The sequence below is a fragment of the Polynucleobacter sp. QLW-P1DATA-2 genome (assembly GCF_001870365.1).
Classification (GTDB): Bacteria; Pseudomonadota; Gammaproteobacteria; order Burkholderiales; family Burkholderiaceae; genus Polynucleobacter.
The window spans coordinates 283769-745141 of the sequence record NZ_LZMQ01000003.1; the positions used below are offsets into that span (position 1 = coordinate 283769).

The 461373-nt window shown below is 45.6% G+C and carries 462 protein-coding genes, 13 tRNA genes, 16 pseudogenes and 1 riboswitch (2 of these 492 only partly in view); of the genes and pseudogenes, 300 read left to right on the plus strand and 191 right to left on the minus strand.

Annotation, left to right across the window (positions count from 1 at the left end):
- Both aceF and lpdA (A9236_RS03960) read left to right on the plus strand, forming a co-directional pair.
- Nucleotides 1-1163, plus strand: the 3' portion of a protein-coding gene (gene aceF / locus A9236_RS03955; protein ID WP_071465537.1) for a dihydrolipoyllysine-residue acetyltransferase. The gene continues 442 nt to the left of window position 1, outside the view; 1163 of the gene's 1605 nt are visible here — the last part of the coding sequence; its start codon lies off the left edge, out of view; its stop codon occupies nt 1161-1163.
- 9 nt (nt 1164-1172) lie between these two features.
- Entirely contained in the window at nt 1173-2957 is a 1785-nt protein-coding gene (lpdA, locus tag A9236_RS03960; protein ID WP_071465538.1) for a dihydrolipoyl dehydrogenase, read from the plus strand.
- A gap of 82 nt (nt 2958-3039) precedes the next feature.
- On the opposite strand, the gene A9236_RS03965 is transcribed toward lpdA (A9236_RS03960), so the two are convergent.
- Entirely contained in the window at nt 3040-3414 is a 375-nt protein-coding gene (locus tag A9236_RS03965) for a hypothetical protein (protein ID WP_071465539.1), read from the minus strand.
- 117 nt (nt 3415-3531) lie between these two features.
- Here A9236_RS03965 and A9236_RS03970 point away from each other — a divergent pair, with 117 nt between their 5' ends.
- The 5 genes from A9236_RS03970 to A9236_RS03990 are packed head-to-tail and all read left to right on the plus strand — an operon-like array spanning nt 3532 to nt 7948.
- The gene (locus tag A9236_RS03970; RefSeq protein WP_071465540.1) at nt 3532-4197 is read left to right on the plus strand and encodes an RraA family protein; all 666 of its coding nucleotides are present in this window, start codon (nt 3532-3534) and stop codon (nt 4195-4197) included.
- A complete protein-coding gene (locus A9236_RS03975; protein WP_071465541.1) occupies nt 4194-5144 on the plus strand; it encodes a tripartite tricarboxylate transporter substrate binding protein in 951 nt (316 codons plus the stop codon). Before A9236_RS03970 ends, A9236_RS03975 begins: the two co-directional genes overlap by 4 nt.
- A 5-nt stretch (nt 5145-5149) precedes the next feature.
- The gene (locus A9236_RS03980) at nt 5150-6115 is read left to right on the plus strand and encodes a tripartite tricarboxylate transporter substrate binding protein (RefSeq protein WP_071465542.1); all 966 of its coding nucleotides are present in this window, start codon (nt 5150-5152) and stop codon (nt 6113-6115) included.
- 13 nt (nt 6116-6128) lie between these two features.
- On the plus strand, nt 6129-6908 hold the full coding sequence (locus A9236_RS03985; RefSeq protein ID WP_071467800.1) for a transporter substrate-binding domain-containing protein: 780 nt from the start codon (nt 6129-6131) through the stop codon (nt 6906-6908).
- Between the two features lie 20 nt (nt 6909-6928).
- Nucleotides 6929-7948, plus strand: coding sequence for an amidohydrolase family protein (locus tag A9236_RS03990; RefSeq protein ID WP_071465544.1), 1020 nt, complete (start codon nt 6929-6931; stop codon nt 7946-7948).
- Nucleotides 7949-8005: 57 nt separating this feature from the next.
- Here the strand turns inward: A9236_RS03990 and A9236_RS03995 are convergent, their stop codons facing one another.
- Entirely contained in the window at nt 8006-8551 is a 546-nt protein-coding gene (locus A9236_RS03995; protein WP_071465545.1) for a phasin family protein, read from the minus strand.
- 218 nt (nt 8552-8769) lie between these two features.
- On the opposite strand from A9236_RS03995, the gene A9236_RS04000 reads away from it, so the two are divergent.
- Entirely contained in the window at nt 8770-9657 is an 888-nt protein-coding gene (locus A9236_RS04000) for a DMT family transporter (RefSeq protein ID WP_071465546.1), read from the plus strand.
- Between the two features lie 118 nt (nt 9658-9775).
- Nucleotides 9776-10780, plus strand: a complete 1005-nt coding sequence (locus tag A9236_RS04005) for a serine hydrolase (RefSeq protein ID WP_071465547.1) — start codon at nt 9776-9778, stop codon at nt 10778-10780.
- Between the two features lie 10 nt (nt 10781-10790).
- On the opposite strand, the gene A9236_RS04010 is transcribed toward A9236_RS04005, so the two are convergent.
- The 13 genes and pseudogenes from A9236_RS04010 to A9236_RS04070 form a co-directional block, all read right to left on the minus strand.
- Nucleotides 10791-11615, minus strand: coding sequence for an IclR family transcriptional regulator (locus tag A9236_RS04010; RefSeq protein ID WP_071465548.1), 825 nt, complete (start codon nt 11613-11615; stop codon nt 10791-10793).
- Between the two features lie 121 nt (nt 11616-11736).
- A complete protein-coding gene (locus A9236_RS04015) occupies nt 11737-12771 on the minus strand; it encodes a quinone-dependent dihydroorotate dehydrogenase (protein WP_071465549.1) in 1035 nt (344 codons plus the stop codon).
- A gap of 9 nt (nt 12772-12780) precedes the next feature.
- Nucleotides 12781-13527 carry an arginyltransferase gene (locus tag A9236_RS04020; RefSeq protein WP_071465550.1) on the minus strand — a complete coding sequence of 249 codons (747 nt, stop codon included), beginning with the start codon at nt 13525-13527 and terminating at the stop codon, nt 12781-12783.
- Entirely contained in the window at nt 13524-14261 is a 738-nt protein-coding gene (gene aat / locus A9236_RS04025; protein WP_083393491.1) for a leucyl/phenylalanyl-tRNA--protein transferase, read from the minus strand. The genes A9236_RS04020 and aat overlap by 4 nt, the downstream gene beginning before the upstream one ends.
- A gap of 9 nt (nt 14262-14270) precedes the next feature.
- On the minus strand, nt 14271-14825 hold the full coding sequence (locus tag A9236_RS04030) for an NUDIX hydrolase (protein WP_071465551.1): 555 nt from the start codon (nt 14823-14825) through the stop codon (nt 14271-14273).
- A gap of 9 nt (nt 14826-14834) precedes the next feature.
- Nucleotides 14835-16658 (minus strand): bifunctional chorismate-binding protein/class IV aminotransferase, encoded by a 1824-nt coding sequence (locus A9236_RS04035; RefSeq protein WP_071465552.1) that lies wholly within the window; start codon nt 16656-16658, stop codon nt 14835-14837.
- Nucleotides 16659-16685: 27 nt separating this feature from the next.
- The gene (locus A9236_RS04040; protein WP_071465553.1) at nt 16686-17261 is read right to left on the minus strand and encodes a peptidylprolyl isomerase; all 576 of its coding nucleotides are present in this window, start codon (nt 17259-17261) and stop codon (nt 16686-16688) included.
- Between the two features lie 72 nt (nt 17262-17333).
- On the minus strand, nt 17334-17963 hold the full coding sequence (locus A9236_RS04045) for a 2-hydroxychromene-2-carboxylate isomerase (RefSeq protein ID WP_071465554.1): 630 nt from the start codon (nt 17961-17963) through the stop codon (nt 17334-17336).
- 23 nt (nt 17964-17986) lie between these two features.
- Complete coding sequence (locus A9236_RS04050) at nt 17987-19300, minus strand: replication-associated recombination protein A (protein ID WP_071465555.1); 1314 nt, start codon at nt 19298-19300, stop codon at nt 17987-17989.
- A 4-nt stretch (nt 19301-19304) separates the two neighbouring features.
- Entirely contained in the window at nt 19305-19796 is a 492-nt protein-coding gene (locus A9236_RS04055) for a DUF3429 domain-containing protein (protein WP_071465556.1), read from the minus strand.
- An 18-nt stretch (nt 19797-19814) separates the two neighbouring features.
- Nucleotides 19815-20670, minus strand: a pseudogene (locus A9236_RS04060) (3-hydroxybutyryl-CoA dehydrogenase).
- Between the two features lies 1 nt (nt 20671).
- Nucleotides 20672-21379, minus strand: coding sequence for a glutathione binding-like protein (locus A9236_RS04065; RefSeq protein WP_071465936.1), 708 nt, complete (start codon nt 21377-21379; stop codon nt 20672-20674).
- A gap of 49 nt (nt 21380-21428) precedes the next feature.
- Nucleotides 21429-22628: a pyridoxal phosphate-dependent aminotransferase gene (locus tag A9236_RS04070; RefSeq protein ID WP_071465558.1), complete on the minus strand. Its 1200-nt coding sequence runs from the start codon at nt 22626-22628 to the stop codon at nt 21429-21431.
- A 92-nt stretch (nt 22629-22720) separates the two neighbouring features.
- On the opposite strand from A9236_RS04070, the gene yaaA reads away from it, so the two are divergent.
- Entirely contained in the window at nt 22721-23497 is a 777-nt protein-coding gene (gene yaaA, locus A9236_RS04075) for a peroxide stress protein YaaA (RefSeq protein ID WP_071465559.1), read from the plus strand.
- Nucleotides 23497-24708, plus strand: a complete 1212-nt coding sequence (locus tag A9236_RS04080) for a DUF2863 family protein (RefSeq protein ID WP_071465560.1) — start codon at nt 23497-23499, stop codon at nt 24706-24708. Before yaaA ends, A9236_RS04080 begins: the two co-directional genes overlap by 1 nt.
- Nucleotides 24709-24776: 68 nt before the next feature.
- On the opposite strand, the gene A9236_RS04085 is transcribed toward A9236_RS04080, so the two are convergent.
- Together A9236_RS04085 and A9236_RS04090 are read right to left on the minus strand one after the other, a co-directional pair.
- Nucleotides 24777-25154: a hypothetical protein gene (locus A9236_RS04085; RefSeq protein WP_071465561.1), complete on the minus strand. Its 378-nt coding sequence runs from the start codon at nt 25152-25154 to the stop codon at nt 24777-24779.
- 17 nt (nt 25155-25171) lie between these two features.
- On the minus strand, nt 25172-26161 hold the full coding sequence (locus A9236_RS04090; RefSeq protein ID WP_071465562.1) for a malate dehydrogenase: 990 nt from the start codon (nt 26159-26161) through the stop codon (nt 25172-25174).
- A gap of 153 nt (nt 26162-26314) precedes the next feature.
- Here A9236_RS04090 and A9236_RS04095 point away from each other — a divergent pair, with 153 nt between their 5' ends.
- The 27 genes from A9236_RS04095 to A9236_RS04225 all read left to right on the plus strand — a co-directional run bounded on the left by A9236_RS04095 (nt 26315) and on the right by A9236_RS04225 (nt 50350).
- A complete protein-coding gene (locus A9236_RS04095) occupies nt 26315-27058 on the plus strand; it encodes a GntR family transcriptional regulator (protein WP_236638689.1) in 744 nt (247 codons plus the stop codon).
- A gap of 130 nt (nt 27059-27188) precedes the next feature.
- Nucleotides 27189-27608, plus strand: coding sequence for a succinate dehydrogenase, cytochrome b556 subunit (sdhC, locus tag A9236_RS04100; RefSeq protein ID WP_071465563.1), 420 nt, complete (start codon nt 27189-27191; stop codon nt 27606-27608).
- Between the two features lie 22 nt (nt 27609-27630).
- Nucleotides 27631-27996 (plus strand): succinate dehydrogenase, hydrophobic membrane anchor protein, encoded by a 366-nt coding sequence (sdhD, locus tag A9236_RS04105; RefSeq protein WP_071465564.1) that lies wholly within the window; start codon nt 27631-27633, stop codon nt 27994-27996.
- Nucleotides 27997-28000: 4 nt separating this feature from the next.
- Entirely contained in the window at nt 28001-29779 is a 1779-nt protein-coding gene (gene sdhA, locus A9236_RS04110; protein WP_071465565.1) for a succinate dehydrogenase flavoprotein subunit, read from the plus strand.
- A 17-nt stretch (nt 29780-29796) separates the two neighbouring features.
- Nucleotides 29797-30501, plus strand: coding sequence for a succinate dehydrogenase iron-sulfur subunit (locus tag A9236_RS04115; protein ID WP_071465566.1), 705 nt, complete (start codon nt 29797-29799; stop codon nt 30499-30501).
- On the plus strand, nt 30498-30767 hold the full coding sequence (locus A9236_RS04120; RefSeq protein ID WP_071465567.1) for a succinate dehydrogenase assembly factor 2: 270 nt from the start codon (nt 30498-30500) through the stop codon (nt 30765-30767). Before A9236_RS04115 ends, A9236_RS04120 begins: the two co-directional genes overlap by 4 nt.
- An 82-nt stretch (nt 30768-30849) precedes the next feature.
- Complete coding sequence (gltA, locus tag A9236_RS04125) at nt 30850-32163, plus strand: citrate synthase (protein ID WP_071465568.1); 1314 nt, start codon at nt 30850-30852, stop codon at nt 32161-32163.
- A gap of 17 nt (nt 32164-32180) precedes the next feature.
- On the plus strand, nt 32181-33590 hold the full coding sequence (gene leuC, locus A9236_RS04130; protein ID WP_071465569.1) for a 3-isopropylmalate dehydratase large subunit: 1410 nt from the start codon (nt 32181-32183) through the stop codon (nt 33588-33590).
- An 11-nt stretch (nt 33591-33601) separates the two neighbouring features.
- Nucleotides 33602-33811, plus strand: coding sequence for a hypothetical protein (locus tag A9236_RS04135; RefSeq protein WP_071465570.1), 210 nt, complete (start codon nt 33602-33604; stop codon nt 33809-33811).
- 17 nt (nt 33812-33828) lie between these two features.
- A complete protein-coding gene (leuD, locus tag A9236_RS04140) occupies nt 33829-34476 on the plus strand; it encodes a 3-isopropylmalate dehydratase small subunit (RefSeq protein ID WP_071465571.1) in 648 nt (215 codons plus the stop codon).
- A 22-nt stretch (nt 34477-34498) separates the two neighbouring features.
- Complete coding sequence (leuB, locus tag A9236_RS04145; RefSeq protein WP_071465572.1) at nt 34499-35569, plus strand: 3-isopropylmalate dehydrogenase; 1071 nt, start codon at nt 34499-34501, stop codon at nt 35567-35569.
- 50 nt (nt 35570-35619) lie between these two features.
- Nucleotides 35620-36777 carry an aspartate-semialdehyde dehydrogenase gene (asd, locus tag A9236_RS04150; protein WP_071465573.1) on the plus strand — a complete coding sequence of 386 codons (1158 nt, stop codon included), beginning with the start codon at nt 35620-35622 and terminating at the stop codon, nt 36775-36777.
- A gap of 9 nt (nt 36778-36786) precedes the next feature.
- On the plus strand, nt 36787-38193 hold the full coding sequence (locus tag A9236_RS04155) for a FimV/HubP family polar landmark protein (protein ID WP_071465574.1): 1407 nt from the start codon (nt 36787-36789) through the stop codon (nt 38191-38193).
- Between the two features lie 9 nt (nt 38194-38202).
- Nucleotides 38203-39030 carry a tRNA pseudouridine(38-40) synthase TruA gene (gene truA, locus A9236_RS04160; RefSeq protein WP_071465575.1) on the plus strand — a complete coding sequence of 276 codons (828 nt, stop codon included), beginning with the start codon at nt 38203-38205 and terminating at the stop codon, nt 39028-39030.
- A 17-nt stretch (nt 39031-39047) separates the two neighbouring features.
- Entirely contained in the window at nt 39048-39722 is a 675-nt protein-coding gene (locus tag A9236_RS04165; protein WP_071465576.1) for a phosphoribosylanthranilate isomerase, read from the plus strand.
- 33 nt (nt 39723-39755) lie between these two features.
- Nucleotides 39756-40949, plus strand: coding sequence for a tryptophan synthase subunit beta (gene trpB, locus A9236_RS04170; protein WP_071465577.1), 1194 nt, complete (start codon nt 39756-39758; stop codon nt 40947-40949).
- Nucleotides 40950-40957: 8 nt separating this feature from the next.
- Nucleotides 40958-41755 carry a tryptophan synthase subunit alpha gene (trpA, locus tag A9236_RS04175; protein WP_071465578.1) on the plus strand — a complete coding sequence of 266 codons (798 nt, stop codon included), beginning with the start codon at nt 40958-40960 and terminating at the stop codon, nt 41753-41755.
- 5 nt (nt 41756-41760) lie between these two features.
- The gene (gene accD / locus A9236_RS04180; RefSeq protein ID WP_071465579.1) at nt 41761-42648 is read left to right on the plus strand and encodes an acetyl-CoA carboxylase, carboxyltransferase subunit beta; all 888 of its coding nucleotides are present in this window, start codon (nt 41761-41763) and stop codon (nt 42646-42648) included.
- 4 nt (nt 42649-42652) lie between these two features.
- Nucleotides 42653-43978, plus strand: a complete 1326-nt coding sequence (gene folC, locus A9236_RS04185; protein ID WP_201721717.1) for a bifunctional tetrahydrofolate synthase/dihydrofolate synthase — start codon at nt 42653-42655, stop codon at nt 43976-43978.
- A gap of 3 nt (nt 43979-43981) precedes the next feature.
- Complete coding sequence (locus A9236_RS04190) at nt 43982-44812, plus strand: SPOR domain-containing protein (protein ID WP_071465580.1); 831 nt, start codon at nt 43982-43984, stop codon at nt 44810-44812.
- Nucleotides 44812-45378, plus strand: a complete 567-nt coding sequence (locus A9236_RS04195; protein WP_071465581.1) for a CvpA family protein — start codon at nt 44812-44814, stop codon at nt 45376-45378. Before A9236_RS04190 ends, A9236_RS04195 begins: the two co-directional genes overlap by 1 nt.
- A gap of 4 nt (nt 45379-45382) precedes the next feature.
- Entirely contained in the window at nt 45383-46921 is a 1539-nt protein-coding gene (gene purF, locus A9236_RS04200) for an amidophosphoribosyltransferase (protein WP_071465582.1), read from the plus strand.
- A 60-nt stretch (nt 46922-46981) separates the two neighbouring features.
- On the plus strand, nt 46982-48190 hold the full coding sequence (locus tag A9236_RS04205; protein ID WP_071465583.1) for an O-succinylhomoserine sulfhydrylase: 1209 nt from the start codon (nt 46982-46984) through the stop codon (nt 48188-48190).
- Nucleotides 48191-48212: 22 nt separating this feature from the next.
- Nucleotides 48213-48836: a bifunctional 2-polyprenyl-6-hydroxyphenol methylase/3-demethylubiquinol 3-O-methyltransferase UbiG gene (locus A9236_RS04210; protein ID WP_071465584.1), complete on the plus strand. Its 624-nt coding sequence runs from the start codon at nt 48213-48215 to the stop codon at nt 48834-48836.
- Nucleotides 48837-48882: 46 nt separating this feature from the next.
- A complete protein-coding gene (locus A9236_RS04215) occupies nt 48883-49230 on the plus strand; it encodes a hypothetical protein (RefSeq protein ID WP_143070579.1) in 348 nt (115 codons plus the stop codon).
- A gap of 89 nt (nt 49231-49319) precedes the next feature.
- Entirely contained in the window at nt 49320-49811 is a 492-nt protein-coding gene (pal, locus tag A9236_RS04220) for a peptidoglycan-associated lipoprotein Pal (protein ID WP_083393493.1), read from the plus strand.
- A gap of 17 nt (nt 49812-49828) precedes the next feature.
- Nucleotides 49829-50350 carry a hypothetical protein gene (locus tag A9236_RS04225; protein WP_071465587.1) on the plus strand — a complete coding sequence of 174 codons (522 nt, stop codon included), beginning with the start codon at nt 49829-49831 and terminating at the stop codon, nt 50348-50350.
- 359 nt (nt 50351-50709) lie between these two features.
- On the opposite strand, the gene A9236_RS04230 is transcribed toward A9236_RS04225, so the two are convergent.
- Both A9236_RS04230 and modB read right to left on the minus strand, forming a co-directional pair.
- Complete coding sequence (locus tag A9236_RS04230) at nt 50710-51822, minus strand: ABC transporter ATP-binding protein (RefSeq protein WP_071465588.1); 1113 nt, start codon at nt 51820-51822, stop codon at nt 50710-50712.
- Nucleotides 51822-52478 (minus strand): molybdate ABC transporter permease subunit, encoded by a 657-nt coding sequence (gene modB, locus A9236_RS04235; RefSeq protein ID WP_236638694.1) that lies wholly within the window; start codon nt 52476-52478, stop codon nt 51822-51824. The genes A9236_RS04230 and modB overlap by 1 nt, the downstream gene beginning before the upstream one ends.
- Nucleotides 52479-52543: 65 nt before the next feature.
- Here modB and A9236_RS04240 point away from each other — a divergent pair, with 65 nt between their 5' ends.
- Nucleotides 52544-53260 carry a Crp/Fnr family transcriptional regulator gene (locus A9236_RS04240; RefSeq protein WP_071465589.1) on the plus strand — a complete coding sequence of 239 codons (717 nt, stop codon included), beginning with the start codon at nt 52544-52546 and terminating at the stop codon, nt 53258-53260.
- A gap of 55 nt (nt 53261-53315) precedes the next feature.
- Here A9236_RS04240 and A9236_RS04245 read toward each other — a convergent pair whose 3' ends face one another.
- Genes A9236_RS04245 through A9236_RS04255 form a run of 3 tightly spaced genes read right to left on the minus strand, consistent with a single transcriptional unit; the run spans nt 53316 to nt 55692 of the window.
- On the minus strand, nt 53316-53624 hold the full coding sequence (locus A9236_RS04245; protein WP_071465590.1) for a high-potential iron-sulfur protein: 309 nt from the start codon (nt 53622-53624) through the stop codon (nt 53316-53318).
- Between the two features lie 13 nt (nt 53625-53637).
- On the minus strand, nt 53638-54447 hold the full coding sequence (locus A9236_RS04250) for a sulfite exporter TauE/SafE family protein (RefSeq protein WP_071465591.1): 810 nt from the start codon (nt 54445-54447) through the stop codon (nt 53638-53640).
- A 3-nt stretch (nt 54448-54450) separates the two neighbouring features.
- The gene (locus A9236_RS04255) at nt 54451-55692 is read right to left on the minus strand and encodes an FAD/NAD(P)-binding oxidoreductase (protein ID WP_071465592.1); all 1242 of its coding nucleotides are present in this window, start codon (nt 55690-55692) and stop codon (nt 54451-54453) included.
- 145 nt (nt 55693-55837) lie between these two features.
- On the opposite strand from A9236_RS04255, the gene A9236_RS04260 reads away from it, so the two are divergent.
- The 17 genes and pseudogenes from A9236_RS04260 (at nt 55838) to mnmH (ending at nt 69079) form a co-directional block, all read left to right on the plus strand.
- Nucleotides 55838-56698 carry an MBL fold metallo-hydrolase gene (locus A9236_RS04260; protein WP_071465593.1) on the plus strand — a complete coding sequence of 287 codons (861 nt, stop codon included), beginning with the start codon at nt 55838-55840 and terminating at the stop codon, nt 56696-56698.
- A 39-nt stretch (nt 56699-56737) separates the two neighbouring features.
- Nucleotides 56738-58093 (plus strand): sulfite dehydrogenase, encoded by a 1356-nt coding sequence (gene soxC, locus A9236_RS04265; protein WP_071465594.1) that lies wholly within the window; start codon nt 56738-56740, stop codon nt 58091-58093.
- On the plus strand, nt 58077-59159 hold the full coding sequence (locus A9236_RS04270) for a c-type cytochrome (RefSeq protein ID WP_071465595.1): 1083 nt from the start codon (nt 58077-58079) through the stop codon (nt 59157-59159). Before soxC ends, A9236_RS04270 begins: the two co-directional genes overlap by 17 nt.
- 80 nt (nt 59160-59239) lie before the next feature.
- Nucleotides 59240-59692 carry a thiosulfate oxidation carrier protein SoxY gene (soxY, locus tag A9236_RS04275; protein WP_071465596.1) on the plus strand — a complete coding sequence of 151 codons (453 nt, stop codon included), beginning with the start codon at nt 59240-59242 and terminating at the stop codon, nt 59690-59692.
- A 44-nt stretch (nt 59693-59736) separates the two neighbouring features.
- Nucleotides 59737-60045 carry a thiosulfate oxidation carrier complex protein SoxZ gene (gene soxZ, locus A9236_RS04280; protein WP_071465597.1) on the plus strand — a complete coding sequence of 103 codons (309 nt, stop codon included), beginning with the start codon at nt 59737-59739 and terminating at the stop codon, nt 60043-60045.
- 78 nt (nt 60046-60123) lie between these two features.
- Nucleotides 60124-60883 (plus strand): annotated as a pseudogene (gene soxA / locus A9236_RS04285) (sulfur oxidation c-type cytochrome SoxA).
- 4 nt (nt 60884-60887) lie between these two features.
- The gene (soxX, locus tag A9236_RS04290; protein WP_071465599.1) at nt 60888-61532 is read left to right on the plus strand and encodes a sulfur oxidation c-type cytochrome SoxX; all 645 of its coding nucleotides are present in this window, start codon (nt 60888-60890) and stop codon (nt 61530-61532) included.
- A gap of 44 nt (nt 61533-61576) precedes the next feature.
- Nucleotides 61577-63307: a thiosulfohydrolase SoxB gene (gene soxB, locus A9236_RS04295; protein ID WP_071465600.1), complete on the plus strand. Its 1731-nt coding sequence runs from the start codon at nt 61577-61579 to the stop codon at nt 63305-63307.
- 23 nt (nt 63308-63330) lie between these two features.
- The gene (locus A9236_RS04300; protein WP_071465601.1) at nt 63331-63768 is read left to right on the plus strand and encodes a DsrE family protein; all 438 of its coding nucleotides are present in this window, start codon (nt 63331-63333) and stop codon (nt 63766-63768) included.
- A gap of 48 nt (nt 63769-63816) precedes the next feature.
- The gene (locus A9236_RS04305) at nt 63817-64740 is read left to right on the plus strand and encodes an MBL fold metallo-hydrolase (protein ID WP_071465602.1); all 924 of its coding nucleotides are present in this window, start codon (nt 63817-63819) and stop codon (nt 64738-64740) included.
- Nucleotides 64741-64799: 59 nt separating this feature from the next.
- A complete protein-coding gene (locus A9236_RS04310) occupies nt 64800-65117 on the plus strand; it encodes a hypothetical protein (protein WP_071465603.1) in 318 nt (105 codons plus the stop codon).
- A gap of 18 nt (nt 65118-65135) precedes the next feature.
- Nucleotides 65136-66257, plus strand: a complete 1122-nt coding sequence (locus A9236_RS04315; RefSeq protein ID WP_071465604.1) for a YeeE/YedE family protein — start codon at nt 65136-65138, stop codon at nt 66255-66257.
- Nucleotides 66258-66277: 20 nt separating this feature from the next.
- A complete protein-coding gene (locus A9236_RS04320; protein WP_071465605.1) occupies nt 66278-66715 on the plus strand; it encodes a YeeE/YedE family protein in 438 nt (145 codons plus the stop codon).
- Nucleotide 66716: 1 nt separating this feature from the next.
- A complete protein-coding gene (locus tag A9236_RS04325; RefSeq protein ID WP_071465606.1) occupies nt 66717-67163 on the plus strand; it encodes a YeeE/YedE family protein in 447 nt (148 codons plus the stop codon).
- Between the two features lie 48 nt (nt 67164-67211).
- A complete protein-coding gene (locus A9236_RS04330; RefSeq protein ID WP_071465607.1) occupies nt 67212-67556 on the plus strand; it encodes a TIGR01244 family sulfur transferase in 345 nt (114 codons plus the stop codon).
- A 20-nt stretch (nt 67557-67576) separates the two neighbouring features.
- On the plus strand, nt 67577-67996 hold the full coding sequence (locus A9236_RS04335) for a thioesterase family protein (RefSeq protein WP_071465608.1): 420 nt from the start codon (nt 67577-67579) through the stop codon (nt 67994-67996).
- 9 nt (nt 67997-68005) lie between these two features.
- A complete protein-coding gene (gene mnmH, locus A9236_RS04340) occupies nt 68006-69079 on the plus strand; it encodes a tRNA 2-selenouridine(34) synthase MnmH (RefSeq protein WP_071465609.1) in 1074 nt (357 codons plus the stop codon).
- On the opposite strand, the gene A9236_RS04345 is transcribed toward mnmH, so the two are convergent.
- Nucleotides 69080-70258, minus strand: coding sequence for an acyl-CoA dehydrogenase (locus A9236_RS04345; protein WP_071465610.1), 1179 nt, complete (start codon nt 70256-70258; stop codon nt 69080-69082).
- Nucleotides 70259-70352: 94 nt separating this feature from the next.
- On the opposite strand from A9236_RS04345, the gene A9236_RS04350 reads away from it, so the two are divergent.
- A complete protein-coding gene (locus tag A9236_RS04350; RefSeq protein ID WP_071465940.1) occupies nt 70353-71063 on the plus strand; it encodes a queuosine precursor transporter in 711 nt (236 codons plus the stop codon).
- A gap of 110 nt (nt 71064-71173) precedes the next feature.
- Complete coding sequence (locus tag A9236_RS04355; RefSeq protein WP_072582273.1) at nt 71174-72781, plus strand: ABC-F family ATPase; 1608 nt, start codon at nt 71174-71176, stop codon at nt 72779-72781.
- A 39-nt stretch (nt 72782-72820) separates the two neighbouring features.
- On the opposite strand, the gene A9236_RS04360 is transcribed toward A9236_RS04355, so the two are convergent.
- Genes A9236_RS04360 through A9236_RS04375 form a run of 4 tightly spaced genes read right to left on the minus strand, consistent with a single transcriptional unit; the run spans nt 72821 to nt 76318 of the window.
- Nucleotides 72821-73087, minus strand: a complete 267-nt coding sequence (locus A9236_RS04360) for a DUF1289 domain-containing protein (RefSeq protein WP_192846840.1) — start codon at nt 73085-73087, stop codon at nt 72821-72823.
- A complete protein-coding gene (locus tag A9236_RS04365; protein ID WP_071465612.1) occupies nt 73084-74256 on the minus strand; it encodes a GNAT family N-acetyltransferase in 1173 nt (390 codons plus the stop codon). The genes A9236_RS04360 and A9236_RS04365 overlap by 4 nt, the downstream gene beginning before the upstream one ends.
- 1 nt (nt 74257) lies before the next feature.
- Complete coding sequence (gene gloA / locus A9236_RS04370; RefSeq protein ID WP_083393494.1) at nt 74258-74644, minus strand: lactoylglutathione lyase; 387 nt, start codon at nt 74642-74644, stop codon at nt 74258-74260.
- A gap of 3 nt (nt 74645-74647) precedes the next feature.
- Entirely contained in the window at nt 74648-76318 is a 1671-nt protein-coding gene (locus A9236_RS04375; protein ID WP_071465614.1) for an electron transfer flavoprotein-ubiquinone oxidoreductase, read from the minus strand.
- A gap of 159 nt (nt 76319-76477) precedes the next feature.
- Between A9236_RS04375 and A9236_RS04380 the strand changes: the two genes are divergently transcribed.
- The 14 genes from A9236_RS04380 (at nt 76478) to A9236_RS04445 (ending at nt 89602) form a co-directional block, all read left to right on the plus strand.
- A complete protein-coding gene (locus A9236_RS04380; RefSeq protein ID WP_071465615.1) occupies nt 76478-77179 on the plus strand; it encodes a CoA transferase subunit A in 702 nt (233 codons plus the stop codon).
- Nucleotides 77180-77194: 15 nt separating this feature from the next.
- A complete protein-coding gene (locus A9236_RS04385; RefSeq protein ID WP_071465616.1) occupies nt 77195-77845 on the plus strand; it encodes a CoA transferase subunit B in 651 nt (216 codons plus the stop codon).
- A 35-nt stretch (nt 77846-77880) separates the two neighbouring features.
- The gene (locus A9236_RS11530; protein ID WP_071465617.1) at nt 77881-79746 is read left to right on the plus strand and encodes an alpha/beta fold hydrolase; all 1866 of its coding nucleotides are present in this window, start codon (nt 77881-77883) and stop codon (nt 79744-79746) included.
- 21 nt (nt 79747-79767) lie between these two features.
- Nucleotides 79768-81804: a bifunctional (p)ppGpp synthetase/guanosine-3',5'-bis(diphosphate) 3'-pyrophosphohydrolase gene (locus A9236_RS04395; RefSeq protein ID WP_071465618.1), complete on the plus strand. Its 2037-nt coding sequence runs from the start codon at nt 79768-79770 to the stop codon at nt 81802-81804.
- Nucleotides 81805-81822: 18 nt separating this feature from the next.
- A tRNA-Val gene (locus A9236_RS04400) sits at nt 81823-81899 on the plus strand.
- A 126-nt stretch (nt 81900-82025) separates the two neighbouring features.
- On the plus strand, nt 82026-83948 hold the full coding sequence (thrS, locus tag A9236_RS04405; protein WP_071465619.1) for a threonine--tRNA ligase: 1923 nt from the start codon (nt 82026-82028) through the stop codon (nt 83946-83948).
- A 42-nt stretch (nt 83949-83990) separates the two neighbouring features.
- Entirely contained in the window at nt 83991-84515 is a 525-nt protein-coding gene (gene infC, locus A9236_RS04410; RefSeq protein WP_215394367.1) for a translation initiation factor IF-3, read from the plus strand.
- A gap of 140 nt (nt 84516-84655) precedes the next feature.
- Nucleotides 84656-84853 carry a 50S ribosomal protein L35 gene (gene rpmI, locus A9236_RS04415; protein WP_011902674.1) on the plus strand — a complete coding sequence of 66 codons (198 nt, stop codon included), beginning with the start codon at nt 84656-84658 and terminating at the stop codon, nt 84851-84853.
- 25 nt (nt 84854-84878) lie between these two features.
- The gene (rplT, locus tag A9236_RS04420) at nt 84879-85244 is read left to right on the plus strand and encodes a 50S ribosomal protein L20 (protein WP_011902675.1); all 366 of its coding nucleotides are present in this window, start codon (nt 84879-84881) and stop codon (nt 85242-85244) included.
- A 25-nt stretch (nt 85245-85269) separates the two neighbouring features.
- Nucleotides 85270-86316, plus strand: coding sequence for a phenylalanine--tRNA ligase subunit alpha (gene pheS / locus A9236_RS04425; RefSeq protein ID WP_071465620.1), 1047 nt, complete (start codon nt 85270-85272; stop codon nt 86314-86316).
- 23 nt (nt 86317-86339) lie between these two features.
- Entirely contained in the window at nt 86340-88796 is a 2457-nt protein-coding gene (pheT, locus tag A9236_RS04430) for a phenylalanine--tRNA ligase subunit beta (protein ID WP_071465621.1), read from the plus strand.
- Between the two features lie 53 nt (nt 88797-88849).
- Entirely contained in the window at nt 88850-89173 is a 324-nt protein-coding gene (locus tag A9236_RS04435; protein WP_071465622.1) for an integration host factor subunit alpha, read from the plus strand.
- Entirely contained in the window at nt 89151-89501 is a 351-nt protein-coding gene (locus A9236_RS04440) for a MerR family transcriptional regulator (RefSeq protein ID WP_071465623.1), read from the plus strand. The genes A9236_RS04435 and A9236_RS04440 overlap by 23 nt, the downstream gene beginning before the upstream one ends.
- Nucleotides 89502-89525: 24 nt before the next feature.
- Nucleotides 89526-89602: transfer RNA gene (locus A9236_RS04445), tRNA-Pro, on the plus strand.
- Nucleotides 89603-89613: 11 nt separating this feature from the next.
- Here the strand turns inward: A9236_RS04445 and A9236_RS04450 are convergent.
- The 5 genes from A9236_RS04450 to A9236_RS04470 all read right to left on the minus strand — a co-directional run bounded on the left by A9236_RS04450 (nt 89614) and on the right by A9236_RS04470 (nt 94482).
- Entirely contained in the window at nt 89614-90345 is a 732-nt protein-coding gene (locus A9236_RS04450) for a GntR family transcriptional regulator (protein ID WP_071465624.1), read from the minus strand.
- A 118-nt stretch (nt 90346-90463) separates the two neighbouring features.
- A complete protein-coding gene (locus tag A9236_RS04455; protein WP_083398917.1) occupies nt 90464-91339 on the minus strand; it encodes a tripartite tricarboxylate transporter substrate binding protein in 876 nt (291 codons plus the stop codon).
- Nucleotide 91340: 1 nt separating this feature from the next.
- Nucleotides 91341-92339, minus strand: coding sequence for a tripartite tricarboxylate transporter substrate binding protein (locus A9236_RS04460; RefSeq protein WP_083393496.1), 999 nt, complete (start codon nt 92337-92339; stop codon nt 91341-91343).
- A gap of 20 nt (nt 92340-92359) precedes the next feature.
- Nucleotides 92360-93592, minus strand: coding sequence for a CaiB/BaiF CoA-transferase family protein (locus A9236_RS04465; protein ID WP_071465626.1), 1233 nt, complete (start codon nt 93590-93592; stop codon nt 92360-92362).
- Nucleotides 93593-93603: 11 nt separating this feature from the next.
- Entirely contained in the window at nt 93604-94482 is an 879-nt protein-coding gene (locus A9236_RS04470) for an enoyl-CoA hydratase-related protein (RefSeq protein ID WP_071465627.1), read from the minus strand.
- Nucleotides 94483-94614: 132 nt separating this feature from the next.
- Between A9236_RS04470 and A9236_RS04475 the strand changes: the two genes are divergently transcribed.
- Both A9236_RS04475 and A9236_RS04480 read left to right on the plus strand, forming a co-directional pair.
- The gene (locus tag A9236_RS04475; RefSeq protein WP_071465628.1) at nt 94615-95040 is read left to right on the plus strand and encodes a PaaI family thioesterase; all 426 of its coding nucleotides are present in this window, start codon (nt 94615-94617) and stop codon (nt 95038-95040) included.
- A 197-nt stretch (nt 95041-95237) separates the two neighbouring features.
- Nucleotides 95238-95522, plus strand: coding sequence for an H-NS family nucleoid-associated regulatory protein (locus A9236_RS04480; protein ID WP_071465629.1), 285 nt, complete (start codon nt 95238-95240; stop codon nt 95520-95522).
- Nucleotides 95523-95577: 55 nt separating this feature from the next.
- On the opposite strand, the gene A9236_RS04485 is transcribed toward A9236_RS04480, so the two are convergent.
- Nucleotides 95578-96276 carry an excisionase family DNA-binding protein gene (locus A9236_RS04485; RefSeq protein WP_071465630.1) on the minus strand — a complete coding sequence of 233 codons (699 nt, stop codon included), beginning with the start codon at nt 96274-96276 and terminating at the stop codon, nt 95578-95580.
- A gap of 301 nt (nt 96277-96577) precedes the next feature.
- Between A9236_RS04485 and A9236_RS04490 the strand changes: the two genes are divergently transcribed.
- From A9236_RS04490 to bamC, 9 genes are all read left to right on the plus strand, one after another.
- Nucleotides 96578-99433: a 2-oxoglutarate dehydrogenase E1 component gene (locus tag A9236_RS04490; protein ID WP_071465631.1), complete on the plus strand. Its 2856-nt coding sequence runs from the start codon at nt 96578-96580 to the stop codon at nt 99431-99433.
- A 44-nt stretch (nt 99434-99477) separates the two neighbouring features.
- Complete coding sequence (gene odhB / locus A9236_RS04495; RefSeq protein WP_071465632.1) at nt 99478-100689, plus strand: 2-oxoglutarate dehydrogenase complex dihydrolipoyllysine-residue succinyltransferase; 1212 nt, start codon at nt 99478-99480, stop codon at nt 100687-100689.
- Between the two features lie 12 nt (nt 100690-100701).
- Nucleotides 100702-102138: a dihydrolipoyl dehydrogenase gene (gene lpdA, locus A9236_RS04500; protein WP_071465633.1), complete on the plus strand. Its 1437-nt coding sequence runs from the start codon at nt 100702-100704 to the stop codon at nt 102136-102138.
- Nucleotides 102139-103242, plus strand: coding sequence for a cell division protein ZapE (zapE, locus tag A9236_RS04505; RefSeq protein ID WP_071465634.1), 1104 nt, complete (start codon nt 102139-102141; stop codon nt 103240-103242). It abuts the gene before it with no gap.
- 9 nt (nt 103243-103251) lie between these two features.
- Nucleotides 103252-104100: a 3',5'-nucleoside bisphosphate phosphatase gene (locus tag A9236_RS04510; RefSeq protein ID WP_071465635.1), complete on the plus strand. Its 849-nt coding sequence runs from the start codon at nt 103252-103254 to the stop codon at nt 104098-104100.
- A gap of 31 nt (nt 104101-104131) precedes the next feature.
- Entirely contained in the window at nt 104132-105334 is a 1203-nt protein-coding gene (locus A9236_RS04515) for a tryptophan--tRNA ligase (protein WP_071465636.1), read from the plus strand.
- Between the two features lie 2 nt (nt 105335-105336).
- On the plus strand, nt 105337-105882 hold the full coding sequence (locus A9236_RS04520) for a bifunctional 2-polyprenyl-6-hydroxyphenol methylase/3-demethylubiquinol 3-O-methyltransferase UbiG (protein WP_255400132.1): 546 nt from the start codon (nt 105337-105339) through the stop codon (nt 105880-105882).
- Nucleotides 105883-105992: 110 nt separating this feature from the next.
- On the plus strand, nt 105993-106865 hold the full coding sequence (gene dapA, locus A9236_RS04525; RefSeq protein WP_071465945.1) for a 4-hydroxy-tetrahydrodipicolinate synthase: 873 nt from the start codon (nt 105993-105995) through the stop codon (nt 106863-106865).
- Nucleotides 106862-108010 carry an outer membrane protein assembly factor BamC gene (bamC, locus tag A9236_RS04530; protein ID WP_071465637.1) on the plus strand — a complete coding sequence of 383 codons (1149 nt, stop codon included), beginning with the start codon at nt 106862-106864 and terminating at the stop codon, nt 108008-108010. The genes dapA and bamC overlap by 4 nt, the downstream gene beginning before the upstream one ends.
- An 87-nt stretch (nt 108011-108097) precedes the next feature.
- Here the strand turns inward: bamC and A9236_RS11155 are convergent, their stop codons facing one another.
- Both A9236_RS11155 and A9236_RS04535 read right to left on the minus strand, forming a co-directional pair.
- Nucleotides 108098-108256: a hypothetical protein gene (locus tag A9236_RS11155; RefSeq protein WP_201721718.1), complete on the minus strand. Its 159-nt coding sequence runs from the start codon at nt 108254-108256 to the stop codon at nt 108098-108100.
- A 92-nt stretch (nt 108257-108348) separates the two neighbouring features.
- Nucleotides 108349-109599, minus strand: coding sequence for a cupin domain-containing protein (locus A9236_RS04535; RefSeq protein ID WP_071465638.1), 1251 nt, complete (start codon nt 109597-109599; stop codon nt 108349-108351).
- Nucleotides 109600-109674: 75 nt separating this feature from the next.
- On the opposite strand from A9236_RS04535, the gene A9236_RS04540 reads away from it, so the two are divergent.
- Nucleotides 109675-110295: a peptidylprolyl isomerase gene (locus A9236_RS04540; RefSeq protein ID WP_071465946.1), complete on the plus strand. Its 621-nt coding sequence runs from the start codon at nt 109675-109677 to the stop codon at nt 110293-110295.
- 14 nt (nt 110296-110309) lie between these two features.
- Here the strand turns inward: A9236_RS04540 and cysE are convergent, their stop codons facing one another.
- Nucleotides 110310-111068 carry a serine O-acetyltransferase gene (gene cysE, locus A9236_RS04545; protein WP_071465639.1) on the minus strand — a complete coding sequence of 253 codons (759 nt, stop codon included), beginning with the start codon at nt 111066-111068 and terminating at the stop codon, nt 110310-110312.
- Between the two features lie 23 nt (nt 111069-111091).
- A complete protein-coding gene (locus A9236_RS04550) occupies nt 111092-111838 on the minus strand; it encodes an RNA methyltransferase (RefSeq protein ID WP_071465640.1) in 747 nt (248 codons plus the stop codon).
- Nucleotides 111839-111970: 132 nt separating this feature from the next.
- Between A9236_RS04550 and A9236_RS04555 the strand changes: the two genes are divergently transcribed.
- Nucleotides 111971-112759, plus strand: coding sequence for an inositol monophosphatase family protein (locus A9236_RS04555; RefSeq protein ID WP_071465641.1), 789 nt, complete (start codon nt 111971-111973; stop codon nt 112757-112759).
- Between the two features lie 31 nt (nt 112760-112790).
- On the opposite strand, the gene A9236_RS04560 is transcribed toward A9236_RS04555, so the two are convergent.
- From A9236_RS04560 to A9236_RS04570, 3 genes are read right to left on the minus strand one after another with little or no spacing between them, the layout of a single operon-like run.
- Nucleotides 112791-113582 carry a UDP-2,3-diacylglucosamine diphosphatase gene (locus A9236_RS04560; RefSeq protein WP_071465642.1) on the minus strand — a complete coding sequence of 264 codons (792 nt, stop codon included), beginning with the start codon at nt 113580-113582 and terminating at the stop codon, nt 112791-112793.
- Complete coding sequence (locus tag A9236_RS04565; protein ID WP_071465643.1) at nt 113579-114082, minus strand: peptidylprolyl isomerase; 504 nt, start codon at nt 114080-114082, stop codon at nt 113579-113581. The genes A9236_RS04560 and A9236_RS04565 overlap by 4 nt, the downstream gene beginning before the upstream one ends.
- On the minus strand, nt 114057-114938 hold the full coding sequence (locus tag A9236_RS04570) for a tetratricopeptide repeat protein (RefSeq protein WP_236638695.1): 882 nt from the start codon (nt 114936-114938) through the stop codon (nt 114057-114059). The genes A9236_RS04565 and A9236_RS04570 overlap by 26 nt, the downstream gene beginning before the upstream one ends.
- A gap of 60 nt (nt 114939-114998) precedes the next feature.
- On the opposite strand from A9236_RS04570, the gene cysS reads away from it, so the two are divergent.
- From cysS to A9236_RS04605, 7 genes and pseudogenes are all read left to right on the plus strand, one after another.
- Nucleotides 114999-116420, plus strand: a complete 1422-nt coding sequence (gene cysS, locus A9236_RS04575; RefSeq protein WP_071465645.1) for a cysteine--tRNA ligase — start codon at nt 114999-115001, stop codon at nt 116418-116420.
- Nucleotides 116405-117076, plus strand: a complete 672-nt coding sequence (locus A9236_RS04580; RefSeq protein WP_071465646.1) for a DNA-3-methyladenine glycosylase — start codon at nt 116405-116407, stop codon at nt 117074-117076. The genes cysS and A9236_RS04580 overlap by 16 nt, the downstream gene beginning before the upstream one ends.
- Nucleotides 117077-117085: 9 nt before the next feature.
- Nucleotides 117086-118058: pseudogene (locus tag A9236_RS04585) on the plus strand (acetyl-CoA carboxylase carboxyltransferase subunit alpha).
- Nucleotides 118024-119319 carry a tRNA lysidine(34) synthetase TilS gene (gene tilS / locus A9236_RS04590; protein ID WP_071465648.1) on the plus strand — a complete coding sequence of 432 codons (1296 nt, stop codon included), beginning with the start codon at nt 118024-118026 and terminating at the stop codon, nt 119317-119319. Before A9236_RS04585 ends, tilS begins: the two are co-directional and overlap by 35 nt.
- Nucleotides 119320-119400: 81 nt before the next feature.
- Complete coding sequence (locus tag A9236_RS04595) at nt 119401-120651, plus strand: aspartate kinase (RefSeq protein WP_071465649.1); 1251 nt, start codon at nt 119401-119403, stop codon at nt 120649-120651.
- 86 nt (nt 120652-120737) lie between these two features.
- A tRNA-Ser gene (locus A9236_RS04600) sits at nt 120738-120832 on the plus strand.
- Nucleotides 120833-121021: 189 nt separating this feature from the next.
- Nucleotides 121022-121594 carry a phasin family protein gene (locus A9236_RS04605; protein ID WP_071465707.1) on the plus strand — a complete coding sequence of 191 codons (573 nt, stop codon included), beginning with the start codon at nt 121022-121024 and terminating at the stop codon, nt 121592-121594.
- 97 nt (nt 121595-121691) lie between these two features.
- Here A9236_RS04605 and A9236_RS04610 read toward each other — a convergent pair whose 3' ends face one another.
- Nucleotides 121692-122228 (minus strand): hypothetical protein, encoded by a 537-nt coding sequence (locus A9236_RS04610; protein WP_071465708.1) that lies wholly within the window; start codon nt 122226-122228, stop codon nt 121692-121694.
- Between the two features lie 378 nt (nt 122229-122606).
- Between A9236_RS04610 and A9236_RS04620 the strand changes: the two genes are divergently transcribed.
- Complete coding sequence (locus tag A9236_RS04620; RefSeq protein WP_071465710.1) at nt 122607-122903, plus strand: hypothetical protein; 297 nt, start codon at nt 122607-122609, stop codon at nt 122901-122903.
- A gap of 78 nt (nt 122904-122981) precedes the next feature.
- Here the strand turns inward: A9236_RS04620 and A9236_RS04625 are convergent, their stop codons facing one another.
- On the minus strand, nt 122982-124076 hold the full coding sequence (locus A9236_RS04625) for an alpha/beta fold hydrolase (RefSeq protein ID WP_071465711.1): 1095 nt from the start codon (nt 124074-124076) through the stop codon (nt 122982-122984).
- A gap of 42 nt (nt 124077-124118) precedes the next feature.
- Here A9236_RS04625 and A9236_RS04630 point away from each other — a divergent pair, with 42 nt between their 5' ends.
- From A9236_RS04630 to A9236_RS04645, 4 genes are read left to right on the plus strand one after another with little or no spacing between them, the layout of a single operon-like run.
- Entirely contained in the window at nt 124119-124580 is a 462-nt protein-coding gene (locus A9236_RS04630; RefSeq protein ID WP_071465712.1) for a Smr/MutS family protein, read from the plus strand.
- 26 nt (nt 124581-124606) lie between these two features.
- Nucleotides 124607-124948 carry a YqjD family protein gene (locus tag A9236_RS04635; RefSeq protein ID WP_071465713.1) on the plus strand — a complete coding sequence of 114 codons (342 nt, stop codon included), beginning with the start codon at nt 124607-124609 and terminating at the stop codon, nt 124946-124948.
- Nucleotides 124949-124954: 6 nt separating this feature from the next.
- Nucleotides 124955-125323: a phage holin family protein gene (locus A9236_RS04640; protein WP_071465714.1), complete on the plus strand. Its 369-nt coding sequence runs from the start codon at nt 124955-124957 to the stop codon at nt 125321-125323.
- Nucleotides 125324-125329: 6 nt separating this feature from the next.
- Complete coding sequence (locus A9236_RS04645; protein ID WP_071465715.1) at nt 125330-125611, plus strand: YqjK-like family protein; 282 nt, start codon at nt 125330-125332, stop codon at nt 125609-125611.
- A 5-nt stretch (nt 125612-125616) separates the two neighbouring features.
- On the opposite strand, the gene A9236_RS04650 is transcribed toward A9236_RS04645, so the two are convergent.
- The gene (locus tag A9236_RS04650; RefSeq protein ID WP_071465716.1) at nt 125617-126135 is read right to left on the minus strand and encodes an adenine phosphoribosyltransferase; all 519 of its coding nucleotides are present in this window, start codon (nt 126133-126135) and stop codon (nt 125617-125619) included.
- A 2-nt stretch (nt 126136-126137) separates the two neighbouring features.
- Here A9236_RS04650 and A9236_RS04655 point away from each other — a divergent pair, with 2 nt between their 5' ends.
- Together A9236_RS04655 and A9236_RS04660 are read left to right on the plus strand one after the other, a co-directional pair.
- Nucleotides 126138-126704: a 5'-methylthioadenosine nucleosidase gene (locus A9236_RS04655; protein ID WP_369821179.1), complete on the plus strand. Its 567-nt coding sequence runs from the start codon at nt 126138-126140 to the stop codon at nt 126702-126704.
- Nucleotides 126705-126721: 17 nt separating this feature from the next.
- The gene (locus A9236_RS04660) at nt 126722-128392 is read left to right on the plus strand and encodes an AMP-binding protein (protein ID WP_071465717.1); all 1671 of its coding nucleotides are present in this window, start codon (nt 126722-126724) and stop codon (nt 128390-128392) included.
- An 8-nt stretch (nt 128393-128400) separates the two neighbouring features.
- Here the strand turns inward: A9236_RS04660 and A9236_RS04665 are convergent, their stop codons facing one another.
- The 5 genes from A9236_RS04665 to A9236_RS04685 all read right to left on the minus strand — a co-directional run bounded on the left by A9236_RS04665 (nt 128401) and on the right by A9236_RS04685 (nt 133180).
- On the minus strand, nt 128401-130149 hold the full coding sequence (locus A9236_RS04665; RefSeq protein WP_071465718.1) for an IlvD/Edd family dehydratase: 1749 nt from the start codon (nt 130147-130149) through the stop codon (nt 128401-128403).
- Nucleotides 130150-130206: 57 nt separating this feature from the next.
- A complete protein-coding gene (locus tag A9236_RS04670; RefSeq protein WP_071465719.1) occupies nt 130207-131112 on the minus strand; it encodes a transporter in 906 nt (301 codons plus the stop codon).
- 17 nt (nt 131113-131129) lie between these two features.
- On the minus strand, nt 131130-131663 hold the full coding sequence (locus A9236_RS04675; protein ID WP_083393502.1) for a hypothetical protein: 534 nt from the start codon (nt 131661-131663) through the stop codon (nt 131130-131132).
- Nucleotides 131664-131687: 24 nt separating this feature from the next.
- Nucleotides 131688-133007, minus strand: a complete 1320-nt coding sequence (locus A9236_RS04680; protein WP_071465720.1) for a U32 family peptidase — start codon at nt 133005-133007, stop codon at nt 131688-131690.
- A gap of 97 nt (nt 133008-133104) precedes the next feature.
- Nucleotides 133105-133180: transfer RNA gene (locus tag A9236_RS04685), tRNA-Asn, on the minus strand.
- 21 nt (nt 133181-133201) lie between these two features.
- Between A9236_RS04685 and thiD the strand changes: the two genes are divergently transcribed.
- Together thiD and A9236_RS04695 are read left to right on the plus strand one after the other, a co-directional pair.
- Entirely contained in the window at nt 133202-134083 is an 882-nt protein-coding gene (gene thiD / locus A9236_RS04690) for a bifunctional hydroxymethylpyrimidine kinase/phosphomethylpyrimidine kinase (RefSeq protein ID WP_071465721.1), read from the plus strand.
- 100 nt (nt 134084-134183) lie between these two features.
- Entirely contained in the window at nt 134184-134525 is a 342-nt protein-coding gene (locus A9236_RS04695; protein ID WP_071465722.1) for a hypothetical protein, read from the plus strand.
- An 83-nt stretch (nt 134526-134608) separates the two neighbouring features.
- Here the strand turns inward: A9236_RS04695 and thiE are convergent, their stop codons facing one another.
- The 10 genes and pseudogenes from thiE to A9236_RS04740 all read right to left on the minus strand — a co-directional run bounded on the left by thiE (nt 134609) and on the right by A9236_RS04740 (nt 143683).
- Nucleotides 134609-135535: a thiamine phosphate synthase gene (thiE, locus tag A9236_RS04700; RefSeq protein ID WP_071465723.1), complete on the minus strand. Its 927-nt coding sequence runs from the start codon at nt 135533-135535 to the stop codon at nt 134609-134611.
- Between the two features lie 31 nt (nt 135536-135566).
- Nucleotides 135567-136385 carry a thiazole synthase gene (locus A9236_RS04705; RefSeq protein ID WP_071465724.1) on the minus strand — a complete coding sequence of 273 codons (819 nt, stop codon included), beginning with the start codon at nt 136383-136385 and terminating at the stop codon, nt 135567-135569.
- Between the two features lie 17 nt (nt 136386-136402).
- Complete coding sequence (gene thiS / locus A9236_RS04710) at nt 136403-136600, minus strand: sulfur carrier protein ThiS (protein ID WP_071465725.1); 198 nt, start codon at nt 136598-136600, stop codon at nt 136403-136405.
- The gene (locus tag A9236_RS04715; RefSeq protein ID WP_071465726.1) at nt 136591-137745 is read right to left on the minus strand and encodes an FAD-dependent oxidoreductase; all 1155 of its coding nucleotides are present in this window, start codon (nt 137743-137745) and stop codon (nt 136591-136593) included. Before A9236_RS04715 ends, thiS begins: the two co-directional genes overlap by 10 nt.
- Before the next feature lie 9 nt (nt 137746-137754).
- Nucleotides 137755-139699: pseudogene (thiC, locus tag A9236_RS04720) on the minus strand (phosphomethylpyrimidine synthase ThiC).
- Nucleotides 139700-139730: 31 nt separating this feature from the next.
- Nucleotides 139731-139839, minus strand: a riboswitch (TPP riboswitch).
- Nucleotides 139840-139916: 77 nt separating this feature from the next.
- On the minus strand, nt 139917-140777 hold the full coding sequence (locus tag A9236_RS04725) for an NUDIX hydrolase family protein (RefSeq protein WP_236638697.1): 861 nt from the start codon (nt 140775-140777) through the stop codon (nt 139917-139919).
- A 191-nt stretch (nt 140778-140968) separates the two neighbouring features.
- Nucleotides 140969-141043 (minus strand) — tRNA-Arg (locus A9236_RS04730).
- A gap of 48 nt (nt 141044-141091) precedes the next feature.
- Entirely contained in the window at nt 141092-141238 is a 147-nt protein-coding gene (locus A9236_RS11055; protein ID WP_161485605.1) for a hypothetical protein, read from the minus strand.
- Complete coding sequence (locus A9236_RS04735) at nt 141231-142463, minus strand: MFS transporter (protein WP_071465729.1); 1233 nt, start codon at nt 142461-142463, stop codon at nt 141231-141233. The genes A9236_RS11055 and A9236_RS04735 overlap by 8 nt, the downstream gene beginning before the upstream one ends.
- Entirely contained in the window at nt 142463-143683 is a 1221-nt protein-coding gene (locus tag A9236_RS04740) for a CaiB/BaiF CoA-transferase family protein (RefSeq protein ID WP_071465730.1), read from the minus strand. Before A9236_RS04740 ends, A9236_RS04735 begins: the two co-directional genes overlap by 1 nt.
- A 79-nt stretch (nt 143684-143762) precedes the next feature.
- On the opposite strand from A9236_RS04740, the gene A9236_RS04745 reads away from it, so the two are divergent.
- Together A9236_RS04745 and parC are read left to right on the plus strand one after the other, a co-directional pair.
- Nucleotides 143763-145751, plus strand: coding sequence for a DNA topoisomerase IV subunit B (locus A9236_RS04745; protein WP_071465731.1), 1989 nt, complete (start codon nt 143763-143765; stop codon nt 145749-145751).
- Nucleotides 145752-145921: 170 nt separating this feature from the next.
- Entirely contained in the window at nt 145922-148216 is a 2295-nt protein-coding gene (gene parC / locus A9236_RS04750) for a DNA topoisomerase IV subunit A (protein WP_071465953.1), read from the plus strand.
- On the opposite strand, the gene A9236_RS04755 is transcribed toward parC, so the two are convergent.
- Nucleotides 148217-149176 (minus strand): XdhC family protein, encoded by a 960-nt coding sequence (locus A9236_RS04755; protein ID WP_071465732.1) that lies wholly within the window; start codon nt 149174-149176, stop codon nt 148217-148219.
- Nucleotides 149177-149227: 51 nt separating this feature from the next.
- On the opposite strand from A9236_RS04755, the gene A9236_RS04760 reads away from it, so the two are divergent.
- Nucleotides 149228-149872, plus strand: a complete 645-nt coding sequence (locus A9236_RS04760) for an NTP transferase domain-containing protein (RefSeq protein ID WP_143070580.1) — start codon at nt 149228-149230, stop codon at nt 149870-149872.
- A gap of 8 nt (nt 149873-149880) precedes the next feature.
- On the opposite strand, the gene A9236_RS04765 is transcribed toward A9236_RS04760, so the two are convergent.
- Genes A9236_RS04765 through A9236_RS04775 form a run of 3 tightly spaced genes read right to left on the minus strand, consistent with a single transcriptional unit; the run spans nt 149881 to nt 152456 of the window.
- Nucleotides 149881-150336 (minus strand): RidA family protein, encoded by a 456-nt coding sequence (locus A9236_RS04765; protein ID WP_071465733.1) that lies wholly within the window; start codon nt 150334-150336, stop codon nt 149881-149883.
- 52 nt (nt 150337-150388) lie between these two features.
- Entirely contained in the window at nt 150389-151564 is a 1176-nt protein-coding gene (locus A9236_RS04770) for a VWA domain-containing protein (protein WP_071465734.1), read from the minus strand.
- Between the two features lie 22 nt (nt 151565-151586).
- Nucleotides 151587-152456, minus strand: a complete 870-nt coding sequence (locus A9236_RS04775) for a MoxR family ATPase (protein WP_071465735.1) — start codon at nt 152454-152456, stop codon at nt 151587-151589.
- A gap of 173 nt (nt 152457-152629) precedes the next feature.
- Between A9236_RS04775 and A9236_RS04780 the strand changes: the two genes are divergently transcribed.
- On the plus strand, nt 152630-152995 hold the full coding sequence (locus A9236_RS04780; protein ID WP_236638701.1) for a cytochrome c: 366 nt from the start codon (nt 152630-152632) through the stop codon (nt 152993-152995).
- Nucleotides 152996-153008: 13 nt separating this feature from the next.
- Complete coding sequence (locus A9236_RS04785; protein ID WP_071465736.1) at nt 153009-153362, plus strand: cytochrome c; 354 nt, start codon at nt 153009-153011, stop codon at nt 153360-153362.
- A gap of 74 nt (nt 153363-153436) precedes the next feature.
- Here the strand turns inward: A9236_RS04785 and A9236_RS04790 are convergent, their stop codons facing one another.
- The gene (locus A9236_RS04790) at nt 153437-154075 is read right to left on the minus strand and encodes a GntR family transcriptional regulator (RefSeq protein ID WP_071465737.1); all 639 of its coding nucleotides are present in this window, start codon (nt 154073-154075) and stop codon (nt 153437-153439) included.
- Between the two features lie 96 nt (nt 154076-154171).
- On the opposite strand from A9236_RS04790, the gene scpA reads away from it, so the two are divergent.
- The 8 genes from scpA to A9236_RS04830 are packed head-to-tail and all read left to right on the plus strand — an operon-like array spanning nt 154172 to nt 163312.
- Nucleotides 154172-156358: a methylmalonyl-CoA mutase gene (scpA, locus tag A9236_RS04795; protein ID WP_071465738.1), complete on the plus strand. Its 2187-nt coding sequence runs from the start codon at nt 154172-154174 to the stop codon at nt 156356-156358.
- 23 nt (nt 156359-156381) lie between these two features.
- On the plus strand, nt 156382-157407 hold the full coding sequence (gene meaB, locus A9236_RS04800; protein WP_071465739.1) for a methylmalonyl Co-A mutase-associated GTPase MeaB: 1026 nt from the start codon (nt 156382-156384) through the stop codon (nt 157405-157407).
- Nucleotides 157408-157417: 10 nt separating this feature from the next.
- The gene (locus A9236_RS04805; RefSeq protein ID WP_071465956.1) at nt 157418-158950 is read left to right on the plus strand and encodes an acyl-CoA carboxylase subunit beta; all 1533 of its coding nucleotides are present in this window, start codon (nt 157418-157420) and stop codon (nt 158948-158950) included.
- A 27-nt stretch (nt 158951-158977) separates the two neighbouring features.
- Complete coding sequence (accC, locus tag A9236_RS04810; protein ID WP_201721735.1) at nt 158978-161002, plus strand: acetyl-CoA carboxylase biotin carboxylase subunit; 2025 nt, start codon at nt 158978-158980, stop codon at nt 161000-161002.
- Between the two features lie 17 nt (nt 161003-161019).
- Nucleotides 161020-161487, plus strand: a complete 468-nt coding sequence (locus A9236_RS04815; protein ID WP_071465741.1) for a VOC family protein — start codon at nt 161020-161022, stop codon at nt 161485-161487.
- 33 nt (nt 161488-161520) lie between these two features.
- A complete protein-coding gene (gene tsaB, locus A9236_RS04820) occupies nt 161521-162252 on the plus strand; it encodes a tRNA (adenosine(37)-N6)-threonylcarbamoyltransferase complex dimerization subunit type 1 TsaB (RefSeq protein ID WP_071465742.1) in 732 nt (243 codons plus the stop codon).
- Complete coding sequence (gene rimI, locus A9236_RS04825) at nt 162252-162779, plus strand: ribosomal protein S18-alanine N-acetyltransferase (RefSeq protein ID WP_071465743.1); 528 nt, start codon at nt 162252-162254, stop codon at nt 162777-162779. Before tsaB ends, rimI begins: the two co-directional genes overlap by 1 nt.
- Complete coding sequence (locus A9236_RS04830) at nt 162776-163312, plus strand: hypothetical protein (protein WP_071465744.1); 537 nt, start codon at nt 162776-162778, stop codon at nt 163310-163312. Before rimI ends, A9236_RS04830 begins: the two co-directional genes overlap by 4 nt.
- Before the next feature lie 13 nt (nt 163313-163325).
- Here the strand turns inward: A9236_RS04830 and lplT are convergent, their stop codons facing one another.
- Nucleotides 163326-164645, minus strand: a complete 1320-nt coding sequence (gene lplT, locus A9236_RS04835; protein ID WP_071465745.1) for a lysophospholipid transporter LplT — start codon at nt 164643-164645, stop codon at nt 163326-163328.
- 74 nt (nt 164646-164719) lie between these two features.
- Between lplT and alr the strand changes: the two genes are divergently transcribed.
- Nucleotides 164720-165820: an alanine racemase gene (gene alr / locus A9236_RS04840; protein WP_071465957.1), complete on the plus strand. Its 1101-nt coding sequence runs from the start codon at nt 164720-164722 to the stop codon at nt 165818-165820.
- 82 nt (nt 165821-165902) lie between these two features.
- On the opposite strand, the gene A9236_RS04845 is transcribed toward alr, so the two are convergent.
- Entirely contained in the window at nt 165903-166790 is an 888-nt protein-coding gene (locus tag A9236_RS04845) for an outer membrane protein assembly factor BamD (protein WP_071465958.1), read from the minus strand.
- 20 nt (nt 166791-166810) lie between these two features.
- Between A9236_RS04845 and A9236_RS04850 the strand changes: the two genes are divergently transcribed.
- The 7 genes and pseudogenes from A9236_RS04850 (at nt 166811) to A9236_RS04880 (ending at nt 174433) form a co-directional block, all read left to right on the plus strand.
- A complete protein-coding gene (locus A9236_RS04850) occupies nt 166811-167851 on the plus strand; it encodes an RluA family pseudouridine synthase (protein WP_236638704.1) in 1041 nt (346 codons plus the stop codon).
- A gap of 2 nt (nt 167852-167853) precedes the next feature.
- Complete coding sequence (gene pgeF, locus A9236_RS04855; protein WP_071465746.1) at nt 167854-168597, plus strand: peptidoglycan editing factor PgeF; 744 nt, start codon at nt 167854-167856, stop codon at nt 168595-168597.
- A 131-nt stretch (nt 168598-168728) separates the two neighbouring features.
- Nucleotides 168729-170352 (plus strand): annotated as a pseudogene (gene phaC, locus A9236_RS04860) (class I poly(R)-hydroxyalkanoic acid synthase).
- A gap of 41 nt (nt 170353-170393) precedes the next feature.
- Entirely contained in the window at nt 170394-171134 is a 741-nt protein-coding gene (locus tag A9236_RS04865) for a 3-ketoacyl-ACP reductase (protein WP_071465748.1), read from the plus strand.
- 111 nt (nt 171135-171245) lie between these two features.
- On the plus strand, nt 171246-171806 hold the full coding sequence (gene phaR / locus A9236_RS04870; protein ID WP_071465749.1) for a polyhydroxyalkanoate synthesis repressor PhaR: 561 nt from the start codon (nt 171246-171248) through the stop codon (nt 171804-171806).
- 2 nt (nt 171807-171808) lie between these two features.
- Nucleotides 171809-173167: a 30S ribosomal protein S12 methylthiotransferase RimO gene (gene rimO / locus A9236_RS04875; protein ID WP_071465750.1), complete on the plus strand. Its 1359-nt coding sequence runs from the start codon at nt 171809-171811 to the stop codon at nt 173165-173167.
- An 81-nt stretch (nt 173168-173248) separates the two neighbouring features.
- Nucleotides 173249-174433, plus strand: a complete 1185-nt coding sequence (locus A9236_RS04880) for an acetyl-CoA C-acyltransferase family protein (RefSeq protein WP_071465751.1) — start codon at nt 173249-173251, stop codon at nt 174431-174433.
- A gap of 23 nt (nt 174434-174456) precedes the next feature.
- Here A9236_RS04880 and serB read toward each other — a convergent pair whose 3' ends face one another.
- Both serB and mfd read right to left on the minus strand, forming a co-directional pair.
- Nucleotides 174457-175347 carry a phosphoserine phosphatase SerB gene (gene serB / locus A9236_RS04885; RefSeq protein WP_071465752.1) on the minus strand — a complete coding sequence of 297 codons (891 nt, stop codon included), beginning with the start codon at nt 175345-175347 and terminating at the stop codon, nt 174457-174459.
- A gap of 32 nt (nt 175348-175379) precedes the next feature.
- Nucleotides 175380-178922: a transcription-repair coupling factor gene (mfd, locus tag A9236_RS04890; RefSeq protein ID WP_071465753.1), complete on the minus strand. Its 3543-nt coding sequence runs from the start codon at nt 178920-178922 to the stop codon at nt 175380-175382.
- Between the two features lie 23 nt (nt 178923-178945).
- On the opposite strand from mfd, the gene ispD reads away from it, so the two are divergent.
- From ispD to A9236_RS04940, 10 genes are all read left to right on the plus strand, one after another.
- Entirely contained in the window at nt 178946-179695 is a 750-nt protein-coding gene (gene ispD, locus A9236_RS04895) for a 2-C-methyl-D-erythritol 4-phosphate cytidylyltransferase (RefSeq protein ID WP_071465754.1), read from the plus strand.
- A gap of 1 nt (nt 179696) precedes the next feature.
- The gene (gene ispF / locus A9236_RS04900; RefSeq protein ID WP_071465755.1) at nt 179697-180200 is read left to right on the plus strand and encodes a 2-C-methyl-D-erythritol 2,4-cyclodiphosphate synthase; all 504 of its coding nucleotides are present in this window, start codon (nt 179697-179699) and stop codon (nt 180198-180200) included.
- A gap of 31 nt (nt 180201-180231) precedes the next feature.
- Nucleotides 180232-180822, plus strand: coding sequence for a malonic semialdehyde reductase (locus A9236_RS04905; RefSeq protein ID WP_071465756.1), 591 nt, complete (start codon nt 180232-180234; stop codon nt 180820-180822).
- A 68-nt stretch (nt 180823-180890) separates the two neighbouring features.
- A tRNA-Leu gene (locus A9236_RS04910) sits at nt 180891-180977 on the plus strand.
- 57 nt (nt 180978-181034) lie between these two features.
- Nucleotides 181035-182372: a trigger factor gene (tig, locus tag A9236_RS04915; protein WP_071465757.1), complete on the plus strand. Its 1338-nt coding sequence runs from the start codon at nt 181035-181037 to the stop codon at nt 182370-182372.
- 30 nt (nt 182373-182402) lie between these two features.
- Nucleotides 182403-183032, plus strand: a complete 630-nt coding sequence (gene clpP / locus A9236_RS04920) for an ATP-dependent Clp endopeptidase proteolytic subunit ClpP (protein ID WP_071465758.1) — start codon at nt 182403-182405, stop codon at nt 183030-183032.
- Nucleotides 183033-183067: 35 nt separating this feature from the next.
- Nucleotides 183068-184426 (plus strand): ATP-dependent Clp protease ATP-binding subunit ClpX, encoded by a 1359-nt coding sequence (gene clpX, locus A9236_RS04925; RefSeq protein ID WP_071465759.1) that lies wholly within the window; start codon nt 183068-183070, stop codon nt 184424-184426.
- 190 nt (nt 184427-184616) lie between these two features.
- Nucleotides 184617-187049, plus strand: coding sequence for an endopeptidase La (lon, locus tag A9236_RS04930; RefSeq protein ID WP_071465760.1), 2433 nt, complete (start codon nt 184617-184619; stop codon nt 187047-187049).
- A gap of 115 nt (nt 187050-187164) precedes the next feature.
- A tRNA-Val gene (locus A9236_RS04935) sits at nt 187165-187240 on the plus strand.
- Nucleotides 187241-187360: 120 nt separating this feature from the next.
- Entirely contained in the window at nt 187361-188824 is a 1464-nt protein-coding gene (locus tag A9236_RS04940; protein WP_071465761.1) for a peptidylprolyl isomerase, read from the plus strand.
- A gap of 10 nt (nt 188825-188834) precedes the next feature.
- Here the strand turns inward: A9236_RS04940 and A9236_RS04945 are convergent, their stop codons facing one another.
- Nucleotides 188835-189491, minus strand: a complete 657-nt coding sequence (locus A9236_RS04945; protein WP_083393503.1) for an arylesterase — start codon at nt 189489-189491, stop codon at nt 188835-188837.
- Between the two features lie 2 nt (nt 189492-189493).
- Here A9236_RS04945 and A9236_RS04950 point away from each other — a divergent pair, with 2 nt between their 5' ends.
- From A9236_RS04950 to A9236_RS04960, 3 genes are read left to right on the plus strand one after another with little or no spacing between them, the layout of a single operon-like run.
- Nucleotides 189494-190168: an ABC transporter ATP-binding protein gene (locus A9236_RS04950; RefSeq protein ID WP_071465762.1), complete on the plus strand. Its 675-nt coding sequence runs from the start codon at nt 189494-189496 to the stop codon at nt 190166-190168.
- 21 nt (nt 190169-190189) lie between these two features.
- Nucleotides 190190-194227: a phosphoribosylformylglycinamidine synthase gene (gene purL / locus A9236_RS04955; RefSeq protein ID WP_071465763.1), complete on the plus strand. Its 4038-nt coding sequence runs from the start codon at nt 190190-190192 to the stop codon at nt 194225-194227.
- Nucleotides 194227-194994 carry a spermidine synthase gene (locus A9236_RS04960; RefSeq protein WP_236638707.1) on the plus strand — a complete coding sequence of 256 codons (768 nt, stop codon included), beginning with the start codon at nt 194227-194229 and terminating at the stop codon, nt 194992-194994. The genes purL and A9236_RS04960 overlap by 1 nt, the downstream gene beginning before the upstream one ends.
- Before the next feature lie 89 nt (nt 194995-195083).
- Here A9236_RS04960 and A9236_RS04965 read toward each other — a convergent pair whose 3' ends face one another.
- From A9236_RS04965 to A9236_RS04975, 3 genes are all read right to left on the minus strand, one after another.
- Nucleotides 195084-197669: a bifunctional aconitate hydratase 2/2-methylisocitrate dehydratase gene (locus A9236_RS04965; protein ID WP_071465764.1), complete on the minus strand. Its 2586-nt coding sequence runs from the start codon at nt 197667-197669 to the stop codon at nt 195084-195086.
- A gap of 189 nt (nt 197670-197858) precedes the next feature.
- Nucleotides 197859-198047 (minus strand): superinfection immunity protein, encoded by a 189-nt coding sequence (locus tag A9236_RS04970; RefSeq protein ID WP_071465765.1) that lies wholly within the window; start codon nt 198045-198047, stop codon nt 197859-197861.
- A 4-nt stretch (nt 198048-198051) separates the two neighbouring features.
- Nucleotides 198052-198498 (minus strand): DUF2147 domain-containing protein, encoded by a 447-nt coding sequence (locus A9236_RS04975; RefSeq protein ID WP_071465766.1) that lies wholly within the window; start codon nt 198496-198498, stop codon nt 198052-198054.
- 84 nt (nt 198499-198582) lie between these two features.
- Here A9236_RS04975 and A9236_RS04980 point away from each other — a divergent pair, with 84 nt between their 5' ends.
- Genes A9236_RS04980 through ftsB form a run of 4 tightly spaced genes read left to right on the plus strand, consistent with a single transcriptional unit; the run spans nt 198583 to nt 202778 of the window.
- The gene (locus A9236_RS04980; RefSeq protein WP_071465767.1) at nt 198583-200244 is read left to right on the plus strand and encodes a CTP synthase; all 1662 of its coding nucleotides are present in this window, start codon (nt 198583-198585) and stop codon (nt 200242-200244) included.
- Between the two features lie 9 nt (nt 200245-200253).
- The gene (gene kdsA / locus A9236_RS04985; RefSeq protein ID WP_071465768.1) at nt 200254-201117 is read left to right on the plus strand and encodes a 3-deoxy-8-phosphooctulonate synthase; all 864 of its coding nucleotides are present in this window, start codon (nt 200254-200256) and stop codon (nt 201115-201117) included.
- A gap of 49 nt (nt 201118-201166) precedes the next feature.
- Nucleotides 201167-202453, plus strand: a complete 1287-nt coding sequence (eno, locus tag A9236_RS04990) for a phosphopyruvate hydratase (protein WP_071465769.1) — start codon at nt 201167-201169, stop codon at nt 202451-202453.
- Nucleotides 202454-202472: 19 nt separating this feature from the next.
- Nucleotides 202473-202778 carry a cell division protein FtsB gene (gene ftsB, locus A9236_RS04995; protein WP_071465770.1) on the plus strand — a complete coding sequence of 102 codons (306 nt, stop codon included), beginning with the start codon at nt 202473-202475 and terminating at the stop codon, nt 202776-202778.
- 5 nt (nt 202779-202783) lie between these two features.
- Here the strand turns inward: ftsB and A9236_RS05000 are convergent, their stop codons facing one another.
- Nucleotides 202784-203749, minus strand: a complete 966-nt coding sequence (locus tag A9236_RS05000) for an Hsp33 family molecular chaperone HslO (protein ID WP_071465771.1) — start codon at nt 203747-203749, stop codon at nt 202784-202786.
- A gap of 64 nt (nt 203750-203813) precedes the next feature.
- Between A9236_RS05000 and gltX the strand changes: the two genes are divergently transcribed.
- The 4 genes from gltX to A9236_RS05020 all read left to right on the plus strand — a co-directional run bounded on the left by gltX (nt 203814) and on the right by A9236_RS05020 (nt 205593).
- Nucleotides 203814-205211 (plus strand): glutamate--tRNA ligase, encoded by a 1398-nt coding sequence (gltX, locus tag A9236_RS05005; RefSeq protein ID WP_071465772.1) that lies wholly within the window; start codon nt 203814-203816, stop codon nt 205209-205211.
- Between the two features lie 78 nt (nt 205212-205289).
- Nucleotides 205290-205365: transfer RNA gene (locus A9236_RS05010), tRNA-Ala, on the plus strand.
- Nucleotides 205366-205400: 35 nt separating this feature from the next.
- Nucleotides 205401-205476, plus strand: a tRNA-Glu gene (locus A9236_RS05015).
- A gap of 40 nt (nt 205477-205516) precedes the next feature.
- A tRNA-Asp gene (locus A9236_RS05020) sits at nt 205517-205593 on the plus strand.
- Between the two features lie 61 nt (nt 205594-205654).
- On the opposite strand, the gene A9236_RS11270 is transcribed toward A9236_RS05020, so the two are convergent.
- The 4 genes from A9236_RS11270 to A9236_RS05040 are packed head-to-tail and all read right to left on the minus strand — an operon-like array spanning nt 205655 to nt 208227.
- Nucleotides 205655-206095: a hypothetical protein gene (locus tag A9236_RS11270; RefSeq protein WP_143070581.1), complete on the minus strand. Its 441-nt coding sequence runs from the start codon at nt 206093-206095 to the stop codon at nt 205655-205657.
- A 19-nt stretch (nt 206096-206114) separates the two neighbouring features.
- On the minus strand, nt 206115-206507 hold the full coding sequence (locus tag A9236_RS11535) for a TolC family protein (protein WP_369821198.1): 393 nt from the start codon (nt 206505-206507) through the stop codon (nt 206115-206117).
- Nucleotides 206423-207343 carry a hypothetical protein gene (locus A9236_RS11275; RefSeq protein WP_071467802.1) on the minus strand — a complete coding sequence of 307 codons (921 nt, stop codon included), beginning with the start codon at nt 207341-207343 and terminating at the stop codon, nt 206423-206425. The genes A9236_RS11535 and A9236_RS11275 overlap by 85 nt, the downstream gene beginning before the upstream one ends.
- Nucleotides 207340-208227, minus strand: coding sequence for a carboxylesterase (locus tag A9236_RS05040; protein ID WP_161485606.1), 888 nt, complete (start codon nt 208225-208227; stop codon nt 207340-207342). Before A9236_RS05040 ends, A9236_RS11275 begins: the two co-directional genes overlap by 4 nt.
- A 41-nt stretch (nt 208228-208268) precedes the next feature.
- Here A9236_RS05040 and A9236_RS05045 point away from each other — a divergent pair, with 41 nt between their 5' ends.
- Nucleotides 208269-208727, plus strand: a complete 459-nt coding sequence (locus tag A9236_RS05045; protein WP_071465776.1) for a DUF4118 domain-containing protein — start codon at nt 208269-208271, stop codon at nt 208725-208727.
- 357 nt (nt 208728-209084) lie between these two features.
- On the opposite strand, the gene A9236_RS05055 is transcribed toward A9236_RS05045, so the two are convergent.
- Both A9236_RS05055 and A9236_RS05060 read right to left on the minus strand, forming a co-directional pair.
- The gene (locus A9236_RS05055; protein WP_143070613.1) at nt 209085-209798 is read right to left on the minus strand and encodes a M48 family metallopeptidase; all 714 of its coding nucleotides are present in this window, start codon (nt 209796-209798) and stop codon (nt 209085-209087) included.
- A gap of 91 nt (nt 209799-209889) precedes the next feature.
- Nucleotides 209890-210531 carry a hypothetical protein gene (locus A9236_RS05060; RefSeq protein WP_071467858.1) on the minus strand — a complete coding sequence of 214 codons (642 nt, stop codon included), beginning with the start codon at nt 210529-210531 and terminating at the stop codon, nt 209890-209892.
- Nucleotides 210532-210679: 148 nt separating this feature from the next.
- On the opposite strand from A9236_RS05060, the gene hyi reads away from it, so the two are divergent.
- The 5 genes and pseudogenes from hyi to A9236_RS05085 all read left to right on the plus strand — a co-directional run bounded on the left by hyi (nt 210680) and on the right by A9236_RS05085 (nt 214648).
- Entirely contained in the window at nt 210680-211459 is a 780-nt protein-coding gene (gene hyi, locus A9236_RS05065) for a hydroxypyruvate isomerase (RefSeq protein ID WP_071465779.1), read from the plus strand.
- 23 nt (nt 211460-211482) lie between these two features.
- Nucleotides 211483-212384 (plus strand): annotated as a pseudogene (gene glxR / locus A9236_RS05070) (2-hydroxy-3-oxopropionate reductase).
- Between the two features lie 15 nt (nt 212385-212399).
- Nucleotides 212400-212990, plus strand: coding sequence for a YqiA/YcfP family alpha/beta fold hydrolase (locus A9236_RS05075; protein WP_071465781.1), 591 nt, complete (start codon nt 212400-212402; stop codon nt 212988-212990).
- An 84-nt stretch (nt 212991-213074) separates the two neighbouring features.
- Nucleotides 213075-213644: an HNH endonuclease gene (locus A9236_RS05080; protein ID WP_369821180.1), complete on the plus strand. Its 570-nt coding sequence runs from the start codon at nt 213075-213077 to the stop codon at nt 213642-213644.
- A gap of 206 nt (nt 213645-213850) precedes the next feature.
- The gene (locus A9236_RS05085) at nt 213851-214648 is read left to right on the plus strand and encodes a DUF3108 domain-containing protein (RefSeq protein ID WP_236638711.1); all 798 of its coding nucleotides are present in this window, start codon (nt 213851-213853) and stop codon (nt 214646-214648) included.
- Here A9236_RS05085 and A9236_RS05090 read toward each other — a convergent pair.
- From A9236_RS05090 to mltG, 6 genes and pseudogenes are all read right to left on the minus strand, one after another.
- The gene (locus tag A9236_RS05090) at nt 214645-215172 is read right to left on the minus strand and encodes an ion channel (RefSeq protein WP_071465783.1); all 528 of its coding nucleotides are present in this window, start codon (nt 215170-215172) and stop codon (nt 214645-214647) included. The genes A9236_RS05085 and A9236_RS05090 overlap by 4 nt on opposite strands.
- Before the next feature lie 77 nt (nt 215173-215249).
- Nucleotides 215250-215948, minus strand: a complete 699-nt coding sequence (locus tag A9236_RS05095; protein WP_071465964.1) for an ankyrin repeat domain-containing protein — start codon at nt 215946-215948, stop codon at nt 215250-215252.
- A gap of 8 nt (nt 215949-215956) precedes the next feature.
- Nucleotides 215957-216748 carry a TatD family hydrolase gene (locus tag A9236_RS05100; protein ID WP_071465784.1) on the minus strand — a complete coding sequence of 264 codons (792 nt, stop codon included), beginning with the start codon at nt 216746-216748 and terminating at the stop codon, nt 215957-215959.
- A gap of 2 nt (nt 216749-216750) precedes the next feature.
- Nucleotides 216751-217824 carry a DNA polymerase III subunit delta' gene (locus tag A9236_RS05105; protein ID WP_255402240.1) on the minus strand — a complete coding sequence of 358 codons (1074 nt, stop codon included), beginning with the start codon at nt 217822-217824 and terminating at the stop codon, nt 216751-216753.
- A gap of 73 nt (nt 217825-217897) precedes the next feature.
- A pseudogene (gene tmk / locus A9236_RS05110) lies at nt 217898-218534 on the minus strand (dTMP kinase).
- A gap of 1 nt (nt 218535) precedes the next feature.
- On the minus strand, nt 218536-219528 hold the full coding sequence (mltG, locus tag A9236_RS05115; protein ID WP_236638713.1) for an endolytic transglycosylase MltG: 993 nt from the start codon (nt 219526-219528) through the stop codon (nt 218536-218538).
- A 95-nt stretch (nt 219529-219623) separates the two neighbouring features.
- Here mltG and A9236_RS05120 point away from each other — a divergent pair, with 95 nt between their 5' ends.
- Complete coding sequence (locus A9236_RS05120) at nt 219624-220628, plus strand: folate-binding protein YgfZ (protein WP_071465788.1); 1005 nt, start codon at nt 219624-219626, stop codon at nt 220626-220628.
- A gap of 14 nt (nt 220629-220642) precedes the next feature.
- Nucleotides 220643-221500 (plus strand): NRDE family protein, encoded by an 858-nt coding sequence (locus A9236_RS05125; protein ID WP_071465789.1) that lies wholly within the window; start codon nt 220643-220645, stop codon nt 221498-221500.
- Between the two features lie 13 nt (nt 221501-221513).
- On the opposite strand, the gene A9236_RS05130 is transcribed toward A9236_RS05125, so the two are convergent.
- On the minus strand, nt 221514-221996 hold the full coding sequence (locus A9236_RS05130; RefSeq protein ID WP_071465790.1) for a PaaI family thioesterase: 483 nt from the start codon (nt 221994-221996) through the stop codon (nt 221514-221516).
- Between the two features lie 54 nt (nt 221997-222050).
- On the opposite strand from A9236_RS05130, the gene A9236_RS05135 reads away from it, so the two are divergent.
- Genes A9236_RS05135 through A9236_RS05155 form a run of 5 tightly spaced genes read left to right on the plus strand, consistent with a single transcriptional unit; the run spans nt 222051 to nt 225667 of the window.
- The gene (locus A9236_RS05135) at nt 222051-223517 is read left to right on the plus strand and encodes a YdiU family protein (protein WP_071465791.1); all 1467 of its coding nucleotides are present in this window, start codon (nt 222051-222053) and stop codon (nt 223515-223517) included.
- A gap of 37 nt (nt 223518-223554) precedes the next feature.
- Nucleotides 223555-223965 (plus strand): peptide-methionine (R)-S-oxide reductase MsrB, encoded by a 411-nt coding sequence (gene msrB / locus A9236_RS05140; protein WP_071465792.1) that lies wholly within the window; start codon nt 223555-223557, stop codon nt 223963-223965.
- Nucleotides 223966-223999: 34 nt separating this feature from the next.
- On the plus strand, nt 224000-224548 hold the full coding sequence (locus A9236_RS05145) for a septation protein A (protein ID WP_071465793.1): 549 nt from the start codon (nt 224000-224002) through the stop codon (nt 224546-224548).
- Nucleotides 224545-224829, plus strand: a complete 285-nt coding sequence (locus A9236_RS05150; RefSeq protein WP_071465794.1) for a BolA family transcriptional regulator — start codon at nt 224545-224547, stop codon at nt 224827-224829. Before A9236_RS05145 ends, A9236_RS05150 begins: the two co-directional genes overlap by 4 nt.
- Before the next feature lie 46 nt (nt 224830-224875).
- A complete protein-coding gene (locus tag A9236_RS05155; protein ID WP_071465795.1) occupies nt 224876-225667 on the plus strand; it encodes a peptidylprolyl isomerase in 792 nt (263 codons plus the stop codon).
- Nucleotides 225668-225683: 16 nt separating this feature from the next.
- On the opposite strand, the gene A9236_RS05160 is transcribed toward A9236_RS05155, so the two are convergent.
- The 4 genes from A9236_RS05160 to A9236_RS05175 form a co-directional block, all read right to left on the minus strand.
- On the minus strand, nt 225684-226847 hold the full coding sequence (locus tag A9236_RS05160) for an MFS transporter (RefSeq protein ID WP_071465796.1): 1164 nt from the start codon (nt 226845-226847) through the stop codon (nt 225684-225686).
- 14 nt (nt 226848-226861) lie between these two features.
- Complete coding sequence (gene aroC, locus A9236_RS05165; RefSeq protein ID WP_071465797.1) at nt 226862-227977, minus strand: chorismate synthase; 1116 nt, start codon at nt 227975-227977, stop codon at nt 226862-226864.
- 43 nt (nt 227978-228020) lie between these two features.
- Nucleotides 228021-228476 carry a CBS domain-containing protein gene (locus tag A9236_RS05170; protein ID WP_071465798.1) on the minus strand — a complete coding sequence of 152 codons (456 nt, stop codon included), beginning with the start codon at nt 228474-228476 and terminating at the stop codon, nt 228021-228023.
- Nucleotides 228477-228554: 78 nt separating this feature from the next.
- A complete protein-coding gene (locus A9236_RS05175; protein ID WP_071465799.1) occupies nt 228555-229403 on the minus strand; it encodes a YhjD/YihY/BrkB family envelope integrity protein in 849 nt (282 codons plus the stop codon).
- Between the two features lie 19 nt (nt 229404-229422).
- Here A9236_RS05175 and wrbA point away from each other — a divergent pair, with 19 nt between their 5' ends.
- The 6 genes from wrbA to ppk2 (A9236_RS05205) all read left to right on the plus strand — a co-directional run bounded on the left by wrbA (nt 229423) and on the right by ppk2 (A9236_RS05205) (nt 233423).
- On the plus strand, nt 229423-230025 hold the full coding sequence (gene wrbA / locus A9236_RS05180; RefSeq protein ID WP_071465800.1) for an NAD(P)H:quinone oxidoreductase: 603 nt from the start codon (nt 229423-229425) through the stop codon (nt 230023-230025).
- Between the two features lie 4 nt (nt 230026-230029).
- On the plus strand, nt 230030-230422 hold the full coding sequence (locus A9236_RS05185; RefSeq protein WP_071465801.1) for a DUF2069 domain-containing protein: 393 nt from the start codon (nt 230030-230032) through the stop codon (nt 230420-230422).
- Nucleotides 230422-231837 carry an FAD-binding oxidoreductase gene (locus A9236_RS05190; protein WP_071465802.1) on the plus strand — a complete coding sequence of 472 codons (1416 nt, stop codon included), beginning with the start codon at nt 230422-230424 and terminating at the stop codon, nt 231835-231837. The genes A9236_RS05185 and A9236_RS05190 overlap by 1 nt, the downstream gene beginning before the upstream one ends.
- A 98-nt stretch (nt 231838-231935) precedes the next feature.
- Nucleotides 231936-232121 carry a hypothetical protein gene (locus A9236_RS05195; RefSeq protein ID WP_048812093.1) on the plus strand — a complete coding sequence of 62 codons (186 nt, stop codon included), beginning with the start codon at nt 231936-231938 and terminating at the stop codon, nt 232119-232121.
- Between the two features lie 244 nt (nt 232122-232365).
- Nucleotides 232366-232638 carry a serine/threonine protein kinase gene (locus tag A9236_RS05200; protein ID WP_071465804.1) on the plus strand — a complete coding sequence of 91 codons (273 nt, stop codon included), beginning with the start codon at nt 232366-232368 and terminating at the stop codon, nt 232636-232638.
- Between the two features lie 2 nt (nt 232639-232640).
- Nucleotides 232641-233423, plus strand: a complete 783-nt coding sequence (ppk2, locus tag A9236_RS05205; RefSeq protein WP_071465805.1) for a polyphosphate kinase 2 — start codon at nt 232641-232643, stop codon at nt 233421-233423.
- Nucleotides 233424-233428: 5 nt separating this feature from the next.
- Here ppk2 (A9236_RS05205) and A9236_RS05210 read toward each other — a convergent pair whose 3' ends face one another.
- The 10 genes from A9236_RS05210 to A9236_RS05255 all read right to left on the minus strand — a co-directional run bounded on the left by A9236_RS05210 (nt 233429) and on the right by A9236_RS05255 (nt 239315).
- Complete coding sequence (locus A9236_RS05210; protein WP_071465806.1) at nt 233429-234325, minus strand: alpha/beta fold hydrolase; 897 nt, start codon at nt 234323-234325, stop codon at nt 233429-233431.
- A 24-nt stretch (nt 234326-234349) separates the two neighbouring features.
- Nucleotides 234350-234610 carry a hypothetical protein gene (locus A9236_RS05215; RefSeq protein WP_071465807.1) on the minus strand — a complete coding sequence of 87 codons (261 nt, stop codon included), beginning with the start codon at nt 234608-234610 and terminating at the stop codon, nt 234350-234352.
- 3 nt (nt 234611-234613) lie between these two features.
- Complete coding sequence (locus tag A9236_RS05220; protein ID WP_071465808.1) at nt 234614-235297, minus strand: DUF3313 family protein; 684 nt, start codon at nt 235295-235297, stop codon at nt 234614-234616.
- A gap of 34 nt (nt 235298-235331) precedes the next feature.
- Nucleotides 235332-235727 (minus strand): hypothetical protein, encoded by a 396-nt coding sequence (locus A9236_RS05225; protein ID WP_071465809.1) that lies wholly within the window; start codon nt 235725-235727, stop codon nt 235332-235334.
- A 7-nt stretch (nt 235728-235734) separates the two neighbouring features.
- Nucleotides 235735-236469: an amino acid ABC transporter ATP-binding protein gene (locus tag A9236_RS05230; RefSeq protein ID WP_071465810.1), complete on the minus strand. Its 735-nt coding sequence runs from the start codon at nt 236467-236469 to the stop codon at nt 235735-235737.
- 33 nt (nt 236470-236502) lie between these two features.
- Nucleotides 236503-237171: an amino acid ABC transporter permease gene (locus A9236_RS05235; protein WP_071465811.1), complete on the minus strand. Its 669-nt coding sequence runs from the start codon at nt 237169-237171 to the stop codon at nt 236503-236505.
- Between the two features lie 40 nt (nt 237172-237211).
- Nucleotides 237212-237994: an amino acid ABC transporter permease gene (locus A9236_RS05240; protein ID WP_071465812.1), complete on the minus strand. Its 783-nt coding sequence runs from the start codon at nt 237992-237994 to the stop codon at nt 237212-237214.
- Nucleotides 237995-238046: 52 nt separating this feature from the next.
- Nucleotides 238047-238961 carry an amino acid ABC transporter substrate-binding protein gene (locus A9236_RS05245; RefSeq protein WP_201721720.1) on the minus strand — a complete coding sequence of 305 codons (915 nt, stop codon included), beginning with the start codon at nt 238959-238961 and terminating at the stop codon, nt 238047-238049.
- Between the two features lie 164 nt (nt 238962-239125).
- A tRNA-Arg gene (locus A9236_RS05250) sits at nt 239126-239202 on the minus strand.
- 36 nt (nt 239203-239238) lie between these two features.
- A tRNA-Pro gene (locus tag A9236_RS05255) sits at nt 239239-239315 on the minus strand.
- 61 nt (nt 239316-239376) lie between these two features.
- Between A9236_RS05255 and A9236_RS05260 the strand changes: the two genes are divergently transcribed.
- Both A9236_RS05260 and A9236_RS05265 read left to right on the plus strand, forming a co-directional pair.
- A complete protein-coding gene (locus A9236_RS05260) occupies nt 239377-239745 on the plus strand; it encodes a hypothetical protein (protein ID WP_071465813.1) in 369 nt (122 codons plus the stop codon).
- A gap of 77 nt (nt 239746-239822) precedes the next feature.
- Nucleotides 239823-241886, plus strand: coding sequence for a TonB-dependent receptor (locus tag A9236_RS05265; RefSeq protein WP_071465814.1), 2064 nt, complete (start codon nt 239823-239825; stop codon nt 241884-241886).
- On the opposite strand, the gene A9236_RS05270 is transcribed toward A9236_RS05265, so the two are convergent.
- The 5 genes from A9236_RS05270 to A9236_RS05290 are packed head-to-tail and all read right to left on the minus strand — an operon-like array spanning nt 241883 to nt 245598.
- The gene (locus A9236_RS05270; RefSeq protein ID WP_071465815.1) at nt 241883-242407 is read right to left on the minus strand and encodes a chromate transporter; all 525 of its coding nucleotides are present in this window, start codon (nt 242405-242407) and stop codon (nt 241883-241885) included. The two genes, A9236_RS05265 and A9236_RS05270, sit on opposite strands and share 4 nt — an antisense overlap.
- Entirely contained in the window at nt 242404-242970 is a 567-nt protein-coding gene (locus A9236_RS05275) for a chromate transporter (RefSeq protein WP_071465816.1), read from the minus strand. The genes A9236_RS05270 and A9236_RS05275 overlap by 4 nt, the downstream gene beginning before the upstream one ends.
- Before the next feature lie 51 nt (nt 242971-243021).
- Nucleotides 243022-243798: a hypothetical protein gene (locus A9236_RS05280; protein ID WP_071467804.1), complete on the minus strand. Its 777-nt coding sequence runs from the start codon at nt 243796-243798 to the stop codon at nt 243022-243024.
- A 45-nt stretch (nt 243799-243843) separates the two neighbouring features.
- On the minus strand, nt 243844-244749 hold the full coding sequence (gene ppk2 / locus A9236_RS05285; RefSeq protein ID WP_071465818.1) for a polyphosphate kinase 2: 906 nt from the start codon (nt 244747-244749) through the stop codon (nt 243844-243846).
- 60 nt (nt 244750-244809) lie between these two features.
- Nucleotides 244810-245598: a 1-acyl-sn-glycerol-3-phosphate acyltransferase gene (locus A9236_RS05290; RefSeq protein ID WP_071465819.1), complete on the minus strand. Its 789-nt coding sequence runs from the start codon at nt 245596-245598 to the stop codon at nt 244810-244812.
- Nucleotides 245599-245701: 103 nt separating this feature from the next.
- Between A9236_RS05290 and A9236_RS05295 the strand changes: the two genes are divergently transcribed.
- From A9236_RS05295 to A9236_RS05310, 4 genes are read left to right on the plus strand one after another with little or no spacing between them, the layout of a single operon-like run.
- On the plus strand, nt 245702-246511 hold the full coding sequence (locus tag A9236_RS05295; protein WP_071465820.1) for a UDP-2,3-diacylglucosamine diphosphatase: 810 nt from the start codon (nt 245702-245704) through the stop codon (nt 246509-246511).
- Entirely contained in the window at nt 246508-247536 is a 1029-nt protein-coding gene (locus A9236_RS05300; RefSeq protein WP_071465821.1) for a glycosyltransferase family 1 protein, read from the plus strand. The genes A9236_RS05295 and A9236_RS05300 overlap by 4 nt, the downstream gene beginning before the upstream one ends.
- 12 nt (nt 247537-247548) lie before the next feature.
- A complete protein-coding gene (locus A9236_RS05305; RefSeq protein WP_071465822.1) occupies nt 247549-247953 on the plus strand; it encodes a diacylglycerol kinase in 405 nt (134 codons plus the stop codon).
- Between the two features lie 43 nt (nt 247954-247996).
- Nucleotides 247997-248923, plus strand: a complete 927-nt coding sequence (locus tag A9236_RS05310; RefSeq protein ID WP_071465823.1) for a GNAT family N-acetyltransferase — start codon at nt 247997-247999, stop codon at nt 248921-248923.
- Nucleotides 248924-248996: 73 nt separating this feature from the next.
- Here A9236_RS05310 and A9236_RS05315 read toward each other — a convergent pair whose 3' ends face one another.
- The 7 genes and pseudogenes from A9236_RS05315 to A9236_RS11065 form a co-directional block, all read right to left on the minus strand.
- Nucleotides 248997-250478 carry a Ppx/GppA phosphatase family protein gene (locus tag A9236_RS05315; RefSeq protein ID WP_071465966.1) on the minus strand — a complete coding sequence of 494 codons (1482 nt, stop codon included), beginning with the start codon at nt 250476-250478 and terminating at the stop codon, nt 248997-248999.
- A 267-nt stretch (nt 250479-250745) separates the two neighbouring features.
- Nucleotides 250746-250898: pseudogene (locus A9236_RS11485) on the minus strand (hypothetical protein); the annotation flags it as partial.
- A 36-nt stretch (nt 250899-250934) separates the two neighbouring features.
- Nucleotides 250935-251651 carry an MgtC/SapB family protein gene (locus tag A9236_RS05320; protein ID WP_071465824.1) on the minus strand — a complete coding sequence of 239 codons (717 nt, stop codon included), beginning with the start codon at nt 251649-251651 and terminating at the stop codon, nt 250935-250937.
- Between the two features lie 10 nt (nt 251652-251661).
- Nucleotides 251662-253407: an alkaline phosphatase gene (locus tag A9236_RS05325; protein ID WP_071465825.1), complete on the minus strand. Its 1746-nt coding sequence runs from the start codon at nt 253405-253407 to the stop codon at nt 251662-251664.
- Nucleotides 253408-253490: 83 nt separating this feature from the next.
- Entirely contained in the window at nt 253491-254933 is a 1443-nt protein-coding gene (locus A9236_RS05330) for a DUF2252 domain-containing protein (protein ID WP_071465826.1), read from the minus strand.
- Between the two features lie 55 nt (nt 254934-254988).
- Nucleotides 254989-255492: an arsenate reductase ArsC gene (locus tag A9236_RS05335; RefSeq protein ID WP_201721721.1), complete on the minus strand. Its 504-nt coding sequence runs from the start codon at nt 255490-255492 to the stop codon at nt 254989-254991.
- Between the two features lie 19 nt (nt 255493-255511).
- Nucleotides 255512-255688, minus strand: coding sequence for a hypothetical protein (locus A9236_RS11065; protein WP_161485607.1), 177 nt, complete (start codon nt 255686-255688; stop codon nt 255512-255514).
- 346 nt (nt 255689-256034) lie between these two features.
- Between A9236_RS11065 and A9236_RS05340 the strand changes: the two genes are divergently transcribed.
- Together A9236_RS05340 and A9236_RS05345 are read left to right on the plus strand one after the other, a co-directional pair.
- On the plus strand, nt 256035-256511 hold the full coding sequence (locus A9236_RS05340) for an MgtC/SapB family protein (protein ID WP_071465828.1): 477 nt from the start codon (nt 256035-256037) through the stop codon (nt 256509-256511).
- Between the two features lie 84 nt (nt 256512-256595).
- Nucleotides 256596-256796: a hypothetical protein gene (locus A9236_RS05345; protein ID WP_071465829.1), complete on the plus strand. Its 201-nt coding sequence runs from the start codon at nt 256596-256598 to the stop codon at nt 256794-256796.
- A 3-nt stretch (nt 256797-256799) separates the two neighbouring features.
- Here the strand turns inward: A9236_RS05345 and phoR are convergent, their stop codons facing one another.
- From phoR to A9236_RS05400, 11 genes are all read right to left on the minus strand, one after another.
- Nucleotides 256800-258098, minus strand: coding sequence for a phosphate regulon sensor histidine kinase PhoR (gene phoR, locus A9236_RS05350; RefSeq protein ID WP_071465830.1), 1299 nt, complete (start codon nt 258096-258098; stop codon nt 256800-256802).
- Nucleotides 258099-258162: 64 nt separating this feature from the next.
- Nucleotides 258163-258876: a phosphate regulon transcriptional regulator PhoB gene (gene phoB, locus A9236_RS05355; protein ID WP_071465831.1), complete on the minus strand. Its 714-nt coding sequence runs from the start codon at nt 258874-258876 to the stop codon at nt 258163-258165.
- Nucleotides 258877-258891: 15 nt separating this feature from the next.
- The gene (phoU, locus tag A9236_RS05360; RefSeq protein ID WP_071465967.1) at nt 258892-259599 is read right to left on the minus strand and encodes a phosphate signaling complex protein PhoU; all 708 of its coding nucleotides are present in this window, start codon (nt 259597-259599) and stop codon (nt 258892-258894) included.
- 12 nt (nt 259600-259611) lie between these two features.
- Nucleotides 259612-260448 (minus strand): phosphate ABC transporter ATP-binding protein PstB, encoded by an 837-nt coding sequence (gene pstB / locus A9236_RS05365; RefSeq protein WP_201721738.1) that lies wholly within the window; start codon nt 260446-260448, stop codon nt 259612-259614.
- An 8-nt stretch (nt 260449-260456) separates the two neighbouring features.
- Nucleotides 260457-261323, minus strand: a complete 867-nt coding sequence (gene pstA / locus A9236_RS05370; protein WP_071465832.1) for a phosphate ABC transporter permease PstA — start codon at nt 261321-261323, stop codon at nt 260457-260459.
- Nucleotides 261320-262306: a phosphate ABC transporter permease subunit PstC gene (gene pstC, locus A9236_RS05375; RefSeq protein WP_071465833.1), complete on the minus strand. Its 987-nt coding sequence runs from the start codon at nt 262304-262306 to the stop codon at nt 261320-261322. Before pstC ends, pstA begins: the two co-directional genes overlap by 4 nt.
- A 78-nt stretch (nt 262307-262384) precedes the next feature.
- Nucleotides 262385-263413 carry a phosphate ABC transporter substrate-binding protein PstS gene (pstS, locus tag A9236_RS05380; RefSeq protein ID WP_071465834.1) on the minus strand — a complete coding sequence of 343 codons (1029 nt, stop codon included), beginning with the start codon at nt 263411-263413 and terminating at the stop codon, nt 262385-262387.
- Between the two features lie 137 nt (nt 263414-263550).
- A complete protein-coding gene (gene glmM / locus A9236_RS05385; RefSeq protein ID WP_071465969.1) occupies nt 263551-264894 on the minus strand; it encodes a phosphoglucosamine mutase in 1344 nt (447 codons plus the stop codon).
- A gap of 45 nt (nt 264895-264939) precedes the next feature.
- On the minus strand, nt 264940-265779 hold the full coding sequence (folP, locus tag A9236_RS05390) for a dihydropteroate synthase (RefSeq protein ID WP_071465970.1): 840 nt from the start codon (nt 265777-265779) through the stop codon (nt 264940-264942).
- Nucleotides 265780-265823: 44 nt separating this feature from the next.
- Nucleotides 265824-267701, minus strand: a complete 1878-nt coding sequence (ftsH, locus tag A9236_RS05395; protein ID WP_071465835.1) for an ATP-dependent zinc metalloprotease FtsH — start codon at nt 267699-267701, stop codon at nt 265824-265826.
- A gap of 158 nt (nt 267702-267859) precedes the next feature.
- Nucleotides 267860-268534, minus strand: coding sequence for an RlmE family RNA methyltransferase (locus tag A9236_RS05400; RefSeq protein ID WP_071465836.1), 675 nt, complete (start codon nt 268532-268534; stop codon nt 267860-267862).
- Nucleotides 268535-268660: 126 nt separating this feature from the next.
- Between A9236_RS05400 and A9236_RS05405 the strand changes: the two genes are divergently transcribed.
- Nucleotides 268661-269287, plus strand: a complete 627-nt coding sequence (locus A9236_RS05405; protein ID WP_071465837.1) for a YhbY family RNA-binding protein — start codon at nt 268661-268663, stop codon at nt 269285-269287.
- Between the two features lie 32 nt (nt 269288-269319).
- On the opposite strand, the gene A9236_RS05410 is transcribed toward A9236_RS05405, so the two are convergent.
- From A9236_RS05410 to gloB, 7 genes are all read right to left on the minus strand, one after another.
- A complete protein-coding gene (locus A9236_RS05410; protein WP_071465838.1) occupies nt 269320-269793 on the minus strand; it encodes a DUF4149 domain-containing protein in 474 nt (157 codons plus the stop codon).
- On the minus strand, nt 269793-270269 hold the full coding sequence (gene greA / locus A9236_RS05415; RefSeq protein ID WP_071465839.1) for a transcription elongation factor GreA: 477 nt from the start codon (nt 270267-270269) through the stop codon (nt 269793-269795). The genes A9236_RS05410 and greA overlap by 1 nt, the downstream gene beginning before the upstream one ends.
- 57 nt (nt 270270-270326) lie before the next feature.
- Nucleotides 270327-273590, minus strand: coding sequence for a carbamoyl-phosphate synthase large subunit (gene carB / locus A9236_RS05420; protein WP_071465840.1), 3264 nt, complete (start codon nt 273588-273590; stop codon nt 270327-270329).
- Nucleotides 273590-274774: a glutamine-hydrolyzing carbamoyl-phosphate synthase small subunit gene (carA, locus tag A9236_RS05425; RefSeq protein WP_071465971.1), complete on the minus strand. Its 1185-nt coding sequence runs from the start codon at nt 274772-274774 to the stop codon at nt 273590-273592. Before carA ends, carB begins: the two co-directional genes overlap by 1 nt.
- A gap of 240 nt (nt 274775-275014) precedes the next feature.
- Nucleotides 275015-276898: a propionate--CoA ligase gene (locus A9236_RS05430; RefSeq protein WP_071465841.1), complete on the minus strand. Its 1884-nt coding sequence runs from the start codon at nt 276896-276898 to the stop codon at nt 275015-275017.
- 48 nt (nt 276899-276946) lie between these two features.
- Nucleotides 276947-278362, minus strand: coding sequence for a transglycosylase SLT domain-containing protein (locus tag A9236_RS05435; RefSeq protein WP_071465842.1), 1416 nt, complete (start codon nt 278360-278362; stop codon nt 276947-276949).
- The gene (gloB, locus tag A9236_RS05440) at nt 278362-279171 is read right to left on the minus strand and encodes a hydroxyacylglutathione hydrolase (protein ID WP_071465843.1); all 810 of its coding nucleotides are present in this window, start codon (nt 279169-279171) and stop codon (nt 278362-278364) included. The genes A9236_RS05435 and gloB overlap by 1 nt, the downstream gene beginning before the upstream one ends.
- A 6-nt stretch (nt 279172-279177) precedes the next feature.
- Here gloB and A9236_RS05445 point away from each other — a divergent pair, with 6 nt between their 5' ends.
- From A9236_RS05445 to dnaQ, 5 genes are all read left to right on the plus strand, one after another.
- Nucleotides 279178-279975, plus strand: coding sequence for a class I SAM-dependent methyltransferase (locus A9236_RS05445; protein ID WP_083398919.1), 798 nt, complete (start codon nt 279178-279180; stop codon nt 279973-279975).
- 9 nt (nt 279976-279984) lie between these two features.
- Nucleotides 279985-280449: a ribonuclease HI gene (gene rnhA, locus A9236_RS05450; protein ID WP_071465844.1), complete on the plus strand. Its 465-nt coding sequence runs from the start codon at nt 279985-279987 to the stop codon at nt 280447-280449.
- A 111-nt stretch (nt 280450-280560) separates the two neighbouring features.
- Nucleotides 280561-281862, plus strand: a complete 1302-nt coding sequence (locus tag A9236_RS05455) for an efflux RND transporter periplasmic adaptor subunit (RefSeq protein WP_071465845.1) — start codon at nt 280561-280563, stop codon at nt 281860-281862.
- Nucleotides 281859-284957, plus strand: coding sequence for an efflux RND transporter permease subunit (locus A9236_RS05460; RefSeq protein WP_071465846.1), 3099 nt, complete (start codon nt 281859-281861; stop codon nt 284955-284957). The genes A9236_RS05455 and A9236_RS05460 overlap by 4 nt, the downstream gene beginning before the upstream one ends.
- The gene (gene dnaQ / locus A9236_RS05465; protein ID WP_071465847.1) at nt 284957-285667 is read left to right on the plus strand and encodes a DNA polymerase III subunit epsilon; all 711 of its coding nucleotides are present in this window, start codon (nt 284957-284959) and stop codon (nt 285665-285667) included. Before A9236_RS05460 ends, dnaQ begins: the two co-directional genes overlap by 1 nt.
- 2 nt (nt 285668-285669) lie before the next feature.
- On the opposite strand, the gene A9236_RS05470 is transcribed toward dnaQ, so the two are convergent.
- From A9236_RS05470 to A9236_RS05480, 3 genes are read right to left on the minus strand one after another with little or no spacing between them, the layout of a single operon-like run.
- The gene (locus tag A9236_RS05470; protein ID WP_071465848.1) at nt 285670-287727 is read right to left on the minus strand and encodes a glycosyltransferase family 41 protein; all 2058 of its coding nucleotides are present in this window, start codon (nt 287725-287727) and stop codon (nt 285670-285672) included.
- A 19-nt stretch (nt 287728-287746) separates the two neighbouring features.
- Nucleotides 287747-288838 (minus strand): tartrate dehydrogenase, encoded by a 1092-nt coding sequence (locus tag A9236_RS05475; RefSeq protein WP_071465849.1) that lies wholly within the window; start codon nt 288836-288838, stop codon nt 287747-287749.
- A 57-nt stretch (nt 288839-288895) separates the two neighbouring features.
- A complete protein-coding gene (locus tag A9236_RS05480; protein WP_071465850.1) occupies nt 288896-289558 on the minus strand; it encodes a SprT family zinc-dependent metalloprotease in 663 nt (220 codons plus the stop codon).
- Between the two features lie 71 nt (nt 289559-289629).
- Here A9236_RS05480 and A9236_RS05485 point away from each other — a divergent pair, with 71 nt between their 5' ends.
- Complete coding sequence (locus A9236_RS05485; protein WP_071467805.1) at nt 289630-290526, plus strand: amidase; 897 nt, start codon at nt 289630-289632, stop codon at nt 290524-290526.
- On the opposite strand, the pseudogene gyrA reads toward A9236_RS05485, so the two are convergent.
- Nucleotides 290485-292302: pseudogene (gyrA, locus tag A9236_RS05490) on the minus strand (DNA gyrase subunit A); the annotation flags it as partial. The gene A9236_RS05485 and the pseudogene gyrA sit on opposite strands and share 42 nt — an antisense overlap.
- Before the next feature lie 160 nt (nt 292303-292462).
- Here gyrA and A9236_RS11430 point away from each other — a divergent pair.
- From A9236_RS11430 to A9236_RS05630, 29 genes and pseudogenes are all read left to right on the plus strand, one after another.
- Nucleotides 292463-292594, plus strand: coding sequence for a hypothetical protein (locus tag A9236_RS11430; RefSeq protein ID WP_255402241.1), 132 nt, complete (start codon nt 292463-292465; stop codon nt 292592-292594).
- A pseudogene (rplB, locus tag A9236_RS05495) lies at nt 292595-293299 on the plus strand (50S ribosomal protein L2); the annotation flags it as partial. It abuts the gene before it with no gap.
- Nucleotides 293300-293319: 20 nt separating this feature from the next.
- A complete protein-coding gene (gene rpsS / locus A9236_RS05500; RefSeq protein WP_046329379.1) occupies nt 293320-293598 on the plus strand; it encodes a 30S ribosomal protein S19 in 279 nt (92 codons plus the stop codon).
- A 7-nt stretch (nt 293599-293605) separates the two neighbouring features.
- Nucleotides 293606-293938, plus strand: coding sequence for a 50S ribosomal protein L22 (gene rplV / locus A9236_RS05505; RefSeq protein ID WP_201721740.1), 333 nt, complete (start codon nt 293606-293608; stop codon nt 293936-293938).
- An 8-nt stretch (nt 293939-293946) separates the two neighbouring features.
- The gene (gene rpsC / locus A9236_RS05510) at nt 293947-294774 is read left to right on the plus strand and encodes a 30S ribosomal protein S3 (protein ID WP_071464442.1); all 828 of its coding nucleotides are present in this window, start codon (nt 293947-293949) and stop codon (nt 294772-294774) included.
- A gap of 2 nt (nt 294775-294776) precedes the next feature.
- Nucleotides 294777-295190, plus strand: coding sequence for a 50S ribosomal protein L16 (gene rplP / locus A9236_RS05515; RefSeq protein WP_071464443.1), 414 nt, complete (start codon nt 294777-294779; stop codon nt 295188-295190).
- Nucleotides 295191-295204: 14 nt separating this feature from the next.
- Nucleotides 295205-295399, plus strand: coding sequence for a 50S ribosomal protein L29 (gene rpmC, locus A9236_RS05520; protein WP_071464444.1), 195 nt, complete (start codon nt 295205-295207; stop codon nt 295397-295399).
- 12 nt (nt 295400-295411) lie between these two features.
- Nucleotides 295412-295681 carry a 30S ribosomal protein S17 gene (gene rpsQ / locus A9236_RS05525; RefSeq protein WP_011901909.1) on the plus strand — a complete coding sequence of 90 codons (270 nt, stop codon included), beginning with the start codon at nt 295412-295414 and terminating at the stop codon, nt 295679-295681.
- A 184-nt stretch (nt 295682-295865) separates the two neighbouring features.
- A complete protein-coding gene (rplN, locus tag A9236_RS05530) occupies nt 295866-296234 on the plus strand; it encodes a 50S ribosomal protein L14 (RefSeq protein ID WP_011901910.1) in 369 nt (122 codons plus the stop codon).
- Nucleotides 296235-296243: 9 nt separating this feature from the next.
- A complete protein-coding gene (gene rplX / locus A9236_RS05535; protein ID WP_011901911.1) occupies nt 296244-296552 on the plus strand; it encodes a 50S ribosomal protein L24 in 309 nt (102 codons plus the stop codon).
- A 16-nt stretch (nt 296553-296568) separates the two neighbouring features.
- Complete coding sequence (gene rplE / locus A9236_RS05540; protein ID WP_046329383.1) at nt 296569-297111, plus strand: 50S ribosomal protein L5; 543 nt, start codon at nt 296569-296571, stop codon at nt 297109-297111.
- 9 nt (nt 297112-297120) lie between these two features.
- A complete protein-coding gene (rpsN, locus tag A9236_RS05545; protein WP_071464445.1) occupies nt 297121-297426 on the plus strand; it encodes a 30S ribosomal protein S14 in 306 nt (101 codons plus the stop codon).
- A gap of 24 nt (nt 297427-297450) precedes the next feature.
- Nucleotides 297451-297846, plus strand: coding sequence for a 30S ribosomal protein S8 (gene rpsH, locus A9236_RS05550; RefSeq protein WP_071464446.1), 396 nt, complete (start codon nt 297451-297453; stop codon nt 297844-297846).
- Between the two features lie 10 nt (nt 297847-297856).
- Nucleotides 297857-298390 carry a 50S ribosomal protein L6 gene (gene rplF, locus A9236_RS05555; protein WP_071464447.1) on the plus strand — a complete coding sequence of 178 codons (534 nt, stop codon included), beginning with the start codon at nt 297857-297859 and terminating at the stop codon, nt 298388-298390.
- 13 nt (nt 298391-298403) lie between these two features.
- Entirely contained in the window at nt 298404-298757 is a 354-nt protein-coding gene (gene rplR / locus A9236_RS05560; RefSeq protein WP_046329386.1) for a 50S ribosomal protein L18, read from the plus strand.
- Nucleotides 298758-298775: 18 nt separating this feature from the next.
- The gene (gene rpsE / locus A9236_RS05565) at nt 298776-299294 is read left to right on the plus strand and encodes a 30S ribosomal protein S5 (protein WP_011901917.1); all 519 of its coding nucleotides are present in this window, start codon (nt 298776-298778) and stop codon (nt 299292-299294) included.
- A gap of 23 nt (nt 299295-299317) precedes the next feature.
- The gene (gene rpmD / locus A9236_RS05570) at nt 299318-299506 is read left to right on the plus strand and encodes a 50S ribosomal protein L30 (protein WP_046329387.1); all 189 of its coding nucleotides are present in this window, start codon (nt 299318-299320) and stop codon (nt 299504-299506) included.
- Between the two features lie 27 nt (nt 299507-299533).
- Nucleotides 299534-299974 (plus strand): 50S ribosomal protein L15, encoded by a 441-nt coding sequence (gene rplO, locus A9236_RS05575; protein WP_071464448.1) that lies wholly within the window; start codon nt 299534-299536, stop codon nt 299972-299974.
- Between the two features lie 17 nt (nt 299975-299991).
- Nucleotides 299992-301329, plus strand: a complete 1338-nt coding sequence (gene secY, locus A9236_RS05580) for a preprotein translocase subunit SecY (protein ID WP_071464449.1) — start codon at nt 299992-299994, stop codon at nt 301327-301329.
- A 4-nt stretch (nt 301330-301333) separates the two neighbouring features.
- Nucleotides 301334-301552 (plus strand): translation initiation factor IF-1, encoded by a 219-nt coding sequence (gene infA, locus A9236_RS05585; RefSeq protein WP_068320132.1) that lies wholly within the window; start codon nt 301334-301336, stop codon nt 301550-301552.
- A gap of 34 nt (nt 301553-301586) precedes the next feature.
- A complete protein-coding gene (rpmJ, locus tag A9236_RS05590) occupies nt 301587-301703 on the plus strand; it encodes a 50S ribosomal protein L36 (protein WP_012357167.1) in 117 nt (38 codons plus the stop codon).
- Between the two features lie 24 nt (nt 301704-301727).
- Nucleotides 301728-302093 carry a 30S ribosomal protein S13 gene (rpsM, locus tag A9236_RS05595; protein WP_071464450.1) on the plus strand — a complete coding sequence of 122 codons (366 nt, stop codon included), beginning with the start codon at nt 301728-301730 and terminating at the stop codon, nt 302091-302093.
- Nucleotides 302094-302111: 18 nt separating this feature from the next.
- Nucleotides 302112-302519: a 30S ribosomal protein S11 gene (rpsK, locus tag A9236_RS05600; RefSeq protein WP_015420254.1), complete on the plus strand. Its 408-nt coding sequence runs from the start codon at nt 302112-302114 to the stop codon at nt 302517-302519.
- 115 nt (nt 302520-302634) lie between these two features.
- Nucleotides 302635-303258, plus strand: coding sequence for a 30S ribosomal protein S4 (gene rpsD / locus A9236_RS05605; RefSeq protein ID WP_068320135.1), 624 nt, complete (start codon nt 302635-302637; stop codon nt 303256-303258).
- 23 nt (nt 303259-303281) lie between these two features.
- Complete coding sequence (gene rpoA, locus A9236_RS05610; RefSeq protein ID WP_071464451.1) at nt 303282-304262, plus strand: DNA-directed RNA polymerase subunit alpha; 981 nt, start codon at nt 303282-303284, stop codon at nt 304260-304262.
- 16 nt (nt 304263-304278) lie between these two features.
- The gene (gene rplQ, locus A9236_RS05615; RefSeq protein WP_071464452.1) at nt 304279-304671 is read left to right on the plus strand and encodes a 50S ribosomal protein L17; all 393 of its coding nucleotides are present in this window, start codon (nt 304279-304281) and stop codon (nt 304669-304671) included.
- A 68-nt stretch (nt 304672-304739) separates the two neighbouring features.
- Complete coding sequence (gene cutA / locus A9236_RS05620; RefSeq protein ID WP_071464453.1) at nt 304740-305090, plus strand: divalent-cation tolerance protein CutA; 351 nt, start codon at nt 304740-304742, stop codon at nt 305088-305090.
- Nucleotides 305087-306760 carry a protein-disulfide reductase DsbD gene (gene dsbD / locus A9236_RS05625; RefSeq protein ID WP_071464454.1) on the plus strand — a complete coding sequence of 558 codons (1674 nt, stop codon included), beginning with the start codon at nt 305087-305089 and terminating at the stop codon, nt 306758-306760. The genes cutA and dsbD overlap by 4 nt, the downstream gene beginning before the upstream one ends.
- A 4-nt stretch (nt 306761-306764) precedes the next feature.
- The gene (locus tag A9236_RS05630) at nt 306765-307253 is read left to right on the plus strand and encodes an MOSC domain-containing protein (protein ID WP_071464455.1); all 489 of its coding nucleotides are present in this window, start codon (nt 306765-306767) and stop codon (nt 307251-307253) included.
- Here A9236_RS05630 and hemB read toward each other — a convergent pair.
- On the minus strand, nt 307247-308266 hold the full coding sequence (gene hemB / locus A9236_RS05635) for a porphobilinogen synthase (protein WP_071465079.1): 1020 nt from the start codon (nt 308264-308266) through the stop codon (nt 307247-307249). The two genes, A9236_RS05630 and hemB, sit on opposite strands and share 7 nt — an antisense overlap.
- On the minus strand, nt 308250-308915 hold the full coding sequence (yihA, locus tag A9236_RS05640) for a ribosome biogenesis GTP-binding protein YihA/YsxC (protein WP_071464456.1): 666 nt from the start codon (nt 308913-308915) through the stop codon (nt 308250-308252). The genes hemB and yihA overlap by 17 nt, the downstream gene beginning before the upstream one ends.
- Nucleotides 308916-309029: 114 nt before the next feature.
- On the opposite strand from yihA, the gene A9236_RS05645 reads away from it, so the two are divergent.
- Nucleotides 309030-309773 carry a cytochrome c gene (locus A9236_RS05645; protein ID WP_083393416.1) on the plus strand — a complete coding sequence of 248 codons (744 nt, stop codon included), beginning with the start codon at nt 309030-309032 and terminating at the stop codon, nt 309771-309773.
- A gap of 72 nt (nt 309774-309845) precedes the next feature.
- Here the strand turns inward: A9236_RS05645 and lysA are convergent, their stop codons facing one another.
- Both lysA and A9236_RS10990 read right to left on the minus strand, forming a co-directional pair.
- Nucleotides 309846-311144: a diaminopimelate decarboxylase gene (lysA, locus tag A9236_RS05650; protein WP_071464457.1), complete on the minus strand. Its 1299-nt coding sequence runs from the start codon at nt 311142-311144 to the stop codon at nt 309846-309848.
- A complete protein-coding gene (locus A9236_RS10990) occupies nt 311144-311335 on the minus strand; it encodes a lipoprotein (RefSeq protein ID WP_071464458.1) in 192 nt (63 codons plus the stop codon). The genes lysA and A9236_RS10990 overlap by 1 nt, the downstream gene beginning before the upstream one ends.
- Before the next feature lie 47 nt (nt 311336-311382).
- On the opposite strand from A9236_RS10990, the gene cyaY reads away from it, so the two are divergent.
- On the plus strand, nt 311383-311766 hold the full coding sequence (gene cyaY / locus A9236_RS05655; protein ID WP_083393452.1) for an iron donor protein CyaY: 384 nt from the start codon (nt 311383-311385) through the stop codon (nt 311764-311766).
- An 8-nt stretch (nt 311767-311774) separates the two neighbouring features.
- Here cyaY and aroB read toward each other — a convergent pair whose 3' ends face one another.
- From aroB to A9236_RS05675, 4 genes are read right to left on the minus strand one after another with little or no spacing between them, the layout of a single operon-like run.
- Nucleotides 311775-312857, minus strand: a complete 1083-nt coding sequence (aroB, locus tag A9236_RS05660; RefSeq protein WP_201721741.1) for a 3-dehydroquinate synthase — start codon at nt 312855-312857, stop codon at nt 311775-311777.
- 8 nt (nt 312858-312865) lie between these two features.
- Entirely contained in the window at nt 312866-313390 is a 525-nt protein-coding gene (locus A9236_RS05665) for a shikimate kinase (protein WP_143070583.1), read from the minus strand.
- Between the two features lie 12 nt (nt 313391-313402).
- Entirely contained in the window at nt 313403-314479 is a 1077-nt protein-coding gene (locus A9236_RS05670; protein WP_236638715.1) for a secretin and TonB N-terminal domain-containing protein, read from the minus strand.
- A 20-nt stretch (nt 314480-314499) separates the two neighbouring features.
- Nucleotides 314500-315192 carry a hypothetical protein gene (locus tag A9236_RS05675; RefSeq protein ID WP_143070584.1) on the minus strand — a complete coding sequence of 231 codons (693 nt, stop codon included), beginning with the start codon at nt 315190-315192 and terminating at the stop codon, nt 314500-314502.
- A gap of 140 nt (nt 315193-315332) precedes the next feature.
- Between A9236_RS05675 and A9236_RS05680 the strand changes: the two genes are divergently transcribed.
- From A9236_RS05680 to hisD, 16 genes are all read left to right on the plus strand, one after another.
- On the plus strand, nt 315333-317669 hold the full coding sequence (locus A9236_RS05680; protein ID WP_071464462.1) for a penicillin-binding protein 1A: 2337 nt from the start codon (nt 315333-315335) through the stop codon (nt 317667-317669).
- Between the two features lie 12 nt (nt 317670-317681).
- Complete coding sequence (locus A9236_RS05685; RefSeq protein ID WP_071464463.1) at nt 317682-318386, plus strand: transposase; 705 nt, start codon at nt 317682-317684, stop codon at nt 318384-318386.
- Between the two features lie 184 nt (nt 318387-318570).
- Nucleotides 318571-323316 (plus strand): glutamate synthase-related protein, encoded by a 4746-nt coding sequence (locus A9236_RS05690; RefSeq protein ID WP_071464464.1) that lies wholly within the window; start codon nt 318571-318573, stop codon nt 323314-323316.
- 38 nt (nt 323317-323354) lie between these two features.
- Nucleotides 323355-324818, plus strand: a complete 1464-nt coding sequence (locus tag A9236_RS05695) for a glutamate synthase subunit beta (protein WP_071464465.1) — start codon at nt 323355-323357, stop codon at nt 324816-324818.
- Between the two features lie 10 nt (nt 324819-324828).
- The gene (locus tag A9236_RS05700; RefSeq protein WP_071464466.1) at nt 324829-325677 is read left to right on the plus strand and encodes an ABC transporter ATP-binding protein; all 849 of its coding nucleotides are present in this window, start codon (nt 324829-324831) and stop codon (nt 325675-325677) included.
- Nucleotides 325677-326474, plus strand: a complete 798-nt coding sequence (mlaE, locus tag A9236_RS05705) for a lipid asymmetry maintenance ABC transporter permease subunit MlaE (RefSeq protein WP_071464467.1) — start codon at nt 325677-325679, stop codon at nt 326472-326474. The genes A9236_RS05700 and mlaE overlap by 1 nt, the downstream gene beginning before the upstream one ends.
- Before the next feature lie 21 nt (nt 326475-326495).
- A complete protein-coding gene (gene mlaD / locus A9236_RS05710; protein WP_071464468.1) occupies nt 326496-326978 on the plus strand; it encodes an outer membrane lipid asymmetry maintenance protein MlaD in 483 nt (160 codons plus the stop codon).
- Nucleotides 326978-327736, plus strand: a complete 759-nt coding sequence (locus A9236_RS05715) for a VacJ family lipoprotein (RefSeq protein WP_071464469.1) — start codon at nt 326978-326980, stop codon at nt 327734-327736. Before mlaD ends, A9236_RS05715 begins: the two co-directional genes overlap by 1 nt.
- A 64-nt stretch (nt 327737-327800) precedes the next feature.
- Nucleotides 327801-328442, plus strand: a complete 642-nt coding sequence (locus A9236_RS05720; protein WP_071464470.1) for a phospholipid-binding protein MlaC — start codon at nt 327801-327803, stop codon at nt 328440-328442.
- 16 nt (nt 328443-328458) lie between these two features.
- A complete protein-coding gene (locus A9236_RS05725) occupies nt 328459-328716 on the plus strand; it encodes a lipid asymmetry maintenance protein MlaB (RefSeq protein ID WP_071464471.1) in 258 nt (85 codons plus the stop codon).
- Nucleotides 328717-328720: 4 nt separating this feature from the next.
- Nucleotides 328721-329473 carry an ABC transporter ATP-binding protein gene (locus A9236_RS05730; protein WP_071464472.1) on the plus strand — a complete coding sequence of 251 codons (753 nt, stop codon included), beginning with the start codon at nt 328721-328723 and terminating at the stop codon, nt 329471-329473.
- Nucleotides 329470-330270: an ABC transporter permease gene (locus A9236_RS05735; RefSeq protein ID WP_071464473.1), complete on the plus strand. Its 801-nt coding sequence runs from the start codon at nt 329470-329472 to the stop codon at nt 330268-330270. Before A9236_RS05730 ends, A9236_RS05735 begins: the two co-directional genes overlap by 4 nt.
- 35 nt (nt 330271-330305) lie before the next feature.
- Nucleotides 330306-330554, plus strand: coding sequence for a BolA family protein (locus A9236_RS05740; RefSeq protein WP_071464474.1), 249 nt, complete (start codon nt 330306-330308; stop codon nt 330552-330554).
- 46 nt (nt 330555-330600) lie between these two features.
- Nucleotides 330601-331875 (plus strand): UDP-N-acetylglucosamine 1-carboxyvinyltransferase, encoded by a 1275-nt coding sequence (gene murA / locus A9236_RS05745; RefSeq protein ID WP_071464475.1) that lies wholly within the window; start codon nt 330601-330603, stop codon nt 331873-331875.
- Between the two features lie 20 nt (nt 331876-331895).
- Nucleotides 331896-332522 (plus strand): ATP phosphoribosyltransferase, encoded by a 627-nt coding sequence (gene hisG / locus A9236_RS05750; RefSeq protein WP_071464476.1) that lies wholly within the window; start codon nt 331896-331898, stop codon nt 332520-332522.
- Nucleotides 332523-332529: 7 nt separating this feature from the next.
- Nucleotides 332530-333852 (plus strand): histidinol dehydrogenase, encoded by a 1323-nt coding sequence (hisD, locus tag A9236_RS05755; protein ID WP_071464477.1) that lies wholly within the window; start codon nt 332530-332532, stop codon nt 333850-333852.
- Nucleotides 333853-333864: 12 nt separating this feature from the next.
- Here hisD and hisC read toward each other — a convergent pair whose 3' ends face one another.
- On the minus strand, nt 333865-334932 hold the full coding sequence (gene hisC, locus A9236_RS05760; protein ID WP_071464478.1) for a histidinol-phosphate transaminase: 1068 nt from the start codon (nt 334930-334932) through the stop codon (nt 333865-333867).
- 116 nt (nt 334933-335048) lie between these two features.
- Between hisC and hisB the strand changes: the two genes are divergently transcribed.
- Genes hisB through tatC form a run of 10 tightly spaced genes read left to right on the plus strand, consistent with a single transcriptional unit; the run spans nt 335049 to nt 340694 of the window.
- Complete coding sequence (hisB, locus tag A9236_RS05765; protein ID WP_071464479.1) at nt 335049-335636, plus strand: imidazoleglycerol-phosphate dehydratase HisB; 588 nt, start codon at nt 335049-335051, stop codon at nt 335634-335636.
- Nucleotides 335637-335685: 49 nt separating this feature from the next.
- Nucleotides 335686-336342 (plus strand): imidazole glycerol phosphate synthase subunit HisH, encoded by a 657-nt coding sequence (hisH, locus tag A9236_RS05770; protein WP_071464480.1) that lies wholly within the window; start codon nt 335686-335688, stop codon nt 336340-336342.
- 20 nt (nt 336343-336362) lie between these two features.
- Nucleotides 336363-337124, plus strand: a complete 762-nt coding sequence (gene hisA / locus A9236_RS05775; RefSeq protein ID WP_071464481.1) for a 1-(5-phosphoribosyl)-5-[(5-phosphoribosylamino)methylideneamino]imidazole-4-carboxamide isomerase — start codon at nt 336363-336365, stop codon at nt 337122-337124.
- Nucleotides 337124-337882, plus strand: coding sequence for an imidazole glycerol phosphate synthase subunit HisF (gene hisF, locus A9236_RS05780; RefSeq protein WP_071464482.1), 759 nt, complete (start codon nt 337124-337126; stop codon nt 337880-337882). Before hisA ends, hisF begins: the two co-directional genes overlap by 1 nt.
- Before the next feature lie 51 nt (nt 337883-337933).
- On the plus strand, nt 337934-338347 hold the full coding sequence (gene hisI, locus A9236_RS05785) for a phosphoribosyl-AMP cyclohydrolase (RefSeq protein WP_071464483.1): 414 nt from the start codon (nt 337934-337936) through the stop codon (nt 338345-338347).
- 18 nt (nt 338348-338365) lie between these two features.
- Nucleotides 338366-338767: a phosphoribosyl-ATP diphosphatase gene (locus A9236_RS05790; protein ID WP_071464484.1), complete on the plus strand. Its 402-nt coding sequence runs from the start codon at nt 338366-338368 to the stop codon at nt 338765-338767.
- 12 nt (nt 338768-338779) lie between these two features.
- Entirely contained in the window at nt 338780-339136 is a 357-nt protein-coding gene (locus A9236_RS05795) for a histidine triad nucleotide-binding protein (protein ID WP_071464485.1), read from the plus strand.
- Nucleotides 339137-339152: 16 nt separating this feature from the next.
- Nucleotides 339153-339377 (plus strand): Sec-independent protein translocase subunit TatA, encoded by a 225-nt coding sequence (gene tatA, locus A9236_RS05800; protein ID WP_071464486.1) that lies wholly within the window; start codon nt 339153-339155, stop codon nt 339375-339377.
- Nucleotides 339378-339428: 51 nt separating this feature from the next.
- Nucleotides 339429-339905 (plus strand): Sec-independent protein translocase protein TatB, encoded by a 477-nt coding sequence (gene tatB / locus A9236_RS05805; RefSeq protein WP_071464487.1) that lies wholly within the window; start codon nt 339429-339431, stop codon nt 339903-339905.
- A 12-nt stretch (nt 339906-339917) separates the two neighbouring features.
- Entirely contained in the window at nt 339918-340694 is a 777-nt protein-coding gene (gene tatC, locus A9236_RS05810) for a twin-arginine translocase subunit TatC (RefSeq protein ID WP_071464488.1), read from the plus strand.
- Here tatC and A9236_RS05815 read toward each other — a convergent pair.
- The gene (locus A9236_RS05815; protein ID WP_071464489.1) at nt 340691-342151 is read right to left on the minus strand and encodes a tetratricopeptide repeat protein; all 1461 of its coding nucleotides are present in this window, start codon (nt 342149-342151) and stop codon (nt 340691-340693) included. The genes tatC and A9236_RS05815 overlap by 4 nt on opposite strands.
- A 239-nt stretch (nt 342152-342390) precedes the next feature.
- Between A9236_RS05815 and A9236_RS05820 the strand changes: the two genes are divergently transcribed.
- A complete protein-coding gene (locus tag A9236_RS05820; protein ID WP_071467806.1) occupies nt 342391-343689 on the plus strand; it encodes a porin in 1299 nt (432 codons plus the stop codon).
- Between the two features lie 137 nt (nt 343690-343826).
- The gene (locus tag A9236_RS05825; RefSeq protein ID WP_071464491.1) at nt 343827-344660 is read left to right on the plus strand and encodes a hypothetical protein; all 834 of its coding nucleotides are present in this window, start codon (nt 343827-343829) and stop codon (nt 344658-344660) included.
- Between the two features lie 5 nt (nt 344661-344665).
- Here A9236_RS05825 and A9236_RS05830 read toward each other — a convergent pair whose 3' ends face one another.
- The 3 genes from A9236_RS05830 to mscL form a co-directional block, all read right to left on the minus strand.
- On the minus strand, nt 344666-346855 hold the full coding sequence (locus tag A9236_RS05830; protein WP_071464492.1) for a tetratricopeptide repeat protein: 2190 nt from the start codon (nt 346853-346855) through the stop codon (nt 344666-344668).
- A gap of 62 nt (nt 346856-346917) precedes the next feature.
- Nucleotides 346918-349263 (minus strand): glycosyltransferase family 41 protein, encoded by a 2346-nt coding sequence (locus A9236_RS05835; RefSeq protein WP_071464493.1) that lies wholly within the window; start codon nt 349261-349263, stop codon nt 346918-346920.
- A 3-nt stretch (nt 349264-349266) separates the two neighbouring features.
- Nucleotides 349267-349689 (minus strand): large conductance mechanosensitive channel protein MscL, encoded by a 423-nt coding sequence (gene mscL / locus A9236_RS05840; RefSeq protein ID WP_071464494.1) that lies wholly within the window; start codon nt 349687-349689, stop codon nt 349267-349269.
- A 137-nt stretch (nt 349690-349826) separates the two neighbouring features.
- Between mscL and petA the strand changes: the two genes are divergently transcribed.
- From petA to A9236_RS05880, 8 genes are all read left to right on the plus strand, one after another.
- The gene (gene petA / locus A9236_RS05845) at nt 349827-350429 is read left to right on the plus strand and encodes a ubiquinol-cytochrome c reductase iron-sulfur subunit (RefSeq protein ID WP_071464495.1); all 603 of its coding nucleotides are present in this window, start codon (nt 349827-349829) and stop codon (nt 350427-350429) included.
- 10 nt (nt 350430-350439) lie between these two features.
- Nucleotides 350440-351840, plus strand: coding sequence for a cytochrome bc complex cytochrome b subunit (locus tag A9236_RS05850; RefSeq protein ID WP_071464496.1), 1401 nt, complete (start codon nt 350440-350442; stop codon nt 351838-351840).
- A gap of 41 nt (nt 351841-351881) precedes the next feature.
- The gene (locus tag A9236_RS05855) at nt 351882-352655 is read left to right on the plus strand and encodes a cytochrome c1 (RefSeq protein WP_071464497.1); all 774 of its coding nucleotides are present in this window, start codon (nt 351882-351884) and stop codon (nt 352653-352655) included.
- A gap of 107 nt (nt 352656-352762) precedes the next feature.
- On the plus strand, nt 352763-353374 hold the full coding sequence (locus A9236_RS05860) for a glutathione S-transferase N-terminal domain-containing protein (protein WP_068320223.1): 612 nt from the start codon (nt 352763-352765) through the stop codon (nt 353372-353374).
- Nucleotides 353375-353403: 29 nt separating this feature from the next.
- Nucleotides 353404-353811: a ClpXP protease specificity-enhancing factor gene (locus A9236_RS05865; RefSeq protein ID WP_071464498.1), complete on the plus strand. Its 408-nt coding sequence runs from the start codon at nt 353404-353406 to the stop codon at nt 353809-353811.
- Nucleotides 353812-353828: 17 nt separating this feature from the next.
- Nucleotides 353829-353904 (plus strand) — tRNA-Thr (locus A9236_RS05870).
- 84 nt (nt 353905-353988) lie between these two features.
- Complete coding sequence (locus A9236_RS05875; protein WP_071464499.1) at nt 353989-354567, plus strand: CatB-related O-acetyltransferase; 579 nt, start codon at nt 353989-353991, stop codon at nt 354565-354567.
- 50 nt (nt 354568-354617) lie between these two features.
- Complete coding sequence (locus tag A9236_RS05880; protein ID WP_071464500.1) at nt 354618-355112, plus strand: class I SAM-dependent methyltransferase; 495 nt, start codon at nt 354618-354620, stop codon at nt 355110-355112.
- Nucleotides 355113-355114: 2 nt separating this feature from the next.
- Here A9236_RS05880 and A9236_RS05885 read toward each other — a convergent pair whose 3' ends face one another.
- The gene (locus A9236_RS05885) at nt 355115-355933 is read right to left on the minus strand and encodes a DUF5672 family protein (RefSeq protein WP_071464501.1); all 819 of its coding nucleotides are present in this window, start codon (nt 355931-355933) and stop codon (nt 355115-355117) included.
- Between the two features lie 125 nt (nt 355934-356058).
- Here A9236_RS05885 and A9236_RS05890 point away from each other — a divergent pair, with 125 nt between their 5' ends.
- Nucleotides 356059-356736 carry a hypothetical protein gene (locus tag A9236_RS05890; RefSeq protein ID WP_071464502.1) on the plus strand — a complete coding sequence of 226 codons (678 nt, stop codon included), beginning with the start codon at nt 356059-356061 and terminating at the stop codon, nt 356734-356736.
- Nucleotides 356737-357642: 906 nt separating this feature from the next.
- On the opposite strand, the gene A9236_RS05895 is transcribed toward A9236_RS05890, so the two are convergent.
- The 6 genes from A9236_RS05895 to hemA form a co-directional block, all read right to left on the minus strand.
- Nucleotides 357643-358971, minus strand: coding sequence for an MFS transporter (locus tag A9236_RS05895; protein WP_071464504.1), 1329 nt, complete (start codon nt 358969-358971; stop codon nt 357643-357645).
- A gap of 10 nt (nt 358972-358981) precedes the next feature.
- On the minus strand, nt 358982-360256 hold the full coding sequence (gene rmuC / locus A9236_RS05900) for a DNA recombination protein RmuC (protein WP_083393417.1): 1275 nt from the start codon (nt 360254-360256) through the stop codon (nt 358982-358984).
- A gap of 14 nt (nt 360257-360270) precedes the next feature.
- The gene (grxD, locus tag A9236_RS05905) at nt 360271-360579 is read right to left on the minus strand and encodes a Grx4 family monothiol glutaredoxin (RefSeq protein WP_071464506.1); all 309 of its coding nucleotides are present in this window, start codon (nt 360577-360579) and stop codon (nt 360271-360273) included.
- A gap of 97 nt (nt 360580-360676) precedes the next feature.
- Entirely contained in the window at nt 360677-361498 is an 822-nt protein-coding gene (prmC, locus tag A9236_RS05910; protein WP_236638717.1) for a peptide chain release factor N(5)-glutamine methyltransferase, read from the minus strand.
- A gap of 48 nt (nt 361499-361546) precedes the next feature.
- Complete coding sequence (gene prfA / locus A9236_RS05915; RefSeq protein WP_071464508.1) at nt 361547-362626, minus strand: peptide chain release factor 1; 1080 nt, start codon at nt 362624-362626, stop codon at nt 361547-361549.
- Complete coding sequence (gene hemA, locus A9236_RS05920; RefSeq protein WP_071464509.1) at nt 362627-363943, minus strand: glutamyl-tRNA reductase; 1317 nt, start codon at nt 363941-363943, stop codon at nt 362627-362629. It abuts the gene before it with no gap.
- Nucleotides 363944-363986: 43 nt separating this feature from the next.
- On the opposite strand from hemA, the gene A9236_RS05925 reads away from it, so the two are divergent.
- Entirely contained in the window at nt 363987-364250 is a 264-nt protein-coding gene (locus A9236_RS05925; protein WP_071465083.1) for a GlsB/YeaQ/YmgE family stress response membrane protein, read from the plus strand.
- Here the strand turns inward: A9236_RS05925 and A9236_RS05930 are convergent.
- The 4 genes from A9236_RS05930 to A9236_RS05945 are packed head-to-tail and all read right to left on the minus strand — an operon-like array spanning nt 364239 to nt 368803.
- A complete protein-coding gene (locus A9236_RS05930) occupies nt 364239-365015 on the minus strand; it encodes a uracil-DNA glycosylase (RefSeq protein ID WP_071464510.1) in 777 nt (258 codons plus the stop codon). The genes A9236_RS05925 and A9236_RS05930 overlap by 12 nt on opposite strands.
- Nucleotides 365016-366803, minus strand: a complete 1788-nt coding sequence (locus tag A9236_RS05935; RefSeq protein ID WP_071464511.1) for a M61 family metallopeptidase — start codon at nt 366801-366803, stop codon at nt 365016-365018.
- Nucleotides 366804-366807: 4 nt separating this feature from the next.
- Nucleotides 366808-367536, minus strand: coding sequence for a DsbC family protein (locus tag A9236_RS05940; RefSeq protein WP_071465085.1), 729 nt, complete (start codon nt 367534-367536; stop codon nt 366808-366810).
- Nucleotides 367529-368803: an FAD-dependent monooxygenase gene (locus A9236_RS05945; RefSeq protein ID WP_083393418.1), complete on the minus strand. Its 1275-nt coding sequence runs from the start codon at nt 368801-368803 to the stop codon at nt 367529-367531. The genes A9236_RS05940 and A9236_RS05945 overlap by 8 nt, the downstream gene beginning before the upstream one ends.
- Before the next feature lie 40 nt (nt 368804-368843).
- Between A9236_RS05945 and ychF the strand changes: the two genes are divergently transcribed.
- On the plus strand, nt 368844-369938 hold the full coding sequence (gene ychF / locus A9236_RS05950) for a redox-regulated ATPase YchF (protein ID WP_071464512.1): 1095 nt from the start codon (nt 368844-368846) through the stop codon (nt 369936-369938).
- 77 nt (nt 369939-370015) lie between these two features.
- On the opposite strand, the gene trpC is transcribed toward ychF, so the two are convergent.
- From trpC to rpe, 5 genes and pseudogenes are all read right to left on the minus strand, one after another.
- Nucleotides 370016-370819 carry an indole-3-glycerol phosphate synthase TrpC gene (gene trpC / locus A9236_RS05955; RefSeq protein ID WP_071464513.1) on the minus strand — a complete coding sequence of 268 codons (804 nt, stop codon included), beginning with the start codon at nt 370817-370819 and terminating at the stop codon, nt 370016-370018.
- Between the two features lie 10 nt (nt 370820-370829).
- Nucleotides 370830-371855 carry an anthranilate phosphoribosyltransferase gene (gene trpD, locus A9236_RS05960; protein ID WP_071464514.1) on the minus strand — a complete coding sequence of 342 codons (1026 nt, stop codon included), beginning with the start codon at nt 371853-371855 and terminating at the stop codon, nt 370830-370832.
- A gap of 19 nt (nt 371856-371874) precedes the next feature.
- Nucleotides 371875-372442, minus strand: a pseudogene (locus A9236_RS05965) (aminodeoxychorismate/anthranilate synthase component II).
- Nucleotides 372426-373931, minus strand: coding sequence for an anthranilate synthase component I (gene trpE / locus A9236_RS05970; RefSeq protein WP_071464516.1), 1506 nt, complete (start codon nt 373929-373931; stop codon nt 372426-372428). The pseudogene A9236_RS05965 and the gene trpE overlap by 17 nt, the downstream one beginning before the upstream one ends.
- A complete protein-coding gene (gene rpe, locus A9236_RS05975) occupies nt 373931-374656 on the minus strand; it encodes a ribulose-phosphate 3-epimerase (RefSeq protein ID WP_071464517.1) in 726 nt (241 codons plus the stop codon). The genes trpE and rpe overlap by 1 nt, the downstream gene beginning before the upstream one ends.
- Nucleotides 374657-374705: 49 nt before the next feature.
- On the opposite strand from rpe, the gene apaG reads away from it, so the two are divergent.
- From apaG to A9236_RS05990, 3 genes are all read left to right on the plus strand, one after another.
- A complete protein-coding gene (apaG, locus tag A9236_RS05980) occupies nt 374706-375080 on the plus strand; it encodes a Co2+/Mg2+ efflux protein ApaG (RefSeq protein WP_071464518.1) in 375 nt (124 codons plus the stop codon).
- Nucleotides 375081-375216: 136 nt separating this feature from the next.
- Complete coding sequence (locus A9236_RS05985; protein WP_083393419.1) at nt 375217-376347, plus strand: murein transglycosylase A; 1131 nt, start codon at nt 375217-375219, stop codon at nt 376345-376347.
- Between the two features lie 25 nt (nt 376348-376372).
- Complete coding sequence (locus A9236_RS05990) at nt 376373-377149, plus strand: enoyl-CoA hydratase (RefSeq protein ID WP_071464520.1); 777 nt, start codon at nt 376373-376375, stop codon at nt 377147-377149.
- A 5-nt stretch (nt 377150-377154) separates the two neighbouring features.
- On the opposite strand, the gene A9236_RS05995 is transcribed toward A9236_RS05990, so the two are convergent.
- From A9236_RS05995 to bioA, 4 genes are all read right to left on the minus strand, one after another.
- The gene (locus A9236_RS05995; RefSeq protein WP_071464521.1) at nt 377155-378351 is read right to left on the minus strand and encodes a M20 aminoacylase family protein; all 1197 of its coding nucleotides are present in this window, start codon (nt 378349-378351) and stop codon (nt 377155-377157) included.
- A 71-nt stretch (nt 378352-378422) separates the two neighbouring features.
- On the minus strand, nt 378423-379148 hold the full coding sequence (gene bioD, locus A9236_RS06000; RefSeq protein ID WP_071464522.1) for a dethiobiotin synthase: 726 nt from the start codon (nt 379146-379148) through the stop codon (nt 378423-378425).
- Nucleotides 379141-380379 (minus strand): 8-amino-7-oxononanoate synthase, encoded by a 1239-nt coding sequence (locus tag A9236_RS06005; RefSeq protein WP_071464523.1) that lies wholly within the window; start codon nt 380377-380379, stop codon nt 379141-379143. Before A9236_RS06005 ends, bioD begins: the two co-directional genes overlap by 8 nt.
- On the minus strand, nt 380372-381721 hold the full coding sequence (gene bioA / locus A9236_RS06010; protein WP_071464524.1) for an adenosylmethionine--8-amino-7-oxononanoate transaminase: 1350 nt from the start codon (nt 381719-381721) through the stop codon (nt 380372-380374). Before bioA ends, A9236_RS06005 begins: the two co-directional genes overlap by 8 nt.
- 89 nt (nt 381722-381810) lie before the next feature.
- Here bioA and bioB point away from each other — a divergent pair, with 89 nt between their 5' ends.
- The 19 genes from bioB (at nt 381811) to lpxC (ending at nt 402809) form a co-directional block, all read left to right on the plus strand.
- Nucleotides 381811-382848, plus strand: a complete 1038-nt coding sequence (gene bioB / locus A9236_RS06015) for a biotin synthase BioB (protein WP_083393420.1) — start codon at nt 381811-381813, stop codon at nt 382846-382848.
- A 16-nt stretch (nt 382849-382864) separates the two neighbouring features.
- The gene (coq7, locus tag A9236_RS06020) at nt 382865-383491 is read left to right on the plus strand and encodes a 2-polyprenyl-3-methyl-6-methoxy-1,4-benzoquinone monooxygenase (protein WP_083393421.1); all 627 of its coding nucleotides are present in this window, start codon (nt 382865-382867) and stop codon (nt 383489-383491) included.
- A gap of 293 nt (nt 383492-383784) precedes the next feature.
- On the plus strand, nt 383785-384213 hold the full coding sequence (gene mraZ / locus A9236_RS06025) for a division/cell wall cluster transcriptional repressor MraZ (protein ID WP_071465088.1): 429 nt from the start codon (nt 383785-383787) through the stop codon (nt 384211-384213).
- A gap of 12 nt (nt 384214-384225) precedes the next feature.
- On the plus strand, nt 384226-385176 hold the full coding sequence (rsmH, locus tag A9236_RS06030; protein ID WP_071464525.1) for a 16S rRNA (cytosine(1402)-N(4))-methyltransferase RsmH: 951 nt from the start codon (nt 384226-384228) through the stop codon (nt 385174-385176).
- Nucleotides 385173-385439 (plus strand): cell division protein FtsL, encoded by a 267-nt coding sequence (gene ftsL, locus A9236_RS06035; protein WP_071464526.1) that lies wholly within the window; start codon nt 385173-385175, stop codon nt 385437-385439. Before rsmH ends, ftsL begins: the two co-directional genes overlap by 4 nt.
- Nucleotides 385436-387208, plus strand: a complete 1773-nt coding sequence (locus tag A9236_RS06040) for a penicillin-binding protein 2 (RefSeq protein ID WP_071464527.1) — start codon at nt 385436-385438, stop codon at nt 387206-387208. The genes ftsL and A9236_RS06040 overlap by 4 nt, the downstream gene beginning before the upstream one ends.
- 8 nt (nt 387209-387216) lie before the next feature.
- Complete coding sequence (locus A9236_RS06045) at nt 387217-388752, plus strand: UDP-N-acetylmuramoyl-L-alanyl-D-glutamate--2,6-diaminopimelate ligase (protein ID WP_236638719.1); 1536 nt, start codon at nt 387217-387219, stop codon at nt 388750-388752.
- Nucleotides 388752-390197, plus strand: a complete 1446-nt coding sequence (murF, locus tag A9236_RS06050) for a UDP-N-acetylmuramoyl-tripeptide--D-alanyl-D-alanine ligase (RefSeq protein ID WP_083393422.1) — start codon at nt 388752-388754, stop codon at nt 390195-390197. Before A9236_RS06045 ends, murF begins: the two co-directional genes overlap by 1 nt.
- On the plus strand, nt 390188-391357 hold the full coding sequence (gene mraY / locus A9236_RS06055) for a phospho-N-acetylmuramoyl-pentapeptide-transferase (protein WP_071464529.1): 1170 nt from the start codon (nt 390188-390190) through the stop codon (nt 391355-391357). The genes murF and mraY overlap by 10 nt, the downstream gene beginning before the upstream one ends.
- Nucleotides 391358-391371: 14 nt before the next feature.
- Complete coding sequence (gene murD, locus A9236_RS06060) at nt 391372-392991, plus strand: UDP-N-acetylmuramoyl-L-alanine--D-glutamate ligase (RefSeq protein WP_071464530.1); 1620 nt, start codon at nt 391372-391374, stop codon at nt 392989-392991.
- A 71-nt stretch (nt 392992-393062) separates the two neighbouring features.
- Entirely contained in the window at nt 393063-394259 is a 1197-nt protein-coding gene (gene ftsW / locus A9236_RS06065; protein WP_236638819.1) for a putative lipid II flippase FtsW, read from the plus strand.
- Nucleotides 394256-395329 (plus strand): undecaprenyldiphospho-muramoylpentapeptide beta-N-acetylglucosaminyltransferase, encoded by a 1074-nt coding sequence (murG, locus tag A9236_RS06070; protein ID WP_201721723.1) that lies wholly within the window; start codon nt 394256-394258, stop codon nt 395327-395329. The genes ftsW and murG overlap by 4 nt, the downstream gene beginning before the upstream one ends.
- A complete protein-coding gene (murC, locus tag A9236_RS06075; RefSeq protein ID WP_071464533.1) occupies nt 395326-396762 on the plus strand; it encodes a UDP-N-acetylmuramate--L-alanine ligase in 1437 nt (478 codons plus the stop codon). The genes murG and murC overlap by 4 nt, the downstream gene beginning before the upstream one ends.
- Complete coding sequence (locus A9236_RS06080; RefSeq protein ID WP_071464534.1) at nt 396755-397762, plus strand: D-alanine--D-alanine ligase; 1008 nt, start codon at nt 396755-396757, stop codon at nt 397760-397762. Before murC ends, A9236_RS06080 begins: the two co-directional genes overlap by 8 nt.
- A gap of 8 nt (nt 397763-397770) precedes the next feature.
- Complete coding sequence (locus A9236_RS06085) at nt 397771-398616, plus strand: cell division protein FtsQ/DivIB (RefSeq protein WP_236638723.1); 846 nt, start codon at nt 397771-397773, stop codon at nt 398614-398616.
- Between the two features lie 10 nt (nt 398617-398626).
- Nucleotides 398627-399856, plus strand: a complete 1230-nt coding sequence (ftsA, locus tag A9236_RS06090; RefSeq protein WP_071464536.1) for a cell division protein FtsA — start codon at nt 398627-398629, stop codon at nt 399854-399856.
- Nucleotides 399857-399905: 49 nt separating this feature from the next.
- Complete coding sequence (gene ftsZ / locus A9236_RS06095; protein WP_071464537.1) at nt 399906-401243, plus strand: cell division protein FtsZ; 1338 nt, start codon at nt 399906-399908, stop codon at nt 401241-401243.
- A gap of 112 nt (nt 401244-401355) precedes the next feature.
- Nucleotides 401356-401856, plus strand: coding sequence for a peroxiredoxin (locus tag A9236_RS06100; protein ID WP_071464538.1), 501 nt, complete (start codon nt 401356-401358; stop codon nt 401854-401856).
- 38 nt (nt 401857-401894) lie between these two features.
- Nucleotides 401895-402809, plus strand: a complete 915-nt coding sequence (lpxC, locus tag A9236_RS06105) for a UDP-3-O-acyl-N-acetylglucosamine deacetylase (RefSeq protein WP_071464539.1) — start codon at nt 401895-401897, stop codon at nt 402807-402809.
- A 26-nt stretch (nt 402810-402835) separates the two neighbouring features.
- Here lpxC and A9236_RS06110 read toward each other — a convergent pair whose 3' ends face one another.
- Entirely contained in the window at nt 402836-403339 is a 504-nt protein-coding gene (locus A9236_RS06110; RefSeq protein ID WP_071464540.1) for a hypothetical protein, read from the minus strand.
- A gap of 55 nt (nt 403340-403394) precedes the next feature.
- Between A9236_RS06110 and secA the strand changes: the two genes are divergently transcribed.
- The 6 genes and pseudogenes from secA (at nt 403395) to A9236_RS06140 (ending at nt 411545) form a co-directional block, all read left to right on the plus strand.
- A complete protein-coding gene (gene secA, locus A9236_RS06115) occupies nt 403395-406160 on the plus strand; it encodes a preprotein translocase subunit SecA (protein ID WP_071464541.1) in 2766 nt (921 codons plus the stop codon).
- A gap of 169 nt (nt 406161-406329) precedes the next feature.
- A complete protein-coding gene (locus A9236_RS06120) occupies nt 406330-406788 on the plus strand; it encodes a (2Fe-2S)-binding protein (RefSeq protein WP_071464542.1) in 459 nt (152 codons plus the stop codon).
- A gap of 12 nt (nt 406789-406800) precedes the next feature.
- A complete protein-coding gene (locus tag A9236_RS06125; RefSeq protein WP_071464543.1) occupies nt 406801-408924 on the plus strand; it encodes a molybdopterin cofactor-binding domain-containing protein in 2124 nt (707 codons plus the stop codon).
- A gap of 80 nt (nt 408925-409004) precedes the next feature.
- Nucleotides 409005-410240 (plus strand): bifunctional glutamate N-acetyltransferase/amino-acid acetyltransferase ArgJ, encoded by a 1236-nt coding sequence (gene argJ, locus A9236_RS06130; RefSeq protein WP_071464544.1) that lies wholly within the window; start codon nt 409005-409007, stop codon nt 410238-410240.
- A gap of 14 nt (nt 410241-410254) precedes the next feature.
- Nucleotides 410255-411113, plus strand: a pseudogene (locus A9236_RS06135) (ATP-binding protein).
- Between the two features lie 15 nt (nt 411114-411128).
- The gene (locus tag A9236_RS06140; RefSeq protein ID WP_071464546.1) at nt 411129-411545 is read left to right on the plus strand and encodes an NUDIX domain-containing protein; all 417 of its coding nucleotides are present in this window, start codon (nt 411129-411131) and stop codon (nt 411543-411545) included.
- Here A9236_RS06140 and zapD read toward each other — a convergent pair.
- From zapD to A9236_RS06170, 6 genes are read right to left on the minus strand one after another with little or no spacing between them, the layout of a single operon-like run.
- Nucleotides 411542-412294 carry a cell division protein ZapD gene (gene zapD / locus A9236_RS06145; protein WP_071464547.1) on the minus strand — a complete coding sequence of 251 codons (753 nt, stop codon included), beginning with the start codon at nt 412292-412294 and terminating at the stop codon, nt 411542-411544. The two genes, A9236_RS06140 and zapD, sit on opposite strands and share 4 nt — an antisense overlap.
- An 11-nt stretch (nt 412295-412305) precedes the next feature.
- A complete protein-coding gene (gene coaE, locus A9236_RS06150; protein ID WP_083393423.1) occupies nt 412306-412992 on the minus strand; it encodes a dephospho-CoA kinase in 687 nt (228 codons plus the stop codon).
- Entirely contained in the window at nt 412947-413444 is a 498-nt protein-coding gene (locus A9236_RS06155) for an A24 family peptidase (protein ID WP_071464548.1), read from the minus strand. The genes coaE and A9236_RS06155 overlap by 46 nt, the downstream gene beginning before the upstream one ends.
- Nucleotides 413444-414490 carry a type II secretion system F family protein gene (locus tag A9236_RS06160; RefSeq protein ID WP_071464549.1) on the minus strand — a complete coding sequence of 349 codons (1047 nt, stop codon included), beginning with the start codon at nt 414488-414490 and terminating at the stop codon, nt 413444-413446. Before A9236_RS06160 ends, A9236_RS06155 begins: the two co-directional genes overlap by 1 nt.
- Nucleotides 414481-415560 carry a GspE/PulE family protein gene (locus A9236_RS06165; protein ID WP_071464550.1) on the minus strand — a complete coding sequence of 360 codons (1080 nt, stop codon included), beginning with the start codon at nt 415558-415560 and terminating at the stop codon, nt 414481-414483. The genes A9236_RS06160 and A9236_RS06165 overlap by 10 nt, the downstream gene beginning before the upstream one ends.
- Nucleotides 415557-416846, minus strand: a complete 1290-nt coding sequence (locus A9236_RS06170) for an HlyC/CorC family transporter (protein WP_071465091.1) — start codon at nt 416844-416846, stop codon at nt 415557-415559. Before A9236_RS06170 ends, A9236_RS06165 begins: the two co-directional genes overlap by 4 nt.
- Before the next feature lie 131 nt (nt 416847-416977).
- Between A9236_RS06170 and A9236_RS06175 the strand changes: the two genes are divergently transcribed.
- The gene (locus A9236_RS06175) at nt 416978-417490 is read left to right on the plus strand and encodes a methylated-DNA--[protein]-cysteine S-methyltransferase (protein WP_071465092.1); all 513 of its coding nucleotides are present in this window, start codon (nt 416978-416980) and stop codon (nt 417488-417490) included.
- An 8-nt stretch (nt 417491-417498) separates the two neighbouring features.
- On the opposite strand, the gene A9236_RS06180 is transcribed toward A9236_RS06175, so the two are convergent.
- Nucleotides 417499-418473, minus strand: a complete 975-nt coding sequence (locus A9236_RS06180) for a squalene/phytoene synthase family protein (protein ID WP_071464551.1) — start codon at nt 418471-418473, stop codon at nt 417499-417501.
- Nucleotides 418474-418580: 107 nt separating this feature from the next.
- Here A9236_RS06180 and A9236_RS06185 point away from each other — a divergent pair, with 107 nt between their 5' ends.
- The gene (locus tag A9236_RS06185) at nt 418581-419996 is read left to right on the plus strand and encodes a sodium:solute symporter family protein (protein ID WP_071464552.1); all 1416 of its coding nucleotides are present in this window, start codon (nt 418581-418583) and stop codon (nt 419994-419996) included.
- Nucleotides 419997-420099: 103 nt separating this feature from the next.
- The gene (locus tag A9236_RS06190) at nt 420100-421119 is read left to right on the plus strand and encodes a 2-dehydropantoate 2-reductase (RefSeq protein WP_071464553.1); all 1020 of its coding nucleotides are present in this window, start codon (nt 420100-420102) and stop codon (nt 421117-421119) included.
- An 86-nt stretch (nt 421120-421205) separates the two neighbouring features.
- On the opposite strand, the gene A9236_RS06195 is transcribed toward A9236_RS06190, so the two are convergent.
- The gene (locus A9236_RS06195; protein ID WP_071464554.1) at nt 421206-421973 is read right to left on the minus strand and encodes a fumarylacetoacetate hydrolase family protein; all 768 of its coding nucleotides are present in this window, start codon (nt 421971-421973) and stop codon (nt 421206-421208) included.
- A gap of 56 nt (nt 421974-422029) precedes the next feature.
- On the opposite strand from A9236_RS06195, the gene A9236_RS06200 reads away from it, so the two are divergent.
- Nucleotides 422030-422965: a glycine reductase gene (locus A9236_RS06200; RefSeq protein ID WP_071464555.1), complete on the plus strand. Its 936-nt coding sequence runs from the start codon at nt 422030-422032 to the stop codon at nt 422963-422965.
- A 4-nt stretch (nt 422966-422969) separates the two neighbouring features.
- On the opposite strand, the gene A9236_RS06205 is transcribed toward A9236_RS06200, so the two are convergent.
- The gene (locus tag A9236_RS06205; protein WP_071464556.1) at nt 422970-423974 is read right to left on the minus strand and encodes a polyprenyl synthetase family protein; all 1005 of its coding nucleotides are present in this window, start codon (nt 423972-423974) and stop codon (nt 422970-422972) included.
- A 75-nt stretch (nt 423975-424049) separates the two neighbouring features.
- Here A9236_RS06205 and rplU point away from each other — a divergent pair, with 75 nt between their 5' ends.
- From rplU to proB, 4 genes and pseudogenes are all read left to right on the plus strand, one after another.
- Nucleotides 424050-424361: a 50S ribosomal protein L21 gene (rplU, locus tag A9236_RS06210; protein ID WP_011902040.1), complete on the plus strand. Its 312-nt coding sequence runs from the start codon at nt 424050-424052 to the stop codon at nt 424359-424361.
- 19 nt (nt 424362-424380) lie between these two features.
- Nucleotides 424381-424641, plus strand: coding sequence for a 50S ribosomal protein L27 (gene rpmA, locus A9236_RS06215; protein ID WP_071464557.1), 261 nt, complete (start codon nt 424381-424383; stop codon nt 424639-424641).
- Between the two features lie 87 nt (nt 424642-424728).
- The gene (obgE, locus tag A9236_RS06220) at nt 424729-425829 is read left to right on the plus strand and encodes a GTPase ObgE (protein ID WP_071464558.1); all 1101 of its coding nucleotides are present in this window, start codon (nt 424729-424731) and stop codon (nt 425827-425829) included.
- A 26-nt stretch (nt 425830-425855) separates the two neighbouring features.
- Nucleotides 425856-426626 (plus strand): annotated as a pseudogene (gene proB / locus A9236_RS06225) (glutamate 5-kinase); the annotation flags it as partial.
- Between the two features lie 14 nt (nt 426627-426640).
- On the opposite strand, the gene A9236_RS06230 reads toward proB, so the two are convergent.
- A complete protein-coding gene (locus A9236_RS06230) occupies nt 426641-427207 on the minus strand; it encodes a CNP1-like family protein (RefSeq protein WP_071464560.1) in 567 nt (188 codons plus the stop codon).
- A gap of 83 nt (nt 427208-427290) precedes the next feature.
- Nucleotides 427291-427807: pseudogene (locus A9236_RS06235) on the minus strand (RNA pyrophosphohydrolase); the annotation flags it as partial.
- Between the two features lie 48 nt (nt 427808-427855).
- Here A9236_RS06235 and A9236_RS06240 point away from each other — a divergent pair.
- Nucleotides 427856-429598 carry a proline--tRNA ligase gene (locus A9236_RS06240; RefSeq protein WP_071464562.1) on the plus strand — a complete coding sequence of 581 codons (1743 nt, stop codon included), beginning with the start codon at nt 427856-427858 and terminating at the stop codon, nt 429596-429598.
- Nucleotide 429599: 1 nt separating this feature from the next.
- Here the strand turns inward: A9236_RS06240 and ffh are convergent, their stop codons facing one another.
- Nucleotides 429600-431015, minus strand: a complete 1416-nt coding sequence (gene ffh, locus A9236_RS06245; protein ID WP_071467807.1) for a signal recognition particle protein — start codon at nt 431013-431015, stop codon at nt 429600-429602.
- Between the two features lie 20 nt (nt 431016-431035).
- On the opposite strand from ffh, the gene A9236_RS06250 reads away from it, so the two are divergent.
- From A9236_RS06250 to A9236_RS11280, 5 genes are all read left to right on the plus strand, one after another.
- Nucleotides 431036-431884 carry an inner membrane protein YpjD gene (locus tag A9236_RS06250; protein WP_071464564.1) on the plus strand — a complete coding sequence of 283 codons (849 nt, stop codon included), beginning with the start codon at nt 431036-431038 and terminating at the stop codon, nt 431882-431884.
- A 3-nt stretch (nt 431885-431887) separates the two neighbouring features.
- Entirely contained in the window at nt 431888-432697 is an 810-nt protein-coding gene (ampD, locus tag A9236_RS06255; RefSeq protein WP_255400106.1) for a 1,6-anhydro-N-acetylmuramyl-L-alanine amidase AmpD, read from the plus strand.
- 348 nt (nt 432698-433045) lie between these two features.
- Nucleotides 433046-435952 (plus strand): ribonucleoside-diphosphate reductase subunit alpha, encoded by a 2907-nt coding sequence (locus tag A9236_RS06260; protein ID WP_369821170.1) that lies wholly within the window; start codon nt 433046-433048, stop codon nt 435950-435952.
- Between the two features lie 45 nt (nt 435953-435997).
- Nucleotides 435998-437176: a ribonucleotide-diphosphate reductase subunit beta gene (locus A9236_RS06265; RefSeq protein WP_071464565.1), complete on the plus strand. Its 1179-nt coding sequence runs from the start codon at nt 435998-436000 to the stop codon at nt 437174-437176.
- 333 nt (nt 437177-437509) lie between these two features.
- Nucleotides 437510-437695: a hypothetical protein gene (locus A9236_RS11280; protein WP_236638727.1), complete on the plus strand. Its 186-nt coding sequence runs from the start codon at nt 437510-437512 to the stop codon at nt 437693-437695.
- A gap of 294 nt (nt 437696-437989) precedes the next feature.
- Here A9236_RS11280 and A9236_RS06280 read toward each other — a convergent pair whose 3' ends face one another.
- From A9236_RS06280 to A9236_RS06305, 7 genes and pseudogenes are all read right to left on the minus strand, one after another.
- Nucleotides 437990-438949, minus strand: coding sequence for a carbohydrate kinase family protein (locus tag A9236_RS06280; RefSeq protein ID WP_071464567.1), 960 nt, complete (start codon nt 438947-438949; stop codon nt 437990-437992).
- A gap of 39 nt (nt 438950-438988) precedes the next feature.
- Nucleotides 438989-439612 carry a DUF3426 domain-containing protein gene (locus tag A9236_RS11285; RefSeq protein ID WP_236638821.1) on the minus strand — a complete coding sequence of 208 codons (624 nt, stop codon included), beginning with the start codon at nt 439610-439612 and terminating at the stop codon, nt 438989-438991.
- Nucleotides 439601-440521, minus strand: a pseudogene (prmA, locus tag A9236_RS11290) (50S ribosomal protein L11 methyltransferase); the annotation flags it as partial. The pseudogene prmA and the gene A9236_RS11285, both read right to left, overlap by 12 nt.
- Before the next feature lie 16 nt (nt 440522-440537).
- Entirely contained in the window at nt 440538-441902 is a 1365-nt protein-coding gene (gene accC, locus A9236_RS06290; protein ID WP_071464569.1) for an acetyl-CoA carboxylase biotin carboxylase subunit, read from the minus strand.
- A 47-nt stretch (nt 441903-441949) separates the two neighbouring features.
- Nucleotides 441950-442417 (minus strand): acetyl-CoA carboxylase biotin carboxyl carrier protein, encoded by a 468-nt coding sequence (gene accB, locus A9236_RS06295; RefSeq protein WP_071464570.1) that lies wholly within the window; start codon nt 442415-442417, stop codon nt 441950-441952.
- Between the two features lie 26 nt (nt 442418-442443).
- Nucleotides 442444-442902 carry a type II 3-dehydroquinate dehydratase gene (gene aroQ, locus A9236_RS06300; protein WP_071464571.1) on the minus strand — a complete coding sequence of 153 codons (459 nt, stop codon included), beginning with the start codon at nt 442900-442902 and terminating at the stop codon, nt 442444-442446.
- A gap of 250 nt (nt 442903-443152) precedes the next feature.
- Entirely contained in the window at nt 443153-443680 is a 528-nt protein-coding gene (locus A9236_RS06305; protein ID WP_071464572.1) for a TlpA disulfide reductase family protein, read from the minus strand.
- Between the two features lie 26 nt (nt 443681-443706).
- Here A9236_RS06305 and mpl point away from each other — a divergent pair, with 26 nt between their 5' ends.
- The 6 genes and pseudogenes from mpl to mtgA all read left to right on the plus strand — a co-directional run bounded on the left by mpl (nt 443707) and on the right by mtgA (nt 450482).
- A complete protein-coding gene (gene mpl, locus A9236_RS06310; protein WP_071464573.1) occupies nt 443707-445104 on the plus strand; it encodes a UDP-N-acetylmuramate:L-alanyl-gamma-D-glutamyl-meso-diaminopimelate ligase in 1398 nt (465 codons plus the stop codon).
- Nucleotides 445105-445137: 33 nt separating this feature from the next.
- Nucleotides 445138-445872: a 3-oxoacyl-ACP reductase FabG gene (gene fabG / locus A9236_RS06315; protein ID WP_071464574.1), complete on the plus strand. Its 735-nt coding sequence runs from the start codon at nt 445138-445140 to the stop codon at nt 445870-445872.
- A gap of 2 nt (nt 445873-445874) precedes the next feature.
- Nucleotides 445875-447911, plus strand: a complete 2037-nt coding sequence (locus A9236_RS06320; RefSeq protein ID WP_071464575.1) for a ribonuclease catalytic domain-containing protein — start codon at nt 445875-445877, stop codon at nt 447909-447911.
- Nucleotides 447880-448782, plus strand: coding sequence for an energy transducer TonB (locus A9236_RS06325; RefSeq protein WP_236638729.1), 903 nt, complete (start codon nt 447880-447882; stop codon nt 448780-448782). Before A9236_RS06320 ends, A9236_RS06325 begins: the two co-directional genes overlap by 32 nt.
- Before the next feature lie 43 nt (nt 448783-448825).
- Nucleotides 448826-449732 (plus strand): annotated as a pseudogene (gene aroE, locus A9236_RS06330) (shikimate dehydrogenase).
- 6 nt (nt 449733-449738) lie between these two features.
- Entirely contained in the window at nt 449739-450482 is a 744-nt protein-coding gene (gene mtgA / locus A9236_RS06335; protein ID WP_071464577.1) for a monofunctional biosynthetic peptidoglycan transglycosylase, read from the plus strand.
- On the opposite strand, the gene pyrF is transcribed toward mtgA, so the two are convergent.
- Nucleotides 450483-451328, minus strand: coding sequence for an orotidine-5'-phosphate decarboxylase (gene pyrF / locus A9236_RS06340; protein WP_071464578.1), 846 nt, complete (start codon nt 451326-451328; stop codon nt 450483-450485).
- A gap of 73 nt (nt 451329-451401) precedes the next feature.
- Between pyrF and corA the strand changes: the two genes are divergently transcribed.
- Nucleotides 451402-452367, plus strand: a complete 966-nt coding sequence (gene corA / locus A9236_RS06345; protein WP_071464579.1) for a magnesium/cobalt transporter CorA — start codon at nt 451402-451404, stop codon at nt 452365-452367.
- A gap of 7 nt (nt 452368-452374) precedes the next feature.
- On the opposite strand, the gene A9236_RS06350 is transcribed toward corA, so the two are convergent.
- Genes A9236_RS06350 through thiL form a run of 3 tightly spaced genes read right to left on the minus strand, consistent with a single transcriptional unit; the run spans nt 452375 to nt 454448 of the window.
- Entirely contained in the window at nt 452375-452869 is a 495-nt protein-coding gene (locus A9236_RS06350; protein WP_071464580.1) for a CinA family protein, read from the minus strand.
- 2 nt (nt 452870-452871) lie between these two features.
- Nucleotides 452872-453441, minus strand: coding sequence for a phosphatidylglycerophosphatase A (locus A9236_RS06355; protein ID WP_071464581.1), 570 nt, complete (start codon nt 453439-453441; stop codon nt 452872-452874).
- A complete protein-coding gene (gene thiL / locus A9236_RS06360; protein WP_071464582.1) occupies nt 453438-454448 on the minus strand; it encodes a thiamine-phosphate kinase in 1011 nt (336 codons plus the stop codon). The genes A9236_RS06355 and thiL overlap by 4 nt, the downstream gene beginning before the upstream one ends.
- Nucleotides 454449-454550: 102 nt before the next feature.
- Between thiL and A9236_RS06365 the strand changes: the two genes are divergently transcribed.
- Both A9236_RS06365 and A9236_RS06370 read left to right on the plus strand, forming a co-directional pair.
- The gene (locus tag A9236_RS06365; protein WP_071464583.1) at nt 454551-456872 is read left to right on the plus strand and encodes an NADP-dependent malic enzyme; all 2322 of its coding nucleotides are present in this window, start codon (nt 454551-454553) and stop codon (nt 456870-456872) included.
- Nucleotides 456873-456999: 127 nt separating this feature from the next.
- A complete protein-coding gene (locus tag A9236_RS06370; protein WP_071464584.1) occupies nt 457000-457620 on the plus strand; it encodes a barstar family protein in 621 nt (206 codons plus the stop codon).
- Nucleotides 457621-457653: 33 nt separating this feature from the next.
- Here the strand turns inward: A9236_RS06370 and A9236_RS06375 are convergent, their stop codons facing one another.
- Nucleotides 457654-458415: a 16S rRNA (uracil(1498)-N(3))-methyltransferase gene (locus A9236_RS06375; RefSeq protein WP_071464585.1), complete on the minus strand. Its 762-nt coding sequence runs from the start codon at nt 458413-458415 to the stop codon at nt 457654-457656.
- Between the two features lie 44 nt (nt 458416-458459).
- Here A9236_RS06375 and tkt point away from each other — a divergent pair, with 44 nt between their 5' ends.
- Nucleotides 458460-460463 carry a transketolase gene (gene tkt / locus A9236_RS06380; RefSeq protein WP_071464586.1) on the plus strand — a complete coding sequence of 668 codons (2004 nt, stop codon included), beginning with the start codon at nt 458460-458462 and terminating at the stop codon, nt 460461-460463.
- Nucleotides 460464-460500: 37 nt separating this feature from the next.
- Nucleotides 460501-461373: the 5' portion of a type I glyceraldehyde-3-phosphate dehydrogenase gene (gene gap / locus A9236_RS06385; RefSeq protein WP_071464587.1), read on the plus strand. It continues 156 nt past the right edge of the window; only the first 873 of its 1029 coding nucleotides appear in the window; its start codon is at nt 460501-460503; its stop codon lies beyond the right edge, outside the window.

The window sequence follows — 461373 nt, forward strand, 5'->3', positions numbered from 1 at the left end:
AGGCCACGATGGATGTCCCTTCATCTCACTCGGGCATAGTCAAAGAAGTCAAAGTCAAAGTCGGCGATAGTCTTTCTGAGGGATCTGTTGTCGTGATTCTAGAAAGTGGATTGCCTACTTCTGCTGCGCCTGCTGCAGCCGTCCCAGCCTCTGTAGCTCCAGTAGCAAAAACAGTGGAGCCCCCCATTCCAAGAGCGCCAGCTCCTCCACCAATTAGCAATACGCCTCCGCCAGCGGATGCTGGAGTCAGTCACGCTAGTCCATCCGTACGCAAGTTTGCGCGTGAGCTCGGCGTCACCATTGCTCAAGTAAGCGGTTCTGGTCCCAAAGGGCGTATCACCCAAGAAGATGTACAAGCTTTTATAAAAGCAGCCATGAGCGGCGGCGCCGGTAGTCCAGCCGCAGCCTCAAGTGGCGGTAGCTTGGGCGGTCTGAATTTAATTCCATGGCCGAAGGTTGATTTCACGAAGTTTGGTGAGATTGAGCGTCAACCATTGAATCGCATTAAGAAACTCACTGCAGCTAACTTAGGCCGCAACTGGGTGATGATTCCTGCCGTTACTTATCACGAAGATGCTGACATTACTGATTTAGAAGCCTTCCGTGTTCTCACTAATAAAGAGAATGAGAAGAAGGGCGTCAAAATTACGATGCTCGCTTTCTTAATGAAAGCGGCTGTTGCTGCTCTAAAGAAATACCCAGAGTTCAATAGCTCACTCGACGGTGATGATCTGATTCTCAAGAAATACTTCAACATTGGCTTCGCTGCAGATACGCCGACAGGATTGGTTGTGCCAGTAATTAAAGATGCTGATAAGAAGGGCATCTTTGAATTAGCTAAAGAGACTTCTGAGTTGGCTGCCCTTGCGCGTGATGGCAAATTGAAGCCAGATCAAATGCAAGGCGCTAGCTTCACTATTTCTTCATTAGGCGGCATTGGCGGCACCTACTTCTCTCCGATTGTGAATGCACCTGAAGTGGCAATCTTAGGTGTTAGCAAAGCTGCTATGAAGCCAGTTTGGGATGGCAAGCAATTTGTGCCTCGCCTTGTTTGCCCATTATCACTCTCTGCAGATCATCGCGTGATTGATGGCGCATTGGCAACACGCTTTAATGTGTATATTGCACAACTCTTAGCCGACTTCCGTCGCGCTTCGCTGTAAGGAGGGTTTATGGCTAAGCAAACAATCCTCGTTCCAGATATTGGCGATTACTCAGATGTCCCAGTAATTGAAGTATTGATTAAAGTTGGTGATGTCATTGAAAAAGAGCAGCCCTTGCTGGTGCTTGAATCAGACAAAGCCACTATGGAAGTTCCAGCAGATGCTGCCGGAACGGTTACTAGTATTGCTGTCAAGTTGGGTGACAAAGTCAGCAAGGGAACTGTCATTGCTGAAATTGAGGCAAGTGCTGCCTCAGCGGCACCTGCTGCTATACCAGCAGCATCTACTCCGGCACAAACACCTCCGCCTGCTGCGCTAGCTCCAGCGCCAAAAGCAGGCCAGTACAGCGGCAAGGTAGATCATGAGTGTGAAGTATTGGTTCTGGGTGCAGGCCCTGGTGGTTATAGCGCGGCATTCCGTAGCGCTGACTTGGGTATGAATACCGTTCTCGTAGAGCGTTATGCCACTTTAGGTGGTGTGTGCTTGAACGTCGGCTGTATTCCATCCAAAGCATTGCTGCACACCACTTCTGTCATGGATGAAGTTAAGACTATGGCTAAACATGGCATCACCTTTGGCGCACCTAAGATTGAGATTGATCAATTGCGTGGCTATAAAGAATCCGTCATTGCCAAACTCACTGGCGGATTAGCTGGCATGGCAAAAGCACGTAAAGTAAAAGTTGTGCGTGGCTTAGGCCGTTTCTTAGACGCCAATCACGTTGAAGTGGAATTAACAGGTGGCGATGGCCAAGACTTAACAGGTCAAAAAGAAGTGGTGCGCTTTCAGAAGGCCATTATTGCGGCGGGTAGTCAACCGGTAAAGTTGCCTTTCTTGCCAGAAGATCCTCGAATTGTGGATAGCACTGGAGCACTCTTACTAAAGAGTATTCCGAAAAGAATGTTAGTTATCGGTGGCGGCATTATTGGCCTTGAGATGGCAACGGTCTATAGCACCTTGGGTTCACGTATTGATATTGCTGAGATGATGGATGGCCTCATGGCCGGCGCAGACCGTGATTTGGAAAAAGTCTGGGAGAAGTTCAATGCCGGGCGCTTTGAAAAGATCATGCTCAAGACCCGTGCTGCTAAGGCTGAAGTTAAGCCGGACGGCATACAAGTCAGTTTTGAGGGTGAGAATGCACCTTCTGAGCCACAGACCTATGATTTAGTTCTAGTTGCCGTTGGTCGCACTCCAAACGGCAAGAAGATTGCTGCTGATAAAGCAGGTGTGCAAGTCGATGAACGTGGATTTATTCCAGTTGATAAGCAAATGCGTACCAACGTCCCCAATATCTTTGCGATTGGTGACTTGGTTGGTCAACCAATGTTGGCTCATAAGGCCGTACATGAAGGGCACGTTGCAGCTGAAGCAGCAGCAGGTGAGAAATCTTACTTTGATGCCAAGCAAATTCCATCGGTTGCGTATACCGATCCAGAGGTGGCTTGGGCTGGTTTGACTGAAGAGCAGTGCAAGGTTCAAGGTATTGCCTATGAAAAAGGACTCTTTCCATGGGCTGCTAGTGGTCGTGCGATTGCCAATGGTCGTGATGAAGGTTTCACCAAATTAATCTTTGATGCTAAGACCCATCGCATTATTGGTGGTGGCATTGTCGGTACCCATGCGGGCGATCTAATTGGCGAAGTATGTCTTGCCATTGAGATGGGCGCTGATGCAGTCGATATTGGTAAAACCATTCACCCACACCCCACTTTGGGTGAGTCAGTAGGTCTTGCTGCAGAAGCAGCTCACGGTCACTGCACAGACTTGCCACCAGTCAAGAAGAAGTCCTAAAGACTTTAGCTTCCAAAGGACCACAAAAGAAAAGGCCCTGAGAGATCGGGGCTTTTTCTTTATGAATTTTAAGGATAGAAATTTAAGAAATCAGACTTGAATTTAGCTCCCGGATTCGCTCATCCACATAGTAGCCACCGGCTTCCGTATAGCGTAGGTACTTGCATCCACAATGCTTACATTCATATACCTCAGACTTGTTATAAGGGTGAAAGGCAATTGAGATCGGAGCATCCTTAGACCACATATCCGTTCCTTTAGGATGATCTTCGTCCCAGCATTCAGGAGCGTCTTCTACCCTTAGGGTGCCAATGCACTCTAGAGAGTTTGTTGTGAAGCCACCTGGGATACTTTCCCAGCCATTACAGGTGAGTGACTTACAGTCAGGGCACTTATCTTTAGGGTCAAAAGACTTGGCGATCGATAGTAATTCGTCTCTATTAAGGCTTTTGGTCATTTCAGTAAGTTTTTGTCTATAAATGTACTGAGTAAGGTATATTTTTACTAAAGAACAAATCTTAGTATATCTACGTAACAGGCGTGCATAAACTTCAAAATAAAAGAGGATGACAGTATGAGTTATGGGTACCAAATTAACCCCAGAAAAGAAGCCTTCAAGGAAGGTATTGCCGCTTTAACAGGCCTAGCCACTTCAGTGGTAAGTGATGTTCTTGGGAGAACTATTGGGGCGGTGGATATTTTGCCTGTTAATAAGTCGCCAGTATCTGTTTGCGGTAATGCAGTTACTGTAAGCGTTTGCTCCGGTGATAACTTAATGCTTCATAAGGCGCTGCAAATCCTCAAACCAGGCGACGTGTTAGTGGTAGATGGCGGTGGTGATATTTCCCGCGCCTTGTTTGGTGAAATCATGATGACCGTTGCCAAATCCAGAGGTGCGATTGGTGCGGTATTTGATGCAGCAATTCGTGATGTAGAAGCTTTTGAAAAACATCGCTTCCCTTGCTGGGCTCGCGGCGTCAATATGCGTGGTCCTTATAAGGATGGCCCAGGCAGTATTAATGTCCAAGTATCCATTGGTGGCATGGTGGTAAATCCAGGTGATGTCATTTTAGGAGACTGTGACGGCATCATTGCCTTATCTCCTAATATTGCTTTAGAGGGTGCGCGCTTAGGTAAAGAAAAAGAGGCTGTTGAGCGCAAAACCATTCAATCTATTTTGGATGGTCAATACGATGATGCTTGGATTGATGTCACTCTTAAGCAAAAGGGTGTCTTATGATGTTGCGCTTGCTAATTGCTAGCATTTTGAGCGTAGCCGCATTCTATTCACATGCTGCATATCCAGATAAATCGATTAAATTTTTAGTTCCATGGCCTCCAGGTGGAGCAACAGACCAGGTTGCCCGCATCTTGGTTCAGCCTTTGACTAAAGAGTTGGGTGTCTCAGTATTTGTTGAGAACAAAGGTGGTGCTGGTGGCAATATTGGCACTCAAGCCTTTCTTCAAGATAAGCCTGATGGCTATTCAATCTTGATGGCAACTAGCTCAACGAATGCTGCCGGCCCTCATCTATTTGCAAATCAAGGCTTTGATGCTGCAAAAGATTTCACACCAGTGGTGTTGGTATGTACGATTCCAAACATCATGGTTGTTCCGGCATCTTCGCCTTGGAATAGCTTGAAGGACTTAATGAATGATGCCAAGCAAAATCCAGGAAAATTTACTTATGGCTCTGCTGGTATTGGTGCCTCACAACATCTAGCTGGTGCGCAGTTTAAAACAGTGACAGGTTTGGATATTCGTCATGTGCCTTATAAGGGTAGTGGTCCTGCTGCAGTAGATCTAATGGCTGGCCATATCGATATGATGCTTGATACAGGCTCTATGGCTAACATAAAGGGCGGCAAACTAAAAGCCTTGGGCGTAGCATCTGATAAACGTGTTCCTGAGTTACCTAACGTGCCAACTATGAGAGAAGCAGGTGTGCCGATGGTAGCTAATGCTTGGTATGGCGTTATGCTTCCGGCAGGGGCTCCAAGGGATGTAACAGAAATGCTCAATACTGCATTCAACAAGGTGCTCAAAGATCCTGAAGTGAGAATGCGTCTCCAATCTATTGGGGCGCAAGTGGATGGTGGCTCTGTTGCGGAATTTACTAAATTCTCACAGTCAGAAATTAAGCGTTATGAAGGCATCGTCAAAATGTCAGGCGCTCCAAAGGAGTAAATCAAATGAAAAAAATTATCTTTGGCTTCTGTATTGCCATCAACTTACTATTTGCAGGCAATCTGTTGGCTCAAGACTATCCGAATAAGCCTATCAAGGTTTTAGTTGGCTATGCCCCAGGCGGTGCTGTTGACCTGGTTGCCAGGACTTTAGGACAAAGTCTATCTACTTCAATGGGGCAGCCAGTAGTCATTGAAAATAAACCAGGAGCCGGTACTAATATCGCTGTTAAGCAATTGATCGATAGTCCGCCAGATGGTTACACCTTGATGGTTGCTGCAAACGCACTTGCAGCCAATATGTCTTTGTATAAGCCTCAACCATTTGACATTGATAAAGACATCACCCCAATTGCCATGATTGGACGAGTGCCAGTGGTAATTGCAACATCAGCCGATAGTAAATATCAAAAGTTATCCGATTTAATTAAGGCCGCAAAGGCAAATCCTGATTTTATTACCTATGGGACTCCTGGTAATGGGGCGACTCCCCATATGGCTATGAAATTTTTTGAGCAAGCTGCTGGAATTTCTTTAAAGCATGTTCCTTATAAGGGTGGATCTCCTGCAATTACGGATTTGATTGGCGGTCAATTAGATTTAGTTGCAGTCAATATGTTGGAAGTGGCACCTCATGTGAAAAGTGGCAAGCTTAAGATTGTTGCCGTCATGAGTTCAAAGCGCTCACCATTATTTCCGGATGTACCGACAGTGGCAGAGTCTGGCTTCCCAGGTTTTGAAGCATCCGTTTGGTATAGCTTGATTGCGCCCGCCAAGACTCCAGCTGCAATCGTGAAGATACTCCATACTCAGGTGGAGAAAGCATTGCAATCTAAAGAGATGATAGAGCGATTGGGCTCTGTTGGGGGAGAGGTTAGTCCTGGAACAATGGCACAATTTACTGCCTACTTGAATTCAGAGCGCAAACGATACGAAAAATTGGTACGTGAAGCCAATATTCAGCCAGATTAACAAAGGTTATTGAATGACACTGTGGCGTAGCGGAAAACGAATCCTCTCAACATTATTTTGTTTGGCGTTATTTGCTTGTGCAGGCGCACCAAGTAATACTCTTGCGCCGCAGGGTAGTTTGAGAATGGGTTTGTATAAGGGTACGCCTACGTCTATTCTTCCAGCAGAGGGCTTAAAACCGATTCGAGGCATTGGATACGATCTTGGCGAAAGTCTTGCCGCACAAATCGGCTCGCAGTATACGCCAGTGGTGTTTGAAAAAAACGCTGATGTTCTATCTGCCGTAAAAAATAATGAGGTTGATCTAGTTTTTACTAATGCTAGTGCAGACCGCGCGAAATATATTACGTTTTCAAAGACGGTCATCCGGATTGAAAAAGGATTTTTAATTGGCCCGAAGAGTTCGCTGCATTCGCAAGCAGAAATTAATCGTACCAAGATTAAAATTGGCTATAGCGTAGGCAGTAATTCGCAGGCGGAGTTGCCAACTTTGATTCCGAATGCTACTTTGGTTCAGACAAGCTCAACCAAACAAGCTATTGCGATGTTGAAAACAGGGGAGATCGATGGTTTCTCTACCAATAAAGCAATTCTGTATCAGATGGCTGCCTCAGTTCCAGGTTCAAGAGTATTGCCTGATGTCATTGGATATGAAAATCTGGCTTTAGGAGCCCCGATTGCTCGCCAAGGCGCGGCTGAGTACCTCAATGAGTTTGTAGATCAAATGATGGCAAACGGAAAGCTCAAGCAATTCATACAGCATTCGGGTCTTCAAGGCGTAGCTCCGAATTAACTCATCAAAGAAAGCAATAGATGATTATTGATTGTCATGGTCATTACACAACAGCTCCAAAGGCACTCAGGGCTTGGCGTGATGCCCAAATTGAAAACCTCAATACACCTGAATTGGGGCCTAAAGTATCCGACTTAAAAATCAGTGATGACGAAATTCGTGAATCAATTGAATTAAATCAACTTGCCAGGATGAAGGAGCGGGGCATTGATGTCACCATTTTTTCTCCACAGGCGAGTTTTATGACTCACCATATTGGCGACTTTAATACCTCCGCTACATGGGCGGCTATTTGTAATGAACTTTGCTATCGAGTAACGCAGTTATTTCCTAAAAACTTTGTTGGTGCTGCAATGCTGCCACAGTCACCCGGTGTTGATACCAGTACTTGTTTGCCCGAAATGCGCAAATGTATTAATGAATATGGTTTTGTTGCTATCAACCTCAATCCTGATCCTTCTGGCGGCCATTGGCGCGATCCCCCTCTAGGCCATAGCTATTGGCATCCAATCTATCTGGAGATGATTGCTCTGGATGTGCCTGCAATGATTCATGTGAGTACAAGTTGCAATGATTGCTTTCATACGACAGGTGCGCATTACCTAAACGCAGATACCACTGCATTCATGCAATGTCTCACTTCTGATCTGTTTGCTAAGTTTCCAGCACTGCGTTTCTTGATCCCGCATGGAGGTGGAGCAGTGCCTTATCACTGGGGTCGATTTAGAGGGCTAGCAAGGGAGATGAACATCCCAGATATTCATCAAAAACTCTTAAACAATATTTATTTCGATACCTGCGTGTATCACCAGCCTGGAATTAATCTTCTGACAGAAGTCATCCCGGCTAAGAATATTTTATTTGCATCGGAAACCTTTGGAGCAGTCAAAGGAATCGACCCGGACACCGGTTTCTACTTTGACGATACCCGCCGTTATCTCAAAGCCGTTGATGGTTTAAGTCAGCAAGAGAAAGAAATGATCTTTGAGGGCAATGCCCGTAAGGTCTTTTCTAGGTTGAATGCTAGATTTCCAGCTTAAGGGTTAAATACAAAGCCCCGAGAGATCGGGGCTTTTGCGCTATAAAGCTTCTTATGATTACTTTTTCTTAGATGCTTTGCTTGCAGTTTTGCTAACGGTATCAGCTGCTGTATTGATGTTAGTTTGCGCAACTTCAACGGCATGCTTAACAGCCTTTTGACTCGTTTCATAAACGTTGTTAGCTGATGCAATTGCATGTTTGAGCGCTTGAATGGCTACATCAGAACCGGGAGGGGCATTTTTAGTCCATTCTTCAACTAGCGCATTCATTTTCTTTTGACCGGCTGCAAATTCCTTCTCAGCAGATTTAGTGAAGCTGTCTTGGGTTTCATGAGCCAATTCATATAAATGACGGCTATAAGAAATAATTTTTTCAGCGATAGGTTGAACGGTTTCTGCCTGATGAGCAAGAAGCTGTTGAATATCTTTTACTTCCAATGCTTTCTTGGCATTATTTACGCTATCACTCAAACTTTGCTTTGCGATTGCTAAATTGAGTTCAACTAATTTTTCAATGCTCTGCAGCGCTTGGTTGGTCAAGCCAGTCAGAGTTTCTAAATTGGCTTTTTGTGCCGCTGCGATTTGTTCTGGCGTTAAGTTCATCTCGGTCCCTAAGTTTGGGTGGTTTTCTTGTTTGTACTATGACCCCCCGATCAGATTGGGTCAACTAATGATTTATGCACCATTATATGGCGCTCATATGGCGATGTATCCGGTGTATTGGATGCAGGGGGTCTATGCATCAGCACAAGGGGGGGGATCTAAAAAAGAGCCTAAAATCAGTGCTTGTTCAAAAAACCAATATTTTCAGCAAGTTACTAATGAAGCTTAGCCAAGACGACCTTATTGCACCATTATTTGTATTGATTTGGAGCACTGGGTTTGTTATTGCACGTTTGGCGATGCCTTACGTAGAGCCGGCCACCTTTCTATTTTGGCGATTTATGGGTGTTATTGCGGCGATGGCAGCTTTAAGCTTAGTCTGGCGCATCACTTGGCCTAGTTGGTCTCAAATGAAGCATATTGCGGTTGCGGGGGTCTTACTTCAGTTTGGATACTTATTGGGTGTTTGGTGTGCCGTAAGACTAGGAATGACGGCTGGGCTAGTTGCCATCATTGTTGGCCTCCAGCCTATTTTGACAGCTTGGTTCGCCGCTTGGATTTCAGAGAGAGTATCGCCACGCCAATGGATAGGCTTGGGATTTGGTTTTGCTGGTGTTGCTTTGGTGGTTGCTGAAAAGATTGGTTTTGCTCACATTCCCCTGGTGAGCTATGTGCTGGCGTTTGCTGCACTGTTATCCATTACCTTTGGAACCTTGTATCAAAAGAAATACTGCCCGGTATTTGATCTACGGGCCGGCTCATCTATTCAGTTTGGCGTATCTGCCTTTCTTTGTTTCTTCTGTATGTACTTCTTCGAAACAGGTGTAATGGTTTGGAATCTTCCGGTCATTAGCGCGCTGCTATGGGCAATCTTTCCTTTGTCAATTGGCTCTATTAGCCTGCTGTTCATGATGATTCGTAAAGGGGCTGCAACTAAGGTAACCAGTTTGCTGTACTTAACCCCTCCAACTACTGCGCTAATGGCTTGGTTGTTGTTTGATGAACCTTTTACTCTGATGATGGCACTGGGCCTGTGTTTGACAATGACTGGTGTTGTGCTGGTAAACGCTCGTCAAGTCAATACCGTAGCCACGATTGCTGAGTAAGGGTGAGATAGGAATTACCTGGTGGACTGAAATAACCTAGATGGAGCGAATAATTCCGTTTTTCATCTAGAAATTAATTATCATTCCGTATGTTGAAAGTTTTGGAAGGTATTTTGGAATGCGTTTGAATCGTTTTTGGCTCTTTGCTCTTACCTTGGTGTTTGCCTGTGGCGCATTAGAAATGGCGCCAGCATTAGCCGCCAGCAAAGATAAAGATAAGCAAACCAAGAGTAGCAAGGTAGTAGTCAAGTCTCCAAAGAAGCCTAAAGCGGTTCGCGTTACAGTTACTCGTTCTAATGCACCTGTGGTAGCTGGCCCACCATCTTTGGCCACAGCTTTGGGATTACGCGGACAACGCGATGAACTCAATCTGAAATCTAGTGTTGTGATGGTGGTCAATCAAGACACAAAAGATGTGTACTTTGAAAAAAATCCTTCCGTCAGTTTGCCTATTGCATCAATCACCAAGTTAATGACTGCGATGGTAGTCCTTGATGCAAAATTGCCCATGGATGAAACCATCATCATTAATCCAGAAGACGCACACATCTATAGGCACTCACGCTTAGCAGAGGGTACTGTTCTCACGCGTGAGGATGCATTACATCTTGCCCTTATGTCCTCTGAGAACCGCGCCGCCTATACCTTAGCCAGAAACTACCCGGGTGGTCTGCCGGCGTTTATTTCTGCCATGAACCATAAGGCAAAAGATATAGGAATGGATCACACTCACTTTGAAGATCCAACTGGTTTGACGAGTGAGAATGTGGCATCTGCTGAAGATTTAACTCGCATGCTTAATGCAGCTTATCAATATAAAGTGATCCGTGAGTTTTCAACTTGGCCAGATATGACTATGGTCATTGCCGGTCGCCCACAAAAATTCTTGAACACTAATCGTCTGGTGCGTTCAGGAGATATGGATATTGGCTTGCAAAAAACAGGATTTATTAATGCGGCCGGTAGATGTTTGGTGATGCAGGCTAAGGTGAATAACACGCCACTGCTATTGGTGTTCTTAGATTCTGTTGGTACTCAATCCCGTTTTGCTGATGCAGTACGTGTACGTGATTGGTATGAGCGTATGCCTTCAGGCGCGCAGCCAATTCGTCGCTTAATGTAATGAGATTGAGCTAGGCGGATGTGCCTGGCTCAGTAGATTTAGGTTTATAGCCCATGCCCTTGGAGATCTGTAGGGCAGTGTCCTGCAGCGATCGCAGCCAATCGGCTTGAATACGATCGGTTGGAGCGCTCAGTGACAAACCGGCGACTAATTTTCCAGTGTCATCCAAAATAGCTGCGGCAAGACAACTTACGCCGAGTTCTAATTCTTCATCATCCCGTGCATTGCCAACCCGGCGCACATGATTCAATTCAGATTCGAGCTTTGCTAAGTCTGTAATGCTGTTGCGAGTGTGGCCTGACAGCCCTGTACGGGTGACATACGCACGAACTTGATTAGCATCATCGCTAGCTAAGAATAGTTTTCCAACTGAGGTTAGGTGTAGGGGCGCTCTTCCGCCAATAGCACGCACAACCTGCATGCCGGACCGTTCGCTATAGGCGCGATCAACATAAACAATTTCATCGCCTTGGCGCACGGAAAGATTAACAGTCTCGCCAGTTAGCTTATGCAGAGTACGCATTGGTACTTGCGCAGCTTCACGCACAGACAGTCTTGCCTTCACCAAATTACCTAGCTCCAGCAGTTTTAATCCCAGGCGATAAGTGCCGCCATCACCGCGCTCAACTAGTCTGCAGGCAACCATGTCATTCAGAATGCGATGAGCAGTAGAAGGGTGGAGACCAGTCTGCTCCGCTAGGTTTTTAAGGCTGCTGGATTCTTCATGCTCGGCTAAGGCATCGAGCAAATTCATCATGCGCTCCACTACCTGGATAGCTGTTTTAGCAACTTCCCCGGTGGATTTAGAGGTTTTGACAGTTTTGCTTGAATTCATAGGGTTTATTGTAGCGATTCCATGCCATATTGCATATTATGAAATGCAATCTAATAGAAAAAGAGCCCCATGAGCACGCTCTTGGTGCGATTCGTGCAAATGAAATGCGCTATTGAGGTATCTAAGACTGCCTTAAGGCTTTTGCGCACTCATTGACAAGATCTGGGCCTCGATAGATTAAGCCGCTGTAGAGCTGCACTAAGCTTGCTCCTGCCATGATCTTTTCTCTTGCATCAGCGCCCGACAAAATACCACCTACACCAATAATGGGTAAGTGATTACCAAGTCGTGCCTTAAGTGCTTTGATGACGACGTTGGATGCAATACGAACAGGCGCACCTGAAAGCCCACCCATTTCCTCGCCATGCTGCATGCCTTGAACTGCATCTCGTGCAATGGTTGTATTGGTGGCAATCACAGCATCTATTCCGAACTCCATTAAGAGATCAGCAATCAGGTGAATGTCACCTTGATCAAGATCGGGGGCAATTTTCAGAAATAGGGGTTTGCGAACGCCATAGCGATCACTCAAACGTTTTCTTGCATCATCTAAGCTGCCCAGCAATGCACGCAACATTTCTTCTCCCTGCAGTGCACGCAGATTCTGAGTATTAGGTGAAGAGATATTCACGGTAATGTAGGTGGCAACGTCATATACAGCCTCCATCGCCTGCACATAGTCGCTAGCCGCATTCTCAATGGGCGTAGTCGCATTCTTGCCAATGTTTAAGCCTAGTACGCCGCCATCTTGCCAAAAGCGTGAATGACGCACACGTGTCACGCATGCTTCTACACCATCATTATTAAAGCCCATGCGATTAATGATGGCCTGTGCTTCTGGTAAGCGAAACATCCGTGGTTTTGGATTCCCTGCTTGTGGGCGCGGAGTGACCGTACCAATTTCTAAAAAACCAAATCCGAGTGCGGCAAGCGAATCAATATGTTTGCCATCCTTATCTAGGCCCGCAGCTAGACCGACTGGATTGGGAAAGGTAATACCACAAAGTTTCTGTGGATCAGTAATTGGTTTTGTAATCAACTGATTCAACAAGCCCCAACGCTGAGCACGATCTAAATTGCTGAGGGTAAGGTCGTGGGCTTTTTCTGGGTCAAGACAAAAAAGCCAAGGGCGTAAAAGAGAATAGCGATCGATCATGGGTAGATATTATGAACCAGTCAGTGGTTGCCAATGATCGTCGATTAGTCCTTCCATTGGCTGAAACTTGGCCTTGTAGGACATCTTTTCACTCTCTTGAATATAGTAACCAAGATAAAGGTAAGGAAGGTGTAGTACTCGCGCCTGCTCCACTTGCCAGAGGATGCTGTAGCTACCAAAGCTAGCGGAGCTATCAGTGGCATCGTAGAAGGTATACACCGAGGAAATGCCTTGTTCCAAAATATCAATCATGCTCACCATTCGAAGGCGACCAGGATGTGGATCATGAGGCCCATCTCTAAACTCAACAATCCGAGAGTTGACACGGCTTTGCAATAAAAATTGCATGTACTGATCTTGGTCATCGCTATCCATGTCACCACCGGCATGGCGTTCGTTCTGATAGCGCTGATAGAGTTGATAGTGTTCTTCTTGATAACCTAAGTTGAGAACAAAGGCCTCTAGGCCAGCATGCTTTTTCCAGGCCCGCTTTTGACTGCGCGTAGGGGTAAATTGATCCACCAAAATGCGGGTAGCAATACAAGCCTTGCATTCATCACAATATGGGCGGTAGGTATACAGACCGCTGCGACGAAATCCTGCATTTAAAAGCTCGTTATAGACATCGGCATGAATGAGGTGTGAGGGTGTAGCGACTTGAGAGCGGGCAGTCTTACTTGGCAGGTAACTGCATGGGTATGGAGCAGTTGCATAAAACTGCAGAGCGGTTAAGGGTAGTTCTTTAAGCCGTGTCATAGCCAGTAAGTCAGAATATTCTTATCAAAATCCCAAGGTTTCTTAATATTAGTTTGATTTAAGGATATTTGCAGTTGCTGCAAAAATAACTGCCTGGAGATTGGTGCAGCGCCCAGGGAGTCTAGATGGGCTGTCTCTTGTTGGCAATCAATCATGGCTACCTGATTCTGTGCGCACCAGGCACATAGCGCTGCCAAGGCCATTTTGGAGGCATTGGGTTTGCGGCTAAACATGGATTCTCCGAAGACCATACCTCCAATAGCGACGCAGTACAAGCCGCCAATCAGATCGTCGTTCTCAATCAGAGCAATGCTATGAGCAAAGCCTTCTTCATGAATTGTCGTATAAGCATCCATGATTTCATGGGTGATCCACGTGCCGTCTTGATCCTTTCGGTCGCTGGTAGCGCATGCCCGAATGACTGAGCCAAAATCAGCATCTACTACTAGTTGGCTTTGAGAATCTTGGCAAAAGTGGCGAATATTTTTTCTTAAAGACTCGCTGCATTTGAAGTTAGTCGGTTTTAAAACCATGCGGGGATGGGGAGACCACCATAAAACGGGTTGCTTATCCGAGTACCAGGGAAAGATGCCCAGTTGGTAGGCTTGCAATAGTTGGCCAGGATAAATGCGCTCGCTGACCGCAATGAGTCCAGGAACGCTTGGATCGGGATCTGCTGTTAGCAGCGGATTCGGAAAGGAATCGTTTGGCCCTAGCCAAGTAATTTGACTCATGTTACGGAATTAAATTCTCTCTGAAGGGAGAACATCGCGACTGCGTACATGAAACTCTCCATCAAGCACGCCAGCTGCGCGATCGGCAAAGAACCATTCCAGAGTTTGTTTAACAGTGGGAAAAGCTAATTCGCCCCAAGGGATTTCATGTTCATGAAAAAGAGCTACTTCAAGACTCTCTTCTCCAACTGAAAACTCAGATGTGTGCATTTTCGCAAGGTAAAAAAGATGCACCTGTTCCGCATGGGGAACATTGAGCAATGAGTAGAGCGGGCCAATTTCTACAGTAGCACCGGCCTCTTCTAGTGTTTCTCGTGCTGCGCCATGACTTGTACTTTCACCCAACTCCATAAAGCCGGCCGGCAATGTCCAATAGCCATGACGGGGTTCAATTGCACGCCGACACAATAAAACTTGATTGCCAAATACGGGGATGCTGCCAACGACATTTCTAGGATTTTGATAATGGATGCTGCTACAGGCTTCGCATACATGACGCTCACGAGAATCATCTGCAGGGATCTTGATTGTTAAGGGTGCAGCGCAGTTGGGGCAATACTTCATGCGAACTTTCTAAAAGTGGGCTTTGATAGCGCCTCGCAAGGCATTGCTAAGAATAATCTCATCCGCCATTGAAACATCTTTAATAGTAAGGTTGCTTTCACGGACATTCATAGAGGGGTCAGCAAGTAGGGCGGCGCGCATCACTCCAGGTAATAGGCCAGCAGATACTGGTGGAGTGAGCCATTCTGCGCTTCCTTTAGGTTTAATAAAGACGCTCGTTCTTCCACCTTCTGTTACAAATCCTTGTTCGTTGATGAACAGGGCATCAAATCCCCCTAGTTTGACAGCGGTTTGCCACGCTAAATCATAGAGCAGGCGCTGACTTACTTTATGGCCTAGCAAGGCATCCCCTGAAGGCAGGGTGATATCGCCCGGCAAAATGTCTTGAGCCCAAAAAATCTTTACTGGCTCTTTCACGTCTTCAAGGATGCCAGTGGTGATGCTGAAATTACCATTCACATCAAGATCTAATCTAAGTCTGTATGCCAAGTGTTGGTCGAGAGCTGCGCAGGCACTCGAGATAGCATCAATAACATTCGCTTTATCAAAAGTGATGCCAAGACAGCCTGCTGAATGCTGCATGCGAGCAAGATGTTGCTCTAATCTTTGGGGTGAGCCATTCGCCAAGGCGATAGTTTCAAATATACCCGTAGCGCTCGGAAGATTTCTCAAAAAAGCAGACTTAATGCGGCACTCCTGCCATTCTTGTGCTGCGTTTGAGTCAATGGTGATGCCTGCACCAACGCCGAGAGTAAACCGAGCAGCTTGAGACTGATCATCGCGCTCAATTTCCATGGTTCTAATAGGAACGCTAAAGGCAAAGTCTCCATTGGGGTCTAACCATCCTAAGGCGCCGCAGTAGTAGCCTCGATCTTGTGACTCAAGCTCTTGAATGATTTCCATGCTGCGCTTCTTTGGTGCCCCAGTGACTGAGCCACAGGGAAAGATGGCATACAAAATATCGCGTAATGTGACATCGGGCTTAATTTGCCCTTGCACGGTTGAAGTCATCTGCAATACATCGCCATGTCTGGCAACCTCAAATAATTTGGGGACGGTGACGGTATTGGGTAAGGAAATACGGCTAAGGTCGTTGCGCAGCAAATCGACGATCATCACATTCTCAGCTTGATTTTTAGGATCATCCGATAATGCACTTGCCGCTTCAGACAACGCGTTGGCAGTGCCTTTCATCGGCATCGCTTTGAGCGTGTCGCCTCTGCGCTCGATAAACAGTTCTGGAGATTGAGAGAGAAGGTAGTGAGAGCCCTGGGCTATATAAGCCCCAAACCTTCCGGGCTGTCGCTCACGTAGGCGTTGATATAAAGCCAGCGGCGCACCATAAGTCTTGCCGGTAATGCGGTAGGTATGGTTGATCTGATATGTATCGCCAGCACGAATGTATTCTTGAATCTGATTGATATCAGCAGAAAACTGTTGCTCATCAATAGATTCTTGAACATCCAAGACACCTGCGATTCTTTGTGATGAATCGAGTTTGTCTAAGTGATGGCGAATCAGCCCATCAAGCTGATCTTTAGAAAGTTTTCTAAATTCTGTAAACGACCAAGCTTCAATTAGTGGATGGGGGCTGACTGATCCCTCGCGTTGTGGGAGTTGGTGAATCGATCTTCCCAATTCATAAGCGAATGAAGCGACAACATAATGACCTTGCTTTAAAGAATCGGATATCTCGCTCAAGCAAGTCTGAATGGCATTACGATCGGTAGCATGATCACCACTGGGCTGAATACACCAATAGCGCAGTGGTGATTCATAGGCGCGACTGCTAGGGTTGGCCGCCGTGCTTTGCGCATCATCTAGCAAAATCATGGTGGCGTATTCAAGAGTAATGAAGACTTATTTCAGGATCATCGCTGATTCGATAAGCACTGGCTTAGTTGGAACATCAGCCATTCTGCCCATACGTGGTGCGGGAGCTACCATGGTGGGTACTTTACGGATTGCATCAATTGTTTGGGTTCCAGAAATCACTTTTCCAAATACGGTGTAACCATTGCCCATAGCGTTAGGGTAATTCAGGGCATCATTGTCTTTCACGTTAATGAAAAACTGTGCGGTCGCAGAATCGGGATCAGATGTGCGTGCCATAGCAATGGTGTAAGTATTGTTCTTAAGGCCATTGTTAGCTTCTGATGCTACCGGGCCATCAGTTGGCTTTTGCACAAGATCAGGTGTAAAGCCTCCGCCCTGGATCATGAAGCCATCGATCACACGATGAAAAATAGTGCCGTTATAAAAACCACTCTTCACATAATTCAGAAAGTTTGCAGTTGTTTTTGGGGCCTTCACATCATCGAGCTCAACCACAAAGCTCCCCATATTGGTCTTAAATTCCACCTTCGGTCCAGCTAAAGCAGCTTGACTAGCAAAACAACTAGTGATGAAAATAAGACTGGCTAATAGCTTACGCATAAAGACTCCTGAATTGGTTAATGGTGATATAGCTGATTGTATTGCTCAATGGCGCTACGTAATAAAGTCAAACTATGAAGGCAAGCCACTGGGAATAGTGCCCGCATTGGTATAAGGGGCTTCGTCAAACATACTAGGTCGAGCCAGGTAATCAAGTGTCCAGTCAATAGTATCGACGCCCCAAAAGCAGTGTTGATTGACGATAAGGGCAGGCACCCCAAATGCCCCATCTGCTTTAGCTTGATTGCTATTGGCCATCAGCTGTGCTTTGACTGCAGGAGATTCAGGTTTGAGTGTATCTTCAGGCAAACCTAAGTAGATGCAAAATTCTGACCAAGAAAGATTGGGGTCCTTACCCTCCATCCAAACATAATCAAAGGCTCGCTCTACCATTTTCCAATTTGCGTTTTGCTCTATCAACAAGCGTTGAGGTGCTACTGTCATAAATGGATGATGTTCAGGAAAGCGAAAAGGGATGCCTAGTTTTTCAGCTTGCCATACGCAAAACTGATAAGTGTGAGGGCGTTTGGCAGCAATCTCACCGGGACCTTTATTCTCCGCTGCTCTTAGCAATCCACCCAGTAAAACGGCCACAGGAGTGATGTCCAGTTTGTCTTCAAGGCGATGTCTTTGTTTGATGTACAAGTAGGCAAATGGAGAAACAATATCGTAGTAAAAAGTCGCCGGAATTTTGGTGCCCATATTGATTGGCCTAATGTATTGACTTATTTCTGATGATGTTCAGCATCAAGTTGACGCAAGAAAGCCATCTTTTCTTTAATTTGACTTTCTAACCCACGCTCAACGGGCTCATACCAATGGGGTTCTGCCATTCCTTCAGGCAAATAGGTCTCACCAGCCGCATATCCATGGGGCTCATCATGTGCGTAGCGATATTCCTTGCCATGACCGAGCTCTTTCATGAGCTCGGTAGGGGCATTGCGCAAATGATTTGGCACTGGCTTGGATTGGTCATTAGCTACATAGGCGCGAGCCGCATTAAACGCTTTATAGCTAGCGTTGCTTTTGGAGGCTACAGCTAAATACACTACAGCTTGACCTAATGCGAGCTCACCTTCCGGTGACCCGAGCCTCTCGAAGGTGAGGGCGGCATCATTAGCAAGCTGCATTGCCCGGGGATCCGCAAGTCCAATGTCCTCCCATGCCATCCGAATAATGCGACGGGCTAGGTAACGTGGATCGGCACCGCCATCAAGCATGCGACAAAACCAATAGAGTGCTGCATCTGGATCAGAGCCTCTCACGGATTTATGCAAGGCCGAGATTTGATCGTAGAACTGATCTCCACCTTTATCAAAGCGCCTTGCTTGTATGGTGAGTGCGTTTTCAATAAAGGCTTGATCTACTATTTTTACTTCGGCATTAGGAGTGAGAACCGCATTGCGAATTTGCTCGGCTAAATTCAGCAGGCGGCGCGCATCACCATCAGCATTATTAATCAGAGTATCAATTGCCGCAGTTTCAAAATGCACTTCAGGCATTGCATGATGGTGGGCACGATCAAACAATTGCTTGAGCTCACTACTACTTAAGGATTTCAGAACATAAACTTGAGCACGTGAAAGCAATGCAGAGTTCACTTCAAAGGATGGATTTTCAGTAGTTGCACCAATAAAGGTAAATAGGCCAGATTCCACATGGGGCAGAAGCGCATCTTGCTGGCTTTTGTTGAAACGATGAATCTCATCTACAAACAAGATGGTTTGCTTGCCATATTGAGCCATATTTTGTTGGGCTTGCTCGATGGCTTCACGAATTTCCTTCACGCCCGCGAGCACTGCTGAGATAGCAATGAACTCTCGATCAAACGCTTTGGCAGATAAGCGTGCGAGTGTGGTTTTACCAACGCCAGGAGGGCCCCACAAAATCATAGAGTGAGGCTTTCCAGATGCAAATGCCAAGTTCAGTGGTTTGCCAGCTGCGAGTAAATGGGTCTGCCCAATAACCTCCTCGATTGATTTTGGGCGAAGCGCTTCCGCTAAAGGTGGCGGAGGAGTGCTATCGAAAAGACCGCTCATGCAATTACGCCTGGATAAAAAGAATCACAACCGCAGCCCAAGTTAAGCAAGCAGCCGCAACATACGTCAAGCGATTGCGCATCACCATAAAAGCAGCACGCGCTACATCATCTGAGAAATAGTATTGATAGGTGTTTTGATCAATATTGCGTTGGATGATTAAGGTTGATGCCAAGATTAATAAACCCACAGGGATATAAATGTGAAGGGCTAGCCATGCCACCAAAGCGGGAATAACTCCCCAGATCCAAGCGTTGCGATCGATCCAACGATCACCAACCGGTGCCTTACCCAGGGTATGTAAATTGGCGCCCCAATGCATTGCGCCCATAAACGAGGTGATAACGGCGCCATAGCCAGCAAGCGATTCAGCGCTTAAGTAGTTTAGGGGGGTCGGGGCCAGTTGCACCATCAAAGCAAGGCCAAGAAAGGGAATTAAGCCTGCATAGCCGAGTTTTAGTACTAGTGACGGGATAGGGTTAGGGGTGGGGCTCACAAGATCTCTTTGGGGAAGTTATTTATCGTAGGTGTAAACGCCGCGACCTGTCTTACGGCCGAGGTAGCCAGCAGCAACCATTTCACGGAGAAGAGGGCATGGGCGGTATTTTGAGTCGCTGAAGTTTTCAAAATACACTTCCATGACTGCAAGGCAAGTATCTAAACCAATGAGGTCTGCCAAAGCTAGTGGACCAATTGGTTGATTGCAACCGAGTTTCATACCTGCATCAATATCTTCTGGACTGGCTAGGCCTTCTGACAAAACAAAGAAAGCCTCATTAATCATTGGCAACAAGATGCGATTGACCACAAAGCCTGGTGAGTTCTTGACAGTAATGGGTTCTTTGCCAACCCGTTTTGCCATATCGATAATGGCAGCATGAGTTGCATCGCTGGTTTGGAGGCCGCGAATCACTTCAACCAATGCCATCAAGGGTGGCGGGTTAAAAAAATGCATCCCAATAAAGCGTTCAGGGTTGGAATCGAGAGCAGCCAGTTTCGTAATGGAGAGTGATGAAGTGTTGGTGGCGATGATGGTGTCTTTACTGACAATCTCATCGACTTGCTTAAGAATCTTTTCTTTAATTGCTTGGTTTTCAGTGGCGGCTTCAATGACTAGGCCAAGTCCCTTAAAGTCTGCATAAGAGGTGCTGCCTTTGATGTGCTTAAGAGCAGCATCTTTAGCTTCAGGAGTAAGCGTTTCTTTTTTAACCTAGGCGATCTAAGCTTTTGCTAATTTGATCTAAGCCACGTTGCACAGCAGCTTCATTGATATCAACCATGACTACATCAAGACCGGCAACTGCACAGACTTGCGCAATGCCATTACCCATAGTTCCTGCACCGATTACACCAACCGATTCAATCTTCATCTTATTTCCTTCTTTGATACTGGGTTGATCCAAATAACTGCTCTCTTGCTTTGTCATCATGCAAGGGTTTGCGTAATGCCGTTAATACTTCACAACCACGAATAACTGCGGGTCGTTTACTGATCATCTCAAACCAGCGTTTGAAATTGGGATAGTCATTGATTTCAATCCCTTGATTTTTCCAATTCCGTGTCCAAGGATAAATTGCCATATCAGCTATCGAATACGTTTTCCCTGCAATATAGGGATTATCTTTCAGTTGTGTATCTAAAACCCCATAAAGTCGTTTGGCTTCATTGGTATAGCGGTTGATGGCGTATTCAATTTTCTCAGGAGCATAGAGCCGGAAATGGTGGTTTTGCCCAAGCATAGGACCCAAGCCTCCCATCTGAAACATGAGCCATTGCAAGACTTCATATTTGCCGCGAGTGCTCTTTGGTAAGAACTTACCAGTTTTAGCGGCAAGGTAAAGCAAGATGGCGCCAGATTCAAAAACGTGGATGGGCTTACCATCGGGGCCATTTGGATCGACTAGAGCAGGAATCTTATTGTTTGGGCTGATTTTCAAAAACGCTTGATCAAACTGATCACCAGCACCAATGTCAATCGGATGCGCTAACCAGTCTTTACCTAAGTGATAACCACACTCTTCGAGCATGATGTGTACCTTATGGCCATTAGGAGTAGGCCAGCTGTAGACATCAATTATATTTTTTGCAGCAGCATCTTTATTCTTTTTCATTATTTTTCCTCGATATCTATAGGGCTTGTAAACGTTGTAAGGCGGTTGTTAATGTTTCTTCTTGTTTAGCAAAACAAAAGCGAATGACGCCAGATTCGGTTGCCTGCTCATAAAACGCAGAAACAGGAATGGCTGCGACCCCCACTTCAGTAGTGAGCCATTTGCAAAAATCTGCTTCTGGTAATTTTGCTTCCGGGATGCTCAGTGCTGTGTAATCAACCGATTGGAAATAGGTTCCAGGTGTTGGCAATAACTTAAATTGAGTTTGCTCTAAACCCGCCCTAAAGAAATCTCGCTTCGCTTGATAGAAAGTAGGGAGGTTTAAGTAATGAGATGCATCGGAAAGATAAGCAGCTAAACCATACTGCATTGGTGTGTTGACAGTAAACACATTGAACTGGTGTACCTTCCGAAACTCAGCAGTGAGTGAAATAGGCGCAGCAACATAGCCGACCTTCCAGCCCGTGACATGATAGGTTTTGCCAAAGCTGGAGATCAAAAAACTACGTGCTGCTAGTTCTGGGTGGGAGGCAACGCTGTGATGATGAGCGCCATCAAAGACCATATGCTCATAAACCTCATCACTTAAGACTAGGGTTGAGGTGTCTTTCAGTAATTTTGCCAAACGATCTAGGTCTGCCTTTTGCCAAACCATCCCGGTTGGATTGTGGGGTGTGTTGATGATGAGGAGACGTGTTTTGGCATGAATGGCTTTTGCTAAGGCATTCCATGGAATGTTGTAAGAAGACACATGACCATGTTGATCGCGTACAAGCTCTAATGAAACAGCGATGGTTTTACCACCAGCCAATTCAATCGAAGGTCTATAGCTGTCATAAGCGGGTTCAATGATGACCACCTCATCGCCGGGACTTACGCAAGAGAGAATGGTGGTCAAAATTCCTTGAGTACCGCCAGCAGTGATGGTGATTTCAGAATCTGGATCGTAATGATGGCCGTATAAATTCCGAATCTTTTTTGAAACGCCCTGTCGTAGCTCTGCAACCCCGATCATTGGAGGATATTGATTGTGATCAGCCAGCATCGCCTCATTTACTTTGGTAATCAAATCGCGATCGCATGGGAAATCCGGAAAACCTTGCCCTAAATTAATCGCCTGATGTTTTGTTGCCAGCGCCGACATCACCGTAAATATCGTTGTGCCAACCTGAGGCAGGCGACTTGGGAACGAGGGAGTGAGATTGAGGGAGATCATGACAAAAGAGGGCTATCTATGCTCTATGGGGCTTTTATGCGGATAAATCCGGTAGTCGCTAGAATGGAAGAAATACATATACAAATTGTGCCATGCTGATCGTCCTTTCTCCCGCTAAATCCTTGGATTACAAGACTCCTGTGAAGGTCAAGGCACCCACCTTGCCTGAGTTTGTCTCAGAATCCGCTAAGTTGATCTCGGATCTTAAGAAACTGGCTCCTCAGGACGTGTCTAAGCTGATGGGTTTATCGGACCAATTAGCCACTCTAAACGTGGGGCGGTACCGCGACTGGTCCAAAAAATTTACCGAAGAAAATAGCAAGCCTGCTATCTATGCGTTTGATGGCGATGTATATGACGGCTTTGATGTCAAAACTCTCAATGCCAAGGCAGTTGATTTCGCTCAAGAGCACATTCGCATTTTGTCCGGTCTGTATGGCGCTTTAAGGCCTTTGGATTTGATGCAGGCCTACCGGCTAGAGATGGGTACTTCCTTTAAGAATGCTAGGGGAAAAGATCTTTATGCCTTTTGGGGGAGCAGGGTAACTGACTCGCTAAAAAAGGTGCTCGATAAACAGAAAAAGCCTGTTTTGCTGAACTTAGCCTCAGAGGAGTATTTCAAGGTGCTGCAAGCTCAAGAACTGGGTTGCCCTGTGATTGCACCCGTGTTTCAGGATGCCAAGGATGGCAAGTACAAAATTATTTCTTTCTATGCCAAACGCGCCCGTGGCTTAATGGCTAGATATGTAGTGGAGAATCGAATTACCGATCCAGCAGATTTAAAAGGTTTTAATTTGGATGGTTATAAATATTATGCAGCCGAATCCAAACCAGAAAAACCCATTTTTAGACGGGCAGAGAAAAAATAATGGCCGTACATCGCACTAAACCGTCTCAACGCACCTCACCAGAGGTCGACAAGTTGGTGGCTGATGCTATTTCCTTGGCAGCCTCTGGGAGTCTTGTAGAGGATCGCTTTTGGGAAGAGCGCCTCAATGTGCGCCTTATGCGTTTGCTCAAGAGTCAAAATCAAAATGTGATTGACGCAGCCTTAGATCAAACTTTCCGCATTAATACGGTTGCATTTGAAGTGTTGGCAGATTGTGCTGAAACTCTAGCCGAGTCCTTGAAGATGGAGCATGAAGGGCAGGAATGGGATGTGCTGTTATTGGCTCTGCCAATTGTGGCGCACACTCGCTATCAAATTCCGTCTGGCCCTATGCCAACGAATTTGATTGAGTCGACAGCTGGCGCTTTGCATGCTGCGATAGCAGCCACCGATACACGCTTGGCAATTGTTCCCTGGCTATATAGCATCGATCAAATGCCGCATTCCCATTGCCAAACACGTCTATTAACGGAGTCCTTGGCTACTGCTGCGATCTTGGGAAGCGATGTCAAGCTTGAGTTACGCGATATGTTAGAGACCATTGCTGTATTGGCTGATCCGCGTTTTATTATTGCCGCCCTCAGCGCACCTAGTGGATCACCAATCTTTAAGTGGCAAGAAGAATCACCTACAAGACAAGAGCGGGGTGTGAGTTTGATCGGTTGGCAAAACGCCATGCAAGAGCCGATTGCCTCGATATTGCCTGGGTGCGAGTTTGAGCTCCTACTGCCTGAGGCTTATTTCACTAACTGTCGTTTGGCTGACAAACATGTACGCCCATTAAGTATTCGTGCTGCCGTTAATTTCCTTGAGAGCACGCTGGGTATTCTGCCGGCAGGCTTATCTTGTGTGGTTGGCGCATTTGGCGAAGAGCAGGCGGATGAATATCGCATTTCCTTTAGTGCTAAAGGCTCGCCTGAAATTATGTACGGTGTTATTTGGCCTTTATACGATCGCGAAAGCGTGGCTAGCGATGCTCTTAATGATTTATCGGATGATGAAAGCCCAATTAAGAAAATCTGTGATGCATTACACGATGCTGGCGTAGAGGATGTTTTCCGTCACGCGATGTTATTTGACCCAGAACTATGTGATGACTGCGGGGCCCCTTTGTTTCCAGATCGATCTGGGGAAGCGGTACACGCAGAGATGCCCGAAGATGCGCCAACACAACAGCCACTCTTTCATTAGCGGTGACGAGATGCATAAGAAAAAAGCCGAGGATCTCTCGGCTTTTTTTGTTCATTGCTACTAAAAACTTAGTTTTGAACGAATGGCTCTGCACCTGCAAACAAGTGGGACAGATTACCGGCCTTCATATCTGCTGTTTGGCAAAAATCCGCCAAACGAGTACCTGCTTTGATATTAAATAACATTGCCTTGTTACCCAATACCACCAAGTCAAAGCCAGAGTTCACGTTTTTATAACGCAAGCTACCAGGCAATGAAGTTTGGCGATCTAATTCATAAGTTTTTGATTCCCAAACAAGATTTACTTTCTCGGTAGTGCCCGAGGTTTTAAACTGCTTGCTCTCACCGCAGGTCCAAGTGAAAACTTCTTCACTAGCCGCGCTGACATTGGCGGCCCCAGTGAGGCAAGCAATTGCAAGGCTAATGCTGAAAAAGGATTTTTTCATGTAGCTTTCCTAGAAAATTAAGGGAGCAAATGCTTAACGCCAGCCTGCTCTTCAAGCAATTCATTCAATGTGTGAGTCATACGCTCACGTGAGAACTCGTCGATCTCTAAACCTTCGATCATTTTGTACTCACCGTTTTCGCATGTCACTGGGAAGCCATAAATGACTTCAGCTGGAATGCCATATTCGCCTTTGGAAGGAATGCCCATGGTGACCCATTTGCCATTCGTTCCAAGAACCCAGTCATGAACGTGATCAATTGCTGCGTTCGCTGCAGAGGCTGCAGATGATAGGCCACGTGCATCAATGATGGCTGCACCGCGTTTGCCAACAGTTGGAATGAACACATCTTTATTCCAAGCTGCATCGTTGATTGAATCTTTCACTGACTTGCCATCAACTGTTGCAAAGCGATAGTCGGGGTACATCGTTGGACTATGGTTACCCCATACAACCAACTTTTCAATACCAGCAACAGGCTTGTTTAATTTGTTTGCCAATTGTGAGAGTGCGCGGTTGTGATCGAGACGTAACATCGCTGTAAAGTTTTTCGCAGGAATATCTGGAGCAGATTTCATGGCGATGTAGGCGTTTGTATTTGCTGGGTTACCAACAACCAATACTTTGACAGTCTTCTTCGCAACTGCATTCAATGCCTTGCCTTGTGCAGTGAAGATTTGAGCGTTAGCAGAGAGTAAATCTTTGCGTTCCATGCCGGGACCGCGTGGACGCGCGCCAACTAGAAGGGCAACGTCGATATCTTTAAATGCAGTTAATGGGTCGGAGTGCGCTGTAACACCTGCCAATAGAGGGAATGCACAGTCTTCGAGCTCCATAATCACTCCGCCTAAGGCTTTTTGCGCCTTTTCGTCTGGAATTTCAAGTAATTGCAGGATCACGGGCTGATCCTTGCCCAAAAGGTCGCCATTGGCGATGCGGAATAGGAGGGAATATCCGATTTGACCGGCTGCACCGGTTACGGCGACACGCATTGGGGCTTTTGCCATTACTAATTACTCCAAAGGAAAGTTAAGTAGGTTGATTATTGAAAACTTTTCTATTATCCATTCAAGTGTAGGGAGTTTCCCTTTACACTGTCAATGACGTCTTATATAAGACTAGAATTACTCAGAATTTTATCCAATTGATGTCCTCATGGAGTGAATTTGTCAGAAGTTAATTTGCCTGTTGCCTCATTTAGCCCTCTGTATGAACAGATCAAGGCAATGATTTTGGCTAGCCTGCAAGCCTCAGAGTGGCTGCCGGGCGAAGCTATTCCAAGTGAAATGGAATTGGCTGCGCGATATGCAGTCAGCCAAGGCACGGTTCGGAAGGCGATTGACGAGCTTGCCGCTCAAAGCCTTCTTGTCAGAAGGCAAGGGAAGGGCACTTTTGTTGCAACCCATCAAGAAGATGATTGGCAGTACCGCTTCTTGCGTTTAGCCCCTGATTCAGGTGAGAAATTCCACCTCACCAGCCGTTTTTTAGTGTGCCAAACCACAAAAGCTACCGCTTATATTGCCAATTTGCTTAAATTAAAGGCAGGCGATCCGGTTATTTACATTGACCGGGTGCAGAGTTTTGCTGGTCAACCCGTTGTTTTTGAAGAGATTTGGCTTCCAGGCGCCCGCTTTAAAGGCTTGGATCTTGAGGCCTTGAATGAGTGGCATGCCCCAGTCTATGCCTTATATGAGAGCCAATACGCTACCCACATGGTGAGGGCTGAAGAAAAGATCAAGGCAATTGCAGCAGATGAATTGCTGGCAAATCATCTCAAGTTGCCCGTGGGCGCGCCCCTTTTATCGGTAGAGCGCATAGCGTTCACCTACGGCAATAAGCCAGTAGAGATTCGGCATGCTAGATACGACACTTCCGAGCAGCATTATGAGAATAAATTGAACTGACTTATCCGCAAAACCCCTTTTTAACCCCTATAAACCCTTAAAAACCCCCACCACCCCCAAGGTTTCCAATAGAATATGTTGCGACACAACAAAATCACACTGAACCTCCACCTAAACATAGAGATTGCCCATGGTTGATGCACAGCAAAACGTAAAAAAAGACAGACCGGTCTACAAAAACATTGGTCTTGCCCAGTTGGTGAAATACCGCCTTCCTTGGGCCGGTAAAGTTTCGATTCTTCACCGTATCAGCGGAGCAGTTTTGTTCCTCTTGTTGCCATTCATTTTGTATCTTTTAGATCAGAGCTTGGCTTCTGAACTGAGTTATCAAAAGTTTCAGGCTTTGACCGGCCATGTGCTGATCAAAATTATTTGCCTAGGTTTGATCTGGTGCTTCTTGCACCACTTCTGTGCTGGTATTCGCTACCTCTTGCTCGATTTAGAAATCGGAGTAGAGAAGTCAGAGTCCAATCGTTCAGCAATCATCGTATTGATTGTAGGTATCGCTCTGACTGCAGCAGTAGGTCTTAAATTATTTGGCTTCTACTAAGCACATCACTTAAGGAAATTTCATGCCTATTTATCAAATTGGACCAAAGCGCTTAGTTGTAGGCGCTCATTACGGCCTTAAAGAGTGGATCATTCAACGTATTACTGCGATTGTGATGGTGGTATTTACGGTTGTTCTTTTGGTTGACTATTGCATCACCGGCAGTGCGACCTACGAAGGTTGGTCTGGCTTATTCAGCAACCAGTTGATGAAGCTTCTTACTCTCCTGGCCTTGTTCAGCCTTTTCTATCATGCTTGGATTGGTGTGCGCGATATCTGGATGGACTACATCAAGCCTGTCAGCATTCGTTTAACGCTGCAAGTGTTAACTGTTCTGTATTTAGTAGCCTGTGCGGCTTATGCCGTACAAATTTTGTGGAAAGTGTAATTCGATGACTGCAATTCAAAAATCATTGCCACGTCGCCGCTTTGATGCGGTGATTGTTGGTGCGGGCGGTTCTGGTATGCGCGCTTCATTGCAGTTGGCAGAAGCCGGCTTGAATGTTGCTGTACTTACAAAAGTTTTCCCAACACGTTCACATACAGTTGCTGCGCAAGGTGGTATCGGCGCTTCACTAGGCAATATGAGTGAAGATAATTGGCACTATCATTTTTACGACACCATCAAAGGATCTGATTGGCTGGGTGACCAGGACGTGATCGAATTCATGTGTCGCGAAGCTCCGAAAGTTGTTTATGAGTTAGAGCACTTTGGTATGCCGTTTGACCGTAACCCAGACGGCACGATCTATCAGCGTCCATTCGGTGGACACACTGCAAACTATGGTGAAAAAGCTGTTCAACGTGCTTGCGCTGCAGCTGACCGTACCGGTCATGCCATGTTGCATACCTTGTATCAGCGTAACGTACGTGCAAAAACCAATTTCTTTGTTGAATGGTTGGCGCTCGATTTGATCCGCGATGACGAGGGTGATGTTGTTGGTGTAACTGCTCTCGAAATGGAAACAGGTCAGGTTTACATCTTGGAAGCCAAGGTCGTGATGTTGGCTACTGGCGGTGCAGGCCGCATTTGGGATGCGTCTACTAACGCATTTATTAATACTGGTGACGGTATGGGCCTTGCCGCTCGCGCAAATATTCCATTAGAAGACATGGAGTTCTGGCAATTTCACCCAACTGGCGTAGCTGGTGCAGGGGTGTTATTGACGGAAGGTTGCCGCGGTGAAGGCGGTATCTTGCGCAATAAAGACGGCGAACGTTTCATGGAGCGTTATGCGCCAACCTATAAAGATTTGGCACCACGCGACTTCGTTTCTCGTTGCATGGACCAAGAGATCAAAGAAGGGCGCGGTTGTGGTCCTAATGGCGACTATGTTGTGCTCGATCTGACACATATTGGTGCTGAGACCATCATGAAGCGTTTGCCTTCTGTTTATGAAATCGGTATTAACTTTGCTAACGTTGACGTGACCAAAGAGCCAATTCCAGTTGTGCCAACAATTCACTATCAGATGGGTGGTATTCCTACCAACATCAACGGTCAAGTGGTTGTGCCGGCTAATGGTATTCACAATGAAATCGTTAATGGTTTGTATGCCATCGGCGAGTGCTCATGCGTTTCAGTCCACGGTGCAAACCGTTTGGGAACCAACTCCTTGCTCGACCTCTTAGTGTTTGGTCGCGCCGCGGGTAATCACATTGTTGGTTTGAATCTGAAGAATCGTGAGTTCAAGCCATTGCCTGCAAATGCTGGTCAGCAAACATTGGAGCGCATTGCAAAGTTAGATAACTCTACTTCTGGCGAATATGCCCAAGATGTTGCTAACGATATTCGTAAGTGCATGCAGAAATATGCTGGTGTGTTCCGCAATCAAGAATTGATGGATGAAGGTGTTCGTCAAATGGCGAAGTTGACTGAGCGTGCCAAACATTTGTGGGTCAAAGATAAATCCGAGATTTTCAATACTGCCCGTATTGAGGCTTTGGAAGTAGCTAACTTGGTTGAGACCGCAAACGCAACCATGATCTCTGCGGCAGCTCGTAAAGAAAGTCGTGGCGCACATTCACATGATGACCATCAAGAGCGCGATGATGAGAACTGGATGAAGCATACCCTTTGGTATAGCGAAGGAAATAAGCTCACTTACAAACCAGTTGTGCTGAAGCCTTTGACCGTTGAGTCCTTCCCTCCTAAAGAACGTACTTTCTAAGCGAAGAGAAATAGAAAATGAGTGATATCCGTATATTTGAAATTTACCGCTACGATCCAGATGTTGATGCTGCGCCACGCATGCAGCGTTATGAGCTGGAGCTCACGGGTGAGCGTATGTTGTTGGACGCATTAATTTCCCTAAAGAAACAAGACGACAGTATTTCTTATCGTCGCTCATGCCGTGAAGGTGTGTGCGGTTCCGATGCGATGAACATTAACGGTAAAAATGGCTTAGCTTGTTTGACCAATATGTTGACTCTGCCTAAGGTCATCACCTTGCGCCCATTGCCTGGCTTGCCAGTTGTGCGTGACTTGATCGTTGACATGACTTTGTTCTTCAAGCAGTACTTGTCTATCAAGCCTTACTTAGTGAATGATAATCCAGCGCCAGAAAAAGAGCGTCTCCAGAGTCCTGAAGAGCGTGAAGAATTGAATGGCCTCTACGAGTGCATCTTGTGCGCGTCTTGCTCTACTTCGTGCCCGTCTTTCTGGTGGAATCCAGATAAGTTCGTTGGTCCAGCAGGTTTGTTACAGGCATATCGCTTCATTGCCGATAGTCGTGATGAAGATACAGCACAACGTTTGGACAACCTAGAGGACCCATATCGTTTATTCCGTTGCCACACGATCATGAATTGCGTGGACGTATGTCCTAAGCACTTGAATCCAACCAAAGCGATTGGCAAGATCAAGGAGTTAATGGTTCGTAGGGCGGTATGACCCTCGGCAATGCAGAGTTATATCGTTTAAAAAGTGATGCCCGTAGGGGTTTGCTAGAGAACGATTTAATTCTGCAACGTTTCTTTGAGCGTTACGGCGCCCAGTTAAGCGTAGAAGATGGAAAAGTATTAAGCCAGTTACTGGCCCTAGAAGACAACGATCTGATGGACTTGTTAATTGGCCGCAAAGATTCGGTAGCTAGCTTGGAAAAGGAGTCTCAGTCTGACTCCTTTAAAACAGTTTTACAAAAGCTGAGAGAGAAGTAATTCAGCATTTTGGTGCAGTAGTGGCTTAAGCGTGTAATCGAATAGTGTATTAATCATAATTTTGAATGACTAAGGATTAGAAATGATTGAATCGGACATCAAGGCAAAACTTTCGTTTTCGGATGGAACACCAGATATTGATCTGCCAATTTATAAAGGGACAGTTGGTCCTGATGTAATCGATATTCGTAAGCTCTACGGTCAGACAGGCAAGTTCACCTACGACTCCGGCTTTCTTTCTACTGCCTCATGTAATAGCAAAATTACTTACATCGACGGCGATAAGGGTGAGTTGCTCTATCGCGGCTACCCAATCGAAGATTTGGCTGCTAACTGTGACTTCTTGGAAGTTTGTTATCTGCTGATCAACGGTGAGCTGCCAAACGCGACTCAGAAAAAAGAATTTGATGAGATGGTTATCCATCACACCATGGTTCATGAGCAAATGCAATTTTTCCTGCGCGGCTTCCGCCGTGACGCGCATCCGATGTCCGTGTTAACGGGTCTAGTTGGCGCAATGGCTGCGTTCTACCATGATGAAATTGATTACAGCGATCCTAAGGCACGTGAAGTAGCGCAGATTCGTTTGATCGCGAAGATGCCAACCTTGGTTGCCATGGCTTACAAGTACTCAGTAGGACAACCATTTATCTACCCAGATAATTCTTTGTCTTATACCGCGAACTTTATGCGCATGATGTTTGCTACTCCATGTGAAGAGTACAAAGTCAATCCAGTATTGGTTCGTGCTTTAGATCGCATCTTTATTTTGCATGCAGATCATGAGCAAAATGCTTCTACCTCTACTGTGCGTTTATGTGGCTCGTCAGGTACCAATCCATTTGCTGCTATCTCTGCTGGTATTGCTTGTCTCTGGGGCCCAGCGCATGGTGGTGCAAACGAAGCTTGCTTACAGATGTTGAATGAGATTCAGGCTAATGGCGGCGTAGATAAGATTCATGAATTCATTGCTCAAGTAAAAGATAAGAACTCTAGCGTTCGCTTGATGGGCTTTGGTCACCGCGTTTACAAAAACTTTGACCCACGCGCCAAGCTGATGCGTGAGACTTGCTATGAAGTATTGAATGAACTCGGTTTGCAAGATGACCCGCTGTTCAAGTTAGCAATGACACTTGAAAAGATTGCCTTGGAAGACGAGTACTTTGTTAGCCGTAAGCTTTATCCAAACGTAGACTTCTACTCAGGTATCGTGCAACGTGCATTGGGTATCCCAACCGAAATGTTCACTTGTATTTTTGCTTTGGCAAGAACAGTAGGCTGGATTGCTCAGTGGGAAGAAATGATTACTGATCCAGAGTACAAGATTGGTCGTCCACGTCAGTTATATGTTGGCGAGACTTCACGCAAGGTTCCTAACATCACCGTTCGTAAATAAAGGCTTTAAGATCACTCATGTCTCGTACGCTTTATGACAAATTGTGGGATGACCACGTTGTTTACTCCGAAGAGGATGGCACAGCCACAATCTATATTGACCGTCAGTTGTTGCATGAGGTAACCAGCCCTCAAGCATTTGAAGGTTTGAATTTGGCTGGCCGCCCAGTTTGGCGTATCTCTGCCAACTTGGCGGTATCTGACCATAACGTCCCTACAACGGATCGCTCTGAAGGTATTGCTGATCCTATCTCCAAGTTGCAAGTAGATACCTTGGATCAAAATTGCGACGCCTTTGGTATTACGCAATACAAAATGAACGATACCCGTCAAGGGATCGTTCATGTCATAGGCCCAGAGCAGGGCGCAACTCTTCCTGGTATGACCGTGGTTTGTGGAGACTCTCACACCAGCACCCATGGTGCATTTGGTGCCTTGGCATTTGGTATTGGTACCTCTGAGGTTGAGCACGTATTAGCAACGCAAACTTTGCTCATGAAAAAGAGCAAGAACATGTTGGTTCGGGTAGATGGTCGTTTGCAACCAGGTTCTACAGCAAAAGATATTGTCTTGGCTGTGATCGGTAAGATTGGTACGGCGGGCGGTACTGGCTATACCATTGAGTTCGCTGGTGAGGCCATTCGGAATCTCACCATGGAAGGCCGCATGACCCTGTGCAATATGGCAATTGAAGCGGGTGCTCGTGCAGGATTGGTTGCTGTAGATGAAACTACTATTGAGTACATCCAAGGTCGTCCATATGCACCTAAGGGCTCAGCACTATTGCAGGCTTTGCAGTATTGGAGAACATTGCATTCTGATGCAGATGCCAAATTTGATGCTGTCGTGGAATTGCGTGCAGAAGAAATCGCACCTCAAGTGACTTGGGGTACTTCACCAGAGATGGTGCTCTCGATCAGTGATCGTGTACCTGATCCAGAAAAAGAGCGTGATCCTAATAAACGTTCAGCAATGGAGCGGGCTCTGGAATATATGAACCTCACTCCGAATACCCCGCTTAGCAGCATCTCGGTAGACAAAGTATTTATTGGTTCCTGCACTAATAGCCGGATTGAAGATATTCGCGCTGCAGCGAAAGTGGTAGATCGCATTGGTAAAAGGGTTGCAGCTAATGTCAAGTTGGCATTAGTGGTTCCTGGTTCTGGTTTAGTTAAAGCCCAAGCAGAGCGAGAAGGTCTAGATCGCATCTTTAAGGCCGCAGGCTTTGAATGGCGTGAGCCAGGTTGCTCAATGTGTCTGGCAATGAATGCTGATCGTTTGGAGCCAGGCGAGCGTTGCGCTTCAACTTCTAATCGTAACTTTGAAGGTCGCCAAGGTAATGGTGGTCGCACGCACTTAGTAAGTCCAGCGATGGCTGCTGCCGCTGCGATTGAAGGCCACTTTGTTGACGTTCGTAAGATTTCTTAAAGGTAAGCAAGATGAAATTTTCTTCAGTATCTTTAATTGCAAAATTAACTATTGTTGGTGTTGCAGGTTTGATGATTGCTGCTTGCAGTAGCACTATGGAAGGCATGGGTAAAGACTTGCAGACCATGGGTAACGCAATGGGTGGATCGGGAGCGAACTCTACTCAGCAGAATCAATCTCAAACTAAGGGTAAAGACGTTGTTGTTACTCCTGTGAAATAAAAATAGAGTTCAGAATCATGGAAAAATTTACGGTATACAAAGGTTTGGTTGCTCCGCTTAATCGCGAGAACGTGGATACCGACGCCATCATCCCTAAGCAATTTTTGAAGTCGATCAAGAAAACAGGGTTTGGTCAAAACCTGTTTGATGAGTGGCGCTACTTAGACCACGGCGAGCCTGGTCAAGATTGCAGTACTCGACCTATTAACCCGGACTTTGTACTCAATCAGCCTCGCTATAAAGGCGCAGGCATTCTCTTAGCCCGCAAGAATTTTGGCTGTGGTAGTTCACGTGAGCATGCTCCTTGGGCCTTAGATCAGTTCGGCTTTAGAGCGGTGATTGCCCCTAGTTTTGCCGATATTTTCTATAACAACTGTTTCAAAAACGGTGTTTTACCGATCGTTTTGACAGAATTGCAGGTAGATCACCTTTTTAACGAAACCATGGCATTTAGTGGGTATCAGTTGACGGTTGATCTAGATGCACAACAAGTCATTACCCCTGAAGGCACTGCTTATAGCTTCGATGTAGCCCCATTTAGGAAGTATTGCCTCCTGAATGGCTTGGACGATATTGGCTTAACTCTGCGCCATGCAGATAAAATTAAGGCTTATGAAGCCGAGCGCATTCTCAAAATGCCTTGGCTTACGACACAATTGCCGTAATTAGTTGATTTAAGGGCCTTTCATGAAAATTGCAGTTCTCCCGGGCGATGGAATCGGCCCGGAAATCGTTGCTCAAGCCGTTCGCGTACTTCAGGCCTTGGGCCCAAAGTTTGATTTAGAGGAAGCCCCGGTGGGCGGTGCCGCATACGATGTAGCTGGTCATCCATTGCCGCCAGCAACTTTGGAGTTGGCTAAAAAGGCCGATGCTATTTTGTTTGGTGCAGTAGGTGATTGGAAATATGACACGCTTGCTCGTGAACTACGACCAGAACAAGCTATCTTAGGTTTGCGTAAACACTTAGAGCTGTTTGCAAACTTCCGTCCAGCAATTTGCTATCCAGAGCTCACTGCAGCTTCAAGCTTAAAGCCTGAAATTATTGGCGGCTTAGATATTTTGATCGTACGTGAACTGAACGGAGATATTTACTTTGGTCAGCCACGTGGAATTCGTAGATCCGAGTTACCGCTATTCAAAGGTGCACGAGAAGGCTTTGACACAATGCACTACAGCGAGCCGGAAGTAGAACGCATTGCTCATGTTGCGTTTGAAGCGGCACGTAAGCGTGGCAAAAAAGTATGTAGCGTTGATAAAGCTAACGTATTAGAGACTTCTCAGTTATGGCGTGAAGTGATGATTCGCGTGTCTAAAGACTATCCAGATGTGGAGTTATCCCATATGTATGTGGATAACGCTGCGATGCAATTGGTGAAGGCACCTAAGGCTTTTGACGTCGTTGTTACTGGCAACCTCTTTGGTGATATTTTGTCCGACGAAGCAGCAATGCTTACAGGCTCGATTGGCATGTTACCTTCAGCCTCATTGGATAAGAACAATAAAGGCTTGTATGAGCCAAGTCATGGTTCAGCACCAGACATCGCTGGTAAAGGGATTGCGAACCCTTTGGCTACTATCTTATCGGCGGCAATGATGCTACGTTATTCCTTGGGAATGCCTTCAGAGGCTGATCGTATTGAAAAGGCCGTGCAAAAAGTATTGACACAAGGCTTGCGTACGGCTGACATTTATACCGAAGGAACGAAAAAGGTCACTACGTTACAAATGGGTGATGCGGTAGTGGCAGCCCTTGCGTAAAAAATTTATAGAAATATTACATAGTTCAAAATTTACTAGATAGTTAAATCATGGCAAATACAAACACACCATTGGTAGGCTTAGTCGGTTGGCGCGGCATGGTTGGTAGCGTGCTCATGGAGCGCATGCTTGCTGAAAAGGATTTCGATTTAATCGAGCCTGTATTTTTTAGTACCAGCCAAGCAGGTGGTGAAGTGCCTTTGCTCAATGGTCAGAAAGTAAGCAAGAGCGAAAGCAGCTTACAGGACGCGAATGACATCAAAGCATTGTCCCGTTGCGACATTATTCTGACTTGCCAAGGTGGCGACTACACCAATGACATCTTCCCTAAGTTGCGCGCAGCTGGTTGGAATGGTCACTGGATTGATGCTGCAAGCGCCTTACGCATGAAAGAGGACGCCGTATTAATTCTGGACCCTGTGAACCGTCCGGTAATTGATAAAGCCTTGGCTGCTGGTGGCAAGAACTGGATCGGCAGTAACTGCACTGTCAGCTTGATGATGATTGCGATGGGCGGCCTGGTAAAGGCCGACATGGTTGAGTGGATTAGTGCCATGACTTATCAGGCAGCATCTGGTGCTGGCGCACAGAATATGCGTGAGTTGCTCCTGCAAATGGGCGCTTTGCGTGACAGCGTAGCCACTGAATTGGCAGATCCTTCCTCATGGATTTTGGATATCGATCGTAAAGTGACTGAAACATTGCGCTCGCCTGATTTCCCGAAAAAGAATTTCCGTAACACTCCGTTGGCCGGTAGTTTGATTCCATGGATTGACGTACCGGTTGAGAATGGTCAAACGAAAGAAGAGTGGAAGGGTGGTGCTGAGTTCAATAAGATCTTGGGTCGCCCGGCATTCCGAACGCCTGGCAGTATTCCAGTAGATGGATTGTGCGTGCGCGTTGGTGCGATGCGCTGCCATTCACAAGGCCTGACCGTGAAGCTTAAGAAGGATATTCCCCTTAAGGAAATCGAAGCGATCTTGGCAAACGACAACCAGTGGGTCAAAGTAGTTCCCAATGATCGCGAAACAACTGAGCGTGACTTATCACCTGCAGCGGTGAGTGGAACTTTGACGGTGCCTATTGGTCGCCTACATAAATTAGCAATGGGCCCTGAGTACCTTGGCGCATTTACGGTTGGCGATCAGTTGCTGTGGGGTGCTGCTGAGCCACTTCGTCGTATGCTTCGCATCTTGCTCGAAAACTAAATCACTTTGATGTCACGTACAGCTCAATTTAGCTTCTGCAAAGCACTTTGCTTTATCTGGCTTAGTTGGGCTTGCTCAGCATGGGCGGTATCTTTGGGCTCACCTCAGCTGCAGTCGCGCCCTGGCGAGCCCCTGCGCGTAGAAATTCCGATCCGCATTGCGGCAGATGAGCAGATTGCACTAGAGTCGCTCAAAGTTTCTTTACCAAATAAGTCTTCTTATGAACGCCTTGGAGTTTCGCAAAAGATTCTAGATCTCAATCCGCAGGCGATGGTCTATCGCAATCGTACTGAGCAATTGATGATCCTGGTAGAGACTGTGAACGCAGTGCCGCTAAGCGATGATCCTTTTTTGGATGTGCTAGTAAATCTAAATTGGTCTAGTGGCAGTATTACCAAAACCTTTACCTTATTGATTGGCGATGCTCAGAAGGTGGTGGTCAAACCTGGGCAGACTTTATCTGAGATTGCGGCGCTCATGACTCCTCAGTTAGAGGGAGCAACACTCGATCAAACCATCATGGCGCTATACAGGGCGAATCCTGATGCCTTTGCTAGTGGCAGCATTAACCGTTTAGCTGCTGGCGCAGAATTGAATAAACCTAGTCAAGCGCTGTTGCGTTCGATTAGCCCAGTGGAGGCCAATCAGTTTGTTGCTGAAGCAAATGAACAATGGCGCTCTGAACAGGGTGGAAAAGCTGACAAAGGTCAAAGTGCTAATCCCTCTAAATCTGGCGCTTCTCCAGCTACCGAGTCGAGTGCAAAGGATCGTCTCAAGATTGGCTCTAGCGCAGATGGCAATGAGCAAGAACGCCGCTATACCGAAAACTTAGTAGCTCAAGAAAAAGAATTAGAGCAAGCTAAAGCGCGGGTTGCTGAGCTTGAAAAAAATATTGCTGACTTACAAAGCCTCTTAAATAAAACCAAAGAGACAAAAGCAGTTGATAACAATTTTGGCTTGGGTGGATTTGGACCGGCCATATTGGCTATTGGGCTGATTACTTTAACTGGTTTGTTGCTATGGGCATTAGCCCGCAATGCGCGTCGCTCAGAAGCTTCTGTGTTTGAGGGGTCGGCGCCAGCAGCGGCTAAAGCTACGACTTCATCATCAGCCAGTGCATTTGAAATCCCAGAGCGCACTAAAGCACTTTTTGCCGGCATCGATTTGGATCTTTCAAAACCCGCCAAAGAAGTTCCTGCAGCAGTTGCTCAATTGATTCGCGCTACCGAGAGCAACCCGTTGGCTGACACCCTGCGTGTAAAACTAAACTTGGCACGTGCTTACATTACGATTGAAGACTTCTCAGCAGCTAAAAAATCCTTGGAAGAAGTCATTCGCGTTAGTCACTCAGTAGATCCGACAATTACAGTTGAAGCACAAGCCTTATTGTCCGAGCTCTCCCATCGACAGGCTTAAGGTTAAGCGATGCGTATAGCGCTCGGCCTTCAATACGACGGTAGTCCCTATGCTGGTTGGCAGGTTCAGCATAATCACAATACCGTTCAAGCAGAGCTGGAAAAAGCCATCACTGCATTTATTGGAGAAGAAGCTAAAAGCTCTCCAGTACACACTATCACTGCTGGTAGGACGGATACTGGTGTTCATGCCTTAGGCCAAGTAGTTCATTTCGATACCAATGTTGAACGTGAAGATTTTTCTTGGGTGAGGGGAGTGAACTCTTTTTTGCCAGATTCAATCGTGGTGAATTGGGCTAAACCAGTTTCTGATGAATTTAGCGCTCGCTTTTCTGCATTTGAACGAACCTATATTTATGCATTGCATGCAGGTCCATGCCGTTCACCAATGGCCAGTACCCGCGCAGGTTATGTCATGCTGCCACCGGATCAATGGTTTGATATTGACGCAATGAAACAAGCTGCCCAACATCTAATTGGGGAGCACGACTTCTCTGCCTTTAGATCCTCAGAGTGCCAAAGTAAGACGCCAGTCAAAACCATGTATGGTATTGACATCATCTCTGCTGAGCCTTGGTTATATTTTCGGTTTCGGGGCAATGCATTCTTGCATCACATGGTGCGCAATCTCGTAGGCTGCTTTTTGCAGATCGGCCGGGAAAAACAAAAGCCAGAGTGGATGGCGGAACTATTGGCTGCTAAAGATCGCAAACTTGCTGCGCCTACTTTCATGCCGGATGGCTTATATTTGGCCAAAATCGATTATCCCGAGGAGTTTGCTATCCCTGATCCATGGCTAGAGAACTCTTGGCTTCCTGCCAAGATCATGAATCCCTAAAGCTTTATCATTCATTTATGGGCTTACTGACACACTCTAAAGGGCGAACCCGAGTCAAAATCTGCGGTTTAAAGACCTCGGCAGACGTAGATGCAGCCGTTTTGGCTGGGGTCGATGCTGTTGGGTTTGTCTTTTATCCTCCCAGCGTTCGGGCTGTAACCCCCAATATCGCTGCCCAGCTTATTTCTAGGCTACCAGCAGGGGTGGATGCCGTTGGACTGGTTGTTAATCCAACAGATGAGGAGTTTGCTGCCATCCGTAGGGCCGCTTCGATTACCTTGTGGCAGTTTCATGGGGATGAGACCCCTGAAAGATGCGCTCAATTAGCCCAAGGCGAGCCTTGGATGAAGGCTGCACGCGTTGGTTCGGACTTCGCTTTTGATGAATTTTCCCTACAATATAGGGATGCAAACGCTTTTCTGCTGGATGCCCTCGTTGAGGGATACGGTGGCGGAGGCGTTCCTTTTGATTGGCAAGGAATTCCGCAGACATGGGTAAGCGAAAACGCGCCTCGGGTCGTTTTGAGTGGTGGATTGAACGCGCACAACGTGGGCGAGGCTATTGCTCGTCTGTATCCTTGCGCGGTTGACGTCTCTAGTGGCGTCGAAAGCAGCAGGGGTGTTAAAGATCCTGCGCTTATGGCTGACTTTGTAAAAGCAGTGCGCGCGGCAGATGCCAAAGCATCATCCTAATAATTTGCTGTAAATAAATCAAAAGAGGTAGCTATGTACGACAAGCCAGATGCACGAGGACACTTCGGTCCTTACGGCGGCGTGTTTGTTTCTGAGACACTAATGTATGCATTAGATGAGCTCAAAGAAGCCTATGCAAAATATCAGCATGATCCAGAGTTTATTGAAGAGTTTCATTACGAGCTCAAGCACTTCGTTGGACGTCCATCACCGGTGTATCACGCTAAGCGTTGGAGTGAAATGCTCGGCGGTGCGCAGATCTATCTCAAGCGCGAAGATTTAAACCATACGGGTGCACATAAGATTAATAACGTGATCGGCCAGGCGATGCTGGCTAAGCGGATGGGTAAGCCACGCATTATTGCGGAGACGGGGGCGGGGCAGCATGGCGTTGCCACAGCAACCATTTGCGCTCGTTTCGGTTTAGATTGCACGGTCTATCAAGGCTCTGTGGATGTGGCCCGTCAGGCGCAAAACGTATTTCGTATGAAATTGCTGGGCGCTAAAGTGGTTCCCGTCGAGTCTGGCACTAAGACATTAAAAGATGCCTTGAATGAAGCGATGCGCGATTGGGTAACCAACGTGGATAACACTTTTTACATTATTGGTACTGTCGCAGGACCACATCCTTATCCGATGATGGTGAGAGATTTTCAAAGCGTGATTGGTGAAGAGTGCAAAGTGCAAATGCCAGAGATGACAGGTCGTCAACCTGACTTTGTGTTGGCTTGCGTTGGTGGTGGCTCAAACGCGATGGGTATCTTCTATCCATACATTGATTTCCCAGAAGTGAAATTGGTCGGTGTTGAAGCTGCCGGACATGGTCTTGGTAGCGGTTTACATTCTGCGGCACTGTGCGTTGGTAAGCCAGGCGTACTGCATGGCAATCGCACCTACTTATTGCAAGATGAGAATGGTCAGATCTCAGAAACCCATTCTGTTTCTGCTGGTATGGACTACCCCGGTGTTGGCCCTGAGCATGCCTGGTTAAAAGATTCTGGCCGGGCTGACTATGTCGCCATTACTGACGAAGAGGCTCTTAAGGCATTCCATGACTGCTGCCAGATTGAAGGCATCATTCCTGCATTGGAGTCTTCGCATGCCATCGCTTATGCCTGCAAGCTTGCTAAGACCTTACCCAAAGACAAGACCATCTTGGTTAACCTCTCGGGCCGTGGAGATAAAGACATGCATACCGTTGCGCAAGCAACAGGATCAGAAGGTTAAGAAATCGTATGTCAAAAATTACTGCACTCTTTAAAGAGTTAAAAGCTACAGGTAAAAAAGGATTGATTCCTTTTATTACTGCGGGTGACCCTGATCCAAAGCAGACTGTTGAATTGATGCACGCTTTAGTTCGTGGTGGATCAAGTGTGATTGAGTTGGGTGTGCCATTCTCTGATCCGATGGCTGATGGTCCTGTTATTCAGAGATCATCCGAGCGTGCATTGACCCATGGCGTCACATTGCACTCTTGTTTGGAGATGGTTAAAGAGTTTCGCAAACAAGATACAAGCACTCCTGTAGTACTCATGGGTTATGCAAATCCAGTTGAACAAATGGGAGCAGAGCGCTTTGCAACAGAAGCTAGGGCAGCAGGTGTAGACGGAGTTTTAATCGTAGATTACCCCCCAGAGGAGTGCGTTGATTTTGCTGCACATATGCGGGTTGCCGGAATTGATCCTATTTTCTTATTGGCCCCAACTTCATCAAATGAGCGCATTAAAGAGGCTGCCAAAATTGCTTCTGGTTATATCTATTACGTCTCCATGCGAGGTGTCACTGGAGCATCCCATCTCAATACGCAGGATGTGGCAAGCATCATTCCTAAAATTCGCGAGGAGACCGATATTCCGATTGCTGTAGGCTTCGGTATTAGCGATGCTGCCAGTGCCAAGGCGGTATCTTCCAGTGCTGATGCAGTAGTGATTGGCAGTCGAATCATTCGTCTTTTGGAGGATGCACCCCCAGGGCAGGCAGTACAATCATTGGAAACCTTCATTCGTGAGATTCGCGACGCATTGGATAGTTAAAACTAATGAGCTGGATAGATAAATTACTCCCACCCCAAATTCAACATACTGATCCTGCCAATCGCAAATCAGTGCCGGAGGGTTTGTGGGTTAAATGCCCAAGTTGTGAAACTGTTCTCTACAGCACTGACATCGAAGCTAATTTATCAGTTTGTCCAAAATGCAGTCATCACATGCGTATCGGTGCGCGTCAACGTTTGGATAGTTTGTTGGATCCAAAAGGTCGCTATGAAATCGGTGCGGATATTTATCCAACCGATCCACTGAAATTTAAAGACTCCAAGAAATATCCAGATCGCATTAAAGAAGCAAATGATGCTTCTGGTGAATCAGAAGCCTTGATTGTGATGGGTGGAAAAATTGAAACCATTCCCGTAGTTGCTGCCTGCTTTGAATTTCAGTACATGGGCGGCTCAATGGGTTCAGTGGTAGGCGAGCGTTTTGCTCGGGGAGTTCAAGAGGCCATTAACAAGAAATGCGCGTTTATCTGCGTCACTGCTACTGGTGGCGCACGCATGCAAGAGAGCTTACTGTCTTTATTCCAGATGGCTAAGACCAATTCTATGTTGACCTTGCTATCTAAAAAAGGCTTGCCTTACATCAGCGTTCTAACCGACCCCACCATGGGCGGTATTTCTGCCAGCTTTGCTTTTATGGGTGACGTCGTGATGGCAGAGCCAAAAGCCTTGATCGGTTTTGCTGGTCCTCGCGTGATCGAACAAACTGTGCGTGAAAAATTGCCAGAAGGTTTCCAGCGCTCAGAATTCTTGATGCAAAAGGGTGGTATCGACATGATTGTGGATCGTCGCCAAATGCGTGCTGAAATTGCGCGTTTACTTGCATTGCTGCAAAAACTTCCTGAACCTGCAATTGCGGGTAGCTCAGCCGTTTAAGCGCTTGAGCACTGCACACCAAGCCCCAATTCTGTTTACTAGCCTCGAGGCCTGGCTTAGTCACCTCGAAACAGCCCACCCTGTGGGCATCGATATGGGGCTTGAGCGTATCAATCGTGTCAAAGCAGCGCTAGATCTTCACTTCGACTGTCCTGTTATCACCGTTGCCGGAACTAATGGCAAAGGCTCAACCTGTGCCTTCTTAGAAAGCATCTTGCTTTCGTCTGGCTATCGCGTAGGTTGTCATACATCGCCGCACTTACTGAGCTTTAATGAGCGCGCTCGTGTGAATGGTGAAGAGGTGAAAGACGCTATTTTGCTAGAGCACTTTGCTGCAGTAGAAAAAGCCCGTGTGAGTCTGGTTGATGCCCCCACGTTAACGTATTTTGAGTTCACTACTTTAGCAATCATGCATTTGTTTGCAACTTCGAATTTAGATGCAGTAGTGCTTGAGGTTGGAATGGGCGGGCGATTAGACGCCGTCAATATCGTCGATGCAGACTGCGCGATTGTGACCAGTATTGATATTGATCATGCCGACTTTCTAGGTGGTACGCGTGAAGCAATTGGCTTAGAAAAAGCTGGCATCTTCCGCCCTGGCCATATCGCTGTTTGTGGTGATCCCATGCCGCCGCAATCCCTTATCGACTATGCTGAAAAGCTCGGATGTGATCTCTGGTTGCAAGGGCGGGACTATAACTTCCAGGGTGATAAGCAACAATGGGGTTGGGCAGGGCGAAAAAAACGCTTTAGCGGACTCGGCTACCCCGCATTGCGTGGCGCCAATCAGATTCTGAATGCATCGGCAGTTATTGCTGCCCTAATGGCTTTACACCAGCGCCTCCCAGTAAGTGCGCAAGATATTCGTAATGGCTTTGCCCTGGTGGAATTGCCGGGGCGCTTTCAGGTACTTCCGGGCCAGCCTACAGTGGTGTTGGATGTTGCCCATAATCCCCACGCAGCAGCTACCCTTGGCCAAGGTCTAGACAAAATGGGTTACCACCCCTACACGTATGCCATTTTTGGGGCTATGGCCGATAAGGATATTGAGGGGGTGATTAAGCCCCTCATCAATATCGTGGATTTCTGGTTTTGCACCGATTTACCAACCCCAAGAGCTGCCTCAGGAAAGGCTTTGGCTGATAAGCTTGAAGCCTTGGGGGTTAAGCCCCAGAATGGCGCTGACGGTGGTATCGAAATCTTTGAAAATCCTGCCTCAGCGTATCAAAAAGCGCTATCTGTGGCTGGTGAGGGTGATAGAATTGTCATCTTCGGATCCTTCTATACCGTTGCCGGCGTAATGGCTTATCGAAACAACCAGGCGCATTGATCCATGATTCGTTTACCGAGCTTTTTTAAGCGAAAAACACAGACTGATGACCTTGAATTAGGTTCAGTAGGGCGTCGCGCAAGCAAACGTCCAGCCCCTCGCAGTTTCCAACGCGCAGTCGAGGCTGAAGAGCTCGCTCTCACAGAAGATCCAGAACAACAAAGAGCACGCCATCGTTTAATTGGCGCTGCTGTATTAGTGCTCATTGCAGTGGTGGGATTGCCCCGTATTTTGGATAGCAAGCCAAAGCCAGCGCCTAACGATATTGCTGTCAATATCGTAACGAGCCTACCAATGCCGGGAGCCGAAACAAAACCAGAAGCAAAGGCGGAAGAAAAGCCTAAAGCGGATGTTCCAGCTGAGGCTCCTAAGGTAGTTGCACCTGCCCCAGAGATTAAAACAGAAACTAAGACTGAACCAAAGCCTGAGTCCAAGCCAGACTCAAAAGTAGAAGCTAAGTCTGCACCTGCAGTCAGCAAACCGCCTGCTTTGGGATTAGCTGCTGGCGAGGAAGTAGTGGCTGCTTCTGCTGCAAAACCCAAAGTAGATGATGTGAGCAAACCAAGTGCGCCTAGTACTAGCTCAAATGGTTCCGGTAAATACGTAGTTCAGATTGGTGCATTCGCATCAGAAGATAACGTAAAAGCATTGGTAGCAAAGCTTAAAAGCCAAAAGATTCCAAGTTACGTTTTAAATAAAACACGTCCCGATGGAACTAAGCTTTTTCTCCTCCGTGCTGGCCCATTCACCGACAAGGAAGCGGGTGAAGCGGCACAAAAGAAAATCAAAGCAATGGGCTTGACCCCAAATCTTGTCGAGACTGGTAAGCAGTAATGGAATACTTATCCACCTTAAAGTTAACATCGGTGGATTACTTCACCCTAGTCGTACTCTTGGTATCTGCATTGGTGGGTATCTCGCGTGGCCTGTTTAAAGAAGTTCTCGCACTAGCATCATGGTTTGTTGCCGCTTGGGTTGCATATCACTACAGCAACTATCTCTCAACTGAGTGGCTCTCAACTTTCCATCTCGATGAGTTATTAAGTCTTGGTTTAAGTTGGTTGATTCTATTTGTATTAACGCTAGTCATCTGTGGATTGTTCGGTGGAGTGGTGCAAAAGATCATACTGTCAGCGGGTTTGAGCTTGACCGATCGGTTTTTAGGTTTGGTATTTGGATTGTTGCGCGGTGGTTTGATTGTGGTGGTGCTTGCTACTCTTGCTGCCTTAACACCTATCCCGCAAAGCATGGCGTGGAAAAATGCCATCACCAGACCAGCCATTGATGTGGCTACTGGATTAATTAAAGGCTGGTTACCAGCTGATTGGGCAAAGCAATTGAGTGATGCAGTGCCCAAAGTTACCCCTACCATTACTCCTAAATTAACAATAGGAATCTAGAGATATGTGCGGCGTCGTCGGAACTGTTTCCCACTCCCCAGTAAATCAACTTCTCTACGATGCTTTGTTGCTCTTGCAACATCGCGGTCAAGATGCGGCTGGTATCGCCACCATGAATGGTAATTCGTTCACGATGCATAAAGCGAATGGCTTGGTACGAGATGTTTTTAGAACTCGTAATATGCGCAGCTTGGTAGGTAATGCTGGCATCGGTCAAGTGCGCTACCCAACTGCTGGTTCCGCTAGTAGCGAAGAAGAGGCGCAGCCGTTTTACGTTAGCGCTCCTTACGGAATTATCTTGGCACACAACGGTAATCTCACGAATGCGCCAAGTCTGCGCGTAGAGATGGCTTACCGTGACCGTCGCCATATTAATACCAGCTCGGATACTGAGGTACTGTTAAACGTATTGGCTGATGAACTCCAAAAAGAGACCAACAGCGCCGCTTTAGATGAAGCTGCTATGTTTAATGCAGTTACTGGTGTAGCTAGTCGTGTTAAGGGCTCCTATGCAGTGGTTTCTTTGATTGCGGGTTACGGCTTATTAGCCTTCCGCGATCCGTTTGGTATTCGTCCTCTGTGTATTGGTCGTATTGATACACCACAAGGTCCGGAGTGGATGGTGGCATCTGAGTCCGTGGCCCTAGAGGGTCTTGGCTTTACCTTTGTTCGTGACGTGAATCCTGGCGAAGCGATCTACATTGATTTAGATGGCAACTTCTACACCCGTCAGTGCGTAGCGAATGCAGTCCTGACGCCTTGCATCTTTGAATACGTCTACATGGCTAGACCAGACTCCACTATTGATGGTGTTACCGTTTACAACGTACGCATGCGGATGGGTGATTACTTAGCTGAAAAGATTCGCAAAGAGACTGACGTTTCTGAGATTGATGTAGTCATGCCAATTCCGGATTCGAGCCGTCCTGCTGCGATGCAGGTAGCCAAGAACTTAGGCGTAGATTATCGCGAAGGCTTTTTTAAGAACCGTTATATCGGTCGCACCTTTATCATGCCTGGTCAAGCGATGCGTAAGAAGTCTGTTCGTCAGAAACTTAATGCTATGCATGTTGAATTTAAAGACAAAACAGTTTTGATCATTGACGACTCAATTGTGCGCGGTACAACCTCATTTGAGATCGTACAAATGGCACGCGAGTCTGGTGCTAAGAGGGTGATCTTTGCATCTGCCGCGCCACCAGTTCGCTTCCCGAATGTATATGGCATCGATATGCCAACGCGTAGTGAGTTGGTCGCTTATGGCCGTACCGATGAAGAGATTAATAAGATGATTGGTGCAGATCAGCTAATCTATCAAAGTGTTGAAGATATGAAGCAGGCAGTGAGGGATATCAATCCTAATATTCAGAACTTTGAAGCTTCTTGTTTTGATGGCCATTACATCACTGGCGATATTAATGAATCTTATTTGGATGCCTTAGAGGCGCAGCGCAATTCTTCTGCGGCTAAGGCTGACCGTCAGCGTGATTCCAGTGATTTCGCCCGTTCCCAGCTCCATCTGCATTTGGCTACTGAAGACTAAAAAGCGACAGGAAATTGCCTCACTCGAGGCAATTCCACAATTCGGTGTCAAAATAGCAGTATGAAGAGTAAAACCACACGTAAAAAGCCTGATTTTTCTAAACTAGCGCTTGAGACCTTAGCGGTTCGCGCTGGTACTCGTCGTACCGCTGAATATCAAGAACATTCAGAGGCAATGTTTCTCACGTCTAGCTTTTGCTTTGATAGTGCTGAATTGGCTGCCGATGGCTTTGCCCATGCAGATCAAGGTTTCATCTATTCACGCTTTACCAATCCAACGGTCAGCATGTTTCAAGATCGCTTGGCTGCCCTTGAGGGTGGCGAAGCTTGTATTGCTACTGCCTCTGGAATGTCAGCCATTCTGACAATGGCGATGGCCCATTTACAAGCGGGCGATCATGTCGTTTGCTCGCGCTCGGTATTTGGTGCAACAATTCAATTGTTTACTAATATCTTGGGTCGGTTTGGAATAACTACAACCTATGTGGATTTGGCTGATACTAAGTCATGGCAGGCCGCTGTCCAGCCGAACACTAAACTCTTTTATTTGGAAACGCCATCCAACCCCTTGACCGAGATTGCAGATATCAAAGCAATTTCGAAGATTGCCAAAAAAGCAGGCGCATTATTTGCTGTGGATAACTGCTTCTGCACCCCAGCCTTACAAAAGCCATTAGCACTGGGTGCTGATGTAGTCATTCATTCGGCAACGAAGTATTTAGATGGTCAGGGCAGAGTAGTTGGTGGTGCAATTGTGGGCAGCAATGATTTTGTCATGGGTAAAGTGTTCCCGTACGTGCGCACTGCAGGACCAACACTCTCAGCATTTAATGCTTGGGTATTTCTAAAAGGCCTGGAGACTTTAGAGCTGCGCATGAAGCAGCAGAGTGCTAATGCGCTTGCCTTGGCACAATGGCTTGAGAAGCAGTCGGGCGTGGAGCGTGTGTATCATCCTGGCCTCAAATCACACCCACAACACGCTTTGGCAATGCGCCAGCAAAAGGCGGGTGGTGCCATCCTGTCTTTCACCCTAAAGGGTGGGAAGAGAGCTGCATTCAAACTCATCAATCAAACCAAGCTTTGTTCTATTACCGCAAACTTGGGTGATACGCGCACAACGATTACCCATCCCGCAACCACAACGCATTGTCGTGTAACACCGGAAGCTCGCCAAGCCGCCGGAATCACTGACGGCCTAGTGCGTATTGCAGTTGGTCTTGAAAATATCATCGATTTGAAGAGCGACCTCGTTGGCGGACTCAAAAAATAATCAAGTCCACCAGGATAGGCCCATGGGTTTCTCGGACGCTACTCAATTCTGGAATGAACGCTTCGATAAAGAAGAGTTCATCTTTGGAAAAGAGCCCAATGAATATTTGGTTGAGAAAGCCCATCAATATCTCAAGCCAAACAATAAAGTTCTTTGTATCGCCGACGGCGAAGGGCGTAATGGTGTTTGGTTAGCGAAGCAGGGAATGCAAGTTATTGGTTTTGATGCGTCTGATATTGCCTTATCCAAGGCAAATCAGTTTGCCAGAGAGAATCAGGTCAAAGTTGAGTATTCATTCTCAGATACAGACAGCTTTGCTTGGCATCCCAATGCTTATGATGCAGTTGTAGCTATCTTTATCCAGTTTGCTGATGCACCAATGCGTGAACGCATTTTTCAAAAAGTTTACGAGACGCTTAAACCCGGTGGGATCTTTATTCTGCAGGGATACACACCTAAGCAACTCGAATACAAGACAGGTGGTCCATCTCTTATTGAGCACCTCTATACAGAAGAGCTCATATCTGATCTGGCGAAAGACTTGCAGATCCTAGAACTTTGCTCTTATGAGAAAGAATTGTCCGAAGGTCCAAGACATACTGGAATGTCTGCTTTATTGGGCTTGGTGGCTCAAAAGCAGCCTTAAAGCATACCCAGCATTTAGCCTAATATTTGGGTATAAAATGTTATTTATGCAATCTCGCAAAAGATCTCTCACGATTCTTATTTGCCTCTTCTTGATATCTTTTAAGGTAGCGGCTAGCAGCATCTTTATTGATACTGCTATTGAGCGCATCCAAATGCATCACACTTCATTTGCTAGTCATGTCTCCGATCAAGGTCGTCATAGTAATGGGCCTGCAGATGGGGAGCAGCAGTCTCACACTCTATTTTTAATGAGCCATGTCACTGCGTATATCAGCGATATTGGTATTACTGTTTATTTACCATTGATATCCGAGTTTAAATTCCTAGTAACAAGTCAAGTTTTGTTTACTCAAAACTTCCCGGATTCAGCATTTAAACCTCCCAAAGCTTAAGCCTAATTTTATTAGGTAGGAGGCGTCTTAATAGCGTCCTCTTTTTTGCTTATTGGCTGCTATCGTAGCCATTGATGGGGAATCACACCATGTATCAGTTTCTAAAGGCATTGCCATTGGCAATTCTTATTCTATTTGTTTCAGCATGCAGTAGCGTTAAATTAGATGATGCTAATAATGTAGCCACTGTCAACGCTAATAGCTCTTCCTCTTATGATCCGATTAGCGATCCTAAGTCTAGCGTGTATGGCAAGCGTTCGATTTATTTTGAGTTTGATAGCTATACCGTTGATCCGAAGTACGTTTCTACCATCTCTGCTCACGCTTCATATTTAAAGTCTTCGCCCAAGCAAAAAATATCGATGATTATTCAAGGCAATACGGATGATCGCGGGACGGCCGAGTACAACTTGGCTTTAGGTCAGAAACGCTCAGAGGCTGTTAAGAAGGCATTGTTAGCCCAAGGGGTGAGTGAGCTTCAAATTGAGGCAGTCAGCTTTGGGAAAGAAAAGCCAGTCAATTCAGCGCAAACCGAAGCGGCTTTTAAAGAAAATCGCCGCGCTGATTTTGTCTATCAATAAATGGATCGGTTAAAACTATGAAAAATATATTTAATTTAGGCCTATTGTTTATTGCCCTCTTGGGTGGTTGTGCCGCAAATAATGCCCCCCTAAACTCCGCACAAGTTGTCAATGGATCTGCGTCAATTTCAAAAGGAGTCCCAGTGCATTCTGCGAATGTAGCAAAGCGACTCAACGACTGCATTATTAAAAGCAACCAAAGTACAGATGCTTTATTGGTTGATAGTCAGATCATATCTGTTACTAGAAATAACCCCTACGCAAAAGCACTCTTTAGTTCGACTGATAAGTTGACAGATCAGCAGGCCAAGGCATTAGCGAATTATTTGTCTGAAGCTAATACATGTCGTCCTATTGCGCTAGAGGGGTTAACGCCTGAAATGACATCCCTTTATAACGAATTTTTTAAGAATATTGACACCGTCTATGCAGACCTCATTGCTAAAAAGATCTCAATAGGGGTGGCCAATCAAGAAAGGCAACTACTCATCCAAGATGCTCACATGAAACGTCTGGCCCTTCAGTCTAAAAAGAGCTAAAAGCCATGGCTAGGTATAAATTTCAATGCCGCTCTTGTAAGTTTGAATGCATTAGCGGTATTGGTAGAGAGCTTGGACTACATTCGTCTAGAGTGGCGATGGTCTGCAAATCTTGTGCAGCTATCGATACGTATACGGTAGCCCACTCAGGTAGTATCAATACTGAAATCAGTATGCCGCCAATTTGCACTTCCTGCCACTCAAGCAGCCACTTGTCAGAATGGGATGGCCTTACTTGCCCACATTGCCAAATGAAGATGAGGGCTTTGGGTGGGGATGTTGACGCTGAGAGGCCCTTTAAATATTGGTGAAGAAAATTTAAAGCCTAAGTGACCCTCTGAGATACTAATTTAAATATATTAATTGGCTTCTCTGAATCTTCGTGGGTCATTGATTGCTCTAAGCGGCATAATGTGAATTTTGCCGCTATCAATTTCTAGGTGGGCAATCTCGCCTACCTTTAATGATAAGCGCTTTACTTCAGCAGCGGATGCTTCCCAAACCACCGCATGTCCACCCTCAAGGGTGCGTAACTGAATAACGGCAATTTGACCTAGGGCGCTTAATTGTTCAACTATGACCTCTACCGAGAGTGTGCTCTTATCGGCATGCAGACTCAATCCCTCTGCAGTAATCACCCAGGCTACAGGAGTGTTTGGTGGGATTTTACCTTTATCGACAACATTAAAAATCTGCTGACAACCATTCCAGGTAAGCTTGCCTGCCGTAAATATGCCTTCAAACTTATTGTTGATGCCAACAAGCTCTGCGACGCGGGAGTTACGAGGACGCTCAAATAGGACTTGTGGAGGTGCAGTTTGTAGACCAACGCCTTGATCGATCACTGTAATTCTGTCGGCCAATAAATCCGCTTCACGCAGATCATGCGTAACTAACAGAATCGGAATATTTAAATCTTTCCGTAACTCCGCCAGTGTTTTGTAAAGACTTTGACGTGTTGGCGCATCAATCGCCGAGAAGGGTTCATCAAGCAATAGTATTTTCGGGGTGCGTGCTAGTGCTCTTGCTAAAGCAACCCGTTGCTGTTGACCACCTGAGAGTTGATTGGGCATTCGATTAGCGAGTTCGCCGATACCCATGCGCTCCAACCACTGTTGAGCTAGCTTCTTACGCTCAGAAACTTCTGGTAGCGAGTTATACAAAGGAATGCAGACATTCTCAAGTGCAGTTAAGTGTGGAAATAGCGCGTATTGCTGAAATATAAATCCACAGGAGCGCTCGGCAGGGCTCAGTGATACGCCAACTCCACCAATCTCGGTTGCTTCAAACCAAAGCTCTCCATCGCATTCAATTTTGCCGGTGTGAGCATTGTTTAAGCCGGCAATCGTACGCAAGGCGGTTGTCTTGCCGCTACCTGAAGGGCCGACTAAAGCGTGCAACTCTCCTGGAGTGCACTCAATATTGAGCTGCAGGGGGTTTGGGATTGCCTGAGAAATCTTGACCTTAAGCATTAGACCTCCCATCTCTTGGGGGGTGAAGGATGACGCCCAAAGACGCCATAAGAAAGGGCAATAGCTACTAGCGATGTTCCAAGCAATATTAAGGACAGTAGACCAGCACCAGTAGTATCAAAACTTTGCACCTTGTCATAGATTGCTATGGATACCGTTTTAGTTTCTCCCGGGATGGCACCCCCAACCATGAGAATTACACCGAATTCACCAAGGGTATGTGCAAAGGTGAGAACGGCTGCACTAGTGATGCCGCGCCATGCCAACGGCAATTCAATAAGGCGAAAGATTTGCCAATTAGACAGCCCGCTGACTTGTGCTGACTCCAGGATTTCAGGCTGAATTGACTCAAACGCTCTTTGTATTGGCTGAATGGCAAATGGCAAGTTAACAATGAGGGAGGCTATGAGTATTCCGGTAAATGAAAATACGAGTGGAATACCAAAAAAGCTTTTGCCTCCTAGACCTACCAAAAGGTAATAGCCCAAAACAGTAGGTGGTAGCACCAAGGGAAGTGCAAGCAAGCCCTCAATCCAAGATCTGCCTTTGCGCATCCTTTGAAGTGTGTGGGCTACCCACATCCCAAATGGAATGATGAGGACTAGGGTCCATAGTGCTAGCTTTAGAGATAGAAAAAGGGCATCGATATCAATCACAATTGCATTGTATTGCTATTATTGGATGCCAATACACCCTTAGAGTCCCGCCTAATTAGAAACGCATGAAAACTATAGAAATCAAAAAAGCCTGGAATGGCAATAGTAATTGCGAAGTATGCTCTATTAGGAGTTCTGCGTTATTTGCCGAGCTCAATGAGGAAGACTTTTCTAAGATTCATAGCCCAATAGATGATTTGAGCTTTGAAGCTCATGCAAATATATATGCTCAAGGAGACTCAGCCCAATCCTTATATACCTTACGTGAGGGATACATTAAATTACTTCACGTTAATTCAGATGGATCGAGTCGAATAATTCGGGTGGTGCTACCCGGAAACTTATTCGGAATGGAGGCTCTATTGGGTGAGCGTTACGAGCATTCTGCAGTTGCCCTTACGAATGTACATTTGTGCCAAATCCCCAAATCCATCATCTCTTCATTAGGTGAAGAGTCTCCAAGACTTCATCGACAAATAGTTAAGAAATGGGGGGAGGCCTTATCTCAATCTGAGTCATGGTTCTCTGAAATCAATACCGGAAGAATTGAGGTTCGGCTAGCTCGCTTCCTATTGAAGCTTGCTAGAGAGTCTGGGTCCTTTGCTGTTGCTCCCTTATTTAGGCGTGAAGATATGGGACTTATGATGGATGTTAAATTTGAAACGATTAGCAGGGCATTGGCATCCATGTCCGAGCAAGGCCTTATCTCAAATGTTAGCAAGCTTTCCGTCCAAATTCCGAGCATTGATGCGCTGCGTACTTTTTCGGAACGTGGCCTTTAATTGCTTCCAAAAAGAAAGGCTACCGAAGCAGCCTTAGCATTTAAAACGAGCTAAATTACGCTTTTTTAGCATAAGCAGAGCACCAACCTTTAGAGGATACTTGCTTGCCAGCAAATAACGGGCAACCACCAGCGGCAGCATCAGTTTTGCCCTGGAATAATGCGCAGTTACTGCACTGTTGACCAGCGGCGTACTTGGCATACTTTGCTTTATCTACCTTGGTGGCATCAGACTTATATCCCAAACCAGCAGCTTGTGGATCAGTTTCAGCAACCATTACTTGAGCTTGTACTTTACCGTTCAGGGCTAAGGTACAGGCGCCAGCAGCAGACAAAATCATAAATTGACGACGGGTTGGTTTCATATATTTCTCCGGGTTAAGTAAAGCATTTATAGATAAGACTGAGTGCAACTAAAAATGTAAAGATAGAAAAAATTTGCTGAATTCTTGGACCGCTAATCTTTTTCTCAAGAACTTTGCCAATTAATAAACCTACAAGTGAGCCGATAGCAAAGGGGAGTGCAATCGTCAAATCTAATATCCCCGTAGCTAAAGATACAAATGCACCTCCAGCTGAGACTATGGCAAGAACGCCTAATGATGTTGCCACTATCGCTTTCATCGGTAGATCGGTAAATTTTTTAAGCGAAGGAACGATGATGAAGCCTCCCCCGACTCCTAACAATCCAGACAAGAATCCTGCGCATGCGCCAGCAAACATAAGGGATCTGGCGCAGGGGACAGTCCAGATTAATTTACCGATTGACATGTCTAATTGACATGGAGGCGGTTTTCTCAAAACAGGGGCAGTTCCAGCAATCATTTGCATTGCTTGTACAAACATTCTTGAAGATACATAAATCAGCACCGCGCTAAACATCAATAGCATTGGTGTATTTGGTGCACGTTGCGAAACCCATAATCCAAGAGGGGAGAGAATCAGGCCAAATACGGCCATAAACATTGCTGCTTTATAGCGCAATACCCTTTCTTTTAAGCCAATCAGGGCTCCGACGCTCGCTGACAGGGCAATCGCACTGAGAGCAATTGGCCCCGCCTCAGAAATTGGCATATGAAAAGCAAATACCAATAATGGAACAGAAAGTATTCCACCGCCTGCGCCGGTTAACCCCATCAAGACACCGATAAAAATGCCTAAGGCTGGTGCGAGAAAAAAATGCTCCATTACTTAGTTTTCAAATGGTCTAGCTAACCATTCTCTACCCTTGAGCATGGCATTCCAATAGAGCCAAGGAAGCACATCTTTTTTCAAGATCCACGCAAGCTTGGTCGCCTTTAAAGGATTGATTAACCATGGGAAGGTAGGCAAAAGTTTGCCTCCGAAGCCGAATTCCGCAAGCACAATTCTTCCTCTCTCAACAGTGAGCGGGCAGGAGCCATAACCGTCATATTTGAGAGGCATTGCTAGTTGATTTTTGTGGGCCAATAAGTTTTCCGCAACTACAACAACTTGTTTTCTAGCGGCGGCAGCTGTTTTTGAATTGGGTGATGAACAGCAGTCACCTAGGCCAAATACATTTGGATAGCGAGTGTGTTGTAGGGTGAATTGATCAACCTCTACCCAACCTGATGAGTCGGCTATTGGGCTTGCCTTGACGCAGTCTTGTGGCCCTTGCGGCGGAACAACGTGAAGCATATCGAATGATTTTTCTACTTGCGTGGAATTGCCATCAGCATCTTTTACCGCAAATGTTGCCTTCTTGTTTGGCCCATCAACTGAGATGAGATTGCAATTGAAATTCAATGTGGCGTTATATTTTTTAACGTACTCCATCAGCGGTGGTACAAAATCTGCTACACCAAATAAAGCTGCACCAGCATTATTGAGTTCAACTTCTATATTTTTGAGATTGCCTTGTTGTTCCCACTCATAGCAAGATAGATACATTGCTTTTTGTGGTGCACCCGGACATTTAATTGGCATTGGTGGTTGAGTAAAGATTGCTTTGCCAGATTTCATGTTCTTGACTAGCTCCCATGTATAGGGAGAGTAGTCATAACTGTAGTTTGATGTCACACCATTTTTCCCAATAGTGTCTATCAAGCCAGGGATGGCATCCCAATTTGTTTTCAATCCAGTTGCTACCGCGAGATATTTGTATTTGATGGGCTCGCCACGAGCAACATTTACTTCATTGGCATCTGGATTAAAGCCAGTGATTTTGTCCTTAATCCAGGTAACGCCTTTGGGTATAACGTCTTTAGTATTTCTCTTGCTATCTTTGACATTAAATGCGCCCCCACCGACCAAGGTCCAGGACGGCTGATAGTAGTGAACTTCAGATGGCTCTATGACGCCGATTTTTAGCGCTTGATCACGATTTTTCAAGCTTGCAGCAAGCCCTAATCCTGCCGCTCCGCCTCCAGCGATCAGGACGTCATAGACTGTATTCTGTGGCTGATGACTCATCTTTTCTCTCTTTCTATTCAATGGTTATATAGCTGACTTTTCTATATAACTAAAAGTAATATACATATAAGGGTTAGTAATAAGTGTATTTTTACCAGCATTATTAAATAATTGCACTTAGAAAAATTACTTAGGTGAATCAGAGATGAACCCAGTCGTAAAAGGCTTTTTTGATCCAGATACTTGGACGGTTACTTACGTTGTTTACCAGAAAGTGGGTTCTAAATGCATCATCATCGATTCAGTATTGAGCTATGACCCCAAGTCAGGGAGAACCCATACCAAGATGGCGGATCAGGTCGTTGAGTTTGTAAAACAGAATGATCTAAAAACCGAGTGGATTCTAGAAACTCATGCTCATGCAGATCACGTTACTGCGGCGCCTTATCTAAAAACTAATTTAGGTGGCAAAGTTGCCATTGGGGACCACATTTCATTAGTGCAGGGCGTTTTCAAGAGTATTTTCAACTTAGAAAACGCATTTCCAACAGATGGATCTCAATTTGATCATCTTCTCAAAGATGGCGAGGAGGTTCATTTTGGCAATTTGAGTTTCAAGGCGATCTTTGTGCCCGGCCACACCCCAGCCTGTATGGCATATCAAGTCGGCGATGCAATTTTTGTGGGTGACACAATGTTTATGCCGGACGTCGGAACAGCCCGTTGTGATTTCCCCGGCGGTGATGCCCATGTCCTCTACCAATCGATGAAGAAAATTTTGAGTTTTCCGCCGCAAACTCGTTTATTCATGTGCCACGACTATCCCCCTAATAATCGTCCCGTTCAATTTGAAACTACCGTTGCGGAACAGAAAAAGTCCAACATTCATATGCATGATGGCATTACTGAAGAGCAATTCATTGAAATGCGCACAAAACGTGATGCCACCTTAGAAATGCCCGTTCTGATTCTTCCTGCGATTCAGGTCAATATTCGCGCTGGTGAGTTTCCGCCAAAAGAAGAAAACGGAATTGCATATCTGAAGATCCCGGTGAATGCAGTCTAAGAATTTAAGTAAGAATTCAATTGAAGGAGTGTCGTTGTAATGGCAGATCAAAAACGTAGAGGTCAAATTAAGCAAGCACCTGAGAACTTTGTTTCTCAAGATCTCATTGCTGACCTTAACCAAAATGGTATGGATGATACCCGGCGTGGCTTTATGCGCTCAGGCTTTATGGCTGCAATTGGTGGGGCAGTTGGTTTGTGTTCATCTCTAAATGTCTTGGCAGCTGGTGAGGGAGACCCTGCCATTTTAGAGAAGCAAGTATGGCAAACAACACTGGGAAAAAATGTTGCTACGATGCCCTATGGAACGCCATCTATTTATGAGGCAAATTTAATTCGCCGTGAATCTCCTGGTCTAACAAGAGTATCAGCGGCATCTGTTGCGTTTACCCCATTGCAGGGCTTATTCGGAATCATTACACCTAATGGACTGCATTTTGAACGACAGCATCAGGGCTGGTACAACGTTGACCCTGAAAAGCATCGCTTAATGGTGAATGGCTTGGTTAAACATAACCGCGTTTTCACGATGAATGATTTAATGCGCTTACCGTCGGTCTCACGCATTCACTTTATTGAATGCGGTGCTAACACAGGTTTGGAGTGGGGCAACGTTGCAGTCCCAACCGTGCAATACACCCACGGCATGCTATCTTGCTGCGAATTTACCGGTGTGCCTTTAGCGGTCCTTTTGGAGGAGTGTGGCGCCGACCTCAAAAAAGGTAAATATCTCTTGGCAGAAGGTGGCGACGGTTCAGGCATGACTCGCACGATTAATTTAGAAGATGTCTTAAATGAAGCGATCGTTGCTTGGGGCATGAATGGTGAGATGTTGCGCCCCGAAAATGGCTTCCCATTACGCTTGGTTGTTCCAGGTGTTCAGGGTGTTAGCTGGGTTAAATGGCTCCGTCGCCTAGAGGTCGGCGACATACCATACGCAACAAAGGACGAGGCGGTGCACTATAACGATTTGATGCCAGATGGTATGGCGCGTCAGTACACATCGATTCAGGAATGCAAATCAGTTATCACAACTCCATCTGGCGGTCAGCAATTACTCGATAAAGGTTTTTATAACGTCAGCGGATTAGCTTGGTCAGGAAGAGGGAAGATTAAGCGAGTTGATGTCTCATTTGATGGCGGTAATAACTGGAAAACAGCACGGCTTGAAACTCCAATCTTGAGTAAGGCGCTTACTCGCTTCAATATTGATTGGGTCTGGGATGGTTCGCCAGTTATTTTGCAGTCGCGCGCTATCGATGACACGGGTTACGTTCAGCCGCCTATTAAGATGCTCAGAGACGTTCGCGGTACTCGATCCATCTATCACAATAATGCAATCCAATCATGGAAAGTGGACTCAAATGGGGAGGTTAGCAATGTACAAGTTGGCTAAACTCGCAAATGTCACCCTGTTTGTGGCGACATCATTCCTTATGCTTGGTTCGGCTTCAGCCCAAAATTCAAGTGTCCGTTTTCCAGGGATTGGGAGAGATGCAACTCCCGCCGAAGTTTCTGCATGGGACATTGATGTGCGTCCGGACTTTAAGGGGTTGCCCAAGGGGTCTGGTTCGGTAGAAAAGGGTCAGCAACTATGGGAGGCTAAGTGCTCCGTTTGTCATGGTACGTTCGGCGAGTCTAATGAAATTTTTACGCCTATTATTGGTGGCACCACTGCTGACGATATTAAAACGGGACGTGTAGCATCACTCTCAGATAGAAAACAGCCGCAGCGAACGACTATTATGAAGGTCGCTACGGTATCTTCTTTATGGGACTACATCTATCGTGCAATGCCATGGAATGCGCCTCGCTCCCTTACGCCTGATGACACCTTTGCCTTGGTGGCATACCTTTTAAGTTTGGCTGAAGTTTTACCTGATGACTTTGTGCTTAGTGATGCCAATATTGCAGAAGTGCAAAAGCGGATGCCAAATCGCAATGGTATGACTTTGAAGCATGGTTTGTGGAGCTCAAAAGGGAATCCTGACGTTCATGCAACAGCATGTATGACTAACTGCGTGCAGTTTGTGCAGATTGGTTCAGAGTTGCCTGCATACGCTAGGAATGCCCACGGCAATATTGCCGAGCAAAATCGTCAATATGGCCCATTCCGTGGATCTGACTCTACAAAGCCGCCGCTGACTAAGTTACCAGGTGCTTCAGCAGAAGGGTTGGCTCATGCTTCTGAAACGCATGCTGCTGGCAAAGGACCTGCAGCGCTGTTTAAGAGTGAAAACTGTGCAGCTTGTCATGCGATGAGCGGCAAGCTAGTAGGCCCCTCTGTTACAGATATTGCTGCGAAGTATCAGGGGCAGGCTGGGGCATTAGATAGGTTGATGGCAAAGGTAAAGAATGGTGGCTCAGGAGTTTGGGGTTCCATACCAATGCCTGCTCAGTCTCAATTATCTGAAGAAGATCGCAAAGCGCTAGTGACATGGGTGCTTTCCGGAGGCAAATAAGATGTACCCAATAAATGAATTGCATGGTTTATTGGGTGGTAGATAATATATTCACGTTAAGAGCTAATAAAGGAGTTTTTATGAATCAGCAGCGACGCAGTTTATTGAAATACTCGGCCGTTTTTGGCTTAATGGCTTCTGCCGGCCTCATTAGTGTGGCTCAAGCAGAAGAGTGGAATAAGGCAGCATTTGAGGGTAAGAGCTTAGATGATGTCTTCAAGTCATTGGGCACATCTTCGCCAGATAAATCAGCTGCCGTGACTTTAAATGCCCCTGATATCGCTGAAAATGGTGCGGTAGTTCCCGTTGGTATTTCATCAACTCTGAAGGCTGAGCAGATGGCAATTTTGGTTGAAAAAAATCCAAGCACATTGGCTGCTCAATTTTTCTTGCCTGCTGGCACCGAGGCATTTGTCACGACCCGCATCAAGATGGGTCAAACATCGAATGTTTATGCTTTGGTGAAGGCAGATGGTAAATGGTCAATGGCAGTGAAAGAGATCAAAGTGACTCTCGGTGGTTGTGGCGGTTAATTGACCATAGCAAATATCTATTTATAAATTATTAAGGAAGAAAAATGTCAGATCCAATGCGCGTTAGAGCAACCGAAAAAGACGGTATCGTTGATGTCAAAATTTTGATGAAGCACGATATGGAATCGGGTCAACGTAAAGATGCCTCTGGAAAAGTGATTCCAGCATGGTTTATCAATATGCTGAATGTAAAAGCAAATGGCAAGGATGTATTTAATGCTCAGTTTGGTTCGGCCGTTTCTAAAGATCCTTTTTTGAATTTCAAATACAAGGGCGCTAAAGGTGATAAGTTGGTAGTGAACTGGATTGATACCAAGGGCGATAAGCGAACTGATGAAGCAACAGTTTCTTAATTTTTGAAGAACATAGGCATATCCATGGCTCCAATATCAGTAGTTTTAAAGAGATCTCTAGTGCTATCGCTTTTATTGATGGGTGCGCAAAGCATTCATGCTCAGAGTGCAGCCGACGAGATTGCAAAATATCGAGAGATGATTGCAGATGGAAATCCATCAGAGCTCTATGAAATGTCTGGAGAGGAGTTATGGAAAAAACCAGCCGGCCCTAAAAATGCTTCCTTAGAAAAATGCGACTTAGGTCTTGGGCCGGGCATTGTTGATGGGGCTGCAGCTGTTTTACCAAAGTACTTTAAAGATACCAATCGAGTCCAGGATCTGGAGTCTCGTCTGATGACTTGCATGGAGAAGCTTCAGGGAGTTCCGTCCGAAAGCATTATTGATGCCAAGTTTGGTGTTGGCCCTAAGAAGGATATGGACGCTATTGTTGCTTATGTAGTGACGCACTCTAAAGGACAAAAAAATTAACGTAAGCACGACTCATCCAAAAGAAAAACAGATGTATGAAATGGGTAAGCATGCCTTCTTCTACGAAGGTGGCCCATTTGATTTTTCATGCGCCTCTTGTCATGGGTCATCTGGTAAACGTATCCGTTTGCAAGACTTACCAAACCTAACAACTCATGATGGCGCGGTTGCAGGGTGGGGTTATTGGCCTGCGTATCGAGTTTCGAGTGGCCAATTCTGGACGATGCAGCAAAGACTGAATGATTGCTTTAGGCAGCAGCGTTTTCCTTATCCAATTTATGGCTCAGATGTGACGATTGCTTTATCAATGTATATGGCTAAGAATGCCAATGGTGGAATTATTCAAACCCCTGGACTAAAGCGCTAAGACTATGAAGACATCTACGATGACATTAATTAAGTTTTATCACCTTCTGTTTCTTGGTTGTGGCGCTATTGCTATGGTGGCCAATGTTTCAGCTCAGCAGAGACCTGATTCGCAGTTTCAAAAAATGATGAATAGCAGCTTCCGTACTGAAGGCATTGCTAATATTGATCGTATTGATCAGGATCCTACCCAGAAATTTTGCTCTGATCCTCAATTTGCATCCAGTAAGGCGGGAGCAGCTAGGGCGCTAGAAATTCAGAAGCAAAACATGGCTTCTATCAAGCCACCTTCGGATGGTAAATACATTGGTGATTGGAAAAGTGGCGAGGCGATTGCGCAAAGTGGGCGTGGTGCTACTTGGACGGATACGGCTTCAACACCTATCGGTGGTGGCTGCTACAACTGTCACGAGATAGATAAAAAAGAAATTTCATATGGAAATATTGGGCCAAGCTTATGGAATTACGGTAAGACGCGGGGTAATTCTCAGGAATTGATCGTCTACACCTGGAACCGTATTAACAACTCTAAGGCATATAACGCCTGCAGCAATATGCCTCGATTTGCTCACTTTAAGCTCTTAAATGAAAAGCAAATTCAAGATTTAATGGCATTGTTGCTAGACCCAGCTTCGCCAGTTAATCAATAAATGAAAGACAGGCCGACAGGTCTGTTTTCTGAAGGGGAATCTTTATGTCTTTAAGTCGTCGTGATTTCTTGCAGGCGCTTGCTTTTGCTTCGGCTGGTGGCATGGCTTTGCAATCCAATTTTGCAGGTGCACAGGTCTCAGCACAAAGGTTTTACGATCTTCCTAAGTTTGGCAATGTTCACTTGTTGCACTTTACTGACTGTCATGCCCAGTTGTTGCCAATTTATTTTCGTGAGCCAAATGTAAATCTAGGGATCGGTACTCAGGAGGGCAAGACCCCTCATTTAGTTGGCGAATATTTCCTCAAGGCAAATGGTGTAGCGCCGGGTACCCGCGATGCTCATGCTTTTACCTATTTAGATTTTGTAGCAGCAGCTCAGAACTACGGCAAGATGGGCGGCTTTGCTCACATGGCAACGCTAATAAAACAATTAAAGGCAGGGCGTCCAGGCGCACAACTGCTTGATGGGGGAGACACTTGGCAGGGTTCTGGTACCGCACTATGGACCAATGGTCAAGATATGGTTGATGCAGCATTGGCTTTAGGTGTTGATGTCATGACGCCTCACTGGGAGATGACTCTTGGTGAAAAGCGTGTTATGGAAATTGTCAATGGTGACTTTAAGGGCAAGGTTTCCTTTATTGCTCAAAATATTAAGACCTCTGACTTCGGGGATATGGTTTTCAACCCCTATGTCATGAAGAATATGAATGGCGTACAAGTTGCCATCATTGGTCAAGCTTTCCCATATACACCTATTGCCAATCCTCGTTATTTCACCCCGGATTGGACCTTTGGAATTCAGGAGGAAAATCTTCAAAAGACCATTGATGAAGTGAAGACTAAGGGTGCCAAAGTGGTGGTACTTCTATCACATAATGGTATGGATGTGGATTTGAAGATGGCATCACGTGTCAGTGGTTTGCATGCTATTTTGGGCGGACATACCCATGACGGCGTTCCAGTTCCGGTGCAAGTGAAGAACCGCGGTGGCATGACCTTGGTGACTAATGCTGGGTCAAACGGTAAGTTTTTGGGTGTTTTAGACTTCGATGTAAAAGGCGGAAAGCCAGTGGACTTCCGTTATAAGCTCTTGCCAATTTTCTCGAATATGATTCCCGCTGATCCAACGATGTCAAAGTTGATCGCTAAGGTACGCGCTCCATACGAGGCAAAGTTAAATGAAAAATTAGCCACAACTGATGGCTTGCTTTATCGCCGAGGCAATTTCAACGGTAGCTTTGATCAATTGATCTTAGATGGGCTAATGTCTCAAAAGAATGCTGAGATTGCCTTTTCGCCAGGTTTCCGCTGGGGGACAAGTTTGCTGCCAGGTCAAGCCATTACTCGCGAAAATTTACTTGATCAGACGGCAATTACCTATCCGTACACCACTGTGACGAGTATGACGGGTGAGACTATCAAAACCATATTAGAAGACGTAGCAGACAATTTATTTAATCCCGATCCTTATTATCAGCAGGGTGGTGACATGGTCCGTGTAGGTGGCATGCAATACACGATTGATCCTGCTCAGAGTGCTGGTAATCGCATTTCTGATATGCGCTTAAATGGTAAATCGATTGAAGCCAGCAAGAGTTACAAGGTGGCGGGATGGGCGCCCGTTAGTGAGGAAGCCAAGAATGCCGGTGGTGAACCTATATGGGATGTGATTGAACGTCACCTCAAGGATGTGAAGGTTGTAAAGGCCGTTAAGCTCAATGAGCCCGTGATAAAAGGCGTTTCTAATAACCCTGGTATGGCGCCAATCTAAATCTTTAATAGAAAGTGATTGAGATGAAAAGAGTCTTTAGCTTAATATTTGTAACTTTGCTTGCCTTCGGTTTTAGTTCGGGTGTTCTCGCGCAAAAATCAGGAACAACAAAAGTTGTTTATCACATCGATGATGCTGAAACTCAAGGTCTCAAAGGATTGCGTAATATCCGCAATCACTTAGATACCTCACCCGATACAACGATCATCGTTGTCACTCATGCCAATGGGGTTGATATGCTGATGGAAGGTGCTAGAGACAAAAAAAATAATGTTGAGTATGCGCCATTAATTGGAGCATTAAAGTCTCGTGGCGTAAAGTTTGAAGTATGTGAGATTACCCTGAAGAACCGCAACCTCAAGAAAGATCAATTCATTCTGGATGCGGACTTTACGCCATCAGGCGTGGTTCGGGTGGCCGATCTTCAATATAAAGATGGCTTTGCCTATATCAAGCCATAGTGATTGATTGAAGTGATTTGTTTTGTGAGAAATCTTCTGGGGATCCTTATGGGGTCCCTTGTCTTGTTAGGTATCAGCTATTCTCAGGCAGCTTCATTGCCTGACAATGTTCTTATAAAGCCAGTTCAAGTAGCGCCACATACTTATTTTGTTCAAGGTCGTCCAGAAATGGGGAGTAGCGCCAATCAAAACTTCATTTCGAATGCAGGTTTTGTCGTTACTTCTGACGGTGTAGTTCTGGTTGATGCGTTGGGCTCGCCAATTCTTGCGCAAAAGCTAATTGCTGAAATTAAGAAAATTACAAATCAAAAGATTGTTGCGGTAATTGTGAGTCACTATCACGCAGACCATGTATATGGACTGCAGGAGTTTAAGAAGATTGGCGCTAAGATTTACGCACAAGGTGAGGGCAGAAATTATCTATCATCAGAAACTGCTAAGCAGCGATTGATAGCCTCCCGCGTGGATTTTGCTCCTTGGATTAATGGACAAACCAAGTTGATTCCTGCAGACGTTTGGATTGACCAAAAAAGTAAACTCAACATAGGAGGTGTGGAGTTTTTCATTAATCGCGTAGGCCCTGCTCATGCCCCAGAGGATTTAATGGTGTATGTGCCCTCTGAAAAGGTATTGTTTGCGGGTGATTTAGTTTTTAGGGGGCGCATCCCCTTTGTAGGTAACGCTGACAGTAAAGGGTGGTTGCTTGCCTTGGATGAAATTGAGAAACTCAATCCAAGCGTTGTGATTCCTGGTCATGGAGCATATTCGGCAAAACCAGCTGAAGATATAACCTTTACTAGAGCCTATCTCAAATATTTACGCGAATCCATGTCAGCTGCGGCGCTCAATATGGACCCCTTTGAGGATGCGTATCAGCATACAGACTGGTCCGAATACGAAGGTATGCCGTTGTTTAGGGCGGCTAATCGTATGAATGCCTACAACGTCTACCTATCGATTCAGGCTGAATAGGATCGAAATGGTAACTTGGCTCTAAAATGGCTGTTTATGTCTTAAAGTACTGATTTGCAATGAAATTCGCCGCATTGATTCGTAAACCTCTTGCCTTGGCCATTTTTGGCTTAAGCGCAAATGTCTTTGCGTCTCCAAGCCTCGAGAATGGCAAAGACATTGACCAGACTAAGTGTTATTCCTGCCATGCAAAGAAATCAGGGTTTGGTAATGGTGACATGATTTATACCCGTGGCGATAGCAAGGTGAGGTCAATGGCTAATTTGAAGAAAATGGTCGGCCTTTGCAACACTGAGCTACGTTTAGATCTTTTCCCGGATGATGAGGTCGATGTTGTTGCCTATCTTAATCATCAGTTTTATAAATTCAAACCCTAAATATTAGATATAGGCCCCATGGAAGTCGTTGATATTCACTCGTTAGGTAAGTCCGTCCTTTGGGCCACTTTTGCTATTACTTTTACTCTTGGCGCAGTAATGCAGAAAACTGGATTTTGTAGCATGGGCGCTATATCTGATGTATTCATTGTTTCTAGTTGGAATCGATTAAGGCAGTGGTTTTTGGCAATTGGAGTGGCTATTTTAGGGTTTACATTCTTGTCTCACTTTGGGTTGATTGATTCCCTTAAGACCATCTATACCAGCAATAAGTTTCTTTGGCTCTCCACTTTGGTTGGTAGCATCATGTTTGGTTTTGGAATGGTGCTGGCATCAGGCTGTGGCAGTAAGACCTTGGTTCGTATTGGTGGTGGAAATTTAAAGTCTGTTATTGTCTTTATGGTCTTGGGTTTAACAGCTTATATGACCTTGCGCGGATTTTTAGGGGTTATTCGCATCAACACTCTAGATACAGTTTTCATTACATTTGCTACATCACAAGACTTACCAAGTTTGCTGGCTGCTCCTCTTGGGGTTGAAAGGGCAAATCTGCATTTAATCCTTGGCCTGATTATTGGTTGTACGTTCATCGCTTATGCTGTATCCAGTAAAACTTTTAGAACTGCAGAAAATCTTTTCGCTGGTATTGCCGTTGGCTTAGCGATTACAGCTGTTTGGTGGGTATCTGGCAGCCTTGGGCATTTGGCAGAGGATCCCAATACCCTTGAAGAAGTATTTCTCTTAACAAATTCTGGCAAGATGGAGAGTCTTTCCTTTGTTGCGCCATATGCTTACTCATTAGATTGGTTAATGATGTATAGCGACACCTCTAAGGTTCTGACGATTGGTATTGTTGCGTTAGTGGGAATGATTTTGGGATCAGCAACAGTCGCTCTCCTTACCAAAACTTTTCGTTGGGAGTCATTTCGTAATACCGAAGATACGGCTAACCACTTGTTGGGTGCTGCGCTCATGGGTTTTGGTGGAGTTACTGCCTTGGGTTGCACTGTAGGGCAGGGGCTCAGTGGCATATCCACCCTTGCTCTTGGCTCCATATTGGCTTTGCCTGGTTTTATATTGGGTGGATACCTTGGTGTTCGCTACCTTCAACTGCGCTTAGTACCAAATCCTTGCGCTTAATCACCAACTCGGATTCTTAAATGCATATTGATTGGCTTTCCTTTACACCTATTCCATCATTGCTTGGTGGAATGATTTTGGGCATCGCTGCCGCACTCTATGTATTACTTCATGGCCGAATTTTAGGAATTAGTGGCATTGTCTCAGGACTACTACATTCCAAAGCAGGGGATATCGCTTGGCGACTAAGCTTGGTTCTAGGTTTATTGTCGGCCCCAGTATTGGCTGCTCTTTTTTTTGGAATTCGTCCAATAGTAGATATTGAATCGGATTGGTACGCAATCCTATTGGCGGGTTTATTGGTTGGATTTGGGGCCCAATATGGCTCCGGCTGTACTAGTGGTCATGGTATTTGCGGTCTATCTAGACTCTCACCTAGATCATTGGTTGCTACAGCAACATTTATGAGCGCGGGCTTCTTGACTGTCTTTGCAATACGACACATCCTTGGAGCTTAATATGAGAAAACATATCGGCCTTTTAAGTCAATTTGCAATCGGGGCACTCTTTGGTTGGGGTCTCATTATTTCCGGCATGAGCAATCCCCAGAAGGTCCTGGGATTTTTAGATCTTGCTGGGCTATGGGATCCCTCGCTCATTTTTGTTATGGCTGGCGCAATTTTGGTTGGACTGGCAGGTTTTTATGTCGTCAGCAAACGAAGCGAAGCATTTTTTGGTGGTGCATTACATATTCCAACTAGAAGAGATATTTCAAAGCCTTTAATTATTGGTAGCTTTATTTTTGGTATTGGTTGGGGTATTGCAGGCATTTGCCCTGGGCCAGCCCTTGTTGCTTTAGGTGCTGGCTATTTAAAAGCCTTTGTTTTTGTTGTGGCAATGTTAGTCGGCATGAGAATTTGTGAGAAGTTCTTCACCGCCCATAAACAAAAGCCAGAACAGCCTTAATTTAAACTCTTATTAATTTTTAAAAACCTATTTAAAGAAGAGGGTGCAATGAGTCTTCCTATTACTTGTCATAACGATCAATTCGGCACTCTTGGCCAGATTGATCCCAGTCATTTAGCTGAAATTGCTCAGCAAGGCTATAAAAGCGTTATTAATAATCGTCCCGATGGTGAGGGCGGCCCTGATCAACCAAGCAGTGCCAGCATTCAAGCTGAGGCAGAGAAGTTAGGTTTGAACTATGCCTATTTACCAGTTGTGCCTAGTGCTATGACAGTTGAGCAGGTACGAGAAATGGCGCGCTTATTAAAAACGATGCCTGGTCCAGTGCTGGCATTTTGTCGCTCTGGTGCGCGCTCAAGCAATCTGTATCAACTTGCATTGCAAGTGAAATAAAGCAGCAGCACTCAATCGTAATGCGCATCACCATTCCTGAAGAACGTAAGCTAGTTCATGAAATGATCATGCCAATTCGTTGGGGTGATATGGATGCATATGGTCATGTCAATAACACCGTGTACTTTCGGTATATGGAGCAAGCGCGTGTTGAATGGATTACCTCTATGGGTTATGACGTAGCTCCAGGTCGTGAATCCATGTTGATGATGAATGGCTTCTGCAATTTCTATAAACAGCTCTCTTATCCTGGAGAGTTGATTCTGAAAACCTCGATTGGTGTTATTGGTAGGACCAGTATGGATGTCTACACCAGCATGGCTTTGGCGGCTACGCCTGATGAAGAGGTGGCAATTGGAGGTGCAACTATGGTGTGGGTAGATCTGACTACTAATAAATCCGCACCTTGGCCCGAGCATATTTTGCAGAAGATTGTCTAACGCTGCGGTATGCAACCTAGCAATCCACACATTCTTAAGCTAGATCAATTTCTGTCAGAGTTAGATCGCTTTGATCTCATTATTGATGTGAGGTCTCCTGCTGAGTTCGCTCTAGACCATATACCGGGTGCAGTGAATTTCCCCGTTCTCGATAATGAAGAGCGCGCGAAGATCGGCACACTATACAAACAAGTTTCACCATTTGCTGCAAAGAAATTAGGCGCTGCTTTGGTTTCTCGTAACATTGCGAACCATCTTGAAAATAATTTTCTCGAGCTGCCGCGTGAATGGCGACCTCTCATTTATTGCTGGCGTGGTGGCGAGCGAAGCGGGGCGTTTACACACATCCTCAACCGCATTGGCTGGAAAGCCATGCAACTAGAAGGTGGTTACCAAGGATTTAGGCGCACTGTGATTGATAGTCTTGAGGAGGCTGCTCAGCAGTTCTCCTTCCAGGTAGTTTGCGGCATGACCGGAAGTGGCAAAACCAGAATTCTTCAAGAGGCCCAAAAGCTAGGCGCCCAAGTCTTGGATTTAGAGGCTTTAGCCATTCACCGTGGTTCCGTGTTGGGTAATGAGCCTAACATCGAGCAACCCTCGCAAAAAGGATTTGAGACTGAGTTATGGAATGCCCTGCGCTCTTTGGATCCCTCGAAGCCTGTGCTGGTGGAGTCAGAAAGTAAGAAGGTAGGCGGTGTTCATATCCCCGATGCCTTGATGGAAAAGATTCGCAATGGTGCTTGTATTGAATTGAGGTCAAGCACTCAAACGCGAGTGTCATGGCTCATGCGTGAATATCATCACTTCTTGAGCGATACCGATAACTTTAAAAGCAAGCTTGCTTTGCTAACAGCGCATTATGGAAAAGTCCAAATTGCTAAATGGAATGATGACATTGATGCAGGTCGGTTTCCAGAACTGGTGGAAGAGTTATTGGTCAAGCACTATGACCCATCCTATCAGTCTTCGATTGTGCGTAATTTTCCTCAATACAAGATTGAGCACTTTGTCCTGCTTGAGGATGATAGTGACAACGCCTTCGCCGAGGCGGCAAAGGCTATCGTCGATAAGCTAAAAGCGTAATCAGCTAAAAGCCTGTATACCTGTTTGTGCACGACCCAAAATCAGGGCGTGAATATCATGAGTGCCCTCGTAGGTGTTGACAACCTCTAAGTTCATCATGTGACGAACGACACCATACTCGTCAGAGATGCCGTTGCCGCCGTGCATATCACGCGCCATACGGGCGATGTCTAAAGATTTTCCGCAAGAATTACGTTTCATGATGGAGGTAATTTCAGGAGCAGCAATGCCTTCATCTTTCATGCGACCTAAGCGCAGGCATCCTTGCAATGCCATGGTGATCTCAGTTTGCATATCAGCTAACTTCTTTTGAATGAGTTGATTGGCGGCTAATGGCTTACCAAACTGTTTGCGATCTAAGGTGTATTGACGTGCTGCATGCCAGCACCACTCAGCAGCACCTAATGTGCCCCATGAAATTCCGTAGCGAGCAGAGTTCAAACAAGTGAACGGACCCTTTAAGCCGGAAACTTCGGGGAATTCGTTTTCGGCGGGGACGAATACTTCATCCATCACGATTTCACCGGTGATGGAAGCGCGCAGACCCATCTTGCCACTGATTTTTGGGGCGCTTAGGCCTTTCATACCCTTTTCAAGGATGTAGCCACGAATAACCCCTTCATCATTTTTAGCCCACACTACAAATACGTCGGCGATTGGAGAATTTGAGATCCACATCTTTGAACCTGTCAAAGAAAAGCCGCCGGGAACTGTCTTAGCGCGACTAATCATGCCGCCAGCATCAGAGCCATAGTTTGGCTCAGTCAAGCCAAAGCATCCGATCCACTCGCCACTGGCCAATTTAGGCAGGAACTTTTGTTTTTGCGCTTCTGTACCAAATTCGTTAATTGGAACCATGACCAATGAGGATTGCACGCTCATCATGGAGCGATAACCGGAATCTACGCGCTCGATTTCACGGGCAACCAATCCATAGGAAACATAATTTAAATTTGAGCCACCATATTGCTCGGGGATGGTGATGCCTAAAAGGCCAAGCTCACCCATTTCGCGAAAGATGGCTGGGTCGGTAGTTTCATTACGATAGGCATCTTGAATACGCGGCATTAAACGGCCTTGGGCATATTCCGCAGCTGCATCACGAATCATGCGCTCGTCTTCGGTTAACTGTGTATCGAGGAGAAGTGGGTCTTCCCAATTGAAGCTGGCTTTACTCATGGTTTTTGGTCATCCTGTCATTAATTTTGCCTGCATCCTGCGTAATTTCAGGAATGCAGATATTCTTCTTTCTATTATCCATTTTTCTAGACTTATGGACTCACCAAGACGTCACCATCGCTATTACGACCTGATTCTGGCTGCCTTTGTGGTTGTTCTCCTGTGCTCGAACTTTATTGGGGCAGGGAAGGCTGCCGTAGTCGACCTGCCTTATTTTGGACAGGTGCCTTTTGGCGGCGGCATCTTGTTCTTTCCCATCTCGTATTTCTTTGGCGACATCCTAACTGAGGTCTATGGCTACGCGTATGACCGTCGAGCCGTATGGGCTGGTTTTGCAGCCTTGGCATTTGCGGCCATCATGGCACAAATTGTGATTGCCTTGCCGGTTGCGCCTGGAGCCTATATGGCGAACTATCAACAAGGCCTAGAGACTGTTTTTGGAAACTCTTGGCGTATTGCCCTGGCCTCAATGTTTTCTTTCTGGTGCGGCAGTTTTGCCAATAGCTTTGTATTGGCGAAGATGAAGATATGGACTCAAGGCCGCTTCTTATGGATGCGCACTATTGGATCAACCGCAGTAGGGGAGTTGGTGGACTCCTCATTCTTTTATATGCTCGCTTTCTACGGTCTATGGCCTACCCATGAGGTTATTCAGGTGGCTTTAGCTCAATACGCCCTGAAAACAGCATGGGAGATCCTAGCTACGCCTTTGACCTACTGGGTTGTGAATTTCCTCAAGCGTAAAGAAAATGAGGATTATTACGATATTCATACGAATTTCACGCCATTTCGGGTCAAACTCTAATCGGTTCCTAATTTCAGGCTTTCCCCGCCCTAAACCGTTAAAATAACGGTCTTTCCCCCCAGTCTAGGGGGTATTTATTGAATTGAATTTCAGAAAGCTAGAAAACATCCGTGCTGTCCGCATCTAATATCACCATGCAGTTTGGGGCAAAGCCTCTGTTTGAAAATATCTCCGTGAAGTTTGGTGGCGGTAATCGTTATGGCCTCATTGGAGCAAACGGTTGCGGTAAATCTACCTTCATGAAAATTCTGGGTGGCGAATTAGAGCCCACCAGCGGCAACATCAGTCTAGACCCAGGCGTTCGTCTAGGTAAATTGCGTCAAGATCAATTCGCATACGAAGATGTGCGTGTTCTGGATGTGGTGATGATGGGTCACGAAGAAATGTGGAAAGCTGCTGCTGAGCGCGATGCGATCTATGCAAATCCAGAAGCGACTGACGAAGACTATATGAAGGCTGCAGAGCTCGAAGGTAAGTATGCCGAGTACGGTGGCTATACCGCAGAAGCAAAAGCAGGCGAGTTGTTATTAGGAATTGGTATTCCAATCGAACAACACAATGGACTAATGAGCAATGTTGCTCCTGGTTGGAAGCTCCGTGTATTGCTTGCTCAAGCCTTATTTTCAGATCCAGATGTTTTGCTCTTAGACGAGCCAACCAATAACTTGGATATTCACTCTATCCATTGGTTAGAAGACATTCTGAATCAGATTAAAAGCACCATCATCATCATTTCCCATGATCGCCACTTCTTGAATGAAGTCTGTACGCATATGGCTGATATGGACTACGGAACACTGAAGGTCTATCCAGGCAATTACGACTCCTACATGCTTGCCTCTGTACAGGCAAGAACGCAACAACTTAGTTCTAACGTGAAGGCCAAAGAAAAAATTGCTGAATTGGCTGCTTTCGTAGCCCGCTTCTCGGCAAATGCTTCCAAGGCGCGTCAAGCAACTTCACGTCAACGTCAGTTAGAGAAGATTGAAATCGTAGAAGTAAAACCTTCATCACGTCAAAACCCATTTATTCGTTTTGATACTGAGAAAAAATTGCACAACATGGCGGTAGAGTGCAATGCGCTTACCAAAGCCTATGACCGTGTCATCTTTAAAAACTTCAAGCTCGGTGTTCGTGCGGGTGAAAAAATTGCCATCATTGGTCAGAATGGTGCTGGTAAGACAACACTTCTAAAAACCATTCTGAGTAAGCGCTTTGACGGTATCGCTGCTGATAGTGGCGATGTAAAGTGGGCTGAGAATGCTAACGTTGGTGTTATGCCACAAGACAATACTGAGATGTTCGCAAAAGACGAATTGCTCATGGATTGGATGAATAATTGGCGCAACACTGGCGATGACGATCAAGTGATCCGTGGTACCTTAGGGCGCCTTTTGTTCTCCGGTGATGACATTGGTAAGTCCGTTAAGGTTCTCTCCGGTGGTGAAAAGGGTCGCATGATTTGGGGCAAGTTAATGCTCCAGAAATATAACGTCCTAGCAATGGACGAGCCAACCAATCACATGGATATGGAGTCGATTGAGAGCTTGCAAATCGCTCTTGAAAAGTTTGACGGCACTCTCATCTTTGTTTCTCACGACCGTGAGTTTGTTTCTGCTTTGGCTAATCGCATCTTGGAAGTCAAAATGGACGGTACTATCGTTGATTATTCTGGAACTTATGAGGAATACTTAAGAAGCCAGGCTTTGGCTGGATAAATCAGTTAATGCAGTGAAGTGAGTTAAAAAATAAGCCCATCAAATGGGCTTATTTTCTTTAGCTTGTCGCTGAAAACGGGTTGCCGTTCCATCCTCGCGAATACGCTTCCAAACAGAAGCCTTTTCTTCATCCGAGAAAAAGACCCAATTACTCACCTCATTTAAAGTGCGGCCACAACCTTGGCAAATCTCATCGTATAGAGTCGTGCAGACGCCGATACAAGGAGAATCAGATTCGTCATCTCCAGTAGAGAGTGAATGTGAGCCGTCTTGTGATGCTTGATTGTTATTGCTGCCAGAATTCATGGGAGTACTTTAGTCGATTTCAGCGGACTATGCTTGGCGAGCTCATCAACATAAGCCCCAATGCCTTGGTGCTCACGTTCTAGGAAATGAGCAATCGCCTTTGAAAACCTAGGGTCTTTAATTAAATGGGCCGATCGGATTGTGGTTGGCAAGAATCCTCGCGCCATTTTGTGTTCACCTTGCGCACCGCCTTCAAAGGTTTGAATGCCTTCTTTAATGCAGTATTCAATCGCTTGGTAGTAAGCAGTTTCAAAGTGTAAACAGGGCACATGTTCAAGCGCACCCCAATATCTGCCATAAACCTTAGATGATTGTTTATCCACCAACAGTAGGGAGGCGGCAATAGATATCCCGTTACGCTCAGCAATAATGAGGTGCAAATTGTTTGGGATTCGTTTGGCCAATAGTTTGAAGAATGAGTCATTGAGATATGGACTTGATTGATGCTCTAGGTAGGTATTTTGATAGCAATCGAAAAAGAATTCCCAATCCTGATCTTTGGAGTCTTCTCCAGGAACATGCCTAAATGAAATTGCTTCCCTTGCAACCTGTTCTCGTTCACGACGAATATTCTTGCGACGCTTCATCGTTAATATTGATAGAAACTGTTCAAAGTTCTGAAAATTTTGGTTGTGCCAATGAAACTGCACAGAATCTCTTAGCAAGAGGCCTTGTTCCCTGAGAAATTCTGCTTCATCCGTTATGGGAAACAAGATATGTGCAGAAGAGAGATCGTTATCTATCATCAAGGATTTCAGTCCGCTGAGGAGTGCTTTCTGAATCTCGAGCGCATTGCATTGTGGTGCACTCAAAATACGCGAACCCTGTACAGGCGTAAACGGAATGGCGCATAGTATCTTTGGGTAATAATTCATGCCTTGCTGCTCGTAGGCTTGTGCCCAAGACCAGTCAAAGACAAACTCACCATAGGAATGTTGTTTTAAGTACAGAGGCATTGCACCTACCAACTGCTTGCCTTGCCTTAGAACGAGATGTGCCACTTGCCATCCTGTATTGCCACCAACACACCCTGTCTCCTCAAGAGAGCTTAAGAACTCATGTGTGAGAAAAGGGCCGGCGTCACAGGTGAGTAGGGTATTCCAGTCTGAAGCAGATACATCCGATAGGCTATCGAGAATTTCTAGATGGAATGTATCTGAGCTTGTCACTTTAGCGCTGAATTAATTCAATTTTGTAACCGTCTGGGTCGGTTACAAAGGCGATGATGGTGTCACCACCCGCAACCGGGCCCGCTTCACGCGTGACATTTCCGCCGGATGCTTTAATTTTGTCGCAGGCCGCATAAGCATCAGAAACGCCGATGGCGATATGACCATAGGCAGTACCTAAATCGTAAGAATGAACCCCATGGTTATAGGTCAACTCAATCTCTGCTTGCCCATCGGCATTACCTTTGCCAAAGCCAACAAAGGCTAAGGAATATTTTTGCTCTGGGCGCTCTGTAGTGCGCAAAAGATTCATACCGAGCACTTTGGTGTAGAAATCAATCGAGCGCTGGAGATCTCCAACGCGCAACATTGTGTGTAGCATCATCATGGCTTACATTGCTCCATAGTTGGGGCCACCGCCGCCTTCAGGTGTCACCCAAACAATATTCTGGCTTGGATCTTTAATGTCGCAGGTTTTGCAATGCACACAGTTTTGTGAATTGATTTGTAAACGTGGCTGACCATCTGCTTCAATGTACTCATAAACACCAGCAGGGCAGTAGCGTTGCTCAGGCCCTGCATAAGTTTTGAGATTCAAGCTAACTGGGATTGCCGCATCTTTTAAAGTGAGATGAATCGGTTGATTCTCGGCATGGTTCGTATTAGAGATAAACACGGAAGACAGGCGATCAAAGCTGATCTTGCCGTCGGGTTTGGGATAGTCAATCGGCTTATGCTGGGCTGCGGGCTCCAGGCACTCGTGATCAGCATGCTTGAGGTGTACTGTCCAAGGCATATTGCCACCCAATACCTTTTGCTCCAATCCAACCATCAGGGTGCCGATATATAAACCTTTAGACATCCACGGCTTGAAATTGCGCGCTTGATTTAGCTCGGTATGTAACCAGCTATTTTGGAAAGCAGTTGGGTAGCCGGCCAAGACATCGGCAGAGCGATTGTCATTGAGGGCCGATACTGCTGCTTCTGCAGCTAGCATGCCAGTTTTAATGGCGGCATGACTGCCTTTAATACGTGAAGCATTTAAGAAGCCAGCATCACAACCAATCAATGCACCTCCTGGAAAGACCATTTTTGGAAGACTATTTAATCCGCCCGCGGTGAGCGCACGTGCGCCATATGCAATACGTTTGCCACCTTCAAAAGTTTCACGAATTTTTGGGTGCAACTTATAGCGTTGGAATTCTTCAAAAGGAGAAAGGTAGGGATTCTTATAAGACAGTCCAACAACCAAGCCCACAGCAACCTTGTTATCGCCAAGGTGATACAAGAATGAGCCGCCATAAGTATCGCTCTCTAAGGGCCAGCCAGCGGTATGAACCACCAGGCCAGGCTTACTCTTAGAGGGCTCTACCTCCCACAACTCTTTGATCCCAATAGCGTAGCTTTGTGGATCGGCATCTTTATCTAAGCCAAACTTAGCAATGAGCTGCTTACCTAGATGTCCGCGAGAGCCTTCGGCAAAGAGGGTGTACTTACCGCGTAACTCCATACCCAATTGAAATTGATCGGTAGGATTCCCTTCCTTATCCAAGCCCATAGACCCAGTGATAACACCGCTAACTGCGCCTTGCTCGTTATACAAAATATCTGCCGCAGGGAAGCCTGGAAAAATTTCTACGCCAAGTGCTTCAGCTTGTTCGCCCAACCAACGAGTCACATTGGCCAAGCTCACAATAAAGTTGCCTTCATTCTTAAAGCAGAGTGGCAGCATCCAATTAGGAACTTGATACGAATTATCGGAAGTTAAAAACAGAAATTGATCTTGTGTCACTTCAGTATTCAGTGGTGCACCCATTTCTTGCCAGTTCGGAAAAAGCTCGGTGAGTGCCTTAGGATCCATGACAGCGCCAGACAGAATATGAGCACCGATTTCTGAACCTTTTTCTAAAACACAAACGCTGATTTCTTTGCCTGAATCATGAGCAAGTTGTTTGGCTTTGATGGCAGCAGCGAGGCCAGCAGGTCCGCCCCCAACAATGACCAGGTCGTAATCCATGGATTCCCTGGGTCCAAATTGTTCTAGTAGCTGCTCCTGATTCATGCAATTTCTCCGAGATTTCTTAAAAAAGAGGGTATTTCAGCCTTGATAGTTTAGTTCTAACTGCCAAAAAACCAATTTAGTGCCGAGACACCCTAGGCTATAGGATTTAAGGCGTTATGATTACTTTTTTACCTTTTTGGCAATCTTAGGACAAAAGTTATGAATAAAACTTACCCATCGGCAGTCGATGCCCTGAGGGACATCTTAAAAGACGGACAAAAACTGGCTGTTGGCGGTTTTGGTCTGTGTGGTATTCCTGAGGCGCTCATTCAGGCGGTGAAAGATCTCGGCGCACAGAATTTGACTGCTATTGCGAATAACGCTGGTGTAGATGGATTTGGCTTGGGGCTTTTATTGAATTCCCGTCAAGTCAAAAAGATGATTGCCTCTTATGTAGGTGAGAACAAAGAATTTGAGCGCCAGTTTTTAGCAGGTGAGTTGGAATTGGAATTCACACCACAAGGCACCTTAGCTGAAAAATTACGCGCTGGTGGCTGCGGCATTCCTGCGTTCTATACCAAGACTGGTGTTGGAACATTGGTAGCTGAAGGTAAAGAGGTAAAAGAATTTGATGGTGAAAAATACATCATGGAGCGCTCTATTGTTTCCGATATTTCTTTGGTGAAAGCGTGGAAAGCAGATAAGTCAGGAAACTTAGTCTATCGCTACACTGCACGTAACTTCAATCCTGTTGTGGCAATGGCTGGCAAGATTACAGTTGCCGAGGTGGAAGAGATTGTTGAAAACGGTCAACTCCATCCAGATGAAATTCACACTCCGGGTATTTATGTACATCGCCTGGTGCTTCACAAAACGCCAGAGAAGCGCATTGAACAGCGCACTTTGACTGCAAAAGCTTAATTTAGGAAGATCGAGATGCCTTGGACAAGAGATGAGATGGCAGCACGTGCTGCTAAAGAATTAAAAGATGGCTATTACGTCAATCTTGGTATTGGTATGCCTACTTTGGTGGCCAACCATGTACCAAAAGATATGGAAGTGTGGCTTCAGTCTGAAAATGGTTTGCTGGGCATTGGCCCATTTCCCACCGAAGAAACCATTGATGCCGACTTAATTAATGCTGGCAAACAAACCATCACAACATTGCCTGGCTCTTCCATTTTTTCATCTGCCGATTCTTTTGGAATGATTCGCGGTGGAAAAATCAACATTGCTATTTTGGGCGCAATGCAAGTGAGCGAACATGGTGACCTAGCCAACTGGATGATTCCAGGAAAAATGGTGAAGGGTATGGGCGGTGCAATGGATTTGGTTGCTGGTGTAAAACACGTCGTGGTATTGATGGAGCATGTAGCCAAGAAAAAAGATGGCACAGAAGAGCTCAAAATTTTGCCTAAGTGCACATTGCCACTCACTGGTGTAGGTGTCATTAGTCAGATCATTACTGATCTTTGCGTTCTTGACATCACTCCTAAGGGCTTGAAGGTGGTCGAATTAGCTCCTGGTGTAAGCAAAGAAGAAGTGATTGCGAAAACAGGTGCCCCTGTTGATACAACGGGTTTCTAACCAGCGTCATCAATTAATGGAATAATGGGTTCACCATGTCGGGCTCCCATCATTTCCATTCTCATTCAAAGCCATCAAAGCCCCAGAATCACTCTGGAGCAGATCATTCACTGCATGCCCACAAAAAAGGGGATGCAAAGCACTCCCATAGCAAAGAAGTCTCAAATCAGAACTTACTATTAATTGCATTAGTGCTCACCCTGGGATTTTCTGGGGTTGAAGGTGCGGCAGCCTACTTCGCTAATTCCTTAGCGCTGATCTCCGATGCTGGTCATATGGTCACTGATGCTGCAGCACTTGGATTGGCACTCTTAGCGCAAATTATTTCTCGCCGCCCACCATCACCAAAACATTCATTTGGATTCGGAAGAGCTGAAGCGTTGGCGGCATTTGTCAATAGTATTGCAATGCTTGGGCTGGTGTTGTGGATTGTGATTGAGGCTATTAGCCGCTTTGCTAATCCGCACAAAGTAGATGGCCTCACTGTCACCATCGTAGCGGCGATTGGTCTGTTAATGAACATCGTAGTTGCCTATGTGCTCTCACGTGATAAGAAGAGCGTCAATACCCGTGCAGCCTTAGTGCATGTGATGGGTGATTTATTAGGATCAGTTGCTGCTTTGATTGCGGGTGTGGTGATTCAGCTTACTGGCTGGATGCCAATCGATGCCATCCTTTCTATTTTGGTCTCTTTGCTCATCCTGAAGTCGACAATCTCGATCCTGCATGAGTCCTATCACTTTTTGATGGAAGGTGTCCCACTCCATATTGATTATTTAGAAGTGGGTAAAGATCTCAAAAGCATTCCAGGTGTTTTAGCAGTTCATGATCTGCATGTCTGGGAGATGACACCGAGTTTTCCTGCATTAATTGGTCATATTGAAATTGCGGATATTCAAGAATGGCCAGGAATCATGGCTAAGATCAATAGCATGCTGCTTGATAAGCATGGAATTGATCATGTTACTTTGCAGCCTGAAGAGGTTGGCGATGCCCATGAACATAATGAGCCTTGCGATGATGTAGAGCCTGCTGATGTGATTCATGATGGTGATACGTTTTATGTGCAATGCTCGAGTGGCAAGACTGTGCATCGGATGGCCTATCACGCTTGGGGTAATCCTAATAATTCAAAAGTATTGTTCTGTGTTCATGGTTTAACCCGTCGTGGCAGCGATTTCATGACTCTGGCAAAAGCCTTGTGTAAAGATTATTACGTTGTATGTCCAGACGTAGTGGGTCGGGGAGATTCTGATCACTTGAGCAATCCAATGCAGTATGCCGTTCCACAATACGTTGCGGATATTGCAGAGCTTGTAAAACAGTTGGGTGTGTCGCAGATTGACTGGTTTGGCACCTCGATGGGTGGATTGATTGGTATGGTCTATGCAGCTATGCCAAATTCTCCCATTCGCAGAATGCTGATTAATGATGTGGGTCCAACAATTGAGCCTGAAGCAATCAAGCGCTTAGGCTCTTATGTAGGCCAGCCCTTTACCTTTGCCAATCGAGCTGATGCACTTACTCGCCTTAATCAAATCTGCGCTACCTTTGGGGAACATACCCCCGAGGAGTGGGAAATTTATAACGGTCCCATGTTAGTTCAGCGTGATGGAGCGTGGGTCATGCATTACGACCCGAATATCTCAGTGCCATTTGCTGCTGTTAACCCTATCATGGCTAAGGCCGGTGAGATGGCGATGTGGCATGCCTTTAAACAAATTCATATTCCCATGCTGATTGTGCGCGGAGGTGATTCAGATTTATTGTCTGCAGCAACAGTAGCGGAGATGTGCAAAGTCAATCCTTATGCACGTAGTATTGAAATTCCGAACGTAGGGCATGCACCTGCATTTGTGAAACCAGAGCAAATAGCTTTAGCAAAAGAATTCTTTAGTTAATTTCATAAGTAAATTTTGCCAATGGCAAATACACCCAGTAAATCAGCAGCGTCAGAAAAACCCGCGATCTTTGCGGATGCTTGGTATGGCGAACCAGCCGAATCACATGCTGCCGGGGTTGCTCAGGTTCTGCAATCCCTTAATCTGGATGAAGCCACTTTAGTTGCAGCTAAAAATATTGCTCGAACACATGGCAAAGAAGCTCTGATTAAACTCATTGGTGAAGAGCCAGCCAAGCTTTTAATTGGTTATCGCGGCTTAAGACAGGCTCAAGCAAAGCTGGTGCGTGAGGATGGAGGTCTGAGCGTATCTGGTCAAGAAGAGATGCTGCGTAAGATGCTCTTAGCGTTTGGTGATGACCTGCGTGTTGTTCTGATTTATCTGGCATCACGTCTACAAACCTTGCGTTGGGTGACCCAAGAAAAAATGGAGATGCCCGCAGCATGGGCACAAGAGATTCTGGATATCGATGCCTCTTTGGCTAATCGCCTGGGCATCTGGCAGATGAAGTGGGAGATGGAGGATTTAGCTTTTCGAGTACTGTCACCAGTGCTTTATCGCGATATTGCGCAGATGCTCGATGCCAAGCGTATTGAGCGCCAAGCTTTTATTGAGCGCATCGTTCGAGAGCTCGAAGCAGAATTAAAGATGGCACATATTGGTGGTGATGTATTAGGACGACCAAAGCATATCTATAGCATCTGGAAAAAGATGCAGGGTAAGTCCCTCGACTTTGCTAACTTGTATGACGTAAGAGCATTTCGGGTTTTAGTGGAGGACGTTAAAACTTGTTATGCCGTGTTGGGAATCGTCCATAACGTGTGGCAGCCAGTTCCACGTGAGTTTGATGATTACATTGCAAGACCTAAACCCAACGGCTATCAATCGCTTCATACCGTTGTTATGAATGAAGACGGTACGGCATTTGAAATTCAAGTACGTACCCATGAAATGCATCAACAAGCTGAGTATGGTTTAGCTGCACACTGGCGCTATAAAGAGGGCGCTTATCTTGGCACGGCCACGCCACCCAATCCAGCTAAGTCCAATAAGCCAAGCGTTGGTCATCAGCAGGGTACTCATAGTGCTGAAGTAGCTTACGAGCGCCAGATAGCTTGGGCAAGGCAACTGATCTCCTGGAAAGAGGATGCCTGGGAACAACTCAAGCACCATGAGATTGATGATCACATCTATGTCCTTACCCCCTTGGGGAAAGTGATCTCTTTAGAGAAGGGATCGACACCCATTGATTTTGCTTATGCAGTGCATACCAACCTCGGTCATCGCTGTCGTGGTGCGCGTGTTGATGGCGCCATGGTTCCGCTTGAGACGGCTTTGCAAAATGGGCAAACCGTTGAAATTATCGCTGTCAAACATGGCGGGCCATCACGGGATTGGATTAGTCCCGATAAAAATTATTTGCGCTCACAACGAGCGCGTCAACGAGTGCGCGCTTGGTTTAATGCGCTTGATGATGAAGAGACGGGGCAAGTTGTAAAAACTCCAGAGGCTAAGCCAGAGATCAGTGCTGAGGCTAAACCAATAAACCCAGAGATCATATTGCGTGACAGTAGTCGCAAAACAGGTCAGGGTGGTGATGTCTTGGTTGTTGGAGTTGATTCTTTGTTAACTCAACTAGCGCGTTGTTGCAGACCTGTTCCACCAGATTCGATTGCGGGCTTTGTAACGCAAGGTAGGGGTGTATCGATTCATCGCCGATCCTGTAAAACATTTAGAGGTCTTCTCGATCGCGCGCCTGAGCGTGTGATTCAAACCGCATGGACTGCTTCTGCGGCAAATCCAATAGTCAGTTCTGAGCAAAAAAGGGTATTTCCAGCCGACTTGGTGGTAACCGGTCTTGATCGACCTGAACTCATGAGAGAGTTATTTGAGATTCTGACCCGCCAAGGGGTGCATGTGACTGATTTGCGCAAATCCGCCAAAAAAGGCCTGACTCAGATCCTTTTAACGGTTGAGGTTAAGGATTCTGAAGTGTTAAGAGTGGTTCAAAACAGCTTGGAAGAGGTCAAAGGGGTCACACAAGTGCGTCGCCGGTGATAAACTCTATGGCTGTATAGGCTCGTAGCTCAGCTGGTTAGAGCACCACCTTGACATGGTGGGGGTCGTTGGTTCGAGTCCAATCGAGCCTACCAACGAATAATGACCCAAAAAGGGAGGCCAAAAGCCTACCCAAGAGGCGCGGATGCCCTAAAGCTACCGCGCTTTCTTTTTAGGTCAATGAAGTGAAACTGAAGTTCAGTTAATAAGATGGAGTTGTTATGCCAGTAGTTACTCTGCCCGATGGATCAAAACGAGAGTTTGAAGCTCCCGTTCGTGTAGCGGATGTTGCCCAAAGCATCGGCAGTGGTCTCGCTAAAGCTGCCTTAGGTGGCATTGTTGATGGCAAGATGGTCGATACCAGTTTTGTGATTGATAAAGATAGTCAGCTCGCCATCATCACTGATAAAAGTCCTGAGGCCTTAGAGATTGTCCGTCACTCCACAGCGCACTTATTAGCCTACGCTGTGAAAGAATTATTTCCAGAAGCGCAGGTCACGATTGGCCCAGTAATTGATAACGGTTTCTACTACGACTTTTCTTATCATCGTCCATTTACGCCAGACGACTTAGTTGCTTTAGAAAAGAAAATGACTGAGCTCGCCAAGAAAGATGAGCCTGTTACTCGCACTGTAATGGCGCGCGATGATGCGGTTGAGTTTTTCAAGAAGCAGGGCGAAAACTACAAAGCAGAATTGATCGCCAGTATTCCGCAGGGCGAAGATGTTTCTTTGTATGCTGAAGGTAAGTTCACCGATTTATGCCGTGGACCCCATGTGCCATCCACCGGTAAATTAAAAGTGTTTAAGCTAATGAAGCTTGCTGGTGCTTATTGGCGTGGCGATAGTAAGAATGAGATGTTGCAGCGAATCTACGGTACCGCTTGGCTGCGCAAAGAAGATCAAGATGCGTATCTGCATATGCTTGAGGAGTCTGAGAAGCGCGATCATCGCCGCTTAGGCAAACAGCTCGATTTATTTCATTTTCAAGAAGAAGCCCCTGGCCTTATTTTCTGGCATCCAAAAGGCTGGTCAATTTGGCAGGAAGTTGAGCAGTACATGCGTCGCGTGTATCAGCAAGAAGGCTATCAAGAAGTCAAAGCCCCGCAGATATTGGATCGCGCCCTTTGGGAAAAATCGGGGCACTGGGAAAACTATAAAGAAAATATGTTCACAACCGAGTCAGAGAATCGCGCTTATGCATTAAAGCCGATGAACTGCCCTGGACACGTACAAATTTATAACTCCGGTTTACATAGCTATCGCGAATTGCCATTACGTTTTGGTGAGTTTGGTCAATGTCACCGTAATGAACCATCGGGAGCATTGCATGGTTTGATGCGTGTGCGTGGCTTTACGCAAGATGACGGTCATATTTTCTGCACTGAAGATCAGATTCAATCTGAAGTGGCCCAGTTCGATAAAGCAGTACGCGCTGTGTACCAAGATTTTGGCTTTACTGAGGTTGCGGTGAAGTTAGCTTTGCGTCCTGCTAAGCGTGTTGGTGATGATGCAATTTGGGATAAAGCGGAAGAGGCTCTCCGTTGCGCCCTCAAAGCCTCCGGCCAAGAGTGGGAAGAGTTACCGGGTGAGGGTGCTTTTTATGGCCCCAAGATTGAATATCACCTCAAAGACTCTATTGGGCGGACATGGCAGTGCGGCACGATTCAGGTCGATTTCTCTATGCCAGCCCGTCTCGGGGCGGAATATGTGGCCGAAGATAACAGCCGTAAGACTCCAGTCATGCTCCATAGGGCAATTGTGGGCTCTTTAGAGCGTTTTATTGGTATTTTGATCGAAAACCACGCTGGAAATATGCCTGTTTGGCTTGCTCCAACCCAGGCTGTAGTCCTCAATATTTCTGGAAATTCTGCTGCATATGCACAACAAGTGCAGCAATTGCTGAAAAAACAAGGGTTTAGAGTCGAGGCGGATTTGCGAAACGAGAAGATTACGTATAAAATACGCGAGCACGCATTACAGAAGATCCCATTTTTGCTAGTTGTTGGTGATAAAGAATCAGAAAGTAATACGGTGGCCGTTCGTGCCCGTGGCGGAGTGGATTTAGGTGTAATGCCTCTTGATGCCTTCGTTGCCCGACTCCAGCAGGATATATCCCAGAAAGTCGGACCCGAGCCTAGCTAGGGTTAGAACGGTTTTTATTGTTTTTTTAAAGGAATTAAGAAGATCGCTACTGAAAAATTGCAGCGCATTAACCGGGAAATTACTGCTCCTGAAGTGCGTTTGATTGGAATTGATGGAGAGCCCATCGGTGTAGTTAAGTTGAGTGAAGCCTTGGCTGCAGCAGAAGAGAAAGAGACCGATCTGGTTGAAATTGCTCCAACAGCTGTACCACCTGTAGTCCGCATCATGGACTTCGGCAAATTCAAGTACCAAGAAGCGAAGCGGATGCATGAAGCTAAGCTGAAGCAAAAAGTGATTCAGGTGAAGGAAGTAAAATTCCGCCCCGGCACTGATGATGGTGACTACGGTGTGAAGCTTCGCAATTTAATCCGCTTTTTGGAAGATGGCGATAAGACAAAGATTACGCTGCGGTTTCGGGGTCGTGAAATGGCCCACCAAGAAATCGGAGTCAGAATGTTGGAACGTTTGAAGTTGGACTTACAAGAGTTTGGCCAAGTTGAGCAGTTTCCAAAGATGGAAGGTCGCCAGATGGTGATGGTATTGGCCCCCATCCGTAAGGCTAAGTAACTAGGTTCTACCTGGTTCTTATGTAGGGAGGTATCTGCAGTGAATCACTGAGGATGCTGGTAGTTTGAAGTGCTTCTGGGTACAGGAAGAGTAACCGTCGGTTACCACCTATGTTGCACAAGTAATTGAAGGGGTGCTTTATGCCCAAGATGAAGAGCAAGAGTAGCGCCAAAAAGCGCTTCACGGTTCGCGCAGGCGGAACGATTAAACGAGGTCAGGCTTTCAAACGCCACATCCTCACCAAGAAGACCACAAAGAATAAGCGTCACTTACGTGGTTCCACAGAAGTTGCGAAAGCTGACGTTAAGTCAATTCGCTCCATGCTTCCATACGCTTAACCTCAGACTAGATTAGGAGAAATAAATGCCAAGAGTCAAACGTGGGGTTACAGCAAGAGCCCGTCATAAGAAAATTACCGATGCCGCAACAGGTTACCGCGGTCGTCGTAAGAACGTATTCCGTATTGCTAAGCAAGCGGTTATGCGTGCTGGTCAATATGCATATCGTGACCGTCGCAATAAGAAACGTGTATTCCGCGCTTTGTGGATTGCTCGTATCAACGCGGCAGTTCGTCAGCATGACATGACCTATAGCGTATTCATGAATGGTATGAAGAAGGCTGCGATCGAACTCGACCGCAAAGTACTTTCTGATATGGCCATTGCTGACAAAGCGGCTTTTGCTGCTTTGGTTACTCGGATCAAATCCGTAGTAAACGCTGCAGCTTAATCTTAGTTTTCTAAACTAAGCTGCAATGGTTTCTCTCGACCAAATTGTCGAGGATGCTAAACGTGATTTCTTGGGAGCTGCCGATTCGGCGGCTCTTGAGGACGCGAAAGCCAAGTATCTCGGTAAATCAGGTGTTCTCACTGAGCGTTTAAAAGCGCTTGGTGGAATGTCGCCTGAGGAGCGCAAGAGTGCTGGCGCCCAAATTAATCAAATCAAAACCCAAGTAGAAGCTGCCTTACAAGAGCGTCGCCAAGCATTGGCTGATGCCGTATTGCTGCAGCGTTTAGCTGCTGAGTCGATTGACGTGTCCTTGCCGGGTCGCGGTCAGGCGGTTGGTAGCTTGCATCCTGTGATGCGTACCTGGGAGCGTGTTGAAGAAATCTTTCGCTCCATTGGTTTTGATGTGGCTGATGGCCCTGAGATTGAAACCGATTGGTTTAATTTCACAGCCCTCAATAGCCCAGAAAATCATCCTGCACGCTCAATGCAGGACACCTTCTATATTGATGGCAAAGATGCTTATGAGAAGCCTTTGCTATTGCGTACCCATACTAGTCCGATTCAAGTCCGCTATGCGAGTGAGCATGTTAAGAAATATGCCAACGCAGATGTGATGCCTCCTATCAAAGTGATTGCACCAGGCAGAACATATCGCGTTGACAGTGATGCAACTCATTCACCGATGTTCCATCAAGTCGAGGGCTTATGGATTGCTGAAAGTGTTTCATTTGCAGATCTCAAAGGAGTCTATACAGATTTCTTGAGAACCTTCTTTGAAACTAATGAATTACAAGTACGTTTCCGCCCATCCTATTTCCCCTTCACAGAGCCTTCTGCTGAAATCGATATGGCTTTTGGTGGTGGCAAGCTTGCTGGCCGTTGGTTGGAGATTTCGGGAGCGGGGCAGGTGCATCCGAATGTATTGCGCAATATGGGTATTGATCCAGAGCGCTATACCGGTTTTGCCTTTGGATCTGGCTTAGAGCGCTTAACGATGTTGCGTTACGGCGTAGATGACTTGCGACTCTTCTTTGAGAATGACTTGCGTTTCTTAGCGCAATTCCCTGCATAACAAAATTATTACTAGAAACCGCTATGCAATTTTCTGAATCTTGGCTCCGTCAGTATGTAAACCCAGCTCTAGATAGTGATGCGCTTGGTCATGCCATGACAATGGCTGGCTTAGAGGTTGAAGAGCAGCACTCTGTGGCGCCAGCATTTACTAAGATTGTGATTGCTCAGATTCTCTCTGCAGAACAACATCCAGATGCAGACCGTTTACGCGTGTGCAAAGTCGATGCTGGAACTGGCCAAGAGTTGCAAATTGTTTGTGGTGCACCAAACGCACGAGCTGGCATTAAGATTCCTTGCGCCATGGTTGGTGCTGAATTACCTCCTGCAGAAGTAGGTGGCAAGCCTTTCATGATCAAAGTGGGTAAGCTGCGTGGCGTTGAGAGCCAAGGCATGTTGTGTTCTGGCCGCGAACTGGGTCTTGGCGATGATCACGAAGGCATTCTTGAGTTGCCAGCCGATGCCCCGATTGGTGAGGATATTCGCAAGTATCTTGATCTAGATGATCAAGTCTTTGTTATCAAATTAACTCCGAACAAAGCGGACTGCCTCTCCCTGGTTGGTATGGCAAGAGAAGTTTCAGCGATTACCGGCGCTGCTCTTTGTACGCCTAAGTGGAATGCACCTGCGGTATCGGTTGATGAAAAACGCAAGGTAACGGTAGAGAGCAAAGAGCTTTGTGGCCGTTTTGCTGGTCGAGTAATTCGTGGTGTAAATCCACAAGCCAAAACGCCTGATTGGATCGTAAAACGTTTATCGCGCGCTGGCCAAAGAAGTATTTCAGCTTTGGTAGACCTTTCTAACTATGTGATGTTGGAAATGGGGCAGCCAACCCACGTGTTTGATATTGATAAATTAAATGGTGACATCACAGTTCGGTGGGCTAAAGCCGGTGAAACTCTTGAGCTGTTAAATGGACAAACAGTCACTTTGCAAGGTCCTGACTCTGCTGGTAAGTTGCAAGACGCTGGCGTGGTTGCAGATCAATCTGGCCCAGTGGCGCTTGCCGGCATCATGGGCGGTAACCATTGCGCTGTGTGTGATGACACTAAAAATATCTATGTGGAGGCAGCTTATTGGTTGCCTTCAGCAATTCAAGGTCGTGCCCGTCGCTTTAACTTCAGTACTGATGCTGCGCATCGATTTGAGCGTGGTGTAGATCCTCAAAATACCGTCAATTGCCTTGATTACCTGTCTTCACTCATTCTTGAGGTTTGTGGCGGTCAAGCGGGTCCTATAGATGACCAGGTTCTGAATGTACCCGAGCGCAAGCCAGTCAAAATGCGTTTGGCTAGAGCGGAAAAAGTGATTGGTATCCCGCTGACTAATGAAGTGGTTACCGATGTCTTTAAGCGTCTGGGTTTTGAATTTAAGCAAGAAGGTGATGTGTTTGTTGTAACTCCTCCAAGCTATCGTTTCGATATTGAGATCGAAGAGGATTTGATTGAAGAAGTTGCCCGCATGTACGGCTTTGAAAATATTCCTGATCTGCCTCCAGTAGCCTCACTCAAGATGAGCGCCAAAGCAGAAGCAAAGCGTGGTATCCATTTACTTCGTCAGCGTTTAGCTTTGCAAGGCTATCAGGAAGCCGTTAATTTTGGTTTCACCGATTTTGAAAGCGAGCAACGCTTAACTGGTGCAACAGAAAAAGATGTCATTGCAGTTCTCAACCCAATTGCCAGTCAATATGGCGTCATGCGCAGCACTCTTTGGGGCGGCTTACTTTCCAATTTAAAGTCGAACCTGAATCGTGGAGCAGGGCGGGTCCGTCTGTTTGAGGCTGGTCGCGTCTTTAGCCGCAATCAGGAAATTCAAGAAGAGGCTGGCAAAGTAGCCGGTTTTCATCAGCCTCAAAAGATTGGTGGATTAGCCTATGGTTCTTTTGTTCCCGAGCAATGGGCAAATGCTACAAGAGCAGTTGATTTCTTTGATGTGAAGGGCGACCTAGAGCGTGTCTTGGATCCTTTGCATTTTGTAACTGAGGCAGCACAACATCCTGCTTTGCATCCCGGACGTAGCGCAAAGGTATTCTTGATTGCAGACAAGAATCGAATTGAAGTCGGCATGATAGGTGAGTTACATCCAGGATTGCAGCAAGCTTATGAGCTCCCGCAGGCACCGGTACTATTTGAATTAGATTTAGATTCGATTCGTAATATAGGCTTGCCTGTTCCAGAGGAACTGAGTAAGCTACCTGCTGTACAGCGCGATTTAGCGGTGGTTGTTAAGCAAAGCGTATCAGCGCAGGCCTTGCTAGATGCGATGGCAGCGTCAAAACAGAATTTTGTCCGCAATATTGAGTTGTTTGATGAATTTAAGCCAAAGGCTGGTTCAAGCAGTATGGCTGATGATGAAAAAAGTTTGGCTTTTAGAGTCACCCTTTTAAATCCTCAAGAAACATTGCAAGATCCCCAAATTGATGCAGTTATGGCAGCATTATTGGGCTCAGTTGAGAAAAAGTGCGCAGCGCGTTTGCGCTAGGTTTAGTATTAGATATAAATCAAATAATTAATTAGTTACCAAAGAGACAAGCAATGACTGAATTGATTTCTAATGACACTGTTACTAAGAACGAGCTATCCGAAGCTCTTTTTGATCAAGTTGGGCTAAATAAGCGTGAAGCGAAAGATATGATCGATGCATTCTTTGATCGTATTGGCCATTCTCTTGAAGCTGGTACTGAAGTAAAAATCTCCGGGTTTGGTAATTTTCAGTTGCGCAATAAATCGGCTCGTCCTGGCCGAAATCCAAAGACAGGTCAAATGATTCCTATAGCAGCTAGACGCGTAGTTACTTTTCATGCAAGTCAGAAGCTTAAAGATGTAGTGGAGTCACATGCTCGAGAAAACCGAGTTTGATGCTAGCTCGGCACTCCCGAGCTCTCAACTCCCGCCTATTCCTGCTAAACGTTACTTCACTATTGGTGAGGTAGCTGATCTTTGTGGCGTTCGCTCGCACGTCCTGCGTTATTGGGAGCAAGAATTCACCCAGCTCAGCCCTCAGAAACGTCGTGGTAACCGTCGTTATTACCAGCATCACGAAGTTGTGTTGATTCGAAAGATTCGGGCACTACTTTATGAGGAAGGTTTTACTATCAGCGGAGCCAGAAACCGCCTTGATGAAGCGCGCGGTGAACTCCGTTTGCGCGATGAATTGCAAGCAGTGCTGCAAATTCTCTCTAAATAGATACTGATACAATTTTATTTCCGTCGGGGCGTAGCGCAGCCTGGTAGCGTACATGCATGGGGTGCATGTGGTCGGAGGTTCAAATCCTCTCGCCCCGACCATATATCTGTAGTTATCGCGGTCTTAATTCGCGATGAAAGTTGAGTTCACAGTTGTAATCACCCTCTGGGTGATAGCTCACAGTTATCTCAAAAGCATTTTTTTGAGCATCAAAATATCGCCGAATGATTCTTAGGGCGGGTGAATTGTCTTCTACATCCAATGCATCAGCTACTTCCTTGCCAAGTCTGCACAAGGTAATTCCAACTGTAGCGCTATCAACCCGCTGACCATAACTTTTTTCAATTTGCTCATGAACTGGGGTTGAAAAATGCTCCTTCAGCTTTACGACTTCCGAGTAACGGGGTAGTAGATAGAAATCGGTCCAGCATAAGGGTTGAGCGTTTTCATTTAGCCTTCTGAGAGCGCCAATTCGAAACCATGGAGTGCCAACAGGACAGTCCAGCACATGGGAAAGAATGGCATCACAAGTGACATGCTCCTCAATTAAATTTTTTCTAATAGTATTTTGTGGATAGCTAAATAGATGACGTAGATCGCCTGCAACATTAGCAAATACGGTGGGCTCGGTAGCTGCTATGACTTTAGTGCCAGCGCCAGCGCGTCGAGTAATCAATCCTTTTCCGATTAATATTTTGAGCGCATCACGAACGGAATGGTGACTAGCATCAAATTCCTTGCAGAGAACTTCTTCTGTTGGTAAATAGCTTCCTAAGGGGTACTCACCGCTCAATATACGTTCGGCTAAAGTGCCGCTAATTTTCTGATAAAGCGTTTGCTTCAATGTGATTTATTCCAGTTGAATATTGCTGTCTTTAATTACTTTTGCCCACTTAGTAGATTCTATGTTTAAGAAGGCGCCAAACTGAGATGGAGAACTTGCCACAATCTCATTACCTTGCTCAGCCATTCTTGCCTGCACAGCCGGGATTCTTGAGGGCCTGAGTAAACGCGCTGTTGATTTTATCCACAATGATTAGGGGTGTGCCAGCTGGTACGAGAACGCCCACCCAAGAGCTAACATCAAAATTTATAAGGCCCTGTTCGCTGGCAGTAAGTGTTTGAGGTAGGGCAGGTGTACGCTTTTTACCTAATACTGCCAATGGTTTCAAATTTCCGCCTTTAATCTGGGGTACCGTAATAACGGCACCCAAAATTGTGATGTCAGTCTCCCCGCTAATCGTGGCGGTGAGTGCTGGCCCACCACCTTTATAGGGAATATGCGTCATTTCAATACCTAGGCTATTTTTCAGTAATTCTGCAGCTAGGTGCCCTGAACTTCCGGGCCCACCGCTGGAGAATGTAATGCCATTGGGTTTGGTCTTTGCTAATTCAATCAATTCTTTGAGATTGTTGGCGGGCAATTTGTTTCCCGCAACAACCACTAGAGGTATTTTTACTAACTCTGTAACTGGAGTGAGATCCTTAAAGGAGTCAAACGGGAGATTTTTATAGACATGGGGGTTAACAGCAAATGTATCGTAAACCATCAAAATGGTATATCCATCGGGAGGCGACTTAGCTACAAAATTACTTCCAATAGTGCCGCCTGCACCTGGTTTACTCTCAATAATGATTGGCTGTCCCAAAATTTCTTGCAGAGATGGCGCCAAAAGTCTTGCCATAGTATCAACGGCGCCACCTGTTGCTAGTGGGTTGATGATGCGAATAGGTTTATTCGGGTAAACGTTCAGATCTCTGCTTTGCGCAAAACCTGGGCTAATACTCATCACTAAAATAGAGATTGCTATAGATGCTTTAAGGAATTGCTTGTTCATATTAGTCGGCCTTAATGTTCCCGTCTTTCACAATCTTACTTAAGCGTTGCATTTCTTTTTGAAAATACGCCTGACTTTCTGCTGGTGTATTGATATTCATCACTTCTCCGCCATCACTTGCTACTTTCTCCTTGAAGGCGCTTGAGGCAGTCACTTGGTCGAGCGCTTTCGAAATTTTGTTCAGTATTGGTGTTGGAATCCCAGTTGGAGCCCACACCGCGTATACGATCGACATTTCATAACCTTTTAAATTGCCTGCTTCTTCAATGGTGGGGACGTCAGGCAATAACTTTGATCTAGTAGGGCCGGTTGTAGCGAGTGCATTGAGCTTACCTGAACGTACATGCGGCAAGGCGACACCAAATGCAGAAAAACTAAGTGGAGTTTGGCCGCTTAAGGTATCTGTGATAGCGGGGCCACCACCTTTGTAGGGAATGTGAATCATCTTGATGCCAGCCTGATTGGTAAATAGCGCTCCGGCAAGATGGCTTGCGCTTCCATTGCCAAAACTAGCGTATGCAATTGCATCTGGATCTTTTTTCGCTAAGGTAATTAACTCAGCAATATTTTTTGGTGGAAAGTTGGGGTTTTCTACCAACAATAAAGGCACAGATGCAATGACCGCCAATGGAACAATATCCTTCTCGGTTGAGTAAGGCGTCTTTCCGTACATCGTTGGATTAATGGCATGGGAGGTAATTGACTGAAACATGAGCGTATAGCCGTCTGGGGCTGCTTTAGCTACTGCATCAGCTCCAATCATCCCATTTGCGCCTCCGCGGTTTTCAACAACTACTTGTTGGCCGAGACTTGTGGTTAATTGGTTAGCAACAGTTCTTCCAAGAGTATCGGCAAATCCGCCTACTGGCCAAGTGATGATTAATCTAATGGGTCTACTAGGGTAGCTATCAGCTTGCGCCCAAAGGTCACCTTGGAAACAGCAAATCAAGTTAATTCCTAGGGCGATATTGATGATGACTCTGGAAATGGAATATTTCACTTTCTGTCTCCCATATGAATTTAGGCAATCACTTTTTTATTTTTTAATTCACTTAAATCTTCTGTATTTAAGTGGAGGTACTCACTGAGAATTTCATCGGTATGTTCCCCAAGCAATGGAGGTGCATACCGAATAGAGCTTGGCGTACCATGCATCCTGAGTGGTGTGCCTAGAGTCTTGAAAGAGCCTATTTTTTGATGCTGAACATTTAGCACCATATTTTTGGCTTGTGTTTGTTGTGACGAAAGGGCTTGTTTGACGGTATTGACATTGCCAATAGGAATACCCAGTTTTCTTAATTCGTCAATTAACTCATTACTAGAGTAGCGACTGATTTTATTTTTAATGTGCTCATCCAATACGGCACGATTGTTCACTCTCGCAGCGTTTGTTTTGAAGCGCTCATCATTTGCCCATTCAGGGTTACCCAGAAACTCTGCGAGTTTTGCAAACTGACCATCATTGCCTACTGCTAAAGCAATCATGCCATCGGAGCATCGATAGGTTGTATAAGGAACAATGGTGGGGTGACCGTTGCCATATCTACTTGAGTCCTTGCCTGTTGCTAAGTGGCTATTACCAACATTTGCCAATAAAGCAGTTGCTGTATCAAATAGAGAAACTTCTACCAATTGACCTTTGCCAGTTCGATAGCGTGCCAGCAATGCTGCTTGAATCGCATTTGCAGCCATCATGCCTGTAGCCAAGTCTACGATAGCAACGCCGTATTTAGAGGGCTCACCATTTTCAGATCCAGAGATACTCATTAATCCGGACTCTGCTTGCAAGATGAAATCATATCCGGGCAATCCTGCTTGAGGACCTTCACTCCCGTAGCCGGTAATCGAGCAGCGTACAACCATTGGCGCATGAGTTTCAAACCAGGCTTGATTAAAACCCCATTTTTCTAAGGTCCCCGTTTTAAAGTTCTCAAGTACGACATCAAACTTTGGAATCAATTGCGCTAGCAGAGACTTTCCATCTGCACTTGAAAAATCAATCGTGATACCTCGTTTATTGCGATTGCAACCTAAGAAGTATGCAGATTCACCTTCCAAAAATGGAGGGCCCCAGGCACGCGTATCGTCTCCGCTATTCAAGGACTCGACTTTGATAACCTCTGCGCCGAGGTCTCCGAGCAATTGGCCGCACCAAGGGCCTGCCAAGACACGGCTTAAGTCCAATATTTTTAGACCAGCCAAAGCACCTGCATTGCTTTGCGCTTTGGCTGTCTTGATGTTTTCTGCACTCATCTAGCTGCTGCTTAGTCGCGCATATCTGGTGGAGCATTGAGATTCTTATGGAAACCATCCAAGTAATCTTCTAATGCCGCCTTATTCTTCATGCGGAATTGCTGGAAGTCTGGCTTGCGCCCCTCCAAGAAGGCATTCATACCCTCGAGACTTTCTTCAGATCCCCAAACATAGGCAAGTAATTCCATGCCATGCTGCCAAGAAGCATAGAGTTGGTCGGATTCAAAGTTCAGACTCTTCTTGGTCATGCGGATAGTTTGCGAACTATTGCTCTTGATGTTTTCACACCAGGCTAATGTTTCAGTAAGAAGATCTTTTTCAGCAACGCATTTGTTGATGAGGCCAATTCTTTCCGCTTCTTTAGCTTCAAAGCGTTTTGCTAAAAAGATCATTTCGCGGGCGATACGCTCCCCGACAATACGAGGCAAGTATTGTGTTGCACCAACTGTAGGGCAGGCTCCAACTTTTGCGCCTGTTTGTCCAAATACAGACTTCTCAGACCCAATCACCAGGTCGCACCAAAGGGCTAGCTCATGACCGCCACCAACGCACCATCCATTGACCATCGCGATGACCGGAATAGGCACGCCACGAATGGCCATTGCTAATCCGAGCATGCGATCATTCCACATTGACCCATTTGTGAAAGTGAGTCTTTTCATGGCATAAAAATCACCGCCTGCTGAAAACGCTTTATCGCCAGCCCCGGTAAAAACAATACAAGCTATTGAAGGGTCTTCGCGCGTTAGTTTTACGGCATCAATCATTTCATCTAGGGTTTGCTCTCTAAATGCGTTCAGGACCCTAGGGCGATTGATCGTAATCCATGCCACTTGATCTTTCACCTCTAAGATGATGTCCTTATATGGTTTTTCTGGCTTAATGCTCATTTTGTCTCCATCCACGGTTGTTTATTAAATTATCCGAATAAAGTTTAAATTTCTTTACTCATTAGGAATATAATACACAAATAAGGCAAAATTATCGCTATACAGTTTTCTAAACATACGGATATTTAAAAAATGAGCACAAATCTCGGGTCTGAAAACAACTCCAATGCACAAGCAGTTGATTACTTTGGTCTCAAAATTCCATTTTTGGATGTTTTGGGTGTTGTTCCCGAATACGCAGCAAATGGGAAGGTACGAATTAGCTATACCGTCAAGCCCGCACATACCAATAGCTTTCAGGTTGCACAGGGCGGGGTCATGATGACGCTCTTGGATTTTGCTATGGGAGCAGCCGCCCGAAGTGGTTCCAATCATGACTTAGGCGCTATTACCATCGACATGACTACAAGCTTCTTGCGCCCAGGTTTGGGCAAAATAGTGGTTGAGGGTACTTTATTGAAGGCTGGTAAATCCATTAACTACTGCGAGGCTGTTGCCTTAAATGAGGCTGGAGAAATCACTGCAAAGGCCAGCGGCACCTTTATGTTAAGAAGGTGAGTAGCCCTAGTATTGATATTATTATTTATAATAATTATTAATATTTAATCATTAATTTCTATATAAACCATTGATAAATATAGGTTTATATTAATAAATACCATATTGAATGAATGATTAAATTATCTATATAATAAGACTACGAAATACATTTTTATTAGATATTTCCTATAACTTATTATTCGGAGAAAAAATACGTGTCTTCTTATAAAGAACTATTAGCTCAACGTGAGCAATTAGATAAACAGATTAAAGAGGCAATTGCCCGCGAGAAGTCTGATGGTATCGCTAAAGCAAAATTAATCATTGAGCAATACAACTTGCTGGCCTCTGACTTATTTAGTCGCAAGGCAGGCGGTAAAAGTACTGGTGGCAAAGTGGCTCCCAAGTACCGTAACCCATCAACTGGTGAAACTTGGACAGGGCGAGGTAAGGCCCCTAAGTGGATCGAGGGTAAGGATCGTAGTAGCTACCTAATCTAAGTATCTGATTTAAATAAAAAGGCCGCATCTGCGGCCTTTTTATTACTTCTTAGCTCTAAGTGCATTTCCTAGCCAGGGCTTCCAGAAATAGGGGCTCCAAGAGCTCGTGGCGACTACCCTGATCTAGGGAGGCATCAAGCTCAGGATTGGTGGCGGGGTAACCAATAATCAGCGGGTTTAGGTCAATTAACCCATTTTCAAGCTCCTGCTTAATGCACTCCGTTAAGTGAGGGCGATTGCCATGATTCTCATCCGCCAAGGCAACTACGCCAGGGTGAAGCTTAATAAAGCCTTCATCTACTAGTATAGGAATGCGCTGCGTGTCCTTGTTTTTGCTAAGATAATGGATTAAATGAACCTGTTCTACTGGGGGTATCAGGGCATCCAAAAAGATCAAATCAGGTGCGATCGAGACCGCCTTCATTAAGCCCTCTAGGCTATCGACAGCAACTTCTAGTTCAACCTTAAGCTGCCAATCTTGAATCGATTGCAATAATTCCTCGCTATTCTCGGTTCTTCTGAAAATGCCCATGGCAATACAATTTTGGGTGGTTTTCTGTCGCATAGCTCGTTTTCTGCGTTGTAACTGCTGCTCTAAGGAGCTTGCCAATATGCGGCGATGGCCACCACGAGTCTTCCAAGCGATTAATTCTCCCAATTCAACCATTTTCTGCACAGTTCCTAGTGAGACCTGGAGAACTTTGGCGCTTTGGCGAGTGCTGAGATATTCCATATCTGGCGTGATTGCTTTCATATTTCCCTTTAATTTTATTAATTCACTTGAAGATTTAGAGAATAAAAATCAAATGGATTTGAATCTGTCCGTCAATATTGAAAGCGGGGTAGGAAAGTTCTTATTCATTTTCAATTAATGGGGAAATCCCCCCGAAACCTCTTAAATCAGGGAAAGCCCTTTTTGTGTCTGTGGTCACTCGTGTTAAATTACAGAGGTAGTACCAGTATTTGCACAGATCAATTCGTGGAACGGTAGAGCCGAGAAGCGAATGGTTATAACCACAGTTTTTATTCGGGAAACCCGATGAAAGGTGAGCATCATGATGCAGGATCAAAGAGATAACTCCTATCTCTTCGGCGGAAACGCCCCCTATGTAGAAGAACTCTACGAATCCTACTTGCACGATCCAGCTTCAGTAGCTGATCATTGGCGAGATTATTTTGATAACGTGAAACAGGTTCCGGCTGTGGATGGTTCTTCTCGAACCGACATTGCGCATGGACCAATTGTTGCGTCATTTGCTGAGCGCGCTAAGCAGGGTCCTATCAGAACGATTTCTGATTCGGCTGACTCAGAGATGGGGCGCAAACGCGTTGCTGTTCAGCAGTTAATTGCGGCGTATCGTAACGTCGGTAACCGCTGGGCCAATATTGATCCCTTGAAGCGGACAGAGCGCCAGGATATTCCTGAGTTAGATCCCGCTTTCTATGGATTTGCTGATGGCGATATGGATATCGTCTTCAATACAAGCAATACCTTCTTCGGTAAAACCGAAATGAGCTTGCGTGATTTGTTGCAAGCCTTGCGTGAAACATACTGCGGCACTATCGGTGTTGAGTATATGTTTATTGCCGATCAAAAGATTAAGAAGTGGTGGCAAGAGAAGTTAGAGTCCATTCGCTCAACTCCACGATTTAACGTGGACGAGAAGCGTCAAATTTTGGATCGCTTGACTGCTGCTGAAGGCTTGGAGCGTTACCTTCAAGCGAAGTATGTAGGCCAGAAACGCTTCTCCCTTGAGGGTGGCGAGAGCTTTATTGCTTGCATGGATGAGTTGATCCGCGATGCTGGTAATAAAGGGGTACAAGAGATTGTGATTGGTATGGCCCACCGTGGTCGTCTGAATGTATTGGTCAATACCTTAGGCAAAATGCCAAAGGACTTATTTGCAGAGTTTGAGCATAAGGGTCCTGAGACATTGCCGGCTGGAGATGTGAAGTACCACCAAGGCTTCTCAAGCGATATTTCTACCCCAGGTGGTCCAGTTCACCTCTCTTTAGCATTCAACCCATCCCATTTAGAAATCGTTAACCCAGTAGTAGAAGGTTCTGCACGTGCCCGTATGGAACGTCGTGGTGATGTGTTGGGTGAGCAAGTAATGCCAGTTTTAGTTCATGGTGATGCCGCGATTGCAGGTCAGGGCGTGATGCAAGAAACCTTGGCGATGTCTGAAGTGCGCGGCTATTCCACTGGTGGAACGGTTCACATTGTGATTAATAACCAAATTGGTTTCACTACATCTGATCCACGTGATTTGCGCTCTAGTTTGTACTGTACAGACATCATGAAGATTGTTGATGCTCCTGTATTACATGTGAATGGGGATGATCCTGAGGCGGTAGTTTTGGCTACCAAGTTGGCGCTTGAGTTCCGTATGAAATTCCATAAGGATGTTGCGATTGATATCGTTTGCTTCCGTAAGCTTGGACACAATGAGCAAGATACTCCTGCGATGACCCAGCCATTGATGTACAAAATCATCGCTGCGCATCCTGGTACTCGTAAGCTGTACGCGGATAAGTTGGAAACTCAAGGTGCATTGCCTGCTGGTAGCGGTGACTTGATGGTCAAAGAGTATCGCGCCGCAATGGACGAGGGTAAGCAAACTTCAGATCCAGTTTTAAGCAACTTCAAAGGGAAGTTTGCGGTAGATTGGTCTCCTTTCTTGAATAAGAAATGGACCGATGAAGCTGACACTGCTATTCCACTAACAGAGTGGAAGCGTTTGGCTGAAAAGATTTCAACCATTCCAGAAAACTTCAAGGCACATCCATTGGTAGCTAAGGTCTATAACGACCGTGCAGCCATGGGGCGTGGTGAGGTGAATATTGACTGGGGAATGGGTGAGCACATGGCTTTCGCATCCTTGGTTGCCAGTGGCTACCCAGTGCGTTTGTCTGGTGAGGATAGCGGGCGCGGTACCTTTACTCATCGTCATGCAGTCTTGCATGAGCAAAATCGTGAGAAATGGGACACCGGTACTTATATTGCGTTACAACACGTCACTAAAGATCAGGCCCCATTTGCAGTCATTGACTCCATTCTTTCAGAAGAGGCGGTCCTTGGTTTTGAGTATGGCTATGCTGCAGCTGAACCCAATACGCTGACAATTTGGGAAGCGCAATTTGGTGACTTTGCCAATGGTGCTCAAGTCGTCATCGACCAGTTCATCGCTTCTGGTGAGGTGAAGTGGGGCCGTGCTAACGGTTTAGTTATGATGTTGCCGCACGGCTATGAGGGTCAAGGCCCAGAGCATTCTTCCGCACGTCTTGAGCGCTTTATGCAGTTGTGTGCCGATACCAATATGCAAGTGATTCAGCCTACCACCGCTTCGCAGATCTTCCACGTATTACGCCGTCAAATGATTCGTCAGTTCCGCAAACCGCTGATCTTGATGACTCCTAAATCGCTCTTGCGCAATAAAGAAGCTGCTTCACCATTATCAGAGTTCACAAAGGGTGGTTTCCAAACTATCTTGGGTGAGCGTGATGACACGATTGATGCCAAGAAAGTAACTCGCTTGGTGATTTGCTCCGGTAAGGTTTATTACGACTTGGTGAAGCAACGTGCTGAGAAGAAAATGGATGATGCCGCGATCATTCGCTTGGAGCAGCTCTATCCATTCCCGCACAAAGCATTGACTGCTGAATTGAAGAAATATCCAAAATTAGAAGAGGTAGTTTGGTGTCAGGATGAGCCACAAAACCAAGGCGCATGGTTCTTTGTTCAACACAACATTTTAGAAAACATGTCTGAAGGTATGAAGCTGTCTTATGCAGGTCGCCCTGCATCTGCTTCGCCTGCTTGCGGATATGCGCATCTCCACCAAGAACAGCAGAAATCTCTTCTCAATGCGGCGTTTGCCAAATTAAAAGGTTATGTGATCACGAAATAATCGTCTTCATTACTCAACATACATATAAATAAACAGGATTAATCATGGCTATTTTCGAAGTTAAAGTTCCCCAACTCTCTGAGTCAGTTGCTGAAGCAACTTTATTGCAATGGAAAAAGAAAGTCGGCGATGCAGTTGGTCAAGACGAGATCTTGATCGAAATCGAAACCGACAAGGTGGTTCTTGAAGTTCCAGCTCCTTCAGCGGGTGTTTTGACAGAGATCGTTGTCGGTGACGGCGGTACGGTTGTTGCAGAGCAATTGATTGCTAAGATTGACAGTACAGCAGTTGCCGCTGCTGCTCCTGCTGCAGCCGCAGCCCCAGCACCTGCAGCTACACCGGCTGCTGCTCCTGCGGCCGCAGCAGCTCCTGTCAAAGCTACTAGTGCAGCCGCAGCTCCCTCAGCGGCAAAAATTCTGGCAGAGAAAAATATCGATGCAGGTCAAGTTTCCGGTTCTGGACGTGATGGACGTATTACCAAAGGTGATGCATTGAATGCTTCAGCCGGTAGCACGAAGTCTGCTGCATTACCAAGCGCTCCAATTCCAACTGGTGATCGCCCAGAAGAGCGAGTTCCAATGAGTCGCTTGCGTGCTCGTATTGCCGAGCGTTTACTTGAGTCCCAGGCGAATAACGCCATTTTGACCACCTTTAATGAAGTCAATATGGGTCCTGTAATTGCACTGCGTAATAAATACAAAGACCAGTTTGAAAAGGTCCATGGCGTGAAGTTGGGCTTCATGTCTTTCTTTGTTAAAGCTGCGACACATGCTTTGAAGAAATTCCCACTCTTGAATGCTTCTGTTGATGGTAATGACATTGTTTATCATGGTTACTTTGATATTGGCATCGCTGTAAGCTCGCCACGCGGTTTGGTAGTTCCAATTCTGCGTGATGTGGACCAAATGAACTTAGCTGATATCGAGAAGAAAATTGCTGAGTTTGGCAACAAAGCTCGCGAGGGTAAATTGTCAATTGAAGAATTAACTGGCGGTACATTCTCCATCTCTAACGGCGGTGTATTTGGTTCCATGCTCTCAACACCAATCATCAATCCTCCGCAATCGGCCATTTTGGGAATTCATGCAACTAAAGACCGCGCTGTAGTTGAGAATGGTCAAGTAGTTGTTCGCCCAATTAACTACCTTGCCTTGTCATATGATCACCGCATCATTGACGGCCGTGAAGCTGTGCTTGGTCTAGTCGCCATGAAGGATGCTTTAGAAGATCCTTCACGTCTCCTCCTTGATTTGTAAGAAGGAAAGATCATGAGCCAAGTTTTTGATGTAGTTGTAATTGGCGGTGGCCCTGGTGGTTACATCGCTGCAATTCGTGCAGCGCAACTCGGTTTTAAAGTTGCCTGCGCTGAATCCAATAGCTATGATGATCCTAAAGGTGAGCCACGCTTAGGCGGAACTTGCTTGAACGTCGGCTGTATTCCATCGAAGGCCTTATTGGCTTCCTCTGAAGAATTCGAGAAGATTGGCCATCATGCTGCCGATCATGGAATTAAGGTTGGCTCTGTCAGCATCGATTCTAAAAAGATGGTTTCACGTAAAGATGACATCGTTACCAAAATGACTGGCGGCATTCAGTATCTGTTTCGTAAGAACAAGATCACTTTATTAAAAGGGCATGCCTCTTTCGAAGGTAAGGGTGCTGACGGCTATCAAGTCAAAATTGATGGCAAAGATAAAGAGACGGTTACCGCTAAGAATGTCATCATTGCAACCGGATCTAAGGCACGTCATTTGCCTGGCCTGACAGTAGATAACATCTTGATCTGCGATAACGAAGGTGCTTTGAAGTTTGATTCAGTCCCCAAGAAATTAGGAGTGATTGGTGCTGGCGTGATCGGGTTAGAGCTCGGTTCTGTATGGCGTCGCCTTGGCTCAGAAGTAACCGTGCTTGAGGCATTGCCTTCATTCTTGGCTGCTTGCGATGTCAGCATCGCTAAAGAAGCGCAAAAGCTTTTTGTCAAACAAGGTTTAAACATCAATATGGGTGTCAAGATTGGCGATGTCAAAGCGGACAAGAAGGGTGTAGTTGTAAATTACACCGATAGCGCTGGTAAAGCAGCTAAATTAGAATGCGATCGATTAATCGTCTCAGTTGGCCGCATACCTAATACGGATAAATTGGGTTTAGACAAAATTGGCCTCAAGGTAGATGAGCGCGGCTTCATTCCAATTGACGACCATACTTGTGCAACTTCAGCTCCTGGTGTTTACGCTGTGGGTGATGTAGTGCGTGGACCAATGTTGGCGCACAAAGCAGAAGACGAAGGCGTTTTGGTTGCCGAAGTGATTGCTGGTCAAAAACCGCATATTGATTACAACTGCATTCCTTGGGTCATCTATACCGATCCAGAAATTGCGTGGGTTGGCAAAACAGAGCAGGCACTCAAAGAGGCTGGCATTGCTTACAAAGCCGGTCAATTCCCATTTGCAGCCAATGGTCGCGCCTTAGGCATGGGTCGCTCTGATGGTTTCGTCAAAGTATTGGCTGATGCTAAAACCGATGAAATTCTTGGCGTACATATTATTGGACCAAATGCTTCTGACTTAATTGCTGAAGCTGCTGTAGCAATGGAATTTAAAGCGGCAGCTGAAGATATTGCACGCATCTGTCATCCGCATCCAAGTTTGTCAGAAGTAATGCGCGAAGCGGCTTTAGCGACAGATCAACGCGCATTAAATATGTAATTGAAAACCATTGAGTTTTACCAACAAGAGTTAAAAACGCGCGGGTATCAAAGTGATCCCGCGCAGCTTCGTGCTGTTGAGCGTTTACAGCAGTGTGAAGACGAGTGGATTGCGTATAAAGAAATCCGCAGTAATAGTCTCAAGAAAAAAATATTTAAGCCGAATCTACCCCGTGGCCTTTACCTATGGGGTGGGGTAGGCCGTGGCAAATCCTTTCTGATGGATTGTTTTTATGCTGCCTCACCATTGGAAAAAAAGGTTCGCATTCATTTCCATGAATTCATGCGTGAAGTACATCGTGAATTACATGAGCTCTCTGGCCTATCTGATCCCTTGGATGAGCTTGCTAAGCGGATTTCAAAGCGCTACCGCCTCATTTGTTTTGACGAGTTTCATATTAATGACATCGCTGACGCCATGATCCTGTATCGCTTACTTAGCGCGCTATTTGAGGATCGCGTCCAGTTTGTGATGACATCCAACTACCGTCCTGATCAACTCTACCCAAATGGCTTGCATCGCGATCGCCTCCTTCCAGCAATTAAATTGCTGGAAGAAAAACTGGATGTTCTGAATGTGGATGCTGGTAATGATTACCGTCGGGTGCAGATGGCTCAGGTGGAGGCATACTTAACGCCGCTAAACGAGAAGACCGACCAACGTCTATTAGAAATGTTCGCAGGTCTGATTGGTAACCAGCCGGAGCAGTTCAATCCAGTATTAAATATAGAATCCCGTGAACTTAAACCCTTGCATATGGGTGACGGGGTAGTCTGGTTTGATTTTCAAACCCTATGCTGCGGGCCTCGCTCACAAAATGATTATTTAGAAATTGCCAATCAATTTCATACGGTAATTTTGTCCGGGGTGCCCTATATGCCCCCTAGGATGACCAATGAGGCACGCCGTTTTATATGGCTGATTGACGTTTTGTACGACCATAAGATCAAGCTAATCATGTCTGCCGAGGTGCCGGCTTCTGATCTGTATACAGAAGGTCAAATTACTGCCGAATTCTCTAGAACAGTGTCCCGCTTGATTGAGATGCAGTCCCGTGACTACCTTGATGCGCCGCGGCGGGTAATTGATACCAGCTTGACCTAAAATAGGGTCATGAGCAGCTTTCCCACCCTAAATGCCGATTTGCATTGCCACTCCGTGGTCTCTGATGGCACATTGACGCCTGAAGTATTGGCGGAGCGTGCTCAAGCAAATGGCGTACATCTATGGGCATTGACTGATCATGACGAGCTTGGTGGCCAAGAGCGCGCGAGAGCTGCGGCGAACGCTCTCAAAATGGATTATGTATCAGGAGTAGAAATCTCTGTAACCTGGATGGGTCAAACAATTCATATTGTTGGTCTTGGGATTGATGCCAATCACGCTGGAATTATTGAAGGCTTGCGCCAAACTCGTGATGGTCGAGCGAATCGTGCAAAGTTGATGGCCGAGCAACTACTCAAAGTAGGTATTCCTGGAGCCTATGAAGGCGCACTTCATTTTGCCGGTAACCATGATCTTATCTCCAGAACGCACTTTGCTCGTTATCTGGTGGAGCAGGGCGTTTGTCGCGACACAGAAGAAGTTTTCAAAAAATATTTGGTTGAAGACAAGCCTGGTTATGTTCCACATCAATGGGCAACGCTGGACAATGCAGTTGCTTGGATTAAAGGATCTGGCGGCGTGGCGGTAATTGCGCACCCTGGACGCTATAAGCTCACAGCATTGCAGATGAGTGAGCTCTACCAGCACTTCAAAGATATTGGTGGTCTGGGGATTGAAGTTATCACTGGTAGTCACAGTCCGGACCAATACAAAACTTATGGAAAGATTGCCCAGCAGTATGGTTTTCTTGCCTCGCGGGGGTCTGATTTTCATGACCCGGATGAAAGTCATGTTGATTTAGGAATGCTTCCCCATTTACCTGATCATCTGACCCCTGTCTGGTCTGCATTTCATTAATACAATTTCACAATAAAGATAAAGAAAAACGATGTTTGCTGAACGTGTTCTCTCCGGTATGCGGCCTACGGGCAATTTACATCTTGGTCATTACCATGGGGTATTAAAGAATTGGGTACGCTTGCAATCGGAATATCCATGCTTCTTTTTTGTTGCTGATTGGCATGCCTTAACAACTCATTATGAAACTCCCGATGTGATTGAGCAATCCGTCTGGGATATGGTGGTTGATTGGTTGGCTGCTGGTGTAGATCCGAATCAGGCAACGCTATTTATTCAGAGCAAGGTGCCCGAGCATGCAGAACTTTTCCTACTGCTTTCGATGGGCACTCCTTTAGGATGGCTAGAGCGCGTTCCAACCTACAAAGACCAGATTGAAAAACTCAAGGAAAAAGACCTGCAAACCTATGGCTTCCTGGGTTATCCACTCCTACAGGCTGCCGATATTTTGATTTATCGTGCCCAGCATGTTCCGGTAGGTGAGGATCAGGTTCCTCACGTCGAAATGACGCGTGAAGTAGCGCGTCGCTTTAACTATCTTTATGGTCGTGAGCCTGGCTTTGAAGAGAAAGCATTAGAGGCTGTTAAAAAATTAGGTAGCAAACGCGCCAAGATGTATTTGGAATTGCGTGTTGCATTCCAAGAGCGTGGCGATGATGAGGCTTTAGAGCAGGCCAAGGCACTATTGCAAGAGGCGCAAAGTTTATCGATGGCTGATCGTGAACGTCTTTTTGGTTTCTTGGAAGGTGCTCGCAAAATTATTCTTCCTGAGCCACAAGCTCTACTGACATCTGCATCACGTATGCCCGGCATTGACGGTCAAAAAATGTCTAAGTCTTATGGCAATACCATTAGTATTCGTGAACAGCCAGAAGATGTGATCAAGAAAATCAGAACAATGCCAACCGACCCTGCGCGTGTTCGCAGAACTGATGCTGGTGATCCAGCGCGTTGTCCAGTATGGCAATTGCATTCTGTTTACTCCAATGAGGAAACGAAACAGTGGGTAGATAAGAGCTGTAAATCAGCTGGTATTGGATGTTTAGAGTGCAAGCAGCCAGTTATTGATGCTATCTTGGCTGAGCAACAGCCCATGTTTGAGCGTGCACAAAAGTATCTTGATGATCCAAGTCTATTGCGCTCGATCATTGCAGATGGTTGCGACAAAGCGCGTAAGGTTGCTCAAGAAACAATGCGTGAGGTCCGTGAAGCAATGGGCTTGGCGTACGATTAAACATTCCCGTTTTTAACTTGACTACTTTGCATAGTTCTCAGCTAGACGCTTCACCTTGGGTGAGGCGTTTTGCTTCTCAGATTCCTAAAGATGGTTTGGTATTAGATCTAGCTTGCGGCGGAGGTCGTCATGCGAATCTTTTAGCAAATTTGGGATATTCGGTTTTGGCAGTGGATCAAGATGTCACTGTGATTGAGCAAAACCGGGGCCCACTGATTCAGAGTCAAGCCCTCAATTTAGAGTTAGATGAATGGCCATTAGAAGGGCAGACATTTCAGGGGATAGTGGTGACAAACTACCTCTTTCGTCCGCATTTAGACCGGTTACCCGGAATGCTCACTAAAGGTGGCGTATTAATCTATGAAACGTTTGCCCAGGGTAACGCCCAATTTGGCAAACCCTCAAGCCCAAATTTCCTCCTAAATACAGGGGAATTACTGGCTTTAGCGGCTCGACATGGTCTTAAAGTGCACGCTTATGAGGATATTTACGTAGATGAACCCAAACCAGCTATGGTTCAGCGCCTTTGCGCCCTAAAAGAAGGGTAAAAAGGGCGCATTCCGTTACAATTTCAAGGTTAAGACAGCTCACAATCGGTATACATTCGGTGACAAATACAGCTCATTCCCAAGGTAGTAAAAAAGCCATTTCTGGCAGCATGCCAGCTATCGTTACGCCGATGTTCGACGACGGCAGTTTAGATTTTGCTGGCCTTAAATCCTTGCTCGATTGGCACGTTGCTGAGGGCACTGATGGAATTGTGATTGTGGGCACCAGTGGAGAGTCTCCAACAGTATCCGTAGAAGAGCATTGTGAACTCATTCGCACTACGGTAGAGCACATAGCAGGGCGCATTCCAGTCATCGCTGGTACTGGCGGAAATTCCACAGCAGAAGCAATTGAGTTAACGCAGTTTGCAAAAAAGGTTGGCGCAGATGCCAGCCTACAAGTAGTGCCTTACTACAACAAGCCGACTCAAGAAGGCATGTACGCACATTTTAAAAAGATTGCTGAGTCTGTAGATTTGCCAGTCATTTTGTATAACGTTCCCGGTCGTACCGTGGCAGATTTGGCCGGCGATACTGTAGTCCGTTTGGCTGCAGTGCCAGGCATCATTGGCATCAAGGATGCAACTGGTAGCTTAGAACGTGGCACTTTATTAATCAATGACCTCAAGCGTGCGGGCCATGCTGATTTCTCGGTGTTCTCGGGTGATGATCTTACTGCTGCAATGTTGATGCTGATGGGTGGCAAAGGAAATATTTCTGTTACCGCCAACGTAGCGCCCCGTCTAATGCATGAGCTCTGTGTCGCTGCCATGGCAGATGATGTCAACAGAACGCGCGAGATTCAGTATCAATTGATTGCTGTACATAAGGCCATGTTTACGGAGGCCAATCCAATCCCTGTCAAATGGGCTCTTCATGAAATGGGCAAGATTACCGCCGGTATTCGCTTGCCATTAACCCCTTTGAGTAACTCACTAAGAGAGCCTTTGAAGGCAGCACTAAAACAGGCCAACTTATTATGATAAATTTGTTTTTATTATCCCGTCGTTTTGTATCGGTTTTGCTCCTGCTTGCAGCTGCGCTTGCCCTATCTTCTTGTAAGTCAGTGACCAGCAACGACACGGTTGACTACAAAAGCTCTGGTGCTGTGCGTGGCCCTAACTTATCCTATCCGCCTGATCTCATCACATCTCAAGCAGATCGTCGATATATTGTGCAAGATGGCACAGCGACAATGTCTGAGTACAACGCGACCGTCAAAAAATCAGTACAAATGCGCAGCAACGTCATGACTGGTATTCCGGGTATGCGTATTGCTAGGGATGGTGAGCGTAGATGGTTGGTTGTTGAGAAGCCAGCCCCTGAGCTCTATCCGCAAATTAAAGATTTCTGGCAAGAAAATGGTTTCTTGTTGGTAGTAGATTCGCCATCAACTGGCATTATGGAAACTGACTGGGCCGAGAATCGCGCCAAGATTGCACAAGACTGGATTCGTTCAACGCTAGGCGGTGCATTAGATTCAATTTATGACACCGGTGAGCGTGATAAGTATAAAACGCGTTTAGAGGTGAGCAAGCCTGGTGAAACAGAAATCTATATTACTCAAAAGGGCGCCATCGAAAAATGCGTTACCGACAGCACTACCACTGCATGTAACTCAACCATTTGGACTCCTCGTCCCAATGACCCAGAGTTAGAAGCTGCTTTCTTGGCGCGCTTGATGGAACGTCTTGGTATGACACAAGAGCAAGCTAAGGCATTGGTTGCCGCTCCTTTGGGCCCCAAGACGCCTAAGGCCAAGTTTGTTCAAGAAGGTAATAACAAAGGCTATATCGAGCTCAGCTCAGGCTTTGATCGTTCTTGGCGCGATGTAGGCCTAGCATTGGATCGCTCAAACTTTACCGTTGAAGATCGTAATCGTGCGGATGGCGTTTACTTTGTTCGGTATGTCAATTCTAAGGATGTCTCCGATACAAATGGATTCTTCTCAAATTTATTTAGTAGCAAGGATGATTCAAAACTTCAGGCTAAAAAGTATCAAGTTATCGTTAAGAGCACGGGTGAGAATTCAGCGAACGTCTATGTTCAAGATGCAGATGGTAAGCCTGAAAACACACCAGCTGGATTCCAGTTGTTAACATTGTTGACTGATCAACTAGCTAAATAAGAGATATTGAACTACGCACTCATTGGCAGAAATTCGAGTGCAATAAAAAAGCCGCTTTGCAGCGGCTTTTTTTCTTCAAGAAGAAGATTACTTCTTAGCGTCAGCAGCAGGAGCAGCTGGAGCAGCAGCAGGAGCTTCAGCAGCAGGAGCAGCAGCAGGAGCTTCAGCAGGTTTTGCTTCTTCTTTTTTACCGCAAGCGGCCAAAGCGATAGCTAACATTGCAACGAATACGAGTGACTTCTTCATTTGTAATTTCCTCTTAAAAAATTAAACACCAATTATCGATAATTGTTGTGGGATCTACCAAGGGCAAATCCCTAGGTAATTTCCTGTATTTATTATATCCATCTCGCCGGCACTTTCTCAAAAATCAGCCAGCCGGCTAGGTAGGCCTCGTAGAGACTTGATTTGTCGATCTTTTTAAGATTTTTGACCTGCAAATACTTATTGGCTGAAAGACTCACCCAAGCCTTGGTGATCTCAGAAGACTGGTCTGCCGTCATCTCATCCCCATTGCAAAAAACCCTCTTCCCAAGGCTCAAAATACGGGTTTGAGGATGGGCGGAGATGCCTAAAGTCCCTAACTTACTTAGAAAACTCTTCGGGCTTAATGGCGGGGCCGGAGAATCAAATAAAGCTTGTTGCTTTGGTTCGGATAGGTATGCGGTGATGCCTGGCAAAAAGCGATCAATTTGGTCTAGTTTTAGCCTACTCAATTGCTGCTTTAACTGTTCAATAAGCTCAGCTGGTAATTGCTCGGCAACATTGGTGGCATTTTGTTTGGGGTCAGCAAATTTACGATCCAGCTCTGGGAGATCTTCAAGAGATTCAGCAAGTCGCCATAATCCCTCTTGAAGCAGCTCTTTAAAACTGGGAGAGCGAAAACCGACAGACCAAGTTTGACATCCTGCATCTAGTGCAATCCCATCATGAGCAATATGCGGGGGAAGATACAACATATCGCCTGGCTCTAATATCCACTCTTGTTCATATTTAAACTTCTGCAAGATTTTCAAGGGTAGATTGGGATTTAGACTCAAGTCCTTTTGTGCGGAGATGCGCCACTTTCTGCGTCCAGACATCTGAATTAAAAAAACGTCATAAGAGTCAAAGTGGGGTCCAACACCACCACCAATCCCAGCCACGCTCACCATTAAGTCATCTAAGCGAGCATCTGGAATGAATCGAAACCAGGAGAGAATCTTCTTGGCCGCAGGGTGGTGTGCATCCATGCCTTGTAGCAATAAAGTCCAATTAGGCTTATTAAGCGCTGGGATCGCTTTTTTCTCAAATGGCCCATGATCAAAACGCCAAGGTGAAGATCGGATGAGGCGTGACTCCACTTCCTCTTTGTCGGCAAATCGAACGAGCTCCTCATACGAAATTGGGCTATCCAACGGTTCTTGATTCTGAGAGCAGAGGGCAAAGGCGGGGATGGCACCTCGTACTAGTAGAGGCTTTTTATGCCAGTATTGCTTCATAAATTGGTCAGGGCTAATTCCGCCAAATAAGGCCCAGGGTGCATTTAAAGGCAGGTTTTGGGGTGCTTGCGGTGGTTCATAGGGCTTGCTCAAGTAAAATGAAGTCATAAATAGAGGCTGGCAGTAAATGGCTGATGTTGGCTAGAGTTAACTGATTAAAAACGAATGTACGACAAATTACGCATGAAGATTGAAAAAAATACTATCGTATCCCTTCGATATAAATTAACTGATGCTCAAAATAATGTCATCGAGGAACCAGATTCTCCGATGGTATACCTGCACGGTGGCTACGACGGTACTTTTCCAAAAATTGAGTCCTTGCTCGATGGTCAAGATATTGGCTATGAAGCCACAATTCAGCTGGAGCCAAATGAAGCATTCGGTGAGTACGACCCTGAATTGCTCAAGATAGAGCCACGCGCCCGTTTTCCAGAACCATTAGAAGTTGGCATGCAATTTGAGGGTGTACCTGATGCGGATACTTCTTCAGAGAATGAGCTAGATAATCTAGCTGCGAATGCCGATGATTCTGATGATGAGCCGCTAATCTATACCGTTACGGATGTTGCGGATAGCCAAGTAGTGCTTGATGGTAATCACCCATTGGCGGGTATGGCTTTGCGTTTTTGGGTTCAAGTGGAAGACGTACGTGCTGCTACTGAAGATGAGATCGAAAATCGCCATCCTGAGGGTGGTGAAAACTTTACCTTCGGCATGCCCAATGACGATGCAGATGATGAAGAAGATTTCTTAGAGCAAGCTTTGGGTTTACAAGGTCAGGCGCCGCGTACCCTGCATTAATGGGCTAAGGAGTATTACTCCTTAAGCCATTCCTTCATGGCGCCAAGATCCCGCTTGGTATCGCTGCTAGCTGTAGGATCGCTTGGTGTGTTGCTGAGTTTTGCTAAGGCTTTTTCAAGCTGAGCGATTTTGGCTTCCTGTTCAATCGTGGCATCTATTAAACCCTTGAGTGCCATTGATACAGGATCATCCACATTGGGTGTGACGCCATATGCAGAAAAATATTCTTTAGTTTTGCTATCTACGCTCTGTGGTAAATCGGGATGCAAAACCCGCGCAGGAATACCTACTGCAGTTGCACCTGCTGGAATTTCTTTGAGAACGACTGCATTAGAGCCAATACGCGCACCATCACCAACTGTAAAGCCACCGAGTACTTTTGCACCAGCACTAACAACAACCCCTTTACCCAAGGTAGGGTGACGCTTTACTCCCTTATAAAGAGAAGTGCCACCCAGCGTAACACCTTGGTAGATTGTGCAGTCATCACCTATTTCGGTAGTCTCGCCAATCACAATCCCAAGACCATGATCTAAAAACACACGTTGCCCAATCTTCGCTCCCGGATGAATTTCAATGCCGGTAATGAAGCGTGACACCATTGAGAGAACCCGCGCAATCCACTTGAGACCTATGTTCCATAGCGCATGAGAAATACGATGAAACCAAACGGCATGCAAGCCTTGGTAGCAAGTAATCACCTCAAGGCGGTTTCTTGCGGCAGGATCACGAACGATGATGGAGTCGACTTGGTCGAAGAGGGAATTAAACATGTCTAGATTTTAACGGGGCTGGCTTATTTTCTCAGGAGCATCTGTTTTGCGATGCCACGTAGTAGATCAATTTCTTCCTTACGCAAACGACTGCGAGCAAATAAAGCCTCTAAGCGGGGCATCAATTTCTTGGGATTTGCAGGGTCAAGGTAGCCAATAGCCTCCAGACCATCGCGCCAGTGTTCCAGCATGGCGGCTACAGCGGCTGGATCGGCATAATTTGATAATTCTGTATTGCCAGCCAAATCCTTGGAAACAAGCACTTTAAGAGCTTCTCTGAGGGTGTAGGCGCATACCATGAGGGCTTGAGCCAGATTTAATGAGGGGTAGTCGGGGTTGGCATCTAACCAAACGCGATGGGTGCATAAAGACAGGTGGTGGTTCTCAAGTCCTGTTCTCTCTGGACCAAATACCAAGGCAACGCGCCCTTGATCGCGTACTGTTTGAGTGATGAGCTCTCTTGCGGATTCCCAAGCCAAAGCGGGCGGCCCGAATTCACGTTCACGGCTTGTAAGGCCTAAAACTAATGAGCAGCCCTGGACAGCATCATCAAGGGAGCCCAATTCTTCTGCAGACTCAAGAAGGTCAGACGCTCCGCTAGCGAGGGCAATCGCCTCTGGCTGTTGAGCAATACCTTTGATTTTGGGATCAATCAAGCATAGGTCTTTAAACCCCATGGTTTTGAGGGCTCGCGCTGCTGAGCCCACATTGCCAGGGTGACTTGTTTCTACGAGAACCCAGCGTACTAGCTGAGCTTGGTGCTTATCCATGGGCTTCTTAAATTAGGTACGTTAAGGGTAAAGAATGCAAATCGTTTAGAATCAGGGTATTAGCTTCTTATTGTCATGCACTTTAGGCAATATCACAGGCTCGTTCTTATTTAATTTGTCCATCAAAATACTATGCATCCCATGTTAAATGTGGCCATAAAGGCCGCCCGTCGTGCTGGAACCGTTATAAATCGTGCCTCTCTGAATTTAGAGCGCCTCCAGGTTGATCGCAAGCAGCACAATGATTTTGTGACTGAGGTGGACAAAGCCGCGGAAGCGGCCATCATTGAGACCTTGAGCGAAGCCTATCCGACCCATGGATTTTTGGCTGAAGAAACAGGCGAACACAATGTTGATGCAGAGAACGTATGGATCATTGATCCATTAGATGGCACAACCAACTTTATTCATGGCTTTCCACAGTATGCGGTTTCAATCGCCTTAGCCGTAAATGGCGTTACTCAACAAGCTGTGGTTTACGACCCAACCCGCGATGAATTATTTACCGCCACTCGTGGTGCAGGGGCTTATTTAGATCGTCGGCGTTTACGGGTTGCTTCACAAGACCGTTTAGCAAACTCTTTAATTGGAACTGGCTTTCCGTATCGCGAAGATCAAGATTTAGAAAAGTATCTCAAGATTTTTGCAGAGATGTCTCGTCAGTGCGCTGGCTTACGTCGTCCTGGTGCAGCCTCTTTAGACTTGGCTTATGTGGCAGCCGGCCGCTACGATGGTTTTTTTGAGAGCGATCTCAAGCCATGGGATATGGCAGCAGGCGCTTTACTCATTACTGAGTCTGGTGGCTTGATTGGCAATTATCGCGGTGAAGAGGGTTTTCTAAAGAGTGGCGAAGTGATGGCTGCTAATCCGCGCATATTTGCCCAGATGGTTCAATGCCTCTCTAAATACTCAGTTTCTTAAGCAAAAAACAATCAGCGCAGCATTGATCTGCTTAGGATTTATTAACTAGGTCAATAAAGTGCTCGCCTTGGTCATTAATCAGGAGTGTGTTTGCTCTGGGATTGCCTGCTTCTGGATGATCTAGGTCCCAATCTGATAAGACCCAACGTTGCCAAGATTGTTCACCCAACTGCTCTACATGATGCGCAGGTAAGTGGGTATGCCCATGGATTAACTGATCACCTGTATGCGAACGTAATGTCGCTGCACATGCCTCAAGGGTCACATTCATCTTCATTAGATTTTGTGGCTGGGAGGATTTAGTCTTGTGTTGATATTGCGCATGACTATTGCTACGCAAATGATTTGCGATAGAGCGACGCCACCCCAATGGCAAAGACAAAAAAAGCTTTTGAACCCAAGTTTTTCTGACCCAGCTGCGAAACACTTGGTAGCCAAGATCAGCGGTACACAACGCATCCCCATGGGCAAGTAAATACCGCTTTCCAGCAATTTCAACCATGGATGGATCTGGCAACAATGTCATGCCCGTCTTCTTTAAAAAAGCAGGCCCCACTAGGAAGTCACGGTTCCCGTGAAGGTAGTAGGTTTTGGTCTTAGTGGATAAATTAGCGAGGGCGCGCTTTACTTCCTGCTGAAAGGGGGATTGGGATGAAGCATCATCACCAACCCAGTATTCAAAAAGATCACCCAGAATGAAAACCGCCTCAGCTTGTACAGCATCTTTTTCACAGAAGTCAAAAAAACGTTGCGCCGTCAAGGGCATTGACGGCGTCAGGTGTAAGTCTGAGATGAGCAGCGCGCTCGCGTATTGCGGGATCATTCCTCGAGAACAGTGGCCTTCTCAATCACAACATCTTCTGCAGGAACATCTTGATGAAAGCCGGCATTTCCTGTTTTGACCTTACGAATGGTGTCAACAACATCTAAGCCATCAGTCACTTTGCCAAATACTGCATAGCCCCAGCCTTGAGCGTTAGGAGCAGTGTGATTCAAAAAATCATTGTCATTCACGTTAATGAAAAATTGCGCAGTAGCAGAGTGAGGATCGCTAGTGCGAGCCATTGCAACAGTGCCACGCTCATTCTTTAGGCCATTATTGGCTTCATTTTCAATTTCAGCGCCAGTAGGCTTTTGTTTCATGCCGGTAGTCATGCCGCCACCTTGAATCATGAAATTATTAATCACACGGTGAAAGATCGTGCCATCGTAATGACCACTTTTGACATATTGTAAAAAGTTAGCAACGCTCTTTGGTGCCTTAATTGCATCAAGGGTGAGGGTGATATCACCCTTATTAGTTTTTAGAAGTACTTTCGCCATTGTTTGATTTGCTTTCTGGTGAGTTAATGGATGGATTGCTTAAGCTGCTGTTAGAGCTGTTGTTGACTCTGGTTTGAGGTTTCAATAGGTTCAATAAATATTTGGCCCGATTGGCATACAGGCGTTGGTTAAGCTGGGTATTGGCCGCTGCATCCTCATAGGCTTTGGCACCCAGTCTGACGTAGACCTCGCCTAAATTCGCGGCAGCAGTGCTGTAGCTGGGACGAAGCTTTAATGCGAGTTCTAAATAGTCACGAGCCTCAATCCATTTGTCTTGAGTAGCTGCGATTGCTGCAAGGTTGTTATAAGGCTCTGGCAGCTCGGGAAATTGCTGTGTAATTTCAATTAAGGTTTTCTTGGCACCGGCAAAATCGCGCATCTCTAGTTGCAAACGTGCTTTTACATAGCGCAGTTGGACATTGCGAGGTGTCATTTTGAGTTTGACGTTGATTAAATCAATTGCATCTTGATATTTACGTGCTTTCACCAATCTCTCAACATCGGATGGCACGGCGTTCTTAGTAACTGGGTCTGGTTCAATAATTAAGAAAGATAAAAAAGGAACGGCAACAGTTTCGGATAGCTCGGGGTTGAGCGGATCATACGGAGCATCAGTTGAGAGTCTTGGAGGGTCGATAGGCCCATAACCACCTAAATAAGCTTGGGTCTTAGCCTCAGGAGAATTCGCCTCATGCTGATTAACGGCTGCAATTTCAGAGTTGGCTTGTTGTTGGGCTGGGGTGCTACACCCAGTTACGAGCAAAAAGCTAGCAAGGACGGCAAAAACCTGAAAAAGGGTGGAAATAGGCGCTTTGAGGGTTGCAAACATAGGGGAAGGGGTGAAAAACTGGCTCATTCGATATACTCAGCGCTCAGTCTAACAAATTGGCGCTACTTGCCTCACCTTTATAGCCCTATGCTGCAAATCTATAATACCCTCAGCCGTTCTAAACAGGTTTTTAAGCCCATCCTACCGGGCAAGGTGAAGATGTATGTCTGCGGCATGACAGTCTACGATTTTTGTCATATTGGCCATGCTAGGGTCATGATCGTATTTGATATGGTGGTTCGCTGGCTCAGGGCTAGTGGTTATGAGGTTCTTTACGTGCGCAATATCACTGATATTGACGACAAAATTATCAACCGCGCCACTGAGAATGGTGAGCCGATTGCTGCGCTAACAAACCGATTTATTGATGCCATGCATGCTGATTCTGATGAGTTAGGTCTCATGCATCCCGATCTAGAGCCTCGTGCTACGGATTACATCAAGCAGATGCAAGGCATGATTGGCAAGCTGATTGAAAATGAATTGGCTTACCAAGGCGAAGATGGTGATGTCAACTTCGCTGTACGTCTGTTGCCACGGTACGGCCAACTCTCTGGCAAGACTCTTGATGAACTCCATGCGGGTGAACGTGTTGCAGTAGGTGGTGGTAAGCGCGACCCACTCGATTTTGTTTTGTGGAAGAGCGCTAAACCAGAGGAGCCATCAGATACCCGCTGGAGCTCACCTTGGGGTGAAGGTCGTCCAGGTTGGCATATAGAATGCTCAGCGATGGCTTGTGACTTGCTTGGCGAGCACTTTGATATTCATGGTGGTGGCGCAGACCTTCAATTCCCTCATCACGAAAATGAAATCGCTCAAAGCGAGGGTGCTCTGTATGGACAAGGTCGCAAAGAGGATGACGCGCCGTTTGTCAATTATTGGATGCACAACGGACATATTCGCGTTAATGAAGAGAAGATGTCTAAATCCTTGGGTAACTTCTTCTTGATTCGGGATGTCTTAAAAAGCTTTGACCCAGAGGTCTTGCGATTCTTTATGCTTAAAGCGCATTACCGTAGCCCTATAAATTACAGCGATGCTCAGCTTGAAGAAGCTCGCGCTGGTTTAGTTCGTCTATACACCGCCTTAGCCCAAGCGCCAATTGCCCGGAATAGTTTGATTGATCCAAAAAACCCATGGGCTCAACGTTTTGCCGATGCCATGAACGATGACTTTAATACGCCTGAAGCGATTGCAGTGTTGTTTGATTTGGCGAGCGAAGTCAATCGTGCGCAAGGTGATGAAAAACAGATGCTTGCATCTACGATGAAGGCACTAGGCGCCACTCTCAATTTCCTGCAAAGAGATCCAACTGCATTCTTGCAAGGGGGATCTAAAGACGAGAGTGGTTTAAGTCCAGCGCACATCGAAGAGCAGATTGCTGCCCGGGTTTCAGCTAAACAAGCAAAAGATTTTGCATTGGCTGATTTAATACGTAAAACTTTATTAGAGCAGGGCGTTGTTCTAGAAGACAAGCCCGGCGGCATTACTGAATGGCGAAGAGCTTAGTGTCACCAGTAAAAGAGGAATCGATTATCGAAGAAATCGCTCCTACGTACTGGGAGCAGGCTTGTGCTGAACTTATGAAGCATGACCGCATCATGAAAAAGCTGATCCCTAAGTACGGTTCCGGTTTTTTAGTTACCCGTGGTGACGCATTTACAACTTTAGCAAGAGCGATCGTTGGCCAACAAATCTCAGTTGCTGCTGCGCAAACAGTTTGGGGTAGAGTGCTCATTGCCAGCAAGAAAAAAGTAAACCCTAAAAATATATTAGCGCTCACAGTTGAAGAATTGCGAGCTGCAGGTTTATCGGGGCGCAAGGTTGAATATATCCGCGATCTGGCTGATCACTTTGATTCTGGGCGTTTACATGCCGATCAATGGAAAGATATGGACGATGAAAGCGTCATCAAAGAATTGAGCTCCATTCGGGGAATTGGCCGCTGGACGGCTGAAATGTTCCTCATTTTTAATATGGTTCGCCCTAATATCCTTCCGCTGGACGATGTTGGTCTAATTAAGGCTATTTCCCTCAATTACTTCAGTGGTGAGCCTGTTAGTCGCCATGAGGCGAGGGAGGTGGCAGCCAATTGGGCCCCGTGGCGCACGGTTGCGACCTGGTACATGTGGAGAAGTATCGACCCCATCCCAGTTGAACATTAAAATCAGACTATGAAAACGACTTTCCTGGATTTTGAGCAGCAAATCGCCGAATTAGAGTCAAAGATTGAAGAGCTCCGTTTTGTTACAAGACGAGTCATCGGTAGATATTTCCGATGAGATCAAAACTCTCTCTGAAAAGAGCGTTCAGCTCACTAAAGATATCTACGCCAATCTCACACCATGGCAGGTGTCTCAAGTTGCGCGTCACCCACAGCGCCCTTACACATTAGATTATGTTGGCGCCTTATTTACCGATTTTCATGAGCTCCATGGCGATCGCACTTTTGCGGATGATCAATCCATCATCGGTGGCCTAGCCCGTTTTGATGATCAGCCCTGCATGGTGATTGGTCACCAAAAAGGTCGTGACACCAAAGAGCGCGCTCTTCGCAACTTTGGCATGAGTCGTCCAGAGGGTTATCGCAAAGCAATGCGCCTCATGCGCCTTGCCGAGAAATTTGGCATTCCAGTATTTACCTTTGTCGACACTCCGGGTGCATTTCCAGGGATTGATGCGGAAGAGCGTAACCAATCTGAAGCAATCGGCCGTAACCTGTATGTGCAAGCCGAGCTAGAAGTCCCGATCATTGCTACGATTATTGGCGAGGGTGGATCAGGTGGCGCCTTAGCGATTGCGATGGGAGATGTGGTGTTGATGTTGCAGAACTCGACCTATTCCGTGATCTCCCCAGAGGGTTGTGCTTCCATCTTATGGAAAACTGCGGATAAAGCCTCTGAAGCTGCTGAGCAATTGGGTCTAACAGCCCAGCGTATTAAGGCCCTAGGTTTGATCGACAAGATTGTGGCCGAACCTATTGGTGGTGCTCACCGCGATTACGATGTCATGATGAGTAACATGCGCAAAGCCCTTGCCGAGTCAATGAAAACTTTTGAGGGTATGAAGACTGATGCATTGCTTGAGCGTCGTCATGAGCGTCTAATGAGTTATGGCAAGTTCAAGGAAATCACAGTCAAGTCCTAAGTCTGCAAAACGAATTGCGGTTGCCTTAAGTGGCGGCCTCGATTCGGTTGTTTTGCTAGATACGATTTGCAAATCGCAAGCAGCAAATCAGAATAGAGAAATTTATGCCTTTCACATTCACCATGGTTTGCAAAAGCCAGCGGATGATTGGTTGATATTTTGTGAGAGGCTTGCTAAAAAATATAAGATCCACTTTGATTTTCGCTTGCTTCATCTGAATACCAAAGAGGGTAACGTTGAGGCGAGGGCAAGAGCAGCGCGCTATGAGGCCTTAGCGGATCTCTGCGAAGAATATGGCATTGAAGATCTACTATTAGCTCACCACCAGAACGATCAAGCGGAAACCGTATTGCTCCAGTTGCTCCGCGGGGCTGGTGTGGCAGGCTTATCAGGCATGTCTGTTCACAAACATATTCAGGCAGGCTCTAGCCCCTTAATCCTGAAGCGTCCATTGCTCGATCAAAGTAGGGCTGAGCTAGAGGCTTACGCCAAACAACATAAACTCAAGTGGATTGAAGACCCTAGCAACCAAGACCGCAAATATAGACGCAATGCAATTCGAAAAGATGTCATTCCAAAACTAGAAAAGATTCAGCCTGAAGCAGTTGCCAATTTAGCTCGCAGCGCATCCTTGCTAAGTGATGCACAGGCATTACTAGATCGTTTGGCATTACAAGATGGAAAAGGCATTTTGATAAAGGATTGTCTTCAGTTAATACCATTGCTAGGACTTTATAAGGCAGACTTGCCTGCGGCGAATAATGTTCTGCGCTATTGGCTCAAGATGAATGAACTCTCGATGCCATCGCAAGAGCGCCTCAACTCTTGGTGGCGCGATCTTCTTGCTGTAAAAGTGGATTCACAGCTAGAGTGGACTCATGATGGCAAGGCTATTCGGCTATGGCGCGATCAATTACAGCTCGCCCCACAGTCAGGCGGCCAGTGGATTTTCAGAACAATTTCCACTGGAAGTAAAAATGCAGGACTGCCAGCTGCTTGGGTAAAAAAGGCTCAGAAAGAAGGCCGCATTACAACTAAAGCAAGGTCGGGGTCTGAAAAACTCCAAATCAAACCAAATAGTCCACGTAAAACCCTCAAAAATCTCTTTCAGGAGGGTGATATTCCTCCGTGGCAGCGCAACGCCCCACTTTTATATATCGATCATGAGCTTATTGCAGTAGCGGGAGTAGGTGTCAGTTACCCACACCTCGTACTGACCGGATCTAGAGTGTGGCCCGAGTGGCAAGAGAAGGCTTTGTAGGTTTAAAACCCTGTAAAATAAGCCCTTTTTAGATCCTCGGGTAAGTATTTCCCGCTTATAGATAGTTAATAGACAGTTTTTATGGCTCTTATCGTTCATAAATATGGTGGCACCTCAATGGGCTCGGTTGAGCGCATTGCGAATGTCGCTAAACGCGTTGCCAAGTGGATGCGTGCCGGCCATCAAGTGGTGGTAGTTCCTTCCGCCATGTCAGGTGAAACCAACCGCTTGCTTGGCTTGGCAAAAGAAATCAACCCAGATGCAAGCCCGCGTGAGCTAGATCAAATTGCCTCTACTGGTGAGCAGGTCAGTTCTGGTTTGCTGGCCTTAGCATTGATGCGTGAAGGTATTGATGCTGTGAGTTACGCTGGTTGGCAGGTAACAGTACATACAGATTCAGCATTCACTAAAGCTCGTATTAAAAGTATTGAGAGCGATAAGATTCTCAAAGACTTGAACGCTGGTCGTGCCGTCGTGGTTACTGGTTTCCAAGGCGTAGATCCAGAAGGAAACATTACTACCTTAGGTCGTGGTGGCTCGGATACTTCTGCAGTTGCAATGGCCGCTGCCTTGAAGGCAGACGAGTGTTTGATCTATACCGATGTGGATGGTGTCTATACAACAGACCCACGCGTTTGTGAGGATGCACGTCGCTTAGACAAAATCACCTTTGAAGAAATGCTGGAAATGGCTAGCTTAGGTTCTAAGGTGTTACAAATTCGTTCTGTCGAGTTTGCAGGTAAGTACAAAGTTAAAACCCGCGTTCTGTCTTCGTTGACAGACCCATTGATGCCTTTAGACCAAGAGATGAAGTCGGGCACATTGATTACATTTGAAGAGGACAGCACTATGGAAGCCGCAGTTATTTCCGGCATCGCCTTTGCGCGTGATGAAGCGAAGATTACCGTTTTAGGAGTTCCTGATCGTCCAGGTATTGCCTATCAAATTCTTGGCCCAATTGCTGATGCCAATATTGATGTGGATATCATCATTCAAAACCAATCAGTAGAAGGCAAGACAGACTTCACCTTTACAGTTCCGCGCGGTGACTATCAAAAGGCTTTAGATATTTTGAAGAACACTGTGCAGGCGCACATTGAAGCAAAAGAAATCTCAGGGGATCCTAAGGTTTCTAAAGTTTCAGTAGTTGGCGTAGGTATGCGTTCACACGTTGGTATCGCCAGCAAAATGTTTCGTACATTGTCAGAAGAGGGCATTAACATCCTCATGATCTCTACTAGTGAAATTAAGATCTCTGTAGTGATCGACGAGAAATATATGGAATTGGCGGTTCGTGCTTTGCACAAGGCATTTGAGCTAGACCAGAAATAATTCTTCAAAAGGGCATTAAAACCCCTCAGGAACGGTTATCCGTTAAACTGTGGGGCGCATTAGCAGTAAGAAGGTAGTAAAAGTACGGAGACGTGGCCGAGCTGGTCGAAGGCACTCCCCTGCTAAGGGAGCATCGGGGCTAAAACTCTGATCGGAGGTTCGAATCCTCTCGTCTCCGCCAGTACTTTCATTAAACCCAGTAAATTCAATGAGTTACTGGGTTTTTTGTTGCCTATTTTATATAAAAACCACAACAGTTTTAGGGTTTATGTTGCATTGCCGCAAATAAATGTTGCAACACAACAAATTCTTTATTAGAATGGTGCATCGCAACAAAATATGTAACCAACTACTAAATAAAGGATTAACCATGTTCCAGAATCAATTAAACGATCAAATCGCTCAAGCTCAAGCTAAAGCTGTTGAAAACGCTAAACATTTGGCACAAGTTGCAGTTGAAAGTGCTCAAGAATTGGCAGAAATCAACCAAGCTGCTGCTAAAGATGCATTGGCTGCTGCACAAGATGCAAGCTCACAATTGTTGACAATTAAAGATCCACAACAGTTGGCTAAATTGGCTCAACCTGAAACTGCTCAAGAAGCTGCTAAGTACGCTGCTGCTTATCAAGCTAAAGTAAGCAAAGTTGTTCGTAACGGTAACAAAGAAGTTGCTCAAGTTGTTGACGCTTCTATTGATGACGCACGTGATGACTTGGTTAAGTTTGTTAAAGAAGCTACTAAAACTGCTCCTGCAGGTTCTGAGGTATTTGTATCTGCATTCAAAACTGCATTTGACGCTTCACTCCAACAGTTTGACCAAGTTCGCGCAACTGCAACTGATGCATTCGCAAACTTTGAGAAGAGTGTTGACGCTGCATTGGCTAACATTCAAGGCCAATACGCTGTAGCTAAGCCAGCTGCTAAAACACGTAAAGCTGCTTAATCAGTCTTACTTGTTTCATTAAAAAAACCGCCCTCGGGCGGTTTTTTGTTGTCTATTACTTTAGGCCTCAGGCCTATAGAACAAGACCCACAGGGCTTTAGTAAGCAGTACCGTCAACAGCCTTCAGGTAGCCTTTAATGTACTGGGGAGGAACAAACAGTACGGTACTGATTCCGGACTTGGATGAAATATCTAGCTGGAAACCATTCTTCATGTGATCTTTCAAAAAGGCATCTGTCAATTTGATAGATAGCAACTCTTTGAACATGCAGCCTCTGGCTTCACATAAACCAGCCTCACGAGAGATCACCTTAAATGTACTCGCAGGCACATTTTCTAGATTAGCTGCATCGTAGTTACGCATTTGTGAGAAATAAGTCAGATGAACCTGGAGTTCATAAGTCTTGATGCCTTGCGACACTTGCTCACTACGAAGATTAAACATCTCATAGGTTTTGGATTGATCCATCGTATTGATCGATGGGCCAAGATAGGTTTTCCCACCAGAACTATTAGGGGTGGCGATCGTAGATTGATAAACATCGTTTACTTCCCACGAACTGATTTTTTTATCGTTGTTGGCACAGGCGACAAGTCCGAGACTAACAACTAGTAATAACGCAAAACGGTACATATTGGGCTCCTAAGATCACCAAATCATACTATCGTCCGCCCAAATCTAGGCTTTATTTGCAAACGGGGTATTTCTTTCCTTAATTACTAAGCCCGGGATCCCCATTTTTTACCTAGGGTTTGTCATTACTAAATTACTACACTTCACAACTTCACAAGTTATGAAGTTGTGATATAGTGTAAAGACTGGGAGAAGAAATGAAGAGACAAATACCGAAAACACATCAAGCCTTGGAGTGGATAGGGAAGGGCATGAGCGCAGCTCAGGCCGCTCGAAAGATGGAAATTTCAGAATCCAGTGTGTATGCCGCCCTCAGAAAAACGAAGGCAAAAGATATGGGTTGTTGTCCTACGTGTGGTCACAAAATAAGGAACTAAGATGAAAAAGACTCTATTAGCTGCTGTAACGATTTCTGTTGCTGCATTTGCATATGCGAACACCTCATCGGATTCATCGGCATTGGTAACTCAGCAGTGCAAGATTTCTGCTGAAGCTGTATCTACCTTGAAGGGCTTGCAATATGGCAATACTTCAATTCGTAAGGACGTAGCTAATTTAATTGACCGGCATCTCAAGACTCAAGAGAACAGAGATGATGCACATAAGAAATTGAACTTAATGGTAGACGATAAGTCTGCTGATGCTGGAGCTCTAGAGCTTAAGTACTGCTCCTAAGTATTTCTTAGGGTAGTAAAGAAAAAACCCCGCTCAGAGCGGGGCATGAATACTTGACTCTAAAATTGTCAGTAGCAATCAATTCTTTAGTGTTAAGAGAAACGCCTTAATCACCTTATTTTGTAATTCATTCTCCTCTTGGGTGGCGCCTGCTCCAGAGAGGTGGCCCATCGGTAGTCGCTCATTGATGGCAATGTACTTTGCCCCTGGTATTAATTTAGCGGAAGACTTGGCATCTGATTCAGGATTTAATAGGTCGCCCGTACCTGCCAGTATTAAAGTCTTCGCCTTGATGGATTTGAGGGCGGCAGATGTGTTGTTATCAAAACCCTTTGTTTGACCAACATCGTGACGATCATATGCGCGGGATTGCCAGATCCAGTCATTGGCATCCATTCTCTTCCAGCCGCTATCTTGAACTTTCTTGAGGTATTCAATTTCAGCTGTAGGGGTTGGATTTAACTGCTCTTGATATGCTGGAGTTCGAACAATAACGCCGCTTAACCAACCAGCCCATAGGCGCATGCCTTGTTCCACAGGTTTGTCGTATTTGCCCCCCTGATAGCCTGGATCGGTCATGATGCTTTGGCGCAGCATTTCTAAGACACCCGTGGTCCACGCAGGCGTCTTTGCTAAAGGAATGATGGGGATGATGGCTTGCATCGCGTTCGGGTACGAGACGCCCCATTGAAGGGCTTGCATACCGCCCATAGAAGCGCCAATCACTGCAACTAATTTCTTGATGCCAAAGTGATCAACAACAAGTTGATGTTGGGTGTTCACCATATCTCGAATATTGAACTCGGGAAAGCTAATATTCGGCTGGGTTTTGCTATTAGATGGTGACGTACTTAGACCATTACCAATCGCATCGGTACAGATTACAAAATACTTATCAGTATCTAAAGCCTTGCCAGGACCAATTAGATAATCAATGCGATGGTGATTGCCGCCAATGGCCGTAACCATCAAGATGGCATTGCTCTTATCGGCATTCAGAGTGCCTTGAGTTGTATAAGATAGATTAAAGTCCTCTATAACGGAGCCATTTTCAAGCTGAAAGTTCCCTTCAGAATAGGTCTGGTGTGCTGGCTCAGTGGGTTTGTGTGCCAGAGCATTGAATGTGGTCAGCGCAAGTCCAAGCGCTATAACCCTGATAATGGATAAATACATGCTGTCTCCTTTTATTATTCTTTATTTATAGCAGGAAATTTGATGACCCAGGCTTTTGACTGTGCGGAATGTGGCAACCCAAGAGTCTTAATGGGGGGATGCCAATATTGCGGAAGTATTGAGTTGCCTAATGTATTTGTGGACACGATTGAGCTCAATATTAAGCAGGGCTTTCCCACCGTTGAGGAGGCGCTAGATCATTTGACCGAGTACCTCAGAATGGCTTGCCAGCTTGGTCTAAAGGCGATCGTTTTAATTCATGGATATGGGTCGTCCGGCGAGGGTGGTCGTATTAAATGGGCTATTCATGACGCCCTAGAAAATAACCGCTATGCCGATCGGGTAGAGGAGTACTTCTTTGGTGAAGATGTCCCATTTGCCAGCGCAACTTACTATGATTTATTAAGGCAACGCCCAGGTCTAAAGGACTATTTGAAGCACTTTAAGGCTGGTAATGCGGGAATGACTGTTTTATTGCTGGGCTCAGGTCGGAGAAGTGCTTAGAATAGACGGGTACACAAGGGGCTTTCATGACAACTAAGAAATCAGATCACGCAGTGACACAAGAGGCAGCCGCTTCCAGTGCTGATCAGTTGATTGGTGAGTTCAAATCTCTGATGGCAGATGCGGAGGCATTGATCAAAGCAACAGAAGATCATCCTGGCGATGTGGTTCACTCCATTCGTAATAAAGCCCTGGAAACTATTTCTGGTGCTAAAGAAAGTCTTTCTAACCTTGAGGGCACCTTGACGGAAAAGGCAAAAGTGCTTGCTGAGGGTGCTGATGATTTTGTGCATCGCAATCCTTGGGAAGCAGTTGGTGTTGCCGCAGGCTTAGGTCTATTAATTGGCCTTTTTATTCGTCGTCGTTAAGAATATATGTCTCAAGAAAATTTACTTTCCTCAATTAAACATTTAGCCGCTACTAGTGCCTCTATTGCCCAAACGCGCTTAGAGCTTTTATCAGTTGACGTCCAAATTGCGCGCAGCAAATTAATCCATCTCATAGTGATGATTGTTAGTGCTCTGTTCTTTTTATTCTTTGGCTTGGTAATGCTTGCTTTACTTATTGTGATCTACAGCTGGGAATCAGATCGCATGCTCGCATTAAGTCTACTAACAGGCACATTTCTTTCGGTTGGTTTGATACTGGCCTTATTGATTACCCAATCCTTGCGTAAGATGCCTCAGTTATTTGAGGCATCTATAGCGGAATTGGCGAAGGATAAAGAAGCGCTCTCACGCTAGATTTTTATGAATGAGAAATTAAAGTCTTTAGAGCTTCGTCGTCTCGAGCTTCAAGAAAAGGCAAAACAAGAGCGCAATGATTTTGCTGCCAACTTTGAGCCCTGGGAGAAGCCCCTATCATGGGCTGATAAAGGAATTGATACTTTTCATTTTCTAAAAAATAATCCCCTGTTATGGACGAGCGCCTTTGCAGCGCTGGCACATTACAAGCCAAAATTAGCCAGCAAGGTCCTAGCGGTAGGTTGGGGTGCTATGAAGTTACTGAAGAGCGCCAAGAAGCTCGTTTAAAGAATTTAGCTAACTAAAACTGATTTATTGGGGATGCCGTTTTGATTCAGAATAGTGCTGCCATTAAGTGCGCCTATTTCCAGCAATGTAATTGCACCGCAAACTGCAAATCCCGCATTACGCAGTAATTTATCGGCCGCAATTAGAGTTCCCCCAGTTGCTAGAACATCATCTATTAGCAGCACCCTGGCGTCTTTTGGGAGCGTCGATTGCTGAATTTCCAGTGAATCCGAGCCGTATTCCAGTCCATAGAACTCACGATGGGTGGCCAGAGGCAGCTTATTTGGCTTTCTGGCGAGGGCTAGGCCTTTGTGGGCATGGTAAGCAAGTGCAGAGCCAAAGATAAATCCTCGGGATTCAATGCCTAAAATATGGGTGTAATCAAAAGATCGAGCCAATTCTTCTAGTAAGACAATCGCCTCTTTGAAGGCCGCTGGATTAGCTAGGAGGGGGGAGATATCTCTGAATAAGATTCCAGGCTTGGGAAAATCAGGAACACCGGGTAGATAATCTAATAAATTCATTTATGGCAGGCATGAAAACTAATTACCTCATTATCACCGCATTGGAAAGTGAGCTCAAGCGAGCTGTGCTGCCAGCTGGCGTGGAGATTGTTTATTCGGGCATTGGTAAGATCAATGCACTCAGTGCTAGCCTTAAGGCAATACATCAATATGCACCGCAAATGATGATTAACTTTGGTACTGCTGGCAAAGTCAATCCACAGCTAAATGGTTTATTGAAAATAGGCAAAGTGATTCAGCGCGATATGTCTACAGAGCCTCTTGCCCCACGTGGTAAAACTCCCTTTTGCAATAAACCGTTTGAATACCTATCATCAGGAGAATTTACCTGCGGGACTGGCGACAGCTTTGTCACTGCCCATGACCCCTGGTTGGACGCTCAAAGTGTGGATGTAGTAGATATGGAGTTATTTGCAATCGCTGCTGCTGCTTATGAACATCAGATTTCTTGGCAATCCTATAAATACATCACGGATGACGCTAATGAACACTCTGCTAGTGATTGGCAAGCAAAAGTACATCATGGCCAAGATCTATTTTTAGATCAACTCAAGCAGTTGCTCAGTTAGTTGATAAGCCTTTAAGCATGACTCTCTCCAAGCCTTGGCTAAAAAACTATCCTGCGGGCGTTCCGCATGATATTGAAGAGCCCGCATATTCCTCGCTCACGGAATTTTTAGAGGAGTGCTTTTCCCTATTTGCAAGTCGTAAGGCAGTAGAGTCCATGGGTAAGTTTTTTACCTATCGTGAAATTGATCGCCTATCTTTAAACTTTGCATCCTATCTTCAAACCTTGCATTTAGAGCCGGGTGCGCGCATTGCATTAATGTACCCAAATGTTATTGAATATGTAATTGCGATGTTGGGAACATTAAGAGCGGGGTATGTAGTCGTTAATATCAACCCGCTCTATACCTCGCGTGAGCTTGAGGCACAGTTAAAAGATAGCGGCGCTAGTGTATTAGTGATGATGGAAAATTTTGCCAGCACCTATCAACAGATCGTTGCCGAAGTCCCGGTCCAAAAGGTAATTGTGAGTAGCCCTGGTGAGTTGTTGGGTCTGAAGGGACATCTCGTAAACTGGGTGGCACGCAATATCAAAAAGCTCATACCTGCTTGGGATGTAAAGCATATTGCATTTAAACAGGCCTTAGCAATTGGCGGCAATCATCATTTTCATAAGCCAATCATCAGCCTTGATGACATTGCTTTTCTGCAATACACGGGCGGCACCACAGGTATCTCTAAAGGTGCTGTATTGCTTCATCGGAATATCCTTGCTAATGTGATGCAAATTGAGGCATGGCTAAGCCCGGGCATAAAACACAAATCTGATCAACAACTTCAATTCTTGTGCGCCTTGCCCATGACGCATATATTTGCTCTAACGGCTTGCGCTCTTTTGGGTATTGCTAAAGGAGGGCTATTAATTTTGGTAGCCAACCCACGAGATATCGATGGCTTGATTAAATTATTAAAGAAGCATTCTCAGATCAATATCTTTCCGGGCGTGAATACTCTGTTTCATGCGCTCATCCATCGTCCTGAATTCAAAGCTGTAAAACTTCCTAATCTATTGGTAACGATTGGTGGCGGAATGGCAGTCCATAAGAAAACCGCTGATCATTGGCAGGCACTCACAGCTTGTCCTATTGCCCAAGGATATGGCTTATCAGAAACCTCACCCGTTGTTTGCGTTAATAGCCCACTAGAGAAGCATTTCACAGGCCATATTGGCATGCCAATGCCAAGTACTGACGTGGTGATTCTGGATGATGATGAAGTTCAATTGCCTCAAGGCATACCTGGAGAAATATGCATTAAAGGCCCCCAGGTCATGCCGGGATATTGGAATAAGCCAGAAGAAACCGCTCATTGCATGACGGCCGATGGCTACTTTAAATCAGGTGACATCGGCTTTATTACTGAAGATGGCAATATTCATATCGTAGATCGTAAAAAAGACATGATTGTGGTTGCCGGTTTTAAGGTTTTTCCAAATGACGTTGAAGACGTTTTATCCCAAATGCCAGGCGTCAAGGAGTGCGCAGTAATAGGGGTTCCGCATCGCAAGCTAGGCGAGATCGTGAAGGCTTATATTGTTAAGTCTAACCACCATACATCCGAAGCAGATGTCCTTCAGTATTGCAAAGAACATCTGACTAGCTATAAGCGTCCACGTAAGGTGGTTTTTATTCACGAGCTTCCTAAATCTAACGTTGGGAAGATATTGCGTCGTGAACTCAGAAACAACTAAGTAGTATTTTATTTGCTAGGCGTCTTACCTACCATCTTGGCTGCTCGCAAGAAATCAAAGTCAACACCCTTATCTGCCTGAGTAACCGTATCTAGGAACAACTTCTTATAGCCACGCTCAGCTGTCGGGGGAGTGATAGGATTATCTTTTGCTCTTTTTGCCAACTCTTCATCAGAAATAAGTAAGCTGATTTCACGATTCTTTACACTCAAGCGAATGCGATCACCATTGCGTACATGAGCTAAGGGGCCGCCGATAGCGGATTCAGGGGTCACGTGCAACACAATTGTGCCAAAAGCAGTGCCACTCATACGGCCATCGGAGATGCGGACGATATCCTTAACACCAGCACGAGCTAGCTTCATAGGAATGGGGATATAGCCTGCCTCTGGCATACCTGGCGCACCCTTAGGACCAATATTTTTAAGCACAATGATGTCCTGGGCCGTGACATCTAAGTCGGGACTATCAATTCTGTTGGCTAAGTCTTCGGAGTTTTCAAATACAACGGCACGGCCTTCATGTTCCATGAGTTTTTCATCGGCAGCAGACTGCTTGATGATGGCTCCACCAGGGGCAAGATTACCGTGGAGAACGGCAATGCTGCCACGTGGATAAATAGGATTATCGATCTTACGCACTACATCTTGTTTAAAGCTTGGTGGACCCGCATCAATTTCTTCACCAAGTGTTCTACCGGAGACAGTCATTGTGTTGAGTTTGAGGAGTGGTTTAAGCTCTCTCAAAAGCGTGGTCATGCCACCAGCATCATGAAAATTTTCCATGTAATGATCGCCTGATGGCTTTAGGTCAACTAATACAGGTGTTTCATTTCCCATTTTGTCTAAGGCATCTAAATCAATCTCTAGACCCATTCGTCCAGCAATAGCAGCTAGGTGAACAATGCCATTAGTTGAGCCGCCAATCGCAAGCAATACCCGCATTGCATTCTCAAATGCATCAGCAGTCAGAATCTTGTCTATGGTTAAGCCATCTTTGGCCATTTGTACTGCACATGCCCCAGTTTCTTCGGCTACGCGAATGCGATCTGCTGTAACGGCGGGCGGAGTTGCGCCACCTGGCACTGTCATGCCCAATGCTTCAGAGATACACGCCATGGTGCTGGCGGTACCCATTACAGAGCAGGTACCTACGCTAGCAACGAGTTGATCATTAACCTCATCCTTTTCAACTTCATCAATTTCTCCGGCGCGAAATTTACCCCAGTAACGACGACAGTCAGTGCAGGCCCCAACACGTTCACTGCGATGTGATCCAGTAAGCATAGAGCCCGTAATCAGTTGAATAGCAGGTAAACCAGCAGAAGCGGCGCCCATCATTTGGGCGGGAACTGTTTTATCGCAACCCCCGATCATCACTACTGCATCCATAGGCTGAGCGCGCAGCATCTCTTCGGTATCCATCGACATGAGGTTACGTAGATACATGCTGGTAGGGGCAGCGAAGCTTTCATGAATTGAGATTGTCGGAAATTCCATAGGTAGGCCGCCAGCCAACATCACACCTCGTTTAACCGCCTCTAGCAGTTGTGGCATATTGCCGTGGCAGGGGTTGTATGCACTTCCAGTATTGATGATGCCAATCACTGGGCGATCTAATGCGCTGTTGGTATAGCCAGCGCCTTTAATAAAAGCTTTACGCAAAAATAAAGAAAAACCTTTGTCACCATAACTCGTTAAACCTTTGCGAAGGCCGGTCTCGGGCGGAGTATTCGTATCTTTTGGCTTTGTACTCATGTTTGTCTCTACGTTATGTTTATGAATAGGCTGTTGCAATCATTGTAGCTATATGACTTAGGGGTTGCCGCCCCAACGGTATTGCCAGGAGATTCCAACGGCGTTATAGCTTGTATCTGTTCTGGAATAAACCCCCTTGCTTCCCGAGAGGCGAATTGAGTTTTGTTTGTCTATGGGATATGAAAGGGTTGTTCCAAAGCGCCAATTTTCTTGAGTACCACTGGCCGGTATGCCATTCACATAGGTTTGTCCTCCAGTGAAATAAGTGGCATCGGCTGATATCCAGGCGGTACTAGGGAAGTAATAAATGACGTGGGTTTCACCAGAATAGACTGGGTTTTGAGAAAGAGTATTGCTACCCATGTAGCTTGTATTGCTGGTATAAATCGTAGCCATACCAGCAAGCTCTAATCTCCAGGGGCCTAACGCTTGAGACAAGCCCATGGCTGGCTGAATTAGAGAGCGATTTCCGCCGACATTCACGATTTGATTGCTGTTGTACTCACCCCAGGGAATGGTGGCGGCAATACTCGCACCAATAATAAGATCCTGTTGATAGCTTTTGAATTCGCTATTCGATAGGGCTGGTGCCCCATATAAATTAAAGGAAGCTTTAATCATGGGATCGGAGAGACCTTCGGCGGATGCATTAATTGTTTGACCACCAACATGACCTGTACCAGAGAGTTCTGAATAGGGCATTGTTAAAGTCAGGCGCCCAGATTGACCGGCGACATCAATAACATGAGTAAGGCTCACTGCTTGGGTATTGAGGGTGTAAGAGCCGCTTTTAGCTTGAGCAATTCCACCGGTGACAAAGCTCATTCCAATGGGCGCATTCGAGTACGCACGCGCCTCAATCTCTTGGGCGTGGAGTGAGCCAGAAAAAATAGAAATGAGGCCTATAAACCCATATAGCCAAATTGGTTTAGACGCAAACAGTCTAGGAATCCTAGCTGTCATGACATTTGCTGTCACTCTTATTTTTTTGTGCCAAATAAAATGACTGCAGTCGTTGGTGCACCAAGAGTCATTCGCATTCCTTTAATCACTAAGTAAGGCCAAACAATGAGCCAGTAAACCATCGACATGGCGATGACATGGATGGGGTTACGTTGCCCAAAACTGGTCATGGAGATAAAGAATTCTTTTCCATGTATTAAGCCATCGACTCCAGCTTCAAGATAATTTAAAGCAATCACAATTGCGAGGTATAGAAGCGATTCAACAAACACGGATTTAATAATTCCATGATTTTTATCCAGCTTAATGGGGAAAATAGCCTCGGCAATCAGCATGAATTTCGCGCATAGTGCTGCTTTAATCAAAGCCATTCCAAATGGCGTCAAAGGAATGGGGCGCTCATCGAGTATTGCCATAGCCAGAAAAGTCAGGGAGCAGAACCAAAGTCCAAAGTAAATTGTTAGCACTAGGGCCGCCTTAGCCTCTTCAATTACCTTTGCCTCAAAGTTCTTCGGTCCGTGATTTGAGGTTGAGCCGCTATTAATGGACATAGTTTAGTTTCTGTATGAAGCTGTTTAGGCGTTGCAACAAGATTCGCCACTAGAGCATGAAGAGCTTACCTCTACCGGCGCAGGCTCCTTGGTATAGCGGGCTATATAGGCTTTCTTGCTCTTCAAGGCTAGCTTGATCCAGACAAAATGTCCGGAGCCTGGTGCAACCGTTATAGGTTCGCCACTCATATTCCACATCGCATCTAAAACAATATCTTGATTACCCTGCGGTTCGATGATCTCAAGTTTGTCGCCCACTGAAAAACGGTTTTTGACATCTACTTTGATGCGCCCATTGACTTGATCTACATCTAAAGTTTCGCCAACATAAAGACTTCTGCCAGAGAGTGAATGACCTCTCATATAGAGTTGATATTCTTTGTCGTGATGACGTTCATAAAAGCCATCGGTATAACCACGATTGGCTAGGCCCTCAAGATTACCAAGCAGCTTGGTATCAAATGGATTACCAGCCACCGCATCATTAATTGCAGTGCGATAGGATTGAACAGTACGAGAAACGTAGTAGGGTGACTTAGTGCGACCCTCAATTTTGAAAGAGTCAACGCCCATTTTGGTCAGTCTTTCAATATGCTCTACAGCACGCAAGTCTTTAGAGTTCATGATGTATGTGCCGTGTTCATCTTCTTCCATCGGCATTAGTTCATCAGGCCTTCTAGCCTCCTGAAGCAATACAACATCACCACTTTGGTTCTGCTGCCCAGGCTTCACCTTGTAATCCCAGCGACAGGCATTGGTACAGGCGCCTTGGTTTGAGTCCCGGTGAGACATGTACCCTGAAAGCAGGCAACGGCCAGAGTAGGCGATACATAAAGCACCATGAACAAACACCTCAAGCTCCATCTCCGGACAGTCTTGACGTACTTCTTCGATTTCATCAAAAGAAAGTTCGCGCGAGAGAATAACGCGACTAATACCTACCGAGCGCCAAAATTTGGCTGAAGCGCCATTTACCGTATTGGCTTGTACTGACAAATGAATAGGCATATCAGGCCAAGCTTCTCTAGCCATCATGATCAAACCAGGATCGGACATGATTAAAGCATCAGGCTTTAATGCAATTACAGGGTCCATATCTTTGATATAGGTTCGTGTCTTACCGCCATGAGGCAGCAAGTTCGAAACCAAATAAAACTTCTTGCCTAAATCGTGCGCAGTATCGATTCCTTGTTTAAGAACTTCGATCTTGCCAAAGTCATTGTTACGAACGCGTAGGGAATAGCGCGGTTGACCTGCATAGATGGCATCCGCTCCAAAATCAAAAGCGGTCTCAAGCATTTGGAGGCTGCCCGCAGGGGCTAGGAGTTCAGGAGTTTTATTCATAGGGCTATTTTAGTGTGGCAAGGCATATTCTGGGTGGCCGTTCGGCACTTGAGATGCTGGAATGAAAAAACCACCTAAAAAGGTGGTTTTTCGTATTTGGCTCCTCGACCTGGGCTCGAACCAGGGACCTACGGATTAACAGTCCGGCGCTCTACCGACTGAGCTATCGAGGAATAAGCCGATATTATAGCAAGATGCAATCACTCCTTCCCACTTCTGTGCAGATCCCCAAAGTACTGACTATTGCTGGCTCTGATAGTGGCGGTGGGGCTGGGCTTCAGGCTGATCTCAAGGTGATCACAGCACTTGGGGCTTATGGAATGTCTGTGATTACGGCAATCACCGCCCAAAATACCTTGGGCGTCACACGCATTCAAGATATTGATCTTGATGTGGTTGAGGCTCAAATTGATGCCGTTTTGTTGGATATTGGCGCGGATATCGTCAAGATTGGCATGTTAGCGAGTCCAGAAATAGTTCGCGTTGTCGCTAAATCATTGCGTAAGCACGGCGTCAAGAGAATCGTTTTGGATCCAGTGCTACGCGCGACTTCTGGCGCAAGTTTGGGTGGCGACGACACTGCACAAGCCATGATCACAGGGCTATTTCCAATAGCAACACTCATCACGCCAAATATGGACGAGTCATCTTTATTGCTTGGTCGAGATATTGCAGGTCCAAACGATTTCAAACTGGCAGCACAAGAATTGCTTGATATGGGTCCTCAGGCTGTACTGATTAAAGGCGGCCATTTAGATTCCACGCATACCCAAATTACCGACTACCTCATGTGGCGCACGATTGAAGATGGCCTAGAAGTTGTCCAAACAAAAGAATTCAAACACTATCGCGTTAAAACTATCAATACTCATGGCACAGGCTGTTCACTCGCCTCAGCAATTGCCGTCTATCTAGCAGGTGGCCACGATCTATCGCATGCTGTTGCTAAGGCGATCGCTTATGTTGAGGCTGGGCTTGAGGCTGGACGGTTCTTGAGTATTGGTGAGGGCCCTGGACCTCTATGGCATATGCATGACTTTTACCCGACTGCCTTAACAAAGGAAGAGGATATTTAAACCTATCCGCAACACTTTTATCAATTTTTATAAAAATTAGATATAAAAGTTACTTTCGATATTACTCGTCTAATAGCCGTAAGGAGAATAGGATTAGAGGATGTCCCAAATCCTTTCTAATTACATCCATTTTTCTAAGTCAGCTCAAAGAGTAAGCAAGCGCTATAAGATCAATGATTGCAAGGAGCTGTTAGTTCTCGAGGCGGTATTTGGTGCTTACCTTGATAAAGTCGAATTTGCAGTGCTAGATCTCATTTTGCTCAATGAAATTGCCTCGCAAGCTACCCTTCATTCAATTATGAAGGGTTTAATCTCAAAGAAGATGATTAAGACTGAAGTCTGTAAGAGGGATGCAAGACGCAAATTTGTGTTGCCTACAAAACATGGCCTGACTTGGCTTAAAGATACTGCTGAGTTATTGCACGGCTTTCAAGGAAAGTAGTTAGCCAGATTCCTATCAATCCTGCGTGCCATAAAGATGACATGATTTGCCGTCAGCAGGCAAATTGATCATCGTCCCAAAGACTAAGCCTGCATTAAATCTTGTAAGTGCCTTACTGCTAGCTTTGGGTCCTTAGCTTGTGTAATTGCCCGTACTACCGCAATCGAACCAACACCACTTTTGGCTACCGCATGAATGCTATCTTGATCAATCCCACCGATAGCAACCAGAGGGTAGTGGCCCATCAATTTCGCATATTGATAAAGTCTTCCTAGGCCCTGAGGTGCGGTAGGCATTTTTTTGAGGTTAGTGGGAAAGACTGCGCCCATCGCAATATAGCTAGGGCAAAAACGATCGGCATAAGCAAGCTCTGCATATCCATGTGTGCTTAAACCAAGACGTAAGCCTGCTTCCCTAATCTTTTCTAAATTAGCAGTCTCCATATCTTCTTGACCCAGATGGACGCCATAAGCTTCTGCATCAATCGCTTCTTCCCAATAGTCATTGATAAAAAGCAAAGTATTGCTGCCTTCGACCGCCTTTACAGACTCTTTTATCTGTTTGCGAATTTTGTATCGATCTTCAGACTTAAAGCGTAATTGCACTGTCGGAATTTCAGCTTCAACCATCCGCTTCACCCAATCGGCGTCCGGCATAACACCATACAAACCAAGGCGTTTAGGACACTCCTTAAAAGCATTGGGGTTCATATTACGAGTCCACGGCAGTAGATCGAATTGCTCTGGTCTATTTGGCCATTTAAAGGGATTAAAGCCGCCATCATACAGAGTCATGCGAGACCACGCTTTGCCTAAAACCTTGGCATCGGATTCAATAAAGCCCATCTCGATTGCTGCTAAAGCGCCAGCAAGTTCGTAATGATCGGCAGCCGCTTCATTATCAATTCGAGGGGGAGGTGAGCTGATTGAAAAGGATGGAATCGCAATGCAAAGATCATCATTGCGATGGGCGGCAATAATTTGGTCGGCAAGATCACGTATCAGGCTCATATAGCTCTATCTAAACACACATTCGCACAACTTAGGCTTGATGCCAAAAAGGAGTACCCACGAGGGGTGTACTCGCTTGCGCAGATTCTTGGGGTTTCATAGCCCCAGATAAGTAGGCGGTACGACCAGCATCGACTGCCATAGCAAAAGAGTTGGCCATAGCAACTGGATCATTTGATAGGGCGACGGCGGTATTGAGTAATACAGCATCAAAACCCCATTCCATTACAGTGCAGGCATGGGAAGGTAGGCCAAGCCCGGCATCCACAATCAAGGGCACCTTGATGCGGTCTCGTAACAACTTCATGGCATATGGGTTGAGGGGACCTTGGCCAGTGCCAATTGGAGCAGCCCATGGCATGATTGCCTGGCAGCCAACATCTACTAAACGTTGGCACAAGATTAGATCTTCCGTGCAATACGGTAGTACTTTAAAACCCTCTTTAATCAAGGACTCTGCCGTTTGGACTAGACGCAAAGTGTCGGGCTGTAAAGTGTAATCATCGCCAATCAGTTCCAACTTAATCCAGTCACTCTCAAAGACTTCACGTGCCATCTGTGCTGTAGTAATCACTTCTTGAGGGCTGTGGCAACCAGCAGTGTTTGGCAACACAGGCACTGCCATCTTCTTCAGGAGATCCCAGAAGCCACTGTGTGCCTCAGTTGTGCTAGATCCCTGGCGACGCAAGCTGACCGTGATCATCGCTGGATTAGATGCATTAACAGCATTTTCCAATACTTGCGGTGATGGATAGCGAGAGGTTCCTAATAGCAAACGACTAGCAAAGCTCTCGCCATAGAGAACTAGTGCATCTGCGCTATTGAGATTATTTGGTAACGGTGCAGTCATAAGTAAATTAGTCAAAATCAGCCGCCGGTTACTGGGGCTATCACTTCAATTTGATCATTCTCATTTAATGCAAATTGTTCGTATTGAGTTTTGGGTACAAAGTTCAAATTAACAGCTACAGCAAAAGGTGGCTTTGCATTGATCAAAGAAAGCGCATCTGAAATCATGCTTTGATTTGGCAGTTCATATTCAACCTGATTAACAATTACGCGCATAGACTTGCCTCGTGATTGTTGGTGGTTCCAAGATTGCTAGTGATGCTTAGCCCTAATTCCAGGGCGGTATTGCTTTGGCCGAACTCTAAAACCTCTAGGGTGGAATCCAGAATCGCTGGTGAAATCATAAAACCATGGCGATATAGACCGTTGACCATAATCAAATCCGATAAACCTTTATCTTTTTGGATGCGTATTTCGGGTAGATTATTTTTGAGAGTGGGGCGGCACTGGGTTGCCATCTCCAAAATGCGAGCCTCTGCAAATCCGCTGTGTACGGTATAGACGGCACTGAGCAATTCCATTGCAGAGCGCAGACTCATCTCAGAAAGATCATCTGACTCGATTTCAGTTGCACCCACGACATAGATGTCGTTCTCCTTGGGGGCAATGTAGATCGGATAGCGAGGATGAATTAAGCGTGTAGGTCTACGGAGCTTCACTTCTGGAGCATATAAACGCACAACCTCGCCGCGCACTCCCCGTAGCTTATTGGAAGTAGACAACCAAGCCTCCTTCGCACCATTACCCCGGCAGTCAATCACGCTCTGATAAGGGCCATTCTTGCGCAATTGTTCTGGCTCTGCTGCAGTATTCCAATGGCAATTGACTTTTAGGGTAATTAACTCATGGAGCAGTGCATCGAGTAGCTGACGATTATCGAGCTGACCTTCATTTGGTAAATACAAAGCCTGCATGAAGCGATCGGCAACCCCTGGTTCAATTTGTGCTAAATCAGAAGCCTTCAGTTTTATTGGAGCAGTTAGCTGAGGGTTATGGTGACAATTCTTTTCCAAGTGATTGGTAAAACGTTCAGCCTCACTCGCATCTTGTCTGTGCCACAAAATGAGAGTGCCATCTTGCTGAAAAAAAACAGGCTTGGATAGGGTGCTAATTAAATCTTTCCAACGAGGCAAACTATGGATGCCCATTCGCACTACAGAGTCTTCGGTGATCGCAGACTCTGCTAGGGGCGCAAGCATAGCAGCGGCGATACGTGCAGCAGCACCGCTGGCAGCAGAATCGCCTTTATCAAATAAATCAACCTGAGCCCCACGCTGAGCAAGTGCTACCGCCAGGAGACGGCCCATTAGGCCGGCACCGACGATCGCGTATTTACTGTGCGTGAAGACGGGTTGATTCATTGCTATTGCTTATTGATAGATCTCGCTACCGCGTTTACGGAACTCAGCAGACATTTCTTCCATGCCTTTCGTTGCATCAGCAACCTCAGTAATCGGAATCACTTTCTTGCCATCTTTTGGATTACCGTCAGCATCTAAGGTTGCAGCATAGTCTCGCACTTCTTGAGTGATTTTCATGGAGCAGAACTTGGGACCACACATTGAGCAGAAGTGGGCAATCTTGGCACCTTCTGCTGGCAACGTTGCATCATGATATTCACGAGCACGCTCAGGATCTAAGCCCAAATTGAACTGATCTTCCCAGCGGAACTCAAAGCGAGCCTTAGAGAGCGCATTATCCCGTACCTGAGCACCAGGCAAACCTTTAGCCAAGTCAGCACCATGAGCGGCGATCTTGTAAGTGATGATTCCTTCGCGAACATCTTCTTTATCTGGTAAGCCTAAATGCTCTTTGGGTGTCACATAGCAAAGCATCGCAGTGCCGTACCAACCAATTTGAGCTGCACCAATACCGCTGGTGATGTGGTCATAGCCCGGCGCAATATCCGTAATCAAAGGTCCAAGTGTGTAGAAGGGTGCTTCTAAGCAATGCTTGAGCTCTTCAGTCATGTTTTCTTCAATGCGCTGCATTGGAACGTGGCCAGGCCCTTCGATCATGACCTGCACATCATGCTTCCAAGCTTTGGCGGTGAGTTCACCGAGTGTGTGGAGTTCGCCAAATTGCGCTGCATCATTAGAGTCAGCAATGCAACCGGGACGCAAACCGTCACCTAAGCTAAAAGAAACGTCATACGCCTTCATGATTTCACAAATCTCATCAAACTTGGTGTAGAGGAAGTTTTCTTTATGATGAGCTAAGCACCATTTAGCCATGATTGAGCCGCCACGTGACACGATACCGGTAATGCGATCTGCCGTCAGCGGTACGTAACGTAGCAATACGCCAGCATGAATAGTGAAGTAATCAACACCTTGCTCGGCCTGCTCAACCAGGGTATCGCGGAACATTTCCCATGTGAGATCTTCTGCAACGCCACCAGTTTTATCGAGTGCTTGATAAATTGGAACGGTACCAATGGGAACTGGTGAATTACGGATAATCCATTCACGAGTTTCATGAATATGTTTGCCTGTGGAAAGATCCATGATAGTGTCGGCACCCCAACGAATGGACCAAACCATTTTCTCTACCTCTTCATTGATTGAAGAAGTCACAGCAGAATTTCCGAGGTTGCCATTAATCTTCACGCGGAAGTTACGGCCAATAATCATCGGCTCAAGCTCAGGGTGATTAATGTTTGCTGGAATAATTGCGCGGCCAGCGGCAATTTCAGAGCGCACGAATTCACCAGTAACGATGTCAGGAAGATTGGCGCCATAGCCTTTGCCTGGATGCTGCTTGAGTAATTGCTTGTAAGCAGGATCTTTACGCAGCTGCTCTAAACCCATTGATTCACGCAAAGCCACGTATTCCATTTCAGGCGTAACGATGCCTTTGCGAGCGTAGTACATTTGACTGACGTTGTTGCCTGCCCTTTGCAACTCGTGGTGCGCTAATATGCGCAAAACGTAAACTCTGGGTAGCTTCATCTTGAGAGCGAGCAACGCCATACTCAGAACTTGGACCAGAGAGTTGCTCAGTGTCATTGCGCTCTTTAATCCACTCTTCACGTAATCTTGGTAAACCTTTTTCAAGATTGATCACGATTTCTGGATCGCTGTATGGACCAGAGGTGTCATAAACAGGAACGGGGGGATTAGCAACTAACTCTTCACCAACGCGTGTTGGTAATTGTTCAATCATCCGAATCGGCGCTTTGATATCTGCGCGAGAACCTTGTAAGTAAGTTTTTGTCGATGCTGGATAAGCGAACTTTTGTCCGAAGTCGCGTTCCAAGCTTTTTAAACTTGGAATTTCATGTTTGGTTTTTTGGTTATCTTTACTCACGTCCATCTCCTAGCTGTTTTAGATGGACGAAACCGGGTGTCGGTCTGATGTAACTCCCCACGCCAGCATTACCTGGATCGGGTTCTAGGGTCTTTCTCAGCGCCTCTAAGCAAACTCTGCCTTTAAGGGCACCCCTGTTTCATCCTTAAGTTAGATTTAACCACGAATTAGGGCTACTAAGTATGATGAACGTCAATTTCTGCTCCGGAAGCACCAGCAAACCTTATCTATTGCGGCGCAATAGGAAATCTGCGGTTACAAAAGCGGCATCACTCGTAAATTCATCGGCAAGGATTCGGGCGGCAGCTTCTGCATAAGAAACTTCAATAAAACCACTCACTTCCCCATCATGATTTGTGGGGATGAAGTTGTCTGATAACTCCAAGTCGTAGACATAAAGCTGCTCATCATGAAATCCACGCCCGGAAATAGGGCGACGCATATGGATGCGACCAATTGGTTCAATTTCATCAGCGATTTGTGGAGGCACTCCAGCTTCTTCCCAAAGCTCGCGTTTTGCGCAGACCCAGGGAGTTTCGTCGGCAGCGATACCACCAGCAGCGATGTTATCCAATCTTCCGGGATCGGTTGCCTTATTTTCACTTCTTCGACCCAACCATATTGTTTTTTGTTTGGTGTAGCCATTGATATGCGTAGCCATGCTGCGAAATCCAAAGGTGCGAAACGCGGCACGCTCCAAGTGAAAGGATTTATGCCCGTGTTGATCTACCCATGCAAAGTCTTCATTCCGCCAGCCGGGAATAAAGCCGCCTAAGCGCATGCGATTTGCTAGTTGATGAAGACTTACCGAGACATCTTTTGGTCGACCCATTTGAATGATCAAGCGATCATTTCCCATCGATACCAGTGCGATAGGTTCCTTAACTAATGATTCTTGTAGGTATGGAATGAAATCAGGATTAAGGTGACCAATCATTTCTTGATCAGTACCGCCACGCAACAAATAGATGGGCATGTAATCGGCGGGAGCCGAACGCGCTGTATTTTGGAGCATCTCCTCAAGGGCGGCGATAGTACTGGTAGATAGAGCTGTCATTTGGGCAAGTGTAAGGGAACTTCGCATAAGGTGCAGCCTCTTGTCAATGATCTAAAGCACAAGGTTTCGACCCAATATTCATATGCGCTTGCAAAAAAATAGATAAGCTGGGACTGCTAATTATTTAAGCAGGCCAGGTCGCTCTATACAAATCTGTGACTTACGAAAACTTTTGTATATTTATCCACAATCCCTGTGGATAAGTTTATTTTGTTTACTGGTCCCGCCGACAGGAATCGAACCTGTATCCCACGCTTAGGAGGCATGTGCACTATCCATTGTGCTACGGCGAGTAAGAACTTTTTTAAAAGTATGCTAGGTAAGTTTGTGACACCAATAAATTACCACCCACATAAAGCCCAGACTTGATTGGTAACGGCCATCATCATATCGGGTGCGTAATAGGCGGAAAACACAAACAATAAAGCAAATAAAGCAAAGCCGTAAAAAATAAGCTTCCAAAATCCAAGCTTGCGATGCTTAAGCATTGACTGCTCGGTGAATAGCACGTTCTTGTACGGGTAGGTTCACTAAAAACGCAAACATGCCTAGTGCAATAGCAATTTGCCAAACAATCAGGTACGAGCCTGTTCGATCAAATAAATAGCCGCCTAAAAATGCGCCACAAAAACTACCAAGCTGATGCGAGAAGAAAACCAAACCAGAAAGCATCGTGAGATATTTCACACCAAAAATTTGGGCCACGATGCCATTAGTTAATGGAATGGTCGATAACCACAAGAAGCCCATGACCGCTGCAAAAATATAAGTGGATGTTGGACTCAATGGCAGCAATACAAAAGCAGCGATGGCGATAGAGCGGCCTAGGTAAATGCTAGATAAAAGATAGCGTTTCGGAAAGCGTTGCCCTAGGATGCCGGCGCTATAGGTGCCAAAGATATTAAAGAGTCCAATCAAGGCCAATGCCGTGGTAGCAACAACAGGGGCTCCTACTGATGGATAGATCGATGAAAGGTCTTTCAGATAGGGGGCTAAATGTACTGCAATAAACACTACCTGAAATCCACAAACAAAATACCCCAAGGTTAGCAAACGAAAGCTTGGATTATTAATGGCTTCTTTAAGTGCCTCTTTGATGGTTTGATCACCAAGGCTGTGTTGGTGAACAAAATTTTTCTCACGCAACATGAATGCCGTTGGAATCATTAAGCTGGCCATAAGGCCGAGCATTAACAATGCATCTTGTGCGCCAAATGCACTTAATAATCCTTGCTCCGCTGGAATCATGAGGAACTGTCCAAACGAGCCTGCAGCAGCAGCAATGCCCATCGCCCAAACCCGCTTATCTGCAGGAACGTTACGCCCTAAGATTCCGTAAACCACGCTATACGTAGTGGCAGTTTGTGCAAGACCGATGAATAAGCCGCCAGCAATGGTGAAATTAAGGGCATCTGTGGAGATGGCCATGCCAGCTAAACCCAGTGCGTATAAAAAACCACCAGCAATCATGATCTTGAATGCGCCATAACGATCTGCAAGGGCACCAGTAATGGGTTGTACAGCGCCCCAGATGAGGTTTTGTAATGCAATCGTCAGGGCAAAGGTTTCACGACCCCAGCCGTTGGCCATGGTGATTGGCAAATTGAACAAGCCAAAACCATGGCGTATACCCATGGATAAGGTCACCATTAAGCCACCATAAATCAACACTTCCTTCATTGTTAGGGAGGCCTTTGATTGAGCTTGGCTCATTAGATAATTCCCTTTTGACGCAAGTCCGCAATCGCTTGGTCGCTTAACTGTAATTGCTCATGAAGCACTTCATTGGTGTGTTGTCCTAGCGTGGGTGGCGCCATACGGACTTCAGTAGGCGTCTTAGAAAGTTTCATCGGGCTAGCAACCAGTTTCATATTGCCGGTGCTTGGGTGAGGTACATTAATTTGTACATTTCTGGCAAGCACTTGCTCATTTTCAAAAACTTCTTTGAAGTTATTGATAGGGCCGCAGGGGACATTTGCCTGCTCTAAAAGTGCAATCCATTCACCTTTAGTCTTCTTGCGAGTCATCACCTCTAAAAGTGGAATGAGTTTTTTGCGATTCTGCACGCGCAAAGGATTGGTCAAAAATAATGGGTTATCAGCCAAGTGAGCTTCACCACCAGCAGTAACAAAGTGTCGATATTGGCCATCATTGCCTGCTGCCACAATCATCCAGCCATCCGATGTGGGGAAAGTTTGGTAAGGAACAATGATCGGTGAGGCATTTCCCCAGCGCCCTGGAATTTCTCCAGAACTGAGGTAAGCGCTTGATACATTAGCCATGACAGCGATCTGTGTATCAAGTAAAGACATATCGATGTATTGGCCCTCGCCAGTATGGTCGCGATGGACTACCGCGGCTAGGATGGCTGTAGAGGCATACATCCCAGTGAAAATATCGGCGATTGCAACCCCTGATTTTTGTGGGCTAGCACCCTCAAACTCATCGGCTTCGCCAGTCACACTCATGAAGCCACCCATGCCTTGAATGATGAAGTCATAGCCTGGGCGATGAGCATAGGGACCAGTTTGCCCAAATCCAGTAATGGAGCAGTAGATCAAATCTGCTTTCACCTTTTTTAAGCTTTCGTAATCCAAGCCGTATTTAGCAAGATCACCAACTTTGTAGTTTTCAATGACTACATCGGATTGAGCCGCCAATTGGCGAATAATCTCTTGACCTTCGGGTTTGCTGATATCAACAGTAATGGAGCGCTTATTGCGATTGATGCAAATAAAATAGGCAGTTTCTTCCGTATCCTTGCCATTCGCATCCTTAACGAAGGGAGGGCCCCAATGGCGGGTATCGTCCCCAGCGCCTGGACGCTCGACTTTAATAACATCAGCACCCAAATCCGCTAGGTTTTGAGCGCACCAAGGACCTGCCAGCACGCGGCTGAGGTCTAAAACGCGAATATGACTTAAGGCTCCCATGCCCTAATTTTGGCATGGATGACAGGGGATTTCCTGAAAAGTTCCGCCTTGGCCTCAGACATGACTACAATTTGCGCGCATGGCTACCCGTAAAACTTCTGAATACAGCGAATCGTCGATTCAGGTCCTAAAAGGACTGGAACCAGTCCGTCAACGGCCTGGTATGTACACCCGCACTGATAATCCCTTACATATCATCCAAGAAGTCTTGGACAACGCTTCTGATGAAGCATTGGGCGGTTTTGGTAAGCAAATTATTGTGACTTTGCATACTGATGGCAGCGTGAGCGTTGAGGATGATGGACGCGGTATTCCGGTGGGTATGCATCCAACTGAGAAATTGCCTGTAGTGGAGATTGTGTTTACGCAACTTCATGCTGGTGGCAAATTTGAAAAGGGTACCGGTGGTGCCTATGCATTCTCAGGCGGTTTGCATGGTGTGGGCGTTTCAGTTACCAATGCACTTTCTAAGCGACTGGAAGTAACAGTCTGGCGTGAAGGACAGGTTTCAACTTTAACCTTTGCTGATGGCAAGGTAATTGAAAAGCTGAAATCGAAACCGTCTTTAAAAGAAGATAAGTCCCATGGTACCCGTGTAAGGGCATGGCCAGACGGTAAATATTTTGATAGCTCAGCCATTCCGATGGCCGATCTCATTCGTCTTCTACGCTCCAAAGCAGTTTTGCTGCCTGGCGTCAAAGTAACACTCATCCAGGAGAAATCAGGCGATAGTCAAACTTGGCAATATGCACAAGGCTTACGTGGCTACCTGAACGAGGCTATCGCCCAGGCAGGACATGGTCCAGAAGTGATTCCACCATTTGAGGGCGAGCAATACGCTACAGGCACTGGCGAAGATGATTCCTTTGCTGAAGGCGAAGGTGCTGCATGGGTAGTGAGTTGGACCGAAGACGGCGCCCCAGTGCGTGAGAGTTATGTGAACTTGATTCCGACTCCTGCTGGCGGTACTCACGAAAGCGGATTACGTGAAGGACTATTTAATGCTGTAAAAGGCTTTATTGAGATGCATGCATTGCAACCCAAAGGCGTGAAGCTGATGCCTGAAGACGTATTTGCGCGGGCCTCTTTTATTTTGTCAGCCAAAGTATTGGACCCTCAGTTCCAGGGACAGATTAAAGAGCGTTTAAATTCACGTGATGCCGTACGTTTAGTTTCTGGCTATGCAAAATCTGCGCTGGAACTTTGGCTGAACCAGCATGTTGATTACGGTCGCAAATTAGCTGATTTAGTGATTAAGCAGGCACAAGCAAGAACACGCGCTGGGCAAAAAGTTGAGAAGAAAAAATCTTCTGGTGTTGCAGTTTTGCCTGGTAAGTTGACTGATTGCGAGAGTGAAGATATCGCTCAGAATGAAATTTTCTTGGTGGAGGGTGATTCTGCTGGTGGCTCGGCCAAAATGGGTCGCAACAAGGAGTATCAGGCGATTTTGCCCCTACGCGGCAAGGTCTTAAATACCTGGGAAGCGGAGCGCGACCGCTTATTTGCCAACAATGAAGTGCATGATATTGCGGTAGCAATTGGGGTTGATCCTCATGGGGCTAATGACAATCCAGATTTATCTAATCTTCGCTACGGCAAGGTTTGCATCTTGTCAGATGCAGACGTGGATGGCGCACATATTCAAGTATTACTCCTCACACTGTTTTATAAGCATTTCCCTAAACTGATTGAGTTGGGGCATGTCCATATTTCTAGACCACCATTGTTTAGAGTTGATGCTCCTGCGCGTGGTAAAAAACCAGCACAAAAAATTTACGCCTTGGATGCAAATGAATTGCAAGCAATTGAGGATAAGTTGCGTAAAGATGGTGTTAAAGAAACCGCTTGGCAAATCTCTCGATTTAAAGGCTTGGGAGAGATGAGTGCAGAGCAGCTCTGGGATACAACCCTAAATCCAGATACACGTCGTTTACTACCAGTGACGCTTGGTACTTGGACTGAAGATGAAACATTTAAAACCATGGACATGTTGATGGGTAAATCAGAGTCTGGCGCTCGTCGTGATTGGTTAGAAGAGCGCGGCAATGAAGTTGAGGCGGATATCTAATGGCTAGTAAAAAGACACCCGGTAATAAAACCGCTGCTGAGCAAGCAGATTTATTTGCATCTCCAGTCGATGAGATCGAAATTGTTGAGGTAGAAGAGGCGCCTGCCCAAGCCAAACAGGGCTCTTCAATCTCCCCCCAAGGTCCAAATGATCCCCACGATCCTAAGACGATGGATTTGAACGAAGACGACAAGGATAGCTTGACCCTCGCTGTTTATGCAGAGCGCGCTTATCTAGATTACGCCATCAGCGTAGTGAAGGGGCGTGCATTGCCTGAAGTGGCTGATGGTCAAAAACCAGTTCAACGCCGAATTTTGTATTCCATGAGTGAGATGGGTTTACGTGCAGACGCTAAACCAGTAAAAAGTGCTCGTGTTGTTGGCGACGTTTTAGGTAAATTTCATCCCCATGGCGACCAATCCGCCTATGACGCCTTGGTACGCTTGGCACAAAGCTTCTCACTGCGCTACCCCTTAATTGACGGTCAAGGAAACTTCGGTTCCCGTGATGGTGATGGTGCAGCTGCAATGCGTTATACCGAAGCACGCTTAACAAAGATCGCTGGATTACTTCTCAGCGAAATTGATGAGGGTACGGTCGATTTTGCTCCGAACTATGATGGCTCATTTCAAGAGCCAAAGTTATTGCCGGCCCGCTTGCCCTTTGTGCTGCTCAACGGCGCTTCAGGTATTGCTGTCGGAATGGCTACCGAGATTCCTTCACATAACTTGCGTGAAGTAGCTTCTGCTGCAATCGCTTTGATGAAATCACCAAAGCTATCCACCGCAGATTTACTGGAAATCATGCCTGGTCCTGACTATCCGGGTGGTGGCCAAATTATTTCCTCTTCAGCGGAAATTGCCCAAATTTATGAAACAGGACGTGGTAGCGTCAAAGTCCGTGCCCGTTGGTCTGTAGAGGAATTAGCACGTGGTCAATGGCAAATTGTTGTCAATGAACTGCCACCAGCAACTTCATCACAACGGGTTTTACAAGAGATCGAAGAGATCACCAATCCTAAGGTAAGAGTTGGTAAGAAGACCTTAACCCCGGAGCAAAATAATCTCAAATCGACTATCTTGAACGTGCTCGATGGTGTACGAGATGAATCCAGTAAGGATGCTGCTGTGCGGTTGGTGTTTGAGCCAAAGAGCAAGAACATTGATGTCAATGAGTTTGTAAATCTCTTGTTAGCTCATACTTCGCTTGAGTCAAATGCCCCAATGAATTTGGTGATGATTGGCAATGATGGTCGTCCGCGTCAAAAGGGCTTAAAGGAAATTATTTCTGAGTGGGTTGAGTTCAGAGTTGCTACGGTGACACGTCGTACCCAGTTCCGCCTCGGTAAAGTAAAAGACCGGATGCATATTTTGGAGGGGCGTTTAACCGTTCTTCTCAATATTGATAAGGTAATTAAGATTATTCGCAATAGCGATGAGCCCAAAGTCGATTTGATCAAAGAGTTCAAGCTCACAGATCGTCAGGCTGAAGACATTCTGGACATTCGCTTGCGCCAATTGGCTCGTTTAGAAGGTATCAAGATTGAGCAAGAGCTTAAATCGCTCCAGACGGAGCGCGATGATCTTGAAGGCTTACTGCAAAGTGACGCTGTTTTACGTAAACGCATCATTAAAGAAATTGAATCCGACATCAAGGATTTTGGCGATGATCGTCGCACCTTGATTCAGGAAGATAAGCGTGCTGTTGCAGAAACTAAAGTCATTGATGAACCAGTAACTGTCATCGTTTCACAAAAGGGTTGGGTACGTGTTCGCCAAGCTCATGAGCACGATGCAACCCAATTTAGCTTCAAAGCGGGTGATGCGATGTATGCAACCTTTGAGGTTCGCACCGTTGACGTTATTCAGGGCTTTGGTAGTGATGGACGTGTTTATACGGTACCTGTCAGCGAGCTACCTGGCGCCCGCGGTGATGGCTCACCATTAACTAGCTTTGTCAATTTAGCTGCTGGATCGCAAATGGTGGCCTATTACGCTGGTCAACCAGATGATCTGGTCTTGCTTTCTACTAAAGCAGGTTATGGCTTCTTAGCGAATGTATCGGACATGAGCACTCGCAATAAAGCTGGTAAATCGTTTATCAGTGTTGATGCAAAACATCCTGGTGATGCACCTTTAGGTGCAAGCAAGGTACAGCTTGGTATGAAGCAAGTAGCTTGTCTGTCTGAGGCCTCTAAGTTACTTGTTTTCCCATTAGATGAGCTTAAGCGTTTGCCTACTGGCGGCAAAGGCGTGATTTTAATGGGCTTAGATGAGAAAGAGTCCTTAGCCTCCGCTATCGCTGTAGGGCCTAATGGCGCCACCTATTCAGGGGCGGGTCGCGCAGGGAAGCCAACTGAATTGAGTTTGGATGCAAAAACATTGAAGTCATTTGCGGGTAATCGAGCACGCAAAGGCCACTTTGTAGAGCCACGCCTAAAAGACGGCAAGCTCAAAGCAAGCTAATTAGATTTTCTTTGCTACAGCAACACCATATTTAACGGCAATCACTTCCGCCAGAATCGATACTGCGATTTCTGGTGGAGTGAGTGCGCCAATAGAGAGGCCAACTGGGCCATATAGTTTTTCCACTTCGTCTCTGCTGACATCAAACTCTAGTAGTCGTTCTTTGCGCTTTTGAGTATTTTTTCGGCTCCCCAGGGCGCCAACATAAAAGGCGGAAGACTTTAGTGCCTCCATGAGGGCCATATCATCCAACTTCGGATCATGTGTGAGGGCTACCACCGCTGTATGAGGATCAACGCCAATCTCAAGTAATACGTCATCAGGCATGCCTTTAATGAAGGTCACATCTGTACGGTTTAGTCCTTCTGCATACTCTTCACGTGGATCGATCACGATCACTTCAAAGTCGGAGGCCAGGGCAAAGTCGGCGGTATATAAAGAAAGTTGACCTGCGCCGATGATGACCATGCGCCAACGTGGGCCATAAGTTGTTTGCATCTCGGTATCTGAGCATGAAAACTCGTCATTGCGATTACCTGCTCTTAAAGTCGATTTGCCATTCGCAATGGTGACGGTGCGCCTCATCACTTGATGAGAGCTAATAGAGTCCAGTAATTTTTCCAGAATGGCTAATTCTGGCTTGGGCTCTACCAGCAAACGCAAAGTTCCGCCACAGGGAAGGCCGAACCGAGCTGCTTCTTCTTGGCTCACACCATAAACCACCATCTCAGGATTACGTCGAGTCAGAATTTCAGTTTGTACGCGATTGATTAGGTCGTCCTCAACACACCCGCCAGATACGGATCCCGCTACTTGACCATCTTGACGGATTGCAAGCCATGAACCAATGGGGCGAGGAGCTGAGCCCCAAGTTTGTACTACGGTAGCAATGGCTACTTGATGGCCGGATTTAAGCCAGCTCACTGCGGATTTGAGGACGCTGAGGTCGGTGCTATTCATGCTAAGTCTTTTATTTGTTCTCTTTTGAATTTCTTATTTATTATCACCTTAATGAGCAATATAGGTGCATCCCCGAAATTAGATCTTCGTCTAGCCATCATTCTTTTAGCGGCAGGCGAGGGAAGTCGTATGGGGTCTATACCCAAAGCCCTGCTAAAAAAGGATGGAAAAACGCTCTTAGAGAACTTTTTTTCTGAAGTAAGAGATTTAAATCCGATTGAGTTAGTGGTGGTGACTGGTTTTCATAATCAGGCTATTGATGCTGAGTTAGCCAAAAAAAGCACGCTGTTAAGTCAGTCAATACGTGTGATTCACAATCCAAATCCAGATAGAGGTCAAGGATCCTCGGTGCGACTTGGTCTTGAGTCATTGCAAAGTCACTTTGATGTTTTAGCAGTATGTCTTTGCGATCAACCGAATATTCGTTCTAGAGAGCTCATGCTTTTACTTGAGCGCTTTACTAATCGAAAGACCGACCATGAAATGGTCATGCCTCAAGTGGGTGGGCAGCGTGGCAATCCGGTCTTGTTCTCAAGAAATGTAGTTGAGACAATACTATCGAAGCCAGAGATGACGTGTCGTACGTTTATGGATCAAAATCCCAACTTGATCGATATTTTTGAGACAACGCATGATGCATTTATTCTGGATGTTGATACAGAGATGGACATCCAGAAACTTGGGATAAGCAAATAATTAATGGCTTAAATCTCAGCAATCAATTCGATTTCTACACACGCTCCCAAAGGGATCTGAGCTACACCAAAGGCACTACGAGCATGTTTTCCAGCATCACCAAAGACCTCAAATAACAATTCAGAGCAACCGTTCACTACAAGGTGTTGTTCTGTGTACTCGTTAGTAGAGTTCACCAGTCCCATCACTTTGACAATGCGCTTTACTTTATCCAAAGAGCCTAAATGATTTTGTAGTGTTGAGAGCAAATCAATCGCGATAGCGCGCGCAGCTGCTTTACCAGTGTCGGTATCCATATCCTTGCCGAGCTTTCCCACCCAGGGCTTACCATCACGTTTAGCAATGTGGCCTGACAAAAAAACGGTTTTACCAGTAGTTGCCGCCATGACATAGGCTGCTGCAGGAGGTCCAGGCGGTGGTAAATCAATGCCAAGGGTTTTAAGGCGCTCGCTAATATTGCTCATAGTGTTATTTCAATCAATGGAAAAATGTAAATATCAGAATCTTACTGGCAAATTATTTCGATAGTTGACGCATGGCACTCTCAAGACCACTTAGGGTCACAGGATACATACGGTCTTTCATGAGGTTTTTCATAATGTCGATAGATTGACGGTATTCCCAAATAGACTCTGGCTCTGGATTGAGCCATGCAAAATGAGGAAAGTGGTCTAGCAGTCGATTTATCCAAACAGCACCAGCTTCCTGGTTGTTATATTCAACTGAGCCATTGGGGCTCAGAATTTCATAGGGTGACATCGTGGCATCCCCTACGAAGATCAGTTTGTAGTCGGGACCATATTTATGAATGATGTCTTGAGTTGCAGTTACCTGATCTCTACGGCGACGATTGCTTTGCCATAAATTCTCGTACACGCAGTTATGGAAATAGTAAGACTCAAGATGTTTAAATTCTGCCTTGGCAGCGGAGAACAATTCGCCAATCTGCTTGATATGGTCATCCATCGATCCACCAACATCCATTAGAAGCAGAACTTTGACTTGATTATGACGTTCAGGTCGCATCTTGATATCTAGCATTCCTGCATTGGCGGCAGTAGAGTGAATTGTTTTATCTAAATCAAGCTCTAAAACAGATCCTTCTCGCGCAAAGCGACGTAAACGACGTAAGGCTACTTTGATATTGCGCGTGCCTAGGGCAAGATCGCTGTCGTAATCTTTAAATTCTCGCGCTTCCCAGACTTTAATGGCGGTTCGATTGCCGGCGCTTTCACCGCCAATCCGAATTCCTTCAGGGTGATAGCCGCTATGGCCAAATGCTGAGGAGCCTCCAGCACCAATCCATTTATTCCCACCCCCATGCCATTCTTTTTGCTCTTTTAACAGCGCTTCAAGACGTTTCTGAAGTGCTTCTGGGCCACCCAGTTTTTGGAGTGCTGCTTTTTCTTCATCCGTTAGTACTCGCTGTAATTTCTTTTCTAGCCAGTCCATTGGAATGTCGGGAGAGAGGGCAATGACTTTTTCTACGCCATTAAAGTAGCTACCAAACACCTGATCAAAGCGATCAAAGTGTTGCTCATCTTTAACTAAGGTCATTCGGGAGAGTTGATAAAACTCATCTATGGAGGGATTGATTACCCCAGACTTTAATGCTTCTAAGAGCGTTAAAAACTCCCTCACCGAAACAGGCACTTTGGCCCCTTTCAGATTCAGGAAAAATGGAATTAACATCGAGTGCGCTTAGGAGTCTGTATTAGCGGTGATTGCGATTCATCATCACTAAGCGCTCAAACAAATGGATATCCTGCTCATTTTTTAGTAGAGCACCATGCAATGGTGGAACCACAATCTTTTCATCTTGGCTATAAAGCGCCTCTGGGGGAATATCCTCTGCGAGCAATAGCTTGAGCCAGTCTATTAATTCAGAAGTAGAGGGCTTCTTCTTGATCCCTGGCAGAGAGCGTATTTGATAAAAAGCTTTCAGCGCAGCTTCCAATAGATCTTGTTTGATGTTGGGATGATGAACATCAACGATGCTTTGCATCGTATTGGCATCGGGAAAGGTGATGTAATGAAAGAAGCAACGACGCAAAAAGGCATCCGGCAATTCTTTTTCATTATTGGAGGTGATGATCACGAGGGGACGATGCTTTGCCTTAATTAACTCACGAGTTTCGTAGACATAAAACTCCATCCGGTCAATTTCACGTAAGAGGTCATTTGGAAACTCGATATCTGCTTTATCGATCTCATCAATTAGTAGGACAGTGGGCTCATCCGCTTCAAAGGCTTGCCATAAGACGCCTTTGACAATGTAGTTGCGAATATCTTTGACTTTTTCATCACCAAGCTGGGAGTCACGTAAGCGACTCACCGCATCGTATTCATACAAACCTTGTTGTGCTTTGGTAGTGGATTTAATGTGCCACTGCAAAAGGGGCATTTGGAGAGCTGCAGCCACCTCTTCAGCCAACATCGTTTTGCCTGTTCCTGGCTCCCCTTTAATGAGTAGTGGCCGCTGGAGTGCAATGGCAGCATTAACAGCCAGTTTTAAGTCATCTGTAGCGACATAACTTTGACTGCCGTCAAAGCGGCTTGAAGGATTGGGTGAAGGTCTTGTCATTTAGAGGCAATCAAAAGATCAATTAATGGATGTTCAAGTATAGGTAAATAGCCCCTATTTTTCAGTATTTCTGCTGTTTTTGGGGTCCGGAATCGGCAAACAATGGTTAAGAGAGCAGCTCTCCGCTATACTCTCCGTGATTGATTTAAATCAAACTTATTAAACTGATTTCTATGAAAAAACTCTCAATTATTTCTAAATTGCTCATCTGCGCCGGTTTGGTGTTTGCTGGATTTGCCGCACAGGCTGACGAGGTTAAAGGTAGTGCTGCTGCCGGAAATGGCAAAGTTTGGCTTTGTACTGGTTGCCACTCCATTCCTGACTACCGTGCTGACTATCCCTTGGTTTATCGAGTTCCGATGCTAGGCGGCCAAAATGCTGCTTACATTGCTACAGCCTTGGCTGAATATAAAAAAGGCGAAAGAAAGCATCCTACGATGCGTTCTATTGCTGCTAGCCTTTCTGACCAAGATATGGCAGACATCGGCGAATACTATGCTGCGCAAACTGCCAGCTCACCTAGCAACCCATTGAAGTGATAGAGGCACGTTTATGAAATTTGCACTAGTTACAGCAGTTTTACTCTCAAGCATTGGACTCGTTAACGTGGCCAGTGCATCCAGCGTTGATAAAGGTCAGGCATTGGTTGAAAAGGCCAATTGCGTAGCCTGTCATGGTGCTGGTTTAAATGCACCCATCATGCCCGTGTACCCTAAATTAGCCGGTCAATATCCTGATTACATCTACTACGCCTTAAAGGCATACAAAGTAGGTGACGGTAATGCTAAATATGGCCGCAACAATGCCGTAATGGGCGCTCAAGTTCAAGCATTCTCAGATGCGGACTTACACGATATCGCAGCTTATGTTGCTTCCTTGCCGGGAAACTTTGTTGTCAAGAAATAATTTCGGTTTAGTAGTACATAATATAAAGGCTTAGAAGATTCTTCTAAGCCTTTATTATTTATAGAGTTTTTATTTTAGCGAAGTGCTTCAAGCCCTCTAGCTAGATGGTTTCGCATAGCCTTTTCAGCTGCCACTTGATCTCGTTTTAATAGGGCATTCAGAATTCCACGATGCTCGATAAGAGAATTTTGTAGTCTTCCAGTACTGGTTAGGGAATCCCTGCGATGCAGTTTTAGTACTTTTCGCAAATCGGCAATAACGCCATTCATCCATCGATTTCCAGCAATTTCTTGTATTAATTCATGAAATTTGCCATTAATTTCAAAGAATTGCTCTATATCTCTATCTGCCGCTGCTTTTTCAAGGCGGTGATGCCAATAGTCGAGCTGGTTTAACTCTTCCTCGGTGGCTTTAGTCGCTGTTTCCCTGGCTGCTTCACCTTCAAGCAGGGAGAGGATTGTAAAAATCTGCTCCAAATCTTTTCTGGCTACTTCAGTTACATATGCACCGCGGCGCATTTTGATCGTTACTAGACCTTCTGATGCCAATACTTTGATTGCTTCACGCATGGGTGTGCGACTAATCCCGAATTGTTCAGCCAGGCCTTGTTCATCTAGCCAACTTCCAGGAGCTATTTGCTTGTTAAATATCTGCTCACGAAGTCGATCGGCTACATCTTCATAAAGTGGACGATTATTCAGTTTTGTATTCATAATTATGAATACATGATAGCTAGACAAATTACAAATAGTCAAGCAGAATTAGCAAATCTTATATGCAATGCAACAAATCTATTCAGGGGGTGCTTAGTGAGTTCGGAAAAGAAAAATTCATCTAGTAACGCGTGGCCATCATTTCCAGAGTCCAATTTGGATGCGTGGAAAAAATCAGCGCAGAAATCAGCTCCCAATGGAGATGTAGACAAACTAGGGTGGAATACGCCAGATGGTATTCATTTAAAGGCCCTATACACATCTTCAGATACTGAAGGACTCAATTACACAGATACTCTTCCTGGATTTGAGCCATTTGTGCGCGGCCCTCAGGCAACAATGTATTCCGTTCGCCCTTGGACGATTCGTCAATACGCAGGCTTTTCAACTGCTGAAGAATCCAATGCCTTTTATCGCAAAGCATTGGATGCGGGCGGTCAAGGAGTTTCTGTAGCTTTTGACTTGGCAACGCACCGGGGTTATGACTCCGATCATCCGCGCGTCACCGGTGACGTTGGTAAGGCAGGAGTTGCGATTGATTCAGTAGAAGATATGAAGATATTGTTTGATGGCATACCGCTCGACAAAGTATCCGTATCCATGACTATGAACGGTGCTGTATTACCTGTCTTAGCAGGTTATATCGTAGCCGGCGAAGAGCAGGGCGTTAAGCAAGAGCTCTTATCAGGAACAATTCAGAACGATATTCTGAAAGAGTTCATGGTGCGTAATACGTATATCTATCCACCAGAACCTTCAATGCGCATTATTGGCGACATTATTGAGTACACCGCAAAGCATATGCCGAAATTTAACTCGATTTCGATTTCGGGTTATCACATGCAAGAGGCAGGTGCGAATCAGGTATTAGAGCTAGCCTTTACATTGGCCGACGGTAAGGAGTATGTCAAAACAGCTCTAGCAAAAGGTCTAGATGTAGATGGCTTTGCGGGGCGACTCTCGTTCTTCTTTGCGATTGGCATGAACTTTTACTTAGAAGTTGCTAAGCTGCGCGCCGCGCGATTGCTGTGGTGGCGGATTATGAAATCATTTGAGCCAAAAAATCCAAAGTCATTGATGTTGCGTACGCACTGTCAAACTTCTGGATGGTCATTGACTGAACAGGACCCATACAACAACGTGGTCAGAACTACCGTAGAGGCGATGGCTGCTGTATTTGGTGGCACACAATCTCTGCACACCAATTCATTAGATGAAGCAATTGCATTGCCTTCAGAATTTTCAAGCCGCATTGCTCGCAATACCCAGTTAATTCTGCAGGAGGAAACCCATATCACTAGCGTGATTGATCCATGGGCGGGTTCTTACATGATGGAAAACTTGACTCAAGAGATGGCAGATAAAGCCTGGGAAATCATTCAAGAAGTTGATGCCATGGGTGGCATGACTAAGGCGGTGGAAAGTGGCTGGGCCAAGTTAAAGATCGAAGCTGCAGCTGCTGAAAAGCAAGCCAAAATTGATTCTGGCTCTGACGTCATCGTTGGCGTGAACAAGTACAAGTTGGGCAAAGAAGATCTGGTCGATGTCTTGATGATCGATAACGATAAAGTTCGTGAAGGTCAGGTGGCTCGCTTAAAAGATATAAAACAGAAACGCGATAGTAAAAAAGTAGAGGCTGCATTAGAGGCGCTGACAAAAGCTGCGGAAGAGAACACTGGTAACTTATTGGAATTATCTGTAAATGCGATTCGTTTACGCGCCACTGTTGGTGAAGTCTCAGATGCATTGGAAAAAGTTTACGGGCGCCATCGCGCCGATACTCAAAAGGTGACCGGAGTGTATGCAGCTGCTTATGACTCAGCGGAAGGCTGGGCAAAATTACAAACTGAAATCGCTGACTTTGCTAAAGATTTTGGACGTCGCCCACGTGTGATGATTGCTAAGTTAGGTCAAGATGGTCACGATCGCGGCGCTAAGGTGGTTGCAACCGCCTATGCAGACTTGGGCTTTGACGTTGACATTGGACCCTTGTTTCAAACGCCCGAAGAGTGTGCCCGGCAGGCGATTGAGAATGACGTACATGCGCTTGGTGTATCCACTCTAGCTGCTGGTCACAAGACTTTGGTGCCGGCAATCATTGCTGAGCTGAAGAAACAGGGCTCTGATGACATCATCGTTTTCGTTGGTGGAGTCATTCCAAGGCAAGACTATGAGTTCCTATATGAAGTAGGCGTAAAAGGTATTTATGGACCAGGTACCCCGATCCCGGCTTCCGCTAAGGATGTGTTGGAGCAAATTCGTAAATCAGTCAAACCGGTTTAATAAAACCTAAGGGACTGCTGAGTATGCTCGAATCTGCTGATCTTGCTTTGGTGAGTGATCTCACTGATGCGCCATCGCTTAAACAGCGACGTGCATTGGCGAAAGTCATCACGCTACTTGAATCAACACGCCTGGATCATCGCAAGCGAGCTGACGACGTCCTCAATACGCTGCTGCCTAAAACTGGCAAGTCTTTTCGATTGGGTATCTCTGGAGTTCCAGGGGTTGGTAAATCTACTCTAATTGAAACGCTTGGACTCTATTTAATTGAAAAGGGCCATCGCGTTGCAGTGCTGGCAATAGATCCATCATCTAGTTTGTCGGGCGGATCGATCTTGGGTGATAAAACCCGTATGGAGCGCCTATCAGTTCTAGAGAATGCTTTTATTAGACCTAGTCCATCCTCCCTCACTTTGGGTGGCGTAGCTGAAAAAACACGGGAAGCTATGCTGGTGGCTGAGGCAGCGGGCTTTGACATCATCATCGTAGAAACCGTTGGCGTTGGCCAAAGTGAAATTGCGGTAGCAGGCATGACTGATCTATTTTTACTTCTTCAGCTACCTAATGCGGGCGACGATCTCCAAGCCATTAAAAAAGGTGTGATGGAAATTGCCGATCTGATTGTGATCAATAAAGTGGATCTTGATCCAGATGCTGCAATGCGCGCCCAGCTATTTATCACAAGCTCTCTGCGCTTATTAGGCTTTCAGGGCAATCCTGATCACGCTTCGCATAACGAAGCATTTTGGCATCCAACGGTGATGACCTTGAGTGCGCTTGAGGGTAAAGGTATTCCCGAGCTGTGGGACAAGATTGCCCATTTTCAACATCTCCAAAGAGCGAATGGAAAATTTGATTCACGCCGCAAGCAACAAGCGGGCGCTTGGATGTGGGATCGGATTGATGCAGGACTTAAAAACGCATTTCGTAGTAATGAGGCGGTTCAAGCGCTTCTACCAAGCTTAGTTGCACAAGTAAATCAGGGAACCATGGCGCCATCAGTAGCGGCTAGACGTCTATTGGAGTCCATGGGACATGAATTTTTCTAAGGAGTCGGTAATGAAGGAAATCATTCAACAACTGGAGGCGAAGCGTGAGCTGGCCCGTCTAGGTGGTGGCCAAAAACGTATTCAAGCTCAGCATGCTAAAGGGAAGTTAACTGCTCGTGAGCGTATTGAGCTCTTGCTTGATGCGGGTACATTTGAAGAGTGGGATATGTTCGTTGAGCATCGATGCTACGACTTTGGAATGGCCGATCAAACCGTGCCAGGTGATGGTGTAGTAACTGGCTATGGAATGATCAACGGCCGTCTGGTATTTGTATTTTCACAAGACTTCACCGTGCTTGGCGGTTCATTGTCTGAAGCCCATGCTGAAAAGATTTGCAAGATCATGGATCAGGCTCTCAAGGTCGGCGCTCCAATAATTGGTTTGAATGATTCTGGGGGTGCTCGAATTCAGGAAGGCGTAGCTTCATTAGGGGGCTATGCGGAAATTTTCCAGCGTAATGTCACCGCTTCTGGCGTAATTCCTCAAATTTCCCTGATTATGGGTCCATCAGCCGGTGGTGCTGTGTATTCACCAGCATTGACCGACTTTATCTTTATGGTCAAAGATAGTTCTTACATGTTTGTTACTGGTCCCGAGGTGGTTAAGACCGTAACCCATGAAGATGTTACTGCCGAAGAGTTAGGTGGTGCGGTAACGCATTCAACAGTTTCGGGTGTTTGTGACTTAGCGTTTGAGAATGATGTTGATGCGATCATGATGTTGCGCCGCTTCTTTAACTACTTGCCACTATCAAACCGTGAAAAACCACCGCTAATCAAAGGCGCTAATCGTAATGAAGAGCCAGATTTCTCGTTAGATACTCTTGTTCCATCTAATCCAAATCAACCTTACGATATGAAAGAGTTGATTGAAAAGATTGTGGATGATGGAGAGTTCTTTGAGCTTCAACCTGATTACGCTAAAAATATTGTGATTGGCTTTGCCCGTATGGAAGGTCGCTCTATCGGAATCGTAGCCAACCAACCATTGGTGCTGGCAGGTTGCTTAGATATTAAAGCTTCGATTAAGGCAGCTCGCTTCGTGCGCTTCTGTGATGCTTTCAATATTCCAGTCGTAACCCTAGTGGATGTTCCAGGCTTTATGCCAGGTACGGCACAAGAATACGGCGGCATTATCAAGCATGGTGCCAAGTTACTTTACGCTTATGCAGACTGCACAGTTCCTAAAGTAACTTTGATTACTCGCAAAGCCTATGGCGGTGCGTATGACGTGATGGCTTCTAAGCATTTACGTGGTGACGTTAACTTTGCATGGCCTTCTGCTGAAATTGCTGTGATGGGCCCTAAAGGTGCTGTAGAAATTATTTTCCGCGAAGAGAAATCAGACCCAGCAAAAATTTCTGCTCGAGAAGCTGAATACAAGGCAAAGTTTGCGAACCCATTCGTGGCTGGGCGTCGTGGTTATATTGATGACGTCATCCTCCCTCATGAAACCCGCAAACGGATTGCGCGTTCACTAGCAATGCTTAAAGACAAAGACTTGAAGAACCCCACGCGTAAACACGGCAATATTCCTCTGTAAAGGCGCCGACATACTATGACTACGAAAATGTTTAAGAAAATTTTGATTGCTAATCGCGGCGAAATTGCATGCCGTGTGATGAACACTGCCAAAAAGATGGGCATCAAGACTGTAGCTGTCTACTCTGAGGCGGATAAAGAGGCGCGTCACGTCCAACTGGCTGATGAGGCTATCTGCATCGGTCCTGCACCTTCTCGTGAGTCCTATCTCGTGATGGATCGAATCATTCAGGCCTGCAAAGATACCGGTGCTGAGGCTGTTCATCCGGGCTATGGATTCTTATCTGAGAATGAACAATTTGCTAAGCGCTGTGAAGAAGAGGGCATTGTCTTTATTGGACCCAAACATCAATCCATTGCGGCAATGGGTGACAAGATTGCATCCAAGAAACTTGCGCTGGAAGCAAAAGTCAACACCATTCCAGGTTACAACGAAGCTATTGATACCACTGAAGAGGCTGTCAAGATTGCACAAGGGATTGGTTATCCGGTGATGATTAAGGCTTCAGCTGGTGGCGGCGGCAAAGGCTTGCGCGTTGCATTTAACGATAAGGAAGCTGCCGAAGGATTTGCTGCTTGTAAGACCGAGGCAATGAATAGCTTTGGTGATGACCGCATCTTTATTGAGAAGTTCGTTGAAGGTCCTCGCCACATTGAGATTCAGGTGCTAGGCGACTCTCATGGCAATGTAGTGTATTTAAATGAGCGGGATTGCTCTATTCAACGTCGTCATCAAAAGGTTATAGAGGAGGCACCCTCACCATTTATTGATCCGGCCACCCGTAAAGCCATGGGCGAGCAAGCAGTGGCCTTGGCCAAAGCGGTGGACTATCAATCAGCTGGAACAGTGGAATTTGTAGTTGGCAAGGACAAATCTTTCTATTTCTTGGAGATGAATACTCGTTTACAAGTTGAGCATCCAGTAACAGAAAGTATCACTGGACTTGACTTAGTCGAACAGATGATTCGTGTTGCTGCAGGTGAAAAACTGGCATTTAAACAAGAAGACGTCAAACTGGATGGCTGGTCTATGGAGTGCCGTATTAATGCGGATGATCCGTTCCGAAATTTCTTGCCTTCTACAGGCCGCCTTGTAAAGTATCGTCCACCAGAATCTATTAATGGTGTACGTGTTGATACCGGCGTCTATGAAGGTGGTGAGATCCCGATGTATTACGACTCCATGATCGCAAAATTAATTGTTCATGGTAAAGATCGTACAGAGGCAATTGAGAAGATGCGCGCTGCATTGAATGATTTTGTTATTCGCGGCATTCATTCCAATATCCCATTTCAAGCTGCTTTATTGCAGCACCCACGTTTTGTTAACGGCGACTTCACAACTGGCTTTATTGCTGAAGAATATCCAGAGGGCTTCAAAAAGGACTCCGTACAGCCGGCAGATCCTAAGCGCCTTGCAGCATTGGCTGCCTTTATGCGTTATCGCTATCTCGAGCACATTAAGATGATTGACGGTCAGTTGGCCGGTCATGAGATGGTAATTGCGAAGAAATTTGTCGTAGTAACCGGTAAAAAAACAGGTTCGATGCTTGATCCTCATGAAGAGCCGGTCCGTATTGAGCTCAAAGATGGCATTTATTCTGTTTACATTGACGATGAAGATGGTGTTAGTCGCTATGACATCGAGAGTAGTTGGCGTCCTGGGCAAATTACTTTGCACGCAACCATTAATCGCACCAGCAAAGTCACGGCTCAAGTGGAAAGAAAGGGCGTTAAGTTTTACCTCGTATTAGATGGCGCACATTACGAGTGCATGGTCTTAAGTCCATTGGGCGCTGAGCTACAAAGCCGCATGCCGGTAAAACTTCCGCCAGACACTTCCAAGCTAGTAATGTCTCCAATGCCTGGGCTACTCACAAAAATTGCCGTTAAAGTCGGTGAAGCGGTTACCGCAGGTCAGAAATTAGCCTCTATCGAAGCGATGAAAATGGAGAACACGCTTTCAGCGATTCAAGATGGCGTGGTTGCTGAAATCTGTGCCAAAGAGGGCGAAAGTTTGGCGGTTGATCAACTTATCATTCGCTTTGAATAAGAGGGGTAAATAGCTTCATGACAACTAAGCCATTTAAAATTTTGGGTATTCAGCAAATTGCTATTGGTGGTGAAAATAAAGATCGCCTCAAAAAGCTTTGGGTTGATTTATTGGGTTTTGAGTACAAGAGCACATTTGTCTCTGAACGTGAAAACGTTGATGAAGATATTTGCGCGATTGGGTCGGGCATTCATGAGATTGAAGTTGATCTCATGCAACCATTGGATATTGAGAAAAAACCTGCGGTACATCAAACACCGTTAAATCACATCGGCCTTTGGGTTGATAACCTTCCAAAGGCTGTGGAGTGGTTATCGGCCAATGGCTTGCGTTTTGCACCCGGCGGAATACGCATGGGGGCTGGTGGTCATGAAATTACTTTTGTTCATCCCAAGGGCAATGACGAGTTTCCCTTTAGTGGTGAAGGCGTACTTATTGAGCTTGTGCAAGCTCCTCCCGAAGTGATAGCAGGATTGCGTTCATAATTTAGGTTTACATCCTAATGAATCGAGCTTGAATTGACGCGCTTATTAGCTATTGACACCTCATCAGCATGGTGCTCGGTGGCTTTATCCTTAGGTGACTCTGCTCCTGAGCCCCGACACGAATTGGTATCGGCTGGTGCCAGTCAGCTTTTGCTTCCATGGATAGAAGATCTTTTGAGTCAGGCGAACGAGCGCTTATCTAACTTGGATGCTATTGCTATTGGGGTAGGGCCAGGTGCCTTTACAGGTGTTCGCTTGGGCGTCGCTGTCGTTCAGGGACTTGCCACATCTGCTAACTTACCCGTTCTCCCGGTAGCCAGTTTGGATGCTATAGCGGCAGAAGTTGTTAAGACAACACAATATAAAAACATCACTCCTAAATACTTTGCTATTGCGATTGATGCACGCATGGATGAGATCTATTGGGCAAAGTACGAACAGAAGGACTTGCAGAGTTTGCCTAAAAGAATCGGTGAAATTCACCTGTCAAAGCCTGAGGAGATTGATCTCAGAGATATTTCCTATCTTGCGGGTAGCGCAATCGCAGTCTACGGCGATCGCTTGTTTTCCGAGCATTCTCTCTCCTCAAGTGCACTAGATTCAGAAATAATGATTTCAGCATTAGGTGTAATGGAGGTTGCCAAGAGCATGCTCCAGCTTGGCTTGCAAATAAACGTCCATGATTTGGAGCCACTCTACATTCGCAATAAGGTTGCCTTAACAACTGAAGAGCGTGAAGTAGTCTTCAAGAAGGGTCGTCCGTAATGGCAGCGCAAGAGAGTGCTGCTGAGCTTTCATTCATGCCAATGCAGATGGCTGATCTAGATGAAGTTCTTGCTATCGAATCTGTCTCCCATATCCATCCATGGACAAAAGGAAATTTCACAGATTCCTTAAATGCAGGCCATTGGGCTTACTGTATTCGACCTCAGGCAGATCAAGCTAGTGGAGTTGAGGGCACTTTTTTAGATCCAAGTGTTTTATGGGCCTACTGCATCTTATTTCCTGCTGTAGATGAATTGCACCTTTTGAACATCACGGTATCACCCAAACTAAGGCAATTAGGCCTTGGTTCGCGGATGATGGCAGCCATTGAGGGTGTCGCATTACAGCAAAAAATGCCGCGAATCATCTTAGAGGTCAGGCCTACCAATTCATCTGCAGTAGCCTTGTATCAAAAGTTGGGGTACGAGCAAATCGGTATTCGTAAAAACTACTATCCAGCTAGTGAACAGACTGGAAATCGCGAGGATGCCATCGTGATGGCTAAATCGATTAAGCTACAGGAATGAGCAACTTAAATTCAAGCTTTCTGAAGGAAATGGGAATTACTGAGTGGACTTCACGAGAGGGTTCACCACAGGGTTTAGAAGTTACAAAAGAAGCTGCCACGACCCATGCTCCCGCTCAAGACCATCATGAGGCGATTCAAGCTGAGCCAAGGGCATATTGGTGGTTCTTTGGCAGCAAGCCTCAAGGTGATGCACAAACCTTATTTCAAAATGTTATTCGTGTCTTAGGTCTTGCTAGTAATGAGTGGTCCTGGAAGGGTCCCAGTGACAGTCTTTCAGAGATCCATTTACCGGATAATGGGATGCCAGTAGTTGCGTTTGCCTTTGGTGGACCTGCGGCTCAAAAAATTACTGGTGAACGAGATCCATTGCCGCAATTACGTGAAACTATCTTAGCCTTAAATACCGGTAGTGATGAAGAGATTCCCGTTATTGCTTCCTTTGATTTGGCGCAAGTGGCTGCCCAACCAAAAGATAAGGCACTCCTGTGGCAAGATCTCTTGCTGGCTAAATCAGTACTCCAAAATATTTGAGCCCAATCGGCTTTTAGTGCTTATGCTCGCCGATGAGGTGCATAGAATCATATTCTGCTTGATTACGGGCGTGTCGCTTAATCACCATCCACATAATCAAGCTGACCACTACGCCAAAACCGATGATCACGTATTGCACTGGCAAATCCAGCCAAATAAGTAGCGAGTACATTGCAAGCATCGCCAAAACAGAAATATTTTCGTTAAAGTTTTGCACGGCGATAGAGTGGCCTGCTGACATTAATACGTGACCGCGATGCTGGAGTAGCGCATTCATAGGCACCACAAAATACCCAGCTAGCCAACCAACCAAAATCAGCAATAAATAAGCAGGTAACAAATTCAGAGTGACTTGTAATTTGCCAAAACTCAATAAGGGCGTATTTGGCAACATGTCAGAGTTGTAGATTGCCATGACGCAGACCACTAGCCCCATTGCAATTCCATACGGCAGGACGTTTAGTGACTTACGCAAAGGTACTCGCCATGCCGCCCATACGGCACCGCCAGCTACTCCTACGGCAGAGATTGCCTGCAGAATCGCCCCTTGTGAGAGATTCATATGTAGCGCAACTTGAGCCCACTTAATCACAATAAATTGCAAAGTAGCACCAGCACCCCAAAATAAAGTAGTCACTGCCAAGGAGATTTGCCCTAGACGATCATCCCAGAGAGTTTTAAAGCAAATTGCAAAGTCTTTAATCAAGGCGACGGGGTTAGTTTTTTGCGATACATAGCGTGCGCCAGTATCTGGAATCTTGAGGTTGATTAAAGCGGCCACGATATAAATCATCATGATGATGAGAATCGCTGATTCAGCTGGGGTATCAACACCGGTATCAAAGCTTGGCATGTCGAAAGCCAGCAGGCTCTGAGAGACCGTGCTGCTGATTAATACACCACCCAATACAGTGCCCAAAATAATCGAGCCGACGGTAAGTCCCTCGATCCAACCATTGGCAGCTACTAATTTCTCAGGGGGTAGCAATTCGGTCAAAATTCCGTATTTTGCAGGGGAATATGCGGCAGCACCAAGACCGACTATCGCATAGGCGAATAGTGGATGGCTGCCTAAAAGCATCACTACGCAACCAACAAACTTGATTGTGTTGGTAATGAACATGACATTGCCTTTGGGGCGGGAATCTGCAAAAGCACCCACAAAGGCGGCCAGCAGAACATAGGACAATACGAAGAATAATTTGAGTAAAGGGGTCATCCAGGCCGGAGCATTGAGCTGGGCCAAGAGGGCAATTGCTGCTATGAGCAGGGCATTATCAGCAAGCGACGAAAAAAATTGCGCCGCCATAATGATGTAAAAACTGCGGTTCATTCGTACAATCTAGTCATTGATGCAATTAAAACATGAAAGGAGGGGTGGATATGGGTGCTTCAGCTAATAGCCTGATTAATAGACCAATTTTGGCATCTATTCATACTCAGGCCTTTCAGCATAACTTAAACCGTGTTCGAGAGCTTGCTCCTAGCTCCAAGATCTGGTCGGTTATTAAAGCCCGTTCTTATGGTCATGGATTTGAGGCCGCCCTCAAAGGCCTTGGTTCGACCGATGGGTTCGCCTTGTTGGATGTTCAGGATGCTGTTTGGTTGAGGGAGCATGGCTGGCAGGGGCGAATTTTGCTCTTAGAGGGCTTATTTCATGAAAATGAATTGGACCTTGCTCAAGAACTACATTGCGATTTAGTGGTGCATTGTGAAAGCCAGGTTGAGTGGCTTGAACATTACGCAGATAGAGTCCACAAGCCTATTAGTGTTTTTCTCAAAATGAATACTGGGATGAATCGCTTAGGATTAAAGCCTGCTGCCTATAGAACGGCATTTCATCGCCTCCATTCTGCTGGCTTTCGGATGCATCACATGACCCATTTTGCTAATGCGGATCAAATTGATCGGCAGCCTACGGTTGATGATCAGCAAGAGATATTTAATCGGTCTATTGAAGGCTTAGAGGGTCCTACATCTTTAGCTAATTCAGCAGCGATCCTTTGGCATCGGAACTCCTTGGGAGACTGGGTTCGTCCCGGCATCATGCTGTATGGTGCATCACCAACTGGTTTATATCAAGATATTGAGCACGCGCACCTGAAAGCGGTGATGCAGCTACATAGTGAAATCATTGATATTCAAGAACTTCAGGCAGGTGATCGAATTGGATATGGCGGTCGTTATCAGGCTCCAGAGGCAATGCGTGTTGGTATTGTTGCCTGTGGATATGCCGATGGTTACCCACGTCACGCCAAAGACGGTACCCCCGTTTGGGTTGGCAATGATGGGAATGATATTCATGGAGCAATCTGTCCGCTTGTAGGTCGCGTTTCAATGGACATGTTGGCAGTAGACCTGCGTAATATTCCTCACGCAAAGATTGGTAGTGTTGTCGAATTATGGGGTGATCGAGTGCCGGTAGATGAGGTTGCCAGAATGAGCGACACCATAGGCTATGAGTTGCTTTGCGCTGTTGCACCGAGGGTGCCTGTGGCAATTAAGTAATTCCAATTCACTTCACCAAATAAAAANCCTCTATAGCAGTAGGATTTTTTTATTTGAAGGTGTTGGTAAGTTCGCCCCGTAATTACTTATTCCAGATCTGCCACCACTTACGTTCCTTTTGAGCGCGCTGACCGGTTTCTAGCATTTTACTATCGGGGAAATTCAGCTTGAATACGCGGGCAGTATCGTTACTTAATTGAGTCATGCCCAATTTTTCATAAGACTTTGTCAGGATATAGAGCGCTTCTTCAACCGCGGGTGCCCGATCATAATCACGAATCACGAGTTGAGCCCGATTGGCTGCAGCAAGGTAGGCGCCTCGCTGGTAGTAGAAGCGGGCAACAATGACATCAGCCTCAGCCAATGAGTTCACGATATAGCGCATGCGATCTAGGGAGTCTGGCGCGTACTTACTGTCTGGGAATCGCTCTACGACTGTCTTGAAGGATTCAAATGCTTCCTTGGCTGCTTTTGGATCGCGCTCGCTTAAGTCTTGCCCTGTAAAATTGCCGAGCCAACCTAAGTCGTCGTTAAAGGTAATCAGACCTTTGAGGTAGTACGCGTAATCTAAAGTTGGACTACCTTGATGTAACTTAATGAAGCGATCAATTGCAACCAGAGCTTGAGCTTGTTCTTGTGCTTTCCAGTAACAATAGGCCGCATTGATTTGCGCCTGCTGCGAATAAGGTCCAAATGGGAAACGTGCCTCTAACTTATCGAAGTATTTACCGCACTTAGCAAAATCACCATCGTTTAATTTATCGGTTGCCTCTGAATACAACTTTGATTCAGACCAGATATCGGTGTCATCTTTTTGACCATCGCTGCCTGCACATCCGCCCAGTAGGAGTAAGGTGCAAATAAATGCTAGCAGTAGGGCTACTGGAGCAATGCCCAGGCGAGAAAAGTGTTTTTGAGGGGCGAAAGACCCAGCAAGCCTTAAACTGGCGTCTGATATTACGTCGGACATAACTGAAAGGCTCTTTAAGCGTGGCATTGCCGCAAACTCCTGATTCGAATCCCATTGATTATATCGATGAAGAGGATTTCATCTCCCTGGATATTCCCATGGAGATGGCTGGTGAACGCCTAGACAAGGTGCTAGCAGGCTCCTTGCCCGATTATTCCCGAAACCGGCTTAAGACATGGGTAGAGGCGGGGGCTGTCATGGTCGATGGCAAGGTCACTAAAGCCCGTTATTTACTTAGGGGAGGGGAGAGTATTAAGGTATTTCCCCAAGAAATGCCTGAGCAGTACGCCTTTAGTCCCGAAGATATTCCCTTGGATGTTGTTTACGAGGACGATGCGATCATTGTGATCAATAAACCCCCTGGTCTGGTAGTGCATCCGGCGGCCGGGAATTGGTCGGGCACCTTATTAAATGGCCTTTTATTTAAATATCCGGAGCTGAAGTCTTTGCCGCGGGCAGGTATTGTCCATAGATTGGATAAAGATACCTCGGGATTAATGGTGGTTGCTAGAACATCCCAAGCCCAAACTTCACTTGTGAGGCAATTGCAGGAAAGAACGGTTGGCCGTAGATATTTGGCTTTGGTTTGGGGTGAAGCACCCAGTCAAGGTAAGGTCCTTGCCTCGGTTGGCCGGGATCAACGTGATCGACTCAAAATGGCTGCAGGTAGTCCACAAGGTAAGCCTGCTGCAACATTATTTCGTCGCTTAGCCAAAGGAACGTTTAAGGAAATGTCTGTTGCCTTGCTCGAGTGCCGATTGGAAACTGGGCGCACTCATCAAATTCGGGTGCATCTAGAGTCTCTTGGGTTTCCATTATTAGGTGATCCTGTTTATCGCAAAAAGACACCGGGTGTTGCCAAGTTATTGCCTTTTGAGCGCCAAGCTTTGCATGCATTTGCTTTAAGCCTGCAGCACCCTGTAAGCCACGACCTGATTAGCTGCTTCCGTCTACCACCACCTGATTTCATGGGCCTGCTGACTGAGGTTAATTTATCTGAATCTGATCTTCCGCAAGAATCCCTTGTGTTGGCCTCTATTCATAACGAGTCTCGCTCATAACAATGGGTTTAGAGTTTCTAAGGCCGCAATGGCCATGTCCAGAACAAGTTCAGTCTTTGGTTACCACTCGACTTGGTGGTGTTAGTGAATCTCCTTATAGCTCGCTCAACCTTGGAGATCATGTCGGTGATTTATTGGATCACGTCAAAGCCAACAGGGCATTATTAAAAGAGCATCTCCCGACAGATCCAATTTGGCTAAAGCAAGTGCATGGAACTATCGTCAGCACACCCAAGGATCGTGTTTTGGTGGCGGATGCCATTGTCACCAATATCCCAAATGAAGTTTTAGCCATCATGACTGCAGATTGCTTGCCCGTTTTATTTTCAAATAATGCTGGCTCTGTCATTGGCGCTGCCCATGCTGGCTGGAGAGGGCTTAGTGCCGGGGTGCTTGAAAACACTGTCAAAGAAATGAAGAAACTGACTAAGGATGATGATGACAACATCGTTGCTTGGCTTGGGCCCGCAATAGGACCCAATGCTTTTGAGGTAGGTCAAGATGTAGTGGATGCATTTCAGGCTACTGGAATCCTTTATTCAAAGGATGTGTTTAAGGCCATTGCAAGCAAGCCTGGAAAGTATTTAGCAGATCTTTACGAATTAGCCCACGGTCATCTCAAGTCAGTCGGTGTCGATGAGGTTCATGGCGGTAACCATTGCACGGTTACCCAAGCAGATCAATTTTTTTCTTATCGTCGCGATGGTGTAACGGGTAGATTTACTAATCTGATTTGGATTTCCTAATTCAATTAATTGTCATCTGATCGTTTTAAGATGAGGGTAATTACTAGCTTATTCATAAGGCTAGGGTTATTGCGTATAACTCTACGTCTCTTATGGATGGAGAATGTCATAACTTAATACGCGAGACTACTATGTTTGCAGGTATGAATACTGGTGCAACGCCTTCTTTGGCGCCCCACCATATGGCACTAATTCCCCAAGAGCGTTTAGCTGAAATTCAAAAAGAATATTTCACTGAACTTGCGCACATTGCCACTAACCCAGAAGCGATTGAAGTCAAAGATCGTCGCTTTGCCGGTAAGGCTTGGCATTCCTCTTGGAGTAAGGTTATTGCAGCAACCTACCTGCTGAATTCGAAACATCTACTATCTCTTGCTAAGGCTGTAGACACAGATGAGAAAACGCGTCAGAAGATATTGTTCACAACTGAACAAATGATTGATGCGCTCTCGCCATCGAATTTCATCGCAACGAATCCAGAAGTTCTTGAAAATATTATTAGCACCCAAGGACAGTCCATTCAAAAGGGTATTGTCAATTTGCTCGGCGATATGAAAAAGGGCAAAGTATCAATTACTGATGAGACCGCTTTTGAAGTTAGGAAAAAATATAGCTACCACTGAAGGTCATGTGGTGTTTCGTAATGAGTTATTTGAACTGATTCAATACGCACCATTAACTGAAACGGTATTTGAGCGCCCGTACTTAATGGTGCCCCCGTGTATTAATAAGTACTACATCCTTGATCTGCAGCCAGATAATTCCGTGGTGCGTCATATGGTGTCGCAAGGCCATACGGTATTTTTAGTGTCCTGGAAAAATCCTGATGCCTCTATGGCTGAAGTCAGTTGGGAAGACTACGTAGGCAAGGGCGTTATGAAAGCGATAGAAGTTGCCCAGGATATCGGCGCATCTAAGCAAATCAATATTTTGGGATTCTGTGTTGGTGGAACACTTACTTCATCGGCGCTTGCAGTCTTGGCGGCCCGCAATCAACATCCTGCGGCAAGTCTTACGCTCTTCACCACCTTGCTTGATTTCACCAATACCGGCATCTTAGATGTCTTTATTGATGAGGGTATGGTAGAACTCCGCGAAAAATCTATTGGCGGTAAGGGCGGTAAGTACGGAATGATGTCGGGATTAGACCTAGGTAACACATTTTCTTTTTTGCGCCCGAATGATTTAGTTTGGAATTACGTTGTCGAGAATTACCTTAAGGGAAATTCTCCGCCTCCATTTGACCTGTTGTACTGGAATGGGGATTCCACCAATCTACCGGGCAATATGTATTGCTGGTATTTGCGTCATACCTATTTGCAAAATGATTTGATTAAACCAGGCAAAGTCACGATTTGTGGTGAGAAGATAGATTTGGGCAAAATTAACTGCCCAGCTTATTTATATGCATCCCAAGAAGATCATATTGTTCCTTGGCAGTCGGCCTATGAATCGACTCACATTCTGAAGGGAAAAAATCGTTTTGTTCTAGGGGCATCTGGACATATTGCAGGCGTGATTAATCCGCCGGCGAAGAACAAGCGTTACTACTTTGAAAACAATAAGATTGCCCCAACTGCAGCGGAATGGCTTGAAGGATCTAAGCAGATTCCTGGAAGTTGGTGGCCTAACTATACAAAATGGCTTGAGCAATTTGGAGGGGAACAAAAACCAGCAAGCAAAACATTTGGTAATGACAAATATAAAAAGCTGGAAGCTGCACCGGGTGTTTATGTAAAAGAAAAAGCAGCTTAATGAATTGAATTATTAATGAAAATTTTTACAAGGGGAAAGTGATGTCACAAAAAGTCGCATATGTAACTGGTGGTATGGGTGGAATCGGTACCGCTATTTGCCAACGCTTGGCAAAAGATGGTTTTAAAGTTATTGCGGGCTGTGGCCCAAATTCACCACGTAAAGATCGTTGGATTGGCGAGCAAAAAGCTCTAGGCTATGACTTCATTGCCTCAGAAGGCAATGTTTCTGACTGGGATAGTACGGTCGCTGCGTTTGAAAAGGTAAAAGCGGAAGTAGGTCGTGTAGATGTCTTGGTCAATAATGCCGGAATCACCCGAGACAGCGTGTTCCGCAAAATGACGCCTGATGCCTGGAAAGCGGTTATTGATACGAACCTCAATTCATTATTCAATGTAACCAAGCAAGTAATTGATGGCATGGTTGATAACAATTGGGGCCGGATTATTAATATCTCTTCTGTGAATGGTCAAAAGGGCCAATTTGGTCAATGCAACTATTCCACTGCTAAAGCCGGTCTGCATGGTTTTACTATGGCTTTGGCTCAAGAGGTTGCTACTAAGGGTGTAACGGTCAATACAGTATCTCCAGGTTATATTGGTACAGATATGGTCAAGGCCATCCGTGAGGATGTATTGGAAAAAATTGTTTCGGGCATTCCGGTCAAGCGTTTAGGGACGCCCGATGAGATTGCTTCAATTTGCTGTTGGATTGCATCTGAAGATGGTGGTTACGCTACTGGAGCAGACTTCTCCCTGAATGGTGGTATTCATACCGGCTAATTTAGCCAATAATGCAGTATTGCTGCGCTGCAACACGGCTAATTTACCTTTTGGTCAAACTTATGGATAAACTATGCCGATGTTGCGTTGCAGTAATTAGTTAGGATAAAAATGGCTACCCGAAATAAAAGAGCTGGTGAAGATCGCCTCATCAAGAAGTACCCCAATCGTCGTCTCTATGACACCCAAACAAGCACCTATGTCACTTTGTCTGATATCAAAGGTCTTGTGATGACCAGCGAAAACTTTAAAGTAGTTGATGCGAAGACGGACGAAGATCTCACGCGCAATATCCTGCTACAAATTATTTTGGAAGAAGAGGCTGGTGGTGCACCAGTATTTTCAACCCAGATGCTTTCACAAATCATTCGCTTCTATGGAAACTCGATGCAAGGTTTGATGGGTAATTATCTCGAGAAGACAATGCAGTCTTTCGTAGACATCCACAATAAATTAGGCGACCAAACCAAAGGTCTTGGTGCTGGCAGCACTCCAGAGGCCTGGTCTCAAATGCTTAATCTCCAGAACCCTTTGATGCAAGGGTTGATGGGAAATTATATGGAGCAAAGCAAAGACTTATTTGTCAAAATGCAAGAACAAATGCAAGGCTCTCACAATATGTTTGGTAGCTTTCCATTTACGCCCCAGCCAAATAAAGCAGAAAAAGAATAGTTGTGGCGGGGAAAATTGGATTTGTTTCCTTGGGCTGCCCCAAGGCATTGGTAGATTCTGAGTTAATTCTTACTCAATTGAGTGCTGAGGGTTACGAGACCGCTAAAGATTATTCTGGTGCAGATCTTGTAGTGGTGAATACCTGCGGCTTTATCGACTCTGCTGTTGAAGAAAGTCTCTCGGCAATTGGCGAAGCCCTGGCAGAAAACGGCAAGGTTATCGTGACGGGTTGCTTAGGCGCCAGAAAGAATGCTGATGGGAGTGATCTCATTCAAAGCATTCACCCTAAAGTTCTAGCTGTTACTGGCCCACACGCTACCGACGAGGTAATGCAAGCCATTCATTTGCACTTGCCTAAACCGCATGACCCCTTTACCGATTTAGTTCCGCCTGCTGGTGTCAAACTAACGCCTAAGCATTACGCCTATTTAAAGATTTCTGAAGGTTGTAATCATCGCTGCACGTTTTGCATTATTCCTAGTATGCGTGGCGACTTAGTATCGCGTCCTATTGGTGAGGTGTTGCTTGAAGCAAAGCGCCTCTTTGAATCTGGTGTAAAAGAATTATTGGTGGTTTCTCAAGATACCAGTGCTTATGGTGTTGATGTTCAATATCGCACAGGTTTTTGGGATGGCAAGCCAGTCAAAACTAGGATGTTTGATTTAGTTAACGCATTGAATCAAATTGCTAGAGAGCATCAAGCGTGGGTTCGCTTACATTATGTTTACCCATATCCCCATGTTGACGACATCTTGCCTTTGATGGCGGAGTTCTCCGAGCATGGCTATGGTGTTTTACCTTATTTAGATATTCCGCTGCAACATGCTCATCCAGATGTTTTAAAACGAATGAAACGCCCAGCCAGTGGTGAGAAGAATTTGGAGCGTATTTTGGCATGGCGTCAGGCCTGCCCAGATCTCGTGATTCGAAGCACTTTTATTGCCGGCTTTCCGGGTGAGACTGAATTAGAGTTTGAGTATTTGCTGAACTTCTTGGAAGAGGCTCAAATCGATCGTGCGGGTTGCTTCGCCTATTCTCCGGTTGATGGTGCAACAGCAAACCAATTGGATAATCCCGTACCGGATGCCATTCGTGAAGAACGTAGAGCTAGGTTTATGGCTAAGGCAGAGGAAATCTCTATCAAACGCCTTTCTAAAAAAGTTGGCAAACGAATTCAAGTCCTGATAGACCGGGTTGATGAGTCAGGCGGTATAGGAAGAACAATCGGAGATGCCCCTGAAATTGATGGTTTAGTGAGAGTTTTGCCTCCCAGCAAGCCTTCCAAACGCTACCGTACCGGTGAAATCATTCGTGCCACTGTCATTGGCTCCCAAGGGCATGACCTAATTGCCGAAACTTGACGATTGTTATAAAAATACTGTTTGTATCATTAAGTCAGTACAAATTCAGCCCATTCATTGGGCATAGCTAAGGGGATTGATATGAGTCGTGATGTCGTTGTCTTAAGTGCAGTTCGTTCTGCAATTGGTACCTTCAATGGTTCTTTAAGCAGCTTTGAACCTTCAGAGCTCGGCGGAATCGTCATGAAAGAAGCGGTCTCTCGCTCTGGTGTTGATCCTGCGCTGATTAATTACGTAACCGTGGGCAATACGATTCCGACAGATAGTCGTTATGCCTATGTTGCACGTGTTGCAGCCATTCAGGCAGGCTTGCCAATGGAGTCTGTTGCCATGGCACTGAACCGCCTATGTAGTTCGGGTTTGCAAGCGATTGTAACTACTGCTCAGCAAATTATGTTGGGCGATTGTGATTACGGTGTTGGTGGTGGTGTCGAAGTGATGTCACGCGGCATGTATGGTTCACCTGCGATGCGCAGTGGTGCTCGCATGGGTGACACCAAGATGATTGACTTAATGGTAGCTGTATTGACAGACCCATTTGGCGTTGGTCATATGGGCGTTACTGCAGAAAACCTAGTTGAAAAATGGAAGCTAACCCGCGAAGAGCAGGATGCATTGGCTGTTGAATCTCATCGACGTGCCGCAAATGCAATTAAAGAGGGTCGCTTCAAATCCCAAATTGTTCCAATCACGATTAAAACTCGCAAGGGTGACATCGTGTTTGATACGGATGAGCATTGCAAGCCAGATACCACCATGGAAACTCTGGGTAAGATGAAAGCGGTGTTCAAAAAAGAGGGTGGGTCGGTAACGGCTGGTAATGCTTCTGGAATTAACGATGGTGCAGCATTCTTCGTCTTAGCCGATGCAGAAACTGCTAAGAAGGCTGGTCATAAGCCAATCGCTCGCTTAGTTTCTTATGCCGTTGCTGGTGTTCCAAACCACATCATGGGCGAAGGCCCAATTCCTGCCACTAAGCTGGCGCTAGAGCGCGCTGGTCTCAAGTTGGATCAAATCGATGTGATCGAGTCTAATGAAGCATTTGCTGCTCAAGCCTTAGCTGTTACTAAAGGCCTGGGCTTGGACCCTGCTAAAACAAACGTCAACGGCGGCGCAATTGCATTAGGTCACCCCATTGGCTGTTCGGGTGCAGCGATTGCGACAAAGGCGATCCATGAGTTGCAACGTGTTCAAGGTAAATATGCTTTGGTGACTATGTGTATCGGTGGCGGTCAAGGTATTGCAACTATTTTCGAACGCTTATAAGCAAGCAATTTACTGCTGATGACTTAAGCTATAAGCAGTAAGGCAGCATCCAAGCCGACGTGGTCAAAAGCCGCGTCGGCTTTTTCTTTAACGACAGGCTTAGCCAGATAGGCAACACTAATGCCAGAACCATTCATCATGATGAGATCATTGGCGCCATCGCCCATGGTGATTGCGCTTGCCTTGGTGCGGCCTAGAGCACGGCATGCTTCATCTAAATAGGCCGCTTTAGCGGACCCATCGACGATGTTGCCCAACACCCTCCCGGTAAGCTTGCCGTCGATAATTTCTAGTGTGTTGGCCTGTGTCTGCTTAAATCCTAATTGCTGACGCAATTTCTCTGTAAAAAAAGTAAAGCCACCCGAAACCAGGAGCGTATAAAGACCACGCTGATTGGCGCCAGCCAGTAATTCAATTGCGCCTGGGTTAGGCTTCAGACGCTCACGGTAGACAGATTCCAGTGCATCAGCATGAACGCCTTCTAAAAGTGCAACCCGTCTTCGCAAACTCTCTTTGAAATCTTTAATTTCGCCCCGCATAGTAGCTTCTGTAATTTCAGCAACAGCGGATTTCTTGCCTGTGAAATCGGCAATCTCATCGATACATTCAATATTGATCAGCGTGGAATCCATATCCATCGCCAAAACGCATATATCTTGAGGAATCAAATCTGATCTCAGAAAGCAGAGATCCGTTTTATACCCAGTAGCAATGGATCGTAAAGATTCTCTTTGACCTATATCGAGATGTTGATTACTACTCCAGCGCTCTAAATGATATGAGCCATTGGCAGTTTGGTTGCCAATGCTATGCAAGCTAACACCGAATTGCAAAGCGCGATCTTTCAGCTCGAAGACAAGCTTTTCGGAGATGGGGTCTCTAGAAAGAGCTACTAGCGTTTGATGGTTCAGCATGTCTAAATAATAGTGGATATAAAAAGACTTGTTTAGCTAGCTTTGGCGGGGCTAAGCACAGCAGATTCATTTAAACGGCGCAAAACTTGGCGAATGGCATCAAGACGCTGTTCTAACTTCTCAAATTCACGGTCTTTTTGAGGCAATACTTTGAGCTTGTCTTGCCCATTAAGTTGGATATGCTTTGATGATTGAATTAGCTGAATGATCTTCAATGGATCGATTGGCGGGTTGGGGATAAATTGAATTTGAATAGATGCTGGTGTCGCATCAATTTTTTTAATGCCAAAGCCAGTCATTTCTAGTCTTAAGCGGTGTGTTTCATAAAAAGATTTAGCCTGATCAGGTAGGTCACCAAAACGATCTACTAGCTCTTCTCTTAAGCCCATGAGTTCAGAGAAATCGTTACAGCCTGCAAAGCGTTTATACAGAGATAAACGTTCATGCACATCAGGACAGTAGTCATCAGGAAGTAGGGCAGGCACACCTAAGTTGACATCAGTAGTAGCTTGTAATGGAGATAGTAAGTCTGGCTCTTTGCCACTACGCAGGGATTTCACCGCGCGATTGAGCATCTCGGTATACAACTGAAAGCCTATCTCATGAATCTCACCAGATTGTTTGTCTCCCAAAACTTCACCAGCACCCCGAATTTCTAGGTCATGCATAGCTAAGTAGAAACCTGAACCTAACTCTTCCATTGCCTGAATGGCATTTAATCGCAATTGCGCTTGTTTGCTGAGGGCTTCAGGATCAGGAACTAACAGGTAAGCATAGGCTTGATGGTGTGATCTGCCAACGCGACCTCGTAACTGGTGCAATTGTGCCAAGCCAAATTTATCAGCTCGATGCATGATGATGGTATTAGCAGTTGGTACATCAATACCAGTTTCAATAATGGTGGTACACAGCAAAATATTAGTTCGCTGCGTAACAAATTCACGCATGACTGATTCTAGTTCTCGTTCATGCATTTGGCCGTGGGCTACGCTAATACGGGCCTCAGGTATTAGCTCTTGTAATGCGTGTTTTCGGTTTTCAATAGTTTCTACTTCGTTATGTAGGAAATAGACTTGACCACCTCGTTTAATTTCACGCAATACAGCTTCCCGAATAACCCCATCGCCTTCGCGTCTCACAAAGGTTTTGATAGCCAAACGCTTTTGTGGTGCAGTCGCAATAATTGAAAACTCGCGCAAGCCTTCCATTGCCATTCCTAATGTTCTGGGAATGGGGGTCGCTGTCAATGTCAATATATCTACTTCAGCACGCAAAGCCTTCAAAGCATCTTTTTGGCGAACACCAAAGCGATGCTCCTCGTCCACAATGACTAGTCCTAAGTTTGCAAATTGCGTTTCCTTGGAAAGGAGCTTGTGAGTTCCAATAATGATGTCAGCGTCGCCCTTAGCAATCGCCTCTAAAGCAGCATTAATTTCTTTAGTAGTTTTAAACCGGGATAACTCCACAATGCGAACCGGCCAATCTGCGAAGCGATCCTTCCAGGTGGCTACATGTTGCTCTGCTAGTAGAGTGGTTGGGGCCAAGATAGCGACTTGCTTACCTCCCATTACGGCGACAAAGCTCGCTCGTAAGGCAACTTCAGTTTTACCAAAACCAACATCCCCGCAGACTAGGCGATCCATCGGGGTGCCGCTGGTCATATCACCAATGACTGCTGCAATTGCATTGGCTTGATCGGGCGTTTCCTCAAAGCCGAAACTTTCTGCAAATGCTGCATAGTCGTGTGCTGAAAATTCAAATGCATGGCCTTTCCGTATTGCTCTAGCAGCATAGAGCCCCAGAAGTTCAGCAGCAGTATCTCGTATTTGTTGAGCAGCTTTGCGTTTAGCCTTATCCCATTGACCCGAGCCCAACTGATGAAGCGGTGCCGAGTCTGGATCTGAGCCTGCATAGCGAGTCACCATCTGTAGTTGTTGAACAGGCACATACAAGGTGGCTTGCCCAGCATATTGAAGGTGCAAAAACTCTTCAAAGATGGGGGCCTCTTTGGGTGGCGCAAGATTCAGTAGCACTAGACCTTGATAGCGTCCTATGCCATGCTCTGCATGAACTACTGGATCGCCGATCTTTAGCTCAGATAAATCCTTGAAAAGCATATCTGGATCGGCACTTTCAGATCCTTTGCTCTTACGTCTTTGTCTTGCGGTAGAGGTGAATAGCTCCGCCTCTGTAAGAACCAATAGATTTTCAGCTTGCCAGAGAAAACCATTGAATAGCGGGGCGGTGACAAGCCCAAAGAGAGAGTCGCTCTTCACAAAATCAGCAATTCCCTCGAAGCTTTCAGGCCTCAATGGATAGAGCGCCTTGCCATCCTGGCCAGTAACGGAATTACTCTCTTCTAATAGTTGACGGATTGATTCCTTACGGCCGGCACTATCGCTGCAGATCAGTACGCGAAGCCTCTCTTTTTTAACCACTTCTCGTAAACGAGAAATTGGATCTGCATCGCGGCGGTGTACTGCGATATCGGGAACGGGAAGAAACTGATTTGCATTATTTTCTTCATTGTCTAAAACCAAACGTGCGAAGGGTTTAGAGGTGGTGAAGAATTCATCAACGTCTAGAAAAAGTTCCTTGGGCTGAAGAATAGGGCGATCTAAATCATGCTTGAGGAATTCATACCTTGAAAGGGTATCTTTCCAGAAACTGCGTATCGCTTCTTCTACATTGCCAATACTCACCAGCCAAACTGGATCACCCGTTCTTGGAAAGTAATCAAATAGATTGGACTGTTCTTCAAAAAATAGTGGCAGGTAGGATTCGATGCCCGCACTTGGGATGCCTAAATTGGCATCTTTATAAATTGAGCAGCGGGTTGGATCACCCTCAAAGACCTCTCGCCAACGGCCCCTGAAGGACGTCCGGGCTGCATCATTAAAGGGAAACTCATGTCCCGGAAGTAAGCGAACTTCTTTAACTGGGTACAGGCTGCGTTGGGTATCAGGGTCAAAAGATCGAATTTGTTCAATTTCATCGCCAAACAAATCTAGGCGGTAAGGTAGGGTAGATCCCATGGGAAATAAATCAATTAAACCGCCGCGAATACTATATTCCCCTGGGCGCATCACGGCGCTGACAGGATCGTAGCCGGCCTGCTGTAACTGCAGTTTTAATGCCGCTTCATTGAGTTTGTCACCTTGTCTAAAGAAGAAGGTATGACCAGATAAAAACTGTGGAGGGCCTAAGCGTTGCAGTGCTGTGGTTACAGGCACCAACACAACATCACAGCTACCGTTTAGTAACTCATATAGAGTGGCTAGGCGCTCTGAGACTAAATCTTGGTGCGGTGAGAAATGATCATATGGAAGAATTTCCCAGTCTGGCAGTAGGCGAACTCTAAGTTGGGGCGCAAAACTAGGGATTTCTTCTAGGAGTCTTTGGGCTTCCTGTGCCTGCGCACAAAAAACCACCATGACAGAGAAATCATTGCGGTAGCGCAGGGCAGCTTGAGCCAAAAGAGCTGCATCTCCCGATCCAACTAGGCCTGAAAAGGTAAAGCGCTGCCCAGCCCGTGGCGCGGGTATGGGGGGTGCTGGATTTAATGCATCAGACATCTACGCTCATTATAGAATCAGGTATGAGTTCAGGAATCCAAACCCTCCCGAAATGTCACGCACTCTTGCCTACGGCAGGAACAGGCTCGCGCTTAGGCGGAGAGCTTCCCAAGCAGTTTCAGCAACTCGCTGGTAAGCCGATGTTGGCTCATGCCATAGAGGCATTTATGCAATGCCCTCATATTGAATCCATCTGGATCGGGGTATCTCCAGCGTTTATTGACAACCCGAGCCTCAAAAATCTTTCCAAAGGAAATAAACCAATTTATTTCTTGCCAACGGGTGGCCCTACTCGACAAGAGACTGTTCGCAATACCTTGGCTGCTTTACTAAAGTCTGGGCTTGCGGATCAGGATTGGGTATTGGTTCATGATGCTGCTAGGCCTGGTATCACCCCCGAGTTAATTGAGAAACTCATCACTGCCGTACAACAGTCTGAATCAGGAGGGCTGCTGGCAGTTCCTCTGGCGGACACCTTAAAGCAAGCAGATTTAGATTCTGTGGTCGCAGGTAATCTACCTCATGCTGAAAAAACGATTCCTCGAGAGCATCTTTGGCAAGCTCAAACTCCGCAAATGTTTGGCTTGAAGAAACTACACTCTGCAATTGACGAGGCCATACGTCTAGAGGCTGATATTACTGATGAGGCAAGTGCCATGGAATTGGCCGGCATCAAACCACTATTGATTGAAGGCGCATCCCGCAACTTCAAGGTAACAAATCCTGCGGATTGGGATTTGATGGAGCGCTTATTAAGTTCACACCAAAAATAATATGACCCAAAGCAATTCTCACATCCCGCAATTCCGTATTGGTCAAGGTTATGACGTGCATGCCCTGGTGGCTGATCGTCAATTAATTCTTGGTGGTGTTCATGTCCCTTACGAGAAGGGGTTGCTAGGACACTCTGATGCGGATGCTTTATTACATGCATTAACAGATGCGCTCTTGGGAGCTGCAGGCTTAAATGACATTGGCCAATTATTTCCAGATACTGATCCTCAGTTTAAAGGTATGGATAGCCGCATTTTGCTCAGAGCAGCCTTACAAAAGGTTCAAGCAGCTGGCTACCATGTTGGAAACGTGGATGCCACGATTATTTGTCAGAGGCCTAAGTTAGCTAATTACTTGCCCGAGATGGTGCGTAATATTGCTGCAGATCTGGCTGTCACACCGAGCCATGTAAACCTGAAAGCAAAGACAAATGAATCCCTTGGACATCTCGGTAGAGGAGAGGGCATTGCTGTTCATGCTGTTGCTTTGCTCTATAAGGTCTAATTACTAACTTAAACACTTACTGGAGTCATGCATGGGTAATTCCATTGATCAAGTTGCGCTTAAACAATTATTTATAGATGCTCGCACGCACAATGCGTGGCAACAAAAATCCGTAAGCGATGATCAACTGAAGCAGATATACGATCTGTTTAAATACGCTCCAACCTCAGTCAATTGCAATCCGGCCCGCATTGTCTTCGTCAAGAGTTTGGCAGAAAAAGAGCGCTTAGTTGCTTGCGTTAACCCTGGTAATGTCGATAAAACGAGAAATGCCCCGGTGACAGCGATTGTTGGTATGGATCTCGATTTTTATGAGGCTCTGCCTACATTGTTTCCCCATGCAGATGCGAAGAGCTGGTTTGTGGGAAAAGAGGGCTTCATTCAATCAACTGCCTTCAGAAATTCAAGCCTTCAAGGTGCCTACTTGATCTTAGCAGTAAGAGCTTTGGGGCTAGATTGCGGTGCCATGAGTGGTTTTGATGCAGAAAAGGTAAATGCGGAGTTTTTCCCCAATGGCAGGGTAAAAGTGAACTTTTTACTCAATATTGGATACGGGGACAGCTCTAGCTTGTTGCCACGTCAACCCCGCCCATCCTTTGATGAGGCCTGCAAGATCCTCTAGAGCCCTAAGCATTGTAGAATTATGGTCTTTAGAGTGAAGTTTAAGCGTGGCAGTGTTTGCGGATATTCGCGAGGATGGCGAAATTGGTAGACGCACCAGGTTTAGGTCCTGACGCCAGAAATGGTGTGGGGGTTCGAGTCCCCCTCCTCGCACCACAAGATTGCTACTTGGCTTGGACTTCACATTTCCAGATCTTCAATTAAGAGACGAGAATGGCTGTGCAGATAGAAAATTTAGGTTCGTTAGACCGCAAAATGACTTTGGAATTCGCTCGTGCCGATTTGGTAAAAGCGCGTGAAGCTCGTTTGGCCAAAATTGGCAAGACTATGAAGGTGGCTGGCTTTCGTCCAGGTAAAGTGCCTAAGAACATGGTTGAAAAACAATACGGCATGCAAGTCGATTTCGAACTGCAATTTGACAAAGCCTCTGAGCTCTTTTATGAGCAAAGTCAAAAAGAAGGAATTGCTCTTGCTGGTCAACCACGTCTTGAGCCTAAAAGTGAACTCGATGCAGACAAAATTGTTTTCGATGCATTTTTTGAGGTGTTGCCTGAAGTAAAGATTGGAGATTTCAGCAAAGCTGAGGTGACTAAACACACTACAGAAATTGGCGAAGCTGAGATTGATCGTGCGCTTGACGTTTTACGCAAACAGCAAGTTCACTACCATCCACGCGGCGAAGCTGGTCCGCATGGTGATGGCGGTTCAAACACAGCGGCACAAAATGGGGATCAAGTAGTAATCGATTTTGTGGGCAAGATTGATGGTGTTGAGTTTGCGGGCGGCAAAGCAGAAAACTTTGAATACGTTTTAGGTGAAGGTCGCATGCTTCCTGAATTTGAAGCGGCTACATTGGGTCTTAAAGCAGGTGAAAGCAAATCTTTCCCATTAAGCTTTCCAGCTGATTACCACGGTAAAGACGTTGCGGGCAAAACTGCTGAGTTCACTATCACTGTAAAGTCTGTGAACTGGGCACACTTGCCAGCAGTTGATGATGCATTTGCGCTCTCCTTAGGAGTCACTGAAGGCGGCGTTGCAAAGATGCGTGAAGAAGTTAAGCAAAATTTAGATCGCGAAGTTAAGCGTCGTATTACTTCATTGTTGAAAAACGAAGTAATGGATAAGATCAATGACTTATGTGAGTTGGATGTTCCAAAATCTCTGGTTGCATCTGAACAAGAGCGTTTAGTTGAAGGGGCTCGTCAAGACCTCATGCAGCGCGGCGTTCCTAATGCTAAAGATGCTCCAATTCCCCCAGAGATTTTTGCTGAGCAAGCCCAAAAACGCGTTCGTCTTGGTTTGATCTTGGGTGACTTGGTCAAGAAAAATAACCTTGCTGCTACAGCTGATCAAATTAAAGCTGAGATCGACGAGCAGGCTGCAACTTACGAAGATCCAAAAGAAGTGGTTCGTTGGTTCTATAGCAATCCAAGCCGCCTCAAAGATATCGAAAACTTGGTCTTGGAAGACAACGTAATTAAGCATTTCACCTCACAGGCCAAAGTGAACGATAAAGCAATCAGCTTTGAAGAATTAAGCAAGCTAAACTAAGTCCATCCATCTATCTAAAAGGGCGTACACATGAATCAGAACCATTTTCAATCTGAAAATTTTGAACCAAAAGGATTGGGTCTGGTTCCGATGGTGATTGAAACCTCTGGACGAGGTGAGCGCGCGTACGACATTTACTCTCGCTTATTAAGAGAGCGTGTTGTTTTCTTGGTGGGCGAAGTGAATGATCAAACAGCGAATCTAGTCATTGCTCAGCTGTTGTTCCTTGAGAGCGAAAATCCAGACAAAGATATCTCCCTTTATATCAATTCTCCGGGTGGTTCTGTCTCTGCAGGTTTGGCAATCTACGACACCATGCAATTCATTAAACCCCACGTAAGCACTCTGTGTATGGGTATGGCAGCTAGTATGGGTGCATTTTTGTTATGTGCTGGCGAGAAGGGTAAGCGGTATGCGCTGCCAAATTCTCGCGTAATGATCCATCAACCATTGGGCGGTGCCCGTGGTCAAGCCTCTGATATTGAAATTCAGGCTCGTGAGATTTTGTACTTGCGTGAGCGATTAAATAAGATTTTGGCTGATCGTACAGGCCAATCAATTGAAACCATTGCAAAAGATACTGATCGTGACAACTTTATGTCTGCTGAGCAGGCACGTGAATATGGCTTGATCGATAAAGTCATTGAAAAACGTCCCTAAGCCTTAGACCCCACTTTACTAATTGAGCGAATATTTTGAGCGACACCACTTCCAATTCAGCTGACAAAATTTTGTATTGCTCTTTCTGCGGCAAGAGTCAGCATGAGGTGAAGAAGTTAATCGCTGGCCCATCGGTATTTATTTGCGATGAGTGTATTGATCTTTGTACAGACATCATTCAAGAAGAAATCGCGAAACTTCCTAAGGAAGAGGGCGATGATTCGCTGCCTACGCCGCATCAGATTCGTGAGAACCTCGATCAGTATGTGATTGGTCAAGACCATGCTAAGAAAACCTTGGCAGTTGCCGTATACAACCATTACAAGCGCTTGCAGTATTTGCCAAAGCCTAAGAAGGAAAAGTTGGATAAGGATGGCAAGCCTGTTGAAGCCTTAGATAAAAAAGAAACTAAAGCGCCAGCCAAGGCGATTGTGGATGGAGTTGAATTAGCAAAAAGTAATATTTTGCTCATTGGCCCAACAGGATCTGGCAAGACTTTGCTTGCTCAAACTCTTGCGCGGATGCTTGATGTGCCCTTTGTCATGGCTGATGCAACTACCTTGACTGAAGCTGGCTATGTTGGTGAAGACGTAGAGAATATTATCCAAAAGCTTCTACAGGCTTGTGATTACAACGTAGAAAAAGCTCAACGTGGCATTGTGTATATTGATGAGATCGATAAGATTTCACGTAAGTCTGATAACCCATCAATTACTCGTGACGTATCGGGTGAAGGTGTCCAACAGGCCTTACTCAAGCTAGTTGAAGGCACCATGGCTTCGGTGCCACCACAAGGTGGTCGCAAACATCCTAACCAAGATTTCCTGCAGGTTGATACGACTAATATTTTGTTCATCTGCGGCGGCGCATTTGATGGCTTAGAGAAAGTCATTCAGCAACGCACAGCAAAAACAGGTATTGGCTTTAATGCTGCTGTTCCAGGTAAGGATGATCGCGGTGTCAGTGATCTACTCATTGAAGTTGAGCCAGAAGACCTCATTAAGTTTGGTTTGATCCCAGAATTGATTGGCCGCTTACCTGTTGTGGCGACTTTGGCACAGCTAGATGAAGAGGCTCTAATCCAGATTTTGACTGAGCCTAAAAATGCTCTCGTTAAGCAATACCAAGCACTTCTCACGATGGAGGGCTCTGAGCTTGAAGTACGCCGAGAAGCTCTTTCAGCGATTGCTAAGAAGGCAATTGCTCGCAAAACAGGTGCTCGCGGCCTTAGATCTATCCTCGAGGGCTCTTTGATGGATGTGATGTATGACCTACCTTCACTTAAGAATGTCCAGAAGGTGGTGATCGATGAATCAAGCATTGCTGAGGGTGGAAAGCCCTTGCTGGTTTACAAACAAGATCTCGATCAAGCGGATTTAAGCAAAAAAGCCTGATTTATCAGGGTTTTCGCTATTTTGGGGGCATTTTTGCCCCTTTTTTGCACTTTTCCCCCTTGAATTTCTCAGAGAGCTACCCATATAGGTAGTATGCTACTCAAGAATAATGTCTGTATTTAGTGGTGATTTAATTAAATAGCCCTAGAAAAAGACTATTGAGGATTGACTACTTTGGAGGAATTGCCCTATGCCTGGCCACTTATTACTACCCTCTGAACCGATTCAACTACCTTTGCTCCCTTTAAGGGACGTAGTTGTGTTTCCTCATATGGTGATCCCTTTGTTTGTGGGTCGCCCCAAATCCATCAAAGCGCTTGAAGCAGCCATGGAAACCGGTAAAAACGTTCTTTTAGTGGCTCAAAAGACAGCTGCTAAGGATGAGCCTGGCATCGAAGATCTTTATGAGGTGGGCTGTATTGCCAATATCCTCCAGATGCTAAAACTGCCTGATGGCACGGTGAAGGTGCTTGTTGAGGGTGTTCAGCGTGCTGAAGTGAGTCAAATTGAAGATAGCCTTGGCTATTTCAATTGTGAGGCAACGCCTACTGCAATGAATGTAATTGACGCGCATGAGACGGAGGCACTTCGTCGCGCGATCATGGCGCAGTTCGATCAGTACGTAAAACTGAATAAAAAAGTCCCACAAGAAATTCTTTCATCGCTTGGCGGTATCGATGATCCAAGCCGTTTAGCCGACACTATTTGCGCTCACTTACCAGTTAAGCTCGAACAAAAGCAGCGCTTACTCGAGATGACTGATGTTGTTCAGCGTCTTGAAAGTTTATTAGCTGATCTCGAAAGCGAAATCGATATTCTTCAAGTAGAAAAACGTATCCGTGGTCGCGTTAAGCGTCAGATGGAAAAGAGTCAGCGTGAGTATTACTTGAACGAACAAGTCAAAGCGATTCAAAAAGAATTAGGTGAGGGCGAAGAGGGTGCTGATCTCGAGGAGCTCGAAAAGCGTATTAAAGCCGCTCGCATGCCTAAGGAGGCTTTGAAAAAGGCTGAGTCAGAGCTGAAGAAACTTAAGTTGATGTCACCGATGTCAGCTGAGGCTACTGTCATCCGTAACTTCATTGATACCTTGGTTAATCTTCCTTGGAAGAAAAAAACTAAGATCAATAATGATCTGTCTAATGCTGAGAAAGTATTGGATGAAGATCACTATGGCTTAGATAAAGTCAAAGAACGTATTTTGGAGTACCTCGCAGTTCAACAGCGAGTTGATCGAGTGAAGGCCCCGATTCTTTGCTTGGTTGGCCCTCCTGGTGTTGGTAAAACCTCTCTAGGTCAATCGATTGCCCGCGCTACGAATAGAAAATTTGTTCGTATGGCTTTGGGTGGCGTTCGCGATGAATCTGAAATTCGAGGCCATCGTCGAACTTATATTGGCTCTATGCCAGGCAAGATCCTCTCAAGCCTCACTAAAGTAGGCGTTCGCAATCCATTATTCCTGTTGGATGAGGTGGATAAGATGGGCATGGACTTCCGTGGCGATCCTGCCAGCGCCTTACTTGAGGTATTGGATCCAGAGCAGAATCACACCTTTCAGGATCACTATGTCGAAGTAGATTTTGATCTATCTGATGTCATGTTCGTGGCAACCTCGAACTCTTTGAATATTCCTGGACCATTACTTGATCGCCTGGAGATCATTCGCTTGGCAGGATACACAGAAGATGAGAAGACTAGCATTGCTGTGAATTATCTGATCCCAAAACAAATCAAAAATAATGGTTTGAAAAAGGATGAATTAAAGATTGAAGAAAGCGCTGTGCGTAACATGATTCGTTACTACACCCGTGAAGCCGGCGTACGCTCTCTAGAAAGAGAAATTAGCAAGATTTGCCGCAAGGTAGTTAAGCTTTTGCTCTTGAAAAAAGAGGCTGCACCAGTTGTTGTCAATGCAGATAATTTAGAGAAGTTTTTATCTGTTCGCATGTATGACTTCGGTTTAGCTGGTAAGGAGAATCAAGTTGGGCAAGTCACAGGCCTTGCGTGGACTGAAGTTGGCGGCGATCTGCTGACCATTGAGGCTGCAACAATGCCTGGCAAAGGGGTTATCACTCGCACTGGCTCTATTGGTGATGTAATGAAAGAATCCGTTGAGGCAGCTCGTACAGTTGTTAGATCTAGGGCGAAGCGTCTTGGTATTGCTGATGAAGCTTTTGAGAAGAAAGATATTCATATTCACTTTCCTGATGGCGCAACTCCAAAAGATGGTCCATCTGCTGGTATTGCGATCACTACCGCTTTGGTTTCGGTATTCACCGGAATTCCTATTCGCTCAGATGTTGCGATGACTGGTGAAATCACCCTACGCGGTGAAGTTCTGCCGATTGGCGGCTTGAAAGAGAAGTTATTGGCAGCACATCGTGGTGGCATTAAGTTGGCATTAATTCCGGAAGAGAATGTAAAGGATTTGATCGAGATTCCGGATAACGTCAAGAATGCTATAGAGATTGTTCCTGTACGTTGGATAGATAAAGTGCTTGAACTTGCTCTAGAGCGGATGCCAGAGGCCTTGCCTGAGCCTACCCCTGAGGAGTTGGCAAAGAAGGCGTCAGAAGCCAGTAAAGCAAGCGGAAACGTTCCTTCCGGGGATGTTCTCAAGCACTAAGCTAATTAGAGGGCGGATCTAAACCCGCCAATCGAATCCTCTAATCCAGGGTCCGTTTGGCGGTATTTCATCCAGAAATCTTTGCTTGGGTTACAATCTCACCTGTAATATTTTGGGGCGCTTAGCTCAGTTGGTAGAGCGTCTGCCTTACACGCAGAATGTCGGGAGTTCGAGCCTCTCAGCGCCCACCAAAGTATTTATCTTGAAGCCTTTTCTTGGCTTTCTGGCAGTAAATTCCCTCCGCCTAGTAAACTCATGCTGTTCCGCGCTTTTTACCGCGCCATTACTAATATTTACTAGCGAATTTATTCATGTTCGATACCGTCCGTAAGCATCAAAAATTACTCCAGCTTGTGCTGATGTTATTCATCGTTCCATCCTTTGTAATGTTTGGGATTTCGAGCTACTCAGGCTTCATGGACAAAGAAACTGACTTGGTTAAGATAAACGGCAAACCTATTACTACCCAAGAAGTAGATAACGCTGCTAAGCGCCAAGCTGAAAGAGTTGGCGGCAATATGCAGATTGCTCAAAGCCTTCAATTTAGACAGGCCATTCTGAATGAATTACTTCAGCAACGTATTTTGGGTTTCGCTGTAATTAATCTTCGCCTTCAAGTTGGTAAAGAAGCTTTGATTAAGAGTTTGCAGGGTATCCCGCAAATTCGTGCCTTGTATCGCCAAGATGGCAGTTTTGATGATGCCCGTTTTAAACAATTACTTGCAAGCAATGGTTTAAATGAAGAGCAGTTCTATGCAAGTCAGGCATTTGATCTCAAGATTGGTCAGCTTGTTAATTCTGTCGCCCGAACTGAATTGGCTACACCAAAGCTCTCGGAAATTGTTTCCACTCTTTATGAAACTGAGCGTCAGGTTCAATCTTTGGCATTTGATGCCAAGGACTACCTCAATAAGGTCAACCCAAGTCAGGACGAGCTGCAAGCCTTTTACAACGCAAATGCCAAACTGTTCGAAATCCCGGAGTATGTCGACGTTGAGTACATCGTTCTCAAAGCCGACCCTAAAGAGGACGCTAAGGTATTTAGCGATAAGGCTGACCAGTTTGCCAACATTACTTATGACCAGTCTGACAGTCTGAAGCCTGCTGCTGATAAATTAAGACTCAGCATTCAGTCTCAAAAAGGCTTAACACGCGGTGGTGTAGCAGGCGTAGCGAAAGATCATCCGCTTTCTAACCCTAAGGTTATGCAGTCCTTGTTTAGTGATGAGGCTATTAAAAACAAACGGAATACCGAGGCAGTGCAAACAGCGCCAGGTGTTTTTGTATCTGCACGTGTGATTACTTTCCATCCTGCTCAGATCATGCCTTACAAAGATGTTGCTGCTGAAGTAAAACGTCAAGTTAGTCAACGTGCCGCCGAGAAATTAGCGGTTGCTGCTGCAGCTGAACGTTACAACGTATTGGAAAAGGATCCCAAAAGTTCCGCGGGCTTTGGTAATCCAATTTGGGTATCACGCAATAAGCCTGCGAATTTGATTGGCCCCGCATTAGATGATGTGATGTCTATCAATCCAGACAAATTCCCTGCGGTGGTTTCTATAAATAACCCAGGGGTAGGTGCCACCTTGTATCGGGTTGATCAAGTGCGTCAGCCTACCGGGGTGGATGACAAGATCCATAAGGCTCAGGCCCAGCAGATTCAAGCATTAGGGGCTCAATCAGAGTTTGCAAGTTTTATGGCCTACTGGCGTGATGCTGCAAGCGTTAAAGTAATTAATCCCTTAAAGCCACTTAACAGTGGCTCCGGAAGTTAACTGGGCATAGTTACTGCGCTTGAAGTAGTTTTTGATATGGGGCCAGAGCGCCCCATACGTTTTTAAAGAGAATGCTTTGTGCTGCAGTGTTTGGGTGAATATTGTCTGCCTGAAACAATTCTCTATTTGAAGCAATGCCTGCAAGAAAAAATGGCAGTAGCGCAACTCCCTCTTTACTGGCTAGGGCAGGGTACAGCTCCTTAAATTGTTTTGTATATTGCTGTCCGTAATTAGGCGGTATTTGCATGCCGAACAATAGAACCTTAGCCCCAGAGTCTTTACTTAATTGAATCATTTTGCGTAGATTCATGGTGGTTTGCTCCAGAGATAGGCCTCGTAAAGCATCATTTGCTCCTAGCTCTAATAAAACAATGCCAGGCTTTTTGGATTCCAATAAAGCAGGTAGTCGGTTGAGGCCGCCTGAACTGGTTTCACCACTAATACTGGCATTAAAGACGCTCCATGGGCTAGCTTGCTTTTGGAGCTGTACTTCTAGCAATTTGACCCAACCAGCACCTCTCGGGAGTCCGTATTCTGCCGAAAGGCTATCACCCATCACTAGGATGACAGGATTGGCATTGGCTACAGATGTAAATGGAATTAACAGGCAAAATAAGCCTGTAAGTAGCAATTCCTTAATTAAAAGGGTCAAGCGGTAACAATTCATTTATGAGTATTCCAGCAAGCGTATTAAGTGCAAATCATCTTGGCCAACAAGTTCTATCAAGCGATGGTGCTTTAACTATTTTGCACGACATTGGTTTTGATATTGCACAAGGCGAGAGCGTTGCCATTACTGGTGCCTCCGGGTCGGGAAAAAGCACCTTACTCGGCCTATTGGCCGGTTTAGATTTGCCAAGCTCTGGCAATGTCAGATTGATGGGACATGATCTAAATCAACTAGACGAGGATGGTCGGGCAAAGCTACGCGCAGCCCATGTGAGTTTTGTATTTCAATCCTTCCAACTGCTATCCCATTTAACAGCGCTTGAAAATGTCATGCTCCCAGCTCAACTGCTTGGTCGAAAAGACGTAAAAGAGGATGCTAGAGCCTGGCTGGAGCGTGTTGGGCTAATGGGGCGTCTCAATCATTTCCCTAAAACCCTTTCTGGAGGAGAGCAGCAACGCGTTGCCTTGGCAAGAGCCTTTATTACCAAACCTCAAATCCTTTTTGCTGATGAGCCGACGGGTAGTCTTGATGAGGCTAGTGGGGAGCGGGTTATTAAGCTCCTTTTTGAGTTAAATCAGGCCAGTCAATCCACTTTAGTCTTGGTCACCCATGATTCTGCCTTGGCCAGTCGGTGCCAACGGCAATTACATCTTCAGGGTGGGCGGCTGCTGTAGGCAAAACCTTATAATCTAGGGATGTCTTTTTTCCATTTTTTGCCAGGCGCAGATGCGCTTTCCTCCTTTCGTCAACAGCGACTTTTAGCCTCTTTAGCATCGCAAGGCGTGGCTCTAGAGTCTATCGAGGCTCAGTACTTACATTTCATTTGGTCTGAGCAGCAGCTGAGCACACAAAATCAAGAGGTGCTTGAAAGCCTTTTGACTTATGGCCAAGCTTTTGTCTCTAGTATTAGCCAAGGTAAATCTTGGTTTGGCAAAGGTTCGGGCGATATACAGGGAGCAATTGTTATTCCTCGCCTTGGAACCGTATCTCCATGGGCAAGTAAAGCAACAGATATTGCCCAGCAGTGCGGATTAAATGTATTGAGGGTTGAGCGCGGCGTTCAGTTTTCATGGAAGAGTAAAAAAGCGTTAAGCCCAGCCCAAACTCAATTGGTATTAAGTGCGATTCATGATCGAATGACAGAAGCTGTTATCGACTCAGTGGATGCTGCCAATGCGCTCTATCAGACTTTAGATGATCGTCCATTAACGCGCATACCTGTCTTAACAGAGGGTAGGGGTGCTTTAGACAAAGCCAATCAAGAATTAGGTCTCGCACTCTCTGATGATGAAGTTGCCTACCTTACCGAGAACTTCATTCGCTTGAAACGCAACCCCAGTGATGTAGAGCTGATCATGTTTGCGCAAGCTAATAGCGAACACTGTCGCCATAAGATTTTTAATTCCAGCTGGACCATTGATGGAGATGATCAAGAGCGTTCTTTGTTTGCCATGATTCGAAATACCCATCAACTGCAGCCAGAAGGTACGATTGTTGCTTATTCCGATAACTCAGCGGTGATGGTGGGTTGTGAATCAGAAACTTGGGTTCCCCAGGGAGCTGATCATCGCTATGAAAAAGCTACGCGTTTAGTCCATACCTTGATGAAGGTTGAAACTCATAATCACCCAACAGCAATAGCGCCTTTTCCAGGCGCCTCTACTGGAGCGGGCGGAGAAATTCGAGATGAGGGTGCTACTGGTATTGGCGGGCGTCCTAAAGCGGGTTTAACAGGCTTTTCAGTTTCAAACCTCAATATTCCTGGCACTGATCTTCCATGGGAGAGTGAGCAATACGGTAAGCCTGAGCGAATTGCCACACCTTTGCAAATCATGATTGATGGCCCGCTTGGTGGTGCTGCATTTAATAACGAATTCGGGCGCCCAATTTTGGGTGGTTACTTCCGTGTCTTTGAGCAAACATTAGAAGGCACACGGCGCGGTTATCACAAACCCATCATGATTGCGGGCGGTATCGGTAGTATTGACTCTATTCATACTGAGAAAAAGGCAATTCAGTCCGGTCACCTCTTAATTCAATTGGGCGGCCCTGGTATGCGTATTGGCATGGGTGGTGCAACAGGTAGTTCTGTTGCCACTGGCACCAACACTGCTGACTTAGATTTTGATTCTGTTCAACGTGGTAATCCAGAGATGGAACGTCGCGCACAAGAGGTCATCAATGCTTGCCGAGCACTAGGAGACAATAATCCAATCGTATCAATCCATGATGTTGGTGCAGGCGGTCTGTCTAATGCATTCCCGGAGTTAGCTGATGGAGCGGGTTTGGGAGCGAAGTTCAAGCTGCGCAGCATTCCTCTTGAAGAGAGTGGCATGAGCCCCGCAGAGATTTGGTGTAACGAATCTCAAGAACGTTATGTGCTGGCTATTGAGTCTAAGCATTTAGATTTATTCAAGTCTTTCTGTGAGCGTGAGCGTTGTCCGTTCGCAGTAGTTGGAGAGGCGACAACAGAGCGTCAGCTACAACTAGCCGACTCAAAGCAAGACGCGGGAACAGATGCTTCATTACCTATCAATATGCCGATGGAGGTATTGTTGGGTAAGCCACCACGGATGCATCGTGATGTAAAACGTGTGTCACAAGAATTTACTGAACTAGATGTTACCGATGCTGATTTAGCGCAATCAATTGCCTGGGTATTGCAACAGCCAACTGTTGCCAGCAAATCATTTTTGATCACGATTGGGGATAGAACGGTTGGGGGGTTAAATGCTCGCGATCAGTTCGTTGGCCCATGGCAAGTGCCTGTCGCAGATTGTGCGGTAACGCTAATGGATTACAAAGGCTATCGCGGTGAAGTGATGACTATGGGTGAGCGTACCCCAGTTGCCGTGATTGATGCCCCTGCAGCAGCGCGAATGGCGGTTGGTGAAGCCATTACGAACTTGCTTGCTGCCGATATTCGTCGCCTTGAGGATGTAAAACTCTCAGCAAACTGGATGGCTGCCTGCGGCGCTCCAGGTGAAGATGCTAAGTTATACGATTCTGTGAAAGCAGTTGGAATGGAATTGTGTCCAGCCCTAGGAATTTCGATTCCGGTAGGAAAAGACTCTTTATCGATGGCGACTGAATGGCGTGATGGTAGTCAAGCCAAGAAGGTTGTTTCACCAGTCTCTTTAATTATTTCCGCTTTTGCATCCGTACAAGATGTGCGTAAAACAGCTACTCCATTATTGAAGCTAAAAAATAATGATGGCTCAGCCTTAGAAACCGAATTGATCTTAATTGACCTGGGCCGTGGCAAAAATCGTATGGCTAGCAGTATCTTGGCCCAAGTTTTAAACCAATCAGGCAAAACAGCCCCCAATCTTGATAATCCTGAGGATCTCAAGGCGCTAGCTGCTGCCATTATCGAATTACGTAAAGAAAATAAATTGCTGGCCTACCATGATCGTTCTGATGGTGGCTTATTCGCTTGCGTTTCAGAAATGGCATTTGCTTCACATACCGGCGTATCTATCAATGTAGATATGATCGCGGCTGATGTTGGCCAAGAGGCTGACTATGGAGATGCCAAGAACTGGGCTCAGCAAGTTTCTGGTCGACGCCATGAGCAAACAATGCGCGCTCTCTTTAACGAAGAACTTGGAGCGGTAATACAAGTTCGCAGAGAGGATCGCGATGCCGTATTTGCGATCTTGCGTAAATTAGGTCTTAGCGCATTTAGCCATGTGATTGGTAAGCCCAATACGAATGGCCGCATCGAAATTTGGCGCGATGCGAAAAGCATTTTTGCAGAACCTCGTGAACTATTGCAAAAGATGTGGACTAATACGAGTTATCAAATTGCCCGTTTACGCGATAACCCGGTATGTGCTGACTCTGAATTCGGTCTTTTGGATAATTTATCTGATGCAGGAATGTCGCCTAAGTTGACCTTTGATCCTGCAGAAGATGTAGCGGCCCCATTTATATCAAAAAATGTTCGGCCCAAAGTGGCTATTTTGCGAGAGCAAGGCGTTAACTCTCATGTTGAGATGGCCTATGCTGTTAATTGGGCTGGATTTGACAGCTACGACGTTCATATGTCCGACTTGTTAAGCGGTAAAGCTAAGCTTGATGACTTCCGGGGCCTGATTGCGTGTGGTGGTTTTAGTTATGGTGATGTTCTCGGAGCCGGGGAGGGTTGGGCTAAGACGATTTTGTTTAATCAACAATTGCGCGATCAATTCTCTAGCTTCTTTAATCGTCAAGACAGCTTTGCATTAGGCGTTTGCAATGGTTGCCAGATGATGAGCAATCTCTCAGGAATTATTCCTGGCGCTGATGCATGGCCTAAATTTACCCGCAATCAATCAGAGCAATACGAGGCACGCTTAGTAATGGCTGAGGTTCTTGCTTCACCATCGATCTTTACTCAAGGCATGGAAGGCAGCCAGTTACCAACTGCCATTGCGCATGGTGAAGGCTTTGCAAACTTCAGTCAACAAGGTAATTTGGCGCAGATCGAGCAGCAAGGTTTATCTGCTTTGCGCTTTGTTGATCATCAGGGCAACCCGACTGAGATCTATCCATTAAATCCTAATGGCTCTCCAGGCGGTTTAACTGGGGTTACAACACCCGATGGCCGTTTTACGGTCATGATGCCGCATCCAGAGCGCGTTTTCCGGGCAACTCAGATGAGCTGGTGTCCTCCGGAATGGTTAGATACGCCAGATGGTGCAAGTCCTTGGTTGCGCTTATTCCGTAATGCACGTCGCTGGGCTAAATAATGTCATTTGCAATGGAGCCAGTGACCTTTTCAGAAAGCGGTGGTATTCGATATCTTCACTTCGGTAGTGAATTAATCCAAGGGGCAATGCGCATTCGTGACCCTGATGAAATCTACCTCGAATATAACCAGCAAATGATGGCTTGGCTTTTGTTCCTTGAAACGAAGCCCGGCATGAAAATTGCCCAGCTGGGTCTGGGCACTGGCGCGCTAACCAAATTTCAGCATCGCTATTGCCCGGCTGTAAAAACAACGGTTGTTGAGCTAAATCCCGCAGTAATAGTTGCTGCTAGATCGATGTTCTTCACCCCCGATGATGATCGTAGGCTCGAAACCTTGCAGATCGATGCAAAAACTTTTGTGAAGTCAGTCAAAAATAAGAACCAATATGATGCTGTACAAGTCGACTTGTATGATGCGATTTGTGATGGCCCAGTTGCCAGTTCTTTAGAATTTTATAAGGGCTGCTATGACATTCTGAAGGGTCCAGGCGTCATGACGGTAAACCTATTTTCACGTCACAAGAGCTTTGATATCAATCTTCAGAATATCTGCGAAGCCTTTGGCAATCGTGTACTGCTATTTCCAGAATCTCATGACTGTAACGTTGTTGCAATTGCTTTTAAGGGCTCTAAATTAGAGGCTGAATGGAAAGAGGTAGTTAAGCGTGCTAAATTGATTTCCGATAAGACTGGCCTGCCAACTAATAAATGGGTATCGGGCATTAGTCGTGAAAATGCCCGACAAGAAAATAAACTCTCTATTTAGTTCTTCGAACAAGCAGATAAAGAAAAAGGCGACCAATTGATCGCCTTTTTTGTTGCCCACTCCACTGCTGAAATGGGAAGTCTTTTGCTTTACACCGTTACAGTATCAGCAACATCGCTAAATGACTTGAGTTTGTCAAAGCTCATGTATTTATAAACTTCACCAGACTTAGCATCGAGCGCTTTCACTTGCTCCAAGTATTCAGCAGGGGTTGGTAGACGGCCTAAAAGAGCTGCTACAGAGGCCAATTCAGCAGAAGCTAGATATACGCGTGTATCAATTCCTAAGCGGTTAGGGAAGTTACGTGTTGAGGTAGATACAGCTGTTGAACCTTTGCGGATCTGCGCTTGGTTACCCATGCAGAGTGAGCAACCTGGGCTCTCCATACGAGCACCAGCTGCGCCCAACATGCCGTAGTAGCCTTCTTCCATCAAGACCATAGCATCCATCTTGGTAGGAGGAGCTACCCATAGACGGGTTGGCATATCTTTTTTGCCTTGCAAAACCTGACCGGCAGCACGGAAGTGACCGATATTTGTCATGCAAGAGCCGATAAACACCTCATCAATCTTGTCGCCAGCAACTTCAGACAATATTTTCACATCATCTGGATCGTTAGGGCAGGCCAGAATAGGTTCTTTGATTTCATCGATATTGATTTCAATGATTTCCGCATAGTCAGCATTTGCATCTGGCTGGAGCAATTGTGGGTTTGCAATCCAAGCTTCCATGGCTTTGATACGACGACCAAGGGTGCGCTTGTCTTCATAGCCATTAGCAATCATCCACTTCATCAAAGTGATATTCGATTGCATGTACTCAATGATTGGCTCTTTATTCAGGTGAACTGTACAGCCACCAGCAGAACGCTCAGCAGATGCATCAGATAGTTCAAATGCTTGCTCAACTTTGAGATCAGGCAAGCCCTCGATTTCAAGAATGCGGCCTGAGAAAATATTCTTCTTGCCTTGTTTCTCAACAGTTAACAAACCTCGCTTGATGGCATACAGCGGAATAGCATTGACTAAGTCACGCAAAGTGATGCCAGGTTGCATTTTGCCTTTAAAGCGAATCAATACTGACTCGGGCATATCTAATGGCATAACGCCAGTAGCTGCTGCAAAGGCAACAAGTCCTGAACCAGCAGGGAAAGAGATGCCAATAGGGAAGCGAGTATGACTATCGCCACCGGTGCCACAAGTATCTGGGAGGAGTAAGCGATTTAGCCAGCTATGGATAACACCATCACCCGGACGCAATGCCACACCACCACGATTAGTCATGAAGGGTGGTAATTCATGTTGGGTGCGGATATCGACAGGCTTTGGATAAGCAGAGGTGTGACAGAAAGATTGCATTACTAGGTCAGAAGAGAAGCCCAAGCAAGCCAGGTCTTTCAATTCATCACGAGTCATAGGGCCGGTAGTATCTTGTGAACCAACGGTAGTCATGCGTGGTTCGCAGTAAGTTCCCGGACGAACACCTTGACCCTCTGGCAATCCACAGGCGCGACCAACAATCTTTTGCGCCAAGCTGAAACCTTTTTTGTTGTCTGGAGGACTCACCGGTAGGCGGAACTCTGTAGAAGCAGGTAAGCCTAGTGCTGCACGAGCCTTGGCAGTTAAGCCACGACCCACGATCAAAGGAATACGACCACCGGCACGCACTTCATCCAAAATTACAGGAGATTTAAGTGAGAAGGTGGTGATCTCTTGACCATTCTTAAATACTTTACCTTCGTATGGACGTAGCTCAATTTCATCGCCCATATTCATTTGAGATACATCTAATTCAATTGGCAATGCGCCTGAATCTTCCATGGTATTAAAGAAGATTGGTGCAATGTTTCCGCCAAGACAGACGCCACCAAAGCGCTTGTTAGGAACAAAGGGAATATCTTGACCAGTCCACCAAAGCACGGAGTTAGTAGCAGACTTACGTGAAGAGCCTGTGCCAACAACATCACCGACGTAAGCAATTTGATTGCCTTTTTTCTGTAGTGCAGCAATTTGTTTCATGGGGCCACGAACACCAGATTCATCTGGTTCGATACCAGGACGAGGGTTCTTGAGCATGATCGTTGCATGCAATGGAATATCAGGACGACTCCATGCATCTGGTGCAGGTGAGAGGTCATCAGTGTTGGTTTCGCCTGTCACCTTAAATACAGTGAGCTTCATGCTCTCAGGTACAGCAGGGCGGCTTGTAAACCACTCTGCGTCAGCCCAACTCTTCATCACAGCTTTAGCATTGGCATTGCCTTTTTCTGCCAACTCATGAACATCATTGAAATAATCAAACATCAAGAGAGTTTTCTTAAGGGCTTCTGCTGCAACTGAGCCACACTCGGCATCAGTTAATAACTCAACTAATGGTTTGATGTTGTATCCACCGAGCATGGTGCCCAGTAATTCGGTTGCTTTTATGCGGGAAATTAAAGGAGACTTTTCTGTTCCTTTTGCAACCGCATCTAAAAATTCTGCTTTTACCTTGGCGGCTTCATCTACACCGGCTGGAACGCGATTGGTGATGAGTTCAACCAAATCAGCCTCTTTGCCTGCAGGCGGGCTTTTTAGTAACTTTACTAATTCAGCGGTTTGATCCTTGGTTAAAGGAAGGGCTGGGATGCCGAGAGCTGCACGTTCTGCAACTTGGGCGTTATAGGCTTCTAACATGGTGTTTCCTATGAGGTAAAAGTGATCAATAGAAAGGCCAAAAGGGCATTTTCACCCGATTTGCTCGATTATAGTTACTAAATTAAGTCTTATATAAGAGTTTAAACCCTAAGGGTTATTTATACAAATAACTTGCCTATAAATTAGGCAAGTTCAATCAACAGGGATAAAAAAGGGGGGCAATATTGCCTAGATGACCTGTTCTTCCTTAAGCGCCCAAACAAGCGCAACAACCCAGCCAATGAGAGACCAGCCCAAAAAGAGGTTTAACGCGAATATAGCCCCGGTATTACTACGCTTCTTGTTATATGCAATGGCAAATGGGAGAAAGTAAAAGAGGGACAGCAGGGTGATAAGGACCGAAAAAAACAGGCGCATTTAGTTACCTTTCACGAATCCAGGTTTGGGTCCTGCCCAGCAAGGGTATGCCGATATAGGCCCTTAGATCTAATTTACTGCCCTGATCTTTCAATTTCATCTCGGCTCGATAGATTTCGCCGTCATCGGGATCCAATATTTGGCCGCCAGTGTAGCTGTCACCAGTCTTTTTAAGTCCTGCAAGTATCTCCATGCCAAGAACGGACTTTCCCTTGCGGGAATCGGAGCACTTTTCACAGGTTTGCAGAGCGTTTGGATCCAATAATTTGGTAATAACACCGGAAAAAAGACCATTTTTTTCTGTAATCAGAATAATTGCCGCTGGTTGATTGGTATCGTCATCAAATGTCTTCCATGTACCCGCAATGGAGTCCATGCTTTGTGATGAGGCTACTTGTGAAGCTAGGCTTAAAAAGCTGGCGGTAAATAGGAAAAGTAGCGATTTTTTCATATATTTAAACAATATTACCCTTTTTGTTTTGCTTTGCTAGCTATGGCTATCGTTATAATTACTTTTTCCAACAGAGCTTAAGCGATGACCAAATACGTTTTTGTCACTGGCGGTGTGGTTTCTTCTTTAGGGAAAGGAATCGCAGCTGCCTCGCTTGCCGCGATTCTTGAATCCCGCGGCCTGAAAGTCACCCTCCTAAAATTAGACCCCTATATCAACGTTGACCCGGGCACAATGAGCCCCCTTCAGCACGGCGAAGTATTTGTTACTGAAGATGGAGCCGAGACCGATTTGGATTTGGGTCACTATGAGCGCTTCGTTTCTGCGAAGATGCGCAAAAGCAATAACTTCACTACTGGACAGATTTATGAATCTGTTATCAGCAAAGAGCGTCGTGGTGAATACCTTGGCAAAACTGTGCAAGTCATCCCGCACATCACGAATGAAATCCAGGCGTTTGTTGAACGTGGCGCAAAAGCCAGTCACGATGGTAATGCTGACATTGCTATTTGTGAAATTGGTGGAACAGTGGGTGATATCGAGTCCCTCCCTTTTTTAGAGGCCGCGCGCCAGATGAGTTTGCGCCTTCCTCAGCACAGTTGTGCCTTTGTACACCTGACTTTGGTCCCATTTATCAGTAGCGCCGGCGAGCTGAAGACAAAGCCAACACAGCACTCAGTTCAAAAGTTACGCGAGATCGGTATCATGCCGACCGTATTGCTATGCCGTGCTGATCGCCCAATACCGGATGATGAACGTGCGAAGATTTCTCTCTTTTCTAATGTTCGCGAAGAAGCAGTTATTTCTGTGTGGGATGTTGACACTATTTATAAGATTCCAGAAATGCTCCAAGCGCAAGGCATGGATGATTTGATTTGCCGTGAATTGCAAATTAATGCCAAGCCTGCTGATCTTTCTGTATGGGCTAAGTTAGTTTATGAGCTAGCCAACCCAAAACATGAAGTCACGATAGGAATGGTTGGCAAGTATGTTGAGCTAACTGAGTCTTATAAATCATTAATTGAAGCATTGCGTCATGCGGGTATTCATACGCATACTCGCGTTAACATTAATTACATTGATTCAGAAGTAATCGAAAAAGACGGCGTGGCTTGCCTTGAAAAGCTCGACGCTATTTTGGTTCCTGGTGGTTTTGGTAAACGCGGTACTGAGGGTAAGATTGCAGCCATTAGATATGCACGCGAAAATCAAGTGCCTTACTTGGGTATTTGCTTAGGTATGCAGCTTGCTGTCATTGAATTTGCACGTCATGTAGCCAATATTGCACAAGCTAATAGTACTGAATTTGATCCTGAAACTGAGAGTCCAGTCGTTGCGTTGATTACGGAGTGGCTAGATAGAGAAGGTCGCGTTGAGAAACGCAACAATGATTCTGATATGGGTGGAACGATGCGCTTGGGATCACAACGCTGCCCAGTAAAGACAAATACCTTGGCTCACCGAATTTATGGTGCAGAAGTAAATGAACGCCATCGTCATCGCTATGAAGTAAACAATCTCTATGTGCCTAAGCTTGAGCAGTCCGGCCTAATTATTTCCGCAAGAACGCCCAATGAATCTTTGCCGGAGATGATGGAGCTTCCTGAGTCAATGCATCCTTGGTTTTTTGGAGTGCAATTTCACCCAGAGTTCACGTCTACACCGCGTGACGGTCATCCATTGTTCTCCGCCTTTATCAGCGCGGCACTTGCCCATCAAGATGCAGCGTTAAAGCAGGTTGCTTAAGGAGAGGTTATGAGCACGTTTAAGCTTTGTGGTTTTGATGTTGGCCTAGACCATCGCTTTTTTCTGATAGCAGGCCCTTGCGTTATCGAATCTGAGCAGTCCGCAATTGATATTGCGGGTGAGTTAAAGGAAATTACCGCCGCATTAAAGATCCCTTTCATCTACAAATCTTCCTTTGATAAGGCCAATCGCTCATCTGGAACGTCATTTCGTGGGCTCGGAATGGAAAAGGGTCTTGAGATTTTGGCTAAGGTTAAAAGACAAGTGGGCGTTTCGGTTTTAACGGATGTGCATGACATCAGTGAAATTTCTGCAGTAGCTGAAGTGGTTGATGTTTTACAAACACCAGCGTTCTTATGCAGGCAAACTGACTTTATTCGCGCTTGCGCGCAAAGTGGCAAGCCAGTGAATTTCAAAAAAGGACAGTTTCTGTCGCCACATGAAATGCTCAACGTTATCGATAAGGCAAGAGCCGCTGCAGTAGAAAAAAATCTGCCAGACCAGTTTATGGTTTGTGAGCGTGGAGCTTCATTTGGTTATAACAATTTAGTTTCTGATATGCGTAGCCTAGCCATTCTGCGTGAGTCTAACGCTCCAGTGGTATTTGATGCGACCCATTCCGTTCAATTGCCTGGTGGTCAAGGCACTGCTAGCGGAGGTCAACGTGAGTTTGTTCCCGTTTTAGCTAGAGCGTCAGTGGCAGTTGGTATTAGCGGCTTATTTATGGAAACGCACCCAGATCCAGCCAAAGCATTGTCCGATGGGCCTAATGCTGTACCCCTGAATCGGATGAAGGAGTTGTTGGAATCTCTCGCAGCAATTGATTCAGTCGTTAAGTCGAGCGGTTCTTTTCTGGAAAATAGTTTTAAGTAATTGAGTTTTGAGTTAGACCCCATTTCATATTGTTTTAAGGAGAAGGTGCATGAGCGCCATTGTTGACATCATCGGTAGAGAAGTTTTAGATTCACGCGGAAATCCAACTGTAGAGTGCGACGTATTGCTCGAATCAGGCGTAATGGGTCGTGCCGCAGTTCCATCCGGTGCCTCGACGGGTTCACGCGAAGCCATTGAATTACGTGATGGGGATAAATCTCGCTACTTAGGTAAAGGTGTTTTGAAGGCCGTTCAAAATATCAATGTAGAGATTGCTGAAACAATTCTGGGTTTAGATGCTAGTGAACAAGGTTTCTTAGATCACACCTTAATTGAGCTCGATGGCACACATAACAAGGCAAGATTAGGTGCGAACGCTACCTTAGCAGTGTCTATGGCCGTTGCGAGGGCTGCAGCTGAAGAGGCAGGTTTGCCTTTGTATCGCTACTTTGGCGGCTCTGGTGGTATGCAGCTACCGGTCCCAATGATGAACATCGTCAATGGCGGTGCTCATGCCAATAACAGCTTAGACATTCAAGAATTTATGGTGATGCCGGTTGGCGCTCAAAACTTCCGCGATGCCTTGCGTTGTGGTGCAGAAATCTTTCATGAACTCAAAAAGATTCTTGGAGCGCAAGGAATGCCAACGACTGTTGGTGATGAAGGGGGCTTTGCGCCAAACTTTAAGAGTAATCACGAGTGTTTACAAACGATCATGAAGGCGATTGAAGGCGCTGGATACCAAGCTGGCGAGGACGTTATCCTAGCTCTTGATTGTGCTGCTAGCGAGTTCTATAAAGACGGCAAATACCATCTTTCTGGCGAAGGCTTACAACTATCCTCAAGTGAATTTTCAGACTATCTTGGCAACTTAGCCGATCAATTCCCGATCGTCTCTATTGAAGACGGTATGCACGAAAGTGACTGGGATGGTTGGGCTGACATTACTCAGAAGTTAGGCAAGAAGATCCAGTTGGTAGGCGATGATCTATTCGTGACCAACACTCGCATTCTTAAAGAGGGCATTGAAAAAGGTATTGCCAATTCCATCTTGATTAAGATTAATCAGATCGGCACCTTGACCGAAACCTTTGCTGCTATTGAGATGGCAAAACGCGCTAATTACACAGCGGTAATTTCCCATCGCTCTGGTGAAACAGAAGACAGCACTATTGCTGATATCGCTGTTGGTACAAATGCAGGTCAAATTAAGACTGGATCACTTTCACGGTCTGATCGAATTGCTAAATACAATCAATTATTACGAATTGAGGAAGATTTGGGTGATGTTGCTACCTATCCAGGTAAATCTGTCTTTTACAACCTCAAGCGTTAAGTAAGCATCTTAAAGAGCTATGCGTATTGTTATTTACTCCATGCTGGTATTGCTGATTGCAATCCAGTACCCACTTTGGTTGGGTAAGGGTGGGTGGCTTAAGGTCTATGAAATGGAGAAGCAGGTAGAGCTCCAAGAGGCAAAGAATAGCCTCTTGGCGCTTCGCAATGCCAAGCTAGAGGGTGATGTAAAAGATTTAAAGGACGGTACGCGTGCAATAGAGGAGCGTGCCCGGGTTGAGCACGGCCTTATCAAAGAAGGGGAATTCTTTGTGCAAATATTGCCCGCAGAAAAATCTACTACAACGCCTGCTACAAAGCAGTAAATTGCTCAGTGGCCGCTAGATGGGGGTCTAGTAGCGTCACTTAATAAATCCGTTTTAAACACTTGCAGACAATCAACAGCATCAAATCGATAAGGTTTGGCGCAGAAATCACAGATTGTTTCAACGGCACCTTGCTCTGCCAAGATACTTTGCACCTCTTCTTCACCTAACATTCTGAGAACATCGGCAACTTTTTTGCGTGAACAACTGCAGGCAAAGCGAATAGGGCGTGCCGGAAAGCTCCGAACACCATTCTGAGTAGATTCTTCCAGAAATAAGCGACGCAGAATCGTATCTGGCGGCAAGGTTAATAACTCATCATCGGTAATCGTTTCGCCAAGGGTTCGAATTCGCGACCAGCCTTCAGCGGCAACTTGAGGGTCCAACTGAGAATGCCCACCGGAATTTGGAAGGCGCTGAAGCAATAAACCGCCAACGTTTTTATCGTTCGATGCAAGCCAAATCCGGGTATCAAGTTGCTCTGAATTTTGCATATAGAGTGCAATAGCTTCGGCAGCACTGGATACGGGTTTAATAAGCCCCCCTTGGTGATCTTGAAGGGCAACTATCCCCTGGTAGGGCGGTTGCCCTGGTTCGCGGTCTGCTGGGTCTAAGGTGATTACGAGCCTGCCCGAGTTACTGGCATCCAGAAGCTCACCTAAAGAGGTGTTATCAGCGATTTCAGAAGGATCTACAGAGAGCTTTACCGTAGCTCGCATCGATAAATCGGATTTGCATTCCACGACGAGTAGTTGGATTGGGCCTTTGCTTTGAGCTTGAATGATTAAAGTCCCATCAAACTTAAGGCTGGCACTTAAAAGGGTCGCCGCACCCACAAAATCACCCAGGATCTTCGTCACAGCAGGGGGGTCATTGCGACGCTCCAAAACAGCCTGCCAGGCGGAACCAATGGAGACAATTTCCCCGCGAACCGGGGCGCCATCACACATAAATACAAGTAATTCATTCATAGTTGAAAGTATCCACTTTTTTTGAATTTACTGTCGATTTGCCTGACCTGAGATAATAGTTCCTATGCATATTCGTACACGTTTCGCCCCAAGTCCCACGGGCTTTATACATCTGGGAAATCTACGCAGCGCTCTTTATCCCTGGGCTTTTGCTCGGCACAATAAAGGCGATTTTATTTTGCGTATTGAGGATACCGATGTGGAGAGATCCACTCAAGAGGCTGTTGATGTCATTATCGAAGGCATGGCTTGGTTAGGTATGGATATTGATGAAGGCCCAATCTACCAAATGCAGCGGATTGATCGTTATCGCGAGGTAATCAAGCAAATGCTAGATTCCGGTCTCGCATACCCATGCTACATGAGCGAGGATGAACTGAATAAGCTCCGCGATCAACAGATGGCTAATAAAGAAAAGCCGCGATATAACGGGCTATGGAGACCCGAGCCAGGCAAAACATTGCCACCCGTTCCCGAGGGAGTATTGCCGGTGATTCGTTTTAAGAATCCAATTGGCGGCTCAGTTGTATGGGAGGACGCTGTTAAAGGTCGTATAGAAATTTCAAATGACGAGTTGGATGACTTGGTTATTGCAAGGCCAGACGGCACTCCAACCTACAACTTTTGCGTTGTCGTAGATGATGTAGACATGCAAATCACTCATGTAATTCGAGGTGATGATCATGTGAACAATACTCCTCGACAAATTAATATTATGAAGGCCTTAGGCGGTACGCCGCCTATATATGCCCATCTACCTACAGTTCTCAATGATGCTGGTGAAAAGATGAGTAAGCGCAATGGCGCAATGAGTGTGCGCGACTATCAAAAATCAGGTTACCTGCCAGAAGCCATCTTGAATTATTTAGCTCGTCTCGGTTGGTCACATGGTGATGCGGAAGTATTTACCAAAGAGCAGTTTGTAGACTGGTTTGATTTAGACAGCCTAGGAAGATCACCAGCTCAACATAATCCCGAAAAGCTGCTTTGGCTAAATCACCAATACATTCAGAATGCAGACCCTGTCAAATTAGCTGAAGCTACAAAGCCATTCGCACATGAGTTAGGTATTGACACTGAGAATGGCCCAAACTTTACTCAAGTAGTAGCCTTGCTAAAAGATCGTGCGAACACCTTGATTGAAATTGCAGAGGGAGCCAAGCTATTTTATTTACCTGCACCCACATTAAACGCGGAACAGATTACTGCAAATATTCCGCAGACAATCATTCCCGCATTAAAAGATTTAATTGCAGCCATTCGTAATGCTGAACCCACTAAAGAAGCTTATGCGGCAGCATTTAAGCAAGTTTTAGCTGCCCATCAAATCAAAATGCCAGCGCTAGCCATGCCAGTTCGCTATGCATTATTTGCAACAACACAGACCCCAGCCATTGATTCTGTATTGGTAGTGCTAGGTAAAGAGGAGGCCGTAAATAGGCTTTCTAAGGTGGTCGCATAGCCAATTTGCTTAGTTGTACAAAAATAGGCTAAAATCTTGGATTGTTTTGAGTGTCTTGTAGTTTTATTGCGAGATTTCGGGGGTATAGCTCAGCTGGGAGAGCGCTTGCATGGCATGCAAGAGGTCAGCGGTTCGATCCCGCTTATCTCCACCAAGCATTTAAAATAAAGCAGTTTTGTAGTAGTCCAGGTCCCCATCGTCTAGAGGCCTAGGACATCACCCTTTCACGGTGAGTACGGGGGTTCGAATCCCCCTGGGGACGCCAATAATTTTGGTTGCAGTAAAAGTGTTACTCGATGTAATTTGGAGCGGTAGTTCAGTTGGTTAGAATATCTGCCTGTCACGCAGAGGGTCGCGGGTTCGAGTCCCGTCCGTTCCGCCATATTCATTAAAAAAGCCCTTCGCTTGAAGGGCTTTTTTATTTGGTACTTCTAATCTGAAATCTATTGCCCTGTTGGGGTTGGGCTAATGTAATTGCCGCTATCAGTTGGACCGCCACTATTAGCAGTTTGTAATGAGCCTTTTTCGCCATCTGAAGCCCTTGGGGTTGATCCGCTTGGAGTGGTTGTGTTCAGGGTCTTATTGAGACTAGAAGATGAGCTGGCCGGTTTTACACTCGTTGCACTAACGGCTGTGCTTGGCTTGGCGGTTGTAATTGGGCTGGTCGTTGCTTTGCTCACTGTTGTGATAACGGAGGTTGTCGTGGCTTTAGTTGCGGTTGAAGCTGCGGTCTTAGCTGCAGCGGCATTTTGGGTGCTTGTCTTAGTAGATGCAATCACCGCAGCAGTTGTTGATGTTGGGGTTGTTGCAAAAATTGAGGGGCTTGAAACAATCAAATTGGATGAAAGCAGGGCGAGAACCCATTTTTTGTAATTTATTTTCATAAACACCTCCAAATACCGCTCAATTTAGGTTCGGGACCTCAAAATTACCGCTAAGTCTTTGCAATAGTATCAGTGTTTTAGCGTGGACAGTTCTAGCATCAATCAGCTCATATTCTGCATCTCTAAAATTGATTAAACCTTGGATGCTGCTCATTTTTCTATTGCTAGCCTGTGTATAGGCATTATTTGCCTTAATGAGGCGTTCCTTGGTTGATTCGTACTGCAAAAAGGTTTGATTAATTTCGGTGACAATTTTGGTTTTAGTTGAAGCTAAATTTAACTCTTGCTCCGTCAAAGAATTGACGGCTGAAGTGACGTCAGAGTTATCTACAAAACCATTGCCAAGGGGGGTACTGAAAGCAAAAAGGTCACTGACTGTTGAGCGCCATAGGGTTGTCCACCAGAAGAATATGAGGGTGTTTGGTTGTAATAAACGCCTGGTAAAAAGTCTACGTTTCTGTTTGCTTTGACAAGCTCTAAATTGGATGATGCGCTTTCGAGAGAAGCCTGATTTGTTAATAAATCAGTTCTACTGCCTTGGGCCTTTGCAATTAAATCGTTCACCTTAAAATCCTGGGGCGCTATATTTAGTGTGCCAAGAGGTAAGGGTAACTGACGATCGTGATCATTCGTAAAGTTCATCAAGCCATAGGAATAAAACTTCAAATCATTGCTGAGAACTTTTTGCGCCGATAAAAACTCCGTCTTATATTGATTTACATTACTTGTTCGAAAGGATCCTAAACCATCAATAGCGGATTGATAGGATTGCCATAGAAGCTTGGTGCGAAGTGCATCTATGTAGCCAAATATGGCTTGAGTTTCGACATTTCGACTTTCATTTACCATTTCAGCCATTTGTCGGTTAGCCTCAGCTCGAGCATGAGCCTCTCTAGCAGATCGTTTGCCCCATCCTTCAACAGTAACTGTTGCTCCTAAAGTATTGGATGCTGGGTTGCTATAACCGCTATAAGGTGCCTGTGTATAAATGCTACCTCGAGCGTAGGTCAGTATGGGACTTAAATGGGGCATTCCAGCCTGCTCGGCAACTGAAAGGGCTGAGTCAGAACTTAATTTTCGTGATTTTATTGAGGCGTTTTTCTCATTTACCTCTGCAATATAAACACCCAATGATATTGGCTGGTATTGAGTGTCAGTTGATTTAAATGGAGCAAGAGTTTGACCGCTCGCCTGATTAGTCAAAACCCAAACAAGCGCAACGACGAAGCCAAAGGTTTGAAAGCTCATGGCCTAAAAAAATCACCACGATTTTTAATGATTAGTTGAGGCGTCTCTAGATTGAGGTCTTCAATTAATGCAGATTTTTCAATTGAGAGCCTTATGAAACTACTGACTTCGTTGGCTACAATCTCGCGCTCGTTATCCACGGTAATCATGTGATAAGAGTTCCCCAGCCATATAACTCTGCAAGTTTCTGAGGAGATTGCCTTTTGAATCATGTCAGGATTTTTTGGGGAGGCTGTTTCATCATCAATGGCATGAATAATCAGCGTATCAGCAACAATGTCTGCTAATCCCTTCTTAGAAGCCTTAATTAACTCTAAGGACTGAAAAAGATGTTTAGCCGGTAGATGTGCCGCTCCTAATTCGCTGACTGAGTTGGCTTGGACTGCTTTTTGAATATGGCGGCGCAACTCTTTATTTTTTACTCCAAAGGGTTCTCTTTCTTGGTAGTGCCAATTACGGAAACCAAGTCGAACCGCAAGGGTAAGTAGTGGGTAGTACCAAGGTACTGACCAACCGTCAAACAGCATTACTGGTGACAGTAAGCAAAGAGATTTAATTGTATTTTTTCGACTTGCCACTGCAAGGGCGAGGGTAGCGCCCATGCTCAAGCCAACTAAAGAAACTGATGCATGATCTGTCTCCAGATCTGTCACAAACTGCTCTACAGTTTCGATCCAGTTTTCATAGCCTGTGATTCCGGTATGGGCTGAATAACCTTGAACGCGTGGAATAGCATAAGTAATATTGGATTGACGGAGTAAACGGGGGATTACGCCCATTTCTAGTTCCGAGCCGCATAAACCGGGCAATAAAACTACTGCATGTCCCGTACTACCTTGATAGAATGTCTCGTATCGTTCTGGCTGGTCTATTAGTGACTTCATTTTGTTCTTCAAAACCTTTTTATATAACAACATTATTACTCATGAAGTTAAAAAATTCGAAGTCTTGGGCAACCCGTGGCGCTAGAGCTTATTTATTCGCTCTTTTTGGTGTTTTTGTTGCATTTTCAATACGTTACAGTTTGCATGCTTTTCTTCAGGGGGCAATCCCTATGACTTTTTTCATTGCCAATACGATATTGATTGCCTTACTTTATGGCTATTTACCCAGTCTATTTACCATTCTATTATCGATTCCTTTGGCCTTCTTTTTCTTTGTGCCACCGTTTGATTCATTCGACGTGCCAACGCCTCAAGATGCATTTGTATTTATTTCTTATATTTTGATTGCATGTATAGCGGTTGTTATTCTGGAATGGCTACAACGCGAGAGATATAAAGCTGAATTATTAACTAGAGTAAGTAATAGCAATTTCCAACTTTTGAGTCAGGCCAGCAGCTCCCTTAAGAAGTTGCGTAGCAACTCTTCACCTCAAGAGTAAGAAGGTTCCTCATCTCAGGCCTTGTTTTCCCTTGTTTAGACCATTAAGTAGGGCTTTTGTAGCTTTTTTTGAGGAATAGTGTCAATATAAGAGGCTATGAAATCCCTGACTCTTATTCTCGGCTTGTTCTTCTCACTATCAGCGACCGCAGCTGGGTTGGGATTCAACCCTTTTGATAAGAATTCGCCTACGTCTGCTACGCCTCAAAACAGCAAATCTGTAAGCCCTTCGTCTAACCCCGCGCAACCAAAACCACCAACTATTCCAGCGGCAACGCCTGTTAGATCCGACAATACAGCCGCCAACAAAGCTCAGCAACCAGTCAAGAAGTAACTCTTAGTCTAGGTTTCTATATTCCTAATTCTTAACGGGTTTTGGAGCTGCTTTATATAGCGGTTCAACGGCTGGCATTAGTTCAGTCAACTGCTCAATTCGGGTTTCGCCTGAAGGGTGAGTAGATAGAAATTCTGGCGGGCCTTTACCTTGATTGGCTTTTATCATTTTTTGCCATACGCTGATGGCAGCCTGTGGGTTGTAACCAGCCCTAGCTGCGAGCTCTAATCCGATTGCATCAGCCTCCGACTCGTTTTGCCTTGAATTGGGTAGGACTAAAACATATTGAGCGGCTTGGTTAGCTGCGCTAATTGCAGAGCCATACCCGCCAGCCGCCATCATTGCAATATTAGTAATGGCGCTTTGAGCCATAGATTGCGAGAGCCTCTCTCGACCATGTTCACGAAGCGCATGCGCAATCTCGTGTCCCATGATGGCAGCGATTTCATCATCAGTCAGGTTTAACTGTTCAATTAGCCCTGAGTAGAAGGTGATCTTTCCTCCCGGAGCACATGTGGCATTAAGAGTTGTGGCGTTAATCAAAACTAATTGCCAATTCCATTGACGGGTATCGTCTCGAAATATGCCAGTTTGCGAAATCAATCGATTGGAAATGGTCTTCAATCGATCGTAGGTAGGTCCTGAGGTGATTAGTGCATTCTTTTCTTTAGCTTTTTGATTCTGCTCGTTGAAGCTTATTGCAGCAAGGCGGTCAACCTCAGAAGAGGAAGCCAACATGAATTGCGATCTATTAACGCCTACTGCTCCTGACCTGGTGGTATTAGCGCAGGCCAAGAGAAGTGTTAAGAGCGAAAGACTAATGAATAACTTAAAGCAAGCTACTATAAAACCCATCTAATACGCTTATTTTTTTTGGTGATGTAATAGAGGCGGCCATAGCATCGTAATAAATCACTTTTACCTGCTCACCCACTTTGACATCAGCCAATAGTGCAGGATTTTTTACCACTACAGTTGTGATCTTGCCACTCGGCCCCTTAACAGAAACCAATTTCTTATCTAGATTTAATTCGACGATATCTGCAGTAATAGTAGTTTTATTGGCAATGGTTTCAGATGGCTTTTCGCTAGATTTTGATTTCGTTACTGTATTAGTTTCAACTTTAGAGCGAACACCATCACTCTTTGTTTTAATCAATTCAATTGCAACGGCTAACTGGTAAGTCACACTAAGGTGGTCACCTTTTTTAATCTGATCGAAATTAGCAATTTCAGCACCCGCAACAAATTTGGATTCACCTTCTTTATTCTTAAAAGTAATGGTACGAGTCTTTTTATCGACCTTCACAACATCACCCTCATAAAGCAGGTAGCTATTGTCTACAGCTGCCGCATCAATCACCATCGGCTTATTTGTTGAAGGAGTTGGGTTTGCTTGAGCAAACACTGCAGATGCGCATACGATGCTGGCTGCGAAAGCCAGGGTGAGTTTGGTAAATTGGATGGTCATCATGGTCCTTGTTTATAAAAGTGGCTATTTCTTATATTAGCCTACTTTTATAGATTTTTGACCATCATTGGCTCAATGATCAAACAAGGAGAGGATTGGCATATTTGTTAACATTCCCCTTAATTCTTTGAGTTTATAAAGGTTTCTAATGCCACAATTTGCCGCTAACTTGACTATGCTGTTTAATGAAGTTCCATTTATGGAGCGTTTTGAACGGGCAGGTAAAGCTGGATTCAAAGCAGTTGAATTTTTGTTTCCTTATCCTTTTTCTGCTGCCGAGATTAAGCAAGCGCTTGATCAAAATCAACTCAAGCTCGTCCTTCATAATCTTCCCGCTGGAGATTGGGATGCTGGGGAACGCGGCATAGCTTGCCACCCTGACCGTGTTGATGAGTTTCGTCAGGGAGTCATTAAGGCTATTGAGTACGCCAAAGTACTGGGTGTTCACCAGCTCAATTGTTTAGCCGGCAAAGCCCTAGCAGGCGTTGAGAACAAAATATTGCATACCACTTTTGTTGAGAATCTTTGCTATGCAGCTTCAGAGCTCAAAAAAGAAAACTTACGACTTCTGATCGAACCAATTAATACGTTTGATATTCCCGGCTTCTACTTGAACACCACCAAACAGGCAGTTGATATTTTGTCAGAGGTAGGGGCTGATAATCTTCTTGTGCAATATGACATTTATCACGCCCAGCGTATGGAGGGTGAGCTTGCTAATACGATAGAAAAGAATTTGTCGAAGATTGGCCATATTCAATTAGCCGACAACCCTGGACGTAATGAGCCAGGCACAGGTGAAATTAACTACCACTTTCTTTTCAGGTTTTTAGATCGTATTGGCTACCAAGGTTGGATTGGTTGCGAATACAAACCTACCGCAAATACTGAAGCAGGACTTGGCTGGATCAAGCAACTTAATTCATAAATCATTTATATATTGGAGACAACATGAGTGGCAACTTAAAACTGGGATTTATTGGCTTGGGAATCATGGGTGCACCCATGGCTACCCATTTAATCAATGCCGGACATCAGGTTTTTATTAATACTCGTAGCAAAGTGCCAGCAGACCTGGCGAGCTCTAAAGCCGTTCAGTGCGCAACACCTAGTGAGGTTGCAAAAAAATGCTGACATCATTTTTTATGATGGTTCCGGATACACCTGATGTCGAAAAAGTCTTGTTTGGTGAGAATGGGGTTGCAGCGGGGCTTAGTAAGGGAAAAGTAGTGGTGGATATGAGCTCGATCTCTCCAATAGCCACAAAAGAATTTGCTAAAAAAATTAATGCATTATGCTGTGATTACTTAGACGCTCCGGTGTCGGGTGGTGAAGTCGGCGCCAAAAATGCCACACTCTCGATCATGGTTGGCGGAGATGAGGCTGTATTTAATAAAGTAAAGCCAGTACTTGATTTAATGGGTAAAAACATTAATTTAGTTGGCGGTAATGGTGACGGGCAAACAGCTAAGGTAGCCAATCAAATTATTGTTGCTTTAAATATTGAAGCTGTAGCTGAAGCGCTCCTTTTTGCTTCAAAAGCAGGGGCTGATCCAGCAAAAGTGCGTCAAGCACTCATGGGTGGTTTCGCAGGCTCCAAAATTCTAGAGGTTCATGGAGAGCGTATGGTCAAGCGCACATTTGACCCAGGCTTTCGGATTGAGTTACATCAGAAGGATTTGAATCTGGCTCTGAATAGCGCCAAAGCCTTGGGTGTATCACTCCCTAACACGGCAACTGCTCAAGAATTATTCAACTCCTGTTCTGCCCATGGCGGCAAATCCTGGGATCACTCTGCCATGGTCAAGGCTCTAGAAATGATGGCAAATTTTGAGGTAGGTCAGAAGTCCTAAGGGCACATATTGATCATGTCCAAAACGCTTCTCGTTTATCTGCATGGCTTTCGTTCATCTCCTCGCTCTAGCAAGGCAGTGATGACAGGTGAGGCTATTAAACTGCTATCCACACCTGAAAACCCTATCGAATGGTTTTGCCCTCAGCTACTAGCATCTCCCAAAGAAAGTATGGATATGGTGACAGCTCACATTGATCGATCCAAGGCCGATCGAATGATCGTCATCGGCTCTTCATTGGGTGGTTTTTATACAAATTACCTAGTTGAAAAATATGGGTGCAAAGGCGTTGTATTGAACCCAGCAGTTCGCGCTGCGAGAGAGCTTGCCCCACATGTTGGCATGATGACATCCTACGATAGCGATGAACCGTTTGATTTCAAGCCAGAATATATCGATGAACTGAAGGAGCTTCAGATAGAGAAAATATCCCAGCCAAACCGATATTTTTTGATAGCAGCTAAAGGTGATGAGCTTTTAGACTGGCGTGAAATGGTTGAATTCTATGCGGGTGGAGCCCAACTAGTGCTCGAGGGAAGCGATCATGGAATTGCCGACTATGCAGATTATTTGCCTAAGGTAATTGAGTTTATTTCCGCTCCCTGATGCCTGATTGATTGCTTCAAGCTTCTTCTGTAAGATGGTCTAAACGATCGCTATCATCTGATGGCGATCTAGAAAGGAGAGTTTGTGCTGAGCATCTTGAAATTAGACGCAGGTGGAATCCCTCAGGGCTGGGTTAACGCTGAAGAGGCAACAAAACAGTATGCCGATAGAAGTGTTCTATGGACATTAGGCGATCCCATCATGAAAATGCGCGGTGGCATTTCTCGTGCAAGCGGTATGCAATCCCTGATTGAGTTGCATTCGATTATTGCTGTTAAAGGTACATCTAGAATTAATCTCTTTGATGTCGTTCCAGTAATTACAAAGCACAAACTTTTCAAACGTGATCGAGGGCTTTGCGCTTACTGTGGCGATAGCATTCATGAAAATCATGCGGAAGCAGAACATATCATTCCCAATAGCCGTGGCGGTCAATACTCTTGGATGAACTTGGTTATTTCATGTAGGCCTTGTAATCAACGCAAGGGGAATCGCACCCCTGAACAAGCAGGCATGGGTCTTTTATATACTCCTTATATGCCTAGTCTTTATGAAGACATGATTTTGCGAGGTCGCAATATCTTGGCAGATCAGATGGACTTTTTGTCTGCCAATCTTCCGAAGAATAGTCGCTTACTTGAGGTCCATAACTGAAGACCTCGTTGAGCCAGCAAACTTTTACCCCAATAATCCGCATGCATTCATTGCGGATTATTTTCTTCGCCTTGCTACTATCGGTGCTAGGGCATTTAATACTTTTCTTTGGTATCCCATTTTTTTTATTTGGCAGCAATCCAGAATTACCTGAGGATCTGATCATTAGGACCGAGCTCAAGATTGACCCCCCAAAGAAGATTCAAATGGCAAATACACGCAAGAAAAAAATCCTCATTGAAAGTGAATCTCACAACGCATTAAAAACTAAAGATCGAGATGTAGGAGGGAAGCAGGTCATTCCAGGAAATCAACAGGGCGTTGCATTTAGGCTTCCTCAATCAGGAATTTTGTATTACGACTCTTATGTAGATGGTCAAAAGTATCAAACCGGAGAGATTGATTGGATTGTTGATGGCAATAACTATCGACTCTATGTGAACATTCCCTATGCATTTGTTGGTCCTTTTGTTTTTGAATCCAGGGGAATGGTTGATGCCTACGGAATGGCGCCCGCTATTTATTGGTCGCAACGTGGTACCAAAGCACCACGTTATTCACGATTTGATCGTGATGGAAGTGGAGCAGGGCAGATGTTTTTTTCCGAAAAGCCGGACTTTACTCCTAACATCATTCCCGGGACTCAAGATCGCTTTAGCCTCATGTTTCAGCTAGCTTCCTTATTGAATGGCGATAGCAGGATTGATGAGGCTGGCAGCATACGTGCCATCCCAGTAGTTGATTACAACACCTTAGAAATGTGGCAATTTAAAAGTTATGGTGAAGCCCTTAATGAAGACGTGCCTAGTCTTGGAGTGGCTATAAATCGACATTACGCTTTAATGCAGCGAGAAAACGATCCTTATAAGCGCCAGGTTGATATTTGGCTCTCCAAGGATCTCGAATGGCTCCCTGGCAGAATTCGGTCTCTAGAATCGAATGGACGAGTGCTGGAGTTGGTATTTAGGCAAAAGAACCCATTACCATTAGAGTCTAAATCTTAGAAACCTGTCCCCGATTTAGGGTTTTGGTTTGGATGGTTCAATAAAGCTCCCATCATTGTATAAAGCGCTGCTCCAGACATTGAGACTGCAAAAATACCTGAAAAAGAAATAATGATTGGCAATATTCGCCATTGTTCAGATAGCTTGTAATCACCATAACCAACCGTGGTGTACATTTCGCCAGCAAAGTAAAAAGTCTGTGGATTGGTTGGAAATACCTTAAGGGCAACACAAATATAGGCCCAAACTACAATTTCGGATAAGTGGATAGCAATTACCAATAGGATTGCAATAAAATAAGACAGGAAGCTACCACCAATGATCCGGCGTCTTGTCATTGCACCGTCAATGACGTGAAATGCTCCAGCAATAGCCAATACCGCTACAGCGTGGATCGCCAACATTAGGCAAGCCGAAACAACCATGACCCAAATCTGTCCATTTCCCATATCGGCATTAATCTCACCAACAAGTGTTGAGAAGCTGGGTAGGTCAGCATTACGGAATAGATCAAATAGCGGCATGAGGGTTAGCTTATCGAAGATGTAAGGAGTGGATCAATATCTTATTTGACATAATAATGATTATACGCAAATAGTATTTATGAGGCTTTTGTAGGAATGGACCCCTGAGCCCCTGGATACGGTTCTTTATATAGCTTTTGCCACCGTGATTTCAAGGCTGTTGCTATCCATGGCTTTTCATAGATAAGCGCTATATCGATGGCCGATAAACCATTTGAATTGCGAATACGAAGGTCTGCGCCCTTATCTAAAAGAAACTTAATTAACTCTTCGTTTCCTGACTGAACTGCCATCATTAATGGTGTTGTGCCGTTTAGGCTTGTTGAATCAACGGATGCGCCATTGGCAACCAGAAACTGAGCCACCTCTAAATGACCTTTTGTACAGGCGTAATGTAATGGAGTCCATGCAATGTGGTCTACACGAGCATTTTTTTCAAGAACTAAGGTCTTTACTATAGGTAAATCGCCATTGATTGAGGCAATCATTAGAGGCGTTTCACCATATTTATTGGATAAATCAACGTCAATATTTTTACTACTCAGGAGATATTCAGTAACTCTCATTGATTTATCCCTAATAGCCACTACCAACATAGGATCACCTGTAGGATCAACTGTATTGGGGCTAACACCCTTAGCAAGCAGGTTCTTAACCTCAGATAAGTCATCAAACTTTGCCGCTTTAGTGAAATCGGCAATCTGGGCTGCAGTTTGGGCAAATACAGGGATCGAAACAGAGGCCACAAGGACTAAAATGTATTGTTTTATATTCATATATTGCATTATGAATGCTTTCTATCTATTTGAAAACATTGATAAAAATTACTTGATGTTTTAGAAGCTAATTCCTCAACTGAAACATCCTTTAGATTGGCAATGAATTCTCCAACCTTGGAAACCCAGGCTGGTTCATTCGTTTTGCCGCGATACGGAATGGGGGCTAAATAAGGTGAATCCGTCTCAATTAACATTCGATCAAGTGGGACTTGCTTACAGGTTTCCTGAAGATCTTTGGCGCTCTTGAAGGTTACGATTCCTGAGAAAGAGATGTAAAAGCCCAAATCCATGGCTTTACAAGCGACATCCAAACTTTCGGTAAAGCAATGCATCACCCCGCCAATGGCATCAGCGCCCTCCTCTTTAAGAATTTTGATGGTGTCTTCTGATGCTGACCGAGTATGAATAATGAGTGGCTTTTTACTCGCTAGCGCAGCGCGAATATGCACTCTGAAGCGCTCTCTTTGCCATTCCATGGATTCATAGCTGCGCTCACCCATGCGGTAGTAATCCAAGCCAGTCTCGCCGATAGCAATGATCTTAGAGTGCTTAGTTGCGGTATCAACCAAGAATTCGAGGCTTGGTTCGGGGGTGTCTTCGTAATCTGGATGTACGCCCACTGATGCGTAAAGATGATCGTAGTCTTGGGCTAATTTAAGAACATTAGGAAAGTCTGGAAGATCTACGGAAACACAAAGTGCATGACTTACTTTGCAGGATTTCATATTTGCCAACACTTCAGGCAGACGCGACTGAAATTCTGGGAAATCAAGGTGGCAGTGTGAATCTATAAACATGGCTAGCTTTCAAAAACCTGTTGATACTGGGCAAGTAACGCCTCTAGTTGTATACGGCTAGCTAAGGGGTGATTTTCAGTTCGTCGAGCTTGTATAAGGGACTTCCAAAATTGCAGAAGTTTTTGAATTCGAGCTGTTTGTGAGAGACCTTTGAGTGTTGAAATATGCTTAGGGTAATAACGAGGGCTACCACCTTGAGATACAACTTGAAGGTCTGAAGTCCAGCGTTGCATTGTCGCCAACAGGAATGAATATTGCGCTTTATGAATTTTCTCGGCCGCATCCAACCAAGAGATGCGACCACCCTGGGCCATGGATTGAAGCAAGTAACGTGAGGCAGCAATAGAGATAGTTAATTCGTCTTTATCGTCCTTGTTGTGCCTGGCAATTAAAGAATCTAATACGGAATACGGGGCCCCACCCTGCTCGTCATAAACTGTTTCAACATCAGCATCGGTAACTTTGATACCTGATATGGAGTGTAATTGTGATTTCAGCCAAGCTAAACCTTCCTCACGGTCTGGGCGCGGTGCTGTCAATAATCGGCAGCGTGAACGAATAGTAGGTAAAACACGATCAACACGATCTGCGAGAAGAATAAAAATGGTATTCGCAGGAGGCTCTTCAAGTGATTTAAGCAATGTATTTGCTGAATCCGAGCGTAGCATCTCCAGTGGGTAAATCAAGATCACTCGATTTCCACCTCGATGAGACCCTATCGAGAGACTTTCAATGGCATTGCGCGTTTCTTCGATGGAGATATTTTTCTTTTCTTTTCTCTCGCTGGCTTCCCCATCGGAGTCATCTCGCGCAGTCTTGCCTTTTTTCGGTGCTTCATCTGCCTCGTAATCAGCCTGTGGCAACAATTTACGATGGGTTTCGGGGACGAGGGCAATAAAGTCTGGATGATTTGCGGTGTTAAACCAATGACAAGCCTCACAGCGATTGCAAGGCTTTGCTGAACCAGGAGTTGTCTCGCAAACCAAGGCTTTGGCCAGCTCAAGGGCAAAGGCAAATTTACCAATCCCGGATTGACCATGCAGCAAAATTGCATTGGGCATTCGATCAAAGTCCAAGCTATCCCATAAGGGTTTTAACCAAGGCGCAACAGGGACTTTTTTGTTCAGGAGAAAGCGTCAAATCCATTATTTAGAATTCGATATCGATGTCTTGTAGGCCACCCCAAATCTCATCGGGAGTTTTGGTTGCGTCAACTAAATAAAAGCGCTTTGGATCGGCTTTGGCACGGCGCAAATACTCTTGACGCACCTTTTCAAAAAAATTCAAATCCATTTTTTTCAAATTTATCCGGGGTACGAACTTTAGATCTCCGCGCTTCTGCAATATCACCAGGTAAGTCAAACAGAATCGTCAAATTCGGCTGCAGTAACGTTCCGTCTGGACGCCCTTGTACCCATTTTTCTAGTTCATTTAATTTGGAAATACTCAATCCCCGCCCGCCCCCTTGGTAAGCAAAGCTCGCGTCAGTAAAGCGGTCAGAGATAACGATCTTTCCAGCTTGCAATGCAGGATCTATCACTTGCGCTATATGTTCGCGCCGAGCAGCAAACATGAGTAAGGCTTCTGTTTCTAAATTCATGGGGGCGTCTAATAACAAACCACGCAATTGCTCGCCTAATGTTGTACCACCAGGTTCGCGAGTCATAACTACCCCACGCTCTGGAAAACGAGATTGCATCAATTTGCAAAAGGAGTCGATATGAGTGCTCTTACCTGCGCCATCAATACCTTCAAAGCTAATGAAATAACCTGGAGTTGAGCTCATATTAGTTGGATTTCGGTGCTAATTTACGTTGATATCGATCCACCGCGGATTCATGCTCGCTTAAGGTTGCAGAAAAGTGACTACTGCCATCACCTCTTGCTACAAAAAATAAAGCATTGCTTTGTGCTGGATGAATAGCTGCCTGAATAGATTCTTTGCTAGGCATTGATATTGGGGTCGGTGGCAATCCTTTGTGCATATAGGTATTGTAGGGACTATCTTTACGAAGATCTGCCTTGCGTAAATTACCGTCAAATTTAGGTCCTAAGCCATAAATAACAGTTGGATCTGTCTGCAGCATCATGCCTTTAGCTATACGGTTTGAAAAGACGGCAGCTATAAGGGGGCGGTCACTTGGGCGCCCGGTCTCTTTTTCAATAATGGAGGCCAAAATAAGCAATTCGTACGGGGATTTGAGGGGAGATGAGGCTTGTCTCTCCCCCCATGCCTGTGAGAGCTGCTTTTGCATTGCTTGGGATGCTCGACGGTAGATATTGATATCCGGCTCATCGGGATCAAATACATAGGTATCTGGGAGGAAAATTCCCTCATCGCTTGAATAATTGAGATTCAGACTTTGCAGGAGTGCTCTAGAACTCATTCCCCTTGTTTGGTGAATTAACGCCGGATGAGAGTCAACCACAGCTCTCACTTGCCAAATCGTCATTCCGGGAATAATGGCAATACTTTCTCGTACGCGATCACCCCGGGCAATTTGGAGCAAAATTTTTCCTAGGCTTGAACCTGTAGGAAATAAATATGTTCCTGGCTTTAATTTCGATCCCACAAATAGAATTCGGGCGCTGATCTGAAATGGAATCACATAAGTAGATAAGCCCTGCTCTTGCAGTTGTTGGGCAATACTTGCCAGACCGGATTGGGCGGCAATTTTCACTTTATAAGTAGTTAAATCTTGTGTATTCGATTTAATCGGTACTACTGGCAACAGAAAAATCGCTGCATACAAGACCAGCAAAAAGACAATGGCCCCCAATAAGTAGGAAAACAGCCCAAGGCCCTTAACTTTTTTCTTTGTGAAAAGGGATCTCCCCTGAATTTTTCTGCGCATCAGGCTATGATAAAAGGGACATGACACAAACTAAGCAAAATACGCCAATTCAAGGGGCAATTCCCTCTTCTGGACTCAGCCTTTTACCCCAGTGGGGCTTGATCCTTGTGGAGGGTCCTGATGCAGCAAGTTTTCTGCAAAATCAACTGACTAATTCAGTACAGGGTTTGAAGCGAACCTTTTCACCTCAGATTGCACAAGGAGGCACTTCGGTTAGGCTCGTTGGCTACTGCAGCCCTAAAGGCAGATTGCTTGCAAGCGCTTGGCTGGCTCTGGTGCCTAAGGAACAGTCTGCCGATGATCGTTTTGCATTATTTATTTCTAAAGATATTGCCGCCAGCACTGCAAAACGGCTATCCATGTATGTCTTGCGATCTAAGGTCAAGATTATTGATGTAACTGAGCAGTGGGAAATATCATCCTTTTATGGCGCTGATAGTGAAATTGATACCTTAGCTGTACATGACCAACAGATTGCTTTGCGTTTACCCAATGTTCTCGTTCATGATCTCTCCTATGCTCGTGTACTAATCGCCGAAAAGAAAACTACTGAATTACGAATTCAGGGAAATTCAGCCTTCGATATGTTCAATGACCTTGAGGTACTAAGCGGAATTCCCCGCATCGTTTTAGCAACTCAAGAACAATTTGTGCCGCAAATGATTAACTTTGAATCTGTAGCTGGTGTAGATTTCAAAAAAGGTTGTTACCCTGGGCAAGAAATTGTGGCTCGCAGTCAATATCGTGGGGTCATTAAAAGACGTTTATTTTTAGCGCACACCTCTGATATTGATCTAGATCCTTTATTGGCTCAGCCTGGCACAGAAATTTTCCATAGCGCTGACGCTGCTCAACCGGCGGGGATGGTTGTTTTATCAGCCTCAAACCCAAGCCAGCCGAATAGGGTTGACCTTCAGATTGAATGCAAATTAGAGGCTCTCGAGAGTGGAGAGGTTCATTTGGGGAGCGCTCAAGGACCTGTGTTAAAAATAGATTCATTGCCCTATCCATTGATCGAAATTTAAGCAAATCCCTATTTATGTGCCTCATTCTTTTCGCATGGAACTCACATCCCGACTACTCTTTAGTAGTAGCGGCTAATCGTGACGAGTTTTATGAGCGCGATACTGAAGGTGTTGCCTATTGGCCAGAACACCCGCATGTGCTTGCCGGTAGAGATCGCGCAGATGTATTAGGTAGTCCCGGCACTTGGTTGGGTTTTACTAAGACCGGGAAGTTTGCTGCTTTGACCAATGTGCGTGCGCCCAGCGAAAAAAATCCGGATGCCAGAACTCGTGGTGAGCTTTCCTTAATGTACCTAACTAGTAAAGATAAACCTGCTGAATTTGTCCAGGAAAATTCAAAACGGTTTGGTCTTTATAACGGTTTCAATATGTTGATGGCTGATCTAAGTGATCCTGCAAATGCCGAAATGCATTGGATTAGTAATCGCATGTTGATGGGGCAAAACATTCGCCCTCGTAAAATTTACCCACCCGCACCTTTAGCCGCTGGCGTCTATGGATTATCTAATGCAATGCTTGATACACCATGGCCTAAAGTGAATCATCGAGTGGCAGCTTTTGCACAAGTATTGGCCATGGATCATGGCCAGCTGAAAAGTGCAGACCAATATCTCAAGGTATTAGCGGATACACATCATGCTAGCGATCATGAGCTACCGAGCACTGGCGTGAGTAAGGAATGGGAAAAGGCTTTATCGCCTGCTTTTATTAAAACTCCATCCTATGGAACACGCTCAAGCACTGTGCTGCGAGTTCGTAAAGATGGCCATTTTGAAATGGTTGAGCGGCGCTTTGATGCCAATGGTGCTGTTGGCCATGATGTAATCACGGGCGCCCTCAGTGCTGCTTCAGGCTCAAATCTCTCGGTTTAATAAGCTGCTCAGTTTATTTAGAGCGAAGATCCTCGTTCACAACCCGCTCACCACTAGCATCACGTGTTGGTAAACGCTTAATGAACTGGAAGGTTCCCGTTGCCATACAACAGATTTCACCTTGATCGTTATAGAGCTTTGCCTCACAAAATGCCATAGTTGCTGTTCTACGCACAGTATCGGCCTTCACTCGCAAAACGCCATTGGCCGCCTGCATAAAATTATTCTTTAATTCAATCGTTACTACGCTGCGATCGCTTGGGTCTCCCGAACGAGCCGCTACTGCCATTGCTACATCCATCAATGTTAATAAAACACCGCCATGCGCCACCGCCCAGGTATTGGTATGCTCCGGTTTGAGCGCGAGCAGAATTTCTCCTTTACCCATCTCAGCACTTAAGAAGCGAACGCCTAAAAGCTTCAGAAATGGAACATTTAATTCCTCACCTAAATTGGCGAGTTGTGTCTGTGGATTAATCTGGACATGTTTATTCATTACTCGATTTTAGAGGCTAGTACGCCATTTTGGAAATACACCTAGAATATCCATATGGCCTTTACCTTAAGCGGCGATGACGCCTGTCAGATAACCCACCCCAGCCCTATTCCGCATCCGTATTGGGTAGCCTTTTCTCCTTCTGCGGCCAAGCTGATTCAACTCAATCTTGCTGCTTCTGGATTGCCATCAGATCCCGCCTGGCTAGAACTTCTTGCCGGCAATTCCCTGGTTACATCTACTCACAACTTTTCAAATCCCATTGCAACTGCCTATAGCGGTCATCAATTTGGAGTTTGGGCTGGTCAATTGGGGGATGGCAGGGCAATCCTTTTGGGCGAGATGAATGGGCAGGAACTACAACTCAAGGGCGCAGGCAAAACCATGTACTCCCGTATGGGCGATGGACGAGCAGTTTTGCGCTCCTCTATTCGAGAATTTTTATGTAGTGAAGCAATGTTTTCCTTGGGAATTCCAACTACAAGAGCATTGGCCATTGTCGGTTCGGAGTTGCCTGTACGGCGTGAAACGCTGGAGACTGCTGCTGTGTGTAGTCGGATAGCGCCTAGCTTTATTCGCATTGGTCATTTCGAGCACTTTGCTTCTTTGAAAAATATTGATCGCTTAAAGGAATTGGCCGACCTATTGATTCGAGACCATTACTTCGATTGTCTTAAGCAACCAGACCCTTACTTGGAGCTATTCAAGCAAATTTGCATTCGCAATGCCAAGCTAGTAGCGCAATGGCAAGCTGTTGGCTTTTGTCATGGAGTGCTTAACAGCGACAACATTAGCGCCCTTGGTTTAACAATGGACTACGGACCATTTGGTTTCTTGGATCAGTTTGAGATTGATCACATTTGTAACCATAGCGATCAAGGTGGTCGCTATGCCTATCATCGACAACCGCAGATCATGCACTGGAATATGGCTTGTCTTGCTAGTGGATTTTTACCGCTAATTGAGATGACTTATGGTGAAAGCAAAGCCCAGACTATGTTGCGTCAAGCTCTGGAAGAATTTCCAGTTACCTACGCCCAATCTTGGCAGGCTTTGTTTAGGCAAAAACTCGGATTGCAAGCACAGGGTGAACAGGATGTAGCGCTCATTGAGCGGCTCTTGCAAGCTATGCACGACTCTAAGGTTGATTTCACCAACTTCTTTAGGCAGCTAAGTCAGATTGAGCAAGGTCAGGCTATTGAGTCAATCTCCCTTAGAGATCACTTCATTGATCGATCTCTTATTGATCAATGGTTTGTGGATTATCTAGCTCGCCTTAAAGCCGAATCTAGCGATGATTTCACAAGAGCTAAGTTGATGAATGGTATTAATCCTAAGTACATCTTGCGCAATCATTTGGCGCAAGCTGCTATTGATAAAGCGCAGCAGCACGATTTTTCAGAGATCAAGTTTTTACTGAATTTATTAAGTAAGCCTTATGACGAGCAAGCAGAATACGATATCTATGCCCTACCCCCACCCGCTGATTTGGATAAGGTGGAAGTGAGCTGCTCGTCTTAAATGCCTTAAATGAGTAATGCAAAATTTAGAGGAATATATGAAAAAAACAGATCAAGAGTACAAAGAAACACTAAGCGAGATTGAGTATCGTGTGACACGAGAAGCGGCAACCGAACATCCCTTTACAGGGAAATATTGGGATCACTGGGATCAAGGTAAATACACGTGTATCTGTTGCGGTACCCCCCTCTTTTTATCTGATACCAAGTTTGATGCCGGGTGCGGCTGGCCAAGCTATAACGCCCCCGAAGAAGCATCCGCCATCACAGAAATCAAAGATACTAGCCATGGCATGATTCGCACTGAAGTTCGCTGCGCCAATTGTGATGCACATTTGGGGCATGTATTTGAGGATGGTCCCATGCCAACTGGACTGCGGTATTGCATTAATTCTGCGTCCTTAAATTTTGAACCAAGTAACAATGCCCAGCCTTCCATAAAGGATTGAGATCCTAAAAGCCAAATAGCGGGATAATTCTGATATGAAATTCTTATTCGACCTCTTCCCCATCATCCTCTTCTTTATTGCCTTTAAATTTGGTGATATCTATACGGCAACCATAGTTGCTATGGTTGCAACCATCGGGCAGATTCTTTGGGTGTATTACCGTCATCGCAAAATCGATGCAATGCAATGGGTCAGTCTGGTGATGATCTTGGTCTTCGGTAGTTTGACCATCTTTTTACATAACAAAACTTTTATCCAATTAAAGCCCACTGCACTCTATTGGCTCTTTTGTGGCGCCTTATTAATCAGCGCCCAATTTTTCAATAAAAATTGGATACAAGTATTGATGGGCAAACAAATTACACTAAAGCCCAAGAGTTCTCATAAGGTATGGCAGCATTTGAACTTGGCGTGGTCAGCCTTCTTTTTCTTTATGGGCGCCCTCAATCTGTATATTGCCTTTGAATATTCAGAGGAGACATGGGTTAATTTCAAACTCTTCGGTAGTACTGGCTTGTTGGTGGGCTTTGTAATTATTCAAGGCGTTTGGTTATCTCGCCACATGGAGCATCCTGAGCAATGAGCATTAACCAAGCCCGAATTGCACGCTTCAAAGAGGATTTGGCGAAGGTATTTGATATTCAAAAGCTGGTAATCGAGGATGAGAGCCATTTACATGCTGGTCATGCTGGTGCTGCTACAGGTGGTGGTCACTTTAAGGTTACCATTGTTGCCCCTCAATTTCAGGGGCTTAGCCGAATTGCACGTCACCGGGCGGTATACGAAGCCCTAAATAACCATATACCGACTGAAATACATGCCTTAACAATATCTGCCTCAAGTCCCGAAGAGCAGACCTTTTAAGCTGATTTACACTCTCTCTATTCCAATTTTTTACTAGATTAATAACATGCTAAATTCTCGCAATTTAATTTCCTTTGCTATTGCAACGACTCTATTTTCTGGATATGCCTTTGCACAAAATGCCGTGATCGTGAACGGCAAAGCTATTCCAAAGGCGCAGCTTGATAAGTTGGTGCAAAAATCAGGTCAACCTGATAATTCCCAAGTTCGAGACCAAGCTCGCGAAATGTTGGTCACTAAAGAATTGATTCTCCAAGAGGCTGATAAGCGTGGCGTTATCCAAAATGAATCTGTACGTGAACAGCTCGAGCAATCTCGTGTTGGCATTCTAGTTGCGGCAGTATTCGAAGATTATGTGCAAAAAGAAGGTGTTACAGAGGCCGAGCTTAAGACCGCTTATGAGTCAGTAAAAGCCCAATACACAGGCAAGGAATACCATGTTGAACATATTTTGGTCGAAAAAGAATCCGATGCCAAAGCCATCATTTTGCAAGTAAAGGCTGGCGCTAATTTTGAGGATATTGCTAAAGCCAAATCAAAAGATCCCGGCTCCGCGCCTAACGGCGGCGATTTGGCTTGGGTCACCGAAAAATCACTAGTTCCAGAATTTTCTAAGGCAATGGTTCAAATCAAGCCTGGGCAGATTAGTGATAAGCCCGTGAAATCACAATATGGCTGGCACATCATTAAAGTTGTAGACACTCGCGATATGAAAGCGCCTAGCTTTGATGAACTCAAAGATCAACTGAAGCAAATGATTACTTCAGATCAAAACTGGCAGAAAGCCAAGTTTTCAGAAATGATGCAAAAACTTCGCGCTAAGGCCAAGATTCAGTAGGTACTCAAAGGCTGTATCAGTCTTTTCTGACCGGGTAGTGGCGAGGCCTCATCTTTTGTATCGCCATACCCGCCAGGCCGCAGGCAAATGCGGACATCACAAATACATCTCTGGGTTGAGAGAGATCCCAAATCCAACCGGCACATAAGCCGCCAATGGTTCCACCTAAACCGTAAGAGACCGTTGCCATAATGGCTTGACCTCTTGCCTGCAGCGGACCAGTGAACCATCGTTGTAAGAGCTTAGTAGCCGCACTATGATGGGCAGCAAATGTTGCCGCATGCATTAATTGCGCCAAAATTAAAACAGAGGTGATCGGTAAGTAGGCAATCAGAATAAAGCGAACTACTCCAATGCCGAATGCGCCCTGTAAAACCACTTCAGCATCTAAGCGACTCAATACTTTATTTTGGAAGTAAAAGAAAATAACTTCAGCAGCAACACCCAAAGCCCAAAATAGGCCAATTTGTAATTTATCGTAGCCTAAGTTTGCCAGGTACAGGGAATAGAAAACATATAAAGCAGCATGGGCAAAGACCATGAAGAAGCCGGAAATTAAGAACCAGCGAACATCAGGATTAAAGAGTACCACCAGTAGTTCACCCTTAACCATTTTGCGCCGCTCCATCTTTGGTTCATGCAGGCAGAAAGTCACTAATGCTAATGCAAAGAGCACGATAGCACCCACTATTGGGTAAAACTCAATCCCCTTACGCTGGAATAGTTCTCCAGCCACCAATACCATTGCTATAAAACCGATTGAACCCCAAAGACGTAAACGACCGTAGCGTTTATCAAATGAATTGTCTTTATACAAAGCATGGATAGTTGCCGTCTCACCTAACGGCATCTGACTGCTAAGGATGGTGTGAAGAACAAACATCCAAATAAAAAAGCTGTAATAACTGTGTAGAAAAAAGATGCATAAGAAAACCACTGCAGCCAAGCATGCGCATATGCGGATAATCCCAATGCGATTAGATAAATAATCAGAGAGCCAGCCCCAACTAAAAGGTCCAACTATGCGCGTGATTTGCAGCATCGACATCAAGACTGCAATCTCGATGACATTAAAGCCGCGATCTAAAAAGAAAAGGCTGGCATAGGGGGAAACCAAGCCAACGTAGGCAAAATATAAAAAGAAAAAGGACCCGAAGGCCCACCGAAGCACAGGCGTCATCTTAGAAATATTAGCTAATCGATTTTTGAGCCAGGACGAGCTGCCGGTATAGGTGTAACAGCAACCCTCACGTCAGCGCATTGTGCGCGGTGGCGCAAGGCGTGATCCATGATCACCAATGCCAACATCGCCTCAGCAATTGGGGTTGCTCTGATACCAACGCAAGGATCATGACGTCCCTTAGTTTGGACAGTAATAGGCTTACCGTCGAGATCGATTGATTGTTTTGGGCTCATGATGCTAGAAGTCGGCTTAATAGCAATAGAAACGCGCAGATCTTGACCGGTACTAATGCCGCCTAGAGTGCCACCTGCATTATTTGATGCAAAGCCATCGGGATGTAGTTCATCGCCATGTTCGCTTCCACGCTGAGCAACGGATTTAAATCCGGCACCAATCTCAACGCCCTTAACGGCATTGATGCCCATCATGGCATGCGCAATATCAGCATCGAGTTTATCGAATAGAGGCTCACCCAGCCCAATGGGTACATTGCGAGCGCGAACCTCAATGCGGGCTCCACAAGAATCACCTGCTTTGCGCAGATCATCCATATAGCCTTCTAGTTGCGGAATAATCTGTGCGTTAGCAGCAAAGAATGGATTTTGGTCAATCTGCTGTGCGTCTTGAAATGGAATCTCAATTTCACCAAGCTGGCTCATGTAGCCATAAAACTCTGTTCTGTACTGCTGATTCAACCATTTTTTGGCAATCGCAGCAGCAGCTACTACAGGCGCTGTTAAGCGTGCTGATGAGCGGCCGCCACCACGAGGATCTCGTAGACCATATTTGTGGTGATAAGCGTAATCGGCGTGACCTGGACGGAAGGTTTGCAAGATATCACCGTAGTCTTGGCTTCGTTGATCAGTATTACGAATCAATAAAGCAATTGGTGCGCCTGTTGTCTTCCCTTCGAAGATGCCGGACAGAATTTCAACCCGATCCTCTTCTTTGCGCTGCGTTACATGACGTGAGGTTCCCGGTTTCCGGCGGTCAAGATCAATTTGGAGGTCAGCCTCAGTGAGCGACATGCCTGGAGGGCAGCCATCGACCACGGCTCCAATAGCTGGACCATGGGATTCACCAAAAGTAGTAACAGTAAAAAGAAGGCCTAAAGTATTTCCTGACATATCGACATTATGTCATTTGTCATGAATATTTGGCTAAAACAGCTTAATTAGCGGTCTTTTCTGCATCTTCTGGCCAGTCACGAATATAGGCCTTGAGCATCGTATTTTCAAAGTCTTGAGCTTCAACCACCGATTTGGCAACATCATAAAAGGAGATCACTCCCATGAGCATTTTTTGATCGACCACAGGCAAGTAGCGAGCATGATCCACCAACATCATGCGACGGACTTCATCGATCTCAGTTTCCATGTTGCAAGTTAGGGGGTTTTGGTTCATGACGGAGAGAACTTGTAACCCATCTAATTTGCCATGGTGTTTTGCTAAAGCAGCAATCACCTCACGGAAAGTCAGAATGCCTACAAGCTTGTCATACTCCATCACCACCAAAGAGCCGATGTCATGTTCGCTCATAACCAATACAGCAGTTTGTAGCGCAGTCTCAGGAGCAACTGTAAATAAGGTGCTTCCTTTTACACGCAATATGTCGCGAACTTTCATGTAATCTCCAAATGCAATGAATTTATTGCTTCAATATAGCCCCAAGCACCCCTGCAATCAAGGGCTTAAAGTGCCCTTTTAGTAACGAATAACCCTAATAACCCCGCTGCGGATGTTGGGTAGATTAGCTACAAGCACTGCCCCAGCCAAGGTTATCCACCACGTTAAGTAGATCCACAAAAGCGCCAAAGGAAAGATAGAAAACGCACCATAGACGGTTTTGTAGAAGTGAGTGTGGGTCAAAAAGATGGCAAACCCAAACTTCATCAGCTCAAAACTGAGTGCAGCAAAAAAGGCACCAAAGAGAGCGTCCGACCATTGGATCTGTGAATAAGGAAGGATTTTGTAAGCCACCGTATAGACCATCGCAGCTAAGAAGATAGGCGCTACAGTGGCTATAAATCTAAACCCAGAGGATATGCCATCTGTCCAGCCTTGTGCAGCACTAAAAAGCACCCCGCTGAGGTAAATTCCAATACCCAGGAGTATTGGCCCTAAGATAGTTGCCGCAGCATAGATGACTATCTTTTTATGAAGAGGTCTACGCTTTTCAACTTTAAAAATTTGATTGAAGGCACCTTCAATCACCGAAAGCGTCATGATGGCGGTGACAAATAAACCAGCAATACCCACAAGCGTTAAGCCACGGGCCTGGACGGAAAATTGCTCTAAATAAATAAAGACCTGCTGGTTAATCCCCCCTGGCATGTAGGTATCTAGTAGCCAGGTCCTAAAGGCGTTTCTGATCTGAATCACACTAGGGAGGTATGCAATCAAGATGGTTGCAATGGTCACCATAGGCACTAAAGAAAGTGTCGTGGTGTAGGCCAGGCTTGCAGCAATTTGATTGAGTTTTTGGTCGCGATTGCCCTCCCAGATCTCTTTTGCAAGAGAGAGCCATAATTGGGGGTTACGAAATAAGCGCATCGCCGTATCATAAGAGAATATGAGCCAACACGATATATTAGTTCTGTACTACTCCCGCCATGGGGCAACTAGGGAATTGGCGCGCCTGATTGCCGAGGGAATTGAAAGCGTTCCTGGTGTCAACGCACGTCTTCGAACCGTGCCTGCTATTTCTACTGTTTGTGAGGCATCCGAGCCTAGCGTACCGTCAGAAGGCGCCCCATATGTAGAGTATTCCGATCTACAAGAATGTATAGGTTTGGCCTTAGGTTCCCCTACTCGTTTTGGCAATATGGCCGCCCCCATGAAATATTTCTGGGATGGCAGCTCCTCTCAATGGCTCAATGGTGCCCTGATTGGCAAGCCAGCTTGCGTGTTTACTAGCACCGGAAGTCTGCATGGCGGCCAAGAAAGCACATTGCTCACCATGATGATTCCCTTGCTGCACCACGGCATGATGATTGTGGGTTTACCTTACAGCGAACCAGATCTCATGTCATCTGCAACAGGTGGAAGCCCCTACGGTGTAACGCACCTTGCTCACGCCGATGGCAGGGCTCCGATTAGCGCTGAAGAGCAACGTTTAGCAAAAGCTCAGGGAAAGCGTCTTGCACAAGCAGCGCTTAAGCTCATTGGCGACTAAGAACATGCTAAAAAAAATTCTCGCAAAGAATCCTTTTCAGCTATTAGCTACAGCAGCATTCATTGATCTATTTATCCTATGCATCGCTTGGGAATGGTTCATCTCCCCCCTGCGTCCAGGCGGCTCTTTGCTGATCCTAAAAGGCGTACCCTTGCTATTTGCAATTCCGGGCTTATGGAAAGGTAATGTCTACACAATGCAGTGGGCATCGATGCTAATACTGCTCTACATCACAGAGGGTTTGGTCCGTATTTTGGAAATAGGTGCTAATTTTTGGATGGCTTTACTAGAAATCATTTTCGCTACAACTGGGTTTGTCTGTCTGTTAATAGTCTTAAAGCCAATTAAGCAAGAGGCTAAGAGCTTAGCAAAGCAAAAATTACAAGCTGATCAGTGATGGAAAGTTTTCTTCAAGCATTGAGCAAGGTCCTCGAGAAAAAATATATTCTGATCGAGGATCAAGATAAAGCTCCCTACCTAACTGATTGGCGTAAGCGTTTTACCGGCAAGGCCTTAGCAATTGTTTTGCCTCGCACCACACAAGAGATTTCTGAGATTGTGAAACTCTGTGCTGCAAATGAGGTTGCTCTAGTGCCTCAAGGTGGACATACTGGATTTTGTGGCGGCGCTACACCGGATGTCAGTGGTAAGCAGATTGTGCTTAATCTCAAGCGAATGAATACCATTCGTGAGATAGATGTTGCGAATCAAACCATTACCGTTGAGGCAGGCTGCATTCTGCAAACCATTCAAGAGAAAGCGGCTGAGCAAGATTTTTTATTTCCCTTGAGTCTTGGTGCTGAAGGTAGTTGCATGATTGGCGGTAACTTGGCAACCAATGCCGGTGGGACCAATGTTCTGCGCTATGGCAATACTCGTGATCTTTGCTTAGGTCTAGAAGTGGTAACCGCCAAAGGTGAAATTTGGAATGGCCTCAAAGGATTGCGGAAGGACAACACTGGCTATGACTTGCGCGACTTATTTATTGGTTCAGAGGGAACCCTGGGAATCATCACTGCGGCTGTCATGAAGCTTTATCCGCTCCCCATATCTCAATGGACAACATTGGTCGCCGTCGACACCGTTGCCGCCACTATTAAACTCTTAAATCTTTTTCAGAGGCGTGCGACTTCCCTGCTCACTGGTTTCGAAATGATGACGCAGGAATCATTAGCTCTCAATGAAAAACATTTTCCGCAAATGGCAAACCCTTTAAAAGGAAATCCCGCCTATACGGTCTTGATTGAACTCTCCGACCATGAAAGTGAAGCTCATGTCAGGGAGTTACTTGAGACGATTCTTGAGGAGGCTTTTGAGGCTGGCTTAATTACTGATGCCGTAATTGCCAACAATCTCTCCCAAGCCAATGCTTTTTGGCATATGCGTGAGCACATTACTCTGGCTCAAGCCGAAGAAGGGGCTAATCTCAAGCACGACATCACCATCCCCCTATCTTCCCTAGAAAGCTTTATCCAAGAAACTGACGCTTTAATGAGGGCCAATTACCCTGGCGTCCGAATTATCAACTTTGGGCACCTGGGCGACGGCAATCTCCATTACAACATCGCACCCCCGCTTGGTGTCGACCCCAAAGCCTTCAATTTGGCCAATGAGAAGCCAATTCATGAGCTGATTTATGCTCAAGTTGAGCGTTGCCAGGGCTCTATCTCTGCAGAACATGGCGTTGGACAGCTTAAATTAGATGATTTGAGGTCTCACAAGGGAGATGTGGCGCATGACCTCATGAAGACCCTGAAACAGGCCCTAGACCCTCAAAACATCCTAAATCCCCATAAAGTCGTCTCGATTTAGTAGTTTTCGGGTTTTCTTGCAACTTTTTTGAAATATTTTGTATTTTCTGTCATCTCACCCCCTTTATGAGGCGTTGTATGCCCATGGAGGTGACAAATATGTCAACAAGACTCAAACGTTGGGCCCGCGCTATTCAAGAGATCGACTTGTCTAAAAGTACGCCAGAAGTGGCTATTGGCTACCTAGATAGCAAATACCGTGATATTGCCTGGCGCTATATCCGCATCCTAGGCTTTGAACGCACCATTAGCTTCATGGCCAGCAATAACTTTCATCCAGAGTAAAAGCAAATTCCCTTAAAAAACCTAAATATCTGAATTATTTAGGTTTTTTTACTATCCGCCTGAATTATCCTAGGCCACATCCTACGATGTTGCGTTAATAGGCATTTAAATCCCCTTGCTTACAAAAAAGCATCACTTCTCAACTTAAAAATAGTCTGCAGTGTGTCATAAAGCCTTGTAACTGGGCCTCTTACAACGTAGGATCAAAAGATCCATAACTACTTAATGAACCAATAGGAACATCATGAGTCAAAAGAAATTAGTAAAGCAGTTGATGAAAAAGCTTGATCGCCTGGAATCGGAGCGTGAAAAAATTATCGATAAGCTTGCTAAAGCATTAGATAAGCTTGAAAAGAAAGAGATAGCTAAGGTTGCAAGCAAGAAAACTGCTACCAAGAAAGTTCCAGCCAAGAAAACAGCCGTTAAGAAATCAGTAGCAAAGAAGGTTGTTAAAAAGCGTGCACCTACAAAAAAGGTTGCCGCAACCAAAACTACTAGCTCTGAAGCGACTAGCTAAGCATGGGTAAATTGAAGAAGCTTGAGGGAAATGATGTCAACTATGATGCTGAGCTCAGGCTTTTACAGATTGAATTGGTAAAGGTTCAACGGCAAATTATTTCTAGTAATAGTAAGCTTTTGATCATCCTCGAGGGGCGCGACACTGCTGGCAAAGATGGAACCATCAAGTGCATTACTGAACACCTTAGCCCTCGTGAAACACATGTTGTAGCGCTGGGCATCCCTACATCACGCGAATCTGGTGAGTGGTACTTTCAACGCTACGTAGCAGAACTCCCATCTGCAGGAGAAATTATTCTTTTTAACCGCAGCTGGTACAACCGAGCTGGAGTGGAAAAAGTGATGGGATTTTGTACTGATATTCAGTATCAGAAATTTATGGATACGGTAAATGAATTCGAGAGTCTATTGGTTGGGTCGGGCATTCAACTGATTAAATACTACCTAGACATAGACAAGAAAGAGCAAGCGCGTCGCATGGAGAGTCGCAAGACCGATCCCCTGAAGCAATGGAAAGTGAGCCCAATTGATCAGCAGGCTCAGAAGAAATGGAAGGCCTATAGTATTGCTCGAGATCTCATGCTCAAAAAGACTAGCTCGGCTGATGCACCCTGGACGGTGATTGATGCCAATAATAAAAAATTGACCCATCTCAATTTGATCAGGGATCTACTTTCTAGAATTAACTACCCAGGCAAAGATAAGAAGATTCTCAACTTAGACCCGAATATTGTGAGCCCCTGCCCGCCTTTAGGCAAAAAACCTCCGAAGGTTGCACCGTAGAAGGTTTAAATAAAGAAGTTGCGTGCTTCAGTGATGACTTCTTGAGGTAACTCTTCTGGAATGTAATGTCCGCAAGGAACGGCTCTACCCGAAACCTCGCTGGAGCTAACTTTCTTCCAGTCATTTACGGGTTCAAAGCATTTATTTACCAAGCCATGCTCACCCCAAAGAACCTTGAGAGGCATTTGTAATTTCTTACAATGCTCACGGTCTGCGCGATCATGAGCTAAATCAATGGTTGCTGCAGCCCGATAGTCTTCACACATGGCATGCATACCTTGTGAATTGCTTACTCCCGCTAGATACTCTGCCCAACGCTCGGGGCTGAAGATGCCAGTCCCGGCATGACGACCCATATGATTTTTTAGCCAATACTCTGGGTTAGCTCCAATCATGGTTTCAGGCACTGGTTCAGCTTGAATCAAAAAGAACCAATGCCAATAACCCTTAGCAAATTCCATGGTGGTGTTTTCATACATGGTCAAGGTTGGAGAGATATCTAAGACCATGAACTTTTTAACACTCTCTGGAAAATCCATAGCTAGACGATGAGAAACCCTGCCTCCGCGATCATGCCCAAGCAAGAAAAAATGATCATGGCCCAAGGCTTTCATCAAGGAATATTGATCTGTCGCCATAGATCGCTTTGAATAAGACGAATGATCCGGTTTTCCATGGGGCTTAGATGAGGCGCCGTAACCCCGTAGATCCGAAGCAACTACCGTGTAGTGTTTCGCCAACTCAGGAGCAACCTGATGCCAAATCGCTTTAGTTTGTGGAAATCCATGCAGCAATAAAAGTGCTGGACCACTTCCGCCAATTTGGCAGGCAATCTCTATTGGCCCATCATCAGATGAAACAGTAATAGACTTTTGTTCGAAACCTGGAAATGCTACGGACATAAATTCAATAACTCTTGAGGTGTTTTAACGATCAGCAACCGCCTGTATTTCGGCAACAGTAAGATAGCCTTTGTTACCGGAATCCAGATAGCTAAAGTGATCGTAAATACGCGGCATACAACCTTTTGCCTCTGCTTTAGTTAGCTTTCCATCATGATTCAGATCGCACTTTGCAAAGCGTTCTGCAATTTCACGATTTTTTGATGCATCGTCTGCATAACTCAATACTGGAGTGATGGCCAAGATGCTAATGCAAAGCAATGTAGAGGTAAAAGATCTTGTCATGATTTATTGACCTGTTGGAGTTGGATTGGCTGAAGTTTCCATTGCAACGCGAACTACCTTTTTAGCCATTTCAATAAATGAACTTACAGAGCCTGAGCCTGTTCTGAATGATTCCCCTTGAATGGTGACTAAGCCTTCCCCAAGCAACTGTTTGGATTGGCTATCAGTAATTTTGCTCTCTACCAATAAAGCAGGAGTCTTTGAGTTCACGCCACCAGCATAAGCTGCGGCATTCGCAGCCAATCCGATTGGGGTGAAATTCCAAGGCTGGAGACTATCAGCCATACTTTCTGCGCCAGTGATGCCAACGGTAATTCGGGCTACGCCAGGACCAGGGCTAGTAACAATGCGAATATTGCCGCGTGAATTTACGGCATCAATCATTGAATCCTGCAAGGTAATTTGTGCTTGAGAGATAGCCTCTGCACTCACTTCTTTAGTGGCGCTTTGATTTAAATATATTGGGTCCAAAATCACAGCAGTGTAGCTAGAGGGATTAACACCAGAAACTCGGTATCTCCATATCCGAACATCAGATTGACTAGTTGCCATCGGCACTAATACGGAGTAATTGGGCAAGAAGCCTGATCTAGGCATTGGCTCTGAAACCAATTTTGGAGTATTGCTACAGGCTGCTAAAAGAATGGCAACTGAAAATAAAGCAATAACTACGTTAAATTTACGCATCTTGATTCCTTAAAATTGATATCAGAAGACCTGTTTAGTCTGCTGCGGGGCAAGGCAAAATGCCACCCGTTTTTTTGTGAATCTGCGGCTTGCAATCAGGCTGCGGTGCAACCACCGTTGCAGGTGGTTTTACAGTGTTAACGGTTGGTCCGGCTGCTGTCGCTGTGTCTGTTGTGACTGGAGCAGCAGCGCTTACTGCCGCAACTGGTAGCACGACCTTTGCAGGCTCCAATCCAACCGATCTATAGAAGGCTTTGTCCGTTCCCGGGCAAGGCATGACTGCACCAGTCTTTGGGTTAATTACATCCTTGCACTGTGGATTTGACTCAATTCGGGCCTCGATCTTGGCCACAGAGCATGCTGCAAGTACACAGACACTAATCGCAGAGAGAATAAAAAGTTTGGTTAATGAATGAGGAGTCAAATTCATTCGGAGCTTAATGAGCCAAAATTTTAGATAAAAAATCTTTAGCACGAAGAGATCTTGCTTCTGGATTATTAAAGAACTCATCTTTGGTGCAATCTTCAATGATGCGTCCTTGGTCCATAAAAATCACACGATTACTGACCTTGCGGGCAAAACCCATCTCATGGGTAACGCAGCACATTGTCATACCTTCATTTGCTAATTTCACCATCACGTCTAATACTTCACCAACCATTTCTGGGTCTAGTGCTGAGGTGGGTTCATCAAACAACATAATGATCGGATCCATACTCAAGGCGCGTGCTATCGCAACCCGTTGCTGTTGGCCGCCAGATAGCTGGCCAGGGAACTTATCTTTTTGTGCAATCAAGCCTACCCGTTCTAAGTATTTCAAGCCATGAGCTTTAGCCTCATCAGCAGAACGACCAAGCACTTTCATCTGGGCAAGGGTGAGGTTTTCAGTAATGCTCAGATGGGGAAACAGCTCAAAAGACTGAAATACCATACCCACTCTAGATCTCAGCTTAGGCAAATTTGTTTTCGAATCATGCAAGCTCACGCCATCAACGGTGATTTCGCCAGCCTGAAACGGCTCTAATGCATTAATGGTTTTAATTAGGGTTGACTTTCCGGAACCAGATGGACCGCAGATAACTACTACTTCGCCCTTTTGGATCGTAGTACTGCAATCAGTTAAGACCTGAAAGTCGCCGTACCACTTCGATACATTTTGAAGTTCAATCATGATGATTTAGAAATAGTGAGCATTAAGAATAAATTAGCGAATGATCGCCACTTTGGCTTGAATTCTACGAACCACTTTAGAAAGCGTGAAACAAATAATGAAATAGGTAAATGCAGCCAAAATATAAGTTTCAATTGGGCGGCCATAATTTTTACCGGCAATTTCAAAACCTTTTAACAAGTCATAGGCACCAATGGCATAGACCAATGAAGTATCTTGAAACAAAATAATGGTTTGAGTCATGAAGACCGGAATCATGTTTCTAAAGGCCTGTGGCAACACAATAAAACGCATATTTTGACCGTAGGTCATACCTAAGGCTTGCGCTGCAAAACCTTGGCCTTTTGGCACCGACTGAATACCTGCGCGCACAATCTCAGAAAAGAACGCCCCCTCAAAAGCAATGAAAGTAATCGTTGCTGATAAATCAGCGCCAATAGGACGCCCAATCAACATTGGAATCAATAGGAAGAACCACAAGATCACCATCACCAAGGGAATGGAGCGCATTGTGTTGACATAGATAGTTGCTGGATAAACTAGACTTGCCCTACCAGAAAGACGCATCAGAGCTAAAAAGGTGCCAAATACAATTCCACCAACGGTAGCTATAACCGTCAGCTGAACGCTAAATAGCAAGCCCTTCAGTATGTAATTAGTGAAGAGTTCCCAGTTATAAAAACTGAGGTCTATGCTAAACATGTGTTCACCAATAAATCGCTAGGTTGAGTATTCATCATGATTAATGGGCTGCCACTTCTGTATTGGCAACAATAAATCCAGGAATACGGGAGCGCTTCTCAATGTGTGCCATCACCCTATTCACAGCGAATGCAGATAAGGCATACAAAATCGTTACTGCTAGGTAGATCTCAACACCATGTGATGTTTCTTCCTGAGCTTGCATTGCAAACAAGGTAAGCTCAGGAACAGAGACCGCAAAAGCAACTGATGAGTTTTTAATCAGATTCATACTCTCAGACGTAAGCGGTGGGATCACAATGCGCAACGCCATGGGCAAAATAATGTAGCGATAACTCTGATAAGTCGTTAAGCCCAGCGCTATTGCTGCTGCTTTCTGACCAGAAGGTAAAGACTGAATACCCGCCCTAACCTGCTCAGCAATACGAGCTGAGGTAAAGAATCCCAATGCAAGGCTAACTAGCAAATAAGATGGGAAAGCTTTTAAAGGGGGTATGAATGCAGGGATTACGTGGTACCAAAGAAATACTTGCACCAAGATTGGAATATTCCTAAACAACTCCACCCACGCAGTAGATAGTCTGACTAAAAAACGGTTAGTTGGATTTTCTGGGGGCAAGGTTCTTAAGGTACCCATGATGGCACCCAAGGAAAGCGCAATCAATAAACCGAGCCCAGCTACTGCTAGAGTCCAGCCCCAAGCCTTCATCAGCCAATCTAAATAGCTGGGGTCTGCATTTTTGCCAATACCCAACAAGGCGGAGAAGCAGTGGTCAACCACCTCTCCATCTAGAGTGCTTTTACAAAAAATTCCTAAATCCATAAAACCGATCGCGTAGGCATTAACTTATTCAAGTATTTATGAGCGATTTGAATTATTTCTTGTTGTAGTCTTCTGCAGGCTTGTCATTCAAGTTGGCCCAAGCATTTTTAGTTGCTGGGGACAACTGGAGACCAACGACAATATTTTTTGGTGGAATTGGTGACAAGAACCATTTGTTCCACAAACCAGGCATTTTGCCGTTAGCAACAATCTTGGCAATTGCCGCATCTACAGCAGCTTTAAATTCTGGATCATCTTTGCGGACCATGATTGCAATCGGTTCTGTACTCAAAACTTCACCAACAATTTTGAAGTCCTTAGGATTCTTGGAGTTGGCGATATTACCCGCCAAGATAGAGCCATCCATTACAAATGCATCAGCTCGGCCAGACTCCAATAATAGGAAGCTATCTGCATGGTCTTTGCCATAAACTTCATCAAAGTTCACGCCGTTGGCTTTTTCATGCTTACGGAGCAATTGGACGGATGTAGTGCCGGTTGTCGTGGCAACCTTCTTACCAGCCAATTGAGCGATTGAAGTGATGCCTGAATTGGCTTTAACAGCAATACGAACTTCCTCTACATATAAAGTGTTAGCAAAACTTACATCTTTTGCGCGATTGACATTATTCGTTGTTGTGCCGCACTCAATATCGACTGTTCCGTTTTGAACTAAAGGTACGCGGTTTTGCGATGTCACTGGTTGATAGTTAATGCGCAAAGTGCTCATGCCCAACTTATCCTTGATATCACCCAGGATCATGCGGCAGATCTCAACATGGTAACCATCAAAACGACTATCACCAGTGGTGTAGGACATAGGGATGGAGGATTCACGAACGCCCATGGTGACTGCACCGGTTGATTTAATTTTATCCATTGTTTGGCTGGCGGCTTGTACGTTAAAAACGCCTATCAATAGACCTGCTGCAACCAAGCCTGCTTTAATTAAAGAAATGCTTTTCATGGGGTTTCTCCTGTTTTTACTTCTATTTATTCATTGATAAATAGTTACATCTGTATTTATAGCAAATTTATAGGTCTAAATTGCTTAAAAAAGCCTTTATTTGGGGTTAATACCCAGATAAATGATTAACAAATTAATGAAAAGAGAAGAAGAGAGAAAGTAGCTGGCCTGCCCAGCACGATTCGAACGTGCGACCTACGCCTTAGAAGGGCGTTGCTCTATCCAGCTGAGCTATGGGCAGTTATGTGCTGGGTATCTCTAGAACAATAAGGGAAAGTGGTCGGAGTACAAGGATTCGAACCTTGGACCCCCTGCTCCCAAAGCAGGTGCGCTACCAGGCTGCGCTACACTCCGACGGAATAGATATTCTACACTGACAGCGCCATTAGAGGCAAATCCTGTAAGATTCAGTCCGATGAGCACCCTATTTAACGGCATAATTAGCAAACAAACGAAAGCATTGATTGCTCTTGGCTTATTGCTATTTAGCCTCTTGGGTACCCAGTATCTAGGCTTTGCACATAGTATTTCGCATGCTGGCTTTCAGGGCGTTAATGTAGAGCTCAGCACTGATGATCGCGCCGCCTTTGGCATATCTCATGCTGCAGCCGATTGCCATTTATTTGATGCCTTAACCCTCGCCAGTTTTATTGCGCCAGATGTTCACTCTTCTATCGGGGTGCTTTCTTATTCAGGCACTTTTACCCCACTCTTAGAGGTAACGGTTTTCCAGGCTCTTGCCTCACCCTATCAATCCCGAGCTCCTCCCAGCATCACTCTTTAATTACATTGCCCTCGCCTTATTGGCGAGTTTATGTGCGTTTACCTATTGAGATAGCTCAATAGATTTAAGAGTGAAGTATGAAATTTAGAATCTCCTATCAATTGGCTTTATTAAGCGCTTTGGGTGTAAGCCTTTCTTACTCCGCAAGAGCGGAAGATCCAAATGGCGGCTTAGTGATTGAATCGAACGCCATCTCCGAAAATAATCTTATGAGCCCGAGCAAAGTTTTGTCAGGCGATGAGTTGCAAAATAAGCTGGGGGGCAACCTGGGCGCTACCCTCTCCAATGAACTGGGGGTTTCTGCAACCGGATTTGGTGCAGGCGCCTCTAGGCCAGTTATTCGCGGGCTCGAAGGTGCGCGGGTGCAGATTTTAGAAAATGGTCTATCAGTAAGTGACGTATCCAGTATTTCGGCAGATCATGCTACCGCCAACCCCTTACAAAGTACGCGTCAAATTGAAATCCTGCGTGGCGCATCTGCATTGATGTATGGGTCTGGATCGAGCGGCGGCTTGGTCAATGTGATTAATGATCGCATTGCCACCTCCCTCCCAGGAGAGCCAACGGGCTCCGTAAATACGAGCTATGAAACCGCCAATCAAGGCAAGACCGCCAGCGCAGTAGTCGATACATCCACTGGACCGATTGCCTTTCATATTGATACCGCCATTAGCAATGCCAATGACTATCAAATTCCTGGCTACGCAGAGCAAGGAGGGCCGAATGCTAACTGGGCAATCAGCCCCGGCGTTCCGCAAAATGTGCCTTACTCTGGCAAGCTACCCTTCTCCTTTAATAATGAGAATAACTTAGGGCTGGGTGCTTCTTATATTGGTGATCATGGTTATACCGGCGTCTCACTATTGCGCCTTAATCATGACTATGGCGTTCCTACTGCTGATGGCGGATTTATTAACCAATCGCAAAATCGATATGATTTGCAGCATGAAACCCGCGATCCTATGGATGGTTTTAGCGCTTTCAAATTCAGCATCTCTAATAGCCATTACATGCACAATGAATTTGATAATAACGGCGTGCCGCAAACCAATTGGGTAAATGATGCAACAGAATTACGCGCGGTACTAGATCATCAATCTTGGATGGGCTGGAAAGGCAGTGTTGGCTTGCAATCGTCTACCGCCAAACTAACGGCAACTGATATCGCTAGTGGCAATGCAGATATCGTTCCGCAAACAGTCACCAATTCCAATGCGCTATTTTGGGTGGAGCAAGGTAATTTTGGTGACTTTAAAAATAGTCTTGGTTTGCGCTACAACTATGTGACCCAGAACCCTAATCAGGCCAGCGTTTACGCCGACTCTATTTCTACTTATAGTCCACCCTCACTCATTAACCGTCAGTTTAATTTGGGCTCCTACTCTTTGGGAACTATTTACGAAGTGACTAAGGGCTATGGACTAGCTGCAGCCTACACCGTTTCACAAAGGGCACCAAGTGCGCCAGAGCTTTACGCTTTTGGTCCACACGATGCTACCGCCACATACATAGTGGGTAACTCCAATTTACAAATAGAGACTTCGCACAATATTGAATTGGGTATACAAAAAACGAGCGGACTCATCCAAGGTAAAGCCAACATCTATCAAAATCAGTTCAGTAACTACATTTATGGCTTCTACACTGGCAATACAGCCTCTGGTGATGGATATACCAACTATCCAGTAGTAGTCTCCCAACAAGCAAATGCCACCATTAAAGGGGTTGAAGGAGAATTAACCTACAACTGGCAGCAAAATGGGGTTGGCACTCGCCTATTTGGTGACGCCTCTCAAGGGACTTTTAATAGTGGCGGCAATTTACCCCTGCAACCAGCCCCACGCTTAGGGGCTGAAATTGCGCAACAAGTAAATCAATGGAAAATGAATGCTACTTACATTCATGCTTTTGAGCAAACGCGCTTAGCTAGCTTTGAGATTGGCCCCACGCCGAGCTACAACCTCCTCAATGCAGGCGTGTCATACACCGAAAGAATTAACAGCATCTCTTGGACAGGCTATCTGCGTCTGACAAACTTATTGAATCAAGATATTCGTTATGCCACAACGCCAGAGACGGTACGCTTATACGCACCCCAACCGGGTCGCAGTGCCATGATTGGGGTTCGAGCTGCTTTTTAAAGGAACTGAGTGATGAGGGTTGCCACCAAACCCGAGCCCAGAATCACAATGACAGGGTTAATTTTGGTACGCAAAATAAGATAGAGGGTAATCAGCGCCAGTCCAGCAGTTAGCGGGCTAACAATCGAAGCCTTGCCAACAGCATAGACCCCAGAAGCCATTAGTCCGATAGAAATTGGCTCTAGAGCATTCTGAATAGATCGGCGCCAAGGGTTTTCGCCAAAATAACTCCATAAACGCCCTGCATAAAAACAGAGCACGCTAGAGGGAATAAAAAAAGCAAGTAGTACGACTAAGGCTCCCAATAAACCCGCCACCTGAAAGCCAATGATTAAGACCATCAGCATATTGGGCCCTGGAGCAACTTGTCCAATACTGTAAATATGGACAAATTGAGTATGGCCAATATCAAACTGGTGCGCCAATAGAGTTTGCATCTCAGGAAGAACAGCAGTTCCTCCACCTACAGCCAGGATAGATAGGAGCCCAAAACTAAGCGCTAGCTGAATAAGCAAATTCATATTTTTGAATTTGGCCTGTAAAGATAAATAGATATCGGCGCCATGATCAAAAGCACTAAGGGCAATGATAATTTGGCAATGCTCATCAAAGCAAAAGTGCATGCAATGATGATGAGGGATTTGAAATGCTTCCAGTGTTGGTCGCCAATGCGATAGGTAATAGCTGCCAACAATCCGCAAGCACCTGCGGCAATCCCAGTCAAAATGAGATTAGCCAATGGATGATCATTGTTATTGGTATAGGCAACACCAATAATTAATACAAATAGAGATCCAGGAATGATCAGCCCCAAAGTGGCTGCAACCGAACCCCAAAAGCCCCTTAGGTGATCCCCAGCAAGAACCGCTAAGTTGACGGAATTGAGGCCTGGCATTGTTTGACTAATTGCAAGGTAACCCATGAATTCATCTGCGGTAAGCCATTGTTTCTTTTCTATCAGCAAGATTCGCTCATAAGCAATGATTCCTCCGCCAAAGCTCACCGCACCAATCATGAGAAATTGAGTAAAAAGCTCTTTTAGGGAAACTCGTCCCTCTTTTAGGCAGAGGTCTTGAGAGGTCATTCCGGCTTACCGTATACCAATGCTGTTTTAGTGCTTCCAATCTCTAACCAGTCAGTCAGCTCTATCTGCAGTTTTTTGAAAAAACTTATCAGCTCGTTTGTGGGCTTTCGCCTGAGCTCTGTTCTCATCATTCACGCGATAGGAGAAGGCCAATTCGCCTACCATCGGATCGCCCACGCTTTTCATCCAAATGGCAATTTCACAATGGGCTTGGACTCCATCCCCAAATACCAAGTTACCTATTGGTAAGCAGGCTTCTAAAATTTTATTGGTTTTACCACCAACAATACGCAAAGGCGCATCCTTATCTATTGAGAGCTTTGCAAGGCCAGGGAAAAATTGGGCAACACTTTCCAAGGACCTATCAAATAAATCATCAATAGGTACCGCATCGAGGATTGCGTTATTTGAATAAATTTGACGCTGAGATCCTAGCTCATCACCACGCAATATTTCCTCTTTAAAACGAATGCGAGATTTGATCTTCTTTTTGGGGCTAGGATTAAAGCTTGATGCTTGATCCAAATCATGGGCACGACACTTTAAGGTGACTTCAGCATAGTCATCAACCCAGACATTCTGTCTTGATTCCCTAACGCGCAAAATAATATCGTTTTGGCGAAAATCTTGACCAGGCGTGTCGTAAAAGTAAATGTTACGCAAACCAGTAGTGGCATTATCTAGATGAAAGAAGTCCACCTTATTGGTTTTGCAGAACTTCAGAATTTGATCACTCAATGCGGTGATTTTGCTATGGCGGTCTAAACCTTGCGGCTTAATCAGCAGCTTGAATTCTCTATTGGTAATGAGCGGATGAATCTTTTTCAAAATAACCTCTTCTTTTTTTAAGAGATTATCACCATACCGACCAAATTAGTAAACTTCAGGTACGTACATCTCAGGTGGAACAGGGCCACGCAAGTAATCCGGGTTATGTACTCGTTCTGGAAGGCTGATCACAGGATGATCAATTTCCTGGTACGGAATTTGATTTAAAAGGTGGGTGATGCAATTGAGGCGAGCCTTTTTCTTGTCGTTGGCAGCCACTACCCACCATGGCGCCTCAGGAATATGAGTGCGCTCTAGCATTGTTTCTTTAGCCTTGGTATAGGCTTCCCACATACGACGGGCCTCTAAGTCCATAGGACTTAATTTCCATTGTTTTAATGGATCATGAATACGCATCATGAAGCGGTTGTACTGCTCATCATCAGAGATCGAGAACCAATACTTGATGAGAATCACTCCTGAGCGAATCATCATGCGCTCTAAATCTGGAACTGTTCTGAGAAATTCCTCATACTCATCATCAGTACAAAACCCCATCACTTTTTCAACACCAGCGCGGTTGTACCAACTACGGTCAAACAACACAATTTCACCGCCAGCAGGTAAATGTGAGATATAGCGTTGGAAGTACCATTGGGTTTTTTCACGTTCGTTTGGTGCAGGTAATGCAACAACTTTACATACCCGCGGATTCAATCGTTGAGTAATACGCTTAATCGCGCCACCCTTACCCGCCGAATCACGACCTTCAAAAAGAACCGCAACCTTGACCTTATTAGCCACTACCCAGTCTTGGAGCTTTACTAATTCACCCTGAAGTCTAAAGAGCTCTTTAAAGTAAACATTACGCGGAACCTGAGAGCCTGCATCACCATCTAGCGAAAGGCGATCATCGTCGAGCTCCATTTCGAGCTCTTCATCCATGCTGTCAAGAATTTCTTCTTGAGCGCGCTGATACCACTCCGCCATCTCTTTATGCTTAGAGGTCATAGGTTTTCCACTGATATTTCTCTTAGTTTACGCCCGAACTGATGACACTTTCGTTACAAGCTATAGGCTATTGGTTTTCGCTAAATATTGGCTAATCTGCTCGTAGCTATGAAGTGCTAGCCACTTACGATCGGATGGCTGCTCAGGCGCTGATCCTGTAGGAGGAAAGAAGGTCAATTCAACCTCTAAATTACGGTTTTTAAGCATATTGCTCATAGACTCCAGAAGGCCCATATCTCCGATAAATGCAGCTACATCAGACCGTAAGCCGGTTGCTCTCGATAGATAACGTATTGCCAGGGTATAGACCGGAACCTTTGCAATGACAGCCGCTTCAAATAAATTAGGCTTAAAGGGACGTACAGATTCCCCATTGGTTGAGGTGCCTTCTGGAAAGATACAAATAGAATCCGACTTAAGCGCCCCACTCATCTCCCCCACAACAAAATGAGCATGCCTAGAACTATCCCTCTTAATAAAGACAGTTCCAAGTTGCTTTGCCATCCATCCAAAAATAGGCCATTTCTCTACCTCTGACTTGGCCACGAAACGAATCGGTTGGAATGCATTGATAGCGTGAATATCCATCCAGGAGATGTGATTTGAAGAAAGTAGATAGGAATTTAGCGGAAGAATATGTGCATTCTTTACTGACAGATGAATTCCGAAAATGGTCAATAAGCGCACGGACCACTGTTGAATGTGACGATGCTTTGTCATAGTAGTGGCAAATGGGAATACAACAATCAGGGTTGCCACGCCACAAAGAACATGAATCCATATTGCTGTCCACAGAAAAAAACGGGTAATAAATGGAGTTTGGGTGCGGTTGGATGAGTCTTTATTCATATTTGATATCAATATAATGCAACATCCGTATTTTAATGACCGTCATGAAACTGACTTAAAAATGTCATGATGCTTTCATGCTGTATTGGCTTAATACAGTCTCATGATGCATTACAGAGCCATCTGGATTTCAGACGTACACCTAGGAACATCAGGGTGTCAGGCAAACTACCTCCTCGATTTCCTCAAGCATAATGAAGCCGATAAGTTTTACCTTGTTGGTGACATCATTGATGGTTGGCGTCTAAAGAAATCATTCTACTGGCCACAAGCACATAACGACGTAGTTCAAAAGCTCTTGCGTAAGGCTCGTAAAGGTGCTGAAGTAATCTACGTTCCAGGAAACCATGATGAAAGTGCCCGTCAATTCTTCGGCCTCTCTTTTGGTGATGTCAAAGTAGTCGAAGAAGTGATTCACACTACTTTAGATGGTAAGAAACTCTGGGTTACCCACGGAGATCTTTTTGACGGAGTAATGCAGTACGCAAAATGGTTGGCATATGTAGGGGACACGCTTTACTCCTTCATCCTTTATATCAATCGATATTTCAATATGCTGCGGGTCAAAATGGGCCTTCAGTACTGGTCTCTCTCTCAATATCTCAAGCATCAAGTTAAAAACGCAGTGAGTTATATCGCTGACTTTGAACACATCATGGCTAGGGAAGCACGCCTTCGTGGTTGTGACGGCGTGGTCTGTGGCCATATTCATAAAGCTGAAATACGTGAAATTGACGGTTTACTGTATTGCAATGATGGTGATTGGGTTGAAAGCTTGACTGCTCTCGTTGAAACCCATACGGGCGAACTCAAAATTGTTCATTGGCCGCACATCCTTGGTGAGCCTATTGAAACTCCTGAAGTAACTTTCCAACCTGCTGTTGAATCACTCCTAAAAGAGGCTGTGTTATGAAAATTATGATCATTACCGACGCATGGGACCCACAAGTCAATGGTGTGGTGCGTACATTGAAGCAAACCCGTGCGGAACTGACAGCAATGGGACATCAAGTTGAAATGATTACACCACAAGGGTTTAAGTCAATTCCTTGTCCTACCTACCCAGATATTGCTCTTTCACTATTTCCAGGAAAAGAAGTGGCTCGCCGTATTAAGGAATTTGCACCAGATGCGATGCATATAGCAACAGAAGGACCTTTAGGGCTTTCCGCAAGAGCCTATGCGGTTAAAAACGATTTACCCTTTTCTACCGCCTATCACACTCGCTTCCCTGAATACGTTAAAGCCAGGATCGGTATTCCACTCGCCATTACTTATGCCTTTATTCGTTGGTTTCATGGTCCTTCAATGGCCGTAATGGCGCCTACGATTGTGGTTAAAGATGATCTTGAGAAATATGGCTTAAACAATGTAGTGCTGTGGTCGCGTGGTGTTGATTTGGATATCTTTAAGATGCAAGAATCCAAAGCACTGAATACTGCTCACCCCATCTTCTTATATGTTGGCCGCGTTGCTGTTGAAAAGAATATCAATGCATTTTTAGAGATTGACTTACCAGGTTCAAAATGGGTGGTAGGAGACGGTCCAGCGATGGCTGGCATTAAAGAAAAATACCCAGATATCAACTATCTAGGCGTATTACAGCAGCATGAGCTCGCCAAGGTATATGCAGCAGCAGATGTATTTGTATTTCCTAGCAAAACGGATACCTTCGGCTTGGTCTTGCTTGAGGCAATGGCCTGTGGCACACCAGTAGCCGCCTATCCTGTTACTGGACCTATTGACGTTCTAGGGAACTCTAAAGCTGGTGCTATGAATGAAGATCTTCGTGTTGCTTGTATTGAGGCTCTCAAGATACCTCGTGAAGTAGCCCGTGCCCATGCAGAAAAGTTCTCTTGGAGAGCCGCCTCTGAAGAGTTTGCGAGACACCTCAAGCCCGTTCCTACCCCTGATGTACATGTCACCGCAATTGCATAAGAAGGGTTAGCTTTGTCTTCTCCATATCACATCGATCAAAATCCGCACAAAGGTAATCGCGGTCTTGCTCGTGCATGGCACGCTGCCAAGAACTCTTGGTGCGGATTGGTTTATGCCTTTCAGGAAGAAAGTGCTTTTAGACAAGAGCTCACATTATTTGTACTACTTACGCCTGTAGCTTTTCTATTACCCATTAGCCATCTTGAAAAGGCGCTTTTAATTAGCTCCCTAATCATGGTGCTGGTTGTTGAGTTACTCAATTCTAGTGTTGAGGCCGCTATTGATCGTATCTCGTTTGAGCATCACGATCTTTCCAAAAGGGCCAAGGATTTTGGCTCTGCTGCTGTCATGCTTGCCCTGTTTATTGCTGTTTTGATGTGGTCTGCAGTCTGCATTCCGCTTGTCTTGAAGCCGTAATAAATGGACTCTACCATTACAAAAACATTGCACAAGGCTAACTATGTCTGATATTCCAAACCCAATTGGCGCCTTTGAATTCTTTACCCCCAAAAAGAAGAAGGATCCGAGCGCTTCGAAACTGAACCCTATTAAGAAGCTTTCAAAGAAATTGGCAAAAAAGCTTTTTGGTAAGAAATTTGCTACAAAAACCCGCAAACAGTTAGTAGAGTCTGCTGAAGTGGCGGTTGTCCCACTGGCGACAAAAGCAAAAAGACCTGCCTTCAATATTGAATGGGCCACTAGCCCTAGCGAAGTGAAAGAAGCTCAACGTTTACGCTATAAAGTCTTTGCTGAAGAGATGGGTGCAAATCTCTCTCAAAATGCTGAAGGTCTAGATATTGATGATTTTGATGCTTATTGCGATCACCTTTTGATTCGTGATCAAGATACCTTAAAGGTTGTCGGCACTTATCGCGTTCTACCTCCGCATAAAGCACAAGAAATTGGACGTTTGTATTCAGACTCCGAATTCGACCTTACCCGCCTTAATCACTTGCGCCCTAAGTTAGTAGAGCTCGGCAGATCATGTGTTCACCAAGACTATCGCTCTGGTGCTGTCATTATGGCTTTGTGGAGTGGCCTGGCTCAATACATGCTCAAGAATGGCTATGAAATCATGCTCGGTTGTGCAAGTATTCCCATGGCTGATGGTGGCCACTTTGCAGCAAGCCTCTATAACTCATTGGGGAATGATCAAATGGCTCCAACGGAGTTTCATGCATTCCCTCGCCTACCCCTGCCTTTAGATAAACTCAATGGTGGCCTGAATGTAGACGCACCTCCGTTGATTAAAGGTTATTTGAAGTTGGGTGCAAAGATTTGTAGCGCTCCTGCATGGGATCCAGATTTCAATACCGCAGACCTGCTCACCATGTTGCGCTTATCCGATATCAACCCACGTTACGCAAAGCATTTCCTAGAGATGTAAATCCCTGCCGGATCGTCAGCCAAATAAAAAGCCGCTTGTATTGAAGCGGCTTTTTTAGTTCAGTGATGGCGATTTACTTCAAGCTTACCTGATAGGAGCGCCCTACACGCTCCCATTCCGCAGCTTCTTTTAGGAGGCTAAATTCTGTGAGCGGATGTTCGGCGGCCCACTCCTTTGAAAGGCTCACAAGATAGGAGCCAGCATGCTCCGAAACCTTGACCTTTGGAAGGCTTGTGTCATTTCGTCCCCTACAGAGAACCTGGGCAAGTCGAAGGCAAAAGAGCATGCGCCAGTCTTCAAAGCTATGGTTATTGGCTAATTTGCCTAGCTTACCAGCATGGCCTATCAATAAAGCAGCCAGCCTTGCCTGATCATTTTTTGAGAAACCCGGCATGTCTGCATTGCCAGCAATATAGGCGGAATGCTTATGGTATCCATTATGTGAAATGGAGAGACCAATTTCATGTAGGTTAGCCGCCCACTGTAAGAGCGCAACATTATCCGCCCTACTTTCTGCTTCTGGCTTGGGTAGTTGCTGCAAAAAATCAGCGGCTAATTTGCCAACTCTATCTGCCTGTTCTCGATCAACAGAATACCGCTGCATAAATTGCTCAACCGTCACATAACGCATATCGTGATGTTGAGAGCGTCCTAGCAGGTCGTATAAAACACCACTACGCAATGCTGCATCCGTTACTTCCATTGCTTCAATGCCAAGCTCATCAAATACTGCCAACATAATGGCTAAACCACCAGGCCACACAGAGCGCCTATCGTCTTTCAGACCAATCAATTCAACTTGACTCACGTGCTCGTATTTCAATAAATGTTTTTTGAGGGCCCTTAAACCATCGCGCGTAATTAAACCACTAGTAGCATTTACGCGACCCATGATAAGCCCGTCACCCTGCCCATTAAGATCATTGGCAGCAATTAAGTCAGCTAGAGCTCTAGCTGTACCAGATGAGCCAATAGCCTGCTTCCAGCCGCTTTTGAGATATGCGCCAGATATCACCTGAATCTCACGTCTTGCTGCTAGCTCAGCCTCTTTAAAAGCATGGGCATCAATATTCCCTTTGGGAAAGAATCGCATGCTGTGGGAGACACACCCAATATAGAGACTCTCCATGAGCTTAGGCTCATACCCTTTGCCGATGATGAATTCAGTAGAACCGCCACCAATATCCACAACCAAGCGGTTGCCTTGAACAGCCTGAACTTCGTGTGCTGCGCCAATATAAATCAGACGTGCCTCTTCTACCCCTGCAATCACATCAATTGGAAATCCCAAAGCCTGTTGAGCATCATCAACAAACTGCTGAGCATTCTTAGCAACTCGTAGAGTATTGGTGGCAACAGCACGTACATTTGATGGATCAAATCCTCTGATACGTTCACCAAAACGCCTGATCGCGGTAAGTCCGCGCTGATAGGCATCATTACCCAATAATTTATTGTCAGTTAGACCGGCAGCTAAACGAACGGACTCACGTAAGGTGTCAATGGGGCGTAATTGAGTGCCAGAAGGCGTATTTACTGCCTGAGCGACAAGCATCCGAAAGCTATTGGACCCCAAATCTATGGCAGCAACTAAGTTTTCCGAATGAGATGAAAGATCTACGGGATTGCTGGCCAAAATATTCCCCAAAAATGGATTGCTGTATCAATTGTGTCTATTTTATGTAAAAACCATGACACATTGATGAAAACCACAGCAGCCCTTTGTGGCTGGGATTGGCAGACTAAATTAGGCCGCCAAATTTTGCTCGGAACTAGAGCAATCTCGATTACCAAAGCTGCACAAAATACAGCAATCACCTGATTTAGGCTTCAGTATTGCGCTACAGGCTTTACAGCGATAAAAGTGATGGGTTGACCCAGACTCAAGAATTAAGATCTCTGATGCTTGGCAATGAGGACAAGTTACAGTTGATTCTAGGTAATTGGTATTCGAATTCACATCCGGATATTGCACTACAAATATTTCATTTATATGTCAAAGCATGAATGCTTAATCCGTGGTGCTTGGGCTCCAGAAAGCCTGACTGACAAATTCTTGATCAGCAATCTTGGCAATCAATTGATCCATCTCGTCACCATCAACGGCAGATGCCGTTAATACAGCCTGGATTTCAACATCATCACTACCAAATTGATGAACCTCAATATCTTGAGTCTGATAACCGGCAGCCTCTAAGGTTTTGATGAACTGCTTAAGGGCATGCTTCTGAGCATGCTTAGGAGTAATGATGTAGACGGAATTCGTTACTTCTACTGAAACTGTATCTAAGGGCTGTCTATTGATAAAGCTCACCACTGGTCTAAGCAAAGTGTTGGCGGCAAGTACAAATACGGTAGCTAAGCCTGCTTCCAGTATCAGATCGGCACCAGCGCAAGCACCGACTGCACCGGACGCCCATAAGGTTGCAGCCGTATTTATTCCCCGGACATTGCCCTCTTCGCGCATGATCACACCAGCACCTAAAAATCCGATACCGGAAACAACATAAGCCATGACATGGACAGCGCCATCATGTCCAGTTAAACGATTGCCAGCATCGACAAAAATTGCAGCGCCAATAGCGACGAGGATATTAGTTCTTAAGCCTGCTGTGCGTTGACGATATTGACGCTCTAAACCAATTAATCCACCGAATAGGAAAGCAGCACCAAGGCTAACGGATGTATCAATTAATGAGGCATAGTTAATGTTGTTAATGAACTCCATGACAACCCACCTATTTAGATCCCAATCCTAAGGACTCTACCATCACTTTAAATACCTCAGTGTTATCCATGAATCCCTTGAACTTTTCTGATCCAGGGCCTTGGGCGTTAAGAACGGCATCATCTGCCGTATGAACTCCGGACTCTTGATTGGTGGGTAAATTACCCCCCACGTGGATCGCATCCTCTTGTAATTGAAGGTATTGAGGGTTTGCCACATACTTGCCATCCTCAGACTTAATCGCAGGAACAAAAGTACCATCTAACTTTGGATGAAGAGTCTCGTAGTGATCGGGATAGCTTCCATAAAAGAATGCGAGACGCTTTGAGACGTCAATCTGGTTTGGGTAACCCTGAATATCGGCTTTTGGATAATTTGGATAGCCTGCATCCGCATATGTGCCAACTTTTTCACGTAATGGGCCTGGCTTGTTGTCATTGACAACGCCGACAATAGACCCGCTATGGGTATGATCAGGTGTGACAATAATCAAGGTATCCGGGTGGGTTTTGGCAAAGTCTCTGGCAATTTGCACTGCATTGCTAAGCATGATGGTATCGAACGCTGCTCGCTCCCAATCTAAGGGATGGTTGAACTTATCAATCAGAGCAGCTTCCACCATTAGGAAGAAGCCGTTTGGATTTCTAGATAAAACATCAATAGCCGATTGCGTCATCTCAGTAAGATCAGGTTGATTAGGATATTGCTCTACCGTATTCTTTTTGAGATAGAGGCGGTCTAATGAGCCATCCATATTGTCAGGATGAAATACGCCGAATAACTTTTTAGTATTTTTGCTCTGAGCAGCAGAAATGAGTTCTTGTTTGGTAAATGCTACCTGATAGCCATCTGACTTAAAACTTTCCACCAAATTTTTCTCATCTTTACGCTTTGAGCCTTTGGCTGACTGAGGATAAAAATAAGCAGAGCCACCACCCAAGATAACTTCCGCACCACTAGCTAGAAGTTGGTCGGCAATGTATTGTTTATCTGCTCTACGTCTTGTATGAGAAACCACGGCTCCGGGAGTAGCATCCTCAAGCTCGGCATCAGACACAATACCTACGGACATTTTGGTATTGCGTTTTACTAGCTCAGCTATGGTTTCAACTTTAGGATGCGAAAAATTATCACTAGCACGAGAAACATAGACGCCCATGGCGTTAACCGCTGTTTTATGACCTGTTGTGTAGGCACTCATGGAATTGGCAGAGTCTGTAATTAAAGAGTCTGACCCTGAAGTGCCTATCATCGCAGTACTAGGCATATCGTCAAACGCTAATCTTCCCTGATACTTGCCCTCCTGAATTCCCTTAGATAAGACTCTGGCAGTGGTACGGTTAGCGATGGTCATGCCATCACCAATAAAGAGAATCACATTCTTTACGCGACGTGGTCCGCTTGCATATACATCCCATGACACTTGTAACTGCTCTTGCTGTGCTTTGGCTGTAACTTGATATTTTCCCGCTTTAAGTAATTGCACATCCCGAATGTAAACTGAGCTACCTTTGCCGCTTTCATTGGCAATAAATTCTGGCTTGTTCTTGGTGAAGGTGTTCAGTGATGCACCATTGAGCTCGATATTCACATCATCTGGATTGACTACAGAATTAAATTCAACCTTAATGTCAAACTTGGAGCCCGCTAATATCGCAGCCTGATTAATTGGGTAGATAGCGGCTGCTTGTAATAATCCAGCGCAAGATGCCAAAAAAACGAGTGTTAATGCTCGGAGGTATCGAGATATATTCATGGGTTCTTTGGGCGCAAAAAAAATGGGTCAAGCTACAATATCTACCAAGAAGATGACATCGTTATGACAGCGGAAATACGCCCTTAGAGAGCCGTTTTCTTTGAAGCAGTCTTTAATTTCTTACTTTTTACTGCCTTCTTGAAGAGTTCAAAATCCTGTTCATTTTGCTTTGCATAGGATCGCGCGAAAGCATAAAAGGCCGCAGAAAAATCATCTGACTCACCGCAATACCCTGAAATCATGGCTGCATCACCTGAGCGCGCATGACCAAGAGCTAAAGCCCAACCAAATAATCTAGCGTAGTCAGGAAAGTTTTTTAAAGAAACCCCGCCAGGGCCAACTTCCATGCCACCCTTCATATCACGTAATTGACGGAGATAAAAACCCTGGCTTCGATCAATATCAAATTGTACGGATCCGTAGTTTAAAAAGATATCAGGAGCCCCCTGCAGTAAGCGTTGACCAGCAACAACGCGCTGCCCCATATCTCGGTAAATAGATTCGCCGATATAAGGGCTCAAGACTGATTTTTGCGCTTCCTTATATTGCAAAAAGAGCGGGTCATTTTCACTATCACCCTCAAAATAGAGAACCAAGCAATTTGTACCAACACTGCCAACACCCACAACTTTGCGGGCATAGTCTTTTAAACCATAGCGCTGAAAAAGAATTTTGCGATCCGCTAGCAAGGTACTCGCATAATTTAATAAAGCCTTATCAATTAATTTCTCTAAAGGAACTCCATACGCCTTCTTTTTAAAATGCTCAATTAATGGTGGCTTATTAATGATCTTCCGATCTTTACCAACCAAGGTTGTTAATTTCTGAAGGACCTGAATGTTTCCCTGCCCCTTAGTTGCTTTAAGGGTTGCATCAATTTTCTTCTGATGTTCTTTACAAAAGTGCTTACGAATATCCTCCTCACCAATAAATTCTTGGGCGAGGTCAAGATAAGGCATTTTTGCGTATTGGTTCATGCGCTTTTGATACTCAGAACAGATTCTGTAAACCAACTTTTTACTTAAAGACTTATCTCCGCCAATACTTTCACAGGCTATTAGAGCGCTAGCGACAAGGCGCTTCAGATCCCATTCCCAGCTACCTGGCAAGGTCTCATCAAAGTCGTTGATTCCAAAAACTAAACGATGCTCAGCAGTTCCAAACAAGCCGAAGTTGGAAACATGCATATCGCCACATAACTGAACAGTAATATTCGTGCTTGGCTGGTTTGCTAAATCCTGTGCCATGATTGCTGCTCCACCCCGATAAAAGGCAAAGGGGGATTGCAACATACGTTCATATCGAATTGGTATCAGTGATTCAATCCGGGACTTTGCTTGATTTTCAAGAATGGTAATCGGATCCACTCTGTGTTTAGGAGGGGTATAAACACCCTGCTGCGCAATGCTGACGGATTTACGAAGAGCCTTACCATCGGCCATCCGCTTTTTGATGCTAGGCCGTGGATTGGCGAAGGACTCCACCGATCTCAGGGTGGCAAAGTTTGACTTCTTTGCTGTAGACATTGACTTCCTTAAGGGCGATCAGCTTTAATCTTACCCCTTTAATCAAGGAGATTGTCTATCTGAATTTAATGCGGTGATGAATTGACTGTAACTCATCCCTGATTTGAGCATGCTCTAATTTATCCATGGGCAAATCCATTAAAAGCTCAATGCGATTACGTAGGCCCATTTCCACTTGTTTAAAGGCATCAAGCATCGCTGAGTCACCCGAATCAACAGCTGCTGGGTCAGCGAACCCCCAGTGGGCACTAGCAGGATGCCCTGGCCAATATGGACACTCTTCTCCTGCCGCAGAATCACACACGGTAATAATAAAATCCATGCGAGGAGCACCCTCTTGTCCATACTCATCCCAACTCTTGCTGCGCAAAAGGTCAAGGGGATAATCTAGCTCCTTAGCAATCCTTAAGGCGATTGGGTGAACAAATCCTGCGGGTCTTGAGCCTGCTGAATAGCCGATCAACTTTCCATGGCTTAAAGTGGTTGCTAAGACTTCACCTAGAATGGATCTGGCGGAGTTTCCAGTACACAAAAAAAGAATATTGTATTTTTTATCCATAATTCAAAGTCTATTTCGATTAAACCACTTCGTCTAGTCTTAGAGAATATCGCGTATCGACTAAAAACGGATTCTTGCTCGAATCAAGCAAACTACTATGGTTCTTCGACTTTTCATCGAAACCAATAGGGGCTGGCTCAATGCTGGATTCGTTTCTCAATACGGAAGAAAGATAATCCGTTAGGGCCTTATTCATGAATTATTAGATCCTATTAATAACAATAATCCTGATCATACGTTTTGTATATGGCAGTTTTGTTAAGGCCCCTGATGAATCTAACTTCCAAGTCTATGGGAAACGTAGCGTTTAGCGTAGGCAAGCCGAGCTTCGTACCATGCCTGCCATACCAATATGAATAATTTTTTCATTGCGCCATCCTTATGGTTAAAGATTTGTTGAATGACACCCTTTTGAGGTGTAAATAAGAAATTCAAATTGATTGTGCTCGGGCATGATGTCAATGTGATGGCTTATTTATGACGAAATAAAGTGACTGATATACACTTAGTCGAGAAAAAGCTTACTTACCAAAGGAATCTAGATGACTCAATGGGATCTGTACGGGACTATTGCCCTGAGGCTGGGTTTAGCCCTTCTTGTTGGGGCCATATTAGGCTTAAACCGCTGGTTACATCACAAATCGGCCGGAATACGAACCCACGCTTTGGTCTCGATTGGTTCCGCTACCGCAGTTTTACTCATCTCAGACTTTGTGCGGGATGATGCGCAATCAGTAAGCCGTGTCCTGCAAGGCTTAATTACCGGTCTTGGGTTTTTGGGTGCAGGTGTAATTATTCGCGAGCAACGATCCCAAAAGATCTTCGGTCTAACTACGGCTGCGAGTATTTGGTCTTGCGCCTTAATAGGCGCCGCTTTTGGGGCAGGTCAATTTGCATTGGGAGGACTTAGTCTTGGGGCTATATTGCTGACCCTAATTATTGGAGGCCCTCTAGAGAAGCTGGTTGCCAGCTGTACTGGGGTCAAAAGGACCTCGGAGGTATCTGGGGAGCCTGAATAAACCCACTTTAAGGCTCTAAAAAGCCACTTTTGTCATATTAGTTTGCTAGGATTGCGTCTAACTTAATAAATGGGTTGAATCAAGATGAGCAAATATCAATATGAAGATGCCGTAAAACAGCTGCAAGAATCAGGCAGTATTGGGCTTGTTGATCTTAAAAATCTACCCCACGAGGATCTCGTAGAGCTATTTGAAGAAATTAAAGTCTGGTGTCTCTACGCCAGCGGCAAAACCGAGAAGCTGCCTAAAGAATCCAAAAAGAAGAAAAAGAAGAAAAAGGAATAAGGGTCAGGCCTCAACCCTGTCTTTTGGGAAGCGTAGCAAAAATTTGCTCCCCCTTCCTGGAGTGCTTTCTATCACCAATTGAGCCTGATGTCTGCTAGCAATATGCTTCACAATTGCCAAGCCCAATCCTGTTCCACCCGTATCCCTTGATCGACTTCTATCCACTCGATAGAAACGCTCCGTCAACCTCGACAAATGTTCTGATGCAATTCCGGGGCCGGTATCGGTAACGGAGAACTCGCCTTGCCCCAAGACATTTACATCCCAAGAAACCTGAATTGACCCAGCATCAGGGGTGTAGCGGATCGCATTGGAGACCAAATTACTAAATGCTGAGAGAACCTCACGTTCATCACCAAGAATATTCAAAGGCGATTGAACATCAAACTTAAACGTATGCTTTCCACTAGAAAGAGCTTCTGCATCATTTTTCAGAAGAGCCATGAGGGTTTCAACCTTAATGACTGTGTTTGTGGCTGGTAATGCGTTGGACTCTAGATTGGCTAAGGTGAGCAAATCTTCAACTAAGCTCTTCATTCTCTGGGCCTGAGACATCATCATGTCAAAGTATTGATCTTGTTGATCCTTTTTCAGGTCAAGAGACTGAACTGTTTCTAAAAAGCCCATTAATACGGTAATTGGTGTACGCATTTCATGGGATACATTGGCCACGAAATCGCGACGCATTGCATCTGCTTTTTGTAAATCTGTGACATCTTGTATTAGCAAAAGATGTCTATTCTGACCAAATGGAAATGCTTGTAACATCAAGCTCAAATTACCATCTGGGCCCATACGCTCAAGCAACAAGGGCTCTTCAAATAAGCGTTTATGAAGATACTGAATAAATTCTGGGCGCCTTATTAAGAAATTGATACGTTGCATTACATCACGCTTAAATATCAATCCAAAGAAGCGCTCTGCGATGCTATTGCACCACTCAATTTGATCGCTTTCATCCAGCATGACAATTCCATTTGGAGAGGCTTGAAATGCCTCAATAAAATGATCATGCTGTTGTTCAATGCTGCGAATGCGTTGCTTTAGATTTCTGACAAGGCGCTGTAAGCGAAAAAATACCTCCTCCCAAAACCCGCTCGGCAGAGGCATATTTTCAACGGTATCAGCAAGGATATATTTACGAAGCCTAGCTAAGTTAATGTAAGCATAGACCAGGGGAATAGCGAGAACGAAGATTCCTGCTGCAATAGCCCACTGAGATCCCCAAAGGGACAAGACCGAAAACGCCGCTATAAATGCAACGGAGATGATGGTAAAAAAACGGCTTAGTGCAGAGAACATGATGCAATATTAGAACATCTCCACCATTCCCTGGAGGAAATGCTACGAAACGTCAAATATAGACTTAGGTCTCTGTAGGAGTTTTGGTAACGCGGTAGCCGCTACCACGTACTGTCTCAATATAACGATCACAATCAAAAGGAGCCAAAGCAGCTCTTAAGCGCTTGATGTGAACGTCCACAGTTCTCTCTTCAATGTAGACCTCGTTACCCCAAACCTTATCCAATAGACTACTACGAGAATGGACGCGCTCAGGGTTGGCCATAAAGAACTGTAACAATCTAAATTCAGTTGGGCCAAGAGCAATCGATTTTGGCTCGAGATTAGGCCATGTAGCTAAGACTCGATGTGAGCTTGGATCCAGCTTTAAGGGACCAACTGTTAGAGGGCCGGTATCTTCAATAGGCGCCAGCCTACGTAAAATCGCCCTGACCCTAGCAACTAGTTCCTTTGGTGAAAAAGGCTTAGTCACATAATCGTCTGCACCTGAATCAAGCCCCAGAACCTTATCGGATTCCTCGCTCTTTGCAGTGAGCATCAAAATAGGCAATGTCTTGGTGCGCTCATTTTGACGAAGCTCTTTTGCAAATTGAACACCTGATTTACCAGGTAACATCCAATCGAGGATAACTAGATTAGGCAACTGATCTTTCATCATCGTTAATGCAAGATCAGTTTGCATCGCCTTTTCTACTTCAAAGCCAGCGTGGGATAGGTTAATCGCAATCAATTCTGCAATTGATGGCTCATCCTCAACTATGAGTATGCGGTGAGTCATTTTGAAATGCCCTATTTATTCTCTATTAGCTTCGCGGACTAAATCTTCGTGCGGGATATGACGAACATCAGACCCCTTCGCAATGTAAATGACGAACTCAGCAATATTTTTTGCGTGATCACCAATACGTTCAATCGCTTTTGCAATAGTTAACATATCCAGACCCGTACTAATCATATGCGGATCTTCAGACATATAGGTGATGAGCTTACGAACAAAGCCTCTAAATTCCTCATCAATCTGACGATCTTCTTCAACAACCTCAGCAGCTGCAATCGTATCCAACCGGGCAAAGGCATCTAGGCTGCGACGCAGCAATGAAATCGCCATTTGACCCGACAAACGGATTTCAGCCACATTAATATTGTGTGGCATGCCAGCTTCAATCAAACGTTTAGTGCGCTTAGCTACACGCTCAGCTTCATCTCCAGCACGTTCTAAATTGGTAATCGCCTTAGAAACTGCCATCACGAGACGAAGGTCACGAGCAGTAGGTTGACGACGTGCAATCAATTCTGTGCAGGCTAAGTCAATCTGAATCTCAAGATCATTAACCGATTTTTCATTCTCTATCACAACATTGCAGGTTTCGATATCCATCTGTGTGAAAGCACGCATTGCAGTGGCAATCTGTGACTCTACAAGACCGCCCATTTCGAGCAAGCGACTAGAAAGGGAGTTAAGATCCGCATCAAATTGCGAGGATAAGTGTTTATCTGGCATGTAATTCTCCATTTAACCGAAACGACCGGTAATGTAATCTTCTGTTTCTTTACGCTTAGGCTTAATAAATATTTCGTCGGTTTTTCCGTACTCAATCAAGCTACCCAAATACATATAAGCCGTATAGTCCGAAACACGAGCTGCTTGCTGCATATTATGAGTCACGATTGCAATCGTATAGTCATTTTTGAGTTCATGAATCAATTCCTCTACTTTGCCGGTAGAAATAGGATCCAAAGCAGATGTAGGTTCATCCAACAAGATCACGGATGGCTTTACTGCCACTCCACGAGCAATACAAAGGCGTTGTTGCTGTCCTCCAGAGAGGGATAGACCACTCTGGTTTAGCTTATCTTTTACCTCATTCCACAAGGCTGCTTTATTCAAGGCCCACTCAACACGTTCATCCATTTCGGAACGAGAGAGCTTTTCATATAAACGCACACCAAAAGCAATGTTCTCGTAAATTGACATTGGAAATGGGGTTGGCTTCTGAAAAACCATACCAATACGTGAGCGCAGCAAGTTTAAATCTTGTCCTTGCTCGAGGATGTTTTGGCCATAGAAATTAATCTCGCCCTCAGCACGCTGTCCTGGATAGAGGTCATACATGCGATTTAAGGTTCTTAGTAAGGTCGACTTACCGCAACCTGAAGGTCCAATAAAGGCAGTGACCTTGCCTTGCTCAATATCTAAATTGATATTCTTTAAGCCCTGAAATGCACCGTAATAAAAATTAAGATCGCGCACTTCAATGGCATTGACTGCCGACTTCTGCGGCTCTTGATTTGCTGTATCCACTCTACCCCCTTGACTATCAATCTGATTTAAGTCAAACATTGTTTTCATATTAGTCATCATGCCTGCACCTTATCTCGGAATACCACTCGAGCAAGGATATTCAATCCAAGTACTGCAAAGGTAATCAATAAAGCGCCGCCCCAAGCAAGGTCAACCCAGTTATCGTATGGACTCATTGCAAACTGGAAAATGACAACCGGTAAATTCGCCATCGGCGCATTCATATTGGTTGAAAAGAACTGATTATTTAGTGCGGTAAATAACAAAGGCGCTGTCTCGCCACTTACACGGGCAAGTGCTAACAAAATACCTGTCATCACACCACTCTGTGCTGCACGAAGCGTGATCATGAAAGCCACTTTCCATTTTGGAGTGCCTAAGGCATAAGCAGCCTCACGCAAACTTCCAGGAACCAATCTGAGCATATTCTCCGTTGTTCTCACAACTACTGGGATAGCAATCAAAGCCAGAGCGATCGTGCCAGCCCAACCAGAAAAATGTCTTACCTGCGCGACTACAAATGCATAGACAAACAAACCAATCACAATAGATGGGGCTGACAACATAATGTCTGTTACAAATCGAGTAATAGCAGCAACCTTACTTCTATCGCCATATTCAGATAGATAAAGACCAGACAACACACCAATAGGGGTGCTGATTAAGGTACAGCAGCCAATTAGCATCAAGCTACCCACTATGGCATTAGCAAGACCGCCGCCATCCGATCCAGGCGCCGGAGTACTGTGAGTAAAGAGATCCAAGCTTATAGAGGAAAAACCCTTGATGACTAGAACACTCAGAATCCAGAGTAAGAAAATCATTCCCAGTGCCATAGCACACATGGAAAGAGTCAAGCCGATCTTGTTAGCACGCTTGCGGCGGGCAAAAACATCAGGATTAATGTTACTGGTACCGTTCATGATTTCAAGCCTTGCTTCTTCTCCATATTGTTTAGCATCCATTTAGCGCATGCGAGAACAATAAAGGTAATAATAAAAAGAGTTAAGCCAAGAGCAAATAGAGAAGATAAATGGTTGCCAGCCTCTGCTTCACCAAATTCGTTAGCCAAAGTTGAGGCTATAGATGTGCCGGGGGCAAATAAAGAGGCTGATAAACGATGGGCATTGCCAATCACAAAGGTAACGGCCATGGTTTCACCAAGCGCTCTACCAAGTCCAAGCATTACGCCTCCAATAACTCCTGCCTTGGTATAAGGCAGCACTACATTCTTCACTACTTCCCAGGTTGTGCATCCGATACCATATGCGGACTCTTTGAGGACCGGGGGAACAATAGCAAAAACGTCGCGCATGACTGATGCAATAAATGGAAGAATCATCATGGCAAGAATTAGGCCTGCACACAATACACCTACACCGTTAAAGGCGCCAGAAAACAATATTCCAAATCCCGGTATTTTTCCTAAGCTAGCTGCAAGTGCTGGCTCAACATATTCTGCAAATAGTGGCGCAAAAATAAATAGGCCAAACATGCCATAGATGATTGATGGAACTGCAGCAAGTAATTCGACAGCAGTTCCTAGAGGGCGTCGCAAAGAACCTGGGCACAGTTCAGTAAGAAATACTGCGATTCCAAAGCTTAAAGGAACGGCAATCAATAAAGCAATAATTGAAGTAACAAGAGTTCCGTAGATAGCAATCAAGCCACCAAACTCACCATTCACAATATCCCATTCTTGGGTAAAAAAGAAGCCGACACCAAAAGTACTCAATGCAGGCCATGCATTAATAAATAAAGAAATAATGATGCCAAGTAATGCAAATAAAACAATTAATGAAAAGAATTGCGTTACAGCCTGAAATAAAAAATCCTGTACCCGCTGTATGCGAGCAACTTTAATAGCTCTGGGATTACTTAGATCGGAAGGGTTTTGAAAAGTCATTGTTATTTCAGTCTAGGTAAATAAAAGAAAAAATAGCCCTAAGCAATCTTAGGGCCAATTTTCTGAATATTTATTTGATTACTTCGTTTGAACTTGTGACCAAACACTTTTACGGATATAGCTTGTTGTTGCATCCGGCATTGGCACATAGTCTAAATCTGATGCCATTTGCTTACCATTAACAAATCCATAATCGAAGAACTTCAGAACTTCTGCTGCATTGGCTTTGTTTTCAGGTTTTTTGTATACAACCACAAAAGTTGCTCCAGTGATCGGCCATGCGGCTGCACCAGGTGCGTTTGTGATAAAGGTATTCATACCTGGAAATTTAGACCAATCTGTGCCAGCAGATGCCGCCGCAAATGATGCACCAGTAGGCTCTACAAATTTGTCGCTAGAGTTTCTCATTTGGGTATAGCTAAGGTTATTCTTCTTTGCATATGCATACTCAACATAGCCGATTGAGTTCTTAACACGGCTAACGTTGGCGGCTACGCCTTCATTACCCTTACCGCTGACGGTAGATGCAGCAGGCCACTTAACCGAAGCGCCAAATCCTACTGTGTCTTTAAAGTTCTTGTTCACTTTAGAGAGGTAGTTGGTAAAAATAGCTGTTGTACCAGAGCCATCCGCACGAGTGACAACAGTAATGTCACCTGCAGGGATCTTTAAACCTGGGTTCATCAAAGCAATGCGCTTGTCACCCCAGTTAGTTACCTGGCCAATAAAAATATCAGAAAGCAAGTCACCAGAAAGTTTTAACTCACCTGGCTTAACACCTTCAATGTTCACTACTGGAACAACACCACCAATGATTGCCGGAAATTGCACCATGCCACCAGCTTCTAAATCTTCAAAGCTCATTGGCGCATCGGTAGCACCAAAATCTACAGTCTTTGCTTTAATTTGTTTAATACCACCACCAGAGCCAATTGACTGATAGTTCAAGCTATTGCCAGTCTTTGTCTTGTAAGCTTCCGCCCATTTAGCAAGAACTGGGTAAATAAAAGAAGAGCCTGCGCCAGTCATTTCAGCCGCAAAAGCAGTTGTACTAAGTGAGGCCACAACCGCGCCAGCAACTAGAGCTTTTTTAAATACTGTATTCATTTAAGGAGTCCTCATGAGTAGTGAATTTGATGCAATATGAGGACGATACGATTTGACTATGACGCTTTTATGACATGTATGTCATAATTAATTTTATTTATATAAATCAATAACTTAAGGAAACAGAAAAATCCTAATTAAGCCGTTGGAATTAAGTCAGCAATACTCTTAGCTGCCCTCATAGCTAGGTCTGCATCTTTGGTTTCTACCATTACCCGCAACAACGGTTCAGTGCCAGATGCACGAATAAGCACCCTTCCAATGGCTTGGAGATCATTCTCTACTTTGGCGATTTGATTACTGAGTATTTGGTCGGACTTCCAGTCATATCCTTGCTTGAATTTCACATTCAAGAGCACTTGGGGGAAGATTTTGACCGATTCTAATAATTGGGCAAGGCTCTTGTTTTGCTTACGCATGGCTGCCAGAACTTGTAGTGCCGCTATTGTGCCATCTCCAGTTGAATGCTCATCTAGGCAAAGCAAGTGGCCCGATCCCTCACCACCAAGTAACCACCCTTTTTCTTTTAATAGCTCAAGTACATAGCGATCACCCACCTGAGAGCGCTCAAAAGAAATACCTAAGCCTTTTATAGCATTCTCTACTGCCAAGTTTGTCATTAAAGTGCCAACCACCCCACCTAAGTCATGACCACGCTCTAAGCGATCTTTTGCAAGTACATAGAGCAACTCATCACCATTAAATAAGCGCCCTGTGCCATCGACCATTTGGAGGCGATCTGCATCACCATCCAAAGCAATGCCAATATCAGCGTTAAGCTCTTTGACCTTAGCAATCAATGCTGCTGGTGCAGTAGCACCGCATCCATCATTAATATTTCGTCCATCTGGGTTAACACCAATGGAAATGACATCTGCGCCAAGCTCATGAAACACATGAGGGGCAGTGTGGTAAGCCGCCCCATTAGCGCAGTCAACCACCAGTTTGATTCCTTTGAGATTTAAGTCTCCGGGAAAAGTCGATTTACAAAATTCTATATACCGTCCTGCCGCATCATCCAAACGGAAGGCCTTGCCCAGTTCTTTCGAATTGACGCACCCCATCGGCTTGTCGAGTTCAGCTTCAATAGCTAACTCAAAATCATCAGATAACTTATCTCCATTAGCGGAGAAAAATTTAATGCCATTGTCTTGGTACGGATTGTGCGATGCCGAAATCACTATGCCAGCAGTTAAACGTAATGCCTTAGTAAGATAAGCAACCCCTGGAGTGGGGATTGGACCGCACAACATGACATCTACACCTGCCGCCGCAAATCCCGCCTCTAAAGCAGCCTCCAAAAGGTACCCTGAAACGCGCGTATCTTTTCCAATCAATATTTTGCAGCGCTCGCCTGGCTTTACATCCCGACTCAATACTTTGCCGGCAGCGTAACCCAAGCGTGTCATAAATTCCGGAACTATCGGAAATTGACCCACTTCACCGCGAATGCCATCGGTACCAAAGTATTGTTTTTTCATGGATGTCATTATAAAACTTAGAAATAGGGCTTTTAGCATCCAAGTCTAAGTATTTACTGCCTCCCAAAGCTTTAAGGCATCAATAGTCTCTGGTACATCATGCACCCTCACAATCTTGGCGCCACGATCTGCTGCCATGATTGCAGCGGCAACACTTGGAGAGACACGTTCATTGGTGTCTTTGCCAGTAATTTTGCCAATCATTGACTTACGAGATATCCCGGCCAATACAGGGAAAGCTAATTCAGAGAATCTGTGAAAGTGACTGAGCATATTCAGGTTGTGTTCGAGACTCTTACCAAAACCAAAGCCAGGATCAATTGCAATTCGATCATGTTCGATGCCTTGAGCAATAAGGAGATAGGCGCGCTCTTTTAGAAACTGCTTCACTTCAGCAATCACATCTTGGTATTCTGGATTAAATTGCATTGTGACTGGGTCACGCTGCATATGCATTAATACAACGCCACAGTTAATACTCTCCAGGACTGCGTTCACGGCACCCTCTTGTCTAAGCGCCCAAATATCGTTTACACAATCTACGCCTGCCATGAGCGCTTGGCGCATGGTTTCTGCCTTATAGGTATCGATCGATAGCGGTACTCCACAATCCTTTAATCCCTCAATCACTGGCAGTACACGATCTAGCTCTTCTTGTAGTGAAACAGGCTCTGCTCCAGGCCTTGTAGACTCTCCGCCGATGTCGATCAGATCAACGCCATTTGCAATCATGTGCTCTGCTTGGGCAATAGCATCCTTTGCCACTTGAAATTGGCCACCATCTGAAAAGGAATCAGGGGTAGTGTTCAAAATACCCATGACAATTGGGCGCTTACGTTTGCTAAAGTCAAAAAGAAAACGCCCACAACGCCAAGTTGTGGGCATCTCTTGAATCTCTGTCTTAATCATCCAGACGGAGTCCGTCGGTTTTAAGCCGTTGCTGGAGCACTACCAGCCGCTGGACCAGGAGTACCAGCAGAGTTACCAAACTGCGTAGCTGGAGGTGGTGCTGGCGGACGTGGTGATCGACCTTCCATGATGTCGGTAATTTGCTCAGCATCAATGGTTTCCCATTCAAGTAAGGCGGCAACCATCGCCTCCACCTTGTCGCGATTTTGCTCCAAGATTGATCTTGCTAATGCATATTGACTATCAATCAAAGTGCGAATCTCTGCATCGACCTTTTGCTGAGTAAGCTCTGAGACAGTCTTGGTGCTGTTACGACCAAAAATACTTTCAGATTCAGTATCAACATAAACCATTGTGCCCAGACTATCGCTCATGCCATAACGAGTAACCATGTCACGCGCCATCTTAGTAGCACGTTCAAAATCATTGGAAGCGCCAGTACTCATGGAGTGCAAAAACACCTCTTCAGCAGCACGACCACCAAATAGAATTGCCAACTCTTCCAACATGCGATCTTTATAAAGATTGACACGATCAAATTCAGGGAGCTGCCAAGTAACACCTAATGCCATACCGCGCGGCATGATGGTTACTTTGTGAACAGGATCGGCTTTAGGTAGAACCTTAGCTACAACAGCATGGCCAGACTCGTGATACGCCGTATTACGACGCTCCTCTTCGCGCATGACAGCAGACTTACGCTCAGGACCCATATAGATCTTATCTTTAGCGTCTTCGAAATCTTTCATGTCAACTGAACGCTTATTACGGCGTGCGGCAAATAAAGCTGCTTCATTAACTAAGTTCGCTAAATCAGCTCCTGAGAATCCAGGTGTACCGCGTGCCAATACGGCAGCATTCACGTCTGGATCGATAGGAACTTTGCGCATATGAACTTGTAAGATTTGCTCGCGACCACGAATATCCGGCAATCCAACGTGCACTTGACGGTCAAAGCGACCTGGACGTAATAGCGCTTTGTCTAGAACGTCCGAACGGTTGGTTGCTGCAACAACGATTACACCGCTATTGCTTTCAAAGCCATCCATCTCAACCAACATTTGGTTCAAGGTTTGTTCGCGCTCATCATTACCACCGCCCATACCAGCACCACGATGACGACCAACCGCATCAATCTCGTCAATAAAAATGATACAAGGAGAGTTCTTCTTGGCGTTCTCAAACATATCGCGCACACGAGATGCACCGACACCAACAAACATTTCAACGAAATCTGAGCCAGAAATGGAAAAGAAAGGCACTTTAGCCTCGCCTGCAATGGCCCTTGCCAAGAGGGTCTTACCTGTACCTGGGGGACCGACTAGCAAGACACCATGCGGAATGCGCCCTCCAAGCTTTTGAAACTTTTGTGGATCTTTTAAGAAGTCAACTAGTTCAGATACTTCTTCCTTAGCTTCATCGCAACCAGCAACATCTGCAAAAGTTACGGTATTGCTGTTCTCGTCAATCAAGCGTGCTTTTGATTTGCCAAAGGAGAATGCGCCACCTTTGCCGCCACCCTGCATCTGTCGCATCATGAAGAACCAAAAACCAATAATTAATAAAGTCGGTCCAAGGTAATACAGAGCAGAAACCAACATATTGGGCTCGTCTTCTGCTTTGCCCGTTACTTGAACACCGTACTTCATTAAATCACCAACCATCCAGATATCGCCTGGAGAGATGATTGAGTACTTATTGCCGTCTGCAGGGGTAACCTGCAAGGTGCGGCCTTGCACATCTACACGTTTTACTTTGCCAGCCTTGGCATCATCCATGAATTGGGAATACGTGACTTGGTTCTGTTCTTTAGGCTTATCAAACTGTTTGAAAACAGTAAAAAGCACTAATCCAACAATGAGCCACACACCGATTTTTTGGAACATATTGCTGTTCAAAATTGAGTCCTTTTCTGGAGTGAACCAGGAGTTAAAGCGAATCGCTACCTAAGTATCTGATTCTACTACCGCCCCTTTTCAAGGGCTAATGGCATATTTATTTCATAAACCCCCTATAAATCGGGGGTTATTAGGCTTAATTAATGCTCTTTAGATGATTATTTTGGAGGCTTTAGGTTTCTTCCCAAAAGGAAGATCTCTGAAGATTTTGCTCTGGATGCTTTTGGTTTACGGGAGGCAACCGTTTTAAAGACCTTTTTAAAGGATTCCACGATTTGGCTATAGCCGCTACCGTTAAAGCACTTAATCAAAAGTGCGCCTTCTGGCTTTAGATGAGCGCTTGCAAAGTCCAAAGCTATCTCTGCCAAAAAAGCCATTCTGGCAGCATCAGCCACACCAACCCCAGAAAGATTTGGCGCCATATCCGAGAGAACTAAGTCAACCTTACCTTCAGCACTTTTTGGCAGCAGCGCCTCTAAGGCAGCCAGACCCTCATCCTCCCTAAAGTCGCCTTGAATAAAGCTTACATCCGCAATGTCTTCCATTGGCAAGATATCAATGGCAATAATTTGACCATCCGGCTTACCAGACTCGATCTTAGGATTACTTTTGCCAAGTTCAGTCAGGCGATTGCGAACGTACTGAGACCAGCTACCTGGAGCACTTCCCAAGTCAACTATGGTCATACCCGCTTTGATGAGGTGATCCTGCTCGTCAATTTCACTAAGCTTATAAACCGCCCTAGCGCGATAACCCTCTTTTTGAGCCATCTTCACATAGGGATCGGTTAGATGATCCTGCAACCAACTTTTATTAAATTTATTCTTTGCCACAACTTACCCACTTTCGACCTACATTTTCCTAGTTTCTGCCCCCTAAAGCAAAAGGAATCGTCGTAAAACCAATCAAATACCCTCTAAATGGGGTCATTTAGACCTCAATGCTCTATCATCGAGGCCATGACTGCACTAACCATTACCCCCGCCCAACGCAAATCCCTCAAAGCTGATGCCCATGACCTAAGTCCTGTGGTGATGGTTGGTGGGGATGGTTTAACGCCTGCCGTAATTAAAGAAGCAAAACTGGCAATCAATCATCATGGCCTGATTAAGATTCGCGTTTTTGGTGATGACCGTGAAGCCCGCATCGCTATCTATGAAGAACTTTGCGACAAATTAAATGCCGCCCCAGTTCAGCATATTGGCAAGTTGCTTGTGCTTTGGAAGCCAAAAGATATTGTTGATGAGGCGTATGCAAACTTAGGGCGCTCCAGTAAACAAACCAAGAAATCATTACAAGCGCCTCGCACCAAACGACAACCAAATCGCGCACCTACCAAAACGGGTGTTCGTACCAGCACATCCGAAAGATCTGATCGTCGCTCCGCTTCTAACAAATCACCATTTGAACGAGCCGCTGCCGTCAAATCAGCAACCCCTAAGAAGCGTGTTTTACGCTCCGAAGCTGCTGAGTCAAAGATTGGCTGGTCGTCACCTGGCTACCGCAAGGCTGCTGCTGCACCTGCGCCAATTAAGAGACGTAAGGTACGCATGAGTAGCACCAAGAAAAAATCACTTGGCTCTTAATCAATCTGGATTGAAATAAATAAGAAACGCCGCTAGTCGGCGTTTTTTGTTGCCCGCCAAACTAGCAGCAAACCAAGCACTGACTGAATCATGAACAAGGTACTTGAAACCCCATGCAGACGATTAAATAAGATGGCATTAGTCGATTCACTAACTGAGAGTCCAGCTAACAGCGCTTGATCTCGGAGAGAATTCATCCAAGGGATGATGATGAAGGCGGCAGTAACAGTGCAAGATAGCATTGCTAACAAGATCCAGCGTATGAAGCGGAATTGTTGATAGCCCAGCCTGACGAGATGGTTTGCCATCAACATCAAAAGAATACTGAGCGCCACACCGATCAGTGCCGTTGCTTTAAATAGATTAGCCGCAACCATCCCGGCGACCTGACGATCACCGAGGGTAGAAAATAAGACAGGGACAACTAAAAATCCAACGGTAATGAAACTACCAACCCAAAGCCCAGATACGACAGTAAAAGCTCTCTGGGTGCGGGTATTGCTCATTAGATATATTTGACTGCGAGAATTTCTACTTCACGATTACCACCAGGGGCCTGGACAGCAACCACGTCACCCTCTTCTTTACTAATTAAAGCGCGTGCAATTGGTGAGCTAATTGAAATCTTATTAGAGGCAATATCCGCTTCATCATCCCCCACGATTTGATAAGTGAACTTAGTGCCATCTTCTAAATCTTCAAGATCTACAGTTGCGCCAAATACAACTCGACCAGATACATCGAGTGATGCTGGATCAATAATTTGTGCTGCAGATAGTTTGCCTTCGAGCTCCTGAATGCGGCCTTCAATGAAGCCCTGTTTCTCTTTGGCAGCATCGTACTCGGCATTCTCAGAAAGATCACCTTGAGCGCGAGCCTCTGAGATAGCGTTGATAACGGAGGGACGCTCAACATGCTTGAGACGGTGCAGCTCCTCTTTCAGAAGTTCTGCACCGCGTTTGGTAATTGGAATTGTGCTCATGCTACTAACCTAACTTAAAAACAGGCGCAAAACGCGCCTACAAAAGTTAATTTTAGATTAAATGAGTGTTCGATGTAAGTTTTGCAGAGAATAAACTTCCAGCGACTCCTTGCTGCCATTTTGAGATGCCAGTAAGCCATCCATCACCGCACGAGCAGCGCTAATAGTGGTGTAGTAAGTCACACCATTTGCTTGTGCGCTGGTACGAATTGACCTGGAATCTGCAATCGCAGTTCGAGTCTCATCCACGGTAGTAAACACCAAGGAAATCTCGCCATTCTTGATGAAATCAACAATATGAGGACGACCATCCTTAACCTTGTTCACAACTTTAACCGGGAAGCCGGCAGCCTCAATTGCCGCAGCCGTTCCTTTGGTGGCAACCATCGGGAAACCAAGCTGATGCAATAACTTAGCTACCTCAATCGCTTTTGGCTTATCGCTATCTTTAACAGTCAGCAGCACAGTGCCACTCTTGGGTAATTTAATACCAGCGCCAAGCTGAGACTTAAACAAAGCTTCGCCAAAGGTTTTACCCACACCCATTACTTCACCGGTCGAGCGCATTTCTGGCCCCAGAATCGGATCAATGCCTGGGAATTTATTAAATGGGAAAACAGCCTCTTTAACCGAGAAGTATGGGGGCTTCACTTCAGACTTAATGCCTTGTTGCTCCAATGTTTGACCAACCATGCAACGGGCAGCAATCTTTGCTAATTGCAAACCAGTGGCCTTGGAAACAAATGGGACAGTACGGGAAGCGCGTGGATTAACTTCCAGAACATAGATAACATCCTTGCCGTCCACATTCTGAATCGCAAACTGTACGTTCATTAATCCAATGACATTTAGCCCCTTAGCCATGGCTGCGGTTTGACGCTTAATTTCTTCAACCGTTTCATCCGATAAAGAATATGGAGGCAATGAACAAGCGGAGTCTCCAGAGTGAACTCCGGCTTGCTCAATGTGCTCCATAACGCCACCGATAAATACCTTATTGCCATCGCTGATGCAATCTACATCACACTCAATCGCATCGTTTAAGAAGCGATCTAGCAATACTGGAGAGTCATGAGAAACCTTGACCGCTTCACGCATATAGCGCTCTAAGTCGCGACCATCATGAACGATTTCCATTGCACGGCCACCCAGAACATATGATGGACGAACCACTAATGGATAACCAATTTCTTCGGCTAGCTTGAGCGCCTCTTCTTCAGTACGGGCAGTACGGTTAGGCGGCTGACGTAAACCTAAGTCTTGTAAAAGTTTTTGAAAGCGTTCACGATCCTCTGCAGCATCGATCATGTCTGGAGAAGTACCAATGATCGGAACGCCGTTACGCTCAAGATCCAAAGCTAGCTTCAAAGGAGTTTGACCACCATACTGAACGATCACGCCTTTAGGCTTTTCTTTAGCAACAATTTCTAAGACATCTTCAAGGGTCAAAGGCTCAAAATACAAACGGTCTGAAGTATCGTAGTCCGTTGATACGGTTTCTGGATTGCAGTTAACCATGATGGTTTCATAGCCATCATCACGCATCGCTAAGGCTGCGTGGACACAGCAATAGTCAAACTCAATACCCTGACCAATACGGTTTGGACCACCACCCAAAACCATGATCTTCTCTTTGCTTGTTGGACGAGATTCACATTCACCGTGCTCAGCCTCATAAGTGGAATACATATAAGCGGTATTCGTTGAGAACTCGGCAGCACAAGTATCTACACGCTTGTAGACCGGAACTACTTTTAGGCGATGTCGCGCAGCACGCACAGAGGTGGCATCTACACTAAGTAATTTGGCAAGACGGCGATCCGAGAATCCCTTCTGCTTCACAAAACGCAGTTCAGCTGCAGAAAGGCTATCAATCTTGCGTTGCTTAAGCTCCGTCTCCATGGTGATGAGCTCTTCGATCTGCTCTAAGAACCAAGGATCTACCTTCGTCTCGTTATAGATTTCATCTAAACCCATGCCCATACGGAATGCATCTGCAAGGTACCAAATGCGATCTGGGCCGGGCTCATTGATTTCATTAATGATGTCATCTAGGTCAGTGGAAACTTCATCCAAACCATCAACACCAACCTCTAAACCGCGTAAGGCTTTTTGGAAAGACTCTTGGAAAGTGCGGCCAATCGCCATTACCTCACCAACTGACTTCATCTGGGTCGTTAAACGTGAGTCTGCTTGCGGGAATTTCTCAAACGCAAAGCGTGGAATCTTTGTAACAACATAATCAATTGAGGGCTCAAAGGATGCTGGTGTTGCGCCACCAGTAATGTCATTTTTTAATTCGTCAAGCGTATAGCCAACTGCCAACTTCGCAGCAATCTTGGCGATTGGGAAACCAGTTGCTTTTGACGCTAATGCCGATGAGCGAGATACACGTGGGTTCATCTCAATCACGATCATGCGACCGTCAACCGGGTTAATGGAAAACTGCACGTTTGAACCACCGGTATCCACACCGATTTCACGGAGCACTGCAATCGATGCATTCCGCATGATTTGGTACTCTTTATCGGTCAAGGTCTGTGCTGGGGCAACAGTAATCGAGTCACCAGTATGAACACCCATTGGGTCCAAGTTTTCAATCGAGCAAACGATGATGCAGTTGTCGTTACGATCACGCACCACTTCCATCTCAAATTCTTTCCAACCAAGGAGAGACTCTTCAATTAAGAGCTCACGTGTTGGTGATAAATCGAGTCCTCGCTTGCAAATCTCTTCAAACTCTTCACGGTTATAGGCAATACCGCCACCTGATCCACCCATGGTGAATGAGGGACGAATAACTACTGGAAAACCAGAGCTACCTGTCTCACCTTGAATGCGTTGCTGCACCTCATGGGCCTCATCCATAGAATGCGCAATACCAGATTTAGCAGAGCCCAAACCAATTTTGGTCATGGCATCTTTGAATTTCTGACGATCTTCTGCTTTATCGATTGCTTCAGGTGAAGCTCCAATTAATTCACAGCCATATTTCTCCAATACGCCATGACGATGTAAATCGAGTGCGCAATTTAAGGCTGTTTGACCACCCATCGTTGGCAGGATCGCATCTGGCTTCTCAGTTGCAATAATGCGTTCAACCACTTCCCAGGTAATTGGCTCGATATAAGTGACATCAGCCATTTCTGGGTCAGTCATGATGGTTGCTGGATTGCTGTTTACCAAAATGACTTTGTAACCTTCGTCACGCAATGCTTTACAAGCTTGTGCGCCTGAATAATCAAATTCACAGGCCTGTCCAATGACAATCGGACCAGCACCAATAATGAGGATGCTCTTAATGTCGCTACGCTTAGGCATTATTTGCCTCCTTGATTGGCAGCATTCATTAGCTCCACAAAACGATCAAATAAATAGGCTATGTCATGAGGCCCGGGCGATGCTTCCGGGTGACCCTGGAAGCACAATGCTGGCTTATCTTTCCAAGCTAAGCCTTGAAGGGACCCATCGAACAGAGAGACATGGGTGACGCGAATGTTATTCGGCAGCGTATTAGCATCAACTGCAAAACCGTGGTTCTGAGAAGTAATAGCAACACGACCAGTATCTAAATCCTTCACCGGATGGTTGGCGCCATGGTGACCAAACTTCATCTTGAGAGTTTTAGCTCCTGCAGCCAAGCCCATAATTTGGTGACCCAAGCAGATACCAAAGGTAGGAACACCCTTTTCGATAATTTCTTTAGCTGCAGCAATTGCGTAGTCACAAGGACCAGGATCTCCAGGGCCATTTGAGAAAAACACGCCATCTGGTTTCATCGCCAATACTTCTGCCGCGCTAGTTTGGGCAGGAACTACTGTGAGTTCACAACCGCGCTCTGTGAGCATGCGCAAAATATTACGCTTTACGCCAAAGTCGTAGGCAACTACTTTTTTTGTCGGCTTTGATTTATTGAGAGTTCTATAAGCAGGTTTGCCATCAGGACCATGCAAATCCCATTCAGCCTCAAGCCATTCATAGGACTTCTTGGTGCTAACAACCTTGGCTAAATCTAAACCTGACATGCCTGGGAAAGCTTTTGCTAATTCAAGAGCCTGCTTACCGAGGGATTCATAACTATCGCCCAAGTTACCTGCAACGATAGCGCCGGATTGAGCCCCTTGATCGCGAAGGATGCGAGTGAGCTTACGGGTATCGATTCCGGCAATACCCACAACACCTGCTTTAGTGAGATAGGAATCCAAACTTTCCTCTGAACGGAAATTGGACACGCGTTTTGGTAAATCTTTGATCACCAGGCCAGCAGAATGAATTTGGTCTGACTCTGCATCTTGGGAGTTCACTCCGACATTACCAATGTGCGGGTAAGTCAAAGTAACAATTTGACGTGAATAGCTAGGATCAGTAATGATCTCTTGGTATCCAGTTAATGCAGTATTAAAGACAACTTCACCGGTAGTATCGCCAGGGGCGCCAATGCTAAATCCGGGAAATAGTGTGCCGTCAGCTAAAGCCAACACGGCGGGGGGAAAAGAAGGAAGCAAGGGTGACAAACCATCTCCAGTCCCTGCTCCATCCGACGCTCAAAACCCCCAAAAAGACCAACCCGGGGTGTATTTATGCGGGAGGTGAGTGTCTTTAAGCGCTAGGGTAATTTAATAAGTTTCGAACCTTGCAATCATACCAGTTTTGGTCCTTAAACCTTTGAATTCCCAGCCAAACAGGCTTAAAAAGGGGTTTTCTTCCTCAAACCGAAAGCCTGAGGAGTTTTTCTGACTTAAAGATTAGGATTGAGCGCCCTGCTCGATGATGGTCTTGATTTGGGCTAAAACTGTCTGATCTTCCATCGTACTGATATCCCCAGGATCGCGCCCTTCAGCAACCGCCTGTAATGCGCGGCGGACGATCTTGCCGGAACGAGTCTTGGGCAAAGCATTGACCACATAGACACGACCTGGACGAGCAATGGCACCCAATTGGCTGTCGACTGTCTTCATACACTCTTTTTCGAGATTCTCGGCTTTTGACGGATCCTTTGGAATCACAAAAGCAATTGCAGCCTGACCCTTGAGTTTGTCCTCAATACCCACTACTGCAACTTCAGAAATATTGGGGTGACTAGAAATACTCTCTTCAATCTCACGAGTGCCAAGGCGATGACCGGCAACGTTGATTACATCATCTGTACGGCCCAAGATGAAGAAGTAACCATCTTTGTCCTTGATGCCCCAGTCAAAAGTCGAGTAGATTAATTTGCCGGGAATCGTTTCCCAGTAGGTGCTCACGAAACGCTTGTCATCACCCCAAACCGTTTGCATGCAACCTGGAGGTAATGGTCCCTCGATCGCAATGACACCTTTTTGATCAGGGCCCAACTCTTCGGAAGTAGCATCGTCTAGTAGCTTCATGTTGTAGCCAAATGAAGGTACGCCTGGTGAACCAAACTTGTGTGGCATTACTTCAACACCACGTTGAATAGCCAACATCGGCCAGCCAGTTTCTGTCTGCCAGTAGTTATCCACAATTGGTTTTTTTATCGCATCATGAATCCAGCTTGCAGTTGGCTCATCTAAGGGTTCGCCCGCTAAAAACAAAGCCCGTAATTTAGAGAGATCATGTTTAGTAAGGAATGCAGGATCTTGTTTCTTGAGAACGCGCACAGCGGTTGGAGCTGAGAACATCACTGACACGTTGTACTTTGCAACAAGTTCCCACCAGATGCCAGCATCAGGACGCAGTGGCGTACCTTCATACATGATCGTCGCCATTCCACTGAGCAAAGGCGCATAAATGATGTAGCTATGACCAACTACCCAACCAATATCTGAGGTACAAAACATCGTTTCACCAGCATTGCCAGTAAAAATATGTTTCATCGAGGCGGCTAAGGCTACGGCATAGCCCCCAGTATCGCGTTGTACGCCTTTTGGTTTTCCAGTGGTACCAGAGGTATACAAAATATAAGAAGGATGAGTTGCATCAACCCATTCAATGGGAACAATATCGTTTAGATGTTTTTGACGCTCAGTGGCGTAATCCAGGTCACGACCAGCGACAGTCTTGAACTCTGTCAAGCCACGATTCACAATCAATACTTTTTCCGGCTTATATGCTGCTAATGTAATTGCCTCATCAAGCAATGGCTTATAAGGAACGGCCTTGCCTCCACGCGCACCCGCTTCAGCAGTCACAATCATTTTGGGTAGGGCATCATCAATACGGGAAGCCAAGCTGTGTGAAGCAAAGCCACCGAATACGACTGAATGGATTGCACCAATACGAGTGCAAGCCAACATGGCAAAACAAGCTTCTGCAATCATCGGCATGTAAATCAGAACACGATCGCCCTTTTGGATGCCATTCGCTTTGTAGATCGCGGCCATACGATTCACTTCTTCGTATAGCTCTTTATAGGTATAGGCTTTTTCTAAATTGGTCTCAGTAGAAACCGCGACTAGCGCTATTTGATCAGGCCGCTCTTTTGCATGACGATCTACTGCGTTGTAGCAAAGATTGGTAAGGCCACCCTCAAACCATTTTGCAAATGGTGGGTTGTCGTAATTCAGAACTGTATCGAATGGTTTTTCCCAATGTATTAATTTCGCCTGCTCACCCCAAAATCCATCCGGGTCTTTAATTGAGCGTTCATGATGTGCTTTATAGGACATGGTCAACCTAATCTAAAAGTTACTGAAATTGCTGGTTTCTCTATCCCTCTAATTACTTGCCTTTTTGGTTGAGGGCGTCGATCTACCATTTTTCGCAGATTTTGCAAGCCCTGTCGATGCGGATTTATGCTGAGATGCAGCATTTTTTCCAGAAGAATTACCCTTAGTTGAAGCCGCTTCAACCGCTTTGACTCCCTTAGGCGGAGCACATTTAGCAGTCTTAGCTCCTTTACTACCTTTTGTCGGTTTGGGACACTTCGGTTGTGGTGGAGGTGGTTTTTCCAGACTTAAGCTCGCGTTATCTGCCATTGCCGACGAAACATCGCCCGAGCGATTGCCCGTTTTAGGAATTAATACGGTAGAGCCGGTCTTAATTCGCATCCCCTTAGGTATGCCGTTAACTTGTCTTAGCGCATCAGCATCTACGCCTAATGTTTTTGCTGTTTGATCAACGCTCTCTGTTTTGGCGACCCTTACTGCAGTCCATGAAGAAAGCGGTTTGGTGTATTTCTTGAGATTCTCTTGAAAGATTTCGGCGTGGCCAAAGGGCAATAAGATCTGTTGATTTGCATTACTCAGAATCACTGGCTTATTAAATGATGGATTGAGACTATAAAACTCATCAGAAGGAATTTCTGCTAACTTAATGGCCAAGGCCACATCAATATCGTTACCCACATCCACTGCAACAAAGTATGGGTGATTTTCTAGCTCAGGCAAAACAATTCCATAGGCCTGTGGATCAAGCACGATTTGACGGTACGCCATGAGTTTTGGTACATACATTCGCGTCTCAAGCGGCAAAGTTAAGCTTTCGTAACCCGTTGGCAAGCCTGCCGCTAGATTGCGCTTCTGGGCCTTAGATACATTGCCAGCACCCCAGTTATAGGCAGCTAGCGCAAGCTCCCAGCTGCCAAACTGATTATTGAGTCGTTGCAAATAATCGAGGGCTGCATCAGTAGACTGAAGAATATCTTTGCGTTCATCACGAAAAACATTTTGAGTAAGCTGAAAGTCTTTGCCTGTAGCTGGCATGAATTGCCATAGCCCAACTGCCTTAGCATTGGACTTGGCATTCGTCACGAAAGCGCTCTCAACAAAAGGCAGCAAAGCAATTTCAGTTGGCATATTGCGCGCATTTACTTCTTGCACAATGTAGAACAAATAACGTGAAGAGCGGGTCATCGAACGATTAACATAATCTGGTCGAGCACTTAACCAGCGAACCTGTTCGATCTCTAGCGGACTATTCATGGGCTCCATCTGGAACCCATCGCGAATTCGAATCCATAAATTATCAGAAGGAGCGTAAACCTTACTCACAGATTGATTTTTGAGATTGACGCGAGTCACTTTTGAGGACTTGGAATTGCCCCTCGCTGGCGTATCTGAAGACCAATCACCAGTACTTGCACAACCCGATATTAAGGCGGCTACTGCAAGTACCGCATAAATCAAACGCATCAGAACTTATCTTTCCAAGCGCGAATGACGGCCAATACATGTGCAGAACTTGGCAAATCTGCTTGACCAGAGATTGATTTTGCTGAGGCAATCACTTCGGCTTGATCGCTGCGCATAAAAGGATTGACCTGTAGCTCTTGCCCAATCGTTGTTGGCAAAGTTGGCAAACCTTTATCGCGGAGTTCTTTTGCCTGCTCAGCCCAGGAGATCAAATTGACATTATTAGGCTCTACTGCAAGGGCAAAACGAATATTCGAGAGTGTATATTCATGGGTGCAATACACCAGGGTATTTTTAGGCAATGCAGCAAACTTCGCCAGGGATTGGGTCATTTGTGTAGGCGTACCCTCAAACAATCTTCCGCAACCAGAGGCAAACAAAGTGTCGCCACAAAAGAGCATGGGTTCAACTACATTTGCCTGCATATTTGCAAAGTAGGCAATGTGACTTAAGGTGTGCCCTGGAACTTCATAAACTTTTAGGCTAATTCGGGGCGAGGCGATTTCAATCTTGTCACCCTCTTTTACTATTTGAGTTCGGCCTGGAATATTCTCGCCCGCTGGTCCATAGACTGGAATATTGGCGTCAATGGCTTGCAGTAAGTTGAGGATTCCCCCGGTATGGTCAGCATGGTGGTGGGTAATCACAATTCCCTTGAGTTTGAGCTGCTGCTTTGCAAGATAGTCCAAAACCGGGGCAGAATCACCGGGATCAACGACTAAGGCAGAATGTCCATCGTGAATACACCAGATGTAATTGTCATCAAAGGCGGGAATGGGCCAAACCTGCAATAAAGTATTCTTATCCATAGTCCGATGATACCAACCCCACCTATCCCCTCGCAGACGCCTGCACCCCCATGGAGCTCTTGGGAGAAATGGCTGCAATCACCGCCTGGACGGTATGTTCTCCGCTGGGAGCAAAAATGCTTTGATCAGATCGTGGCAGATGTTTTTGGCTTTCATGCAGTTCAAATTGGCTTGCCCCAAATGAATGCGCTTAGCGAGAATCGCATGCCTTTGCATGCACTTTTGGTGCACACCAATGACAATCGAGAAAGTGCCTCACGTTTTAGGTGGCACCCAATTGAAGGTAATGCTACTGAACTGCCGTTTGCCAATGAAAGTATTGACCTCATTGTCCTGCCACATGTACTGGAATTTGCTTCAGATCCCCATCAAATTCTGCGTGAAGTCGATCGCGTCTTGCGTCCCGAGGGTCGTCTAGTTATCTCCGGCTTTAATCCTGCTAGCCTCTGGGGAGCAAGACAATATCTCAGCAGGCTTATCGGCAACCCCTACTTGCCAAGAGATGGTCAATTTATTAGCCTCATCCGGGTTAAAGATTGGCTGCAATTGTTAAATTATTCCTTAGATCGTGGCCACTTTGGTTGTTATAAGTTGCCGCTGCAGGGTGAAGCATCAATGACCCGCATGGATTTTTTAGAGCCCATGGGAAATCGCTGGTGGCCCATATTCGGCGCTGTGTTCTTGGTTTCGGCAATTAAACGTCAAAAAGGGATGAGGCTGATTGGTCAGGTTCCACCGCTTCGCGTACCCGCAATTACTCAATTAGCCCCTGCTGCAGAACGCAATACATTAAAGAACAAGTAAATTAGCGCTATGCCACAACACAAAACAGCCCATCACCCTCCCCATATCGTCATTTACACCGATGGTGCCTGCAAAGGCAACCCAGGACCTGGTGGCTGGGGAGCTGTATTGCGGTCAGGAAATCATGAGAAACATATGCATGGTGGCGAAAAGCACACCACCAACAATCGCATGGAAATTAGTGCTGTTATTTTTGCTCTGCGCGCCTTAAAGCAAAGAAGCTCAATAGAACTCTGGACCGACTCCCAATACGTCCAAAAAGGGGTTACAGAATGGCTAGAGGGCTGGAAAAAACGGGGCTGGAAGACGGCCAGTAAAGAGCCAGTCAAAAATGCGGATTTATGGCAAGAATTGGATGCTTTGCTTCCAGATCATGAAATTTCGTGGCATTGGGTCCGTGGACATAACGGTCACCCAGGTAATGAGTTGGCTGACCAGCTAGCCAATAAGGGTGTAGAGGAGTTTTTACCTTAGTGCTCATGTTGTTCTGACAAGGCTTTTCCTTCGGTCTTATGAGAGAATGGGCGAGCCTTAAAATCGCTAGAAACTGCATTTAAACCATAAAAAACCTAGAAAAACGAGACTGTGTCAAAAATAGAATCTTCTCTGGATCAGCTAGTAATCAAACTAGGCCAACTTAAAACCGTTGGCAAAGCCCGCTTGTGCTCGTTGTGGCAAAAATATTCACCCCAATTAGATAAGCTTAAGAAAATTGACTACGCCACAGTAAAAGCGTTTGTTGTGAAATTTAAGTGGCGCATTCTGCTGGTTTTAATTGTTTTATACGCCGGCTCAAAGGTCTACGATTATTTTTTCCCTGCAGCTGATAAAGCGGGCGGTCCAATAACAGTTACAACATTTGTAGTGGAGAAGAAAGATATCCCATTGATTCTTGAGGCAACTGGGACCATTGTTTCCAACAATATTGTAGATATTCGCCCCATGATCACCAACACTGTCGCCAAGATATTGGTTAAAGACGGTCAAGAAGTAAAAGCGGGCGATTTACTGTTTCAATTAGATGATCGCAATGACAAGGCTAACTACGAGAAACTCAAAGCTTTGGCTGATGACGCTCAAAGCCAGTACTTAAGAGCTAAGGAGCTAGTAGCCAAAAATTTCATCTCCAAGGCAGGCTTAGATACTTCCTCTGCTAATGCCAAATCTGCACTAGCGGCAGCCAAAGCTGCTGAAGTACAGCTGTCGTTTGATTACATTCGTTCGCCTATCGATGGGCGCGCAGGCATTGTGAACGTATTCCCCGGCTCACTGGTTCAGGCCAGCAACGTGGTTTCTACCGCTACCAGCTCAACTGCAACTTCCAGCGTTGGCGCAATGGTAACGATCACGCAACTGAATCCAATCAATGTGCAGTTTGTAATCCCAGAGAAAGACATTCCAACAATCCTGGAAAACCAACTCGATGGCGAGGCAATGTCAGTACAAGTAACCGTTGGAGATTCAGGTAAAAAAACCTATGATGGCAAAGTGATCGTGGTTGACAATCAAGTCGACCCACAAATTGCAGCGGTAAGGGTAAAGGCCCAAATTCCAAATGACTCGATGAGCCTTCTTCCCGGTCAGTTTGCTCGAGTTTCCTTAATTGCCAACACCCTCAAAGATGCCTTAACTGTGCCCTCTCAGGCAGTCATCATGAGTCCTCGTGGAAAAACGGTTTACGTAGTTGGCGAAGGGGACAAGGTAGCAGCCAAGCCCGTAAAGGTTATTTACGAATACCAAGGTACATCTGTGATTGACGGAGTTAGCGCTGGCGATCGTGTAGTTGTCGAAGGCAAACAGAATTTACGCCCAGGTGGAAAAATTCGCGAGGCCAAAACAGCAGCCAGCAACCAATCATCAACTCCTAGCTCAGTAGAGAAAAAATGACGCTTTCCGAATTATGTATTCGGCGTCCAGTAATGACGGTATTGCTCTCGGTAGCAACCGTCATAGCGGGTACAGTCGCCTATCTTAAGATCCCCGTTGCTGCCTTACCGAGCTTCAACTCCCCTGTTATCTCTGTTAGCGCTTCATTGCCAGGCGCTTCACCTGAAAATATGGCGGCTTCAGTGGCGCTTCCACTGGAAAAAGAGTTTTCAACAATTGATGGTATTTCCGTCATTAGCTCAAGCAACTTTTTAGGCACCACCAACATTACGCTTGAATTTAATAACGACCGAGATATTGATAAGGCAGCAGTCGATGTTCAAGCAGCCCTCTTGAGGGCTCAAAAACGTTTGCCTATTGAAATGACGATACCTCCGTCATATCGAAAAATTAATCCAGCAGATACACCGGTTCTTGTAGTGCGCATGAGTTCGCCGTCGGTAAATCTCTCGGACCTAAATGACTTTGCTGAAAATCTACTTTCCCCCAATCTGTCCACCATCACCGGTGTAGCGCAAGTATTAGTTTACGGCGCCAAACGCTACGCAGTCCGCATCCGCGTTCATCCTGATGCTCTTGGTAATCGCAACCTCACCATGGATGATGTAGCAACCGCTGTTAACAAAGCGAATGCCAATAGCCCGGTTGGCGTTTTAGATGGCCCTCGTCAATCTATTACGATTTACGCAAACCCACAGTTAGTAAAACCAGAGGAGTTTGCCAACCTCATCATTGCGCAAAAAAATGGTTTACCGATTTATCTCAAGGATGTAGCTGAGGTTAGTCAAAGCTATGAGGATGTTAAAACCTGGGCGACCGCAAGTGGTGAACGCTCGATAGCGATTGCGGTCTTAAGACAGCCTAGCGCAAATACAGTGGAGGTTGTGAACGCGGTAAAAGCTTTGATTCCGCAACTTCAGAAGCAAATGCCTGCCTCTATTAAGCTGCAGCTTCTCAATGACCGCTCCCTCTCCATTATTGAAGCGATTCATGATGTTAACTTCACGCTTGCATTAACCGTACTATTGGTCGTGCTAGTCATCTTCCTGTTCTTAAAGCACATTTCTGCAACAGTAATTCCGTCTATTAGCCTGCCAATCTCTTTAATCGGTGCTTTTTTCTTGCTGTATTTCTTAGGCTACAGCCTAGATAATATTTCTCTACTAGGTATCACGCTTGCGGTTGGCTTGGTTGTGGATGATGCAATCGTGGTGCTTGAGAACATCATGCGATACGTAGAAGATGGAATGGAGCCATTGAAAGCCTCTCTTAAGGGCAGTAAAGAAGTAGGCTTCACGATTATCTCTATCTCCATCTCGCTTGTTGCCGTATTTATTCCCATCTTCTTTATGGCTGGCCCTATCGGCCTCCTCTTTAGAGAATTTGCAGTGGTAGTTTCTCTCTCAATCTTGGTATCTGCGATCACCTCTTTAACCGTAGTTCCCATGTTATGCAGCAGATTTTTACCCCAACCAGGACAGCATGCAAAAGAATATGCAATCAACAAGAAGTTTGATCGCCTATTTGATTGGATGCTCAAGACTTATATTCACTACCTTGATCTAGCGTTAAAGAATCGCCGCATTGTTCTGATGGGTGCATTTTCCACTTTTATTTTGACTGTAGTACTGTTCGTTAATAGCCCCAAAGGCTTCTTTCCAGAGGAAGATATTGGTCAAATTCTGGCAACAACTGAAGCATCCGAAGATATTTCTTTTAAAGCAATGCTGGCATTGCAAGATCAGGCTGCCGCTCTAGTGAACACTGACCCAAATGTCGATAGCTCGATCTCGGTTGTTGGAGGGGGCGCAAGCTCTGGAACGAATACTGGCAGAATATTTATCATCCTTAAAAATAAAGCCGATCGCCAAAAGATGTCCAAAGTCATGGAGGGATTGCGTGCCAAGTTCAAAGAATTGCCAGGACTTAACGTCTACATGCGCCCCGTTCAAAACTTACAACTTGGCGGAAAAAATAGTAAGAGCCGCTATCAATTTACGTTACAAAGCGTCGGCTTTGAAGGTGTTAACGAGTGGGCGGATAAGCTCATGCAAAAAATGCGCGCCGACCCTATGTTCCGTGATGTTACTAGCGACTCACAATTAAAAGGTTTGAACGTCAGAATCGATATTAATCGAGAAAAGGCCGCTAGTGCCGGCGTTACCATTGCTGATATTCGAACTGCTCTCTATGACTCTTATGGAGAGCGTCAAGTTTCAACCATATACACACCGGTCAATACTTATTACGCCATTCTTGAAACTGCTGAAGAAGATCGCCAATACGAGACCGATTTAAATAAGGTTTTTGTCCGTGGTCGCGCTACAGATAAACTCATTCCACTCTCTAGTATTGCCAGTTTTGTTCGCACTGTTGGTCCAACTGCTGTTAACCACCAAGGTCAAATTCCTGCGGTTACCCTTTCCTTTAACTTGGCCCCCGATATCTTCCTGGGGGATGCTACAAAGAAAATTGAAGGGTACACCAAAGATATTGGTCTTCCACCATCAATCATTACAAGCTATGGTGGCGATGCTGCAGTATTTAAAAGCAATCAGTCTGGCCAAATTATTTTGATTCTATCTGCCTTAGGGGTAATTTATATCCTGCTAGGCGTTCTCTATGAGAGCTATATTCACCCTCTTACCATTTTGGCCGGCCTGCCCTCTGCTGCAATTGGTGCGATTTTGACTCTTCGCATCTTTGGTTTTGAGTTAACCATCATCGCTTCTATTGGTATTTTGCTGTTGATCGGTATTGTGAAAAAGAATGCGATCTTGATGATTGACTTTGCCTTAGATGTACAACGAAATCAAGGTATGACCCCCGAGAAGGCCATTAGAGAAGCCTGTATCTTGCGTTTTCGCCCAATCATGATGACAACCTTCGCCGCTTTAATGGGAGCCTTGCCAATTGCCCTTGGTATAGGCGCCGGTGCCGAACTAAGACAGCCGCTAGGTATTGCTGTTGCTGGCGGTTTGATCTTCTCTCAATTTGTGACCTTAATCATTACACCAGTAATTTACCTTTACCTTGATAAATATGCTGGCAATGGCCCAATGGATATTCCAGCGTCAGTGCTTGAAGGAACCTAATGCGTCAAGTTATTCTCGATACGGAAACAACGGGTTTAAATCCCGCTACAGGTGATCGCATCATTGAAATTGGTTGCGTTGAAGTTATCGACCGTCGCTTAACAGACCGCACCTTTCACTATTACGTTAATCCTGAGCGTGACATTGATGCCGGCGCTTTTGCAGTTCATGGACTCTCTAGAGAGTTTTTATCGGATAAACCCCTCTTCGGCAATATCGTAGAACAGCTAATTGAGTTTGTAGATGGCGCTGAAATCGTAATTCACAACGCAGCCTTTGACTTGGGCTTCTTGGATAATGAATTTGCCCTCTTGAAGCGCCCACCCTTTCGCGGTCTTGCTTCAAAGGTAATCGATACATTATTAGATGCCCGCCAGATGTTCCCTGGTAAACGCAATTCTTTAGATGCACTCTGCGAGCGTTTTTCAATTAGCAATGAACATCGCACCCTACACGGGGCGCTATTAGATGCCCAGCTACTTGCTGAAGTCTATATTGCGATGACTAGAGGTCAAGAGGACCTGTCAATTGATTTGATTGATTACACAGTTGGCACTGACTCATCCGGCCTTACTAAACCTTTGCCAACTAATCTCAAGGTCATGACAGCAAGCTCTGATGAACTTGAGCAGCACGAAAAGATATTGTCTGAAATTATGAAGGCAAGCAAAAAGGATTCTGTTTGGAGCCCTGCCGTCTCTGGGAGCTAAATCTATTGCTCTATAAGCTGGCAGTAGAGCGCTTCTAACTCTTTGACGTATTGCTGCGTATTAAACAAAGGAGCAGTCGCCCTTCTTGCCTCAAGTGTATTGCGTATTGCAGACAATACCTCAGGCTCCGTAGCAAAAGACAGCGCCTTCGAGTAATACTCCTCGGACGAATTGACGATGAGCTCATCTAGTCCAAGAGCGCTTAGTTGGCTAGCAGCCACCCTACCTGCAAATGTCGATCCAAGCTGCGTTAGAACAGGAACACCCGCCCATAACGCGTCAGCAGCCGTTGCGTGAGCATTGTAATTTGGCGTATCCAAGAACAAGTCTGCCAAACGCAAACGGCTCAAATGGTCCTTTCTTGCAGGCACGTGATTGGCAAAGACCAGTCGATCAACTTCAACCCCTCTAGACCGCGCCTCGTTTTGTAAGTTCAGCATTGCCTTATCAGAGGTTTTTGATAACCACAAAACACTTCCCGGGACCTGCTTAAGCAATCTCATCCACACATCAAATATTTGAGGGTTAATTTTGTATGAATTATTAAAGCAAGAGAATATAAAACCTGTTTCAGGCAGACCCTGACTTGGTCTTGAGGGGAATTCACCTAACTCTGAAATGGAGATGCTGGTATCTACGGGAAAAAATGAATTTGGTAAGTACGCAATTTTCTCGGTGTAATGCGCATGATGATCTCTTGGAATTGCCACTTCATCCGCTATCAGACAATCGTAAAAATCAGCACCCGAGGTGCCCGCATAACCTAAATAGTGAATTTGCACAGGTGCAATTTTTCGAGAAAATAATCCTGTTCTAGCGCCTGCGGTATGGCCATTGAGGTCAACGGCAATATCCAATTCTTGGGCTAGCACTAACTCCTGGGCTTGCACATCATTGATATTGAATAAATCAAACGTCTTATCAAAACTTGAGGCTAATATCTTCTCGACATCATCTCCAGATCGGTTATTTAAAAAGAAGCCATGAATCTCAAACTGAGAGCGGTCGTGATATTGAATTAGGCTCTGCATCAAGATGCCAACTGGATGATTCTTTAAATCTGAAGAAAAATACCCAATCCTTATTTTTTCATCCGCTGATTTATGACGCTTAGGAAGAACGCTAGCCTCAATTGTGGGAAAGCGATCGGCTACAAAAATTTGAGCAGCCCGCTTTTGCTGTTCAAGGCTAGCTGGGGTTTGCAATAGAGCAAATGGGATGGATGCTGGCTTATTTTCACTTACCAAGGAAAGCATCTGGGGAACGGTTGGCTCTTGCTCATTCCAAATACAGGAACTTAGCTTTGCTGAAAGTAGTTGCCCCATTAAATAAGGATGGAGGGGCTTCATTGAATAAGCCTTTTGATAACTCTCGTACGCCTGCTCACCTTGCTTTAACTCAAGCAATGCGTTGCCATGGTTTGACCAAGCTTCGGCATACTGAGGATTAATGTTTAACGCGCGTTCATGGGCTAACCGTGCATCATCAAAACGTCCGAGATCAAATAATGCGTTACCGTAATTCGTCCACGCCTCTGGATAATTTGGATTGAACTGCAGCGATTTTTCGTAGCAGGCCAATGACTCCGCTGCAAAGCCGAGATCAGAGAGTAGGTTTCCTCGATTTGACCAAGCCAAAAAGTAATCTGGCTGCAATTCAATCGCTCGATCGTAGAGCGATGAGGCTCTATCGTAATTCTTCAGCTTGGCAAATACTGTAGCTAAATCTGTCAAGATTTGAGCGTTATTCGGAACCAAGATATTGAGTTTTTCATATGTCTTAGCCGCATCTCTGTAGAGCTCTGCGCCATGCTGTGCCTTTGCCAGATTTGCAAGAAGCTCTGGATTTTTGCCATCCAGGGTTGCAGCCCTATTTAATGGCTCAACAGCTTCAGCAATCCGTCCTTGCATTGCCAAAGACAGCCCCTGTACCTGAAGGGCGACTAGATCTTTCGGATTGGCTTTTAATATTGCACGCGCCAATCGATCGGCTGATTCAAGACGTTGGTTCTGAAACTCCAGCAACATCTGCTGGAGTAAGGGTGCATATGGCTGAGCCATGCCTTGATCAGTAAATTATTTAGATGGCTGCCGCAATAGCCTTACCCAAGTCGTCCGTCTTAGCGGTACCACCGAGATCTGGCGTTAGTGGAGCATTGCCTGGGCCTGATGCCAGTACATTTTCGATGGCAGAAAAGATTGCCTTGCCAGCTTCTGGGTAACCAAGGTGATCGAGCATCATCGCCCCACTCCAGATTTGACCAATTGGGTTAGCAATCATCTTGCCGTAGATGTCTGGTGCAGAGCCGTGGACTGGCTCAAATAATGAGGGGAATTTCCCTTCTGGGTTAATACTTCCAGATGGCGCAACAGCAATCGTACCGGTACATGCAGGACCTAAATCTGACAGGATGTCACCAAACAGATTGCTAGCGACCACAACATCAAAACGATCTGGATTCATAACGAAATGAGCGGCCAAGATATCAATATGATATTTATCAGTTCTTACATCAGAAAACTTCTTAGACATTGCCTCTACACGCTCATCCCAATAAGGCATGGTAATAGCAATACCATTGGACTTCGTAGCCGATGTGAGGTGCTTCTTAGGTCGGCTTTGCGCCAAGTCAAATGCGTATTGCAAAATACGGTCTACGCCCTGTCGAGTAAAGATTGATTCTTGAATCACAAATTCGCGATCAGTATCAGGGAACATTTTGCCGCCAACACTAGAGTATTCTCCTTCCGTGTTCTCGCGCACTACAAAGAAATCAATATCACCAGGTTTGCGATTAGCCAATGGGCATGGAACGCCTGGCAACAAACGCACCGGACGCAAATTGACATACTGGTCAAAGCCGCGACGGAACTGAATTAAGCTGCCCCATAAAGAAACGTGGTCGGGCAAAATATCTGGCATGCCAACAGCGCCAAAGAAAATCGCATCGTATTGCATCAAGATATCAAACCAATCATCCGGCATCATCTTGCCGTGCTTGAGATAGTAGTCACAGCTAGCAAAATCAAAGTGATCAAATTGCATGCCGATACCAAATTTACGGTTAGCCGCTTCTAGCGCGCGTACACCTTCAGGCATTACCTCTTTACCAATACCGTCTCCAGGAATAACGGCAATTTTGGGATTCTTAAATATTTTTTTGGCGTTCATTTTTTGTCTCAGGAAGTTATTTTTATAGGCTTAAAGGGTAATTTTACCTAGGAATACTCAGCTAATTGCTCTGCGAATCTGGTCTGGTGCAACTTTTTGCCCCTTACCAACGGAGTCACTATCGTATTCGGTGGTGTTTTCAATGGTTTCCAGGGCATCCTCTTGCATACGGGTATTGTCTTTTGGACAGATCGGCGCCCCATAACTAGCCCATTTTTTCAATAAAGTGACCTCATAGCCACATTGAGCGCATTTCGCTTTGCTTCTGCTGGCATTGCTTGGCCTAGGCGGTGGAAAAACAATTGCCTGATGCGGGTATGGACCAAGCTCTTGACTAATCATCATGAGCCTTACCGTAAGCTCCTCAGTCGCATGAGCCATGCGAGCGGGACCCTCAAGACCTACTGTCTGCGCAATACCCTTGAAATCTTCACCATGGCCACTAAAGCAATCATCCACTGCATGGCATAGCTCGTGAACCAATGTATCCAGTAATTGCACGGGATCGTCAATTTTGGGTGAGATAAAAATCTCATTCACACCTCCCCCAGAGCGCTCCCTAGGCCAGCATTGGCCCAAAGTTGTTCTGGGGCTACTTGATGCAGGAAACCCACAAGACACCCTCACAGGCGGAATGGCATAGCCTGCCTTTGAAAATACCGGCTCAAGATGTTTAACGGCATCTTCCAGCCATGCTTCACGTACAGAATGTTGCTTCATTTTTATGCAGATTTAAGAAAGATTAAAAACGGTAAATTGCGATCATACGCCACCAAAAGTAGAATGGACGGATGAAAGATCTGGAAAGCCTGAGTGCATCCCAAGCAGCAAAAGCCCTCGCTCAACGCGAGATCAAAGCGAGCGATTTATTACTCTCCTGCCTGGATCGAATTGGACAGCGCGAGAGCATTGTTAAAGCCTGGGTAAGCCTAGACAAGGAAAATGCCCTTGCACGCGCCAAAGCTCTTGATAAGGGCGCTATTAGGGGGATTCTGCATGGTCTACCCATCGGAATCAAAGATCTGTTTGATACCTATGACCTTCCTACGGGATATGGCTCCCCAATTTATGCAAAACATTACCCCACCAGCGATGCAGTTTCGGTAGCTCTGATGCGCCAAGCTGGAGGCATTATTCTGGGAAAGACGGTCAGCACAGAGTTTGCCTCCTTTAAGAGCGGGCCAACAAGCAACCCACATGACGATCAACATACGCCAGGGGGTTCTTCTAGTGGTTCTGCAGCCGCAGTCGCCGATTTTATGGTGCCTTTAGCCACTGGCAGTCAAACTGCTGGTTCTATTATTCGTCCTGCGTCATTTTGTGGGGTTGTGGGATACAAGCCGAGCTATGGAAAGATCAGTGTTGCCGGAGTAAAAAGTTTAGCCCCGTCCTTAGATACCTTGGGGTGCTTTGGACGAACCGTCGAGGATGTTGCACTCGGTGTTGCCGCTATGAGTGGTGATTTAGATCTTGCCACCATCGAGAACTTGCACAATAAGCCGCGCATTGCCATTTGCAAAACTGCAGACTGGGGATTAGCAAGCAAAGAAGTTGCTAGCGCATTAGCTCTAGCCCGCTTTAGTGCTGAGACCATCGCCAAAGGAAAAGTAAGCGACTTGGACTTGCCGCCTCATCTTGATGGGCTTAGAGAANNACAAAATTGCATCATGCGTATTCGCTACGAATAAGGTGTCAATCCAGTCTTCGTCTTTAGTTGCCGCTGCTTGCTTGCCACGACCACCGCGTTTTTGTGCGCGGTATTCACTGAGCGGCTGACTCTTCATGTAACCAGTATGAGAAAGCGTGACCACCATATCTTGAGGTGTGATCAAATCTTCCGTGAAGAGTTCGGTTGCATTCATTTCAATAAATGAACGACGACCGTTATCACTACCAGCAGCACCAAACTCAGACTGAACTTCTTTGAGTTCACTTTCAATAACAGAAGTAACGCGCTCTGGCTTAGCCAATAAATCAAGCAAGTCAGAAATTTCTGCCATCACTTCTTTATATTCATTCACAATCTTGTCTTGCTCAAGGCCAGTCAAGCGTTGCAAACGCATCTGCAAAATTTCTTGCGCTTGGCTATCGGAGAGTCGATACAAGCCAGTAGTTTGCATGCCGTACTCAGGCAACAAACCTTCTGGACGATAGGCGTTGCGACCACCTGGCGTATCAGTCTCAGCGCGTGCCAACATCTCACGCACCATCGATGAATCCCAAGCTTTACCCATCAATTCTTGTTTGGCAATAACTGGGTTAGCAGCGGCTTTGATAATCGCGATGAACTCGTCGATATTTGCTAACGCAACTGCCAAACCTTCTAAAACGTGACCACGCTCACGCGCTTTGCGTAATTCAAAAATCGTGCGACGTGTAACTACTTCACGACGATGCTGTAAGAAGTACTCCAACATCTGCTTCAGGTTCAACAAGCGTGGTTGGTTATCTACCAGCGCCACCATATTCATACCAAAGTTATCTTGTAGCTGAGTGCTCTTATATAAATTATTCAGAACGACTTCAGGCACTTCACCGCGCTTGAGTTCAATGACAACGCGCATACCGGATTTATCTGACTCATCACGCAAATCAGAAATGCCTTCAACTTTTTTCTCATTCACTAACTCAGCAATGCGCTCGAGCAAGTTCTTTTTGTTAACTTGATATGGCAACTCATCAACGATGATGGCTTGACGTGAACCCTTGTCAATATCTTCAAAGTGGGTCTTGGCACGCATCACTACGCGGCCACGGCCAGTGCGATAGCCCTCACGAACGCCTTGAACGCCATAAATAATGCCGGCGGTCGGGAAATCCGGGGCCGGGATGATCTCAATCAGCTCATCAATTGTGCATTCTGGGTTATGCAACACATGCAAACAGGCTGAAATCACCTCGTCCAGGTTATGAGGAGGGATATTGGTTGCCATGCCTACAGCAATGCCAGAACTGCCATTAATCAGCAAATTCGGCACTTTGGCCGGCAAAATCAGGGGCTCTTTCTCGCTACCGTCGTAATTGGGCCCGAAATCAACGGTTTCCTTGTCCAAATCGGCCAATAGCTCATGAGCTATCTTCCGCAGGCGGATCTCCGTGTACCGCATCGCAGCAGCGTTATCGCCGTCTACGGAGCCAAAGTTACCCTGTCCGTCAACCAGCATATAGCGCAGGGAGAAGTCCTGGGCCATCCGAACGATCGTGTCATACACCGCAGAATCGCCGTGCGGGTGGTATTTACCGATTACATCGCCAACTATACGGGCAGATTTTTTGTAAGCTCGGTTCCAATCGTTGTTTAATTCATACATCGCGAATAAGACCCGGCGGTGAACCGGTTTGAGGCCATCACGCACGTCTGGCAGGGCTCTGCCGACGATGACGCTCATTGCGTAGTCCAAATAGGACCGCCGCATTTCGTCTTCGAGGGATATTGGTAGTGTTTCTTTAGCGGCTTGTTCCATCTAGAAATAATATCATTTTGATGACAGAGGGGCGCTATGCTAAGATTCTGTCAGTTTGTACGAAATTGAGATGTGTCGCTTTGCAGTATTTGTTTCAAGGTAGGGCGAATTACATTTAAGTTTGACTTTAATTAAAAAAAGAGATTTTTGAGGACTAAAAATGAACAAAACCCTAAAAGTGTTGCTCGCTTCTGTTATTACCGTTTCTGCTTCTGCAGCGATGGCTTCTGATAACTGGCAAAACGGCGACGGCGCCCTAAACTGGAAAAACGGCGACGGCACATTGTGCTGACGTAATAATAACGGCCACATCACTACCCGTCATAAAGGTGGTGGTCACAAGCATCATTACCGTGTTGTTGACTTTAAGCGCAACGACAAAGATGGTATTCCAGCAAAAGTTGAACGCTTGGAATACGATCCAAACCGCAGTGCAAATATTGCATTGATCGTGTTTGCGGATGGCGAGCGTCGCTATATTCCTGCTGCTAAGGGCATGACTGTTGGCCAATCTTTGATGAGTGGCTCAGAAGCCCCAATCAAATCTGGTAACAATTTGCCAATTCGTAATATTCCTGTTGGTAGCACAATTCACTGTGTAGAAATCATGCCTGGCAAAGGTGCTCAAGTAGCCCGTTCGGCTGGTGGTTCAGCAGTATTGCTAGCACGTGAAGGCGTATATGCTCAGGTGCGTTTGCGCTCTGGCGAAGTTCGCCGTGTTCTGATTGAATGCCGTGCAACTATCGGTGAAGTTGGTAATGAAGAGCACAGCTTGCGCGTTATTGGTAAAGCAGGTGCAAATCGCTGGCGTGGTATTCGCCCAACCGTTCGCGGTGTGGCAATGAACCCAGTAGATCACCCACATGGCGGTGGTGAAGGTAAGACTGGCGAAGGCCGTGTACCAGTATCTCCATGGGGCACTCCAACCAAAGGTTATCGTACACGTCGTAATAAGCGTACAACATCGATGATCGTTCAACGTCGTCAAAAGCGTTAAGCGATTAAGGAAAAATAGATATGACACGTTCAGCTAAAAAAGGCCCATTTTGCGAAGCCAGCTTGGTAAACAAGGTTGAAGTCGCACAAGCCAACAAGGACAAAAAGCCGATCAAAACTTGGTCACGCCGTTCAACAATTCTTCCAGACTTTATTGGTCTGACAATTGCTGTACACAACGGTCGTCAACACGTTCCGGTTTATGTATCAGAAAACATGGTGGGTCATAAGTTAGGCGAATTTGCCTTGACCCGTACTTTCAAAGGTCACGCTGCTGACAAGAAAGTAACGAAGAAGTAAGGGGATGATGATGGAAGTTAAAGCTATTCACAAGAGCGCCCGCATTTCTGCGCAAAAAACACGTTTGGTCGCTGACCAGATCCGTGGTTTGCCGATTGCACGCGCAATGAACATTTTGAATTTCAGCCCCAAAAAAGCTGCCTTCATTGTGAAGAAAGTGGTTGAGTCTGCAATGGCCAACGCTGAACACAATAAAGGTGCTGATATTGATGAGCTCAAGGTATCAACAATTATTGTTGATAAAGGTACTTCCTTGAAGCGCTTCACAGCACGCGCCAAGGGTCGTGGAAATCAAATCGAAAAACAAACATGTCACATTACCGTGACCTTGAGTAACTAAGGAAAGATATGGGACAAAAGATAAACCCAACCGGATTCCGACTCGCGGTAACGAAGAATTGGACATCACGTTGGTATGCAAACAATACTGATTTTGCAAAGATGCTGAAAGAGGACGTAGATGTCCGCATCTACTTGAAGAAGAAGTTGAAGAATGCATCCGTAAGCAAAGTCGTGATCGAGCGTCCTGCTAAGAACGCACGCATCACAATCTATAGCTCACGCCCAGGCGTTGTAATTGGTAAAAAAGGTGAAGACATTGAAGTTCTCCGCCGCGAATTGCAAAAGCGCATGGGTGTTCCAGTGCACGTGAATATTGAAGAAATTCGTAAGCCAGAAGTTGATGCGCAATTGATTGCTGACTCTATTACTCAGCAGCTCGAAAAGCGAATCATGTTCCGTCGTGCAATGAAGCGCGCAATGCAAAACGCAATGCGTCTCGGCGCTCAAGGTATCAAGATCATGTCTTCCGGTCGTTTGAATGGTGCAGAGATTGCTCGTCGCGAATGGTATCGTGAAGGTCGCGTTCCACTTCATACATTGAAGGCTGATATTGATTACGCAACATCAGAAGCTGAAACAACATACGGCATTATTGGCGTAAAAGTTTGGGTTTACAAAGGCGACACACTAGGTCGTGGTGCAGAAGCTCAAGTAGCTGCTCCATCCGCTGAACCAGCTGCCGAAGAAAAGAAAACTCGTCGTGCTCCAAGCAAAACAGCTGCTCGTAAGCCAGCTGCTGGTGCTGACAAGCCATTAGTTGCTGCTAAGCCAGCAGTAAAGCGTGTGCGTAAGGTTGAAACACCGGCCGCAGATACGCAGAAGTCAGGAGAGTAAGCATGCTACAACCAAAGCGTCGCAAGTATCGCAAAGAACAAAAAGGTCGTAACACTGGCGTGGCAACACGCGGTAGTTCAGTAGCCTTTGGGGACTTTGGATTGAAGGCCGTTGGCCGTGGTCGTTTGACTGCTCGCCAAATCGAGTCAGCACGTCGTGCGATGACTCGTCACATTAAACGTGGTGGTCGTATTTGGATTCGCATTTTCCCAGATAAGCCAATTTCACAAAAACCTGCTGAAGTACGTATGGGTAACGGTAAAGGTAATCCAGAGTACTACGTAGCTGAAATTCAACCAGGCAAAGTGCTTTACGAGATGGATGGTGTTGATGAGACATTGGCGCGCGAAGCTTTCAAGCTTGCTGCTGCTAAGTTGCCTTTACAGACCACTTTCGTGATTCGCCACTTAGGTTGATTGGGATAGAGATTATGAAAAATACAGAATTAGCCTCAAAAGATCTGAATGCTTTGAATACAGAGTTAACCGAGTTACTTAAGACCGGTTTCAAGCTCCGTATGCAAAAGGGCACTCAGCAACTCACAAATACCAGCCAATTGGGTAAAAATAAGCGCGACATCGCTCGTGTAAAGACTTTTATCGCCCAAAAGACTGCACAGAAATAAGGAAAAAGGGATATGACAGAATTATCTAAACCCTTGCGCCGCACCCTGGTGGGCCGCGTTGTTAGCGACAAAATGCAAAAAACTGTGACGGTCTTGGTTGAGCGTCAAGTAAAGCATCCAGTGATTGGTAAGTACGTTGGCCAGTCCAAAAAATACCATGCCCATGATGAAGCTGGCACATACAAGATGGGTGATACCGTTGAAATTGCTGAATCTAAGCCAATTTCACGTACTAAATCTTGGGTTGTGACCCGTTTAGTTGAGGCTTCAAAGGGTATTTAAGTTATTTTTATGGGATTTTGGTGAAATATCTTCCCAAATCCCAGTTTTACGTAGTAGAATAGAAGGCTTCTCTGGTTTTATTGGAGAAGCAGTGTTTTTCATTAATTCCGGGTTTTAACTTTCGTTAAAGCCCATAGACGGAACCAAGACTGTTTGCCTTTGGCCAATAAGTTGGGGATTAGAAATGATACAAACCGAAAGTAGATTACAGGTCGCCGATAACACAGGCGCCAGTGAAGTTTTGTGCATCAAGGTATTGGGCGGCTCTAAGCGTCGTTACGCCAGTATCGGTGATGTCATCAAAGTCAGCGTTAAGTCAGCTGCTCCACGTGGCCGTGTAAAAAAAGGTGATATTTATAACGCTGTTGTAGTAAGAACAGCTAAGGGTGTTCGCCGTCCAGACGGTTCATTGATTAAGTTCGATGCAAACGCTGCGGTATTGCTCAACGCTAAGTTAGAGCCAATTGGCACACGTATCTTTGGACCTGTCACACGCGAATTGCGTACTGAGAAGTTCATGAAGATCGTTTCTCTCGCCCCCGAAGTTATTTAAGAGGCTGACATGAAAAAGATTCGTAAAGGTGATTCCGTAGTTTTGTTGACTGGCCGAGATAAAGGCAAGCAAGGAACTGTAACGGCTGTTCTCGAGAACAAATTGGTTATCGAGGGCGTAAATATTTATAAAAAGAGCGTTAAGCCAAATCCAGCTGCTGGTGTAACCGGCGGCATGATTGACAAGACTATGCCTGTTCACATTTCTAATGTGGCTGTGGTTGACGGTAACGGCAAACCATCACGTGTTGGTATCAAACTCGTAGACGGTAAAAAGCAACGTTTCCTCAAAACCACTGGCGCAACTTTAAGCGCATAAGGGGCACGGAGAAATTATGAGCACACGTTTTCAAGAACACTATCAAGCTAAAGTTGTTGCAGATTTGATCGCCAAGTTTGGTTACAAGTCTGTAATGGAAGTTCCACGTATCACTAAGGTAACCCTGAACATGGGCTTAGGTGATGCAGTGAACGACAAGAAGATTATCGAAAATGCAGTTGGTGATTTAACTAAAGTTGCAGGCCAAAAGCCAGTTGTAACTAAAGCTAAAAAAGCGATTGCAGGTTTCAAGATTCGTCAAGGCTACCCAATCGGCGCCATGGTGACATTGCGTGGTGCACGCATGTACGAATTCTTAGATCGTTTCGTTACTGTTGCATTACCACGCGTACGTGATTTCCGCGGTATCTCTGGTAAGGCATTTGATGGCCGTGGTAACTACAACATCGGCGTTAAAGAACAGATCATTTTCCCTGAAATCGAATACGACAAGATTGATGCCCTCCGTGGTCTCAATATCAGTATTACGACGACTGCTAAAACTGACGAAGAAGCAAAAGCTTTGTTGGCAGCATTCAAATTCCCTTTCCGCAATTAAGAGGCTAACGTGGCAAAACTATCCCTAATTGAGCGCGAGAATAAGCGCGCAAAAACTGTAGAGAAGTACGCTGCAAAGCGTGCTGAACTCAAAGCGATCATTGCTGATCAATCACGCAGCGATGAAGAGCGCTATGAAGCTCGCTTGAAGCTACAGGCACTTCCACGTAACGCAAGCCCGATTCGTCAAAGAAATCGTTGTTCATTAACCGGTCGACCACGTGGCACATTCCGTAAATTCGGTTTGGCTCGTAGCAAGATTCGTGAAATCGCCTTCCGTGGCGAAATCCCCGGTTTAACCAAGGCCAGCTGGTAAGCGGCGAAAGAATTAGGAGAACTCATGAGTATCAGCGATCCAATCGCCGACATGTTGACCCGGATCCGCAATGCGCAAGCAGTGCAGAAACCACTAGTCACTATGCCGTCGTCAAAAGTAAAAGTAGCTATCGCAAAAGTTTTGCAAGATGAAGGCTACATCGAGAATTTCGAAATCAAAGGTGAGGCAGCTAAGCCAGTGCTACACATTGATCTCAAATACTATGCAGGTCGTCCTGTTATCGAACGTATTGACCGTGTTTCAACACCAAGTCTACGTATCTATAAAGGCCGCCATGACATTCCAGAAGTAATGAATGGCTTAGGCATTGCAATTATTTCAACCCCTCAAGGCGTAATGACAGACCGTAAAGCACGTGCAACAGGCGTGGGCGGCGAAGTTATTTGCTACGTAGCTTAAGGAGCGAAATATGTCCCGCGTAGGTAAATCACCAATTACAGTTCCTAAAGGCGCTGAAATCAGCATCAACGGTGCAAACGTTACAGTTAAAGGTCCTTTGGGCACTTTGACACACAACTTGCATCCTTCTGTTGGTTTGAAACAAGAAGATGGCGTATTGACAGTTGTTTTAAATAACGACTCACCAGAAGCTGGTGCACAATCAGGTACTGCACGTGCTTTGGTTAACAACATGGTTGTTGGCGTAACTGCTGGCTTTGAGCGCAAGCTCAGCTTGGTAGGCGTTGGTTACCGTGCTGCTGCTCAAGGTGAAACATTGAAATTGCAGTTAGGTTTCTCACACGACATTATTTACAACCTGCCAAAGGGTGTGAAGGCTGAGACTCCAACTCAAACTGAAATCATTATCAAAGGTTCCAACAAGCAGCAAGTTGGCCAGGTCGCAGCTGAAGTTCGCGCATACCGTTCACCAGAGCCATACAAAGGCAAAGGCGTTCGCTACGTGGATGAGGTTGTGCATCTGAAAGAAACTAAGAAGAAGTAAGCGAGATTAAAAAATGAATAAAGACGAATCCAGACAAAGACGCGCTAGGCAGACTCGTATTCGCATTGCCGAAGCTTTGGCAAATCGCTTAACAGTTATCCGTAGCAATACTCATATTTCTGCTCAGGTTTATAGCCCATGCGGAACCAAAGTTGTAGCAGCTGCTTCAACAATGGAAAAAGATTTGCGCCAAGCAATCAAAAACGGCGGCAACGCTGAAGCGGCAAAACAAATCGGCAAGTTAGTTGCTGAGCGTGCTGTTAAGGCAGGCATTGTTGATGTTGCATTTGATCGCTCCGGTCATCGTTACCACGGCCGTATTAAGGCCTTAGCTGAAGCTGCGCGTGAAGCCGGCCTGAAGTTCTAATAGGGTTTAGGAAAAAACATGGCAAAAATGCAAACTAAGATGCAAAACGAAGAGCGTGATGATGGTCTTCGCGAGAAGATGATTGCTGTTAATCGTGTAACTAAAGTGGTAAAGGGTGGTCGTATTCTCGGCTTCGCTGCACTCACTGTAGTTGGCGATGGCGATGGCCGCATCGGCATGGGTAAAGGCAAATCAAAAGAAGTTCCAGTTGCAGTTCAAAAAGCAATGGACGAAGCTCGTCGCAAGATGATCAAGGTAACTTTGCGTAAAGGTACTTTGCAGCACACTGTTACTGGCCAACATGGCGCATCACGCGTTTTGATTTCTCCAGCTAAAGACGGTACTGGAATTATCGCTGGTGGCCCAATGCGCGCAATTTTCGACGTAATGGGCGTAACAAACGTGGTTGCTAAGTCACTTGGCTCTACAAACCCATACAACTTGGTTCGTGCAACCATTGATGGTTTGAGCAAAATGAGTACTCCTGCTGAGATTGCTGCTAAGCGCGGTAAGTCAGTTGAAGAGATTCTCGGCTAAGACCAAAAATTAGGAATCTACAAATGACAACAACTAACTCCAAAGTCAAACTGCAATTAGTACGCAGCTTGATCGGTACACGCGAAAGCCACCGTGCAACTGTACGAGGCTTAGGCCTTCGTCGCATCAATTCAGTTTCTGAATTGGAAGACACTCCAGCTGTTCGCGGCATGATTAATAAAGTTTCTTATCTAGTTAAAGTCGTTGGCTAATAACTAGCAAGTAAATAGGCGAAGAATATGCAACTCAACACAATTAAACCTGCAGAAGGCTCCAAGAAAAACCGTCGTCGCGTTGGACGCGGCATTGGTTCTGGTCTTGGTAAAACTGCTGGCCGTGGTCACAAAGGTCAAAAATCCCGTTCTGGTGGTTTCCACAAGGTTGGATTTGAAGGCGGTCAGATGCCTATGTATCGTCGTTTGCCTAAACGCGGTTTCGTGTCTTTGACACGTCGTCACGTTGGTCAAATTACATTGAACGATTTAGCAAAAATCAATTTGCCAGAAGTGGACTTATTGGTATTGAAGGCACACGGCTTTGCTGGTGAGCAAATCAATGCAGTTAAGGTTATCAAGACTGGCGAACTCAAGATTGCTGTAACCCTCAAGGGTATTACAGCAACTGCCGGCGCAAAAGCAGCTATCGAAGCAGCCGGCGGCAAATTGGTTGAATTAGTTTAATAGGTCTTTTAGTAGATATGGCATTAGCACCTACCAATAACGCAAGCACTGCAGCAACAGGTGGTAAGTTTGGCGAATTACGCCAACGCTTAGTCTTTCTGGTGTTGGCTTTGCTCGTGTTCCGTTTGGGTGCTCATATTCCAGTCCCTGGAATCGATCCAGATCAATTGGCACAGTTGTTTTCTGGTCAAAAAGACGGCATCTTGGGAATGTTCAACTTGTTCTCTGGTGGCGCCTTATCTCGCTTCACGGTATTTGCTTTGGGAATCATGCCGTACATTTCTGCATCGATCATCATGCAGTTAATGACGATTGTTGTGCCTTCTCTAGAGTCTTTGAAAAAAGAAGGCCAAGCAGGTCAACGGAAGATTACTCAGTACACGCGCTACGGCACTGTATTCTTGGCTACATTCCAAGCATTAGGTATTTCCGTTGCTTTGCAGGCTCAACCAGGTTTAGTGATTAACCCAGGTTTGATGTTTGAATTGAATACAGTAGTTACTTTGGTAACAGGCACAATGTTCTTAATGTGGTTGGGTGAGCAAATTACTGAGCGTGGCTTGGGTAATGGTATCTCCATCATCATTTTTGGCGGTATTGTTTCTGGCTTGCCAAATGCTTTAGCTAGTTTGTTAGAGTTGGTTCGCACTGGCTCAATGAATATTATTTCTGCACTTTTGATCGTAGTGATCGTTGCAGCAGTTACTTACTTTGTGGTGTTTGTAGAGCGTGGCCAACGCCGTATTTTGGTGAACTACGCTAAACGTCAAGTTGGCAACAAAGTTTATGGTGGCCAGTCTTCATACTTCCCATTGAAGTTAAACATGGCAGGTGTAATCCCTCCAATCTTTGCATCATCAATTATTTTGTTCCCTGCAACGATTGCTGGCTGGTTTACATCCGGTGAACCCACCAACATGTTCAGCAGAATCATTAAAGACTTGGCTGCAACCTTAGCTCCGGGCCAACCTGTCTACACAATTTTGTATGCAGCTGCGATCATTTTCTTCTGTTTCTTCTATACCGCTCTGGTATTTAACAGCCGCGAGACTGCTGAGAATTTGAAGAAGAGTGGCGCATTTGTTCCCGGCATCCGTCCGGGTGACCAAACAGCGCGTTACATCGATAAGATCTTGGTGCGCTTAACTTTGGCCGGTGCAATTTATATGGTTTTGGTTTGCTTGTTGCCAGAATTTTTAGTGTTGAAGTACAACGTGCCGTTCTATTTCGGTGGTACTTCATTGTTGATTATTGTTGTTGTTGCAATGGATTTTATGGCTCAAGTTCAGTCATATGTCATGCAGCAGCAGTACGGCTCTTTGATGAAAAAAGCTAACTTTAAGATGGGCGCTTAACTGAATGTCTAAAGACGATGTAATTCAGATGGCGGGAGAAGTTGTAGAGAATTTGCCGAATGCGATGTTTCGCGTGAAGCTAGAAAACGGACATGTGGTTTTAGGGCACATTTCCGGAAAGATGCGGATGCACTACATCCGTATTTTGCCGGGAGATAAGGTGACGGTGGAGATGACTCCTTACGACCTGACGCGCGCCAGAATCATATTCCGGGCGAAGTAAAGATTAAGTTGTACCTATTTTTAAGAGGTGAGTTATGAAAGTTTTAGCATCCGTAAAGTGTATTTGCAGAAATTGCAAGATCATTAAGCGCAAACGCGTTGTGCGCGTGATCTGTTCTTCAGACGCACGTCATAAGCAGCGTCAAGGCTGATCTGGTTAATTAAGAGGAAATCTCATGGCACGTATCGCTGGGGTAAATATCCCAAATCATCAACATACTGTTATCGGTTTAACAGCAATTTTTGGCATTGGCACAACTCGTGCTAACAAAATTTGCCAAACAACAGGTGTTGCAATCAATAAAAAAGTTAAAGATCTTACTGACGCTGACTTGGAAAAGTTACGTGATGAAGTAGGTAAGTTCATTACCGAAGGTGACCTTCGTCGTGAAGTAACTATGAGCATCAAGCGTTTGATGGACTTAGGTTGCTACCGTGGCGTACGTCATCGCAAGGGCTTGCCTGTACGTGGTCAACGTACTAAGACTAACGCTCGTACCCGTAAGGGCCCGCGTAAGTCTGGCGTGCAACTGAAGAAATAATCAAGAAAGTTTATTGACATGGCAAAACAACAATCCGCTTCCGCCGCCTCACAGCGCGCTCGTAAGAAGGTTAAAAAGAACGTTGCTGACGGTATTGCACACGTTCACGCTTCTTTTAATAACACCATTATTACGATCACTGATCGTCAAGGAAATGCGCTTTCATGGGCAACTTCTGGCGGCCAGGGCTTCAAGGGCTCACGTAAATCAACACCTTTTGCTGCTCAGGTAGCTGCAGAAGTTGCTGGTAAGACAGCTATTGAATGCGGTATCAAGAATTTAGAAGTTCAGATCAAGGGTCCAGGCCCAGGTCGTGAATCAGCAGTTCGTGCATTGAACTCATTGGGCATCAAGATCACTGAGATTCAAGACGTAACTCCAGTTCCACACAATGGTTGCCGTCCTCCTAAGCGTCGTCGTATCTAAGCTAGGAAGTTGGCAGTACAAGTTTAGTAGTTTTTTATTAAAGCCCACTGTTCGCCTGATTTAAAGGGCGAACTCACCGCCGGTCGTAAGACTGCGGCAAAGAAAGGAAAGCATCGTGGCACGTTACTTAGGGCCTAAGGCCAAATTAGCACGTCGGGAAGGTACCGACTTATTTTTAAAGAGCGCTCGTCGCGCCCTGTCAGACAAGTGCAAGTTAGATACTAAGCCTGGTCAACATGGTCGTACATCTGGCTCAAGAACATCTGATTACGGTAATCAATTGCGTGAAAAGCAAAAGGTTAAGCGTATTTATGGCGTATTAGAACGTCAGTTCCGTCGTTACTTCGCAGAAGCTGAGCGTCGTAAGGGCAATACTGGTGAAACATTGCTCCAGTTGTTAGAGTCACGTCTCGATAACGTGGTTTATCGCATGGGCTTTGGCTCTACTCGCGCAGAAGCGCGTCAGTTGGTTTCTCACTGTGCAATTTTGCTCAATGGCAACCCTGTAAATATTCCATCTATTCAGGTTAAACCTGGTGATGTAGTTGCGATTCGTGAAAAAGCGAAGAAGCAAGCGCGTATTACCGAATCACTCAATTTAGTTGGGCAAATGGCAGCTGTTACCTGGGTTTCAGTTGACGCAGCTAAGCTCGAGGGAACATTTAAGCAAGTGCCTGACCGTGAAGACATCAGCGGTGAAATTAATGAAAGTTTGATCGTCGAATTGTATTCACGCTAATTAGGCACTCTCAAGGAAAAAATATGCAAACAAATTTGCTCAAGCCAAAGATTATTTCTGTTGAAGCGCTTACCGCCAACCAAGCTAAGGTTGTTATGGAGCCGTTCGAGCGTGGCTATGGCCACACACTCGGAAATGCATTACGTCGCGTACTCTTGTCCTCGATGGTTGGTTATGCACCAACTGAAGTAGCTATTGCAGGTGTAGTTCATGAATATTCCACTTTAGATGGCGTGCAAGAAGATGTTGTCAATCTCTTGTTGAACCTCAAAGGTATCGTATTTAAATTGCAGTCCCGTGATGAAGTCACTATCAATTTGCGTAAAGAAGGCCCAGGCGTTGTTACTGCAAAAGATATCGATTTGCCACACGATGTAGAAATCATCAATCCTGATCACGTGATCGCTCACTTGTCCGCTGGTGGCAAGTTAGACATGCAGATCAAGGTTGAAAAAGGTCGTGGCTACGTTCCAGGTAACGTTCGTCAATACAACGACGAAACTACTAAGATCATTGGCCGCATCGTATTGGATGCTTCATTTAGCCCGGTTAGCCGTGTTAGCTATGCCGTTGAGTCTGCTCGTGTTGAGCAACGTACCGACCTTGATCGTCTCGTAATGACAATCGAAACTAACGGTGTGTTGTCTCCTGAAGAGGCAATTCGCCAGGCTGCTAGCATCTTGGTTGATCAGTTAGTAGTATTCGCAGCTCTTGAGAGCAGCGAAGTTTCTGGTGATCTCGCACCAAGTCGCTCTTCAATGGTTGATCCTATGTTGATGCGTCCGGTTGATGATCTCGAGCTCACAGTTCGCTCTGCAAACTGCTTGAAGGCTGAGAACATTTACTACATCGGTGACTTGATTCAACGTACAGAGAATGAATTGTTGAAGACGCCTAATTTGGGTCGTAAGTCTTTGAATGAAATCAAAGATGTATTGGCTGCTCGTGGTTTAAGTCTTGGCATGAAACTCGAAAGCTGGCCTCCAGCTAACCTCGAGAAATAATTAGAAAGGAAGCATCATGCGTCACGGAAACGGCTTACGCAAACTAAACAGAACATCTTCACATCGCTTGGCGATGCTGCGCAACATGTCCAATTCTCTTTTGGAGCACGAAGTGATTAAAACCACTTTGCCAAAAGCAAAAGAATTGCGCATGGTTGTTGAGCCCTTGATTACCCTTGGTAAAAAAGACAACTTGGCAAACCGTCGCTTGGCATTCAATCGCACTCGTGATCGCGATATCGTGACCAAGCTCTTTACAGAGCTCGGCCCACGTTACGCAACCCGTCCAGGTGGCTACCTTCGTATTTTGAAGTTCGGCTTCCGTCATGGCGACAATGCCCCAATGGCATTGGTTGAGTTGGTTGATCGTCCAGAAGTTGAAGAAACAACAGTGGCTGAAGAGGCTTAAGTCTCCCAGTTGCATCTAAAAGCCAGGCTTCGGTCTGGCTTTTTTATTTATAGGTTTATAAATACGGTATGTCTCAAAACCCCTCAGTCAATCCCGATCGGCTCCTGATGGTCATTACTAGCCTTCCCAATATGGAGGCTGCTAAAGGCTTAGCTCATGCTCTGGTAGAGGGGAAAATGGCTGCCTGCGTTCAATTGATGGATGGTATGAAGTCGGTTTATCGCTGGGAAGGCAAGCTTTGCGAGGAGTATGAGGTTCTATTGTCCGCAAAAACTACTGCAAGCAAGTGGCCAGGAATCTCCCGCTTTATTCAAGCAGAGCATCCATATGATGTTCCAGAGATTCTGGCTTTTTCACCCGAGCAATATGCGCAGCAATACGGCGAATGGGTTCAAGCTGAGGTAAATTCAAAGGCATGAGAATTCCATCGTTTCTGAAAATCGTTTTTGCCTTCATTGTGCTGCTATCGGCACAAGTATTTGCGACTACAGATTTCTTGTCACCAGAAAAAGCGTTCCGACTAGAAGCTACTTGGTTAGAAAATTCAAATCAAGTAGAGCTTGAGTTCTTGCCTGCCAAGGGTTACTACATCTACCAAGAATCGCTGAAATTTGATGCTGGCACGCAAGCTGGGAAGCTATATAACATCAGACCTCAATTACCTAATGGTGTTGAAAAGTTTGATGAAACTTTTCAGAAAAAACTACAGATCTATAAGCAGCCCTTTATGGTTTTGCTGGATATCAAACCCGTTGCTGGAAAACCGACTTATGTTGAAGTCACTTTGCAGGGTTGTGCCGAGGCGGGCATTTGCTATCCACCTATGACGCTGAAATTCTTATTAGCTGCGCCTGGCGTTAGGGCTGCACCAATACCCGAGGTTCTGGACGCTGCACAAGTTTCATCAGGTTCTCAAGCAGAATTTAGCTTGACGGATTTATGGCGTGAGCGTGATGACGTCAATGCCATTGGCAGGTTTCTACAAAGTACCTCCACAGCTTATTTATTCTTGGCCTTCTTTGTCTTAGGCTTAGCATTGGCATTTACGCCTTGCGTTTTACCAATGTTGCCAATTCTCTCTAGTGTGATCTTTGGCACTCAGGGCGGGCAAGCTGTATCCAAGAGGCGTGCCAGTGTCTTGGCGGCGTCCTATGTCTTGGGCATGGCGCTGGTCTATGCTATGGCTGGCGTACTCATGGCAGCCCTTGGAGGGAGCGTACAAAGAGCATTACAAAGCCCATTTGCGCTGGCTACTTTTGCGCTATTACTGTTGGCCTTATCTGGCAGCTTATTCGGCTTGTATGACTTACGCTTACCCCAAGCATGGCATCAGCATGTAGACCGGCTTGCTGGTCGTCAAAAGGGCGGTAGCGTCTTTGGGGCCTTTGCCTTGGGGGGCATTTCTACTTTGGTAGCTAGCCCTTGTATTACCGCTCCATTGGCAGGTGTTTTAGCTTTTATTGCTCAAACAGGCTCTATCAGTCTGGGCGCAGGATTGCTCTTTGTCATGGCCCTGGGAATGGGCTTACCGCTCCTCTTCATTGCAATTGAGGCACGCATATTAATTCCATCTACCGGTATTTGGATGGTTTGGTTGCAGCGTACCTTAGGTGTTTTATTGGTTGCCACCGCTGCCTGGATTGCCTCTCCTTTAATTCAAAAAAATGAGCCTATTGGCTCTGTGAAGACCATTAATGGGCGGAGTATTCATCAAGTAGGGGATTTATCTTTTGTCGTCATTCATTCGCCGGCAGAGTTAGACGCTCAACTCACAAAAGCAAAGCAAGAGCAAAAAATAGTATTACTCGATTTTTATGCCGATTGGTGTATCAGTTGCAAAGAAATGGAAGTGAATACTTTTACAAACACTGAAGTGAGCAAAGAGCTAAAACAATTTGTTTTATTGCAAGCCGATGTGACAGCAAATAGTGCTGAGAATCAAGCACTATTGAAGCGCTTTGGTTTGTATGGCCCGCCCGGTATTTTGTTCTTTGGTCTAAGCTCGGGTGAACAAAAAGATCAACGCGTGATTGGTTATATGCCGCCACAGCGCTTTCTAGAGCAATTGCGCAGAATAGTCCGCCACTAAAGCGATGGCAAAAGTCTCCGGTATTTTCATTGCATCGAGCGCTGGTGAGCCAATGCTTCAAAAGAGTTTTGTGAGGATGCTTCCCAATGTTGGGATTGAGAGTGATCGGTATGCGCTTGGCTTGGGGGCATATTCAAAGGGATTGCCAACAAAGACGAGAGACATCTCGCTGATTACGCGAGCGGGAATCGATGCGGCAAATCAGGAATTAAAGTTGCTGGGCCTAGATCCATTTCTAGACTATGAAACCAGAAGAAATATTATTATTGAGGGCTTAAGCTCGCAACTCTTAAATAACTTAGTCGGCAAAGAATTTTATTTGGGCAAGCTTAAACTCAGGGCTACTGAGTTATGCATTCCATGCGAGCGTCCATCCAAACTCTCCAAGAAAAAAGATTTTCTTAAGGCGTTTGAGGGTAGAGGCGGAATCAGAGCTCAAATATTAGAGGCAGGCGAGATCAAGCTTGGCGACCTACTTACTGAATATTATTGATTTGACTGAATGAGTCTAGCCGCCTCTAGAGCAAAGTAAGTGAGAACACCATTAGCGCCGGCACGTTTAAATCCGAGTAAAGATTCCATCATGACGGCGTCATGATCAAGCCAACCATTTTGGGTGGCAGCTTTGAGCATGGCATATTCTCCGCTTACTTGATAAGCGTAAGTGGGGTAATTAAATTCTTCTCTGACACGGCGCACGATGTCTAAATAGGGCATGCCAGGCTTCACCATGACCATATCAGCACCTTCGCTGATATCAAGTGCAACCTCTCGCAAAGCCTCGTCACCATTGGCGCAATCCATCTGGTAAGTTTTTTTATCTGCCTTGCCTAAGTTTTTTGCCGAGCCAACCGCGTCTCTAAATGGACCATAAAAAGCAGATGCATATTTGGCGGAATAAGCCATGATGCGAGTATGAATTAAATTCTTCTGCTCAAGCGCTTCCCGAATTTTTCCAATACGACCATCCATCATGTCTGATGGCGCAACGATATCAACCCCAGCTTCTGCCTGTACAAGAGCTTGCTTCACTAGGATTGCAGTGGTCTCATCATTGAGAATGCGACTTTGATCATCTAGTACGCCATCTTGGCCATGGCTTGTATACGGATCGAGCGCAACGTCGGTCATGATGCCTAAAGTTGGAAAGCGTTTTTTGAGTTCACGAACAGCTGTTGGAATAAGCCCGGATGGATTAAAGGCTTCTTTCCCATCGGGGGTCTTTAATGATGCATCGATGACCGGAAAGAGTGCTAGGACTGGGATTCCGAGCTCGACACATTCTTTTGCAACTGGAATGAGAAGATCTAATGAAACACGATTGACGCCAGGCATTGAGGCAACAGCCTCCGACTTGCCTTGACCCTCTAGAAGAAAAACTGGATAAATGAGATCGCTTGCTGAAACCGAGTTTTCCTGCATTAGACGACGCGACCAATCATCACGTCGCATGCGACGCGGGCGATGACTTGGAAAGTTGAGCAAAGCGTTAACTGGTGATTTCATCTTCATGGGTTTCTGCTTCAAATAGCCATTTAATAATTAAATTATCTGCCTCTTCAAGACCAATGCGTTTGGTGCTTGAGAATAATTGTGCCGTAAGTTGCTTGGATTCTCCCGTGCCATCAGGCAAAGCAGGGTCATATTGTTGAAGTTGCTTACGCACAGCTTCAAGAGCATGTTTACATTCACTCTTATTGAGTTTGTCGCATTTGCTGAGCAAAATATGGATCGGCTTACCGGTTGGCACGAACCATTGAATCATTTGTTCATCCAGATCGGTTATTCCCCGGCGAGAGTCCACGATCAGTACCATGCCGACCAATTGCTCGCGCTCCTGTAAATAATCGCTTAGAAGGGCATTCCAGTGATATTTGGTCTCATGATTGACCGCAGCGTAGCCATAACCTGGTAAATCGACTAAGTAAGCCAACAGGTCATCTTTTGCAAAGATTCCAAAATAATTGATGTGTTGGGTGCGGCCTGGGGTTTTACTAGCAAAAGCGAGTCTTTTTTGGTTGCAAAGGACATTCAGGGCGCTGGATTTACCCGCATTTGAGCGACCAGCAAAGGCCACCTCCCGCAAGGGGGTAGCAGGCAGGCAATGGGTGTCATTGACTGTGGTGGCGAATCGGGCTTGAAAGAGTTTAGACATGTCCTGAAGCTATTGTAAAATCACGCAAAATCATGAAATATCTCATGGTGTTGGGTAAAAGGTTGTAAATGTAGGGCCCAAACACTTTTAGGAATTTTTGCCAAGGTAAACATAATGCGTCAAACCTCTCAAATCTCCAAATTCACTAGCTTGCGTGCTGGATTTGCAGCCCTCTCTATTTTCGCCCTGATCGGTGTCTCTGGTCTAGCTAATGCGGCTGATGCTGCTCCTATGGCGCCTGCAGCAGAGGCAGCACCTGCTGCCGAAGTAAAGGCGGCAGTTCCAGGTAAGCCAAAGGCTGATCCAGCCGCTGGTGAAACATTGTATTCAGCTGGTGATGCAACTCGGGGTGTAACTGCTTGTATTACCTGCCACGGTCCAAAAGGACAAAGTGCAGTGGGTACATGGCCGAAACTTTCTGCTCAGCATGCCGCTTACCTCACTAAGCAATTGAAAAACTTCAAAGAAGGTACTCGTGCTAATGCAATCATGATGGGTATGGCTACTACTTTGACAGAGCAAGACATGATTAATATTTCAGCGTTCTTGGCTAAGCAACCAGTCTCACAAGGTGTTGCTCAAAATAAAGACACTATTGAGTTGGGTCAAAGCATCTATCGCGGCGGTATCGCTGCTAAAGGCGTTCCTGCTTGCGCTGCTTGTCATAGTCCAAACGGCGCTGGCATTCCTGCTCAATATCCACGCTTAGGTGGTCAGTGGGCTGATTACACATACGCACAGTTAGTGGCATTTGGTAACGGTACGCGTAAGAATGGCCCAATGATGACTACCATTGCTGGCAAGCTGTCAGATGCAGAAATGAAAGCCGTTTCTGACTACATGGCTGGATTACATTAAGTATTCATTAGATCTTCAAATAAAAACCCCGCTCAAGAAGCGGGGTTTTTATTTGCCTAAATCTGATTGAGATTATTTTGGCAAAACTGTTTCAGTCGCGAACAAGTCAGCTGTTTTTTCACGCGCACGAATAACATACGCATTTTTTCCATCAACCATAATCTCTGCCGGCTTTGGGCGAGTATTGTAGTTCGATGCCATCACAAATCCATAGGCGCCAGCCGAGAGGATTGCTAATAGATCGCCTTCTTCAACGGCAAGATGACGATCTCTTCCAAGCCAGTCGCCTGATTCGCAAACTGGACCAACGATGTCATAGGTCAGACTCTTTGTTTGTTTGGCCTGCACCGGCACGATGCCATGGTGAGCTTCATAAAGAGCTGGACGCATGAGCTCAGTCATCGCGGCATCGACAATGCAGAAGTTTTTCTCGGCGCCTGGCTTAAGATATTCGACGGTTGTCAAAAGCACGCCAGCATTGCCTACTAGTGAGCGCCCAGGCTCGAGTACTACGTCCAGATGGCCAAAGCCGCGCTCTGCTACATGGTTTAGCAGGGTATTGGTGAACTCAGTAATGTCAGGTGGGGTTTCATCACTATAAGAAATACCGAGTCCGCCGCCAAGATCCAGATGATGAATCACAATACCTTCTCTTTTGAGGCGTTCTACTAGATCTAATACCTTATCCAGGGCATCTAAGTAAGGTGCGGTAGTAGTGATCTGCGACCCAATATGACAGTCAATTCCGACTACATCAATCTGTGAAAGTTGTGATGCTTCACGATAGGTTTTTAAAACTTCGTGATACGCGATACCAAATTTATTTCCTTTTAAACCCGTAGAAATATAGGGGTGAGTTTGTGCATCTACATCAGGATTCACGCGTAAAGAAATTGGGGCGCGGCAGTTTAATTTCGTAGCAACACGATTAATGTTGTGTAGTTCAGCAATTGATTCAACATTGATGCATTTAACGCGAGCCTGCAAAGCGGCTGCGATTTCTGCAGAAGATTTACCAACGCCAGCAAACACAAGGCTTTTGGGATCAGCGCCAATAGCTAGAGCACGGGCTAATTCACCGCCGCTAACTAAGTCAAAACCAGCGCCCAAATTTTTAAAGCAATCGATCACTGCTAAATTGCTATTGGCTTTCATGGCGTAGTGCACACGCGCACGACGCTTAGCTTTGGAATCAATACAAGCTTTGTCATAGGCCCGGTAAGCCTCAGTCAACGCTTTTTTACTGTAGACATAAAGTGGCGTACCAAACTCTTTTGCCAAATCTGCTAATGGAATTTCTTCGGCATACCAATTGCCGTTGCGTTCAGTAAAGCCAGATAAGTGAGGAATAGGAATTGCTTTACTAGTCATTAATTGGCCGGGGAAGAGGGGTTGGTGCTAGCAGGAGTCTGGGGCGGATACAACTTACCCTTAGGCTCAGGATCACTAGGTGCTGTAGGAACAGGAGGCACATTTGGCATATATAGAGGCCCCCTAACCCCACATCCTACAAGGGATATTAGGAGGCTAATACCGAGGGCTCTATTAAGAATCGCTATCATGAATGTCTCTAAAACGAATGATTGAATATAGCATGCAGGACTCTGTTATGAATCCAAATAATTCAGGCGTAGAAACCATTGATGACAAGCAGTTCTACCAATTGGGTAGCAATCTGTTGCAGTCGATTGAAGTTGCGCTGGAAGCTGCAGACGACGCATTAGATCTTGATTTGGATGTGGAGCGCCAGGGCGGAAATGTCATCAATATTCGCTTTCGGGATAAAAGCGTCATTGTGGTCAATACCCAACCACCACTTCATGAAATTTGGGTGGCTGCTAAATCAGGCGGTTACCACTATCGCTGGGCTGGCACAGTAGCTCAGCCCCTGTGGCTTGATACCAAAACTGGTAAAGAGCTCTTAAGTGACTTATCAGAATTTGCTAGTGCCCAAGCTGGGCAGCCATTGAAGATCGGGTTGATCAAATCCTAATGCGCTGCTTAAGCTGCGCCAGTAGCAATTAAGGTTTCGATCACCTGGGCATCGGGAACGCTCTTAATTTGGGCCTTCCCTATTTTTTCTAAGATCACGTAGCGGATTTGACCGCCCTCAGTTTTCTTATCTACCTGCATCAGCTCCATGTAGCGTGCCGCACCAAATTTTGGTGGAACTATGGGAAGGTTCATAGACTGAATGATGCTAGTTAATCGCTCTGCTTCGGCTCTTGTGATCTGATTGAGTCGACAAGATAAATCAGCGCCAAGCACCATTCCGCACCCCACCGCTTCACCATGCAACCACTCTCCATAGCCCATACCAGCCTCAATAGCATGACCAAAGGTGTGACCAAAGTTCAAGGTAGCGCGAATGCCGCCTTCTCTTTCATCAGCAGAAACTACTGCTGACTTAATTTCGCAAGAGCGCAATACTGCATGACCCATCGCATCTGTGTCGCACGCCAATAAAGGCTGAGCATTTGCTTCAATCCAATCTAAGAACTGAGAGTCAGCAATAGCGCCGTGTTTCACTACTTCAGCAAGGCCAGCTGAGAGTTCGCGCGAAGGCAAGGTCTTTAATGTATTGAGATCGGCAATCACAGCAAGGGGCTGATGAAAGGCCCCGATCATATTCTTGCCTAGCGGATGATTGATACCCGTTTTGCCGCCTACAGAAGAATCGACTTGAGCTAAAAGCGTAGTTGGAACTTGGATAAAGTGAATGCCCCGCATGAAGCTAGCAGCTGCAAAGCCAGTCATATCACCAATAACGCCACCACCAAGAGCAACCAACATGGTTTGACGATCAGCGCCAAATTTCAAGAGATCATCAAAGATGAGTTGTAGATTTTTCCAATCTTTATAAGATTCACCATCGGGAAGAACAATGACTCTGACTGGTTTGCCAAAAGTTTCTAAAGTTTTAGTTAGGCGCTGCGCATATAGCGGTGCTACCGTGGTGTTTGTAACGATATAAATCGAAGTTGATTTTTCGCAGGCATTAAACAGCTTGGGCTGATCGATTAAGTCAGTGCCAATATAAATAGGGTAGCTGCGATTGCCAAGATCAACTTCAAGTGTTTTCATCATAGTTTTCAAGCGGAGAGTTCAAGCTGCATGATTAAAGTATTAACCAGTTGATTAACGCTGGGTTTACCAGTTTCAATCACATGATCGGCAATCTCGCGATAAAGAGGGTCGCGAACTGCATATAAATTTTCTAGAATTTTTTTGGCATCACCATTGCGAAGTAGTGGGCGTCCTTCACCACCTTTAGTCCGATGCCAAAGCTCGGTTGGGTTGGCGTGCAGGTAAATAACGGTGCCTTGTTCACTTAGCGCATTCCGATTCTCCGGAAGCAGTACCGCGCCACCGCCAGTAGCTAGGACAATGTTGTGCTCGCTAGTGACTTCGCGAATGGCTTGTGCTTCCCGTTTGCGAAATCCGTCTTCACCTTCCATTTCAAAGATAACGGGAATTTTTACGCCACACCGTTCTTCAATGACATGATCGGCATCTAAAAACCGACGACCCAATTTCTTGGCTAGAACTTTACCGACGGTCGACTTCCCAGCGCCCATCAGGCCGATCAGAAAGATATTGTTTGTCGAAGAGTTCACCCTTCGATTTTATTAGGGTTTATCTAGAACGGTTGGGGTTAAGAAGACTAAGAGTTCAGTTTTATCTTGTAATTTGGATTTATGGCGAAATAAATGGCCAATTAGGGGGATATCCCCAAATAAAGGAACTTTGACCTCATCTTCTCGCTCGGTAGTTTGAAAGATGCCACCAATAATCGCTGTGCCACCATTTTCAACCGTGACTTCGGAGCTAAGGCTCTTAGTATCAATGGCGTATCCCTGCTCTGTTTTCATGCCAATGGTGTCTTTATTGATCCCCACCAGCATCGAAATCTTCCCATCTGGATGAATTTTTGGCAAAACCTCCAAACGGAGATTGGCTTTTCTAAACTGCAGTTTGCTGCCATTTTGCGTAGTCGTTTGATACGGTAGCTCAGTTCCCTGTTCAATGGTGGCTTTAACTTGGTCTCCCGTCATAATGCGTGGATTCGAGAGAATTTTGCCTTGCCCTTCTGACTCAAGCGCAGAAAGTTCGATTTGCAAGAGGCGACTGGCACTCCTGGAAACCAGAGTTGCGGCCACGGTGGCAGGGCTAAACCCATTCAGACCGGCCCCTCCTAAATCAAGGTTGCTACTCACGTTTCTATCTGGAATTCCACCAATATTCTTTGCTTGATGGCTTAGCTTGACTCCAAGCTCTCGTGCAAATCGTTCATCTGCCTCAACAATTCTGGCCTCTATCAAGACTTGTCTTGGGCTATTGATGTGATCCCCACCAAAGGGAAGTGCAGCATCTTCGCGACGGTGCTTTTGAAATGCAGCAATTTCTGCATGAGGGCCAATCCAGTAGATATCCCCATTTCTGACCAGACGTAAACCTCGGCTGGCCAAAATAGAATGCAGCGCAGTTTGCCATGGGGTATTGTTTAAATCGACTGTGATCTTGCCTTTGATAGATTCGCTCAATAAAAAGTTAGTGCCTCCCAGTTTTGCAAGAATTTGCAAAAGTTCCGACACTTCAATCTCAGTAAATTGCAAACTAATAGACGCGTCTAAATGGGCATTAATTGAGTTTGTAGCTTTAGTTGGAATGGATAAAAAAACAGCAAATATGACAAGCCATTTCAAGAGATTTTTGGGGTCAAGGATCATTCGGATTTTGATGGTTTGAGAATCATCGATTTGCCATTGGGATGGGTGAGGGTCGCTACTTCTTTATCGGCATTGCCAAGCCTCCAATCACCCAGCAAAATCCCACCCTTTTCAAACATCACAGCACTTTTGCCGTTATGAAAAAAAGCACGCTGCAGCCCACCTATTTGACTGACCCCCAAATATCGCCAGTGGCGAAGCTCTGATTCAAAAGGAAGCTCTTGAGACCTTGGTTTGTTGCCAAAAGAAGGCTTATTTTTCTTTAAAGAGTGAATACTCACTTCTATTAAATCAATTGATCCATATAAGGACTCTTCAATATCTAGCATCTCCTCTCTTAGAAGTGACACCTCCTTTTTGAGCTCAGCAATATGCCTATCTGAACTTTCTAACTTGGTTTGCTGAGCTGCATTTAGATGCTCAAACGCCATCAATCCAACTATCGCAATACCAATAAAGCCAATAGCTAATCCAAGAAATAACCCTAATTGCTTGAGTTCACTCATCTGAAGAATTGGCTTCAAAGCGTTCACTTTGGGCTGAGATCCTGAGTTATTTTGTTCGCTGAAGGAGGGGTGCTTTTGAGGGTGTTTTTTTCGAATTCCATGTGGGTCTGGGATGGCGGGATCATCACCCAGTTCACTCAAAATGTCATCGAAAGACTGTGGGGAGATTTGGCGAGATGGCATCCCATTATTTTGAAAATACACAGAAGCAAAAGCCATCAGCAAAAATAGATGCTGCTGTAAGAAAGGCCTCTCTAAAAATGGGAAAACAAGGGTTTTGGAGCTTTCGGTGAAATTACCTAAGCACCCTATAATTTGAATATATGGCGCTCCCCCCAAAAGATAAGCCGACGTTTAATCAGCGTCCAATTCGTCAGCCCGACAGACGTCCTCGTCAACCTCGAGTCGACCCAGGCTCGTCTCATCAGTCTTCAGGCGGCCCCCTAATCAAGGCATTACTCATTATTGGAGTAGCAGTTGCTTTGGTGGTGACGCTTTTATTGGGCTATGCCTTCTTGATTGCGAAACCGAATTTGCCAAAGATTTCGGCTTTAACTGATTACAACCCAAAAACGCCTTTACGTATTTATTCAGCCGATAAGGTGCTGATCGGTGAGTTTGGCGAAGAGCGTCGCAAAGTCATCCCCTTAAATGACATTCCCTTGGTAATGCGCAATGCAGTCATTGCAACTGAAGATGACCGCTTTTATTCCCATGGTGGTGTTGACTATATTGGCGTGCTCAGGGCAGGCATGGCCAACCTTCGTGGACACTTAGCTCAGGGCGCATCCACAATTACGATGCAAGTGGCGCGTAATTTCTTTTTGAGCAATGAAAAAACATTTAGCAGAAAGATTTATGAAATTTTGCTGGCCTGGGAAATTGAGTCTGAATTAAGTAAAGACAAAATTCTGGAAATTTATATGAACCAGATTTTCCTAGGTCAACGCGCATTTGGATTTGCCAGTGCAGCGCAAATCTATTTCGGAATTGAATTAAAAGATATATCAGTTGCTCAAGCCGCGATGTTGGCTGGCCTACCAAAAGCACCGTCTGCCTACAACCCAGTTACTAACTATCGACGCGCCAAGATTCGTCAGGAATATATTCTGCAGCGCATGTTAGATCTTGGTTATATCAATGCTGAAGAGTACCAAAAAGCCAAAGCGGAGGAGTTGCATATACGTGGCCTAGGTAATGAATTTGCTGTGCGCGCAGATTTTCCTGCTGAGATGGTGCGGCAGCTGCTGTTTGCTCAGTATGGTGAAGCCATCTATTCTCAAGGAATCGAGGTCTATACAACTATTTTGAAAGCTGACCAAGATGCTGCTTATAAGGCTGTGCGTCGTGGCATTTTTGAATATGATTTGCGTCACGCTTATCGTGGACCAGAGGGATTTATTGATCTACCAGAAGATCATGTCAAACGTCAGCGCGCTATAGATGAGGCATTGCTCGCATATCCTCAATTAGATGACTTGCAGTCTGGTGTGGTGCTTGACGTTAAACCCAAAGAAATGCAGGTCATGATTTCTACTGGCGACACCATCACCATTAAAGGTGATGGTATGAAGTTGGCTGCCGCTTCCTTAACGGATAGCACCCAACCCAAGAAGCGTTTACGCCCTGGCGCCATTGTGCGACTGCTGTCAGATGGTGGCGCATGGAAGCTCGCTCAATTGCCACAAGTAGAGGCTGCCTTTGTTTCTATGAATCCGGAAACAGGCGCGATTTTGTCCTTAGTTGGTGGATTTGACTTCCGTCGCAATCAATTTAATCACGTGACCCAAGCCTTGCGTCAGCCTGGCTCCTCATTCAAGCCCTTTATATATGCAGCTGCTATTGAAAAAGGCTTTACCCCAAGCACCATGGTGAACGATGCACCATTGTCTATTGGCAGCATGGAAACAGGCAGCCAAGCATGGGAACCTAAAAACTATGACGGCAAATATGACGGCATGATGCGTTTGCGTAATGCCCTAGCTAAGTCTAAGAACTTAGTCTCGGTTCGTATTATTCGTGCCATCGGCCCGTCTTATGCCCAGGAATATATTCAACGCTTTGGATTTGAGCCAGAGAAGCATCCGCCTTATCTCACAATGGCCTTGGGCGCAGGATCTGTAACCCCATTGCAAATGGCATCCGCATATAGTGTCTTTGCAAATGGCGGTTATCGAGTCGATCCTTTCTTAATTGAGAAGATGATTGATTCAAAAGGGGCTGTTCTTTTTGAAGCTAAGCCTGCTACTGTTGGTGATGGGGCCCCTAGGGTATTGGATGCGCGTACTGCATTTGTCATGGATAGTCTCTTGCAAGAAGTGACCAAGACAGGCACCGCAGCCTCTGCGCGGGCTAAGCTCGGACGCAATGACATTGCTGGTAAGACCGGCACTACTAATGAATCTCATGATGCCTGGTTTGCTGGTTACAACCCTAAGGTGGTAGCAATTGCCTGGATTGGCTTTGATAAACCAACCAGCTTGGGTGATCGCGAGACTGGTGGCGGTCTTGCTTTGCCTATGTGGATTTCATACATGATGACCGCTCTAAAAGATAGCCCACAGATCTCCCGTGAAGTGCCTAGTGGAGTAACGCAAGTCGATGGCGACTGGTTTATTCCAGAATTTGCGCCCAATGGTGGAGTTCGCGAACTGCAGTAGTTCGTAATCAACATGGCTCGGCAAGCGCGCACTGTTATACCTGGCCAAGTAATGCATGTCATGGTTCGCGGAAATAATCGCGAAACACTTTTCTTTAGTGATGAAGACCGTCGTGTTTATCTGGAGTGGTTACGCGAAGCAGCAAGGCAATTTGGCTGCGCCGTCCATGCATTTGCATTAATGCCTAATCATGTTCACATACTATTGACGCCGCAAAACAATGATTCACTTGCAAAAACAATGCAATCTTTGGGCAGACGTTATGCCCAATACTTCAACCAACAACATCATCGCTCGGGAACTATATGGGAAGGGCGCTATCGTTCATCCCTCATCGATCCTGATTATTTTTTACGCTGCCAGCGCTATATTGAGTTAAATCCAGTGCGGGCTGGCTATGAGTCGAGTCCTCAAGAGTCTCGGTGGACTAGCTTTGCGACTCATATTGGTGGGAATGCTGAGCCTTGGTTGGTTGATCACCAGCATTTTTGGGAGTTAGGTAATACCCCCTTTGAGCGACAAATGAGGTGGGCAGATTTTGTGAAAGAGGGCTCCCCCCATTGGGAGGACCGCCAAATCACAGAATCTTTGATTCGCTCTAAGCCTTGGGTAAGTGATATCTACGCCAAAAAGTTATTCAAAGATACGCCTGAGCTGGCACAAATACGCCATCGAGGGCGCCCAAAGAAAATAAATACTTTAAATTCAATAAGATAAGCATCATTTAGCTTTATTCAGAGTGCTGTATACAATGACTCTGTCCCCAATTTCAAAATTCAATTTGGTGCGACTGTTAAATAAATGGGACAGACTCATTTTATTTCTATTGCAACGGTATGGGTATTCACCTATATTTGATCTTCCAAAAGTTATCGGGCCTTTGTTGCCCCTCGGAAATACTATGACTACACAATTAAATTCAGATCTTCGCCCTATCGCTCAAGGTCTATATGACCCACGTAATGAGCATGACGCTTGCGGCGTAGGATTCGTTGCGCATATCAAGGGTAAGAAATCTCACGAGATCGTTTCTCAAGGATTGAAGATCCTAGAGAACCTAGATCACCGGGGTGCCGTTGGTGCCGATCCACTGATGGGTGACGGCGCTGGAATTTTGATTCAGATCCCCGATACTTTGTATCGCGAAGAAATGGCCAAGCAAGGAATCACATTGCCACCATTGGGTGAATATGGCGTTGGTATGATTTTCTTGCCAAAAGAGCATGCTTCACGTTTGGCTTGCGAACAAGAATTAGAGCGCACCGTACGTTTAGAAGGTCAAGTTGTTTTGGGTTGGAGAGATGTTCCGGTAGATGTGAAATTGCCAATGTCTCCGACAGTACAAATGACAGAGCCATTCATTCGCCAGATTTTTATCGGCCGTGGGCGCGACATCATGACAACCGATGCGCTGGAGCGCAAGTTGTATGTGATTCGTAAGACAGCAAGTCATGCAATTCAAGATTTGCATCTCAAGCATGGCAAAGAATATTTCGTTGCCTCGATGTCTGCTAGAACCATTGTCTACAAGGGTTTGCTGTTAGCGAACCAGGTAGGTGCTTATTACCAAGATTTGCAAGATAAGCGCACTGTGTCCGCCCTTGCTTTAGTGCACCAACGATTCTCCACCAACACATTCCCAGCTTGGGAATTAGCTCACCCATATCGAATGATTGCGCACAACGGTGAGATCAACACTGTTAAAGGCAACGTGAATTGGGTGAATGCTCGTGAAGGTGCAATTAGCTCTCCAGTACTTGGAGATGATTTACAAAAACTGTGGCCATTGATTTATCCAGGTCAGTCAGACACTGCCTGTTTTGATAACTGTTTAGAGTTATTAGTAATGGCGGGTTATCCGCTAGCCCAAGCAATGATGATGATGATTCCTGAGGCATGGGAACAGCATGCATTGATGGATGACAATCGCCGCGCTTTCTATGAATATCATGCAGCAATGATGGAGCCATGGGATGGTCCAGCTGCTATGGCATTTACAGACGGTCGCCAAATTGGCGCTACCTTAGACCGTAACGGTTTGCGTCCAGCGCGTTATTACGTTACCGATGATGACCTTGTCATTATGGGCTCAGAGGCTGGTGTATTGCCAATTCCTGAGAGCAAGATTGTTCAAAAATGGCGTTTGCAGCCAGGCAAGATGTTCATGATTGATATGGAGCAAGGCCGCATCATTGACGACGTTGAGCTCAAGAATGCTGTATCTAAGGCCAAGCCATATAAGAGCTGGATTGATGCAGTGCGCGTGAAGTTGGATGAAGTCGACGCTAGCAAAGCGGACTTGATCGATGAGAAAACCAATATTCGCCCAGTAGCAAAATTGTTAGATCGCCAACAAGCGTTTGGTTATACCCAGGAAGACATTAAATTCTTGATGGCTCCAATGGCCATGAATGGTGAAGAGGCGATTGGCTCAATGGGCAACGATAGTCCGTTGGCAGTTCTTTCCAACAAGAATAAGCCGCTTTATAACTACTTCAAGCAGTTGTTTGCTCAAGTGACCAATCCTCCGATTGATCCAATTCGTGAAAACATGGTGATGTCCTTGGTTTCATTCATTGGACCTAAGCCGAACTTGTTAGATACCAATAACATCAATCCACCAATGCGTCTGGAAGTAAGTCAGCCAATTTTGGATTTTGATGACATGACTAAGATTCGTCATATTGGCCACTACACCAACGGCAAGTTCCGCTCTTATGAGTTAGATATCTGCTATCCAGCATCATGGGGCAAGGCCGGTATTGAAGCGCGCTTAGCTTCTTTGTGCGCTGAGGCTGCTGATGCAGTTCGTTCTGGTTACAACATCTTGATCGTGAGCGATCGTCAAGTTGATGAGAATCATGTAGCAATTCCTGCATTGCTAGCTACTTCAGCAATTCATCAACACTTGGTGCAAAAAGGGTTGCGCACCAGCGTTGGATTAGTAGTTGAGACCGGCAGTGCTCGTGAGACTCATCACTTTGCACTCTTGGCAGGTTACGGCGCAGAAGCCGTTCATCCATACCTCGCGATGGAAACTTTGGCGGAAATGGCCAAAGGATTGTCAGGCGATTTATCTGCTGAAAAAGCAGTGAAAAACTTTGTTAAAGCCGTTGGTAAGGGTCTGCAAAAAGTCATGTCCAAAATGGGCATTTCCACTTACATGTCCTACACCGGTTCGCAGATTTTTGAAGCAATTGGTTTAAATCACGACATCATTGACCAATACTTCAAGGGCACTCCATCAAATGTGGGCGGTATTGGCGTGTTTGAAGTGGCTGAAGAAGCATTGCGTATGCATACAGCTGCATTTAGCAATGACCCAGTCTTAACTAATATGCTCGATGCTGGCGGTGAATATGCATTCCGTATTCGTGGCGAGAATCATATGTGGACTCCAGACACGATTGCGAAGCTTCAGCATTCCACGCGTATCGGTGCTGATAAGGGCTATCAGACTTATAAAGAGTACGCAAACATCATCAATGATCAAACCAAGCGTCAAATGACTTTGCGTGGTTTGTTCGAATTTAAGATCGATCCGGCCAAGGCAATTCCATTGGATGAGGTTGAATCTGCAAAAGAAATCGTCAAGCGTTTTGCTACTGGCGCGATGTCTTTGGGTTCCATCTCTACTGAGGCTCATGCCACTTTAGCGATTGCAATGAATCGTATTGGCGGCAAATCAAATACTGGTGAAGGTGGCGAAGATCCAAATCGTTATGTGAATGAGCTCAAAGGCATTCCAATCAAGAAGGGTGAGACTTTAGCCAGCATCTTGGGTAGCGATGTAGTCGAGGCTAATATTCCATTGCAAGATGGGGACTCATTACGATCCAAGATTAAGCAGGTTGCCTCTGGCCGTTTTGGTGTAACAACAGAGTATTTGCGCTCTGCTGATCAGATTCAGATCAAGATGGCGCAAGGTGCTAAGCCTGGTGAAGGCGGTCAATTGCCTGGTGGCAAGGTTTCTGACTACATTGGTAAGTTACGCTTCTCAGTTCCAGGCGTAGGTTTGATTTCACCTCCTCCGCACCATGATATTTACTCGATTGAAGACATTGCTCAGTTGATTCATGACCTCAAGAACGTCAATCCAAAAGCTGACGTTTCTGTGAAATTGGTTTCTGAAGTCGGTGTTGGTACGGTTGCTGCTGGTGTCGCAAAAGCAAAAGCAGACCATGTGGTGATCGCTGGACATGATGGCGGTACTGGCGCATCCCCGCTTTCTTCTATCAAGCACGCTGGATCCCCATGGGAGCTTGGTTTGGCTGAAACACAGCAGACATTGGTCCTCAATGGCCTGCGTAGCCGTATTCGAGTTCAGGCTGACGGCCAAATGAAAACCGGCCGTGACGTCGTGATCGGCGCTTTGTTGGGTGCAGATGAGTTTGGTTTTGCAACCGCCCCACTAGTGGTTGAGGGTTGCATCATGATGCGTAAGTGTCATTTGAACACTTGCCCAGTTGGCGTAGCTACCCAAGACCCAGAACTGCGTAAGAAATTTTCTGGCAAGCCAGAGCATGTTGTGAACTTCTTCTTCTTTATTGCTGAAGAAGCCCGCGAACTCATGGCGCAATTAGGTATTCGTAAGTTTGATGACTTAATTGGACGCGTTGATTTGTTAGATACCCGTAAAGGGATTGAAAATTGGAAAGTTCATGGCTTGGATTTCAGTAAGATCTTTGCTGAGCCAGAAGTTGCCGCTGAAGTTCCACGTTATCAAGTCTTGACACAAGATCATGGCCTAGCTAGCGCACTCGACAATATTTTGATTGAGAAGAGTGAGCCTGCATTAGAGCGTGGTGAAAAAGTCTCCTTTATTGTTCCTGTGAAAAACGTCAACCGTACTGTCGGCGCAATGCTTTCAGGTGAAGTTGCTCAACGTTATGGTCATGCAGGTTTGCCCGATGACACCATTCATATTCAGTTGAATGGTACGGCTGGCCAAAGCTTTGCTGCCTTCTTGGCACGCGGCATCACCTTGGATTTGGTGGGTGATGGTAATGACTACGTTGGCAAAGGTTTATCGGGCGGCCGCGTTATTGTTCGTGCCCCACACGAGTTCCGTGGTGATACGGCTAAGAACATTATTGTTGGCAATACCGTTCTCTATGGTGCGATTGCTGGTGAAGCATTCTTTAATGGCGTAGCTGGCGAACGTTTCGCGGTTCGTAATTCTGGCGCAACTACTGTTGTAGAGGGCACTGGCGACCATGGTTGTGAATACATGACTGGTGGAACTGTTGTTGTCTTGGGTGCTACAGGCCGCAACTTTGCAGCAGGCATGAGCGGCGGTATTGCTTATGTTTATGACGAGGATGGCTTGTTCGACAAGCGTTGCAATACGACGATGGCAAGCTTGGAAAAAGTATTGCCTTCTTCTGAACAGGTTGCCAAGATGCCGCAGTCTCAATGGCATGCCCCTGTCGATGTAAAAGATGGTGGCGAGCGTTTAACGGATGAGCAAATCTTAAAGGGCTTGATTGAGCGGCACTTCCGTCATACCGGCTCTGAGCGCGCTAAGGCAATTTTGGCTGACTGGGAAAATGCCCGCGGTCATTTTGTGAAGGTGCTTCCAACTGAGTACAAACGTGCACTCGGTGAGTTGTGGGAAAAAGCTCAAAACAAAACTGTTGCTGCTTAATTAATAAAGACATTAAGAAAAGATACTAAGGATTAGATATGGGTAAGGTCACTGGATTTATGGAGTTTGAGCGCGTCGATGAAACATACGAAGTGCCAGTTAAACGCCTCCATCATTACAAAGAGTTCGTTGCCGTTTTAACTGATGAAGAGGCCAAGGTTCAAGGTGCACGTTGCATGGATTGCGGTATCCCGTTTTGTAATAGCGGTTGCCCAGTAAACAACATCATCCCCGACTTTAATGATTTGGTATTTCATAGTGACTGGAAGAATGCATTGGATGTTTTGCAATCGACCAATAACTTCCCAGAATTCACCGGCCGGATTTGCCCTGCTCCTTGTGAGGCTGCTTGTACTTTAGGTATTAATAGTGAAGCGGTTGGCATTAAGTCCATTGAGCACGCCATCATTGATAAGGGATGGGAAAATGGCTGGGTTAAGCCGCAACCATCCAAGACTAAGACTGGGAAAAAAGTAGCAGTAGTTGGTGGTGGCCCAGCAGGCATGGCAGCTGCACAGCAATTGGCTCGCGTTGGTCACGATGTGACTGTATTTGAAAAGAACGATCGCGTTGGCGGATTACTCCGCTACGGCATTCCTGATTTCAAGATGGAAAAGTGGTTGATCGACCGCCGGGTTGAGCAAATGCAAGCAGAAGGTGTGAAATTTGAAACGGGCGTTTTTGTTGGTAAAGAAGCTTTTGGTCCTGAAGTAAAAAATTACTCCACCAAAACCGTTGCGCCAGAACAGTTGATGAAAGATTTTGATGCGGTAGTAGTTACTGGCGGTGCAGAGCAGCCACGTGATTTACCTGTTCCGGGCCGTGAGTTGGCGGGCGTGCATTTTGCATTGGAATTTTTAATTCCACAAAACAAAGAAAATGCTGGCGATTTCAAAAATGAAATTCGCGCAACAGATAAGCATGTTGTTGTAATTGGTGGTGGTGATACAGGCTCTGATTGCGTAGGCACCTCAAACCGTCATGGTGCTACCAAGATTACCCAGTTTGAATTGCTCCCACAGCCACCAGAAGTAGAAAACAAACCTTTGGTTTGGCCTTATTGGCCAACAAAGTTGCGTACTTCCTCTTCACATGAAGAAGGTTGTGATCGCGACTGGTCTGTTGGAACCAAGCGTTTTGAAGGCAAAAATGGCAAAGTTGAGAAGCTAATCGGCGTTCGTTTGGAGTGGAAAGACGGCAAGATGGCGGAAGTCCCTAATTCTGAATTTGAGATCAAGGCAGATTTGGTGCTCTTGGCTATGGGCTTTGTATCCCCAGTTCAGCAAATGCTGAGTGCCTTTGGAGTTGAAAAAGATGCACGGGGCAATGCTAAAGCTACTGTTGAGGGTCAGAATGCCTACCAAACCAATGTTCCTAAGGTGTTTGCAGCAGGTGATGTGCGTCGTGGACAGTCTTTGGTGGTTTGGGCAATTCGTGAAGGTCGCCAATGCGCCCAAGCAGTAGACCAGTATTTAATGGGGTCATCTGTTTTACCCCGATAATATCGGGGATATGAATAGTCCTCAGCCAAGCTCATTGGATGTCCAAAAACCCCTAGGTGAAGTTGTCGTCTCTATCAAAGACGTCACCTTTTCCTATGCGCCTGGTGAGCGACAAATTTTGTCGGGACTCAATATGGAGTTTCGTCGCGGTCAAGTAGTTGCGGTGATGGGTGGATCTGGCTGTGGAAAAACAACTATCCTGCGTTTAATCGGCGGTCAATTTACTGCTCAAGCGGGACAAGTCTTATTCGAGGGCCAAGATATTGGCAAGATGAGCGGCGAACAATTGATGGCCGCTCGGCGTCGCATGGGCATGCTTTTTCAGTTCGGTGCTTTATTTACTGACTTGAGCGTTTTTGAAAACGTTGCATTCCCATTGCGTGAACATACTCATTTGAGCGAAGAGCTTTTGCGCTCACTCGTACTTATGAAATTGAATGCTGTAGGCTTGCGTGGTGCACGTGATTTAACGCCTTCACAAATTTCTGGCGGCATGGCAAGACGTGTTGCCTTGGCTAGAGCGATTGCACTAGACCCTCCTCTCATCATGTACGACGAGCCCTTTGCTGGTCTAGACCCAATCTCATTAGGAATTACTGCAAGGTTGATTCGTGATCTGAATAACGCCTTGGGAGCCACGAGTTTATTGGTGACTCACGATGTCGAGGAAACATTTGAAATCGCGGATTACGTGTATTTCATTGCAAATGGAAAGATTGGCGCACAAGGCACTCCTGAAGAGCTGAGTCGCTCTACTGATCCTTTCGTAAGACAGTTTTTAGATGCTGCCCCAGATGGTCCTGTGCCATTCAATTACCCAGGTCAAAGCTTGGAAGAAGATTTTGGAGTGAGAGCTTAATGACTGCGCTTCACAAGTTATTAGATTTATTGGGCGACCTTGGATTTTTTATTCGCCGCAATTTAGCTAGCCTTGGTCTTGCTGCACGTATGTTTGCTGCGGTTATTTGGCGCTCAGGTTTTTTGCTAAAAAGACCGCGCTTGGTCATGGATCAAATTTTATTTGTAGGCAATCACTCTTTTGTGATTATTGCGGTCTCTGGTTTGTTTGTTGGATTTGTTTTGGGGCTGCAGGGTTACTACACCTTAAATCGTTATGGCTCAGAACAAGCTTTAGGTCTCTTGGTTGCTTTATCTCTTACTCGTGAATTAGGCCCGGTCATTACCGCCTTGTTGTTTGCGGGTCGTGCCGGCACTTCTTTGACTGCAGAAATTGGCCTGATGAAGGCTGGTGAGCAGCTAAGCGCTATGGAGATGATGGCTGTAGACCCACTGAGTCGCGTGATTGCTCCTCGACTTTGGGCCGGCATTATTTCCATGCCAATTTTGGCAACGATTTTTACGGCAGTAGGCGTCATGGGTGGCTACTTTGTCGGAGTCCCCTTAATTGGAGTCGATTCCGGGGCTTTTTGGTCTCAAATGCAAGGTGGCGTCGATCTGTTTTCTGATATCGGTAATGGCCTAATAAAAAGCGTAGTTTTCGGTGTGGCGGTGACTTTTATTGCTCTCTATCAAGGTTATGAAGCCAAACCAACGCCTGAAGGGGTATCACAGGCAACTACACGTACTGTGGTGATTTCTTCTTTGTCGGTATTAGCCTTAGATTTCCTGCTAACCGCAATGATGTTCTCGAATTAGAAAGAATAAACTGAGGCTCTTATGAGAAAAAGTGCAATTGATATCTGGGTAGGAATTTTTGTTGCCATAGGTTTGTTGGCAGCATTATTTCTTGCATTGAAGGTTGGCAATATGAACGCCGTGTCTTTTGCGCCAACCTACAAAATTTCTGCGCGCTTTGACAATATTGGTGGGTTGAAGCCCCGAGCTCCGGTAAAGAGTGCAGGCGTAGTGGTTGGACGTATTGCCAACATTTCTTTTGATGACAAAACGTATCAAGCCACAGTAGTGATGACTATTGAGGATTCTTATAAGTTCCCTAAAGATTCATCTGCAAAGATTTTGACTTCAGGCTTATTGGGTGAACAGTACATTGGCCTAGAGGCTGGTGGTTCGGACGAGATGTTGACCAATGGTGAAAAGATTTCTCAAACCCAGTCTGCCATTGTTCTTGAAAATTTAATTAGTCAGTTCTTGTATAACAAGGCGGCTGATAGCGGTCAAGAAAAAGGCGCAGCAAAATAATGTTTTTTGCAGTCAATTTCATTGGCAAGATGAAGCAATGCATCTTGCTTTGTGTGGCTGTTGCGTTAGTGGGCTGCGCGTCTATTCCTGCAGGGGTTGAGCGCTCCCCTAATGATCCGTGGGAGCCATTCAATCGCTCAGTATTTGAGTTCAATGAAGGTTTAGATGCTTATTTACTGAAGCCAGTAGTGGCGGGATATCGGTTTGTGTTGCCCGAGTTTGTCCGCGAAGGCATTTACAACTTCTTTAGTAACTACAACGATATCTATACCGCTTTGTATAACTTGTTACAGGGCAAGCCAGACTTTGCATTTAATGACTTCATGCGAGTGGTTGTGAATACCACCATGGGTTTGGGTGGTTTCCTAGATCTAGCAACGCCAGGCGGCCTTGAAAAGCACAAAGAGGATTGGGGTCAAACACTTGGCGTGTGGGGCGTGCCTGCAGGGCCATATGTGGTGCTACCTTTCTTTGGCCCTAGCAATGTGCGCGATTCCTTTGGTACGGTTGCCGACTTGGAGTCTGATTACTTATTTAGGTTGCTGCCCGACGTTGCCCTCCGAAATAGTATTACTGGCTTACGTGTAGTCAATACACGTAATACTTATTACGAAGCGGGTGACTTATTAGATGGTGCCGCCATCGATAAGTACAGTTTTATGCGTGATGCTTATATTCAAAGGCGTGCGTATCAAATTAATGAGGGTCATAATGATGAAGAGCCTTTGATGCCAGCTTATGAGAATGGCTATGAGTAAGGCTTAGAGGGCTAAAATTAGCTCTCAGTTGAAATCAATGTAGTAAATAAAAGCGGACGGACATATGACAAGTTGCAAAACGATTTCTAAATACCTAGCAATGGGTCTGTTTCTGTTTTCCAGCGCCTTGTTTGCTCAAGTGCCTGATCAATCTACCCCGCCAGACGCTTTGATCAAAATGGTTGTTACAGACGTAATGGCCTCCGTGAAAGCGGATCCAGAAATTCAAAAGGGAAATATTCCTAAAATCGTCGACTTGGTCGACAAGAAAATTGTTCCTTATACCGATATGCGCCGTACTACCGAAATGGCTATGGGCCCGAATTGGAAAAAAGCGACCCCCGAACAACAGGCTCAGCTCACTTCTGAATTTAAGAATCTGCTGATTCGCACTTACTCTGGTGCATTAAGTCAGTTGCGTGATCAAACTCTGCAATTTAAAGCCTTACGAGCTGCGCCCGATGACAAAGAAGTGATTGTGAAAACTGTCGTGCTTGGTCGCGGCGATCCAGTCCCCCTAGATTACCGCCTGGAGAGTACTGATAAGGGCTGGAAGGTTTACGACATGAACATCATGGGTGTTTGGTTGGTAGAAGCTTATCGCAATCAGTTCGCTAATCAGATAAGTCAAAATGGTGTTGAGGGCCTCGTAAAATTCTTACAAGACCGTAATAAGCAATTGGCTACTGCTAAACCAGCAAATTAATTTAAGCCTTTAGACCATGCCCTTTCTTTTACCTAAGACAGTTACACAAGAAAATGCTCTTCAGTTGCACAAAGAGGGTTTGTTAAATGCTGCCACGTTGCAAACAGTAGATTGCTCTGCGCTTAAAGATTTTGACTCTACCGTGTTGACTATTTTATTGGCTTGGCAAAAAAAGTTACAGGCAGATGGAAAAGTCTTATCTATTGAGCATTCCCCAGATAAACTCAAAGTACTAGCTAACGTCTATGGCGTCTCCGCATTGCTGGGTTTATAAGCGCATGCACTCAGCAATTTCAATTAAAAATATTTCAAAGCATTATGGAGCCCTGCAAGCCCTTAATGATGTTTCATTAGCTATTGAGCCAGGTGAATTTTTTGGACTTCTAGGTCCCAATGGGGCTGGTAAGACCACGCTGATCTCTATCTTGGCTGGTTTGGTCAGGGCCGATAGGGGACATGCTGCTATCTTAGGTGCAGATGTTCAAAACTCATTCCGTGATGCACGTCGCATGTTGGGCGTTGTTCCACAAGAGCTGGTCTTCGACCCCTTCTTTACTGTTCGTGAGACCTTGCAATTTCAGTCGGGCTACTTCGGCATTCGCAATAACGATGCTTGGATTGACGAGATCATGGCTAATCTAGATCTCACTTCAAAAGCGGATAGCAATATGCGCTCTTTGTCTGGTGGGATGAAGCGTCGGGTATTGGTTGCCCAAGCTTTAGTGCATCGTCCGCCTGTTATTATTTTAGATGAGCCAACCGCTGGCGTTGATGTCGAGTTGCGTCAGTCTTTGTGGCAATTCATTAGCAGACTCAATCAAGATGGCCACACGATTGTGTTGACTACCCATTACTTAGAAGAGGCCGAAGCATTGTGTCAGCGTATTGCGATGCTCAAGCAGGGCAAGATTGTTGCACTAGATACCACCGCCAATCTGCTCAGTCGTTATGGTTCAGTGAAAAAAGATGGCGAAGGCAAGACTGATTTAGAAGAGGTGTTTGTCAACATTATGTCTGGGGGTGGACTGTGAGCAAAGCTACAAGTAAAGCTCTGAATAAGTCCACACTTGAATATGGCAGTGGCTTTCCAACACTCTTATTAAAAGAGGTGAAGCGTTTCTATAAGGTGGCCTTTCAGACGGTTGCAGCCCCCGTCTTAACGGCCGTCCTTTATCTGATGATTTTTGGCCATGTATTGGAGGGTCGGGAAGTATATGGGCGCTTGAGCTATACGGCCTTCCTCATCCCAGGCTTGGTCATGATGAGCGTATTACAAAACGCATTTGCAAATACCTCTTCGTCACTCATTCAGTCAAAAGTCACTGGCAATCTGGTGTTTGTATTGCTTGCTCCATTAAGTCATGTTGAGTTTTATGCAGCCTATATTTTGGCTGCAGTCTTTCGCGGCATCGTTGTTGGCCTGGGCGTATTTTTAATTACCCTTTGGTTCGGAATGCCGGCCTTAGAGTACCCACTTTGGATTTTGGCGTTTGCCTTTTTAGGCGCTGCCATACTCGGTAGCTTGGGATTAATAGCGGGTATCTGGGCAGATAAATATGATCAGTTGGCTGCTTTCCAAAACTTCATCGTGATGCCTGCCACAATGTTATCGGGAGTCTTTTATTCGATTCACTCTTTGCCTCCTGCCTGGCAAGTTGTATCGCATTTCAACCCATTCTTTTACATGATTGACGGTTTCCGTTATGGCTTCTTTGGGGTTTCTGATGCGTCCCCGTGGAGCAGCCTTGCAATCGTGCTCTGTTTCTTTGTAATTGTTTCAGCTATTGCTTTACGCCTATTGCAAAAGGGCTATAAGCTGCGGCACTAATGATTTGCACTATCTAGTCTTATTAGGAGAGAAGTATGTTGCCAACCCCCGAGCAAATTGAGGGCTATATCAAGCAGGGAATTAACTGTACCCATATTGAGGTAGAGGGTGATGGACAGCATTTCTTTGCAACGATTGTCAGTCCAGAGTTTGATGGCAAGCGTCTCGTACAGCGCCATCAATTGGTTTACGGTGCGATGGGTGATCGTATGAAGGCGGAAGTTCATGCTTTATCTATCAAGGCATTTACGCCCGAAGAATTTGCTCAGAACTCAGGCGCATAACAGCAAGATTTAAATCACATTAAAAAGTTTTTACTGGAATCGTTTCATGGATAAATTACGAATGGTTGGCGGAACCCCACTCAAGGGTGAGGTCGTTATCGCTGGTGCAAAGAACGCTGCCCTACCCATTTTGTGTGCTTGTCTCTTGACCGATCAACCAGTAGTTTTGCGCAATCTTCCAGACCTGCAAGATGTGCGCACAATGCTCAAGCTTCTACAGGAAATTGGCGTGGTTGTGAGTTTTCCCAATGCTAGCGATCGCAATCATGTAGTTCTCAATGCCGCCGTGATTAAGAGTTCAGAAGCTACCTATGAGATGGTGAAAACCATGCGCGCCTCTATCTTGGTGCTTGGCCCTCTATTGGCTAGAATGCATAGCGCCAAGGTTTCATTGCCAGGCGGTTGTGCAATTGGCGCAAGACCAGTTGATCAGCACATCAAGGGCCTAAAGGCCATGGGTGCCAATATTAAAATTAAGAGTGGTTATATCCAAGCCGAAACAAAGCCACAAACCGATCGCCTCAAGGGTGCTTCGATTTTGACCGACATGATTACCGTGACCGGTACAGAAAATTTATTGATGGCTGCCACATTGGCATCTGGCACAACTATTTTAGAAAACGCTGCACGTGAACCTGAGGTAGGCGATTTAGCAGAATTGCTCGTGAAAATGGGCGCCAAAATTTCGGGCATTGGCAGCGATCGCTTGGTGATTGAAGGGGTTGAGAAACTTCATGGTGCCGAGCACTCTGTGATTTCAGATCGGATTGAGGCAGGTACCTTTCTTTGTGCTGTAGCTGCTGTTGGCGGTGAAGTGCTAGTAAAGCACTGTCGTCCCGACACTTTAGATGCGGTGATGGTCAAGCTCAAAGAAGCTGGCTTGCAAATGGAAGTGGGCCCTGATTGGATCAAAGCCTCTATGCATGAGCGCCCAAAGGCAGTGAGTTTCCGTACCTCAGAGTACCCAGCATTTCCAACGGATATGCAGGCCCAATTGATGGCTGTAAATGCAGTGGCTAGTGGCAGTGCAATGATTACCGAAACTATTTTTGAGAATCGCTTTATGCACGTTCAAGAGCTCAATCGCTTAGGTGCTGATATTGCGATTGAAGGGAATACTGCCATTGCACAAGGTGTAGATAAGCTCTCGGGCGCGATTGTCATGGCAACTGACCTGCGCGCTTCTGCCAGCTTAGTCATTGCTGGGCTGGCCGCTCAAGGTGAAACCCAGGTGGATCGGATTTATCACTTAGACCGCGGATATGACCGTATGGAGCAAAAGTTGACCCTCCTGGGTGCCAAGATCGAGCGCATCAAGTAAGGCTGAGAGATAATTGAGTCATGAAATTGACTTTAGCCCTCTCTAAGGGCCGCATCTTCGAAGAAACCGCAGAGATCCTATCTAAGGTCGGTATTGTGCCGAAAGAGGATCCTGAGAAGTCTCGAAAACTCATTATTGAGACATCTAATCCAGATGTTCGTTTGATTATTGTGCGTGCCTCGGATGTGCCAACCTATGTTCAATTTGGCGGTGCTGATTTTGGTGTTGCAGGTTTAGACGTATTGATGGAAAAAGGCACGGATGGTTTATATGTGCCTTTTGATTTGAATATTGCTAAGTGCCGCATGTCCGTTGCGGTTCGAGAAGGGTTTGATTACGCTGCGGCTGTCAAGCAAGGCTCTCGTTTAAAAGTCGCAACCAAATATGTCAATTGCGCGCGCGAGCACTTTGCTAATAAAGGTGTACATATCGATACGATTCAGCTCTATGGCTCCATGGAGCTTGCACCTTTGGTAGGTTTGGCCGATGCCATTGTGGACTTAGTCTCTACCGGAAATACGCTCAAAGCGAACGGCTTGGTGGAAGTTGAGCCCATTGCCGATATCAGTGCCCGTTTGGTAGTCAATCAAGCTTCGTACAAACGTAAGCGTGCACAGTTGCAACCTATTTTTGATTTGTTGAAATAATCAATCAATGTCTGCACAAGTACAGCTTAAGCGTCTCAACAGTAAAGATGCAGGTTTCAAAGAAACCCTGCTTTCCAGTCTTTCCTTGCCTGCTGCCGATGATGTTGCGATTGATGCTGCAGTTGTCGAAATTTTGTCAGCTGTTCAAAAGCAGGGTGACGAAGCAGTAATCTCCTTTACTAAGCAATTTGATCGTCTGAATATCTCCAATGTTTCTGAACTGGAAATTCCTCATCAGGAACTAGAGCAAGCCTACAGCTCCTTATCTGCCGAGCAAAAGAATGCTTTAGATATTGCAGCAAAAAGAGTACGTGCATATCACGAGAAACAAAAAATTGAAGCGGGCTGCCACTCTTGGGAATATGAAGAGGCAGATGGCACACGTCTTGGACAAAAAGTTACCGCTTTAGACCGGGTGGGCATTTATGTGCCTGGCGGTAAGGCAGCCTACCCATCCTCTGTATTGATGAACGCGATTCCTGCAAAGGTTGCTGGCGTGACTGAAGTCATTATGGTGGTGCCTACTCCAGATGGCGCACGGAATCCTTTGGTATTGGCTGCTGCTTATTTATCGGGTGTAGATCGCGTGTTTACGATTGGCGGCGCTCAAGCTGTAGGTGCATTGGCTTATGGCACTAAGACTATCCCATCGGTAGATAAGATTGTTGGTCCAGGCAATGCATATGTAGCTGCTGCAAAGCGCAGAGTATTTGGCAGAGTGGGCATCGATATGATCGCCGGCCCTTCAGAAATTTTGGTTTTATGTGATGGCACTACCAATCCAGATTGGATTGCCATGGACCTGTTCTCTCAAGCGGAACATGATGAGCAAGCGCAATCGATTCTATTGTGTCCTGATGCGGCCTTTATTGAGCAAGTTCAGATAAGTATCAACAAGTTGCTACCTGAGATGCCAAGGGCAAAAGTAATTGAAGCTTCCTTGACCAATCGCGCGCTGCTGATTCAGGTTAAAGACATGACTGAGGCCTGTGAGATAGCGAATGCCATTGCCGCAGAACACTTAGAAATCTGTGCCGAAGATCCGCGGAAGTGGGCAGATCAGATTCGTCATGCCGGCGCTATTTTTATGGGCAATTACACCAGCGAGTCCTTAGGTGATTATTGCGCTGGCCCAAACCATGTCCTGCCTACAGCTCGAACAGCTCGTTTTTCATCACCCTTGGGTGTTTATGATTTCATCAAGCGTTCGAGCATGATTGAGGTGAGCGAGGCCGGTGCACAGAGTTTAGGTGCTGTAGCTAGCACCCTGGCTCGTGGTGAAGGCTTGCAAGCGCATGCACGTGCTGCTGAGATGCGTCTAAAGAAATAAACGAAAACGAACTTAAGCTAGTATTTCTTTTAGAGCGGCGACGAGTTCGCTGCTTTGTTCATCTGTGCCGATCGTAATGCGTAAGAATTCTTCAATACGTGGTGACTTGAAGTGGCGCACGATGATGCCGCGATCTCTCAAGGCTTGATAAATTTTTGCACCAGCATGTTTTGGGTGGCGAGTGAAAATAAAGTTTGCCGTTGAAGGCAATGTCTCAAAACCTAAAGTTTTTAGTTCTTCAATTAGTTTTGAGCGCGTCTTGATTACCTTGGCGCTTGTTGCCTCTAAGTGCGCTTGATCTTCAATCGCAGCAATGGCACCCGCTTGGGCAAGACGCCCCAATGGATAAGAGTTGAAGCTATTCTTGACACGCTCCAGGCCTTCAATCAAGGCGGGGTGACCAACTGCAAAGCCAACACGTAGACCGGCCAGCGCCCTGGATTTAGAAAGCGTATGTACTACTAAGAGATTCTCTGGGCAGCTGCTACCGCGCAATAGTGGAATGCAAGATTCTGTTCCGTAATCAACGTACGCTTCATCAATGACAACTACTGAATCTGTATTTTTTGCGAGAAGTTTTTCAATTTCTGAGCGAGGAATTGATCTGCCAGTTGGGGCATTGGGATTGGGGAAAATAATTCCACCGTTTGGTGCGAAGTAATCAATCGTGTTGATTTCGAACTCTGTTCCTAGCGGGATAGTTTTGTATTCGATACCAAAGAGCTTGCAGTAGACCGGATAGAAACTGTAGGTGATATCTGGAAAATGTACTGGCTTACTTTGTTTCAACAATCCAGCAAAGACATGGGCCAGAACTTCATCAGAACCGTTTCCTAAAAATACTTGGTTTGGGTTTAGGCCATGTAATTTCGCAATCGCTTGTTTTAAGGCTGCACCCTCTGGATCTGGATACAGGCGTAAATCCTCGTTGGTTTGGCTACTGATAGCTGCGAGCGCTTTAGGCGATGGGCCATAGGGGCTCTCGTTGGTGTTGAGCTTAACCAACCGCTGCATTTGCGGTTGCTCCCCAGGAACATAGGGGGTCAAAGTTTGAACAACAGGGCTCCAAAAACGGCTCATGAGGGTACTCGGGTCAAAAAACAGAAAGAAAGTGAAGCAATTTCAGCATTTATGTATCTTCTAGGAATGATATTATGAGGCTTCAATCAACACTTCGCCTCGCGGCGCAATGAAGCATGCGGCAAGCCGACGTTACCCGAAACACTTCGGAAACCAAAATTCAAATTTCCATCAATTTAGATGGCACTGGTAAGGCTGAGCTAGCCTCAGGTGTGCCTTTCTTGGACCATATGCTCGATCAGATAGCCCGTCACGGTATGATTGATCTCAAGGTCGTTGCTCAAGGCGATACCCACATTGATGATCATCACACTGTTGAGGATGTGGGCATTACATTGGGGCAGGCATTTTCAAAGGCGGTTGGTGACAAGGCGGGTATCACTCGTTACGGCCATTCTTATGTTCCTTTGGATGAAACCCTTTCCCGTGTAGTGATCGATTTTTCTGGTCGCCCAGGCCTGGAATTCAATGTTCCTTTTACTCGCGCTCGTGTAGGCGACTTTGATGTTGATCTCAGTATTGAGTTCTTCCGTGGTTTTGTAAACCATGCGGGAGTGACTTTGCATATTGATAATCTGCGCGGCATTAATGCGCACCACCAGATTGAAACGGTATTCAAGGCCTTTGGTCGTGCTTTGCGCATGGCTCTGGCAATTGATCCACGCGCCTCAGGTGTCGTTCCTTCAACCAAAGGCAGCCTCTAATCTAGATCTTCTAGTTGCCCGTTCGATAAAAGCAAAGATAGGCTAAATTTTGGCGCAAACCATTGCGATCGTGGATTATGGAATGGGTAACCTTCGTTCCGTGTATCAGGCATTTCATCATGTTGCGCCTGATGACAATGTATTGATTGCGCATAAGCCAGAAGAAATTCGTTCTGCTGACAGGGTAGTGCTACCTGGCCAGGGTGCTATGCCAGATTGCATGAAACACCTCGAAGAGTCTGGCCTTTTGGAGGCATTGCTAGAAGCTTCCAAAAATAAACCTTTATTAGGGGTTTGTGTGGGCGAGCAAATACTATTCGATAAAAGCGCTGAAGTTCGCCCCAATGAGCAATGGACTTCTTGCTTAGGCCTTATTCCAGGTGAAGTACGTCGTTTTGAATTGGCTGGCAAAAAGCAGGCTGACGGCTCAGCTTATAAAGTTCCGCATATGGGCTGGAACCAAGTACGCCAAGACTGTCGGCATCCAATTTGGGATGGAATTCCAGATTTAACGAGTTTTTACTTTGTGCATAGCTACTATGCAGTGCCGCAACGCAAAGAAGATACTTCGGGATCTACGGAATATGGCGATTGGTTTACTTCTGCAGTTGCACGGGATAATATTTTTGCAACTCAATTTCATCCAGAAAAAAGTGCAGAATACGGATTAAAGCTTTATCAAAATTTTGTTTCTTGGCAACCTTAAATATTTATTAGCGCCTCACTATGCTGCTCATTCCTGCAATTGATCTTAAAGACGGTCACTGTGTTCGACTTGAACAAGGTGATATGGACAAGGCTACCGTGTTTTCTGAAGACCCGGGCGCTATGGCTGCGCATTGGATTAGCAAGGGCGCACGCCGATTGCATTTGGTAGATCTCAATGGTGCGTTTGCAGGGAAGCTGAAAAACGAATCGGCGATCAAATCTATTTTGAAGGCAGTTGGAGATGAAATCCCTGTTCAGCTCGGTGGTGGTATTCGTGATCTAGAAACAATTGAACGTTTATTAGATGATGGCATCAGTACCGTCATTATTGGTACTGCAGCAGTGAAAAATCCTGGCTTTGTGCAAGATGCCTGCACAGCATTTCCTGGTCATGTGATGGTTGGCCTGGATGCACGTGATGGCAAAGTAGCTACTGATGGTTGGAGCAAGATTACCGGCCATGAAGTGATTGATCTCGCTAAGAAGTTTGAAGATTGGGGCGTAGAAGCCATTATCTATACAGACATCGGTCGTGACGGCATGCTCAAGGGCGTTAATATTGAAGCCACGATTAAGCTGGCTCAAGCCATTCGCATTCCGGTTATTGCTAGTGGTGGCCTCTCTAATAATCAAGATATTGAAGCACTTTGTAAAGCTGAAGAAGAGGGTGTCATGGGCGTGATTGCAGGACGCTCTATTTACGCTGGCGACCTTGATCTTGCTGCCGCTCAAAAATATGCTGATGATTTAACTCTCAAGTACGCAAAGAAAATTATCTAGTGTTAACGAAGCGAATTATTCCTTGTTTGGATGTTACGGCAGGGCGCGTTGTTAAGGGTGTGAACTTTGTAGGTTTGCGCGATGCTGGCGACCCCGTAGAAATCGCTAAACGTTATGACGGTCAAGGCGCCGACGAACTAACTTTCTTAGACATCACCGCAACATCTGATGGACGTGACTTGATTCTGCACATCATTGAGGATGTGGCGTCACAAGTATTTATTCCCTTAACTGTTGGTGGTGGTGTGCGTGCAGTTGCTGACGTACGTCGCTTGCTCAATGCTGGCGCCGACAAAGTAAGTATGAATTCTTCTGCAGTCGCTAATCCAGATTTGGTTTCTGATGCAGCCGCCTATTACGGCTCTCAATGCATTGTGGTGGCGATTGATGCTAAGCAAACTGAGACTGGTAATTGGGAAGTGTTCACCCATGGCGGCAGAACTGCGACCGGAATGGATGTGGTTACCTGGGCTACTGAGGTTGCTAAGCGGGGTGCAGGCGAGATTCTTTTAACTAGTATGAACCGTGATGGCAGCAAAGATGGCTTTGATTTAGCGCTTACTGCTGCTGTGAGTGATGCCGTTTCAGTCCCAGTGATTGCCTCAGGTGGCGTGGGTAATTTGCAGCACTTGGTTGATGGCATCACCAAAGGACATGCTGACGCTGTATTAGCTGCCAGCATCTTTCACTATGGTGAATACACTGTGCAGCAGGCAAAAGAATATATGGCAGCCCAAGGAATTCCAGTTCGCATCTAAGCTGCACAGCAACTTTTTCAAAATTTCTAGGATTCGCTGTAAAGTTTAGGTATGAGCAAAGCCCAGAGCACTTTTACCCCAATAGAGTCGATTCAAGCAGGCCCTTGGCTTGATGCAGTTTCTTGGAATGAGCAGGGCTTAGTTCCAGTCATTGCCCAAGAGTTTGGTAGCCAGGACATCCTGATGATGGCTTGGATGAATCGTGATGCCTTATTGGCAACTTTACGTTTAGGTGAGGCGGTGTATTGGACTCGCTCGCGGCAAAAGCTTTGGCATAAGGGTGAAGAATCAGGTCATATCCAGAAGGTGAAAGAAATTCGTTTGGATTGCGATGGGGATACGATTTTGCTTATCGTCGAGCAAAAAGATGGGATTGCTTGCCACACTGGCGAACACAGCTGTTTTTTCCAGCAATGGGATTCAAGCAAGTCGACTTGGGTAGATGAGTCCTTGTCAAAGAAATAAAAGACATAAAATGATCCCATGAGTAACTCAGCAAATAAACCTTCTCATTTAGATTCTGGATTGGCCCATTTGGCTGATGTAGTGGATCAGCGCCGGGACGCCTTTAAAGCGGGCAATGCTGACCCAAAGACCTCCTATACCGCTTTGCTATTCTCTAAGGGTGATGATGGCATCTTGAAAAAGATTGGCGAAGAAGCAACTGAGGCCGTAATGGCAGCCAAAGATGTACGAAGCTCTAATTTAGCCCCTGAGCAAAAAAAGCTCTTGATTGGTGAGATGGCGGATCTTTGGTTTCACTGCTTGATTGCGCTCTCTCAATTTAATTTGCGGCCAGAAGATGTCATTGCGGAACTCGACCGTCGTTTGGGTACCTCGGGGATTGAAGAAAAAGCTGCCAGAAAAGCAGCCAATAAAGAATAAGTCTCAAAAGTGATGTCACACGATCCTAATTGCTTGTTTTGTAAGATTTCTCAAGGTTTGATCCCATCCCAAAAGGTTTATGAGGATGAAGAAATCTACGCCTTTAAAGATATCAATCCAGCTGCACCAGTGCATTTCTTGGTAATCCCAAAGAAGCACATTCCCATGCTGGAGTCAGCAGAAAGCGAAGATACGCCTTTGCTAGGTAGAATGATGGAATTAGCACCCCGTCTTGCCAAAGAGCAAGGCTGTCGTCCCGGAAGAGATGGCGGCTTTAGGTTGATGGTAAACAACGGGGTAGATGGTGGGCAGGAGGTTTATCACTTGCACCTGCATGTGATGGGCGGTCCGCGCCCCTGGAAAAAATAATCCAAGGAGATTAAAGATGGGTTCATTTAGCATTTGGCATTGGTTAATTGTTTTGGTCATCGTGATGTTGGTATTCGGTACCAAGAAATTGCGTAATATTGGTGAGGACTTGGGCGGTGCTGTTAAGGGTTTTAAGGACGGCATGAAGGCTGCTGAAGCGCCAAAAGATCAAATTCCGCAAAGCTCTACTACTACTACAGACAAAACGGTCGATGTCCAGGCTAAAGACCTTAATAAATAATTTGTACAAGGCGCAATTGAAACTCGTGCGGTCCTCACTTAGTTCCCTGAGATGATTGATTTAGGGGTTTCAAAACTTGCGCTGATTGCAGTTGTTGCTTTGGTCGTAGTTGGTCCAGAGCGCTTGCCTAAAGTAGCCCGCATGGCTGGTAACTTATTTGGTCGTGCGCAGCGCTACATGGCTGACGTTAAATCTGAAGTCAATCGTCAAATGGAGATTGAGGAATTTAAAAAGTTCCGAGAAGAGAGTGTTTCCGCCCTCAAGGAGGTTGAAAACAGCATTCACTCTGTTGCCAGCGAAGCAAGTGCCAATCTAACTGATCAAGCGGATATTTTCGAAACGAGTTTTGAAAAGCCACCCCTTGATGAAAAAGAAGTGTTACGCAAGACTAAACGCCAGGGTCGAAATAGCTGGGGCGTCAGACGTGCTGCTAGACCAATTTGGTTTAAGCGTTCTTCTGGCCTACGTACTCGAGTGCAATCTGGTGCTGCCAGAATGAAACGTTTTCATCACAGCGCTCCTAAATAAAAATAGACTGGCATGACAGAAAATAACTCCACTGAAGATTCGGGACTACAAGAATCTTTTCTTTCTCATCTATTTGAGTTGCGTGATCGCATCATCAAGGCATCTCTGGCGATCATCATCGTCTTTGTAGGTTTGGTTTACTGGGCCCCAGATATTTTTCACCTCTTTGCGCAACCGCTACTCAGTGCCTTGCCTGCGGGTGGAAAAATGATTGTGACCGATGTCACAGGCTCCTTCTTTGTGCCGATGAAAGTCACCATGTTGGTTGCCTTCATCATCGCCCTTCCAGTAGTGATGTATCAGCTCTGGGCATTTATTGCTCCAGGACTCTATCTTCATGAGCGTAAGTTGATTCTGCCGCTGGTAGTGAGTAGCTATACCTTATTCATCATTGGTATGGCCTTTGCTTATTTCTTAGTTTTCCCAACAGTCTTTAAGTTCATGGCGAGCTATAACGCGCCATTAGGTGCAGAGATGTCCACTGACATCGATAACTACTTAAGCTTTGCAATGACTACCTTCTTGGCTTTCGGCATTACATTTGAAGTGCCAGTGGTCGTAGTTGTGCTGGTGCGCATGGGTATGGTTTCCTTAGCCAAGCTAAAAGAGATACGACCATATGTCATTGTGGGCGCCTTTGTTGTCTCTGCGGTTGTCACCCCACCAGACGTCTTATCTCAACTTCTTTTGGCTGTGCCAATGACTTTGCTATATGAGTTGGGGCTATTAGTAGCACGACTTTATGTGCCAAAGTCATCCGAAGCCGAAGAGAGTGGCTCTACCACCTAAGCTGGTTCTGCATCGGCCTGGTTCAGGCTCTTCGAAAAAGTAGACATTAGCCAATGAGTCACTTGGTCAAAGCGATAGCGTCTTTGACGTAAATTTCCCTCAATCCCAATATCAGTGCCTGCGAAAACTTTTCCTGCCGCCAAAAGCGCTCGGCGTTGTTGAATAGTCTCTATCTGAATTAGTCTTGGCAAAATCTTCGGTAGCTCCCAACGAATATCCACTGCAACACAATGCTCATGTTGCAGTTGTCCGACTTCAGAAAGTAGTAACTCTGCTTTACTAAAGTTAAATTGATTTGCGATGATGATGCGATGACAAAGTAGTAGCCAGTCTTCATCTAATTTATATTCGGCATGATGGTTAATAGCTTTGTCTGCGCTCTGGGCAAGCTCGTACCATTCATTTTTCTTGGGATCAGGACAGCTAGCCAATATTTTGCTGAGCAATTCAGTGGCTTCAGAAACGCCTTGCTGATGAGCCTGCCAAACCCAGTAGGATGCTTGCAGGCCACGCACTTTTTCTTCGATCTTTTCACGCTTGCGCCAGAGATTTGCGCCTTTACGTAATTGTGCGTGGGCATGACCAAGATCAGCGGCGCGATCAAAACAACGATCACTTTCAGAGGCGCTATATCCAGAAAATTGTGGGCGACGATAAATTTCACCCAGTGCATACCAAGCATCGCGATCACCATCTTTGGCGGCAAGCTCTAGCCAGTGAGCGGCTTTTTTGAGGGATGCATTGGATTTACTTTCTGCATTGCCGTCAAGCTGTGCCAAACGTAAACCTAATGTCAGCTTTGCAAGAGTGAGGCCTAATTCAGCTGCTTGAATAAGCGCTTCTTCATTTTGATCTGTGAGCCAAACATTCCAAAGCGACGAGAGCGCTTCATTTTTGGGTTGCAGCTTAATCAAAAGTTCTTTTGCTTGGTTGGCAAAGAGAGAGCTTCCATCCGCAAGATCCTGTAAATATTGCCGGGCAACTTTTTGCAAACCATTTAAATCCGTGGCGAATGTTTTTTCGCTTAGAGAAATTGGTGGATTTTTCTTTAACCAATCTGTGAGCTTCGTTTGAGTTTCCAGGTTACTCGGATTGATCAGCAAATCTACCAACTGCCATTTAGCTGCAATAGTTGTGTCAGATTCTGTATTGGATTGAGCAAGTCGCCAAAAGGACTCCCAACCAAACTGAAAAGCAGGGGTATCTACAGTCTGAGCCAAGGGGATGTTTGCTAATTGACTCAAAATGCTGAAAATTTGAGGGCTATTCGAGGTTTCTTCTTCAGTCGACTGATTTTTAAGGGATAAATAGGATTTTTCTAGCCAAATCAATGCGTTAGAAGGTTGAATTGGGGTTTTGAAGGCTCCAGTAAGGTAGGCCTCCCCTAGCTTCTGTTGTGAAAATGCATCACCCAAACGGGCTGAACTAAGGATTTTTAAGAATTCGCGACTTGCCATCTGACAATTTTGGCATTCAAAGGGGTAAAAAGACAGAAAACAGCCTTCTTGTTGCCGAGATACAACGAAGAAAACCAAAAAACTACCTTTTGACAAGCAAAAAGAGGTCATAGATAACCTGACCCCCAGTCTAGCAAGGCAAAGGACGGAAAATTCATGGGTCCCAGCTTTATTTGGGCATTACTTTCAATTTATGGAGATTTACAGAATGAAAAAATACGCTATTTGCAGTAGCAGCTATGACAGCAGTTGCTGGCGCAGCGCAAGCACAGTCAAGCGTAACCGTATACGGTATCTTGGATGCTGGTTATGTTGGTTCAAATACAACTTTGAATTCTTCCGCAGTTACTGGTGGTGACAAGAAGAACCAAGTTAGCCAGTTCGGTACTTCTGCTGAGCAGACTAGCCGTTTAGGTTTCAAAGGCACCGAAGATTTGGGCAACGGTAAGTCTGCATTCTTCACAGCTGAATTCCAACTCTACCCAACTGACCAAACTTTGTCTGGTAACAGCAACACTGGTTTGTTGAACCGTCAAACATTCGTTGGTTTGAAGCAAAATGGCATCGGTCAATTCGCAATTGGTACACAGTACACACCAATCCACAATGCAGTTGGTGCAACTGATCCAGGCCAACAAAACAACATCGCTGGTAACGTAATCTATACAGCGTCTACTGGCCCATCAGCAACTACTAACGGTGACCCATCATCACAGCAATCTAGCACAAACGGTATTGCATACACTGTTCGTACAGCAAATACCTTGACAGCTTCTACAGATACATTTGCTGGCTTCAAGTTAAATGGTATGTACACCATGAATAACTCAAACGCTACTGTATTGAGCTCTTCATCAGGCGGTAACACCAATGCAAATGGTTGGGGCTTAGGCTTGGATTACACATGGAAAAAATTGTTTATTACTGCTAACGCACAACAATTAAAGCAATCCAACACTGTTGCTACTAACTCTTCTAACCAAGCATACGGTTATAACCTTAACGGTTTAGCTTATGTATCAGGTTGGAATGCATGGCAACAAGCTGGTGGTACTGCTGTATTGGGTACGGCTGGCACTACAGGTGCAACTTCTGGTGCGGTATTGGCTGCTCCTTTGAACGTTCAAGACAACCAAGCTTACATTGGTGCTACATATGACTTCGGTATTTTGAAGGCTTATGCAAACTGGGTATCTAGAAAAGCTTCTGATGCATCTAACACTGGCCTCTATGTTAAGCGTCAAGCTGAGCAGATCGGTGTACGTAGTTTCATTACTCCAACAGTTGAAGGTTGGGCAAGTGCTGGTTTAGGTCGTTACACAGCAGCTGGCGCAGGTAATCCTACTGCCAACTTCAGCGGCTGGCAGTTGGGTTCTAACTACTGGTTGAGCAAGCGTACTAACTTGTATGCAATCTATGGTTATGCATCAACATCCAACTCTGCAATTTCAACTTTGAACTCTACTGGTGGCAGCTCAACTGCTACTCTTAGCTCAAACATCAGCAACTACGCTGTTGGTATTCGTCACACTTTCTAATTTGACGCTAGCTTAGGCTAGCATTCAATTTGGAATTAGCTGTAAATTAAACCCATCGTGGAAACGCGATGGGTTTTTACTTTGTCAAAATTCTAATTTTTAACCCATCTAAGTTAATTACTTTCTAGGCTCGATAATTGGAACAAAATATTCATATATATCAGATCTTTTATGATGAGATCTCTAGGGTCTCGATAGCGCCCGGATTCATTCCTTTGGATAATTCAAAAAATCCCCGGCCTGATTGGTTTGAGTTCTTGCCCATTCTAAATTTCTTAAGAAATAATCAGTTGGACGAAGATGCATGGTATGGGTTTTTGTCACCTAAATTTACCTCAAAAACTGGATATTCTTCAGCCTATGTCATTAACTTACTAGAAAAGTACGGCGATATAGCAAACGTCGCATTGTTTTCCCCAGACTGGGATCAACTGTCCTATTTTCTAAACCCTTGGGAGCAAGGAGAGATCTGGCACCCTGGCATTAAGAGTGCCTCCCAATCTTTTTTTAAATGCCAAGGGGTTTCGATCGAAATAGATGGTTTGGTGACCGACACTACAACCTCCGTTTTTTGTAACTACATCATTGCAAAAAAGGTTTTTTGGAGCGAGTGGAGGGCGCTTGCAGAACTATTTTTTAACTATGTGGAAGAGGGGCTATTTGGAAATAGTTTAAGTAATCAGAATGCTGATTATGGATCCAAGGAAAGACAATATCCAATTAAAACCTTTATTCAGGAGAGGTTCGCATCTTTAATTTTGGCAAAAGAAAAATATAAGGTGATCATGCCGGATCAAAGCATATCGGGCCCTATTTTTTCGAAGTTATTTGCAAATGACATTAGCACGAGAAGGGGGCTTATTGCCTGTGATCTACTAAAGAAAAGATATAGAGAAGCAAATGATGCTGAAGCGCTAAGGCTCTATTGGAAGATTAGGGAGGGCATTCGGTATGCGGCACCCAACCATTAGCATTTTTAGGAAATATGAATATGTTCCAGCGCTAGGTCGCTCTGATATCTTCTATAAATATTAAGGTAGGCCGTCTCAAGTTTTTCAGTAAAAAGAGGCGCGTTAAACAGGGGTGTAGTAAGGCGATTCTTCTTTAATTTTTCATTTATTTCTTTTATCTTATCCGGTCTTGTTGCCAGTTCAATTGCTAAGGTTTCATATTCCTCCTGGGAATAGGTGATTAGCTCGGCCATGTCGATTGCATTAAGTAGGCTGGCAGCCATTCTTCCAGCAAAACTTTGCCCCACTCGCGTGATGACAGGAAGGCCAGCCCATAATGCATCACTAGCTGTAGTTCCTGCGTTATACGGGAGCGTATCTAAAAACAAATCGCATACTTGGTAGCGAGCAAGATACTCTGCTGCAGGGATACGAGCCCCAAATATCAATCGCTCAGGGTTGATGCCGCGTGTAACAGCTTCACTCCTAAGATTTTCTTTTGCCAATAGATTATCTGCATATAGAAATAAAACACTTTTATCTACGGCATTGAGGATTCGCATCCAAGAGTCAAAAATTATTGGATTAAATTTATAATTATGATTAAAGCAGCAAAATATAAATCCTTCTTTTGGCAGTCCTAAGTCTGCCCTAGTAAATTTCTTTTTGCTTATTTCCCGCTTTCGATCGTTGGCCTGATAACTTGGCAGATAGATAATTTTTTCTGAATAGTATTGAAGTGATTCCGGTGGAATTATTGTTGGATCTGCAATTAGATAGTCCATATATTCAACCCCCATTGAACCAAGATAGCCTATATAGCTCAGCTGGATTGGGGCGGCCCGATAAGCAAATATGCCTGGTCTTGATTCAGCGGTAAACCCGCCCAGATCAATTGCAATATCAATATTGAGCTCTCTTGATAGTTCGGCAATAGCTTTATCGTTCATTCCGTGAACATCGATGACCCGATCAAATGCAGAGTCTAAGCGGTGACGTAGGGCGCTTCCATCAGAAGGTTTTAGTGCAAAAGCAAAAATTTCAAATTGAAATTTATTATGTAGTTCAAATAACTCCACAGTGAGAGCTGCTACTGGGTGATTGATAAAGTCAGCAGAAAAGTAGCCTAAGCGAATCTTAGAATTTTTATCCCTTTTTTTTATGGGCCCAAGAGAAAAATTGGGTGGGCATTTATCCCGTGACCAGATTTTTGCTGCCTGCAGGTGGTTATCTTCTGTGGGGCAGATAGCCAGCGAAGGGAATGGGTGGACACTTTTTAAGCCCAGTTTTATTTGATCGCACAAATTGTCACGCTGCATCAAGAAAGACTTCCATTCACAAACTTGGAGTCTCGATTGCAAGAGCGTGCCGGCTAAAAATTCTAAATTTGGGTTGAGTGATAGGGCTTTTTCAAAGGCGTCAAGTCCCTCTCCTAAGCGTTTTAATTTATTTAGGATTATTCCTTTGTTATTCCAGGCCTCGGCATAAAGTGGATTCAAATCCAAGGCTTTGTTTACGCAAACTAAAGCTTCATTTGCCTGATCTTGGTCCATGTAAGCCGCTCCTTTATTGCACCAGGCTTCTACATAATCAGAATCGATTTCAATAGCTTTATCAAAATGGCTTAAGGCTTCGTTGATGCGACTTAAGTAAGTTAAAGATGCTCCTTTATTGCACCAGGCCTCTGCATTGTTTGGAGCACACTCAATAGCTTTATCAAAATACGTCAAGGCCTCTTCATAGCGTTTTAGCGCATTTAGTGTGGACCCTTTATTGCACCAGGCCTCGGCATAGCTAGGCGAAATCTCAATAGCTTTATCAAAATACGTCAAGGCCTCTTCATAGCGTTTTAGCGCATTTAGTGTGGACCCTTTATTGCACCAGGCCTCGGCATAGCTAGGCGAAATCTCAATAGCTTTATCGAAATAGGTGAGGGCAGAGTCAAAGTCCTTTTCCTCTTTGTTCGCAAGGCCCATATTTAGATATCCCGGACCATTCATTGGATCTAACGCGATTGATCTAAGTGCAAATTCTTTGGCCGCATTAATTTTTTTAAGTTTAATTTTTACGGCAGATAAATTGGTTAGAACGGATACTCTATTAGGTGAAATTTTTAAAGATTTTTCAAAATTAAGTTCAGCCTCATCGTAATTTTTTGATTCAAGGCAAGATAATCCTGCTAAGAAAAATTGCTTAGCTTCTTCTAGGTTATCCATTATTTTGGATTAGGAAAGGATTGGAAATAACACATGTTGTAATGGCAATAAAATACGAATATTTAAAGAATACTCAAATAAAGATCTTCGATATTTTTTGTAAATAGCGCTGTATTAAAAAGAGCTGAAGTATCTCTACTTTCTATAAGCTTCTTTTTTATTGTGTTCAATTTATCGGGATTAAGAGCTAATTCAATGGCTCGAGATTCGTACTCATCTTGTGAATGAGTGATTAACTCAGGCAAATCGATTGCATTCAGTAGGCTTGCTGCCACTCTCCCAGCAAAGCTTTGCCCAGACTGGGTGAGTACGGGAAGGCCAGCCCACAGAGCATCACTGGCGGTCGTGTGTGCATTGTATGGGAGGGTATCCAAAAATAGATCGGCTAACCTATGTCGGGCTAAGTGCTCTGGTAGTGGCAAGCGCTTTGCAAAAATTAAACGGCCTGAGTCAATTCCACGTGTCTGGGCTTCTTTTATGAGATTTTGGGTTGCCTCGGGCGTATCTTCAAAGAGCCATAAGACGCTTCCCTCTACTTGGTGGAGAATGCGCATCCATCCCGAGAAGGTATCGGGCATTGTTTTGTAGTTATTGTTAAAGCTGCAAAATACAAAACCATCGTCTGGCAGGCCTAGCTCAGCCCTATTAAAAACAGTAGAGGAGATTCTTCTTTTCTTATCATTTGGCTGATAGCAGTCGGGTAAATATAAAACTTTTTCTGTGTAATATTTTTGGGCCTTTTCAGGAATAATCGTTTTATCAGCAACAATATAGTCCATGTATTTTGCACCAGTTGTTCCTGGGTATCCCAAATAATTTATTTGAATTGGTGCTGCTCGATATGCAAAAATGTCAGTACGAGCATCCGCCGTAAGACCTGTTAGATCAATTGCAATATCAATACCGATTTCCCGAGCAGCTAAAGCAACTTCTTTGTCGGATTTCTCCCGCACATCTAAAAATTGATCAAATGAGTTGATAATTCTCTGCCTCATTTCGCTTTGGTCATCAGCTCCAAATGAAAACCCAATTAATTCAAACTTACTCTTATCGTGGGTTTCAAATAACTCTACTATTAAGTTTGCAACAGGATGATTTCTAAAATCTGCAGAAAAATATCCTAGTCGAACCTTACCCTTTGTAACCCTTTTGGGGGGTGAGGGCAATTCAGGACGTATTGGATGTTTGGCGTTAATCCATATTTCAGCCGCCTTCTGGTGAAGGCTCTCCGAGTCCGTGAGTGCCAAATAAGGAAATGGGATGATTGCCTTTTGGCCTGCCTCTACAAGTTCGTTAACCTTTTGAAGGTTATTAGAAAGGTTACCCCAATCGCAAATGTGCATTTTTGCGCTCAAAAAAATACCTAACAAAAACTCGCGATTAGGTTTTATTTTCAGAGCTCTTTCATAGGCCAATACCGCCTCTACAAATCGCTTAAGATCATTTAAGGCTATTCCTTTGTTACACCAAGCCTCTACATTATTTGGGCTAAGTGAAGTTGCTCGATCAAAGTCAGCTAGCGCTCTTTCAAGCTGCTTTAGCTGGAAATAGTTAATTCCTTGGTTAACTAATGCAGTGGTGTTGGAAGGTTGCTCAGCTGTAATCGTGCCAAGAATACTAAGAGATTCATCATATTTTTTAAGGGCCGTAAGTGTTACGGCTTTGTTAATGAATGCTTCTATGTAATTTGGATTAATTTCTAGGCTATGGTTATAGCATTTCAAAGCCTCTTCATTCAACATCAGATTAGATAGCGCAATACCTTTGTTGTTCAGCGCTGCAAAGTAATTGGGATGAAGCTCTAAGGCTTTATCAAAGCAGCTAATTGCATCAGAAAATTTCTCTAAGGCAGAAAATGCAATCCCTTTGTTATAAAAGACTTCCGCAAAAGATGGGTTTAGTTGAATAGCCACGTCATAGGACTCAAGCGCTTCTAAATAACGATCCATTTCTTTTAGAATTGCCCCGCGATTATTCCAAGCAAGTGCATTATTTTTATTTAGCTCCAAAACTCTCTCGATAGAGGCTAGCGCTTCGAGGAATTGCTTTTCTGAAGCTTGACTCTTGCTTAAATTTAGCCACGCATCAATATTGAGTGGAGCTAGTGCCGTTGCTTTTTTGAAGTGGGCGATTGCTTCTACATCATTACCTGAATCAGATAATACTTTGGCAAAGTTATAGATTAAGGATGGGTCATTAGGGTTTACGGTTGCCGCTTTTTTTAAAAGTTTCGTTGCTTCTTTAAAGTCCCCTTTGGTTGCATGAATTAACCCAAGAACTTGTAAGGCGACAGGATTCGTAGAGTCAAATTTAAGCGCTTGCCCTAATAATTGCTCGGCATTATTTAGATTTCCGGACTGAAAGTATTGAATCGCTTGTTGCAATATGGATGTAATTTGTGGATGCATTGCTTATTTCTTTAGGCTATCTCTAATTTCTCTCAGCAGCACAATATCCTCTGGAGTTGGTGGTGCGGGAGGCGCATCCATAATGCGGATCTTGTTCACCACTTTAACCATTTGGAAGATAACAAAAGCCAGGAGAACGAAATTGATCGAAATCGTAATGAAATTACCATAAGCAAAAATAGGTACCCCTGCTTTTTTCAGGGCATCAAAAGTTCTTGGCACCCCATCCGGAATGTGGCCGAGGACAATAAAGAGATTGGTGAAGTCGATATGACCCCCAAAAAGAGTCGAAATTACTGGCATCACAATGTCATTCACTAAGGAATCCACGATTTTTCCAAAAGCACCCCCAATAATCACGCCAACCGCTAGATCAATGACGTTGCCCTTGACTGCAAAGTCCCGAAATTCCTTTAAAACGGCCATAATTCCCCCCTTTTTTGTTCAAATCCTGATTAACTCAAGATTAACCCCATAACTTTCTTGCTTACCCCACTTTTTACTTTAAAATCCTACCTTTAAGCAATTTCCACCCATAAATACCCTTTCTAGGAATTTTGTAAATGAGTGACAAGCCCTGTATGGACAAGGATCGCCGTAATTGGTTGATCGCCACATCGGCAGTTGGTGGCGTAGGTGCTGCCGCAGCCCTTTATCCTTTTATAGACAGTTTCGAGCCTTCTGAGCGTGCTAAGGCCGCAGGTGCACCTGTTGAGATTGATATTTCTGGCATGAAGCCAGATGAAATGAGAACCGCTGAGTGGCGTGGAAAGCCAGTTTGGGTAGTGCGTCGCACGCCTGAGCAAGTTGCTGAATTATCCAAAATTGATAATGAATTGGCTGATCCGAATTCTTTGCGTGATCCATCTCAATTCACCCCTCCTTATGCCCAGAATCAATGGCGCTCGATTAAACCTGAGTATTTAGTTGTAGTGGGTATTTGTACTCATCTAGGCTGCTCTCCTAATGCCAAGTTTGAGGCAGGACCTCAGCCGTCATTGCCAAATACTTGGCCAGGTGGCTTCCTTTGCCCATGCCATGGTTCCACTTTTGATATGGCAGGCCGTGTATACAAAAATAAACCAGCCCCAGATAACCTTGAAGTACCGCCACATATGTATTTGAGCGATACCAAGATTCTGATTGGCGATGATAAGAAGGCCTAAGGAGAGATAAATGGCATTCCACGAAAAAGAAGTCCCAGCGGACGCTTCGGCAGCTCAAAAACTTATGGCATGGGTTGACTCACGTTTGCCCGTTACTGAGGCCTTTAAGAGGCATATGAGTGAGTATTACGCACCAAAAAACCTCAATTTTTTCTATATTTTTGGCGCATTAGCTATCGTTGTGTTGGTAAACCAGATAGTTACTGGTATTTTCTTGACCATGAATTACAAGCCTGATGCTGCTAAGGCTTTTGAGTCCGTTGAGTACATCATGCGTGAAGTACCCTGGGGTTGGGTGATTCGCTACATGCACTCCACGGGAGCCTCTTTATTCTTTGTGGTGGTTTACATGCACATGTTCCGTGGCTTGATCTATGGCTCTTATCGCAAGCCACGTGAGTTGATCTGGATCTTTGGTTGCGCGATTTTCTTGTGCTTAATGGGTGAGGCATTCTTTGGTTACTTGCTGCCATGGGGTCAAATGTCTTACTGGGGTGCCCAAGTTATTGTGAACTTGTTCTCTGCAATTCCATTCATTGGGCCAGATCTCTCCTTATGGTTGCGCGGTGATTATGTTGTGGGTGATGCCACCCTCAATCGCTTCTTCGCGTTCCACGTGATCGCAATTCCATTGGTATTGGTTGGTTTAGTGGCAGCTCATATTCTTGCATTGCACGAAGTAGGCTCTAACAATCCAGATGGCGTTGAGATTAAAGAAAACTTAGATGCGCAAGGCCATCCGGTTGATGGCATACCATTTCACCCTTTTTACTCAGTGCACGATGTGATGTATTTGGGTGGCTTTTTGATGGTTTTTGCTTGCATCGTATTCTTTGCCCCAGAAATGGGTGGATACTTCCTCGAAGCGAATAACTTCGTACCTGCCAACCCATTCCAGACGCCGCCACATATCGCACCTGTTTGGTATTTCACGCCGTTCTACTCGATGTTGCGTGCTACAACCTCTAGCTTCTTGTTGCCTTTGTGGATCTTCTTGGCGGTGATTTTAGGTTTGTTTGTCAAGAGTGCTAAAGATTTCAAGATTAAAGGTCTATGTGTGGCTATCGCTCTAGTGTTGGCCGGTGGATTTTATTTGTTTGATGCGAAGTTCTGGGGTGTTGTGATCATGGGTGGTTCAGTTGTGATCATGTTCTTCTTGCCTTGGCTTGATAATTCTCCAGTGAAATCGATTCGCTATCGCCCACAATTCCATAAATATATTTATGGAATATTCGTGGTGACATTCATCATCTTGGGTTACTTGGGTATTCAGCCACCATCACCAATATTTGAAAAGATTTCTCAGGTTTGCACTATTTACTATCTGGGCTTTTTCTTGGCCATGCCGTTCTGGAGCAAGCTTGGTACATTCAAGCCAGTTCCAAGCCGCGTTACTTTTGAGTCCCATTAATTTAAGTCTGAGATATCAGTAAAGAGAAATTAGGAACTAGTATGAAACGAATTCTGCAAACTTTGATGGGCCTATGCCAAGCAATAGCAGTGGTTGCTGCGCTTGGTGTTGGTATGAATGCCAGTGCAAATGAAGGCGGCTTTCCATTGGATAAAGCCCCTGATCGCGTAAGTAAAAATGCTTCCTTGCAAAATGGCGCTAAGATTTTTGTGAACTATTGCTTAAATTGCCACGCAGCTTCTAGCATGCGCTACAACCGCTTGCGCGATATCGGTTTGACTGATCAACAAATCAAAGACAACCTGATCTTGAATGACGCTAAGGTCGGTGATTTGATGACGATCTCAATGTCACCTAAGGATGCTAAGACATGGTTTGGTAAGGTACCTCCAGATCTATCAGTTGAAGCTCGCGCCCGTGGAACGGATTGGCTTTATACCTACTTCCGCACGTTTTATAAGGATGATGACCGTCCAACCGGTTGGAATAACTTGGTATATCCAAACGTTGGCATGCCTCATGTTTTATGGCAGCTCCAGGGGGAGCGTGCTGCAAAATTTGAGGAACGCAAAGATCCACATGAAGAAGGTAGAACAGAAAAAGTATTCGTAGGCTTTGAGCAACTCACTCCAGGCACCATGAAGCCAGAAGAATATGACGACAATATTGCTGACCTCGTTTCATTTCTCTCTTGGATGGCTGAGCCAGTCCAGTTAGAGCGTAAGCGCCTTGGTGTTGTGGTTCTCTTATTCTTGGCTATCTTCACACTCTTAGCTTGGCGCTTGAATAAAGCCTACTGGAAAGATATCCACTAATTTGTATCAAATGAGGTCTTTCATGCGAAGGACTTCATTTAGCAAAAGATTTAATGCCGCTGTTTAGCGTTTGTTGTATTGAAGTAGAAATTTAAGGAAATAAATTTATGATGGTGTTGTACTCGGGTACTAATTGCCCATTCTCGCAACGCTGCCGTCTGGTGCTTTTTGAAAAAGGCATGGACTTTGAAATCCGCGATGTTGACTTGTTTAATAAGCCAGAAGACATCTCCGTGATGAATCCTTATGGTCAAGTTCCCATCTTGGTTGAGCGTGATTTGATTTTGTATGAATCCAACATCATCAATGAATACATTGATGAGCGTTTTCCTCATCCACAGTTGATGCCGCCTGATCCAGTTGCACGCGCACGCGCACGTTTGTTCCTCTTTAACTTTGAGAAAGAACTCTTTGTGCACGTAGCCGCTCTTGAGAACGAAAAAGGCAAGGCTGCAGAGAAGGTTCATGAGAAAGCGCGCTTGGCTATTCGCGATCGTCTAACTCAGTTGGCCCCTATTTTCGTTAAGAACAAGTACATGTTAGGCGATGAGTTCTCGATGCTAGATGTGGCAATTGCCCCATTGTTATGGCGTCTTGAGCATTACGGCATCGATCTTTCACGCAATGCTGCTGCTCTTTTGAAGTACGCTGAGCGTATTTTCAGCAGACCAGCTTATATCGAAGCGTTAACTCCTTCCGAGAAGGTGATGCGCCGCTAAGCAATCCTAGCGGTTCATTCATAGTCGGCATGTCTGACGTCCCAAGCAATAAACCCTACCTAATCCGTGCTCTACATCAGTGGTGCACGGATTTTGGTTTTACGCCCTTTATCGCTGTTTTTGTGGATTTAAGGGTCGAAGTGCCCATGGAGTTTGTTAAGAATGATGAGATCGTTCTTAATCTGTCATTGGAGGCATGTCATCAGCTTGACCTGGGCAATGATTGGATCAGTTTTCAGGCTAGGTTTGGAGGGGTTCCTAGGAAAATCACGGTTCCGGTGAGCCATGTATTGGCTATCTACGCCAGGGAAAACGGTCAGGGTATGTCATTCCCATTTGATCCGACTCAGATTCGAGATTTACATATAGCCGATTCCCAAGATGAAGCTTCTGAAAAACCTAAAACTAGTAGACCATCCTTAACTATTGTGAAATAGGCTAAAATAACATCCGTGCCCCTTTAGCTCATCTGGTAGAGCAACTGATTTGTAATCAGTAGGTGGTCTGTTCGAGTCGGACAAGGGGCACCATTCTTCATAACTCCCTGGCTTGTAATTAAGTGAATCGCTAAAAATGCTAAGCTTTATTAATGTTAGCTAAGGTTAAATTTTCTTATGCCGCATAAGCACCAGCGCTCAACAGTTGTGGGCAATAGTCCAGTAAGTGTTGGTAGATTTACATATGGTTATGACAACATCAATATTAGAGAGTGGGGCGAGGGCGCCCCACTGAGTATAGGCGCCTTTTGCTCTATCGGCTCTTCAATAAAAATTTTTTTAGGCGGTAATCATCGATCTGATTGGATAACTACATTCCCGTTTGGACATATTTATCAGCATGACTTAGGCGGCCAAAATATCACTGGGCATCCAGCAAGCAAGGGTGGGGTAGAAATCGGAAACGATGTGTGGATTGGTGAAGGCGCAACAATTATGTCTGGTATCAAGATTGGTAATGGTGCAATAATTGCTGCGAATGCTACTGTTACAAAAAATGTAGATCATTACTCAATTGCGGGTGGGAACCCAGCAAGTTTAATTAAAAAGCGTTTTAATGAAAAAATCATTGAACTTCTTCTTAAGCTCAGTTGGTGGGATTTGCCCCTAGAGAATATTAAAGTTGTGATGCCAATTCTTTCTGATGCCCCAAATATTGCGACTCTTAAAGCATTGCTTGAAATCTATAGGCAATAGTTTTCTGCATAAATAGTTAATTAGAATTTTGACCTTAGACTGCTAAAGAGATGACACGAACATTAGACCTTGGCTGCGGCCCTAGCCCAAAGAATCCCCTCAACTTAGATGAGATATATGGTGTCGATATTCGCGATGATAAAGAGGCAAAAATTTATAAGGCAGATTTAGCAGTTGAGGCGATACCGTTTGCAGATAATTACTTTGAATGTGTCAGCGCATTTGACTTTATTGAGCATATTCCTCGTGTGATATACGCTCCTCATCGTAGATTTAGTTTTGTAGAATTAATGAATGAGATTTATAGGGTCTTAGTTCCTGGCGGATTATTTTTATCGCTAACACCTGCGTTCCCACAAGAGTCAGCTTGGCGGGATCCAACCCATGTAAATATCATCACAGAGCAGACCTTCCCAAGATACTTTGATGATCAAAACCGATTGGCATCAATGTACGGTTTTAATGGTTATTTTCGTATTGAAAGTCAAACATGGGAGGGTGAGCACTTAAAAGTGGTAATGAGAAAACTTATTTTTCAGAATTAATTTTATTTATTTAATTTTTGAATCATGAAGGGCAGGTCGCTTTGTGGGTTTTGTTTTAACTCCCAATTAATTGCTTTTAACAAATTTGGTTTATTCTCGTAACCCGAAATGGTCGAGAGAAATAGCTCTCTGTAGCCTACATTTATACAGGCTTGTAGGTAACGTAACATCATTATTGGTTGAAAAATTCTCTCTACAATCTGATCTGAAAATTTAGTTAACTCAGCCTCAGGTATAAAAAGCGGAAGATTATCTGCGCTATGAAATCCTAGCATGTTGGTTCTTACTGCGCCAATTTGAAACGAGAATTTTTCTGCGACTTCAAGCGGTGCAAATTTAATACCTTCAGCTTCTAGTTGAGCTCTATATTTTGTACAAATAATCTCATCCTCAGGTTGATCCCGGCATATGCTTTTATCAATCCCCACTCCCAGTCTTGTTAACGCTTGAATAAGTCTCTGCGATCTTAAGCTAAAGCCCCCATTACCAACCCAGCCATCCAGCAAGGGGGCGCCAATATAGTCATATTTTAGAAATTCATCACTCCAATTTTGGGGGAAAAGAGGAAATCCATCCCATTGAATAATTAAGAAATGATCCTCCCTAACGTACTTTGGAATTTCATCAAGGACAATTGAGCCATAGTCATTATTGCTTACTAGCTTTGGAATCTCTATAAAGGTCGCGCCAGGGAAAAATGGCTCATCAGAAAAAGTGTAAATTTTTTGAATGCTTGGTAACTGCAGAGCCATATGGATTGCAATTGAGGCTAAATGCTTATTTTGATAGGTATCGATAATTACGGCGGCTAATTTTTTCATTTTTACAGTGAAGTCTAATTGTTTAAATTTTAACTAAGAAACGATTAGTAAGGTATGGTAGTTCATCTACAATTAGCACTATTGTCTTGGCTTGGTAACTTTGCCATCAACCATTTGGGTGCTAAATGTCTAGAGGTATTATTTCTATTTACTGGGGCGATGAATCTAAGTTGCCTGTTGATCGTCTCAAGCAATCTGTAAGAAAATTTCATCCTGAGTTGCCTCATGAAATTATTAAGGTAGAGGCGCCTAGTGGTGATGCAAGCAGCCTTAATAAAAAAGCCGCAATGCTTGATTTGTCGCCATTTGATGAAACACTATTTCTTGATCTAGACACTGTTGTCATGGGTCGATTAGATTTCGGTTTTGAAAAAGCAAAACAATTCGGAATGGCGCTGGCAATTTGTGAGGCACCATGGGGTAGGCGTTACCCTAAAATTTTTACTGGCGATGAGATTGAATACAATACGGGCGTTATCTTTTTTACAAAGCAAGCTAAGCCTGTATTTGATGAATGGCTAGAGCTTGCCCAAACAATTGATTCATCCATCATTGCCCTTAGCGATCAGGGTGTGTATACGATGCCAGCAAATGACCAAGGCTCTTTTGCTTTGGCTGTCGAGAAAACAGGCTTCAATCCATTCATCTTGCCCTTGAATTGGAATTTCAGGCCCATGTGGCATCGTAGTTTTTTCGGGCCAATCAAAATTTGGCATGACTATTCAGACCCGCCACCTTTTTTTGAAGAGTTAAATATTTACTATTCAAATAAAGACTCCATCATTCAGTATCACCAAGGTTAATTAATCCTATGGATAGCTTGCAAATCATTAGCACACCTGATTCTCTAAATGCAGCACTGGAAACTTGGTTTGTTCAGAATGAATTATTTGGTGGAGCGCCATATATTCTTGGCGTTGATCCCGAGAAATTAAAAGATTCAGCCGTTGTTTATTTGGAGCTCAATCAAATAAACGTAGATCTGATTCGTCATCTTAAATCCTTGGGTAATAAAGTCATTCTTTATCACATGGGCGGAGAAAGGCTTGATAAGGATATTTCAGCATATTCCGAATGTGATCTTGTGATTCGTAATTATTATTTCTCAAGCATTATTGGCGATGCTGAGCTTGGGGGAAAAGTTGTATGGGCACCCAACGGATTTAGGACTGGAGTTGGCCCACGAAATAAAACTGTTCTGAAGAAGGCTTCGCAGCGTCAGTGCCTCTCTGCATTTTTAGGATGGATTAATAACTCGGCATCTTATAACAATGAGCGTGCAAGCTTTGCTGGCCCAGCAGCTGCTTGTGGAGAGAATTTATATGTGATGCCATCCAATGGTTTTGCTGGGGGCTATAACGTTGGTTTGTACTCTGCCATTATGGAAGACAGTATTTTCGCGCCATGTCCTTCAGGCAACAATCCCGAAACGATTCGTCTTTATGATGCGCTGGAACTGGGATGTATTCCTATTTCACTTTCCCATGAGTTTTTGTTGTCTAAAGACGCATTGGGAATGATTGGCCCAATCCCATTTCCGATACTGGGCTCATGGGCAGAATTACCCCAATTTCTTGAGGCTATGAAAGCTAAGGCTATATCAAATCCCCTGGAAATATTGGATCTTCAGCAATCCTGTATCAATTGGTGGTCTGATTTTAAGAACGCAATTCAGAAAAAATTGCTAACCAAATTCAGGCTTTATAAGATCACTTCAGTAGGTTTGCTGTTCTGGTTTCTGGAAGCGTTAATATTGCCAGTATCCCTGCGCATCCGAGGAATATGGTTGGGTACCAGAGTCCAGCAAGGCCACTTCCCGATTGTTGGTTTAACCAAGCGACTGCTAATGGTAATAACCCCCCAATCCAGCCGGCAGCTAAATTATGTGGGAGTGTTGCGGCACTACTTCGATTTCTAGCTGGGAATAATTCTGCTAAAAGAGCGGTCTGGGGTCCAACAACTAGGGCGAGAGTCCAAGACAGCATGATTAGTATCGCTCCAATACCCAATATAGCATTTGATTGATTATCTTGAGCGTAGATATTGCCTAAGTAAAGTAGCAATTCAAATGCGGGGTAGGTGAATATGGCCCCAAGAATGATGCCTCCCACCACAATGCGTTTTCTGCCAATTTTGTCTGAGGCCCAACCCGCAAAGATGGTGAGTGGAAATAGCGCAATCGTTGAAAAAATGCTGAGTTTATCGACTATCTCACTATCAAGCTTGACGGTAGTTTTGAGAAAAATTGCCGCATAAACTTGGACGCAAAAGAATAGTATCGCTCCGCTTGAGGATACGCAGAAAAATAAAAGAAACATTCTTTTACGAATTTCTGGATCACGAAAATTATTAATTAACTGTGACTCTGTGCTGCCATTTTGCTTGGTGAGTTCAAGAAAGACGGGGGTCTCTTCTAATGACCTACGTATGTGGAAGGCAATTATTAGAAGCAGTAGGGAAATCCAAAATGGAACACGCCAGCCCCAGGATTGAAATTCTTCTGGCGAAAGCCATTGCCGTAAGAAGGCGATTTGCAAAGTCGATGCCAAAATTCCTAGCGGCCCCATTAGCTGAAGAAAGCTTGTTTTGAGCCCTCTATTTTCGTTACCAGCATTCTCTGTTAGATATACTGCGCCACCACCAATTTCACCTCCAGCAGAGAGGCCTTGGATCAAGCGTAAAGCAAGCAAAAGAATGGGAGCCCAGATGCCGACCTGTGCATGGGTTGGCAAAAATCCTACGCTGACAGTTGCCAGACCCATTAAGGCAATCGTGATCATAAAGACGGGCTTGCGGCCTATATGGTCACCTAATGATCCAAATAGGGCCGATCCGATGGGCCTAACCACCATTCCAACGCCAAAGGTTGCAAGACTTGCTAAAAGACCTGTATTGGGATCACTTGAAGGAAAAAATAATGGACCAAGAACAACCGCTAAGCTTGCGAAAGTAAGAAAGTCATACCACTCCAAGAAGGTCCCAAAGCAAGTAGCAATAGCTATTTTGCGATAGGCCTGCGCATCATTCTTGGGCTTCAAATGAGCCCTTTTATTCGAAATCTGTAGAAGACTCAATTAATGGAGTAGATAAATTCTTACTTGGTTTAACGCCAAGCTCACGCACCTTCTCAGCAGAGCGAATGAGATTGCCTTTGCCAGTCTTCAGTTTGCTAAAGGCATCGTGATAGCTAGTCTGGGCTTGATCTAAACGTTGACCCAATTTTTCAAGATCATCTACAAAACCTACAAATTTATCGTAGAGATTGCCACATTGTTTTGCGATCTCTAAAGCATTCCGATTTTGGTGATCCTGCCTCCATAAATGAGCGACAGTTCGTAATGTTGCCATCAAGGTACTTGGGCAAACCAACACAATATTTTTAGCAAGCGCCTCTTGATACAAATTCGGAGCAGTTTTCAGGGCCAATAAGAAAGCGGGCTCAATCGGAACGAACATGAGAACAAAGTCCACGGAACCTACGCCATAGAGAGAGCTGTAGTTCTTGCTTGATAACCCTTGGATATGTTGACGTAGTGATTGGATATGGGCGGCTAACTCACGCTCAGCAATGTCCGAGTCGCTTGTTTCAGCGTGTCTGGCATAAGCTGTTATGGACACCTTGCTATCAACCACCAAACTTCTGCCCTCGGGAAGTTTAATGACTACGTCAGGCTGTAAGCGCGAACCATCAGTTTGCGTATGGCTGTCCTGTACAACATATTCCTCGCCTTTACGCAGGCCTGATGACTCAAGAATAGACTCGAGTACTAGCTCACCCCAATTACCTTGGACTTTGGAGTCGCCCTTTAATGCTTGGGTTAAAGAGCGTGTTTCATCTGACATGCGTAGGTTGAGATTGGCTAGGCGCTCAATTTCGCTTTTAAGTGCAAAGCGCTCACGCGCTTCATTCCCATAAGAGTTATTGACCTGCTCTTTGAATTCGGTGAGCTTGGATTGTAATGGCTTTAAAAGAGCATCGAGGCTCGCTGCATTTTGTTCTGTAAAGCGCTTGGATTTATCCTCCAGAATTTCATTGGCCAAGTTTTTGAATTGGCTAGTGAGCGCCTCTTTAGCTTCATTGAGCGACTCAATACGCCCGAGTCCTTGCTTGCGTTCTGAATCGAGTTCCGCTTCAAGACGAATGGCATTTTGAAGTGCTTGATCACGTTCAGCCCTAAGACCTAGGGTTAATGCGCTCTCAGCTTCAACTTGAAGTTCTGCCCGTGCGAGGCTCGAGCGTAAATTGAGGGCATAAACCAAGAGGCCAGCACACAATCCCAGCGGCAAGCCAAACAACAGAAGAGAGCTTAGATCAAAAGTCACTAAGGTAAGGCTGATTATGCTTTAACTAATTTTTGCAGCTCGCCAGACTGAAACATTTCAGTCATGATGTCTGAGCCGCCAATGAATTCACCATTGATATAAAGCTGAGGAATGGTTGGCCAATTAGCAAATTCTTTAATACCTTGGCGAATTCCTGCATCTTCTAATACGTTCACGGTATGGAGTTTTTCAACGCCACTAGCGCGCAGAATATTGACTGCATTGCCAGAGAAGCCGCACTGAGGAAACTGCGCAGTTCCCTTCATAAACAATACAACGGGGTGGCTAGTAACGATTTCTTTAATTTGAGCTTGAGTGTCCATAAATTCTTTCTAGAAAAGCAATAAAGCGGTAAAAATGGTTTAGAAATACTATTGTTTCGATTTTAAGACTTTATGCAACAAAGGGGGGCTTGACGCCTTATTTCCTAGCGGACACCACGCGGTTATGGCCGGCCAAATCCTGATGGGCCTGAACGTCGCTAAATCCCCCTGCTTTCATCAGGCAGACTACAGCCTCTGACTGATCAAAGCCATGCTCGACTGCAATCAGGCCCATGGGTTTTAGGTGGTTTAAAGCCCCTTGAATGATGACTTTGAGGCAGGTAAGCCCGCTGGCATGATCCGTTAGGGCAGAAATGGGTTCAAAACGCAGGTCACCTTGAGTCAGATGAGGATCTTGGCTAGCAATATAAGGGGGATTGCTTAGGATCACGTCAAATAAAGCCTTCTCGTGCAAAGCCTCATACCAACTACCTTGCAAAAATTGCACACAAGACTCAAGGTTTAGCTGTTTGGCATTCGCCTTAGCAATGACTAATGCTTCAGCAGATTGATCTGTTGCGGTCACTATTGAACTTGGAGCCTCATTTGCAATCGCTAGTGCAATTGCTCCAGAGCCGGTTCCTAGATCAAGGACCTTGGGAGTAATAACCTCTTTTTCAATTTGCTTAATCTCACGCAGTCCAATTTCAACAAGTAGTTCAGTTTCTGGGCGCGGGATTAAAACACCCGGCGCAACTTGCAGCTCAATATTATGAAAACCACGTTTCCCAATGAGATAGGCAATCGGCTCACCTTGAAGTCGCCTGGATTCTAGTGTTTTCCACTCCTCAAGTGCTTGAGCATGAAGCTCCATATCGTCACGCGATAGCAGGGCAGAGCGTGGTAGTTGGTAGTGTTGATCGAGTACCTGAGCCATGAGTATTCGAGCTTCATTGGGTGGAAGTAGGGTGGCGCTCATTAACGAGCGCAGAGTTGCATCTATTCCCATGAAGATTTTACTTCTTGCTTAATTATCGCCAAGAGCGGCGAGTAATTCAGCTTGGTGCTCGGATGCAAGGGCATTGCAGAGGTCATTAATATCACCATCCATCATGGCATCGATCTTATAGAGTGTGAGATTAATTCGGTGATCAGTGATGCGACCCTGTGGAAAGTTGTACGTTCGAATACGGTCGCTACGATCGCCCGAACCAATGAGAGATTTTCTAGTTTGCGCTTCGAGCTGGTGTTTTTCACGTTCGCGTGCGTCCATGATTCGCGAGACCAATACTTTCATTGCCTGTTCACGGTTCCGATGTTGGCTGCGATCATCCTGACATTCCACTACAGTGCCGGTTGGCAAGTGGGTGATGCGTACTGCAGAGTCAGTCTTATTGATATGCTGCCCCCCTGCACCAGATGCACGGAAGGTGTCGATACGTAATTCAGCGGGATTGATTTTCACCGCCTCCAGTTCATCTGCTTCCGGCATGACTGCAACAGTGCAGGCTGACGTATGAATACGACCTTGGGTTTCGGTCTGAGGGACGCGTTGCACGCGATGGCCCCCAGACTCAAATTTCAGGCGTGAATAAACAGATTGACCCACTAGGCGAAGGACAATCTCTTTGTATCCCCCTAAGTCTGATTCAGCAGCGCTGACTATTTCTACTTTCCAGCCTTGACGCTCTGCAAAGCGGGTATACATGCGTAGAAGATCGCCGGCAAAGAGCGCGCTTTCATCCCCACCAGTACCCGCCCGAATCTCTAAGAACACATTGCGCTCGTCGTTTTCATCTTTGGGTAGAAGCAGTTTCTGTAGAGTACTCTCAAGCTCTTCCATAGTTGCCTGAGCCTGCTTTTGCTCTTCATCTGCAAAATCCTTCATTTCAGGATCTTTACGCATCTCTTCTGCGGCTTGTGCATCTGCCTCAGCCTGCTTATACAAGCCAAATTGCTCAACGACGGTAGCGATATCAGAGTGCTCACGCGTGAGTTTCCGATAAGCATCCATATCTTTGGTTGCTTCTTCAGATGTTAAAAGGGAATTAAGTTCGGCTAAGCGCGTGTCTAGATGATCTAGCTTAGCCCGCATGCTGGGCTTCATCTAATGGTCTTCTGATTTTGAGTGTGAGGCAAATAGTTTAGGTAATAACTTGATTAAGGCATCGCGCTCTGCGCCGTTGGAGTGCTGTAATGCATGGAGCGAGCCATGTAAGAATTTATTGGTAAGACCTTGTGCCATGGCATTTAGAACTTCCTGTGGATCATCGCCACGCATCAAACGTTTCATCGCACGTTCTAACTCAAGTTGTCTTAAGCGTTCACCTTGTTGCTGAATATCCTGAATCAACGGAACCGCATTGCGACCTTGCATCCAATGCATAAAATTACCAACTCGATCTTCAATGATTGCTTCAGCTTGACTTACAGCAGCTTGGCGCAAACTTGCGCCTGTTTGAATCATCACGCCAAGATCGTCAACAGTATAGAGATACACGTCATCAAGCCTGGAAATTTCTGGTTCGAAGTCGCGTGGGACTGCTAAATCAATCATCACCATCGGTTTATGTCGACGCTGCTTCAGAGCGCTCTCCACCATGCCAAGACCAATGATCGGCAAGGACGAGGCGGTGCTCGACACGATGATGTCAAATTCATGTAAGCGGCCAGGAAGCTCAGAAAGCTTGAATGATTCTGCTTGAGTTCCTTGATCAGCAATAGCATCTGCCAACTCTTGGCCACGCTCGATTGTACGATTAGCAATGGCAACATTTTTTGGTTTACGGGCAACAAAGTGCGTTGCACACAAGGCGATCATTTCACCTGCGCCAATGAACAGAATTTTTTGATTAGAAATTTTTTCAAAAATACGTTCAGAAAGTCGCACCGATGCTGCGGCCATGGAAATCGAATGCGCGCCAATTTCAGTTGATCCGCGAACTTCTTTCGCAACTGCAAATGTTTTCTGAAATAACTGATTAAGGTAGGTTCCTAAAACACCTGCATCATTTGCGGTGCGAACTGCATCTTTCATTTGTCCCAAGATTTGGGTTTCACCAATCACCATTGAATCTAAACCGCACGCAACTCTGAAGGCGTGACGAACAGCATCCGATTGTGGGAGGGAGTAAATGTGTGGCTCAAGACTGCTTGGAGCGAGTTGCTGGGTTTTTGCTAGCCAATCAAAAGTCGCTTCATGCAAAATGCTGGCCGCATCAGCATCGTTAGCTGCGCAGTAGACTTCGGTGCGGTTGCAGGTTGACAGGATGGTCGCTTCAGGCAGGCCGGATTGATTCGCCCCCAGCAAATGTTGGCGGAGATCGTGCAACGCTTCTTGAAGAAATTCAGGGTCAAAGGCGACCTTTTCCCGAATGGCGACCGGCGCTGTGTGATGATTGATGCCGAGTGTCAACAACTTCATAATGGTGATTATAGATTTGATGACATCATTAATGGGGGTGAGAATGGGGTTTTTGGCTTTTCTGCTAATTGGGGGTGCATCCGGGGCTTTTGCCTGGATCTTTTACCCTGGGTTAGCCAAGGGCTCTCAGAGCTCAAGCGTCAGGGGATTGCTCATCAGCGTATTACTGGGCTTTGCCGCAGCAGCTGGAGGCTCGTATTTAGGCCAATATATGGGGTTCTTTCAATCGGGCCAAATGTTGGAGTGGCTGGTAGCCATCTTCGCTGCCTGCACTATAGGGTGGATCTATACCGGTTTAGCTAAATAAATCATCTTGTGAGTTTTTTATAGGGGTCTTTTCAGAAGATCGAACCCATTGAATGGGTTCAAGGCCATGCGCTTGCAGCCAATGATTTGTTTTCGTGAAGTGCATGCAACTGCGCGCTGTACCGGGTTCTAAAAAGGGCCTATCTGTCTTATAGACTCCTAAGCCAGATGGATGTGAGGATTGCAAGATCAGTTGGTCTTGTCCCGGCTCTATCAGGTCTTTCTTAGATTGAGCATGCCCTCCCCAAAGTAGCCAAACTAAGGATGGCTTCTTGAACGCTAGCTTAGAGATAAGGTGATCAATGAAGGTTTTCCACCCCAGATTGGTATGACTACCAGCCTGTCCTAACCTGACGCTGAGAGCAGTGTTAAGTAGGAGTGCTCCTTGATTGGCCCAATCATGTAAGTCACCATGGGGTAGGGGGCCAAAACCCTCAAGAGCTAATGCTTTGCTGATGTTGCGGAGAGAGCTTGGAAACTCACGAGAATTTATTGGAATGCTTGCGGGGATGGAAAATGCAAGGCCCTGCGCAAGTCCTGGAGAGTGATACGGGTCTTGCCCAATAATCACCACCTTCACTGAATCAACCGGGGTTAACGCAAGTGCTTTGAAAAAATTCTGTGGCTCAGGGCGGACACTTTCGAAGTCAGAATTTAAGACAGCTTGAATATTGTTCTCTAATTTACCCCAGGCAGGAGAATCAAAATAGTCGCCTAATAGTTTGCGCCAATCTTGTGGGATATCGTCTTTAGAAAAAGAGGGCATTTACTTGTAGTTACTGCCCACTGCAGTAAGCTCATATTGTATTGGTAGCTGAGCCGACTCTAATACCAAAATACGCTCATGCTCAAGATCATCGCGATAGAAAGAGAGGTTGATTGATTGACCCTCTGAGAGGGTGCCGAGGACCTTATCCCAGCGATTGCTTGTCACGCGTTGGCCATTGATGCTAGCAAGTAAATCACCTGCTGCGAGACCTGCTGCTTGTGCTGCTCCACCATCCAATACATGAGTAACTTTGAGCCAGCCATTGGTTTCTGTATGGCGCAAACCTAACTGCAGCTTGATTCTTTCAAGTTTAGTTTGTATTTTTGGCTTTACTGAAATGAGTTTGGAAGTAATCCATTTTTGGACTGGAATATCTTCAATACCAAAGATATAGCGAGACTTGAAGTCGTTCCATATTTTGCTAAAGCCATCCCCAAGTAAATCCTTAATCAAAATGTCTAAGCCGTTCTCGGTAATGCCATCAAGCGTTACCCCATGCTTTTGCCAAATCAAGCGCATCAGATCGTCTAAAGATTTTTTATTCTTTGAGTAGGTGCGGATTTGTAGGTCTAGACCCAAGGCGATAAGGGCGCCTTTGCCGTAATAGCTTACGACTGCATTGGGAGTATTTTCATCGGCTTGGTAATACTTGGTCCAGGCATCAAAAGAGCTATCAGCTATGCTCTGCTTTAATCTTCCTGGCCCACGCAAGACACCATTCCAATTATCAGCAAGTAATTTGAGATAGGCGCTCAAATCAATCCGTTTGCTGCGCAAGAGTTGTAGATCATCGTAGTAACTGGTGAAACCTTCAAAGATCCATAGCAAGCGTGTGTGATTTCTATTGCCCAGATCATATGGCTGGAAAGCCTTTGGTTGAATACGCTTTACCAACCATGCGTGGAAATACTCATGGCTACATAAGCCTAAGAATTCGCGATAGCTAGATTCATCTAAAGGGATATTTTTCTGTGGAATTTGATCGCGACGGCATAGCAATGCGGTGCTATTGCGGTGTTCAAGACCACCATATCCATTTAAAACGGTATTCACTAAGAAGAGATAGCTGGTAAATGGCGCCTGTTTTGTTTTAGGTTCAAAAAGGTTGATGGTGCAAGAACAAATAGCCTGTAAGTCAGCGGCTAAACGTGCTGCATCGATTGGATGCAGACATCCTTGAACTGCCATGCTGTGCGCCGTATTGTTTGATGTCCAGCGCACCACCTGAAACTCCCCCATTGCTACTGGATGGTCAATGAGGTCATCATAGTTTTGAGCAAGATAAAACCCAAAACCGCGCGTGTCTGTTTTGACTACTCTTAGACTAGTTTGCACTGACCAGTGATCTGAGTATGCCGTTTCTGGCGCAGTAATTGCTAGAGAGCATGGAAGAGCTTCTTGACCCTTAACGATGAGGCAAAGACTAGTTGCATTAAAGAATGCGCGCTCAGTATCGAGATAGGCCGCACGCACAGAGTTATCAAAAGCATAAATTGTTGTGAGGATTTCCACACCACCTTCTAGTGGCGGTAGTTGCCAGTGATCGTTATCAATTCGATCTAAAGCAATTTTTTTCTTTGTTGATCCTGCAGTAAAGGCCTCAATCTTTTCAATCTGTTTTGAAAAGTCGCGAATCAGATAGCTACCAGGTATCCACGCCGGCATTTGAACAATCTGCCCCTTAGGATCTGGATTGGCAATATGCAGCTTTACTTCAAAGCGATGACCATGCAAGTCTGCAGGCCATACGGTGTATTGGATTGCTGGCAGGTCTGTAGTGTTCATAGGCTTATTTCAGTGAGGCAAATTTCTTTTCAATATCGGTGATCTGAGCGGCGCCAGGAAAGCGGCTACCGTCAGTAAAAAAGAGAGTAGGGGTGCCAGTAATGCCATAGCTTTTTGCAAATGCTAGGTTTTTATCTAAGGGAGTGCTGCAGTCAGTTTTTCCGCTAGGGGCTACACCGTTGACCATCCAGTCTATATAGGTTTTATTGGGGTCGGAGGAGCACCAAATTTGTTTCGCTTTGAGGCTTGAGTCGGCAGACAGTATGGGGATGAGATAGGTATAAATGGTGACATTATCCAATTGCTGAAGCGATTTCTCGAGGCGCTTGCAGTAGCCGCAGTTCGGATCAGAAAAGATGGCTAATTGACGATTGCCATTGCCACGGACAGTCTTGAAAGCATTAGCTTGATTAAGGTCGCTCCATTTAATTCGGTTGAGATCTGCCTGCCTTTGTTCAGTCATGTTTTTACCGGTAGCAAGCTCAATAATTTCGCCTTGAAATAAGTATTTTGCTGAACTATCGGTGTAGAAAATTTCATTGCCAACTAGCACCTCATATAGCCCCGATACCGGCGCCGGAGTAACGCTGCGTACTTTTGCGCTGCCACCTAATTTTTTCTGTATATCTAATTTGAGTTGTTGATCTACTTGCGCTTGCGCGACTTCTGTAAAAAGAAGGGTAGTGCAGAGTAATCCAACAACAAATGAGGCTGCCGATAAAAATTTAGTCAAAATCAATTTCTCCTAATGCCCGTTCAATAAGGCGCTGTTTAATGAAGTGACTTTTATTAACCAGTCCAAGCCCCCAATTACGCAACTGTTTTTCTGTGTTGCTACCGCCTGAAAATAATTTCTTCAGCTTATCAGTGACCCATAAAAGCGCACTAGTGTCGCCTTGTCGCTGGCGTTCATAGCGGCGCAATAAGGCGAGATCATTTAATGAGCGAAAGGATTCACGCTTACTCAAGATATTGAGTAGCACAGCCACATCCCGAAGACCCAAGTTCAGGCCTTGCCCTGCTAAGGGATGCATTACATGGGCCGCATCCCCAATCAGTGCAACCTTTGGGTTAGCCTCGGGACCAATGAAGCGAGCAGCTCGAATTTTTCTTAAAGGAAATGCAGCAGGAGTGGAGTTCAGTGTGAGCTCGCCAAGTTGCTTTTCTATTGCGCCATTGGCAATAGATGAGAAGCGGTCTAACCACTGCGACTGATTAAGCTTTAATAGTTCTGCTGCATGCTCAGTCGAAGTTGACCATACCATCGAGACTTGCTTGTTTGGTAAAGGGAGCATTGCAACAATATCTCCGCCTGGCAGAAACCACTGGAAGGCAGTTTCAAGGTGAGGGTAAGTACACATCCAGTTAGCTACTACTGCGCTTTGTGAATAACTCTCTTCGCTAAAAGAAACCCCAATCGAATCGCGGATTGGTGAGTTCGCACCATCAGCAGCAATCACAAGCTGCGCGTGAATAGCACCACCACTTTTTAAGTGCAGAGTATTTCCATTGGCATCAATATCAATTTTTTCAACAGCATCGGCAATACGCTCCAATTTATTTTGGAAGCGTGCAGCTTGGTCAAGTGTATGTTCAATTAAATTCGACTCTCCAATCCACGCAAGTTGAGGTGTACCAGCCTCGAATGCAGATAGATGGAGCTGATCATTTTTTTCGCCGCGATCCCCATAGATACGCATGTCTCGCACCGCCTGAAGACGGCCGTGGTCAAGAGCATCCCAAATTTGCAAATGGGCCAGTAGTTTTTGGGTACTTGGTGAAAAAGCATAAATTCTTTGACCCCATTGATAGCCTTGAGGGTTAGGAACTGCCAGACCTAAATCGGGGGCGATCTCAACCGTGTTTAAGCCTAGCTGGGCTAAACCAAGCGCGCAAGCCTTGCCAACAATGCCTCCCCCTACAACAACGACATCCACAGGACGAGTTTGCGAGGGATTTCTGGGGTTTATGGGGCGGGGGTTTGAATGAGCTTCTGCCATAACTCGATGATATCGAAACCAGCCCCTTTACAATATCGTTATGTCTTTGAAATGTGGCATCGTCGGCCTGCCTAACGTCGGCAAATCTACCCTCTTTAATGCGCTTACCAAGGCTGGGATCGCAGCAGAAAACTATCCTTTCTGCACGATCGAGCCTAATGTGGGCGTTGTTGAGGTTCCTGACCCCCGTCTAGCCGCCTTGGCTGAGATTGTGAGGCCTGAGCGCATCCTGCCAGCTGCAGTCGAATTTGTCGATATTGCGGGCTTGGTAGCTGGCGCCTCCAAAGGAGAGGGGCTTGGAAACCAATTCCTAGCCAATATTCGGGAAACGGACGCAATTACCCATGTGGTACGCTGTTTTGAGGATCCGAACGTGATCCACGTTGCTGGGAAGATTGATCCTATTGCAGATATTGGTGTTATTGACACCGAGTTGGCTTTATCGGATTTAGCGACAGTTGAGAAAACGCTTAATCGTTCTAGCAAGGCCGCAAAGTCTGGAAACGATAAAGAGGCTGCTGCATTAGTTGCGGTATTGACTAAAGTGCAAGCCCATCTAGATTCAGCCCTACCAGTGCGAAGCTTAAATTTAAGTGACGATGAAAAATTGCTAATTAAGCCTCTTTGCTTAATTACTGCCAAGCCTGCAATGTACGTAGCCAATGTTAAAGAAGATGGTTTTGAAAATAATCCTCATCTTGATGCAGTTAAGCAGCATGCTGCCAAAGAGAATGCGCCTGTAGTTGCAGTATGTGCCGCCATTGAAGCGGAAATTGCAGATTTAGATGATGCTGATAAAACAGAATTCTTGGCCGATCTAGGGATGGCTGAGCCAGGATTAGATCGCGTGATTAGAGCGGGTTACGCCTTACTAGGCTTGCATACTTATTTCACTGCAGGTGTAAAAGAGGTTCGTGCTTGGACTATCCACCAAGGTGATACAGCTCCACAGGCAGCTGGTGTAATTCATACAGACTTTGAGCGCGGCTTTATTCGTGCGCAAACCATTTCTTATGATGACTTCATTCAATTTAAGGGTGAGTCAGGCGCTAAAGAAGCTGGCAAGATGCGCGCCGAAGGCAAAGAGTATATAGTGAAGGACGGGGATGTGTTGAATTTCTTATTCAACGTTTAACAAAGCAAACATTCGCTAGCGACTCAATAAAAAAGCTCTTTTTCAAGAGCTTTTTTATTGGTAAATTTCAAATTACTTTAGAAAAACAGCTGACCAAGAGCGGCACCAGGGTCAGCAGAGCGCATGAACGCCTCACCAACTAGGAACGCATTGATCTGATTGTCTCGCATGAGTTGAACATCGGCACGATTCAATATTCCAGATTCGGTAACCAAAGTTTTATTATTTGGCGCCGCAGATAGAAGTGAAAGAGTTGTTTGTAATGTCACCTCAAACGTCTTGAGATTACGATTATTAATACCTAGTAATGATGTTTTGAGTTCGAGTGCTTGCTCTAACTCAGTACCATCATGTACTTCTACCAATACATCTAGGCCCAGTTCGTGAGCACAAGCCTCAAGCTCTTTCATTTGATTGAGCTCTAGGCAGGCTACGATTAATAAAATTGCATCCGCACCAATGGCACGTGCTTCATAGATTTGATAAGGGTCTATGGTGAAATCTTTACGTAAAACAGGAATGCTGCAAGCAGCACGTGCTTGTTGCAGGTAGGTATTGCTACCTTGAAAGTAATCGACGTCAGTTAGAACCGATAAGCAAGCAGCGCCATGTTTTTCATAGGACCGTGCAATTTCTGCGGGAATGAAATTCTCGCGCAGAATGCCCTTGCTTGGACTAGCTTTTTTGATTTCGGTAATAACGCCCGGTTTACCTTCCGCAATTTTTTGCTCAATCGAGCGAATGAAGCCTCTCGGCTTTAGAGCGGAATCTTGGTTGTTTGCTTGCGCTTTCTCACGTTGATTTGCAAGAGAAAGTTGTTTCAGGTTATGCGCAATCTCAATCTTTTTGGTCGCAACAATTTTTTCGAGAATATCGCTCATGAATAGTAATTTATTTAGCTTGTGTTGCAGTGACAAAGGCGTTTAATTTTTGACGGGCAGCCCCAGATGCAATAGCTGCTTTAGCTTTAGCAATACCACTGGCAATATCGGGGGTAACGCCTGCTACGTATAGGGTAGCGCCTGCATTTAAACAGACAATGTCACTTGCAGCGCTGGGCTTGTTATCAATCACATCTAAAACAATCTGCTTGGATTCTTCCGCATTGGCAACCTTAAAGCTGATGGTCGGAGCAGTATTTAAACCAAAGTCTTTCGGATGAATTTCATACTCACGAACAGTGCCGTACTTGAGTTCCCCTACGAGCGTGGAGCCTTCGAGTGAAATTTCATCGAGGCCGTCACGCCCATAAACCACTAAAGCATGCTCCATGCCTAGCGCTTGTAATACACGGGCCTGAATGCCAACTAAATCAGGATGAAATACGCCCATTAAAATACGTTTAGCGTCAGCCGGATTGGTTAGTGGTCCCAAGATATTAAAAATAGTGCGCACACCCAGTTGCTTGCGTATAGGCACAACATTTTTCATTGCCGGGTGGTGGTTAGGGGCAAACATGAAGCCAGCACCCACTGTAGAGATGCACTGGGCAACTTGTTCTGCAGAAAGCGCAAGATTGACGCCTAACGCTTCCAGTACGTCAGCACTTCCGGACTTGCTGCTAACGCTGCGATTACCATGTTTGGCAATTTTTGCGCCAGCTGCTGCAGCAACAAACATCGCCGCAGTCGAGATATTAAAGGTATGGGCGCCATCGCCACCGGTGCCTACTACATCAACTAAATGAGTACGGTCTTCGACGTCTACGGAGGTTGCGAACTCACGCATCACTTGTGCGGCAGCTGCGATTTCGCCAACAGTTTCTTTCTTGGTGCGCAATGCCACCAAGAGACCTGCTACCAATTCAGGCGACATTTCACCGCTCATGATGAGGCGCATCATAGCTGTCATTTCATCATGAAAGAGTTCGCGATGTTCTATGCAGCGCTGTAGCGCTTCTTGAGGAGTGATTGACATGTGGCTTTAGGTAGCTTGACTACTTATTTTGTAAAAAATTCTTGAGTAAGGCATGGCCATGCTCGGAGAGAATCGATTCGGGGTGGAACTGAACACCTTCAACTGCCAGCTCTTTATGGCGCACGCCCATGATTTCACCATCAGAGGAGGTCGCAGTGACTTCCAAGCAATCTGGCAAAGAGCTTTTCTCAATGGCTAGAGAGTGATAGCGCGTAACCTTAAATGGGTCAGGGCAAGCTTTTAAATACGCCGACGCCAGTGTGATGAATGCTATCTGTCTTGCCATGCATTACTTTCTGGGCTCGAATGACTTTACCGCCAAAGGCCTCACCAATAGCTTGATGTCCAAGACACACACCTAGGATTGGAATCTTGCCAGCATATTGTTTAATAGTTGCTACAGAAATTCCTGCTTCAGCTGGGCTACATGGACCTGGTGAAATGCAAATGCGCGCAGGATTCAATTTTGCAATTTCTGCAACTGTAATTTCATCATTTCGGAATACTTTGACCTCTTCACCTAGTTCTGCAAAGTATTGCACGAGGTTATAGGTAAAGGAGTCGTAGTTATCAATCATTAGGAGCATCGAGTCCTCCTTGTACTAACTCAGCTGCGGTTAAGACTGCACGTGCTTTTACCTCAGTCTCCTTCCATTCTGCTGTCGGATCTGAGTCTGCAACAACACCAGCACCAGCCTGAGAGTGCAATATGCCATTACGTATTACACCAGTGCGAATTGCAATCGCCACATCCATGTCGCCTGAGAAAGAGAGGTAGCCTACTGCACCACCATAGACGCCACGCTTCACAATTTCCATCTCATCAATGATTTCCATTGCCCGAATTTTTGGGGCTCCGGAGAGGGTTCCTGCAGGGAAGGTGGCGCGTAGCACGTCCATATTGCTCATATTATCTAAAAGATCGCCCTCTACTGAACTCACGATGTGCTGCACGTGAGAGTATTTCTCAATGGACATTGAGTCAGTCACTTTGACAGATCCTGTTTTAGCGATGCGCCCTACATCATTACGGGCAAGGTCAATCAGCATCACGTGTTCAGCAATCTCTTTCGGGTCTGCTAAGAGTTCTTTAGCTAGACGCTCATCTTCCTCTGGGTTGCTACCGCGGGGACGCGTGCCAGCCAGCGGACGAATAGTCACAATTTTCTCAGCAGCCCGTTTTTCTTGGCGCACTAAGATTTCTGGGGAGGAGCCCACAATCTGTAGGTCGCCAAAATCATAGAAGTACATATAGGGCGATGGATTCAAAGATCGTAAAGCCCGGTATAAGGCGAGCGGTGAATCAGTAAACGGCTTGCTAATGCGCTGCCCTATGACTACCTGCATACAATCGCCAGCCAAAATGTATTCCTTGGTTCTGCGAACTGCATCCTCAAAATCTACCGATTTAAACTTACGAATCAGCTCTGTCTTAGTGCTAGCCAATGAAGGCGGCACGCTGACTGGTTTACTAAGGCAGGTGAGTAATTCTTTTAAGCGTGCCTGCGCTTTTTCAAAGCCATCAGAGATGCTTGGATCAGCATAGACAATAAAATAAATTTTGCCTGCAACGTTATCAATGACGGCTAACTCTTCAGTGAGCATGAGCTGAATATCAGGTACACCTAGTTCATCTGGTAAATCATGTTTAGCAAGACGCGATTCGATATAGCGAACGGTATCGTAGCCAAAATAACCAGCTAAGCCACCACAAAAACGCGGTAGACCAGACTCAACTGCAACCTTAAAACGCTTGAAATAGGCATCTACAAAGTCGAGCGGATTATCGTTGTTAGTCTCAACTACTTTTTCATCCGTTACCACTTCATTGATGGGGTTGGTAGGAGTCCCTACGGTACGAATAATGGTTCTGGCGGGCAGGCCAATAAAGGAGAAGCGCCCAAACCGCTCGCCTCCAAGAACTGATTCCAAAAGGTAGGTATTTTTTTTGCCAAAAGCTTGACTTAACTTCACATAGAGGGACAGCGGGGTTTCTAAATCGGCCAATACCTCTTTCACTAAAGGAATGCGATTGAAACCTTGTTTGGCTAGTGCATTAAATTCTTCGCGCTGCATTAGGCTTTTCCTGACCTTCCCAATTCTGTGCGCATTGCGTCAATGACTTGAGCGTAATTTTCTTTTCCGAAAATAGCCGAGCCTGCAACAAAAGTATCTGCACCTGCTTGAGCAACTTGTGCAATGTTATCGACCTTAATTCCACCATCAACTTCAAGACGAATATGACGGCCAGTTTCAGCTTCATAGCGATCTAAGCGGGCGCGTACTTGAGCAATCTTTTGCAAGGTGCTAGGAATAAATGATTGACCACCAAAGCCAGGATTGACAGACATCAGCAGAACTAAATCAAGCAACTCAAGAGTGTGATCTAAATGATCAAGTGGGGTTGCTGGATTAAAAACTAACCCGGCTTGACAGCCTTGATCACGAATTAAATTTAATGTGCGATTCACGTGAGGACTCGCCTCTGGATGAAAGCTAATGAGATTAGCGCCAGCTTTTGCAAAGTCAGGAACGATGCGATCCACTGGTTCAATCATTAAGTGAACATCGATGACGGCAGGTTTTCCGTCTTTACTCGCGTAAGGGCGAATAGCCTCACAAACCAAGGGGCCAATTGTGAGGTTAGGGACGTAATGGTTATCCATCACATCGAAGTGAATCCAGTCTGCGCCGGCTACTAAAACATCCTGCACTTCCTTGCCTAAACAGGCAAAGTCAGCTGACAAAATAGAGGGGGCAATCAAAAATTGATGATTTGATGGTGTTTTTTGGCTTTCCATCCCTAGATTCTAGCTTGCAGTTGACCTTAGGATGGAGCAGAATTCGAGCATGAACCCCCATGAAATCAGCATTACGGTTAAGACCCAGTATCTTCCAGACCAATCTGACCCAGATAATCGCCAATTTGCCTTTGCCTATACGGTAACGATCCGCAATACAGGATCGGCCAGCATTCAGCTGATTGCCCGCCATTGGTTCATTACGGATGGGGATAACGATGTCCAAGAGGTAAAAGGTCTGGGGGTGGTTGGACAGCAGCCCCTATTGCGCTCCGGGGAGCATTTTGAGTACACCAGTTGGGCTACCCTCCCAACGCCGGCTGGCACGATGCGTGGTGAGTATTTTTGTGTCACGGAAGAGGCGCAGTTCTTTCAGGCCCCAATTCCAGAATTTGCCTTGGTCATGCCGCGCACGCTGCACTAAGCGTGGTGGACTAAGCGCTGGAAATTATTTTTTGCCTTTACCGGTCCACAAGACAATAAACAATAGGAGCCCCAAGGCAATAGCGCCTTCAATGACAAACAGTAGCATTGGGTATTCATCGAGTAAATTGGCAATCATGATTTCTAAATTTAAATTGTTTCAAGTAAGTGTATTCGCTATTGTCTTTGCCAGCTTGCTTGTTGCCTGTTCCACTCCTCCCACGCGCGGAACAGGGTATCGATCTAATAGCTCGGGCGCTGCACCTTCTACCTATAGCTCATCGATTGCCAGTTTTAGTGCCGTCTCATGGCAGGCGCTACCTGGTTGGCAGGAGGATGATCTAACCCAAGCATGGCCAGCATGGCTCAAGAGTTGCGATGCCTTGCGTAGGCGTAGTAGCGAAGTGAATTGGCGTCAGGTCTGCGCGCAGGCTACAAGCCTCTCAGGCCGTGATGAGCAGGCTATTCGCCGATATTTTGAGAATTATTTTCAGGCATATGAAATTCGAAATAACTCTGGAAGTGAGACAGGACTGGTCACTGGTTATTACGAGCCTGTGATGAATGGATCATTAATGCGTTCAAGCGTTTATAGCGTACCGCTTTACGCTTATCCAAACGCTTGGAAAAAAATGAAACCGAACCCAAGCCCAACCCGAGCTGACTTAATAGCTTCGGGCATACTGAAAGGGTCTGAAATCGCCTGGGTGCAAGACCCTGTAGCTGCTGCATTTATGCAAATACAAGGCTCAGGAAAAATTCGTCTTGAAGATGGGCGCGTAATGCGTTTAGGCTTTGCGGGAACTAATGATCAACCATTTAAATCATTTGCTCAGTGGCTTCTAGATCATAAAGAGATCACCCGCAGTGAAGCTACGATGCAAGGTATTTCGCAATGGGCAAGGCGTAATCCCGATCGCGTCAACGAGATGCTCAATGCCAACCCTCGCTTTGTATTTTTTAAAGAGCTGCCGGGTAATATGGAGGCAGATTTAGGTCCTAATGGTGCACTAGGCGTGCCCTTGACTGCTGAGCGCAGTATTGCAATTGATCTACAGGCAATGCCCTTGGGCGCCCCAGTATTTTTAGCTACAACTAAGCCATTAAGTACTCAGCCATTACAGAAACTCGTTATGGCGCAAGATACTGGCAAGGCCATTGTGGGGGGTGTCAGAGCTGATTACTATTGGGGATCAGGTGAGGCTGCCGGGGAAATGGCCGGGCGCATGAAACAAAATGGCAAGATGTGGCTATTGCTGCCCCGTTGATGAACGATACATTAGAAAGAAATCTATGAGCTACAGAACAATTTTGACTGAAGTTGAGGGCAAGGTTGCCACTATCACTTTGAATCGTCCTGAGGTGCTCAATGCGCTTAATGATGAATTAATGGATGAGCTCGGTGCGGCCTTGCTAGCGTTTGATGCTGATGACAATATTGGTTGCATCATCGTTACTGGCAGTGAGAAAGCATTTGCAGCAGGCGCTGACATAGCATCAATGGCAAAGCGTAGCTTGCAAGATGTATATCGCCATAATTTTATTTCTCGCAATTGGGAGCATATGCGGCAAGTTCGTAAGCCCGTGATTGCTGCGGTGTCAGGATATGCGTTGGGTGGTGGCTGTGAGTTGGCAATGATGTGTGACACCATCATGGCGGCTGATAACGCAAAGTTTGCGCAACCAGAAATAAAGTTAGGCATTATTCCCGGAGCGGGAGGCACCCAACGTTTGCCACGTGCAGTATCGAAAGCGAAGGCAATGGATTTGGCTTTAACGGGCCGCATGATGGATGCTGTAGAAGCAGAGCGCGCAGGCTTGGTGGCGCGAATATTTCCAAAGGCAGATTTATTGAAGGAAGTAAAAGCAATTGCTAAGGACATTGCAGATATGCCTTTACTGACTGCCATGATGACAAAAGAAGCGGTAAATACCGCTTACGAAACTACGCTTTCAGAAGGAATTCATTTCGAGCGTCGTTTGTTTCATGCTTGCTTTGCTACAAATGATCAAAAAGAGGGTATGGCAGCGTTTATGGAAAAACGCCCTGCCAAATTTACGAACTCTTAATTTGCCTAATTTTTTTCTAGGTAGCGTTGAGCTAGTTTGACCCAGTAACTCACGCCTACCGGTATCAAGGCGTCATTGAAGTCATAGGAGGGGTTGTGTAGGTGGCATGGCCCCATACCGTGACCTACCGAGCGATGATCTCCATCCCCATTGCCTAAAAAGACATAACAACCAGGCTTTTCAAGCAACATGAATGCAAAGTCTTCCGCACCCATAGTTGGATCAATAGAGGTGTCAACATTTTGCTTGCCAACTAATTCACTCATTACTTCACTGGCAAATTCAACTTCAATTTCATGATTGATTAATGGTGGATAGTTTCTGGAAAAGCGAATTTCCGCTTGGCAATCAAATGCACTGGCAACACTATGGGCAATTTCTCTTAAGCGTTGCTCAATCAAGTCTAATACTTCAAGCGTAAATGTACGTACGGTGCCGCCAATAAAAGCGCTATCGGGGATAACATTGCTGGTCTCCCCCGCATGAAATTGAGTAACAGATAGAACAGCTGCATCTACTGGGCGCTTATTGCGTGTAATGATGCTCTGCAGCGCCAGCACCACTTGTGCTCCAGTTAATACGGGATCAGCACTGTTGTGGGGAAGGGCGGCGTGACCACCTCTACCGGTAATGGTGATTTCAAAAGCATTGCTCGATGCCATCATCGGGCCTGCTGTCACACCAAAATGACCCTCTCCTAAGCCTGGCCAGTTATGGAGCCCAAATACGGCATCGCAAGGAAACTGTGTGAAGAGGCCATCTTTAATCATTTCGCGAGCGCCAGCACCACCTTCTTCAGCTGGTTGAAAAATAAAAATCACCGTACCCTTAAAGTCACGATTATTTGATAAATACTGCGCAGCTCCCAAGAGCATTGCGGTGTGACCATCATGCCCGCAAGCATGCATTTTTCCTGGATTAAGTGATGCGTGTGCGAAGTTATTGTGTTCTTGAAGTGGTAGTGCATCCATGTCAGCCCGCAAGCCAATCATCTTGCCTGGTCCTAAATCTCCATCTAGGCGACCAACAACTCCCGTTTTACCCATGCCACGAAAAACAGAGATCCCCCAGCTTGATAGTGCTTCCGCAACTAAATCAGCCGTACGGTTTTCTTCGAAACGCAATTCAGGATGAGCATGAATATTGCGTCGAATATCTTGGATCGCTTCTGTGGATTCAATAATTTCTGGAAGTAAATGCATACCTTCATCTTATCTGAAAGTAACCTGAGACGCACTCTAGTTGGCGTTTACAGGGGAATTACAGTGATGAATTAAGTGTTATTACTAGGTAGTTGAATGTGCTTTGCAGCAAATTGAAGTGCTTCAAGTGAATAAGGACTGTTTTCGGACTTTTTAAGTGCCTGCGTTAGCTCAGGAATGAGGCCTAAAAAAGGTGCAGCAATTTTAGATTGAAGCGTCTGAATGTTTTCCGTCAGTAAGGGCATCTCTTGGGACAGGGTATTGCCGATCCAGCCAGCAATGTTTAGCTTGCGCATTTTCAGGGCCTCTATTGTGAGAAGCGCATGATTAATGCAGCCTAATTTCATACCCACAACCAGAATGACAGGTAAGTTAATTTCTTGCGCAAAGTCACTCAAATTTTCTTGTTCATTGATGGGGGTTAAAAAACCACCAGCGCCTTCGACTACAACATCATCACTTTCTCTAAGAATAGCGTCGTAGGCTAACAGCATGGTGCTTAGTTCAAGGCGAAGACTTTTGGCTTTAGCCACTAAGTGAGGTGCTGCAGGGCTATCTAAAACATAAGGACATAAATTCAATTGTCCAGGGGCTAAATTTGAGGCAATACGTAGAGTTTCTAAATCTTCGTTGAGTGATTGACCATCTTTGCTGTGGTAAGTACCAGCAACCACAGGCTTAAAACCAAGCGCTTGTTTACCTTGTTCTCGAAGTTTGAGAATCAAGGCACCGCTGACTAAAGTTTTGCCAACTTCAGTATCTGTTCCGGTAACAAAAAATCCAGAGGTTTTACTCATCGTACACATTCTTCATTGCTAGTTCTTCAATTGACTGCAGTATTGCGATGAGTCCGCGCAGGTCCTCTTCGCTATGATTTGCTGACAAAGTAATGCGTAAACGAGAGCTTCCGACAGGGACGGTGGGCGGCCGAATCGCCGGAATCCAATACCCCGCCTCATCAAGTAATTTAGCTGCTAACAAGGCATGGGCATTACTACCCAAAATGACTGGTTGAATGGGTGTATTTGAGGAAAATTTTTCCCAGCTTGAGAAGTTCATTTCTTTTTGCCAGATATCAATCAAGCTCTTTAATTGGGTGCGACGTTTCTTGCCTTCATTAGATTCAATAATGTCCAGACTTTTAAGTAGGGCATGTGCAATAGCAGGAGGTGTCGCTGTACTGTAAATATAAGGACGCCCCTTTTGTATCAGCCACTCAATGAAAGTATTTTGGGCACAGATAAAGGCGCCACTTACTCCAGCTGCTTTACCCAAAGTACCAATGTAGATGATTCGATTAGAGTAAATATTTTCTTGCTCTAATAACCCATGACCTCGTTCGCCTAAGACACCAAAACCATGGGCATCATCAATTAGGAGCAGTGCATCGTATTGTTCGGCAATCTCAAGCAATTCTTTAATGGGGGCTATATCGCCATCCATACTGAAAACACCGTCAATCACAATCAGTTTTAAAGGTTTGGTATCTTGTTTTAACGCTTCAACTAATGACTCTAGTTGCTTGTGATCAAAGAGTGTCACTGTTGCATTAGTTTGGGCGCTCGCTAAGCGTATGCCATCTATGAGAGAGGCATGATTGAGTTTCGCTGAATAGAGGCTGGCATTGCTTTTTGGCGCTAGCCTAGTCAAACCAGTAATCGCAGTTAAGTTTGCAAGGTAACCAGTGCTAAAAAATAGCGCTTGAGCATTTGGGATGTGAGAACTCTGAAAAGAGGCTAAACGTTTTTCCAGTAGCTCGTGCGCAATACTATGACCACTGATAAGGTGCGAAGCGCCGCTTCCAGCCCCATATTTTCTCGCACCCTCAGCTAGGGCACTGGCAATCTCGGGATGACTGGCAAGGCCTAAGTAATCATTGCTACAAAATGCTTTTAGCTCACGATTCTCCACTAAGGCCCTAGTGTCGCAAGGAGATTGGGTAACGCGTAGCTTGCGCTTGAGTAATTGCAAGTCTAAATCTGCAATTTGGTCTTCTGCTAGTTTGAGTGCGCTGAAAGACTTAGTCATGCAAAGCCTGATTCAATGCCCGTTGTACGGCTTGACCCATTTTTTCGGTCTCTTGCATAGTCAAAATATATGGAGGCATGACATAAATCGTATTGCCAATCGGGCGAATCAAAATACCTTCATCCAAACTCTTGGAAAACATCTCACGAGGAAATACGCTGGCATTTCTTAATGCGGATTGTCTGACATCAAACGCAAGAATCATCCCTTGTTGACGCAGGTGTTCAATACGAGAATCCGTTCCTGCCCATGCAAAAGCATGTTTTAAATCTTGTGAGCGAGCAATATTTTTTTCAAGAATATTTTCTGTTTCAAAAATATCTAGACAAGCTAATGCCGCTGCGCAAGCAAGCGGATTGCCAGTATATGAATGTGAATGCAAAAAACCTTGCTTGGTTTGATCGCTATAAAACGTGCGATAAATTTTGTCAGTAGTCATGCAAAGGGAGAGGGGTAGATAGCCGCCACTAATTCCTTTAGAGAGCGTCAGAAAATCAGGCCAGATTTCAGCGTGTTCACAGGCAAAGAATTTGCCGCTGCGCCCGCATCCCACTGCAATCTCATCGGCAATAAGGTGGATTTCATAACGAGTGCATAGTTCCCTTACCAGGCGCAAATAGACAGGTGAATACATTGCCATTTGACCAGCGCACTGAACTAAGGGCTCAACAATCATCGCGGCAATCTGTTCATGCTCTCTGATAAATAGCTTCTCAAGTTCGCCGGCTGCTCGTCTTGCAACATCTTCTGCGCTTTCACCATTTTCAGCATTGCGTGCATCGGGTGACATTACTGTATGAACATCTTGTAAGAGGGATCCGTAGGCTTCACGAAAAATTGCAACGTCAGTTACTGCAAGCGCACCAAGTGTTTCACCGTGATAGCCATTTTCAAGACAAACAAACTTTTTCTTCTTGGGTTTGTTGTGGAGTTGCCAAAAGTGATGACTCATTTTCAAGGCGATCTCAACTGCAGAAGCACCATCTGATGCATAAAACACATGCCCTAGATTTCCATTGGTAAGGGCAGAGAGTTTTTCAGAGAGTTGAACTACTGGCGCATGTGTAAATCCAGCGAGCATCACATGCTCAATTTGGTCTAGTTGAGCTGTAATAGCTTGATTGATGCGCTCATTGGAGTGGCCAAATAGATTTGTCCACCAAGAGCTGATGCAATCAAGTAGTGCATTTCCCTGTTCATCGTATAGCCAGGCACCCTTGCCTTTAGCTATGGCAATCAAGGGGAGTGATTCATGGTGTTTCATCTGAGTACAGGGGTGCCAAACGGCAGCCAAGCTGCGATCAACGAGGGTGGGTTGATTTAGATCAGAAATAACCTTCATGTTTGATATTTGACCACTAGTTTTTCCTAATTTCGGCGTGTATCTGTTATGTTTATGCCTTGAATTCACTTATTTTCTGGAATTTGCCTATGTTGGACGCCCAAACCACTGAAAAACCCCTTACCTTAGTCAAATCTAAGGCTAATTTGCGCAAAGAGGTGGATGCCTCTGGTGAGTGGACCGTGTCTCAGATTGAGGCTCTATTTGCCCTTCCTTTCAATGAGCTCATGCTCAAGGCCCAAGAGTCCCATAAGCTGAATTTCCCTGAGGGTGATGTCGAGCTAGCTACTTTGTTGTCTATCAAGACCGGTGGGTGCCCTGAAGACTGTGGATATTGTCCTCAAGCTGCTCGGTATGACACAGATGTCAAGGCCGAGAAGTTAATGGGTCTCGAAGAGGTTTTAGAGGCTGCGAAAGCAGCTAAAGCAGCAGGCTCTAACCGTTTCTGTATGGGTGCTGCATGGCGCGAACCTAAGGACCGTGATATTGAAAAAGTCACCGCCATGATTAAGGGTGTTAAAGCTCTGGGTCTAGAGACTTGTGCAACATTAGGAATGCTAGAAGCGGATCAGGCGCAGGCCTTATCGGATGCAGGCTTAGATTTTTATAACCACAATCTCGATACCAGTGAAGATTTTTATCGCTCAGTAATTTCTACCCGTGGATATCAAGATCGTTTGGATACGATTTCTAATGTTCGCTCAGCAGGCATGTCAGTTTGCTGTGGTGGAATTGTTGGCATGGGTGAATCACGCGAACAACGAGCAGCATTTTTGGCGCGCTTAGCAAACTTAAGTCCTTATCCTGAATCTGTTCCAATCAATCATTTGGTGCCTGTTGCTGGCACTCCATTAGCAGATCAAAAGCCTTTAGATCCCCTTGAATTTGTGAGAACAATTGCAGTTGCACGCATCACGATGCCAAAAGCACGCGTGCGTTTATCTGCTGGTCGACAAGAGCTCGGAAGGGCCGTACAAGCCATGTGCTTCTTGGCTGGCGCCAATTCAATTTTCTATGGTGAGCAACTACTCACTACCGGTAATCCCGAGGCAGAACAAGACCGTGAGCTCTTAGCTGAGCTGGGCTTAAAGACCAAGCAAAGCTGTAAAGCTGAGGTTTTGGTTTAGGCCTTTTTTAGTTCTTATGTCACCCATTGATCGTCTCATCACTGAGTTTGATACTGCGCTTCGATCTGTTGTTGGCGGGGCAAATGCTACAAGACCAACGCCAGGCTCGACATCATCAAATGACTCTTTAGATGCAGCGGAACGTAATCATGCTGCTGGATTGATGCGTGTTAATCACGTTGGCGAAGTGTGCGCGCAAGCGCTTTATCAGTCTCAAAAATTGGTCGCTAGAAATGCACAAATTCAAGAGATGTTGGAGCACTCTGGCCAAGAAGAAATGGATCACCTAGCATGGTGTGAAACACGCCTTCAAGAGCTGGGCTCTCATACCAGTTATCTCAATCCATTATGGTATGCAGGTTCTTTTGCAATTGGATTGGCTGCGGGCCTAGCGGGTGACAAGTGGAGCTTAGGCTTTGTTGCAGAAACAGAAAAGCAAGTTGAAAATCATCTTGAGAGTCATCTAGAAAAATTGCCGCAAGAAGACCATCGTTCGCGAGCCATTGTTGATCAAATGCGTATCGATGAAATAGGGCATGGACGAGCAGCTTTGCATGCAGGTGGAGTGACATTGCCAGAGCCAATTCAGAAAGTGATGAAGGGCTTATCTAAGGTGATGACGAGTACTGCTTACAAAATCTAAGCTTTTGATCGTTTCCTGAAGATATGTAAATATTTTTTGGTTTTATTTCTGTAAATACTGGTTTTAAATACAGTATATTTACCCATTATCTGGCCCTATAGCTAAGATCTATTCTTAAGTGTATTTTCCAAGCCATTGTTTCAAGTAGCTATTTTATTATCACCATTTTGTGAACACATGACGCTAAGTGTTTGTAAACACTAGAGAAATTCCCAAAAAAATACCCAAAAACACTTGACCCTCCTATTGCGATCCTCTAAAGTGGGAGGAAGTGTGAAAAAGTGGGGTAAATGGTGTTTCAAGGTGCGTCAGCTCTCAATTTAGATGCAAAAGGTCGGATGTCGATTCCGGCAAAGCATCGTGACGCCCTGTTAGTTCAGGGTGAGGGGCGAGTCACGCTGACAAAACACCCTGATGGCTGCCTTTTATTGTTCCCAAGACCTGAGTGGGAGAGCTTTCGAGCCAGAGTTGCGCAACTCCCAATGGACGCCCATTGGTGGCGCAGAATTTTTCTTGGCAATGCAGCGGAGATGGATCTTGATAGTGCGGGCCGTGTTTTGGTGGGTCCAGAATTACGTGCTGCAGCAGGAATAGAAAAAACAGTGATCTTGCTTGGTATGGGTAGTCACTTGGAGTTGTGGGATGCGGCAACATACGCTGCAAAAGAACAGGCTGCGATTGCGCAAGGCATGCCTGAAGCACTCAAGCAATTTAATTTTTGATGACAGGGTGCTATGAACATAACTCATCGCCCAGTGTTACTGGCCGAGGCGGTGACGGCGCTAACCAATGGCCCGCTCATTCAGAATCAAAACGCGGCAAAAAATATTTTAGTCATCGATGGAACCTTTGGGCGTGGTGGCCATACACAGGCGCTGCTCAAAGAGCTGCCGACTTCTGCGCGCATGATTTCCTTCGACAAAGATTTGGATGCGATAGCCGTAGCAGAAAAAATCAACGATCCACGTTTATCGATTGTGCACGACAGTTTTGCGCAAATGGATCAGTACGCACAAGCAGAATCAGTCGATGGAATTTTGTTGGACCTTGGTATCAGCTCGCCGCAGGTGGACGAAGCTCATCGGGGATTTTCATTTCGTCGCGATGGTCCACTAGATATGCGGATGAATACGGATCAAGGTCAAACAGCAGCAGAGTGGTTAGAGCAAGCGCCCCAGGAGGAAATCACGCACGTGATTAAGACTTACGGAGAAGAGCGTTTTGCATTTCAAATCGCTAAAGCTATTGTGGCTAAGCGAGAAGAAGGATTGCCCCCAAAAACAACTATGCAATTGGCCAGTTTGGTTGCTAGCGTAGTGCGCACCCGTGAAGTAGGGCAAGACCCGGCCACAAGAACCTTTCAAGCACTCCGTATTTTTATCAATCGTGAATTGGAAGATTTAGAGCTAGGCCTTAAAGCGGCGCTGGGATTATTAAAGCCAGGCGCCAGGTTGGCAGTTATTAGTTTTCACTCGCTGGAAGATCGTATTGTTAAGCAATTTTTGCAAGCACATGCAAAAGTTGAAATTCCTCGGGGCTTGCCTGTACGTGAAAAAGATTTGCCACAAAGTGCACTTGAAATTATTGGTCGTGTTAAGCCTAGTGATTTAGAGGTTGCAGAAAATCCTCGTGCACGTTCAGCGATTATGCGAGTAGCAGAAAAGCGAATGGGGGCATTGGTATGAATCGTGCCACCTTGACCTTATTGGCCCTGTTATTAATATGTGCTCTATCGCTTGTAGCTGCACAGCAGCGTGCCCGTAAATTATTTGTTGCCCAAGAGCGTGCTCAGATTGAGGAGCGCAAGTTGAATCAGGACTGGTTACGTCTAGAGTATGAACAACGCAATCTCTCTAAGTCTGCACGTATTCGTGATGTAGCGCGCAACCAATTGCGCATGGTGCCAATTTCTCCCGAACGTACTTTGTACTTGAAGGAGGCTCAATGAGGCCGGTTGGGTTTTCTACAACGCCGAATTTAGTCTTGCGCTTGCCAATGTGGCGGTCGCGCTTAATGCTATTCCTTTTGTTCTTTGTCTTCATGATGTTGCTATTACGTGCATTCTGGATTCAGGGTCCAGGTAATGCATTCTATGAAGCCAAGGGTGTGCGTGGTACACAGCGTGAGTTGGAGTTACCTGCAAGTCGTGGAAAAATTTTAGATCGCAATGGCCAGGTCATTGCTACCAGTCTTGAGGCCAAGTCTGTTATTGCCTATAACGATACTGTCCCAGATGACTTAGCTACCGATAAAGTCCAAAAGCTCGCCAGCTTGTTACAAATTAGCGAGTCTGATTTGCGTAGAAAGTTAAAGGAAGAGCGCAAACAAATTTTCTTGAAGCGCCAAGTGGATCCAGAAGTTGCCCAACAGATTAAACAGCTAGAGATTCCTGGCATCGGCCTAAACAATGAATATCGCCGCTTTTATCCTGAAGGCGAGGCAATGGCTCACGTTGTTGGCTTTACTAATGTGAATGATATTGGTCAAGAGGGTATCGAATACTCCAGGGAAGATCAGTTAGCCGGTCACGCTGGACAACGTCGAGTAGTTGTGGATCGCTTGGGGCGTGTAGTCGAAGAGGTGGGCATTGATCGCTTGCCTCAAAACGGTAAAGACCTACAACTCTCTGTAGACAGCAAAATTCAATACATTGCCTATAACGCTGTAAAGAATGCAGTTGAAGATCATCATGCAAAAGCTGGTAGCGCAGTGGTTATTGATACGCAAACAGGCGAGATTTTGGCGCTTGCAAATTTCCCAAGCTACAACCCAAATGACCGCAGATATCTCACGGGCGAGCAATTACGTAATCGAGCATTAACCGATATGTTTGAACCGGGCTCTACTATCAAACCTTTTACTGTGTCTGCTGCTCTTGAGAAGGGTTCTATCACACCAAGCACCAGCATGACGATTGGAGCGAGTTATTTGGTTGGGAAAAAACCAATTACCGATACGCATCCAAATGGTGTATTAACAATAGCCCAAGTTATTCAAAAGTCTAGCAATATTGGTGCGGCAAAGATTGCGATGAACTATCTCTCTCCGGAAGAAATGTGGGATATGTATAGCGCAGTAGGGTTCGGTCAAGCTCCAAAGATTGGTTTTCGTGGGGCAGTCGCTGGTACGCTACATCCATACGAGAAGTGGGTAGCCAGTGATCAGGCTCGTATTGCATTTGGCTACGGACTTTCAGGTTCCTTATTTCAGGTGGCTCGGGCTTACACCATTTTTGCTCGTGATGGGGAGTTGGTGCCAATCACAATTGAGCGCAGTCCAGAATTTAAGCCTGGCACAAGAGTGATTTCGGCAAAGACAGCGCTTGATATGCGCCAAATGTTAGAGACAGTTACTCAGCCAGGTGGTACGGCCGTTAAAGCACAGGCAGACGGCTATCGTGTCGGCGGCAAGACTGGTACGGCCCATAAGTTAGTGGGTAAGGGATACGGAAATAAATACTTGGCATATTTTGCTGGTATTGCTCCTATTAGTGCACCACGTATATCAGTGGCAGTAATGATAGATGAGCCTACTGGCGGAAGTTATTACGGTGGTGATGTTGCAGCACCAGTTTTTTCGGCGATAGTTGGAGAAACTTTACGCACATTAAATGTCTTGCCTGATAGCAATGGAAAGCAAATGGCTCTTGATGACAAGGGCCCTGCAGAAATCCATACGGCCAGTGTACAGACGCAGCATGTGGTTTCAAAAAGATGAGGGTGACGATGAATCTGGACCCCAATCATTTGATTGACCACTTACAAACCTTAGTAAACCCATCTGCAAAGGTGAGTGCAGATAGTCGTCAGATCCAACCTGGGGATATCTTTTTTGCATATCCAGTCGGACACGGCAATGCATTGCGTGATGGCCGTCAATTTATTGATGCTGCTTTACAAAATGGAGCAGCAGTAGTGGTATTTGATCCTGCCGGAGTAGATGCTCGTTACTTGGATCATGCTCAATGTATTCCAGTTGAAAAGCTTGCAGAAAAAGCTGGCAAACTCTGCGCTCAATGGTATGGCGAACCAAGTAAGCAATTACAAATAATTGGTGTTACTGGTACGAACGGTAAAACCAGTATTACCCAGTGGTTAGCTAAAGCCCTAGATCAGTCTAACCATCGCACAGCAGTATTGGGTACCTTGGGTACTGGCTTTCCTAGTGCTTTAGAAAAGACGGGATACACCACTCCAGATGCACCCAAACTACAGACTCAGTTAAAAGAGTTATTAGATGCTGGCGCAAAACAAATTGCAATGGAAGTGTCTTCCCATGCGCTTCATCAATACCGCATTTCTGGAACATGGATCAATTGCGCAGTCTTCACCAACCTCACGCAAGATCATTTGGACTATCACGGTAGTATGGCGAACTACGCAGAAGCAAAGGCGAGTCTGTTTAGTCAGCCGGGCCTTGAGCATGCTGTCATTAACTTGGATGATCCTTTTGGTCGTGAGCTAGTTATGAATCTACTGGCTAAGGATGAAGTTAAGGTTTGGGCATACGCATTAAATCAATCCGCCTTTAAAGGCTTTGAAAAATTTGGCGATCGTCTGCAGCGCATTTATGCAGTAGGTAATGCTTTCAATAGCTCTGGATATGATTCTGCATTTACTTATGAAGGGGTAGGTGCAAATTCCTTGCATATTCCTTTGTTGGGTGAATTTAATTTAAGTAATGCGCTCGCCGTTTGGACGGTGTTGCTCACACAGGGACTTACTGGTGATGAGGCAAGTAAGCGAGTAAGTCAATTACAGCCAGTGCTTGGTCGTATGGAACTCATTCCCCTTGGACATAACCCAAAGTTAGCTGGTCCTTTAGCAGTCGTCGATTACGCACACACTCCAGATGCATTGCAAAAGACTTTGCAGGCTTTACGCCCAATTGCGGAGCAGCGTGGCGGAATGTTGTGGTGCGTATTTGGTTGTGGCGGAGATCGCGATAGCGGTAAGCGCCCACAAATGGGTGCAGTAGCCGAGAAATGTGCTGACCAAGTCATCATCACCAGCGATAACCCAAGATCAGAAGATCCTCAGCAAATCATGGAAATGATTCACAGCGGTATGAACTCATCAGAAAAAGTGCAGATGATTGTTGACCGTGCTTCAGCAATTATGGCGGCAGTTCGTCATGCAAATGCCCAAGATGTTGTGTTGGTAGCTGGTAAGGGTCATGAAACTTCGCAAGAAATTAGCGGTAAAAGTTATGATTTTTCTGATCAAGAGCATATTCGTCTGGCCGCTGGAGGTTTGGTCTGATGTCTGCAATGACAACACTCGCCCAAGTAAACGCAATGTTGCCTGGAAGTACTTTGCTTAATGTCACAGCAGAGGCAGCAAAAACCTTAATGCTCTCTAGGGTTGGAACGGATAGTCGTCAAATTGATGCTGGCGAACTATTTGTTGCTTTGTCTGGCGAGAGATTTGATGCGCATGACTTCTTAGTGGATGTCGCTAAGAATGGTGCAGGAGCCGCATTAGTCAGTAAGAAAGAGAAGTGCCCAGCAAATTTACCCGCAATTTGTATTGAAGATACTCGTATTGGCTTAGGCCAGCTCGCAAAGGCCTGGCGTGCAAATCATGATATCCCATTAGCTTTGGTAACTGGTAGTAATGGCAAGACCACAGTCAAGGAAATGATTGCTGCCATATTTAAAGCAGCAGCTGGTGAGGCGCATACCTTGGTGACCAAAGGTAATCTCAATAATGAGATTGGCTTGCCGCTGACTATATTGAAATTACGGCCCTCGGATCAGCTGGCAGTGGTCGAATTAGGCATGAATCACCCAGGCGAAACTGCACAATTGGCGGCGATCGCACAAGCAAATATTGCCTTGATTAATAATGCTCAACGAGAGCACCAAGAGTTCATGGCAACTGTTGCTGCAGTTGCCCAAGAGCATGCTGATGTGATTCGCTCCTTGTCAAAAGACGGTATTGCAGTTTTCCCTGCGGACTCAGAGTTCACTAATGTTTGGCGTGAAGCAGCAGAGCAGCGCAAAGTAGTTGACTTTGCATTAATGACTAGTCAAGCCAACTCATCTGCTGCAGTAAAAGGGCATCTTTCAAATACCGGACGAGTAGTAGTAAGTACTGAAATTGGCTCTGTTGAGATTCAATTGAATACATTAGGTAGTCACAATGTACGCAATGCATTGGCAGCGAGTGCAGTTGCTGTAGCTGCAGGCATTAGCCTAGAAAAGATTAAACAAGGTCTGGAGGCATTTGCTCCCGTTAACGGACGTATGCAAGCTAAAAAGATCGACTCCAATCACACCTTAATTGATGATAGTTACAACGCAAATCCTGATTCTGTGCGGGCTGCAATCGATGCATTAAAGCAGTCTGGCAATAGTTCTTGGTTAATTTTGGGGGACATGGGCGAGGTTGGCAATCAAGGGCCTGAGTTTCACCACGAAGTAGGCGCTTATGCAGCTGAGCAGGGTGTTACAAAATTATTTGCGCTTGGCGAGCAATGCCAATTTGCAATTCAAGGTTTTGATGGGGTTAAGCAAGCCAATACTTCATCACAAGGAATTCATTTTTCGGATATGGATAGTTTGATTTCCCAATTGCGAGATGCTTTGCATGCGCAATCAACGGGGAGCAATCAGCATTTGAATATTTTAGTGAAGGGTTCACGATTTATGCGCATGGAGCGTGTAGTGCAAGCCTTGTTAGAGGAGGCTAAAACATGCTCTTAATGTTAGCCCAATGGCTGCAAGATGATTTCGGATTCTTCCGCGTCTTTAACTACATCACTTTTAGGGCAGTGATGGCAACGGTCACCGCCTTATTGATTGGATTGGCCGCCGGCCCTTGGGTGATTCGTAAGCTGGCTGAACTCAAGATGGGGCAGGCTGTTCGTACGGATGGGCCTCAAAGCCATTTGGTTAAATCGGGCACCCCAACAATGGGTGGCATCCTGATATTGATTGGCATTTTTGTGTCTTGCATGCTCTGGGCTGATTTGAGTAATCGCTTTATTTGGATTGTGATGATTGTGACCTTTGGGTTCGGTGCAGTAGGTTGGGTCGATGACTATCGTAAGGTGGCATACAAGGATCCAAAGGGTATGCCTTCACGAGAAAAATTCTTCTGGCAAACCTTGATTGGTTTGTTTGCTGCTATTTACTTGGCATTCTCGGTGTCTGAAGTGAATAATCTTAAGGTCTTGCAATTGTTCTATGAGTGGCTAAAGAGCGGCTTTGCATTAGACCTTCCTGCTAAGACCAATTTGCTTCTGCCATTTATTAAAGAGGTCAGTTACCCATTGGGAATGATGGGCTTCATCATTTTGAGCTACTTGGTGATTGTTGGTAGCAGTAATGCTGTGAATTTAACGGATGGTCTTGATGGTTTAGTGATCATGCCAGTGATTTTGGTGGGTGCGGCTTTAGGTGCTTTTGCTTATGTGATGGGTAATGCTATTTACGCCAAGTACTTACTGTTTCCCTACATTCCCGGTGCTGGTGAGCTCATGATTTTCTGTGGAGCTATGGGTGGCGCCGGCCTTGCTTTCCTTTGGTACAACACGCATCCAGCCCAAGTATTTATGGGTGATGTTGGCGCTCTTGCTCTAGGTGGCGCACTTGGAACGATTGCCGTAATTGTGCGTCAAGAGATTGTGCTCTTTGTGATGGGTGGAATCTTTGTGGCTGAAACGGTTTCTGTGATGTTGCAAGTGTTTTGGTTCAAGTTCACTAAAAAGCATTTTGGTGAGGGGCGTCGCATTTTCCGGATGGCACCCTTGCATCACCACTTTGAATTGGGTGGTTGGAAAGAAACACAGGTCGTTGTTCGTTTCTGGATTATCACCATCTTATTAGTTTTAGTTGGTTTATCAAGCTTGAAATTACGGTAAGCCGAAGAATAAATATGCTGACTTTAGAAAATACTTTTGCCAATCCTAGCTCTGTAGCTGATTTAGGCTATGAAGCTCCTCATCGCTTTTTGATATTAGGATTGGGTGAGTCTGGTATAGCTATGGCAAAGTGGTGCTTACGCAATGGCGCAGCAGTCCGCTTAGTAGATACTCGCGATCGCTCCAAATTCTCAGAGCATCAGCTAGCTTCACTCGCAGAGTTGGAATTTGCTGGCTTAAAAGACGTTCAGTTTGGACCTCTAAACGATCAGTTGCTGAATGATATTGATGTGATTGGTATTAGCCCTGGTTTATCGCCATTCCAAGAGCCAACGGAATCATTTTTGATTGCGGCTCGCAAGTCGAGAGTAGATGTTTGGAGTGAAATTGAGTTCTTCGCTCGTGCTGTAGATGCTTTGACTCGTATGTCAGCGACAAAAGAATCTGTCTATAACTCTACAGTATTGGCAATTACTGGGACTAATGGAAAAACGACTACAACTGCCTTAACTGGACAGTTATGTGAACGCGCTGGAAAGAAAGTGGCGGTTGCCGGGAACATCAGCCCCGCAGCTCTCGACAAACTTATGACGTGTTTGGATAGTGCAGATCAAATAGAAGATATGCCAGATGTTTGGGTATTAGAGTTATCTAGCTTCCAATTGGTTTATACCTATTCTTTAAATGCAACAGCAGCTACAGTTTTAAATATCACTCAGGATCACTTGGATTGGCATGGTGACATGTCTGCATATGTTGAGGCGAAATCGAAGATCTTTGGAAGTGAGACGATTTGTGTTTTAAATCGCGATGATCCTTTGGTCATGGGTTTGCTAAGCGATGAACAAAAAGCAGAAAAGGCAATCGTTACCTTTGGCTCTAATCGGCCAGATGAGCAAGGCGCATTTGGTATTGAGCATGATTTACGCGCAGGTGGGATTGATTGGTTGGTATGGGCGGAAGTAGATGAAGATCTTGAACCCAAACCTAAGCGTCGCCGTAAGTCTATGGCAATTGAAGAAGATGAGCCATTGCGCTTGAAGCGCTTGATTCCAGCTGATGCGCTGCGTATTCGTGGTCGTCACAATGCGTTAAATGCTTTAGCAGCACTTGCATTAGCCCGTGCTGCTGGTTTACCAATGAATGCTTTACTCCATGGTTTACGTGATTACCATGGCGAACCTCATCGTGTACAAAGCATTGCGATTGTGAATGATGTTGAGTATGTAGATGACAGCAAAGGCACTAATGTTGGTGCGACAGTAGCTGCCTTGAATGGCCTAGGTAGCAATGAATCAGGTAAAAGAATTTGGTTGATTGCTGGTGGAGATGGAAAAGGACAAGACTTTAGTCCATTACGCGAACCTGCATTACGTTTTGTTAAAGGTGTTTTCTTAATTGGCAAAGACGGTGAAAAAATAGCCGAATCAATGGGAGATGTCCCTTGCGTAATTAGTGGCACCCTATCAGCGGCCGTCCAAGCCGCTGCTTCAAAGGCGGTATCAGGTGACTTAGTTTTATTGTCACCTGCTTGCGCAAGCCTTGATCAGTTCCGAGATTACAAAGAGCGAGCGCAGGTATTCGTTGCGGAAGTGGAAGAGCTGGGAATGCGTTTTGAGGGAGTTCAAGCGTGAGCTTAAAAGATAAACTATTCCCGCAAAACCGCCTCGGCTTTGATCGCTTTTGGAATTTCTCAAGAGGTGGGATTGATAACTTCCGTAGTGGATTAAGAGATGCTGTTTCTGGTGTAGAGCAGACTCGTTCGCGCATGATGGAATATGACCAGTTATTAGTATGGGCAGTTTTATCTTTGGCCTTAATTGGCTTGGTGATGGTGTATTCAGCCTCAATTACTTTGGCCGATGGCCCTAAGTATGCTAACTACAGTAGCAACTTTTTCTTGATTCGCCACCTGATTTCATTAGCAATTGCAATTGCCGCAGGTTTTTGGGCTTTTAAGATTCCCACTAAAGTATGGGATCGCTATTCACCGGTTATTTTTGGTTTCACTGTTCTATTGCTGATTGCCGTATTAATTCCGGGTATTGGTAAGGGTGTGAATGGTGCTAAAAGATGGATTCCACTAGGCTTAATGAACTTTCAGCCTTCTGAGTTAATGAAATTTGCCGCCGTTATTTTTGCAGCAAGCTATACAGTGCAACGTCAAGAGTATTTGCATTCCTTCTCTAAAGGAATGTTACCAATGGGTATTGCGGTTGCTCTCGTTGGGGGTCTCTTAATGAAAGAGCCTGATATGGGTGCATTCGTAGTGGTTGCTTTGATTGCATTCGGTATCTTGTTTTTAGGCGGCATTAACGCCAAATTATTTGGTGGATTGATTGTGGTTGGCTTGCTCAGTGGTGCCGCCATGATTGCGCTTTCACCATTCCGACGTGGTCGTATGTTGGCATTCATGGATCCATGGCAAGTAGATAACGCAGCTAACAAAGGCTATCAATTAACGCATTCTCTAATGGCCTTTGGTCGTGGCGAGTGGTTTGGTACCGGTCTTGGCGGGAGTGTCGAAAAGCTACACTACTTGCCTGAAGCCCATACCGATTTCATCATGGCCGTGATTGGTGAAGAGCTTGGCTTCGTTGGTGTTGTTGTGATGATCTTTTTGTTTTACTGGATTGTGCGTCGTGCATTCATCATCGGTCGTACCGCTTTGCAATTGGATCGAAGTTTTGCAGGTTTGGCAGCAAAAGGCGTTGCCATCTGGATTGGCTGGCAAGCATTTATCAATATGGGCGTAAACCTGGGTCTGTTACCAACAAAAGGCTTAACTCTTCCATTGGTGAGTTATGGTGGGTCAGGTATTTTGATGAATGCCGTTGCGATTGCAATGCTGCTTCGTATTGATTACGAAAATCGTATTCTGATGCGCGGAGGGAAGTTGTGACAAAACCCTCAATATTAGTAATGGCTGGCGGTACTGGTGGGCATATCTTCCCAGGACTTGCCGTCGCCGAATATTTACGACTTTGCGGTTGGAATGTCTCTTGGTTGGGCAATCAAAGCGGTATGGAATATCGCTTAGTTAAATCTTGTAACTTTCCTTTTGAGGCCGTTGAGTTTGGGGGCTTGCGTGGAAAAGGCCTAAAGGCAAAACTCATGCTGCCAATCAATTTGGCGCGAGCATGCTTTCAGAGCTGGAAGATCATGCGTCGTTTAAAACCAAGCGTTGTTCTGGGTATGGGCGGATACATTACTTTTCCTGGCGGCCTGGTGACTAAATTCTTAAAGCGCCCATTAGTGCTTCATGAATCTAATTCTGTAGCTGGCAGTGCAAATCGTGCGCTTGCCAAGATTGCGATGCGTACCTTAACTGGCTTTCCTAACACGATGGCAAATGCAGAGTGGGTTGGTAATCCTATTCGTCAAGAGTTCGAGAATATGCCGGCACCTGCTTTGCGTTACGAACAGCGTCAAGGCCTTTTATCCATTTTGGTTGTCGGTGGTAGCTTAGGTGCCGCGGCACTGAATGAAAACATTCCCGCTGCTTTAGCTTTGATACCCCAGGATATGCGACCCAAAGTAATTCATCAGGCCGGAGATAAGCATTTAGCAGATTTACAGAAACGCTATGCCGATCTAGGGGTTGAAGCAGATATTCGTCCGTTTATTGACGATATGCCAACGGCTTATTCACAGGCAGATCTAGTCATTTGCCGTGCAGGTGCAATGACTGTATCTGAATTGGCTGCATGTGGTGTTGCCTCTTGCTTGATTCCATTTCCCTATGCGATTGATGATCATCAAACAGCGAATGCCAAATTCTTATCGGATGCGGATGCAGCAGTTCTATTACCTCAGCAATCTCTTAACCCTCACCATTTAGCCTTGATGATTCAAAACTTTAATCGGGGTGATCTTAAAGATATGGCTGTGCGTGCACACGCGTTAGCCAAGCCAAATGCAACTCAGCGAGTAGCTGAAGTGTGTGCTGATTGTGCAGGAGTAGGCGTATGAAACATATTGTTCAGCAGATTCACTTTATTGGTATCGGTGGCGCAGGCATGAGCGGCATCGCAGAGGTACTTTTGAACTTAGGCTATCAAGTCTCTGGCTCTGATTTGGCCGAGAGCGTGACTACTAAGCGCTTAAAAGACTTAGGCGCAGTCATTCATATTGGGCATGATCCTAAAAATGTAGGTACTGCAGAAGCAGTTGTGATTTCTACCGCAGTTGCAGGCAACAATCCTGAAGTATTGGCTGCTCGTGCTGCAAAAATTCCAGTAATCCAACGCGCTGTGATGCTTGGTGAACTAATGCGTTTAAAGCAAGGCATTGCTATCGCTGGAACTCACGGTAAAACAACCACTACCAGTCTAGTGGCTTCAGTTTTAGCGGAAGGCGGTCTAGATCCTACCTTTGTTATTGGCGGTAAGCTCAATTCAGCTGGCGCAAATGCGCGTTTAGGTCGCGGCGATTTCATTGTGGTTGAGGCCGACGAGTCTGATGCATCATTCTTGCAACTCTTCCCAGCTATGGAAGTAGTGACCAATATTGATGCTGATCATATGGATACGTATCAGCATGATATGGCGAGATTAAAGCAAGCCTTTGTGCAATTTATCCAGCGTATGCCTTTCTATGGTGTAGCAGTTTTGTGTATTGATGATGCAAACGTACGTGACATCATTCCTTTTGTATCTCAACCAGTATTATGTTATGGCCTCTCTGAAGATGCTGATATTCGGGCAAGCAATATCCGTGCCGATGGAACGCGTATGCACTTTACTGTTGAGCGTCGTACTGTTCGTCGGCATGGCAATAAGCCAGGCCCACTCAATGTGACATTAAATCTTCCTGGCTTACATAACGTTCGTAATGCGCTGGCTGCAATTGGTATTGCAACTGAGTTAGGTGTCGGCGATGAAGCGATTGCTAAAGCCTTATCTGAGTTTGATGGTGTGGGCCGTCGCTTTCAACGCTATGGCGAAATTCCACTGGCAGCAGGCGGTAGTTACACCTTGATTGATGACTATGGTCATCACCCAGTAGAGATGGCAGCAACCTTGGCTGCTGCACGTGGCGCTTTCCCTGATCGCCGTTTAGTGTTGGCATTCCAACCTCATCGCTTTACAAGAACTCGCGATTGTTTCGGTGAATTTGTTCAAGTTCTCAGAAATTTTGATGCTTTGGTATTAACCGAGGTTTATCCAGCGGGTGAAGCAAAGATTCCTGGGGCAGATGGAAAAAGTCTAATGAAGGCGGCCTTAGTAGAGGATAAAAATTTCAAAGGATTGCTTAATGCTGACGCTGTAGTTTTTGCGGCTAATGTTACTGAGATGCCTGAAAAGTTAAGTCAAGTATTAAAAGATGGAGATGTATTGATTACGATGGGCGCAGGTTCAATTTCTGCTTTGCCTCACACCTTGTCGGAGGCAAAGAATGTCTAAGCAAGACCTTACTTTATGGGGTGACCGCGTCAAAGTGCGCTTAGCGAACTTAGATGTGAAAACATTTGGTCGGGTAGGTGTTTTACTGGGTGGCCGCTCTGGTGAGCGTGAGATTTCTTTGATGTCGGGTAATGGTGTGTTGCAGGCCCTTCTATCCAAAGGAGTCGATGCCTATAGCTTTGATACAGGTTTACGGAGCCTAACTGAATTAGCTGCTGAAAAATTCGATCGGATCTTCATTTCATTACATGGTCGCTATGGTGAAGATGGCACGATACAAGGCTTACTGGAGTTACTTGAAGTGCCTTACACCGGTAGCGGTGTATTAGCTTCCGCGTTGGCAATTGACAAGATTGTTACTAAGCAAGTTTGGATTAGTAATGGACTCTCTACCCCTGAATTTGAAGAGTTAACTGCAAACAGTGACTGGAATGCAGTTGTTAAACATCTTGGCTTGCCCTTAATTGTGAAGCCTGCGCATGAAGGATCTTCATTAGGCTTAACTAAGGTGAAGTCTGTTGAGGAGTTACCTGCTGCATATCAATTAGCTGCTGGGCTGGATAAAAAAGTGATTGCAGAAACATGCATCGTAGGCGATGAATTAACTTGCCCATTAGTTGGTCAAGGTGAGACTGCTGAAGCATTACCTGTCATCAAAATTATTCCACCACAGGCCAATTACGACTTCCATAATAAATATTTCTCTGATGAGACTCAGTATTTGTGCCCTACAGGCCTTACTGCTGAAGTGAATGAGCGAGTTCAAGAGTTGGCTTTAGCTGCGTATAAAGCGCTTGGCTGTCAAACTTGGGGTCGCGCTGATGTGATGCTCGATCAAAAAACAGGTAAGCCTTATTTACTAGAGATGAATACTTCTCCTGGTATGACTTCACATTCATTGGTACCTATGGCTGCAAAAGCTGCTGGGGTTGAATATGCTGATTTAGTACTGTGGTTATTAAGTCAAACCCTCCAAGATAAAGAGGTTGCCACTGCATGAGTAATTTCATGGACCGGTTCGGCGAAATCTTCGCCATGCTGATGTCTCCACTTTGGAATCATCCAGAGCGGATGCAGAAGCTTAGCCGTTTCTTGATACGTTGTTTTGTAGCCATGCTTGTGATTGGGGTATTGGTCTGGTTAAGTCAGCGTCCAGTATTTGCCCTAAAGCAAATTCAGATTGAACCAGTCGCAGGCCAAACCTTAAAGCACATCAATAAATCACTCGTGAAGCAGGAAGTCTCAGAGACAGTGCAAGGGAACTTCTTTAGTGTTCGCTTAGAAGATGTCAAGCGTGGATTTGAAACGATGCCGTGGGTTCGTCACGCCAATGTGCGACGAGTTTGGCCTAATGGCTTGATAGTAAGCATTGAAGAACAAAAGCCATTTGGTACTTGGGGCGGTGCTGATAGCCGCGCTTTAATGAATACTCATGGAGAAATCTTTGCCGGCCGTGTTTCTGAGGTTGGTGACGATGTGCATTTAATTGATTTCTATGGCCCCGAGGATTCGGGTCAAGAAGTGATGAGTCTTTATGAAAAAGCGAATAACTGGTTCAAACCCTGGGGCGCAGAAGTCACTAGCTTGGCGTTAACTGAACGTTATGCCTGGCATATCAAACTTTCAAATGGCATGAAGGTGGAGTTTGGCCGGGATGAAGAAAGTTCTGACAAAACATTAACGGAAGAGCGTGTTGCGCGTCTCTTCAAGTATTGGCCACAAGTTCAAGAGAAGTGGTCGAACAGAATTGATGCAGTGGATTTGCGTTATGCAAATGGTTTTGCGGTTCATCTTGCTGCTGCAAGTATGAAAAAGAATGATGTCGATGGTAAGAAAAGCGAGCTGAAGCAATGAAGGAACGGGTATGAGTAAAGATAATCGCGATCTATTAGTTGGATTAGATATTGGAACATCCAAGGTAGTTGCTTTGGTTGCTGAATTAGCACCTGATGGCCAATTCAATGTGGTTGGTGTTGGTCAAACTGCTTCTAAAGGCCTGAAGAAGGGCGTAGTTGTCAATATTGAAGCAACGGTTCAGTCGATTCAGAAGGCCTTAGAAGAAGCTGAGATCATGGCTGATCGCCAAATCGTTCAAGTTTTTACCGGTATTGCTGGTAATCACATTGTGAGTTTTAACTCGAGTGGCATGGTTGCGATTCGCGATAAAGAAGTGAGCTCTGGGGATGTTGAGCGTGTACTAGAGACTGCAAAAGCAATCAATATTCCTACTGATCAACAGATTTTGCACATTCTCGTTCAAGAATTCATCATTGATGGTCAAGAAGATGTGCGTGAGCCGATTGGGATGAGTGGTCTGCGCCTTGAGGTAAAGGTACACATTGTTACTGGCGCTGTTAGTGCTGCACAAAATATTGTGAAATGTGTGCGTCGCTGTGGTCTCGAGGTAAATGACCTTATTTTGCAACCGCTGGCATCCAGTCTTGCTGTACTAACTGAAGATGAAAAAGAATTAGGCGTGGTCTTGGTTGATATTGGTGGCGGCACTACCGATATTGCCATTTATTGCCAAGGTTCTATTCGTCATACAGCAGTAATCCCAATTGCGGGCGATCAAATTACCAATGACATTGCGATGGCATTGCGTACCCCAACAATTGATGCGGAAGATTTGAAGATTGCGCACGGTATCGCCCGTCAAGAAATGGCAGATCCAACTGCCATGATCGATGTGCCTGGAGTGGGGGATCGTGAGCCACGTCCAATGTCTAAACAAGCCTTAGCGGCAGTGATCGAACCGCGTGTTGAAGAGCTATTTACTTTAGTAAGAGGGGTAGTACGAGACTCTGGCTATGAAGATATGGTCTCTTCAGGAATAGTTTTGACTGGTGGCACAGCTTTAATGCCAGGCATGGTTGAGTTGGCCGAGCAAGTCTTCTTGCGACCTGCGCGAATTGGTACACCTGAATATCGCGGTCATTTACATGAGGTCCTTCGCAGCCCTCGTTTTGCTACCAGCATTGGTTTGTTAATGGAAGGCCAGGCGCAATTGTTGCGTGGTCGTCGTGTTTCTCAGTCAGGCGCGTTACAAGGTGTGATCTCGCGCATGAAGGAATGGTTTGCAGGAAATTTTTAAGTTTTTTTCGTCGTCGTCAATGTAGTACGTTTTTTACCTAGGAGGGTATATGGAATTTGAAATGTTAGATCAAGAAACAGCTGGTAAGACCATCATCAAAGTGGTTGGAGTCGGTGGCGCTGGTGGTAATGCTGTTCAACACATGATCCGTCGCGGAGTTAATGGCGTAGAGTTTATTTGCATGAACACCGATGCTGGCGCTTTACAGCGTTCTGAGGCATCTGTGAATTTGCAACTGGGCTCTAGCGGATTAGGTGCTGGTGCTAAACCAGAAATCGGCGCTGCTTCTGCTGAAGAAGCTCGTGCTCGTATTGCCGATACATTGCAAGGTGCGCATATGGTATTCATCACTGCTGGTATGGGTGGTGGTACAGGCACTGGCGCTGCTCCAATCGTTGCTCAAGTCGCAAAAGAAATGGGTATTTTGACAGTTGGCGTTATCAGCAAGCCTTTCGACTTTGAGGGTGTGAAGCGCTTGAAAGTTGCGGAGAATGGCGCAGCCGAGCTCGAGTCTTATGTGGATTCATTGATTGTGGTTCTCAATGAGAAGCTCTTTGAAGTCATGGGCGAAGATGCAGAATTTGATAAAGCTTTTGCATGCGCTGATGATGTATTGCATAACGCGGTTTCTGGTATTGCAGAAATTATCAATGTTCAAGGTTTGATTAACGTTGACTTTGAGGACGTGAAGACTGTAATGGGCGAGCAAGGTAAGGCGATGATGGGAACTGCAACAGTTTCTGGTATGGATCGCGCCCGCTTGGCTGCCGAAGCCGCAGTTGCTTCACCATTGCTCGAAGGTGTAGATTTATCAGGTGCACGTGGCGTATTAGTCAATATTACTGCTAGCCGTTCATTGAAGCTTTCTGAAACGCGTGAAGTGATGGCTGCTATTCGTGGTTATGCTGCTGATGATGCAACTGTCATCTTTGGTACCGTGTACGACGAGAGCTTGGGCGATGCCTTGCGTGTCACTGTTGTTGCTACTGGTTTAAATAATCCACAAGCGCGTCAAAATCATCAACCAGAAGTAGTATGGAGACAGGCTACTGGTACTCATGATGCAATGCCAACTATGGCTGATCTCAATAGCTTTGCTCCGGCTAGCGCATCTGCAGCTATTAGCAAGGTGAGTTTGGATTCTGCATTGAGTACTAGTGCAGGTATGGCCTTGACTGGCTCTGCAAGTGCACCAGCAGCAGCGCAAGCAGCAAGCACTGGGGTTGATTACAGTCAGTATGATTTACCGCGTGTATTTCGTAGCTCTCGTGAGGCGACTCCTGCGCCGACTTTAGGTGCAGACAGCTCACCTCAAGCAAAGACCTTGCTTGATAAAGGGGCTGATTACTATGAAATCCCTGCGTTTTTACGTAAACAAGCAGATTAATTGACTGCTTAATACAATAGGTTATTGCGAAATGCCAGCGCGGCGCCCCTCCGGACGACGAATCCCGCGCTTGCGTTGGCATGCTTACTAACAATCACTTATTGGAGACACCATGATTGCTGTTGGACAAAAACTACCAAATGCCACTCTTTATGAATTTTTGAATGAAGAGACAGAAGGCTGTACCTTGGGACCTAATGCTTTTGAAGTTGAGAAGCTTGTAGCAGGCAAAAAAATTGTGATCTTTGCATTGCCTGGTGCATTTACGCCAACTTGCTCTGCTAAGCATGTCCCGGGATATGTTGAACATTACGATGCAATTAAAGCAAAGGGTGTTGATGAGATTTGGTGTATTTCTGTGAACGACCCATTTGTAATGGGTGCATGGGGACGTGATCAAAAAGTAGGTAACAAAATTCGCATGATGGGTGATGGTAGTGCTGAGTTCACTAAGAAAATGGGCCTGGAATTAGATTTGATAGCCCGTGGTTTAGGAGTTCGCTCAGACCGCTATGCCATGATTGTTGAAGATGGCGTGATTAAAACTTTAGATCGTGAAGCTCCAGGTAAATTTGAAGTAAGTGATGCTGCTTCAATTTTGAAAAAACTGTAATTCAATAACAAATATCTACTGAATTTAGAGACGTCATCATGATGAAGCAAAGAACCATAGCCACTCCGGTGAAAACTGTGGGAATTGGTTTGCATTCTGGCCGCAAGGTGACGATCTCTATTAAGCCTGCGCCCGTGAATTCAGGAGTTCAGTTTGTGCGCGTCGATACACCAGAGCAGTCAGTAGTGCCTGCAACTGCTCTAGCTGTATGTGATACAAGGCTAGCATCAGTTATTCAAAAAGACGGTGTGCGGGTATCAACGGTTGAGCATTTACTGTCTGCTTGTGCTGGCCTGGGATTAGATAATCTATTGATCGAACTTGACGGCGAAGAAGTGCCCATCATGGATGGTAGTGCCGCTTCATTCTTATTCTTAATTGAATCTGCCGGCATTGTTGAGCAAGATGCACCGCGCCAATTTGTAGTTATTAAAAAACCTGTGGAAGTGCGAGAGGGCGATAAGCTAGCTCGACTAGAACCTTTCTTTGGTTTTAAGTTGGATTTCACAATTGACTTTAAGCATCCTGCAGTAGATAAGACAGGGCAACGATTTGTAGTCGATTTTGCAGAGCATGCCTATCGCAGTGAAATTGGTCGCGCTCGTACATTTGGATTTGCTCATGAAGTAGAGGCGCTGCGAGAAATGGGATTGGCCCGTGGCGGAAGTCTAGATAATGCAATTGTTTTAGATGAGCATCGCATCTTGAATAACGAAGAGTTGCGTTATGAGGATGAGTTCGTACGTCATAAAATTTTGGATGCGATTGGGGATCTCTTCTTGGTGGGCCACCCAATTGTTGGGGCCTATGTAGCTGAAAAATCAGGTCATGCCCTAAACAATGCTCTTTTACGTAAGCTCTTGGAAGACCCAAGTTCTTATGAAATTAGCTCTTTTGCCGAAAACAAGGCTCCTGAAGCCTATTCGCAAGAAAACCAACCAATCTTTTTCTAGCTGGACTTTTTAAGATTTGCTGCGAATTATTTCGGTTTATGCCGAAGTAGTCGTTCAACTGTTTTGCGAAGATCAGAATCTGGCGCTAACTTATCAAGCAATTCTTCCCACGATTTTTTGGCAATCGCATTAAATCCTTGAGGTTTATGCTGCTCTTTGTCACCTGCGCGTGGTTTTACTTCCCATTGGGCTGGGGCAGGCTTAACTTTTACCTTTATGGCGCTGCAAGTCAGCCCAAGCTTTCCTAACTCATTGATTAGACTAGGTAAAGTTTGTTGTAGGCGGCTAGCAATGCTGGCACTACTGACGAGCAAAAAGAGTTCATTTTGGTTCCCGGAGCGCCAGCCAGCCTCAATCTTGGGGTTTAGGTGCTCTAACCCCAGTTTTTCTAAGGCTAGCCCTAGAATGGATTTGAGTTTGGCTAAATCTTCGGTTTTAGCCAAAATCCCCCCAAGTCCATTGGACTCGCGCAGGTAATCAAGCCAGTCATGAGCTGTTTGCTTGCGGGATGATTTAGGGGTGAAGTTCATAAAAAAATGGGGGTGCGGGTGATAAACTCAAGGTCTTAATTTTCTTCAATATCCCATGGTAATCGGTCTTCTTAAAACCCTGGTCGGCAGTCGTAACGACCGCCTCTTAAAACAGTATCGCAAAGTTGTTGCCAAGGTTGGCGCTTTCGAGCCAAGCTTGCAATCTTTGGATGATGCCGCACTTGCTGCTAAAACTGCAGAGTTCAAGTCTCGCTTGGCTGGCGGCGAGGCTTTAGATGACATTGCACCCGAAGCTTTTGCGGTAGTTCGCGAAGCCAGTGTGCGCGTTATGAAAATGCGTCACTTTGATGCCCAGCTAATGGGTGGCCTCGCACTTCATCAAGGCAAGATTGCTGAGATGGGTACTGGTGAAGGAAAGACCTTAACTGCAACGCTACCCGTTTATTTGAATGCATTGACTGGCAAGGGTGTTCATGTTGTTACCGTGAATGATTATTTGGCACAACGCGATGCTGAATGGATGTCCAAGCTATACAACTTCTTAGGTATGACCGTTGGTGTGAATCTGTCACAGATGGATCACAAGACTAAGCAAGATGCCTATGCTGCGGACATTACTTACGGCACTAATAACGAATTCGGTTTTGATTATTTGCGTGACAACATGGTCCAAGATGTGGATCAGCGTGTACAGCGTGGCTTAGCTTATGCCATCGTTGATGAAGTTGACTCTATTCTGATTGATGAGGCGCGTACGCCACTCATCATTTCTGGTCAGGCAGATGATCACACCGATTTATATGTCAAGATTAACGCCCTTCCATCTTATTTGGGGCGTCAAATTGGTGAAGAGAAAGCCGATGGCACTGGGGTTGAAAAGCCGGGCGATTACTGGGTAGATGAAAAGTCTCAGCAGGTTTATTTAACTGAGCAGGGCCACGATAAGGCAGAGCAAGTTTTAGTTCAGATTGGCGCCTTAAATGATGGCGACTCTCTCTATGCTCCGCAAAATATTACTTTGATGCATCACGTGTATGCAGCCTTACGTGCGCATACCTTATATAACCGTGACCAGCAGTACGTTGTTCAGAATAATGAAGTCATCATTGTTGATGAGTTCACAGGCCGACTGATGCAAGGTCGTCGCTGGTCTGATGGCCTGCATCAAGCAGTTGAAGCTAAAGAAGGTGTGCCGATTCAGAATGAGAATCAGACATTAGCAACGATTACCTTCCAAAATTATTTCCGGATGTACGGCAAGCTGGCTGGTATGACTGGTACAGCAGATACAGAGGCGTATGAGTTCAAGGAAATTTACAACCTTGAAACGGTGGTGATTCCTCCAAATCGCATCAGCCAAAGAAAAGATAAACAAGATCAAATCTATAAGTCATCACGCGAACGCTATGACGCTGTGATTAAAGATATTGAAGATTGTTTCGAGCGCGGTCAACCAGTATTAGTTGGCACTACCTCGATTGAAAACTCGGAGTTAATTGCCGGCTTACTTGATAAACGTAAATTGCCGCATCAGGTCTTAAATGCAAAGCAGCATGCTCGCGAAGCAGAGATTATTGCTCAGGCTGGCCGTCCAAAAATGATCACGATTGCTACCAATATGGCTGGTCGCGGTACTGACATCGTGCTTGGCGGCAATGTTGGTAAACAGTCTGCTTTGATTGAAGCTGATGAAGCGCTTTCTGATGCAGAAAAAGCTGCCAAGATTAAGCAACTGCATGACGAATGGCAAGACATCCACGATCAAGTGTTAAATGCGGGTGGCTTACACATCATTGGTACAGAGCGCCATGAGAGTCGTCGTATTGATAATCAATTAAGAGGCCGTTCTGGTCGCCAGGGCGACCCAGGGTCCTCACGTTTCTACCTTTCCTTAGATGATCCTCTCCTGCGTATTTTTGCGGGTGATCGTTTACGCGCCGTTATGGAGCGTCTCAAGATGCCTGATGGCGAGCCGATTGAAGCTGGTATGGTGACGCGGTCTATTGAGTCTGCACAGCGCAAAGTTGAGGGCCGTAACTTTGATATGCGTAAGCAGTTGCTTGAGTACGATGACGTTGCAAATGATCAGCGGAAAGAAACTTATCGCCTTCGCAATGAAGTGCTTGAGAGTGCTGATATTGGTGATCTCATCGCTAATTTGCGCGAAGATGTATTACGTACTGTGTGCTCCTTCTATGTTCCTCTCGAATCTATGGAAGAGCAGTGGGACCTACCTGGTCTTGAGCATGTATTGGCCAATGAATGGGGTCTGACGGTTGATCTCCAGAAGTGGGTTGAGGGCGCCGATAGCATTGACGATTCAGAAATCGTAGAGCGTGTATTGTCTGCTGCTAAAGAGGCTTATGACGCGAAGGTTGAGCTCTCTGGCCGCGAATCTTTTGCAGGCTTCGAGCGTTCCGTTCTTCTCTATAGTGTTGATACCCATTGGCGTGAGCATTTAGCTGCTCTTGATCATTTGCGTCAAGGCATCCACCTGCGTGGCTATGCACAAAAAGATCCAAAGCAAGAATATCGCCGTGAAGCGTTTGAACTTTATGGCGAACTCTTGAATGTCATCAAGAATGATGTTGTTAAGAGCATTACGACAGTGCAAATTCGTAGCGCTAGTGAACTAGATCGTGCTTCCGAGTCGATGAATGAAGATTTAGCGAAACTAAAAGATCTTCAGTACCAACATGCAGATGCTGACCTAGAGGTTGCTGGCTCTACTGGTGACCGTGGTGCTGCCATTGATATTCAGCCAGCACCAGTTCGCGCAGGACCCAAGATTGGTCGTAATGATCCTTGTTCGTGTGGCAGTGGTAAGAAATATAAAAATTGTCATGGGGCGTTGACTTAGCCCATATAAAAAATTTGTTATTTTTTAAGGCTCAGATTTCTCTGGGCCATTTTTCTTGGTGGAATCCCTAATTTCTTATCCAAGCGAAAATCTGACATATCTGTCATGATTTGTGAGTGCCAACACAGGCAGTTTATTTATGAATATTGAATTCCACTAAGGGGATCTTATGGCCTTATCTTTTACTCTCAATGGTAGTGCGGTTAATTTTGATGGAGATCCAGAAACCCCAATTCTTTGGGTCTTACGCGATCATTTAGATGTCACTAGCCCTAAGTATGGTTGTGGTGCTGGATTGTGTGGGGCCTGTACGGTTCATCTTGAAGGCGCCGCCATTCGTTCTTGTTCGACTCCTGTGTCTGCGGCGAATGGTAAAAAAGTGACCACTCTCGAGGGTTTGTCTGCCAAAGTTGGCAAAGCCCTACAAGACGCTTGGATCGAATTCGATGTGCCTCAGTGTGGCTACTGTCAGACTGGGCAAATGATGTCTGCAGCCGATCTCTTAGCTAAGAAAAAACAACCTAGCAGTGACGACATTAAAAATGCCATGAGTGGCAATATTTGTCGATGTGGAACGTATTCCCGTATAGAAAAAGCAGTTAAACGTGCTGCTGATAAATTGGCCTAAGGGGATAAATACATGAAAAATAATTCGTTAAAGAATCAAAGTCGCCGTCAGTTTATTCAACAAAGTGCTGCTGCTAGTGGTGCCTTCGTGCTCGGCATGTATTTGCCTTTATCTAGTGAGGCTGCAACGGCTGGCAATGATCAGCCAGCCTTAGCAAATGCCTGGGTTCGAATTACGCCTAGCAATCAAATTACTTTAATTTGCGCTCGCTCTGAAATGGGCCAAGATGTTTACACCTCTATGCCGGCTTTGCTTGCTGAGGAGTTAAATCTCCCGCTGTCAATGATCAAAGTAGAAATTGCCGGCGTTGCCCCTGTTTATATCAATGCGATGTTGGGAGGTCAAATCACTGGCGGCTCTACTTCGGTTCGCGAAGCTTTTGACAAGCTAAGAACAGCAGGCGCTGCTACACGCTCGGTCTTGATTCAAGCTGCAGCTCAACGTTGGAATGTCACAGCTGCAGACTGCAAGGCAATGAATGGCAAAGTAAGTCACTCCAGTGGTAAGTCGGCTACTTATGGTGAGTTAGCTGCTGATGCTGCTAAGTTACCGCTACCAGAAAAGCCAGCCCTGAAGTCACCGGCAAGCTTTATGGTGATTGGCAAAGAGACGATGCGTCGTCTGGATACTCCTGCCAAGGTAGCTGGCAAAGCAGTGTATGGAATTGATGTGAAGATTCCCGGAATGGCAATTGCATCATTGGCTCAATGCCCTGTGATTGGCGGCACCCCGACCTCCTATGACGCATCAGCTGCCCTCAAGGTGTCCGGTGTGATTAAAGTCGTGCAGATCTCCGATGGTGTGGCGGTGTTGGCCAAAGATTTCTATGCTGCACGCAAAGGTAGAGATGCTCTAAAGATTACTTGGAATGAAGGTCCCAACGCGAACTTAAATAATGCAGTGGTTCGTAAGTCATTAGAAGATGGCCTATCTAAGAAGGGCGCTGTTATCAAAACGGTGGGCGATACCAATACTGCAGTTCCTAATGGCAAGACCATCAGTGCGCAGTACTTCCTGCCATACTTGGCCCACTCTACTATGGAGCCAGTCAATTGCTCTGCAGATGTTTCTAATGGTAAGTGCAGAATCATCGGACCCATTCAATTTCAGCAAGGTGGTGAAGCAGTTGCAGCTGCAGCGGCAGGTGTAAAGCCAGAGGATGTCACGATTCAAACTACATTTCTTGGTGGAGGCTTTGGAAGAAAGCTAGAGCTTGACTTTATTCGCCAGGCTGCAGAAATTTCGAAAGCAGCTGGTATGCCAGTGAAGATGCTGTGGACCAAAGAAGACGACATCACCCATGACTTTTATCGTCCAATGAGTATTCATCGGGTTGATGGAGTTCTAGGCCCCAATGGTCAACTGGCAAGCATGAAAGCGAAGATGGTCTCCCAGTCTGTTACAGCTCGCGCATTCCCAGGATTTGTTAAGGATGGTTTTGATCCTTTTATGGTGGAAGGCTCCAATAACATTACTTATGACATTCCCAATCTTGAAATTACTAATGTCATTACAGATACTGGCCTTCGCGTCGGGTACTGGCGCTCAGTGAGTAATGCATTAAACGCTTTTGCAATTGAGAGTTTTGTGGATGAAGCAGCAAGCGCTGCCGGTAAAGATCCGGTAGCTTTCCGTCTCGCCTCTTTAGGTAAGCACCCAAGAGCAAAGCATGTTCTTGAAACTGCCGTGAAAAAGTCTGGTTATACCTCTGGTAGCAAACGATTTGGTGTGGCCCAAATGGAATGCTATGACACCTATTCAGCCTGTATTTTGGAGTTGGATACCTCGGCACCTGAAACAAAGGTGAAGAAGATCACTTTCGTTTCTGATTGCGGAATTGCAGTACATCCAGATCAAGCGAGGGCACAGCTCATGGGCGGAGTAATTTATGGTTTAAGTGCTGCCTTAGGTAACGCCATCACGATTGAAAATGGCCGTGTTCAGCAGAACAACTTTAATAACTATCCAAGCTTGCGTCAAAACCAGGTTCCGGTAATTGAGGTTCATTTGATCCCTAGTCAAGAGAAGCCAGGTGGATTAGGTGAGGTCGGGGTTCCTTTGGTGGCCCCTGCCTTGGCCAATGCCATTGCTGCTGCTACTGGTAAGCGAGTTCGAGAGTTGCCGGTAAAAGCCTAGATTTAGGCCTTCAGTAGAAGATAAAGCGCGCCAGATAATGGCGCGCTTTGTTTTTGAGCCTCATCTACAATTATCAGACTATGACAGTTAATCTACCCCTCCCCATAAAAGCCGACCTCAAGCCTGTTAAAGGTTTTGAGATGGGTATTGCTGAAGCCGGAATTAAGAAAGCGAATCGCAAAGATCTATTGGTAATGACTCTTGCACCTGGATCTCAGGTTGCTGGTGTTTTTACTCTGAACCGCTTCTGCGCTGCTCCTGTTCAGGTTTGCCGAGAGCATTTGGCACAAGAGGGGCGCAATGGAGAAATTCGGGCGTTGGTAGTCAATACCGGCAATGCAAATGCTGGCACAGGCGAGCAGGGTATGAGGCATGCTTTAGAGACCTGTGACGCCTTAGCTAGAGAGCTTAAGCTTAAGCCTGAGCAAATCTTGCCATTTTCAACCGGGGTCATTCTTGAGCCTTTGCCCATTCAGAAAATTACTAATGCACTTCCAAAAGCAGTAGCTAATTTAGGGGAAGATCATTGGTTTGATGCTGCTGAAGCCATTATGACTACAGATACTCAGCCAAAAGCGAGTTCTGTCACCATTCAAACATCTGCAGGTCAGGTTGTGCTCACGGGTATTTGTAAGGGCGCGGGAATGATTCATCCCAATATGGCAACGATGTTGGGCTTCATTGCAACTGATGCTGGTTTTGCACCTGGTTTATTGGGCAATCTCACTCGAGAAGTTGCTGATCTTTCGTTTAATGCGATTACGATTGATGGCGATACTTCTACCAATGATTCTTTCATCATTATGGCCACGGGGCAGTCGTCAGTACAAATCAAATCAGTTAGCGATCCAAGTTATGTTGTCGTGCGCGAAGCATTGATTGGGTTAGCTAGAAAGTTAGCGCAAATGATTGTGCGTGATGGCGAAGGCGCTACGAAGTTTATGACTATTGAAGTCCTTGGCGGCAAAACTGCTGAAGAATGTCGTCTAGTGGCTAAGGCTGTAGCGCACTCTCCATTAGTAAAAACGGCCTTCTTTGCTAGCGACCCCAATCTAGGTCGTATCCTTGCAGCCATTGGCTATGCGGGCATTCAAGACTTAGATGTTAATCATGTCCAAATGTGGCTTGGCGATGTTTGGGTTGCAAAAGATGGCGGACGCAATCCAAGTTATCAAGAGGCGGATGGTCAAAGAGTGATGCAAGCCCCAGAAATTACTGTGAAGATTGATTTAGGGCGCGGTACAGCTTCACAAACCACGTGGACCTGTGATCTCTCGCATGACTACGTATCAATCAATGCAGACTATCGCTCTTAAAAGACTGAAATCAGATGAATGAAAAATTAAACCGTCTTTTAGACCACCTTGACACTTTTTTACCTAAGCCGTTAACGGATGAGCAATGGAAATCCTCCCCTGCATTTAGATGGCGTCGTAGAGATAGCATCTTTGGCAGTATTGGTTTCTTGCAACCCGTAAAGCATGTTTCCGATATCACCTTTGAGGATCTGCAAAACATCGATCGTCAGAGAGATGCCATTCGAGACAATACTAAAAACTTTATACAGAAAAAACCGGCGAACAATATTCTCCTAACCGGTGCTCGGGGAACAGGTAAATCATCTCTGATTAAGGCAAGCTTGCATGAATTTGCTAATCAAGGACTACGCTTAGTGGAGGTTGAAAAAGAGCATCTAGCCGACTTGGCAGATATCACTGAGTTATTGGCAGATCGCCCTGAGCGCTTTATTGTTTTTTGTTGACGACCTCTCTTTTGAGGACGGTGAGTCAGGATACAAGGCGATGAAGTCAGCGCTAGACGGCTCCGTTTCGGCCCAGGTAGACAATGTTTTGATTTATGCGACATCAAATCGCCGTCATTTATTGCCTGAGTATATGAAAGATAACGAGGGCTATGTTCATGGCGATGATGGCGAGATTCATCCAGGTGAAGTAGTTGAAGAGAAGATTTCTCTATCAGAGCGTTTTGGTCTGTGGCTCTCGTTTTATCCCCCAAAACAAGATGAGTACTTGGCGATTGTTGCCCATTGGTTGCAACATTTTGGTTTGAGTGCCTCACAGATCGAGGCAGCTCGCTCAGAGGCACTCGTATGGGCGCTAGAGCGTGGCTCTCGTTCTGGTCGTGTTGCTTGGCAGTTTGCAAAGCATTGGGCTGGTTCACAGGCCTAATACAGCTTTATTTTCATGAGTGATATCAATCGACCCGTTACTGAAGTGGCTGCTGGCATATTGCTAGATAAGGCCGGTCACTATCTCTTGGGGCAAAGACCAGAAGGCAAGCCTTATGCTGGTTATTGGGAAGTTCCAGGTGGCAAGATTGAAAAAGGTGAAACTGTTTTCCAGGCGCTTAAGCGCGAACTGCAAGAAGAGCTCGGTATTGATATTCAATCTAGTGAAGAATTAACAGTTCTCGAGCATGACTATCCACATGCTTATGTACGACTACATGTCAGCATTATTCGCGAATGGTCCGGCATTCCAAAGGGCTGCGAAGGTCAGGCTTTATCTTGGGAATTATTGGGCTCAGAAAAGCCCAGTGTTGAACCGCTATTACCGGCCGCTTGGCCAATGCTGGAGAGGCTGCGCGCCTTATTGCCCTAGAACTGGCAGAGCGTTAGCTTGAATGGTACATCCGTAGCAGCAGGCTGCGCTTTTTTGTCTCGATCCGATTGCATAAAGCGTACGGACAACAAATATTTATTGGCACTAATTTCAGAGAAGAGGGTATCGTCCTCGACTGCAATGCGCATCAATTGATAGACTTTTCCAGATGGTGCCTGTTGAAATGATCCATTGTGCGCCACTACATCTTTTGCTTCACCAGATTGGCGTAATAGGCGCAAAAATAATTGGCAAGCATCTTGCCATGGCAATAGTGGGCTAACAAAATTTTCTAATAGCTTGCGACGCTCAGGTGATGGACTATTTTTCCATGCGTGATAACTTGGCAAATCAATTGGACTTGTGCCACCAGGAATGTTCAAGCGAGTGCGTATGCCATTGAGCCACTCGCTCTCAGAAATGATTAAATTGGGGCGACCTGCCGATTGATTTATTTTGCTGGCAACAGAATCAATTTCTGCGAGTGTTTGAGACAGTGCTTCTTGGTCTACTTTTTGAGAAGACTTGAGTCCATTAAGCGCATATTTTTGACGCTCAAATTCTTTTAATAGTAGCGACTTAATATCACCACGTGCACCAATGTCACCAAGATCAAACAGAATTGAGATTGCATTGTGATGAAGTTCTGGGTCATCAGATCGTAAGAAATGATTGAAACGGGCGAACAAATACTCCAGTCGAAGCATGCTTCGAACTAATTCATTGAAGGGGTATTCGTAGACAATCACAAGCCCATATTCTATGACGAACTGAGCTGATCTTTCTTAATCTGTAGAATTTTTTGGTGCAATTGATTAACCTCGGCATCGAGTTCCGCAAAGTCGCCTTGATTCTCAAGAACGAAATCCGCGCGAGCAAGACGATCTTTCCTGGATACTTGAGCCTGAAGAATTCTTTCCACTTCAGCCCGGGCTAAATTGCTGCGGCGCATCACCCTAGCAATTTGGAGCTCCTCAGGGCAGTCCACCACTACTAAATCGTCAATTAGACCTTCCCATGTGCCTGATTCAATCAAAAGCGGCACCACAAATACGAGATAGGGTGCGTTTGCAGTCGCTAGCTGATTAGCCTGTTTCAAGGTTTCTTGTCGAATAAGGGGGTGGGTAATCTCCTCCAACGCTTTTCTGGCTTCAGGTTTGGCGAACACCAGGGTGCGCATCTTGCTTCTATCTAGAGCTCCATTGAGGTCAATAAACTCGGTGCCAAACTGCTTCTCGATGGCTGAAATTGCCACTCCATTTGGAGCGGTGATCTGATGGGCAATCAGATCGGTATCAATAATTCCGGCGCCTAATTTCCCCAATAAATCGCTGACTGCTGTTTTGCCCGAACCAATGCCTCCAGTTAAGCCGATCAAGGGAATGCGCCCCTTTAATCCGCTTAAATCGGATTGCTCAGAAACCAAGATTGGAGAAGCTGTGGCCATAACAGCTCAATAATGCCAGCAATAGCAAGAAATGGTCCAAAAGGAAATGCTGACCGCATACCTTGCTTATGGAGTCGAAGCCAAAGAAGCCCTCCCAATAGACCGGTGATTGAGGCTAATAAGAGAATCTCTGGTAAAGCCCTCGCACCTAGCCAAGCCCCCAGAGCGGCCAATAGTTTCGCATCCCCCATGCCGATGCCATTTTGTTTTTTAATCCAAAGATAGACTAGGTTGAGAGCCCACAAAAAAGCATATCCAATAATTGCACCTGTAATGGCATTTTCAACGTTAGTAAAACCCCATCCAATACCGTTAAATATCAGTCCAAAACAAATCATGGGAATGGTCATGAAATCAGGCAGTCGAAACGTGCGTAGATCAATATAGGCCAAGCATAGCAAGGTCATGATGAGGAAGGCTCGCACTAGATCGATGATGGTGAAAAAATGCATTAAACGATTTGCCCTAAATTAAATATCGGTAGATACAAGATGATGACTAGACTACCAATAATTACACCAACAATAATAATGAGCAAAGGCTCCAAAGTTTGACTCAAGTTATTCAGTCTGTTACTTAGTTGTGATCCTAAGGTGTGGGCACGCTTGCTAAGCATTTGCGCAAGAAGGCCACTTTCAGATGCGATATGAAGTAATTGCAAGGTCTCGGGATCAAAAAAGCCATATTTTGGATCGGCTTTCTTCAAGGCATCTCCTAAGGGCCAGCCTCGGGTTAATTGTTTAAAAACTTCTGCACTCAAGTCATGGCTCAGCCAATGGTTGGATGATTGTGCGGTCACTCGCAATGCATCTGGAAGTGGTAATCCTGATTCTAGAAGGTGGCTTAGGGTTCGGCACCAGTAAGTTAAGGCTGCTAGGCGCAGCAATTTTCCTATTAGGGGAATACGAAAACTCCATTCATCACACTTCTTTTGGAAGGCGGAGGATTTGAACCAGGCACCCAAGAAAATGAAAATACTGGTGATAAGACAAATACTGATTTCTAGGGCAAAGTTGTTTAAGAGTGATGAAGCTTGAATGAGCACTTTTGTGGGCGGTGGCAGTTCTGCCTGAAAATGCCCAAAAACATCCTTAAAAACAGGAACAACCCAAATCATCATGACGATCACCAATAGAAATGAGCTGCCTAAGGTAATAAGGGGGTAGCTCAGGGCTTGTTGCACTTTACGTCTTAATTCAATTTGAGCTTCTAGTTGCTGGCATATCGTTTTGAGAGCGAGAGAAATATCGCCAGTGCGCTCACTTACTCGAATCAAGTTAATAAACTCCATGGAAAATAGATTGTCTTGTGCCATTAGACTTTGAGAAAAGCTATTGCCTTGCTTCAGATGAGTTTGGATTGCCTTTAACCAGGGTTGCCAGTCTTTTGGAGCCGAGGATTGAATGAGTTCGATAGCATTGAGAAGCGCTAATCCAGCATGAAACAGAGTCAGCAATTGCTGCGCAAAATCCCATTGAGATTGTTTACTTAGTGCCATTGGCTAACCTCGGCATCTAGACTGGCTTGATCAATAAGACCAGCTTTGACGTATTGTGCTCCCGCTTCACTCATACTCAGAGAGGGCAAGAAAGAATCAAATAAATGTCGGCTACTTAAAACCTCATGAACACCAATGCGCCCAAAGTAACCGCTGCCTTTACATTTTGAGCAACTACTCATAGCTTTCGCGACAGATTTTTTACATTCAGAGCATAGTTTGCGAATCAATCTTTGGGAGCTAACACTTCGCAAACAAGATACCAATGACTCTTCATCTGCCCCGAGATTTTTCAGTCTAGCCAGTGCTCCTCTAGCATCCCGAGTATGCAAGGTACTTAAGACAAGATGGCCGGTCTGTGCAGCTTGAATCGCCAGTTGTGCTGTAGCACCATCTCGAATTTCTCCGATCATGATGACATCGGGATCCTGCCTCAGAAGCGCCTTAATGATTGTTCCAAAATCAAGGCCTGCACGAGGGTGATAGGCCACTTGATTAACGCCAGGTAAGCGGATTTCAACAGGATCTTCAATTGAGCACAAATTGCGATGAGTTTGATTGAGTGTGTTCAAGCAGCTATAGAGCGTGCGGGTTTTACCGCTCCCCGTGGGCCCTGTGACCAGAATTAAGCCATTGGGTTGCGCAATTGCCTTTTGAAGAATGCAAAGTTGTTCAGGGAGTAACCCGATTTGATTTAGTGCAAGCCCATCTAGTTTGTTAGGCAAGATTCGAATCACTGCTTTTTCACCATACAGAGTTGGCAGTATCGAAACACGGCAATCAATATCGGGTTTTGAAAAATCCAAACCAATACAAAGACGTCCATCTTGTGGGATGCGTTTCTCGGCAATGTCTAAGCGTGCTAATACTTTGATGCGTGTAATCAGTCGCTCATGCAGATCAACGGGATATTGGGACGCTAATTGTAATAAGCCATCTACTCTAATACGGACAAGGCTATTTAGGGTTCCAGCCTCAATATGGATATCGCTAGCTCTGGCATGAAGCGCATCAGTTGCGATCTCATACCAGGTGCGAATTATGAGTGAGTCATCATGAGAAACGCTCAAGCTTGGTCTAGGCTGGGGCTTGGGCGATAGAGTTTGACGGTCTTCACACCTTGGTCATCAAACTGCACGATATCCATGACGATGCCGGCAATTTTGACGCTCACATCATGGCCGGGTATGGCTTCAAGTTTTTCTAGGATAAGACCGTTTAAAGTTCGAGGGCCATCTAAGGGCAGATCCAAATTTAGGAGTCGATTCAGGTCCCTTAAAGAGGCTCCACCACTGGCGAGATAGGTTCCGTCAGCCAGCCAGTGAGGATCAGTCGACAGATTGGAGAAAGAGGTTGTGAATTCACCAATCAGCTCTTCTACGATATCTTCGAATGTGACAAGGCCTAGCACCTCACCATATTCATTGACTACCAAACTTAAGCGCTGTTGATTGTCTTGAAAGAATTGCATCTGTTGCAGAACAGGTGTGCCAGTAGGAATGAAATAAGGCTCATTGATGAGAGATCTGAAGTCTTGATGCTGTAAGTCAGAGTCGCCTAATAAAGATAGGGCTTTTTTGACCGATAAGATCCCCACAATCCTCTCAGAATCACCATCACATACTGGTAATTTATTGTGATAACAGGTCTCCAGTTGCTGAACTACCTCGTCAATCGGTCTAGCAAGATCCAAAACTTCAATTTTTGACCTTGGGGTCATTACATCATCAACAGTAATGTTCTCCAGGTTAAATAAGTTGAGCAAAATATTACGATGGTGAGTTGAAACAAAGCGATTGGATTCTAGAACTAGGCTACGCAACTCTTCTTTACTCATTGCCTTGCTATCTGAGGAGGATTGCAAGCCTGACGCCTTCATTAAGCCGGAAACAAAATTGTTAATTAGCCAAAGCAAAGGTTTAAGTAAAAAGGTTAGCGGCAAGATAAGCCATCCAACGTTAGATGCAATCTTTTCCGGGAAAGCAGCACCAATTACCTTGGGGGTGATCTCACTAAAGATGATGATGAGTAAAGCAACCACTAAAGTTGCGATAGAAAGAACGAGTCCGCTTTCGCCAAATAGATGCAGGGCAATCCCAGTAACCAAGATGGGTAGGATGGTGTTGATGAGATTATTTGAAATCAACAGTACTGAGAGTAGTGAGTCAATTCGTTTGAGAAGCCTTTCAGCTAGGGCCGCACCTGAGTTTCCGCTATTGGCCATCGCTCGAAGGCGATGACGGTTTGATGAAAGCATGCTCGTCTCAGCCATCGAAAAGAAGCCCGATAGTGCGAGTAAAAATAGGACTAAAGCAGCCTGGCTGTAAAGGGGCCAATCGTCAAAAAAGTTGTCCATCAAGCTTGCCTGCAAAAATGAATGATGATTCAATATAGCAAAGTAAGCTTTCACTAGCCATATTCATAAGCCATAGCTAGGGTAGAAATGCTTGTCATATTCTTTATTTAAATTATGTGAGAATCATTCCTATGGCCCCATCAAAAAAATCTTCCTTGGCTAAAAGTGCTGATTACTGTGTCATTGAGGCCCCTTTTGGAAGGCTAGGTATTCTGACTGAGATAGTCGATGGGAGCCTCATGCTCTCAAAGGTTGACTATCTTTCTGCAAACACCCCTCTTTCACCACCTCAGAATCAACTGGCTAAAGAAGTGGCTAAGCAATGCAAGGCTTACTTTAAGGATCCACATTATCAATTTGATTTGCCGATGAAGCCGCTAGGCACTGCCCATCAGCAAAAAGTCTGGAAGCGTATTCGGGAGATACCTCTTGGTCAATCACGGACCTATGGTGAGGTAGCAAAAGCCATTAAAAGTGGTCCAAGGGCAGTGGGTACAGCCTGCGGCGCCAATCCCTACCCCTTGATCACTCCATGCCATCGCGTGTTATCCGCTCAGGGTATAGGCGGATTCATGAAAGAAAATGTTCCAGGCCTTTATCGAGAGATTAAGACTTGGCTTCTAAGGCACGAGGGGGTGCTCTAAGTCCTGATTTATTTTCTAAGTGACTTGGATGATGCATAAAAGAAGATCTTCATGAGTGCATCACTATGAACTGCAACTTTGGTAAAGCTATAAAACATCATGACAGTTTTGCGAGAGAGCTTAACTTCCGTTTTACTATTAAATTGATTGCGATTGGCAATTTTGGATAGCGTCATTACTGCAAGACCAAATGCTAAGAAGCAAAAACGTCTCATCCCTAACTCTTCCTTTGGAATTAGCAGGATGTAGTCCATGGAGGCTTGAAGCTTTTGATAGGCAATCCTTAAGAGCTCAGGCTGGCTGGTATTGATTGGCTTCCAAGAAACACCCCGGGCTTTATCTTCAGGTGAATCTTTGAGGATGTTAGTCATCTGCAAGGCTTGACCAAAGTCGATCGCTAGAGCTTCATGCCCTTTCATGTTCTTTGCAAATGAAGCTGAGTGATTACTGAAAATACTGGTAAGAAGCTCTCCAACTACACCAGCTACGACATAGCAGTACTCTTCAAATTCTTTTAGATCCTGTAGGCCCGTTTCAGTTTGCTTGCCATGAAATCGGGACATCCCTTCAGACATGATAGAAACACATCGACTAACGGCGGCTTGATCTTGGCTAGAGCAGGTATGCAATATTCGCAAAACAGTTGGAGTATGAGCTATTAAATCAAGCTCATCTTGATTGCCATAATTCTTGAGCTCTACCAGGCAAGGCTCAACAAAGGACTGTACTGGTGCGGTCTCTAAAACAGCATCTAGAAATAGCTTAGAGAGTGCTTGCTTGGCTTCCGGTTTTACATCGACTGCATCTTCAACGGTGTCAACAATTCTGCAAAGCAAGTAAGTATTGCCAACTACTTTTTCAATAGCGGGTGGCAATAAGGGAATGGTGAGCGCAAAGGTGCGGGATACTGAGCTCAAAATAGCCTTTTGATAGGCTAGATCGGCATCAAGGCTTTCGAGTAGGTTTAATTTGGCTGAAGGCACCTATCAATTATGTCAGACCAGCGTGCTCTAAATTGGCGCTTATTTCCTTACTAACAAAAGTGACATAGCCATATAATTTCACCAAATTCTGGAAGGAGAAATCGGGCGTGCTGATTTGGTTCGTCATCATTTACTGGGTAGTCTCAGTTGGCATCGGCCTATGGGCTGCTTTGCGCGTCAAGAGCACTGCTGATTTCGCAGCAGCAGGGCATAGTCTTCCAATGCCTATCGTGACAGCTACGGTTTTTGCAACTTGGTTTGGTTCAGAAACGGTTTTAGGTATTCCAGCAACCTTCTTAAAAGAAGGTTTAGGAGGTGTCGTTGCAGACCCATTTGGCTCCTCCCTTTGCCTCATCTTGGTGGGTCTCTTTTTTGCGCGGCACCTGTACAACCGTCGCATGCTTACCATCGGTGATTTCTTTCGCGAGAAGTATGGACGTACCGTTGAAGTTTTAGTGACGCTATGTATTGTTGTTTCATATTTAGGGTGGGTAGCTGCTCAGATCAAAGCTTTGGGTCTCGTGTTTAATGTTGTTTCTGAAGGCAGCATCTCTCAGACTGGTGGCATGATGATTGGTGCCGCTAGTGTCTTGATCTACACCCTATTTGGCGGCATGTGGTCAGTAGCGGTTACTGACTTCATTCAGATGATCATTATTGTGATTGGCATGCTCTACATTGGTGGCGAGATGACCGTGCAGACTGGTGGCATTGGGGTAGTCGTCCAGCACGCTGCAGCTGCTGGGCAATTTAGTAATTTCTGGCCTGAAATGAATCTGGCATCAATCTTAGGATTTGTTGCAGCACTTTGTACGATGATGCTTGGCTCCATTCCGCAGCAGGACGTTTTCCAGCGAATTACGTCGAGCAAAAATGTGAATATTGCGGTCAATGCTGCCATTCTGGGCGGCGTGCTGTACTTTATCTTTGCTTTTGTACCGATGTATTTAGCTTATTCGGCAACTTTAATTAGTCCTGATTTGGTGAACCAATATTTGAATACGGATCCTCAAATGATTCTGCCAAAGCTCATCTTGAACCATGCTCCGCTCATTGCTCAGGTGATGTTCTTTGGCGCTTTGCTATCTGCAATTAAGAGTTGCGCAAGTGCCACCTTACTAGCGCCCTCGGTGACTTTTGCAGAAAACATTGTGAGAGGTTTTTTCAAGCATCTGTCAGATCGTCATTTGCTGAAAATCATGCGGATTACAGTCTTGTGTTTTGCAATAGTTGTTACCTTTTTTGCTGTGAACTCTGAGTTATCTATTTTTAAGATGGTGGAGAGTGCCTATAAGGTCACCTTAGTGGCTGCTTTTGTACCACTCGCTTTCGGAGTCTACTGGCCTAGAGCAAACTCCTTAGGTGGCCTGTTGGCGGTAGTTGGGGGTCTGACAATCTGGATTAGCTCTGAAATTTTGGCTCCCAATGCCATCTTGCCGCCGCAATTGGCAGGCTTATTGGCCAGTATTGCCGGCATGATTTTGGGTAGCCTAGTGCCAAAAGACTCTTTAAAGGCAGTTTAAAGCCTTATTTGCCTATAAATTAGGCAATCAAAATTGTTGCACTGCAAAATATTCTCCTCTAATATGGAGTTAATACAAAAATTTTAATTCTTATGGGGTTCCTATGAAAATCTGTGTGATTGGTGGGGGTGGTGCCATTGGCGGCTATCTAGCTGTCATACTGGCCAGAGCAGGCAACGACGTCACTGTGGTTGCTCGTGGCGCAACTTTAGCCGCCATTAAAGAACGTGGTCTGGCACTGATCATGGATGATCAGCCAGAGCCATTAGTTGCGCAAGTCAAAGCAGTAGAAAAAATGAGAGATGCTGAAACGCCGGATGTGGTTATCTTGGCAGTGAAAGCGCATCAAGTGGAGCCCATCATTGATGACTTGGCTGCCATCATGGACCCTGAAACGATTTTGATTCCAATGCAAAACGGTATTCCTTGGTGGTATTTCCAAAAATTAGGTGGCGAGTATCAAGACCACGCTGTTGAAACAGTGGATGCTGGCGGACTCGCTAAGAAAGCAATTAATCCAAACAACATTATTGGGTGCGTTGTGTATCCAGCTACGTTCACCCAAGCTCCCGGTGTGATTCGTCACGTTGAGGGTAATCGCTTTCCCTTAGGTGAGTTGGACGGCAAGACAACGGAGCGTATTCAAAAGATCTCAGAGATGATGAGCGCCGCTGGCTTTAAGTCACCAATCTTGGACGATATCCGTTCTGAGATTTGGCTCAAGCTGTGGGGCAATATGACCTTCAATCCAATTAGTTCTTTGACTCATGGGACTCTGGAGGGTATTTGCCAGTACCCGCTGACGAAAGAATTGGCGCGCAGCATGATGGCTGAAGCACAAACGATTGCTGAGAAACTAGGCGTAACATTCCGCGTCGATATTGAGCGTCGCATTGCTGGTGCAGAAAAAGTGGGTAAGCATAAGACCTCAATGCTGCAAGACCTGGAGGCTGGCCGTAGTTTAGAAATCGATGCACTCTTGGGTTCAGTGATTGAGCTGGGTAAGATTACTCAGACACCAACTCCTTGTTTAAATACCGTATTTGCTTTAACAAAATACTTAGATGAAAACGTACAAGCTTCTAAAGGCAGCTTGGCTTTACCATCAGTTTCTGGCTATTAAAAGCAAAAAGATTAGCAGTTATCTTCGGCATTAAAAAACCCTTGCTATTGAACATGGCAAGGGTTTTTGTTTTAAGGGTGATCAATTTATTCGAAGCGATTATCCAACTGCCCAACACCTTCAATGATGATGCTGACGTTGCTGCCAGATTTCATGGAGCCAACACCCACCGAGGTGCCGCAAGCAATGATGTCGCCCGCTTCCAGAGGCACATCTTGAGAAATCAAGCTTACCAATTTAGCTGGTGGGAAGATCATATCTGCCACCGGGTAATTCTGACGCTCTTGATCGTTCAGAATCGTTTTGATGGTTAGCTTGCTCGGGTCAACATCGGTAGTGATGTAGGGACCAAAGACGCCAAAAGTATTAAAACTTTTTGACCGAGTCCACTGAGCATACCCAGGATCACGGTTAAGAATTTCAATTGCAGTCACATCGTTGATGCAGGTATATCCAAAAATAGCTTTTGCAGCCTCAGATTCATCTGCCTCGTAGATGTGCTTGCCAACCACGATCCCCAATTCACCCTCGTAGACGACTTTCCCTGAATACGATTTGGGTGTCCGAATCACTTGGTTAGCAGCTAAGAAAGAGTTATTTCCTTTGAGAAAGTATAGGGGTTCAGGCGGCACTGAATGTTCGAGCTTAGTCACTAGGGCATGGAAGTTATCCACCATCGCCACCATCTTTGATGGAACACAAGGAATATCCAGAGTGACATCCGCAAGTTTAAGCAGCTCGCCAGTTGCCTTGGGTTGATTGAATAAATCGCCTGAATATACGGCAATTTGATCGCCTTGCAACAGTCCCAAGCTACTTATTCCCTGATGATGAAATCTGAGCCATTGAGCCATAATGAGTTCCTATAAATTTAAATATTTGATAGTCAATATCTTACAGGGGTGGGTTGATGTCTCAGACTTCCGAACTTGTTTTTGCACCAGAATTGGATCAGCCAGTTCGCTATATCGAACGTACCCGAAGTTATTACTTGGGTTTGGGATATGACAACCCCTATGTTTGGGCGCATTACATTGATGTGCCATTTACTCCGCTAAAGAAACCACTCAATCAGTCTGTTTTAGGTTTAATTACTACAGCAGTACCTTTTGATTCCGCAAAGGGAAATCAGGGCCCTGGTGCATCCTATAATGCCGCTGCTAAGTTTTATCAGCCTTATCAAATGAGGATTGATGCTGAAATTGACTTGAGAATTGCTCATGTTGGTATCGATCGCAAAAATGCCAATATGGAAGATAGCAACTGCTGGTTTCCGTTGGCGGCTGCAAGGCAGACTATTAATGCGCAGAGAATTCAGGCGCTGTCACCCCATTTTTATGGTCTGCCTACCAATCGCAGTCAGCGTCACACATTAGATATTGATGCACCAATTATTTTAGAAATGCTTCGTGCAGATAAGGTAGATGTTGCGGTTTTAATTCCAAATTGCCCCATCTGCCATCAGAGCCAAAGCTTATTGGCGAGATATCTTGAGGCAGAGGGTATTCCCACATTGGTAATGGGCACTGCAAAAGATATCGTTGAGTACTGTGGGGTACCTAGATTTTTATTTAGCGATTTTCCATTGGGAAATGCTGCAGCGAGACCAAATGATTCTGACTCCCAAAGTCTCAATTTTGAATTGGCTTTGCGTTTGCTCGAGTCGGCTCCAGCGCCCCGAACCACCTTACAGTCGCCACTGATTTGGGCTGCAGATCCGTCTTGGAAGTCGGATTATTCCAATCTCGAAAAATTGTCTAAGCAAGAGGTGGAAAGACTTCGCGAAGAAGCTGAGCAGGCTCGCATTACAGCCCGCGAACTCAGAATGAAAAGTGTGGGAAATTAATTTTTTAAGTCTGTCGTGCGAGTGAGTATTGGCATAAGGCCTGTAATGCAGTGGTTGCCTCATTGCTTGGAAAGTCGTTGATGCATTCCAATGCTAGGTCTGCTTCGCGTTTTGCAGCAGCTTGGGTGTAATCAAGAGCACCAGAGCTTTGCACTGCGGCCAAAATCTGCGCAAAGACATCATCCGGTAAATCCTGATTTTGTTCAATAGCAGCACGCACTAATAAGCGCTCTTCATTGCTGCCATTTTCTAGCAGGTAGATAAGAGGTAAGGTCGGCTTACCCTCACGTAAATCATCACCAGCATTTTTTCCCATTTGAGCAGCGCTTGCTGTGTAGTCCAAAAGATCATCCATCAATTGAAATGCCGTTCCGATGTGACGACCAAAGGCACCAGCTTGTTCACGTTGTGAATCGGTACTGTTTGCCAAAATTGCTCCAAGCTCAGTAGAGGCTTCAAACAATTTGGCAGTTTTGTAGCGAATCACTTGTAGGTAGCTTGCTTCATCAACCTCTGGGTCGTTCATATTGAGAAGTTGCAAAACCTCACCCTCAGCAATCGTATTAGTGGCATCTGACAGTATTTGCATTACCCGAAGATCATTTGGGCCGACCATCATCTGAAATGCCCTTGAATAGAGGAAGTCGCCGACTAAAACGCTTGCAGCGTTACCAAAGGCGGCATTTGCAGTCTCACGCCCCCTTCTGAGGGTAGATTCATCGACTACATCGTCATGGAGCAGGGTGGCCGTGTGGATAAATTCCACTACAGCAGCCATTTCTAGGGTGTGAGGGGTTGCTTTGCCATTTGCTAAGGCCTTGGCTACAAGCATCAAGAGGGCTGGTCTTACCCGTTTTCCGCCGGCCTGGATGATATAAGTTGAGATTTGGTCAATTAAGGCGACTTTTGAGGCCAATTTGAGGCGAATCACCTCGTCTAAGCCCTTGAAATCTATAGCAATAGGGGCCAGAATTTGGCTTAAGTCATTGGTTTTGACAGTGCTCGGCATGCAAGATATAATAATGGGCTTAGCTCATCCAGGGTGGATTAGCTTAAATGTAGATATTAATTGAGGTTTCAAACCATGTACGCGGTCATAAAAACCGGTGGCAAACAATATAAAGTTGCTGCAGGCGAAAAATTGAAAATAGAACAGATACCAGCGGAAATCGGCAGCGAAATCACTCTTGACCAAGTCCTCGCCGTTGGCGAAGGCGCTTCACTGAAATTAGGTGATCCATTGGTTAATGGTGCAGCTGTGATGGCCACTGTCGTCTCCCAGGGACGTCACGATAAAGTGACAATCTTTAAGATGCGCCGTCGCAAGCATTATCAAAAGCACCAAGGCCATCGTCAGAATTTCACTGAAATTTTGATCAACACGATTAAAGCCTAATTCAGGGTAGGAGAAAGATATGGCACAGAAAAAAGGCGGCGGCTCAACACGAAATGGCCGCGACTCAGAATCGAAACGCTTAGGCGTTAAGGTATTTGGCGGCGAGCATATTAATGCTGGCAGCATCATCATTCGTCAACGTGGCACACGTGTTCATCCAGGTGCTAACGTTGGTATTGGTAAAGATCACACTTTGTTCGCCTTAATTGACGGTCAAGTGGAATTTGGCGTTAAGGGTGCTTTGAAGAAGGCCCAAGTTTCAGTCTTGCCTCGTCCATAAGGCGCCTGACTGAGACTCGTTTGATTCAGATTTATTCCGAATTTAACTCTTAGGAACAGGCCTCGCTAAGCGAGGCCTTTTTTATTCATGAAATTTATAGACGAAGCACGCATTGAAGTCATAGCCGGCCAGGGTGGCGCCGGGAGCGCATCTATGCGCCGCGAAAAGTTTATTGAATTTGGCGGCCCTGATGGCGGGGATGGCGGTAAGGGTGGAAGCGTATGGGCAACTGCTGATCGCAACATCAATACGCTGATCGATTACCGCTACGCTAAAACGCATACTGCTAAAAATGGTGAACCAGGGCGTGGCGCAGATTGCTATGGCCGCGCAGGCGATGATATTGAGTTGCGTATGCCGGTTGGTACGATTATTTCTGACTACGAAACGGGTGAGCCAATTGCTGACTTAACCACTCACGGTGAGCGCTTATGTTTGGCTCAAGGCGGTGTTGGAGGTTGGGGCAATATTCACTTTAAGAGCTCTACAAATAGAGCGCCCAGACAAAAAACAAACGGCAAACCTGGTGAGCGTCGTAAGCTTAAATTGGAGCTAAAGGTATTGGCTGATGTTGGTTTGCTCGGTATGCCTAATGCCGGTAAGTCTACTTTGATTACCGCAGTTTCTAATGCGCGACCAAAGATTGCCGACTATCCGTTTACAACACTCCACCCTAATTTAGGTGTGGTGCGGGTAGGTAATGAGCGTAGCTTTGTAATTGCTGATATCCCAGGACTGATTGAGGGTGCTGCAGAAGGTGCTGGCTTAGGCCATCGTTTCTTGCGTCACTTGCAACGCACGGGTGTTCTCTTGCACTTAGTTGATTTGGCACCATTTGATGAGAATGTGGACCCGGTGGCCGATGCTAAAGCGATCGTGAATGAATTACGTAAATATGATGAAGCTTTGGTCGAAAAGCCACGTTGGCTAGTTTTAAACAAGGTCGACATGATTCCTGAAGAGGATCGTAAAAAAGTGGTGGCTGACTTTGTGAAACAGTTCAAGTGGAAAGGCCCCGTATTTGAAATCTCGGCCTTAACTGGCTTGGGTTGCGATAAGCTCTGCTATTCCTTGCAAGACTATTTGGATTCTGTACGCCGTGATCGCGATGATGCCGAGGAGCGCGCAGCCGATCCTCGTTATCAAGATCAAGATGAAGTAAAAAACCAAGATAAGACACTAGATTAAAGTGTGATTAAGCACCTTCATTTGCCATGAACCTGAAACAAACCAAACGTATCGTTGTTAAAGTGGGCTCAAGCCTGGTTACCAATAATGGTGAGGGCTTAGATCATGCCGCTATTGCCATGTGGGCCGAGCAAATTGCAGGCTTACTAAAGGTTGGTCACGAGGTGCTGATGGTGAGCTCAGGCGCTATTGCAGAAGGTATGCAGCGATTAGGTTGGGTAAAGCGCCCACAAGAAATTCATCAGCTTCAGGCTGCAGCTGCAGTTGGGCAGATGGGTTTAGTGCAGGTGTATGAGAGTTGTTTTGCGCGATTTAATTTGCGCAGTGCACAGGTTTTGCTGACAAATGCTGATCTGGCCAATTCTGAGCGCAATGCCAATGCAAAAGGGACCTTAGAAACGTTGTTGAAGTTGGGTGTAGTGCCCATCATTAACGAGAATGACACAGTGGTTACCGATGAAATTAAATTTGGTGATAACGATAGCTTGGCTGCTTTGGTAACAAACCTGGTTCATGCAGATCTACTGGTAATACTGACCGATCAAGGTGGCTTATTTACTGCCGATCCGCGCCAGAATCCAGATGCAATCTTGTTGACTGATGCCATTGCCGGCGATCCTGCTCTAGAAAAGATGGCGGGCGGAGCGGCAAGCGAGTTGAGTAAGGGCGGAATGCTTACCAAGGTATTGGCAGCCAAGATTGCAGTACAAACAGGCGCATCCACGATCATTGCCTCGGGACGTGAGCCAGAAGTCTTAACTCGCCTTTTAGCTGGCGAGAAAATCGGCAGTCTCCTTACTCAAAAACCTAGTTAATCTACAACTCCAAATGAGTTTGTTGGTTTTGTACCACCTGTAAATGCGCTTGGATTAAGTGCTTGAACTACCGCTCTCAAACTTTTTTCTTGTGTGTTAAAACTGCAAAATGCGCCTTGTGCTAAAGCAGCTTGGTAGCGATTTGGGTCATGGAGCTTAATATCTCTCCAGGCACCAAGGAGATTCTCTTTCCAGGTGTTGTTCTCAAGTGTGCCGTAAAGTTTCCACTGATATGAGTCACAACGAATACCTTCGTATTGTGTTTGTTGATTACCATTTGGGCTGGTAAGAACAACGATATACCGAGTGACGCCATCTGCGCCAATCATGATGGAATCGGTATCAACTGCAAACTTAAATATAGTCTGCGGGGAGACGTAAAAAGGTACCAGGCTTGAGGGATTGGGTGGGCTGAGAGGCATTTTTGTTGACCCCTCCTTGAATACCATCGGCGCAAATGGATCTAGACCGCTTTCCATGGGATCACTGGCACATCCAGATAAAACAGTAGCTGCACAGATACAGCAGATATATAGGCTAAGCTTGCGCAAGTATGAGTTCATTCTTGTTCTTTGTCCGATTTAGTGGATTCATGGGAGCTATCTTCACCTTTTAAATAAAAGGACTGCAGTAAGTCTAGAGGAGTTCCCCACGCAAGTTGCTGCAACCGCACGCCTTTTGCAAGGTAGCGAGCCAGTTCGGATAAAGCCAGTTGATAGACTTCTCGCTTAAAGCCAATAACGGCATCAAGTTGGATCCAAAATGGAACCCAACGCCATGCATCAAATTCTGGATGCTCGGTAGCTCGCAATTGGATATCGCTATCTAGCCCTACGAAGCGCAGTAAAAACCAGATTTGTTTTTGNACCTCGATAGGCTGCGCGATGAATCCTAGTTGCATGTTGGCGGCGTAGGTATTCCTCAGGGACATCGTAGCGGAGCCAGTCCCTGGTTCGTCCAATAATCTGGACATGTTCCGGCAGCAAGCCAACCTCTTCATGCAATTCGCGGTACATTGCTTGTTCAGGGCTTTCGCCATGAGCTATCCCGCCCTGCGGGAACTGCCACGAATGCTGCCCAACGCGTTTTCCCCAGAAAACCTCGTTACGGCTGTTAAGGAGGACAATGCCGACATTGGGTCTATATCCTTCACGGTCAAGCATGATCGTGCCCCAAATCCTTTAAAATCAATGATTTGATTATATCCATACATGAAAGCATCACAATCATTTCTCGCCACGCTAAAAGAAGCCCCTTCTGACGCTGAGGTGGTCTCGCACAAGCTCATGGTTCGTGCAGGTTTAATTCGCAAACTGAGTGCTGGTATTTATAACTACTTGCCGCTCGGATTAAAGGTGATTCGCAAGGTTGAAAACATCATTCGCGAAGAAATGAATCGTGCTGGTGCAGTTGAATTACTCATGCCAATGATTCAGCCAGCCGAATTGTGGCAAGAGACTGGTCGTTGGGAAAAAATGGGTCCAGAGTTGCTGCGTATCAAAGATCGCCATGATCGTGATTTTTTGATTCAGCCAACTTCAGAAGAGGTGATTACTGATTTAGCTCGTAATGAAATTAAGAGCTATAAACAGTTACCAATTAATTTTTATCAAATTCAGACTAAGTTTCGCGATGAGCGTCGCCCTCGTTTTGGAATCATGCGCGGTCGCGAGTTCAGCATGAAAGATGCCTACTCATTCGATCGTGACATCGAAGGCTTGAAGAAGTCTTACCAAATCATGTTTGATGCCTATACCCGCATCTTTAAGCGCATGGGGCTGAAGTTCCGCGCAGTGACCGCTGATAATGGTGCCATCGGTGGATCAGGCAGCCAAGAGTTTCATGTGATTGCAGATACCGGCGAAGATGCCATTGTGTATTGCCCGAACTCTGATTACGCCGCCAATCTAGAGGCTGCTGAGTCTTTGTCATTGCTTGCGGGGCGCGCTGCTGCAACTCAAGCGATGGCAAAAGTACCAACACCTGATAAGACAAATTGCACAGAGGTTGCAAAGTTTTTAAACATCCCATTAGAAAAAACAGTGAAGTCTTTGTTATTCGCTGCTGATCAAGAAAAAGGCCCGGCAAAACTCTTCATGTTGTTAGTTCGTGGTGATCATGAGCTTAATGAGGTTAAGGCTAGCAAGATCCCTGGAATGGCAGAGTCTCGCTTTGCTACTGAGGCTGAAATCAAGCAAGCCTGTAACGCACCTGCTGGCTATTTAGGCCCCGTTGGCGTGAGCACTGATGTTACTGTCGTGGCGGATCGTACCGTTGCGAATATGTCTGACTTTGTTTGTGGTGCTAATGATGCTGGTCATCATCTGACTGGTGTGAGCTGGGGGCGCGATTTGCCAGAGCCACTTGTTTTGGATATTCGTAATGCGGTAGTTGGTGACCCTTCGCCGGACGGTAAAGGTATCGTTGATATCTGCCGTGGAATTGAAGTGGGTCATGTTTTTCAATTAGGTACGCGCTATTCAGAAGCAATGGGATGTACTTACTTGGATCAACAAGGTAAAGCGCAGCCGATGGTGATGGGTTGCTATGGCATTGGCGTTACGCGTTTACTTGGAGCGGCAATTGAACAAGGGCACGATGAGAAGGGCATTATTTGGCCAATCTCTATGGCGCCATTTGAAGTAGTCATCTGTCCAATGGGTTACGAGAAGTCAGAACAGGTCAAAGCAGCATGCGATCAATTGCATGCTGAGTTATTGGCTGCTGGCATTGATGTGATTTTGGATGATCGCAATGAGCGTCCGGGTGCAATGTTTGCTGACTGGGAGCTGATTGGCGCCCCATTCCGCGTTGTTATTGGTGATCGTGGCTTGGCTGATTCTCAAGTGGAATTTAAAGGCCGCACCGATACCGAGTCACAAAATATTGCTCTGACACAAATTAAAGAAAAAGTGATTGCGGCCGTTCAAGCAGCAAAGACCACAGTGAGTTAATTCACTGGCTTAAGCGCTTTACAACAATTATTCGGTTATTTTTAAAGAGTCCGCCAATGCCTTTGGCGGCTCCTTTGGCAGCCATTGCAGCCATAGTGCGCGCCATTTTTCCGCCTTTGAATTGCTTCATCATGGTTTGCATTTGCTCAAATTGAGCGAGTAGGCGATTGACTTCTTGTACCTCTACGCCAGCGCCGGCAGCGATGCGACGTTTGCGACTTGCCTTTAGCAACTCAGGTTTCGTCCGCTCACGTGGTGTCATGCTATCAATGATTCCACGCATGCGTTTAGTTTGTTTGTCTGCGTTGCTCAGATTTGCTTTGGACGCAGCTTGAGCCACCTGGCTAGGTAGCTTGTCCATCAAACTTGCCATGCCACCCATTTGTTGCATTTGCATGAGTTGATCCCGAAAGTCTTCCAGATCAAATCCGCCCTTAGAAATCTTGCTAGCTAATTTTTCTGCTTTAGCAACATCTACATGTTGTTGTGCTTGTTCAACCAAAGCCAGAATATCGCCCATACCCAAGATGCGGTTAGCCATACGCTCTGCATCGAACGCTTCCAAGCCATCCATCTTCTCGGCCACACCAATAAATTTGAGTGGCACACCCGTAACTTGACGAACAGATAAAGCGGCACCCCCGCGTGAATCCCCATCTAGCTTAGTGAGGATGACGCCAGTTAGGGGGAGTGCTTCATGGAAGGCTTTGGCGGTATTAACGGCATCTTGACCAAGCATTGCATCTACTACGAATAAAGTCTCGATTGGGTTTAAGCTGGCATGCAAAGTTTTGATTTCTTGCATGAGCACTTCATCAATACCTAAGCGACCTGCTGTGTCAACAATCACCACATCAAAATAATGACGACGTGCCCAATCTAAGGCGGCGGTTGCAATATCGTTAGGCTTTTGATTAATGTTGCTTGGGAAAAACTCTGCACCAACCTGTTTGGTCACCGTCTCTAGCTGCTCAATAGCGGCAGGGCGATAAACGTCACAAGAAACTGTGAGCACTTTCTTTTTCTTTTTTTCCTGTAACCACTTAGCCAATTTACCGACTGAGGTGGTTTTACCGGCACCCTGTAAACCTGCCATCAGAAGCACTGCGGGTGGCTGGGTTGCTAGGTTGAGCTCACCGCTTTGCTTGCTCTCGCCCGTCATCACTTGAGCTAGTTCGCGCTGCACCACACCAACAAGGGCTTGGCCTGGGCTGAGGCTACCTACAACCTCTTCGCCTAGGGCTTTAAATTTAATTTGCTCTAGGAGAGATTTAACAACGGGGAGCGCTACATCGGCCTCCAGCAGGGCCAAACGAATCTCCCGCAGCATTTCTGCGGTATTCGCCTCGGTAAGGCGGGCTTGCCCCCGCATTGTTTTAACAACGCGAGATAGACGATCGGTGAGGTTTTCTAGCATTTATCGATTAGACTTTCCAGATGGATATTTTAGGTCACCCAGCTTACGGAATGCTTGCTCCCGTACTTTATTTACTGCTATTGCTCTTTTTGAGCGTCAAAGCAAAGCGGGGCGAGGAGTCTGCGCTCTCGGCAGGACTTGTGCAAACCTTTATTTTTGTAATTTTGGTAGTTCACGGAATGGAATTACATGATTCCGTCTTTACGCCTCAAGGGTTCATATTTGGCTTTGCTCAAGACTTATCTCTCATTGCTTGGGTTGGGCTGGCTTTTTACTGGTTTCAGTCATGGTTTTTGCCTATTTCGAGCTTGCGTTGGTTGGCAATTTTATTTGCCTTGGTCTGCTCTCTGCTTCCCAACCTTTTCCCTGGCACATTGATTTCGCCAAAGGCGGTTTCTGATCCTTGGTTTAAGGGGCACTTTATCGTGGCGACGATTTCTGTTGGCTTGCTCAGCTTGGCCGCAATGCATGCCATGCTCATGAGCGTTCAAGATCGTGCACTACACCGTCAACTTGCGATTGTTCCTGATAGCCGCCTCTCACACTGGCTGGAAGATTTGCCGCCACTCATGACTATGGAGAGTTTGTTGTTTAACTTGCTGTATGTTGGTTTTGCACTTTTAAGTCTGACGGTATTTTCTGGTTTGCTATTTTCACAAACCTTGTTTGGAAAACCCCTTGTCTTTGATCATAAGACTATTTTTGCTCTGATTTCCTGGTTCTTATTCGCTGGGTTGCTCTTGGCGCGTTGGCGTGTTGGGTTGCGTGGCCGTGCTGCAGTGCGTTGGGTCCTAAGTGCGTACACTGCGCTACTGCTCGCTTATGTCGGTAGCCGTTTTGTATTAGAAGTGATTCTTCAAAGAGTATGACCCTTGTTTAAGTGGCTTTTATTTTTTGCAGTTGGCTATTTTTTCTACCTTTGGTTGAAGAAACAAAAGCAGGTCAAAGAGGGTTTGAAAAAATCCTCTGATCCCACTCCTACAAAGGCTCTGGAGCCAGAGCCGATGGTTCAATGCCAGCATTGCAAAGTGCATCTACCTAGATCTGAAGCTAGAGTTTATGAGCAGCGTTTTTATTGTTCGCAAGACCATCTCAATGTCCTTAATGAACGGGGATGGATTGGCTCTGCGAATTGGCGTGTCTCACCTAACTTCGATGAGAGACCGGAAAATATTCAACCTGATTTAGTGGTGATTCATCACATCAGTTTGCCTCCGGGACAATTTCGGTTAAAAGAATCAAGCCAATACATCATCGATTTTTTTCAGAACAAGCTAGATTCCAGTGCACATCCTTATTTTGCAGAGATCTCCGGACAAAAGGTGTCTAGCCATTTTCTAATTACGCGCTCTGGTGAGTTAGTGCAGCTTGTTTCAACTCAAGATAGGGCATGGCATGCTGGCATCTCCTCCTTTATGGGAAGACAAAAATGCAATGACTTCTCTATTGGAATAGAGCTAGAGGGCGATGGAGATTCACCGTTCGAAGAATATCAGTACAAAACTTTGACGAGTTTGGTCAAGAAGCTACAGGCAAGTTATCCCAATCTCCAATTTGCTGGGCACAGTGACATTGCGCCCGACAGAAAAACCGATCCTGGAATATATTTCGATTGGAAAAAGTTCCAAAAAGAGACAGGAATTTCAGAGGAAAAGATGCCCTATGGGCTGATTTCTCGATAGACTCATTGTTGTATGTGAGCATACGCTTACTTTTTTAGCCTTTAGCTAAAAAGGGCTAAAAATCACGCACCAAAATGCTCCCAAATTATTCAATTAATTAGTAAAAATACTAATAAGTTTTTGTCATAAAAAACTTACAAAAGCCCCAATATTTCCCTATACTTAGTGCCTAATGCGCTTCGAAACACTACATCTAGTGTTTGAATCTAGCAATACACCATTGTTTTTTAACGATTTTTTGTCCAAATAACTATATATAAGAGCAGGAGCAACATGACATACGCTAATCCACAGACAGCAGGTCAACCTACTGGAGCGAATAACCCAGGATTGAGTCCTGCAGGAGCAATGAATCAGGCTCCTTCTGCCAGTTTTGTGGCTGGCGGTGTTGGTGGTGCCCAAGCAACCCAATTGTCTGATTACAAAATTATTCGCCGCAATGGCTCAGTGGTGGCTTTTGAGCCATCCAAAATTGCCATTGCAGTAACAAAAGCTTTCTTGGCGGTAAATGGTGGTCAAGGTGCAGCATCTGCACGAGTACGCGAGCAAGTAGAGCAACTCACCCATTCAGTCGTACGTGCGCTCTTGCGTAGTCGCCCTAATGGCGGCACATTTCACATTGAAGATATTCAAGACCAGGTTGAATTAGCTTTGATGCGTAGTGGCGAGCACAACGTTGCACGTGCCTATGTTCTTTATCGTGAAAAGCGCAATCAAGAACGCGCTGCTCAGCAGGAAGTTTCTCAAGACGCTCAATCGGCCAATCAGGCTGGTGAGTCAGGGATTAAGGTTACCGACAATGGCGTTGAGAAGTGGCTTGACATGGCTGCTTTACGTACTGTCATTGAAGCTGCTTGTGAAGGCCTAGGTAATCATATTGACGCATCCCCAATCATTACTGAAACAATCAAAAATTTGTATGATGGCGTACCAATGGCACAAGTCTATGACTCTGCAATTTTGGCTTCCCGTACTTTGATTGAAAAAGATCCTGCTTATAGCCAGGTAACTGCGCGTATCTTGATGCATGTGATCCGTAAAGAGATCTTTGGTAAGGAAGTATTGCAAGGCGATACCCAGGCCGAGTACAGCACCTATTTTGCGAAGTACATCAATGAAGGTATTTCTGCAGAATTGCTGGACCCACGTATGCGTGAGTTTGACTTGCCACGCCTAGCTGCTGCCTTGAACGCTAGTCGTGACTTGCAGTTCAACTACCTTGGTTTGCAAACTTTGTATGACCGCTACTTCTTGCACATTGAAGAGCGCCGCATTGAAATGCCGCAGGCCTTCTTTATGCGTGTTGCGATGGGCTTGGCTTTGAATGAGATGGACCGTGAGCGTCGTGCGATTGAGTTCTATGAAATCCTCTCGACATTTGATTTCATGTCCAGCACACCAACCTTGTTCAACTCGGCGACTACTCGTCCACAGCTCTCAAGCTGCTATTTGACTACTGTTGAAGATGATCTTGACGGTATTTATGAAGCATTGAAAGAAAATGCTTTGCTGTCTAAGTTTGCTGGCGGCTTGGGTAATGACTGGACCAACGTTCGTGCATTAGGTAGCCATATCAAAGGTACTAACGGTAAATCACAAGGTGTTGTGCCATTCCTTAAAGTAGTGAACGACACTGCAGTTGCTGTGAACCAAGGTGGCAAGCGAAAAGGTGCGGTTTGCGCCTACTTAGAAACTTGGCACTTGGATATTGAAGAGTTCTTGGAATTGCGTAAAAACACTGGTGATGATCGTCGCCGTACGCACGACATGAATACTTCTAACTGGATTCCTGACTTATTCATGAAGCGCGTGATGGAAAATGGTGACTGGACTCTGTTCTCACCTTCTAATACACCTGACTTGCATGACAAGTTCGGCAAAGCCTTCGAAGAGGCTTATGTTGCTTACGAGCAAAAAGCCGATCGTGGTGAGTTGAAGCCATTCCGCAGAATTCCGGCGCAGCAATTGTGGCGCAAGATGCTCGGCATGTTGTTTGAAACTGGCCACCCATGGATCACTTTCAAAGATCCTTGCAATATTCGTAGCCCGCAGCAACATATTGGCGTAGTTCACTCTTCTAACTTATGTACTGAGATCACTCTCAATACCAATGAGGACGAAATTGCAGTTTGTAACTTGGGCTCTGTGAACTTAACTGCGCACATGACTACTGATGCAAACGGTAAATTGGTCTTAGATCACGAGAAGCTTCAAAGAACTGTACGTACTGCAATGCGTATGCTCGATAACGTGATTGACATCAACTACTATGCTGTTGCTAAAGCTCGCAACTCCAACCTTAAGCACCGTCCAGTCGGCATGGGCATCATGGGCTTCCAGGATTGCTTGCACATGCAACGTATTCCTTACGCTAGCGATGAGGCTGTGAAGTTTGCTGACACCTCAATGGAAGCGGTTTGCTACTACGCTTACCAGGCTTCTTCTGAGCTAGCTGAAGAGCGTGGTGTTTACAGCACCTATAAAGGTTCCTTATGGGATCGCGGCATCCTCCCGCAGGACTCAGTAGCATTGTTGGCTCAGGAGCGTGGCGGCTATGTAGAAGTAGATAATTCATCCGCCATGGATTGGAGTGGTTTGCGTGCTCGTATCAAGCAACACGGTATGCGTAACTCCAATTGCGTAGCAATTGCCCCAACCGCAACTATTTCAAACATTATTGGTGTTTCAGCCTGTATCGAGCCAACATTCCAGAACTTATTCGTGAAATCCAACCTTTCAGGCGAGTTCACAGTAGTAAATGAGTACTTGGTGCGTGATTTGAAAGACCGCGGCTTGTGGGACGAAGTGATGATTGCTGACTTGAAGTACTTTGATGGCACTTTGTCTAAGATCGATCGCATTCCTCAAGATTTGCGTGATTTGTATGCAACCGCTTTTGAAGTGGAGCCAAGCTGGTTGGTTGAGGCGGCCTCCCGTCGTCAGAAGTGGATTGACCAAGCTCAGTCATTGAACATCTACATGGGTGGTGCATCCGGCAAGAAATTGGATGACACTTACAAGTTGGCATGGTTGCGTGGCTTGAAAACCACCTATTACCTCCGTACTATGGCTGCAACCCACGTTGAGAAATCAACCGTTGCTAGCGGTCAGTTGAACTCGGTATCCAGTGGCGGTGGGGTAAATGGGACAGATGCGGCTGCAGCAAATACTGCTGGTGCAGTAGAAGCCGATGGTCCAGTTTGCACAATGCGCCCAGGCGATGCTGGATTTGAAGAATGTGAAGCATGCCAATAAGCCATTTACTTATTGGTCAGAAATAGAAGAATTTAGGAGATAGTTATGTTGAATTGGGAAGAAGAAGTTGCTCCAGCACTAGCGAAAGCTGGTCTTGCACCGCAGCCAGTTGCGGTGGAGCCACAACGCCCACAGCCAGATCAAGTTGCAATGGCGCCGCAAGCTGCTGCGCCTGTAGCAGCAGCTAATTTGTCTGGCGGTGCCGCTTTACGTGTAAATGCTGCTGATAAGCGCGTGATTAATGCTAAGACTGACGTCAATCAGTTAGTGCCTTTCAAGTACAAATGGGCTTGGGAAAAGTATTTAGCTGGCTGTGCAAACCACTGGATGCCACAAGAGATCAATATGAACCGCGATATTGCGCTCTGGAAAGATCCTAACGGTCTGACAGAAGATGAGCGTCGCATTATTAAGCGCAATCTTGGTTTCTTTACAACTGCAGACTCTTTGGCTGCCAACAACATTGTTTTGGGTACTTATCGCCACATTACTGCTCCAGAGTGCCGCCAATACCTATTGCGCCAGGCTTTCGAAGAGGCAATTCATACCCATGCCTACCAATATATTGTGGAATCTTTGGGCTTAGATCAGGCTGAAATCTTCAATGCGTATAACGAAATTGAATCGATCCGCGCTAAAGATCAATTCTTAATTCCGTTTATTGATGTCTTAACTGATCCGAATTTTCAGACTGGCACACTAGAAAACGATCAAAAGTTACTCCGTTCGCTCATCGTTTTTGCTTGCGTAATGGAAGGATTGTTCTTTTATGTTGGTTTTACGCAAATACTTGCAATGGGTCGTCAAAACAAAATGACGGGTGCTGCTGAGCAGTATCAATACATCCTTCGTGACGAGTCAATGCACTGCAATTTTGGTATCGATTTGATTAACCAAATCAAGCTGGAGAACCCGCAGTTATGGACTTCCGCGTTCAAAGATGAGATCAAATCTATCTTTGAAAAAGCAGTCGAATTAGAGTACCGTTATGCCGAAGATACGATGCCTCGTGGAGTGCTCGGATTGAACGCGCCGATGTTCAAAGGGTACCTAAGATACATTTGTAATCGCAGATGTTTGCAAATAGGACTTGACGCGATGTTCCCAAATGAAGAGAATCCATTTCCATGGATGTCAGAAATGATTGATCTTAAGAAAGAACGAAACTTTTTTGAGACACGCGTTATTGAGTATCAAACTGGCGGTGCGCTAAGTTGGGAGTAGTCAGCAGTAAGTAAGCGCATAGCCGGCTAAATAGGAGATTAGACGGTTGGATAGTTTAAGAAGTCAGCAAAAACAGACTCAAATCCGAAAACCCTTGCTCAAGGGTGCCTGGGCTATTCTCTCTATTTTTTCCAGCACATTTAAGAAGCCGTTGTCCTTTGGGGCCACGGCTTTTTTTCCAAGATTCATTAGCGTGCAGCACTTAGCATCAAGCCGCGCGCCGATGAATGGCTCGCTCGTCAGCTCTAAATGGTTGCAAAACCAGGCGGAAATGAGTGGTCGGGTCTTCTTAATCGGTAGTTTGTATCAATCCTCACGTGAAGGAGTATGACTATGGCAATCGCCAAGAAAAAACCTGCTGCAAAGAAACCAGCTGCTAAGAAAAAAGTAGCTGCTAAGAAACCAGCTGCTAAAAAAGTAGCTAAGAAGCGTCCTGCTGCTAAAAAAGCTGCTGCTAAGAAGCCTGCTGCTAAAAAAGTAGCTAAGAAGCGTCCTGCTGCTAAAAAAGCTAGCTGCTAAGAAGCCTGCTGCTAAAAAAGCTAGCTGCTAAGAAGCCTGCTGCTAAAAAAGCTGCTGCTAAGCGTCCAGCTGCAAAAAAACGCGTAGCAAAAAAAAAGTAAGTAAGCCTGCTGCGAAGAAAGCGGGCGCTGCTGTAAAAAAGCCCGCGGCTAAGAAAGCTGCACTAGCAACATCCGCCGCTGCTTGGCCCTTCCCAACTGGCACACGTCCTTAAACAGACGGGTGTTACTAGAAGGGGTCTCTCACGAGACCCCTTTTTTTATCGCTCAGATTTTGATTGTGCCTGGGCGAGCCTTAGAGGCTAAAGCCAAAAGCGGATTTAAATTGTTCGGCTATCTGTTCTTTGCTGAGTTGGTGATTTTGTGGTCCTTGATGAGTAATTTTGATTGAACCCATCAAGCTGGCCAGGCGACCGGTAGTTTCCCAATCCATTCCATTTTCAAGTCCAAATAGCAATCCCCCGCGGAATGCATCACCGCATCCAGTGGGGTCAACCACTTGAGCTGCTGGTACTGGGGGAATTGAGATGCATTTGCCATTGGTGTAAATATCTGCACCTTCTGCACCCTTGGTCACAATTAAGGCCTTGACTCGTTCAGCCACGGTTGCAAAGCTCAGGCCGGTTCTCTGTGAAAGCATTTCGCCTTCATAGTCGTTTACGGCCAAGTAACTAGCAATATCAACCAGCTCCAAGAGTTCTGGACCGTTGAACATTGGCAGGCCCTGGCCTGGATCAAAGATAAATGGAATCTGTGCTTCGGCCAGTTGGTGGCAGTGTTCCCACATGCCTTGGCGGCCATCTGGGGCAACGATGCCAAATTTGGCCGCTCGTTTGGAGTTCTTGTTTCTTTCGGCAACCACTGCAGAGACTTGATTGAGGTGTGACTCTCCCATGGCGCCAGGGTGGAAGGCAGTAATTTGGTTATTGGCTTGATCGGTAGTGATCATGGCTTGCGCTGTGAATGCACTATCAATCTGGCGAATATGACTCGCATCGATATTGAGTTGTTTTAAGCGGCTGAGGTAGGGCGCGGCATCACCACCAACCGTTGCCATAATGATGGGGTCTCCACCCAACAGGCTTAGGTTATAAGCAATATTTCCTGCGCATCCACCAAATTCACGGCGCATGGTTGGAACCAAAAAAGCCACATTCAGAATATGAATCTGCTCAGGCAGAATTTGATCGGCAAATTTGCCCTCAAAGTTCATGATGGTGTCGAAGGCGATAGAGCCGCAGATCAAGCTAGCCATAAATTACTTTCTGTAGGTGATGGAGTAATAAAAGTTGGGTTATTGGGGGTAAAGAATGCGCACTCGATATCCCGCAGCATTTTGCGGCAGGGTTAGCGGCACCTCTGTTTGAATGATTGCACCTGCAGGCGCACCAGTTTTAGAAAAATCAGGATGCGATTCTTGCCAAGAGGGTGGTAACCATTCTTTTGGAGAGAGTTGAATTGAATTCAATTCAGATTCTTCTGCATCAGTGAGAGAGATTTCTAAAATTGGTAGCAAAATTGGAATTGCGAGACGATTTTGTATTTCAACTTGCAACATAGATTGATTTGCAGGGATTTTAAGGCTCTCGCGCGCGTTTTCAGGCGATAGCGCAGCTGAAGTTATTTTCCAAGCAGCAAAATCGCTTACAGGCCGATTAAAGCATCCTAGTGCGCGACATAATTTTTCGTCAAGAGTCTGCAAAATTGAAAAGGCACCGACTGAAAATGAATTTGATGTCCCATCTACTCGAGGTGCCAGTAATGGGAGCAAAGAATTTCTGGAAAGATGCTCGCCAAAAATGAGAAGCAAAAGAAATAAGCCTGACAGTAGGGCTAACTTAAGACTTTTTTTTTGAGCAGGTGCAGCAAAAATAGCGGATGAGGTCTTTTGTTTGCCTGAATTGAGGGTGCCATGCAAGCAAACCCAACCTTCGTTTTCCTTCCAGACGGAAAGCGTCAGCCATTGGCTGTAAGTAGCAATTACCTCATCAGCTTGTCTAGCCAGGACGCCAGACAGAACAATTTGACCGCCTTCACGCATCTTATTCACTAATGCTGGAGCAAGCACTTGCAGTGGATTGGCCAAAATATTGGCCATCACGATGTCGTATTTGGTTTCTGCAGCAAGCTCCGGAGCACCTTCGGTTGGAAGAACAAAGCGAATGGTAGTTTGGTTAATCTCAGCGTTGCTGCGGGCTGCAACCATCGCCTGAGGATCAATATCCGTACCAATGACTGGATTACAACCTAGTTTTGCAGCAGCGATTGCCAAAATTCCAGAGCCGCAGCCGTAATCAAGCAGACTTTGATTTTTTAAATTCGAGTGCTCTTCGAGCCAAAGCAAACACAGGTGGGTTGTCGGATGACTACCGGTGCCAAACGCAAGCCCGGGATCCACTGCCAAACAAATCGCATTTGGATCGGTTGGAGCGTCGTGCCATGAGGGAACTACCCAAATACGTTTACCAATTTGAATCGGGGTGAATTGACTTTGCGTCAATCTGACCCAATCTTGCTCTTCAACAGTTTTTTCTTGAGGCGGAGCCAATCTAAATCCAGCCTCTTTTAAGGAGGCAAGTAGCTCAGGAATGAATTCTGCGCTGCCAGAATCATCGATATCTGGATTAAAGAGGGCGGTGACAGATGATCGATCCCATGCTTGCACTTCAGGAGAGAGACCGGGTTCGCCATAAAGTGGATTCTCATCGTAACCACCTGCAGCGTCGTCCTCCACGGTGACAGATAGTGCGCCCAGCTCGAGCAAGGTGTCGCCTAATGGCTCGGCAGTTTCTGCAGCTACCGTGAAAACGAGTTCACGATAAGACATGGGATGCTTTCATAAACTAGGATTTACCGCGACTTGCAGCTTGCTCTTCTAAGCGATGCTCCAAGTAATGAATGCTTGTGCCGCCTTCCATGAAGTTGGGATCTAGCATCAATTCGCGGTGAAGAGGTACATTGGTTGTAATGCCGTCAATAACCATCTCAGAAAGTGCGATCTGCATGCGACGGATCGCTTGCTCACGTGTATTGCCGTAGGCAATGAGCTTGCCAATCATAGAGTCGTAGTTCGATGGAACGACATAGCCGCTGTAGGCATGAGAATCTACGCGAATGCCGGGACCACCGGGCATATGGAATGAACCAATTTTGCCTGGACTTGGTGTGAACTTAAATGGATCTTCAGCATTCAGGCGGCATTCGATAGCGTGACCACGAAATACGATGTCTTTTTGGCGATAACTCAGCTTGAGGCCAGCAGCAATTCGAATCTGCTCCTGAACAATATCTACGCCAGTAATCATCTCGGTGACAGGGTGCTCTACTTGAACACGGGTGTTCATCTCAATAAAGAAGAATTCACCGTTTTCATAGAGAAATTCGAAGGTGCCTGCACCGCGATATCCAATTTTTCTGCAAGCTTCTGCACAACGTTCACCAATTTTGGCGATCAAGCGGCGATCAATGCCAGGCGCTGGAGCTTCTTCAATCACCTTTTGGTGACGACGCTGCATTGAGCAGTCACGTTCGCCTAGCCATATTGCATTGCCATGAGTGTCAGCCAAAATCTGAATTTCTACGTGGCGAGGTTTTTCTAAAAACTTCTCCATATAGACTTCGGGATTGCCAAAGGCACGACCTGCCTCTTCACGAGTCATATTGACTGCATTAATCAGTGCAGCTTCAGTGTGAACTACGCGCATACCACGCCCACCGCCACCACCTGCCGCTTTAATAATGACTGGATAGCCCACTTTTTTGGCGGTAGCAATAATTTCTTTTGGGTCATCTGCTAATGCACCCTCAGAGCCAGGAACGCAGGGAACGCCCGCTTTAATCATGGCGCGCTTGGCAGAAACTTTGTCACCCATGAGGCGAATAGAAGCAGCAGTCGGGCCAATAAAGGCAAAGCCGGATTTTTCTACGCGCTCTGCAAAGTCTGCATTCTCAGAAAGAAAGCCATAACCAGGGTGGATCGCTTCAGCATCGGTTACTTCTGCTGCAGAAATGATTGCTGGCATGTTGAGATAGCTCAGAGGAGAAGGTGCTGGACCAATGCAAACAGCTTCGTCCGCAAGCTTCACATACTTTGCTTCTTTGTCAGCAGTGGAGTAGACCACTACAGTTTTAATTCCCAACTCACGGCATGCGCGTTGGATGCGGAGAGCAATTTCTCCCCGATTGGCAATCAGAATCTTATCGAACATGTCGGCTCTGAGTTAGGTAAAAAGGATTGGTAAGGATGGCGGGGAAATTAAGCAATGACAAATAAGGGTTGATCAAACTCAACACCTTGGCCGTTTTCACAAAGAATTTCTTTGATCACACCCGCTTGCTCTGATTCGATTTCATTGAGCAATTTCATAGCCTCAATGATGCAAAGTGTTTGACCCACTTTGACGGTATCGCCAATGTTGACGAAGTTTGGTGATTCTGGATTTGGGGCACGGTAGAAGGTTCCTACCATTGGTGAGCGTGCAATGAAGCCAGTTTCAGCAGGCGGCGCTTCAGCAACGGGAGCAGTAGCTGGTGTTGGTGCGGCAGCAGGAGCAGCCTGCATTGTTTGTGTAGGAGCAGGATTGGCGTAGACCAGATGACCTGTCGGAGCTGGAGAGCCGGCATTCACAATACGAACACGGTCTTCGCCCTCGTTTACCTCTAATTCAGAAATGCCTGACTCAGAAACGAGATCGATCAAGGTTTTGAGTTTTCTTAGATCCATTTGAGTGTGTCCTCTCTTGAAATTCTTTAAATGAGCTTATTTTGTAAACGGGCAATTGCTGCTTGGAGGGCTAACTCGTAGCCTATGGCGCCAAGGCCGCAAATCACACCAGTAGCGATATCGGATAGGTAAGAATGCTTACGGAACTCTTCGCGCTGATGAATATTGGATAAATGGACTTCAGTAAACGGAATGGCAACTCCAGCTAAAGCATCCCGGAGGGCAACGCTTGTATGGGTAAATGCGCCTGGATTAATGATGATGAAATCTACCCCATCTAATTTTGCTTTCTGAATGCGGTCAATTAACTCGCCTTCATGATTGCTTTGATAGGTGCTTAAGTCGACTGACTGAGCTTTTGCGAGATTCCCCAGTCTTGAATGGATATCTTCTAAGGTAGTTTTCCCATAAACCTCTGGTTCACGGGTACCTAAGAGATTGAGGTTTGGACCCTGAATGACGAGAATTGAAGCTTTTTTAGACATAGATCCCTGTTTTTAGAGGCAGTTAGGTGTCAATTGTTTGTTTTGGCTTTTGGCCACCCAGATAACTCATGCTTCACTTGCTATGGAAGGAAGTATACCTTCTTGGACGCTTAGGGAGATCAAAAAGCAAGCCTCCTTAGACGAAATTTTCAATAGTTTTAGAGGTAATTCAGCAGAATTATTCACTAAATTGCCTATTTATTAAGCAATCATAGTCTGGAGATATTTATTCAAGTGTTGATAAAAAAGGTCATAAAGCAGCTTTTATAGCTTTTCTGAGCTCTTCTTCATCTATTTTCCCTAATTTGCTGTAGATTGCCTTTCCACTTGAATTGATTACGACGGTATATGGAAGCGCGGATTGAGTGTTGCCTAGGGCCTTATAGATTTGGCTGCCATTCATTCCACCCATGGCAATGGGATAGGAAACAGAGGTCTTTTTCAGAAATTCGCGTACGTTAGATGGAGAATCAATTGCGATGCCAACAAATAAGACATTTTGCTGCAGAAACTCCCCTTGCAACTTCTCTAGTTCAGGCATTTCTTCAACGCAAGGGGGGCACCAGGAGGCCCAAAAGTTAACTACGAGTAACTTTCCTTGCCAATCTTGGATGTTAATTTCTTTTCCCTCGGGGCTTGACCAGGGGTTGTTAAAAAAGGCCTTAACACCGGCCTCGCTCGCTAAGTCCATCTTTGATAACCATTGCGAAGTCAGGGCGCCCGCAGCGGCTGCCAAAAGACTAATTCCGCCGATCATGATCCATTGTCTTCGGTTCACTTCAACTCCTTCGCTAAAATTCGCAGATGCATATACATATCTTGGGCATCTGCGGTACTTTCATGGGCGGCATCGCCGCAATCGCTCGGCAAGCCGGACATCGTGTTACGGGTTGTGACGCTAACGTGTATCCACCAATGAGCACTCAGCTTGAATCTCAGGGTATTGAGTTGATTGAAGGATTCTCACCAGATCAATTATTGCAGTTTGAGACGATGCCCGATTTATTTGTTATCGGCAATGTGGTTTCTCGGGGCAATCCACTGATGGAAGCAATTCTGAATCAAGGGCTTCCATATATCTCTGGTCCTCAATGGCTTGGTGAACAAGTTTTATACGGTAGACATGTTTTAGCAGTTGCTGGTACGCACGGTAAAACTACTACCTCAGCCATGCTGACTTGGATTTTAGAATTTAACGGCTACAAACCTGGTTATTTGATTGGCGGGGTGCCACTGAATTTCACGGTATCAGCACGCTTAGGTGAGAGTCAATATTTTGTGATTGAGGCCGATGAATATGACACTGCCTTTTTTGATAAGCGCAGTAAGTTTGTCCACTACAGACCGCGTACTGCTTTATTGAATAATTTGGAATTTGATCACGCAGATATATTTGCTGATCTTGCGGCGATCGAAACTCAGTTTCATCATTTAGTGCGTACCGTGCCAGGCGAGGGTTTGCTGGTGGTGAACGGCGAAGAGCCGGCACTAGAGCGTGTTGTAGCCCGGGGTGCTTGGGCTCCAGTCGAGCGCTTTGGACAAGCGGTAGCGAATGAATGGTCTCTGATTTCGCAAGCAGCAGATGGCTTTGTTGTTCGGCAATCTGGCAAAGAAGTAGCTGTTGTGAAATGGGCGCCTAATTCTGGAGTGATGGGCACACATAATCAATTGAATGCATTAGCTGCAATCGCTTCTGCAAATCATATTGGTATTTCCCCCGCGGATTCTGCGCGTGCTTTGGCCCAATTTAAGAATGTGAAGCGTCGCCTCGAAACCATTGGTGTTGCAAATGACATCACGGTATATGACGATTTTGCTCATCATCCAACGGCAATCACGACAACGCTGGATGGGTTGCGTCGTCGAGTTGGTGCAGCACGCATCTTGGCGGTATTAGAGCCTCGTTCGAACACCATGAAGTTAGGCGTCATGAAAGCACAGCTTCCCGCTAGCTTGCAACAGGCTGACAAGGTCTTTGCTTATGGTGCCAATAGCGGCAAAGACTCATTAGGTTGGGACTTAAAGGAAGTTTTGTCCCCGCTCAATGTCAAAGAAGCCGGCAAAGCACAGGCTTTCGATGCTCTGGAAGCATTAGTCAGTGCAGTCGCCAAAGAGGCAAAGCCGGGTGATCACATTTTGGTTATGAGTAACGGGGGCTTCGGTGGCGTTCATCAAAAAATATTAACAGCGGTATCCGTTTAAGGCGGCTTAACAAATCAACATTGAAGGTACATCATGGGTAATCGCTTAAAAGATAAAGTGGCAATCATTACTGGTGCAGCAAAGGGTATTGGCTTTGCAACGGCGCAACGCTTTGCGCAAGAGGGCGCTATTGTGATCATTGCAGATATGAATCTTGAAGCGGTTAATGGCGCTGCGGCACAAATCACGAATGCTGAGGCCTATGTAATGAACGTCACAGATCGCGGGAGCATCCAAGCAGTAGTGGATCAAGTAATGCAGAAATATGGCCGTATCGATATTTTGATTAATAACGCTGGGATTACTCAAGATGCCCGTTTGGTGAAGATGACAGAGGCTCAGTTTGATACTGTGATTGATGTCAATTTAAAGGGGGTGTTTAACTGCACCCAATTAGTTGTACCGCATATGTTGGAAGCAGGTTCTGGCGCAGTAGTCAACGCATCTAGTGTGGTTGGTCTGTATGGCAACTTTGGCCAAACTAATTACTCGGCTACCAAGTTTGGTGTCATTGGTTTCACTAAGACATGGGCCCGCGAGCTAGGTCCCAAAGGTATTCGGGTCAATGCAGTGTGTCCTGGATTTATTGCTACAGAGATGGTGAAAGCCATGCCAGAAAATATCCTGCAGGACATTGAGCGTCGTAGTTGGCTTGGGCGTCTGGGTACGCCAGAAGAAATGGCTAATGTGTACTTATTTCTAGCCAGCGATGAAGCGAGTTACGTTAATGGTGTTGCATTAGAGGCTAGCGGCGGGATTTCCCTCTAAGCATGAATCTTGTATATGAAGAGGGCGGCGATATCAAAATCGCCACAGTACAGTCTGCTTCAGGCGCTGGCGATACCGAGTCTTGGCAAGCGACAAGCCTTTCGGGAAAAAAGATCAAACTCAAAGCTAAAGAAGTCTGGCTGCGCTTTGATAAACCTGAAGCGCAATCGGTTATGGATGCGGCAAATACTTTATCCAAAGATATTGATCTGCAACTACTTTGGGACTGCGCTCCCGAGGAAGAGTTTGGCCTCGTAGATGTTTCTCTTGAATATTTTGGTGCTCAAGCAACGATTCCTCAACAAACTGCTTTAGCTATTGCCTTGCAAGGGGCCCCAGTATTTTTCCGTCGCAAGGGGCGAGGACGCTTTCAGCGTGCACCCCTAGAGCAATTGCAGGCCGGTTTAGCTGCGCTTGAGCGTAAGCAAAAAGAACTAGAGCAACAATTACTTTGGCAACAAGAATTAGTTTCAGGATCATGTCCTGAGGCGTTGAAGCCTTTGGCTAAGCAGTTACTATTTTCACCTGACAAAAATACTGCTGCATATAAAGCCTTGATTGCAGCTTGCACTGAAACCGGCGAGTCTCCTGCGCAATTAATGATTCGGTGTGCTGCAATTGATTCTCCTTTGGCCTATCACCAGGGTATGTTCTTGAAGGCTCATTTCCCCAATGGTGCTACTCATAATCCCAATCTCAGTGTTGATCAAGCTGCCTATGCTGCAGCAGTTGCAGAGCTTCCTTTGGCTGAAGTTAAGGCTTTCTCGATTGATGACTCGGGAACTACTGAAATTGATGATGCTTTATCGGTGACCGAGTTACCTAATGGTGCGCATCGAATTGGTATCCACATTGCAGCACCAGGTTTAGTAATTGCAAAAGATGATCCATTGGATCAAGTGGCACGCAATCGAATGTCTACCGTATATTTTCCGGGCGACAAAATCACGATGTTGCCCGATTCAGTCATTGAGCAATTTTCTTTAGATGAGGGCGCATCTCGCCCTGCGCTATCAATTTATGTCGATATTGATACAGAGGGCATTGCAAATCGCGATTCCTTACAAATGCGTGCAGAAATGGTGCCGATGGTGGCCAATCTTCGCCTGGAAAATATCGAGCATCTAGTAAGCGAAGAAAGTTTAGTCGATGAGGACTCTAGTTATCCTTATCGAAAAGAATTGGCAGTGCTCTGGCGTGCGGCAAAACTTTTGCATGCGGGCCGCCAAGAAAAGCGTATCGCCAATGGCTTGCGTGCAGAGCAGTTGGGGGTCATTGATCCGAATGCCTTGGCAAGGGATTTTCATTTTCAGATCAAGGATGTAGATGGGGTGGAGCGCGTAGAGATCCTCCCGCGTCAACGAGGCTCTATTTTGGATACGATCGTTGCTGAGTGGATGATCTTTTGTAATAGTGCTTCTGGTCAATTATTGGCAGATCATGGTTTGCCTGGTTTATTTAGAACTCAGAAGGGCTGGGGTCCATTGCGAACACGCATGCAAACAACACCTGGTCCTCATGAAGGTCTGGGTTTGGATTACTACGCGTGGTGTACATCGCCATTGCGCCGCTATTCCGATCTAGTCAATCAGTGGCAGCTCATTGCCTTAGCAAAAAATGGTGTGATGGCCAAGATGGTTGCGCCATTCCCGCCACGAGATGCAACGCTAATGGGTATTGCAGCCGATTTTGAATCTTCTTATCAAACCTATGGGGAATATCAGGATCGCCTGGAAAAATATTGGTGTTTACGTTGGATTGCGCAGGACGGAGATTCAAAAAATCTCCACGTACGTCATTTAAAAGAAGGCATGTCGAGAGTGGAGTTAGTACCACTGCATTTGCCGATTCCAGAATTAGCCAGTTATCCACGTATGACGCGTGCTGAAGTTGCAGTGGCAAATATTGATCTTTTGCAATTGACTGCTGCTGTGAGAGTTCTTGAGATTGAAGCAAAGGCGGAGTCAGTAGAAAAAGTTGCTGAAGAAGCTTCGGATGCTTTGCCTGATGGCGTTGAAGAAAATGTTGGTCCAGATTAAGTCTGTCCAGTTCCCCTTCTCTGAGAGGCTAGGTCGAGCATGGGCTGACTTCCTAAATGCTTGGCGCCGTTACCCTCTTCGACTGGCACTTCTTGTATCTCTCATCATTCATATCCTTTTCTTATCGTTTCGCTGGGGTATGGGTGAAATTCAGAATCGCCGTTTAAATACGCCATTAAGTGTGGTTTTGGTTAATGCCAGTAATAAGACGCCCCCTAAGCAAGCTAATAAATTGGCGCAGGCGGATTTACAGGGTGGAGGAAAAACCGAAAATCAAGATGCAACAGCGTTACATCGAGCAAGACTAGGAGCTGAGGCCCGTCTAGAGGTCTTGGAAAAACAGCAGAAGCAAATGTTGGCCAAGTTAGACGAGCAACGTGTGAATTCCGGAGGACGCAAGAGCGGGGATGATCAACGAATTGCTCCCCAACTCAATTCTTTGGAAGCAGAGCTAGCAAAGCGTTTACAGGCTGATGGTCGTGAGCCGCGTCGCAAGGTTCTCACTGGCGCTAATACAAAGGCGGTCTCATTTGCCCATTATTTTGATGCGATGCGCCAAAAAATCGAGGCATATGGAAGCGCTTTTTTCCCGCGTGCTAATGGCAGGCCCTTATATGGCAGCTTGGTGATCGTGGTGAGTGTTGATGCGCAGGGGCGGATCACTACTAATGCGCAAGGAAAAGAGGGCGTTTCAATAGGGCGCAGCTCTGGCAATCCAGAGCTAGATCGACAGGCATTAGCCATCGTTCGTGCATCTGCCCCCTTTGGCCCCTTCCCTTCAGAAATGCGCAATCAAATCGATGTGCTAGATTGGATTTCTACCTTTGAATTCACCCGAGAGGGCAATGATCGTTTGGAATTAAAGCATTGATGCGGCATTCATTATTCACAAATTCGCTTATTCTGTAAGCACTATGAGCTCAAATATATCTACCGATCTGCACACTGATCCAAGTCTTTACTCGGGGCTTGACGTCTATGCAGTTGCTGGTAATCCGATAGCTCATAGCAAGTCACCTGCTATTCATGCAAGGTTTGCCGAGCAAGCAAAGCAGGCTATGTATTACGGCCGTTTACAAGCAGACCTGGATGGTTTTGCTAGGGCAGCCAAAACCTTTTTTGCATCGGGCGGCAAAGGTATGAATGTCACGGTGCCATTTAAGTTAGATGCTCAAGCGCTTGCGGATGAGTTGACGCCGCGCGCTCGATTAGCGGGTGCGGTGAATACACTCTGGATTGAGGGCGGCAAAATCTATGGTGACAATACCGATGGCGCTGGTTTAGTGCGAGATCTCTTAGCTCAGGGCATAGTGATTCACGAGGCGCGTATCTTGCTTTTAGGCGCTGGAGGTGCTGCACGTGGAGTGATGGGGCCTTTGCTAGAACAATCACCTAAGTGCCTGGTGATTGCCAATCGTTCGAGCGCAAAAGCAGTAGAGCTCGTGAAATTATTTGCTAACCAAGCCGCTGTTCAAGAGGTTGCCTTGGAATCCCGAGTCTTGGCTGATCTTGAGGACGCCGCAAAAAACACCTTATCCATTTGATTTGGTAATTAATGCAACTGCTGCTGGCCTAACCGATGAGTCACCATTAAGCGCTTCTGCGGTAGCGAACATCTTTACCCCTGGCTCATTCGCTTATGACATGGTCTACGGAAAAACTACTGCTTTTATGCAACAAGCCTTGCAGCGTGGGGCTCGCATTAGCGATGGCCTAGGAATGTTGGTTGAGCAAGCTGCTGATGCATTCTTGCTATGGCGTGGGGCTGAGCTTGGGACGCTAATCGATCCGCGCGCCGTACTGGCAAAACTGCGCAGCTAATTCCTCATGCGCTGGATTGCCTACATAGTCAAATGTCTATTCTGTGGCCTAGTGGCTATGCAGCTGTATTTCGCGGTACAGATAGCTTTGTGGACCAGCTTAGACCCTAGCAGCACGGCATTTCAAAGGGCAGAGCATTGGCGTTTATGCACTTGGCATTGGTCGTGCCCGGTTCATTCTGAATGGACGGCTTACAACAAGATTTCGAATAATCTTAAGCGTGCAGTTTTAGTTAGTGAAGACGATATCTTTTTTCAGCACAAAGGTGTGCGTGTAGAGGATATGGAAAAGGCCTGGCAAAAAAATCAAGAGAAAAAGCATGCTGGTGGAAAAGCAAAAACAGCACTGCGTGGTGGATCAACCATTACTCAGCAGCTCGCTAAGAATTTGTTTTTATCCTCAGAGCAAAATTATTTCCGTAAAGGACAAGAACTTGTCATTACTGGTCTTCTGGAACTTATCCTGCCAAAGCAAAGATTATTTGAAATCTATCTGAACTCAGTAGAGTGGGGAGAGGGAGTTTTCGGCATTGGGGCCGCTGCTGCGCATTATTACGCTACCACTCCAGGGGCGTTAGATGTGGATCAGGCCGCCGCTTTAGCTTCAGCGTTGCCGGCACCCAAATGCTTTGATAAGGCGCAATATTGCCGTAGGGGGAGCATCAATTACGCTGCCCGCCAAGAATTTATTCTGGAAAATATGAGTCGAGTTGCCCTGGCGCCCGTGGCCTCGCCCAAGAGCCCCAAGTAGTTAGTTCTCGGTGGCGGCCCTTAAGGCGTCGCGTGTCGTTTGTGCAACTTTTCTGGCGGCTTGTGCAAAATCATTTTCAGAGCTGGCATACAAAATGGCTCTAGAGGAGTTAATGATCATGCCGGCTCCTGGTTTGCCGGCAATGCTACCCGCGTTGACAGTAGCCTTAATATCGCCGCCTTGAGCTCCAATGCCCGGAATGAGGAGGGGCATCTCACCAACAATGGCACGTACCTTGGCGATCTCCTCGGGGAAGGTTGCGCCTACTACAAGACTAATTTGCCCTGAGTTATTCCATTGAGTAGCTGCGAGTTTGGCTACATGCAAATACAAAGGTTCACCACTTGGTGAGACGTTTAAGAACTGTAAATCCGATCCCCCTGGGTTGGAGGTGCGACACAGCACGATAACGCCCTTGCCAGTGTGCTTAAGGTAAGGCTCAATGGTGTCAAAGCCCATATATGGGTTCACGGTTATTGCATCAGCACCATAGCGCTCAAAAGCCTCAAGGGCATAGTGGTCTGCGGTGCTACCGATATCCCCGCGCTTAGAATCTAAGATGACTGGGATATGGGGGTATTTGTCTTTGAGGTGGCGAATGAGCTTTTCAAGTTGAGCCTCGGCCCTTTGTGAGGCAAAGTAGGCAAATTGAGGCTTAAAGGCGCACACTAAATCCGCAGTGGCATCAGCGATATCGCGACAAAACTCAAAGATCCCTTCAGGCTTTCCTTGGAGGTCTGGGGGTAAGCGCTTGGGATCGGGGTCAAAACCAACACACAGCATGCTGCCTTGGGAAGCCCATGCAGACTGGAGTTGCTGGGTAAAGGTATTTGAGCGAGAGTTCATTGGATTTGGCTTATTTTAGTGAAACTGTCATGTTCTATAGGATAAACTAGCGCACATTCCTTAGGAGTTCACCATGATCAACTTGTTCGTCCTGCAAAATGGCCGCCTCTCTCAAGAGCAAGTAGAAGATCGCAATGAATTATTGCAATACGCTAATCCTATCTGGATTGACGTAGTTGATCCAGAGGAGGAAGAGCTCGTTTGGATTAAAGAGGCTTTTGGCGTGCTTTTGCCTGAGTTGGATGATTTGGGTGACTTAGAGGCTTCCGCTCGTTATTTTGAGGCCGACGATGGCCACCTTCATATTCGTACAGACTTCTTGCTGGACGAAGAAGAGACCTCTCGCAACGTGCGAGTTGCGTTCGTTCTCACCAAGCAGGTCTTGTTCTCAATTCATGACGAAGATTTGCCGGTATTCCGTTTGGTCCGTTTGCGTGCGCGTTTGCGCCCTGGATCAGTCAGCAATGCAAAAGATGTGTTGCTAGATTTGTATTCAACCGATGCCGAGTATTCCGCTGATGCTTTGGAAGAGGTTTATGAAAACCTTGAGCAAGCTGGAAAACGAGTGCTTTCTGACAGCATCAATGATGCTGATGCTGCTGAGGTTTTAGAAACCATTGCCAAAGAAGAAGATACCAATGGACGCATTCGTCGTAACGTGATGGATACCCGTAGGGCCTTGTCCTTCTTAATGCGTAGCAAGTTACTTTCTGATGAGCAGCAAGAGGAAGCGCGCCAAATTTTGCGCGATATTGACTCTTTGGAGAACCATACTGCTTTCTTGTTCGATAAGATCAACTTCTTGATGGATGCGACCGTTGGTTTCATTAACTTGAACCAATCCAAAATTATTAAGATCTTCTCGGTGGTATCGGTTGCCTTGATGCCACCAACATTGCTTGCGAGTATCTGGGGCATGAACTACAAGCATATGCCTGAGTTAGATGCTACTTGGGGTTATCCAATGGCCATTGTTGCCATGGTTATTTCCGCCATCATCCCACTTTGGTATTTCCATCACAAAGGATGGATGAAGTAATTTAGCTCTAGTTCTCGAGCAGTTTTGCTAATTCGCTGAGAACGTAATCACAAGCTTGTTGACGAATGGATTGGCGGTCGCCATCAAAGTGCATTGTTTTTGTCAGCACTCTGTTTTCACCAGCGTCGCTCCGAATCGCCCAAGCAAAGCACACTGTCCCAACAGGTTTTTCTGCTGAGCCACCACTCGGTCCTGCAATACCAGTGATCGAAATTGCAACATTTGTACCCGCTTGGAGTTGCGCACCCTCAGCCATTGCATGGGCAACTTGCTCGCTGACCGCTCCATGATCCTCAATTAGATCTAATGGCACCCCCAGACACTCTGCTTTAGCTTCATTGCTATAGGTGATATAGCCTCGCTCGAACCAATCGCTTGAGCCGGCTAAAGCAGTTAGGGAGGCGCAGACCAAACCTCCCGTGCAGGATTCAGCGGCGGCCATCTTCCAGTTTCTGGACCGCAAGATTTCTGCTAAGGTTTTGACGGTATCAAGTGAATTCATATTCAGACCCAGCCCATATAAAGAGCGAGGACTTGCATTAGCGCTATTAACAGGAGCGTGAATAAGGCAGCCGCAAGATCATCAACCATGATTCCAAATCCACGCCAAAGTAGCTGCATTGTGCTCGATGGTGCATCTGAGTTTTCCAGATGTTTAAAGTGACGATCGATCACGCCAATTGGACCAGGTTTAACAGCATCAAAAAATCGAAAGAGAACAAATGCAATCATTTGCACCCAGATGCTGGAGGGAGTGATCAATATCAACACAAGCCAAAAGGCAACCATCTCATCCCAAACAATGCCTCCAAAATCTTTCTTACCCAACTCTTCGCTAACGTGACCGCAGATCCAACAACCCAATAGCATTCCGCCACCAATAATCCAGAGGAATGCTGATAAGGTAAGGAAATTCTCTGCGATTAAGAATGCGGCCCATGCCCATAGGGTGCCCGCAGTGCCAGGAGCAAAGGGGCTCAGACCGCTACCAAAGCCAAAGGCTAAGGTGCGGGGAGCACTTTGAAGCATCCATTGGCCGCTAGGTTGAACTTCTGGCTTACCCGGCTGATTCATGTTGAGAAATGATCAAAAGATTTAATTAGAGTTGCAGTCTTGGCATTATCAAGAATCTTCCCATCTGGACCAATTAGGCGAACCTCAGACTCGCTATTGATCATCGTTGTAATTTGGCCAATACGAGTAATAGATAAGTTGAGTGCTTTGCCGATATTCAGAATGGCATCACGCCGTGAGCTAGACGCTGTGAAACACAACTCATAATCATCTCCACCGCTAGCAGCAAATTGATTTTGTACTTCTTGGTTTTGCCTTCTAAGCGTTTCTGATTTTGGAAGGAGATCTAAAAGGATTTCGGCATCGACATGAGACTGTTTCAAGATATGCTTGAGATCACCGAGTAAGCCATCAGAAATATCTAAGGCTGCATTGGCAATACCTCTTAATTGCATGCCCAGTTCAATCCTGGGAGTGGGTTGGTGCATGCGGTGCTCAATTGTTTTTAGATCGCTTTCGGGCAGTGTAATTTCATGACGCAGTGCAGCAAGAGCAAGACGTGCGTCGCCCACCGTTCCAGAAACCCAAACATCATCCCCAACCTTTGCCCCTGACCTGCGAATAGCCTCTCCATGAGGAATGCTTCCCATTGCAGTAATCGAGATGGTGAGTGGGCCTGCCGTAGTGTCCCCACCAATTAATGGGCAATCAAAGTGATTGGCGACTGCAAATAAGCCCCTGGAAAAGCCTTCCAACCATTGTGTATCGACTTTTGGTAGCGCAATTGCCAATGTAAATCCGAGTGGCTTAGCCCCCATGGCTGCTAGGTCAGAAAGGTTGACTGCAAGGGCCTTACGGCCCAATTGTTCGGGGTCGGCACCAGCAAAAAAATGCCTACCTTCCACCAGCATATCGCTGGTAATCGCTATTTCTTCGCCTGCTAGGGGTTTGATGAGGGCGCAGTCATCACCAATGCCCAAGCTCAGGGTTGAATTCGAACTGCCACCCGTTTTAAAAAAACGTTCGATCAGGTCAAATTCACCTAAAGGGCTAGATTGAGAATGCATGCCTCATTTTATGGCTCTTGGGAGTGGAATGCTCGGGAGGAATAGAATTAATGTCTTAATAAGTATTCAATAAAAAGACAAAACGAGTTAGCGAGTTAGTGAATGAGCAAAGAAAATAGCAAAGAACAACAAATTGCAGCCTTAAGAGAGGCTGCACTTCAGTATCACGAGTTTCCGGTCCCTGGAAAGATTGAGATTGCTCCTACTAAGCAGTTGACGAATCAACGTGATTTAGCGCTTGCTTACACGCCTGGTGTTGCTGCCCCCTGTGAGGAGATTGTTAAAGATCCAGCTAACGCATTTAAATACACCGCGCGCGGAAATTTAGTTGGTGTGATTACGAACGGCACTGCAGTTTTAGGTCTAGGAAATATTGGACCATTGGCAAGTAAGCCGGTGATGGAAGGTAAAGCGGTCCTGTTCAAGAAATTTGCCGGCATTGATGTCTTCGATATTGAGGTCAATGAAAATGATCCTGATAAGTTAGTAGAAATTATTGCTGCACTTGAGCCTACTTTTGGCGGTATTAACTTAGAAGATATCAAAGCACCAGATTGCTTTGTTGTAGAACGTAAGTTGCAAGCTCGTATGAAGATTCCAGTCTTTCATGACGATCAGCACGGTACTGCGATTGTGGTTGCAGCCGCCATCCTCAATGGCTTGAAGGTGGTAGGTAAAGAAGTAAATGAAGTGAAGCTAGTGACCTCTGGAGCTGGTGCAGCAGCATTAGCTTGCTTAGATCTTTTAGTTGATCTTGGTATTCCCCGTAAAAATATTTGGGTAACTGACCTTGCGGGCGTAGCTTACAAAGGTCGTAAAGAATTGATGGATCCCGAGAAGGAGCCGTTTTGCCAAGAAACTGATTTGCGCACTTTAGATGATGTCATTGCAGGTGCAGATATTTTCTTAGGCCTTTCTGCTGGTGGCGTATTGAAGCAAGAGATGGTGAAGAAGATGGCAGATAAGCCATTGATCTATGCCTTGGCAAATCCAACCCCAGAAATCTTGCCTGAAGAAGTTAAAGCAGTTCGTCCTGATGCTGTGATGGCTACTGGTCGCACGGACTATCCAAACCAAGTCAATAACGTTTTGTGCTTCCCATTTATTTTCCGTGGCGCACTAGACGTTGGCGCAACAACAATCACACGCGGTATGGAGGTGGCTGCTGTGAAGGCCGTTGCAGAGCTGGCACAAGCTGAGCAGAGTGAAGTGGTGACTTCGGTTTATGGCATTGAGAATTTGTCTTTTGGACCAGAGTATTTAATTCCTAAGCCATTTGATCCGCGCTTAATCACAGTAATCGCACCAGCAGTTGCTAAAGCAGCGATGGACGATGGTGTTGCCTCTCGCCCAATCAAAGATTTCGATGCATATCGTAATCAGTTGCAGCAATTTGTTTACCACTCCGGCACTCTCATGAAGCCGCTCTTCAGTATTGCGAAGCGAGTTCCAGCCAATCAAAAACGTATTGTTTTTGCTGAGGGCGAAGATGAGCGCGTATTACGTGCTGTACAAATCATTCTTGACGAGCACCTGGCAACCCCAATTCTCATTGGTCGTCCTGCTGTGATCGAGCATCGCCTTGAGAAGTTCGGTTTACGCATGAAACCCGGTGAAGACTTTGAAATCGTTAATCCGGAGAATGATTCCCGCTTCCGTGATTTCTGGCAAACCTATCTCGCTCTGACTGAGCGCAAGGGCGTTACACAGTCCTTTGCTAAGTTAGAAGTGCGTCGCCGCAATAGTTTGATCGGTAGCCTGCTGATTCAGAAGGGTATGGCTGATGGCATGATCTCGGGCACCGTGGGTAATATTGCAACTCATTTGAAGTATGTTGATGAAGTCATTGGACATGAGCCAGGGGCTAATGTTTATGGTGCAATGTCTGGCTTGATTCTTCCAGGTCGCCAAGTTTTCTTGGTTGATACCCATATTAATATCGATCCAAGCGCCCAACAGTTATCCGATTTAACGTTGATGGCCGCTAGTGAAATGCGTAAATTAGGATTGGTCCCCAAGGTTGCGCTGCTATCGCACTCCAATTTTGGTTCGAGCAACGCGCCATCTGCGGTGAAGATGCGAGAAGTATTGGCTTTGCTCCAAAAAGCGGACCCAACTCTCGAAGTCGATGGCGAAATGCATGGCGATAGCGCTCTTGATGCAAGCATTCGTGAAGGCGCTGTGTCATCTTCATCATTAAAAGGCGATGCCAATCTTTTGGTGTTGCCAAATATTGATGCCGCAAATATTTCTTACAATTTGCTAAAAACCGCTGCTGGTAACGGTATTGCCATTGGACCTCTCTTGTTGGGAGTGGCTAAGCCAATTCACATCCTCACACCAGCTGCTACCGTGCGCCGTATTGTCAATGTGACAACCTTAGCTGTTGTAGAGGCCGCTAGCAATGCAAGAGGTATTTCCTAAGGATCTTTATTTATGTAAGTTAGCAATAACTTACATAAATAAATCCTATATAAATCAATAGTTTATATAAAATGCCCTGTATTTGGGCTTGATTTGATGGCGTGTTAAGGGTAACCTAGCACCCATCATGAATAATCGCTCTGAAAACACCAATACAGCTAGCTTCGATGAACATGGCCGCGCTGAAAGTTGGGATAGCAATGATCGCCTAGAAACCGAATCGTCCGCTGCCAATGTTTACGCCCAGGGTGGTTTATCTCGTTTACAAACCTATGCAGCAAATCAAGTTTCGGGGAAAAAAGTGACAGCTTCTTGGCGTGCCGCTTTGGCCGTTCGCGATGCCGGACCACCGGCTATGTTGCGCAGTGTGCGCACGAACATCGTGCAATCTATTCGTGCTTTTCGTACACCAGACCTTCAGGAAGCAGCAACTGAGTTAGGTCAGCATTTTATTTACGCCAATTGTGCAAATGCAATGACCAAAGGTGAGGTGCTTGAGGCGATTGCTATTGCCTATTCCTTTACCAAGCAGCAAGCAAAAAACTTTGATCCTTTATTGGATGCATTGACTACAACTACCGATAAGGCAGGTCAACAACCTGGATTCGTAGTGGTGCTTGAAGGTTTACCTTGCACACAAAAATTTGACAAAGAAGCTCGCGAAACTCTCTTAGACGTTTTCCGCGATGCAGTTGATTATTGGGCTGAGCGTCGTACACCGTATCGCGTGTTCTACTCTTTCGCTTAACCGCAAAAGCCTTACTAGCCTTTGAAATCGCCTCTACTTGAGGCGATTTTGCATTTCAGGGTTCCAGATGCTATGGACGGCTGCAATGGCTACAAGGCCTGCTGTCTCAGTCCGCAGCACCCGCTCCCCTAAAGAAATTATTTGATAGCCTGCAGCTTGTGCTTGAGCCTCTTCCTCGGGTGTATGGCCCCCCTCAGGCCCAATCATTAATACTAGGTCTTGGGGAACTGTTTCCATTAAAACGGAATATATGCTTTTCGTAGCATCTGGGCTAAGCAGTAATTTAAGTGCTGGCTTTGGACTTGCTTGCAAATAGCTGTCAAAAGTTTGAATGGGTTCTAGTTCTGCTAATACAGTTCTATCGCATTGCTCGCATGCTGCTTGAATGATGCCCTTCCAATGTACCAAGCGTTTTTGGGCGCGCTCCTGATCACTTGAGCGGGTGAGTTTGAGAATCGAGCGTTCACACTGTAATGGCGCAATGATTTGAGCCCCTGTTTCGATCGCTTTTTCAATAATCCAATCCATTTTGTCTCCTCCAGCCAATCCTTGGGCCAAAGTAATGGCGTATGGAGTCTCACGATGGGTATCGTTGCGGATATCGCTCAGTTGGGCTAAACCACTTTTGCCGGCCAAAGAAAGCAGTTCTGCCTGGGCTACCTGGCCATTTCCATCAAATACTGGGAAGGTTTCTCCCGTTTGGATGCGCCTCACGCGCAAATGGTGGGCTACCTCTGGGGTGAGGGGAGTTGGCTTTTGGGATTCCCATGGTCCGGGAAGATAAAATTGAGGCATTACTGAAATATAGCCAATTTATTTTCCTCGAGACCACTTTTACGATGTCAAACCTTCAAATTCGCATGGCCAATGCCATTCGCGCCTTATCCATGGATGCAGTTCAGCAGGCAAATTCAGGTCATCCTGGTATGCCGATGGGGATGGCAGATATTGCAGTTGGATTATGGAATGAACATTTAAAACATAATCCTACTGATCCACATTGGATTGATCGTGATCGTTTTGTTTTATCTAATGGTCACGGTTCTATGTTGCTGTATTCACTCTTGCATCTTTCTGGTTATGACTTACCAATTGAAGAGTTAAAAAATTTCCGTCAACTCCATAGCAAAACTCCAGGACATCCTGAATATGGAATTACACCTGGTGTAGAAACTACTACTGGACCACTCGGTCAGGGCATTTCTAACGCAGTAGGAATGGCGCTTGCAGAAAAATTACTCGCTGAAGAATTTAATCGCCCAGGCCTCAACATCATCGATCACTACACCTATGTATTTTTAGGCGATGGTTGCTTGATGGAGGGCATTAGTCATGAAGTCTGTTCCTTGGCTGGCACATTAAAGTTAAATAAATTAATTGCACTCTGGGATGACAATGGCATCTCCATCGATGGCAAAGTCGTTTCTTGGTTTAACGAAGATACGCCAAAGCGATTTGAGGCTTACGGTTGGAATGTGATTCGTGACGTAGATGGTCATGATGCAGAAGTGGTTTCTAAGGCGATTGCTAAAGCCAAAAAGAGCGATAAACCAACGCTGATTTGCTGCAAGACTGCAATCGGCCAAGGCTCACCCAATATGGCTGGCAGCGACAAGGTTCACGGTTCCCCACTGGGCGCTAATGAGATTGCTGCAACTCGTGTGGCATTGAACTGGCCATACGCACCATTTGAAGTCCCAAAAGATATTTATGCTGCTTGGGATTTTAAAAAGCGTGGTCAAGCTGCTGAGCATGAGTGGAATAAAGAGTTTCAGAAATACAAGAATAAATTTCCAGAACTGGCTTCTGAACTACAGCGTCGTATGCAAGGTGATCTATCAAAGGACTTTGCTTCAACCCTAAATGCGTATTTAAAAACTTGCCAATCCAAAGCAGAAACCATTGCTACTCGTAAAGCGAGTCAAAATGCAATTGAAGCTTTGGCGCCAGCCTTACCAGAATTTATGGGGGGTTCTGCAGACTTAACCGGCTCTAACCTCACCAATTGGTCAGCATGCAAAGCAGTGCGTGGCGACCAGTGGGGCAACCACATTAATTATGGTGTGCGCGAGTTTGGTATGAGCGCCATCATGAATGGTATTGCCTTGCATGGTGGATACATCCCATTTGGTGGCACCTTTTTAACCTTCTCAGATTACAGTCGCAATGCGATTCGCATGGCGGCATTGATGAAGCTCCGCAGTATTTTTGTCTTCACCCATGACTCTATTGGTCTGGGCGAAGATGGGCCAACCCATCAATCAGTTGAGCATGTTGCCAGCTTGCGCTTGATCCCCAATCTGATGGTCTGGCGTCCTTGTGACACGACCGAGAGCGCCGTGGCTTGGGGCTCAGCAGTGGAGCGCAAGAATGGCCCAAGCGCTTTGATCTTTAGTCGCCAAAACTGCCCATTTGTTTCTCGCAGCAGTCAGCAGATTAAAGATATTGCTCGTGGTGGCTATGTCTTGCGTGATCCTCAGTCTGGAAAGATTGATGCAGTCATCATTGCCACTGGTTCAGAAATTGCCCTCGCATTGCAAACAGCTGAGCGTTTAGAAAAAGACAGCGCAGGGAAAATCGGTATTCGTGTAGTTTCAATTCCATCAACAACTGTTTTTGATCAACAACACGCTGCTTATAAAGCAAAAGTATTGCCGGCTAATATTCCACGCATTGCAGTTGAAGCTGGCGTTAGTGATTTTTGGTGGAAGTACGGTTGTGCAGCAGTGCATGGTGTCGATACCTTTGGTGAGTCAGCGCCTGCACCGGTGCTCTACGAATACTTTGGTTTAACAGTCGATCAAATTGCCAAGACTGTTCAGCAATGCATCACAACTAAGTAATGCGAAATACATTCAATATTAGTAAGGGGGGAAATAAATGACAATTCGTGTCGCAATTAATGGTTATGGTCGTATTGGGCGCATGGTGTTGCGGGCCCTATATGAAGATCAAGTAAATGGCAAACCTCGTCGTGATATCAAGATCGTTGCGATCAATGCGATGGGTGATATTGCGATCAATGCCCATTTAACCCAATACGACTCTGCTCATGGCCGCTTCCCCGCGGAAGTTTCTGTTGATGGCGATTGCATGGTGGTCAATGGTGATCGTATCAAGATGTTTTGTACGCGTAACCCTGCAGAAACTCCTTGGGGTGAGTTGGGTGTTGATTTGGTTTTAGAGTGCACGGGTAAGTTCACCTCTAAAGAGAAGGCAATGATTCACATTGAGCAGGGTGCTAAGAAAGTATTGATTTCTGCTCCTGGCGAAAAGGATGTGGATGCAACCATTGTGTATGGAGTAAATCAAAATGTATTGAAGCCAGGCGATGTTGTTGTTTCTAATGCAAGCTGCACTACAAATTGTTTAGCTCCATTGGTAAAGCCATTGCTAGAAAAAATTGGTATTGAGTCTGGCTTGATGACTACGATCCATGCATTTACAAATGATCAGGTTTTGACAGATGTTTATCACAAGGATATGCGTCGCGCGCGCTCTGCAGTGACCAGCATGATTCCAACAAAGACTGGTGCTGCAAAAGCGGTTGGTTTGGTCTTGCCAGCATTGGCAGGTCGTTTCGATGGTTTCGCAATGCGCGTGCCCGTGATCAATGTTTCAGTGGTTGACCTGACGTTTGCGGCTAGTCGCGCTACTAGCGTTGATGAGGTGAACACGATTCTGAAGGAGGCCAGTGAGGGTGAGCTCAAAGGTATTTTGGGGTTCAACACTCTGCCTTTGGTTTCGATCGAC

Bases quoted from the DNA above. Each gene is read 5' to 3' on its own strand.
- hyi (WP_071465779.1), top strand. From the start codon at position 210,680: ATGCCACAATTTGCCGCTAACTTGACTATGCTGTTTAATGAAGTTCCA.
- A9236_RS04030 (WP_071465551.1), bottom strand. From the start codon at position 14,825: ATGAAGTATTGCCCCAACTGCGCTGCACCCTTAACAATCAAGATCCCT.
- A9236_RS05885 (WP_071464501.1), bottom strand. From the start codon at position 355,933: ATGAAAAAATTAGCCGCCGTAATTATCGATACCTATCAAAATAAGCAT.
- murD (WP_071464530.1), top strand. From the start codon at position 391,372: ATGCTGACTTTAGAAAATACTTTTGCCAATCCTAGCTCTGTAGCTGAT.
- A9236_RS04960 (WP_236638707.1), top strand. From the start codon at position 194,227: ATGTCATTTGCAATGGAGCCAGTGACCTTTTCAGAAAGCGGTGGTATT.
- A9236_RS04395 (WP_071465618.1), top strand. From the start codon at position 79,768: ATGGCAAATACACCCAGTAAATCAGCAGCGTCAGAAAAACCCGCGATC.
- purL (WP_071465763.1), top strand. From the start codon at position 190,190: ATGTCTTTTTTCCATTTTTTGCCAGGCGCAGATGCGCTTTCCTCCTTT.
- A9236_RS04845 (WP_071465958.1), bottom strand. From the start codon at position 166,790: ATGTCCGACGTAATATCAGACGCCAGTTTAAGGCTTGCTGGGTCTTTC.
- rplR (WP_046329386.1), top strand. From the start codon at position 298,404: ATGAATAAAGACGAATCCAGACAAAGACGCGCTAGGCAGACTCGTATT.
- rpmI (WP_011902674.1), top strand. From the start codon at position 84,656: ATGCCCAAGATGAAGAGCAAGAGTAGCGCCAAAAAGCGCTTCACGGTT.
- ftsL (WP_071464526.1), top strand. From the start codon at position 385,173: ATGAATCGTGCCACCTTGACCTTATTGGCCCTGTTATTAATATGTGCT.
- A9236_RS04510 (WP_071465635.1), top strand. From the start codon at position 103,252: ATGAGCAGCTTTCCCACCCTAAATGCCGATTTGCATTGCCACTCCGTG.
- A9236_RS04325 (WP_071465606.1), top strand. From the start codon at position 66,717: ATGAGAAAACATATCGGCCTTTTAAGTCAATTTGCAATCGGGGCACTC.
- A9236_RS05195 (WP_048812093.1), top strand. From the start codon at position 231,936: ATGTCAACAAGACTCAAACGTTGGGCCCGCGCTATTCAAGAGATCGAC.
- rpsE (WP_011901917.1), top strand. From the start codon at position 298,776: ATGGCAAAAATGCAAACTAAGATGCAAAACGAAGAGCGTGATGATGGT.
- A9236_RS11270 (WP_143070581.1), bottom strand. From the start codon at position 206,095: ATGAAAATAAATTACAAAAAATGGGTTCTCGCCCTGCTTTCATCCAAT.
- A9236_RS04740 (WP_071465730.1), bottom strand. From the start codon at position 143,683: ATGGGAGCCTTAAGTCATATTCGCGTTTTAGACCTCAGCCGCGTGCTG.
- lpxC (WP_071464539.1), top strand. From the start codon at position 401,895: ATGATGAAGCAAAGAACCATAGCCACTCCGGTGAAAACTGTGGGAATT.
- corA (WP_071464579.1), top strand. From the start codon at position 451,402: ATGATCAACTTGTTCGTCCTGCAAAATGGCCGCCTCTCTCAAGAGCAA.
- A9236_RS04465 (WP_071465626.1), bottom strand. From the start codon at position 93,592: ATGAGTGCAGAAAACATCAAGACAGCCAAAGCGCAAAGCAATGCAGGT.
- cyaY (WP_083393452.1), top strand. From the start codon at position 311,383: ATGAATCCAAATAATTCAGGCGTAGAAACCATTGATGACAAGCAGTTC.
- A9236_RS05240 (WP_071465812.1), bottom strand. From the start codon at position 237,994: ATGGATTTAGGAATTTTTTGTAAAAGCACTCTAGATGGAGAGGTGGTT.
- argJ (WP_071464544.1), top strand. From the start codon at position 409,005: ATGACAGTTAATCTACCCCTCCCCATAAAAGCCGACCTCAAGCCTGTT.
- A9236_RS06160 (WP_071464549.1), bottom strand. From the start codon at position 414,490: ATGGCACTAAGTAAACAATCTCAATGGGATTTTGCGCAGCAATTGCTG.
- A9236_RS04345 (WP_071465610.1), bottom strand. From the start codon at position 70,258: ATGAGTAAAGCCAGCTTCAATTGGGAAGACCCACTTCTCCTCGATACA.
- ispF (WP_071465755.1), top strand. From the start codon at position 179,697: ATGACCCAAAGCAATTCTCACATCCCGCAATTCCGTATTGGTCAAGGT.
- thiL (WP_071464582.1), bottom strand. From the start codon at position 454,448: ATGCATTCTCAATCTAGCCCTTTAGGTGAATTTGACCTGATCGAACGT.
- kdsA (WP_071465768.1), top strand. From the start codon at position 200,254: ATGAGCACGTTTAAGCTTTGTGGTTTTGATGTTGGCCTAGACCATCGC.
- mscL (WP_071464494.1), bottom strand. From the start codon at position 349,689: ATGGCCGTTTTAAAGGAATTTCGGGACTTTGCAGTCAAGGGCAACGTC.
- greA (WP_071465839.1), bottom strand. From the start codon at position 270,269: ATGAGCACAATTCCAATTACCAAACGCGGTGCAGAACTTCTGAAAGAG.
- A9236_RS04745 (WP_071465731.1), top strand. From the start codon at position 143,763: ATGGCTACCCGTAAAACTTCTGAATACAGCGAATCGTCGATTCAGGTC.
- A9236_RS04770 (WP_071465734.1), bottom strand. From the start codon at position 151,564: ATGTTAATTCCATTTTTCCTGAATCTGAAAGGGGCCAAAGTGCCTGTT.
- mnmH (WP_071465609.1), top strand. From the start codon at position 68,006: ATGCAACCTAGCAATCCACACATTCTTAAGCTAGATCAATTTCTGTCA.
- phaR (WP_071465749.1), top strand. From the start codon at position 171,246: ATGGCTACCCGAAATAAAAGAGCTGGTGAAGATCGCCTCATCAAGAAG.
- A9236_RS05265 (WP_071465814.1), top strand. From the start codon at position 239,823: ATGAAATTTAGAATCTCCTATCAATTGGCTTTATTAAGCGCTTTGGGT.
- A9236_RS04535 (WP_071465638.1), bottom strand. From the start codon at position 109,599: ATGACTTCATTTTACTTGAGCAAGCCCTATGAACCACCGCAAGCACCC.
- A9236_RS04515 (WP_071465636.1), top strand. From the start codon at position 104,132: ATGTTTGCTGAACGTGTTCTCTCCGGTATGCGGCCTACGGGCAATTTA.
- murF (WP_083393422.1), top strand. From the start codon at position 388,752: ATGTCTGCAATGACAACACTCGCCCAAGTAAACGCAATGTTGCCTGGA.
- murC (WP_071464533.1), top strand. From the start codon at position 395,326: ATGAAACATATTGTTCAGCAGATTCACTTTATTGGTATCGGTGGCGCA.
- A9236_RS04245 (WP_071465590.1), bottom strand. From the start codon at position 53,624: ATGAAACCAACCCGTCGTCAATTTATGATTTTGTCTGCTGCTGGCGCC.
- A9236_RS03970 (WP_071465540.1), top strand. From the start codon at position 3,532: ATGAGTTATGGGTACCAAATTAACCCCAGAAAAGAAGCCTTCAAGGAA.
- soxB (WP_071465600.1), top strand. From the start codon at position 61,577: ATGTCTTTAAGTCGTCGTGATTTCTTGCAGGCGCTTGCTTTTGCTTCG.
- A9236_RS04015 (WP_071465549.1), bottom strand. From the start codon at position 12,771: ATGATCGATCGCTATTCTCTTTTACGCCCTTGGCTTTTTTGTCTTGAC.
- A9236_RS05185 (WP_071465801.1), top strand. From the start codon at position 230,030: ATGCTAAAAAAAATTCTCGCAAAGAATCCTTTTCAGCTATTAGCTACA.
- A9236_RS03985 (WP_071467800.1), top strand. From the start codon at position 6,129: ATGACACTGTGGCGTAGCGGAAAACGAATCCTCTCAACATTATTTTGT.
- A9236_RS05120 (WP_071465788.1), top strand. From the start codon at position 219,624: ATGACACAAACTAAGCAAAATACGCCAATTCAAGGGGCAATTCCCTCT.
- A9236_RS06240 (WP_071464562.1), top strand. From the start codon at position 427,856: ATGAAAGCATCACAATCATTTCTCGCCACGCTAAAAGAAGCCCCTTCT.
- A9236_RS04090 (WP_071465562.1), bottom strand. From the start codon at position 26,161: ATGGCAAAAGCCCCAATGCGTGTCGCCGTAACCGGTGCAGCCGGTCAA.
- A9236_RS05245 (WP_201721720.1), bottom strand. From the start codon at position 238,961: ATGAAAAGCATTTCTTTAATTAAAGCAGGCTTGGTTGCAGCAGGTCTA.
- A9236_RS05410 (WP_071465838.1), bottom strand. From the start codon at position 269,793: ATGAGCAATACCCGCACCCAGAGAGCTTTTACTGTCGTATCTGGGCTT.
- A9236_RS03990 (WP_071465544.1), top strand. From the start codon at position 6,929: ATGATTATTGATTGTCATGGTCATTACACAACAGCTCCAAAGGCACTC.
- A9236_RS06045 (WP_236638719.1), top strand. From the start codon at position 387,217: ATGAATCTGGACCCCAATCATTTGATTGACCACTTACAAACCTTAGTA.
- A9236_RS04240 (WP_071465589.1), top strand. From the start codon at position 52,544: ATGAAAACTATAGAAATCAAAAAAGCCTGGAATGGCAATAGTAATTGC.
- hisA (WP_071464481.1), top strand. From the start codon at position 336,363: ATGCTGCTCATTCCTGCAATTGATCTTAAAGACGGTCACTGTGTTCGA.
- rplV (WP_201721740.1), top strand. From the start codon at position 293,606: ATGATGGAAGTTAAAGCTATTCACAAGAGCGCCCGCATTTCTGCGCAA.
- cysS (WP_071465645.1), top strand. From the start codon at position 114,999: ATGCTGCAAATCTATAATACCCTCAGCCGTTCTAAACAGGTTTTTAAG.
- A9236_RS05645 (WP_083393416.1), top strand. From the start codon at position 309,030: ATGCGTCAAACCTCTCAAATCTCCAAATTCACTAGCTTGCGTGCTGGA.
- bioD (WP_071464522.1), bottom strand. From the start codon at position 379,148: ATGAGTAAAACCTCTGGATTTTTTGTTACCGGAACAGATACTGAAGTT.
- A9236_RS05630 (WP_071464455.1), top strand. From the start codon at position 306,765: ATGGCAAAAGTCTCCGGTATTTTCATTGCATCGAGCGCTGGTGAGCCA.
- A9236_RS05435 (WP_071465842.1), bottom strand. From the start codon at position 278,362: ATGCGTTTGATTTATGCGGTACTTGCAGTAGCCGCCTTAATATCGGGT.
- fabG (WP_071464574.1), top strand. From the start codon at position 445,138: ATGGGTAATCGCTTAAAAGATAAAGTGGCAATCATTACTGGTGCAGCA.
- A9236_RS04565 (WP_071465643.1), bottom strand. From the start codon at position 114,082: ATGGCGAAAGTACTTCTAAAAACTAATAAGGGTGATATCACCCTCACC.
- yihA (WP_071464456.1), bottom strand. From the start codon at position 308,915: ATGTCTAAACTCTTTCAAGCCCGATTCGCCACCACAGTCAATGACACC.
- A9236_RS05300 (WP_071465821.1), top strand. From the start codon at position 246,508: ATGAAAATTATGATCATTACCGACGCATGGGACCCACAAGTCAATGGT.
- cysE (WP_071465639.1), bottom strand. From the start codon at position 111,068: ATGTTTAATTCCCTCTTCGACCAAGTCGACTCCATCATCGTTCGTGAT.
- mlaD (WP_071464468.1), top strand. From the start codon at position 326,496: ATGAGAAAAAGTGCAATTGATATCTGGGTAGGAATTTTTGTTGCCATA.
- A9236_RS05235 (WP_071465811.1), bottom strand. From the start codon at position 237,171: ATGTTTAGCATAGACCTCAGTTTTTATAACTGGGAACTCTTCACTAAT.
- A9236_RS04330 (WP_071465607.1), top strand. From the start codon at position 67,212: ATGAGTCTTCCTATTACTTGTCATAACGATCAATTCGGCACTCTTGGC.
- A9236_RS04555 (WP_071465641.1), top strand. From the start codon at position 111,971: ATGCATCCCATGTTAAATGTGGCCATAAAGGCCGCCCGTCGTGCTGGA.
- A9236_RS05200 (WP_071465804.1), top strand. From the start codon at position 232,366: ATGAGTCAAAAGAAATTAGTAAAGCAGTTGATGAAAAAGCTTGATCGC.
- A9236_RS04120 (WP_071465567.1), top strand. From the start codon at position 30,498: ATGACCCTCGGCAATGCAGAGTTATATCGTTTAAAAAGTGATGCCCGT.
- A9236_RS04725 (WP_236638697.1), bottom strand. From the start codon at position 140,777: ATGCGAAGTTCCCTTACACTTGCCCAAATGACAGCTCTATCTACCAGT.
- rpmA (WP_071464557.1), top strand. From the start codon at position 424,381: ATGGCACAGAAAAAAGGCGGCGGCTCAACACGAAATGGCCGCGACTCA.
- rpmC (WP_071464444.1), top strand. From the start codon at position 295,205: ATGAAAAATACAGAATTAGCCTCAAAAGATCTGAATGCTTTGAATACA.
- A9236_RS11280 (WP_236638727.1), top strand. From the start codon at position 437,510: ATGGCAATCGCCAAGAAAAAACCTGCTGCAAAGAAACCAGCTGCTAAG.
- A9236_RS05150 (WP_071465794.1), top strand. From the start codon at position 224,545: ATGAGCATTAACCAAGCCCGAATTGCACGCTTCAAAGAGGATTTGGCG.
- apaG (WP_071464518.1), top strand. From the start codon at position 374,706: ATGAACCCCCATGAAATCAGCATTACGGTTAAGACCCAGTATCTTCCA.
- A9236_RS06085 (WP_236638723.1), top strand. From the start codon at position 397,771: ATGGACCGGTTCGGCGAAATCTTCGCCATGCTGATGTCTCCACTTTGG.
- A9236_RS04980 (WP_071465767.1), top strand. From the start codon at position 198,583: ATGACCAAATACGTTTTTGTCACTGGCGGTGTGGTTTCTTCTTTAGGG.
- A9236_RS04225 (WP_071465587.1), top strand. From the start codon at position 49,829: ATGAAAAATATATTTAATTTAGGCCTATTGTTTATTGCCCTCTTGGGT.
- hemB (WP_071465079.1), bottom strand. From the start codon at position 308,266: ATGAAATCACCAGTTAACGCTTTGCTCAACTTTCCAAGTCATCGCCCG.
- A9236_RS04475 (WP_071465628.1), top strand. From the start codon at position 94,615: ATGAGCACAAATCTCGGGTCTGAAAACAACTCCAATGCACAAGCAGTT.
- A9236_RS05190 (WP_071465802.1), top strand. From the start codon at position 230,422: ATGGAAAGTTTTCTTCAAGCATTGAGCAAGGTCCTCGAGAAAAAATAT.
- A9236_RS05880 (WP_071464500.1), top strand. From the start codon at position 354,618: ATGACACGAACATTAGACCTTGGCTGCGGCCCTAGCCCAAAGAATCCC.
- soxZ (WP_071465597.1), top strand. From the start codon at position 59,737: ATGTCAGATCCAATGCGCGTTAGAGCAACCGAAAAAGACGGTATCGTT.
- A9236_RS05470 (WP_071465848.1), bottom strand. From the start codon at position 287,727: ATGGCTCAGCCATATGCACCCTTACTCCAGCAGATGTTGCTGGAGTTT.
- A9236_RS05865 (WP_071464498.1), top strand. From the start codon at position 353,404: ATGTCTGACGTCCCAAGCAATAAACCCTACCTAATCCGTGCTCTACAT.
- mlaE (WP_071464467.1), top strand. From the start codon at position 325,677: ATGACTGCGCTTCACAAGTTATTAGATTTATTGGGCGACCTTGGATTT.
- A9236_RS06190 (WP_071464553.1), top strand. From the start codon at position 420,100: ATGAAAATCTGTGTGATTGGTGGGGGTGGTGCCATTGGCGGCTATCTA.
- cutA (WP_071464453.1), top strand. From the start codon at position 304,740: ATGTCTCAAAACCCCTCAGTCAATCCCGATCGGCTCCTGATGGTCATT.
- A9236_RS11430 (WP_255402241.1), top strand. From the start codon at position 292,463: ATGAACAAAACCCTAAAAGTGTTGCTCGCTTCTGTTATTACCGTTTCT.
- A9236_RS04020 (WP_071465550.1), bottom strand. From the start codon at position 13,527: ATGACACGGCTTAAAGAACTACCCTTAACCGCTCTGCAGTTTTATGCA.
- gltX (WP_071465772.1), top strand. From the start codon at position 203,814: ATGCATATTCGTACACGTTTCGCCCCAAGTCCCACGGGCTTTATACAT.
- gltA (WP_071465568.1), top strand. From the start codon at position 30,850: ATGATTGAATCGGACATCAAGGCAAAACTTTCGTTTTCGGATGGAACA.
- rpmD (WP_046329387.1), top strand. From the start codon at position 299,318: ATGACAACAACTAACTCCAAAGTCAAACTGCAATTAGTACGCAGCTTG.
- accB (WP_071464570.1), bottom strand. From the start codon at position 442,417: ATGGATCTAAGAAAACTCAAAACCTTGATCGATCTCGTTTCTGAGTCA.
- A9236_RS06140 (WP_071464546.1), top strand. From the start codon at position 411,129: ATGAGTGATATCAATCGACCCGTTACTGAAGTGGCTGCTGGCATATTG.
- asd (WP_071465573.1), top strand. From the start codon at position 35,620: ATGGCAAATACAAACACACCATTGGTAGGCTTAGTCGGTTGGCGCGGC.
- A9236_RS04000 (WP_071465546.1), top strand. From the start codon at position 8,770: ATGAAGCTTAGCCAAGACGACCTTATTGCACCATTATTTGTATTGATT.
- serB (WP_071465752.1), bottom strand. From the start codon at position 175,347: ATGCTGAACCATCAAACGCTAGTAGCTCTTTCTAGAGACCCCATCTCC.
- A9236_RS04940 (WP_071465761.1), top strand. From the start codon at position 187,361: ATGTTCGATACCGTCCGTAAGCATCAAAAATTACTCCAGCTTGTGCTG.
- A9236_RS06265 (WP_071464565.1), top strand. From the start codon at position 435,998: ATGTTGAATTGGGAAGAAGAAGTTGCTCCAGCACTAGCGAAAGCTGGT.
- gloB (WP_071465843.1), bottom strand. From the start codon at position 279,171: ATGGATAAGAATACTTTATTGCAGGTTTGGCCCATTCCCGCCTTTGAT.
- A9236_RS05340 (WP_071465828.1), top strand. From the start codon at position 256,035: ATGACTCAATGGGATCTGTACGGGACTATTGCCCTGAGGCTGGGTTTA.
- A9236_RS05085 (WP_236638711.1), top strand. From the start codon at position 213,851: ATGGCAAATACACGCAAGAAAAAAATCCTCATTGAAAGTGAATCTCAC.
- A9236_RS05690 (WP_071464464.1), top strand. From the start codon at position 318,571: ATGACTACACAATTAAATTCAGATCTTCGCCCTATCGCTCAAGGTCTA.
- lpdA (WP_071465538.1), top strand. From the start codon at position 1,173: ATGGCTAAGCAAACAATCCTCGTTCCAGATATTGGCGATTACTCAGAT.
- A9236_RS04760 (WP_143070580.1), top strand. From the start codon at position 149,228: ATGAGCAATATAGGTGCATCCCCGAAATTAGATCTTCGTCTAGCCATC.
- rpsC (WP_071464442.1), top strand. From the start codon at position 293,947: ATGGGACAAAAGATAAACCCAACCGGATTCCGACTCGCGGTAACGAAG.
- leuD (WP_071465571.1), top strand. From the start codon at position 33,829: ATGGAAAAATTTACGGTATACAAAGGTTTGGTTGCTCCGCTTAATCGC.
- A9236_RS04080 (WP_071465560.1), top strand. From the start codon at position 23,497: ATGGCCGTACATCGCACTAAACCGTCTCAACGCACCTCACCAGAGGTC.
- A9236_RS06205 (WP_071464556.1), bottom strand. From the start codon at position 423,974: ATGCCGAGCACTGTCAAAACCAATGACTTAAGCCAAATTCTGGCCCCT.
- A9236_RS05125 (WP_071465789.1), top strand. From the start codon at position 220,643: ATGTGCCTCATTCTTTTCGCATGGAACTCACATCCCGACTACTCTTTA.
- A9236_RS05830 (WP_071464492.1), bottom strand. From the start codon at position 346,855: ATGGATAACCTAGAAGAAGCTAAGCAATTTTTCTTAGCAGGATTATCT.
- A9236_RS04665 (WP_071465718.1), bottom strand. From the start codon at position 130,149: ATGAGTACAAAGCCAAAAGATACGAATACTCCGCCCGAGACCGGCCTT.
- bioB (WP_083393420.1), top strand. From the start codon at position 381,811: ATGTTGGACGCCCAAACCACTGAAAAACCCCTTACCTTAGTCAAATCT.
- A9236_RS04805 (WP_071465956.1), top strand. From the start codon at position 157,418: ATGAAGGAAATCATTCAACAACTGGAGGCGAAGCGTGAGCTGGCCCGT.
- thiS (WP_071465725.1), bottom strand. From the start codon at position 136,600: ATGCGCGTAATTGTTAATCAGGTTGAATATGAACTGCCAAATCAAAGC.
- A9236_RS05330 (WP_071465826.1), bottom strand. From the start codon at position 254,933: ATGTCTACAGCAAAGAAGTCAAACTTTGCCACCCTGAGATCGGTGGAG.
- A9236_RS04695 (WP_071465722.1), top strand. From the start codon at position 134,184: ATGTCCCAAATCCTTTCTAATTACATCCATTTTTCTAAGTCAGCTCAA.
- A9236_RS05475 (WP_071465849.1), bottom strand. From the start codon at position 288,838: ATGAACGCCAAAAAAATATTTAAGAATCCCAAAATTGCCGTTATTCCT.
- ftsZ (WP_071464537.1), top strand. From the start codon at position 399,906: ATGGAATTTGAAATGTTAGATCAAGAAACAGCTGGTAAGACCATCATC.
- mraY (WP_071464529.1), top strand. From the start codon at position 390,188: ATGCTCTTAATGTTAGCCCAATGGCTGCAAGATGATTTCGGATTCTTC.
- A9236_RS04315 (WP_071465604.1), top strand. From the start codon at position 65,136: ATGGAAGTCGTTGATATTCACTCGTTAGGTAAGTCCGTCCTTTGGGCC.
- A9236_RS05000 (WP_071465771.1), bottom strand. From the start codon at position 203,749: ATGAATGAATTACTTGTATTTATGTGTGATGGCGCCCCGGTTCGCGGG.
- A9236_RS05685 (WP_071464463.1), top strand. From the start codon at position 317,682: ATGGCTCGGCAAGCGCGCACTGTTATACCTGGCCAAGTAATGCATGTC.
- pheT (WP_071465621.1), top strand. From the start codon at position 86,340: ATGCAATTTTCTGAATCTTGGCTCCGTCAGTATGTAAACCCAGCTCTA.
- purF (WP_071465582.1), top strand. From the start codon at position 45,383: ATGTGCGGCGTCGTCGGAACTGTTTCCCACTCCCCAGTAAATCAACTT.
- tatB (WP_071464487.1), top strand. From the start codon at position 339,429: ATGATTGATTTAGGGGTTTCAAAACTTGCGCTGATTGCAGTTGTTGCT.
- A9236_RS04320 (WP_071465605.1), top strand. From the start codon at position 66,278: ATGCATATTGATTGGCTTTCCTTTACACCTATTCCATCATTGCTTGGT.
- folP (WP_071465970.1), bottom strand. From the start codon at position 265,779: ATGCCCACAACTTGGCGTTGTGGGCGTTTTCTTTTTGACTTTAGCAAA.
- carB (WP_071465840.1), bottom strand. From the start codon at position 273,590: ATGCCTAAGCGTAGCGACATTAAGAGCATCCTCATTATTGGTGCTGGT.
- A9236_RS05680 (WP_071464462.1), top strand. From the start codon at position 315,333: ATGGCGCTCCCCCCAAAAGATAAGCCGACGTTTAATCAGCGTCCAATT.
- A9236_RS04035 (WP_071465552.1), bottom strand. From the start codon at position 16,658: ATGATTTTGCTAGATGATGCGCAAAGCACGGCGGCCAACCCTAGCAGT.
- glmM (WP_071465969.1), bottom strand. From the start codon at position 264,894: ATGAAAAAACAATACTTTGGTACCGATGGCATTCGCGGTGAAGTGGGT.
- tig (WP_071465757.1), top strand. From the start codon at position 181,035: ATGGCTGTGCAGATAGAAAATTTAGGTTCGTTAGACCGCAAAATGACT.
- rimI (WP_071465743.1), top strand. From the start codon at position 162,252: ATGGCAGCGCAAGAGAGTGCTGCTGAGCTTTCATTCATGCCAATGCAG.
- A9236_RS06260 (WP_369821170.1), top strand. From the start codon at position 433,046: ATGAATCAGGCTCCTTCTGCCAGTTTTGTGGCTGGCGGTGTTGGTGGT.
- phoB (WP_071465831.1), bottom strand. From the start codon at position 258,876: ATGACTCACCGCATACTCATAGTTGAGGATGAGCCATCAATTGCAGAA.
- A9236_RS04375 (WP_071465614.1), bottom strand. From the start codon at position 76,318: ATGAATCAGGAGCAGCTACTAGAACAATTTGGACCCAGGGAATCCATG.
- A9236_RS05740 (WP_071464474.1), top strand. From the start codon at position 330,306: ATGTTGCCAACCCCCGAGCAAATTGAGGGCTATATCAAGCAGGGAATT.
- A9236_RS03965 (WP_071465539.1), bottom strand. From the start codon at position 3,414: ATGACCAAAAGCCTTAATAGAGACGAATTACTATCGATCGCCAAGTCT.
- trpD (WP_071464514.1), bottom strand. From the start codon at position 371,855: ATGTCAATCACTCCTCAAGAAGCGCTACAGCGCTGCATAGAACATCGC.
- A9236_RS04250 (WP_071465591.1), bottom strand. From the start codon at position 54,447: ATGGAGCATTTTTTTCTCGCACCAGCCTTAGGCATTTTTATCGGTGTC.
- A9236_RS04625 (WP_071465711.1), bottom strand. From the start codon at position 124,076: ATGTATTTATCCATTATCAGGGTTATAGCGCTTGGACTTGCGCTGACC.
- A9236_RS05145 (WP_071465793.1), top strand. From the start codon at position 224,000: ATGAAATTCTTATTCGACCTCTTCCCCATCATCCTCTTCTTTATTGCC.
- A9236_RS04735 (WP_071465729.1), bottom strand. From the start codon at position 142,463: ATGAGCCAAGCTCAATCAAAGGCCTCCCTAACAATGAAGGAAGTGTTG.
- A9236_RS05260 (WP_071465813.1), top strand. From the start codon at position 239,377: ATGAGCACCCTATTTAACGGCATAATTAGCAAACAAACGAAAGCATTG.
- ispD (WP_071465754.1), top strand. From the start codon at position 178,946: ATGAGTTCAGGAATCCAAACCCTCCCGAAATGTCACGCACTCTTGCCT.
- A9236_RS05225 (WP_071465809.1), bottom strand. From the start codon at position 235,727: ATGAATTTGACTCCTCATTCATTAACCAAACTTTTTATTCTCTCTGCG.
- A9236_RS05325 (WP_071465825.1), bottom strand. From the start codon at position 253,407: ATGAATATATCTCGATACCTCCGAGCATTAACACTCGTTTTTTTGGCA.
- A9236_RS04705 (WP_071465724.1), bottom strand. From the start codon at position 136,385: ATGACTGCACCGTTACCAAATAATCTCAATAGCGCAGATGCACTAGTT.
- meaB (WP_071465739.1), top strand. From the start codon at position 156,382: ATGCTCGAATCTGCTGATCTTGCTTTGGTGAGTGATCTCACTGATGCG.
- obgE (WP_071464558.1), top strand. From the start codon at position 424,729: ATGAAATTTATAGACGAAGCACGCATTGAAGTCATAGCCGGCCAGGGT.
- A9236_RS06230 (WP_071464560.1), bottom strand. From the start codon at position 427,207: ATGAACTCATACTTGCGCAAGCTTAGCCTATATATCTGCTGTATCTGT.
- A9236_RS05230 (WP_071465810.1), bottom strand. From the start codon at position 236,469: ATGATTGAACTTCAAAATGTATCGAAGTGGTACGGCGACTTTCAGGTC.
- rsmH (WP_071464525.1), top strand. From the start codon at position 384,226: ATGAACATAACTCATCGCCCAGTGTTACTGGCCGAGGCGGTGACGGCG.
- pheS (WP_071465620.1), top strand. From the start codon at position 85,270: ATGGTTTCTCTCGACCAAATTGTCGAGGATGCTAAACGTGATTTCTTG.
- accC (WP_201721735.1), top strand. From the start codon at position 158,978: ATGTTTAAGAAAATTTTGATTGCTAATCGCGGCGAAATTGCATGCCGT.
- A9236_RS04310 (WP_071465603.1), top strand. From the start codon at position 64,800: ATGAAATTCGCCGCATTGATTCGTAAACCTCTTGCCTTGGCCATTTTT.
- rpsK (WP_015420254.1), top strand. From the start codon at position 302,112: ATGGCAAAACAACAATCCGCTTCCGCCGCCTCACAGCGCGCTCGTAAG.
- A9236_RS04970 (WP_071465765.1), bottom strand. From the start codon at position 198,047: ATGCGCCTGTTTTTTTCGGTCCTTATCACCCTGCTGTCCCTCTTTTAC.
- A9236_RS05720 (WP_071464470.1), top strand. From the start codon at position 327,801: ATGACAAGTTGCAAAACGATTTCTAAATACCTAGCAATGGGTCTGTTT.
- pgeF (WP_071465746.1), top strand. From the start codon at position 167,854: ATGGGTTTAGAGTTTCTAAGGCCGCAATGGCCATGTCCAGAACAAGTT.
- A9236_RS05310 (WP_071465823.1), top strand. From the start codon at position 247,997: ATGTCTGATATTCCAAACCCAATTGGCGCCTTTGAATTCTTTACCCCC.
- A9236_RS05480 (WP_071465850.1), bottom strand. From the start codon at position 289,558: ATGAAGCAACATTCTGTACGTGAAGCATGGCTGGAAGATGCCGTTAAA.
- A9236_RS05875 (WP_071464499.1), top strand. From the start codon at position 353,989: ATGCCGCATAAGCACCAGCGCTCAACAGTTGTGGGCAATAGTCCAGTA.
- hisI (WP_071464483.1), top strand. From the start codon at position 337,934: ATGAGCAAAGCCCAGAGCACTTTTACCCCAATAGAGTCGATTCAAGCA.
- accD (WP_071465579.1), top strand. From the start codon at position 41,761: ATGAGCTGGATAGATAAATTACTCCCACCCCAAATTCAACATACTGAT.
- A9236_RS04865 (WP_071465748.1), top strand. From the start codon at position 170,394: ATGTCACAAAAAGTCGCATATGTAACTGGTGGTATGGGTGGAATCGGT.
- petA (WP_071464495.1), top strand. From the start codon at position 349,827: ATGAGTGACAAGCCCTGTATGGACAAGGATCGCCGTAATTGGTTGATC.
- A9236_RS05935 (WP_071464511.1), bottom strand. From the start codon at position 366,803: ATGAACACTACAGACCTGCCAGCAATCCAATACACCGTATGGCCTGCA.
- A9236_RS05275 (WP_071465816.1), bottom strand. From the start codon at position 242,970: ATGACCTCTCAAGACCTCTGCCTAAAAGAGGGACGAGTTTCCCTAAAA.
- A9236_RS04640 (WP_071465714.1), top strand. From the start codon at position 124,955: ATGTCTCAAGAAAATTTACTTTCCTCAATTAAACATTTAGCCGCTACT.
- dapA (WP_071465945.1), top strand. From the start codon at position 105,993: ATGCCAGCTATCGTTACGCCGATGTTCGACGACGGCAGTTTAGATTTT.
- A9236_RS05930 (WP_071464510.1), bottom strand. From the start codon at position 365,015: ATGCCCTCTTTTTCTAAAGACGATATCCCACAAGATTGGCGCAAACTA.
- A9236_RS04880 (WP_071465751.1), top strand. From the start codon at position 173,249: ATGAGTCGTGATGTCGTTGTCTTAAGTGCAGTTCGTTCTGCAATTGGT.
- A9236_RS04755 (WP_071465732.1), bottom strand. From the start codon at position 149,176: ATGAATAGCACCGACCTCAGCGTCCTCAAATCCGCAGTGAGCTGGCTT.
- rpsS (WP_046329379.1), top strand. From the start codon at position 293,320: ATGACACGTTCAGCTAAAAAAGGCCCATTTTGCGAAGCCAGCTTGGTA.
- A9236_RS05100 (WP_071465784.1), bottom strand. From the start codon at position 216,748: ATGTTTATAGATTCACACTGCCACCTTGATTTCCCAGAATTTCAGTCG.
- A9236_RS06250 (WP_071464564.1), top strand. From the start codon at position 431,036: ATGGATATTTTAGGTCACCCAGCTTACGGAATGCTTGCTCCCGTACTT.
- aroC (WP_071465797.1), bottom strand. From the start codon at position 227,977: ATGTCAGGAAATACTTTAGGCCTTCTTTTTACTGTTACTACTTTTGGT.
- secY (WP_071464449.1), top strand. From the start codon at position 299,992: ATGGCATTAGCACCTACCAATAACGCAAGCACTGCAGCAACAGGTGGT.
- A9236_RS05040 (WP_161485606.1), bottom strand. From the start codon at position 208,227: ATGAAGTCACTAATAGACCAGCCAGAACGATACGAGACATTCTATCAA.
- A9236_RS05130 (WP_071465790.1), bottom strand. From the start codon at position 221,996: ATGAATAAACATGTCCAGATTAATCCACAGACACAACTCGCCAATTTA.
- A9236_RS05675 (WP_143070584.1), bottom strand. From the start codon at position 315,192: ATGCCATCTCGCCAAATCTCCCCACAGTCTTTCGATGACATTTTGAGT.
- A9236_RS05820 (WP_071467806.1), top strand. From the start codon at position 342,391: ATGACAGCAGTTGCTGGCGCAGCGCAAGCACAGTCAAGCGTAACCGTA.
- mtgA (WP_071464577.1), top strand. From the start codon at position 449,739: ATGCGCTGGATTGCCTACATAGTCAAATGTCTATTCTGTGGCCTAGTG.
- phoU (WP_071465967.1), bottom strand. From the start codon at position 259,599: ATGCCAGATAAACACTTATCCTCGCAATTTGATGCGGATCTTAACTCC.
- A9236_RS04775 (WP_071465735.1), bottom strand. From the start codon at position 152,456: ATGACAAGACCTTCACCCAATCCTTCAAGCCGCTTTGACGGCAGTCAA.
- thiD (WP_071465721.1), top strand. From the start codon at position 133,202: ATGCAATCACTCCTTCCCACTTCTGTGCAGATCCCCAAAGTACTGACT.
- A9236_RS04660 (WP_071465717.1), top strand. From the start codon at position 126,722: ATGACTCTCTCCAAGCCTTGGCTAAAAAACTATCCTGCGGGCGTTCCG.
- A9236_RS04635 (WP_071465713.1), top strand. From the start codon at position 124,607: ATGACAACTAAGAAATCAGATCACGCAGTGACACAAGAGGCAGCCGCT.
- leuB (WP_071465572.1), top strand. From the start codon at position 34,499: ATGAAAATTGCAGTTCTCCCGGGCGATGGAATCGGCCCGGAAATCGTT.
- A9236_RS04470 (WP_071465627.1), bottom strand. From the start codon at position 94,482: ATGAGCATTAAGCCAGAAAAACCATATAAGGACATCATCTTAGAGGTG.
- A9236_RS04975 (WP_071465766.1), bottom strand. From the start codon at position 198,498: ATGAAAAAATCGCTACTTTTCCTATTTACCGCCAGCTTTTTAAGCCTA.
- A9236_RS05320 (WP_071465824.1), bottom strand. From the start codon at position 251,651: ATGGAGTTCATTAACAACATTAACTATGCCTCATTAATTGATACATCC.
- A9236_RS04610 (WP_071465708.1), bottom strand. From the start codon at position 122,228: ATGTACCGTTTTGCGTTATTACTAGTTGTTAGTCTCGGACTTGTCGCC.
- A9236_RS04380 (WP_071465615.1), top strand. From the start codon at position 76,478: ATGAATAAAACTTACCCATCGGCAGTCGATGCCCTGAGGGACATCTTA.
- A9236_RS04670 (WP_071465719.1), bottom strand. From the start codon at position 131,112: ATGACAGCTAGGATTCCTAGACTGTTTGCGTCTAAACCAATTTGGCTA.
- A9236_RS04785 (WP_071465736.1), top strand. From the start codon at position 153,009: ATGAAATTTGCACTAGTTACAGCAGTTTTACTCTCAAGCATTGGACTC.
- A9236_RS05335 (WP_201721721.1), bottom strand. From the start codon at position 255,492: ATGGATAAAAAATACAATATTCTTTTTTTGTGTACTGGAAACTCCGCC.
- sdhA (WP_071465565.1), top strand. From the start codon at position 28,001: ATGACTGCAATTCAAAAATCATTGCCACGTCGCCGCTTTGATGCGGTG.
- A9236_RS06280 (WP_071464567.1), bottom strand. From the start codon at position 438,949: ATGGCTAGCTTGATCTGCGGCTCTATCGCCTTCGACACCATCATGAAC.
- rplF (WP_071464447.1), top strand. From the start codon at position 297,857: ATGTCCCGCGTAGGTAAATCACCAATTACAGTTCCTAAAGGCGCTGAA.
- A9236_RS04790 (WP_071465737.1), bottom strand. From the start codon at position 154,075: ATGAATACAAAACTGAATAATCGTCCACTTTATGAAGATGTAGCCGAT.
- A9236_RS04045 (WP_071465554.1), bottom strand. From the start codon at position 17,963: ATGGGCACCAAAATTCCGGCGACTTTTTACTACGATATTGTTTCTCCA.
- A9236_RS11055 (WP_161485605.1), bottom strand. From the start codon at position 141,238: ATGCTTAAGCATCGCAAGCTTGGATTTTGGAAGCTTATTTTTTACGGC.
- ftsA (WP_071464536.1), top strand. From the start codon at position 398,627: ATGAGTAAAGATAATCGCGATCTATTAGTTGGATTAGATATTGGAACA.
- A9236_RS05700 (WP_071464466.1), top strand. From the start codon at position 324,829: ATGAATAGTCCTCAGCCAAGCTCATTGGATGTCCAAAAACCCCTAGGT.
- A9236_RS05215 (WP_071465807.1), bottom strand. From the start codon at position 234,610: ATGACAAGATCTTTTACCTCTACATTGCTTTGCATTAGCATCTTGGCC.
- mpl (WP_071464573.1), top strand. From the start codon at position 443,707: ATGCATATACATATCTTGGGCATCTGCGGTACTTTCATGGGCGGCATC.
- aroB (WP_201721741.1), bottom strand. From the start codon at position 312,857: ATGAAAACACTTGAAGTTGATCTTGGCAATCGCAGCTACCCTATTTAT.
- A9236_RS04815 (WP_071465741.1), top strand. From the start codon at position 161,020: ATGACAACTAAGCCATTTAAAATTTTGGGTATTCAGCAAATTGCTATT.
- trpE (WP_071464516.1), bottom strand. From the start codon at position 373,931: ATGCAGCGCGAAGAATTTAATGCACTAGCCAAACAAGGTTTCAATCGC.
- A9236_RS06120 (WP_071464542.1), top strand. From the start codon at position 406,330: ATGGCCTTATCTTTTACTCTCAATGGTAGTGCGGTTAATTTTGATGGA.
- A9236_RS04440 (WP_071465623.1), top strand. From the start codon at position 89,151: ATGCTCGAGAAAACCGAGTTTGATGCTAGCTCGGCACTCCCGAGCTCT.
- A9236_RS04550 (WP_071465640.1), bottom strand. From the start codon at position 111,838: ATGGATAAGCACCAAGCTCAGCTAGTACGCTGGGTTCTCGTAGAAACA.
- clpP (WP_071465758.1), top strand. From the start codon at position 182,403: ATGAATCAGAACCATTTTCAATCTGAAAATTTTGAACCAAAAGGATTG.
- dnaQ (WP_071465847.1), top strand. From the start codon at position 284,957: ATGCGTCAAGTTATTCTCGATACGGAAACAACGGGTTTAAATCCCGCT.
- soxX (WP_071465599.1), top strand. From the start codon at position 60,888: ATGAAGACATCTACGATGACATTAATTAAGTTTTATCACCTTCTGTTT.
- A9236_RS04560 (WP_071465642.1), bottom strand. From the start codon at position 113,582: ATGATCCCGCAATACGCGAGCGCGCTGCTCATCTCAGACTTACACCTG.
- A9236_RS05155 (WP_071465795.1), top strand. From the start codon at position 224,876: ATGCTAAATTCTCGCAATTTAATTTCCTTTGCTATTGCAACGACTCTA.
- A9236_RS04335 (WP_071465608.1), top strand. From the start codon at position 67,577: ATGCGCATCACCATTCCTGAAGAACGTAAGCTAGTTCATGAAATGATC.
- rpsM (WP_071464450.1), top strand. From the start codon at position 301,728: ATGGCACGTATCGCTGGGGTAAATATCCCAAATCATCAACATACTGTT.
- ppk2 (WP_071465805.1), top strand. From the start codon at position 232,641: ATGGGTAAATTGAAGAAGCTTGAGGGAAATGATGTCAACTATGATGCT.
- A9236_RS06155 (WP_071464548.1), bottom strand. From the start codon at position 413,444: ATGCATTTTTTCACCATCATCGATCTAGTGCGAGCCTTCCTCATCATG.
- A9236_RS06125 (WP_071464543.1), top strand. From the start codon at position 406,801: ATGAAAAATAATTCGTTAAAGAATCAAAGTCGCCGTCAGTTTATTCAA.
- rnhA (WP_071465844.1), top strand. From the start codon at position 279,985: ATGCCACAACACAAAACAGCCCATCACCCTCCCCATATCGTCATTTAC.
- tatA (WP_071464486.1), top strand. From the start codon at position 339,153: ATGGGTTCATTTAGCATTTGGCATTGGTTAATTGTTTTGGTCATCGTG.
- A9236_RS05405 (WP_071465837.1), top strand. From the start codon at position 268,661: ATGACTGCACTAACCATTACCCCCGCCCAACGCAAATCCCTCAAAGCT.
- A9236_RS04195 (WP_071465581.1), top strand. From the start codon at position 44,812: ATGGAATACTTATCCACCTTAAAGTTAACATCGGTGGATTACTTCACC.
- odhB (WP_071465632.1), top strand. From the start codon at position 99,478: ATGGCTATTTTCGAAGTTAAAGTTCCCCAACTCTCTGAGTCAGTTGCT.
- A9236_RS05995 (WP_071464521.1), bottom strand. From the start codon at position 378,351: ATGCATTTACTTCCAGAAATTATTGAATCCACAGAAGCGATCCAAGAT.
- A9236_RS04580 (WP_071465646.1), top strand. From the start codon at position 116,405: ATGGCGAAGAGCTTAGTGTCACCAGTAAAAGAGGAATCGATTATCGAA.
- A9236_RS04155 (WP_071465574.1), top strand. From the start codon at position 36,787: ATGTCACGTACAGCTCAATTTAGCTTCTGCAAAGCACTTTGCTTTATC.
- A9236_RS04905 (WP_071465756.1), top strand. From the start codon at position 180,232: ATGGGTAATTCCATTGATCAAGTTGCGCTTAAACAATTATTTATAGAT.
- hisC (WP_071464478.1), bottom strand. From the start codon at position 334,932: ATGAGCCGTTTTTGGAGCCCTGTTGTTCAAACTTTGACCCCCTATGTT.
- A9236_RS04385 (WP_071465616.1), top strand. From the start codon at position 77,195: ATGCCTTGGACAAGAGATGAGATGGCAGCACGTGCTGCTAAAGAATTA.
- A9236_RS05090 (WP_071465783.1), bottom strand. From the start codon at position 215,172: ATGCCGCTATTTGATCTATTCCGTAATGCTGACCTACCCAGCTTCTCA.
- phoR (WP_071465830.1), bottom strand. From the start codon at position 258,098: ATGTTCTCTGCACTAAGCCGTTTTTTTACCATCATCTCCGTTGCATTT.
- A9236_RS04040 (WP_071465553.1), bottom strand. From the start codon at position 17,261: ATGCGTAAGCTATTAGCCAGTCTTATTTTCATCACTAGTTGTTTTGCT.
- A9236_RS05730 (WP_071464472.1), top strand. From the start codon at position 328,721: ATGCACTCAGCAATTTCAATTAAAAATATTTCAAAGCATTATGGAGCC.
- A9236_RS05445 (WP_083398919.1), top strand. From the start codon at position 279,178: ATGATACCAACCCCACCTATCCCCTCGCAGACGCCTGCACCCCCATGG.
- thiE (WP_071465723.1), bottom strand. From the start codon at position 135,535: ATGAGCCTGATACGTGATCTTGCCGACCAAATTATTGCCGCCCATCGC.
- A9236_RS05985 (WP_083393419.1), top strand. From the start codon at position 375,217: ATGATTTCTAAATTTAAATTGTTTCAAGTAAGTGTATTCGCTATTGTC.
- hisD (WP_071464477.1), top strand. From the start codon at position 332,530: ATGTCTGCACAAGTACAGCTTAAGCGTCTCAACAGTAAAGATGCAGGT.
- msrB (WP_071465792.1), top strand. From the start codon at position 223,555: ATGAAAAAAACAGATCAAGAGTACAAAGAAACACTAAGCGAGATTGAG.
- A9236_RS05990 (WP_071464520.1), top strand. From the start codon at position 376,373: ATGAGCTACAGAACAATTTTGACTGAAGTTGAGGGCAAGGTTGCCACT.
- A9236_RS04780 (WP_236638701.1), top strand. From the start codon at position 152,630: ATGAAAAAACTCTCAATTATTTCTAAATTGCTCATCTGCGCCGGTTTG.
- rpoA (WP_071464451.1), top strand. From the start codon at position 303,282: ATGCAAACAAATTTGCTCAAGCCAAAGATTATTTCTGTTGAAGCGCTT.
- ftsB (WP_071465770.1), top strand. From the start codon at position 202,473: ATGCGTATTGTTATTTACTCCATGCTGGTATTGCTGATTGCAATCCAG.
- A9236_RS05045 (WP_071465776.1), top strand. From the start codon at position 208,269: ATGAAGTTAAAAAATTCGAAGTCTTGGGCAACCCGTGGCGCTAGAGCT.
- A9236_RS06350 (WP_071464580.1), bottom strand. From the start codon at position 452,869: ATGAATTCACTTGATACCGTCAAAACCTTAGCAGAAATCTTGCGGTCC.
- lplT (WP_071465745.1), bottom strand. From the start codon at position 164,645: ATGAACCGCAGTTTTTACATCATTATGGCGGCGCAATTTTTTTCGTCG.
- accC (WP_071464569.1), bottom strand. From the start codon at position 441,902: ATGTTCGATAAGATTCTGATTGCCAATCGGGGAGAAATTGCTCTCCGC.
- A9236_RS06370 (WP_071464584.1), top strand. From the start codon at position 457,000: ATGAATAATCGCTCTGAAAACACCAATACAGCTAGCTTCGATGAACAT.
- A9236_RS11155 (WP_201721718.1), bottom strand. From the start codon at position 108,256: ATGAAGAAGTCACTCGTATTCGTTGCAATGTTAGCTATCGCTTTGGCC.
- A9236_RS05725 (WP_071464471.1), top strand. From the start codon at position 328,459: ATGCCCTTTCTTTTACCTAAGACAGTTACACAAGAAAATGCTCTTCAG.
- A9236_RS05315 (WP_071465966.1), bottom strand. From the start codon at position 250,478: ATGCTTGTCGCTCAGGCAGTAAATACGCCTTCTGGCACTCAATTACGC.
- A9236_RS05795 (WP_071464485.1), top strand. From the start codon at position 338,780: ATGTCACACGATCCTAATTGCTTGTTTTGTAAGATTTCTCAAGGTTTG.
- secA (WP_071464541.1), top strand. From the start codon at position 403,395: ATGGTAATCGGTCTTCTTAAAACCCTGGTCGGCAGTCGTAACGACCGC.
- A9236_RS04300 (WP_071465601.1), top strand. From the start codon at position 63,331: ATGAAAAGAGTCTTTAGCTTAATATTTGTAACTTTGCTTGCCTTCGGT.
- A9236_RS05945 (WP_083393418.1), bottom strand. From the start codon at position 368,803: ATGGCAGAAGCTCATTCAAACCCCCGCCCCATAAACCCCAGAAATCCC.
- lon (WP_071465760.1), top strand. From the start codon at position 184,617: ATGCCTGGCCACTTATTACTACCCTCTGAACCGATTCAACTACCTTTG.
- A9236_RS06355 (WP_071464581.1), bottom strand. From the start codon at position 453,441: ATGAATCAGCCGGGTAAGCCAGAAGTTCAACCTAGCGGCCAATGGATG.
- A9236_RS05860 (WP_068320223.1), top strand. From the start codon at position 352,763: ATGATGGTGTTGTACTCGGGTACTAATTGCCCATTCTCGCAACGCTGC.
- A9236_RS04260 (WP_071465593.1), top strand. From the start codon at position 55,838: ATGAACCCAGTCGTAAAAGGCTTTTTTGATCCAGATACTTGGACGGTT.
- A9236_RS04205 (WP_071465583.1), top strand. From the start codon at position 46,982: ATGAAGAGTAAAACCACACGTAAAAAGCCTGATTTTTCTAAACTAGCG.
- rplP (WP_071464443.1), top strand. From the start codon at position 294,777: ATGCTACAACCAAAGCGTCGCAAGTATCGCAAAGAACAAAAAGGTCGT.
- bamC (WP_071465637.1), top strand. From the start codon at position 106,862: ATGATAAATTTGTTTTTATTATCCCGTCGTTTTGTATCGGTTTTGCTC.
- A9236_RS04675 (WP_083393502.1), bottom strand. From the start codon at position 131,663: ATGTCCATTAATAGCGGCTCAACCTCAAATCACGGACCGAAGAACTTT.
- A9236_RS04010 (WP_071465548.1), bottom strand. From the start codon at position 11,615: ATGAATTCAAGCAAAACTGTCAAAACCTCTAAATCCACCGGGGAAGTT.
- A9236_RS05175 (WP_071465799.1), bottom strand. From the start codon at position 229,403: ATGCGCTTATTTCGTAACCCCCAATTATGGCTCTCTCTTGCAAAAGAG.
- hisG (WP_071464476.1), top strand. From the start codon at position 331,896: ATGAAATTGACTTTAGCCCTCTCTAAGGGCCGCATCTTCGAAGAAACC.
- A9236_RS05790 (WP_071464484.1), top strand. From the start codon at position 338,366: ATGAGTAACTCAGCAAATAAACCTTCTCATTTAGATTCTGGATTGGCC.
- A9236_RS05815 (WP_071464489.1), bottom strand. From the start codon at position 342,151: ATGGCAAGTCGCGAATTCTTAAAAATCCTTAGTTCAGCCCGTTTGGGT.
- A9236_RS04645 (WP_071465715.1), top strand. From the start codon at position 125,330: ATGAATGAGAAATTAAAGTCTTTAGAGCTTCGTCGTCTCGAGCTTCAA.
- A9236_RS06325 (WP_236638729.1), top strand. From the start codon at position 447,880: ATGGCGTTGAAGAAAATGTTGGTCCAGATTAAGTCTGTCCAGTTCCCC.
- A9236_RS04210 (WP_071465584.1), top strand. From the start codon at position 48,213: ATGGGTTTCTCGGACGCTACTCAATTCTGGAATGAACGCTTCGATAAA.
- rpsQ (WP_011901909.1), top strand. From the start codon at position 295,412: ATGACAGAATTATCTAAACCCTTGCGCCGCACCCTGGTGGGCCGCGTT.
- trpC (WP_071464513.1), bottom strand. From the start codon at position 370,819: ATGAGCGATATTCTCGAAAAAATTGTTGCGACCAAAAAGATTGAGATT.
- A9236_RS04490 (WP_071465631.1), top strand. From the start codon at position 96,578: ATGATGCAGGATCAAAGAGATAACTCCTATCTCTTCGGCGGAAACGCC.
- A9236_RS05220 (WP_071465808.1), bottom strand. From the start codon at position 235,297: ATGCGTAAATTTAACGTAGTTATTGCTTTATTTTCAGTTGCCATTCTT.
- A9236_RS06170 (WP_071465091.1), bottom strand. From the start codon at position 416,846: ATGGACAACTTTTTTGACGATTGGCCCCTTTACAGCCAGGCTGCTTTA.
- rplT (WP_011902675.1), top strand. From the start codon at position 84,879: ATGCCAAGAGTCAAACGTGGGGTTACAGCAAGAGCCCGTCATAAGAAA.
- sdhD (WP_071465564.1), top strand. From the start codon at position 27,631: ATGCCTATTTATCAAATTGGACCAAAGCGCTTAGTTGTAGGCGCTCAT.
- rplO (WP_071464448.1), top strand. From the start codon at position 299,534: ATGCAACTCAACACAATTAAACCTGCAGAAGGCTCCAAGAAAAACCGT.
- mfd (WP_071465753.1), bottom strand. From the start codon at position 178,922: ATGTCTGATGCATTAAATCCAGCACCCCCCATACCCGCGCCACGGGCT.
- A9236_RS06375 (WP_071464585.1), bottom strand. From the start codon at position 458,415: ATGCCTCAATTTTATCTTCCCGGACCATGGGAATCCCAAAAGCCAACT.
- rplU (WP_011902040.1), top strand. From the start codon at position 424,050: ATGTACGCGGTCATAAAAACCGGTGGCAAACAATATAAAGTTGCTGCA.
- aroQ (WP_071464571.1), bottom strand. From the start codon at position 442,902: ATGTCTAAAAAAGCTTCAATTCTCGTCATTCAGGGTCCAAACCTCAAT.
- trpA (WP_071465578.1), top strand. From the start codon at position 40,958: ATGTCAAAAATTACTGCACTCTTTAAAGAGTTAAAAGCTACAGGTAAA.
- bioA (WP_071464524.1), bottom strand. From the start codon at position 381,721: ATGAAGGTTATTTCTGATCTAAATCAACCCACCCTCGTTGATCGCAGC.
- A9236_RS11065 (WP_161485607.1), bottom strand. From the start codon at position 255,688: ATGAATAAGGCCCTAACGGATTATCTTTCTTCCGTATTGAGAAACGAA.
- A9236_RS05695 (WP_071464465.1), top strand. From the start codon at position 323,355: ATGGGTAAGGTCACTGGATTTATGGAGTTTGAGCGCGTCGATGAAACA.
- thrS (WP_071465619.1), top strand. From the start codon at position 82,026: ATGCCAGTAGTTACTCTGCCCGATGGATCAAAACGAGAGTTTGAAGCT.
- A9236_RS05210 (WP_071465806.1), bottom strand. From the start codon at position 234,325: ATGTCCGTAGCATTTCCAGGTTTCGAACAAAAGTCTATTACTGTTTCA.
- A9236_RS04540 (WP_071465946.1), top strand. From the start codon at position 109,675: ATGAAGATTGAAAAAAATACTATCGTATCCCTTCGATATAAATTAACT.
- tkt (WP_071464586.1), top strand. From the start codon at position 458,460: ATGTCAAACCTTCAAATTCGCATGGCCAATGCCATTCGCGCCTTATCC.
- A9236_RS04165 (WP_071465576.1), top strand. From the start codon at position 39,048: ATGGGCTTACTGACACACTCTAAAGGGCGAACCCGAGTCAAAATCTGC.
- A9236_RS04350 (WP_071465940.1), top strand. From the start codon at position 70,353: ATGGACTCACCAAGACGTCACCATCGCTATTACGACCTGATTCTGGCT.
- grxD (WP_071464506.1), bottom strand. From the start codon at position 360,579: ATGGACACTCAAGCTCAAATTAAAGAAATCGTTACTAGCCACCCCGTT.
- A9236_RS04435 (WP_071465622.1), top strand. From the start codon at position 88,850: ATGACTGAATTGATTTCTAATGACACTGTTACTAAGAACGAGCTATCC.
- rpmJ (WP_012357167.1), top strand. From the start codon at position 301,587: ATGAAAGTTTTAGCATCCGTAAAGTGTATTTGCAGAAATTGCAAGATC.
- rplE (WP_046329383.1), top strand. From the start codon at position 296,569: ATGAGCACACGTTTTCAAGAACACTATCAAGCTAAAGTTGTTGCAGAT.
- trpB (WP_071465577.1), top strand. From the start codon at position 39,756: ATGTACGACAAGCCAGATGCACGAGGACACTTCGGTCCTTACGGCGGC.
- pyrF (WP_071464578.1), bottom strand. From the start codon at position 451,328: ATGAACTCTCGCTCAAATACCTTTACCCAGCAACTCCAGTCTGCATGG.
- rplN (WP_011901910.1), top strand. From the start codon at position 295,866: ATGATACAAACCGAAAGTAGATTACAGGTCGCCGATAACACAGGCGCC.
- A9236_RS04255 (WP_071465592.1), bottom strand. From the start codon at position 55,692: ATGAGTCATCAGCCACAGAATACAGTCTATGACGTCCTGATCGCTGGA.
- A9236_RS05055 (WP_143070613.1), bottom strand. From the start codon at position 209,798: ATGTTGGCTTCCTCTTCTGAGGTTGACCGCCTTGCTGCAATAAGCTTC.
- A9236_RS11275 (WP_071467802.1), bottom strand. From the start codon at position 207,343: ATGAGCTTTCAAACCTTTGGCTTCGTCGTTGCGCTTGTTTGGGTTTTG.
- A9236_RS06195 (WP_071464554.1), bottom strand. From the start codon at position 421,973: ATGGCTCAATGGCTCAGATTTCATCATCAGGGAATAAGTAGCTTGGGA.
- A9236_RS04005 (WP_071465547.1), top strand. From the start codon at position 9,776: ATGCGTTTGAATCGTTTTTGGCTCTTTGCTCTTACCTTGGTGTTTGCC.
- A9236_RS04965 (WP_071465764.1), bottom strand. From the start codon at position 197,669: ATGTTAGAAGCCTATAACGCCCAAGTTGCAGAACGTGCAGCTCTCGGC.
- A9236_RS05170 (WP_071465798.1), bottom strand. From the start codon at position 228,476: ATGAAAGTTCGCGACATATTGCGTGTAAAAGGAAGCACCTTATTTACA.
- coaE (WP_083393423.1), bottom strand. From the start codon at position 412,992: ATGGCCACAGCTTCTCCAATCTTGGTTTCTGAGCAATCCGATTTAAGC.
- A9236_RS05290 (WP_071465819.1), bottom strand. From the start codon at position 245,598: ATGAATAAAGACTCATCCAACCGCACCCAAACTCCATTTATTACCCGT.
- A9236_RS04115 (WP_071465566.1), top strand. From the start codon at position 29,797: ATGAGTGATATCCGTATATTTGAAATTTACCGCTACGATCCAGATGTT.
- infA (WP_068320132.1), top strand. From the start codon at position 301,334: ATGTCTAAAGACGATGTAATTCAGATGGCGGGAGAAGTTGTAGAGAAT.
- A9236_RS05855 (WP_071464497.1), top strand. From the start codon at position 351,882: ATGAAACGAATTCTGCAAACTTTGATGGGCCTATGCCAAGCAATAGCA.
- pstB (WP_201721738.1), bottom strand. From the start codon at position 260,448: ATGAAAACAATGTTTGACTTAAATCAGATTGATAGTCAAGGGGGTAGA.
- tilS (WP_071465648.1), top strand. From the start codon at position 118,024: ATGGCAAGTTCAAGGAAATCACAGTCAAGTCCTAAGTCTGCAAAACGA.
- pstS (WP_071465834.1), bottom strand. From the start codon at position 263,413: ATGAATACAGTATTTAAAAAAGCTCTAGTTGCTGGCGCGGTTGTGGCC.
- wrbA (WP_071465800.1), top strand. From the start codon at position 229,423: ATGAGCCAACACGATATATTAGTTCTGTACTACTCCCGCCATGGGGCA.
- A9236_RS06005 (WP_071464523.1), bottom strand. From the start codon at position 380,379: ATGACTAAGTCTTTCAGCGCACTCAAACTAGCAGAAGACCAAATTGCA.
- A9236_RS04230 (WP_071465588.1), bottom strand. From the start codon at position 51,822: ATGCTTAAGGTCAAGATTTCTCAGGCAATCCCAAACCCCCTGCAGCTC.
- A9236_RS06100 (WP_071464538.1), top strand. From the start codon at position 401,356: ATGATTGCTGTTGGACAAAAACTACCAAATGCCACTCTTTATGAATTT.
- A9236_RS04830 (WP_071465744.1), top strand. From the start codon at position 162,776: ATGAGCAACTTAAATTCAAGCTTTCTGAAGGAAATGGGAATTACTGAG.
- A9236_RS04360 (WP_192846840.1), bottom strand. From the start codon at position 73,087: ATGAATTCTGGCAGCAATAACAATCAAGCATCACAAGACGGCTCACAT.
- A9236_RS04135 (WP_071465570.1), top strand. From the start codon at position 33,602: ATGAAATTTTCTTCAGTATCTTTAATTGCAAAATTAACTATTGTTGGT.
- A9236_RS05060 (WP_071467858.1), bottom strand. From the start codon at position 210,531: ATGACCATCCAATTTACCAAACTCACCCTGGCTTTCGCAGCCAGCATC.
- prfA (WP_071464508.1), bottom strand. From the start codon at position 362,626: ATGAAGCCCAGCATGCGGGCTAAGCTAGATCATCTAGACACGCGCTTA.
- A9236_RS04945 (WP_083393503.1), bottom strand. From the start codon at position 189,491: ATGAATTGTTACCGCTTGACCCTTTTAATTAAGGAATTGCTACTTACA.
- A9236_RS03980 (WP_071465542.1), top strand. From the start codon at position 5,150: ATGAAAAAAATTATCTTTGGCTTCTGTATTGCCATCAACTTACTATTT.
- A9236_RS03975 (WP_071465541.1), top strand. From the start codon at position 4,194: ATGATGTTGCGCTTGCTAATTGCTAGCATTTTGAGCGTAGCCGCATTC.
- A9236_RS04765 (WP_071465733.1), bottom strand. From the start codon at position 150,336: ATGAGCAATATTAGCGAGCGCCTTAAAACCCTTGGCATTGATTTACCA.
- aat (WP_083393491.1), bottom strand. From the start codon at position 14,261: ATGAGTCAAATTACTTGGCTAGGGCCAAACGATTCCTTTCCGAATCCG.
- A9236_RS04070 (WP_071465558.1), bottom strand. From the start codon at position 22,628: ATGATCTCCCTCAATCTCACTCCCTCGTTCCCAAGTCGCCTGCCTCAG.
- A9236_RS04620 (WP_071465710.1), top strand. From the start codon at position 122,607: ATGAAAAAGACTCTATTAGCTGCTGTAACGATTTCTGTTGCTGCATTT.
- A9236_RS05715 (WP_071464469.1), top strand. From the start codon at position 326,978: ATGTTTTTTGCAGTCAATTTCATTGGCAAGATGAAGCAATGCATCTTG.
- A9236_RS04650 (WP_071465716.1), bottom strand. From the start codon at position 126,135: ATGAATTTATTAGATTATCTACCCGGTGTTCCTGATTTTCCCAAGCCT.
- A9236_RS06365 (WP_071464583.1), top strand. From the start codon at position 454,551: ATGAGCAAAGAAAATAGCAAAGAACAACAAATTGCAGCCTTAAGAGAG.
- A9236_RS06080 (WP_071464534.1), top strand. From the start codon at position 396,755: ATGTCTAAGCAAGACCTTACTTTATGGGGTGACCGCGTCAAAGTGCGC.
- A9236_RS10990 (WP_071464458.1), bottom strand. From the start codon at position 311,335: ATGATAGCGATTCTTAATAGAGCCCTCGGTATTAGCCTCCTAATATCC.
- A9236_RS05925 (WP_071465083.1), top strand. From the start codon at position 363,987: ATGGGGTTTTTGGCTTTTCTGCTAATTGGGGGTGCATCCGGGGCTTTT.
- truA (WP_071465575.1), top strand. From the start codon at position 38,203: ATGCGTATAGCGCTCGGCCTTCAATACGACGGTAGTCCCTATGCTGGT.
- eno (WP_071465769.1), top strand. From the start codon at position 201,167: ATGAGCGCCATTGTTGACATCATCGGTAGAGAAGTTTTAGATTCACGC.
- A9236_RS05430 (WP_071465841.1), bottom strand. From the start codon at position 276,898: ATGTCCTATAAAGCACATCATGAACGCTCAATTAAAGACCCGGATGGA.
- A9236_RS04655 (WP_369821179.1), top strand. From the start codon at position 126,138: ATGGCAGGCATGAAAACTAATTACCTCATTATCACCGCATTGGAAAGT.
- lpdA (WP_071465633.1), top strand. From the start codon at position 100,702: ATGAGCCAAGTTTTTGATGTAGTTGTAATTGGCGGTGGCCCTGGTGGT.
- A9236_RS04485 (WP_071465630.1), bottom strand. From the start codon at position 96,276: ATGAAAGCAATCACGCCAGATATGGAATATCTCAGCACTCGCCAAAGC.
- tatC (WP_071464488.1), top strand. From the start codon at position 339,918: ATGACAGAAAATAACTCCACTGAAGATTCGGGACTACAAGAATCTTTT.
- pstC (WP_071465833.1), bottom strand. From the start codon at position 262,306: ATGACTTTTCAAAACCCTTCCGATCTAAGTAATCCCAGAGCTATTAAA.
- A9236_RS06200 (WP_071464555.1), top strand. From the start codon at position 422,030: ATGTCTCAGACTTCCGAACTTGTTTTTGCACCAGAATTGGATCAGCCA.
- A9236_RS11530 (WP_071465617.1), top strand. From the start codon at position 77,881: ATGTCGGGCTCCCATCATTTCCATTCTCATTCAAAGCCATCAAAGCCC.
- A9236_RS04950 (WP_071465762.1), top strand. From the start codon at position 189,494: ATGAGTATTCCAGCAAGCGTATTAAGTGCAAATCATCTTGGCCAACAA.
- yaaA (WP_071465559.1), top strand. From the start codon at position 22,721: ATGCTGATCGTCCTTTCTCCCGCTAAATCCTTGGATTACAAGACTCCT.
- A9236_RS05890 (WP_071464502.1), top strand. From the start codon at position 356,059: ATGTCTAGAGGTATTATTTCTATTTACTGGGGCGATGAATCTAAGTTG.
- A9236_RS06110 (WP_071464540.1), bottom strand. From the start codon at position 403,339: ATGAACTTCACCCCTAAATCATCCCGCAAGCAAACAGCTCATGACTGG.
- A9236_RS06040 (WP_071464527.1), top strand. From the start codon at position 385,436: ATGAGGCCGGTTGGGTTTTCTACAACGCCGAATTTAGTCTTGCGCTTG.
- coq7 (WP_083393421.1), top strand. From the start codon at position 382,865: ATGTCACCCATTGATCGTCTCATCACTGAGTTTGATACTGCGCTTCGA.
- A9236_RS04595 (WP_071465649.1), top strand. From the start codon at position 119,401: ATGGCTCTTATCGTTCATAAATATGGTGGCACCTCAATGGGCTCGGTT.
- A9236_RS04605 (WP_071465707.1), top strand. From the start codon at position 121,022: ATGTTCCAGAATCAATTAAACGATCAAATCGCTCAAGCTCAAGCTAAA.
- rpsH (WP_071464446.1), top strand. From the start codon at position 297,451: ATGAGTATCAGCGATCCAATCGCCGACATGTTGACCCGGATCCGCAAT.
- rplX (WP_011901911.1), top strand. From the start codon at position 296,244: ATGAAAAAGATTCGTAAAGGTGATTCCGTAGTTTTGTTGACTGGCCGA.
- hisB (WP_071464479.1), top strand. From the start codon at position 335,049: ATGCGGCAAGCCGACGTTACCCGAAACACTTCGGAAACCAAAATTCAA.
- A9236_RS05850 (WP_071464496.1), top strand. From the start codon at position 350,440: ATGGCATTCCACGAAAAAGAAGTCCCAGCGGACGCTTCGGCAGCTCAA.
- A9236_RS04305 (WP_071465602.1), top strand. From the start codon at position 63,817: ATGGGGTCCCTTGTCTTGTTAGGTATCAGCTATTCTCAGGCAGCTTCA.
- rplQ (WP_071464452.1), top strand. From the start codon at position 304,279: ATGCGTCACGGAAACGGCTTACGCAAACTAAACAGAACATCTTCACAT.
- A9236_RS03995 (WP_071465545.1), bottom strand. From the start codon at position 8,551: ATGAACTTAACGCCAGAACAAATCGCAGCGGCACAAAAAGCCAATTTA.
- A9236_RS05835 (WP_071464493.1), bottom strand. From the start codon at position 349,263: ATGCATCCACAAATTACATCCATATTGCAACAAGCGATTCAATACTTT.
- A9236_RS05345 (WP_071465829.1), top strand. From the start codon at position 256,596: ATGAGCAAATATCAATATGAAGATGCCGTAAAACAGCTGCAAGAATCA.
- A9236_RS04570 (WP_236638695.1), bottom strand. From the start codon at position 114,938: ATGAGCCAGTTTTTCACCCCTTCCCCTATGTTTGCAACCCTCAAAGCG.
- A9236_RS05295 (WP_071465820.1), top strand. From the start codon at position 245,702: ATGATGCATTACAGAGCCATCTGGATTTCAGACGTACACCTAGGAACA.
- A9236_RS05460 (WP_071465846.1), top strand. From the start codon at position 281,859: ATGACGCTTTCCGAATTATGTATTCGGCGTCCAGTAATGACGGTATTG.
- A9236_RS04630 (WP_071465712.1), top strand. From the start codon at position 124,119: ATGACCCAGGCTTTTGACTGTGCGGAATGTGGCAACCCAAGAGTCTTA.
- lysA (WP_071464457.1), bottom strand. From the start codon at position 311,144: ATGACTAGTAAAGCAATTCCTATTCCTCACTTATCTGGCTTTACTGAA.
- A9236_RS04715 (WP_071465726.1), bottom strand. From the start codon at position 137,745: ATGAATCAACCCGTCTTCACGCACAGTAAATACGCGATCGTCGGTGCC.
- pstA (WP_071465832.1), bottom strand. From the start codon at position 261,323: ATGAACGGTACCAGTAACATTAATCCTGATGTTTTTGCCCGCCGCAAG.
- hemA (WP_071464509.1), bottom strand. From the start codon at position 363,943: ATGAAGTTGTTGACACTCGGCATCAATCATCACACAGCGCCGGTCGCC.
- prmC (WP_236638717.1), bottom strand. From the start codon at position 361,498: ATGAGCGCCACCCTACTTCCACCCAATGAAGCTCGAATACTCATGGCT.
- pal (WP_083393493.1), top strand. From the start codon at position 49,320: ATGTATCAGTTTCTAAAGGCATTGCCATTGGCAATTCTTATTCTATTT.
- murA (WP_071464475.1), top strand. From the start codon at position 330,601: ATGGATAAATTACGAATGGTTGGCGGAACCCCACTCAAGGGTGAGGTC.
- A9236_RS06175 (WP_071465092.1), top strand. From the start codon at position 416,978: ATGGCCCCATCAAAAAAATCTTCCTTGGCTAAAAGTGCTGATTACTGT.
- A9236_RS05095 (WP_071465964.1), bottom strand. From the start codon at position 215,948: ATGAATATAAAACAATACATTTTAGTCCTTGTGGCCTCTGTTTCGATC.
- ychF (WP_071464512.1), top strand. From the start codon at position 368,844: ATGTCTTTGAAATGTGGCATCGTCGGCCTGCCTAACGTCGGCAAATCT.
- ppk2 (WP_071465818.1), bottom strand. From the start codon at position 244,749: ATGACCTCTAAGCATAAAGAGATGGCGGAGTGGTATCAGCGCGCTCAA.
- A9236_RS05135 (WP_071465791.1), top strand. From the start codon at position 222,051: ATGGCCTTTACCTTAAGCGGCGATGACGCCTGTCAGATAACCCACCCC.
- A9236_RS04215 (WP_143070579.1), top strand. From the start codon at position 48,883: ATGCAATCTCGCAAAAGATCTCTCACGATTCTTATTTGCCTCTTCTTG.
- A9236_RS05075 (WP_071465781.1), top strand. From the start codon at position 212,400: ATGTCCAAAACGCTTCTCGTTTATCTGCATGGCTTTCGTTCATCTCCT.
- soxC (WP_071465594.1), top strand. From the start codon at position 56,738: ATGGCAGATCAAAAACGTAGAGGTCAAATTAAGCAAGCACCTGAGAAC.
- sdhC (WP_071465563.1), top strand. From the start codon at position 27,189: ATGGTTGATGCACAGCAAAACGTAAAAAAAGACAGACCGGTCTACAAA.
- A9236_RS04455 (WP_083398917.1), bottom strand. From the start codon at position 91,339: ATGAACAAGCAATTCCTTAAAGCATCTATAGCAATCTCTATTTTAGTG.
- leuC (WP_071465569.1), top strand. From the start codon at position 32,181: ATGTCTCGTACGCTTTATGACAAATTGTGGGATGACCACGTTGTTTAC.
- A9236_RS06320 (WP_071464575.1), top strand. From the start codon at position 445,875: ATGAATCTTGTATATGAAGAGGGCGGCGATATCAAAATCGCCACAGTA.
- soxY (WP_071465596.1), top strand. From the start codon at position 59,240: ATGAATCAGCAGCGACGCAGTTTATTGAAATACTCGGCCGTTTTTGGC.
- A9236_RS05270 (WP_071465815.1), bottom strand. From the start codon at position 242,407: ATGAATTTGCTTATTCAGCTAGCGCTTAGTTTTGGGCTCCTATCTATC.
- gloA (WP_083393494.1), bottom strand. From the start codon at position 74,644: ATGATGATGCTACACACAATGTTGCGCGTTGGAGATCTCCAGCGCTCG.
- A9236_RS04190 (WP_071465580.1), top strand. From the start codon at position 43,982: ATGATTCGTTTACCGAGCTTTTTTAAGCGAAAAACACAGACTGATGAC.
- A9236_RS04050 (WP_071465555.1), bottom strand. From the start codon at position 19,300: ATGAGCGGTCTTTTCGATAGCACTCCTCCGCCACCTTTAGCGGAAGCG.
- A9236_RS05160 (WP_071465796.1), bottom strand. From the start codon at position 226,847: ATGACGCCTGTGCTTCGGTGGGCCTTCGGGTCCTTTTTCTTTTTATAT.
- A9236_RS04680 (WP_071465720.1), bottom strand. From the start codon at position 133,007: ATGAATAAAACTCCTGAACTCCTAGCCCCTGCGGGCAGCCTCCAAATG.
- parC (WP_071465953.1), top strand. From the start codon at position 145,922: ATGGATTTGAACGAAGACGACAAGGATAGCTTGACCCTCGCTGTTTAT.
- rpe (WP_071464517.1), bottom strand. From the start codon at position 374,656: ATGGAAAGCCAAAAAACACCATCAAATCATCAATTTTTGATTGCCCCC.
- dsbD (WP_071464454.1), top strand. From the start codon at position 305,087: ATGAGAATTCCATCGTTTCTGAAAATCGTTTTTGCCTTCATTGTGCTG.
- A9236_RS04270 (WP_071465595.1), top strand. From the start codon at position 58,077: ATGTACAAGTTGGCTAAACTCGCAAATGTCACCCTGTTTGTGGCGACA.
- ffh (WP_071467807.1), bottom strand. From the start codon at position 431,015: ATGCTAGAAAACCTCACCGATCGTCTATCTCGCGTTGTTAAAACAATG.
- A9236_RS04085 (WP_071465561.1), bottom strand. From the start codon at position 25,154: ATGAAAAAATCCTTTTTCAGCATTAGCCTTGCAATTGCTTGCCTCACT.